This is a genomic window from Arthrobacter sp. DualSoilB13 (genome assembly GCF_055389195.1).
This window is the reverse complement of record NZ_AP035865.1, coordinates 227,111-676,997: the sequence shown is the minus strand read 5'-3', so window position 1 is coordinate 676,997 and position 449,887 is coordinate 227,111. Positions and strand designations below refer to the sequence as shown.

The 449,887-nt window shown below is 62.5% G+C and carries 429 protein-coding genes, 5 tRNA genes, 1 other RNA gene, 2 pseudogenes and 1 riboswitch (2 of these 438 cut by a window edge); of the genes and pseudogenes, 193 read left to right on the top strand and 244 right to left on the bottom strand.

The window, feature by feature from the left end; all coding sequences use genetic code 11:
• Both ACZ5J0_RS03300 and ACZ5J0_RS03295 read right to left on the bottom strand, forming a co-directional pair.
• Positions 1-2,120, bottom strand: partial view of an amylo-alpha-1,6-glucosidase gene (locus tag ACZ5J0_RS03300; protein WP_464094166.1) — the 5' portion only. The gene continues 16 nt to the left of window position 1, outside the view; the window shows 2,120 of its 2,136 coding nt (coding positions 1-2,120); it begins with the start codon at positions 2,118-2,120; its stop codon lies off the left edge, out of view.
• On the bottom strand, positions 2,117-3,238 hold the full coding sequence (locus tag ACZ5J0_RS03295; RefSeq protein WP_464094165.1) for a glycosyltransferase family 4 protein: 1,122 nt from the start codon (positions 3,236-3,238) through the stop codon (positions 2,117-2,119). Before ACZ5J0_RS03295 ends, ACZ5J0_RS03300 begins: the two co-directional genes overlap by 4 nt.
• Before the next feature lie 148 nt (positions 3,239-3,386).
• On the opposite strand from ACZ5J0_RS03295, the gene ACZ5J0_RS03290 reads away from it, so the two are divergent.
• Positions 3,387-4,085 carry a DsbA family oxidoreductase gene (locus ACZ5J0_RS03290; protein WP_464094164.1) on the top strand — a complete coding sequence of 233 codons (699 nt, stop codon included), beginning with the start codon at positions 3,387-3,389 and terminating at the stop codon, positions 4,083-4,085.
• 30 nt (positions 4,086-4,115) lie between these two features.
• Here ACZ5J0_RS03290 and arfA read toward each other — a convergent pair whose 3' ends face one another.
• The 7 genes from arfA to ACZ5J0_RS03255 all read right to left on the bottom strand — a co-directional run bounded on the left by arfA (position 4,116) and on the right by ACZ5J0_RS03255 (position 12,208).
• Positions 4,116-5,654, bottom strand: coding sequence for an arabinosylfuranosidase ArfA (gene arfA / locus ACZ5J0_RS03285; RefSeq protein ID WP_464094163.1), 1,539 nt, complete (start codon positions 5,652-5,654; stop codon positions 4,116-4,118).
• A 48-nt stretch (positions 5,655-5,702) separates the two neighbouring features.
• A complete protein-coding gene (locus ACZ5J0_RS03280; protein WP_464094162.1) occupies positions 5,703-6,605 on the bottom strand; it encodes a carbohydrate ABC transporter permease in 903 nt (300 codons plus the stop codon).
• Positions 6,606-6,607: 2 nt separating this feature from the next.
• Positions 6,608-7,528, bottom strand: coding sequence for a carbohydrate ABC transporter permease (locus tag ACZ5J0_RS03275; protein ID WP_223941724.1), 921 nt, complete (start codon positions 7,526-7,528; stop codon positions 6,608-6,610).
• Positions 7,529-7,563: 35 nt separating this feature from the next.
• Positions 7,564-8,898 carry an extracellular solute-binding protein gene (locus tag ACZ5J0_RS03270; RefSeq protein WP_464094161.1) on the bottom strand — a complete coding sequence of 445 codons (1,335 nt, stop codon included), beginning with the start codon at positions 8,896-8,898 and terminating at the stop codon, positions 7,564-7,566.
• Positions 8,899-9,138: 240 nt separating this feature from the next.
• Entirely contained in the window at positions 9,139-10,140 is a 1,002-nt protein-coding gene (locus tag ACZ5J0_RS03265; protein WP_166841329.1) for a LacI family DNA-binding transcriptional regulator, read from the bottom strand.
• Between the two features lie 155 nt (positions 10,141-10,295).
• Positions 10,296-11,087, bottom strand: a complete 792-nt coding sequence (locus tag ACZ5J0_RS03260; protein ID WP_250819649.1) for a TIM barrel protein — start codon at positions 11,085-11,087, stop codon at positions 10,296-10,298.
• The gene (locus ACZ5J0_RS03255) at positions 11,084-12,208 is read right to left on the bottom strand and encodes a Gfo/Idh/MocA family oxidoreductase (RefSeq protein WP_464094160.1); all 1,125 of its coding nucleotides are present in this window, start codon (positions 12,206-12,208) and stop codon (positions 11,084-11,086) included. Before ACZ5J0_RS03255 ends, ACZ5J0_RS03260 begins: the two co-directional genes overlap by 4 nt.
• A gap of 107 nt (positions 12,209-12,315) precedes the next feature.
• On the opposite strand from ACZ5J0_RS03255, the gene ACZ5J0_RS03250 reads away from it, so the two are divergent.
• Together ACZ5J0_RS03250 and ACZ5J0_RS03245 are read left to right on the top strand one after the other, a co-directional pair.
• A complete protein-coding gene (locus ACZ5J0_RS03250) occupies positions 12,316-13,314 on the top strand; it encodes a LacI family DNA-binding transcriptional regulator (protein ID WP_464094159.1) in 999 nt (332 codons plus the stop codon).
• Positions 13,315-13,362: 48 nt separating this feature from the next.
• Positions 13,363-14,067: a TetR/AcrR family transcriptional regulator gene (locus ACZ5J0_RS03245; protein ID WP_166841326.1), complete on the top strand. Its 705-nt coding sequence runs from the start codon at positions 13,363-13,365 to the stop codon at positions 14,065-14,067.
• On the opposite strand, the gene ACZ5J0_RS03240 is transcribed toward ACZ5J0_RS03245, so the two are convergent.
• Positions 14,068-14,715, bottom strand: a complete 648-nt coding sequence (locus ACZ5J0_RS03240) for a LytR C-terminal domain-containing protein (protein ID WP_142936742.1) — start codon at positions 14,713-14,715, stop codon at positions 14,068-14,070. It abuts the gene before it with no gap.
• A 22-nt stretch (positions 14,716-14,737) separates the two neighbouring features.
• A complete protein-coding gene (locus tag ACZ5J0_RS03235) occupies positions 14,738-15,037 on the bottom strand; it encodes a type II toxin-antitoxin system VapB family antitoxin (protein WP_024819465.1) in 300 nt (99 codons plus the stop codon).
• A 145-nt stretch (positions 15,038-15,182) separates the two neighbouring features.
• On the opposite strand from ACZ5J0_RS03235, the gene ACZ5J0_RS03230 reads away from it, so the two are divergent.
• The gene (locus ACZ5J0_RS03230; protein ID WP_223941717.1) at positions 15,183-16,103 is read left to right on the top strand and encodes a Cof-type HAD-IIB family hydrolase; all 921 of its coding nucleotides are present in this window, start codon (positions 15,183-15,185) and stop codon (positions 16,101-16,103) included.
• Positions 16,104-16,351: 248 nt separating this feature from the next.
• Entirely contained in the window at positions 16,352-17,767 is a 1,416-nt protein-coding gene (locus ACZ5J0_RS03225; RefSeq protein WP_142937104.1) for a stealth family protein, read from the top strand.
• Here ACZ5J0_RS03225 and ACZ5J0_RS03220 read toward each other — a convergent pair.
• The 4 genes from ACZ5J0_RS03220 to ACZ5J0_RS03205 all read right to left on the bottom strand — a co-directional run bounded on the left by ACZ5J0_RS03220 (position 17,745) and on the right by ACZ5J0_RS03205 (position 21,482).
• A complete protein-coding gene (locus ACZ5J0_RS03220) occupies positions 17,745-18,725 on the bottom strand; it encodes a phosphodiesterase (protein ID WP_166841324.1) in 981 nt (326 codons plus the stop codon). The genes ACZ5J0_RS03225 and ACZ5J0_RS03220 overlap by 23 nt on opposite strands.
• 143 nt (positions 18,726-18,868) lie before the next feature.
• Positions 18,869-19,351 carry a glutathione peroxidase gene (locus ACZ5J0_RS03215; protein ID WP_142936745.1) on the bottom strand — a complete coding sequence of 161 codons (483 nt, stop codon included), beginning with the start codon at positions 19,349-19,351 and terminating at the stop codon, positions 18,869-18,871.
• Between the two features lie 77 nt (positions 19,352-19,428).
• Entirely contained in the window at positions 19,429-20,931 is a 1,503-nt protein-coding gene (locus ACZ5J0_RS03210) for a M23 family metallopeptidase (RefSeq protein WP_464094158.1), read from the bottom strand.
• Positions 20,932-21,086: 155 nt separating this feature from the next.
• Complete coding sequence (locus ACZ5J0_RS03205; RefSeq protein WP_142936747.1) at positions 21,087-21,482, bottom strand: MarR family winged helix-turn-helix transcriptional regulator; 396 nt, start codon at positions 21,480-21,482, stop codon at positions 21,087-21,089.
• A gap of 97 nt (positions 21,483-21,579) precedes the next feature.
• Here ACZ5J0_RS03205 and ACZ5J0_RS03200 point away from each other — a divergent pair, with 97 nt between their 5' ends.
• The 3 genes from ACZ5J0_RS03200 to ACZ5J0_RS03190 are packed head-to-tail and all read left to right on the top strand — an operon-like array spanning position 21,580 to position 23,841.
• Positions 21,580-22,680: an MFS transporter gene (locus ACZ5J0_RS03200; protein WP_464094157.1), complete on the top strand. Its 1,101-nt coding sequence runs from the start codon at positions 21,580-21,582 to the stop codon at positions 22,678-22,680.
• Between the two features lie 17 nt (positions 22,681-22,697).
• Entirely contained in the window at positions 22,698-22,883 is a 186-nt protein-coding gene (locus ACZ5J0_RS03195) for a hypothetical protein (RefSeq protein WP_250819655.1), read from the top strand.
• 34 nt (positions 22,884-22,917) lie between these two features.
• The gene (locus ACZ5J0_RS03190) at positions 22,918-23,841 is read left to right on the top strand and encodes an oxygenase MpaB family protein (protein ID WP_142936748.1); all 924 of its coding nucleotides are present in this window, start codon (positions 22,918-22,920) and stop codon (positions 23,839-23,841) included.
• 69 nt (positions 23,842-23,910) lie between these two features.
• On the opposite strand, the gene ACZ5J0_RS03185 is transcribed toward ACZ5J0_RS03190, so the two are convergent.
• Positions 23,911-27,372, bottom strand: a complete 3,462-nt coding sequence (locus ACZ5J0_RS03185; protein ID WP_464094156.1) for a bifunctional proline dehydrogenase/L-glutamate gamma-semialdehyde dehydrogenase — start codon at positions 27,370-27,372, stop codon at positions 23,911-23,913.
• A gap of 123 nt (positions 27,373-27,495) precedes the next feature.
• Here ACZ5J0_RS03185 and ACZ5J0_RS03180 point away from each other — a divergent pair, with 123 nt between their 5' ends.
• Entirely contained in the window at positions 27,496-28,422 is a 927-nt protein-coding gene (locus tag ACZ5J0_RS03180; RefSeq protein WP_166841318.1) for a LysR family transcriptional regulator, read from the top strand.
• Here the strand turns inward: ACZ5J0_RS03180 and ACZ5J0_RS03175 are convergent.
• Both ACZ5J0_RS03175 and ACZ5J0_RS03170 read right to left on the bottom strand, forming a co-directional pair.
• A complete protein-coding gene (locus ACZ5J0_RS03175; protein ID WP_464094155.1) occupies positions 28,419-29,387 on the bottom strand; it encodes an acyltransferase family protein in 969 nt (322 codons plus the stop codon). The two genes, ACZ5J0_RS03180 and ACZ5J0_RS03175, sit on opposite strands and share 4 nt — an antisense overlap.
• Positions 29,388-29,577: 190 nt before the next feature.
• Positions 29,578-29,662, bottom strand: a tRNA-Ser gene (locus ACZ5J0_RS03170).
• A gap of 304 nt (positions 29,663-29,966) precedes the next feature.
• Between ACZ5J0_RS03170 and ACZ5J0_RS03165 the strand changes: the two genes are divergently transcribed.
• Positions 29,967-30,290, top strand: a complete 324-nt coding sequence (locus tag ACZ5J0_RS03165) for a hypothetical protein (protein WP_464094154.1) — start codon at positions 29,967-29,969, stop codon at positions 30,288-30,290.
• A gap of 6 nt (positions 30,291-30,296) precedes the next feature.
• On the opposite strand, the gene ACZ5J0_RS03160 is transcribed toward ACZ5J0_RS03165, so the two are convergent.
• A complete protein-coding gene (locus ACZ5J0_RS03160; RefSeq protein ID WP_142936753.1) occupies positions 30,297-30,785 on the bottom strand; it encodes a hypothetical protein in 489 nt (162 codons plus the stop codon).
• A gap of 465 nt (positions 30,786-31,250) precedes the next feature.
• Here ACZ5J0_RS03160 and ffs point away from each other — a divergent pair.
• The 4 genes from ffs to ACZ5J0_RS03140 all read left to right on the top strand — a co-directional run bounded on the left by ffs (position 31,251) and on the right by ACZ5J0_RS03140 (position 35,796).
• Positions 31,251-31,347, top strand: an RNA gene (gene ffs, locus ACZ5J0_RS03155) — signal recognition particle sRNA small type.
• Positions 31,348-31,380: 33 nt separating this feature from the next.
• Complete coding sequence (locus ACZ5J0_RS03150; protein ID WP_464094153.1) at positions 31,381-34,539, top strand: DNA polymerase III subunit gamma and tau; 3,159 nt, start codon at positions 31,381-31,383, stop codon at positions 34,537-34,539.
• A gap of 33 nt (positions 34,540-34,572) precedes the next feature.
• Positions 34,573-35,172: a recombination mediator RecR gene (gene recR / locus ACZ5J0_RS03145; protein ID WP_142936756.1), complete on the top strand. Its 600-nt coding sequence runs from the start codon at positions 34,573-34,575 to the stop codon at positions 35,170-35,172.
• Between the two features lie 36 nt (positions 35,173-35,208).
• Complete coding sequence (locus tag ACZ5J0_RS03140; RefSeq protein ID WP_166841313.1) at positions 35,209-35,796, top strand: dihydrofolate reductase family protein; 588 nt, start codon at positions 35,209-35,211, stop codon at positions 35,794-35,796.
• Here the strand turns inward: ACZ5J0_RS03140 and ACZ5J0_RS03135 are convergent.
• Positions 35,793-36,881, bottom strand: coding sequence for a hypothetical protein (locus tag ACZ5J0_RS03135; protein ID WP_464094152.1), 1,089 nt, complete (start codon positions 36,879-36,881; stop codon positions 35,793-35,795). The genes ACZ5J0_RS03140 and ACZ5J0_RS03135 overlap by 4 nt on opposite strands.
• Positions 36,882-36,984: 103 nt before the next feature.
• On the opposite strand from ACZ5J0_RS03135, the gene ACZ5J0_RS03130 reads away from it, so the two are divergent.
• On the top strand, positions 36,985-37,512 hold the full coding sequence (locus tag ACZ5J0_RS03130) for a DUF427 domain-containing protein (RefSeq protein ID WP_187697058.1): 528 nt from the start codon (positions 36,985-36,987) through the stop codon (positions 37,510-37,512).
• 144 nt (positions 37,513-37,656) lie between these two features.
• Positions 37,657-39,003 carry an aspartate kinase gene (locus ACZ5J0_RS03125; RefSeq protein WP_142936760.1) on the top strand — a complete coding sequence of 449 codons (1,347 nt, stop codon included), beginning with the start codon at positions 37,657-37,659 and terminating at the stop codon, positions 39,001-39,003.
• A 72-nt stretch (positions 39,004-39,075) separates the two neighbouring features.
• Here ACZ5J0_RS03125 and ACZ5J0_RS03120 read toward each other — a convergent pair whose 3' ends face one another.
• On the bottom strand, positions 39,076-39,672 hold the full coding sequence (locus ACZ5J0_RS03120; protein WP_142936761.1) for a TetR/AcrR family transcriptional regulator: 597 nt from the start codon (positions 39,670-39,672) through the stop codon (positions 39,076-39,078).
• A gap of 109 nt (positions 39,673-39,781) precedes the next feature.
• Here ACZ5J0_RS03120 and ACZ5J0_RS03115 point away from each other — a divergent pair, with 109 nt between their 5' ends.
• The gene (locus ACZ5J0_RS03115; protein ID WP_464094151.1) at positions 39,782-42,277 is read left to right on the top strand and encodes a beta-glucosidase; all 2,496 of its coding nucleotides are present in this window, start codon (positions 39,782-39,784) and stop codon (positions 42,275-42,277) included.
• Positions 42,278-42,432: 155 nt separating this feature from the next.
• Positions 42,433-42,732, top strand: coding sequence for a DUF4193 domain-containing protein (locus ACZ5J0_RS03110; RefSeq protein WP_142936764.1), 300 nt, complete (start codon positions 42,433-42,435; stop codon positions 42,730-42,732).
• A 123-nt stretch (positions 42,733-42,855) separates the two neighbouring features.
• Here the strand turns inward: ACZ5J0_RS03110 and ACZ5J0_RS03105 are convergent, their stop codons facing one another.
• Together ACZ5J0_RS03105 and ACZ5J0_RS03100 are read right to left on the bottom strand one after the other, a co-directional pair.
• A complete protein-coding gene (locus ACZ5J0_RS03105) occupies positions 42,856-43,086 on the bottom strand; it encodes a hypothetical protein (RefSeq protein ID WP_165450136.1) in 231 nt (76 codons plus the stop codon).
• A 100-nt stretch (positions 43,087-43,186) separates the two neighbouring features.
• The gene (locus ACZ5J0_RS03100) at positions 43,187-43,381 is read right to left on the bottom strand and encodes a hypothetical protein (protein WP_374206957.1); all 195 of its coding nucleotides are present in this window, start codon (positions 43,379-43,381) and stop codon (positions 43,187-43,189) included.
• Between the two features lie 146 nt (positions 43,382-43,527).
• Between ACZ5J0_RS03100 and ACZ5J0_RS03095 the strand changes: the two genes are divergently transcribed.
• From ACZ5J0_RS03095 to ACZ5J0_RS03080, 4 genes are all read left to right on the top strand, one after another.
• Positions 43,528-43,995, top strand: coding sequence for a MarR family winged helix-turn-helix transcriptional regulator (locus ACZ5J0_RS03095; protein WP_166841298.1), 468 nt, complete (start codon positions 43,528-43,530; stop codon positions 43,993-43,995).
• Between the two features lie 111 nt (positions 43,996-44,106).
• Positions 44,107-44,628, top strand: a complete 522-nt coding sequence (locus ACZ5J0_RS03090) for an SSI family serine proteinase inhibitor (protein WP_464094150.1) — start codon at positions 44,107-44,109, stop codon at positions 44,626-44,628.
• Positions 44,615-45,553: a 3-methyladenine DNA glycosylase gene (locus ACZ5J0_RS03085; protein WP_464094149.1), complete on the top strand. Its 939-nt coding sequence runs from the start codon at positions 44,615-44,617 to the stop codon at positions 45,551-45,553. The genes ACZ5J0_RS03090 and ACZ5J0_RS03085 overlap by 14 nt, the downstream gene beginning before the upstream one ends.
• Positions 45,554-45,582: 29 nt before the next feature.
• Complete coding sequence (locus ACZ5J0_RS03080; RefSeq protein WP_464094148.1) at positions 45,583-46,002, top strand: serine protease inhibitor; 420 nt, start codon at positions 45,583-45,585, stop codon at positions 46,000-46,002.
• 6 nt (positions 46,003-46,008) lie between these two features.
• Here ACZ5J0_RS03080 and ACZ5J0_RS03075 read toward each other — a convergent pair whose 3' ends face one another.
• Positions 46,009-47,397 carry an MFS transporter gene (locus ACZ5J0_RS03075; RefSeq protein WP_166841380.1) on the bottom strand — a complete coding sequence of 463 codons (1,389 nt, stop codon included), beginning with the start codon at positions 47,395-47,397 and terminating at the stop codon, positions 46,009-46,011.
• A gap of 341 nt (positions 47,398-47,738) precedes the next feature.
• On the opposite strand from ACZ5J0_RS03075, the gene ACZ5J0_RS03070 reads away from it, so the two are divergent.
• Positions 47,739-48,614, top strand: a complete 876-nt coding sequence (locus ACZ5J0_RS03070) for a helix-turn-helix transcriptional regulator (RefSeq protein WP_464094147.1) — start codon at positions 47,739-47,741, stop codon at positions 48,612-48,614.
• 79 nt (positions 48,615-48,693) lie between these two features.
• Here ACZ5J0_RS03070 and ACZ5J0_RS03065 read toward each other — a convergent pair whose 3' ends face one another.
• The 6 genes from ACZ5J0_RS03065 to ACZ5J0_RS03040 all read right to left on the bottom strand — a co-directional run bounded on the left by ACZ5J0_RS03065 (position 48,694) and on the right by ACZ5J0_RS03040 (position 56,004).
• A complete protein-coding gene (locus ACZ5J0_RS03065; RefSeq protein WP_166841293.1) occupies positions 48,694-49,881 on the bottom strand; it encodes an acyltransferase family protein in 1,188 nt (395 codons plus the stop codon).
• Positions 49,878-51,575: an FAD-binding oxidoreductase gene (locus ACZ5J0_RS03060; RefSeq protein WP_464094146.1), complete on the bottom strand. Its 1,698-nt coding sequence runs from the start codon at positions 51,573-51,575 to the stop codon at positions 49,878-49,880. Before ACZ5J0_RS03060 ends, ACZ5J0_RS03065 begins: the two co-directional genes overlap by 4 nt.
• Complete coding sequence (locus ACZ5J0_RS03055) at positions 51,575-52,846, bottom strand: FG-GAP repeat domain-containing protein (protein WP_166841292.1); 1,272 nt, start codon at positions 52,844-52,846, stop codon at positions 51,575-51,577. Before ACZ5J0_RS03055 ends, ACZ5J0_RS03060 begins: the two co-directional genes overlap by 1 nt.
• Positions 52,843-54,060 (bottom strand): MFS transporter, encoded by a 1,218-nt coding sequence (locus ACZ5J0_RS03050; protein ID WP_166841291.1) that lies wholly within the window; start codon positions 54,058-54,060, stop codon positions 52,843-52,845. The genes ACZ5J0_RS03055 and ACZ5J0_RS03050 overlap by 4 nt, the downstream gene beginning before the upstream one ends.
• Positions 54,061-54,065: 5 nt before the next feature.
• Positions 54,066-55,247 (bottom strand): non-hydrolyzing UDP-N-acetylglucosamine 2-epimerase, encoded by a 1,182-nt coding sequence (wecB, locus tag ACZ5J0_RS03045; RefSeq protein WP_166841290.1) that lies wholly within the window; start codon positions 55,245-55,247, stop codon positions 54,066-54,068.
• Positions 55,248-55,314: 67 nt separating this feature from the next.
• On the bottom strand, positions 55,315-56,004 hold the full coding sequence (locus ACZ5J0_RS03040) for a hypothetical protein (RefSeq protein WP_166841378.1): 690 nt from the start codon (positions 56,002-56,004) through the stop codon (positions 55,315-55,317).
• Positions 56,005-56,206: 202 nt separating this feature from the next.
• On the opposite strand from ACZ5J0_RS03040, the gene ACZ5J0_RS03035 reads away from it, so the two are divergent.
• From ACZ5J0_RS03035 to galU, 5 genes are read left to right on the top strand one after another with little or no spacing between them, the layout of a single operon-like run.
• The gene (locus tag ACZ5J0_RS03035) at positions 56,207-57,067 is read left to right on the top strand and encodes an alpha/beta hydrolase (protein WP_166841289.1); all 861 of its coding nucleotides are present in this window, start codon (positions 56,207-56,209) and stop codon (positions 57,065-57,067) included.
• A 1-nt stretch (position 57,068) separates the two neighbouring features.
• Positions 57,069-57,590: a hypothetical protein gene (locus ACZ5J0_RS03030; RefSeq protein WP_166841288.1), complete on the top strand. Its 522-nt coding sequence runs from the start codon at positions 57,069-57,071 to the stop codon at positions 57,588-57,590.
• Positions 57,587-58,585: an LLM class flavin-dependent oxidoreductase gene (locus ACZ5J0_RS03025; RefSeq protein WP_166841287.1), complete on the top strand. Its 999-nt coding sequence runs from the start codon at positions 57,587-57,589 to the stop codon at positions 58,583-58,585. The genes ACZ5J0_RS03030 and ACZ5J0_RS03025 overlap by 4 nt, the downstream gene beginning before the upstream one ends.
• The gene (locus ACZ5J0_RS03020) at positions 58,557-59,438 is read left to right on the top strand and encodes a hypothetical protein (protein WP_166841286.1); all 882 of its coding nucleotides are present in this window, start codon (positions 58,557-58,559) and stop codon (positions 59,436-59,438) included. The genes ACZ5J0_RS03025 and ACZ5J0_RS03020 overlap by 29 nt, the downstream gene beginning before the upstream one ends.
• On the top strand, positions 59,431-60,375 hold the full coding sequence (gene galU / locus ACZ5J0_RS03015; protein ID WP_166841285.1) for a UTP--glucose-1-phosphate uridylyltransferase GalU: 945 nt from the start codon (positions 59,431-59,433) through the stop codon (positions 60,373-60,375). The genes ACZ5J0_RS03020 and galU overlap by 8 nt, the downstream gene beginning before the upstream one ends.
• Before the next feature lie 64 nt (positions 60,376-60,439).
• On the opposite strand, the gene ACZ5J0_RS03010 is transcribed toward galU, so the two are convergent.
• A complete protein-coding gene (locus tag ACZ5J0_RS03010) occupies positions 60,440-63,616 on the bottom strand; it encodes a S8 family serine peptidase (protein WP_464094145.1) in 3,177 nt (1,058 codons plus the stop codon).
• Between the two features lie 259 nt (positions 63,617-63,875).
• Positions 63,876-66,536: an exo-alpha-sialidase gene (locus tag ACZ5J0_RS03005; RefSeq protein ID WP_464094144.1), complete on the bottom strand. Its 2,661-nt coding sequence runs from the start codon at positions 66,534-66,536 to the stop codon at positions 63,876-63,878.
• 115 nt (positions 66,537-66,651) lie between these two features.
• On the opposite strand from ACZ5J0_RS03005, the gene ACZ5J0_RS03000 reads away from it, so the two are divergent.
• A complete protein-coding gene (locus tag ACZ5J0_RS03000) occupies positions 66,652-67,599 on the top strand; it encodes an NAD(P)-dependent oxidoreductase (protein ID WP_464094143.1) in 948 nt (315 codons plus the stop codon).
• Between the two features lie 145 nt (positions 67,600-67,744).
• The gene (locus ACZ5J0_RS02995) at positions 67,745-68,713 is read left to right on the top strand and encodes a manganese catalase family protein (RefSeq protein ID WP_464097214.1); all 969 of its coding nucleotides are present in this window, start codon (positions 67,745-67,747) and stop codon (positions 68,711-68,713) included.
• A gap of 62 nt (positions 68,714-68,775) precedes the next feature.
• Here ACZ5J0_RS02995 and ACZ5J0_RS02990 read toward each other — a convergent pair whose 3' ends face one another.
• Both ACZ5J0_RS02990 and ACZ5J0_RS02985 read right to left on the bottom strand, forming a co-directional pair.
• On the bottom strand, positions 68,776-69,066 hold the full coding sequence (locus ACZ5J0_RS02990; RefSeq protein ID WP_142936774.1) for a DUF1540 domain-containing protein: 291 nt from the start codon (positions 69,064-69,066) through the stop codon (positions 68,776-68,778).
• Positions 69,067-69,194: 128 nt separating this feature from the next.
• Complete coding sequence (locus tag ACZ5J0_RS02985) at positions 69,195-69,377, bottom strand: hypothetical protein (protein ID WP_142936775.1); 183 nt, start codon at positions 69,375-69,377, stop codon at positions 69,195-69,197.
• A gap of 306 nt (positions 69,378-69,683) precedes the next feature.
• Between ACZ5J0_RS02985 and purS the strand changes: the two genes are divergently transcribed.
• Genes purS through purL form a run of 3 tightly spaced genes read left to right on the top strand, consistent with a single transcriptional unit; the run spans position 69,684 to position 73,013 of the window.
• Positions 69,684-69,935 carry a phosphoribosylformylglycinamidine synthase subunit PurS gene (purS, locus tag ACZ5J0_RS02980; RefSeq protein WP_011773385.1) on the top strand — a complete coding sequence of 84 codons (252 nt, stop codon included), beginning with the start codon at positions 69,684-69,686 and terminating at the stop codon, positions 69,933-69,935.
• Between the two features lies 1 nt (position 69,936).
• On the top strand, positions 69,937-70,707 hold the full coding sequence (purQ, locus tag ACZ5J0_RS02975; protein WP_141283287.1) for a phosphoribosylformylglycinamidine synthase subunit PurQ: 771 nt from the start codon (positions 69,937-69,939) through the stop codon (positions 70,705-70,707).
• Positions 70,704-73,013, top strand: coding sequence for a phosphoribosylformylglycinamidine synthase subunit PurL (gene purL / locus ACZ5J0_RS02970; protein WP_166841281.1), 2,310 nt, complete (start codon positions 70,704-70,706; stop codon positions 73,011-73,013). The genes purQ and purL overlap by 4 nt, the downstream gene beginning before the upstream one ends.
• 67 nt (positions 73,014-73,080) lie before the next feature.
• On the opposite strand, the gene ACZ5J0_RS02965 is transcribed toward purL, so the two are convergent.
• From ACZ5J0_RS02965 to ACZ5J0_RS02955, 3 genes are read right to left on the bottom strand one after another with little or no spacing between them, the layout of a single operon-like run.
• The gene (locus ACZ5J0_RS02965; protein ID WP_464094142.1) at positions 73,081-74,499 is read right to left on the bottom strand and encodes a putative bifunctional diguanylate cyclase/phosphodiesterase; all 1,419 of its coding nucleotides are present in this window, start codon (positions 74,497-74,499) and stop codon (positions 73,081-73,083) included.
• Complete coding sequence (locus ACZ5J0_RS02960) at positions 74,496-74,999, bottom strand: hypothetical protein (protein WP_223941697.1); 504 nt, start codon at positions 74,997-74,999, stop codon at positions 74,496-74,498. Before ACZ5J0_RS02960 ends, ACZ5J0_RS02965 begins: the two co-directional genes overlap by 4 nt.
• Complete coding sequence (locus tag ACZ5J0_RS02955; RefSeq protein WP_464094141.1) at positions 74,996-76,174, bottom strand: GGDEF domain-containing protein; 1,179 nt, start codon at positions 76,172-76,174, stop codon at positions 74,996-74,998. Before ACZ5J0_RS02955 ends, ACZ5J0_RS02960 begins: the two co-directional genes overlap by 4 nt.
• Positions 76,175-76,554: 380 nt before the next feature.
• On the opposite strand from ACZ5J0_RS02955, the gene ACZ5J0_RS02950 reads away from it, so the two are divergent.
• Positions 76,555-76,848, top strand: a complete 294-nt coding sequence (locus ACZ5J0_RS02950; protein WP_142936781.1) for a DUF503 domain-containing protein — start codon at positions 76,555-76,557, stop codon at positions 76,846-76,848.
• A 20-nt stretch (positions 76,849-76,868) separates the two neighbouring features.
• Here the strand turns inward: ACZ5J0_RS02950 and ACZ5J0_RS02945 are convergent, their stop codons facing one another.
• The 6 genes from ACZ5J0_RS02945 to ACZ5J0_RS02920 form a co-directional block, all read right to left on the bottom strand.
• On the bottom strand, positions 76,869-77,189 hold the full coding sequence (locus ACZ5J0_RS02945) for a putative quinol monooxygenase (RefSeq protein WP_250819671.1): 321 nt from the start codon (positions 77,187-77,189) through the stop codon (positions 76,869-76,871).
• Positions 77,190-77,307: 118 nt separating this feature from the next.
• A complete protein-coding gene (locus tag ACZ5J0_RS02940; protein ID WP_142936790.1) occupies positions 77,308-78,201 on the bottom strand; it encodes a carbohydrate ABC transporter permease in 894 nt (297 codons plus the stop codon).
• Positions 78,201-79,217, bottom strand: a complete 1,017-nt coding sequence (locus ACZ5J0_RS02935; RefSeq protein ID WP_166841276.1) for a carbohydrate ABC transporter permease — start codon at positions 79,215-79,217, stop codon at positions 78,201-78,203. The genes ACZ5J0_RS02940 and ACZ5J0_RS02935 overlap by 1 nt, the downstream gene beginning before the upstream one ends.
• Before the next feature lie 5 nt (positions 79,218-79,222).
• Entirely contained in the window at positions 79,223-80,632 is a 1,410-nt protein-coding gene (gene ngcE, locus ACZ5J0_RS02930) for an N-acetylglucosamine/diacetylchitobiose ABC transporter substrate-binding protein (protein ID WP_166841275.1), read from the bottom strand.
• Between the two features lie 419 nt (positions 80,633-81,051).
• Positions 81,052-81,462 carry an MmcQ/YjbR family DNA-binding protein gene (locus ACZ5J0_RS02925; protein ID WP_142936793.1) on the bottom strand — a complete coding sequence of 137 codons (411 nt, stop codon included), beginning with the start codon at positions 81,460-81,462 and terminating at the stop codon, positions 81,052-81,054.
• A 56-nt stretch (positions 81,463-81,518) separates the two neighbouring features.
• On the bottom strand, positions 81,519-82,091 hold the full coding sequence (locus ACZ5J0_RS02920) for a polysaccharide deacetylase family protein (RefSeq protein WP_250819673.1): 573 nt from the start codon (positions 82,089-82,091) through the stop codon (positions 81,519-81,521).
• A gap of 43 nt (positions 82,092-82,134) precedes the next feature.
• On the opposite strand from ACZ5J0_RS02920, the gene ACZ5J0_RS02915 reads away from it, so the two are divergent.
• The gene (locus ACZ5J0_RS02915; protein WP_250819674.1) at positions 82,135-82,395 is read left to right on the top strand and encodes a hypothetical protein; all 261 of its coding nucleotides are present in this window, start codon (positions 82,135-82,137) and stop codon (positions 82,393-82,395) included.
• A 75-nt stretch (positions 82,396-82,470) separates the two neighbouring features.
• Here the strand turns inward: ACZ5J0_RS02915 and ACZ5J0_RS02910 are convergent, their stop codons facing one another.
• The 7 genes from ACZ5J0_RS02910 to ACZ5J0_RS02880 form a co-directional block, all read right to left on the bottom strand.
• The gene (locus ACZ5J0_RS02910) at positions 82,471-82,896 is read right to left on the bottom strand and encodes a CoA-binding protein (RefSeq protein ID WP_142936795.1); all 426 of its coding nucleotides are present in this window, start codon (positions 82,894-82,896) and stop codon (positions 82,471-82,473) included.
• A 9-nt stretch (positions 82,897-82,905) separates the two neighbouring features.
• Complete coding sequence (locus ACZ5J0_RS02905; RefSeq protein WP_464094140.1) at positions 82,906-83,751, bottom strand: hypothetical protein; 846 nt, start codon at positions 83,749-83,751, stop codon at positions 82,906-82,908.
• Positions 83,748-84,302 carry a sigma-70 family RNA polymerase sigma factor gene (locus ACZ5J0_RS02900; RefSeq protein WP_166841376.1) on the bottom strand — a complete coding sequence of 185 codons (555 nt, stop codon included), beginning with the start codon at positions 84,300-84,302 and terminating at the stop codon, positions 83,748-83,750. The genes ACZ5J0_RS02905 and ACZ5J0_RS02900 overlap by 4 nt, the downstream gene beginning before the upstream one ends.
• A gap of 367 nt (positions 84,303-84,669) precedes the next feature.
• Positions 84,670-86,094: an HNH endonuclease gene (locus tag ACZ5J0_RS02895; protein ID WP_464094139.1), complete on the bottom strand. Its 1,425-nt coding sequence runs from the start codon at positions 86,092-86,094 to the stop codon at positions 84,670-84,672.
• Positions 86,095-86,182: 88 nt separating this feature from the next.
• On the bottom strand, positions 86,183-87,439 hold the full coding sequence (locus tag ACZ5J0_RS02890) for an alpha-L-fucosidase (protein WP_464094138.1): 1,257 nt from the start codon (positions 87,437-87,439) through the stop codon (positions 86,183-86,185).
• Entirely contained in the window at positions 87,436-88,050 is a 615-nt protein-coding gene (locus ACZ5J0_RS02885; protein WP_464094137.1) for a TetR/AcrR family transcriptional regulator, read from the bottom strand. Before ACZ5J0_RS02885 ends, ACZ5J0_RS02890 begins: the two co-directional genes overlap by 4 nt.
• Positions 88,047-89,129, bottom strand: coding sequence for a saccharopine dehydrogenase NADP-binding domain-containing protein (locus tag ACZ5J0_RS02880; RefSeq protein ID WP_464094136.1), 1,083 nt, complete (start codon positions 89,127-89,129; stop codon positions 88,047-88,049). Before ACZ5J0_RS02880 ends, ACZ5J0_RS02885 begins: the two co-directional genes overlap by 4 nt.
• Positions 89,130-89,578: 449 nt before the next feature.
• On the opposite strand from ACZ5J0_RS02880, the gene ACZ5J0_RS02875 reads away from it, so the two are divergent.
• Complete coding sequence (locus ACZ5J0_RS02875; protein ID WP_464094135.1) at positions 89,579-90,715, top strand: AI-2E family transporter; 1,137 nt, start codon at positions 89,579-89,581, stop codon at positions 90,713-90,715.
• A gap of 9 nt (positions 90,716-90,724) precedes the next feature.
• Here ACZ5J0_RS02875 and ACZ5J0_RS02870 read toward each other — a convergent pair.
• Positions 90,725-91,083, bottom strand: a pseudogene (locus ACZ5J0_RS02870) (hypothetical protein).
• 256 nt (positions 91,084-91,339) lie between these two features.
• Here ACZ5J0_RS02870 and ACZ5J0_RS02865 point away from each other — a divergent pair.
• Positions 91,340-91,948 carry a TasA family protein gene (locus tag ACZ5J0_RS02865; protein ID WP_142936802.1) on the top strand — a complete coding sequence of 203 codons (609 nt, stop codon included), beginning with the start codon at positions 91,340-91,342 and terminating at the stop codon, positions 91,946-91,948.
• 112 nt (positions 91,949-92,060) lie between these two features.
• Positions 92,061-92,495 carry a SipW-dependent-type signal peptide-containing protein gene (locus ACZ5J0_RS02860; RefSeq protein ID WP_464094134.1) on the top strand — a complete coding sequence of 145 codons (435 nt, stop codon included), beginning with the start codon at positions 92,061-92,063 and terminating at the stop codon, positions 92,493-92,495.
• 79 nt (positions 92,496-92,574) lie between these two features.
• Here ACZ5J0_RS02860 and ACZ5J0_RS02855 read toward each other — a convergent pair whose 3' ends face one another.
• From ACZ5J0_RS02855 to ACZ5J0_RS02835, 5 genes are read right to left on the bottom strand one after another with little or no spacing between them, the layout of a single operon-like run.
• Complete coding sequence (locus tag ACZ5J0_RS02855; protein ID WP_142936804.1) at positions 92,575-93,687, bottom strand: NAD(P)/FAD-dependent oxidoreductase; 1,113 nt, start codon at positions 93,685-93,687, stop codon at positions 92,575-92,577.
• A 59-nt stretch (positions 93,688-93,746) separates the two neighbouring features.
• Positions 93,747-94,805: a Gfo/Idh/MocA family protein gene (locus tag ACZ5J0_RS02850; RefSeq protein ID WP_464094133.1), complete on the bottom strand. Its 1,059-nt coding sequence runs from the start codon at positions 94,803-94,805 to the stop codon at positions 93,747-93,749.
• Positions 94,805-95,605, bottom strand: coding sequence for an amino acid ABC transporter ATP-binding protein (locus ACZ5J0_RS02845; protein ID WP_142936806.1), 801 nt, complete (start codon positions 95,603-95,605; stop codon positions 94,805-94,807). Before ACZ5J0_RS02845 ends, ACZ5J0_RS02850 begins: the two co-directional genes overlap by 1 nt.
• Positions 95,602-96,390: an amino acid ABC transporter permease gene (locus ACZ5J0_RS02840; protein ID WP_011773348.1), complete on the bottom strand. Its 789-nt coding sequence runs from the start codon at positions 96,388-96,390 to the stop codon at positions 95,602-95,604. The genes ACZ5J0_RS02845 and ACZ5J0_RS02840 overlap by 4 nt, the downstream gene beginning before the upstream one ends.
• A 45-nt stretch (positions 96,391-96,435) precedes the next feature.
• Positions 96,436-97,302, bottom strand: a complete 867-nt coding sequence (locus ACZ5J0_RS02835; RefSeq protein WP_142936807.1) for an ABC transporter substrate-binding protein — start codon at positions 97,300-97,302, stop codon at positions 96,436-96,438.
• Positions 97,303-97,482: 180 nt separating this feature from the next.
• Here ACZ5J0_RS02835 and ACZ5J0_RS02830 point away from each other — a divergent pair, with 180 nt between their 5' ends.
• The gene (locus tag ACZ5J0_RS02830) at positions 97,483-98,577 is read left to right on the top strand and encodes a LacI family DNA-binding transcriptional regulator (protein ID WP_142936808.1); all 1,095 of its coding nucleotides are present in this window, start codon (positions 97,483-97,485) and stop codon (positions 98,575-98,577) included.
• An 87-nt stretch (positions 98,578-98,664) separates the two neighbouring features.
• On the opposite strand, the gene ACZ5J0_RS02825 is transcribed toward ACZ5J0_RS02830, so the two are convergent.
• The 3 genes from ACZ5J0_RS02825 to ACZ5J0_RS02815 form a co-directional block, all read right to left on the bottom strand.
• Entirely contained in the window at positions 98,665-99,807 is a 1,143-nt protein-coding gene (locus tag ACZ5J0_RS02825; protein WP_142936809.1) for an App1 family protein, read from the bottom strand.
• 81 nt (positions 99,808-99,888) lie between these two features.
• Positions 99,889-101,190 (bottom strand): cation:proton antiporter, encoded by a 1,302-nt coding sequence (locus ACZ5J0_RS02820; protein WP_464094132.1) that lies wholly within the window; start codon positions 101,188-101,190, stop codon positions 99,889-99,891.
• Between the two features lie 44 nt (positions 101,191-101,234).
• Positions 101,235-101,798 carry a TetR/AcrR family transcriptional regulator gene (locus ACZ5J0_RS02815; RefSeq protein ID WP_142936811.1) on the bottom strand — a complete coding sequence of 188 codons (564 nt, stop codon included), beginning with the start codon at positions 101,796-101,798 and terminating at the stop codon, positions 101,235-101,237.
• A gap of 95 nt (positions 101,799-101,893) precedes the next feature.
• On the opposite strand from ACZ5J0_RS02815, the gene ACZ5J0_RS02810 reads away from it, so the two are divergent.
• Both ACZ5J0_RS02810 and ACZ5J0_RS02805 read left to right on the top strand, forming a co-directional pair.
• Entirely contained in the window at positions 101,894-102,727 is an 834-nt protein-coding gene (locus ACZ5J0_RS02810; protein ID WP_166841260.1) for an alpha/beta fold hydrolase, read from the top strand.
• A 212-nt stretch (positions 102,728-102,939) separates the two neighbouring features.
• Positions 102,940-103,926, top strand: coding sequence for a malate dehydrogenase (locus tag ACZ5J0_RS02805; protein WP_223941684.1), 987 nt, complete (start codon positions 102,940-102,942; stop codon positions 103,924-103,926).
• A gap of 6 nt (positions 103,927-103,932) precedes the next feature.
• On the opposite strand, the gene ACZ5J0_RS02800 is transcribed toward ACZ5J0_RS02805, so the two are convergent.
• Positions 103,933-104,874 carry a LysR family transcriptional regulator gene (locus tag ACZ5J0_RS02800; RefSeq protein WP_223941683.1) on the bottom strand — a complete coding sequence of 314 codons (942 nt, stop codon included), beginning with the start codon at positions 104,872-104,874 and terminating at the stop codon, positions 103,933-103,935.
• A 71-nt stretch (positions 104,875-104,945) separates the two neighbouring features.
• Between ACZ5J0_RS02800 and ACZ5J0_RS02795 the strand changes: the two genes are divergently transcribed.
• Positions 104,946-106,694 carry an L-aspartate oxidase gene (locus tag ACZ5J0_RS02795; protein WP_464094131.1) on the top strand — a complete coding sequence of 583 codons (1,749 nt, stop codon included), beginning with the start codon at positions 104,946-104,948 and terminating at the stop codon, positions 106,692-106,694.
• Between the two features lie 26 nt (positions 106,695-106,720).
• On the opposite strand, the gene ACZ5J0_RS02790 is transcribed toward ACZ5J0_RS02795, so the two are convergent.
• The 7 genes from ACZ5J0_RS02790 to ACZ5J0_RS02760 all read right to left on the bottom strand — a co-directional run bounded on the left by ACZ5J0_RS02790 (position 106,721) and on the right by ACZ5J0_RS02760 (position 114,066).
• Positions 106,721-107,641, bottom strand: a complete 921-nt coding sequence (locus ACZ5J0_RS02790) for an NADP-dependent oxidoreductase (protein ID WP_464094130.1) — start codon at positions 107,639-107,641, stop codon at positions 106,721-106,723.
• 9 nt (positions 107,642-107,650) lie between these two features.
• Positions 107,651-107,884 carry a DUF6480 family protein gene (locus tag ACZ5J0_RS02785; protein WP_142936817.1) on the bottom strand — a complete coding sequence of 78 codons (234 nt, stop codon included), beginning with the start codon at positions 107,882-107,884 and terminating at the stop codon, positions 107,651-107,653.
• 62 nt (positions 107,885-107,946) lie between these two features.
• Positions 107,947-108,825 (bottom strand): SMP-30/gluconolactonase/LRE family protein, encoded by an 879-nt coding sequence (locus tag ACZ5J0_RS02780; RefSeq protein WP_223941680.1) that lies wholly within the window; start codon positions 108,823-108,825, stop codon positions 107,947-107,949.
• A 10-nt stretch (positions 108,826-108,835) separates the two neighbouring features.
• Positions 108,836-110,293, bottom strand: a complete 1,458-nt coding sequence (locus ACZ5J0_RS02775) for an MFS transporter (protein WP_464094129.1) — start codon at positions 110,291-110,293, stop codon at positions 108,836-108,838.
• A 107-nt stretch (positions 110,294-110,400) separates the two neighbouring features.
• Entirely contained in the window at positions 110,401-112,623 is a 2,223-nt protein-coding gene (locus ACZ5J0_RS02770; RefSeq protein ID WP_464094128.1) for a glycoside hydrolase family 3 N-terminal domain-containing protein, read from the bottom strand.
• A 5-nt stretch (positions 112,624-112,628) separates the two neighbouring features.
• On the bottom strand, positions 112,629-113,006 hold the full coding sequence (locus ACZ5J0_RS02765) for a C-glycoside deglycosidase beta subunit domain-containing protein (protein ID WP_223941677.1): 378 nt from the start codon (positions 113,004-113,006) through the stop codon (positions 112,629-112,631).
• 4 nt (positions 113,007-113,010) lie between these two features.
• Positions 113,011-114,066, bottom strand: coding sequence for a TIM barrel protein (locus tag ACZ5J0_RS02760; protein WP_464094127.1), 1,056 nt, complete (start codon positions 114,064-114,066; stop codon positions 113,011-113,013).
• 292 nt (positions 114,067-114,358) lie between these two features.
• Here ACZ5J0_RS02760 and ACZ5J0_RS02755 point away from each other — a divergent pair, with 292 nt between their 5' ends.
• Positions 114,359-115,873 (top strand): GMC oxidoreductase, encoded by a 1,515-nt coding sequence (locus tag ACZ5J0_RS02755; protein WP_464094126.1) that lies wholly within the window; start codon positions 114,359-114,361, stop codon positions 115,871-115,873.
• A 94-nt stretch (positions 115,874-115,967) separates the two neighbouring features.
• Here ACZ5J0_RS02755 and ACZ5J0_RS02750 read toward each other — a convergent pair whose 3' ends face one another.
• From ACZ5J0_RS02750 to ACZ5J0_RS02735, 4 genes are read right to left on the bottom strand one after another with little or no spacing between them, the layout of a single operon-like run.
• On the bottom strand, positions 115,968-117,503 hold the full coding sequence (locus ACZ5J0_RS02750) for a family 43 glycosylhydrolase (RefSeq protein ID WP_464094125.1): 1,536 nt from the start codon (positions 117,501-117,503) through the stop codon (positions 115,968-115,970).
• Positions 117,500-118,336 carry a carbohydrate ABC transporter permease gene (locus ACZ5J0_RS02745; RefSeq protein WP_223941673.1) on the bottom strand — a complete coding sequence of 279 codons (837 nt, stop codon included), beginning with the start codon at positions 118,334-118,336 and terminating at the stop codon, positions 117,500-117,502. Before ACZ5J0_RS02745 ends, ACZ5J0_RS02750 begins: the two co-directional genes overlap by 4 nt.
• A 6-nt stretch (positions 118,337-118,342) precedes the next feature.
• Positions 118,343-119,302 carry a carbohydrate ABC transporter permease gene (locus ACZ5J0_RS02740; RefSeq protein WP_464094124.1) on the bottom strand — a complete coding sequence of 320 codons (960 nt, stop codon included), beginning with the start codon at positions 119,300-119,302 and terminating at the stop codon, positions 118,343-118,345.
• A gap of 35 nt (positions 119,303-119,337) precedes the next feature.
• The gene (locus ACZ5J0_RS02735) at positions 119,338-120,660 is read right to left on the bottom strand and encodes an ABC transporter substrate-binding protein (protein WP_464097213.1); all 1,323 of its coding nucleotides are present in this window, start codon (positions 120,658-120,660) and stop codon (positions 119,338-119,340) included.
• 267 nt (positions 120,661-120,927) lie between these two features.
• Between ACZ5J0_RS02735 and ACZ5J0_RS02730 the strand changes: the two genes are divergently transcribed.
• Entirely contained in the window at positions 120,928-124,227 is a 3,300-nt protein-coding gene (locus ACZ5J0_RS02730; RefSeq protein ID WP_464094123.1) for a glycosyl hydrolase, read from the top strand.
• Positions 124,228-124,290: 63 nt separating this feature from the next.
• On the opposite strand, the gene ACZ5J0_RS02725 is transcribed toward ACZ5J0_RS02730, so the two are convergent.
• Positions 124,291-125,859, bottom strand: a complete 1,569-nt coding sequence (locus tag ACZ5J0_RS02725) for an MFS transporter (RefSeq protein WP_464094122.1) — start codon at positions 125,857-125,859, stop codon at positions 124,291-124,293.
• Between the two features lie 253 nt (positions 125,860-126,112).
• Here ACZ5J0_RS02725 and ACZ5J0_RS02720 point away from each other — a divergent pair, with 253 nt between their 5' ends.
• The 6 genes from ACZ5J0_RS02720 to ACZ5J0_RS02695 all read left to right on the top strand — a co-directional run bounded on the left by ACZ5J0_RS02720 (position 126,113) and on the right by ACZ5J0_RS02695 (position 133,077).
• A complete protein-coding gene (locus ACZ5J0_RS02720) occupies positions 126,113-127,327 on the top strand; it encodes a flavin reductase (RefSeq protein WP_464094121.1) in 1,215 nt (404 codons plus the stop codon).
• Positions 127,328-127,406: 79 nt separating this feature from the next.
• A complete protein-coding gene (locus ACZ5J0_RS02715; protein WP_464094120.1) occupies positions 127,407-128,408 on the top strand; it encodes a LysR family transcriptional regulator in 1,002 nt (333 codons plus the stop codon).
• A gap of 26 nt (positions 128,409-128,434) precedes the next feature.
• Positions 128,435-129,571 carry an LLM class flavin-dependent oxidoreductase gene (locus ACZ5J0_RS02710; protein ID WP_223941666.1) on the top strand — a complete coding sequence of 379 codons (1,137 nt, stop codon included), beginning with the start codon at positions 128,435-128,437 and terminating at the stop codon, positions 129,569-129,571.
• Positions 129,568-132,021 (top strand): beta-glucosidase, encoded by a 2,454-nt coding sequence (locus ACZ5J0_RS02705; protein WP_464094119.1) that lies wholly within the window; start codon positions 129,568-129,570, stop codon positions 132,019-132,021. Before ACZ5J0_RS02710 ends, ACZ5J0_RS02705 begins: the two co-directional genes overlap by 4 nt.
• Complete coding sequence (locus tag ACZ5J0_RS02700) at positions 132,018-132,674, top strand: TetR/AcrR family transcriptional regulator (protein WP_464094118.1); 657 nt, start codon at positions 132,018-132,020, stop codon at positions 132,672-132,674. Before ACZ5J0_RS02705 ends, ACZ5J0_RS02700 begins: the two co-directional genes overlap by 4 nt.
• 100 nt (positions 132,675-132,774) lie before the next feature.
• Positions 132,775-133,077, top strand: coding sequence for a hypothetical protein (locus ACZ5J0_RS02695; protein WP_223941663.1), 303 nt, complete (start codon positions 132,775-132,777; stop codon positions 133,075-133,077).
• An 83-nt stretch (positions 133,078-133,160) separates the two neighbouring features.
• On the opposite strand, the gene ACZ5J0_RS02690 is transcribed toward ACZ5J0_RS02695, so the two are convergent.
• Both ACZ5J0_RS02690 and ACZ5J0_RS02685 read right to left on the bottom strand, forming a co-directional pair.
• Entirely contained in the window at positions 133,161-134,450 is a 1,290-nt protein-coding gene (locus tag ACZ5J0_RS02690) for an adenylosuccinate synthase (RefSeq protein WP_142936819.1), read from the bottom strand.
• A gap of 204 nt (positions 134,451-134,654) precedes the next feature.
• Complete coding sequence (locus tag ACZ5J0_RS02685) at positions 134,655-134,843, bottom strand: hypothetical protein (protein ID WP_238703263.1); 189 nt, start codon at positions 134,841-134,843, stop codon at positions 134,655-134,657.
• A gap of 289 nt (positions 134,844-135,132) precedes the next feature.
• On the opposite strand from ACZ5J0_RS02685, the gene ACZ5J0_RS02680 reads away from it, so the two are divergent.
• The gene (locus ACZ5J0_RS02680; protein WP_464094117.1) at positions 135,133-135,765 is read left to right on the top strand and encodes a uracil-DNA glycosylase; all 633 of its coding nucleotides are present in this window, start codon (positions 135,133-135,135) and stop codon (positions 135,763-135,765) included.
• A 73-nt stretch (positions 135,766-135,838) separates the two neighbouring features.
• Here ACZ5J0_RS02680 and ACZ5J0_RS02675 read toward each other — a convergent pair whose 3' ends face one another.
• Together ACZ5J0_RS02675 and fbaA are read right to left on the bottom strand one after the other, a co-directional pair.
• Complete coding sequence (locus ACZ5J0_RS02675; RefSeq protein WP_142936821.1) at positions 135,839-136,261, bottom strand: DUF3151 domain-containing protein; 423 nt, start codon at positions 136,259-136,261, stop codon at positions 135,839-135,841.
• Positions 136,261-137,280: a class II fructose-bisphosphate aldolase gene (gene fbaA, locus ACZ5J0_RS02670; protein ID WP_142936822.1), complete on the bottom strand. Its 1,020-nt coding sequence runs from the start codon at positions 137,278-137,280 to the stop codon at positions 136,261-136,263. The genes ACZ5J0_RS02675 and fbaA overlap by 1 nt, the downstream gene beginning before the upstream one ends.
• 188 nt (positions 137,281-137,468) lie before the next feature.
• Between fbaA and ACZ5J0_RS02665 the strand changes: the two genes are divergently transcribed.
• Entirely contained in the window at positions 137,469-138,599 is a 1,131-nt protein-coding gene (locus ACZ5J0_RS02665; RefSeq protein ID WP_166841252.1) for a hypothetical protein, read from the top strand.
• A gap of 35 nt (positions 138,600-138,634) precedes the next feature.
• Here ACZ5J0_RS02665 and ACZ5J0_RS02660 read toward each other — a convergent pair whose 3' ends face one another.
• Together ACZ5J0_RS02660 and ACZ5J0_RS02655 are read right to left on the bottom strand one after the other, a co-directional pair.
• A complete protein-coding gene (locus ACZ5J0_RS02660) occupies positions 138,635-139,306 on the bottom strand; it encodes a TrmH family RNA methyltransferase (protein WP_142937107.1) in 672 nt (223 codons plus the stop codon).
• Between the two features lie 83 nt (positions 139,307-139,389).
• Positions 139,390-140,685: a hypothetical protein gene (locus ACZ5J0_RS02655; RefSeq protein WP_166841251.1), complete on the bottom strand. Its 1,296-nt coding sequence runs from the start codon at positions 140,683-140,685 to the stop codon at positions 139,390-139,392.
• 260 nt (positions 140,686-140,945) lie between these two features.
• Between ACZ5J0_RS02655 and ACZ5J0_RS02650 the strand changes: the two genes are divergently transcribed.
• Genes ACZ5J0_RS02650 through ACZ5J0_RS02635 form a run of 4 tightly spaced genes read left to right on the top strand, consistent with a single transcriptional unit; the run spans position 140,946 to position 144,469 of the window.
• Positions 140,946-141,767: an HAD-IIA family hydrolase gene (locus ACZ5J0_RS02650; RefSeq protein ID WP_035761154.1), complete on the top strand. Its 822-nt coding sequence runs from the start codon at positions 140,946-140,948 to the stop codon at positions 141,765-141,767.
• Positions 141,768-141,779: 12 nt separating this feature from the next.
• Positions 141,780-142,487: a tyrosine-protein phosphatase gene (locus ACZ5J0_RS02645; protein ID WP_166841250.1), complete on the top strand. Its 708-nt coding sequence runs from the start codon at positions 141,780-141,782 to the stop codon at positions 142,485-142,487.
• Positions 142,488-142,498: 11 nt separating this feature from the next.
• On the top strand, positions 142,499-143,737 hold the full coding sequence (locus ACZ5J0_RS02640) for a sensor histidine kinase (RefSeq protein WP_166841249.1): 1,239 nt from the start codon (positions 142,499-142,501) through the stop codon (positions 143,735-143,737).
• A 48-nt stretch (positions 143,738-143,785) separates the two neighbouring features.
• Positions 143,786-144,469, top strand: coding sequence for a response regulator (locus tag ACZ5J0_RS02635; RefSeq protein WP_166841248.1), 684 nt, complete (start codon positions 143,786-143,788; stop codon positions 144,467-144,469).
• 13 nt (positions 144,470-144,482) lie between these two features.
• Here the strand turns inward: ACZ5J0_RS02635 and ACZ5J0_RS02630 are convergent, their stop codons facing one another.
• The 30 genes from ACZ5J0_RS02630 to ACZ5J0_RS02485 all read right to left on the bottom strand — a co-directional run bounded on the left by ACZ5J0_RS02630 (position 144,483) and on the right by ACZ5J0_RS02485 (position 179,007).
• A complete protein-coding gene (locus ACZ5J0_RS02630; RefSeq protein ID WP_166841247.1) occupies positions 144,483-145,400 on the bottom strand; it encodes a hypothetical protein in 918 nt (305 codons plus the stop codon).
• Positions 145,397-146,650: a M16 family metallopeptidase gene (locus ACZ5J0_RS02625; RefSeq protein ID WP_464094116.1), complete on the bottom strand. Its 1,254-nt coding sequence runs from the start codon at positions 146,648-146,650 to the stop codon at positions 145,397-145,399. Before ACZ5J0_RS02625 ends, ACZ5J0_RS02630 begins: the two co-directional genes overlap by 4 nt.
• The gene (locus tag ACZ5J0_RS02620) at positions 146,647-147,525 is read right to left on the bottom strand and encodes a phosphotransferase family protein (RefSeq protein ID WP_464094115.1); all 879 of its coding nucleotides are present in this window, start codon (positions 147,523-147,525) and stop codon (positions 146,647-146,649) included. The genes ACZ5J0_RS02625 and ACZ5J0_RS02620 overlap by 4 nt, the downstream gene beginning before the upstream one ends.
• Entirely contained in the window at positions 147,522-148,160 is a 639-nt protein-coding gene (locus ACZ5J0_RS02615) for a flavoprotein (RefSeq protein ID WP_223941658.1), read from the bottom strand. The genes ACZ5J0_RS02620 and ACZ5J0_RS02615 overlap by 4 nt, the downstream gene beginning before the upstream one ends.
• A gap of 109 nt (positions 148,161-148,269) precedes the next feature.
• Complete coding sequence (locus ACZ5J0_RS02610; protein WP_165450137.1) at positions 148,270-148,443, bottom strand: hypothetical protein; 174 nt, start codon at positions 148,441-148,443, stop codon at positions 148,270-148,272.
• Between the two features lie 92 nt (positions 148,444-148,535).
• On the bottom strand, positions 148,536-148,709 hold the full coding sequence (locus ACZ5J0_RS02605; RefSeq protein ID WP_165450138.1) for a hypothetical protein: 174 nt from the start codon (positions 148,707-148,709) through the stop codon (positions 148,536-148,538).
• Between the two features lie 112 nt (positions 148,710-148,821).
• Positions 148,822-149,823, bottom strand: coding sequence for a T3SS effector HopA1 family protein (locus ACZ5J0_RS02600; RefSeq protein ID WP_464094114.1), 1,002 nt, complete (start codon positions 149,821-149,823; stop codon positions 148,822-148,824).
• Entirely contained in the window at positions 149,820-150,929 is a 1,110-nt protein-coding gene (gene lxmK / locus ACZ5J0_RS02595; protein WP_464094113.1) for a class V lanthionine synthetase subunit LxmK, read from the bottom strand. The genes ACZ5J0_RS02600 and lxmK overlap by 4 nt, the downstream gene beginning before the upstream one ends.
• Positions 150,930-151,116: 187 nt before the next feature.
• On the bottom strand, positions 151,117-152,031 hold the full coding sequence (locus ACZ5J0_RS02590; RefSeq protein WP_223941655.1) for an ABC transporter permease: 915 nt from the start codon (positions 152,029-152,031) through the stop codon (positions 151,117-151,119).
• The gene (locus ACZ5J0_RS02585) at positions 152,028-153,002 is read right to left on the bottom strand and encodes an ABC transporter ATP-binding protein (protein ID WP_464094112.1); all 975 of its coding nucleotides are present in this window, start codon (positions 153,000-153,002) and stop codon (positions 152,028-152,030) included. The genes ACZ5J0_RS02590 and ACZ5J0_RS02585 overlap by 4 nt, the downstream gene beginning before the upstream one ends.
• 109 nt (positions 153,003-153,111) lie before the next feature.
• A complete protein-coding gene (locus ACZ5J0_RS02580; protein ID WP_464094111.1) occupies positions 153,112-154,236 on the bottom strand; it encodes a thioesterase domain-containing protein in 1,125 nt (374 codons plus the stop codon).
• A gap of 15 nt (positions 154,237-154,251) precedes the next feature.
• A complete protein-coding gene (pyrE, locus tag ACZ5J0_RS02575; protein ID WP_159735654.1) occupies positions 154,252-154,824 on the bottom strand; it encodes an orotate phosphoribosyltransferase in 573 nt (190 codons plus the stop codon).
• A 5-nt stretch (positions 154,825-154,829) separates the two neighbouring features.
• Positions 154,830-155,813 carry a LacI family DNA-binding transcriptional regulator gene (locus ACZ5J0_RS02570; protein ID WP_464094687.1) on the bottom strand — a complete coding sequence of 328 codons (984 nt, stop codon included), beginning with the start codon at positions 155,811-155,813 and terminating at the stop codon, positions 154,830-154,832.
• A 39-nt stretch (positions 155,814-155,852) separates the two neighbouring features.
• Positions 155,853-157,136 (bottom strand): multiple monosaccharide ABC transporter permease, encoded by a 1,284-nt coding sequence (gene mmsB / locus ACZ5J0_RS02565; RefSeq protein ID WP_464094110.1) that lies wholly within the window; start codon positions 157,134-157,136, stop codon positions 155,853-155,855.
• Positions 157,137-157,141: 5 nt separating this feature from the next.
• Positions 157,142-158,671 (bottom strand): multiple monosaccharide ABC transporter ATP-binding protein, encoded by a 1,530-nt coding sequence (gene mmsA, locus ACZ5J0_RS02560; protein ID WP_142936839.1) that lies wholly within the window; start codon positions 158,669-158,671, stop codon positions 157,142-157,144.
• Positions 158,672-158,800: 129 nt separating this feature from the next.
• A complete protein-coding gene (gene chvE, locus ACZ5J0_RS02555) occupies positions 158,801-159,925 on the bottom strand; it encodes a multiple monosaccharide ABC transporter substrate-binding protein (RefSeq protein ID WP_347877617.1) in 1,125 nt (374 codons plus the stop codon).
• A gap of 313 nt (positions 159,926-160,238) precedes the next feature.
• On the bottom strand, positions 160,239-162,494 hold the full coding sequence (locus ACZ5J0_RS02550; RefSeq protein WP_464094109.1) for a gluconokinase, GntK/IdnK-type: 2,256 nt from the start codon (positions 162,492-162,494) through the stop codon (positions 160,239-160,241).
• 7 nt (positions 162,495-162,501) lie between these two features.
• Positions 162,502-163,731 carry a D-mannonate dehydratase ManD gene (gene manD, locus ACZ5J0_RS02545; protein WP_142936842.1) on the bottom strand — a complete coding sequence of 410 codons (1,230 nt, stop codon included), beginning with the start codon at positions 163,729-163,731 and terminating at the stop codon, positions 162,502-162,504.
• Between the two features lie 78 nt (positions 163,732-163,809).
• Complete coding sequence (uidB, locus tag ACZ5J0_RS02540; RefSeq protein WP_464094108.1) at positions 163,810-165,168, bottom strand: glucuronide transporter; 1,359 nt, start codon at positions 165,166-165,168, stop codon at positions 163,810-163,812.
• A 363-nt stretch (positions 165,169-165,531) separates the two neighbouring features.
• On the bottom strand, positions 165,532-166,920 hold the full coding sequence (locus ACZ5J0_RS02535) for a mannitol dehydrogenase family protein (protein WP_464094107.1): 1,389 nt from the start codon (positions 166,918-166,920) through the stop codon (positions 165,532-165,534).
• Entirely contained in the window at positions 166,917-168,323 is a 1,407-nt protein-coding gene (gene uxaC / locus ACZ5J0_RS02530; protein ID WP_166841234.1) for a glucuronate isomerase, read from the bottom strand. The genes ACZ5J0_RS02535 and uxaC overlap by 4 nt, the downstream gene beginning before the upstream one ends.
• A gap of 92 nt (positions 168,324-168,415) precedes the next feature.
• Positions 168,416-169,462: a LacI family DNA-binding transcriptional regulator gene (locus ACZ5J0_RS02525; protein ID WP_464094106.1), complete on the bottom strand. Its 1,047-nt coding sequence runs from the start codon at positions 169,460-169,462 to the stop codon at positions 168,416-168,418.
• Positions 169,463-169,540: 78 nt separating this feature from the next.
• Positions 169,541-170,707, bottom strand: coding sequence for a Gfo/Idh/MocA family protein (locus tag ACZ5J0_RS02520; RefSeq protein ID WP_166841232.1), 1,167 nt, complete (start codon positions 170,705-170,707; stop codon positions 169,541-169,543).
• Between the two features lie 42 nt (positions 170,708-170,749).
• Positions 170,750-171,586, bottom strand: a complete 837-nt coding sequence (locus ACZ5J0_RS02515) for a sugar phosphate isomerase/epimerase family protein (protein WP_166841373.1) — start codon at positions 171,584-171,586, stop codon at positions 170,750-170,752.
• 86 nt (positions 171,587-171,672) lie between these two features.
• A complete protein-coding gene (locus tag ACZ5J0_RS02510) occupies positions 171,673-172,560 on the bottom strand; it encodes an ATP-binding cassette domain-containing protein (RefSeq protein WP_166841231.1) in 888 nt (295 codons plus the stop codon).
• Complete coding sequence (locus ACZ5J0_RS02505) at positions 172,557-174,455, bottom strand: dipeptide/oligopeptide/nickel ABC transporter permease/ATP-binding protein (RefSeq protein WP_166841230.1); 1,899 nt, start codon at positions 174,453-174,455, stop codon at positions 172,557-172,559. The genes ACZ5J0_RS02510 and ACZ5J0_RS02505 overlap by 4 nt, the downstream gene beginning before the upstream one ends.
• Positions 174,452-175,393: an ABC transporter permease gene (locus ACZ5J0_RS02500; protein ID WP_166841229.1), complete on the bottom strand. Its 942-nt coding sequence runs from the start codon at positions 175,391-175,393 to the stop codon at positions 174,452-174,454. Before ACZ5J0_RS02500 ends, ACZ5J0_RS02505 begins: the two co-directional genes overlap by 4 nt.
• A gap of 6 nt (positions 175,394-175,399) precedes the next feature.
• Positions 175,400-176,938 (bottom strand): ABC transporter substrate-binding protein, encoded by a 1,539-nt coding sequence (locus tag ACZ5J0_RS02495; RefSeq protein ID WP_223941643.1) that lies wholly within the window; start codon positions 176,936-176,938, stop codon positions 175,400-175,402.
• A gap of 167 nt (positions 176,939-177,105) precedes the next feature.
• Complete coding sequence (locus tag ACZ5J0_RS02490; protein ID WP_464094104.1) at positions 177,106-178,113, bottom strand: Gfo/Idh/MocA family protein; 1,008 nt, start codon at positions 178,111-178,113, stop codon at positions 177,106-177,108.
• Between the two features lie 48 nt (positions 178,114-178,161).
• Positions 178,162-179,007, bottom strand: a complete 846-nt coding sequence (locus tag ACZ5J0_RS02485; protein WP_166841226.1) for a TIM barrel protein — start codon at positions 179,005-179,007, stop codon at positions 178,162-178,164.
• A 226-nt stretch (positions 179,008-179,233) separates the two neighbouring features.
• Here ACZ5J0_RS02485 and ACZ5J0_RS02480 point away from each other — a divergent pair, with 226 nt between their 5' ends.
• From ACZ5J0_RS02480 to ACZ5J0_RS02415, 14 genes are all read left to right on the top strand, one after another.
• Positions 179,234-180,253 carry a LacI family DNA-binding transcriptional regulator gene (locus ACZ5J0_RS02480; RefSeq protein ID WP_464094103.1) on the top strand — a complete coding sequence of 340 codons (1,020 nt, stop codon included), beginning with the start codon at positions 179,234-179,236 and terminating at the stop codon, positions 180,251-180,253.
• Positions 180,254-180,321: 68 nt separating this feature from the next.
• Entirely contained in the window at positions 180,322-181,143 is an 822-nt protein-coding gene (gene nadE / locus ACZ5J0_RS02475; protein ID WP_166841224.1) for an ammonia-dependent NAD(+) synthetase, read from the top strand.
• A gap of 221 nt (positions 181,144-181,364) precedes the next feature.
• Complete coding sequence (locus ACZ5J0_RS02470) at positions 181,365-182,003, top strand: PadR family transcriptional regulator (RefSeq protein WP_223941641.1); 639 nt, start codon at positions 181,365-181,367, stop codon at positions 182,001-182,003.
• A gap of 77 nt (positions 182,004-182,080) precedes the next feature.
• Positions 182,081-182,839, top strand: a complete 759-nt coding sequence (locus ACZ5J0_RS02465; RefSeq protein ID WP_464094102.1) for a MerR family transcriptional regulator — start codon at positions 182,081-182,083, stop codon at positions 182,837-182,839.
• 234 nt (positions 182,840-183,073) lie between these two features.
• The gene (locus ACZ5J0_RS02460) at positions 183,074-183,211 is read left to right on the top strand and encodes a hypothetical protein (RefSeq protein ID WP_160147613.1); all 138 of its coding nucleotides are present in this window, start codon (positions 183,074-183,076) and stop codon (positions 183,209-183,211) included.
• 49 nt (positions 183,212-183,260) lie between these two features.
• Positions 183,261-184,232: a ThiF family adenylyltransferase gene (locus ACZ5J0_RS02455; RefSeq protein WP_142936854.1), complete on the top strand. Its 972-nt coding sequence runs from the start codon at positions 183,261-183,263 to the stop codon at positions 184,230-184,232.
• The gene (locus tag ACZ5J0_RS02450; protein WP_464094101.1) at positions 184,222-185,331 is read left to right on the top strand and encodes a hypothetical protein; all 1,110 of its coding nucleotides are present in this window, start codon (positions 184,222-184,224) and stop codon (positions 185,329-185,331) included. Before ACZ5J0_RS02455 ends, ACZ5J0_RS02450 begins: the two co-directional genes overlap by 11 nt.
• 56 nt (positions 185,332-185,387) lie before the next feature.
• A complete protein-coding gene (locus ACZ5J0_RS02445; RefSeq protein ID WP_166841219.1) occupies positions 185,388-186,452 on the top strand; it encodes a SagB/ThcOx family dehydrogenase in 1,065 nt (354 codons plus the stop codon).
• Positions 186,449-187,702: a hypothetical protein gene (locus ACZ5J0_RS02440; protein ID WP_464094100.1), complete on the top strand. Its 1,254-nt coding sequence runs from the start codon at positions 186,449-186,451 to the stop codon at positions 187,700-187,702. Before ACZ5J0_RS02445 ends, ACZ5J0_RS02440 begins: the two co-directional genes overlap by 4 nt.
• A 4-nt stretch (positions 187,703-187,706) precedes the next feature.
• The gene (locus ACZ5J0_RS02435) at positions 187,707-189,062 is read left to right on the top strand and encodes an MFS transporter (RefSeq protein ID WP_464094099.1); all 1,356 of its coding nucleotides are present in this window, start codon (positions 187,707-187,709) and stop codon (positions 189,060-189,062) included.
• Between the two features lie 145 nt (positions 189,063-189,207).
• Positions 189,208-189,795 carry a TetR/AcrR family transcriptional regulator gene (locus ACZ5J0_RS02430; RefSeq protein ID WP_166841216.1) on the top strand — a complete coding sequence of 196 codons (588 nt, stop codon included), beginning with the start codon at positions 189,208-189,210 and terminating at the stop codon, positions 189,793-189,795.
• Between the two features lie 88 nt (positions 189,796-189,883).
• Positions 189,884-190,219, top strand: a complete 336-nt coding sequence (locus ACZ5J0_RS02425; protein ID WP_166841215.1) for a hypothetical protein — start codon at positions 189,884-189,886, stop codon at positions 190,217-190,219.
• 11 nt (positions 190,220-190,230) lie between these two features.
• A complete protein-coding gene (locus tag ACZ5J0_RS02420; protein ID WP_464094762.1) occupies positions 190,231-191,151 on the top strand; it encodes a hypothetical protein in 921 nt (306 codons plus the stop codon).
• Between the two features lie 358 nt (positions 191,152-191,509).
• Positions 191,510-192,382 (top strand): VanW family protein, encoded by an 873-nt coding sequence (locus tag ACZ5J0_RS02415; RefSeq protein ID WP_464094098.1) that lies wholly within the window; start codon positions 191,510-191,512, stop codon positions 192,380-192,382.
• A gap of 77 nt (positions 192,383-192,459) precedes the next feature.
• On the opposite strand, the gene ACZ5J0_RS02410 is transcribed toward ACZ5J0_RS02415, so the two are convergent.
• Positions 192,460-194,046, bottom strand: a complete 1,587-nt coding sequence (locus tag ACZ5J0_RS02410) for a molybdopterin-dependent oxidoreductase (protein WP_464094097.1) — start codon at positions 194,044-194,046, stop codon at positions 192,460-192,462.
• Between the two features lie 126 nt (positions 194,047-194,172).
• Here ACZ5J0_RS02410 and ACZ5J0_RS02405 point away from each other — a divergent pair, with 126 nt between their 5' ends.
• The 3 genes from ACZ5J0_RS02405 (at position 194,173) to ACZ5J0_RS02395 (ending at position 199,044) form a co-directional block, all read left to right on the top strand.
• Positions 194,173-195,684: an aldehyde dehydrogenase family protein gene (locus ACZ5J0_RS02405; RefSeq protein ID WP_464094096.1), complete on the top strand. Its 1,512-nt coding sequence runs from the start codon at positions 194,173-194,175 to the stop codon at positions 195,682-195,684.
• Positions 195,685-197,337: a GMC family oxidoreductase gene (locus tag ACZ5J0_RS02400; RefSeq protein WP_464094095.1), complete on the top strand. Its 1,653-nt coding sequence runs from the start codon at positions 195,685-195,687 to the stop codon at positions 197,335-197,337.
• 144 nt (positions 197,338-197,481) lie between these two features.
• A complete protein-coding gene (locus ACZ5J0_RS02395; RefSeq protein WP_142936875.1) occupies positions 197,482-199,044 on the top strand; it encodes an APC family permease in 1,563 nt (520 codons plus the stop codon).
• 36 nt (positions 199,045-199,080) lie between these two features.
• Here the strand turns inward: ACZ5J0_RS02395 and ACZ5J0_RS02390 are convergent, their stop codons facing one another.
• The 3 genes from ACZ5J0_RS02390 to ACZ5J0_RS02380 all read right to left on the bottom strand — a co-directional run bounded on the left by ACZ5J0_RS02390 (position 199,081) and on the right by ACZ5J0_RS02380 (position 202,281).
• Entirely contained in the window at positions 199,081-200,367 is a 1,287-nt protein-coding gene (locus ACZ5J0_RS02390; RefSeq protein WP_464094094.1) for a glycosyltransferase, read from the bottom strand.
• Positions 200,368-200,371: 4 nt separating this feature from the next.
• Positions 200,372-201,001, bottom strand: coding sequence for a TetR/AcrR family transcriptional regulator (locus tag ACZ5J0_RS02385; RefSeq protein WP_464094093.1), 630 nt, complete (start codon positions 200,999-201,001; stop codon positions 200,372-200,374).
• Positions 201,002-201,063: 62 nt separating this feature from the next.
• On the bottom strand, positions 201,064-202,281 hold the full coding sequence (locus tag ACZ5J0_RS02380; protein WP_464094092.1) for an acyl-CoA dehydrogenase family protein: 1,218 nt from the start codon (positions 202,279-202,281) through the stop codon (positions 201,064-201,066).
• Between the two features lie 133 nt (positions 202,282-202,414).
• Between ACZ5J0_RS02380 and ACZ5J0_RS02375 the strand changes: the two genes are divergently transcribed.
• Together ACZ5J0_RS02375 and ACZ5J0_RS02370 are read left to right on the top strand one after the other, a co-directional pair.
• A complete protein-coding gene (locus ACZ5J0_RS02375) occupies positions 202,415-204,133 on the top strand; it encodes an AMP-binding protein (protein WP_166841203.1) in 1,719 nt (572 codons plus the stop codon).
• 42 nt (positions 204,134-204,175) lie between these two features.
• Positions 204,176-204,685: a MarR family winged helix-turn-helix transcriptional regulator gene (locus tag ACZ5J0_RS02370; RefSeq protein ID WP_024819327.1), complete on the top strand. Its 510-nt coding sequence runs from the start codon at positions 204,176-204,178 to the stop codon at positions 204,683-204,685.
• 23 nt (positions 204,686-204,708) lie between these two features.
• Here the strand turns inward: ACZ5J0_RS02370 and ACZ5J0_RS02365 are convergent, their stop codons facing one another.
• Positions 204,709-206,112 (bottom strand): HNH endonuclease, encoded by a 1,404-nt coding sequence (locus ACZ5J0_RS02365; protein ID WP_464094091.1) that lies wholly within the window; start codon positions 206,110-206,112, stop codon positions 204,709-204,711.
• Positions 206,113-206,258: 146 nt separating this feature from the next.
• Between ACZ5J0_RS02365 and ACZ5J0_RS02360 the strand changes: the two genes are divergently transcribed.
• Positions 206,259-207,455, top strand: coding sequence for an MFS transporter (locus tag ACZ5J0_RS02360; RefSeq protein WP_464094090.1), 1,197 nt, complete (start codon positions 206,259-206,261; stop codon positions 207,453-207,455).
• The gene (locus ACZ5J0_RS02355) at positions 207,452-207,961 is read left to right on the top strand and encodes a cyclophilin-like fold protein (RefSeq protein ID WP_464094089.1); all 510 of its coding nucleotides are present in this window, start codon (positions 207,452-207,454) and stop codon (positions 207,959-207,961) included. The genes ACZ5J0_RS02360 and ACZ5J0_RS02355 overlap by 4 nt, the downstream gene beginning before the upstream one ends.
• A gap of 42 nt (positions 207,962-208,003) precedes the next feature.
• On the opposite strand, the gene ACZ5J0_RS02350 is transcribed toward ACZ5J0_RS02355, so the two are convergent.
• Complete coding sequence (locus tag ACZ5J0_RS02350; RefSeq protein ID WP_464094088.1) at positions 208,004-208,900, bottom strand: helix-turn-helix transcriptional regulator; 897 nt, start codon at positions 208,898-208,900, stop codon at positions 208,004-208,006.
• Between the two features lie 96 nt (positions 208,901-208,996).
• Positions 208,997-209,872, bottom strand: coding sequence for a universal stress protein (locus ACZ5J0_RS02345; protein ID WP_464094087.1), 876 nt, complete (start codon positions 209,870-209,872; stop codon positions 208,997-208,999).
• A gap of 106 nt (positions 209,873-209,978) precedes the next feature.
• Here ACZ5J0_RS02345 and ACZ5J0_RS02340 point away from each other — a divergent pair, with 106 nt between their 5' ends.
• Entirely contained in the window at positions 209,979-210,644 is a 666-nt protein-coding gene (locus ACZ5J0_RS02340; RefSeq protein ID WP_464094086.1) for a TenA family protein, read from the top strand.
• Here ACZ5J0_RS02340 and ACZ5J0_RS02335 read toward each other — a convergent pair.
• On the bottom strand, positions 210,641-210,997 hold the full coding sequence (locus ACZ5J0_RS02335; protein WP_464094085.1) for a hypothetical protein: 357 nt from the start codon (positions 210,995-210,997) through the stop codon (positions 210,641-210,643). The genes ACZ5J0_RS02340 and ACZ5J0_RS02335 overlap by 4 nt on opposite strands.
• A 62-nt stretch (positions 210,998-211,059) precedes the next feature.
• On the opposite strand from ACZ5J0_RS02335, the gene ACZ5J0_RS02330 reads away from it, so the two are divergent.
• Positions 211,060-213,687, top strand: coding sequence for a GH32 C-terminal domain-containing protein (locus tag ACZ5J0_RS02330; protein WP_464094084.1), 2,628 nt, complete (start codon positions 211,060-211,062; stop codon positions 213,685-213,687).
• Between the two features lie 69 nt (positions 213,688-213,756).
• On the opposite strand, the gene ACZ5J0_RS02325 is transcribed toward ACZ5J0_RS02330, so the two are convergent.
• Positions 213,757-214,050 carry a putative quinol monooxygenase gene (locus ACZ5J0_RS02325; protein WP_223941621.1) on the bottom strand — a complete coding sequence of 98 codons (294 nt, stop codon included), beginning with the start codon at positions 214,048-214,050 and terminating at the stop codon, positions 213,757-213,759.
• A gap of 50 nt (positions 214,051-214,100) precedes the next feature.
• The gene (locus ACZ5J0_RS02320) at positions 214,101-215,099 is read right to left on the bottom strand and encodes a LacI family DNA-binding transcriptional regulator (protein ID WP_464094083.1); all 999 of its coding nucleotides are present in this window, start codon (positions 215,097-215,099) and stop codon (positions 214,101-214,103) included.
• Between the two features lie 172 nt (positions 215,100-215,271).
• Between ACZ5J0_RS02320 and ACZ5J0_RS02315 the strand changes: the two genes are divergently transcribed.
• The 4 genes from ACZ5J0_RS02315 (at position 215,272) to ACZ5J0_RS02300 (ending at position 219,401) form a co-directional block, all read left to right on the top strand.
• Positions 215,272-216,381 carry a substrate-binding domain-containing protein gene (locus ACZ5J0_RS02315; protein WP_223941619.1) on the top strand — a complete coding sequence of 370 codons (1,110 nt, stop codon included), beginning with the start codon at positions 215,272-215,274 and terminating at the stop codon, positions 216,379-216,381.
• Between the two features lie 86 nt (positions 216,382-216,467).
• Positions 216,468-217,514, top strand: coding sequence for an ABC transporter permease (locus tag ACZ5J0_RS02310; protein ID WP_223941618.1), 1,047 nt, complete (start codon positions 216,468-216,470; stop codon positions 217,512-217,514).
• The gene (locus ACZ5J0_RS02305; protein WP_464094082.1) at positions 217,511-218,305 is read left to right on the top strand and encodes an ATP-binding cassette domain-containing protein; all 795 of its coding nucleotides are present in this window, start codon (positions 217,511-217,513) and stop codon (positions 218,303-218,305) included. Before ACZ5J0_RS02310 ends, ACZ5J0_RS02305 begins: the two co-directional genes overlap by 4 nt.
• A 139-nt stretch (positions 218,306-218,444) precedes the next feature.
• The gene (locus tag ACZ5J0_RS02300) at positions 218,445-219,401 is read left to right on the top strand and encodes a carbohydrate kinase family protein (RefSeq protein ID WP_464094081.1); all 957 of its coding nucleotides are present in this window, start codon (positions 218,445-218,447) and stop codon (positions 219,399-219,401) included.
• A 56-nt stretch (positions 219,402-219,457) separates the two neighbouring features.
• On the opposite strand, the gene ACZ5J0_RS02295 is transcribed toward ACZ5J0_RS02300, so the two are convergent.
• From ACZ5J0_RS02295 to ACZ5J0_RS02260, 8 genes are all read right to left on the bottom strand, one after another.
• Positions 219,458-220,237, bottom strand: coding sequence for an enoyl-CoA hydratase (locus ACZ5J0_RS02295; protein ID WP_464094080.1), 780 nt, complete (start codon positions 220,235-220,237; stop codon positions 219,458-219,460).
• A gap of 42 nt (positions 220,238-220,279) precedes the next feature.
• Positions 220,280-221,200 (bottom strand): 3-hydroxyisobutyrate dehydrogenase, encoded by a 921-nt coding sequence (gene mmsB, locus ACZ5J0_RS02290; RefSeq protein WP_464094079.1) that lies wholly within the window; start codon positions 221,198-221,200, stop codon positions 220,280-220,282.
• Positions 221,201-221,211: 11 nt separating this feature from the next.
• Complete coding sequence (locus tag ACZ5J0_RS02285; RefSeq protein ID WP_464094078.1) at positions 221,212-222,276, bottom strand: enoyl-CoA hydratase/isomerase family protein; 1,065 nt, start codon at positions 222,274-222,276, stop codon at positions 221,212-221,214.
• Positions 222,276-223,775 (bottom strand): CoA-acylating methylmalonate-semialdehyde dehydrogenase, encoded by a 1,500-nt coding sequence (locus ACZ5J0_RS02280; protein WP_464094077.1) that lies wholly within the window; start codon positions 223,773-223,775, stop codon positions 222,276-222,278. Before ACZ5J0_RS02280 ends, ACZ5J0_RS02285 begins: the two co-directional genes overlap by 1 nt.
• A gap of 140 nt (positions 223,776-223,915) precedes the next feature.
• A complete protein-coding gene (locus ACZ5J0_RS02275; protein ID WP_464094076.1) occupies positions 223,916-225,310 on the bottom strand; it encodes a cryptochrome/photolyase family protein in 1,395 nt (464 codons plus the stop codon).
• A gap of 93 nt (positions 225,311-225,403) precedes the next feature.
• A complete protein-coding gene (locus ACZ5J0_RS02270; protein ID WP_142936891.1) occupies positions 225,404-225,742 on the bottom strand; it encodes a hypothetical protein in 339 nt (112 codons plus the stop codon).
• A 172-nt stretch (positions 225,743-225,914) separates the two neighbouring features.
• Positions 225,915-227,324: a ferredoxin reductase gene (locus ACZ5J0_RS02265; RefSeq protein WP_166841192.1), complete on the bottom strand. Its 1,410-nt coding sequence runs from the start codon at positions 227,322-227,324 to the stop codon at positions 225,915-225,917.
• Entirely contained in the window at positions 227,321-228,622 is a 1,302-nt protein-coding gene (locus tag ACZ5J0_RS02260) for an aromatic ring-hydroxylating oxygenase subunit alpha (protein WP_250821100.1), read from the bottom strand. The genes ACZ5J0_RS02265 and ACZ5J0_RS02260 overlap by 4 nt, the downstream gene beginning before the upstream one ends.
• 161 nt (positions 228,623-228,783) lie before the next feature.
• Between ACZ5J0_RS02260 and ACZ5J0_RS02255 the strand changes: the two genes are divergently transcribed.
• On the top strand, positions 228,784-229,716 hold the full coding sequence (locus tag ACZ5J0_RS02255) for a LysR family transcriptional regulator (protein ID WP_464094075.1): 933 nt from the start codon (positions 228,784-228,786) through the stop codon (positions 229,714-229,716).
• Positions 229,717-229,752: 36 nt separating this feature from the next.
• On the opposite strand, the gene ACZ5J0_RS02250 is transcribed toward ACZ5J0_RS02255, so the two are convergent.
• Positions 229,753-230,433, bottom strand: coding sequence for a GntR family transcriptional regulator (locus tag ACZ5J0_RS02250; RefSeq protein ID WP_142936895.1), 681 nt, complete (start codon positions 230,431-230,433; stop codon positions 229,753-229,755).
• A gap of 117 nt (positions 230,434-230,550) precedes the next feature.
• Between ACZ5J0_RS02250 and purU the strand changes: the two genes are divergently transcribed.
• The 9 genes from purU to ACZ5J0_RS02205 all read left to right on the top strand — a co-directional run bounded on the left by purU (position 230,551) and on the right by ACZ5J0_RS02205 (position 243,805).
• Positions 230,551-231,465, top strand: a complete 915-nt coding sequence (gene purU / locus ACZ5J0_RS02245) for a formyltetrahydrofolate deformylase (protein ID WP_142936896.1) — start codon at positions 230,551-230,553, stop codon at positions 231,463-231,465.
• Between the two features lie 57 nt (positions 231,466-231,522).
• Positions 231,523-234,015 carry a GcvT family protein gene (locus ACZ5J0_RS02240; protein ID WP_142936897.1) on the top strand — a complete coding sequence of 831 codons (2,493 nt, stop codon included), beginning with the start codon at positions 231,523-231,525 and terminating at the stop codon, positions 234,013-234,015.
• A 3-nt stretch (positions 234,016-234,018) separates the two neighbouring features.
• Entirely contained in the window at positions 234,019-234,645 is a 627-nt protein-coding gene (locus tag ACZ5J0_RS02235; RefSeq protein WP_464094074.1) for a cyclodeaminase/cyclohydrolase family protein, read from the top strand.
• Positions 234,642-235,541 (top strand): bifunctional 5,10-methylenetetrahydrofolate dehydrogenase/5,10-methenyltetrahydrofolate cyclohydrolase, encoded by a 900-nt coding sequence (locus ACZ5J0_RS02230; protein WP_464094073.1) that lies wholly within the window; start codon positions 234,642-234,644, stop codon positions 235,539-235,541. The genes ACZ5J0_RS02235 and ACZ5J0_RS02230 overlap by 4 nt, the downstream gene beginning before the upstream one ends.
• A gap of 10 nt (positions 235,542-235,551) precedes the next feature.
• Positions 235,552-237,870: an FdhF/YdeP family oxidoreductase gene (locus tag ACZ5J0_RS02225; RefSeq protein ID WP_464094072.1), complete on the top strand. Its 2,319-nt coding sequence runs from the start codon at positions 235,552-235,554 to the stop codon at positions 237,868-237,870.
• 159 nt (positions 237,871-238,029) lie between these two features.
• Positions 238,030-239,247, top strand: a complete 1,218-nt coding sequence (gene fdhA / locus ACZ5J0_RS02220; protein ID WP_464094071.1) for a formaldehyde dehydrogenase, glutathione-independent — start codon at positions 238,030-238,032, stop codon at positions 239,245-239,247.
• A gap of 112 nt (positions 239,248-239,359) precedes the next feature.
• Entirely contained in the window at positions 239,360-240,589 is a 1,230-nt protein-coding gene (locus ACZ5J0_RS02215) for a molybdopterin molybdotransferase MoeA (protein ID WP_464094070.1), read from the top strand.
• A gap of 164 nt (positions 240,590-240,753) precedes the next feature.
• Positions 240,754-241,560 (top strand): IclR family transcriptional regulator, encoded by an 807-nt coding sequence (locus ACZ5J0_RS02210; protein ID WP_464094069.1) that lies wholly within the window; start codon positions 240,754-240,756, stop codon positions 241,558-241,560.
• A 304-nt stretch (positions 241,561-241,864) separates the two neighbouring features.
• On the top strand, positions 241,865-243,805 hold the full coding sequence (locus ACZ5J0_RS02205) for a BCCT family transporter (RefSeq protein ID WP_238703271.1): 1,941 nt from the start codon (positions 241,865-241,867) through the stop codon (positions 243,803-243,805).
• 88 nt (positions 243,806-243,893) lie between these two features.
• Here ACZ5J0_RS02205 and ACZ5J0_RS02200 read toward each other — a convergent pair whose 3' ends face one another.
• Positions 243,894-244,574, bottom strand: a complete 681-nt coding sequence (locus ACZ5J0_RS02200) for a fasciclin domain-containing protein (RefSeq protein ID WP_142936905.1) — start codon at positions 244,572-244,574, stop codon at positions 243,894-243,896.
• Between the two features lie 208 nt (positions 244,575-244,782).
• On the opposite strand from ACZ5J0_RS02200, the gene ACZ5J0_RS02195 reads away from it, so the two are divergent.
• On the top strand, positions 244,783-245,355 hold the full coding sequence (locus ACZ5J0_RS02195) for an N-acetyltransferase family protein (RefSeq protein ID WP_464094068.1): 573 nt from the start codon (positions 244,783-244,785) through the stop codon (positions 245,353-245,355).
• 62 nt (positions 245,356-245,417) lie between these two features.
• Here ACZ5J0_RS02195 and ACZ5J0_RS02190 read toward each other — a convergent pair whose 3' ends face one another.
• Positions 245,418-246,191, bottom strand: coding sequence for an IclR family transcriptional regulator (locus tag ACZ5J0_RS02190; RefSeq protein WP_223941602.1), 774 nt, complete (start codon positions 246,189-246,191; stop codon positions 245,418-245,420).
• A 179-nt stretch (positions 246,192-246,370) separates the two neighbouring features.
• Between ACZ5J0_RS02190 and ACZ5J0_RS02185 the strand changes: the two genes are divergently transcribed.
• Genes ACZ5J0_RS02185 through ACZ5J0_RS02175 form a run of 3 tightly spaced genes read left to right on the top strand, consistent with a single transcriptional unit; the run spans position 246,371 to position 249,028 of the window.
• Positions 246,371-247,102, top strand: coding sequence for a CoA transferase subunit A (locus ACZ5J0_RS02185; RefSeq protein ID WP_464094067.1), 732 nt, complete (start codon positions 246,371-246,373; stop codon positions 247,100-247,102).
• A 19-nt stretch (positions 247,103-247,121) separates the two neighbouring features.
• Complete coding sequence (locus tag ACZ5J0_RS02180; RefSeq protein WP_464094066.1) at positions 247,122-247,817, top strand: CoA transferase subunit B; 696 nt, start codon at positions 247,122-247,124, stop codon at positions 247,815-247,817.
• Entirely contained in the window at positions 247,814-249,028 is a 1,215-nt protein-coding gene (locus ACZ5J0_RS02175; RefSeq protein WP_464094065.1) for an acetyl-CoA acetyltransferase, read from the top strand. Before ACZ5J0_RS02180 ends, ACZ5J0_RS02175 begins: the two co-directional genes overlap by 4 nt.
• On the opposite strand, the gene ACZ5J0_RS02170 is transcribed toward ACZ5J0_RS02175, so the two are convergent.
• Both ACZ5J0_RS02170 and ACZ5J0_RS02165 read right to left on the bottom strand, forming a co-directional pair.
• Positions 249,029-249,790, bottom strand: a complete 762-nt coding sequence (locus ACZ5J0_RS02170) for an ankyrin repeat domain-containing protein (RefSeq protein ID WP_464094686.1) — start codon at positions 249,788-249,790, stop codon at positions 249,029-249,031.
• A gap of 32 nt (positions 249,791-249,822) precedes the next feature.
• Positions 249,823-250,395, bottom strand: coding sequence for a GlcG/HbpS family heme-binding protein (locus ACZ5J0_RS02165; RefSeq protein WP_464094064.1), 573 nt, complete (start codon positions 250,393-250,395; stop codon positions 249,823-249,825).
• A 195-nt stretch (positions 250,396-250,590) separates the two neighbouring features.
• Between ACZ5J0_RS02165 and ACZ5J0_RS02160 the strand changes: the two genes are divergently transcribed.
• From ACZ5J0_RS02160 to ACZ5J0_RS02140, 5 genes are all read left to right on the top strand, one after another.
• Entirely contained in the window at positions 250,591-251,841 is a 1,251-nt protein-coding gene (locus ACZ5J0_RS02160; protein ID WP_464094063.1) for a sensor histidine kinase, read from the top strand.
• On the top strand, positions 251,838-252,464 hold the full coding sequence (locus ACZ5J0_RS02155) for a response regulator (RefSeq protein WP_142936911.1): 627 nt from the start codon (positions 251,838-251,840) through the stop codon (positions 252,462-252,464). The genes ACZ5J0_RS02160 and ACZ5J0_RS02155 overlap by 4 nt, the downstream gene beginning before the upstream one ends.
• A 28-nt stretch (positions 252,465-252,492) precedes the next feature.
• Positions 252,493-253,059, top strand: a complete 567-nt coding sequence (locus ACZ5J0_RS02150; protein WP_464094062.1) for an HdeD family acid-resistance protein — start codon at positions 252,493-252,495, stop codon at positions 253,057-253,059.
• A 62-nt stretch (positions 253,060-253,121) separates the two neighbouring features.
• Entirely contained in the window at positions 253,122-253,928 is an 807-nt protein-coding gene (locus ACZ5J0_RS02145; protein ID WP_464094061.1) for an exodeoxyribonuclease III, read from the top strand.
• 33 nt (positions 253,929-253,961) lie between these two features.
• Complete coding sequence (locus ACZ5J0_RS02140; RefSeq protein WP_464094060.1) at positions 253,962-254,849, top strand: DUF8083 family protein; 888 nt, start codon at positions 253,962-253,964, stop codon at positions 254,847-254,849.
• Between the two features lie 33 nt (positions 254,850-254,882).
• Here ACZ5J0_RS02140 and ACZ5J0_RS02135 read toward each other — a convergent pair whose 3' ends face one another.
• The 4 genes from ACZ5J0_RS02135 to ACZ5J0_RS02120 all read right to left on the bottom strand — a co-directional run bounded on the left by ACZ5J0_RS02135 (position 254,883) and on the right by ACZ5J0_RS02120 (position 259,413).
• Positions 254,883-255,932 (bottom strand): LacI family DNA-binding transcriptional regulator, encoded by a 1,050-nt coding sequence (locus ACZ5J0_RS02135; protein ID WP_142936915.1) that lies wholly within the window; start codon positions 255,930-255,932, stop codon positions 254,883-254,885.
• Positions 255,933-256,045: 113 nt separating this feature from the next.
• Positions 256,046-257,008: a carbohydrate ABC transporter permease gene (locus tag ACZ5J0_RS02130; RefSeq protein ID WP_142936916.1), complete on the bottom strand. Its 963-nt coding sequence runs from the start codon at positions 257,006-257,008 to the stop codon at positions 256,046-256,048.
• On the bottom strand, positions 257,005-257,970 hold the full coding sequence (locus ACZ5J0_RS02125; RefSeq protein WP_142936917.1) for a carbohydrate ABC transporter permease: 966 nt from the start codon (positions 257,968-257,970) through the stop codon (positions 257,005-257,007). The genes ACZ5J0_RS02130 and ACZ5J0_RS02125 overlap by 4 nt, the downstream gene beginning before the upstream one ends.
• Positions 257,971-258,066: 96 nt before the next feature.
• Positions 258,067-259,413: an ABC transporter substrate-binding protein gene (locus tag ACZ5J0_RS02120; RefSeq protein ID WP_142936918.1), complete on the bottom strand. Its 1,347-nt coding sequence runs from the start codon at positions 259,411-259,413 to the stop codon at positions 258,067-258,069.
• Positions 259,414-259,673: 260 nt separating this feature from the next.
• Here ACZ5J0_RS02120 and ACZ5J0_RS02115 point away from each other — a divergent pair, with 260 nt between their 5' ends.
• Positions 259,674-260,075 carry a helix-turn-helix domain-containing protein gene (locus ACZ5J0_RS02115; RefSeq protein WP_024819271.1) on the top strand — a complete coding sequence of 134 codons (402 nt, stop codon included), beginning with the start codon at positions 259,674-259,676 and terminating at the stop codon, positions 260,073-260,075.
• 9 nt (positions 260,076-260,084) lie between these two features.
• Here the strand turns inward: ACZ5J0_RS02115 and ACZ5J0_RS02110 are convergent, their stop codons facing one another.
• The 11 genes from ACZ5J0_RS02110 to ACZ5J0_RS02060 all read right to left on the bottom strand — a co-directional run bounded on the left by ACZ5J0_RS02110 (position 260,085) and on the right by ACZ5J0_RS02060 (position 266,614).
• Positions 260,085-260,726, bottom strand: a complete 642-nt coding sequence (locus ACZ5J0_RS02110; RefSeq protein ID WP_464094685.1) for a DNA alkylation repair protein — start codon at positions 260,724-260,726, stop codon at positions 260,085-260,087.
• A 148-nt stretch (positions 260,727-260,874) separates the two neighbouring features.
• Positions 260,875-261,690 carry an anti-sigma factor domain-containing protein gene (locus ACZ5J0_RS02105; RefSeq protein ID WP_464094059.1) on the bottom strand — a complete coding sequence of 272 codons (816 nt, stop codon included), beginning with the start codon at positions 261,688-261,690 and terminating at the stop codon, positions 260,875-260,877.
• The gene (locus tag ACZ5J0_RS02100; protein ID WP_464094684.1) at positions 261,677-262,291 is read right to left on the bottom strand and encodes an RNA polymerase sigma factor; all 615 of its coding nucleotides are present in this window, start codon (positions 262,289-262,291) and stop codon (positions 261,677-261,679) included. Before ACZ5J0_RS02100 ends, ACZ5J0_RS02105 begins: the two co-directional genes overlap by 14 nt.
• 16 nt (positions 262,292-262,307) lie before the next feature.
• On the bottom strand, positions 262,308-263,003 hold the full coding sequence (locus ACZ5J0_RS02095; protein ID WP_464094058.1) for a class F sortase: 696 nt from the start codon (positions 263,001-263,003) through the stop codon (positions 262,308-262,310).
• A gap of 135 nt (positions 263,004-263,138) precedes the next feature.
• The gene (locus tag ACZ5J0_RS02090; RefSeq protein ID WP_142936921.1) at positions 263,139-264,005 is read right to left on the bottom strand and encodes a DUF4397 domain-containing protein; all 867 of its coding nucleotides are present in this window, start codon (positions 264,003-264,005) and stop codon (positions 263,139-263,141) included.
• 109 nt (positions 264,006-264,114) lie between these two features.
• Positions 264,115-264,726 (bottom strand): hypothetical protein, encoded by a 612-nt coding sequence (locus ACZ5J0_RS02085; protein ID WP_142936922.1) that lies wholly within the window; start codon positions 264,724-264,726, stop codon positions 264,115-264,117.
• Complete coding sequence (locus ACZ5J0_RS02080) at positions 264,723-265,370, bottom strand: DUF6286 domain-containing protein (protein ID WP_142936923.1); 648 nt, start codon at positions 265,368-265,370, stop codon at positions 264,723-264,725. Before ACZ5J0_RS02080 ends, ACZ5J0_RS02085 begins: the two co-directional genes overlap by 4 nt.
• Positions 265,367-265,747: a hypothetical protein gene (locus ACZ5J0_RS02075; RefSeq protein WP_142936924.1), complete on the bottom strand. Its 381-nt coding sequence runs from the start codon at positions 265,745-265,747 to the stop codon at positions 265,367-265,369. The genes ACZ5J0_RS02080 and ACZ5J0_RS02075 overlap by 4 nt, the downstream gene beginning before the upstream one ends.
• The gene (locus tag ACZ5J0_RS02070) at positions 265,744-265,935 is read right to left on the bottom strand and encodes a hypothetical protein (protein ID WP_142936925.1); all 192 of its coding nucleotides are present in this window, start codon (positions 265,933-265,935) and stop codon (positions 265,744-265,746) included. The genes ACZ5J0_RS02075 and ACZ5J0_RS02070 overlap by 4 nt, the downstream gene beginning before the upstream one ends.
• A complete protein-coding gene (locus ACZ5J0_RS02065; protein ID WP_142936926.1) occupies positions 265,932-266,378 on the bottom strand; it encodes an Asp23/Gls24 family envelope stress response protein in 447 nt (148 codons plus the stop codon). Before ACZ5J0_RS02065 ends, ACZ5J0_RS02070 begins: the two co-directional genes overlap by 4 nt.
• Positions 266,379-266,470: 92 nt before the next feature.
• A complete protein-coding gene (locus ACZ5J0_RS02060; protein WP_464094057.1) occupies positions 266,471-266,614 on the bottom strand; it encodes a hypothetical protein in 144 nt (47 codons plus the stop codon).
• A 466-nt stretch (positions 266,615-267,080) separates the two neighbouring features.
• On the opposite strand from ACZ5J0_RS02060, the gene ACZ5J0_RS02055 reads away from it, so the two are divergent.
• Together ACZ5J0_RS02055 and ACZ5J0_RS02050 are read left to right on the top strand one after the other, a co-directional pair.
• Positions 267,081-267,545 carry a DUF6318 family protein gene (locus ACZ5J0_RS02055; protein ID WP_238703273.1) on the top strand — a complete coding sequence of 155 codons (465 nt, stop codon included), beginning with the start codon at positions 267,081-267,083 and terminating at the stop codon, positions 267,543-267,545.
• Between the two features lie 232 nt (positions 267,546-267,777).
• The gene (locus ACZ5J0_RS02050) at positions 267,778-268,503 is read left to right on the top strand and encodes a hypothetical protein (protein WP_464094056.1); all 726 of its coding nucleotides are present in this window, start codon (positions 267,778-267,780) and stop codon (positions 268,501-268,503) included.
• 17 nt (positions 268,504-268,520) lie between these two features.
• On the opposite strand, the gene ACZ5J0_RS02045 is transcribed toward ACZ5J0_RS02050, so the two are convergent.
• From ACZ5J0_RS02045 to ACZ5J0_RS02000, 10 genes are all read right to left on the bottom strand, one after another.
• Positions 268,521-269,357: a carbohydrate ABC transporter permease gene (locus ACZ5J0_RS02045; RefSeq protein ID WP_142936929.1), complete on the bottom strand. Its 837-nt coding sequence runs from the start codon at positions 269,355-269,357 to the stop codon at positions 268,521-268,523.
• Positions 269,351-270,322, bottom strand: coding sequence for a carbohydrate ABC transporter permease (locus ACZ5J0_RS02040; protein ID WP_464094055.1), 972 nt, complete (start codon positions 270,320-270,322; stop codon positions 269,351-269,353). Before ACZ5J0_RS02040 ends, ACZ5J0_RS02045 begins: the two co-directional genes overlap by 7 nt.
• Before the next feature lie 11 nt (positions 270,323-270,333).
• Positions 270,334-271,656, bottom strand: a complete 1,323-nt coding sequence (locus tag ACZ5J0_RS02035) for an ABC transporter substrate-binding protein (RefSeq protein WP_142937116.1) — start codon at positions 271,654-271,656, stop codon at positions 270,334-270,336.
• A gap of 213 nt (positions 271,657-271,869) precedes the next feature.
• Positions 271,870-272,979 carry a LacI family DNA-binding transcriptional regulator gene (locus tag ACZ5J0_RS02030; protein WP_142936931.1) on the bottom strand — a complete coding sequence of 370 codons (1,110 nt, stop codon included), beginning with the start codon at positions 272,977-272,979 and terminating at the stop codon, positions 271,870-271,872.
• A gap of 67 nt (positions 272,980-273,046) precedes the next feature.
• Complete coding sequence (locus ACZ5J0_RS02025; protein ID WP_464094054.1) at positions 273,047-273,937, bottom strand: PfkB family carbohydrate kinase; 891 nt, start codon at positions 273,935-273,937, stop codon at positions 273,047-273,049.
• 84 nt (positions 273,938-274,021) lie between these two features.
• Complete coding sequence (locus ACZ5J0_RS02020) at positions 274,022-275,023, bottom strand: SIS domain-containing protein (RefSeq protein ID WP_464094053.1); 1,002 nt, start codon at positions 275,021-275,023, stop codon at positions 274,022-274,024.
• 240 nt (positions 275,024-275,263) lie between these two features.
• Positions 275,264-276,052 (bottom strand): hypothetical protein, encoded by a 789-nt coding sequence (locus tag ACZ5J0_RS02015; protein WP_464094052.1) that lies wholly within the window; start codon positions 276,050-276,052, stop codon positions 275,264-275,266.
• A 279-nt stretch (positions 276,053-276,331) separates the two neighbouring features.
• Positions 276,332-276,407: transfer RNA gene (locus tag ACZ5J0_RS02010), tRNA-Phe, on the bottom strand.
• 46 nt (positions 276,408-276,453) lie between these two features.
• Positions 276,454-276,527, bottom strand: a tRNA-Asp gene (locus tag ACZ5J0_RS02005).
• Between the two features lie 84 nt (positions 276,528-276,611).
• Positions 276,612-276,684: transfer RNA gene (locus ACZ5J0_RS02000), tRNA-Glu, on the bottom strand.
• Between the two features lie 316 nt (positions 276,685-277,000).
• Between ACZ5J0_RS02000 and ACZ5J0_RS01995 the strand changes: the two genes are divergently transcribed.
• Positions 277,001-277,963: a DMT family transporter gene (locus ACZ5J0_RS01995; RefSeq protein WP_464094051.1), complete on the top strand. Its 963-nt coding sequence runs from the start codon at positions 277,001-277,003 to the stop codon at positions 277,961-277,963.
• Here ACZ5J0_RS01995 and ACZ5J0_RS01990 read toward each other — a convergent pair.
• Positions 277,960-278,883 (bottom strand): carbohydrate kinase family protein, encoded by a 924-nt coding sequence (locus ACZ5J0_RS01990; protein WP_464094050.1) that lies wholly within the window; start codon positions 278,881-278,883, stop codon positions 277,960-277,962. The two genes, ACZ5J0_RS01995 and ACZ5J0_RS01990, sit on opposite strands and share 4 nt — an antisense overlap.
• 91 nt (positions 278,884-278,974) lie before the next feature.
• Between ACZ5J0_RS01990 and ACZ5J0_RS01985 the strand changes: the two genes are divergently transcribed.
• Positions 278,975-279,469, top strand: coding sequence for a metallopeptidase family protein (locus ACZ5J0_RS01985; protein ID WP_464094049.1), 495 nt, complete (start codon positions 278,975-278,977; stop codon positions 279,467-279,469).
• 10 nt (positions 279,470-279,479) lie between these two features.
• A complete protein-coding gene (locus ACZ5J0_RS01980) occupies positions 279,480-280,400 on the top strand; it encodes a cation diffusion facilitator family transporter (RefSeq protein WP_142936938.1) in 921 nt (306 codons plus the stop codon).
• 12 nt (positions 280,401-280,412) lie between these two features.
• Here ACZ5J0_RS01980 and ACZ5J0_RS01975 read toward each other — a convergent pair whose 3' ends face one another.
• Together ACZ5J0_RS01975 and ACZ5J0_RS01970 are read right to left on the bottom strand one after the other, a co-directional pair.
• Positions 280,413-283,175: a PEP/pyruvate-binding domain-containing protein gene (locus tag ACZ5J0_RS01975; RefSeq protein ID WP_464094048.1), complete on the bottom strand. Its 2,763-nt coding sequence runs from the start codon at positions 283,173-283,175 to the stop codon at positions 280,413-280,415.
• A gap of 19 nt (positions 283,176-283,194) precedes the next feature.
• Positions 283,195-284,232, bottom strand: a complete 1,038-nt coding sequence (locus ACZ5J0_RS01970; protein ID WP_166841161.1) for a universal stress protein — start codon at positions 284,230-284,232, stop codon at positions 283,195-283,197.
• A 417-nt stretch (positions 284,233-284,649) separates the two neighbouring features.
• Between ACZ5J0_RS01970 and ACZ5J0_RS01965 the strand changes: the two genes are divergently transcribed.
• Complete coding sequence (locus tag ACZ5J0_RS01965; RefSeq protein ID WP_464094047.1) at positions 284,650-285,342, top strand: Rossmann-fold NAD(P)-binding domain-containing protein; 693 nt, start codon at positions 284,650-284,652, stop codon at positions 285,340-285,342.
• Between the two features lie 162 nt (positions 285,343-285,504).
• On the opposite strand, the gene ACZ5J0_RS01960 is transcribed toward ACZ5J0_RS01965, so the two are convergent.
• Positions 285,505-286,302, bottom strand: coding sequence for an NlpC/P60 family protein (locus ACZ5J0_RS01960; protein WP_142936948.1), 798 nt, complete (start codon positions 286,300-286,302; stop codon positions 285,505-285,507).
• A 3-nt stretch (positions 286,303-286,305) separates the two neighbouring features.
• Positions 286,306-286,473, bottom strand: a riboswitch (cyclic di-AMP (ydaO/yuaA leader).
• A gap of 174 nt (positions 286,474-286,647) precedes the next feature.
• Complete coding sequence (locus ACZ5J0_RS01955; RefSeq protein ID WP_142936949.1) at positions 286,648-287,283, bottom strand: copper resistance CopC family protein; 636 nt, start codon at positions 287,281-287,283, stop codon at positions 286,648-286,650.
• Positions 287,284-287,398: 115 nt separating this feature from the next.
• On the opposite strand from ACZ5J0_RS01955, the gene ACZ5J0_RS01950 reads away from it, so the two are divergent.
• The 5 genes from ACZ5J0_RS01950 to ACZ5J0_RS01930 all read left to right on the top strand — a co-directional run bounded on the left by ACZ5J0_RS01950 (position 287,399) and on the right by ACZ5J0_RS01930 (position 291,062).
• Positions 287,399-288,841 carry an NCS2 family permease gene (locus ACZ5J0_RS01950; protein ID WP_142936950.1) on the top strand — a complete coding sequence of 481 codons (1,443 nt, stop codon included), beginning with the start codon at positions 287,399-287,401 and terminating at the stop codon, positions 288,839-288,841.
• A 74-nt stretch (positions 288,842-288,915) separates the two neighbouring features.
• Entirely contained in the window at positions 288,916-289,863 is a 948-nt protein-coding gene (gene hutG / locus ACZ5J0_RS01945) for a formimidoylglutamase (protein ID WP_464094046.1), read from the top strand.
• A 63-nt stretch (positions 289,864-289,926) separates the two neighbouring features.
• Positions 289,927-290,391, top strand: coding sequence for a hypothetical protein (locus ACZ5J0_RS01940; RefSeq protein ID WP_142936952.1), 465 nt, complete (start codon positions 289,927-289,929; stop codon positions 290,389-290,391).
• A gap of 217 nt (positions 290,392-290,608) precedes the next feature.
• A tRNA-Cys gene (locus tag ACZ5J0_RS01935) sits at positions 290,609-290,682 on the top strand.
• A gap of 158 nt (positions 290,683-290,840) precedes the next feature.
• Entirely contained in the window at positions 290,841-291,062 is a 222-nt protein-coding gene (locus tag ACZ5J0_RS01930) for a hypothetical protein (RefSeq protein ID WP_464094045.1), read from the top strand.
• 126 nt (positions 291,063-291,188) lie between these two features.
• Here ACZ5J0_RS01930 and ACZ5J0_RS01925 read toward each other — a convergent pair whose 3' ends face one another.
• The 3 genes from ACZ5J0_RS01925 to ACZ5J0_RS01915 all read right to left on the bottom strand — a co-directional run bounded on the left by ACZ5J0_RS01925 (position 291,189) and on the right by ACZ5J0_RS01915 (position 294,959).
• Entirely contained in the window at positions 291,189-291,437 is a 249-nt protein-coding gene (locus ACZ5J0_RS01925; protein WP_142936953.1) for a hypothetical protein, read from the bottom strand.
• Between the two features lie 198 nt (positions 291,438-291,635).
• A complete protein-coding gene (hutH, locus tag ACZ5J0_RS01920) occupies positions 291,636-293,228 on the bottom strand; it encodes a histidine ammonia-lyase (protein WP_464094044.1) in 1,593 nt (530 codons plus the stop codon).
• A complete protein-coding gene (locus ACZ5J0_RS01915; protein ID WP_464094043.1) occupies positions 293,229-294,959 on the bottom strand; it encodes a urocanate hydratase in 1,731 nt (576 codons plus the stop codon).
• A gap of 162 nt (positions 294,960-295,121) precedes the next feature.
• Here ACZ5J0_RS01915 and ACZ5J0_RS01910 point away from each other — a divergent pair, with 162 nt between their 5' ends.
• A complete protein-coding gene (locus ACZ5J0_RS01910; RefSeq protein WP_464094042.1) occupies positions 295,122-295,559 on the top strand; it encodes an SRPBCC family protein in 438 nt (145 codons plus the stop codon).
• Between the two features lie 7 nt (positions 295,560-295,566).
• Here the strand turns inward: ACZ5J0_RS01910 and ACZ5J0_RS01905 are convergent, their stop codons facing one another.
• Positions 295,567-296,373 (bottom strand): IclR family transcriptional regulator, encoded by an 807-nt coding sequence (locus tag ACZ5J0_RS01905; protein WP_142936957.1) that lies wholly within the window; start codon positions 296,371-296,373, stop codon positions 295,567-295,569.
• 183 nt (positions 296,374-296,556) lie between these two features.
• Positions 296,557-298,614 carry an ALF repeat-containing protein gene (locus ACZ5J0_RS01900; RefSeq protein ID WP_464094041.1) on the bottom strand — a complete coding sequence of 686 codons (2,058 nt, stop codon included), beginning with the start codon at positions 298,612-298,614 and terminating at the stop codon, positions 296,557-296,559.
• A gap of 268 nt (positions 298,615-298,882) precedes the next feature.
• Between ACZ5J0_RS01900 and ACZ5J0_RS01895 the strand changes: the two genes are divergently transcribed.
• Positions 298,883-300,343, top strand: a complete 1,461-nt coding sequence (locus ACZ5J0_RS01895) for an amino acid permease (protein WP_464094040.1) — start codon at positions 298,883-298,885, stop codon at positions 300,341-300,343.
• 71 nt (positions 300,344-300,414) lie between these two features.
• Here the strand turns inward: ACZ5J0_RS01895 and ACZ5J0_RS01890 are convergent, their stop codons facing one another.
• Together ACZ5J0_RS01890 and ACZ5J0_RS01885 are read right to left on the bottom strand one after the other, a co-directional pair.
• Positions 300,415-301,827, bottom strand: coding sequence for an HNH endonuclease (locus tag ACZ5J0_RS01890; RefSeq protein WP_464094039.1), 1,413 nt, complete (start codon positions 301,825-301,827; stop codon positions 300,415-300,417).
• Positions 301,828-301,954: 127 nt separating this feature from the next.
• The gene (locus ACZ5J0_RS01885; protein ID WP_142936961.1) at positions 301,955-302,818 is read right to left on the bottom strand and encodes an SDR family oxidoreductase; all 864 of its coding nucleotides are present in this window, start codon (positions 302,816-302,818) and stop codon (positions 301,955-301,957) included.
• Positions 302,819-302,923: 105 nt separating this feature from the next.
• On the opposite strand from ACZ5J0_RS01885, the gene ACZ5J0_RS01880 reads away from it, so the two are divergent.
• Positions 302,924-303,301 (top strand): winged helix-turn-helix transcriptional regulator, encoded by a 378-nt coding sequence (locus ACZ5J0_RS01880; protein WP_142936962.1) that lies wholly within the window; start codon positions 302,924-302,926, stop codon positions 303,299-303,301.
• A 13-nt stretch (positions 303,302-303,314) separates the two neighbouring features.
• Here ACZ5J0_RS01880 and ACZ5J0_RS01875 read toward each other — a convergent pair whose 3' ends face one another.
• The gene (locus tag ACZ5J0_RS01875; protein ID WP_464094038.1) at positions 303,315-304,064 is read right to left on the bottom strand and encodes a 3-hydroxybutyrate dehydrogenase; all 750 of its coding nucleotides are present in this window, start codon (positions 304,062-304,064) and stop codon (positions 303,315-303,317) included.
• A 4-nt stretch (positions 304,065-304,068) separates the two neighbouring features.
• Positions 304,069-305,460, bottom strand: a complete 1,392-nt coding sequence (locus ACZ5J0_RS01870) for an MFS transporter (protein WP_166841149.1) — start codon at positions 305,458-305,460, stop codon at positions 304,069-304,071.
• 137 nt (positions 305,461-305,597) lie between these two features.
• Here ACZ5J0_RS01870 and ACZ5J0_RS01865 point away from each other — a divergent pair, with 137 nt between their 5' ends.
• From ACZ5J0_RS01865 to ACZ5J0_RS01855, 3 genes are all read left to right on the top strand, one after another.
• Entirely contained in the window at positions 305,598-306,494 is an 897-nt protein-coding gene (locus tag ACZ5J0_RS01865) for a LysR family transcriptional regulator (RefSeq protein ID WP_250821064.1), read from the top strand.
• A gap of 71 nt (positions 306,495-306,565) precedes the next feature.
• A complete protein-coding gene (locus ACZ5J0_RS01860; RefSeq protein ID WP_464094037.1) occupies positions 306,566-308,353 on the top strand; it encodes an ABC transporter ATP-binding protein in 1,788 nt (595 codons plus the stop codon).
• Positions 308,350-310,104 carry an ABC transporter ATP-binding protein gene (locus ACZ5J0_RS01855; protein ID WP_464094036.1) on the top strand — a complete coding sequence of 585 codons (1,755 nt, stop codon included), beginning with the start codon at positions 308,350-308,352 and terminating at the stop codon, positions 310,102-310,104. The genes ACZ5J0_RS01860 and ACZ5J0_RS01855 overlap by 4 nt, the downstream gene beginning before the upstream one ends.
• On the opposite strand, the gene ACZ5J0_RS01850 is transcribed toward ACZ5J0_RS01855, so the two are convergent.
• Positions 310,087-311,013, bottom strand: a complete 927-nt coding sequence (locus tag ACZ5J0_RS01850) for a spermidine synthase (RefSeq protein WP_464094035.1) — start codon at positions 311,011-311,013, stop codon at positions 310,087-310,089. The two genes, ACZ5J0_RS01855 and ACZ5J0_RS01850, sit on opposite strands and share 18 nt — an antisense overlap.
• Before the next feature lie 117 nt (positions 311,014-311,130).
• Between ACZ5J0_RS01850 and ACZ5J0_RS01845 the strand changes: the two genes are divergently transcribed.
• Positions 311,131-311,316, top strand: coding sequence for a hypothetical protein (locus ACZ5J0_RS01845; protein WP_142936968.1), 186 nt, complete (start codon positions 311,131-311,133; stop codon positions 311,314-311,316).
• A gap of 68 nt (positions 311,317-311,384) precedes the next feature.
• Here the strand turns inward: ACZ5J0_RS01845 and ACZ5J0_RS01840 are convergent, their stop codons facing one another.
• Positions 311,385-312,290, bottom strand: coding sequence for a sucrase ferredoxin (locus ACZ5J0_RS01840; RefSeq protein WP_243753177.1), 906 nt, complete (start codon positions 312,288-312,290; stop codon positions 311,385-311,387).
• 44 nt (positions 312,291-312,334) lie between these two features.
• Positions 312,335-313,540 (bottom strand): cupin domain-containing protein, encoded by a 1,206-nt coding sequence (locus ACZ5J0_RS01835; protein WP_464094034.1) that lies wholly within the window; start codon positions 313,538-313,540, stop codon positions 312,335-312,337.
• Between the two features lie 14 nt (positions 313,541-313,554).
• On the opposite strand from ACZ5J0_RS01835, the gene ACZ5J0_RS01830 reads away from it, so the two are divergent.
• Complete coding sequence (locus ACZ5J0_RS01830; RefSeq protein ID WP_464094033.1) at positions 313,555-313,905, top strand: hypothetical protein; 351 nt, start codon at positions 313,555-313,557, stop codon at positions 313,903-313,905.
• Positions 313,906-313,911: 6 nt separating this feature from the next.
• Here the strand turns inward: ACZ5J0_RS01830 and ACZ5J0_RS01825 are convergent, their stop codons facing one another.
• Genes ACZ5J0_RS01825 through ACZ5J0_RS01815 form a run of 3 tightly spaced genes read right to left on the bottom strand, consistent with a single transcriptional unit; the run spans position 313,912 to position 315,463 of the window.
• Positions 313,912-314,415, bottom strand: a complete 504-nt coding sequence (locus ACZ5J0_RS01825) for an N-acetyltransferase family protein (protein ID WP_464094032.1) — start codon at positions 314,413-314,415, stop codon at positions 313,912-313,914.
• A gap of 3 nt (positions 314,416-314,418) precedes the next feature.
• Positions 314,419-315,090 carry an O-methyltransferase gene (locus ACZ5J0_RS01820; RefSeq protein ID WP_464094031.1) on the bottom strand — a complete coding sequence of 224 codons (672 nt, stop codon included), beginning with the start codon at positions 315,088-315,090 and terminating at the stop codon, positions 314,419-314,421.
• 40 nt (positions 315,091-315,130) lie between these two features.
• Positions 315,131-315,463 carry a thiamine-binding protein gene (locus ACZ5J0_RS01815; protein WP_142936972.1) on the bottom strand — a complete coding sequence of 111 codons (333 nt, stop codon included), beginning with the start codon at positions 315,461-315,463 and terminating at the stop codon, positions 315,131-315,133.
• Positions 315,464-315,555: 92 nt separating this feature from the next.
• Here ACZ5J0_RS01815 and ACZ5J0_RS01810 point away from each other — a divergent pair, with 92 nt between their 5' ends.
• Positions 315,556-316,185, top strand: coding sequence for a TetR/AcrR family transcriptional regulator (locus ACZ5J0_RS01810; RefSeq protein WP_142936973.1), 630 nt, complete (start codon positions 315,556-315,558; stop codon positions 316,183-316,185).
• A gap of 7 nt (positions 316,186-316,192) precedes the next feature.
• Here the strand turns inward: ACZ5J0_RS01810 and ACZ5J0_RS01805 are convergent, their stop codons facing one another.
• The 4 genes from ACZ5J0_RS01805 to ACZ5J0_RS01790 form a co-directional block, all read right to left on the bottom strand.
• The gene (locus tag ACZ5J0_RS01805; RefSeq protein WP_142936974.1) at positions 316,193-316,504 is read right to left on the bottom strand and encodes an AzlD domain-containing protein; all 312 of its coding nucleotides are present in this window, start codon (positions 316,502-316,504) and stop codon (positions 316,193-316,195) included.
• A complete protein-coding gene (locus ACZ5J0_RS01800; RefSeq protein ID WP_446698036.1) occupies positions 316,501-317,232 on the bottom strand; it encodes an AzlC family ABC transporter permease in 732 nt (243 codons plus the stop codon). Before ACZ5J0_RS01800 ends, ACZ5J0_RS01805 begins: the two co-directional genes overlap by 4 nt.
• Before the next feature lie 17 nt (positions 317,233-317,249).
• Positions 317,250-317,684, bottom strand: a complete 435-nt coding sequence (locus ACZ5J0_RS01795) for a DoxX family protein (protein ID WP_142936976.1) — start codon at positions 317,682-317,684, stop codon at positions 317,250-317,252.
• Between the two features lie 98 nt (positions 317,685-317,782).
• Positions 317,783-318,670: a glycerophosphodiester phosphodiesterase family protein gene (locus ACZ5J0_RS01790; protein ID WP_464094030.1), complete on the bottom strand. Its 888-nt coding sequence runs from the start codon at positions 318,668-318,670 to the stop codon at positions 317,783-317,785.
• A gap of 50 nt (positions 318,671-318,720) precedes the next feature.
• Here ACZ5J0_RS01790 and ACZ5J0_RS01785 point away from each other — a divergent pair, with 50 nt between their 5' ends.
• Both ACZ5J0_RS01785 and ACZ5J0_RS01780 read left to right on the top strand, forming a co-directional pair.
• Positions 318,721-320,067: a DUF445 domain-containing protein gene (locus ACZ5J0_RS01785; protein ID WP_166841138.1), complete on the top strand. Its 1,347-nt coding sequence runs from the start codon at positions 318,721-318,723 to the stop codon at positions 320,065-320,067.
• A 40-nt stretch (positions 320,068-320,107) separates the two neighbouring features.
• Positions 320,108-320,536, top strand: a complete 429-nt coding sequence (locus ACZ5J0_RS01780; RefSeq protein WP_142936979.1) for a VOC family protein — start codon at positions 320,108-320,110, stop codon at positions 320,534-320,536.
• A gap of 90 nt (positions 320,537-320,626) precedes the next feature.
• Here ACZ5J0_RS01780 and ACZ5J0_RS01775 read toward each other — a convergent pair whose 3' ends face one another.
• Genes ACZ5J0_RS01775 through ACZ5J0_RS01765 form a run of 3 tightly spaced genes read right to left on the bottom strand, consistent with a single transcriptional unit; the run spans position 320,627 to position 323,023 of the window.
• Positions 320,627-321,436 (bottom strand): biotin-dependent carboxyltransferase family protein, encoded by an 810-nt coding sequence (locus ACZ5J0_RS01775; protein WP_223941551.1) that lies wholly within the window; start codon positions 321,434-321,436, stop codon positions 320,627-320,629.
• 35 nt (positions 321,437-321,471) lie between these two features.
• Positions 321,472-322,221 carry a LamB/YcsF family protein gene (locus tag ACZ5J0_RS01770; protein ID WP_223941550.1) on the bottom strand — a complete coding sequence of 250 codons (750 nt, stop codon included), beginning with the start codon at positions 322,219-322,221 and terminating at the stop codon, positions 321,472-321,474.
• Entirely contained in the window at positions 322,205-323,023 is an 819-nt protein-coding gene (locus tag ACZ5J0_RS01765) for a hypothetical protein (RefSeq protein ID WP_464094029.1), read from the bottom strand. Before ACZ5J0_RS01765 ends, ACZ5J0_RS01770 begins: the two co-directional genes overlap by 17 nt.
• 199 nt (positions 323,024-323,222) lie before the next feature.
• Between ACZ5J0_RS01765 and ACZ5J0_RS01760 the strand changes: the two genes are divergently transcribed.
• Positions 323,223-323,390 carry a hypothetical protein gene (locus ACZ5J0_RS01760; RefSeq protein ID WP_165450140.1) on the top strand — a complete coding sequence of 56 codons (168 nt, stop codon included), beginning with the start codon at positions 323,223-323,225 and terminating at the stop codon, positions 323,388-323,390.
• A 78-nt stretch (positions 323,391-323,468) separates the two neighbouring features.
• Positions 323,469-324,791, top strand: coding sequence for an MFS transporter (locus ACZ5J0_RS01755; RefSeq protein WP_464094028.1), 1,323 nt, complete (start codon positions 323,469-323,471; stop codon positions 324,789-324,791).
• Between the two features lie 31 nt (positions 324,792-324,822).
• Here ACZ5J0_RS01755 and ACZ5J0_RS01750 read toward each other — a convergent pair whose 3' ends face one another.
• Complete coding sequence (locus ACZ5J0_RS01750) at positions 324,823-325,203, bottom strand: META domain-containing protein (RefSeq protein WP_223941548.1); 381 nt, start codon at positions 325,201-325,203, stop codon at positions 324,823-324,825.
• Between the two features lie 368 nt (positions 325,204-325,571).
• Here ACZ5J0_RS01750 and ACZ5J0_RS01745 point away from each other — a divergent pair, with 368 nt between their 5' ends.
• A complete protein-coding gene (locus ACZ5J0_RS01745; RefSeq protein ID WP_142936985.1) occupies positions 325,572-325,865 on the top strand; it encodes a hypothetical protein in 294 nt (97 codons plus the stop codon).
• A 14-nt stretch (positions 325,866-325,879) separates the two neighbouring features.
• Here the strand turns inward: ACZ5J0_RS01745 and ACZ5J0_RS01740 are convergent, their stop codons facing one another.
• Positions 325,880-326,617, bottom strand: a complete 738-nt coding sequence (locus ACZ5J0_RS01740) for a GAF and ANTAR domain-containing protein (RefSeq protein WP_142936986.1) — start codon at positions 326,615-326,617, stop codon at positions 325,880-325,882.
• A 135-nt stretch (positions 326,618-326,752) separates the two neighbouring features.
• Between ACZ5J0_RS01740 and ACZ5J0_RS01735 the strand changes: the two genes are divergently transcribed.
• Complete coding sequence (locus ACZ5J0_RS01735) at positions 326,753-326,962, top strand: hypothetical protein (RefSeq protein ID WP_142936987.1); 210 nt, start codon at positions 326,753-326,755, stop codon at positions 326,960-326,962.
• 70 nt (positions 326,963-327,032) lie between these two features.
• On the opposite strand, the gene ACZ5J0_RS01730 is transcribed toward ACZ5J0_RS01735, so the two are convergent.
• Positions 327,033-327,254, bottom strand: a complete 222-nt coding sequence (locus tag ACZ5J0_RS01730) for a hypothetical protein (RefSeq protein WP_142936988.1) — start codon at positions 327,252-327,254, stop codon at positions 327,033-327,035.
• Positions 327,255-327,502: 248 nt separating this feature from the next.
• Positions 327,503-328,765, bottom strand: coding sequence for a helix-turn-helix transcriptional regulator (locus tag ACZ5J0_RS01725; protein ID WP_142936989.1), 1,263 nt, complete (start codon positions 328,763-328,765; stop codon positions 327,503-327,505).
• Positions 328,766-328,903: 138 nt separating this feature from the next.
• Here ACZ5J0_RS01725 and hxlB point away from each other — a divergent pair, with 138 nt between their 5' ends.
• Both hxlB and hxlA read left to right on the top strand, forming a co-directional pair.
• Positions 328,904-329,500: a 6-phospho-3-hexuloisomerase gene (gene hxlB / locus ACZ5J0_RS01720; RefSeq protein ID WP_223941546.1), complete on the top strand. Its 597-nt coding sequence runs from the start codon at positions 328,904-328,906 to the stop codon at positions 329,498-329,500.
• 75 nt (positions 329,501-329,575) lie between these two features.
• Positions 329,576-330,199 (top strand): 3-hexulose-6-phosphate synthase, encoded by a 624-nt coding sequence (gene hxlA, locus ACZ5J0_RS01715; RefSeq protein ID WP_464094027.1) that lies wholly within the window; start codon positions 329,576-329,578, stop codon positions 330,197-330,199.
• A 128-nt stretch (positions 330,200-330,327) separates the two neighbouring features.
• Here hxlA and ilvD read toward each other — a convergent pair whose 3' ends face one another.
• Complete coding sequence (gene ilvD / locus ACZ5J0_RS01710; RefSeq protein WP_223941545.1) at positions 330,328-332,190, bottom strand: dihydroxy-acid dehydratase; 1,863 nt, start codon at positions 332,188-332,190, stop codon at positions 330,328-330,330.
• Positions 332,191-332,276: 86 nt separating this feature from the next.
• Between ilvD and ACZ5J0_RS01705 the strand changes: the two genes are divergently transcribed.
• From ACZ5J0_RS01705 to mptB, 3 genes are all read left to right on the top strand, one after another.
• Entirely contained in the window at positions 332,277-333,137 is an 861-nt protein-coding gene (locus ACZ5J0_RS01705; RefSeq protein ID WP_250821676.1) for a helix-turn-helix transcriptional regulator, read from the top strand.
• 47 nt (positions 333,138-333,184) lie between these two features.
• Entirely contained in the window at positions 333,185-334,072 is an 888-nt protein-coding gene (locus ACZ5J0_RS01700) for an SGNH/GDSL hydrolase family protein (protein WP_464094026.1), read from the top strand.
• Between the two features lie 186 nt (positions 334,073-334,258).
• Complete coding sequence (gene mptB / locus ACZ5J0_RS01695; RefSeq protein ID WP_464094025.1) at positions 334,259-335,866, top strand: polyprenol phosphomannose-dependent alpha 1,6 mannosyltransferase MptB; 1,608 nt, start codon at positions 334,259-334,261, stop codon at positions 335,864-335,866.
• Here the strand turns inward: mptB and ACZ5J0_RS01690 are convergent.
• The 3 genes from ACZ5J0_RS01690 to ACZ5J0_RS01680 form a co-directional block, all read right to left on the bottom strand.
• The gene (locus ACZ5J0_RS01690; protein ID WP_187697066.1) at positions 335,863-337,095 is read right to left on the bottom strand and encodes a glycosyltransferase 87 family protein; all 1,233 of its coding nucleotides are present in this window, start codon (positions 337,093-337,095) and stop codon (positions 335,863-335,865) included. The two genes, mptB and ACZ5J0_RS01690, sit on opposite strands and share 4 nt — an antisense overlap.
• 64 nt (positions 337,096-337,159) lie before the next feature.
• The gene (locus ACZ5J0_RS01685; RefSeq protein WP_464094024.1) at positions 337,160-338,464 is read right to left on the bottom strand and encodes a glycosyltransferase 87 family protein; all 1,305 of its coding nucleotides are present in this window, start codon (positions 338,462-338,464) and stop codon (positions 337,160-337,162) included.
• 114 nt (positions 338,465-338,578) lie between these two features.
• Positions 338,579-339,679: an EAL domain-containing protein gene (locus ACZ5J0_RS01680; protein ID WP_166841128.1), complete on the bottom strand. Its 1,101-nt coding sequence runs from the start codon at positions 339,677-339,679 to the stop codon at positions 338,579-338,581.
• Positions 339,680-339,867: 188 nt separating this feature from the next.
• On the opposite strand from ACZ5J0_RS01680, the gene ACZ5J0_RS01675 reads away from it, so the two are divergent.
• Complete coding sequence (locus ACZ5J0_RS01675; protein ID WP_166841362.1) at positions 339,868-340,671, top strand: CPBP family glutamic-type intramembrane protease; 804 nt, start codon at positions 339,868-339,870, stop codon at positions 340,669-340,671.
• Positions 340,672-340,713: 42 nt separating this feature from the next.
• On the opposite strand, the gene ACZ5J0_RS01670 is transcribed toward ACZ5J0_RS01675, so the two are convergent.
• The gene (locus ACZ5J0_RS01670) at positions 340,714-341,313 is read right to left on the bottom strand and encodes a MarR family winged helix-turn-helix transcriptional regulator (RefSeq protein ID WP_166841127.1); all 600 of its coding nucleotides are present in this window, start codon (positions 341,311-341,313) and stop codon (positions 340,714-340,716) included.
• Between the two features lie 103 nt (positions 341,314-341,416).
• On the opposite strand from ACZ5J0_RS01670, the gene idi reads away from it, so the two are divergent.
• From idi to ACZ5J0_RS01640, 6 genes are read left to right on the top strand one after another with little or no spacing between them, the layout of a single operon-like run.
• Positions 341,417-341,971: an isopentenyl-diphosphate Delta-isomerase gene (idi, locus tag ACZ5J0_RS01665; RefSeq protein WP_166841126.1), complete on the top strand. Its 555-nt coding sequence runs from the start codon at positions 341,417-341,419 to the stop codon at positions 341,969-341,971.
• The gene (locus ACZ5J0_RS01660) at positions 341,968-343,104 is read left to right on the top strand and encodes a polyprenyl synthetase family protein (RefSeq protein WP_142937002.1); all 1,137 of its coding nucleotides are present in this window, start codon (positions 341,968-341,970) and stop codon (positions 343,102-343,104) included. Before idi ends, ACZ5J0_RS01660 begins: the two co-directional genes overlap by 4 nt.
• Positions 343,101-344,024: a phytoene/squalene synthase family protein gene (locus tag ACZ5J0_RS01655; protein ID WP_250821681.1), complete on the top strand. Its 924-nt coding sequence runs from the start codon at positions 343,101-343,103 to the stop codon at positions 344,022-344,024. The genes ACZ5J0_RS01660 and ACZ5J0_RS01655 overlap by 4 nt, the downstream gene beginning before the upstream one ends.
• The gene (gene crtI, locus ACZ5J0_RS01650; RefSeq protein ID WP_464094023.1) at positions 344,021-345,673 is read left to right on the top strand and encodes a phytoene desaturase family protein; all 1,653 of its coding nucleotides are present in this window, start codon (positions 344,021-344,023) and stop codon (positions 345,671-345,673) included. The genes ACZ5J0_RS01655 and crtI overlap by 4 nt, the downstream gene beginning before the upstream one ends.
• Positions 345,673-346,029, top strand: a complete 357-nt coding sequence (locus tag ACZ5J0_RS01645) for a lycopene cyclase domain-containing protein (protein ID WP_223941525.1) — start codon at positions 345,673-345,675, stop codon at positions 346,027-346,029. Before crtI ends, ACZ5J0_RS01645 begins: the two co-directional genes overlap by 1 nt.
• On the top strand, positions 346,026-347,231 hold the full coding sequence (locus ACZ5J0_RS01640) for a prenyltransferase (protein ID WP_464094022.1): 1,206 nt from the start codon (positions 346,026-346,028) through the stop codon (positions 347,229-347,231). Before ACZ5J0_RS01645 ends, ACZ5J0_RS01640 begins: the two co-directional genes overlap by 4 nt.
• On the opposite strand, the gene ACZ5J0_RS01635 is transcribed toward ACZ5J0_RS01640, so the two are convergent.
• Positions 347,226-347,765 (bottom strand): MarR family winged helix-turn-helix transcriptional regulator, encoded by a 540-nt coding sequence (locus ACZ5J0_RS01635; protein WP_208096357.1) that lies wholly within the window; start codon positions 347,763-347,765, stop codon positions 347,226-347,228. The two genes, ACZ5J0_RS01640 and ACZ5J0_RS01635, sit on opposite strands and share 6 nt — an antisense overlap.
• A gap of 124 nt (positions 347,766-347,889) precedes the next feature.
• Between ACZ5J0_RS01635 and ACZ5J0_RS01630 the strand changes: the two genes are divergently transcribed.
• Together ACZ5J0_RS01630 and ACZ5J0_RS01625 are read left to right on the top strand one after the other, a co-directional pair.
• Positions 347,890-348,693 carry a tryptophan-rich sensory protein gene (locus ACZ5J0_RS01630; protein ID WP_464094020.1) on the top strand — a complete coding sequence of 268 codons (804 nt, stop codon included), beginning with the start codon at positions 347,890-347,892 and terminating at the stop codon, positions 348,691-348,693.
• Between the two features lie 133 nt (positions 348,694-348,826).
• Complete coding sequence (locus tag ACZ5J0_RS01625) at positions 348,827-350,365, top strand: HNH endonuclease (protein ID WP_464094019.1); 1,539 nt, start codon at positions 348,827-348,829, stop codon at positions 350,363-350,365.
• A 41-nt stretch (positions 350,366-350,406) separates the two neighbouring features.
• Here ACZ5J0_RS01625 and ACZ5J0_RS01620 read toward each other — a convergent pair whose 3' ends face one another.
• Entirely contained in the window at positions 350,407-350,742 is a 336-nt protein-coding gene (locus tag ACZ5J0_RS01620) for a hypothetical protein (RefSeq protein ID WP_166841119.1), read from the bottom strand.
• 75 nt (positions 350,743-350,817) lie between these two features.
• Between ACZ5J0_RS01620 and ACZ5J0_RS01615 the strand changes: the two genes are divergently transcribed.
• The 5 genes from ACZ5J0_RS01615 to ACZ5J0_RS01595 all read left to right on the top strand — a co-directional run bounded on the left by ACZ5J0_RS01615 (position 350,818) and on the right by ACZ5J0_RS01595 (position 354,276).
• On the top strand, positions 350,818-351,213 hold the full coding sequence (locus tag ACZ5J0_RS01615) for a hypothetical protein (RefSeq protein WP_166841118.1): 396 nt from the start codon (positions 350,818-350,820) through the stop codon (positions 351,211-351,213).
• A 63-nt stretch (positions 351,214-351,276) separates the two neighbouring features.
• Positions 351,277-351,765: a MarR family winged helix-turn-helix transcriptional regulator gene (locus ACZ5J0_RS01610; protein ID WP_464094018.1), complete on the top strand. Its 489-nt coding sequence runs from the start codon at positions 351,277-351,279 to the stop codon at positions 351,763-351,765.
• Between the two features lie 85 nt (positions 351,766-351,850).
• Positions 351,851-353,317 (top strand): MFS transporter, encoded by a 1,467-nt coding sequence (locus ACZ5J0_RS01605; protein ID WP_464094017.1) that lies wholly within the window; start codon positions 351,851-351,853, stop codon positions 353,315-353,317.
• Positions 353,318-353,382: 65 nt separating this feature from the next.
• Positions 353,383-353,703 carry a hypothetical protein gene (locus ACZ5J0_RS01600; RefSeq protein ID WP_464094016.1) on the top strand — a complete coding sequence of 107 codons (321 nt, stop codon included), beginning with the start codon at positions 353,383-353,385 and terminating at the stop codon, positions 353,701-353,703.
• Positions 353,704-353,868: 165 nt separating this feature from the next.
• Positions 353,869-354,276 (top strand): hypothetical protein, encoded by a 408-nt coding sequence (locus ACZ5J0_RS01595; RefSeq protein ID WP_223941521.1) that lies wholly within the window; start codon positions 353,869-353,871, stop codon positions 354,274-354,276.
• Between the two features lie 44 nt (positions 354,277-354,320).
• On the opposite strand, the gene ACZ5J0_RS01590 is transcribed toward ACZ5J0_RS01595, so the two are convergent.
• Genes ACZ5J0_RS01590 through ACZ5J0_RS01570 form a run of 5 tightly spaced genes read right to left on the bottom strand, consistent with a single transcriptional unit; the run spans position 354,321 to position 358,683 of the window.
• Complete coding sequence (locus tag ACZ5J0_RS01590; protein ID WP_142937015.1) at positions 354,321-354,701, bottom strand: RidA family protein; 381 nt, start codon at positions 354,699-354,701, stop codon at positions 354,321-354,323.
• Between the two features lie 47 nt (positions 354,702-354,748).
• Positions 354,749-355,513, bottom strand: coding sequence for an amino acid ABC transporter ATP-binding protein (locus tag ACZ5J0_RS01585; RefSeq protein WP_284705371.1), 765 nt, complete (start codon positions 355,511-355,513; stop codon positions 354,749-354,751).
• Entirely contained in the window at positions 355,513-356,436 is a 924-nt protein-coding gene (locus ACZ5J0_RS01580; RefSeq protein WP_464094015.1) for an amino acid ABC transporter permease, read from the bottom strand. The genes ACZ5J0_RS01585 and ACZ5J0_RS01580 overlap by 1 nt, the downstream gene beginning before the upstream one ends.
• A 17-nt stretch (positions 356,437-356,453) precedes the next feature.
• Positions 356,454-357,395, bottom strand: coding sequence for an ABC transporter substrate-binding protein (locus ACZ5J0_RS01575; RefSeq protein WP_464094014.1), 942 nt, complete (start codon positions 357,393-357,395; stop codon positions 356,454-356,456).
• Between the two features lie 10 nt (positions 357,396-357,405).
• A complete protein-coding gene (locus ACZ5J0_RS01570) occupies positions 357,406-358,683 on the bottom strand; it encodes an alpha-hydroxy acid oxidase (RefSeq protein WP_464094013.1) in 1,278 nt (425 codons plus the stop codon).
• A 127-nt stretch (positions 358,684-358,810) separates the two neighbouring features.
• On the opposite strand from ACZ5J0_RS01570, the gene ACZ5J0_RS01565 reads away from it, so the two are divergent.
• Positions 358,811-360,505, top strand: coding sequence for a PucR family transcriptional regulator (locus ACZ5J0_RS01565; protein WP_250820645.1), 1,695 nt, complete (start codon positions 358,811-358,813; stop codon positions 360,503-360,505).
• 17 nt (positions 360,506-360,522) lie between these two features.
• Here ACZ5J0_RS01565 and ACZ5J0_RS01560 read toward each other — a convergent pair whose 3' ends face one another.
• The 4 genes and pseudogenes from ACZ5J0_RS01560 to ACZ5J0_RS01545 form a co-directional block, all read right to left on the bottom strand.
• Positions 360,523-362,877 (bottom strand): glycoside hydrolase family 65 protein, encoded by a 2,355-nt coding sequence (locus ACZ5J0_RS01560; protein ID WP_250820646.1) that lies wholly within the window; start codon positions 362,875-362,877, stop codon positions 360,523-360,525.
• Positions 362,878-362,908: 31 nt separating this feature from the next.
• Complete coding sequence (locus ACZ5J0_RS01555; protein ID WP_142937018.1) at positions 362,909-363,640, bottom strand: HAD family hydrolase; 732 nt, start codon at positions 363,638-363,640, stop codon at positions 362,909-362,911.
• Between the two features lie 8 nt (positions 363,641-363,648).
• A pseudogene (locus ACZ5J0_RS01550) lies at positions 363,649-364,667 on the bottom strand (LacI family DNA-binding transcriptional regulator).
• A 214-nt stretch (positions 364,668-364,881) separates the two neighbouring features.
• Positions 364,882-365,508, bottom strand: coding sequence for an alpha/beta hydrolase (locus ACZ5J0_RS01545; protein WP_464094012.1), 627 nt, complete (start codon positions 365,506-365,508; stop codon positions 364,882-364,884).
• Between the two features lie 47 nt (positions 365,509-365,555).
• Here ACZ5J0_RS01545 and ACZ5J0_RS01540 point away from each other — a divergent pair, with 47 nt between their 5' ends.
• Positions 365,556-365,996 carry a helix-turn-helix transcriptional regulator gene (locus ACZ5J0_RS01540; RefSeq protein ID WP_223941512.1) on the top strand — a complete coding sequence of 147 codons (441 nt, stop codon included), beginning with the start codon at positions 365,556-365,558 and terminating at the stop codon, positions 365,994-365,996.
• Positions 365,997-366,015: 19 nt separating this feature from the next.
• Positions 366,016-366,417: a VOC family protein gene (locus ACZ5J0_RS01535; RefSeq protein WP_464094011.1), complete on the top strand. Its 402-nt coding sequence runs from the start codon at positions 366,016-366,018 to the stop codon at positions 366,415-366,417.
• Positions 366,418-366,496: 79 nt separating this feature from the next.
• Here the strand turns inward: ACZ5J0_RS01535 and ACZ5J0_RS01530 are convergent, their stop codons facing one another.
• The 3 genes from ACZ5J0_RS01530 to ACZ5J0_RS01520 all read right to left on the bottom strand — a co-directional run bounded on the left by ACZ5J0_RS01530 (position 366,497) and on the right by ACZ5J0_RS01520 (position 369,124).
• Positions 366,497-367,636, bottom strand: a complete 1,140-nt coding sequence (locus tag ACZ5J0_RS01530) for a glutamate--cysteine ligase 2 (RefSeq protein ID WP_464094010.1) — start codon at positions 367,634-367,636, stop codon at positions 366,497-366,499.
• 38 nt (positions 367,637-367,674) lie between these two features.
• A complete protein-coding gene (locus ACZ5J0_RS01525; protein WP_223941510.1) occupies positions 367,675-368,133 on the bottom strand; it encodes a hypothetical protein in 459 nt (152 codons plus the stop codon).
• 217 nt (positions 368,134-368,350) lie between these two features.
• Positions 368,351-369,124, bottom strand: coding sequence for a GAF and ANTAR domain-containing protein (locus ACZ5J0_RS01520; protein WP_166841111.1), 774 nt, complete (start codon positions 369,122-369,124; stop codon positions 368,351-368,353).
• Positions 369,125-369,812: 688 nt separating this feature from the next.
• Between ACZ5J0_RS01520 and ACZ5J0_RS01515 the strand changes: the two genes are divergently transcribed.
• A complete protein-coding gene (locus ACZ5J0_RS01515; protein ID WP_464094009.1) occupies positions 369,813-370,040 on the top strand; it encodes a hypothetical protein in 228 nt (75 codons plus the stop codon).
• Between the two features lie 215 nt (positions 370,041-370,255).
• Here ACZ5J0_RS01515 and ACZ5J0_RS01510 read toward each other — a convergent pair whose 3' ends face one another.
• Positions 370,256-370,396 carry a hypothetical protein gene (locus tag ACZ5J0_RS01510; protein WP_223941508.1) on the bottom strand — a complete coding sequence of 47 codons (141 nt, stop codon included), beginning with the start codon at positions 370,394-370,396 and terminating at the stop codon, positions 370,256-370,258.
• A 69-nt stretch (positions 370,397-370,465) separates the two neighbouring features.
• On the opposite strand from ACZ5J0_RS01510, the gene ACZ5J0_RS01505 reads away from it, so the two are divergent.
• From ACZ5J0_RS01505 to ACZ5J0_RS01490, 4 genes are all read left to right on the top strand, one after another.
• Positions 370,466-371,257, top strand: a complete 792-nt coding sequence (locus ACZ5J0_RS01505) for a DeoR/GlpR family DNA-binding transcription regulator (protein ID WP_464094008.1) — start codon at positions 370,466-370,468, stop codon at positions 371,255-371,257.
• Positions 371,254-372,246 (top strand): 1-phosphofructokinase family hexose kinase, encoded by a 993-nt coding sequence (locus tag ACZ5J0_RS01500; RefSeq protein ID WP_464094007.1) that lies wholly within the window; start codon positions 371,254-371,256, stop codon positions 372,244-372,246. Before ACZ5J0_RS01505 ends, ACZ5J0_RS01500 begins: the two co-directional genes overlap by 4 nt.
• Positions 372,243-374,291 (top strand): PTS fructose transporter subunit IIABC, encoded by a 2,049-nt coding sequence (locus ACZ5J0_RS01495; protein WP_464094006.1) that lies wholly within the window; start codon positions 372,243-372,245, stop codon positions 374,289-374,291. The genes ACZ5J0_RS01500 and ACZ5J0_RS01495 overlap by 4 nt, the downstream gene beginning before the upstream one ends.
• 84 nt (positions 374,292-374,375) lie before the next feature.
• Positions 374,376-374,651, top strand: coding sequence for an HPr family phosphocarrier protein (locus ACZ5J0_RS01490; RefSeq protein ID WP_014920471.1), 276 nt, complete (start codon positions 374,376-374,378; stop codon positions 374,649-374,651).
• A gap of 82 nt (positions 374,652-374,733) precedes the next feature.
• On the opposite strand, the gene ACZ5J0_RS01485 is transcribed toward ACZ5J0_RS01490, so the two are convergent.
• The 4 genes from ACZ5J0_RS01485 to ACZ5J0_RS01470 all read right to left on the bottom strand — a co-directional run bounded on the left by ACZ5J0_RS01485 (position 374,734) and on the right by ACZ5J0_RS01470 (position 377,467).
• A complete protein-coding gene (locus tag ACZ5J0_RS01485) occupies positions 374,734-375,321 on the bottom strand; it encodes a TetR/AcrR family transcriptional regulator (protein ID WP_464094005.1) in 588 nt (195 codons plus the stop codon).
• 33 nt (positions 375,322-375,354) lie between these two features.
• On the bottom strand, positions 375,355-375,906 hold the full coding sequence (locus tag ACZ5J0_RS01480) for a hypothetical protein (protein ID WP_166841107.1): 552 nt from the start codon (positions 375,904-375,906) through the stop codon (positions 375,355-375,357).
• Positions 375,907-375,985: 79 nt separating this feature from the next.
• Positions 375,986-376,945, bottom strand: coding sequence for a DNA topoisomerase IB (locus ACZ5J0_RS01475; RefSeq protein ID WP_464097212.1), 960 nt, complete (start codon positions 376,943-376,945; stop codon positions 375,986-375,988).
• 42 nt (positions 376,946-376,987) lie between these two features.
• The gene (locus tag ACZ5J0_RS01470) at positions 376,988-377,467 is read right to left on the bottom strand and encodes a Dps family protein (RefSeq protein WP_024819119.1); all 480 of its coding nucleotides are present in this window, start codon (positions 377,465-377,467) and stop codon (positions 376,988-376,990) included.
• A gap of 308 nt (positions 377,468-377,775) precedes the next feature.
• Here ACZ5J0_RS01470 and ACZ5J0_RS01465 point away from each other — a divergent pair, with 308 nt between their 5' ends.
• Positions 377,776-377,946: a hypothetical protein gene (locus ACZ5J0_RS01465; RefSeq protein WP_018778938.1), complete on the top strand. Its 171-nt coding sequence runs from the start codon at positions 377,776-377,778 to the stop codon at positions 377,944-377,946.
• A 62-nt stretch (positions 377,947-378,008) separates the two neighbouring features.
• On the opposite strand, the gene ACZ5J0_RS01460 is transcribed toward ACZ5J0_RS01465, so the two are convergent.
• Positions 378,009-378,230, bottom strand: a complete 222-nt coding sequence (locus ACZ5J0_RS01460; RefSeq protein ID WP_166841104.1) for a hypothetical protein — start codon at positions 378,228-378,230, stop codon at positions 378,009-378,011.
• Between the two features lie 116 nt (positions 378,231-378,346).
• On the opposite strand from ACZ5J0_RS01460, the gene ACZ5J0_RS01455 reads away from it, so the two are divergent.
• On the top strand, positions 378,347-378,868 hold the full coding sequence (locus tag ACZ5J0_RS01455) for a DUF6328 family protein (protein WP_142937035.1): 522 nt from the start codon (positions 378,347-378,349) through the stop codon (positions 378,866-378,868).
• A gap of 17 nt (positions 378,869-378,885) precedes the next feature.
• Positions 378,886-379,587 (top strand): DUF6766 family protein, encoded by a 702-nt coding sequence (locus ACZ5J0_RS01450; RefSeq protein ID WP_243753152.1) that lies wholly within the window; start codon positions 378,886-378,888, stop codon positions 379,585-379,587.
• A gap of 23 nt (positions 379,588-379,610) precedes the next feature.
• Here the strand turns inward: ACZ5J0_RS01450 and ku are convergent, their stop codons facing one another.
• A complete protein-coding gene (ku, locus tag ACZ5J0_RS01445; RefSeq protein ID WP_166841101.1) occupies positions 379,611-380,477 on the bottom strand; it encodes a non-homologous end joining protein Ku in 867 nt (288 codons plus the stop codon).
• A gap of 38 nt (positions 380,478-380,515) precedes the next feature.
• On the opposite strand from ku, the gene ACZ5J0_RS01440 reads away from it, so the two are divergent.
• Positions 380,516-383,062 (top strand): ATP-dependent DNA ligase, encoded by a 2,547-nt coding sequence (locus tag ACZ5J0_RS01440; RefSeq protein WP_166841100.1) that lies wholly within the window; start codon positions 380,516-380,518, stop codon positions 383,060-383,062.
• Between the two features lie 110 nt (positions 383,063-383,172).
• On the opposite strand, the gene ACZ5J0_RS01435 is transcribed toward ACZ5J0_RS01440, so the two are convergent.
• Together ACZ5J0_RS01435 and ACZ5J0_RS01430 are read right to left on the bottom strand one after the other, a co-directional pair.
• Positions 383,173-383,421, bottom strand: coding sequence for a hypothetical protein (locus ACZ5J0_RS01435; RefSeq protein WP_142937039.1), 249 nt, complete (start codon positions 383,419-383,421; stop codon positions 383,173-383,175).
• 49 nt (positions 383,422-383,470) lie between these two features.
• Entirely contained in the window at positions 383,471-383,671 is a 201-nt protein-coding gene (locus tag ACZ5J0_RS01430) for a hypothetical protein (protein ID WP_142937040.1), read from the bottom strand.
• 288 nt (positions 383,672-383,959) lie between these two features.
• Between ACZ5J0_RS01430 and ACZ5J0_RS01425 the strand changes: the two genes are divergently transcribed.
• Positions 383,960-384,793 (top strand): putative protein N(5)-glutamine methyltransferase, encoded by an 834-nt coding sequence (locus tag ACZ5J0_RS01425; protein WP_464094004.1) that lies wholly within the window; start codon positions 383,960-383,962, stop codon positions 384,791-384,793.
• A gap of 229 nt (positions 384,794-385,022) precedes the next feature.
• On the top strand, positions 385,023-386,651 hold the full coding sequence (locus ACZ5J0_RS01420) for an MFS transporter (protein ID WP_142937042.1): 1,629 nt from the start codon (positions 385,023-385,025) through the stop codon (positions 386,649-386,651).
• Between the two features lie 112 nt (positions 386,652-386,763).
• Here the strand turns inward: ACZ5J0_RS01420 and ACZ5J0_RS01415 are convergent, their stop codons facing one another.
• On the bottom strand, positions 386,764-387,477 hold the full coding sequence (locus tag ACZ5J0_RS01415) for a TetR/AcrR family transcriptional regulator (protein ID WP_464094003.1): 714 nt from the start codon (positions 387,475-387,477) through the stop codon (positions 386,764-386,766).
• Between the two features lie 55 nt (positions 387,478-387,532).
• Between ACZ5J0_RS01415 and ACZ5J0_RS01410 the strand changes: the two genes are divergently transcribed.
• Positions 387,533-387,991 (top strand): VOC family protein, encoded by a 459-nt coding sequence (locus ACZ5J0_RS01410; RefSeq protein ID WP_464094002.1) that lies wholly within the window; start codon positions 387,533-387,535, stop codon positions 387,989-387,991.
• Positions 387,992-388,067: 76 nt separating this feature from the next.
• Here ACZ5J0_RS01410 and ACZ5J0_RS01405 read toward each other — a convergent pair whose 3' ends face one another.
• Positions 388,068-389,483 (bottom strand): aminotransferase-like domain-containing protein, encoded by a 1,416-nt coding sequence (locus tag ACZ5J0_RS01405; protein WP_464094001.1) that lies wholly within the window; start codon positions 389,481-389,483, stop codon positions 388,068-388,070.
• Between ACZ5J0_RS01405 and ACZ5J0_RS01400 the strand changes: the two genes are divergently transcribed.
• From ACZ5J0_RS01400 to ACZ5J0_RS01390, 3 genes are read left to right on the top strand one after another with little or no spacing between them, the layout of a single operon-like run.
• Positions 389,482-390,414: a DMT family transporter gene (locus ACZ5J0_RS01400; protein WP_464094000.1), complete on the top strand. Its 933-nt coding sequence runs from the start codon at positions 389,482-389,484 to the stop codon at positions 390,412-390,414. The genes ACZ5J0_RS01405 and ACZ5J0_RS01400 overlap by 2 nt on opposite strands.
• A gap of 26 nt (positions 390,415-390,440) precedes the next feature.
• The gene (locus ACZ5J0_RS01395) at positions 390,441-391,064 is read left to right on the top strand and encodes an FMN-binding negative transcriptional regulator (protein ID WP_250820661.1); all 624 of its coding nucleotides are present in this window, start codon (positions 390,441-390,443) and stop codon (positions 391,062-391,064) included.
• 18 nt (positions 391,065-391,082) lie between these two features.
• The gene (locus ACZ5J0_RS01390) at positions 391,083-391,484 is read left to right on the top strand and encodes a VOC family protein (protein WP_142937125.1); all 402 of its coding nucleotides are present in this window, start codon (positions 391,083-391,085) and stop codon (positions 391,482-391,484) included.
• Here ACZ5J0_RS01390 and ACZ5J0_RS01385 read toward each other — a convergent pair.
• Both ACZ5J0_RS01385 and ACZ5J0_RS01380 read right to left on the bottom strand, forming a co-directional pair.
• Entirely contained in the window at positions 391,481-391,999 is a 519-nt protein-coding gene (locus ACZ5J0_RS01385; protein WP_464093999.1) for a GNAT family N-acetyltransferase, read from the bottom strand. The genes ACZ5J0_RS01390 and ACZ5J0_RS01385 overlap by 4 nt on opposite strands.
• Positions 391,996-392,496: an SRPBCC family protein gene (locus tag ACZ5J0_RS01380; protein WP_464093998.1), complete on the bottom strand. Its 501-nt coding sequence runs from the start codon at positions 392,494-392,496 to the stop codon at positions 391,996-391,998. Before ACZ5J0_RS01380 ends, ACZ5J0_RS01385 begins: the two co-directional genes overlap by 4 nt.
• Positions 392,497-392,570: 74 nt before the next feature.
• Between ACZ5J0_RS01380 and ACZ5J0_RS01375 the strand changes: the two genes are divergently transcribed.
• Positions 392,571-393,698 (top strand): FUSC family protein, encoded by a 1,128-nt coding sequence (locus tag ACZ5J0_RS01375; protein ID WP_464094683.1) that lies wholly within the window; start codon positions 392,571-392,573, stop codon positions 393,696-393,698.
• Here the strand turns inward: ACZ5J0_RS01375 and ACZ5J0_RS01370 are convergent.
• From ACZ5J0_RS01370 to ACZ5J0_RS01360, 3 genes are all read right to left on the bottom strand, one after another.
• Positions 393,695-394,126, bottom strand: coding sequence for a hypothetical protein (locus tag ACZ5J0_RS01370; protein WP_464093997.1), 432 nt, complete (start codon positions 394,124-394,126; stop codon positions 393,695-393,697). The two genes, ACZ5J0_RS01375 and ACZ5J0_RS01370, sit on opposite strands and share 4 nt — an antisense overlap.
• Before the next feature lie 68 nt (positions 394,127-394,194).
• Positions 394,195-395,943 carry a sigma-70 family RNA polymerase sigma factor gene (locus ACZ5J0_RS01365; RefSeq protein WP_464093996.1) on the bottom strand — a complete coding sequence of 583 codons (1,749 nt, stop codon included), beginning with the start codon at positions 395,941-395,943 and terminating at the stop codon, positions 394,195-394,197.
• A 201-nt stretch (positions 395,944-396,144) separates the two neighbouring features.
• A complete protein-coding gene (locus tag ACZ5J0_RS01360) occupies positions 396,145-396,924 on the bottom strand; it encodes an SDR family NAD(P)-dependent oxidoreductase (RefSeq protein ID WP_464093995.1) in 780 nt (259 codons plus the stop codon).
• A 58-nt stretch (positions 396,925-396,982) separates the two neighbouring features.
• Between ACZ5J0_RS01360 and ACZ5J0_RS01355 the strand changes: the two genes are divergently transcribed.
• Positions 396,983-398,287: a BNR-4 repeat-containing protein gene (locus ACZ5J0_RS01355; protein ID WP_464093994.1), complete on the top strand. Its 1,305-nt coding sequence runs from the start codon at positions 396,983-396,985 to the stop codon at positions 398,285-398,287.
• Positions 398,288-398,313: 26 nt separating this feature from the next.
• Here ACZ5J0_RS01355 and ACZ5J0_RS01350 read toward each other — a convergent pair whose 3' ends face one another.
• The 7 genes from ACZ5J0_RS01350 to ACZ5J0_RS01320 form a co-directional block, all read right to left on the bottom strand.
• The gene (locus ACZ5J0_RS01350) at positions 398,314-399,060 is read right to left on the bottom strand and encodes an NUDIX hydrolase (protein ID WP_142937054.1); all 747 of its coding nucleotides are present in this window, start codon (positions 399,058-399,060) and stop codon (positions 398,314-398,316) included.
• Positions 399,057-400,181: an AAA family ATPase gene (locus ACZ5J0_RS01345; RefSeq protein WP_464093993.1), complete on the bottom strand. Its 1,125-nt coding sequence runs from the start codon at positions 400,179-400,181 to the stop codon at positions 399,057-399,059. Before ACZ5J0_RS01345 ends, ACZ5J0_RS01350 begins: the two co-directional genes overlap by 4 nt.
• A gap of 1 nt (position 400,182) precedes the next feature.
• Positions 400,183-400,848 (bottom strand): nicotinamide riboside transporter PnuC, encoded by a 666-nt coding sequence (gene pnuC, locus ACZ5J0_RS01340; protein WP_142937056.1) that lies wholly within the window; start codon positions 400,846-400,848, stop codon positions 400,183-400,185.
• Positions 400,849-401,010: 162 nt separating this feature from the next.
• Positions 401,011-402,855: an IucA/IucC family protein gene (locus ACZ5J0_RS01335; RefSeq protein ID WP_464093992.1), complete on the bottom strand. Its 1,845-nt coding sequence runs from the start codon at positions 402,853-402,855 to the stop codon at positions 401,011-401,013.
• Positions 402,852-403,442, bottom strand: coding sequence for a GNAT family N-acetyltransferase (locus ACZ5J0_RS01330; RefSeq protein WP_464093991.1), 591 nt, complete (start codon positions 403,440-403,442; stop codon positions 402,852-402,854). Before ACZ5J0_RS01330 ends, ACZ5J0_RS01335 begins: the two co-directional genes overlap by 4 nt.
• On the bottom strand, positions 403,439-404,782 hold the full coding sequence (locus ACZ5J0_RS01325; RefSeq protein ID WP_464093990.1) for a lysine N(6)-hydroxylase/L-ornithine N(5)-oxygenase family protein: 1,344 nt from the start codon (positions 404,780-404,782) through the stop codon (positions 403,439-403,441). The genes ACZ5J0_RS01330 and ACZ5J0_RS01325 overlap by 4 nt, the downstream gene beginning before the upstream one ends.
• On the bottom strand, positions 404,779-406,341 hold the full coding sequence (locus ACZ5J0_RS01320) for a pyridoxal phosphate-dependent decarboxylase family protein (RefSeq protein ID WP_464093989.1): 1,563 nt from the start codon (positions 406,339-406,341) through the stop codon (positions 404,779-404,781). The genes ACZ5J0_RS01325 and ACZ5J0_RS01320 overlap by 4 nt, the downstream gene beginning before the upstream one ends.
• 288 nt (positions 406,342-406,629) lie before the next feature.
• Here ACZ5J0_RS01320 and ACZ5J0_RS01315 point away from each other — a divergent pair, with 288 nt between their 5' ends.
• The gene (locus ACZ5J0_RS01315) at positions 406,630-407,001 is read left to right on the top strand and encodes a hypothetical protein (protein ID WP_464093988.1); all 372 of its coding nucleotides are present in this window, start codon (positions 406,630-406,632) and stop codon (positions 406,999-407,001) included.
• Between the two features lie 93 nt (positions 407,002-407,094).
• Here the strand turns inward: ACZ5J0_RS01315 and ACZ5J0_RS01310 are convergent, their stop codons facing one another.
• Complete coding sequence (locus ACZ5J0_RS01310) at positions 407,095-410,034, bottom strand: DUF7507 domain-containing protein (protein ID WP_464093987.1); 2,940 nt, start codon at positions 410,032-410,034, stop codon at positions 407,095-407,097.
• 205 nt (positions 410,035-410,239) lie between these two features.
• Entirely contained in the window at positions 410,240-411,859 is a 1,620-nt protein-coding gene (locus ACZ5J0_RS01305; protein ID WP_464093986.1) for a sigma-70 family RNA polymerase sigma factor, read from the bottom strand.
• Positions 411,860-411,977: 118 nt separating this feature from the next.
• On the opposite strand from ACZ5J0_RS01305, the gene ACZ5J0_RS01300 reads away from it, so the two are divergent.
• The gene (locus ACZ5J0_RS01300) at positions 411,978-412,556 is read left to right on the top strand and encodes a hypothetical protein (protein WP_464093985.1); all 579 of its coding nucleotides are present in this window, start codon (positions 411,978-411,980) and stop codon (positions 412,554-412,556) included.
• Between the two features lie 4 nt (positions 412,557-412,560).
• On the opposite strand, the gene ACZ5J0_RS01295 is transcribed toward ACZ5J0_RS01300, so the two are convergent.
• Together ACZ5J0_RS01295 and ACZ5J0_RS01290 are read right to left on the bottom strand one after the other, a co-directional pair.
• Entirely contained in the window at positions 412,561-412,917 is a 357-nt protein-coding gene (locus tag ACZ5J0_RS01295; protein ID WP_142937065.1) for a GNAT family N-acetyltransferase, read from the bottom strand.
• Entirely contained in the window at positions 412,914-414,269 is a 1,356-nt protein-coding gene (locus ACZ5J0_RS01290) for an acyltransferase family protein (RefSeq protein WP_464093984.1), read from the bottom strand. Before ACZ5J0_RS01290 ends, ACZ5J0_RS01295 begins: the two co-directional genes overlap by 4 nt.
• 155 nt (positions 414,270-414,424) lie before the next feature.
• On the opposite strand from ACZ5J0_RS01290, the gene ACZ5J0_RS01285 reads away from it, so the two are divergent.
• Positions 414,425-414,844 carry a VOC family protein gene (locus tag ACZ5J0_RS01285; protein WP_166841061.1) on the top strand — a complete coding sequence of 140 codons (420 nt, stop codon included), beginning with the start codon at positions 414,425-414,427 and terminating at the stop codon, positions 414,842-414,844.
• A 67-nt stretch (positions 414,845-414,911) separates the two neighbouring features.
• On the opposite strand, the gene ACZ5J0_RS01280 is transcribed toward ACZ5J0_RS01285, so the two are convergent.
• The 5 genes from ACZ5J0_RS01280 to ACZ5J0_RS01260 all read right to left on the bottom strand — a co-directional run bounded on the left by ACZ5J0_RS01280 (position 414,912) and on the right by ACZ5J0_RS01260 (position 420,287).
• A complete protein-coding gene (locus tag ACZ5J0_RS01280) occupies positions 414,912-415,304 on the bottom strand; it encodes a DUF1304 domain-containing protein (protein WP_142937068.1) in 393 nt (130 codons plus the stop codon).
• A 38-nt stretch (positions 415,305-415,342) separates the two neighbouring features.
• On the bottom strand, positions 415,343-416,218 hold the full coding sequence (locus tag ACZ5J0_RS01275; protein ID WP_464093983.1) for a class II fructose-bisphosphate aldolase: 876 nt from the start codon (positions 416,216-416,218) through the stop codon (positions 415,343-415,345).
• On the bottom strand, positions 416,218-417,684 hold the full coding sequence (locus ACZ5J0_RS01270; RefSeq protein ID WP_464093982.1) for a GntP family transporter: 1,467 nt from the start codon (positions 417,682-417,684) through the stop codon (positions 416,218-416,220). Before ACZ5J0_RS01270 ends, ACZ5J0_RS01275 begins: the two co-directional genes overlap by 1 nt.
• A 172-nt stretch (positions 417,685-417,856) precedes the next feature.
• Positions 417,857-418,759 carry an NAD(P)-dependent oxidoreductase gene (locus ACZ5J0_RS01265; RefSeq protein WP_166841055.1) on the bottom strand — a complete coding sequence of 301 codons (903 nt, stop codon included), beginning with the start codon at positions 418,757-418,759 and terminating at the stop codon, positions 417,857-417,859.
• A 25-nt stretch (positions 418,760-418,784) separates the two neighbouring features.
• A complete protein-coding gene (locus ACZ5J0_RS01260; RefSeq protein ID WP_464093981.1) occupies positions 418,785-420,287 on the bottom strand; it encodes a four-carbon acid sugar kinase family protein in 1,503 nt (500 codons plus the stop codon).
• Between the two features lie 129 nt (positions 420,288-420,416).
• Between ACZ5J0_RS01260 and ACZ5J0_RS01255 the strand changes: the two genes are divergently transcribed.
• The 4 genes from ACZ5J0_RS01255 (at position 420,417) to ACZ5J0_RS01240 (ending at position 423,019) form a co-directional block, all read left to right on the top strand.
• Positions 420,417-421,220: an alpha/beta fold hydrolase gene (locus tag ACZ5J0_RS01255; protein ID WP_464093980.1), complete on the top strand. Its 804-nt coding sequence runs from the start codon at positions 420,417-420,419 to the stop codon at positions 421,218-421,220.
• Between the two features lie 75 nt (positions 421,221-421,295).
• Positions 421,296-421,997, top strand: coding sequence for a FadR/GntR family transcriptional regulator (locus ACZ5J0_RS01250; protein ID WP_142937074.1), 702 nt, complete (start codon positions 421,296-421,298; stop codon positions 421,995-421,997).
• Between the two features lie 71 nt (positions 421,998-422,068).
• Positions 422,069-422,686: a nucleotidyltransferase domain-containing protein gene (locus ACZ5J0_RS01245; protein ID WP_250820678.1), complete on the top strand. Its 618-nt coding sequence runs from the start codon at positions 422,069-422,071 to the stop codon at positions 422,684-422,686.
• The gene (locus ACZ5J0_RS01240; protein ID WP_166841050.1) at positions 422,687-423,019 is read left to right on the top strand and encodes a hypothetical protein; all 333 of its coding nucleotides are present in this window, start codon (positions 422,687-422,689) and stop codon (positions 423,017-423,019) included. It begins immediately after the preceding gene.
• Here ACZ5J0_RS01240 and ACZ5J0_RS01235 read toward each other — a convergent pair.
• A complete protein-coding gene (locus ACZ5J0_RS01235; protein WP_223941470.1) occupies positions 422,971-423,894 on the bottom strand; it encodes an AraC family transcriptional regulator in 924 nt (307 codons plus the stop codon). The two genes, ACZ5J0_RS01240 and ACZ5J0_RS01235, sit on opposite strands and share 49 nt — an antisense overlap.
• Before the next feature lie 480 nt (positions 423,895-424,374).
• Between ACZ5J0_RS01235 and ACZ5J0_RS01230 the strand changes: the two genes are divergently transcribed.
• Genes ACZ5J0_RS01230 through ACZ5J0_RS01205 form a run of 6 tightly spaced genes read left to right on the top strand, consistent with a single transcriptional unit; the run spans position 424,375 to position 432,375 of the window.
• Positions 424,375-425,163, top strand: a complete 789-nt coding sequence (locus ACZ5J0_RS01230) for an SDR family oxidoreductase (protein WP_166841045.1) — start codon at positions 424,375-424,377, stop codon at positions 425,161-425,163.
• Between the two features lie 44 nt (positions 425,164-425,207).
• Positions 425,208-426,449, top strand: coding sequence for a styrene monooxygenase/indole monooxygenase family protein (locus ACZ5J0_RS01225; RefSeq protein WP_464093979.1), 1,242 nt, complete (start codon positions 425,208-425,210; stop codon positions 426,447-426,449).
• Between the two features lie 27 nt (positions 426,450-426,476).
• Entirely contained in the window at positions 426,477-428,231 is a 1,755-nt protein-coding gene (locus ACZ5J0_RS01220; protein WP_166841041.1) for a flavin reductase, read from the top strand.
• Between the two features lie 25 nt (positions 428,232-428,256).
• Positions 428,257-429,903 carry a phytoene desaturase family protein gene (locus ACZ5J0_RS01215; protein WP_166841039.1) on the top strand — a complete coding sequence of 549 codons (1,647 nt, stop codon included), beginning with the start codon at positions 428,257-428,259 and terminating at the stop codon, positions 429,901-429,903.
• Between the two features lie 7 nt (positions 429,904-429,910).
• Complete coding sequence (locus ACZ5J0_RS01210) at positions 429,911-430,702, top strand: cyclase family protein (RefSeq protein ID WP_166841037.1); 792 nt, start codon at positions 429,911-429,913, stop codon at positions 430,700-430,702.
• Positions 430,699-432,375, top strand: coding sequence for a thiamine pyrophosphate-binding protein (locus ACZ5J0_RS01205; protein WP_166841035.1), 1,677 nt, complete (start codon positions 430,699-430,701; stop codon positions 432,373-432,375). Before ACZ5J0_RS01210 ends, ACZ5J0_RS01205 begins: the two co-directional genes overlap by 4 nt.
• 68 nt (positions 432,376-432,443) lie before the next feature.
• On the opposite strand, the gene ACZ5J0_RS01200 is transcribed toward ACZ5J0_RS01205, so the two are convergent.
• The 3 genes from ACZ5J0_RS01200 to ACZ5J0_RS01190 are packed head-to-tail and all read right to left on the bottom strand — an operon-like array spanning position 432,444 to position 435,906.
• Positions 432,444-433,451, bottom strand: coding sequence for a LacI family DNA-binding transcriptional regulator (locus ACZ5J0_RS01200; RefSeq protein ID WP_223941464.1), 1,008 nt, complete (start codon positions 433,449-433,451; stop codon positions 432,444-432,446).
• Positions 433,452-433,468: 17 nt separating this feature from the next.
• Positions 433,469-435,049 (bottom strand): glycoside hydrolase family 43 protein, encoded by a 1,581-nt coding sequence (locus tag ACZ5J0_RS01195; protein ID WP_142937084.1) that lies wholly within the window; start codon positions 435,047-435,049, stop codon positions 433,469-433,471.
• The gene (locus tag ACZ5J0_RS01190; RefSeq protein ID WP_142937085.1) at positions 435,046-435,906 is read right to left on the bottom strand and encodes a DUF6807 domain-containing protein; all 861 of its coding nucleotides are present in this window, start codon (positions 435,904-435,906) and stop codon (positions 435,046-435,048) included. Before ACZ5J0_RS01190 ends, ACZ5J0_RS01195 begins: the two co-directional genes overlap by 4 nt.
• 298 nt (positions 435,907-436,204) lie before the next feature.
• Between ACZ5J0_RS01190 and ACZ5J0_RS01185 the strand changes: the two genes are divergently transcribed.
• Genes ACZ5J0_RS01185 through ACZ5J0_RS01165 form a run of 5 tightly spaced genes read left to right on the top strand, consistent with a single transcriptional unit; the run spans position 436,205 to position 442,898 of the window.
• Positions 436,205-437,515, top strand: coding sequence for an ABC transporter substrate-binding protein (locus ACZ5J0_RS01185; protein WP_464093978.1), 1,311 nt, complete (start codon positions 436,205-436,207; stop codon positions 437,513-437,515).
• 33 nt (positions 437,516-437,548) lie between these two features.
• Positions 437,549-438,496, top strand: coding sequence for a carbohydrate ABC transporter permease (locus ACZ5J0_RS01180; RefSeq protein ID WP_464093977.1), 948 nt, complete (start codon positions 437,549-437,551; stop codon positions 438,494-438,496).
• A gap of 9 nt (positions 438,497-438,505) precedes the next feature.
• A complete protein-coding gene (locus ACZ5J0_RS01175; RefSeq protein ID WP_062070981.1) occupies positions 438,506-439,402 on the top strand; it encodes a carbohydrate ABC transporter permease in 897 nt (298 codons plus the stop codon).
• A 48-nt stretch (positions 439,403-439,450) separates the two neighbouring features.
• Complete coding sequence (locus ACZ5J0_RS01170; RefSeq protein WP_142937088.1) at positions 439,451-441,433, top strand: pectinesterase family protein; 1,983 nt, start codon at positions 439,451-439,453, stop codon at positions 441,431-441,433.
• Between the two features lies 1 nt (position 441,434).
• Positions 441,435-442,898, top strand: a complete 1,464-nt coding sequence (locus ACZ5J0_RS01165; RefSeq protein ID WP_464093976.1) for a pectate lyase family protein — start codon at positions 441,435-441,437, stop codon at positions 442,896-442,898.
• 60 nt (positions 442,899-442,958) lie between these two features.
• On the opposite strand, the gene ACZ5J0_RS01160 is transcribed toward ACZ5J0_RS01165, so the two are convergent.
• A complete protein-coding gene (locus ACZ5J0_RS01160; RefSeq protein WP_017197055.1) occupies positions 442,959-443,390 on the bottom strand; it encodes a universal stress protein in 432 nt (143 codons plus the stop codon).
• Between the two features lie 160 nt (positions 443,391-443,550).
• Between ACZ5J0_RS01160 and ACZ5J0_RS01155 the strand changes: the two genes are divergently transcribed.
• Positions 443,551-444,357, top strand: a complete 807-nt coding sequence (locus ACZ5J0_RS01155; protein WP_464093975.1) for an SDR family oxidoreductase — start codon at positions 443,551-443,553, stop codon at positions 444,355-444,357.
• 109 nt (positions 444,358-444,466) lie between these two features.
• On the top strand, positions 444,467-444,676 hold the full coding sequence (locus tag ACZ5J0_RS01150; protein WP_011773002.1) for a dodecin: 210 nt from the start codon (positions 444,467-444,469) through the stop codon (positions 444,674-444,676).
• A gap of 64 nt (positions 444,677-444,740) precedes the next feature.
• Here ACZ5J0_RS01150 and ACZ5J0_RS01145 read toward each other — a convergent pair whose 3' ends face one another.
• Positions 444,741-445,622, bottom strand: a complete 882-nt coding sequence (locus tag ACZ5J0_RS01145) for a helix-turn-helix transcriptional regulator (protein ID WP_250820688.1) — start codon at positions 445,620-445,622, stop codon at positions 444,741-444,743.
• Between the two features lie 186 nt (positions 445,623-445,808).
• Here ACZ5J0_RS01145 and ACZ5J0_RS01140 point away from each other — a divergent pair, with 186 nt between their 5' ends.
• The 5 genes in view from ACZ5J0_RS01140 to ACZ5J0_RS01120 are tightly spaced (at most 32 nt apart) and all read left to right on the top strand, a layout consistent with a single transcriptional unit that may run on beyond the window.
• Entirely contained in the window at positions 445,809-446,630 is an 822-nt protein-coding gene (locus ACZ5J0_RS01140; protein ID WP_250820689.1) for an aldo/keto reductase, read from the top strand.
• 32 nt (positions 446,631-446,662) lie between these two features.
• On the top strand, positions 446,663-447,634 hold the full coding sequence (locus ACZ5J0_RS01135) for an aldo/keto reductase (RefSeq protein ID WP_464093974.1): 972 nt from the start codon (positions 446,663-446,665) through the stop codon (positions 447,632-447,634).
• Positions 447,631-448,668, top strand: coding sequence for an NAD-dependent epimerase/dehydratase family protein (locus ACZ5J0_RS01130; protein ID WP_464093973.1), 1,038 nt, complete (start codon positions 447,631-447,633; stop codon positions 448,666-448,668). Before ACZ5J0_RS01135 ends, ACZ5J0_RS01130 begins: the two co-directional genes overlap by 4 nt.
• A complete protein-coding gene (locus ACZ5J0_RS01125) occupies positions 448,665-449,495 on the top strand; it encodes an aldo/keto reductase (protein WP_142937094.1) in 831 nt (276 codons plus the stop codon). Before ACZ5J0_RS01130 ends, ACZ5J0_RS01125 begins: the two co-directional genes overlap by 4 nt.
• A gap of 2 nt (positions 449,496-449,497) precedes the next feature.
• Positions 449,498-449,887, top strand: the 5' portion of a protein-coding gene (locus tag ACZ5J0_RS01120; RefSeq protein ID WP_464093972.1) for a lactonase family protein. 654 nt of this gene lie beyond the right edge of the window; only the first 390 of its 1,044 coding nucleotides appear in the window; its start codon is at positions 449,498-449,500; its stop codon lies beyond the right edge, outside the window.

Here is a 449,887-nt window from a genome sequence, read left to right as displayed (position 1 = left end):
CCCGTCAGCGGCGGCCGAGGGTCTGAGCGCAGTTCGAGCCCTGCCGGAAGCCCGCTTACGGTACCGGACGAACCGGAGGCTTGCACGGTGATCCGCGAGCGCCCCAGCAGCACGTTGTCCGCGCGGAACGACCCATAAGCGTCCGGCAGGATCGGCGCCAGGTGCAGCACGTTCCGGGTGAAGTCGGGGTCGAACCGCAGCAGGATCCGGGCGAGTTGGACCGGCGCCGCAGCCGCCCACGCTTGCGGGGAACACGCCGTCGGATACGGAACCGGCTCCGAAAAGTCGCCACGGTCAAAGCCGCAGAAAAGCTCCGGAAGTTGCCCGCCAAAGTACTCGGCGGCGTCGAACAGTCCGCTCGCAACCCGGCTGGCTTCCTTCACGAAGCCGTACCGCATCAGTCCTGTGGCGACGAGCGCGGTGTCGTGGGGCCACACGGAGCCGTTGTGGTAGCTGACTGGGTTGTACGCGCCCATGTCGGAGCCCAGAGTCCGGATGCCCCAGCCCGTGAACATCTCAGGGGACATCAGCCGCTCCGCCACCAACGGGGCCTTGTCCTCATCCACGATGCCCACCCAGAGGCAGTGCCCCATGTTGGAGGTGCAGGAATCCACGGGCTTCTTGTCCTTGTCCAGCGCCAAGGCAAAATAGCCCCGCTCCGGGAGCCAGAAGGCTTCGTTGAAGGCGGCTTTCAGCGCTTCGGCGCGGTCCGCGCATCGGCGTTCGACGGCGGTGTCCCCCGCTGCCCGCGCCAGCAGCGACCGTCCCACGTAGGCCGCGTAGGCGTAGGCCTGAACTTCGCAGAGGGCTATGGGCGTCTCTGCCATGCGGCCGTCTGCGAAGTTGATGCCGTCCCAGGAGTCCTTCCAGCCCTGGTTCACCAAGCCGTGCTGGTTGGGCCGTTGGTACTCGATGAAGCCGTCGCCGTCGCGGTCCCCGTACTGCTCCATCCATTCGATGGCGCGGTCAGCGTGCGGGAGGAGGGATTCGATGATGTCCGTGCCGAGGCCCCACCGGCTGAGCTCACCGAGCGTTGAGACGAACAGGGGCGTCGCGTCCGCGGTTCCGTAGTAGGCGGTCCCTCCCAGGGCGAGCCCTGCTGTGACCCCGAGTCGCACCTCGTGGGGCATGCGTCCCGGCTCTTCCTCGGAGTCGATATCAACCTTGGTCCCTTGGAGCGTGGCCAGGGTCTGCAGGGTTCCGGCCGCCAGGTTGGGATCCACCATGAGCGACATATAGGAGGCAAGGAGCGAGTCACGCCCAAACAGCGCCATGAACCACGGCGCACCCGCGGCTACGGCGGCGCGGCCTGGGTGTGCGGGGTCGAAGATCCGCAACGAGCCCAAATCACGCTGGCTCCTTTCCAGGACTTCCTCTACGTTGGCGTCCGTCACGGCAATCCGGGGAACATGCTCTTCCCATGCGACGTGGCGGCGAACGCCCGGCGTGTGGTGCAGCGGCGTGGTTTCGGTAAAGGGGTCGCTAGGTCCTTTTCCGTTGACCAGGGGAAGGGCGATGATGCTGGTGGACCACTGGCTGCGGGCAGGAATGGTGACGTGGAACCGTAGCCCATCATCGGAAACCTTGGCGCCTGAGGCCCGGAACGACACACCCCTGCGTTGGCCGCTGGAGTGGAGGGAATCGATGTGCAGTTCTTTCCTGTGGGCCTTCTTCACAGGGTTGCCGGCTTTGTTGGTACGGCCGCCCTTGACGTCGAAGAGATCAGCGAGGTCGGCGTCGATCAGCAGTTCAATCTCGCACGGCGCGTCCTGGCTCGAATAGTTCCTGATGGTGATGTCGTCCCGCAGGCCGGCCCCCACGTGCCTTTGGTGCTGGACCACCAGCGGGCTGTCGAACCTGCCGTCTGCCGAGCAGGCCCTGCCAAGGTACTCAGCTTGGAAGGCGGTGGGGTTCCGGGCCACCAGCGGCTCCCGGAGCGCCCCGTTGACCCGGAGGATCCAACGCGACACGATCCTCGTGTCCTGATAGTAGGCACCTTGGGAACCGCCTCCGTGAATGTCACCGGAATGCGAGGAAATACAGAACGATGAACCTTCGACGACCGTAACGGCGCCCAGCTCGGACGCCCCGGCTTCAGTCTCTTCGTTCCAGGCAGTCATGGCCGGCGGGCCTCCTCCGGAGTTTTCCTTGAGGGTGGGTAGCCTTGGAGGGCTTGCCTCCGATTCTCTTGCAATACGTCCCCGCCGGGAAGAGGTCCGGCGCGGAATTGCTCAATGACCTTCGCGTAAAAGTCAACGTGGTCCGCTGCCATGCGTTGCGCGCTGAAGGATTCTTCCACGGAGCGTCTGCAAGCCTCACGGTCCAGGTCCGGGATGCGGCCAACACACTCCACCAATTTTCCCGTGGACGCCACAAAACCGGTGACACCATTCCTGACGATTTCCGGAGCTGCCCCGATGGGTGTGGCCAGGACGGGGGTTCCCGTGGCCAGGGCTTCGATCATGACCAGCCCAAAGGGTTCGTGCCACTGGATGGGGTTGAGCAGGGCCATCGCGTCGCCCATCAACTCGTATTTCTCCGGATCCGGGAGCTCGCCCAAGAACTCCTCGTTGTAAGCCAAGGAAGGCTGCACCACGTCATGGAAGTAGGCAAGTTCATCCGGTGCGTGCATCTTGGCTGCGATCCGCAGGGGGACATCCGCTGCCCGGGCAATACGCACCGCCTCCATGAGTCCTTTATCCGGGCACATCCGTCCCACGAAACACAGGTATCCCCCGGCGCCGCGGCCGGGGCTCACCGCGGAAAGGTCGATCCCGTGATGGATGACCGCCGAGATTTCCAGATCCTGGACCCGGCTGCACTGATCGTGGGAGATGGCGATGATGCCGGTGTCTTGTGCCATGTCCCGGTACAGGGTTGCCGCCCGTGGTGAGAGCTGCCCGTGGATGGTGGTCACAACGGGCACATCCTGCGGCCGGTGGGAGTAGAGGGGGCCGGCCAGGGTGTGATCGTGGATGATGTCCACATCGCCCATGTCCCGGTAGGCCCTGATCACATGGCCCAGCTCGCTCAGTGTGAGGCCGACTTCTTCCGGCTCGCTGGGCCCAAAGCCCGGAAGCTGGGGCACCGGGCACGTGCTGTCCGCTGCCGTCGCAAGCAGGACCTCGTGTCCCGCATCCACCAACGCCCGTGCCAAGGCATCCACTACACGCTCAGTTCCGCCGTACTTTTCGGGCGGCACGGTAAACCAAGGGCCAACAATGAGTCCGATGCGCATGCTGGTGCCTCCGCGCAAAACCCCCATTCCAAGGGCTGGCTACATAACCCTTTACACAGACTATTTGCCTCGGCCTGCAACAACAACGGGTGAGGAAAATAACAGCCGGGTATGGAATGCGCGGGCGGCGCTCAGGGTTGCAGAGAGCATGAAGATTGAGATCTGGTCAGACGTCGCTTGCCCGTGGTGCTACATCGGCAAACGCCGTTTCGAGACCGCCTTGGCACAGTTCCCGCACCGCGATTCCGTGGACATTGAGTGGAAGAGCTACCAGCTGGACCCCTCAATCCCGGAGCATTACGACGGCACGGAGCTTGATTACCTGAGCAAGCGCAAAGGCATGGCTCCCGAGCAGGTCAAGCAAATGTTCGCCCACGTCACGGAGACCGCCAAGGGCGAGGGCCTGGACTACCGCTTTGATCAGGTGGTGGTGGCCAACAGCTTCACCGCCCACCGCCTCATCCACCTTGCCGCTGCCCACGGACGCCAGGATGCCGCCAAGGAACAGCTCCTCAGCGATCACTTTGAGCACGGCAAGGACATCGGCAGCAAGGAGTACCTCACGGAACTCGGTGCCGCGCTGGACCTCCCGGAAGATGAAGTGGCTGAGCTCTTCACCTCGGACAAGTACGCGGATGAGGTCAATCAGAACATCAACGAGGCCCGCGCTATTGGCGTCACCGGCGTCCCGTTCTTCGTGATCGATCGCAAGTACGGCATCTCCGGCGCCCAGCCTGCCGATCTTTTCAGCCAGGCCCTGAACCAGGCGTGGCAGGAAGCCAATCCGCTCATCCCGGTAGGCGCTTCCGACGCCGAGGCCTGCGGCCCTGACGGCTGCGCAATCTAGCCAGCCACCCGCCGTCGTGCGTTAACCCGGCTAGCCTTTCACCACATCAAGCTCGACGACGGCCCAGGACAATGCGGGCAGCGTCAGGCGCAGCTCCGAACCGGTCGCCTTCACACCTTCCAGAGCAGTCAGGCCAACGCGGCCCGGCTGATCCTGGGTGTTGATGGTCAACCGGTCCCCACCCTCCGGGATCTCCAAGACCTCTGCGCGGAGCACCTGCCGGGCGTCGAAACCGCGCAAGGCAACCTCCACGTCCGCAGCTTCTTCCAGCCCGCGGTTGGCGAAGAACAGTGCCACCCGGCCCGTTTCCTCATTCCACGTGGCGCTGACGTCCACCAGGTCGGTATCGCCAAAGCGCGCATTCGAGTACTTGTCCGAGTCCACTGAGAGCCGCAGGATCTGGCCCTTGGCGAGTTCGGCCATGCGCGCGAACGGGTGGAAAATGGTCTGCTTCCACGCCGGGCCGTTCTCCTCGGACAAGATGGGCGCAATGACGTTGACCAGCTGCGCCTGGTTGGCGATCTTCACGCGGTCACCGTGGCGGAGCAGCGAATTGAGCAGCGTCCCCACCACCACGGCATCGGTGACGTTGTATTTGTCCTCGATCACGCGGGGGTGCTCACGCCAGCCGGCCTTGATCACGTTGTGCGGCTGGTCTTCCGTGTCCAGGCCTCGCTGGTACCAAACATTCCACTCGTCGAAGGACAGGTTGATGTGCTTCTTGTGCTTGCCCTTCGCGCGCACGGCATCCGCGGTGGCGATCACTGACTCGATGAAGTAATCGGTGTCGACGGCGGAGGCCAGGAAGCTGCCCACGTCACCGTCGTGCTCCTGGTAGTAGGCGTGGAGGGACACGTAGTCCACTTCGTCGTAGGTGTGCGTGAGGACGGTCTGTTCCCAGGCACCGAACGTCGGCATCGAAGAGCTGGAGCTTCCGCAGGCCACCAGTTCAAGGGAAGGATCCACAAACCTCATGGCCTTGGCGGCTTCCTGTGCCAGGCGTCCGTACTCGTCGGCGGTTTTGTGGCCGATCTGCCATGGCCCGTCCAACTCGTTGCCCAGGCACCAAAGCTTGATGTTGAACGGGTCCTTGTGGCCGTTCTTGGCACGGAGGTCTGAAAGGTAGGTTCCGCCGGGGTGGTTGGCGTACTCCACGATCTCGCGGGCAGCGTCCACTCCCCTGGTGCCCAGGTTGATGGCTTCCATGATTTCCGTGCCGGCCTGCTTGGACCAGTCCACAAACTCGTGCAGGCCAAAGGCGTTGGTCTCCACGGTGTGCCAGGCTCCGTCCAGCCTGCGGGGCCGGTTTTCACGCGGGCCCACCCCGTCTTCCCAGTTGTAGCCCGAGACGAAGTTGCCGCCGGGGTACCGGATGACGGTGGCCCCAAGTTCCTTCACGAGCTTCATGACGTCCTGGCGGAAACCGTTCTCGTCGGCCTCCGGGTGGCCGGGCTCGTAGATTCCGGTGTAAACACAGCGGCCCATGTGCTCCACGAAGGAGCCGAAAAGCCGGCGGGGTACCTCGCCAATGGTGAAGTCGCGGTCGAGGGTGATGCGTGCGCGGGACATGGATCTCCTTGGTTGTGTATCGAAACTGTTGTTGAAAATTGGTAACGGTCAGGTTCCGGCGAGTCCCGTCGTCGCGACGCCTTTGATGATTTGGCGCTGAAAGAACAGGAAGACGACAATCAGCGGCAGTGCCGCGAGCAGGGCGGACGCCATATTCTGCGCGTATTGGATGCCGTAGGCGCTCTTGATGGTCTGCAATCCGACCGGGAGTGTCAGGAGGTTGCCGTCGTTGGTGGCGATGAACGGCCACAGGAAGTTGTTCCACGCGCCGATGAACACGAAGATCGCGACGGCGGCCAGGATGGGCCGGGACAACGGCAGGATGATCTGGGTGAAGATCCGCAAGCGGCTGGCACCGTCCATGACGGCCGCTTCTTCGAGTTCGCGCGGGATCTGGTCGAAGAATTTCTTGAGCACGAACACCATGGCGGGGTGGATGACCTGCGGCAGGATAATGGCCCACGAGGTATCGATCAGGTTCAGCGCCAGCATTTGGTAGAACAGCGGAATGATCAACACGGGCGGCGGGATGATGATGGACGCGATGATCACGGTCATCAGCACCTTCTTGCCCCTGAAGTCGATCCTGGAAAGCGCGTAGGCCACCAGTGCCGAGATCACCAGTGTGATGGCCGTAATGGCCGCGGACGTGTAGAGCGAGTTCCAGGTCCACAGCGGGATGTTGCCGTCCTGGAACACCTTCACGAACGCTTCGGGTGTAAATCCCGACGGCGGCAGCCAGGTCACGTCCGGAGCTGCGGCGTCCGTTTCGGTTTTGAAAGCGGTGGCCGTGGCCCATGCGAAGGGAATCAGCCACAGCACTGCGATGAAGGCAGCAACGACGATGGCCGCGATCCTACCCACCGTCAGCTTCTTGCGCGGTTGGCGGATTGTGAGGCTATCTGCGGTTGTGGCATGTGGCGCGGGACGGGTCAGGGTAGGGATTGCCATGGTTATGCACTCCTGCGGCGGGTGATGACGAACTGCATGACCGAGATGACCACGATCAGTCCGAAGAAGATGTAGGAGATGGCTGCCGAGTAACCCAGCCGGTAACCGGTGAACCCGGTTTCAAAGATGTACTGGACCACTGGCCGGGTGGATCCACCGGGGCCACCCGCGGTCATCTGGTACACCTGATCGAAAATCTTCAGTGACGCCAGGATCTGCAACAGCACAATCATCACCGTGGTGGGAGTGAGCTGCGGCAGGGTGATGGAGAAGAATTGACGCCACGCGCCCGCACCGTCCAGCGATGCTGCCTCATAGTGTTGGGCCGGAATATTCTGCATCGCGGCCAGGTACAGCAGGAAGTTGAAGCCCACGGTCCACCAGAGAGTGGCGATGACGATCGCCCACATAGCTACGTTGGGATCATTGAGCCAAGCAACCCTGGGGAGGCCGATGCCCGTGAGGAACTCGTTGATCAGGCCTAGTTGAGGGTTGTACATCCAGGTGAAGAACAGGCTCACCACGGTTGATGCCAAAAGATAGGGCGCAAAGTAGGACAGGCGCCACAGCCACTGCGCGGGTAGCCCGATATTGAGCAACGCGGCCATGACCAGCGCGACGAGGACCAATGGGACGGTGCTGATCACCGTGAAGTAGAGGGTGTTGCCCAAGGAACGCCACATATCGGCGTCGGCCAGGGCTTCGGCGTAGTTCGCGAAGCCGATGAGGCTGTCGTTCGCTCCAGTGAGGGACTTGCCCGTGAGGCTCATGTAGAAGCCGTAGAGAATGGGCCAGACCAGGAAAGCAAGGAAGAAAACAAGGAACGGCGCGGCGAATCCCCAGCCGCTCAGGTTGCTTCGGGTGCGGCTGCCGGGTTTGCGTAGATTCTGCGGCCTGGGCCGGGACAGCGTAGAGGTACTCATTCAAGAACTCCTTTGGTCGCTCGGTACGGGGCCGGTTAAACCGGGTTGGGGCGGGAGAGGAGGGTGTTGGTGCGTTGTTCGAAGGCATCCCATCCTGCAGCTGCCTTGTCCCTTCCCAGAAGGACGTTCTGGACGTTCTCCGCGAAGTAGGTTTGCCAGTCCGAGCCCGAACCGCTGAACCAGGATTCGGGATCGTAGGCGATGATCTCCGCCGCGTTGGCGTAGTGAATCTGGGGCGTGAGCTCGCGGTAGGCCTGTGACTGGACCACGGGCTGATAGCCGGGGATGTGTCCGGCTTCAGCCCAGGACAGCGATCCTTTGAGGACATCGGTGACGAATTTGTAGACGTCCCTGCGCTTGTCCTCGTTGAGCTTCAGTTGGCGCGGGAGGACAAAGGAGTGTGAGTCCGCGTAGGACGCGGGTGTTCCGTAGAGGGTGGGTATGGTGGCCGCATCGACGGGGATGCCGGCTTTTTTCATGGTGGGCAGCTCCCACACACCGCTGAACAGCATGCCCGATCCTCCGCGGGCAAACTCCGCGATGCCCGTGCTGATATCCCCGGCTTGGGCTGCGATGGTGTCGTCAAAGAGGGACGCCATGAATTCCAGCGACTCAATAGCCGCTTCCCGGTCCACCTTCATGGGCTGACCCGGTGTCAGTTCCATGTCAACGCCGTGCTGCTTGTAGAGGGTGTAGAACAGTCGCCACATCTGCGAACCACTGCCAAGGTAGCCGAAGGACAGGCCGTGGGCCTTGGTAACCTTCTGCATTTCCAAGGCCATGGCTTTGAACTCGTCCGGCGAGCTGACCTCCTGAAGCTGACCGTTGGCAGCCAGTACGCCCGCTTTTCCTGCTATATCCGTGTTGTAGAACATCACGAACGGGTGGGAGTCCAGTGCGATGGAGAAGACCTTGCCGTTGTGCTGGCTCTTTTCCCAGATCCTGGGGGCAAAGTCCGCAGCGGTGACTCCGTTTTCCGCCAGCAAGTCAAGGTCCCACGGCTCAATGAGTCCACCTGGCGCATACCCGGGAACCCGGCTGGCGTGCATGATGGCCACCTCCGGTGGGCGACCTCCCGCCGATGCCATGGCCAGTTTGGTGTAGTACGGCGGACCCCAGGCAAGCACGGTGGGGTGCACCTTGAATCCTGGATTGGCCTGGTTGGCGGCGTTGATCATGGCCTGCATCTTGATGCCGTCACCGCCGGAAAGGAGGTGCCAAAACCCGATGTCCTGAACCGCCGCGGCCTGTGCTGCACCTCCGCAGCCCGTGAGGCCTGCCGCCAGGAGGCCGCCGCCAAGGAGGGCTGACCCTGTCATTAATTGTCTCCGGGACAACTGTTTCCCGGTCAAAGATTCAAACTGCTTCACCCGTCACTCCTTTGGATGGGTCCGCTGAAAGGTCACTGCTGTGGTGCGTTTACTGGAGTGCGTTGCTGCACTGCTACTGCATGGAATTCCGGCTCCGGCGCGTCCCCGCCCTGGAGTTAAGGTTGGCCCCAGGGTGACGCAGGTCTCACATTACATCGATGTAATAGGCAGGGCAAGAGAAAATTGTTAGCGCGCACAATTTGATGGATGACTCTCGACTCATCCTTGCGGAGCGTCCCCCTAGGAGCGGGTGCTGTCCCGTTCGACGATGGTGTATTCAACGCTGACCACGCGCTGCGCGGAGCCCCTGTCCGCCATGCGCTCTGTCAGCAGACGTAGTGCCTCGCTGGCGATGGTGCGCTTGTCGAAAGAGACCGTGGTCAGCGAAGGAACGGCGTAGCGGCCATCGGCTATGTCATCAAAGCCCGCTACCGCAATGTCCTCCGGAACCCGCAAGCCCCGCTTCCAGAGCACGTTCAGCGCACCAATTGCCATGGAATCCGTGAAGCAGAACAATGCTTCGGGAACGGGATTCGCTTCCAGATAAGCACCCAGGGCTTTCGCGGCGGTTTCCGGCGTCCACTTTTCGCACGGGATCATCAGCGATTCATCGCGCGGAATCCCGAGGCTGTCCAGAGCCGCTTCATACCCCTGGGTACGCTGAAGGGCCGCCGCGGATCCGCGCCCCTGGGTGGTGCCCAGCACGGCGATACGCCGCCGTCCGGAGCTGGCGAGCGCCAGGGTCATGTCCCGCGCGGCTGCGAAGCTGTCCACAAACACCCGGTCAGCCAACTGCTGGGACACCTCACCGAGCAGGACTACAGGAGGCAGTGCAATGCCAACTTTCACGGCACTCTCATCCAGGACCACGGGATTGAGGATCAGGCCGTCGATGAGGTTGGCCCGCGCACGTGTCATCAACTCCTGCTCACGCTGTGGATCCGAGCCCGTTTCCTCGATCTGCACGCTAAAGCCTTGCTCGTGGGCAATCTCCACAATGCTTTGGGCAATCTCTGCGGAAAACGGAGTGGCCAGGTCCGGCAACGCCAGCCCAATGACCCCTGAGCGCCCGTTCCGCAGTCCGCGTGCCGAAAGGTTGGGGACGTAATCCAGCTCAGCCATGGCCTGCTCAACCCTGAGCCGTGTGGGGCCGCTGACAGGCACGATCCCATTCATCACATTCGAAACCGTTTTGGGCGAGACCCCCGCACGGCGCGCTACGTCCTTGACCGTTGCGCGCAAGACGCCCCCTAGCTGCTGTTGGCCGGCGCTGCTGTTGACCGGTTTTCCTTGATGCTACGCGAGTTTTGGCCCGCGGACGCAGAGGACTGGCGCCCGCGGGCGTCAACGCAAAAGCTCACGCCGTCATCTCGGACGGATGCGTCGGCCGCACCCAGCTAGCTATCAAAGGCCGCACGGAAGGCCGCCAGCGCGGTGTCCCCTGCTTCCAGGCCGGATCCTCCCGCGGCATTCGCCTCCAAACCCACCACGCCCTCGTATCCGGCCTTCTTCAGGGCTGATGCCACACCGGTGTAGTTGATTTCCCCGGTGCCGGGTTCACAGCGGCCGGGGACGTCGGCTACCTGTATTTCTCCTACCCAAGGCAATGCGGCCCGGACGAGTTCAATGAGGTTCCCCTCACCAATTTGGGCGTGATAGAGATCCAGCATCATCCTGACGTTGGGGTGGTTCACCGCCGCCACCAGCGCCAAGGTGTCTTTGGCGCGTGCCAAAGGGATTCCGGGGTGGTCCAGGACGGTGTTCAGGTTTTCCAAGGCGAAGACCACACCGTGCTTCTCGCCCAAGGCCGCCAGACGTTCGAGCGTGCTCCGGCCCGTCAGCCACATCTCGCCGGTAGACCGGTGAACGGGGCGGACAGCCCTGCCGCCTTCTCCGAGTTCTGCAGGGTGGACCACCATGCGCTCGATACCAAGTTCAAGCGCGACAGGAATCAGCTTCTCCGCCGATGCCAGCACTTCATCTGCGCTACCGGGGTCAGTGAGGCTACCGCCAAAGTAACCGCTCATCGAAGAGAACCGGGCGCCCGTTGCTGCCAGGGCCGGGATGTCCCCTCCCCGGGTGTCCCACAACTCCACCTCGAAGCCTTGCTCATGAATTCTCTTCACACGCTCTATCAACGGCAGTTCGCCGTAGAGCATCTCAGCGCAGGCAGCCAGGCGGAAGCTCATGCTTTATCCCCCACCCTTTGCAGCGCGGGTTCCGCTGGGCTAAGGACGGCAATATCTGCCACATCAACCGGCAACCCGGTTTGGGCTGAACGGGTGGCGGCAAGGGCCACGGCAAGGGCGTTCCGCGCATCGATTCCACCGGGAGCTTTGGGAGCAGCGGAGGCCTGAATGCCGTCGCGGTCAGCCTTCACCGACTCCACAAAGTGGGCGAGTTCGACTGTGTACGCATCATGGAAGAGGTCAACATTCAGGCGGACGGTGTCCGCATTGATACCGGCGGCGGTGTAGCTTGTGGCCGTGGTGGCCTGGGGGCCTCCCGCCGTCACCATTCCGGCAGAGCCAAAAACTTCTCCCCGCACGTCATAGCCGTAAAGCGCGTTGAAGTTGGCCTCGGCCACGGCAATGGCCCCGTTGCTGTAGGTCACAGTGACCACGGCAGTATCCAACAGGCCACCCTCCTTTGCTTCAGGAGCCACCAGCGCGTCAGCCACAGCATGAACGCGAACAGGGACAGCGCCCGGGTTCAGCCAGTTCAGGGTGTCGAAGTCGTGGATGAGTGTTTCAAGGAAGATGGTGCCCGGCGGAATCCGCTCCGGGTTGGCGATCCCGTCCGGGCTGCCTGGATCGCGGGTCAAGGACCGAAGCAGTTGCGGGGTCCCTACGGCGCCGGCATCGATGAGTCGCCGGGCGGCAGCGAAGTCATTCGCGTAGCGGCGGTTGAAACCGAACTGGACAACCACGCCTGCGGCGTGTGCTGCTTCCAGGGCCGCATCAAGCTCTTCCACCGTTCGGCCTCCCGGCTTTTCACAGAAGGCATGCTTACCTGCCCGCGCTGCTGCCGCGATCAGCCCGGAATGAAACCGCGCCGGAGCGGAGATGAGGACAGCATCCACGTCCGGATCGTTCAGTACATCCTCGGCGTCGGTGCTGATCTTGCCCACACCCAGGCGGCCCGCCAATGCCTCGACGGCGGGAAGAGCGGGGTCGGCGATTGCTTCAAGCCGGGCAGAGGGGATGCGTTGCGCCACGGATTCAGCGTGGAAAGTCCCAATCCACCCCGCTCCAATCAGACCAATACGAACCGGCCGGTCTTCTCTGGCCGGATGCTGAAGGTAACCCATGCTTGCTCCTAAAAAATTCTTCTAGATCGTTCTAGTCGATCCATAGTGGCATGCGATTCGCACTGCGTCTAGATCGTTCTATACACTGAACGCACTTGGAGGAAAATATGTCCGAACTGCAGCGCCGCCCCACCCTGATGGACGTAGCCGAGGCCGCCGGTGTCTCACGCGCACTTGTTTCCATCGTGATGCGGGGTGCACCCGGCGCGGCGGAATCAACGCGGCAAAAAGTCTTGGAGGCGGCCCGCCAACTCGGATATCGCGCGGACTCCCGGGCCAGGCTGCTGCGAAGCAGCCGAACCAAACTCCTGGGCCTCATCTTTTCCAGTTCACAGCCTTTTCATGCCGAAATCGTGGATGCCGCCTATGCCGAGGCCTCGGCCAGAGGCTATGAAATAGCACTGAGCGCAGTGGCCAACGGCAGGCCTGAGGCCCGCGCCATCGAGACTTTGCTGGATGTAGGTGCGGAGGCGCTGATCATCATCGCTCCCACCCTCAGCGCGGAAGACCTGGCACTGCACGCCCGCCAAGTGCCGGTTGTGAGCTTGCTACGCGACGACGTAGGCGATTCTGTGGACTCGGTCAGCAGTGATGATTACGCCGGCATCTCGATAGCCGTGGACCACCTGGTGAGCCTTGGCCATCGACGGATCGTTCATGTGGACGGTGGCTCTGCCGTCTCGTCGGACAAACGTCGGGAGACGTACTGTACCGAAATGATCCGGCACGGCCTGCAACCTGTGATTATTCCAGGCGGCCCCGGCGAGGAGGACGGCATGGGTGCGGGGCAGATCCTTCAGACGGATCTGCCCACGGCTGTCATCGCCTTCAATGACAGGCAGGCGCTGGGAGTAATGGAATGCTTCAAGGCCGCGGGGATCAGCATTCCCGCGGATGTCTCCATACTCGGTTACGACGACAGTCACTTCGCCAGGCTAAGTTACGTGCAATTGTCCTCTGTCAGCCAGGACGCTCCGCTCCTTGCTGCCGCCGCCGTTGGCCGGGCGGTAGACCGAATCGAGGGGACACAGTCACCGGGCAGCGTGGTCCGGACACCGCATCTGGTCCTCCGCCGCACCACGGCACAGGCTTCTGCACACAGTTGATGTCAACGCTTCACCGCTCTTAGTGACAGATCGCGGTAAAGTGTCTGTATGCCAAGGATCACGGCCGCCACGAATGCTGCCCAACGCGCCGCGACCCAACGTCGGATTCTCACCGCCTTTGGAGAGCTCCTCTTCACCCATGGACTCCCCGGCCTCACCATGACCGACGTTGCGCGCCACGCCGGCGTGGGACGCACGGCTGTCTACAACTACTACGCGGACATGGAGCAACTGCTCATCGCGTATGCCTTGGACGAGACCGAGCGCTTCATTGTGGACCTCCGCGATTCACTGGCCGCGCTGGAAAACCCGGTTGACCGCCTTGCCCTTTACGTCCGCGCCCAGGTGGAGGATCTCAGCCGACGCCATCTGCCCCCTGGCCCGGCCATGGCTGCAGTCCTCTCCCCCGGGTCCTTCGCCAAGCTGGCCGACCACGTGGGAGATCTCAACGTACTGTTGCAGGACATCCTCCAGGACGGAGTACGGCAGGGCTATCTGCCGGACGTCGACGTCGAGCAGTTGGCGCGGCTCATTCTCGGAACGCTCTCAGCCAGCGCCGCACGCCGCAACCGAACGCCCGACGGCGAGACTCCCGCGCCGTCGCCGGCCTCCGACGTCGAGCCTCACTCAGCTGTTGAACTTCATACGGCACAGACGGTGCGTTTCATTCAGTTGGGCGCTGGTGCCCGGTTCGACGACGCCGGCAGGCCCGTCAGGCTCGAAGCGCCAGCCCACGACGCCCTGGCTGGCTAACTACTGCCCTGCAGGAAGCGTCGGAATAATGGGCCATTTGGAGTTGTCAGCGATCCGCAGGTCCTCCCGCGGGCACTCCAGCGTGCCCGGTGTCTGGTCCACCAACTGTGGCTCCACCAAACCTTCGAAGCCTGGCGTGAGGATCACGTCCACGGACTCGTCCTCACGGTTGTCCTCGAAGTAATCCGTTCCTGCAAGGTTCCGCTGGATATTGAACGCCGCGGCCTGGCCTTTGACGCCCGAGACCACCACGCCAATGCCCGAATAGGCGGTATCGCTGTTGTCCACCGAGGCCACCTTGTAGCCCCGGGCCGTGAACTGTTCTGCCACTGTGCCGGCCAGCCCTCCGCGTGAGGTGGCATTGAAGACGTTGAGCGTCACGGTCTCGTTCGGGACGTAGTCGAACGTGGTGGTGGGACACAGGCTAATGGGAGCTTTGCTGGCGATGGCGCTGGGAACCTTGACCACACCGTTCATGATCGCCCACGCACCCACCGCGCCGGCAGCTATGACACCCACCAACAGGACAAGGACAATTCCATGGAACAGCCTCCGCCGGAAGCGGCCTTTGTGCGCCAGCTCGTCCTCGGCAAAGGTCGCCCGAAGTTCGGGCCCTGTGACTACCCGGTGTCCATGGAGTTGCGTCACATCTTTGGGACGCCTGCCCTTGCTAGCCATCGATTACCAATACACGTGCGTGAATGGCTGTCCTTTGGTGGAGCGCGGTTCGGACCGCCCTGTGAAGTCCGTCTTCGAGGTACATGACCCCTTGATACTGGACCACGTGCGGGAACAAATCACCGAAGAACGTTGAGTCCTCAGCCAACAGCGCCTCCAGGTCCAAGGTCCGTTTGGTGGTCACCAATTCATCGAGGCGGATGGGCCGCGGGGGCAGGGCAGCCCAGTCCCGCGGCGCAGAGAATCCATGGTCAGGGTACGGGCGTCCCTCGCCCACAGCTTTGAAGATCACCCTGCAAGCCTATGGAAGATGCCGCGCTAACGGAACTTGTGACCCGCAGCACAGGCAGGTTGTGGCCAAAAGGTGACTAACCTTCGCATGGCGTCACAGAAGTCATAGCTGTGATGGGAACCTCCGGGACTGACAGAATGGGGGCATGACTCAACCGCTCCAAGGTACTCACCGGACCGCTGCCCGTGCGACGCCCGCGCTGGCGCTGCTGCTGGACGTCGATGGTCCCATCGCCAGCCCTGTGACGCGCGACGTCAAGCCGGACATCATTGCGGACATGGTGGCCCTGGCTGCCGCGGGCATACCGGTCATCTTCAACACGGGGCGCTCGGATGCGTTTATCAGCGAGCAGGTCATGGAGCCCATGATTGCGGCGGGCATGCCGGCTGACACTGTCATTCACGCAATCTGCGAGAAGGGCGCCGTCTGGTTCAGCTACACCGCAGAAGGGCCCGGTCCCATCCATGTGGACCACCAGCTCGCCGTGCCCGCAGCGTACGGGGACGATATCCGCAGGCTTGTTGCCGAGGACTACTCGGCGCACATGTTCTTCGATGAGACCAAGCGCGCCATGGTTTCGGTGGAGCAGCACGTGGACGTGGCCAGCAAGGACTACCTGGCCGAGCAGAAGCTTTTCGACGCCGATGCACTGGAGATCATGGGACGCCACGGCCTCAACGCCGCCATCCTGGACCACCACGCACCGGAGTCCGATGACACTGCGGACTACCGCCTGGACCCCACCATCATCTCCACGGACATCGAATCCGTCCGCCTGGGCAAGGACCTCGGGGCCAGCCGGGCCGTTGAACTCCTGGCGGCCCAGGGCATCACCCCGCTCTCCTGGAGGACTGTGGGTGATTCCCGTACGGACTACGCCATGGCAGACTGGCTTCACCACAACGATCACGATGTGAAGCACGTGGACGTCCGGCCGGCAGATGGCATACCCGTCAAGCCCTACACCATCCTGACGGCGGCCGACCTTGATCTGGCCGACGACGTCATCCACGACGACGCCGGCGGCGCATTCCTCCGCAGCTGGCGCGAGGCCCTTTCGATCTAAGTTCCAGCGCAACAGAGTTTAGAGTTTTAGAGTTTCAGAGCAACCCGCACCGCAAAGATCCCGGAGATACAGCCATCACACAAGCACAGGTCGATCCGATTTACCACGGCAGCCCGTCCATCGAAGAGGACACGATTGCTGAGGCAATCTCGCCTGCCGTCGTCGCGCATCTTAAGCACAGGTCCGACGTCGTTCGTCACCGCGGGCGGTACGCCCTGGTCAACGACGACCTGACCCCGCAACAGGCCATGGTGTCCGATCTCCTGGCTGTCCGGGCCGCTTTGGACGCTGCCGGTATCGACTTCATCCTGGTGCGCGGAAATGATGAGCGGCCCGTCATTGCCGTGGACTGGGAGTCCCGCAAGGACGTCCGGGAGGCGCTGGTCTCGGCTTTCCGCAATGAGCCGTTCTACTCCATGACCGTGGATGCCAAAAAGAAGACCTCGGTGCTGGTTGCAGATGGCGAGCTGTCCGCAAACCGGAAAGCCCGGATCTTCCGCCTGTACCGGCCGCGCGTCGAGATCGGCGGCGGTCTCTGGTACGGCCCCGCCCTGGGCGTACAGCTTGAGCTGTGGAGGTTCGAGGGCGACCACCTGGAACTCCCTGTGGAGAACTCCCTGACCCGCCGCACCATGTTGCGTCAGGACGCGGTGCGAGGCACGGTTCAGAGGCATGGCCTGTCCTGGCCCACTATCGAAAACATGTTCGCGGACCACGCCAGCGACATCGATTTCGACATCGACATCGTTTTCTCGTGGGTGGACGGCAGCGACCCCGAGTACATCGCCAGGAGGCGCGCACAGCAAGCCGACGCCGTCCTCGGCGAGGGCGATGACCACGAAGCCCGTTTCCGGCAAATCAACGAGCTGAAGTACGCGCTGCGCTCAGTGCATATGTTCGCTCCGTGGATCCGGCGGATCTTCATCGCAACGGACTCCCCCGCACCGGAATGGCTGGCCGACCACCCTTCGGTGACCATCGTCCGGAGCGAGGAATTCTTTGCCGACCCCTCAGTTCTGCCTACCCACAATTCCCAAGCCGTGGAATGCCAGCTGCACCACATCAAGGACCTCTCGGAGCACTTCCTGTACTCCAACGACGACATGTTCTTTGGCCGTCCCGTGGGTCCTGACATGTTCTTCACGCCCGGCGGCATCACCAAGTTCATCGAGGCCGACACCCGGATCGGCCTGGGCGAGAACGACGCCGAACGCAGCGGTTTTGAGAACGCGGCCCGTGTGAACCGCAAGTTGCTGTGGGAGCGCTTTGGCCGCATCACCACCCGGCACCTTGAGCACACGGCCGCGCCGCTGCGTAGGAGTGTGGTGGCACAAATGGAGAAGGAATTCCCGGCCGAGTTCGCGAAGACCGCAGGTAGCCGGTTCCGGGCCGCGGACAACATTTCCGTGACCAACTCGTTCTATCACTACTACGCCCTGCTCACGGGCCGCGCCGTCACGCAGACCAGCGCAAAGGTCAGATATGTGGACTCCACCATGTGGGCCGGGCTGCACTATCTGCCCAAGCTCCTGGCAAAGCGCCACATGGACTTCTTCTGCCTCAACGACGGCAGCTTCCCCGAGGTTGAAGCAAACGAGCGCGCAGACCTGGTGACCGACTTCCTGGAGAAGTACTTCCCGGTTAAGGCGCCTTGGGAGAAGTAGGGCCGGAGGAAACCATCGGAAGCGAAGAGGTGTGCGTGCCCGGCGATGTGTGAGCCCCTACCCGGGACTCGTGCGGAATGCGGATACCGGCTTCGGCCAAGCGCCGCTGAACCTCGTCGGCATCCACTGGCTCACCTACAGTGACTCCTCCGGACATCGGGACCACTGAATGCACGATCGTGTGCTCGTAAACATGGATCATGTTGTACGACTGCGCTCCGTCGCGCCCGCGCTGTCCGCCGGCGCGCACCGCCAGGTCCTGGGTGTAGCACGTAGCTGAGGCGACCGATACCGGGATGCCGGCGAAGCTCGCCGTCGTCGAGTAATGCAGGTGACCGCCAAGGATGGCGCGGACGTCAGTATTACGCACGACGGCGGCCAGTGCGGCTTGGCCACGCAGCTCCACCAGGACGGCGAGGTCCTGCACGCATGGGACGGGCGGGTGGTGGAGGGCCAGGATGGTGCCGTCCGGGGCCGGCGTTGCCAATTCAGCTTCCAACCACTCCAGCTGCGATTCCGACAGTTCGCCGTAGTGGTGGCCGGGGACCGTGGTGTCCAGGGTGATGATGCGGAGCCCGTTGACGAAGTAGCTGCGGTCCACGGGGTCTTGGGGCTTGCTGGCTGCAGAGGCGTCGGCGAACGCTGAACGGAAGTTTGCCCGGTTGTCATGGTTGCCCATGGCCCAAATAGCTTTGGCTCCAAGTGACGCACACAGGGGTTCAATCATTTCGCGGAGGTGCTCGTAAGCTTCCAACTCGCCTTTGTCGGCAAGGTCTCCGGTGAAAATGATGGCCTCGGGTCGGATCCTTGAGGCGATGATTTGCTCACAGATCTCCCGGAGCCTGGCCGAGCTGTCCACCGAGCCGTGGAGCGTGCCCGGACCACCCACCAGGTGAAGATCGCTCAGGTGCAAAAGCACATGACCTGGTTTGGGGTATTCGGCCTCGATGAGCTCCATAGCTTCGCCTTAGCGTTTGGTGGGAGACGGCTTCTCCCGTATCAATCCAGTAGTCCCAATCCAACCAGACAACAAGCCAACAACTGGGTAACATCCGGCGGAATGTTGGAAAATTACTTTTCTCCCTTCTGGATCAGCGGCGTCTATGCCAGCGCCTCTTCCACTGCTTTCATGAGGTATTCGGAGTCGGGCTCCACTGCGGATGGGAACCTTGCTACAAGTTCTCCCTTGCGGTTTATGACGAACTTCTCGAAGTTCCACTTGACCTTGGCCGACTGCCCATCCTCGTCCCGGGTCAGCTCCGCGAACAAGGGATGTTGCTGCTTTCCCAGGACGTTGGCTTTGCTGGTCAACGGGAAGGACACACCGAAGTTCCGTTCGCAGAATTCAGCGATCTCCTGGTCCGCGCCGGGCTCCTGCCCGCCAAACTGGTTGCAAGGCACCCCCAGGATCTCCAAGCCCCGGCCGCGGTACTTGCCGTACAACTCCTCGAGGCCTGCGTACTGGCGCGTGAAGCCACACTCTGAAGCGACGTTTACCACCAGGACCGCCTGGCCTTCGAAGCGGCCGAAGTCTGCTTCGGTGCCATCGTTGAAGGTGAGGGGAATGCTGTACAGGCTGGTCATGGGATTCGCTTCCTGACGACGTCGTCTGGCGGTATTGCCGCCATCGAGCTTACGGGAGCCGGCTTGGGTGGCGAAACCTAGGGCGTGGGAAGGATGAGCGAGGACAACGGCACCAGCACACCGTCCGGCCGCTGGACCAGGTCCGGGGCGATCAGAATGTATCCGGGCGGCAGGACTACTGCCGGCAGCGACGTCGGGAGGACTGCAACAGGCGAGGGTGCAGGAGCCACCGGAGGGGCAGGAGCCACTGGAGCAACGGCCTGGGTAACTACCGGCGCGGGTGCAACAGGTACTGGCGCCACAACCACCGGCGCAGGTTCCACCACAACAGGCGCTACGGGGGCCGGTGCAGCCGGAGCGGGTGCTACCAGAGCCGGCGGGACTGTGTTGGTTTCCGGCGCGCTGGTTGACGGCGATGGTGTTGTGGAGGCAGTCGGCGTCGGTGTCGCAGTGGTGGTCGGCGTCGGTGTCACTGTAGCCGTAGGGGTCGGCGTGGGGGTGGCGGTCGGCGTCGGAGTAGCCGTCACGGAAGGTGAGGGCGTCGGCGTCGTGGTTTGAACCGGCGTCGTGGTGGCAGGCGGGGTGGTCTGGGTAACGCCAGGGCTGCTGGGTGGGTTGGTGGCAGGCGGGGTGGTGCCCGAGGGAGCTGAGGGTGGAACCGGAAGGGGTTCGTCGTTTTCGTGCTCTCCACCGATGACGGCCCGGGTGGTGCCATCCGACACCGGAACGGCCCACTGCGGTGTTGCCGAGGTGCCGGTGCCAACACCGGGCTGGTAGTTCACCATGGCGATGGTTTGCAGCGCATCAACCTGCCGGATGGGCAACAGCGTCCAGTTGGCGGGATCAGTATGAAGGCCGTTGACGATCGTCTCAAAGTGAAGATGGCAGCCGGTGGACCATCCGGTGGTCCCAACCTCTGCAATGACCTCGCCCACCCGCACCGATTGGCCTTGAGTGACGCCGATCGCCTGGAGGTGGTTGTAGGTGGTGACCAGGCCGTTGCCGTGCTCGATTTCAACCCGGTTCCCACCGCCCCATACGTGCCATCCGACAGCCCGCACCACGCCGGCGTCGGCAGCGTACACACGCGTACCGCAGGCGGCTGCGTAATCCTGGCCCCAGTGGAATTCTCCGGCCAGGCCCGTCAAGGGGCTATAGCGGTAGCCGTAGGACGAACTTTTGTTGAGGACCTCAAGCGGCGAATAGAGGCTCCCTGCAGGGGGTCGTGACAGCCCTGCGGAGGCAACGGTCAGACCTGTGGAGCCGTCTTTGCTGACTGTGCGGATCATGGCGCGGTCGAAGTAGACCATGGGCGTACCGGCAACCTGCTGGGGTGGTTCCATGGTGGGGTCGATGACCAGGGTTTCGGCTTCCGGCGGCACCAGGGTGCCCAGGGCTGTCGGTTCCACCACCCCCTGCGCCAGTGCTCCGCCCACGGAACTGCTGGAGACAGCGTTCAAGGGTTGGAAGCCAAACGCGAAGAAGGCGAGGACCGCGAGGCTCCCTGCGATCAGAACGCGGTGGAAACCTACGGTGCGGATCAGTTCTACTGCCCGGTCTGATTCATGATGCTTGCCCACAAAACACTCCCCAAAGCCAGCGGCACCAAACCCCAGCCTGGCGTGCAAGCACCATTGTTGCGGGTATCAGGGGAGAAATAAAGGCTTCCCGGGTCCCTTCTACCGAAAGGTTGCCTCAGTTTTGGCTCAAGAATCTTGAGCTTGGACTTCTGCGGCTAGGAGCCCAGGTTTTCCTTGAGCAGGGCGCGGTGTTCGACGGCGGCAGTGGCGTGAAGTGCGCGGCCCGCCTCGGTCAATTCCAGGAAGAGGGACCGGCGATCGTCGGCGCAGGTTTCGCGGGACACCAGGCCCGCTTTTTCCAGGCGATCCACCACCTTTGACACAGCACTCTGGGTCATGGGGGTGCGCTCCCCCAAGGCCTTCATGCGGCACGCGGACTCTTCGCTCTCGGCCACCAGGTCCAGGATTTCGAACTCGTTGAGGCCAATGTCGAACTTGGCTTCGAGCGCGCGGTCGATCGCTCCGGCGGTGCGGAAGTAGGAGTTCTGGATGCTGCGCCACTGCTCCACCAATTGGCGGTCCTGCAGTTGACGGTCACGCGTCGTTGCCATGGTCCGATTCTAGTTCATTACGACGTTAGAATCCACGTCATAAGATGACACATCATATTCCTTGTCATTGAATGACGCGTCATGTACATTCAAATCCATGACGCGACCCACCACCCTCAAGACCTCAACCGAGCCGCCTTTGGTTTCAGCCGTTCACTGGACGCGAGCCCAGTGGCTGCTGCTCATGGTTGTGTGCACCGTCCTGGCTTTGGACGGGCTGGACGTCTCCATGGTCGGCGTTGCTTTGCCGTCCATCGGGCAGGAACTCAACCTCGGAACCGACTCCCTGCAGTGGATCGTCTCCGCCTACGTCCTTGGTTACGGGAGCCTCCTGCTCCTGGGCGGCCGACTCGCGGACCTGTTGGGCCGCCGTCGAATCTTCCTTATCGCTTTGACCGTCTTCGCCGCGGCGTCCTTGCTGGGCGGGCTGGTTGACGACCCCGCCATCCTGATCGCTACCCGGTTCATCAAGGGACTGGCCGCCGCGTTCACTGCACCCACCGGGTTCTCCATCATCACCACCAACTTCGCCGAAGGCCGCGAGCGCAACAAAGCGCTGTCCATCTTCACCACGTTCGGCGCCAGCGGTTTCTCACTGGGCCTGGTGGTGGGCGGCCTCATGACCAGCCTGAGCTGGCGTTGGACGTTCCTGGTCTCGGTTCCCATCGCGGTGGTGGTTGTCCTCCTGGGCATGAAATTCATCCCCAAGGACAAGCCCTCAGCGGAGAACAGCGGGCACGATATCTGGGGTGCCGTTACCCTCGCACTGGGCATGCTTGGCCTGGTCTACACCTTGGTTTCAGCACCGGAGCAGGGCTGGGGATCTGTGGCAACAATCGCCGGATTCGCAGTGTCCATCGCCGTGCTGGCAGCCTTCGCGGTGATCGAAAACAAGGTCAAGCATCCGCTGATCCGCTTCAGCATCCTCAAGGAAGGCTGGGTGGCCAGGGCAAACCTCAGCGCCGTGGGGCTGTTCGGCTCCTACCTCAGCTTCCAGTTCATCGTCACCATGTACCTGCAGTCGGTGCTGGGCTGGACACCGCTGGGAATGGCGCTTGCCCTGCTGCCGGCAGGTTTGCTGGTCATGGGCAGCGCGCCGTTCGCGGACCGCCTCATTGAAAAGTTCGGTGCCACACAACTGATTCTCAGGCGACTGCCGGCATTCGCGATTCCGAGCAGGGGCTGGCTGCCGGGCTGATACAAACGAGCACCCAAGTGGGCGCCGCACCGGTTTTGGCAGTCACCACAGCCCTCGTCAGCGGACACGGTCAGGCCGCCGGAACCGTCAGCGCCCAAGCCATGCTGGAACAGTACCGTCCGGGCCTGATCCTGAGTGCCGCCGTCGCCATCGCCGCGCTCTTGGTGGCGGCAGCACCGAAACGGCGACGCGTGCGCAGCTGATCTCCCCTGTACAGGCGAGCCAAAGCGAGGTCTCATGGGATCTATGAGGAATTACCTCACGGAGTATAGGCATGAGCTGCAGCGCACGTTCACAGGGACGTCGGGCACGCCTCCGGAGTGGGTACCGCGCCTTGCTGAAGGGAACGACGCCGGCTATCACCTTCCGGGGTCAGCGGTATGGGCGGTGCATGGTCATGTGGCTACCATTGTGGCCGGGATCAGGGTCCTGCTGATGCAGGCCCTGCATCCCGGCGCTCTGGCAGGGGTTTATGAGCACTCGGGATTTCAGAAGGACCCTCTTGGCCGGTTGGCAAACACTGTCCGCTGGATTTTCACGGTGACGTACGGTTCCACGGAGGCCGCCGAGGCAGCCACCGCCCGTGTGCGGAAGATCCATGAGCGCGTCCGGGGGACGTACGTGGACGGCAACGGGGTCACGCGCGGGTATGCCGCCAACGATCCCGAGCTTCTCCGCTGGGTTCACGTCACCTACGCGGATTCCTTCATCACCGCCAACCGCATCTGGGGAAGGCCCATCCCGGGCGGTCCTGATGCCTACGTTCGTGAATGGGCGGCCGCGGGGAGGCTCATGGGAGTTGTAGACCCGCCGCTCACTGAGGCTCAGGTCCGTGACGAACTCGAACAGTGGTACGCCTCCGGGATACTCAGGGCCGACGAGCGGCTCGCCCAGACGGTGTCCTTTATCCGCTATCCGCCCCTAAGCCCACTCCTCAAGCCCGGCTACACCATCCTGTTCGCGGCCGCCGTCGCAAGCCTTGAACCCAAGTATCGCGAAATGCTGGGTATTCGCCGTGCCGGTTTGGGTCCGGTTCCTTTGCCCGTCATCACCGCTGCCCGGGCCGTGCTGGGCATGGTTCGCTTTGCCTTGGGCTCCCACGGACCCAGTGAGCTGGCCGCCCGGCGAAGGTTGCAGAGGCTGGGATACGCGGAGGCTTAAAGCCGAAAGCCAACCCCTCCGCGCAAGTGAGTATCGCAGAGGGGTTGGCTTTCAACCTGTTCTCGCGTGCTAGATCAGGTGGTCCGAGAGGTGGTTCGGGGTGCCGAAACGGTGCGCGGTGATGGAAACGGCCTGCTCGCGGAGGAACGGCAGCATCTCGATCCGGCCGGCCTGGGTCACAGCGCCGTGGTAGACCGCCACGTCCAGACGACCACCCATGGCTGCGCTCAGCGCGGCGAAGTCGCCACCGATCAGGCGGATCCGGCCGGCGTCGAACCGTGCCGCCCGGGCCAGCCAGGCGGCGTCGTCCTCGATCCGGACGCTGACGCCCAGGTTCGCGAACACGCTCACCACAGCGTCGGGAAGTACGACGGCGGAGCTCACCGTCAGCTTCGAGCCAGCCACTGCACCGGCTGCTACGACGCGGAGCAAGTCAGCGAGCCGCTCGCCTTCGGAGAGGCGGACCGTGACGGGGAGGGAACGGTAGCGGAAGACGTTGCGCTCAGCCGACAGGGCGGAAACATCCTTCGCGGTGCCGAACTCGGATTCCCACGCTGCTGCGTCGCTGAAGAGTGACTGCTGCAGCATCTGAAGCTCCTGAGCCGTCACGTCAGCGGACTTGGCAGCCGCGAGAAGCTGCGCAGCCGCACCCTGAAGCATGGTGCCCCGCTTGGCCTTGGCCTCGGCGGGAAGCCAGCTGCCCAGGCCCACCAGGTAGTTCGGTCCACCGGCCTTGGTTCCGGCGCCAACGGCCGACTTCTTCCATCCACCGAACGGCTGGCGCTGAACGATCGCACCGGTGATGCCGCGGTTGACGTAAAGGTTTCCGGCCTGGATGCTGTCCAGCCAGACGCCCATTTCCGCGGAGTCCAGGGAGTGCAGGCCGGCGGTGAGGCCGTACTCGATCTCGTTCTGGATGGCGATGGCTTCTTCAAGGGTCTCAGCGGTCATGACACCCAGGACCGGGCCGAAGAACTCAGTCAGGTGGAAGTAGGAGCCACGCTTGACGCCCGAGCGGATGCCCGGGGACCACAAGCGGCCGGTCTCGTCGAGACGCTCGGGCTTGACGGCCCAGGTTTCGCCATCGCCCAGGGTGGTGAGGGCGTTGAGGAGCTTGCCGTTGGCCGCTTCGATGATCGGCCCCATCTGGGTGGTTGCATTCTCCGGGTAACCGACGGTCAGTGAGCGGGCCGCGTCGATCAACTGGTTGTGGAAGCGTGCGCTCTTGGCCACTGAGCCCACCAGGATCACCAGCGAGGCAGCCGAGCACTTCTGGCCTGCGTGGCCGAAGGCCGAGTACACGACGTCCTTGGCGGCAAGGTCCAGGTCGGCACTCGGGGTGACGATGATGGCGTTCTTGCCGGAGGTCTCCGCGAGCAGCGGCAGGTCCTGACGGAAGGAACGGAACAGCTCAGCCGTTTCGTAGCCACCAGTGAGGATGACCCTGTCAACGCTGGGGTGCGAGACCAACTGGGTGCCGAGCTCGCGCTCTTCAAGCTGAACGAGTGCCAGCACTTCGCGCGGCACACCAGCCTCCCACAGGGCATCCACCATGACCGAGCCGGAGCGGCGGGCCTGCTTTGCAGGTTTGATCACGACGGCGGAGCCCGAGGCGAGCGCTGCGAGCGTCGAACCTGCGGGGATCGCCACCGGGAAGTTCCACGGAGGGGTCACCACGGTGAGGTTGGCTGGGACGAACCTGGCGCCGTCCACCGTTTCCAGGTCTTTGGCGCGCTCGGCGTAGTAGTGAGCGAAGTCGATTGCTTCGCTGACCTCGGGGTCGCCTTGATCGATGGTCTTGCCGGTCTCGGACGCCATGACCTCCAGGAGTTCAGCGCGGCGGGCCTCGAGGACCTCGCCGGCGCGGTGCAGGATGGCTGCGCGCTCGGCGGCGGGGCGGGCGCCCCAGGCCTTGCCGTGGTCAACGGCGGTGGCGATGATCCGATCCAGCTGGGCAGCGTCGGAGACCTTGGTGGACTCCACGATCTTGTTGCCGGCGGTGGAACCGGGGATGCGCTTGAGGATGTCGCGGCCCCATGCACGGTTGGCCGGGAGCGCCGGGTCCGTGTCCGGGGTGTTGATGAAGCCCTCCAGCGGCGCGGGCTCGGCGGGGAGACGGCGGTCCTGCTTGCGGTTGGGGCCCGGAACCTCGTCCGTCATTCCGGCCAGGGAGTCCAGGAAGCGCTGCTGCTCGCGCTTGAACAGCGCTTCATTTTCGCTGAGTTCAAAGACTGCGGACATGAAGTTTTCCTGGCTGGCGCCCTCTTCGAGGCGGCGGATCAGGTAAGCGATGGCGACGTCGAACTCACCCGGGTGGACCACGGGTGTGTAGAGCAGGAGGCTGCCAACGTCCTTGCGGACCGCGGTGGCCTGGCCCGTTGCCATGCCCAGGAGCATTTCGAATTCAATGCCCTTCGTTACGCCTCGTTCCTTGGCGAGTAGCCAGGCGAAGGCTACGTCGAACAGGTTGTGGCCGGCGACGCCGATGCGAACAGCATCGATGTGCTCGGGGGTGAGGGCGTAGTTGATGACGTTCTTGTAGCTGGTGTCCGAGTCCTGCTTGGTGCCCCAGGTAGCCAACGGCCAATCGTGCAGGGATGCTTCAACCTGCTCCATGGGAAGGTTGGCACCCTTGACCACGCGGACCTTGATGGGAGCGCCACCCTGGGCACGTCGGGCAGACGCCCACTCCTGCAGTTCCTGCATGGCACCGAGAGCATCAGGCAGGTAGGCCTGCAGGACGATGCCGGCCTCGAGGTTCTTGAATTCGGGCATGTCAAGGATTCGCTTGAACACCGCGATGGTCATGCTGAGGTCCTTGTATTCCTCCATGTCCAGGTTGATGAACTTGGGCTTGGGGAAGGAGGCAGCGAGGCGGTAGAGCGGGGTGAGCTTCTCCACGACGTGATCCACGGCTTCGTCGAAAGCCCACGGGGAGTGCGGTGCCACGGTGGAGGATTCCTTGATGGAAACGTAGTCCACATCTTCACGAGCAAGGAGCTTCAACGTGCCATCCAGGCGGCGCTGGGCTTCGTGCTCGCCCAAAACTGCTTCGCCCAGGAGGTTCACGTTGAGGTGAACACCGTCCTGGCGGATCTTGGCGATGGCCGGGCCAAGCTTGGCGTCGGTGGCGTCAACGATCAGGTGGCCTACCATTTCGCGGAGCACGCGGCGGGCGATCGGGATGACAAGCTGCGGGACGATCGGAGCCATGACGCCACCCACGCGGACAGCGCTGCGCATGTACCAGGGGAGGAACTTCGGCACCTTCGGAGCCAGCTCGGCCAGCTTCCGGCCGGCGACGGACAGGTCCTCGGGGCGGATGACGCCGTCGACGAATCCGACAGTGAAGTCAAGGCCGTGCGGGTCCTTCAAGACGCCGGCGAGGCGCTGCGCGGACACGTCCACGGGGATCTTGCTGGCTTCGGTAAGCCAGTGGCGGACCAAGGCAATGGCTTCCTGAGCCAAAGCATCGAACTGCCCGGAATCCTGGGTGCGCGGGGCGGTGGCATCCGGGAGGGTGCTGGTCATGGGGGCTCCTTCTGGGGCGGAGAAGTTTGTTTGTTTCCATCAGTATGGATCTACAATCACGTTAGGAAAAGCGATCTTTTCTGACGAATATTCATTACTCATCCCGAATCTTTGGAGGCTGCCGTGCTGGACGTCCGCAGGCTGCGTTTGCTGCACGAATTGAAGATCCGCGGAACCCTCGCCGAGGTAGCCGATGCGATGCAGTACAGCCCCTCTTCGGTGTCGCAGCAGCTGACGCTATTGGAGAAGGAAGCGGGGGTGGAACTGCTGCGAAAAGCGGGGCGTCGGGTGCAGTTGACTCCGCAGGCGGAGATCCTGGTGGCCCACACCGCTGCGCTGCTGGAAACCTTGGAGCGAGCCGAAACTGAGCTCGCGGCATCGCTGTCCACGGTGACCGGGACCGTGCGCCTGGCGGTGTTCCAGTCCGCGGCACTGGCGTTGCTGCCTGAGTTCCTCACCATCATGCGCCAGGAGTATCCCGAGGTACGCGTGGAGATGACACAGCGCGAACCGGAGACCGCACTCTACGAAACGTGGGCGCGGGACTTCGACCTTGTGGTGGCCGAGCAATACCCGGGCCACGCGGCCCCGCACCATAGCGGCCTGGACCGGGTTACCCTTACCAGCGACGCCATCCGGCTGGCCACTCCCCCCGTAGGACTTGGCGGCGAAACCGTAGCCACCCTCGCTGACACGGCGTCCATGCCGTGGGTCATGGAACCCCGCGGCGCAGCATCCCGGCATTGGGCAGAGCAGGCCTGCCGGTCCGCGGGATTCGAGCCGGACGTGCGCTACGAAACAGCCGACCTCCAAGCCCAAATCCGGCTCATCGAATCCGGGAACGCCGTGGCACTCATGCCGGACCTCGTGTGGACCGGCCGCAGCCGCACAGTCCAACTCCTGGACCTTCCTGGCCTGCCGGAGCGAACCGTGTTCACCTCCACCAGGACGGCCGGCCGGATCCACCCGGCAATTCTGGCCTGCCGGGAAGTGCTGGAACGGGTGGCCGCCGCTCAGCAGAAAGATACCGAGCAGCAGGCTGACGGCTAACCCACAAGCCAGCGGCGGAGCGGCGACCGGAGCACCAGTAAGGCGAGAGCAAAGGGCAACGCCAAAGCTACAACTGCGTCAAAGATCGCTCCCGACGCAGGCGTGTTGAGCAGGTAGAGGAAAAATGCGTGGCTGAGAACCACCACCAGCCCGGCGGAGGCCAGCCGGATCGTCAGGCGATTCACTGCCGGGCCAACCCCGCGGTAAAGCGCTGCGAAGACAAGAATGAGCCCCAGGCTCATTGCTGATGCGTTGACCACGCTCAACGCGACCGTGCCGAAGTCGCCGTCTTTCATGTTCAGCGGCCGCACCACACCGCCCACCGTCAGGGCAACGCCGGCAAGTACCAGACTCACGCCCACGGCGGTTCTATAGCAGACGCGTTGGACCATGGCAGGCAAAGCGCGACCGACGAGGACGAACACCAGGCACGGCACTGCCAAAGCTATTCCCAGCGGCGTCCTTGCCATCACCTCCCCCGCAATAACGCTTGCTGCCAGCCCCAGTCCAGCGATGATCCACGCAACCCACGCCGGAAAGCGTTCCAGCCAGCGGCACAGCACAGCCGTGAAAAAGAGGACCGGTACAAACCAGAATGCGGAGTATGGTCGCACCGCGAAAGCTCCGCCGTAGACTGCATTTCGGAGTGCTTCGACGGGTAGGGATCCGCCGCGCAGGTACTCCACGGAAGCGAACGCGACACTGATGACGGCCAGCCAAGCAACGTACGGGACCAGGAGCGTCTTGGAGCGGCGGGTGATCTCATCGCGCACCGTCCGGCCCGGTTTCCATAGATAGCCCGTCAGGATGAAAAATACGGGGACATGCCACGCGAACAGGGCGTCAGTGAACGGCCCGGACGTCCAGACATGCCCAACCACTACGGCAGCGATTCCGATAAGCCTGATGGCGTCCAGGTCCGCCGCCCGAGCCCGACTCGGCAGGGCCGCACTAAGGTCCGACACCGGATCCCCTCTGGTTGCGAACAAGTCCACGCAATCCTAGGAGGGCATAGAGGTCCGGCAAAGCGCGTCATAGGACAAATGGCGTGCTCGGAATGTGCGGACCTCATGCCGGAAAACCATCATGGCGGGAGCCGAATTTTGGGCAAAGAGAAAGGCTCCGGGATCACGTGGATCCCGGAGCCTTTTTCGGCGGAGAATGGGGGATTTGAACCCCCGAGGGCGTTAACCCAACACGCGTTCCAGGCGTGCGCCATAGGCCGCTAGGCGAATTCTCCTTGCTTCCGATTCGAAAGCAGATACTACTGTACCTGAGAATTTCGGCATCGTGTAATCGGGCTGATTTGCCACGTCCAAGCACCCTCGAAGGAGGGCTCGTTAACGGAAAAATGGACGCCCCCAACGCGCCCATTCTTGCGGTACAACGTTGAGCTGCCGGGTCCGGCCCCTCGCTCCCAGGCCCCGCAGCTCACAATCTTGAGATTGCCCCAATCGGTGTACATACCCATGGTCCGCTGAGGCCGGGTGATTTGCAATGGTTGAGACCTGTTTGTAGCCGAAGTTTGTTGACAGGATGTCCCCATGACGCAGCTCCACGCCTTGGTGATTTACGTACCAGAGACCCACATTGAAGAGGTCCTCCTGGCCATCGGCGACGCCGGCGGGGGCCGAATAGGGAACTACTCGCACTGCACCTTCACCGCACCGGGCACTGGGCGCTTCACGCCTCTGCCGGGAGCACGGCCCGCTATCGGCGAGGTTGGGATTGAGGAGCAGGTGCCCGAAATCCGTGTTGAGTGCGTGGTCGAGGAGGACAGGCTCGACGGCGTGGTGCTGGCTCTGCGGGCGGCGCACCCTTACGAGGAGCCGGCTTTCATGACGTGGCCGGTGAATGGGTGGCGGTGATCCGGATCAGGCGAAGATGGGCATTCGCCCCGCTGCCAATTCTCCGTTGATCATTGCGATCTCATCGGCGGACATCAGTCTTACATCCGCGCTAAAAGCTCGGTTCGAGGCGCGCGCCCAGTTGACGACGTCCGACCAGCACCAAAGTGAGACCCCCGCCTGGATGGCCGGAAGGGGGAATGGAAAAGCCGCTTGCCGCTCGCCGGCAACCCAGTGGGCCACAGCCTGTCGTGTCGTTTCCAGCCGCTCCGCTATCTCACCCCGGGTGACATAGTCGAAATCAATTGCTAGAACGTCTCCACCCAGATGACGAACCTGGTCAACCACCCGGTGGGCGGCCAGTGTGCCGCTCTCGGCGTCCTGCAGCACGGTCACATATGGCACTTCCGCAAAGCGGGACACGATCGCGTCAAGTTGTTCCACAAGCAGGTCTTCAACCGGCTCGGGAAGTTCCCGCAAACGGAGACGCACTTCGAATGGGTGCTCGGTAGTCATAGTTTTAGAATATTCCAATGTGTTGACAAGTGACAACAGCTACCGCCGCCCTCTGAGTAGTTCATGCTGGCCCGGACACCGACGTGCGTCGCGAAGGAGGATCTTGGCTCGCTGGGACGAATTCCCAGGAGTGCCGTCAACCCTCAACTGCGCACCGCCAGATCCGCAGGGGCAGTACATGTAGAACTTGTGCCCTTGGCGCCTCAGCCTCCATCCGGAGACGACGAGGACACGAACCACAGCGAGCACGTCTTTGTGAATCTCGCCGGTTACGTCCTTTGGGTCAACCCAATCCCCACTACTCATCCCGCCCCACTGCCCCAACCTTTCCAACGAACCCCTCATGCAGTCCGAGGTTTACCACCCAGCCCCGACAAAGTGAGAAGGTTAACCACCCGCCGTCGAGCCTTATCCACAGCCCGTCGAGCCGATTCGAACCCCAACCCAAGTTCGGGTAAGCTTGTCGACGGCCCCTCATGTGGCGTCATCCTGTTGAACTCCCCCAGGACCGGAAGGTAGCAAGGGTAGATGGGCTCTGGCGGGTGCATGAGGGGTCACTTATTTAAATGTCAGTCTCTATAGGTAGGTTTCACTTGTGACTGTTACAACTGCCCTGTATCGAAGGTATCGCCCGGACTCTTTCGCGGACGTTATCGGGCAGGAACACGTCACGGAGCCGCTGATGACGGCGCTCCGCAAGAACCGTGTGAACCACGCCTACCTCTTCTCCGGCCCCCGCGGCTGCGGCAAGACCACGTCCGCACGCATCCTGGCCCGCTGCCTTAACTGCGCCGAGGGACCCACTGACACCCCCTGCGGCCAGTGCCCCAGTTGCATCGAACTCGCACGCGGAGGCTCCGGCTCGCTGGATGTCATCGAGATCGATGCCGCCAGCCACGGTGGCGTTGACGACGCCCGCGATCTCCGCGAACGCGCAACGTTCGCCCCCGTCCGTGACCGCTACAAGATCTTCATCATTGACGAGGCCCACATGGTCACGTCGGCCGGCTTCAACGCACTGCTCAAGATCGTCGAAGAGCCGCCGGAACACATCAAGTTCATCTTCGCCACCACGGAGCCGGACAAGGTCATCGGGACCATTCGCTCCCGCACGCACCACTACCCCTTCCGGCTGGTGCCACCCGAGCCGCTCATGCAGTACCTCGAACTCCTTTGCCAGCAGGAGAATGTTCCTGTCGCTCCCGGCGTTCTTTCGCTGGTCATCCGCGCAGGTGGCGGTTCCGTTCGCGACACCTTGTCCGTCCTGGACCAGCTCATGGCCGGCGCCGGACCAAACGGCCTGGATTACGAGCTCGCTGTTGCCCTGCTCGGCTACACGCACGCTTCCTTGCTGGATGACATCGTGGACGCCGTCGCAGCGTCCGACGCCGCAGTGGTCTTCAAAGCCGTGGACCGCGTCATCCAAACCGGCCACGATCCCCGGCGCTTCGTTGAAGACCTTCTGGAGCGTTTCCGCGACCTCATCATTGTCCAAGCGATGCCCGAGAGCGCGCAGGCCATCCTCCGCGGTATGCCGGCGGACCAGATCGCCCGGATGCGCAACCAGGCAACCAACCTTGGGGCAGCCGAGCTGTCCCGGGCTGCAGACGTCACCAATACCGCGCTCACGGAAATGACCGGGGCCACATCGCCGCGCCTCCACCTTGAGCTGTTGTGTGCCCGCATCCTCCTGCCCAGTTCCGAGCAGACGGAGCGGGGTATCGCGGCCCGCATCGACCGCGTGGAACGGCGCCTGAATTACGCGGGCGACGCCGGCGCACCGGCTGTCGCTGCCGGCCCACCCGCAGCTGCGGCTACCTCGCAGGCAGCTGCGCCGCTCGCCCCGGCAACTCCGGCGCCAGCGGAAGCCCCTGCCGCCGCGGCCCCCGCCGCTCCCGAGCCGTCAACCAGTAGTGGATCACGCGACGCCATTACAGCACCGCGAGTATCCACCAGCGATTGGCCCATCGAAGATCGTCCGGCTGCTGAACGATCTTCCCGGGCTGCTGCACCGGAAGCTGCTGCGGCCCAAGCCGCTCCTGTCCCGGCACCAGCACAGCAAACCCCACCTGTTCAAGCTTCCACCACTCCCCCGTCGCAGGCAGCTCCGCAGGTTCAGCGGGCAGCCCCGGCGCAGGCAACGGTGACGCACCAGGCAGCGCCGCAGCCTGCCGTTGAGGCTCCAGCTCCGGTTCCAGCTCCGGCGCAGGCTCCAGCTCCGGCGCAGGCCCAGGCTCCGACCCCAGCTGGCAGCGGCGACGTGGAGGCTCTGCGCCGTGCATGGCCGGACGTTCTTCAGACGCTGACCAAGATCAAGCGCAGTACCTGGGCTCTCGTGGAACCGAATGCCCAAGTGGCCCAATTCGACGGCCAGGTGCTGACGTTGGCATTCACCACGGGCGGTCTTGCTGGTGCGTTCGGGCGTGCGGATCACTCCGAGAACCTTCGGCAGGCGATTCATAAGACCATCGGCATCGACTGCCAGATCGTCGCGGTCGCTGGCGGCAACAGCTCAGCGAGCTCTGAGCCAAACCCAAAAGCACCTACTAGCCGGGACATTCCGGCTGCTGCGGCACCAGCAAGCGCCCGGGCGTCGGCTGGTGCCGGGTCCCCTGTGGAAACAGCAGCAGCTGTTACGTCAGCCACCGCGGACGCAGCCTCGACGCCGGCGCCGGTATCAGCTGTCGACTCCGCCTGGGGTCTCGCACCCGCTTCGGCGACGGCGGCATCCGCACCGGCAGCCACGCCAGTAGCTCCCCCGCGGGCCGCCACGCCAGTAGCTCCCCCGCAGGCTGCTGCACCGGCAACTGCAGTGGCACCGGAAGCCGTCTCGGCCCCGGCTCCCGAGCCCTCCGGCGATTACTCGTACCCTGACGACGATTGGGGTCCGCCGCTGGACGAAGACGCGCCGCCTCTGGATGAAGAGCCTCCTGCGGATTGGGAGCCGCCTTCGGGCTACGGCCGTACCAGCACGCAAACGGCTGCCCCCGCAGCGGCCAGCCCGTCCCCGTCGGCATCGGCATCGCCTTCCACACCCCAATCACCGTCGTCACCCCGGGCGTCGGCAACACCGTCCCAGGCCACCACAACCACAGCGTCCCAGGCAGCACGTGGCAACGCGTCCGAGGATCCGTGGTCCCGTGCAGTCGAGCAAGCGCCTGGGACGTGGGTTGTGGGCACCGAGTCCAATGTGGGCAGGAAACCCGCCGAAGCGGCCCAAGATGTCGCCCCGGCAACGGACGCCCCTGACTACGAACCCGCCGCAGCGCAGGTGCCGGAAGCAGCCACCGCTGCCTACGGCCATCCCACCAACGCGGAGCAGAACCCGAGCTCCAGCTGGGACGTCGCACCGGCGTCGAGCTGGCCCGCGACCCAATCGATGCCCGCCCCGGCAAGTAGCGCCGCCCCGTCTGCCAGCAACGCACCGGCAACCTGGCCATCCTTGGCGACGCAACCCGAGGAAGCGCACGGTTCGGTAGCCACACTGGAGGAGGCCGCGCCGTCGGGAAGTCCGAATGGCCGCCAGAGCCTGTACCAGCGGTTGACCAACAGCCCCGAAGCCCAAGCGGGCCGTGTTCAGGCACCCGCACGGACCCAGGCAGCCCCCGCCACCGTGACGGAGGACATTCCCAGTCCGGAAGACGAAACCATCGAAGAATCCCGTGTCTTTGGGCGGGCTGCCGTGGAGCGTATTCTGGGCGGGAAGCTGATTGAAGAGCGCGCCTTGGACGGTTCTCCCCTGCAGCCCCGCTGACTCCAGCATTGATTTCAACCTAACGAGGACATTGTGTACGAAGGTGCAGTTCAAGAGCTGATTGATGAGCTCGGCCGGCTTCCCGGTGTGGGCCCCAAATCAGCGCAGCGCCTGGCGTTCCACATTCTTGAGGCCGATCCTGAGGATATGAAGCGCCTGGTCACGGCCATCACCACGGTCAAGGAACGGGTGAAGTTCTGCACCGTGTGCTTTAACGTGACCGAGCAGGAAACGTGCAATATCTGCCGCGACCAGCGTCGTGATCCGTCGGTCATCTGCGTCGTGGAAGAGTCCAAGGACGTCCTGGCCGTTGAGCGCACGCGGTCCTTCCGCGGCCGTTATCACGTGCTGGGCGGGGCAATTAATCCCATCGCAGGCGTCGGTCCGGAGCAGTTGCGCATTCGTGAACTCCTCACGCGCCTCAACGACGGCGCCATCCAGGAAATCATCATCGCCACGGACCCCAACCTTGAGGGCGAAGCTACAGCCACTTACCTTGCCCGCATGCTCAAGTCGATAGGCATCACCGTGACTCGGCTGGCCTCCGGCCTTCCCGTAGGCGGGGACCTGGAGTACGCGGACGAAGTCACGCTCGGCAGGGCGTTCGAGGGCAGGCGCAACGCGCTGTTGTAGTCTCGCAGTCACAACATCAACCGTGATTGGGGTCCCGTGCGAGAACTTGTGTACTACGTTGCTGTGAGCCTGGACGGCTATATTGCCGGCCCTGGAGGCGAGTTTGACGCGTTTCCGGTGGAGGGCGACCACATGGCCGCCTTGAATGCGCGGTTCTCAGATGCCATTCCCACTGCGATTGCCGACGCCTTTGGCATCGAACGCACCGGGACCATGTTCGACACCGTGGTGATGGGCTGGAATACCTACGCGGTGGGCCTGCCGGTGGGCATGACAAGCCCGTATCAGCATCTGCAGCAGGTGGTTTTCTCGCGGACCCGGACTGGGGCGGACATTCCTGGCGAGCACCCGAACCTGACGTTGACGTCCGAGGACCCGGTGGAAGTGGTGCGCCGGTTGAAATCCGAGCCGGGGAACTCCATCTGGCTGTGCGGCGGTGGCACGTTGGCCACCCGGCTTTCCGGGGAGATCGACAGGCTGGTGCTCAAACGCAACCCGCTCCTCTTTGGCGACGGCATCCCGCTGTTTGCGCCCGGCGCCTATCAGCCCAGCGCCTTCGATGAGGTTTCGACGACGGCGTTCGGCTCGGGCGTGGTGGTTTCCGAGTACGTGCGACGGGGCTAGCCGGAACGCGGACTAGTTCGCAGCCTCCTCGCAGCCAGCCAGCGTCCCGGAACCAGCACCAGCGCGGCCGTGAGTGCCTGCAGCACCAAGCCTGTCAGCGCCACTGGCATGGACGGCGCACGGTTGGTGCTTGATTCTCCGCGGAGGCACGGCACTTCACGGGATGGCCCGTCGGAAGCCCACTGCAGTCCGGACATCACCCAGCCCAGCGCGTTATCCGGGGGCACCATGTCGGCGCCGATGCTCCCCAGAAGGAGGGCCGGGTTGGCTGTGGCAAGCCACACGACCCGGTCGGTGTGGGCAACCTCAACCGGTTGAAGCTCGCCCACACATTCGTAGGCAATGACCCGCCCCGCACCGTCCCGCTCCACATTCACCGGTACTGACGCCTGGTCCATTCCGGTGGTGCCAGGAAGCAGCAGGGCCGTGACAACAACGTTGCCTAAGCAGAGGAATGCCACCACTACGGCGGCCAACGCCGCACCCGGCGCCGCCGTGGCAAAGCACGTCCGGGCACCTGCACCGATCAGCCCGAACAGGGCTACTTCGAGGACAATCACCACGACGGCGGCACCGGTCAGCGCGGTCGGCCCACCAACACTGCTGCCCACCGCGAGCAAGACGCCACCGGCCAGCGCAGCCAACGCCATCCCTCGCATGGCCCCTGACAGCAGAAGAACGGGTACGCGCCCATGGGAATGACGGAAGCCCCACATCGCGCCCAACACGGCGGCGGCAAGTGCCAGGAACACCGCCGTGATCAGGTAGATGGCGCCTGGAACCCTGACGTCGAACCACCCATTGGCTTCCCCTACCGCAATCACAGCGGCAGCTGATCCCCAAGCGGCCGCAATCCCCAAGGCGCAGGCCACCCAGAACCTCCACGAGGTAAAAGATGTCCGGGCGCTGTGCCATGCAACGGCCAAGTCTGTCCCGAACTGCGGGGCGGGTCTGCCCGGAGACCCAGTCCTTGGACTGGTGCGATCAAAGCCGGAGGGCTGATCGTCGATCACGCCGCCGATCACTTCGTATTCGGGTTCATGGGTTGGACCCGGACCGCGTGGGCGGTCAGGAACGCCGGCCATTGCCTCTCGCACTCCTCATGAATGGATGGTACGCCGGGCACGCTGCCACGGATACGCCCAAAACTTCACGGGGAGATCCCAGCCAAGCGTGCCACTATGGGACATGGTCTCCAGTCGCAGTGTTTCCGGCGTCTTCCGGCGCCCCCGTCCCATCAAGCCGGCCCCCGGTCAGGAATCGGTGTGGGACTATCCGCGCCCGCCCCGGGTTGAGCCGCGTGCCGAGCGGGTTGTGGTGCGGCTGGGAGGTCAGGTGATCGTAGACACCACCGATGCTGTGAGGGTGTTGGAAACCAGCCATCCTCCTGTCTATTACGTGCCGTTGGATGCCTTCCCGGAAGGTGTTCTTATTCCTGTTGGGGGCACCACATTCTGCGAATTCAAGGGGCAGGCGAGCTATTTCACTATCGCTGCCGGCGGGACGGTTGTTGAGCGCGGCGGTTGGACGTACCCACACCCGACCCGGGGCTTCGAGGCCCTGAGCACACGGGTGGCCCTGTATCCGGAAAACATGGAAGCCTGCACGGTGGACGGTGAGCAGGTGACGTTCCAGGAAGGCGGCTTTTATGGCGGCTGGATCACCCGGCAGATTGTGGGCCCGTTCAAGGGCGGTCCGGGCACGGCCGGATGGTAGAGGGATGGGGTGGCCGCTATGTGGTCACAATTCCTACCAGCCCTGCACACGGCGATAAACTGGGCAAATAAGCTACGCAGGCGTGCTCAAATTTGGATTTGGCAGGCCGCGTTCGAACCCTATTGATGCAGTGAGGGTGCGCGCATGACTATGCCCACTACCGAAGTGAAGATCGACGAGCTCTCCAACGAGGCTGCCATTACCAAGCAGCTGATCGTTCAAAAGTTCGGCGGTTCCTCGGTTGCCGATGCTGATGGCATCAAGCGGGTCGCTCAGCGCGTCGTGGACGCGCAGAAGGCCGGCAACGAGGTTGTGGTTGTTGTTTCCGCAATGGGCGACACCACTGATGAACTCCTGGACCTTGCAAGCCAGGTCACCGACTCGGCTCCAGCCCGTGAAATGGACATGCTGTTGTCCGCCGGTGAACGAATTTCCATGGCCTTGCTCGCCATGGCCATCAACAAGTTCGGTGCCTCCGCGCAGTCCTTCACGGGCTCCCAGGCCGGCATGATTACCGACGGCATCCACGGCAAGGCGCGAATTATCGACGTCGATCCTCACCGCATCCGCACCGCCCTGGACAAGGGTCACATTGCCATCGTGGCAGGTTTCCAGGGCATGAGCCGCATCACCAACGAGATCACCACCTTGGGCCGCGGTGGCTCGGACACCACCGCTGTTGCCTTGGCTGCGGCTCTCGAAGCTGACGTCTGCGAAATATACACGGATGTGGACGGCATTTACACCGCCGACCCCCGCGTCGTCAGCAGCGCCCAGAAGATCGAACGTATCTCCAGCGAGGAAATGCTGGAGTTGGCCGCTTCCGGTGCCAAGATCCTGCACCTGCGTTGCGTGGAGTACGCCCGCCGTTTCGGTGTGCCGCTGCACGTCCGCTCGTCATTCAGCCAGAACGAAGGCACCTGGGTCATCCCCGGCGCCGACGAAAAGTTCACTATTCAAGAGGGAGTTGCCTTGGAGCAGCCAATCATCTCCGGCGTTGCACACGACCGGTCCGAAGCCAAGGTCACTGTGGTGGGCGTACCGGACATCCCCGGCAAGGCAGCTGCAATCTTCCAGGTGATCGCAGATGCGCACTCGAACATCGACATGATCGTCCAGAACGTCTCCACCCACGGCACCGGCCGCACGGACATCTCGTTCACCCTTCCCATTGTTGAAGGTGCGGACGCCCTGGCCGCCCTGCGCGCCGCCGAGGGCCAGATCGGCTTCGAGAGCATCGAATACAACGAGCACGTTGGCAAGCTCTCCCTCATTGGTGCAGGCATGCGCTCACACCCCGGCGTTTCGGCCACGTTCTTCAAGGCCCTCTCTGACGCCGGCATCAACATTGACATGATCTCCACCTCGGAAATCCGTATCTCCGTGGTTACCAGCGCTGACGCCTTGGATGATGCCGTGCGCGCCATCCACAATGCGTTCGAGCTCGACGGCGACGCTGAGGCTACCGTCTACGGCGGCACCGGCCGCTAGCATCACCACGGGCATCGCCCCCAAGTAAGTAGCAGATAAGGCCGTTCTGAGCTCTCAGAACGGCCTTATCTGCTACCCAGTTGGGTGCGACGGGGCCAGCAACACGTCGGTGAGCTGCCGCAGTCCTTCGGCCATGTCCACTGATTTGTCGTAAAGCCACTGCAACTGCAGGCCGTCGAAGGCAGCCACCACCAGCCGCGCAAGAGCTTCAGCGCCGACGTCGGTGCGTACCTCGCCGGACGACTGGCGCCGTTCGATGTCGGCAGCAATGCCCCGAATCACGGTCTCGTAGCGGTCCTTGAAGTACGCGTGGGAGTCGTGCCCTGGGTCATTGGCAGTTGCCGAGGCAACCGCGTAGAGGGTAGTCAGCCCCGGCTCCCGCTCGTTCCGCTCGGCGATGCCCGGCATAAGGGCCAGCCCCACCTCGGATTCGCCGCCAAGGGCCAGGGAGCGACGATCCCGTTCTGCCAGGACGGCCGTGAGGAGCTCCTGCTTGCCTTTGAAGTAGTGGAATAAGGTGGCTTCCTTGACACCCACCAACTCGGCAACGCGCTTGAGCGCTGTTCCCTCAAATCCTTCGGTTGCGAAGACGTCGGTGGCGGTCTGGATGATCTGTTCGCGGCGTTCCGCTCCCTTGGCGTATTGGCCGCGGGCCCTCGAAGTTGGCATTGGCTCAGTCTATTTCAGGGGCACTTGAGCTAAAAACCTAGTCACACTAGATTTTAGCGGTTAGAGTTCTAGGTAGACCCAACGACGGGCATAGAAGGAGCAGCCACCCATGAATCCCACACTCGCAGCTGCCGTCACGGCACCGCAGGCCGGATCCCCGGACGCCGAAGCGAAGATCCGTGAACTCGCCACGAGTCTGTCCCTTGAGCAGCAGGTCCAATTGCTGACCGGAGCGGACGTCTGGTCCACCCACGCCATCCCGGAGATCGGCCTGTCCCGCATTGTGATGTCCGACGGCCCGGCAGGCGTCCGCGGCGAAGACTTCGATGAGCGCCACGACTCAGTCTCCTTGCCGTCGTCGTCCGCCTTGTCCGCCACCTGGAGCGTGGAAACCGCCCACCGCTACGGCCAGATGCTGGGCCAGGAGGCCCGCCGCAAAGGCGTCCACGCCGTCCTGGGCCCCACCATCAACCTGCACCGCTCGCCGCTGGGCGGCCGCCATTTCGAATGCATGAGCGAGGACCCCCGGCTCACCGCCACCATGGCTGCCGGCTACGTTGCCGGCGTCCAGTCCATGGGTGTGGGCGCCACCCCCAAGCACTACCTCGCCAACGAGGCTGAGACCGAGCGCTTCACCGCAGACTCCATAGTGGACGAGCGCCCGCTCCGCGAGCTGTACCTAGCCGCCTTCGAGGACGCGATCACCGAGGCCCGCGCCTGGTTGGTGATGAGTTCGTACAACTCCATCAACGGCACCACCGCCAGCGAGAACAAGCTGCTGGAAACGCCACTGTCCACCGAATGGGACTTCGACGGCGTGGTGGTGTCCGACTGGACCGGCGTCCGCTCGATCGACGCAGCCAACGCCCACCAGGACCTGGAAATGCCGGGACCGGTAGGCCACTGGGGACCCAAGCTGCTGGCCGCCGTCAATGATGGCCGCGTGAGCCGTTACGCCATCCTGGAGAAGGTCACCCGCATCCTGCGCCTGGCGGCCCGTGTCGGTTCACTCGAGGGATTCGCGCCCGCAGTCACCCAGCTCCCCACACAACTTGACGGTGCCGCCGTCGCGCGTGAAGTAGCCGTCCGCGGCGCCGTGCTGGTCCGCAATAAGGGGCTCCTGCCTCTGGATGCCAAAATGCTAAGCAGCGTGGCCGTGATCGGCCACAACGCTGACGAAGCCCGCACCCAGGGCGGCGGCAGCGCCACGGTGATGCCCAAGTACACCGTCTCGCCGTTGGAGGGGCTGCGGAAGGCACTGCCCGACGACGTCACGGTCGCCTACGCGCGCGGCGCCAAGGTTGCCGAGGGCATCCAGGCGTTCCCCCGCGCCTCCCTGCACAATCCGGTCTCCGACGTCCCCGGAATCCGCGTGACCTTCCTGGCGGAAGACGGCTCGGAGATTTCCGGCGAAGACCGTTTGGCTTCGCACTTGATCTGGTTCGGCATCGGAATTCCCGACGGCGCGGCCTCCATCCGCATGGAAGCGGACTGGACAGCAGAAACAGCAGGTGTCCACCACCTTGGCGTCGGCACAGTGGGCCAGATCCGCTTTGTCCTGGACGGCACGGAAGTCTTCAACAGCGAGCTTGAGGACGATACCGAAGTCCTGGGTGCGGCGCTGTTCGATCCGCCCAAAACCGTTCACGCGATCGAAACCACGGCGGGCCAGACGGTCCGCATCGAAGCCGAGTACCAACTGCCAGCCGAACAGATCATCCCGTTCACTGCCATCCTGCTGGGCGAGGAAACCATCGTCACGGACCCGCAGGCGGAAATCGACGCCGCCGCTGAAGCGGCCCGCACGTCCGACGTCGCCGTGGTGGTGGTGGGCACCAACGCCGCCATCGAATCCGAAGGCTTCGACCGCAAAGACCTGAACCTTCCGGGTTACCAAAACCAATTGGTCGACGCCGTTGCCGCAGCCAACCCGCGCACTGTTGTGGTGGTCAACTCGGGCTCCCCGGTACTGATGCCCTGGCTGGACAAGGTGGACGCGGTCCTGCTGGGCTGGTTTGGAGGGCAGGAATTCGGCAACGCAATCGCGGACATCCTCCTGGGTGCCCAAGGGCCGGGTGGACGCCTGCCCACCACCTGGCCTGCCGCATTGGAAGATGTCCCTGTCCTGAACACCACGCCAGTTGCGGGAAAGGTGGTCTATTCCGAGGGCATCCACATCGGTTACCGGGCATGGTTGAAGCAGGAAGCCGAAGGCGGGGCCGCTCCGGCACTCCCGTTCGGTTATGGCCTTGGCTACACGACGTTCGAGCTCGGCAAAGCCCACGCACCCCAGGCGGTGGCCGCCGGTAAGGACGTCGTAGTGCACGTCCCCGTCAAGAACACCGGCACCCGCACCGGGCGGGAAGTAGTCCAGGTTTACCTGGAACGCCCCGAATCCGGCGTGGAGAGGCCTGTGCGCTGGCTTGCCGGTTACGCCGGAACCCACCTGGCAGCTAACGGAACCGAGAGTGTGGAAATAAGCATCCCGGCCAAGGCGTTTGCACATTACGACGCCGGCTGGCAGTTTGAGCGGGGTACGTTCCGGTTGTTGGTCGGTCGCCACGCGGCGGACCAATTCCAATCATTGGACATCGAACTCCGGTAACAGATGGGCGAAATCACGCTTGGTGGCGGGTTTTTCTGCCCGTCACCCACGTGGTTTTCGCCACAAGCCGCATAACTGGGGTATGGTATGGAATTTTCGTGGCATGCTGTACGTTGCATACCCGGTAACCCCCTAACACGAAGAGGCATTAAAAAGTGGCAGCCGATTACGACGAACTCCGTACCGATGTAAAAGAGAACCAGGAGCAGTCCCTCCAGGCTCTCCAGTCCGCCAGCGCTCCCACGGCCAAGAGTGTCGTGCTTGAACTGGACGAAACCGATGGCCTCGACGCCAGCGGCCCCGGCGGCGAAATCGTCGCCGAAGAACTGGTCATCCAGGTCATCCCGCAGGCAAATGACGAGTTCACTTGTCACTCCTGCTTCCTGGTCCGCCACCGTTCGCAGATTGCCCGCGAAAAAGATGGCGTCGCCTACTGCACTGACTGCGAAGGCTAAGACGACCCACCACCCCGGCGGACCTAGAACGTCAGGGAGTGCCGCCGTCGGGATTAAATTGCGGAAGGACCGGAGCAAGCGCTCCGGTCCTTCCGCAGTTCGTGGGGTGCTTCCACTGTCCCCCTACAGGCTGTAGTCAGTGGTGGTTGGACCGGGATCATTGTTCCGGACTGCGTAGTGATGGCCCTCAGAGTCGGTCTCGATGTCGAAGTTCTTCAGATCCGCCTCGGAAGCGGTCTCGAAATCATCATGCTTGTGCAGCACAGGACTGTCCGTATCACCGTGGGTTGCCGGTCCAAAAACGGACTGCAGCCGCTCGGTCACGTGGACGAAGCCTTCCATTCTGCGTCCCATGTTTTCCACCTCCCTTCTTACCGGAGAGCGAAAAAGCGGCAGGGCTGGTGCGTGCCGTTCAGTGAGGCAATTTTACGCCCAAAATCCCCGTCGCGGGGGGTTACCGCAGGGACTTGTCTTCCGGATTGCGGGGTACCACGTAGGTGCTGCCATCGGGACGGCGGAGGGTTTCCCACTGCTGTGTCTCGGCTTGGCGCTGGGCGAGCAACTTCCGGTTGTCCTCGGTCATCTCGTGGTCGAGGGAGCTGCTGTGCGCGGGGCCGAAAATTACCCGGAACTTCCCTGTCGCGCGCATGAATTTCCGTGTAAAGGATTCCTGGGCCACGCGGATCGACTCCTCTTTTAGGCGGTTCAATAAGTACATAGTACGCTAATCATTAGTGCACTAACTAATTGGTGAGTGTGCGCTAATAGATCTGGCAGCGAGCACAGGAGGCAGCCATGACAACCACAAAAGAGCCCACTCAGGAGACCGACGACCTCCTCCTCGAACGCCAGCTGTGTTTTGCCCTGACCGTGGCCTCGCGAAGTGTTGTGGGCGTGTACAAGCCTGTGCTGGAACGGCTCGGGCTCACCCATCCCCAGTACTTGGTAATGCTTGCCCTCTGGGAGCGGAGCCCCCGAACGCTGAAGGACATCAGCGACAGCCTCCTCCACGACCCCGCCACCCTCTCCCCGTTGCTTCGCCGCCTGGAGGAAGCCGAACTCATTACCCGCGAGCGCGTTCCGGGCAACGAGCGGGCATTGGCCGTCAAGCTGACAGATAAAGGCGCTGCACTCCGCGATCAGGCCACAGCAGTTCCGGGCGAGATCCGTGAGCGCCTGCAACTCAGCCGCGAAGAAGTAGCTGAACTCCACCAGGCCATGACGGGGTTGATCGCCGCCACCCAACGGCATAACTCGCTTTAACAAACCCGCGCGGCCACTAGCCAAGCACGCTCCCCCGGTGGTCTTCTTGAAGCGAACACGGAAACAGGCACCACTAGTGCCACGTAAAATGGACGCAACCTAGGAGATTCCATGCGCATGCGATTTGTTCGGCCCCTGTTGGCAGTACTGGCCATCGCCGGCCTCGCCGCATGCTCAGGCACCCCGACACCAGGTTCCACAGGCAGCGCAAGCCAGGCACCGTCGTCGTCGGCCCCCTCCGGCAGCAGTCCCGGCAAGACCGCAACTCCCAGTGCGTCAGCAGCCGCCGGCGCGGGCAACGCCGAGCTGTCCATCACGCTCGTCGAAACCCCGGAGTCCGCTCCGCAAACATTTACGCTCGTATGTAAGGATGGCGCACCGGCGGCCGAAAGCAGCCACCCATCAGGAGCCGAGGCCTGCAGCACCCTCAAGAGCGGCCCCTCCATCCTGAGCCCGGCCCCCACCCGGACGGACCAAGCCTGCACCATGCAGTACGGCGGCCCGGCAACAGCCAAGGTGACCGGCTCAGTGGACGGCAAGGAAGTCAACGCGTCCTTCAAACGCTCGGACGGTTGCCAGATCGCCCTCTGGGACGCCGCGAAGAGCGTCCTGGGATCAGATGGCGGCCTCTAGGCTGCGGCACCTCCCCCAAGAGCAATGGCTCGGGCTGGAGGCAGCCCACCATGCTCGCGTCGCGCAGTACGCCGATCCGTATCTGGACAGGCGTTCGGCCGGCAAGAAGCACCCCGTGGAGGATTTCCTCTTCACTTACTACACGCAGAAGCCGGGGCAGTTGCAGCGCTGGCACCCCGGGCACGGCGTGGTCCTTAGCGGCGAACGCGCCCTTGACCGTGTGGCCTGGAAGTTCTACCGAACGCTCGACGACGGCGAACTCGCCTCAGCGGGGTTAACTCCAGGCACGCCGGCGGTCACCTTTGACCGCGGCGGCTTCCTGGCCGACCGCGCCGAAGCTGTCCGCTTCGCGGGAATCATCCTCTCGGGAACGGCCAAGCGACCGGCACAATTCGGGTGCTTTGGGCTGCATGAGTGGGCCATGGTGTACCGGCAGGAGAAGTTCGAGCTACGGCACGAATACCTGAAGCTGAGGCTCGGCGGCGAGGGCACTGACTCCGTTGTTGAAGAGAACCGCATCCGTTGCTCGCACTTTGACGCTTTCCGCTTCTACACACCGGACGCCACCGCGTTGAATGAGCTCACGCCCACCCGGGAGAACCAGCGCACCATGGAACAGCCAGGTTGCCTGCACGCCAACATGGACCTCTATAAATGGGCGTACAAGTTGACGCCTGCCCTGCCCAGCGAGCTGGTGATGGACGCTTTCGAGTTGTCGTGGCGGATCCGGGCGATGGATATGCAGGCCTCACCCTACGATCTTGAAGAATGGGGCTACCCACCCATCAGGATTGAGACACCGCAGGGCAAGTCCGAGTACGTTGAATACCAGCGGGCTTTCGCGGCCGAATCCCAGGAGCTGCGGGCCCGTGTGCTCCAGGCAGTAGGGCCGCTCTTGGACGAGCTGAGCGGCTTGGCTGCCTGAGCACCCGCCGCCACCAGCGAAAGGTAACCATGGTTTCCGCTAAAGAGAACGACTCCGCCACCAGCGACCCAAACGACAAAGAACACGACGTCGACCTGACAGTCACGCTGACAGAGGCACCTGATGCTGAGCCGCGGGAGTTCCGCCTGCGTTCCATGAACGGTGTGCTGTCCGCGAACGCCGATTCCGTTGATTCAAATCTGCCCGACGCCACGGCGGCGCTGGCCGCCGTGGAGCAGTTCGGCGAGGAAATCTTCTTTCCCGAACCCAAACCGGACCGAATCTGCACCCAGCAGTACGGTGGGCCGCAGGTAGCGGTTGTGACGGGCTGGTTCCGTGGCCGGAGGGTCCACAGCCAGTTCAGCAGGACCGATGGCTGCGAGATCGCACGTTGGAAAACTCTGGCATCGCTGTTGGGGAACACCGGGGGCTCCACGGGCGCCGTGTAAGTATTCCTAGCCGAGCGCCGGGGTGGGCCTCCGGAGGAACAATCCCACCACCAGCGCCGTGAGCAGGCACAGACCCGCATTCACCCAGATGGCTGTGGTGACACCGCTGAGCACAGCCGGGGCATCATTGTTTCCGATGGCAAGAATCTGTGCGGTGAAGATGGCGCTCATGATCGGAATACCCATGGTGATGCCCACCTGCTGACTCATGGTTGCCAATCCGGTAGCAAGGCCTTGCTCCTCATCAGGCAGGCCGGAGGTTGCAGTGACCATGAATCCGACGATGACGACGAGGTTGGCCACGCCCCCTACGAACGTTGCCGCCAGCAGCAAGGCGATGGAGGCGGGGTCGGCACTGAGCAAGACCAGGGAACCGGTGGCGATTGCCTGGACAATGAATCCATAGACAATGGCTTTCTTGTTGCCGATCTTTCCGATGACCTTGGGGCCTAGGACGCCACCCAGTACGGTTCCAAGACCCAGGACCGCAAAGGCCAGACCGGCACCGAGCGGGGTGTAGCCGAGGACCTGCTGCAGGTACAGCGTCAACAGGAACACCAAGGACGTTTCGGTGACAAAGGCAAGGATGCCCGCGATGTTTCCCCAGGCGACCGTGGAGCGCTTCAGGATCTCCAGCGGCACCAGGGGTGAGGCGGCTTTGCGTTCGACCGCCACGAAAGCCACGAACAACACCACAGCTGCTGCGAGGGAACCCAGCGTCAGCGGATCAGTCCACGAGTGTTCAGCGGCGTTCGTCAAACCAAATACCAGGGCCAGAAGGCCGAGGGTCACCGTGATGGCGCCCGGAACATCCAGCTTCACCTTGCTGGCCGGCTTGCTCTCGGCCAGGACGATGGGGGCAATGATCAGCACTGCGATGGCCACTGGAACATTGATGAAGAAGGCCCAGCGCCAGCTGAGCAGGTCCGTCAACAATCCGCCGAGGATTGCCCCGGTGGTGAACCCGGCAGCCATCAGGGACCCGTTGAGGCCCAGGGCTTTCTCGCGCAGCGGACCTTCCGGGAACGACGCCAGCAGCAGGGACAACGCAGCCGGAACGACGATCGCCGTCGCAACGCCTTGGCCCACGCGGGCGATGAGCAACAAAGCAGGATCGGCCGCGAGGCCACCGGCGAGAGATGCTGCACCCAGCAAAGCCATACCGATGATGAACATCCGGCGGCGGCCGGCGATGTCCGCGACACGCCCGAACAACAGTGTCAGCCCGGCGGCGCAGAGCGCGAACGCCGTCGCGATCCACTGGAGGCTCTCCAGGCTGAATCCGACGTCGGCGCCGATGGCCGGGAGGGCGACGTTCAGAATCGAGAAATCAACGGCGAGGGTGAAACTCGCCGCGAGCAGGACAATGAGTGCCAGCTTTTGGCGACCGGTCATCCGCTGCGACGGTTCGTCCCGTGGCGAATATTCAGTGGGCCGCCCGGCTTCGGTCAACGGTGGAACGCCGGGTCCGGTGGTGACATCCGGTTGCGTGGTCATGGGAGTGTTCCTTTTCTGGAGGGGTAGCCGTCCGCGGACGGCATCTTCACATCTCCACATTCACTGACTGGCCAGGGATCAACCACACCCCCTTCTGCCTACCCCTGGCAGTGACAGGCGGGACAATGCCATACCCGCCGTTGCCGCCTTTGTCTTGTCACAAGAAGTTGCGCGACGCCGGATCAGAGTGTCACTGGCAGGGACAGGACAGACCCGCGCAAGAGAGGCAGAATGGGCACATGAGTAATCCGAGTGAACTTGGGGAGTTCCTTCGCGTTCGAAGGGCTGCCTTACAGCCAGAGGACGTTGGCCTTCTGAATTACGGCATCCGCCGCGTACCCGGCCTCCGGAGGGAGGAACTGGCAATGTTGGCCGGCGTCAGCAATACGTACTACACCCGCTTGGAGCAGGGCCTCAGTAACAACGCGTCCGAAGCGGTCATCGATGCAATAGCCCGGGCACTTAACCTGAACACGGACGAACGCGCCCATCTTTTCAATCTTGCCCGGCCCGGAACCACCAAAAGGCGAACGCTAACCAAGCCGGATAAGGTAAGGCCCGGTACGCTGCGCCTTATCCAGTCAATGTCCAACACACCCGCGGTCGTCCTGGGACGCCGCAGCGAAGTGCTGGCGTGGAACCGGATTGGTCATAGGCTAGTGGCCGGTCACCTGGATTTCGCTGCGCCCGAGACGCCATCGACGAGGCCCAACATGACGCGGCTGTTGTTTCTGGACCGCCACACCCGTGAGTTGTACACGCGATGGCTCGAAGAAGCCACCCGGGCCGTGTCATCGTTACGACTGGTCGCGGGCCGCGCCACCGATGACCCGGAGCTGGCGTCATTGGTTGGCGAGTTAACGATGAACAGTGAAGAGTTCGCCAATTTGTGGGCACGGCACCCTGTTGAGAACTGCATGTCCGGGCTGAAATACATGCACCACCCCGAGGTGGGCGATATTGAGCTCAACTTCGAAGTCCTCACCCCGCCTGACGAATCGGGTCACCGGATCCTCATGTACACCGCTGATCCAGGCACGCCCGCGGCCGAGGCCTTGCAATTGCTGACGTCCAGCGACGCCAGCGTGGTGGCTCAACGCATCGCAGCCAGGTAGTCCTTCTGTCACGACAGGAAAGCCAAGAAGGCCCGATCCATCAGGATCGGGCCTTCTTGTTCTCCTTCTTCTTCCGCGTCTACACCACGGTTGCTGTGGCCCGATCAGGCTCAGGCTGTACCTGATTGTGTCGCGGCCGTGCCCATCGGTCCATCACGGGCTTCTCCACGAGGGCGTACAGGGCCCATCCGCCCAACAGCGTAGCCACGAAGAACCCGGCCACCACCAACAAGGCGACGGGCGTTGGGTATACATCGTCACCTAGGAGGATGCGGCCGTAGAAAATCACCACTCCCTGGCACAGGTAGAAGCCAAAGGAGATGTTCCCCAGCCAAACCATTGGTTTGGAGCCGAGGAAGCCGGTACGGCCTGCGATGTCCCGGGTGGCGACGGTGCAGATGATTGCAGCGACCGGAATGATGGTTGCCACATTGAAGGAGTACACAAACGGGACCACCATCGCAGCGACATAACCGACGACGCACAGAAGAAGACTGTGCCACATCTTCAAGGGAACCCAACGCCCGGACAGGACGATCCGGGCCAGGATGGAGCCCAGAATGAATTCGAACAGGCGTGCCGGCGGGAAGATGTACCCGAACCAGAACTGGGCCTCGGAGATCGGTGTCAGAGCCGAGACGGGGGTAGCGGGGATCAGGTAGGTGGTGACCAGCTGAACTGCGATCATCGCAGCGACCATGATCCATGCCCAAGCCCAGAGGCGGTTGCCTGGGATCTTCCGGAGAGGGACCATCAGCAAGGGGAACAGCATATAGAACAGCAGTTCGCTGTTCAGCGTCCATGAGGGCGGGTTCACCGCGACGTAGACGGAGGCGTCAGGGATGAATGAATTCACCAGGAAGAAGTTGCTGATCCATCCCAGAGGAGGGTTGATGGCGGCTGCGAACAGGATCATCGACAGCACCCACATCACCAAGTGGTTGGGGAAGATCTTGAGCAGTCGGCGGCGCCAAAACTGCCGTTTTGGCTCCCCCGGTTTCGACGCCCACGCCAGCAGGAATCCGCTGAGGACAAAGAAGAACGACACACCGACATATCCTGCTTTGCTGACCAGCCATTCAAGCGTGGATCCGAGCTCGGCGTCCGCGAACGGATTGATCGGGTCATTTGGCGGTATGGGTGAGTTGGACAGGGTGATGTGGAAGAAGAACACCAACAGCGCGGCGAAGAATCGCAATCCTGTCAGGGACGGCAGCTTGCTGAGCCGGGGCCGTGCGGCGGATGCTTCCGGGACTGGGGCGGTCATGAGTCACTTCCCGTCGGGAGTTCGATGCCGAGGCTGTGAGTGAAGTAGTTGGTTGGGTCCCAGCTGGCCTTGGCACGTTGGAGCCGCGGATAGTTGTCCTTGAAGTACAGGGTTTGCCAACCCACCCCGGAGCTGTTGTGGTCCGTGGTGGCAACATCGACGTCTGGATAGTTGATGTAGCAGCCATCGAGTTGGTCTCCGGGCACGGGCACCCCACCGGTGCTCTTGAACATGCCCTCGTAGGTTTCCCGCTCCCAGCCAAGGTAGAAGTCATCATCGGCGGCATCCGGCCAAAAAGTTTGGAGGCAGAACTTGAACGCGGATTGGCGCTGGGCGTTTGCTGTGGCGTCAGGGGCTACGGCGTTGACCTGCCCGCCGAAGGAGAAGAGAACCAGCATCGTGTTGGGATTGGTGAAGTCCGGTCGGCTCATCTGCCCGTAGAGCACCGCAATCTGGTCATCGGTGAACTTCCGGTTCAGATAGGCCGATTTGTGGGCGCCGCGACTGGTGGGGTTGGTGATGACGGGATTATCGGTCCCCACCAAGCGGGTTGCTTGCAGCCACGGGATTTCCCGGGTCTTGAAAAACTCCGGCATAGCCGGAATTTCCCCGTTGGGCTTTTCCACGGGTTCGGCGGTGATGGCAACCCCGTCGAGGATTGCCGCCACATAGCGTTCCATCACGCCCTTGGCGTCCGGGGCTGCCGCGTCGATCTGGGTGAACATCCCCAGGCTTCCGTGGGCCTTGGAGCTGACGTTGAAGAGGCTGCTCAGATGCGATTCCGGGGTGCCCGGTTGGCGGTATTTCTCGTGCCATGTTCCGAAGTTGGTGATGAGGCGCCGGAATCTAGTTTCATCCAGCTGGTCCCATGGAAGAGAGATGGCGCTGACCAAAACGGTGGAGGGTGCCTTGACCAGCTGGTCTGAGGGCTTCTTGTCCTGTGTTCCCGGTGATCGGAACCAGTACTTGGTGACGATGCCCCAGTTGCCGCCGCCCCCGCCGGTGTGCGCCCACCACAAGTCACCGAGCTCACCTTTGTCGTCGCGGGTGGCGGTCACGGTGCGGACTTTACGACGATCGTCCACCGTCACCACTTCAACGGCGTAGAGATGGTCCACCACCAAGCCGTGCGAGCGTGAGAGAAGGCCGTAGCCGCCACCCGCAATGTGCCCTCCCGCACCCACGCTGTAGCAGATGCCTCCGGGAACGGTGACGCCCCAGTTCTTGTACAGCGTTTCGTAGACGTTCATGAGGCGGGCGCCGGGTTCCACCGCAAAGGCGCCCATCTTCTTGTCGTAGTACACCGCGTTCATCGGGGACACATCGAGGATGACCTGGACGGAGGGGTTGCAGACAAAATCGGCGAAGCAGTGGCCGCCGCTTCGGACCGAGACCTTCTTCCCGGTGCGGACTGCTTCGCGGACAGCATCCTCTGCGTCCTTGGTGCTGGTGATGAGCCGGACGTAGTCGGGATGGGAGACGAAACGCTGGTTGTTGCCTGTCATGAGGTCCGCATAGCGGGTGTCCCCGGAGTTGATCACCGAGCCGTCAGGCACCGTTGCGGAGCCGGTAGCGGCCTGGGCTTTAGGGACATTGGCGGTTCCGAGTGCGGCCAAGGAGGCTGCTGCAATGGTGCCGGCGGAACCGGCCATGAAGAAGCGTCTGCCAACGCCGGTCTTTTCTGTGGTTGTCATCAGTTCGATCCTCCGCGCTGGACGGTGTTGTTCGGGTGCAGGGTGATTTCGGCTTTGGGGGCAACGAAGTAGTGCTGGACCGAGTAGGAGATGGTGGCGAAATCCTCCGCGCCGTTGCCGGTAAAGTCACCGGCAACGATCCGGGCGATGGACTCGCCGGAGACTTTCCATTTCAGGAACAGGCCCTTGGCCAGATCTACGGCTTTGTAGTAGTACGCGCCCTGCCAGGGTTCGGGACCGCGCAGGCCGATCAGGAATTCATCGTCTCCGTCCCCATCGAAATCGCGGCACATGACGGTGTGTCCGGGGCCTTCACCGTTCTGGTTCGGGTCCCCGTAAATATCCAGCAGGTGACGGGTCCACCCCGCGGCCTCAGCGTCTCCCCCACTGCGCACGTACACGGCAACGGTGTTGCCGTGGAAAGGTTCGATGGCTGCGACGAAGGCAAGTGGGTCATCGCCGATGCGTCCGCCGTCGACGTCGCCGCTGCCTTTGAAGGTGGTCTTCTCGAATTGGCTTTCTTCACCGTCTCCGATGTGCTGCCACGCCCAGCTGCGGTTGTCCTGGTCGTAGTAGAGCCAGGTGACGCCTTCATCGGAGGCCATGAGGATCGAGTCCAGCGGTGAGCCGGGAATCAGTCCACCCTTCTTGGCGACGCCATGGATCATTCGGAAGTCCGAGTCGCTGATGATCTCCTTGTCCCATTCGGCGCGAGGGTCATCCGTGGGGGTGAAAAGCACCACGGGAAGGACTGCGTGCACGTCTTCGACGGCAACGATCGGGAACCCGATGATCTGGATTTTGTCTGTGCGCGTGAAGTGACCCACGCGCAGGCGGTGCATGCCGATGGCGCGCCCGACGTAATGACGTTTCCAGTTGTCGGTAGCTTCTGACGGGTTGCCGGGGTTTTCCAGCCAGTCGATCTTGCCGCCCTCGGGGTCGGCGTGGTGGATGGTTCCGCCAGGACCGTAAAGCTGGTAGCAAACCACCAGGTCCGTGGTGCCGTCACCGGTGATGTCACCGAAGTCCATGCCGACGGGTTCCTTAATCTTGTCGAGCACCAACTTCTTTTCCCAGGTGGGGTTCTTGTACCAGTAGATTTCACCGACTTTCAGGCCGTAGCCGACGAGGTCGGGCTTGCCGTCGCCGTCGATGTCTGCCGCCTCCAGCCAATAGCCATCGCGCAGGAAGTCCGTGACTGTCTCGGTTCCGAACTCCGGTTCGGTGACGTCCAAGGTGGGTGTGGTCTTGGGGAGCGCCGTTGAGGTCATGAGAGTACCTTTCGTGTGAGTGCAGGTGATGGTGCTGTTTCCGGCGTGCCGGCGGGTGGGGTGTTCGTGCGTTGCAGCGCCAACGACGCTGACGCTATGAGAGCTACAGCGATGATGGCCAGGCCTGCACCTACCCAGATGGGCGAGGCCAGGCCAAACCCAGCCGCGATGGTTGTCCCGCCGAGGTGGGCTCCGATCGCATTGCCGAGGTTGAATGCGGAGATGTTGACACCGGAGGCCAGTGTTGGCGCCCGGTGAGCGAAGGACAGGACACGGGTCTGCATGCCGGGCACTGCCGCGAATCCGACAGCGCCGAGGAGGAACAGCGTCACCGCTGCACCCCACGGATTGTGGACGGTCACGGTGAACACCAGCAGAACAAAGGTCAGTGCCGACAGGAGGATCAGCAGGGATTTGTCCAGGTTTCCGTCTGCAGCCTTGCCACCGAGGATGTTCCCGGTGAACAGCCCGGCACCGAAGATGACCAGCATCCACGGCACGGCCCAAGCCGGCATCCCGGCCAGTGAGATGAGCATCGGCGCTATGTAGGTGAAGGCACCGAACATGGCCCCGAACCCGAAGACGGTGACCAGAATGGACAGCCATACCTGGCCGGATGTGAAGGCCCCGAGCTCACGACGAAGCTGTCCAGGTCCGCGTTCGACCGCGTCCTGCGCAGGGACGTAGGCGATCAGCCCGGTCAGGGCAATGACCCCCACGATGGTGATTGCCCAGAAGGTGGACCGCCAGCCGAGCTGTTGGCCCAGGAACGTGCCCATCGGAACGCCGAGGACGTTCGCGATGGTCAGCCCGGCGAACATGATGGAGATGGCCCTGGCTTTGCGATCGGGCGTGACCAGGTTCGAAGCCAACACGGCACCAATCCCAAAGAACGCCCCGTGGCACAGTGCGGCCACAATTCGGCCGGCAAACATAGTGGTGTAATCCCCTGCCACTGCCGACAGAAGGTTCCCCAGAATGAAGAGCACCATCAAGGCGCAGAGGACCGTCTTGGGGCGAAGGGCCGCCGTCGCGGCAGTCACCAACACCCCTCCAACGGCCACGCTGAGTGCGTAGCCGGAAACCAGGTGCCCTGCGACCGGGATGCTGACGGAGAAATCCGCGGCAACCTCCGGCAACAGGCCCAGGATGACGAACTCGGTGAGGCCGATGCCGAAACCTCCCACCGCGAGGGCCAGCAGGCCCAACGGCATCCTCGTCATGCTGCGGTTCGCGTCTGTGCCGGCACGAAATCTGCACCGGGCACGAACGGCATGGCAGCCGGGCCCAACTTGAAGTAGTGGGCCACCGCAGCAATGGTTCGTTCGGTGGCTTTGCCATCTCCGTAGGGGTTAATGGCTGTCGCCATCTCCATGTAGGCATTCGCATCATCGAGCAGGCGTTCCACCTCGTGAACGATCTGGCCACGGTTTCGGCTGACCAGGCGCGAACTTCCCGTCAGGATCGATTCGCTGCGTTCGGTGATTTCACGCAACACCAGCGTCGGCTTACCCAGCGCAGGGCCTTCTTCTTCTGCCCCCGAGCTGTCCGAGAGGATCAGATCGCTGCGCTGCAAGAGCCTGCAGAAGCTCAGGTAGGGAAGCGGGTCCACCATGTCCACGTTGGGGATACCACTCAGGATCGGAACCATGACCTCGCGTACCTTGGGGTTCAGGTGAAGTGGAACAACGATGCGGACATCTTCCCGGCGCCGGGCGATGTCAGCCAGTGCCGCGGCAATCTCCCGCATCGGACGGCCATGGCTTTCGCGTCTGTGGGTGGTGGACAGAATCACCTTGCGGGGATCGCTGTCGAGATCCGTCAACGCCGGTTCCCCGTAGCCGCGAAGGTTGTTCATTCCCCATTGAAGGGCATCGACTATGGTGTTCCCGGTGATCACGATGGAGTGTTCCCGGACGCCTTCACGGATCAGGTTGGCGCTGTTTCCCGGAGTGGGGGCCAGATGCAGTGCGGCGATCTGCGCCACCAGCTTCCGGTTCACTTCCTCCGGGAACGGCGAGTAATTGTTCCCGCTTCGCAGGCCGGCCTCGACGTGGATGATGGGCACGGAGCGGTGCAGTGCGGCCAGGGCGCCGGCAAGGGTGGTGGCGGTGTCCCCGTGGACCATGACGGCGTCGAGGCCTTCCATGTGGTCTCCGGAGCAGAGTCCCTCCAGTATCCGGTGGGTCACCTGGGAGAGGGTCTGCTGTTCTTTCATGATGCGCAGTTCAACATCAGGGGTGATGCCGAATTCCTCCAAGGTGCTGTCAAGCATTTCACGGTGCTGGCCCGTGGAAATCAGCACCGGGCGGAAACGGGGATCCTGGATCAGAGCGTGGATGATGGGGGCGAATTTCACAGCTTCGGGTCGTGTACCGAAGACAATTCCAATGTTTTTCATTGCTTCTTTCCTGAAAATGGGCGTGAAGGACCTGCCGGTTGTCGCCGGCGGATATGAGACGGAGTGATTAGCTGAGGTGGTATTCCAGCGCGAGCCAGATACAGTCTGTGTCGGCCCGGTACTGGTGCCACGGGTAGGTGAAGGTACCCTCCCGTTCCAGACAGAACGGCACAGGGTTGGTATTGCCAGGGCTCAATAGCTGGTCCTCGTAAATGGACCTGTGTTCCTGCGAGGTGAACTTCTGCATGCGTCCAAGCCCGGAAATCTGGGTGTGAACCTCGATGAAATCATGCCGGTTGTGTATTCCGCAGTCGGTTCCTGCGGGGCTGAACCACAGATTGGCCTTCACAGTGAAAGCCTTCTCCCCCGGCGCCAGGCCGGGCTGGCGAAGAACCAAGGCGGGGTCCAGCAGGACCGTCCCCAGCGTGTCCTGCGTGGAGCGCAGCAGGACCGGCTGTCCAGCCTCGGCACCATAGAAGTCGGCCCATCCGAGATCCCTTGCGCGCTGTTCCCCGTTCTGGACCGTCTCCACGGACAGCACAGCGAGCAGGGCCCCTGTGATGGAACCGCCGTGGAGAATCGTTGAGCTAAAGGCCGGCAATGCCGCCGACTGTCCGTGACCGACGGAGGCGTCGCTACCAGCCAGATTCACCACGACGACGGGCCCTGTCACCTCGTACTGCTGGACATCCCGCAGCACGACGGCATGAGTCAACTCGCTGCTAAAGGACAGTTCTTCCAATAGGACAGTTCCCACAATTACCCCCAAGGTCATCATTCAATCTCTGCGCACCTACGGATCGGCACAAAGAAGTGGAACGGTGCGAAACCTTCGCCAGGCCACAACACTGTCCCACTGGAGCAAGTATTGGCAGTGCCAGGCAAAGTTATCCACCCCCTGTCAGTGATAGGCAGAGCAGGGACAGGCGCGGATCCTCCATGGCGTGAAGGATGAAAGCATGACTTCAGATACTTCTGCGCTGCCAGGGACCCCGCGCCTCCGCGAAAAACGGCCCCCTGCGCCGCGGCCGGACATCAATGTGCCGTGGTCGGACCTCTTTGTGCAGGGGGCGGACGATGCCGATATCCGGTTGCGCATATATGAAGCCGCAGCCCGCCCGTCCGTAACACTGGTGTGGGCCCATGGCGGCAGCTGGACCCGTGGATCGATTGAGGGCTGGCATGAAGCGTGCGCCGCTCTGGCCTCTCTGGGCACTGCAAGGATCATCAGCGTGGGCTACCGGCTTGCTCCCCGGTGGCTCCACCCCACCGCCGTGATGGACATCGCCGCAGCCACTCTCTGGGCACAGCAAACGTACAACCACCCGGTCCTAGTGGGCGGTGACAGCGCAGGTGGCACCCTGGCTGCGGGAGTCGCACTCTGGTTCCGGGACAATGGACTGCCGCTTCACGGACAAGTCCTGGCCTACCCTCCCCTGGATCCCGAGTGCAGCGCCGCCTCCTACCGGCACAGCAGGTCCTTCCCACCCCGATCATTGTTACTGGATGCGTGGGGCGAGTACGCCGGCTCCGGGACTGACCTCCGGGAACGGCTGTACCTTTCGCCGCTGCACGCCACTAAACTCACTGGGCTCTGTCCTGTCTCACTGATCGTCGGCGCGGCCGACCCGGTGCGTGACGACGTCGAGCAGTTCGCCCAACGGTTGGCAGCATCATCTGTCCCTGTGGATCTGGAAGTAAGCCCGGCCGTCGCCCACGGACACTTCCTGGACAGCTCGCGGGCGAACCCGGTCCATCGGTGGATCCAAACCCGCCTGAGCCTCAAAAACAACCAACCAACTACAACTGAAGGAGCATGAGATGAGCACCACCACCAGCCCGGACGCCGCCTACACCAAAGCGCTGCTGCGGCACTTCGCTGACCTCCGCGATGGAACCCACGGAGAGGCCGTCAGCCGGCAAGACAAGGAAGCTCTCTTCCGATCCGCCGTTGATCTGCTGGAACCCTACGCACGCCAGGCCCTCGATGAGGTCAACCAGGTCCTCATGCTGGGGCAGGGCACCGTGGAATCCTCCGGGATCGGCCGGTCACCGGACACCGGCCTGATCTGCTCCTGGACGCTCCGATGGGCAGAACAACGCGCTGCGGGCATCCCTCCAATCACTATTCACGCCTACTACGGACGGGGTTTCCATCACCCCCACCTGCGGGGCGGGACGGTCAAGGAATGGCCGCTGAACGTGTTTACCCCCGAACAAGCCGCACAGGAACTGCCGATCCTGCGCGCTATTGCTTCGGCCGAGATCCACAACCTCGTTTTCCTGGCCGACTACACGATCGTTCCCTCTTCCAAGCCCGGCACCACCACCTCGACGCGATGAAGCTCTCAGTCCTCGATCAGTCCCCCATCGCCGCGGGCCACAGCAAGGCCGGTGCCTTGGGTGAAACCATTGCGTTGGCCCGCGCTGCCGAGGAAGCCGGCTACCACCGCTTCTGGCTCGCCGAACACCACGACTCCCCGGGCTTCGCCGGCACCACGCCCTCGCTGATGGCGATGGCCGTCCTTGATGCCACCACGCGGATCACCGTCGGTTCCGGCGGGGTCCTGTTGGGCCTGCACGAGCCGTGGCAGGTCGCGGAGTCCTTCGACATCCTTGCCGCCTTCCATCCGGGCCGCGTGAACCTCGGCGTCGGCCGGGCCGGCAGCGGCGGTACGGGTTCCTTCAACGAGAAGATCATTGAACTGCATGCACGGCTTGGCCTGATGCCCGGAACGGAGGGGCGGGATGATCTGGACATCTGGCTGCTGGGCGCCGGCACCGGCTCGGCGCCCCTGGCCGCCGCCACCGGGGCAGGCTACGCCCACGCCCATTTCCTCAACACCGGAAGCAGCAGGACAGCGCTCGCGCACTACCGGGAGAACTTTCATCCCGGTCCGGCGCGGAGGGAACCGGAGGCACTGCTTGCGGTGCGGGCCATCGCAGCCGACTCCGACGCCAAGGCACAGGAAATCGCCAACCCGGTGAGGCTCTGGAGGGCACGGAAAGACCTCGGCCTGGACGAACCTTTCCCCATCAGCACCCGTCCTTCAGGCTGGTCCGCAGAGGAGCTTCGCCGGGCTGAAAATAACGAAAGCCGGCTGATCGTCGGCGCCGCCGAAGATGTCGCCCACCAGCTCGCCACCCTGGCGGAAGACCTGGGCGTCGATGAACTGATGATTAGCAGTCCTGTTCCCCGGTTGGAGGACCGCATCAACTCCAACTCGCTCATAGCCCGGGCCTTTGCCCACCTGTCCCCCGGAGACAACCTGTCCCCCGAAGACAATGGCGCCCAGGAAGGGGCAAGGAGTGCATCCCCTCGTTTCAGCCATTCATGACACTGCCAGGCACCACCCTGGCAGTGTGGCGCTTCGGTGGAATTGCCATGACTTCCCCTACGCTGCCGTGCACAGAGATATCAACACCCGTGCACTGGCCATGCAGCTCAAAGGCGTGCGGGCAGGTGAGCTGGTGGCTTTTGGCGCAGTCCCGGGCCCGGAAACCATCGTGGAATCCGCGGCGCTCTGGGCACTCGGAGCTGCAGGATTTCCGCTCCCGTCAAGCGCCGAAGGACAGCTTCCGGCTCACGCGATCCTTGAGCAGGCCACCGGCTTCATGCACCCTGACGGGGACTACCTCAAAGCCGCCGCCGTATCCGAGCCGACCTCATCCTTTTCATCCGCCGTATGGCTTCACGAGGGGTCCGATGCCGGGACAACCGCGGTGAATCTCCAGCAGTTCGTCGATGTTCTCCAAGGCGCTGAAAAAAGGTTCAGCCTCTCGATGCGCACCGTGCTCGGACTCACCAGCGTGGTGCACCCAGGGTCCATGATCGACGTGTGGGCGGTTCTGGCCGCCGGTGGAACAGTCGATCTGGTCAACCACCACGAATCACTGACCGGAGACTGCTTGAAGCAGCACCTCAGCGAGACCGAAGCGGACCTGCTGGTGGTGCCATCGGCGCTTCCCCAGCGGCTCAACGACTTCCCGGGGTCCGTATTCGCTCAGTTCCGGGACGTCATCACCCTCGAACCCTTCGACAGCAATTCCCGTACCACTTTGGCGGACGCGTTCCCGTGCGCCATTTTTCACTACTGGGACCCCGCAACACCTGTTGATGAGATGTCCGACTACTGCCCGGCGGACTTCGTCGCCGGTAACAACCACAAACCAAAGGATTCCCATGCGTAAAGCAGTCATTCCCGCGGCAGGGCTCGGAACAAGGTTCCTGCCGGCTACTAAAGCGATGCCGAAAGAAATGCTTCCCGTCGTCGACAAGCCTGCCATCCAGTATGTCGTGGAAGAAGCCGTCCGGGCAGGTATCACCGACGTCGTCATGATCACCGGGCGAAACAAGCGGGCCTTGGAAGATCACTTCGACCGCGAGCCCTTCCTCGAGCAAACCCTCATAGCCAAGGGAGATCACGCAAAGCTGGCAGCCGTCCAGGAGTCCTCGTCGTTGGCGGATCTGCACTACCTGCGCCAGGGCGACCCGAAAGGGCTGGGCCATGCCGTCCTTCGGGCGCGCGCGCACGTCGGCAATGAACCATTCGCGGTGTTGCTCGGTGATGACCTGATCGACGAACAGGACAGCATTCTGGACGAAATGGCCCAGGTCCAGGAACGCACCGGGGGCTCAGTCGTGGCCTTGATGGAGGTGGACCCCGAACAGATCAGTTCCTACGGTTGTGCCGACGTTGCCTCCAGCGAAGTGGACGGGGCTTTCAGGATCCGCGGCCTCGTCGAAAAACCTGAACCTGACCACGCGCCGTCGAACCTTGCCATCATCGGCCGCTATGTCCTGCACCCGCGGGTTTTTGAGGTCCTTGAGGAGACGCTTCCAGGCCGTGGAGGGGAAATTCAGCTGACGGATGCCCTGCAAACCCTGGCGGTTTCCGAAGGCCCGGGTTCCGGCGTGTACGGTGTGGTCTTCCGCGGCCGGCGCTTCGACACAGGCGACAAACTGAGCTATCTCAAGGCCGTGATGACTGTCGCTTTGGAACGCGGGGACACAGGTCCCGGGATGCGCGAATGGCTCCGGGAGAATGCTTGCCTCAGCGCCACAGACCAGCCGGAAAATCTCCTCGCCGGAGAGCTGCCATTCATACGCGAGCCAGCAGGTGCTTGAGGATTAAGCACAGTGGCCGGTGGGAAACCCCACCGGCCACTGCCGTTATTGGATCAAGCGGAAACTAGCCGGCGTTGTTGCTCTGCGTCGGCTCGTCAGCGCGGATCTTGCCGCGGGGCTTCTTGTCTTTCTTGTCCTTCTTGGGATCTTCCTCGTCCGGGACCACAACGGCTCCGCCCGGGTTAACCAGGACGGTGACGAAGCTTGGCTCGCTGGTCCCTGCGAAGGTCAGGCGGCCAATGTAGGAGCCGGGCTCCAGGTTCTTCCAGTTCAGCGAGATCTGACCGGTCTTGCCGTTGGCGAGGCGGATCGGATTCGGCGTCACGGTGGCGTTGCCCTGGTTTGCGCCCAGGACTGCAGCGTCAACAGTGGCCTTGGTGGGCTGGTTGTTGGGGCTCGCGTACAGGTTGGCGTAGACGTAGTAGTCGCCAGCTGCCGGGTTGGGTACGGACAGGGTTTCGCTGGCAGAGGCCGTGGCGGCAGGCAGTTGCTGACCGGAAGGCGTCACCACCAGCATGTCGAAGTCCGCGGCCTCGTTGGAGGAGATAACCGAGAACTTGGCCAGCGCGCTGTTGGCGCCAACGGTTACCTTCTTCACGTAGTTGGACGCGTTGGTTTCGCCGGCAAACGGACCAGGAACCAGCTCGACTGCCGAGGAATCCGCCTTGGACAGGCCATCAATGGTCACACCCACCGGCAGGTTGGTGCCGGAGGTGATGTTGATGGTTGCCGAGCCGTTGGGGCCCGTTCCGGTGAAGGCGAGCGCCTTGTCCGCAATGACGGATTGCGGCCGGACGGCGATCGGCGAGGTGACGGTCTTGTTGGCACCCTGCCAGTTCAGCGAACCCATGGCGAACTTGCCCAGCTCGGCGTTCTTGTTTTCGAACTGAACCTTGAACGTCTTCTTCTCACCGGGAGCACCGAACGTCAGTACGGACGGTGTGACCTTGACGTTGACACCCGGGACGTTGGCTGTTGCCCGGTAGGTTCCCGCCGTCAGCGCCGTGAGGGTACGCGTGACTTCGATCTTCCCGGCCAGGTTGCCCAGGGCGAAGGAAGGTACGTTCATGTCGCGGGCAGCTGTGGTGCCGAGCCCCTCCATGCCCAGGTCCATGCCCGTGCCTTGGATGAACTTGAGATAGTCCTCGGTGGTGGCGTCGTACACGAGGCCCGGTGAAAGGACCTTGGCCGGATCAACCTGACCCGCGCCGGTGGCGAAGACGTCCTTGTTGACGGCACCGTTGGCCAGCTTGACCGGACCTGCGGTGGTCATCATGGCGGACTTCACCGTGGCCGGGGACCACTGCGGGTTCTTACCCAGAATCAGTGCGCCGAAACCGGCTACGTGGGGTGAAGCCATGGACGTTCCGGACAGGAAGCCGAAGTTGTCTCCACCGGTTCCGATCGGCGAGACGCCCGCGAGGATAGCGACGCCGGGAGCGGACACGTCAGGCTTCAACAGGTCAGAATCCGTAGCGAGCAGCGGTCCGCGGGAGGAGAATCCGGCGATCTGCGGCTGCGCTTCAGCAGGCAGTCCCGTGGTGTCGCGGTTCAGCAGGGACACGGTGACGCCCGGGTTGGCCGTGACCTTGTCCTTGATGGTCTGCGTTGCAGGCGGGTTCACATGGACGGTGGGGATGACGTGCTTGTCAGTGTCCAGCGAGGATTCCGTGAGGTTCACCAGGATCATGCCCACGCCACCGCCGCGCAGGACCTCGGCGCTCTTGGCCGTTCGGTCAACAACACCACGGTCGCAGACAACAACCTTGCCGGCTACCTTGGCCGGGTCCAGTGAGCCCGGAGCACACAGGGCCGCATTTCCTTGGCCGCTTGCAGCGCTGGTGGACAGCACGACGCCGGCCCCGGTCACCTCGCGGTTCATGATGGACGCTCCGCGGAACTTGCTGCCATCGGAGAACTCAACAGTGCCCTGGAGCTCCTGCGAGAAGGAGGTGGCGGCTACCGTGGTCAACCACGGCGCTCCGTGGTTCACGGTGCTGGCAGTCGGACCGGAGTTACCGGCCGAGGTGGCCACGAAGATCCCTGCGGAAGCTGCTGAGAGGAACGCCAAGGAAACCGGATCCGTGGTGGTGGTGGTTGAACCCGAAATGGAGTAGTTCAGCACGTCCACGCCGTCCAGGATGGCCTGCTCGATCGCGTCAACTGAAGCGGAGCCGTAGCAACCACCGGTGGCGGGATCGGTGTCTTCCCAGCAGACCTTGTAGACGGCGAGTTTGGCGGCGGGTGCGATCCCGCTGGTGGTTCCGAAGCTGCGGCCATCCACTACGGCGTCAACGTTGGCGTTGCCCGCTGCCGTGCTTGCCGTGTGGGTGCCGTGGCTGTCCACGTCCACAGGAGAGATGACTTCCTCGGAAGCGCGGTTTTCCGGTGGGACTGTTTCCAGGAAGGCGTCCGCGAAGTAGTGGGTGCTGAGGACCTTGGAGTTGCAGGCGCTGCCATCGTAATCCGCGCCGGTATCGGTACCGGGCTGGCATTCGCCCACGAAAGTATCGCCGTCGGCCTTAAGCATGGCGATCTTGCCGTCAGCGGTGCGGTACGGAACCCCTACCTGGGGGTTCCCCACCAGCGGACCAACGGGCTCCCCGGCGAAGAACGGGTTGGAGGGGGTGTACCCGGTATCGATCACGCCAACCACGGTGCCCTTGCCGGCGTTGTCCTGGCCGCCGTATTGGGTAGCCCAGGTCCCGTTGGGGCCGCTGAGCTTGAGGAAGTCGGTGGTGGAGTAGTCCGGAGCGTACTGCGTGTCCGGTGCAACCATGAGGACCTTGGGGTCCTTGGCAAGGTTGATGGCCTGGTCCGCCGTGAGGTTGGCACTGAAGCCGTTGACGGCGGTAGTGAAGTCACGCTTGATGGTGACGTTTTCCTGCTGGGCGACTTCCTGCTGCTTTTGCTGGAGGTGCTGCTGGTATTCCTTCACCTCGGCGCTGTCTGCGTCGAGCTTCTTGCCTTCCTCCGGCTTGGTGGGCGCGAGGCCTGCCGTGCCGCCGTCGTAAGTCGCTGCAGGTTTCTCGGCCAGGACCACCATGTAGCGGCCGTCCTTGTAGGCGCTGGGGTCAAGGTTCTTCTTGGCCACGCCTGCACCATTCCCGGGCGCCTCCGGCGCGGGAGCGGCCTGGGCGGGCATCGCCATGGACGAGAGCAGCAACGGCAGGCCGACGGCGAGCGCCGCAGCCTTCCGGAGTCCCCCGCTTCTGACGAAGCTCTTTCCTTGTGATTTCACGAGTGGTTGCACCTTTCACTGAGGGAGGACCGGGCTCCATCGCCCAGGCCTGTCAACTTTAAGTTGGTTGAACCTTTGACAGTTCTTGTCAAAGCAGCGCAACCAGCCGAGTCACAGAGTACCTAGTGAGAGCCGAATATGACATACAGCACATTTCAAGATTTTTGTCTTGTCACAGCGAGGGTGATTCGTCAGGGAATGACAAACGGCGGACCGCTGCAGAGTACTGCGGTCCGCCGCTTACTTCCGAGCCAATGAGCTAGCCCTTCGGTGTCACCTGCATCCGGTCAAAGGAGACCTGGACGCCGTTCTGATCCAGGACCACCACGTCATCCCGGCCGTTCTTCACGTCGGCGGGAAGCGTGAACTTCACCGTGTTATCCGCCCCCGGAAAGTTCCAGCCAAGGCGGTAGCCCGTTTTGTTCAGGTACAGGTAGTACCACTGACCATGGTCAAGGCCGTTCAAGACCACTTCCTGGCCCGTCCGGTATTTCTCTGCCGTACCCAGGTCGAACGCCGGCGTGCCGAGTTCCTGGCGCGCGATGGCCGGTTCCGTGTCCGGCTTGGTCCTCAGCTCTACCGGGTCACCATTCACGGTGATGATCGTGGTGGTCTGCCCCGCCGAGCTGACTTCCCAGGTGGTCTTTGGAATGAAGAACCCCTGCTCAGCTTCTTCGGCAGTGACGGTGTGGCGCGGGGTGGCGCACTGGTAGCTCTGGCCGGCCGGCAGCACGCTGTAGCGGCAGTTGCCCGGCCCTTCCGGCAGGAACGGGCTGAAGTTGCCGGCGGTGGGGACCACCTTCTCCACCAGCGGGCTCGTGTTCTTCACAGTGAAGGTGTACGGGACCTGGTCACCGGCTGCGTATGGCTGGGTTGCAAGGTCACGTCCGACGTCGGCACGCGCCCCGCTGATATCGGCCGTCAGCAGTCCGTCGCGCAAGGCGACCGCAGCGCCGGTAAACGGCACCGTTTTGGTGAGCGACGGCGTCGTGCTGGCTGTGATGCTGAAGCTCGCCTCCGGCACAAAGTAACCGCGCTCAATGTCGGCCGCGGTGATCACGTGCTTGGCGGTGGTGCAGTTGTAGCTGGCACCTGCGGCCAGGTTGTTGTACCGGCAGTTAGGGGCCGACGGCGGCAGGAACCCGAAGTCAAAGCTCCCGGAAACCGGCACCGCGTTTGCCGTGACGTTGGCAGTGCTCTTGACGTTGAGCGAGTAATTGAGAACATCGCCCACTTGGTACGGGTTGGCGACCATATCCCGGGCAGGTGCAGTTCCCGTGATGCTCAGGCCCACCTGCGGGGCAACCGGCACGGTGGCGGTGAAGGTGAACTGCGAAACCCTGCCATTCGCGGTGGTGAATGCTGCATTGAGGTTCTGCGGACCGCTGGCGTTGGCCGGTGCCGTCAGGGCAACGTTGACGGTCACCGAGGCACCGGGGGCGATGTCGGGAACCGGCACCGTGGTGGCCGACCAGCCGCCGGGTGTGTAGACGGTGGCCGTTGCGCCGGACAGGGTGCTGGCTTCCTGGTTGGTGACGGTGACGGGCACCTGCTGCGTAGCACCGGGCGCAGTGGTGACAGCCGGGACAGACAGAGGGGCGCAGACGTAGTTCAGCCAAGCATCGTCGAACTTGGCGAAGGGCATGTTGTCCGTGTAGTTGCCTTCGTAGAGGACCCCAAACTTGCCTTCTTCCAAGCGGGTCACCGTGGAGTACGCGGAGAAGCCGGAACGGATGGTGCGGACGCCGGGCCAGGTGGCGCCGTCGTCGCAGGAGACGCGGGCCGAGACGTTTTCGCGGCCGGTTTTGGAGTTGGCGTTGGTAAAGATGAGCTTCTTTGCATCAGCTGAGCCCTGCGCCGCGTTGGGGAACATACGTGCGATGGCACCGTTGTTGGCGGGATCCGGGAGCTCGGTGTCCTGGGTGACCGGACCGTACGTAGCGCCGCCGTCCGTGGAGATGGCCACTTTGCGGTAGCCCTGGTTGGCGTTGTCCCGGGAGTTCAGGAGAACGCGGCCGTCGGAGAGTTCCACGGTCTTGTTCTCGTCCATGCGGTCCCCGACGTTGGCGCCCTTGTGCCAGGTGGCGCCGTGGTCATCGGAGTAGACGGAGTAGGCCTGGATCTTGTTGGTGCCATCTGCTTGGCGGACATCGCCGGCGTATTGCTGAATCAGGCGCCCTTTGTACTGGCCATATTTGAGTTGGATACCTTCCCCGGAGGAGGCGAAGTTGGACCTGATGTCGCCGGCGACAGGGTTCGTCTTGCTGGTGCCCGGCTTGGTGACGTTGGTGATAAGCCGTGGCTGGCTCCATGTGACGCCGGCGTCCGAGGACTCGATGACGGCGGAGGAGATCACGGTCCTATCGGCGTCATTGTTGCCGAATTGGCTGCCGCCGAAGCCTTGGTCTTTGGAGTAGACAAAGAAGGCGAATACCTTGCCCGCTTCAGCGTCATAGATATAGGACGGATCACTGTAACCATATTTCGGCCCGCTGGCATCGCCAACGTGTCCGGCGGCAATGGCGGTCACGGGCCCCCACGTCCGGCCGCCATCGGTGCTGCGCCGCTGCACGATCGAGTTGGGGTTGGGAGCGTCCGCCGCTGAACCCGGACGTCCGTCCCAAGCAGCAAGGACCACGTTGTTGCCCAGGTAGGTCAGGGCGGGAATCCGGTAGAAGAAGTTGGCTGCGGTACGATCCGCGCCGATGTTGGCCTCGGTGAACGTGCCCGGGGCTGCTGCGGGGTTGTTGGGCGGAATCGGGGCGGCTGTGGCCGGAAGAGCGAGCCCGGCCAGGAGGGCAGCGCTGAGGGCGCCGGCGGCTGCTGTTCGCGCAAAGGATGAAGATCTCAAATCGAGGGGTCCTTTCGAGTGGGTGCTACGTGCTACGTCGAACGTCCTACAACCTCTGGACGTCCTCATACCCTAAGGTGTTCGCCGTCACATTGCCAGAGATGAAGCGCAGAAGGCTTCGTTTGGCGGCGAAGCGGTAGCCTCGAAAGCGAAACCGAACATCGCTTGAGCCACTGGAGTTGCCGTGAAAATCCTCGTCCCGGACACCATCAAACTGGACCTCCCCCACCTTGCTGCGGCGGGCGATGAGATGGTGACCTACGCGGTGGAGGAGCCTATCCCCGCTGACCACCGGGATGCCGAGGTCCTGGTGGTCTGGCGGAACACCTCGGAGAACCTGGCCGACGCAGCCCGCTCGATGCCCAACCTCAGGCTCGTCCAGACGCTCGCTGCCGGCCCGGACTCGGTGCTCGCCGCCGGCTTTGCGGAGGGCGTTGCGGTGACGTCCGGCCGATCCCTCCACGACGGCCCCGTGGCCGAACATGCGCTGGCATTGATCCTGTCCGCCGTCCGCCGCTTGGACGTGCTGCTCGATTCCCAGAAGTCAGCCACCTGGAACGCTCCCTACAACGCGGAGCAGTCCAACCCGGCAACGGAACAGCTCTACACGCTCGACGGCGCCAAGGTCACCATCTGGGGCTTCGGCTCCATCGCAGGGCGGCTCGCTCCCCTGCTGGCCGCACTGGGCGCGACGGTCATCGGCGTCGCCAACTCCGCGGGCGAACGCTATGGCTTCCCCGTGGTGTCCACGGACGAGCTGCCCGAGATCCTGGGCACCACGGATGTCCTGATTTCCATCCTGCCGGCTACGCCGGAAACCACTGACGCCCTGAATGAGGACATCCTCCGCAGCCTTCCGGCAACCGCCGTGTTTGTGAACGTGGGCCGCGGCGCAACGGTCGACGAAGACGCACTTCTGACCGCCCTTACCGAGGGCCGCCTGCGCGCCGCGGCCTTGGACGTGACCAAGGTTGAACCCCTGCCGGCAGACTCGAAGCTATGGGCCGCCCCCAACCTGATCATCACCCCGCACGTCGCAGGAAACCGACCCAAAGGCTCGGCTCGCCTGGTCACAGAGAACGTCACCGCACTAAAGGAAGGCAAGCCGCTCACCAACCAAGTGGCCGGCTAGATCCCACCCCTTTTCCTCACGGGATCCAATTCCTCACAGGATTTCGTTGCCTCCGAATAGTAAGCATGCTTATGGTATGTGAGTCCGGGGTGGCCAGCAGAGGGTTTCCATCCCACACGGAGCATGAGACAACGTGAGGAAACGTATGTACCTGCACACCCAGCTTCTCATCAATGAAATCGCCGCCGACGAGCCGGATCCTGCAGCCGCCAATGCCCTCCAGGAAGGCCTGGGCGGCCAGTTCGGCGAAATGCGCACCATGATGCAATACCTGTTCCAGAGCATGAATTTCCGGGGTGACGCGGCGTCGAAGCCGTACAAGGATCTACTGCAGGGCATCGGCACTGAAGAGATCAGCCACGTGGAGCTCATCGGAACCACCATTTCCCAGCTCCTTGACGGCTCACCCCGCTATCAGGGCAAGAAGTCCGATCCCGTGGACCAGCCGGGCGCAGGGGGATCTACTCCCTTGAAGATCGCACTGGACACCAGCAACATCCACCACTACTTGGTGGGCGCTCAAGGTGCCCTGCCTGTGGATGCCGCCGGTAACCCGTGGAGCGGCTCGTACGTCTACAACAGCGGCAACCTGGTGCTGGACCTGCTCTACAACCTGATGTTGGAGTCAACGGGCAGGCTGCAAAAGTGCCGCATCTACGAAATGACGGACAACAAGACCGCGCGTTCCACCATCGCGTACCTGATTGTCCGGGACCAGGCGCACGAGAATGCGTATGCCAAGGCATTGGAGAGTCTGGGTGTGAACTGGGGCAAGCTGCTGCCCATACCCAAGACCAACGCCGAGCAGTTCCCGGAGGTGAAGAAGCTCCTGGACAAGGGACTGCAGAGCATCCAGTACACCTTCAGCGCTGACAATCTCAGCGAAGCAGGCAAACTCTACCGGGGAGCTTCTCCGTCAAACGACGGAACCGAGTTGAGCACCGACGTCATGCCCGACGGGTTCCCCATGTCGGTCTCACCGGAACGCAAGGAAGAATTTGCGCCCGGCCTTGATCCGGAATTGATGGCCCTGATCCAAGCCACGGCAGAACAGGAAATGAAGGACGCGGACAGCCCCAAGGAAGCCAAGTCCACGTCGGCCAAGAAGAAATAACGAACCACAAAAAGGGTCCCCGCCTTAACCGAGGCGGGGACCCTTTTGGTAGGTGGTAGAGATCAGGAGTGCTCGTACGTCAGGCAGTCTGCAGCTTCGCGGCCGGGACCCACCTTGACGTCATGTGCCTCGCACATGAGGTTGTTGTTGTGGACGCACTCGGAGCGCTGGCAGGCACCAACGTGGGCGAGGACCTTGGGAAGGCCGCCCATGGCATTGGTGTCAATGAACGTTGCGCAGGAAGCGTGATCCTGGCTGCCACCAATGGTGATGCCAAAGGCTGTGCAGCCGTCATGGTTGAATCCGCAGCTGCCAACGCTACAGGCGGATACTTCGGCAATGTGTTCGGTCATTGTTCCTCCTGGTTGGATCCTGAATAATACTGAGGCTAAACCCCGCGTGTATTACCCAAGCTACGCCCGAATCACGCCCTTTAACCTCTTCGAATAGCGCATTTGTATGTGCGCTAATGCCCGGAGGATTATCGGGGAGTTCGCAGGGCATCACTGATTTTGGCACGTGTTTCGGCGTCCAGAGGCGCCGTCACGCGATTGTCTCTCGCCACCCGATCCGCCCTGATCTTCTGAATGACCATCCGGCCCAAACCAGCAAAAACGGCTGCGGCCACAACGCCCAGCACCATCGATTTCGGTTTCTCAGCCATGCCGCAATCCTAGTGACGCGAACCACCCGGCGAAAGTGCCGCCGTCGGGCCCTCATCTGGTCCAATTTCCTCCGCCGCGGCGGGGTGTCCTCGCGCAATCCGGCTGAATAGGGTATGTGCGCCGCTCCCGGTAGAATAGGTGTGCAAGCTCGCGGAGCGCCCCCCATGCCGTTCAAACATTGCAGTTCACCACCGTGTTTAACCCTGTGTTCAAGACGCTGTTTGAATGCGGCTGAACGGCGTGAGACGGCACCTCCGCGGCAGCCTTATTTAAGGTTCACCCAACTCACGCACAGGAGTTACCGGATGCCCCGGATCGTCGTTGACGTCATGCCCAAGCCCGAGATTCTGGACCCCCAGGGGAAAGCCATCGTGGGTGCACTGCCCCGCCTCGGCTTCAACAGCTTCAGCGCAGTCCGCCAGGGCAAGCGTTTCGAACTGACCGTCGACGGCGAGGTGACCGACGCTATCCTGGCCCAGGCCCGCGAAGCTGCCGAGACCCTCCTGTCCAACCCGGTGATCGAGGATGTTGTCAACGTCGAGGTCGTCGAGGCCTGATATGACGTCGATCCCCCTGATTGGCGAGGCTGTCGCCGTCGCCGCAGAGCCCCGCTTGGCCGGCGCCAAAATCGGCGTCGTCACCTTCCCCGGCACCCTTGACGACCGCGACGCCGCCCGTGCAGTGCGTCTTGCAGGCGGCACCGCCGTTTCGCTCTGGCATGCAGACACCGAACTGGGCGATGTTGACGCTGTCATCATCCCCGGCGGTTTCTCCTACGGCGACTACCTCCGCGCCGGTGCCATCTCGCGCTTCGCTCCGTTGATGTCCAAGATCATCGATGCCGCGAACTCGGACGCAAAGCTCCCGGTTTTGGGTATTTGCAATGGTTTCCAGATCCTGACCGAGTCGCACCTGCTGCCCGGCTCCATGATCAAGAACGACCACCTGAAGTTCATTTGCCGCGACCAGACGTTGCGCGTGGAAAACGCCAACACTGCGTGGACCGTGGACTACACCGACGGCCAGGAAATCATTGTGCCGTTGAAGAACCAGGACGGCCAGTACATCGCCGACGAAAAGACCCTGGATGCCCTCGAGGCTGAGGGCCGCGTGGTGTTCCGCTACGTGGGCTTCAACCCGAACGGCTCCCGCCGCGACATCGCGGGCATCTCCAACGCCGCGGGCAACGTGGTGGGCCTCATGCCGCACCCCGAGCACGCAGTAGAGACAGGCTTCGGCCCGGAGTCCCTTGATGGGGCTCCCCGCGACACCGACGGCCTGGGCTTCTTCACCTCCGTACTGACCAAGATTGTGGGAGGCGACAAGTGACCACGGAAACCACCAAGAAGTTCAACATCGACACCGTTGAGCACGCTGCCAAGACCCCGGACACGGAACTCCCGTGGGCCGAGTTGGGCTTGAAGCAGAACGAATTCGACGAGATCGTCAAGGTTCTCGGCCGCCGCCCCACCGGTGCCGAGCTGGCCATGTACTCCGTCATGTGGAGCGAGCACTGCTCCTACAAGTCCTCCAAGAACCACCTCCGCCAGTTCGGCGAGAAGGTCACCGAGGAAATGAAGAAGGACATGCTGGTTGGCATCGGCGAGAACGCCGGCGTCACCAACTTGGGCGACGGCTGGGCCGTGACGTTCAAGATCGAGTCCCACAACTCGCCGTCGTTCGTTGAGCCGTACCAGGGTGCCGCTACCGGCATCGGCGGCATTGTTCGCGACATCATCTCCATGGGTGCCCGCCCGGTAGCCGTGATGGACCCGTTGCGCTTCGGTGCGATCGATCACCCGGACACCGCCCGCGTCATGCACGGTGCAGTTGCCGGCATCGGTGGCTACGGAAACTGCCTCGGCTTGCCGAACATCGGCGGCGAAATGGTGTTCGACTCCGTATACCAGGGCAACCCGCTGGTGAACGCACTGGCCGTGGGCGTCATGCGCCACGAGGACATCCGCCTGGCCAACGCATCCGGCAAGGGCAACAAGGTTGTCCTGTTCGGCGCGCGCACCGGCGGCGACGGAATCGGCGGCGCTTCGGTGCTGGCCTCGGAGTCCTTCGATGACACCAAGCCCTCCAAGCGTCCGGCCGTCCAGGTGGGCGACCCCTTCGCTGAGAAGGTCCTCATTGAGTGCTGCCTGGAGCTCTTCAAGGGCTCGCTGGTTGAAGGCATCCAGGACCTCGGCGCTGCAGGAATTTCCTGCGCCACGTCCGAGCTCGCGTCCAACGGCGACGGCGGTATGGAGGTGGAGCTAACCTCGGTCCTGCTCCGCGACCCCACGCTGACCCCTGGCGAGATCCTCATGTCCGAGTCGCAGGAACGCATGATGGCCGTGGTCACCCCGGAGAACATCGCAGCGTTCGAAGCCGTGATGGACAAGTGGGCCGTGGAGTACTCCTGGTTGGGTGAGGTCACCGATACCGGCCGCCTCATCATCACCTGGGAAGGCGAAGTAATCGTCGACGTCGACCCCCGCACCGTTGCGCACGACGGCCCGGTCTACGACCGTCCGTTCGCCCGCCCGGAGTGGCAGGACTCTGTGCAGGCCAACGCCTTCACCGGTTCCGTGGAGGACGCAGGCCGTCCGTCGGCTCCCACCGAGCTGGCTGCAGCCGTCACCGAACTCGTTGCGTCACCGAACATGTGCAGCAAGGCCTGGATCACCAAGCAGTATGACCGCTACGTTGGCGGCAACACTGCCATGGCGTTCCCGGATGATGCCGGCGTGGTCCGCGTTGACGAGGAAACCGGCCTGGGCGTTGCCTTGGCCACCGACGCCAACGGCCGCTACACCTACCTCGAGCCCTACCAGGGTGCACAGCTCGCACTGGCTGAGGCCTACCGCAACGTGGCCACCTCCGGCGCCGTTCCGATGGCCGTCAGCGACTGCCTGAACTTCGGTTCCCCCGAGGATCCGGATGTCATGTGGCAGCTGGCCGAAGCCATCCGTGGCCTCTCCGACGCCTGCATGGAACTCGGCATCCCCGTGACCGGCGGCAACGTCTCGCTCTACAACCAGACCGGCACCACGCCCATCCACCCCTCCCCTGTGGTGGCAGTCCTGGGCAAGCTGGACGACGTCGCCCGCCGCACGCCGTCGGGCTGGCGCGAGGACGGCCAGGCCATCTACCTGCTGGGCACCACCGCAGCAGAGCTGGATGGTTCCGAGTGGTCCAACCTCCGCGGACACCTTGGTGGCCTGCCGCCGAAGGTTGACCTCGCAGCCGAGCGTGCATTGGGCGAAATCCTGATCAACGCTTCCCGTGACGGCATGGTTGACGCAGCACACGACCTCTCCGAAGGTGGCCTCGCGGCTGCCTTGGTGGAGTCCTCGCTGCGCTACGGCGTCGGCGCACGCATCGCCCTTGAAGAGCTCATGGAGCGCGACGGAGTGGACCTGTTCACAGCACTCTTCTCCGAAACGCAGGCCCGGGCCATCGTGTCCGTACCGCGCTCCGAGGAAGTCCGCTTCAAGGACATGTGCACGGCCCGTGGCTTCGCCCACCTCCGGATCGGCGTTGTTGACGCTGCCGGTGGGAAGCTGGAGATCAACGGCGTGGACGAGCTCTCCTTGGACGCCCTCCGCGAAGCACACGAAGGCACCCTGCCGAAGTACTTCGGCTAAGGACAGCAAACGTCGCAAGGCCCCGTCGCTCGGAGAGTGCCGGGGCCTTGCGCGTTTCCGAGGGGGTTTACGCCGGCCAAGTGCGCAGCAGCATCAGCTGTTCGGTGAACTCGGCCTCCGGCAACGGCCTGCCAAAGTAGTAGCCCTGCCCGCTCGCGCAGCCTATGCTCCGGAGCGCTTCTGCTTGTTCGGAGGTCTCAATCCCCTCCCACACACCCTCCAAACCGCAGGAGCGGATGACCTGCTGGATCGCGGCCAGGAAGTCCAGCTGTGAAGGATCTTTGCCCAGGTCCTTCACAAACTGTCGGTCCACCTTCACCCGGTCTACGGGCAGTTTCCTCAGGTATCCCATGGACGAGTAGCCGGCGCCGAAGTCGTCGATCTCAAGCCCCACACCGAGCCTGTGCAGGCTCGCCAGGGTGTAACGGTCAAGCTCGTTGTTGTGGATGATGGCACTCTCGGTGAGCTCCAGCACCAGTGATTCCGGGGCCACGCCTTGCCCCGCCAATGCCTCACTGACGTCGTCCACGAATTCCAGGCTTTGGAGATCGGCAGCAGAGACATTGATCCTCATGGAGAAGTCCTGGTGTGCGGTGGCCGGGGCATCCCGCCACCGCCGCAACTGGCCCACGGCCGTACGCAGGACCCATCTGCCCAACTCCGCGATCAGCCCGGTGGCCTCGGCAACGGGGATGAACTGGTCCGGCATGATCAGGCCATGGACGGGGTGTTTCCACCGGACCAAAGCCTCGCAGCCCTCGATCCTGCCGGTGGCGAGCTCCACGATCGGCTGGTAGTAAAGGACCAGCTGGTCCGAACGGATGGCTTCGCGGAGTTCTCCCACGATCTGCCGCTGCAGCAGCCGTGCATGCAGGGTTGCGGGATCGAACACTTTGAGTTTGTTCCGGCCCTCATTCTTGGACTCTTCCATGGCCAGATCGGCCTCTTGGAGAAGGTCCTCCATGCTGTGATGCGGCTCCGCGGTGCGCAGGCCGACGCTGGCGCCGCAGCGGATGCTGTTGTTCCCGAGGTCTATGTTCGGTTCCAGCGCGGCCAGGATGCGGTTCCCGACGGCGGTGGCCCGGCTGTGCGCGGTGGCAGGCAACAGCACAGCGAATTCGTCCCCACCCAGGCGGGTGACGACGTCGTCCTCCCGCACGGCTGACCGGATGCGCATGGCGACGGTGATCAGAATCTGGTCCGCCGCGGCATGGCCTGCGGAGTTCTTCAGTGCCCTGAAACCGTCAAGATTCATGAGGAGCAGGGCAGGGGGTACGGCACCCTTGGCAGCAGCTGCCTGGGCTTCGGAGAAAGCATTCTCCAAGGCCTGGCGGTTGCCGAGCCCGGTGAGTGGATCGGTAAGAGCGTCCCGGCGCTGTTCATACCGGGCGAGGTGGAGTTCCGTCATCAGGGCCTGGACGTGTAACTCCAGTTTCTGGATCCGCGAATCGACGGAGAGAAGCTTGTGGGGCTTCGTGGCACTCACGACTCTTCCAGGCGTCGCAACGTTGAGTCGGCAACAGCCTGAGGCTTGGTGACGGGGTTGCGGCGTTCGTCCAGGAAGAGCCGGTAAGAGGCAACATCCAACCTTCCATCCGGCTCAACTTTGTTGCCGGCACGGTAGACGTGGGGGATCCAGGCCCCTCCGACGATGGCCTCGATCCAGGCATCGCATTCGGCGAGCGGGAGGTGCACCCGGGTGCCGGTGTTCCTGCGGTGGCCCGCAATCGAGACTGTGATGCAGCTGCCCAGGAGTCCTTTGTCCGCGGTGAACCAGGCCAGGCCTTCGACGTCGGCCACTATGGTGAGGTTCGCGTTGCTGTCCTCCACCGACTGCACGGGGCCCATCCTGACGGAGCGGCGGTCAGCGTTCAGCGTGGTGGCTGTCCCGGCTTTATAGGGGGCACTGGTGATGCTCTGGCGGAAGACGGACAGCTCCTGGGTGTGCTGAATCTGAATCCGGGTGGTGAGTTCGTTTAGGGTCATGATCGTGCCTCATCCGCTATAGTGGCCGCCTCCGGGCGGTCGGCTCCTACAATCCTGTTTCTCCCTTGCGCCTTTGCGCTGTAAAGGGCTGCGTCAGCTACCTCGATCATGAAACTGAGGTCAGCGGACGCGGGAATGCTTGACGTCACTCCGTAGCTGATGGTGGGAAACACCACGCCGCCAGGGGCTGGAAATTCTGCCATTCGGCGGCTGATTTCGGTTGCGATGTTCTCTGCTCGGTCCTGTGTTGCCCCCGGCAGGAAGAGAACGAATTCTTCCCCGCCATAGCGTCCGATGAGGTCCGTGGACCGCACCGAGGCTGAGCATGCTTCGGCGAAGGCGCGCAAGGCCACATCCCCGGCTCCATGGCCGTGTTCATCGTTAACGGCCTTGAAGTGATCCAGATCGGCCAGGATAACAGCTGCCCCGGAACCCGTTGAATGCAAGCGGTCAAGTTCAGTGGTGGCAAGGTCAAGGAAGGCTCCGCGGTTGAGGAGCCCTGTCAGGTGGTCGCGGGTAGCACGTTCGCGAAGGCCTTTGATGAGTTGGTCGCTGGTCAGGGCCGTCATGCTGAAGGAAACGGTGACCAGGAGGACCATGGAGATGAGGGCTGAAGGTCCAGGCCCAAAGTACGTGCGGAACGTGTAACTGGCCGGTCCTTCCAACGCATAAACCACCCAGCGTCCCAGGTAATAGCCGGCCAGCAGGCCTGCGGCTATGGAGAGGGCTCTGTGGACTTGGGAGTGGGAAGACTTGATGAACCACAGGTCATAGGCGGCCAAGGCTATGCCCACGGTCATCATGGCCAGATAGACAAAACCACCGGACCAGACGTTGTTCCCGGGGCTTTCCAGAAAGGATGCGATAGCGGTGACGGCAGGACCAACAGCCAGCTGCCACAGCTTGGCCTTCCGGTCCCGGAGGGTCTTCGCCCCGGCCCACACGCTGAAGGCGCCTGCCACCACGAGGACGTTGCCCACGGGGTTTGCCCACACCTGATGGGAGGTTCCATTGAGGAGGAAGGCGGCGTTGCCCGCCATGAACTCGAGCAAGGCCAGGCTCCACCAGCCAGCGTACGGCGAGCGGGTTCGGTGAAAGGAAGTACAGAACAGCATCAGGAGCGTCACGGTGACCACGCCCAGAGCTACTCTTACCGAGAATGCATCGAGCTCCATGCCAACCCCCTCAGCTGGTCATCCTGTGCCTTTGAGTTTCAGTGTCGCCGGGCTTCCTCAACCTCCATGCTGTGTTTGCTCAAGATTTGCTCAAGATACGGTGTGGTCCCTCACCCAACCCAGTGACCGTCGTCGTGATATGCCGAGCAACGCGAAGATCGCAATCCGCCATCCGTGGCGACGCAAGGTAGCCAGGCCGGAGACGATGATCATCATGGCGTTACCGAACAGCAGGGACACCGCCCCACCCACCACCAGCGGATAGGCCAGGACGACGATTGGAGGGCTGCTCCTTCAGTGGGCGCCGCGGCCTGAGTTGGCTCAAGATTCCATCAACTCCACAGTGGTCCACCGCCCTGACCTGCGGCGATAATGAATTCATGTGGATCGGTTGGATTGAGTTCGACGTCCTTTTGGGCGATGTCCATAGCCTCAAGGAGAAGCGCTCGCTGCTGCGGCCCCTGGTAGCCGAGCTAAAGCGGCGCTTCGAGGTCTCTGCTGCCGAAACCGGGCTTCAGGACCAGCATCGTCGGGCGCTGGTTGGAGCCGCTGTGGTGGCCCCGGATCACGCGCATCTCCAACAAGTGCTCGACGCCGTTGAACGGTTCGTGGCCGCCCGGCCTGAGTTCGAGCTGCTCAGCGCACGGCAGCGGGAGCTGCACAGCGAGGATTAGCGGGCCCAGCGGCCCAGCCCCTACGCGATGGTGAGCTCACCCATGCGGTCCCAGCCGCTGCCGTCGAACTGGCGGCTGATAATGTGCGGGGTCTCCACGAGAGCCTGCGGCATGTCCGCCATGGCTTTCTTGAAGTGATCGCTGTTGACGTGCGCCTCGGCAGCGTCGTCCTGGAAGGCTTCCACCAGGACAAACTCGTTGGGGTTATCCACACTGCGGGACCAGTCGAACCACAGGTTGCCCGGCTCTTCGCGGGTCGCCTTGGTGAAGTCGGCCACCAAATCCAGCCACCGTTCGGACCACTCGGGCTTGACGTTGAACTTGACCACAATAAAGATCACGGGCTGCTGCCTTTCGTTGCACTACAGATCCGTTCCATCCTTTCAGATTTAACGCCCGACGGCGGCCCGCACCTTGAGGTGAGGACCGCCGTCGAACGCTGTCTGCTGCGTGGAGCTACTACTTTGAGGTGCCCTGTGACACGGAGCCCTGCAGCTGGCGCTGGAAGATCACATAGACAATAAGCACCGGAATGACCGTGACACTGACGGCTGCGAACAGCGCGCCGTAGTCCACCGCATAGCCCATCTGGCCGGCGAAGGCCGCGAGTTCCTGCGACAAAACGCGCGGACCGGCGGCGTTGATGGATACCGGAATCAGGAACTGGTTCCACAGGCCCAGGAAGTTGAAGATGGCAACCGAGGCGAGGCCCGGCTTGGCCATCGGCAACATGACCTGGAAGAACGTCCGCCACTCCCCTGCGCCGTCCAGGGCCGCTGCTTCAGTGATTTCGTGAGGCAGTGACTTGAAGAAGGAGAAGAGGAAGAACACCGTGAACGGAAGCGCGAAGCCCACGTACACCAGGATGAGTCCCGGCAAAGTGTTCAGGAGCCCCATGTTCTTCAGGACGAAGAACAACGGAACCATGGCAAGGAAGATCGGGAACGTCAGGCCGGCGAGCATCAGGTAGTAGATGGCCCTGCTGCCCGGGAAGGTGTAGCGGGCCAGCACATAGGCACACATCGCACCGAGGACCATCACGATCACCAGGGCTGCGGCCACAACGATGATGGAGTTCAGGAAGGCGCTGCCGATCCCGGCATCGCTCCAAGCCTTGACGTAGTTGTCCAGTTTCCATTCACCCGGCAAGGCGAACGGCGAAGCAAAGATCTCGCTGGAGGTCTTGAAGGAGGACATGAACGTCCACAGGAGTGGAAGGATGACGATCAGTGTCCAAATGGTCAGCGCGGTGTGCGACACCGCTCCCACCACTTTGTCACCCGGCGTGGTTCCCGGAGTCCGCGGTTGGAAGTGCAACGACTTCATTTCCGGAGATGAGACTTTGGTTGTCATTACTGGCTCACATCCTTATCGCCGCCGGTGAGCCGGTTAACCATGAACACCAAGCCGGAGAAGATCAGCGTGGCAATGGCCAGCACAACGCCCATGGCACTGGCGAGGCCGAACTGCCCCTTGCTGAATGCGGTGAAGAACAATTGTTGCGCCATGACCAGCGTGGAGTTGTCGGGACCACCGCCGGAGTTGAGGGCAGCCATGTAGACGAAAGCATCCAACGCCAGAATGCCCATGTAGATGTAGGCGGTCTGGATGTTGTCGCGGATCAAGGGGATGGTGATGGATACGGCGGTCCGGAAACGTCCGGCGCCATCAATCCTGGCAGCCTCGAAAAGCTCGGCAGGAATGCCCTTGATGCCAGCTACAAACAGGACCATGTAGAAGCCAACGAAGCCCCACACAATGACGAACATGGTGGCGATCATGGCCGTGTTCTTATCACCCAGCCAAGCGAAGTCCTTGAACTGGTCCAGGCCGAGGCCCGTCAGGATGCCGTTGAGCAGACCGCCCGAAGGATCGTAGATCTGCCCCCACATGATGCCGATTGCTACAGCGGGAATGGTGTAGGGGAAGAACGACACTACGCGGTAGAAGCTGGAATTGCGCAAACCCTTGATCTGGCCTTTACTGCTTCCGCCTACAGTCACCAGCGAGGCAAGCACCAGGCTCAAGATGATGGTGATGATGGGAAGGAAGATGACCAGGACGATGTTGTTGGACATCGCCTTCATGAAGATGTCGTCAGTAAAGATCTTCACGTAGTTTTCGAGGCCGATGAAGTTCTGGTTGGGCGAGAAACCGGACCAGTCCGTCAGCGAATACCCGAATGCCTGAATAAACGGCCAAATCACGAACAACAGGTAGATCGCCAACGGCAGTCCGAGGAACACCGCAAAGAAACTGACCTTGTCCCACGTCAATGGCTTACGCCGTCGCCTCACCACTTGCAGTGGGGCCTTCGCCGGAACGACGGCGGCCAGGCCGTCGTCGTTCCGGCTCTGCTGAGTTTTCACTGAAGTCACTTCACTTCGATCTTCTTGACCGAGCTGTCGTTACGAACCTTATCGGTGATGTTCTGCAGTGCGGAGGTGAGGGTTGCAACGTCCGACTTACCGTCCAGGAAGGTGTTCCAGACAACCAGTTGGTCCTTGTTGGTGCCGTACAGGTCAATGAAGTTCCAGGAGTAGACGTTGTCGCCGGCATCGCTGAGCATCTTGGTCTGCGAAACCAGAGCCGTGGAACCGAAACCATCGGCCGGGACGGTGTCCTTGACGATGGTCGGCGCCAGTTTGGTCTTGGCGAAGTTGGTGGCAGCTTCCTTGGAGAGCATGATCCGGAGCAGTTCCTTGCCACCGGCAGCGTTCTTGCCCTGCGACGGGACAATGAACGGCTCACCTGCAGCACTGTGAAGTGCCGTCTGGGGCATCTTGGGGCTGGCGGTGACAGACGGGGCCGGGGTACCCATCATGTTGAAGCCGGCCTTGGTCTGGTCCTTCATTTCGTTTTCGATCCAGGAGCCCGAGGGGTAGAACACGGCTTCCTGGGCGTTGCTCCACTGTGCCTGTGCTGCCGTGAACTGGGTGCCTGAGCCGCCCGGCTTGAAGAAGCCGGCCTTGACGATCTTGTCCATGGCCGCGAAGACGGACTGGATGGCCGGGTGCGACCAGCAATCGGCTTTGAGGTTTTCAAGGCCGAGGCGGACGTCGTCGCCACCTTCCTTGATGGCAGATGCAATGGCCAGTTCCTGGTAGTACGTGGCCGCTTCCTTGCCCCAGACGAAGAGGTACTTGCCCTTGGCTTTGGCTTGCTCGCCCAGGGCGTACATTTCATCCCAGGTCTTGGGAACAGTCCAGCCGTTTTCCTTGAGCAGGGAGTCGGAGTACCACACAGCGAAGACGGTCAACACGTAGTTCAAGGCGGCAAGCTTGCCGTCGAAAGTACCTGGAGCCAGTACGCCGGTGTACAGGGTGTCCTTGATGACCTTGCCTTCAAGGTTCTTGGCCTCCACGACGCTGGTGAGGTCTTCAAGCTGGGCAAGGATGGTGCTGAAGCCGATGGCCTTCGCGCCGGAGTTATCGATCAGGTCCGGCGGGTTGCCACCGACGAAGCGCGGCTGAAGTTCCTGCGCAATGTCCGTGGACGGTGAGATCTTTGCAGTGGAGCCCTCGTGTGTCTTCTCGAAGATCTTTCCGGCGAACTCGACGTAGTCGATGCCGTAGCCACCCTTGAAGATCACGGCGTCCAGGGCGGCCTTGTCAGCCATGCCGAACGGGTTGGTGTCGGAAACGGTGCCCGTGGGACCGGTTGTGGTGGTGCCGCCGCCTGCGGCACAGGAAGCGATGGTTCCCCCCATGGGCACGAGCACGGCTGCTGCGAGTGCTCCGCGCAGGAATCCACGGCGACCGACGGACTGGTGCTGAACGTTCATTTCTAAACCCTCCAGTGACTCGTAGTGTCCGGACTGTTGCGGCGGGAAAGCCGTTCAGCCAGACAGTCTGGGCTGGCGCTCTGGCAGCACCAACCTTCTGTGACATAATTCACCAGGAATGATCGAAAATCAATCTTTCTTGGTACTTTCGATCAACATTTGTCAAAGCGTGATCTTTCTACGGGCCACCGGCGAGGGCCTTTCCGCACTCGGCGATCGCCTGGCGGGCCGTCACCCTTTGCCTCCCAGTTCCCAGTGGTACCGGGCATTGTTGGGCAAAACGGGACTCCGCCAGGCCTGGGGTGAGCACCTCTTTACCAGGCGGAAACGAGCCAAAGCTTGCGCGCAAAGCAATCATCCAGCTATGCACTATCAATCTAGTCCCATGTCAGTGCCGTGGGGAGGGGTTTGCGGGCGTGTCAGGTGCCCTGCGGTTTTGCGAGCCTGGCCCAGCCGAGCTGTTCCTGTTGTTTGCGGCTCAGCGTGGCCACCACGAGGTCGTAGGAGTCCTCCACCATGTCCCGGATCACCTCATCAGAAAGGTTCCCGTCCAGTCGGACCCCGTTCCAATGGGTCTTGTTCATGTGCCATGCGCCGGTGATTTCGGGGTTTGCTGCCCGGAGCTGTTCAGCCAGGGCGGGCTCGCATTTGAGGCTCACGGACCAGTTGTCCGGATCCATGGATGACAACGCGAACATCTTAGCTTGGTGCCTGGCCCCTCCAGTGACGGCTGCACGCACCTTGAACACTGAGGTTTCGGGGCCGAATGGGAAGTCTTCGAACGCGCCGGGGAAGCTGAGGCAAATTTCGCGGAGGGCGGGAACATCCATGGAGAGAGCCTACTGGCGGTCCGGGCCGGCGACCACGCCCCTCACCGGGCAGCGCCTTACGCCACGCCCAGGAAGTCCTCCAGCAGCACCACTTCCAGCCCTGCTGCCAACTGGGCGGCGCGGAATGCGGCGAGGTCGGCGGCAAACTCCGCCCGGAAGTGCATGAGCACAATATCGCCGGGACGAAGCGAGTTGCCCACCTGGTAGTCCATCTTCCCGGCGTTTGCCTTGGCCTCCCACGTAACAATCGCCTTCATCCCTGCATCGGCAACGGCTTGGCGCATCACGTTGGAGTATGCGCCTCCCGGGGGTCGGAAAAGCGTGGGACGTCGTCCGTAGTGCTGAAATGCGTACTCCTGCATTCCCACCATGTCATTGAACTGCTGCTGATAGCCCCACTGCCGCACCATGTTGATGTTGTGGGTGACCGTGTGGTTCTCCATCAGGCTGCCCTGGGCTTTGAACGCGTTGAAGAACGCCGGGTTGTCCGCCACGGTGTCCTTGGTGAGGAAGAGCGAGGCAGGATAGTCGTACTCTGTCATGAGCCTGATCGACTCCGGCGTTTTGATGTTGCCGTCATCGATGGTCAGGAATACCACCGGGTGCTTGGTGTCGATCTTGGTAATCACGGGCGCAAGGCCGCCGACAATCGGCGGGAGTTGATAGTCCGGGATGAACGTCCGCCGGATGCGCTTGGTGGGGGTCGCCGTCGGTGAGGGCGTCGGAGAAGCGGACGACGTCGGAACCTCGCCTGCAACGGCCATCGCGCCGTTCGGTCCCGGCACCTCGGGCGAGGCGGCAGCGCCACTGGGCGTCTGCACCGGCGTCGAACTCTCAGCGGCATTGCAGGCCGTCAGGCCGGCCACCATGGAAGCGCCCAAAACACTGAAGACGGCCCGCCTGCTGGGAGTGGAAAAAGGCACCGCAGAATGACTGCCGAACATGGTTGTCCCCCAAAGACTCAAAAAGTGATTCAGCTGCAATCTAGCAGAGGAATCGGCACGGTTATCACAGGCCGTAATGCCAGCCTTCACGTGCCGGGCAGGAGTTAACCACTACGTCCAGTCCCGCATCATGTGCCCGCTGTACGGCGTCGTCGTCAAAGACTCCCAGCTGAAGCCAAACGGCCTTGGCACCAATAGCTATCGCCTGATCAATGACCGCCCCAACACGTTGGGAGTTGACGAAGCAATCAACAACATCAATGGGGTACCTGGCCTCGGGGATCTCCGCCAGGGATTTGTACCCTTTTTCTCCGTGCACTTCCTCGCCTTTGAGGTTGACGGGGATGATCTCCATGCCCATCTTGTCCCGCACGTACAGCGAGACGTCATAGGCGGAGCGCCATTCATTGGTGCTCAAGCCAACAATTGCCCAGGTGCCCTTTGTTCGCATCAACCGCTCGACGACGGCGGGATCGTTGACATGCATCATGACCCAAGCTTACTTAGGCCACTGCTTCCAGGTGTCCACGGACGCCGGTAATTGCTCGTCATTGCGCTCGTCGCTGAGCGCGGTGTGCCGATATCCGGGTTTGGTTCGTTCCGCAGACTTAGCGGCTTGCTGCTTGTCCTCCTTGTCTGACTTGTCCTCCTTGTCTGACTTGTCCTCCTTGCCTGAGTCCGGCTTGGGCTGCGGGCTCAGGGGTAGATTCGGCGCAGTCTTCGTTTGCGGAGGTCCAACCGGTACGGCACTGCCCGGGACAGCACCGCTTGGAGGGGTGCTGTTGTGGGCGGGCGCTTCAACCACGCCAGGGGCCGGCGGCTGCGCGGGTATTTGCGCCTGCGCCTGCGTCTGTGCAGGAATTTCGGCAGGCGCACCGCTACCGGGCACCGGCACGGATTCGGCAGCTGGGGTGGTCGGAAGCGCAGCTGGATCCACCGCCGGAGCGGGTTCGGTCATAACGCGCGGGGCGTCGGGACTGGGCAGCGCGGGGGCTGCGACTGCCGGCTGCGGCCGGACGTTTCCCAGAAGCTCATCCATGAACGACGGGTTCCGGGTAAACCCGGAACTTGCGGCTGCAACGCCACTGACGCCCAGACCCATCGCTGCTACCACGGCGACGCCGACCACGGCGGTGCGGTGCTTGCGCCTCCAGCGGCGGTTGCTGACTTCATCGTGAGGGCCGGACAGCATGGCGGAAAGCTCGGCACCCGGAGTTGGGGCCGCAAGATTGGCGAAGGACCCCAAGGAGAGGAGCGCACGCCGGACGTCAGCTGAGTCGGCCGCATCGGCGTCGAGCAACAGCTCTTCCGCGATCACTTCACGTTCACTATCTCTGTATGTCATGGCGACACGTATTCCTTTACTGCCGAATGCTCACGGAGCGTTATTAGTGCCCGCCGCTGCAGCTGTTTCACTGCCCCGGCGGATTTCCCCATGATGTCGGCAACCTGCTCCACGGTCAGGCCCGCCACGATGCGAAGGGTCAAGACCTCCCGCTGCTCGTCGCCGAGGTAGTCCAGGAGCTTCATGACCTCCTTGGGCGCCAAAAGTCCCAAAGCTTCCGCCTCTGCGGAACTCACTTCCCGGGTGTCCCGGTCCGGCTCGAACTCGTGCTGTTCCGGCGACCTGCTTTGCTTCCGATGCTCATCCACCATGCGGGCATGAGCCACCGAGAAAATGAAGGTTCGGAGGCCATGAGCCCCACCGCTGATGTCATCCAGCCTGGGCAGGATGGCCAGGAACACGTCCTGCGTAACTGCCTCCGGATCCGATACACCTTTGGCCGTCAGATAACCGAGGACCTGGCCGGCGTACGCCTGGTAGACGGCGCCGAACAATTCCGCGTTATTGCCCTTGAGTGCAAGTAGCGCTTCATCGGTCAATGCGTCGGTCACAGGATTGAGGCTTTCGATCGGCGGCAGGTCCGTTGCTTGGGCCTGGACGTCCGCCATGTCACCAACGGACGACCCCACCAAGGGTAACCGCTCCACCTGGCCTTCCATGGAATGACCCGCTGCCTTATCAGGCAGGCTCTCGACCGAACTCCGCAGAGAGCGACTCCCTTGAGAGCAAACCGCCGCAGACAAGGAACCGCCGGAGACAAGGAAGAGCCGAGCTGGAACATGATGGGGGACAAATTCCAGCTCGGCCCTTTCAAAGACGTAATCGTCAGGGCACGCCAAAGGGTTACGCGCGGGTAGAAACTTTTTTGAAATTCTTTTGGAAGGCGCGTTTGAGACCGCCAGCGTCCCTGGACAGTGTCTAGATTCTGGCGGGGTGGTGCCCGGGTAGGGGTGGAGCCTTTGATTGGTAGGTGTGCCCGGTGGGGGTGCGGATTTCCAGGGTGTGCACGCTGTAGTTTTCGCCGGGCAGGGATGTAGTGGTCCAACCGGGGTGTTCCTTGGTGTGATTGCACGCCTCGCACAACCCCGCGGCGTTGCTGAGGTTCGTTTTCCCTCCTGAACGCCACGAAACCACATGGTCGATATGCCGGATGGGCGCATCACAATACGGCGTCCGGCAGGTATCGTCGCGAGTCTCAACGAACCGCCGTAACCTGCCGGTGAAGAGCCGGGCCTTGGAATCCGTGGCCAGGAGCTCTCCCGTAGCAGGGGCTGTGTAAAGCCGGCGGAGCCACACAGCGAACTCTGTGTCCGGCGGTGCCTGTGCTGCCTGTCCTGCCCGTGCCTGTGGTTCGGCCACTGCCCGCCCGGAACCGGGCCGCCGACTTGGGCTTCCGGCCGGTCCCAACCCCAGCAGTTCCCTCCCCCACTCTGCCGGGACGATTCCGTAACCCTTGAGCCGGACCGGTTCACTGTCCCCTTGAAAGAGCGTCCGGTCGGTCATGACAAGATCCAGATTGATCCCAGAAAACCCACCCGGCGTGCCGGTAACCCGTTCAACCAAGGTGTCCGCCATGACCTGGCCACGGGTCGGGGCTACTCCACCAGACCCGCCACCAGTGGAACGGGCAGTATCAGCAGCCCGGGACAACGCAGCATAAACCGCCACCCCCTGAGCCACCGGCAACAGCGCCGTCAGGTACGTCATGGTGTCCGGCGCCGGACGCAAACTCACCGTCCGCTCAGCAGCGGCACGACTGGCACGACCCACCACCGACCGCGGATCACGACGATACGCAGCAGCCTTCACCGCCGCAATGATCGCTTTGTCGCCCTTGCCCTCAAAAGTCCCGGTATCGGCGGCGAGTTCCTCATCCACCGCACACCGATCCTCAACAGACAAACACGCCGTTTCCCTCACCAGCAGCGTGGCGCGCCATTCATTCAACTGCCCCGACCGCAGAGCCGCCAACGTCCGCGGCATCTCCACCACCAGCGCCTTCGCAAAACCCAGCAAACGTGACCCACGGTTCGGGGACTCCCGCCGGGCCAACGCCACCTGCGCCCCCACCCCCTGACCACGCTCGGACGCAGGAACACCAGCCTCGGCCTGCTCGGCGCGCTGAGCTAGATCAAACGCCACCACAACCCGCGCCTGCAACGCAGTGATAGCCGACTTCATCTCCTCCAACACCCGCAACTGCTCAATCAGATCCCCACTGACCGAGCCCCCAGGAACAGCGCCGGGCTGAGCAGAAACCCGCGGCGACAGGCCACCAGACGAGGCACGAACAAGCGCGTTCGAGGTCACCGCACCTGCTCGACTTTCCCGAATCCGCTCCATGTCATAACTCTGTCAGCAGGCACCGACATTTTAAGCTTGGGCCACATGGTGACGGTGGCGGACAGGCCGGACAGTGCACGGGGAAGAACTACTCGGGCGCCACCGTGGGGGCTTCATACCCTTCGGGGATTGCTGGAACATCAGCATCCAAAGCGCCGGTGAAAACCCGCGCCGAGAGCAGGCGGGCGCCCTCGCCTGACAACTTCACGTGCAGCTCTGATGCGGTGACAACCGGCAATTGGTGGATTCGGCGGCTACCCACGGTCATCCCGTCAATAAGGTTCGCGCCTTCGGAGGACACCACGTGACGGGTGATCCGCTGCCCCGCGTTCAAGTCCTCAACCAATTCCAGGTGGTTGAACGTAACCGCAGCGGGGAAACCCAGCGTCACTCCGCCGTCGTGATGTTCCAGCGTCGCCTCAACCACGCCGGAGAGGCGACGATCCAATTCCGCCTTCCACTCCTTCAGAACCAGAATGTCGCGGTCAGGAATGAGACCACGGGTATCGGGTGGCACATTCAGCAAGAGGTTGGCACCCATTCCCACCGATTGGTAATAGATGGCGAGCAGGTGCTCAACGGATTTCGGTTGGTCATCCGGATGCCAGAACCAGCCGCGGCGGATGGAGACATCGCATTCGGGCGGCAGGTAGTGTTCGGCGAGCAGCCCCGAGCTGGTCTCTGTGTACTGGGTATCGGACGTGCGGTCCACAACATAGGTGACGGGGTCCGATGCCAGTCCATTCTCGTTACCCACCCAGCGAATGGTGGGCTGGCCCATGTTGAAGATCATGGCATCGGGCTGGTGTTCCTTAACGACGGCGATGATCCTGTCCCAGTCGTATTTTCTACCCACCGAACCCGCGCCATCGAACCACAATTCCATGAGCGGACCGTAGCCTGTGCAGAGCTCGGTGAGTTGACGGACGTAGAAATCGTCATATGCGGCGGGGTTGTTGTAGCAGTCAGCGTTGCGGTCCCACGGCGACAAGTAGAGCCCCAGGCCGATCCCCTGTTCCTTGCAGGCTTCGGCGGCTTCCCTGACAACATCACCTGTGCCGCCCCGCCACGGCGATGACGCTACGGAGTAATCGGTGGTGGCCGTCGGCCACAGGCAGAATCCGTCGTGGTGCTTTGCTGTGAGGATGAGGTACCGGGCACCTGCCGTTTTTGCCGCGCGGACCCAACTGCCGGCGTCGAGTTCGGTCGGGTTGAAACTTGACGCCGGGACGGTGCCGTCACTCCACTCCTTGCCGGCGAAAGTGTTGATGCCAAAGTGGATGAAGACACCGAGCTCGAGCTCCTGCCAACGGAGTTGGGCCGGAGTGGGCACTAGCTGAGTCACCGGGCGGGCTCCTGTCCGTGGATCAACGACTGCGCCGCGCTGATAATGGATCCGTCTCCGTACTCTGTCCGGAGGCCGGCAATATCCGAGCGTGTGACGGCCGCCCCCTCGAAGAGGCTCACGATCGCGGCAGCAACGCCGGCGAGTTCCGGCTCCGACAACTCTGGCCTACCGCGCCGCACCATGCTGCTGACGTGCGCTGCATACTGCCCATAGAAGCTCCTCAGCGCAGCCGCCGCTTGCTGGTCTGCTGAGGCCAGGGCCCAGATCTCCAGGTGCATCTTCACGTCTTCAAGCGCTGAGTGTTCGTGCAGCAGCGCCGTCAGGAGTCGATGGGAATCCTCCCGGGTCAGGCCTCCGGACGCACCGGCACCAAGGTCCAGCCCGGCCTCTTCCGAAAGCCTCTGCAGTGAGCGTTCAAGGCTTCGCTCAAGGACAGCGCGGATCAGGTCCGCCCGCGTAGGAAAGTAGTGCTGCAGGTGTCCGATGCGCACCCCGGCCGCGGCGGCGAAGTCCCGCATGGCAGCATTGGCGTTGCCCTTGGTGACCAGAACTTGTTGAGCAGCGTCAAGGAGCGCCGCCTTCCGCAGGGCGCCCTTGCTTTCGGTCATGACCTCAATATTGTCACACCGTGTGATTCAAGTTCCGCCAGCCGGGACGCTGGATCCGGTGTGGATTCGGGGAAGGTAACACCGGGCCCGGTGCCCGCCGCGAGAACACTGCGCAGCCCCAGCAAACCGCCCAAAGCGGTGAGGTGTGCCTGCCCTTGCGGATCGGATATGACGGCAGTTCGCGTTCCGGCCGGACCTTTCACATCGATGCGGATATGTGCCGTGCCACCTGAGCCGGGCGAGTAGAGGAAGGACCTTCGCAGCGGCGCCCACCGTGCCCCGCTACCCCAGCGGAAGAGTCCCACCGCACGTGCGGCGAGCAACGCCGTCGTGGACGCGTTGGAACTGAAGCCGATCCGGGAGGACACCGATCCGGCACCAAGGGTGAGCGGCATCGTGAACTGTTCAGGTGTGTCGAGTCGCGCCACTTTGGTGCGATGCCCGGCAATGTCCACCCAGCGCGTGTCAGTCAGGGGGCGTACGACGGCGGCCTGACCGCCTTTGCGTACTTCGAAGTCCAGTCCCAGCCGATCCATGAAGTCCACTGAATCGGCTCCGGCTTGGTCATTGATGTCGTATCGGATGGCGACGTCGATCTTGTCACTGCCGCCCACATCCTGGGCCAAAGCTGCTGCCACGATATTGGTGACCCCTCCCATCCAGCCTGAGCTCAGTGAGACAGGAGCCGTTGGCCGCAGAAGGGTAGCCAGAGTGAGTGCCCTGGTGACGCGGCTGGTCCAACGGGTGACATCGACGTACGGAATTCCGGCGGCGACGGCTGCGCGAAGCACCCTGTCATGGGGATCGTTGACGGTACTGATGACCGCCCTGACCTTGGCGGCGAATGGCTCCGCTTGGTTGAGGTCCCATTTCTGTACTGACACTTTCTGTACTGTCACTTTTCGTTGCTCACCGGGAACGCTGCTGCTAGTCAAATGGCTGCCGCGCTCCGGGTTCCGGCCCGTGATGAGCAAGGGCCATTCGGCTGCGGCGAGCCGGGTCAACGCTGTGCCGACGGTGCCGTACCCGCCGACGATCAGCACGGGACCTGCGGTATCAAGTTCAAGGAAATCGGTCATGAGTTTAATTCTAGGTCATGTGACCTAAAAATGTTTTACCGCGGTAATCAGCATTGCGGTCCGCTTCTGTCCGCTAGCTGTGAAGGACACCCTGTGGCCGAGTGGAAACCGGGAGTAGGCTGCAGTTATCTGCCGGAGCAATACCCTTCAGTGCGCAAAGGAGAGATCGTGACATTGCCTCCACACCACGAGCCCGAGCCATTTCCTCCAGATCCCGGACCCGTACCACCACCCCCGGATCCCACCACGCCGTTTCCGCCGAGCCCCATTCCTGACCCGAATCCAACCCCCGGCCCGCCTCCGGCTCCCGATCCCGGCCCGGTACCTCCACACCCTGATCCGACGCACTAGCAGGGCGATGCCAGCAGGTACGCCACCACATCGGGGAATAATCAGTAGGCTTATGTCTGATCTCATCGGCTGACCGATGCGAACGAACAGGAGCCACCATGACGGAACCCCAGGAAACCGCCCACTTTTCCGTCCGCAAGCCATCCAAGCCGGATCTCTGGAAGGACTCACTTGGCCGGACGGCTGTCCGGGCAAGCCAGATACTGCTCATCCTGACCCTGACAGTGGTGGCGATCTTCGGACTCCTGCAGATCCGTCTGCTGGTCATTCCGGTGCTCATCGCGCTCATTCTGGCCGCAGCCATTGGCCCCTTCGTGAATATGCTGCGGCGTCGGGGATGGCGCGCGGGCCTGGCAACGGGTGTCGCGTTCCTGGGCTTATTGATAGTGCTCGGCGGAGTCATCACTGTCATCGTGTTTTCTGTCCGCAGCCAGTGGGACGAATTGATCAGTCAGGCGGCACGTGGGCTGGACGAACTTGAGAACTTCCTGCTGACAGGACCGCTCCCCCTTGAACGGGAGCAACTGAACCAAGCGCGCGAAGCCGTAGTGGAGTTCGCACAGAGCAGCCAGGTACGCTCCGGAGCAGTGACCGGATTGTCAGTGGTCACGGAGTTCCTGGCAGGCGCCAGCCTGGTGGTCATCATCCTTTTCTTCTTCCTCAAGGACGGCGCCAAAATATGGGACTTCTTCCTGCGCCCCTTCAAAGGCGTGCGGGAAGCCAAGCTTCGCCGTGTTGGCAAGCGGACCATGGAGGTCCTTGGCGGCTACGTCCGGGGAACAGCGATCGTTGCCTTGGTGGACACGGTGGCCATCGGCGCGGCGCTACTCATCATGCAGGTTCCACTCGCCATTCCTTTGGCGATCATCGTTTTCATCGGCGCGTTCATCCCCTTGGTGGGTGCCACCGTTGCCGGCATCCTGGCCGCTTTGGTGGCACTGGTTGCCAACGGCCCCATCGTGGCGTTGATCGTGGTGATCGTTGTGATCGCCGTCAATCAGCTCGAAGGTGATCTCCTCCAGCCGATCGTCATGGGCAAGTCCCTGAAGCTCCACGCGCTGGTTATCCTCATGGCTTTGACGGCCGGCACCATCCTGGCCGGAATCATCGGCGCAGTCCTGGCCGTACCCATCGCGGCCGTAACATGGGCCATCATCCAGGTGTGGACGGCAGAAGACCCAAACCTGGAAGACATGAACCCGGACTTGCCGCCCGCCAACAGTCAGCCGACGTAGTAGATCCCCCTACCCCAGAGCCCTCTTAATGAGTTCGACGATCCGCGCTTCAACCTCGGGGGTGATTTCCGTGACGGCGAAGGACGTGGGCCACATGGCTCCATCATCCAGCTTCGCGTTCTCCTCAAAGCCGAGTGTGGCATACCGCGCCTTGAACTTGTGGAAGCTCTGGAAGAAAACAATGTTCTTCCCGTCCCTGGCATCTCAGCGATCTTGGCCATGACATCAGCCTCGCTGTCCGCTTTGGATGCCTTCTTGCGCGGCGCCTTCTTGAGTTCTTGCGCGCGCTCTTTCATGGCGGCGCGCTCCTCTTCCGTGAAGCCGTCGTAGGACTTTTCCTTAGTTGCCGTCTTGTCCGTATCCGTCATGGTGTTCGCTCCCCTTGGTCTTATGAACTGATACCCCTAACGCTAAGTTGCCCGCGGATCCGCGGCTTCTTCGAAACTGCTCGATTCTGCTGCGGAGTGTGTTGCGGGAGTCTTGAGGTTTTCCTGAGGAAGTGTTGCGGGTATGCAGGATTTGTTCTTGATCCGGGCCCGGCACAGTAGTTCTTGTCAGCCACACAGGCTGGAAACGAACGGCCGGCCGGTCTCACGGTGGCCTCCCGAAAGGAAACTGATTCCCATGGCCATCAGCCTCAAGACCACCTCCGGCAAGATCCTCGCTTCCGTCGCACTGGTCGGCACCGCAGCCGCCGTCGCCGGCATGGGCACCTACGGCGCGTTCACCTCTTCGACCTCCGCCTCCCAAGCCGTCACCGCAGGAACGGTCACCATCGCCCTGGGCGCACCCGGCCCCGCGAACACCCTCAACGTCCCGGTCGCTGGACTGCTGCCCGGCGACAAGGTCGAAAAACTCGTCACCCTGGCCAACACCGGCAACTCGGACCTGAACAACGTCACCCTCACCACCAACGCCGGCACCACCGCATCCCTGCTCACCACGGACGTGACCAACGGCCTGCAGCTGACCATCGAAAACTGCTCCGTGGCCTGGACCGGCGCCGCAGCCCCCTACAACTGCACCGGGACCAAGACCACCGTCCTGGCCTCCGGACCGGTCATCGCAGCGAACAAAGTCCTGAACAACCTCACCTCGCTGACCTCGGCCAAGACCGACAACCTCAAAGTCACCACCGCGTTCCCCACCACCGCGAACAACGACTTCCAAGGCGCCACCTCCACCATCGCCTTCGCCTTCACCGGCACCCAACGCACCGAAACCACCAAGTAAACAACACCACCGGCCCCGCCGGGTCTGATCGGTTCCTTCCCCCCCAGCCCGATCAGGCCCGGCGAGTATCCCGTCAAGCACAGCCACTTCACCAGAACGGAGAACCATCACCATGACACCGCGGAACAGTTTCCTCCGTGCCTTGGTGATCGTCGCCGTCGTCGTTCTTGGCCTGATAGCCGGGCCTACGGCCGCTTTTGCTGCCTTCACCGACAGTGAGCGCGCTACCCCACAGTTCTCAGCCGCGATCATTCCCGCTCCGGCCACCGCCAACGTCACCATGCGATGCACCTTCGGCCTGCAAACCGTAGTTACCGTGAATTCTTACGGAGCGGTGGCCAATGCCAATCACTACGAGGTGAAGGTCTATGACCGCTCCGGCAACCTCGAGTTCACGGGAGACCTCAGCCAGGCCTCTGGAAGGACGTACAGTTCGGGCATCGAGATCATCGGCACCTGGAGCTACGAAGTCCGCGGGTTCTACAAGGTTCCCGGCTCCAACAATTTCTGGACGGGCAAGCCCTTCAAGGGCACCATGACCTGCTGATCAGGTCACCTTAAACTCCAATGGCCCCGACACGTTAAGCAGATGGCGTATCGGGGCCATTGGCCTGTTTAAGTGGGCTCTAGGAGAAACGGCCCGGGCGGAACGTGGACAGCATGGGGTGCTTCTGGCCGCTCAGGATCTCACCGGACAAAAGCTCACCGGCGATGAGGCCGAGCGTGGCACCTGAATGCGTGAAGGCCACGAAGCAGCCCGGCACTTGGCCGAGTTCACCGAAGACTGGTTCGCCGTCGCCGGGGATGGGCTTGTAGCCGATCTTCCACGAGGCAGGCTTGAGCTCGGGATTGCCCGCAATGAGCTTGGAGGACTCGTCCGCCAGCTCCTGGACAACGTCATCCGGGATGCTGAAAGTACCGTCGGAGTGCTCCGTAATCTGGTGCTCGTACCAGTCGTGATCCAAGGCAAATGTGTTGCCGGGATTCGGCCGAACAGCTGCCCGCGGTGTATTCATCACTGCCGTGACGCCGTGTTCCACCGGTTTGGTGACCACCAGCATGGAAACCGGTGAACCGTTGGGAATCTCCACGCCCAGCGGCTTGACGACGGCGGGTGTTGCGGCACCGCAGGCAACCAGCACGGCATCAGCGGTGTACGTTTCACCGCCGACAGTTTCGACGCCGGTGGCCCGTCCGTCGTGCACCGTCACTGAGGCCTTGCCGGCGTTGAGGACCAACTGTCCGCCCAACGCATGGAATTCCTCCATCAGGAAGTTCACCAGATCCGGGAGACTGACCCATCCTTCGCCGGGGTTGAAAATGGCGTTTTCGGGGACCGCACTGGCATCGATACCGGGCGTCACTGAGGCAATCTCTTCAGGGGCCAACAGCTTGGAGTCATAGCCAATGGACTTCTCGTACGCGTGACGGGCTTCTGTAACCTCACTCTGCCCGGCGGCGTTCCACATGAGTCCACCCCCGAACTGCAGCCATTCACGGCTGGGGTCCGCGGCGAAGAGCGTGCGGTACCGGTCAACGCCTGCCACCCGCAGCTGGTGATACGGCGTGGAGCGTTCGCCCGCCGAGTTGAGCCAGGACAGCGAGCGGCCGGTGGCTTCGCTGGCCAGTCCTTGCTCGGTCAGCAGGGTTACCGAGGCGCCTTGACGGAGAAGGTGTACGGCGGTGGAAACGCCCAGGATGCCGCCTCCAATGACGGCAACGTGCTTGGTGGAGGACATGCGTGATCTCTCTTTCGGGTTCTGAATTCTGAAACGCGCCTGGCTTAGCGACGTGCTGCCTACGCGAACGCGTGGATGTTTTCGATGATCTTGAGGGTTTCCAGCGCCTCGGCCGCTTGCACGGGAAGCGGTCCGTGCCCGCGGAGCGAGGAGGCCAGTTCCCGGTAGAACTGCGGGTAGTCGCCCTTCTCCGCCGGTACAGGCGTGGCTGATCCGGCTACTCCCAGAAGCCCCCAAGACTCCTGGGGTTCGGTGCCGTAAGCAGCGTCCGACGGCGTGATGCCGGCTGCGAGCGCTGGTTCCTGGCTGTCGAGTCCCCACTTGGTGTAGCCGGCATTTGAGCCGAGTACGTGGAAGCGCGGGCCCACTTGGGCGGCCATTCCGTTCATCCACAGCCGTGTCCGGACCCCGGATTCATGACGCAGCGACACGAAAGCTTCGGTATCTGCAGCATCTGTGCGCGGGCCGTGGTTGGCGGTCTCGCCGTAGCTGTCCTCCACAGGGCCGAACAGTTGGATCGCTTGGTCTATCAGATGGGCGCCGAGATCGTGGAGGATGCCGCCACCTTCGGCCAACGTGGCCGAGTCGCGCCAATTCCCGAAGCCTTCAGGACGCCACCATTCAAAACGCGACTCGAAGGTCCGCACCTCGCCCAAGGCGCCGTCCCGCAGCAGCCTTCGCAGCGTCAGGAAGTCGGCATCCCACCGGCGGTTCTGGAAGACCGTGAGCTGCACACCGGCGTCGGACGCTCGCTCGGCAAGCTCCTCACCGTGGGCGACGGTAGTGACGAATGGCTTGTCCACCACAACGTTGAGCCCGTGGGCGATGGCCGTGGAACCGAGCTCAAGGTGCGTGAGCGGCGGTGTTCCCAGGACAACGAGGTCCAGCTTCCCGGCAAGGGTGAACATATCCTCCGGCGTCGGCACGATTGTTGCCTGCGGATAGAGCCGCCGGGCTTCGGCCTGTCGTTGCGGGTCGGCCGTCACGATGACGTCCAGGGAATAGTCCGGGTCCGCGTGGATCAGCGGCGCATGGAACACCTTGCCCGAGACGCCAAACCCGACGACGGCGGTCCGGATGGGTGCCGCTGTTGCCTTGCCCAGTGGTGGCCCGCCCATCACAGCACTTCCGAAAGAAAGCGCTGCAGGCGTTCGCTGCGTGGGTTGTCAAAGAGCTGGGTGGGCGTTCCGATTTCAACTACTTCGCCTTCGTCCATGAAGACCACCTGGTCCGCCACTTTTCGGGCAAAGCCCATTTCGTGGGTGACCACCAGCATGGTCATCCCGCGGCTGCCAAGGCCGGCCATGAGATTGAGGACGCCTTTGACGAGTTCGGGGTCCAGTGCGCTGGTGGCTTCATCGAAGAGCATGACCTCGGGCTCCATGGCCAGCGCGCGGGCAATGGCGACGCGTTGCTGCTGCCCGCCGGAGAGGTCCCGGGGCCGGTGATCGGCGCGTTCGGCGAGTCCTACTTCGGCGAGGCGGCGCCGGGCGCGTTCCCGGGCCTCGGACTTGGACATTCCTTTGACGCTCCACAGGGCCAGCGCCACGTTTTCCAAGGCGGTGTGGTCCGGGAAGAGGTTGAAGTGCTGGAACACCATACCGATCCGTGCACGGAGAATGTCCGGCTTGACCTTGAGGGCACTTTCACCGGCCAGCAGTACATCGCCGCTCTTGGGTTCATGCAGGCGGTTGACTCCGCGCAGGAGCGTGGATTTGCCTGAGCCGGATGGGCCGATGATGCAGGTGGTGGTTCCCGGAGCCACGTTGAGGCTGACGTTGCGGAGCACATCGACGTCCCCGTAAGCCATGGTCAGGTTCTGAAGTTCCAAGCTGGAGCCGTGGAACTTTTCGATGTCCTGGGTCTTGCTGGTGCTGGTGGCACTGTTGCTTGGTGCGCTGCTGCTTGTGAGGTTCACGTGTTGCTCCCGGTGATGAGCGGCGAGGCCGCATCGAGTTCCTTGACTTCCTTCAGCCCACTGGTGGGTGCCGTGGGACGACGGCGGCCGGTGCGGAACTTGTTGTCGAAGTAGTTGACCAGATGGGTCAGCGGCACTGTGATGATCAGGTAGAAGATGCCTGCCATGACCAGCGGTGAGAGGTTGCCGGACAATACTGCTGCGTCCTGGCCCACCCGGAACAGTTCACGCTCGCTGACCAGGAGTCCAAGGAAGTAGACCAAGGAAGAGTCCTTGACGATGGCAATGAACTGGTTCACCAGGGCCGGCAGGACCCTGCGGATCCCTTGCGGCACCACCACCAGGGCCATGGATTTGGAATAGCTCATGCCCAAAGCGCGGCAAGCCTCCCCTTGGCCCTTGTCCACGCTCTGGATGCCGGCCCGGAAGATCTCTCCGATGTAAGCGCTGGCGATGAGGCTTAGCGCGATGATTCCCAGCGGGTACGGTGATGGCCCGAAGACAGACTGGCTCAACCGTGCAAAACCCTGGCCGATCAGCAGGATGGTGAGGATGGCGGGCAGGCCACGGAAGAGATCCGTGTAGATCCGTGCCGGGATGCGCAGCCACTTGGACCGCGAGATTCCCATGACCGCCACCACCATGCCCATCACTACGCCGAGGATGGTTGCTGCGATGGAGATGATCAGGGTGTTGAGGAGGCCAACTCCGAGGAGCTGGGGCAGTACTTCGACCATGGCGTCAAAGTCGAAGAACGTGCGGCTGATGGTATTGAGCCAATCCATTGAAATGCTCTCAGACGTTAGGTGTTGGGTGGCTTACTTACTGGCTTACTTACTTGCCGTCGGGGAAGGGCTGGAGGTCCGCTCGGCCTTCGGGAGGTACTGTTCCGGCATCGGCGAACCCGGGAACCACTTTTCGTAGAGCTTCTTCCACGTGCCGTCCTCCATTGCTTCGGCCAGGCCCTTGTTCAGGGCTTCCTTGAAGGCGGGCTTGTCCTTGGCTATTGCGAAACCTGCCGGAGCATCGAAGGACGGAATGTCCGCGGCGCTGACCAGTCCAAACTGCGCCTGGTATTCCTTGGCGGCCTCGTAGTCCAGGAAGTGGGCGTCCACGGAACCGCTGTTGACTGCTGAAATGGCGGTGTTGTTGTCCGGGAAGCGGACCAACTGCGCCGAGGTGAAGTTCTTCACGGCGTAGGCTTCCTGCAGGGTGCCTTGGACAACGCCCAGGCGCTTGCCGTTCAGGCCGTCGGCGTCGTTGATGCCGGAGTTCTTGGTGGTGATGACTGTCAGGTATCCGGCGAGGTAGCCGTCTGAGAAGTCCACAGTTTCCTTGCGCTTGTCCGTGATGCCGATGGCCGCCACGCCCACGTCGAACTGGCCGTTGGCTACCGCTGCCAGAAGTCCGGAGAAGTCCTGTCCGGTGAAGACGACTTTGTCTACGCCGGCCCGTTGGGCCACGTCCTTGAAGAGTTCCACGTCAAAGCCAGTGAAGTTACCCGAGGCGTCGGTGAAGGTGTAGGGCTTGGAATCGCCGAGGCTGGCGACGCGGATGGTGCCGGGCTCGATCAGGCCGTAGGGGTTATCGGCTGAGGGCGAGGAGCTGGCGGAGGATCCGCCGCATCCCGAGAGGGCGAGGATGGCCGCCAGAGCCGCTGCTGCGAGGGCTGCCGGGCGGAAGTTCAGTTTGAACACAGCGTTGTCCAATCGTGGGAGGGAGAGCGGTGCTGTCAGGAGCCGCAAAGTGTTATTGCTCGATGCGGGGTCTTGTTGAGTCCGGTCTCAGACTCTAGGATTGAGACCGGACTCACATCGATTGATTAGAATGTAGCGGAAGTCACAAAGCCGCGTCAACACCCCACGTGAAAGGTGAACATGAGCACTGAAGGATCCCGACGGCGGGACGTAACGGTTGCCGACGTCGCCAAGGCCGCGCAAGTGTCCAAGGCCCAAGCAGCCCGCGCACTGGGCAACTACGGGGCGGTCAGCGACGACGTCCGCGAGCGCGTCCTGGCCGCGGCCGAAAAGCTCGAGTACCGGCCCAACGAGCTGGCGCGCAGCATGAACACGGGCAAATCGAACACCATTGGCGTTGTGGTGGGCGATATCGAAAACCCGCATTTCGGGCTCGCCACCAGGGGCATCACGGACACCGCCAAGAAGAGCGGCTTCAACGTCATCCTCATTAACACTGACGAGGAACAAACCGCCGAGGTGGACGCCGTCCGCGTGCTGTTGGACAAGCGGGTTGATGGGCTCATTGTGGCGCCAGCCTCGTCCGTGGAGACCTCGCATTTACGGCAGGTCCGCGATTCCGGTCGTCCACTTGTTTTGTTGGACCGTGGAGCCGAAGGTCTGGACGTTGAGACCTTCGCCGTGGACATGGGCGGCATCTCCTATGAATCCACCAAGTACTTGATCGAGGCCGGACACCGGCGCATCGCTTTCGTTTCCACCCTCAAGGCAGACCGACCCTACCAGGACGGGATGGCTTTGGACTCCTCGCAGATCTCGGACCGTCTTGACGGGATCCGCCGAGCCTTCGACGACCAGGGTCTCAGCTTCCCGGCAGACCTGGTTCGGCTCAACGCCGGAGACGCCGAATCCACCAAGGAGATCACCCGCCAGCTTCTTAGTGGGCCGGACGCAGCCACAGCGATCATCGCCTCGGACGGCCTGATCGCCCTGAGCGTGGTGGAAGCTATCCAGGAATCCGGGCTTGCCATCCCGGACGACGTCTCATTCCTCATGTACGACGATTTCGCGTGGACGCGCCTCACCACTCCCCCGCTCACCGTGATCGCACAGCCCGTCTACGACATGGGAATTGCAGCCGCTTCGGCATTGATCCGGCAAATTGAGGGCAGGAGATCGTCAGCGCCTGCTCGCGAGTTGGTGGCCACCTTGATCCACCGGGGATCCGTCGGAGCACCCAGAGAGGCGGACGTACTCAGCCAGGCCGGCGGCTAAGAGGGTAACGGCGCCGAGATCGCTGGAATCCTGCCGGATCGCCGGTAGTTTGGGCCCGCTTCGACGTTTGTCGACGTCGCGTAGTGACTACTCCGAGGCTGCTTGAACGTCGCCTTCCTCTGGATCGTCGGCGGAGCGGACCTCGTTCCGGATGACGCCCAGCTCTTCGAGCCTGGCAGACATTCCCGCCCCATCCGGCGCGTAGATCCAAGGAACCCCGGGGGTTGGTTGGCCGCCTGACTTGGAGCGACCTCCCGCCAGCACCGCTTCACCGGCCGAGAGTTGGCGGATGGCGATGGCCCTGACATTGGCGGGATGACGGTGGGCGAACTCGGAGTAAATCGCTTCGTCGTGCTGGCCGTCGTCGCCCACCAACAGCCACTTGATGTTGGGGAATTCCTCCGCGAGGCGTTCCAACGAGGTCCGTTTGTGCTCTTGCCCGCTGCGGAACCAACGGTCAGGAGTGGGACCCCAGTCGGTCAAAAGCTTGGGCCCGGCGGGGTACAGATTGCGGGACAGGAATCTGGACAGCGTCGGTGCTACGTTCCAGGCCCCGGTGGACAGATACAGCACTGGAGCCGAAGGCGCCGTCCGGGCAATCCGTTCGTACAACACCGCCATGCCCGGCGTGGGGGTTCTGGCGTGCTCGTTGAGGACAAAAGTGTTCCACGCTGCCAGGAAAGGACGCGGCAGTGCCGTGACCATCACGGTGTCGTCGATGTCAGATACCACGCCGAACTCTGCATCATCCGCGACGATCTCCACAGGAGCCTCTACGGTTTCGGATTCCCCCGACTGAAGGGTGATGGTGTGCCACCCGGCGTCCAGGGCTACTGGAATACGCGCATCCACCACTCCGCCGCGGTCAGCCTTCACATCGAAAACCGTGCCGGCAATGGTCACGTTCACACGAGCATTCGCCACGGGCGCACTGGTGAAGTTGCGCCACCCGCGCATGCTTTCCTGCAATGGACGGGCGTGACCCGCGGCGTCCCGGGGGTCACTGCGGACAACCCGCGCAAGGACCCGCACCCAGGAGGTGCTCCCGTACCCGGTGTAAGGGATGACGGTTTCCACCCGGCCACGCCGGATGGCGAGGCGCGTCTGAAAACCAAGCCACGCGTCGTCGAGCCTCATAGCGAGGTGACGGCGCCCTTTACTCAGCGGCCTGGGGCCATCATTGTCAACGGCGTCGGACTGGGGGCGCGGTTTCATGGGACGGGGAGACATGCCACCAGTCTTCCATGGCCCGGTCTCCTTCCGCAGTGAGCCCGTCCACTGTGAAGTGGGCGCCGGTCACACGCTCGCACGCTAAACAGCGGTTGTCGGCGCCCGGCCTTCGTCGCCATGCTGCTCGCGAGCCGCGGCCAGCCGCAGCCGATCCAGCCGGTTCATCAGCGGTGCAGTGGTGGCCCCGTGCACCACGATGGACAGCGCCACCACCAGCGCAATAAAGGCCCAAAGCTTCTCCGACTCGGCGTCGAAGTTCCCATGGGTCAGCGCGTATCCCACGTAATAGAGTGAGCCGATCCCGCGGATGCCGAAGTAGGAGATGGCCAGGCGTTCCCGTGGACCGGTCTTGCCACCCATCAACCCGAGCCATCCTGCCAACGGACGGACCAACAAAAGGAACACCAAAGCTACCAACACCTCCGTCCACCCGATCCCGCCCAAGAGACCGCGGGCAATGGCGCCTCCAAGGAGCACCAGGATCACCACAGTCATGAGGCGCTCGAGCTGCTCAACATAACCGTGCAGCACCTGGTGGTACGAGTGGTGGCGTTCAGCAGAACGGATAGTCACGGCGCAGATGAAGACGGCGACGAACCCGTAGCCTTCCACCAATTCGGCCACGCCGTAAGCCAGGAAGGTGGCCGCGAGCGCCACGAAACCTTCAGAGTGATCCGATAACCGGAAGCTCTTTCCTTTGGCGGCAAAGAAAATCAGGCTCAGGAGTTTGCCGGTACCGAAACCGAGCAGCACGCCAACAGCTATTCGCCACAGAACATCCAGGCCAACCCACTCCCCCAACCATGCGCTGGGAGATGCCCCCACCAAGCTGATGAGGATGGCCAGATAAACAAATGGGAAGGCCAGGCCATCATTCAAACCGGCCTCTGAGGTCAAGGCGAAGCGAACCTCATCCTCATCCGGGTCCTCTTCCGTGTCTGCGGGTTTTCCTACTTGGACCTCGGAGGCCAACACCGGGTCAGTGGGTGCAATCGCGGCCCCAACGAGGATGGCGGCGGCCAGACCCAGCCCCAACACCCACAAGCCCATCAGCGTCATCGCAAGTATGCACAACGGCATGACGATCCCCAGCAAACGCCAGGTAGTGGACCAACCCCGCCAATGGAAGGGCCTGTCCAGGGCCAGTCCCGCACCCATGAGGGAAATGATGACGCACACTTCCGTCAAATGCATCGCGAAGTCCGCATGGAGAATGGGGTCCGGGTCCGGCAAATCAGGAAGCAAGGTGAATGCCAGAATGCCGCTACCCAGGAAGACCATGGGCATTGAGAGAGGCATGTGGCGCAACAATTTTGGCAGGACAGCGGCGGCCAACACCGCAAAGCCTGCCGAGAGGAACAAGATGCTGGGGACTTCAAACACGAATGGTCTACTTCCTGACGAGCCGTTCGACTCGTCTCAGAAGCCTAGTTGGAAGTCAGCGCTGCGTCGATCAGAACTTCGGCCGCTTGACGCGCCTGCCCCGCGGCATCGGATGTCCCCGCGATGGCCGCCGTGGTCTGGGCGCCCTCGGCGAGAATGGCGAGCTGGGGCGCCAAATACGGTGGGGCGCCGGCTTCTACCGCCAGGCGTGCAACATACTCCTGGAATGATTCCTTGTGTTTCCGTGCATATTCGGCCACCTCGGGGCTGATGGCACCGAGTTCAGCAAAGCTGTTGATGAAGCCGCACCCCCGGAACGAGTCCTGGCAGAACCATCCCGCAAGGTAGTCAAAAATGGCGAGGAGCCGCGTTTTGGGCGTCCCGGCTTGTTGCACTGTGGCGTCCAGCCCTTCGGTCCAGGACTGATGCCGATACTCCAGCACGGCCATGACGATGCTGCTCTTTGAGGGAAATTCCCCGTAGAGCTTCTTCAAAGACACTCCTGCCGCCGAGCGGAGTTCGTCCATCCCGACGGCCTGGATTCCCTTGGAGTTGTAGAGCCCGTCGGCGGTGGCAACGATGCGTTCTCGAACCTCGGAAGAATTCATGTACCCATTCTACTTGCATTGAGAACGAACGTTCTCTACTATGGAAAACACCAAGGGAGAACGATCGTTCTCCGCTTCGAGAAAAGGGACAAATCATGGGCTTCATCAAGGTTGGCACCGAGAACACCACGGACATTGAGCTCTACTACGAAGACCACGGAACAGGTCAGCCCGTAGTCCTCATCCACGGCTACCCCTTGGACGGCGGCTCCTGGGAGAAGCAGACCGCAGCCCTCCTCAACGCCGGATACCGTGTGATCACCTACGACCGCCGCGGCTTCGGCAAATCCAGCAAGCCGACCACCGGCTACGACTACGACACGTTCGCAGCAGATCTGAACACCGTGCTTGAAACCTTGGACCTTCAGGACGCCGTGCTGGTAGGTTTCTCGATGGGCACCGGCGAAGTGGGACGCTACCTCGGCACCTACGGTGAAGCCCGCATCGCCAAGGCCGCATTCCTGGCCTCCCTCGAACCCTTCCTCCTCCAGACTGACGACAACCCCACCGGCGTTCCGTCATCAGTCTTCGACGGCATCCGTAACGCCGCCATCGAGGACCGCTACGCCTGGTTCACCAACTTCTACAACGACTTCTTCAACACCGATAACTTCCTGGGCAACCGCCTCAGCGAAGAAGCCCTGAAGAATTCCTGGAATGTGGCCGCAGGCTCGTCCTGGTACGCGTCCTTCGCAGTGGTGGATTCCTGGCTCACCGACTTCCGCTCCGACATTGAGAAGGTCACCGTCCCTTCACTGATCGTCCACGGCACCGACGACCGCATCCTGCCAATCGATGCAACGGGACGCGAATTCACCAAGCGCCTCCCTTCGGCCGAGTACGTGGAAATCGAAGACGCACCGCACGGCATGCTCTGGACGCATGGCGCCGAAATCAACGAGGTCCTGCTCCGCTTCCTGGCGAAGTAAAGAACTCACGACGGCGGCAACTCGCCGCCCGTTCCACCTGAATCGCCGGATGGGCTCCAGTTCGCTGGGCCCGTCCGGCGATTTCGCGTTGTTCCAGCGGTTTCGTGTTTGTTCCGGCGATGTCGCAATGAGTCGTTGGCCGGCTCTGTGGCACGATGACTTACAGCTTGCAAAGTCCATCGGATACGTCAGAACAGCAAGGAGAACCACACGTGAGAACGCCCATCAAGATCGCTGTGACCGGCGCAGCTGGCCAGATCGGCTACAGCCTCCTCTTCCGGATCGCCAGTGGTGCCTTGTTCGGTCCCGATACTCAGGTGCAACTCAGGCTCCTGGAGATCACCCCCGCGTTAAAGGCACTTGAGGGTGTTGTGATGGAGCTGGACGATTGCGCTTTTCCCACCCTGGACTCGGTGGAGATCGGCGACGACGCCGACCATATTTTCGACGCCGTGAATCTGGCCCTCCTCGTTGGCGCACGGCCGCGGACCAAAGGCATGGAACGCGGCGAGCTACTCAGTGCCAATGGTGCGATCTTCACCGCGCAAGGCCAGGCCCTCAACAGGGTCGCGGCCGACGACGTTCGGATCGGCGTAACGGGAAATCCGGCCAACACCAACGCTTTGATTGCCATGACCAACGCCCCGGACATCCCCGCAGAACGGTTCAGCGCGCTGACCCGGTTGGATCACAACCGCGCCCTTGGACAGCTCGCCAGGAAGACCGGTGTCCGGGTTGGGGACATCCGCAGGATGACCGTGTGGGGCAATCACTCCGCAACACAGTATCCGGACATCTTCCATGCCGAAGTCGCTGGCCGGAACGCGGCCGAGGTGGTGAACGATCAGGACTGGATTGAGAACCACTTCATCCCCACGGTTGCCCAGCGAGGAGCAGCGATCATCGACGCCCGGGGCGCCTCTTCTGCGGCATCGGCAGCTTCAGCCACCGTGGACGCAGCCCGCGATTGGCTCCTTGGCACACCCGAGGACGATTGGGTATCGATGGCCGTAGCCTCCGACGGTTCATACGGGGTGCCCGAGGGACTTATTTACTCATACCCGGTGACTACTTCGGACGGAAACTGGGAAATTGTTCAAGGACTGGAAGTGAACGACTTTAGCCGCGGGAAGATGGATGCTACAGCCAGTGAGCTTTTGGACGAGCGGGCTGCCGTGGCTGAACTCGGCTTGATCTGACATACGTCAGCGGCGCTGAGTTGGCGTGACCAGGCGTGCAAGCTCAGTGCCTGGCGCGGCAAGCCGGTCCACCGTGGTGAAGATAAAGTCCTGCATTGCTGCCGTGGCTGCCGAAGGAGCGATGTCGTTGCGTCGGGCCAGGTTGACGGTCCGTGTCAGCGACGGGTTGACCAAACGGGCACTACGCAGCCCAGGCCGGCCGATGACAACCATTGCCGGCACCACCGCCACGCCCAGTCCCCGTTCCACGAACCGCAGCACGGCGTCCATCTCTGCGCCTTCGACGGCGATCAGCGGTTCCAATCCTCTGGCGGAAAAGGCCGCCTCGGTGGCCACCCTCAGGTCATAACTTCTGTTGAAGGCCACCTGCGGAATGTTCGCCAGTTCTTCCAGGGTGAGCTCTTCGCGCTGCGCAGATCCAGCGGCCGACACAACCACCAGCTCCTCGGTCAGCAGCGGAATCAATTCCGTGCCGTGCACGGCGGGATCCGATCCACGGGTTACCACCAAGGCCAGGTCCAGCGCGCTTTCGTTCAGGGCATCAACCAGGAATCGCGAACCGCCTTCGGTGATGTGCAGTTCGACTCCGGGGTGCGCACTTCGGAAGGCGGCCAGCACATCGGCCACCAGTGAGACGCACAGGGTAGGTGGGGCGCCCAGGCGAATGCGGCCCCGCCGCAATCCCGCTAGCTCGTTCATCTGCTCCCGCGCAGTCTCTGCGTCTCCAAGCATGCGCCGGGCTATGGGCAGGAGGAGCTCTCCCGCAGTCGTCAGAGTTGCTCCCGAGGGTCCGCGATGGAACAGGGCCATTCCAAGATCGGCCTCAAGTGCTGCGATCTGCCGGCTAAGAGAAGGTTGCGCAAGATACAACTGCTCCGCCGCGCGTGTGAAGTGCCCCACTCGGGCGATGGCCTCGAAGGAGCGTAACTGCTCTAGCTTCATTCTCATAGCATAAATGCATCGTGGTGACTCAAATAATTCATTGGATACATGATGTAAAGCCATTTAGCGTGATAGTCATGAACCTCAACACCACTCCAGAACGACTTTTGTCCACTTCGGTGCTCGTTATCGGCACCGGAGGCGCCGGTCTGCGCGCTTCCATTGAACTCGCCCAGCGCGGGGTCCAGGTGTTGGCGGTGGGTAAGCGTCGCAAACACGACGCCCACACGAGCCTGGCCGCCGGGGGCATCAACGCCGCGCTGGGCACCATGGACCCTGAGGACAGCTGGCAGCAGCACGCCGCTGATACCTTGCGGGAGTCCTACTTCCTAGCCGATCCCGCAATCGTGGAGACCGTAGCCCGCAACGCGGCACGAGGTATCGAGGACCTTGAACGGTGGGGTATGCCGTTCGCCCGGGAGGCGGATGGACGAATTTCCCAGCGATTCTTTGGCGCCCACAAGTATCGGCGTACCGCCTACGCCGGGGACTACACCGGGTTGGAAATCCAGCGCACCCTGATGCGCCGGGCGGCAGAGTTGAACGTCCCCATCATCGACACCGTCTACATCACGAGGTTGCTTGTTGCCGACGGCACCGTCTTTGGAGCCTACGGATTCGACGTCGTAGACGGTACCCCCGTGCAGATCCACGCTGATGCGGTCATCCTGGCCGCGGGCGGGCACACACGCATCTGGCGTCACACCTCTTCCCGACGCGATGAGAACACCGGGGATTCCTTCCGCCTGGCCGCGCTGGCCGGAGCCAGGATCCGCGACGCCGAGCTGGTCCAGTTCCACCCTTCCGGCCTCTTGGAGCCAGACGACGCCGCCGGCACCCTGGTCTCCGAGGCGGCGCGCGGAGAGGGAGGCATCCTCACCAACGCTCTGGGTGAGCGCTTTATGGAACGCTACGATCCCGAGCGCATGGAACTGTCCACCCGTGACCGGGTTGCGCTGGCCGCATTCACGGAGGTCGCCGAAGGTCGCGGGACCGAGAAGGGCGGCGTCTACCTGGACGTCTCCCACCTGCCTCGGGAAACCATCATGGAAAAGCTGCCCCGGGTCTACCGCACCATGATCGACCTGCAGATGCTGGACATCACCACCACCAAAATCGAAATTGCGCCCACCGCTCATTACTCAATGGGCGGGGTGTGGGTTGCACCGGAGGACCACGGAACGGGAGTGAACGGCCTTTATGCAATCGGTGAGGCATCCTCCGGGCTTCACGGCGCCAACCGTCTCGGCGGGAATTCATTGATTGAGTTGCTCGTCTACGGTCGTATCACCGGCGAACACGTGGCCCACTACGTTCATTCACGCACCCACATTGTCCGGGATCCCGGGGCGATCGGAATAGCCCGCGGGGAAATGCAGACACTGCTCGGCGAACGTGGAACAGAGTCCGCCCGCAGGCTGCAGCGTGAACTACGAAACCTCATGACCGAACACGCCGGAGTTGTGCGGACGGAACAAGGACTGGAACGAGGACTGGAGAAATTGACCGCCTTGGAGGAACGTGCCCAACTGGTCACAGCCCACCCGGACATCGCAGGCTTCGATGATCTGGCCCACGCCTATGACCTCCTCGGCTCCCTGCTGGCAGCACGAGCCACCCTCGAGTGCGCGCTCGAACGCCGCGAAACCCGCGGAGCCCACAACCGGGCTGACTACCCAACGGCAGATCCCGCGCTGCAAGGGAACTTTGTCTGGTCCACAGATGAGGGCGTCAGTTTCGAAAGCCTGCCTCCGGCTCCGGATTCCTTCCGGGCGCTCGCCGAGGCCAACGCGGACGATTCGGTCGCCGGTAAGCTCGTGGAGTAAGGAGCCTGTTTGGGCGGAGCCTGGGGTTAGGGAACTGTGACCACTATCTTCCCGCGCGTATGCCCTTCCATGTTGAGCCGGAAAGCATCAACTGCCTTAGCCAATGGAAGGGCTTGCGCCACCTCCACCCGCATCTTGTGCTCGTCCACCAAGTCAGCGAGCTGCTGCAGCTCAGCTCCCACGGGATTGACCCACATCCAGGTACCGCCGTGGGCTTCCACCTCGCTGTCGGCGATGGAGGCGTGCCGGCCGTTCCCGGCCAGGACCTCCAAGGTTGTGTCAAGATTGCCACCCACGAAGTCGGCCACCACCTCCACGCCTTCGGGACGCAACGCCTTCACCTTTTCGGCGAGTCCGTCACCGTAGGCAACGGCCTCGGCGCCCAGGGACCGCAGGAAGTCATGGTTCCTTTCCGACGCCGTGGCGATCACCTTGGCGCCGCGCGCGACGGCGATCTGAATACCCAGGGAGCCCACTCCGCCGGAGCCGCCGTGGATCAGCACAGTCTCTCCCGACGTCAGACCCAATCGGTTAAGGACCTGAAGGGCTGTAAGTCCGGCCAAGGGGAGCCCGGCAGACTCGTTCCATTCCAAGGATTGTGGCTTTCGGGCGAGCAGCCGCTCGGGGAGGGCAATATACTCTGCAAAGCTTCCCCCGTGGACGTAGTCCTTACGGCCGTAGGAAATCACTTCGTCACCAGGTTTGAAGTGCGGAGCATCAATTCCGACAGCTTCGACAACGCCGGCTACGTCCCAGCCGGGGATCGCCGGGAATTGAAGGTCCATGAACGAGTCCAAGTACCCGGCCATGATCTTCCAGTCCACGGGATTGACCGAGGTGGCCTTCACTTTAACCAGGACCACGCCCGGCCCAACCTTGGGCATGGGCTGGTCCGTTAGTTCAAGGACTTCCGGGCTTCCATATCGCTGGTAAGTGATCGCCTTCATGCCCGCCTCCTAGTCGAAGAAACCCACGATGTAGCCGATGAAGAACAGGAGAGTGAGCAGCACACCGGCACCGATGGCTCCCAGCCACAGGACCTGCGTACCTTTCCTGGGGCCGCCTTCGTCGTGGCCTTGGGGGCCGGCTGTTGAAGATTCGCCGGGAGGTGTTTCGCCAGGGGGCACTCCCCCGCCAGGCTCCAAGCCGGTGATCTTGTCCTCATACGGGTCGGGGTTGCTTCCGGACACATTCACTCCCTCGATCGCAGTGCTGGTGCTGTGTTCAGGGTATCGGGCGGAGCCGGGCAAGCCTAGCGGTCAGTGTGTAGGTGTGCGTCCCTCGTGGAAGTACGCAGCCGGTACAGGGCCGTGGTGGCCGTGATGTAGAGATCTGCACCGTCGGCCCCTCCAAAGCAGAGATTGGAAACCGTTTCAGGAACCTCGACGGCGGCCAGCAGCGCACCGTTGGGGGCGTAGACACGAACTGACGAGCCCGCTGACGTCCATACCCGCCCCTCGACGTCTACGCGGAATCCGTCCGAGGCCGCGTCGTCTTCGAGCTCAACGAACGTGCTGCCCGTCCCGCACGAGCCACCCACCACCGGGTAGACGGCAATGCGGAACGGTACTCCGTGGCCAGGGCCCGCCGTGTCCGCAACGTAGAGAAGCGATTCATCCGGGGAGAACGCGAGGCCGTTGGGATGCACCAAATCAGTGACCACAGGAGTCAGTTCGTCCCTGGCGGGGTCGAAGCGGAACACGTAGCAACCGCCGTATTCCTGCTCGCCCTCATGTCCTTCCACCGTCCCGGGCAGGATTCCGTAAGGAGGATCGGTAAACCAGACCGTCCCATCCCCTGCCACCACAACATCGTTGGGCGAGTTGAGCCGATACTCACCGAACGCATCAACGATCGGCGTCACCACGCCGTCGTGGTCCTTCTCGACGCGCCTGCGGCCGTGGCTGCACTGCACCACGCTGCCGTCGTGGTGGAGCGTTCGCCCGTTGGTGTACTCCACGCCGGTGGCGTATTCGCGCGTCGCGCCGGTGCCGGGAGAGAATTCGAGAATCCTGTTGTTGGGGATATCGCTCCAGCGAAGGGTCTGCGACGTCGGAATCCATAGTGGGCCCTCAGCCCAGACGGTTCCTTCAAACAACTTTTCCAGGGTTCCGGTGATCAGTTCATCCATAGGTTCGAGACTAATCGTTAGCAGGTTCCGAGCTGGGCTTGCGTGTCCGTTCCCTGGCGCTGAGCTTTCCGTCGGCGGGCATCACCAGAACCGCCACTACAGTGAGGGCGGCACTGACGAGTACCGCCAGGAAAACGGCTGATGAGGCTTGCACGGTGGTTTGCGGATCCGGGCCACCATGGGGACCGTTGGCATAGATGGCGTTGGCAATGGCACCGAAAACGGCCACACCAATGGAGCTGCCAATTGAACGTGCAAAGAGGTTGGTGCCGGTGACTACGCCGCGTTCATTCCATTCAACACTGGTTTGCGCGGCAATAAGGCTCGGCGTTGCCACCAGCCCAAGCCCGAGCCCGACGATGAAGCAAGCCGCCGCCACGAGCAGGATATTGGGGGTGGGGGCCGTGAGGGCTAGGACGGCAGCTCCGATCACTGTGATCGCTATGCCGATGAGGGCCGTGTTCCGAAAGCCGATGCGGAGGTAGAACCTGCCGGCTTGGGACGCGCTGATGGGCCAGCCAATGGTCAAGGCCGCCAAGGCGAGCCCGGCCAGCAGGGGTGAGGTCTTCAGTGACCCTTCCAGGAACGTTGGGACGTAGCTGGTAAGCCCGAGCATGACTGCACCAACGCCGAAAGAGATCATGGCCGTGGTCGCCAGCAGCCTGCGGGAGACAACCCACGGTGGGAGGACAGGTTCAGCGGCCCTCCTTTCCACCAGGAGAAACACAAGGAACAACACCGCTCCGCCGGCAAAAACCGAGATGCTGATCGCGGAGTCCCAAGGCCACGCTTGACCACCCTGAAGGGCTCCGAGGATGAGCAGGCTCAACGAAATCGTCAGCAGTCCGGCACCCAGGTAGTCAATGCGGTGCTTGGTCCGCTCCACGTTCTCGTGGAAAGTACGCAGGAGCATCCAACCAGCCAGCAGGCACAGCGGAATGTTGATCAGGAAGATCCAGCGCCAGATTCCCAGCGACGCGAAGATACCTCCAAGAGTGGGTCCCACAACAGAAGAGACCGCCCACACGCTAGCCAAATACCCCTGGACCTTGGCCCGTTCCGCCAAGGTATAGATATCGCCCGCAATGGTGATAGCAACGGGCTGGACCGCGCCGGCCCCAAGCCCCTGGAGCACACGGAACGCAATGAGCGCCGGCATGCTCCAGGCCAGCCCGCAGAGAATCGAGCCAAGCAGGAACAGGCCAATCCCGCCCAAAATCATTGGCTTTCGGCCTACGACGTCCGAGAGTTTGGCGTACACGGGCACGGACACTGCCTGCGCCAACAGATACGCGGAAAACAGCCAAGGAAACGAGGAAAAACCGCCGATGTCCGCCACGATTGACGGCACCGCCGTGGCAACGATGGTGGCATCGATCGCTACCAGGCCCGTGGCCAACATCAGCGCAATCAGGATGGGTCCCCGTTGGGAGCGGAATCCGACGCCGTCACTTGCCGTTGTTGTCATGTGGTCTCGTTTCGTCCGCATCGCCAGGAAGGCGCTCACCGTATCCAGTCCCATGGCGTAACCGCCACCGCGGCGGATTTAGTCCCGCGAGCCAACACCGATCCTCCTCAGGACACGCGGAGCTCCACAAGCTGGGTGTGGTCCAGGCCTCCGCCCACATGGACTTCAAAGGACCCGGCCTCTACTGCGTAGTGATCCTGGTTGTCCCAGAAACCGAGGTCCTTCCAGCCCAGCTCGAAAGTCAGTGTTGCGGACTGGCCCGGCCCCAGCGTTGACCTGGTGAAGGAGCGCAGCCGGCGGACAGGCTGGGACAGCGACGCCACCAGGTCCCGGATGAACACCATGGTGACCTCGTCCCCTGCCACGGCCCCGGTGTTCGTGACAGAGACCGACACCTGGACTGATCCGCCTGCCCGGAGGTCCTCCACGGAGATACTGGCCGGTGTCACACTGGGTGCGCCGTACTGGAAGGTGGTGTAACTGAGTCCGTGCCCAAAGGGGAACTGCGGTCCAAGTTCAAGGTCCCTGTACTTGGACGTGTAATGGTCATCCGTGTTCCCTGGACCCATCAACCCAACGTCGTGGGCGCCGCCGTCGATCGTTCCGGAAACTGTGGCCGGACGCCCCGTGTTTTCGTGGTCGTAGTAGATGGGTACCTGGCTGGAAGACCGTGGGAACGTCATAGGCAACCGCCCGCCCGGGTTCACGGCGCCGCTCAGGGCACGGGCCACGGCACGCGGACCCTCCAGCCCCGAGTGCCACGCCTCCAGAAACGCCGGCACGGCATCAATCCACGCAGCGGTCACCAAGGGCCGCCCGTTGAACATGACAACGGCCGACGGCGTACCGGTGGCAGCCACAGCAAGAATCAACTCTTCCTGGGCGCCGGGAAGCCGGAGGTCGCTGCGGGAGTTTGCCTCACCTGACAACGCCGAGGGTTCTCCGACGGCAACCACGATCGCGTCGAAGTCAGCGGCATCAGCCACGGTCTGGACTATCGATCCGGGGTCGCCGCCAAAAAAGCCCGTGGCGTCTCGCACTGTCAGTTGCCATTCCGGGCACTCTTGCCGGATTGCCTCGGCCAGGGAACCGGCTGGTTCGGCAAAGGACTGGACCCACGCACCGAGGTGGTCGGTGCTGTTGGCATACGGCCCCACAAGGAGTACCCGCTGGCGAGACGGGCCGAGCGGCAGGACGGACTGGTTCTTGAGCAGAACCAGCCCTTTCTCCGCAGTAGCCAGGGCAGCAATCCGGCTCTCGGGAGACGGTGCCGTCACCTCTTGTTCAGGGGCCTTGAAGGGATCGCTAAACAATCCCAACGCAAGTTTCAGGCGCAGAACCCGCCGGACGGCGTCGTCCACACGGGCCAACGGCACGTCATCCGGCCCAAGGCGGGCGCCGCCGTCGGCCGTTGTCACGTTGCCGCCCATTTCAACGTCCAGGCCAGCAGCAAACGACTGCCCCAGCGCGTCATCAAGGTCATCGGCAATGCCGTGGTCCAGCAGATTGACCACGCCGTCGGCGTCACCCACCACCACACCCTGGAATCCGAACTCCTCTTTCAAAATGGAGGTCAGCAGGTGGTGGTTGGCGTGCGCGGGCCGCCCGGAAACCGTGTTGAATGCCGCCATGACCGTGGCCACGCCGGCGTCGACAGCAGTCCTGAACGGTTCCAGATAGACGTTGCGAAGCCGCTGGCCGGAAACATCAACGGTGTTGTAGTCCCGTCCACCCTCCGCCTGCCCGTAGGCCACGAAGTGTTTGGCACACGCCAGCAAGGAGCCGGGATCACCCAACGATTCCCCTTGGTAGCCGCGCACCTTGGCCGCGCCGAACACGCTGTTGACGTAGGTGTCTTCTCCAAAGCCCTCAACCACCCGGCCCCAGCGAGGGTCCCGGGAAACATCGATCATGGGCGAGAACGTCCAGTTGACTCCCCCGGAAGCCGCCTCCTGCGCCGTGATGCGGGCATCCAGCTCTGCGGTGGCCGGGTCAAAGCTGGCCGCCTGGGCGAGGGGTACCGGAAAAGTGGTCCGTTGTCCGTGGATCACATCCAACCCCACCAGCAGTGGGATGCCGTGGGGAGTTTCCTCGCGGGCAATTCTCTGCAGCTCATTGGTGGCAGCGGCACTGCGGGGCCAAAAGATGGCACCGATTCCGCCGCGAACCAGCTCCGCAGCATCCTCCAGCCGCGGACGGAATGCTATTTGAAGTTGGGCAAGCTTCTGTTCCCACGTCATGGATTCCATGAGGCTTTCCACAAGCTCGTGCTGTGCCGGCGCCAATGTCACCGTGATCCTTTCGTTGGTGGTGGACATTGCGCCGGCCACGGCGGTCAGTCCTGGAGTGTTAGTACCTTTTGATCGGCGCCGCCGCCCGGAACGGGCATATAGGAGATCCTCAACCGCTCACGGACTGCCACGGAGTGCTCGCCCAAGCCCAGTCCGCCGGGCTTGTCCACAGCCACTGTTGCGATCTCGCCCATTTCCCAGCGGTCATCAAAGACCCCTGGAAGGTCTGTCAGTTTGTACGTGTTTCCGTGGACGGTCAGGGACACCGCAGAGGCAGGAGCTGTCTCGCCGTCGACCGTGACCTGTACGTCCTCCACCATGGAAAGCCCCAAGCCGCGGTAGTACGGAAGCCGAACGCCAAGCTGGAAGCCGGTGACGTCGTCGCCCTTCACCACGTTGCGGAGCGTGTCTTCAACGATCATGTACTTATCGAACACTGTGACCTCCCTGGGTTGAGGCGCCCGCGGCGACCCCCGCATTTTCAGTGGGCGAGCCTTCGCCGAGCAGGCGCTCAAACATCCGGTGCTGCCGGCGGACCTGCTCCACGCTGTCCACCTCAAAAATGTCCTGGATGTGTCTGTTGCCCTCGTACTCGCTGGAGAGGTAACCCTGGTAGCCACCCTCAATCAGCACCGGAATGATCTTTTCGTAAGGAATGCTGTACTCCACACCTTCATCGGTCATCTCGTAAAACTTGGCCTGGATGTGGTGGATCAGCGGCATGTGCTCCAACATCCCGCGCGGATCGTTCCAGGTAAGGAACGTGGAGAGACGGGCAATGCCCTGCTCCACCGGGTTGGCGCCCATGTAGTTGAACGTGTCCATCAGTCCGTGGACATCCCCACGGCTGTTGTACGTTTCCACCGCTAGATCCACAAAGTGGGGACGGGCCCCATCACGCAACGCCCGGTCCGACATGACCCGGGGGAAACGTTCAACGAACGTACCCATGTCCGGCATGAACCCCAACGCCGGAGACTGCAACCGGTGCATGACTTCCAAGTGCCGGATCACCCAGGGGTGCTCGTAGTGGAAGGGCGCGTGTACTTCCAAAAGCAACTTCAGGCCCAGCTTCTCAGCGTAGGAAGCGCAGGCCTCCATGACTTCCGGTGGCGTGTTGATGATGGCGCGGACATTCCGGGCGCCCATCCTCTTGGCGATGTCCAAGTCCTTGCGGACAGACGCCGTCATCTCATCCAGGGTCATGGCCCGGCCGGGGTACCGCTTGGTGTCCAGGAAAAGATCCGTGGCCACCGTGGTGGTGCCGTACTGCTGCATCCAGCCATCCCACGTGCGGTAGAAGGCTTCGCCGGGATCCGGATATCCAGTGATGGACTGCTCCGGGATAACCTCGAGTCCTAAAGCGCCTATGGAGGCGGCCTCGCTGACACAGTCCTCCAGGGACATCTTCTTCAGGAAGCATTCTTCCTGGTAGCTGTAGAAACTGACTCCACGCTTGATCTGATGGGCGATATTCAACACCCAGCTCCTCGTGTTTGGCGCGCACTGGTCGCGACATTTCGCACCGACCTACGACGGGCGTAGTCCAACGCTACTGTCGGCTTGCGGCAAATGGCAGTGGAGGCCGGATCAGGAACGCCAATGCCGCTTATCCACAGATCGAATGCCCCACAGGATGTTCCCGGGCACCTGCACCAGCTAGCGTTTCCACCAGGTGCCTGCATCGCCCACCGCGCGCACTGTGCGCTGATGCTCCCGGGCACCGTGCTGCAGGTTCACACGCCGGGCACTGAGTGATCCGCAAAGGATTCCCGTGAAAACCCCACCCATTGAATACGACGTCGTCATTGTTGGCAGCGGCCCCACCGGCTCCGCGTATGCCCGCATCCTCCACGAGGAGGCTCCGCGGCTGCGGGTCCTCATGGTCGAAGCCGGCCCGTCGCTGTCCGAACAACCGGGCCTGCACGTCAAAAACGTGCAGGATCCGCAGGAAAGGGCAGCCGCGCAACTGGCATCGCAAGGACCGGTCACCTCCCTCAGCCCGGAGTCCCCCGTCCCCGGACCGGGACGGCCAGGAACGTTCCTGTTGCGCCCGGACGAATTCGCTCCCTTAGCGGGAATGCCGGCCGCTGCGATGTCCAGCAACGTTGGTGGCATGGGTGCCCACTGGACCTGCGCTTGCCCCCGACCCGGCGCATCCGAGCGCATCTCTTTCCTGGATGACGGCACGCTGGACGCAGCACTTACCGAGGCCGAACGGCTCCTGTCCGTCACCGCCGGGGCATTCATTGACGCCCCCTTCTCCGCCGAAGTGCGGCGCCTGCTGGAGCATGCTTTTGACCGCACGGGTGCGGCCGCCATCCAGCCCATGCCGCTTGCCGTGCAAAAGCATCCGGATGGCACCATCACGTGGTCCGGGACCGACGTCGTTCTTGGCCCGCTGGCTGAACCCGCCACCCGCGGCGACTCGTTTGAGCTCCTTGACCAGACACTGTGCCAACGCGTAACGCTCGACGCCGGACGCGTCACCGGAGTGGAACTGAAGGACCTCACCACCGGGGCAGTCACCAAGGTCCGCGCGCCCGCAGTGGTGGTAGCCGCCGATGCCCTCCGCACACCGCAGCTCCTGTTCGCTTCGGGTGTGCGGCCGCGGGCACTGGGCCGGTACTTGAATGACCAGCCGCAGGTTATCAGCGCTGTCCGTTTGCCGGCCGATGTTGTGGCCGAAGGGGCCCACGCTGCCGGCACCGGGGCTGCCCTGCACAGTGGCGTGTCCTGGGTTCCCTACACGGACGATGAGCCTTTCCACGGCCAGGTGATGCAGCTTGATGCCTCGCCCGTACCACTGGCTGACGACGATCCGGTAGTGCCCGGATCCGTCGTAGGCCTGGGCTGGTTCTGCGCCACGGAAACCGTGGAAGAGAACAGGGTGGAATTCGATGACACCAGCCTGGACCACTACGGAATGCCGCGCATGAGCATCAACTACAACCTCACCTGGAACGACCTGCGGGTCATTGATGAGGCCAAGGACGCCGTGACCCGCGCGGGTAAAGCCCTGGGAACCTTCCTGGACGACAGGCCGCCGTTCCTCCTCCCCGCCGGTTCCTCGCTGCACTACCAGGGCTCGGTGCGGATGGGACAGCACGACGACGGCCGGTCCGTGTGCGGTCCGGACAGCCAGGTCTGGGGTACTGAGGGGCTGTACGTAGCCGGCAATGGCGTGATCCCGACGTCCACCGCCTGCAATCCAACCCTGACGTCCGTGGCGCTCGCAGTCCTGGGAGCACGGTCGCTGGCCCGGTCGCTGGCACGGAGCAGTCAATAGCCGTCCAAACCGCACGGCACGTCGTAAGCCGGACCTGGAAAGGCGGGTCCACCATGATTGGTGGGCCCGCCTTTTGTAACTTTGTGGTGGAACGTCAGTCTTCAAGCGCCCGGTAGTGGAAGTTCCTGAACCGCACGTGGCCGGAGCCCGTGGCAAACAGGGCAGGCCGCAGGCTCAGAAGCTCGCCGGCGGTATTGGTGTTGTAGCCGGACATCTCGTACCGCAGCCCGTGGCGGGTCCAGTTGACCCCATCGGTGCTGTAATACTGCGTGACGATGTGTGAATCGTTGACAATGCGGAAGTGGATGGTTGACGACGCCGGAGCCGGTTCCCGCCAATAGGGAATGTTCTTTCCGGCGCGGTAGCTCCGGAGCCGTTCCCCATCATGGCCCATCCCGCAGAACAGCCGGTCACTGTAATAGAGCAGCAGTCCACCTTCGGCGCCACCGGAAAACTCCGCTTCAACGGTGACCTCGTAGCGCCTGTCCCCCACAATGCAGGTCAGCGGAGAACTGTTGGATGGGTCGCTGCCGCTGGCGGCGAGAACCAGGCCGTCGTCCAATGAAACCCGCGAATACTCGTTCTTGCCAGGGGCATGGAACGACCATTGGATACCGAACCGGTCCTCTGCGAAATCGTCCGAAAGCTGAATCCCATGGCTGGTACCGCCTGCGGATGACGTGCTTGGAACAGGTGCCTGCAACGGCCGGGACAGATCCCCGCCCGCCGCCCGGGGCCACCCTTCGCTGTCCCATTCGATGGGCTCCACCAGAGTCTGGCGCCCCAAGGTGCTGAAGCCGTTTTCATAGGCATGGTAAATACTCCACCATTGACCGCGCGGGCCCTCGAAAATCGTGGCGTGCCCTTTGCTCCACCACGGTTCAGAGGCATCCCAGGTACGGATGATGGGGTTGGCAGGGCAGTCTTCCCACGGTCCGTGAATCGAACGGGAGCGGGCCACGGTGACCATGTGCCCTGTGGGCGGACCGGAGGTGCCGCCCACCGCCGTCGTCAGGTAAAACCATTCGCCGCGTCTGGTGAGTTTGGGTCCTTCCAGTGCGTAAGCCTCAGTCACCCAATCATCCGGGTAACGCCAGCCATCGTAGACATGCTCTAGGGGGCCGTCCGTGGACAAGCCGTCCGCACTCAGGCGCACGCGGCTCACGCCACTCAGGAACAGATAGCGGTGGCCGTCCTCCCCCACCACGTGCCCTGGGTCGATGTGTCCGTTGATCCCCAGGTTGACGGGTTCGCTCCACGGGCCGGCCATGGACTCAGCGTGGATGACGTAGATCTGGGCTGGAGCGGCCGGATCCGGCGACACGGACGTGGAAATGACGGGAACGTAAATGAAGTACCGGCCATCAACCTTGCACATGTCAGCTGCAAAGACGTTGCCAATGGGGGTGGGCAACGCGGGGCCCAGGGGCCGCCAGTTGAGGAGATCCGTGGAGTGCCAGATGATCAACCCCGGCGTGGACTCAAACGAGGAGAAAGTGAGGTAGTAGTCATCACCGTCCCGAAGGAGGGTGGGATCCGGGTGGTCACCGGCGAACACCGGGTTGATGTAGGTCCCGTCTCCCAAATCAGCGCGGCGTTGACCTTCTGTGACAACTTCGAGCGGGCTCAAGATTTAACCCCTCCAGTAAAGCCTTGGATGAATTTCTTCTGGGCCACCAGGAAGAACGCCAGAATGGGGATCATGGAGATGATGATCGCTGCGAAGATCACGTTCCACTGGGAGACGCTCTCGCCGACGAAGTTGTAGATCACCACCGGCAGCGTGACGGCATCTGAACCGTTAAGGAAGATCAGGCCCGTGAAAAAGTCGTTCCACACGATGAGTCCTGTGAAGATCGCCACCGTACCTGTGGCTGGCGACAGCAGGGGAAAGATGATCTTCCGGAAAACCGTGAAGCGGGAGGCGCCATCGATCTGGGCAGCTTCCTCATAATCCCTGGCGATGCCGTTGGTGAATCCCATGTACAAAAAGATGGAGATGGGCAGCAGGGCACCGGCGTACATGATGATGGTCCCTGCGTGGGTGCCCACCAGGCCAACGTTCCGCATGCCCACGTAGATGGGGATGATGGCAGCTTGGGCCGGCAAAACCATGGTGACCAGGATCAGTCCCATGGCAGCTTTGCTCAGCTTGCCCGTCCTGCGGCTCAACGTGTAAGCCGAGATTGATCCCACGGCCACCAGCACCAGAACGCTGCCGGCGGTGATGATGATGCTGTTGAGCATTCCATCCATCAACGTTGCCTGGCGACCGCCACGAATGGCTTGTCCAAACGCGTCAAGGGTGGGGTTGGTGACCAGCTGCATGGCCGACGTCGTCAGGGCGTCGTTGCCGTTTTTCAATGCCAGATTGATGAGGAAATAGAACGGCAGCAGGAAGATCAGGGCAACCAGGATCAGCAGTGCCTCGCGGAGCAAGGTCTTCTTCGTATAACGGAACATGATCGGTCAGCCTTTGGAACTCGTACGGAGGAGGAGGCGCTGGGCCACCGTGAGGATGATAATGATCACGGACATGACCAATGCGAGTGCGGCACCGAAGCCGAACCGGCCCATCACGAACGTCTCTTTATAGATGGTGACGGCGAGGGTTTCCGAGGCACCGTAAGGCCCGCCACCGGTGAGGGCCTGGATCTGGTCAAAGACACGCAGTCCATTGATCAGCATGAGAGTCATGGCAATCACCACGGACGGCATGATGGCCGGCAGGACCACGTAGTTGAACCTCTGCCACAGGCTGGCTCCATCAAGGGAGGCTGCCTCTTCGAGTTCAGGGGAAACCGTTGCCAGGCCGGCCAGGTACATGACCATGACCAGACCAACGTTCTGCCACACCATGACGATGATGATCGCCGGCAGCACCGTGGTCGGGTCACCCAGCCATGTCCGTTGCAGGGACTCCAATCCGACCGAACGGAGGACTTCGTTCATGGGGCCGTCTTGTTCAAAGATGAACTTCCAAATATAGGAAGTTGCCAGTGAACTGAGCACCACTGGGGCGAAAATCAACGTGCGGATGACATTGCGCGACTTCACCGTCCGGTTAAGGCCCAGTGCAAGCAGCAAGCCCAGGACATTTGTGAGAACCACAAACGAGATACCGATGATGAAAGTGTTGATCAACGCCGCAGTGGTGGGTCCTCCATCGGCTATTGCCGCGAAGTTCTCCCAGCCCACAAACTTCCACTTTCCCAAGCCTTTCCAGTTGGTGAAGGCAAAGAAGCCTCCAATGGCGCTGGGGGCGTAGTGGATGAGCACCAGTGCCAGGAGTGCGGGGGTGAACCACCACCACGTTGCGAAGCGACGCTCGGTGTTGCGGTCACCTTTGCGGCTGTTCTGTTTGCTGGGGCGGGGCTGGCGCCCGGTGACCCGGGCGCCCTCCGCTTTCTGCTCAAGTTGTGCGGTCATGGGAGGTTCTTCCAATCAGGGTTCGACGCCGTGGGCTAGGCGCCGCGGTCGTACTGCTCGTCCATGGTCTTCAGAACCTGGTCAGGGGTTGCCTGCCCGGTCAAGAGTCCCTGGATACCGGTACCGAGCGAGTCGTAAACGCCGCTGTTGGGCCAGAGGTAGTTGGGCTGGGAGACGATCTTCTTCTCCGGCTCCGAGAAGTACGGTTCCAACGTTGGGAACTGTTCAGGTACCGTACTGGAAATCGCCGAGGTAACGGAAACGTTTCCGTTGGCCTTGGCCAATGCGTCCTGGTTGGCAGGCTGGGCCAGGAATTCAAGGAATTTGAGGGTGGAACCCTTGTGCTTGCCGGCGGCATTGACGGCCAGGGCGTTGCCAGGGCTTGCGATCAACCGGCTGTCCTCGGCCTTCTCACCCGGAAGAACGGCTACATCGAAAGAACCGTCCTTGACCTGGGCCCGGAGTGCAGCAACAGCACCTGCCGGAGCGAATGCTGCGGCTACCTTGCCCTGTGCTACCGACGGGAAGAGCTGGTCAAAGCCAGCACCCGCTGCGCCGTCCTGGTAGCAACCGGCGTCCTTGAACTTCACAATCTGCTCCAGCACCTTCTTCCAATCGGAGTCGGCGAAGGTGGTTTCCTTCTTGGCGCGCTTGGCGTCCCACTGCGGATCCTTGGCGTAAACAAGTGAGGCAGCAAGCTGCATCGCCTGCAGGCCAGTATTGGCTCCCGAAGTTCCTGCTACTGCAAAGTACGACTTGCCGGCTGCCCGTACGGTTTTGCACTGGGTGACCAGCTCATCCAGGGTGGTGGGTTCCTGGAGGCCGAGCTGCTTCAAAACGCCCGTGTTCTGCAGCATGGTGATAGGTGCGAGGTCGGCCGGAATGGCGAAGACCTTGTCGTCGTCGTAGTACAGGTTCTTGGCCGAAGCGGGAATCGCATCCGCGGCCCACTTCTGGTCCGTCAGGTCCTGCAGGTAGCCGGCCTCGGCCAGCGACGCGAACGACTGGTTGTTGCCACGTCCTGCCGTGACGTAGAAGATGTCAGGAGCATTGCCTGCCTGGAGTTGGGTCCGCATGGTCTGCCCATGCTGGTCGTTGGGCGACTCAACCAGTTTGACCGTGATGTTCGGGTTCTTCGCTTTGAAGGCGTCAATCAATGTCAGGTAAGGATTTCCTGCGCCGCCACCGGTGAAGGCGGGGGTCGCGAGGGTGATCTCAACCGGGCCGGTCTCTTCTGCGATGGGTGCGTTGCTGTTCGCATCGCCCCCACCGCAGGCGCTCAGCGCCAATGCGGTGACGGATGCCAGCGCTGCAACGGAGAGGAACCTCCGGCCAGCGGGACTTGGTGTTTTCTTCACGATGGGGCCTTTCATGACGTCGTTGTCCTGACCATCAAAAATGATCAGTGGATTCGAGCCTTGCGTCAGTTTGTGTTTCCTGGATCACAAGCTGGCTCCTGTCATTCAAGGTAGGTCAGGTCAGAGCGGCCATGGAAATAGTTATCGTCTATGCTCACCATCTTCTCTCTGCATGCCTGTTTCCTCCCACAGGTAATCAGCCGCCTCTAGGCTGAAACAGCACGCTCCGGCCCAAGCCGGCTCCTCAACCCACCTAAGGATGTTTCCGTGAGCGACGACGCCACGCCCGCCCAACCTGCCACCGATTCCCTCTTTGCCGGATTTGTTGATCCGCCCCGATCCGCACGCGCCAGGGTGTGGTGGCATTGGATGGACGGGAACATCGACCCGGCGGGGATCGTCAAGGACCTGGAGTGGCTTGCAGCATCCGGCGCCGGCGGGGTCCAGGCCTTCACAGGTTCCATGGGGATCCCCCAGTACACCCGGGAGCGCGTGACTTTCCGTTCCCCGGAATGGCAGGCAGCCATCTCCTGCGCGGCTTCCACTTCCACCAGTCTGGGGCTGGAGTTGGCGGTGGCTACCTCCGCGGGTTGGAGTGCCACGGGTGGGCCTTGGGTGGCTCCGCACGCCGGCATGAAAAAGCTCGTCTGGAGCACCACCGGGGTGACCGCCGGTCAGCCGGACCTCCCAAGGTTGGCTGAACCGCCGTCGACGTCCGGCCCCTTCCAGGACGTGCCTTTCGGAGCCATCCGCAATGATCCCGTGGGCGTTCCGGACTTCTACGACGACGTCGCGGTGCTGGCTTTTCCACGCAGGGACGGCCACTTCCCACTGAAGCCCACGCGCGTCCGCGCCAGTGGTAGCGCCGCCGGTGGCCGGACTCCGGATTCACTGGCCGACGGAAGATTCTGGCCAACTGCGACCATTGACGCCAGCTCGGGCGCCGCCTGGGTGATGGCTGAATTCGAGCAGCCAACGCCCGTTTCCTCCGTCCGGGTGGGCTTGCCGGCCTCGCGGGGTTTCGCTGCTGCTCCGGCACCAAAGGCTTACCTGGAAGCTAGCCCTGACGGCATCACGTTCAGCAAGGTGTCCGATCTTCCAGCCTCCGGGTCGCCTGTCCGGTCCGCGAGTTTCCCCACCATCACGACACGCTTCTTCCGGCTGGTTCTGGGGACCGGGAAAGGCCGCGAATTCCCTCTGACGTCAGGAATCAGGCCGCTGCCGTTCGCCCTTCCCGGAGACACTGAGACATTCAGGATCTCGGCATTCCAGCTGTTTGCCGGAGCGCGCGTGGCCAGGTCGGAGGAAAAGGCCGGTTACGCTCCGGTACCGGACTTTTACGCGCTCGACGGCGGCATTTGCGAGAGGTCCGACGCCGTCCAGCCGCAGGACATCATTGATGTCTCCGAGTTCCTTGGGCCCGACGGCGTTCTGGACTGGCGGCCGGACAGCGGGGAATGGACCCTTCTGCGATTCGGTTATTCGCTGACCGGCCACCTCAACGCCCCCGCACCCGTTGACGCCACCGGTTTGGAAGTGGACAAGCTGGACGCGGATCTGGTGGCCGGCTATTTCAGCGATTACCTGGGCTTCTTCGAAGAAGCCCTGGGCAGCAACTTGGCAGGGGTCTCGGCGCTGCTCAGTGACAGCATCGAATCAGGCCCACAGAACTGGACGCGGGCCATGCGGGCCGAGTTCATGAAGCACCGCGGCTACGATCTGCTCCCGTGGCTTCCTGCCGTGAGCGGCATCATTGTGGGCAGCCCGGAACAAAGCGACGCTTTCCTGTGGGACCTCCGGAAGACCATTTCCGATCTCCTAGCGGACAACCACTACGGAACCATCGCCGGAATTGCCCGCGAGCGCGGCCTGAAATACTACGCCGAAGCCTTGGAGGACCACCGTCCGCAGCTTGGCGACGACGTCGAAATGCGTTCCCATGCCGATGTCCCCATGGGTGCCATGTGGTGCTACGAGCCGGACGACGGGCCGCAGGCCACCTACGTTGCCGATCTCCGGGGCGCCGCGTCCGTTTCCCACGTGTATGGAAAGGCTGCCACGGGGGCTGAGTCCATGAGCGCGTTCGGCAAGCCCTTCAGGTTCACGCCGCGAACTCTCAAGCCCATTGTGGACATGGAGTTTGCGTTGGGGGTCAACCTCCTGAACATCCATACCTCACCCCATCAGCCCGAAGCCGTGCCCAAGCCCGGAATCACGTTGTCCCCATATCTGGGGCAGTCCTTCACGCGGAACGAAACCTGGGCGCACGCGGCGAAGCCCTGGCTCGATTACCTTGGCCGGTGCAGCTACCTGTTGCAGCAGGGTACCTACGCGGCGGACATCGCCTATCTCTACGGTGAGGAAGCACCCGTCACCGGCGTCTTTGGCGATGCCGCCCCGGAAGTCCCGGACGGGTACGGCTTCGATTTCATCAATCTGGACGGGTTGCTGAACCACCTCACAGTGAACCCCGACGGCGGCCTGCTCACCACGGGCGGCACCACCTACCGCCTGCTGTATCTCGGAGGGTCCAGCCACCGGATGACACTTCGGGCTGTTCGGCGACTTACAGAACTGCTCGACGACGGAGCCCTCGTGGCCGGATGGCGTCCCGAACGCTCTCCCAGTCAAAGCGACGATCCCGCCGAGTGGAGTGCCGCCGTCGAGCGTCTTTGGGGTGGGCATCCTGGATTGATTGACCTCGCTGGGGTCGCTGCAGTGGATGGTGTGTCCACTGCCTTGGCCCGGGCAGGGGTGGAGCCCGACTGGGTTCTGGTGGCCGCGGCTTCGGCGAACCTGCCCGTCATCCACCGGCAGTTGCCGGATGCAGAACTGTATTTCATCAGCAACCAGCGCGAGCAGCCCGAACACGTCAGCGCTTCCTTCAGGGATGGGGCAACTGCAGCGGAATGGTGGGACCCTGTGAGTGCCTCCCGAACGCCCCTCGTTTTGAGGTCGGAGGCCGGAAGGAGCGCGGTGGACCTTCACTTGGAAGCGTTCGGCTCGGCGTTCATTCTGCTGCACAGGACCGGCGGCGGTTCGGAAGGCACCCCTGCACGGCGCAGTGACATTGCCGCTGCCCATGCGCTGGAGGGCCCTTGGGAACTGACCTTCGACAGCGATGGCCAGGCTCCGGCTGCCCTTGTATTGCCGGGCGTGGCTCCCTGGGCCGGACCCGAGGCCGACGCCCATGGAGCCGACGTGACCGGTTTCTCCGGGACAGGAACGTACCGCCACGAGTTTTCAGCGGACGGGTTAGGGCGCTCCCCGGACACTCGCCTGGTCCTGGACTTGGGCGGGGTGAGTGAACTGGCTGAGGTCAGGGTCAACGGCAGTGCCGTGGGCACCCTGTGGACCTATCCGTTCCGCCTTGACGTGACGGACGCGATCCGGGCCGGCCGCAATGTGGTTGAAATAGCAGTGACCAACACGTGGTGGAACAGGCTGGCCGGCGACGCCGCCGAAGGGGCTTACACCCGCCCTGCGGCATCCATTTTCGAGCCGGATGCACCCACCATGCCTGCTGGCCTTCACGGGCCGGTGCGATTGCTGGTCTTGGACGACTGACCCGGCAAGGCCAAAGGAACGCCCGTTACCCCGCCGCTCAAAGTGGCGGAGTAACGGGCGCTGCTATTTCGGGTCCTTATGATCTGCCAAACGTTGCTCCGGCATGAAGACGGACAGCAACACACCGACGGCGAAGATACAGGCCAGCAATCCGAAAATCGGCAGGAACGCATCGGTGTAGATGACCGCCACCCCGGACTGCAGCGCAGCCGGCAACTGCTGGACGGACTGTGGATCAGTGACGGTGGACGGCGGTAAGCCCAGCGTGTTCTCTGCCGCGCCCCGCGCCAGCATGGTTGCGAAGAGACCGCCGAACACCGCCGTGCCCACGGTGACGCCGAGTTCACGAAGGTAGCCGAGTGAGGCGGTGACGCTGCCCACCACGGAGTGCGGCATGGCATTTTGTGCCGCCACAACGGTGATCTGCATGAAGCTGCCCACGGCCAATCCCAACAGTGCCAACAGGAGCCCCACCACCGGCAGCGGGGTGCCGGGCTGCAGGAGCCTGAGGCCAATGGCAGCTGCAACGGCCAGTGCCGAACCGGCCAGCGGAAAGATCTTGTACCTCCCTGTGCGGCTGACAAGCCATCCGGTGAGATTGGTTGACACCATCATTCCCAGGACCATGGGCAGGAGAATCATTCCGGCCACGGAAGCCGAGGTGGAGTACACCATCTGCACGTAGCTGGGGAGGTAGGCCACCACGCTGAACAAGCCGGCCCCAATAACCAGGCCCAGGCCTGCCGCGTTGACGACGGGCCAGCTCTTGAACATTTTCATAGGGATCAGCGGGTGCTTGGATCTGATCTCCACCACCACAAAGAGCACACCGGAAACGGCCGCCACGGCACCGATCGCCCAGAGAATCCCCGCAGCGATATCCGGCTCCGTACCCAGTGAAATCACCGCTACCAATGAACAGGTGAAGACCACCATCAGGAGGGTGCCGGGCCAATCCACACCGCCCGAGCCCCGGACGGTCTTCAGGCGCCGAAGCGAGAACGCCATGGCCAGGGCCAACAAGCCTACGGGGAGGTTGATCCAGAACACCCAGCGCCACCCAACAGTGTCAGTAATGGCGCCGCCAACCAAAGGGCTGATCACTGTGGCAATACCAAAAACCGAGCCCAGGGGGCCGAGGAATTTGGCTCTCTGCCGTGGCGGGACAAGGTCGGCGATGATGGCCGGCGGAAGCACTCCGAGCCCGGCTCCCCCCAAACCCTGGATGCCGCGGAACAGGGAGAGCTGGACCATGTCCTGCGCGAAACCGCACAGGACGGAAGCCCCCAGGAAAATGGTGAGGGCCACCATCAGGAGCATCGGCCGGCCGTACCTGTCCCCCAAGCGGCCGTAGACGGGCATGCCAACGGTCATGGCCAGGGTGTAGGCAGTGATGATCCACGCCATGTGGCGCGCTCCGTCCAACTCGCCCACCACGGTGGGCAGGGCCGTGGCCACTATGGTGTGGTCCAGGGCTCCCAGCAACACGATGATCAGCAATGCGGCGTAGAGCGGTCCGATCCGGACCTTGGATGGCTCCGGGGCTGCGGCATCAGGGGCAACTGCATCAGGGGCAGGAGAAACCCCCACATCCTCCGGGCTGATGGGTGGGGACAAGTGTGAACGGCGCACCGCAACCTCGTTCTGGGAGAGCCAGCAAAGGTGGCTCGATACCGGCCAAATGCGCGCCCGGGAGAACGTTGACCCCCAACCGACGGGCCCAAAGGGCCCCGGTACCGCAACGAATCTATCACCGCCGCTGACCGCAATGCCTGGGCCTGCAGCATTGGAATTCGCGATACTCCGCATACCCCGGAACTATTTCCGCACCCGCCCGTCCCCCGCGTTTACTGGAGGAAATCTCAACGAAGAGGAGAGCAAAGAGATGGCACAGAGCATCCGCGCTTCCACCGCAGAAAACCAGGACACCAGCCCCGAAAACGCGGCGTGGTTCCGCTACGTCCTGGGCCAGTATCCCACCGGCGTCACCTTGATCACCGCCGCACCCGAGGACGAGCAGCCAGCGGGAATGGTGGTGGGCACGTTCAGCTCCGTCTCTCTGGATCCCCCGTTGGTGGCGTTCATGCCTGACGTCCGTTCCACGAGTTGGCCCAAGATCCGCGAGACGGGCTCTTTCTGCGCCAACGTCCTGACCGCCGGACAGCAGGACGTTTGCCGTGCGTTCTCCCGCAAAGCGGAGGATCGTTTCACGGCCAACCAGTGGGGCGATACTCCTTCCGGCAGCCCACGGCTTGAAGGAGCGGCGGCTTGGATCGATTGCGACATTGAGGACGTCATCCGTTCCGGAGACCACGACATCGTGATCGGCCGCGTCAAGGCATTGGGGGTTGGATCTTCCAAAGAACTGCCCCTCCTTTTCCTCCGGGGTGGGTACGGCTCGTTCACCATCCCCTCCATCGTTTCTCCGGCCACTGCGCTGACCCGGCACGTCAAGGCCGCGGATGCTGCGCGTCCGGTCATCGAAGCCTTGGCGGATGCTTTGAAGCTTGATGTCCTGGTGAGCGGAGTTGTTGACGATTCCGTCGTTGTCCTGACGGCCGCCGGGGTTGACAGCTCACCCGGTGGTTCACCTTCACGGGTGGGAGTCTCCTTTGGCCTGGCCGCTCCGCTGGCTCCGCTGCATGTGGCCTGGGCGGGGGACGCTGCGGAAAAGCGTTGGATCGACAACGCCCGTGACGTGGTGGGTGAGGTTGATGCCACCCTTGCGCATGCCGAGCTGGAGCAAGTCCGTTCCCTGGGCTATGCCGTCTCCGTGGATGTAGGCGCCGCAGCTGAGTTTGAACGAATTGTCCACGTGCCCAGCGACACCGCGGCACCCGATCTCAGCGGCGTGCTTCCCCTTCTGATCGAAAGGGCAGCATCTTCCGGGCCTGCTGCTTTGGATGATCCTGCGGGGGTCACGTCCCTGCACGCCCCCGTCTTCGATACGGATGGGCAAGTGGCAGTGACGCTTACTGTCAACGGATTCACGGGCAGTGAACCACTATCACGCCTGGAAGAATGCCGCGATCACTTGATCACGGCGGCACAGTCGATCACCGATGCGATCGGAGGTGTTCACCCGGCCCAGGTTTCCTAGACCGGAGGCAGCTATTGACCTTGGATGTGACGCGCCTCATAATTAGTATCAGTATTCTAATTCGGATTAGGAGAATCCTATGGTCAACCTACTGACTGCCGATCTCAACCTTTTGGTTGCCCTCGACGCTTTGCTGATGGAGCGAAACGTCACCCGGGCGGGGGCCAGGATCGGCATCAGCCAACCGGCCATGAGCTCGTCCCTGCAGAGGCTGCGCCGGCAATTTGATGATCAGCTGCTAACGCGGATCGGCTCGGCATATGAGCTCACTCCCCTGGCACAGGTCCTCAAGGAGGACGTTTCGCAGATCCTCCGGATGGTTGAACGCACCTTTGATGCGCAGGCCGTCTTTGACCCGGCACTCTCAACCCGCAGCTTCCGGATCGTGACGTCCGACTATTGCCTGACGGCTTTGTCCGGGACGTTGATGAACATGCTCCAAAAGGAGGCGCCGGGGGTGCAAGTGCATTTCGATGCCGTCACACCCCAAGCCGTGGAACGCATCAAGGAGACCCTTCAGACGGCGGATCTCATGCTCATACCCAAAGGGCACTTTTCCGGTTTCCCGCACACGGAGTTGTTCATGGACAACTGGGTGTGCGTCACGGGAGACACCTCGGCGGAAGAGACTCTGACGGTTGAAGAAATGCGTGACGCACGCTGGGCCAGGTTATTCGGCACCGAAGTTGACTCAACGCTGGCTGATCGCCGGGTCTATGACCTTCAGCTGGGGGAAAAGACGGACATCATTGTTGACAGCTTCCTCATGCTGCCTTTTGCAGTAGCAGGGACGTCACGGCTTGCCTTGGTTCAGGAACGGCTCGCCCGGATGCTCGCTTCGGTGGCCGGCGTCAAGATCATGCAGCTTCCCATCAGCCTCCCCACTTTGGTGGAGTGCGCCTGGTGGCATCCCTCCAAGTCCCCGGACCCGGGGCACCAGTGGTTCCGCCGGCTTGTTGCCCGGGCGGCCGCAGAGCTGGACGGCCCTATGGAGCCGGCCGCCCCAGGGCCCATTCATATCTCAGAACCATCCGAGGCAGAACGCACTGGGCCGCTGACGGCCCAACGTGTTTCCGCCTGACACACTCAAACACTTCAGGAGTTCCCATGCATTTCTCCCTGTTCCTCACCTCCCGTTCCCGCGGTCCGGAAGAAGACCGTGCCGTGATGCAGGCAATGGTGGAGCACGCCACCGATGCCGAGCAGAAGGGCTTTGATGCCGTCTTCCTTCCCGACCACCACTTCACCGGTTACGCTCCCCCCGCAAGCGATCCCTTCGTTTTCGCCGCGTACCTGGCAGGCAAACTCGAACGCATGCACTTCGGCTTTTCCGTCCAGACCCTGGCCTTGCACCACCCGGTCCGTTTCGCCGAGCGGCTCGCTTTGCTGGACCAACTGACGGACGGCAAGCTCCTGGTGGGCGTTGGCAGCGGAACCACGCCTGAGGAAATGATCGGTTTTGGTGTGAACTACCAGGACAGCTCACGGTTGGCCAATGAGAACCTGGAGATCGCTGAACGCCTCTGGGCCAAGCAGCCCGGCGACGAGCCCGTAACGTTCGACAACGGCCATTACCGCGGCGCAGTGGTGTCCCGGATCGTGCCTTCGCCTTACACCAAGCCGGAACCCCGCGTCATGTCCGTGGCAGCGAGGCCTTCCAGCGTTGAGCGCGCAGCCAAAAAGGCCCAGCCTGCCTTCATCCTTGCCTTCACCCCGCCCATCATCGACAGCGGAAATGCGTATGAAGAAGTGAAGAAGAACTTCGGCATATACCGCAGCGCCCTCGAAGCCGCGGGCCATTCGGAAGAGGCCGTCCGTGCCGCCCTGGAATGGACCACGCACTCCTACCAGCACGTGCACATCGCCGAAACCGATGAGCAGGCCGCAGCCGAGATGGACATCATCCTCGAGCAGTACCAAGAGACTGTTGAGCGCGAATATGCTGCCAACAAAGCAGCGGAAACCATCAGCGGCGTTGACTTGCGCCCCACACCCGATGCCCGGACCGAAGGCTACAAGGGAACCTGGTGCCTTTACGGCAGCCCGGAAACCGTGGCCGCCGAACTTCAGAAATACGCAGACCTGGGTATCGGAAACGTTCTCATGGCTGCAATGGGTGGCCCCCTGACGGAAGAACGCCGCCGCTTCACGGCCCAGACCATGCGACTCTTCGCAGAGCGCGTTCAGCCCCTGCTGCGTTCCAACGAAGCTGCCGTGGAGGCAGACAAGGTTGCAGCCCTGTGACAACTACCAGCGAACACACTGACGCCGTTCCCCACGGGACGGAGATCGTTGGAGCAGAGCTCACCGGCGGCCTGAACGGCTGGAGCACTACAGCAAGCGCGGCCGCCGGGGTTGAAGAAATGGTCCTGCTGGACGGTCCCTTGGGAATCGTCAGCAAGGCCATGGATGAGCGCGACACCTCCCTGATCATGCCTTCAGGAACGGCCCTGGGTGCCACGTGGAATCCGGAACTCGTCCGCGAAATAGGCCAGGTGATTGGTCAGCAAGGCGTTGAACGTGGCGTCTCCGCCATTCTTGGCCCCAACCTGAACATGCCCCGTTCACCCCTCACGGGCCGGGGTTTCGAGATGTTCTCGGAAGACCCCTACCTGACCGGCACGTTGGGCGCAGCATGGGTGGAAGGACTCCAATCACAAGGCGTTGGTTCCTGCACCAAGCACGTGGTGGCTAACGACACGGAAACAGAACGACGCCGGATGAACTCCAGCGTGGAACAGTCCACCTTGCGGGAGACATACCTGTTGCCGTTTGAGCTAACGGTGCGCGCTGCCAACCCGTGGATGTTGATGATGGCCTACAACCGGGTCAACGGCACCCATTGCTCCCAGAACGCGGACCTCATCAGCGTCCTGAAGGACGAATGGCAGTACGACGGCGTAGTGGTGTCCGACTGGTACGGCGTGGATGACACCGTGGCGGCCGCCAATGCAGGCCTGGATCTGGAGATGCCCGGGCCAGCTAACTACCTTGGCGCCCGTTTCGCCGAGGCCGTGGCTTCCGGCGCGGTGGCACCGGAGCGTTTGGGCGACGCCGTGGAACGGGTCATAAGGCTCGCTGACCGGACCGGCCGCCGCACCGGCGCTGCACTGCCGGCACCATCCCGCCTGCGCAGCCGGGATGAGCAGCTGAAGGTACTCCGCGAGGCCGCAGCCCAGTCTTTCGTGCTGCTCGAAAACAAGGACGCTGTCCTGCCCCTGGACATGTCCAAGGTGAAAACGTTGGCAGTGGTGGGACACAATGCTGCCAAACCCTGTTTCCAAGGCGGAACCTTCGCCACCGTCCGTCCCGAAGGCCGGGTAGCCACACCCCTGGACGCCATCCGTGAGGCAGCAGGTCCCGGCGTCGAGGTTCTTTACCAGCCCGGCGCCGCGCCGGAGTCGGCGTTGTCCCTGACGGAACTCGGCAGTACGGCACCGGACGGAACGCCTGGCGTTCTTTTGGAAGTCCTGCCGGCCGGTGACTCCGGGGACGTCCTGTACAGCGAGGTCCGTAAATCCTCCGCGTTCGTATGGTTCGGACCTGTACCGGGCCTGGGCGCGGGCGTTCCCGGCCGTGCACGCATCACGGCTCATGTGCACCTGGCCGATCCCGCACGATGGATGGTGGGTGCCGGCGGAACCGGAGTCAGTTCACTCCGCATTGATGGCCAGGAGGTGCTGGTGGTTCCTCCGCCCGCGCCGGATGACGTCATGGGCGTGGTGGCCCGCGCAGACACGCAGGAGATTCCCGTGGACCTGCCGGCAGGGACGGTGGAACTGGTGATCGACATGGCGTTCCAGCCGGGACGCGTGCAAGCGATCACCGCGGTTGCCACACCTGAACAAGTGACCGATCCGCTGTCCGCCGCGGTTGAGCTCGCGGCGCAAGCTGACGCGGTGGTGGTGGTCATCGGTGACCAGCAAGGGTCATCCCGTGAAAGTGCGGACCGCACGACGGCGGCACTTGACCCGGCGAGCGACCGGCTGGTTGAGGCTGTTGCCGGGGTGGCGGCCAACACCATTGTGGTGGTCAATGCTTCCCGCGCAGTGCTCCTGCCGTGGGCGGATAAGGTCAAAGCTGTGCTGATGGCATGGTTCCCCGGGCAGGAGTTCGGTCCGGCACTGGCTGGAGTCCTCACCGGCAGTACCGCCCCCGCCGGCCGGCTGCCGGTGTCCTTCCCCCGCCGTGATGAAGATACCCCTGGCTGGGGAACAGGGTTGGATGCTGATCTCACGCTGAACTACTCAGCCAGCGAACCCATGGGATACCGGCACTTCCACAGCACGGGACTACAACCGCGGTACCCCTTCGGATACGGCCTGGGGTACACCTCCTTTGAGCTGGTTGACGCCGTAGCTTCGGCAGGCTCTTCAGTTTCGGCTGGATCCCGGGATGGTGTCCAGGGTGTCTCGGTGAGGGCAACGGTCACCAATACTGGTGCCTCCGAAGGCCGCGACGTGGTGCAGGCGTACCTCCGGGCACCGCATGAGACGGACTTCCGGATGGCCGGTTTTGCGGGCGTTGACCTTGACGCCGGCGAAGGCCGCGAGGTGGAGATCCCGCTGGAGCCGCTGGGCTTCCGGCGGTGGGATACCGCCTCTGCAGATTGGGTTGTCCCGTCCGGGGAATGGGAAATCCGGGTATCCCAGAACGCTTCGGCTGACGGAATCCTCTGTAGGATCACAGTGTGACTCTTCCGGAGACCAAGTCCCGCGAACCAAAGCAGGCCAGGAGCCGCCAGTCGTTTGAAAAGACGATCGAGGCGGCCCTGGCCCTGCTGGAAGAGCGCGGGAACGACGAATTCACCTTGGCCGATGTCAGTGCCCGTTCAGGCGTATCCATCGGTTCCATCTACGCGCGGTTTGAAGGCAAAGATGACCTGGTCAGCGTGGCGCACGGCCGCAAGATGGATGACATCGACGCCGTGTCCAACTACCTGTTTGAATCGCTGCCAACCCGGCCTGAGGACGGCCTCCAGTCGATAGCCCGTGAGGCCATGGACAAGACCATCGAGGTCTTGCGGCAATACGCCGATATCCTCCGGCCCTTCATGCTCAGGGCCACCAACGATGAAACTATTTCCCAACGGGGCGCCGCCTCCCACGCCGTCCTTGCAAGCAATTTCGCGAAAGTCCTGCGCTCCTGGCCGGACGGCTACCTGGGCCAGGACGAAATCGATTGGTGTTTCAACGTCTCCTACAGCGTGATCGCCCGAAGGCTCGGCCTGGGCAGCACCATGGAAGGCAGCGGTAAGTTCGAGTGGCCCGAGATTTCGGAGAAGCTCGCGGGCATGGTGGCTTCATACCTGATGGACACCACACGGGACCCATCGGACGCGGCATAACTGCCAGCGATACCGGCTATCCAAAAGCTCGTCTTCCTGACGCTTCCTGCGCCTCGGCATAGTGGAACCAGCCACATACTGTCGAACGAAAGGAACTGCCGTGCACGTTCGCGTCAGCCCCGGATCCGTAGCTCTGGACGAACCTGATGACTGCACCAGCTTCAAGGTCCTGCTCTCCGAGGAAGCCAGGGAGAACCTGCCCGGATTGCTCAAAACCACCGCCGCTGGACGGATGGACAAGGAAGACGTCCTGGTATCAGTGGACTGGATACGCGGCGAATGCGCCGGACGGATCGGCATGGGCTGGAACTACCGCTTCGCCAACATGCTGGTGTACGCCGCCGGCAAAGGCTGGCTGAGCGATGACGGAAGCCTGGTCCGCGCCCACATCGAGGCGTACTGAAACAGCCACGGCGGGTGCACTCCGGCGTTGCGACCGCCCCCGGCAGATAAGCCGGGGGCGGTCCGCCGACGTCGAGCGCTAAGTCAGTCGTTGATCAGGTCGTGGACAACGATCGTCTGGTCGCGGTCCGGACCGACGCCGATGGCCGAGAAGCGCGTACCGGACAGCTTCTCCAGTGCCAGCACGTAGTTGCGGGCGTTCTCCGGGAGATCCTCCAGGGTGCGGGCCGTGGTGATGTCCTCGGTCCAGCCGTCGAAGTACTCGAAGATGGGGACTGCGTGGTGGAACTCGGTCTGCGTCATGGGCATCTCGTCGTGACGCACGCCGTCAACCTCGTAGGCAACACAGACCGGGATCTGCTCGATGCCCGTGAGGACGTCCAGCTTGGTGACGAAGTAGTCCGTGAAACCGTTGACGCGGGAAGCGTGGCGGGCCAGGACGGCGTCGTACCAACCGCAGCGGCGGGGACGGCCGGTGTTCACGCCGAACTCGCCGCCGGTCTTCTGCAGGTAAACACCCATGTCGTCGAACAGTTCCGTGGGGAACGGGCCGGCGCCAACACGGGTGGTGTAGGCCTTGATGATGCCGATGGACCGCGAGATGCGGGTGGGACCAATGCCCGAGCCTACGGACGCGCCGCCGGCGGTGGGGTTGGATGAGGTGACGAACGGGTAGGTGCCGTGGTCAACGTCCAGGAACGTTGCCTGGCCGCCTTCCATGAGCACAACCTTGCCCTCATCCAGGGCGTTGTTGAGGACCAGTGTGCTGTCGATGACCAACGGGCGCAGGCGCTCAGCGAAGGACAGGAAGTACTCCACGATCTCGTCCACCACGATGTCGCGGCGGTTGTACACCTTGACCAGGAGCTCGTTCTTCTGGCGCAGCGAGCCTTCCACCTTCTGGCGGAGGATGGATTCGTCAAAGACGTCTTGGACGCGGATGCCGAGGCGGGCCACCTTGTCCATGTACGCCGGACCGATGCCGCGCCCGGTGGTACCGATTGCCCGGCTGCCAAGGAAGCGCTCAGTGACCTTGTCCAGCACCTGGTGGTACGGCGCAACAAGGTGGGCGTTGGCCGAAACACGGAGGCGGGACGTATCCGCACCGCGGGCTTCAAGGCCGTCGATTTCCTGGAAGAGGGCCTCCAGGTTCACCACACAGCCATTGCCGATAATAGGGACTGCGTTGGGGCTCAGGATGCCCGCGGGAAGGAGCTTCAGCTCATACTTCTCACCGCCAACAACCACGGTGTGCCCGGCGTTGTTACCGCCGTTGGGCTTGACCACATAGTCAACACGGCCACCGAGCAGATCGGTTGCTTTGCCTTTACCTTCGTCGCCCCACTGGGCTCCGACGATCACGATAGCGGGCATGGGATCCTCCCCCATTCTTTCGGGCTTGCTCCGGTTGGATCACCAGAGTCAGGCGCCGTACATGAGAATGCCCCGACGTAGCTGGTGCAGCCGGACCAAAGGCACGGCATGCGCAAGAGTTTCGGGGCTCTTACCAGCCAAGTTTAGCCGATGACAACAGTTTCTCTGGTGTTTGGCCGGCGTTGGGGTGCCGTTGTGGATAAGTCAAGGAACGGCGAGCGCCACAGGACCAGCCGAGGAACTGCCCAGTTGCAGGCTCAGCAAGCCGGCACTGTCCACCAGCCCCACTCTGATGGCCGAGACCTTGTACTCCCCCGCCGCTGCCGTAACATCCGCCGGTTTGGTCCCGGGCCAGTTCTTGTCCGGTTGAACGTTGACGTTGATGGCCACCAAGGTCCGGACTGCCGTCAGGACTGGCCCGACGGTAGTTTCACAGTCATTATCTGCGTGAGAAAAGCCTCCTCGGGCTGGACTGCACTTTAGGGTTAATAGTGATGACGCCGCACACACTTCCAGGCAACACGCCGCGCCGCATTCAGAGGGCGCGCCGAAGCGGGCCCCGTTCACGCCCATAGTCCGGTAAGGTTAGTTAGCCCCCAACAGCACCCTTTGAGGTTCGGCTGCGGCATGCCCGCGGCACCTTGGAACGGTGCGCTGTGACACCTAGGAGACCTAACCCCTGATGCAAGAACTGGCGACTGAATCACCCGAAGAAATCCTCTGGAACCGCCGCTACGAACCGCACATCGCCGAGGTCAACGAGCTGTGCGACTCCATCAAGGTCCAGAAGCCGGGCAGTGAGGTCCTTTACATCGACCCCGCCCACAGCATGGATGATTGCCGCATCGTCAGCCTTTTCTCCAATCAGCGCACCAACACTGGCGAAGGGTTCATCAACCCGGGTGACGAGGAAGCCACCACCCGCATGCTCGGCATGCAGTGGCAGCTGGGCCTCCGTCCCGAGCTCATGATGCCCTGGAACGCCTACCCGTGGATTGAACCCAACGAGGAACCGGGAAAGCTCACGCCGGCCAACATCACCGAGGGCCTCAAGCCGCTCCTGCGCCTTCTGCAGCTCCTTCCGCGCACGTCCGCGTTGGTGGCGCACGGCAACGAGGCACACCGCCTTGCCGATCAGCTCATGAAGACTGCCCCGGCCAGCATCGCCCGCCGCGGCTTCAAGACCTTCAAGGTCCGCTCGCTCGGTGGCCGCTCCTTCGCCGGCACCCCGGCCCGCCAGCAGGAATACCTGGATGCCATCCACGGCGCCTACGCCGAGGCCATGGCACGCACGGGAATTCCCCGCAAGGCGTAGCAGCCTCACAACGCATTTACGACGGCGACCCCCACCTTTCGGTGAGGGTCGCCGTTGTTATGTGCTTGAATCCCTAGCGGGCTTCGAGCGCCGCCTTGGCCTTCGGGTCCGAGTCGTTCAGGAACTTCTCGATCCGCTCCGGCTCCTCAGCTTCGCCAATTGCCGACGCTGCCCGGCCCAACGCGTACAGAGCACGCAGGAAGCCCTGGTTGGGCTCGTGCTCCCACGGGATGGGTCCGACGCCGCGCCAGCCGTTGCGGCGCAGGGAATCCAGGCCGCGGTGGTAGCCAACGCGGGCGTAGGCATAGGACTCGATGGTCCGGCCTTCGGCCCAGGCTTCCTCCGCAAGGATGGCCCACAGAAGAGACGACGTGGGGTTCTTCGCCACCAGGTCCAGTGCTTCGTGGCCGAGTGCCAGATGCTGGTAGATCTCGGATTCGGCGGGCAGGAGCGTGGGCTCCGGCCCCATCAGGTTCTTCCGGAATTCGTCGGACATTAGAAGGTCTTGCCAACCGATCCGAGCTGCTGGGCGGCTTCGACGATGCGCGCGGCCATGCCGGCCTCGGCGGAAGCGCCCCAGACACGGGGGTCATAGGTCTTCTTGTTGCCCATTTCGCCGTCGATCTTCAGCACGCCGTCGTAGTTGGAGAACATGTGGCCGGCAACCGGGCGGGTGAACGCGTACTGGGTGTCGGTGTCGATGTTCATCTTGATCACGCCGTAGGAAACGGCGTCAGCGATTTCCTGCTCGGTGGAACCGGAGCCACCGTGGAACACGAGGTCGAACGGGTTTTCCTTGCCGATCTTGGCGCCAACCTCGGACTGGATCTGCTTGAGCAGTTCAGGACGGAGCTTGACGTTGCCCGGCTTGTACACGCCGTGGACGTTGCCGAAAGTCAGGGCTGTGAGGTAACGGCCGTTTTCGCCGGCTCCGAGGGCCTCAATCGTGGCGAGGGCGTCTTCGGTGGTGGTGTAGAGCTTCTCGTTGATTTCGTTCTCAACGCCGTCTTCCTCGCCACCAACAGTGCCGATTTCAACTTCGAGGATGATCTTCGCGGCCGCAGCGCGTTCAAGCAGTTCGCGGCCGATGCGAAGGTTCTCGGAGAGCGTCTCGTGCGAGCCGTCCCACATGTGCGAGTTGAAGATCGGGTCCTTGCCGGCCTTGACTGCTTCCTCCGAAGCGGAAAGCAGCGGGAGGACGAAGTCTGCCAACTTGTCCTGCGGGCAGTGGTCCGTGTGCAAGGCGATGTTGACGTTGTAGTTCTTGGCAACTTCGCGGGCAAACGCGGCGAAACCGAGGGAACCGGCAACCATGTCCTTGACCGAGGCGCCGGACCAGTAGGCTGCGCCACCGGTGGAAACCTGGATGATGCCGTCGGATTCTGCCTCGGCGAAACCGCGTATCGCAGCGTTCAGAGTCTGCGACGACGTGACGTTGACTGCGGGGAAAGCGAATCCGCCAGCCTTTGCGCGGTCGATCATCTCGGAGTAAATCTCTGGGGTTGCAATGGGCATGGTGACTCCTATGCTGAATTCGTCTGTGGGTTGGTAACCCTGGAGTAGACCGCTTACGGCTAGCACCCATCCTAGCGATATCCGCCGGGACGCCGTGTTTCGGGTCACTGGGGGCTCTTAACACTTCCGCCGAGTCGGCGTTCAGCACGGCAACCCCGATTCATCCACACGATGGATATACTTCTCGGATGGAGAACCCCTCGAACGCCAACAACGAACCGCGCCCCATGTCGGCCCCATCCGGCCCGCCTCCTCCCCCGGCCTACGGCGCCTACCAGCATCCAAACGGCCCTTACCAGCAGCCGGGCACCTTCCCACCTCAGCCGAAACGCACACTGAGCCGTACGGTGATCATTGCCATCGCAGCCGGAGCAGCGGTAGTCCTGGCGGCCGCCACAGTCGGGCTGGTCTTCCTGTTTACGCCGGCTAAAGACGGTGGCACGGCTGCTACTACGTACTTCCAGGCCCTTGTAGACGGGGATGCCAAGAAGGCGTTGAGCGTATCGGATCCGGGTGTCCCGGAGAATGAGGCGGTTCTCCTGCAGGACAACGTCTACAAGGAAGCGGGCCAGCACATTGACGGCTTCCGGATCCTTGAGTCAAAGGGCGAGTACGTCAGGGCCGAGGTAACCCAGAACGGCCGAAAGCAGGAGAACATCCTGATGATGACCAAGTCACCTGACGGCGAATGGAAGGTAGGGGCCAAGAACTTCCAGAAAATCCGGCTCAGTTCCAACCGCCCAGTGAAGACGTTCACCGTTAACGGCGTAGACGTAGCGGCCCCTGAGTCAGGAAGCTCATTGACGGGTTCCCAGCTGCTCCTGCCGGCTTTTCCCGGTGAGTACAAACTCGGTATATCCGGGGACAAATACACAACAGTTGAAGAGAAGAAAGCCTTGGTCAGCATCGACCGGAGGATTTCCGACACTTCCGAAACCCTGAAGGTACTGCCCAGCCAGCTCCTCCTGGACGAGACAAAGGCCCTTCTCCAAAAGAAGCGGGATGCATGCATCGCGTCAGCTCCGGCTACTACCACACAGTCGTTCAGCAGCGGTTGTTCCGGATTCAATCTGTACCAGTCCCGCCCCACCCGCAATGTTAAGTGGACCATCGACCAAGAGCCCACCTTCACGCTCTCCCTGTCCAAGGACGTTTGGTACATCCAGTCAGAGGATAAGGGCAAAGCTACGGTTAGCTACGAAGTAAACCGCGGCAACGAGGCCACCCCCAAATGGGAGCCCCATGTTGAGGTGAGGGAAGCCCGCGTCTCAGGTGAGATCCAGATCGTCGACGGAAAAGCGACTCTCAAAGACAATTAGGACCGCAGCTGCCCGGGGCGATACTGACAGCTCGGCTAGCTGACGGGCTGCTGGAACACGTGCCGGCGGACCCACGCGTGCATGGCAATGGCCGCGGCGGAAGCCGCATTCATGGAGCGGGTAGAGCCGAACTGCTCGATGGACAGCGTGGCGACGGCGGCATCGTGCACCTCGGGCGTCAGCCCCGGGCCTTCCTGTCCGAACACCAGCACACAGTTCCTGGGAAGGTCGTAGGTTTCCAGCGGCACCGAATCCGGGAAGATGTCGATGCCGATGACCGCCAGGCCCTCCGCCTCAGCCCACTGGACAAAGTCCTCAACAGTGGGGTGATGGCGGACGTGCTGGTAGCGGTCGGTGACCATGGCGCCGCGACGATTCCACCGGCGTCGACCAATAATGTGTACTTCTTTGGCGAGGAAGGCGTTAGCGGTTCGCACCACTGTGCCGATGTTGAGGTCGTGCTGCCAGTTCTCGATCGCAATGTGGAAATCGTGACGCTTGGAATCCAAATCCGCCACGATCGCCTCGTGCTTCCAGTAGCGATACTGGTCCACCACGTTGCGGCGGTCACCATCCCTCAACAGGTCCGGATCCCAGTGCTCGCCTTCCGGCCAGGCACCCTCCCAAGGCCCGACGCCGACCTCGGCTTTCGGTTCTGCCTCACCTTCCGGTGCGATCTCCAGAGGAGACACGGCAGGCGTGGGCAGGGCTGAGTTGGGGGGAAGGTCAGTCACCCCTCAACTTTAGCCCTGCCCGGTTGCCTGCCTGAGCGCGCGGAGTTGGGCGGCCCTTAGACCATCTTCCACTTATTGATGCGGTAGGAGTTGCCCAACTGCTCAAAGAGTCCGGGGTGGGCGTCCCAGTATTCCTTGTGCCCGCTGACGCCGAGCATCTGCGGGGTTCCCCACGGTGTCACGGAGAACAGGTTCACGGCCTGAATCGCTTCGCCGCGGGCATTGGTGCAGGTGAAGCCAATTACTACGGCTGCACCGCGCCGGAACTCCCGGATTTCCGGCATGCTGGTCTTGAAGTCGGCCGTGCACTTATGGCCCACCAGGTTCTGGGGCAGCTCGCTTGCGGTCATCCCCTTGAAGCGGGCTTCGATGTCCTGGATGGCCTTCTTGACCTCTGCGGGATCCTTGCCGTACTTGCCTTCTTCTGACTCAGCGAAGAACGCGTAGGCGAGCGCAATCCCGTCCCCGTCAGCTTCCACGGTCCCTTGTGCTTTCTTCTGGATCTCCTCACCGGTAGTGGGGTCCTTGGTGATGCCGAACGACTCGTCGTGGGTCCACTCGGCCAAGTACTGGAAGGACGATTCGCCTGTGACCCACTTGCTGAACAGCGGATCACCGTCTGCCGGAACGTTGCTGGGTCCGGCAAGTTCGTTCCAAACTTCAGGCAGGGGGATGGCGTCAGCGGGGATTTCAGAGGAAGCGGAGGCTTCGCCGGAAGGTTCGGCAGAAGGCTCCGCTGCCGCCTCGGACGCCTCGTCGGAGGAAGTCACCGACGGCACCGGACTATCCACCGCCGTGGGCTTGGTCATGGACGGAACCAGCCACGTGAACGTCACCACCAGGGCAATGATCACGACGACGGCCACACCACCCAGGATGAGGAACAACGACTTCCTGTTGTGGTCGCCCGGGTTCTGGCCGGGTCCGCCGGATCCACCAGGTCCGCCGGGTCCGCCAGGTCCGCCGGATCCACCAGGTCCACCGGATCCACCAGGTCCACCCGGGTATCCCGGCTGGCCCGGGTAGCCGCCGCCCGGCGGCGGGAAGCCCGGCTGACCTGGATAACCTGGCTGCCCCTGCTGCCCCTGCTGCCCTTGCGGATAGCGGTGCACGGTTTCGGCGTACTCGCCGTCGGGGTGTTGCCCGGGCTGGTTCTGTGGCTGCTGCGCCGGGAATGCCTGTGTGGCGGCAGGTTGCGTCGGGAACGCCTCAGTCTGGGCTTCCGGTTGGTACATGGGCTGCGTCTGGCCCGGCTGGTACTGGCTGTACTGATCCTTGCCGGTCTCGTAGCGCGGCTGCGGCACACCGTCCGGGTTATAGGGAGGCTGCGGTGCTCCGTTGTTGTTGCTCATGACAGGCCCTTTCACATGCGGTAAGTGGGGACCTGCGGGAGCGCGGCGACATGCTAATCCACCATGTCGATCCCCCGACCCAAGGTGGTGGCACACCAGCGCCGCAACCAGCGTAGACCAGCCCAACGCGCACGACACAAGTCAAAAGAGTTATCCACATGGGCAGAACTTCCCACATAAGGGGGCTTTCAGGATGGTGGGGCAGCAGATTGATGGAAGACTGGGTGGCAGTGCATGAACAATCCCAGCCGGAGGCAAATATGGCAGAAGAAACCACGTCCACATCGGTGTACCGGAATGGCCACGAAATCGAATGCTGGCTCACGGACATGGACGGCGTCCTGGTTCACGAAAACCAGGCGATTCCCGGTGCCGCTGAGCTCATCCAGCGCTGGGTGGACACGTCCAAGCGCTTCCTGGTTCTGACCAACAACTCCATCTTCACGCCTCGCGACCTCGCAGCCCGCCTTCGCGCGTCCGGCCTGGAAGTCCCTGAGGAAAACATCTGGACCTCTGCGCTGGCCACCGCACAGTTCCTGAAGGACCAGGTCCAGTCCTCGGACTCGGGCAACCGCGCCTACACCATCGGCGAAGCCGGTCTTACAACTGCCCTTCACGAGGCCGGGTTCATCCTCACTGACACCGATCCCGATTTCGTGGTGCTCGGCGAGACCCGCACCTACTCGTTCGAAGCAATCACCATGGCCGTCCGCCATATCTTGGCCGGCGCCCGTTTCATCGCCACCAACCCGGACGCCACCGGCCCCTCCAAGGACGGCCCCATGCCGGCCACCGGTGCCATAGCGGCCATGATCACCAAGGCCACGGGCCGCGAGCCCTACATTGTGGGCAAGCCGAACCCCATGATGTTCCGCTCCGCCATGAACCAGATCGACGCCCATTCCGAGACCACGGCCATGATCGGCGACCGCATGGACACGGACATCGTGGCAGGCATGGAAGCGGGCCTGCACACGGTTTTGGTGCTCAGCGGCATCACGCAGCGCGAAGAAATCGTGTCCTTCCCGTTCCGGCCCAACCAGATCCTGAACTCTGTGGCCGACCTGAAGAGCCAAATCTAAGAGGACAGAACCATGGCTGTACTCAATCTGCGTCCCATAGCCGGTGGCCGGATGCTCAGGGGTAGCCAGCCTTTCGGCTTGGATGCCGCTGCAACGTCGGGCTTCCTGACGGAGCACGGCATCCAGGCAATCGTGGACCTGCGGAGTGAGCTTGAGCGATCGTTGGTTCCATGGCTGGTTCAGGACGACGACGGAGGCGCGGGTGCCGCCGCGGCCCCGCCCGCCGTCGAGCTCATCCATAACCCGCTGGACCCGAACGCCATTGCCGGGTCGCTCCAATCCGTGGAAACAGCGGAGGACCTCGGCGACTTGTATTTGGGCTGGGTCCGGCTGCGGCCCGAATGGGTGGGCGATGCACTGCGACCCGTCGCACGTGGCAAGCGCACGCTGGTTCACTGTTCGTTGGGAAAGGACAGGACCGGCGTGGTGTCAGCGATAGCTCTTCTGGCATCCGGTGGAACCGAGGACCAGGTAGTGGCGGATTATGCCGCCACCACAGCCAACTTGCCGGACGTCCTGGAAGTTATGGCAGAAACGTGGCGGCTCAGCGTTCCCGCAACACCGGCAGAGTACTTCAGCCCCGAGCTGATGATCCTGCAGAGCCCGGAAGCTGCCATGCAGCACTTCCTGGCCGGCTTTGCGCAGGAGTTCGGCGACGCGCGGAGCTTCCTGCGTGAGGCGGGACTTACCGCCGTCGAGGTTGAATCGCTGGCTCTGTAATACTTGGGTGGATGAGTAGGACGAACTGGCTCGCTGACGTCAAACCCCTGCCCGGAGGGTGGGTTCTTCGCTCGGCTATCGTCCTGGCAACCATACTTTTCCTGGTGTTGGGGATCCGCTGGCAACAGCACGATCTTTCGTCGTTCCAGGGCTGGTTGGAGCTGGTAGTCCCGTACCTGCCGCTCCTGGCGCTCCTCCTTGGCGCCGTGCAATCCGCTGTTGCCTGGTGTCTGGCTCTGGCCGTCATCACGGTGCTGGGCGGGGACGCGTCCCTTGTGGTGGCCATGATCTTCCCCACCATGGTGGTGGTGGCCTTCTGTTCCTTCCTTCTTCCGTGGAAGCTTGCCATCAATTTCTCGCTGTTCGTGCCCAGTGTCTTGCTGGGTTTGTACATATCAACTCCGGAGATGGCTGACCAACCGGCGGTTCTGCTGGCGCTGGTGGTCTTCCTTGCGGCCGCGGCATGGCGCAGCGTCAACGTCTACCGGCACCGCTATGAGCAAAGCACACACCATATCCGTGATTTGCAGGAGCAACAGGCGCTAGTCCGGAGTGAGGAACGGACCCGCCTCGCCCACGAGCTTCATGACATCGTGGCCCACGACGTGACCATCATCGCCATGCAGGCGCGGCGCGCCGAGTTCGTGAACGACCCAGCCAAGACATCCCAAATCCTGGAAGGCATAGGGACTGCAGCGCAGCAGACCCTTCAGGATCTGCGTAGCCTGGTGACCCTCCTCAAGGACGAAGAAAGGGACGAGCCGGGAGGCCTCCCACAGATACCGGGCAGTGAAGGACAAACCGCTGGGTTTCTGGACGCTCCTGCCATGTCCGGTGAAACCACTACTGCGGTTGGCTTGGTTCACGATCTGGACGGAGTTGTGGAAGCACTGGACCGTGCGGGCTTCCAGGTTAGTTTGGTGGTCGAAGGTGAAGTAGCCCGCATCCCGGCCAGCCTGCGCCAGGCGCTTCGCCGGACGGTACGGGAAATGGGGACCAACGTGCTTAAACACGCGGACCCGTCCGGGGTGGTGGACCTGCGGTTGGCCGTAGGGGCTGATCGTGTGCAGCTCACATCGGAGAATACAGTTTCCAAAGCCGAGCCGATCATGTCTTCCCGGACTGGGCTTGAGGCGATGAGTGCCCGCTGCGAAGTGTTTGGCGGGTTCATGGACGTGGGCCTTAGCGAGGAGCGCTGGACCACCGCGGTGTCCATCCCGTTGGAAGGATTAGCCTCTTCGAATGCATGATCACATCTGTGGGAAGATGGGCTCCGTGACTGACATTGGGGGATCAGTATGACGCGGGTTTTGTTGGTGGATGATGAGCTGTTGGCCCGGGAGATCCTGCGGGACTATCTCTCGTCCGACCCGTCCATCGAGGTTGTCGGCGAGGCATCTGATGGGCGCGTGGCCGTGGTCCAGGCAGCTGCGCTTCGTCCGGACGTGATTCTGATGGATATGCAGATGCCGGTCATGGATGGCGTGGCTGCAACAGCGCAAATTCATGCAGAATTCCCGGAAATTGCCATCCTGGGGTTGAGCACCTTCTCCACCGATCGCTACGTGGTGGATTTACTGCGTGCCGGAGCGTCGGGTTACCTCGTCAAGGACACGCTGCCCAAAGAAATTACCGCCGCCATCCATAATGTGATGGCAGGTGAGTCCGTATTGTCCTCCAAAGTGACACGGCATGTGGTGACAGGGCTGGCGGAGTCCGTCCCTGCCGAAGTTGTTCCGGACCCCAAGCTCGTGGACGCGCTGACCAAGAAGGAGTTGGAGGTAATCCAGCTGCTTGGACGGGGAATGAGTAACCGCGAGATGGCTGCGGAGCTCTTCGTGACCGAATCCACCATCAAAGCACGGTTCGTGAACGTCATGGAGAAGCTCGGCGTGCGGGACCGGGTACAGATTCTTGTTGCGGCCGTTGAGGGCGGGCTGGTGGACCTTAGCCCCGGTTCGCGGTCAAGGCTGGATTCCTGAGGATCACCACGCACTAGCTGCGTCCAAGGACCTCCTTAATGGGCCGAACCAAGCCCTCGACTGCCTTTTCGATGGCAGCGGAACGCACCCCATCGAGGGACGTATCCGGGTTGCGGATAAGCTCGCCACCCCACCCCATCACCTCGTAGTGGGCGAGGGACCGTGCCAGTTCAAGCGGGGACTGCCACGCCCGGTTCAGATTTGTCCGCGCAAACTCCCTTGCCTGCTCCACTGCTTCCCAGTGGTCCGCAATCCTGTAGTCCGCCACTGCGGAAAGCGCTGTGTCCAGAATGGCCGTACTGTTGGGCCGGGACGTGATGACCTGCCACATCACTGTCGGTGTGGAGGCCTGCAGCCCCCGGCTGGCTTGGAGTACAGCCTGGTGCCCGGACTGTTGAATCGCGTTTGGCAGCAAGGTTCCCGGTCCTCCGGCCACCAGGCAGATGGCAAGAAAAGTAGCAGCGAACCCAACGTCGCCTGCGGGATCCTGCCCAATGACAAAGGTCTGCTCGAATCCCTGGGCCGTTGTCTGCCTCATGGTGCTCCGGAAGGCAGGCTGCGGGATTGGAGGCCCTTCTCCCTCCCGCTCCAACACGCTGTCCTCAAGCTCTTCCAGAACGCCGGAAGAACCCACCACAGCAAGCACGGGATCACCCACTTCCCCTCTTCCCGGGGGTTCGGTATTGATGACATGGTCAATCCAGCTCCCTACCGCAGCCTCCGGCAGGGTGGCAGTCATGACCACGGCCCCATCGCCGGGCGTCCACGTCAAGGCAACCGGCTGCTGGGCCGGCCCGCAGCGTTCACCTGCCGTGGAAACGGCGCTACGCAGGTGCGGGACGCCGTCGGAAGCGGTTCGCCAGCCCATCGACACCGTGGTGAAGCGGGAACGCCGGTCAACCTGGGCCAGATAGCGGCGAGTGATGATCATCGGAGAACCTCCTCGGAAGGCTGGACGATGACTGACACGGACTCCTGCTCGGCGAGACGCCATGCCGCGGCGGTGACCAACGGCCTGAGCCGCGTGGCGTCGTCGGATATGTTGGCGAGTGTATCCGCCAGCTCAACGGCGAACGTCGGCGTCCCCCTCAGAAGCACGTCGCGGGTGACGGTCCGGGCGAGCCGTTGGTCATCGTGCGTGAACCTTTCCATCCGGAGAACGGCGCGACGGGCCGCAAGGATCATCACCGCATCATCGGCGATCGCGAGCGCCCGGAATCTCTCGGAAGGGTCTATGGCCTGTCCGGTGTCGTCCACCAGGACGAATAGATCATCCCGGGTCAGGTCCCCCGGGCCAAACAAGCCGGCGCTGGCGTCCAGGCCATCCTGCTGGGACAGCAGCTCAGCTGCCACAAGGTCACCGAGGAGATCCGGGCCTGCGGAGTGACCCAACGCTGCAGCCGTGGCGGAAAGTAAACGAGTGGAGGTGGCTCCGCCGGAACAGATCCTGGACGCCGAACCACCCCTGCGCACGGACTCCTGCACCACAGGGACGACGGGCGCTTGGTCTGAAATTCCAGAGAACGGTGCCGCCAGAAACCGGAGCGTCTTCAGAGGGTCTTCAGATGTCACGGCCGTCAAAACCGCCCCCGAGGGACGATAAAGACGGCGATGAAGTGCGTGTAGCTTTTCACTGGTGACCCGGGATGCCAGATCACGATCTCCGGTGCCGTCATGACCGTTGGCGTGGTCCGCCCAATATTGCGCCGTCAGGTGCGGCCAGGGCAGGATGCCCCCGGGTGCCGGAGCCAAACGCTGCGCCCGTTCTGTGGCCACGGCGTCTATCTGCTCCGCAATCTGCTCCTGGGTCAGTGCGGGCTGGAAGACTTGCTCAACCAAGCGACGTGAGATCTGTTCGAGGTGTCCCGTGGGACCGGACTCGTAAAATTCGGAGTAGTCCATGTGGGTGTTCCCGCCCAGGATTCCGCCGGCTTTCTGAACCGAAGCCTGCCGTTCGGACGCCGTGGTGTTCTCACTGTCTTGGTAGACCATGTGTTCGAGGAGGTGCAGCATGCCTTCCTCCCCCGGCCTTTCATGGCGCATTCCCGCTGGCACGCCCAGACTGACGGAGAGGATGCGCGCGGAGGGATCGTGAACCGCGATCAGCTGTGTTCCCCTGTCCAGCTGCATGCCGTGCACGGCCCGGCCGTCCAATGTGCCAAGAATCGTAGGGGTAGTCATCGCATCTCCGGGGTGGTGTCCGCAGCCGGGCTGGCCAGGTACCAGCCAGCCAAGTGAAGCAGTGCCTTCGCCTGAGCCTCTCCTGCGCCGGCATAGTGGTGCCAGTCGTAGGCATGCTGGGCGATCCTGAAGGCCAATGCCGGGCCGATCTCGGACGGTCCGGGAGCTTTCCCGCAGGTCTCAAGGAACCCTGCGCGCAGTTCTTCAAGGGCTGGACGCAGCACAGGGTGGAATGCATGCAGCTCCGCCATCTCCCCCAACACCCAAGCAATGTCATATTCCGGGTGGGCAAGCCCCACGTCCTCGCCGGTGAGGAGCGACCCCGTTGCACCATCAGGGGTCACCACCCAATGGGCCATCCCCGGGTATCCGTGAGCTATAACTTGGCGGGGGCCGGAAAGTACGCGTTTGATCCATCGACGGATCTCTTGCAGGCCGGGGTCGCCCAAAACTTCGCGGGCCGGCTCCCATGCACCTCCCAGCCAGGCCTCCGCCCGCTGGACGGTTCGTGGAGTACTTCCCGGAAAGTCGATGAGGGAAGCATTTTCATGGAGAACGCTCAGGGCAGTGCCCCATGCCCGCCCTGCCGCCCGGAGGTTTGCGGGCACCCCCGCCGTTATGAGGTCGAAGACCGTTGACCCTGCCGGCGTCGAGTATGAACGGTGGCGATCACCCCCGATGCCTACCACCAAGAGGTCAGCGCCGGGCGCGGGATCGATGCTGATGGGCAGGGACGAGAAAGGGATGGGCGCTCCGACGCCCAGGCTGTGGACCCATTCATAAGCCCCGCCTACCTCGTATACACCGGTGGACAGCAACTCGGTCCGGGTGGAGCGGATGACTGATTTCTGCCGGGAATCCATCGCGGCGCTCATACAGTAGCCGCCTCTTTGGTCATCCCCGCACGGAGGAGCCGTTCCTCTTCCAGCCGGCGCAGCACGGATGGGAACGACGGCGGCACCCAAGCCAGGGCGACGTCGCTGGACTCGCTGGGGCCAGGGACGGGGTCAATGACCAGGAAGTTTTCCGGCATGCGCAGTTTCCCGAGGGTCTCGGCGACGATAGGGCTCGCCAAGGCACGGGGCGGCAAGGCCGGAGCGATGCAGACCTGGGCTTCCGTTGTCATTGCTGCCAGCAAGGACGGCGAATCGGCTATGCCGTGAGCCAGGCGCGATGAGTAGTCAAGGGTTGCCGGGTAGACCAGGATCAGGTCCGCCCACTCTGCCAAATCGATGTGTGCAGCAATGAGCTCTTCCCCCCAGATATCGGCCTGTACACGGGATTTCAAGCGGGACTCAATGCTGTGACGGGTGATGAAACGCTGTGCGGAATCCCGCATGACCACCTTGAATTCCGTTTCCGGCGCCGCTGAAACCGCCCACTCAATCCAGAACGGCATAACCTGGGTGACTGCCGAGCCTGTGAGAATCAGGGCAACCTTGGAGTATCCGAAGGCTTCGAGGGTGAGGTCCGCCCATATTGGACGAGGACTGCTGTCAGTGGTTGTCATGGCAGGTCTCAGCATTCACGAGGGGTGGGTGGGTCAGTTATGGGTCAGGAGGCGCCGGCGTGATGATGTTTCCACCACCTCGCCGGCGCCTTCCCCGTGTTTGAGTTGCCTAGCAGCCCATGGTCAGGGTTGCGCCGATGATCACCCCAGCACAGAACGGCGTGGTGGCCGGCGCGTCGGTGGCAGCGTCGCCGCCGAGCTCGTCAGCAGCCGTGAAGGTGCTGTGCGCACGGGCCAGGTCCGTGAGGTCGGCCTGCGGGATGTTGGTGATGGCGTGAGTCATGCTGGTGTCTCCTTTTGATGGCACCACGTGGTTGGGTGCGTCCGGGGTTGCTACTGGGTGAAAGCTTTTGTTGCGGTGGTGCCAGGGGTGACTTAGCAGCCGGCACCGAGGGTGGCGCCAACAATGATGCCGATGCACAGCGGTGAGGTTGCCGGAGCTTCGGTGGCAGCGTCGCCGCCGAGCTCGTCGGCAGCCGCGAAGGTGCTGTGGGCGCGTGCCAGATCGGTCAGGTTGGCCTGGTGGAAGTTAACAACTGCGTTGGACATGGTGTCTCCTGTTTTCTTTGCTTCCCACTCAGTGGGAATGGGTTTTTTCTTTTTGGGTTCCTCATGGGAGGTTTTTGGGTGCCGGGCAGCGGCGGGCCGCTGCCCGGTTTCATCACTGGCTGGCGTTGTATCCGGGCTGGTGAGGGTTGATGCAGGCCGCCTGGGCTTCCAGAACCCAGGCGGCTTGGAGGTCGGTCTTTTCCACAGACGCACGGAGTAGCGCGTCCGTCAGTACCCGCGAGCGGTGTTGTCCGAAGCTGAGCCCCCGGTACCCCGGCCGCGGATCGTTTGGTTCCATGGCAAGTGCCAGGCGGTCGTGGACGCTATGGGTGAAAACCGAGGCAGGGGCGTCCCGCCCGGTGAAGAACCTCAGGGCAGGACGAACAAGGGAAGCCACGGCGTCCGCATGTTTGGCTGACATGTAAATGACCATCGCGTCACTGCGGGGGAAAGCAAGGGATGAGGAGAGGGTCTTGACCTGGTGGCCTAGCCCGCTGGCGGCAAGGGCTCCAAGAATCTTCGGCCACATTTCAAGAGCTTCTGCTGCCGTGGAACAGGACAAATAGAGCCTTGAAGCGGCCGCAGGGTTCACGGATCCGTGGGCACCGAGCGCAAGGAGGAATCCGGGGGTGGTGCGGCTTCGCCAACTGGGAACACGCACCCCCACGATCTCATCCAGGGGGTTGCGTATCAGGGCCTCCTCGGGAAAGAGGACCTTCACTCCGGATAGCTCCACCACCTGATGCGGAATGCCTTGGACCGAAGTCCCCAACTTCGTCCTCTTCGACGCTGCCTGAACGGATGCCTGTCCTGTCGCTGCCTGAACAACCGTGCGGTGCTGGATGCCTGCAATCAGCGCCGCGGCCAGGTCCTGGTGGCCTGTACCCGGCACGGTCTCGATCCCTGGGTGCCCGATGTGCAGATGGGTGTAGATCGCTCCGGCTAGTTGCGAGCGCAGCTCGGTGTGGCTGGTGGCTCTGAGTCTGGTGGCGTCTATGGTGGCGGTGAGCTCGCGAACATCGATGGAAATCCGGTGTTTCAGGACCTGCAGTACCTGTTCGAATGAGACCTGCTCGAATGTAGTCTGTGTGGGAGCGTTGAGCATGACCGTCATCGAGGTGTCCTTTCGAAACCGAGGGCTTTGACATAGTGGCCAGGTGTTAGCAGTGCCTCGCGCCCAACACCCGCAGCAGCCCGTTCGATGCCAGGGAGCCGTGAGACCATCGGGGCCCGGGTGATGGTTCGGTCCACCAGATGCCATCCCAGGTGGGCGGTAGCCCGAACCGGCAGGTCCGGGTCGTCATAGTTGGCATGATCGACATACGAGGTCCACATCCGTCGGATTGACGGAACAATGGCTGCCATCCGCTCGGCGATGCGTGCCGAGGCGCTCTCGTCGTCGAACCTGGCAGGGGGTGCGGAGGCTCCTCCGCGGGTGGTGACCGTGTCCAGGACCGCCCGGTAGATCCATTCGCCTGCCAGCATTCCCAGGTCCCGGGCGGGATCGCCGAGTCCGAATTCTTCCCAGTCGAGGACGCATAGCTCCCCGTTGTGGAAGTGGAACTGGTCAAGTCGCAGGTCGCCATGGATGGGACGTTCCTCGTGTTTCCGTTCCGTGGCCCTTAGCAGCCCCGCAGCGGAGATTAGTTCCCGATCGTTCTGCAGTTCAGCCCAGAGGGCCATCTCCGCCATGGTGAAGTCGAGGTAGCGAGCGTGCGGAACGCCAACTGCGAGCATTTCCACCGGCGGGCTGGGAGGTGCGGAGCGTTCCAATCCGACTGCGGGCCCGGAGTGGAGCCGGGCGAGCAACGCGCCGGCTTCCTCCGGGAAGCTGTCCGGCATGGTCTCCTCCACCAGCAGCTGCGCCAGGCTGGTTCCTGGGCAGTGCTCAAAAACCAGGAGGCCGTTCCCGGTGTCGCTACCAATGAGCTGTGGCGTTGCCGGCGCGAAGTGGGGGGACTGCTCTGCGAAGGCGGCGAAGGCTACCGAGCGGTCAAAGGCCGCCGGGCCGGAGGCTTGCGCGGAGATCTGCTTGACGAAGACCTTTTCCCCACTCCGCAGCTTCATGTTCCAGGTGCCGTTGCGGCCTGCAAAGGCGGCCGGGGTAATCTCTTCCACTGCCTCCCTGCCGTGGCGTGCAAGGACGGTGGTGGCCACATCGGCCGCGCGGAGGGCGGCCGGCGTGATGGACCGCGGGTGCGGGGCCGTGTCAATCATCATGAGGGTCTCCTTCAGAGCAGCAGGGCGGTTACCGCGTACGCGGCCAGGACACCGATCAACAGAAGGGCCACGTTGCGGAGAAGCTTTTTGGTGGCCAGTGACTGGTTGCGCTTGTTGTCAGACATGGTTTTTCCTATCTGGAGAGACCCGATGATTCGGGCTTGTGGACTAAGTGACGGGGTGGGGGTTAGGCCATCTCGTCGGAGGTCAGGGATTGCTGGAGCGAGACACGGGAGCCGGTGCGCAGGGCGTTGTTCCGGTAAATCACGGTTGCCAACCAGAACAGGGCAGGTATCGCTGCCACCGATACGCCGGCGGCAAGCACCATCTCCCAGGTGGACACGTCTTCCAGTGCGAAGCGCATCGGCATGAGGTAGGAGGAGAACAGCGGCACGAAGGACAGTCCTTCCAGCCACGGGTTCCCCATGTTCATGGGCAGGACGTAAAGGGAGACCACCAAGAGCACCATCTGCAGGACGGACAGCGGCATGACCGCCGTGCCCAGGTCTTCTTGTCGGGACACAGTAGAAGCCAGCGTGGTGTTCAAAGCTGCGAATATCACGTAGCCCAGGAGGAACCAGAGGAGGAACCACAGCAGGCTCGGTCCTACGGCGACGTTGATCAGGGACCAGCCCCCCACCACGCTGAACCCCACCACGGCGGTTCCGCCGATCGCCAGCAGCTGGACAAGGGTGACCAGCCCTATGCCGATCATCTTTCCGGCCAGCAACGGGACAATGCCGATCTTGGTGAGGAGGATCTCCACGATCCTGGATGATTTCTCCTCTACCACCCCGGAGGTCAGGCTCGATGCCGAGTAGACCAGGGAGGCCAGCAATGCGCTGATCATGGCGGTGGCGAAGATGGCCCGAGGATCAAAGTCCATTGCTCCAGCCCCGCCCAGCGAATCCACCAGGAACCATCCGCCGATCCCGGCAGCCGCGCCGGCGAAAAGTGCCAGTAGTCCTGTCGCCGTGAGAATGGTCCGGTTCCCCAGCCTGGTGAGGACCTCGCGCCGTATGATCAGGCGCGTCTCGCGTAGCCCACTGCCGGACGAGGGAGCGGCGCTGCGGGTGGTGCGATCAAATGTTGTTGTGCTCATTGCGATACTCCAACTTTGTCGAGGGAGCGCTCCGCCCCCGGGGTGGTACCTGGATGGGACAGCATGAATTCGCCGGCAAGCAGGTCCGCCAAGGACCTCTGTGCGGACACGATGCTCTTCAGCCCGCCGTGCCGTTGCGCTGCTGCGAGGATTTCGCCGGGCACGTCCCGCCCTGAGCCGTCCACGGAGACGAGCACGGTGGTACGGTCAGCCGCGGAGATCTCCACGTTGACGCCGCGGGCCATGGACACTTCGGCGGCGAATGAATCTGCCGCCCGGGAGAAACCGAGTTTCCAGCGGCTCTTTCCGTCATCCTGCAGCTCTACGACGCTGCCGCTTGCCGTCACTCGACCGCGGTCCAGAATGCATACTTTGTCGCACAGGCGCTCTACGAGCTCCAGTTGGTGCGAGGAGAACAGAACTCCGACGCCCCGGTCTGCTTGCTCCCGGATGAGGCGGGACATCGTTTCGACGGCGAGGGGATCCAGTCCCGAGAATGGCTCGTCAAGCACCAGCAGGGCCGGGTTACCAACCAGGGCGACCGCCAGCTGGACGCGCTGCTGATTTCCCAAGGAGAGGTCCTGAACCAGTGCCTGCTCACGGCCTTGGAGGCCAAGGGAGGCTATGAGTTCGTCTGCAACCCCACGCGCGGCTTCGGGTTGGTGCCCTTCCAGCAAGGCGAAGTGAATGATCTGATCCCTCACCGGCATCTGGGGGTAGAGGCCGCGTTCCTCGGGCATGTACCCGATGCGCCTCCGGTCCCTGGCCGTGATGGGCAAGCCCTCCCAGGTGACTTCGCCATGGTCCGGGGTCAGCAGACCAAGGATCACGCGCATGGTGGTGGTCTTACCTGCACCGTTGCCGCCGATGAATCCCACGATCTCCCCGCGATGGACCGTGAGGTCCACATCGTGGAGGACCCTGCGGTCACCGAAGCTGCGGCTGATGCCCGTGAGCTGTAGACCGTTCATACTTCGCTCCTCGAAATTCGTTCTTATTTCCTGTCAAGAACGACGCTACGGAGGATCGGGTATATCCACCCTGTACTCGAGTACAGAGCTCACTTGTACAAAAGTTCACCTAGGCCGGGCGGATGACCTTGCCATTCGGTTCTTGGTATGACGGTTCCCGGGGCTCAGGCGGGAGCGGCTGGAGCTCATCCTGGACGCGTTCCAGCAGTGGCCGGTAGATGCCCCCGTTCCACTGCGGGCTGGCGTGGGCGGGCCGGGCGCCTTCCGTACTGAGCGTGGGCATCACCATGTTTGGCCCGAAGACCTTGGTCCACCCCGCACGCGCCGACTCATAATCCACGGTGGCGTCCTTGGCATTGCCAATGAAGGCCATCTTGGCGCCACCGATTTTTCCTGCCAGCCGGAGGCCGTCAAAGTGGTAGATGTACGCCGATTCCGTCTGTATCAGCACGCTGGAGGGGGCGATCGGCGAGAGCTGCTCCAAGGATTGATCGAGGATTTGCCGCCACGTCCGCTCATCCTTATGCGCCACGCGCTCCCCCAGTTCATAGCCGCCGCGCAGGACCGACGGGATGCGGAAGCCATTCTCGTAAAGAAACACCACGCCGTCGAACCAGCTCTGGTCCAGGACGTCGGCGCGGCTGAAGGGACTCGAATCCAGGACGATCAATTGCGTCTCGACGCCGTGCAGCTCCAGCAGGCGGGCGGCTACCTGGGTGGCGAGCATGCCGCCGAAACTGTGGCCGTAAAAGTACAGCTTCTCCAGTTTCAGCTCACGGACGTGCAGGATGATTTCGCGGACAATTTCGTCCACGTCCAGTCCCAGGTTGGAATATCCGACGGCGGCAAGGCGGCCCCGCTGATGCAGGGCGGGGCGCAGCGAGTTGAGGATCCATTGAGCCTCTTCCCAGCTGGTTTTGTAACCAGGGAAGAGGATCCAGCTGGCTTTGGGAAAGTAAACGTCCGAGTACGGATCCGGCACACGGAGGATCTTGGTGGCTCGCCGCTCGGCCTGCACACGACGGGTGAAAAGCATGTCCGCTGCGAGCGCCCCCGAAGCCCCGGCGGTGATGAGGAAGTTACGGCGGGACGTTTTCTTCAACCGGGCAGCGTAGGGAAGGATCCGGGCCCATGAGCCCGGATCCGCTGCCTTCTCCGGTTCCTCGCTCACCGGTGCGGGGAGGTTTTCAGTCACCTCCGGCGGCGCCGGGAGCTTCCCTACCTGAACGTCCACGCAGCAAGCATAGGCTTAGTCGAGGCCCAGTTCATCCTTGCCGAAGGCGAAGAGGTACGGCACTCCGGTTTCGGCTTCAATCTTCTCTTTGGCGCCGGTGTTGCGGTCAACGATTACCGCTACGGCTACTACGTTGCCGCCCGCCTTGCGGACACCTTCGACGGCGGTCAGTGCGGACCCGCCGGTGGTGGATGTGTCCTCGAGGACCACCACGTTGCGGCCTTCAACCGAGGGACCTTCCACTTGGCGGCCCATGCCGTAGGACTTCTGGGCCTTGCGGACAACGAAGGCGTCCACGGCACGGCCGGCGTCGGCAGCAGCGTGCATCACGGCGGTACCCACGGGGTCGGCACCCATGGTGAGCCCGCCGGCGCACTCAACTGAAACGCCGGCGTCGTCGATCATTGCCAACATGACCTGACCCACCAGCTTGGAGGCCTCGTGGTGCAGGGTGATGCGGCGGAGGTCGATGTAGTAGTCCGCTTCCTTGCCGCTGGAGAGGATCACCTTGCCGCGGACCACCGCCAGTTCTTTGATGAGTTCAAGAAGGCGGGCGCGGGCTGCAGCAGTATCAGGCGTGGAAGTCATGGCTCCTAGTTTAGTGGGGCCGCCGTAGTTGCGCGGATCACTAAGCGGGGGTTGACGATCTGGTCGCCCGCTCCCCCGTCCCCGTCCAGTTGCTGCAGCACCGCTTCCATGCATCGGCGGCCGAGTTCCTCGAAGTCCTGTTTGATGGTGGTGAGCGGCGGCATGAAGAACTCAGCCTCGGGTTGGTCGTCGTAGCCCACCACGCTGAGGTGTCCCGGGATATGAAGGCCGGCTTCCTGGACGGCGCGGAGTACACCCACTGCCATCTGGTCGTTGGCGACGAACACGGCAGTGACGGTGTGCTGCTGTATGAGCTCAAGGCCGGCGCGGTAGCCGGAGGCCGCATCCCAGCCACCCCGCAGCAGGACGTCGGCGTGCAAACCGGCATTTTCCAGCGACTCCTGCCATCCCGTGATGCGCTCGGCGGCGTCGATCCAGTGGGGCGGGCCGGAAATGTGCGCAATACGGCGGTGGCCCAGGCCGATCAGGTGATCAACCGCGAGGCGGGCTCCCAGCCGCTGGTTCAGGGATGCCCCCGTCAACTGGTTTCCTGCACCGGCCCCGACAGCAACGATGGGCACGGGAAAAGAAACATCGCGCAAGGCGGCCAGGACATCCGGATGCGGGACCAGGATGACAATCCCGTCAACGGACTGGTTCCGGAAATGCGCCATGGCATCGTTGACGCTGTGGTCGGTCACTTCGCGGAGGTTCGCAATGCTGACGAAGTACCCTGCTTCCCGGCCAGCTTGTTCTACCCCCAGGAGCGTGTTCGCGGGCCCAAACTGGCCTGTCTCACAGGCAAGCACTCCGATGGTCCGGGACCGGCGTGTGACCAGGCTGCGGGCTGCGGTGTTGCGGCGGTAGCCCAATTGGGAGATGGCCGATTCCACGCGTTGCTTGGTCTGGTGACTGACGTTCGGGTGGTTGTTCAGGACGCGGGAAACGGTTTGATGTGAAACTCCCGCCATCCTGGCAACGTCCCCCATGACGGGAGCTCGCGCCGCTCCCCCTGTGGACATGTGCGGCTACTTCGCGTCGACCGCGACGGGTTCAGCCTTTGCCGGCGTGGAGGTCTCGGTTGCCGGCGGGGTGGTCTTCCATTTGAACCGGCGGCCCATGGTGGAGCCTCCACCGGAACCGGTGCGGTTCTTGTTGAAGATGTCGAAGCCGACGGCGAGCAGCAGCACCAGGCCCTTGATGAGCTGCTGGTAGTCGGTGCCCAGGCCAAGGATGGACATGCCGTTGTTGAGGACGCCCATGATCAGGCCGCCAATCATGGCTCCGGCTACTGTTCCGATGCCACCCTGCACTGCGGCGCCACCAATGAAGGCCGCAGCGATGGAGTCGAGTTCGAACCCGGTACCACCTGCGGGCTGCGCCGAGTTCAGGCGGGCCGTGAAGACCAGCCCGGCCAAGGCCGCGAGGACACCCATGTTGACGAAGAGGCGGAAGGTGACCTTCTTGGTCTTGATGCCCGAGAGCTCGGCTGCGTGGAGGTTGCCGCCGATCGCGTAAGTGTGGCGGCCAAAGATGCTGTTGTTCATCAGTGCCGAGTACACGATCACCAGGACAGCAAGGACGATCAGGACGATCGGGGTGCCACGGTAGCTGGCCAGGAGGAAGGTGATGATGAGCATCAGGATTGCGATGAACCCGTTCTTGACGGCAAACCAAGCCATCGGTTCATTTTCAAGGTTGAACTTGCGGCGAACCCGGCGTTCCTTGAGGGCCTGGAAAAGAATGGCTGCCGTACCGCCGACGCCCAGGATCACTGTCAGCCATTCCAGGACGGACGTGCCGCCGGAGATGTCAGGCAGGAAGCCGCCGCCCAGGGCACGCAACTCGTTCGGGAACGGGGTGATCTGCTGGTTTTTGAGGGTAATGAGGGTCAGGCCGCGGAAGATCAGCATGCCTGCAAGGGTGACGATGAAGGCCGGGATACCTACATAGGCAATCCAGTAGCCTTGCCACGCACCCACCAACGCACCCACCAGGAGGCAGGCCGGGATGGCGAGCCACCACGCCCAGCCCCAATGGACGATCATCACGCCAGCAACAGCGCCGATGAAGCCTGCGATGGAACCGACAGAGAGGTCGATGTGCCCGGCGATAATGACCATCACCATGCCGATGGCCAGAATCAGGATGTAACTGTTCTGCACCACCAGGTTGGTGACGTTCTGCGGCTGGAGCAGGATGCCGTCCGTAAGCACCTGGAAGAGGATGACGATCAGGATCAGGGCGACGAAGATGCCAACCTGGCGGAGGCGGCTTGTGAGGAAGCCAAGGGATTCTCGTAGGGCGGACATGTTCGCTATTCCTTCTCTTGGGTCATGAAGTGCATGAGGGTTTCCTGGGTGGCTTCAGCGATGGGGACTTCGCCGGTGATGTGGCCGGCGGACAGGGTGTAGATCCTGTCGCAAATGCCCAGGAGCTCCGGAAGCTCCGAGGAGATCACTATGACGGCTTTTCCTGCCGCTGCAAGCTCCGCGATGATGGTGTAAATCTCAAATTTGGCGCCGACGTCGATTCCACGGGTTGGCTCGTCGAGGATGAGGACGTCGGGGTCTGAGAACATCCATTTGCTCAGCACCACCTTTTGCTGGTTTCCGCCTGAGAGCTTGCCGGTGATGGCAGCAACGGAAGGAGCCTTGATGTTCATGCTCTTCCGGTAATGGTTGGCGACGGTGGTCTCTTTGTTGCCGTCCACCCAACCTCGTTTGGCCAGCTTGTTCAGTGCAGCCATGGAGATATTCCGTTTGATGTCTTCGATCAGGTTCAGGCCGTAGTGCTTCCGGTCCTCGGTGGCATAGGCGATCCCGTGGTCGATTGCGTCGGAGACAGTGGAGGTGTCGATTTCCTGGCCGTACTTGTAGACCTTGCCCGATACTGCCCGCCCGTAAGTCCGGCCGAAGACGCTCATGGCCAGCTCGGTCCGGCCGGCACCCATGAGGCCGGCCAGGCCTACCACTTCACCCTTGCGGACGTTGAGGCTGGCGTTGTTCACCACCATGCGGGAATGGTCCTGGGGGTGCTGGACGGTCCAGTCTTCGATGCGGAGGACTTCCTCGCCGATGTTGGGGTTCCGGTCCGGGTACAGGCTCTCCAGGTCGCGTCCCACCATGCCCCGGATAATGCGTTCCTGGGTGATCTGGCCTTGGTCCAGGCGCAGTGTCTCAATGGATTTGCCATCGCGGATAATGGTGACGGCGTCAGCCACCTTGCGGATCTCATTAAGCTTGTGGCTGATGATAATGCTGGTGACGCCCTGGCCCTTGAGGTGCAGGATGAGGTCCAGCAAGTGGTCCGAGTCTTCGTCGTTCAACGCAGCGGTGGGCTCGTCCAGGATGAGGAGCTTCACCTCTTTGGACAGCGCCTTGGCGATTTCCACCAGTTGCTGCTTGCCCACGCTGATGTGCTGGATGGGGGTGACCGGGTTTTCACTGAGGCCAACACGTGCCAGCAGTTTGGCGGCTTCAAGGTTGGTCTTCCGCCAGTCCACCCAGCCGTTCCTGGCAAGCTCATTCCCGAGGTAGATGTTCTCGGCAATCGACAGGTACGGGCTCAGGGCCAGTTCCTGATGGATGATCACGATGCCGCGCTTCTCGCTATCGGTGATGCTCGAAAATTCGCAGGGTTCGTTCTCGAAGAGGATGTCGCCGTCGAAGGTGTTGTGGGCGTAGACCCCGGACAACACTTTCATGAGGGTGGACTTCCCTGCTCCGTTCTCGCCGCAAATGGCATGAACCTCACCACGGTTGACGTCCAGGGTGACGTCCTGAAGGGCTTTTACCCCGGGGAAGGTCTTGGTGATTCCTCGCATTTGAAGAATGGGTACGTTCATCGTCAATTCCCGCTGACTGGTTGGAACTTGGCCCGGGCCGAGGACTCGGGCAGGCTCTATGGGAGGCTGTGGCCCCGCCGCACTGCGTACAGCAACACAGAGGTTTGGGGCCACAGACCGGGGACGTGATTACTTGACGTCGGCTTCCTTGTAGTAGCCCGAGTCGATCAGTTCCTTTTGGAAGTTGTCCTTGGTGATGATGACGGACTTCAGGAGGAAGGCCGGGACAACCTTGACCTTGTTGTTGTAGGTCTTGGTGTCGTTGGTCTCCGGTTCGGTGCCCTTGAGGACGGCGTCAACCATCTTCACGGCCTGTGCGCCGAGCTGGCGGGTGTCCTTGAAGATGGTGGAGTACTGCTCGCCGGCGATGATGGACTTCACGGAGCCCTTCTCCGCATCCTGGCCGGTGACTACCGGCAGGTTGCCGGTGGAGTAGCCGCCGGTGCTGGTCAGCGCGGAAATGATGCCGATGGACAGGCCGTCATACGGGGAAAGCACACCGTCCAGCTTGGTTCCGGAGCTGTAAGCGGAGGTGAGGATATCTTCCATGCGCTTCTGGGCAACAGGTGCCTGCCAGCGCAGGATGGCTGCCTGCTCGAACTTGGTCTGGCCGCTGGGAACCTTCAAGGTGCCTGCATCCATGTAGGGCTTCAGGGTGTCCATGGCGCCGGTCCAGAAGAAGTTGGCGTTGTTGTCATCCGGGCTGCCCGCAAAGAGTTCAACGTTGAACGGGCCCTTGCCTTCAACTTTGTTGCCGCTGGCGTCAACCAGGCCCAGGCCGGTCAGCAAGGAAGTGGCCTGCTGAACACCCACGGTGTAGTTGTCGAAGGTGGTGTAGTAGTCAACGTTCGGCGTTCCGTTGATGAGGCGATCGTACGCGATCACCTTGACGTTCTGCTCTTTGGCCTTGGCCAGGACGTCTGTCAGGGTGGTGCCGTCGATCGCTGCGATGATGAGCGCTTTGGCGCCCTTCGTCAGCATGTTCTCGATCTGCGAAACCTGTGTGGGAATGTCATCGTTGGCGAACTGGAGGTCCGTCTTGTAGCCAAGGTCCTTCAGGGACTTCTCAACGTTGGCGCCATCGGCGATCCAACGCTCGGACGTCTGGGTGGGCATCGAAATGCCAACCAGCGAATCGCTGGGATTTGCACTACTGGTGGACTCGGCCGAGCCCCCGCGACTACCGCAGCCAGTGGCTCCAACAGTCAAGGTAAGGACAACCGCTACGGCGCCCAGGAGTTTCTTCAATCTCACGATGCTCTCCTTCCGCGGCAGCATTGCCGCGAACTCTGATGCAGCCGGAGCATCTGCGCGTCCGGCACGGTGAAGCGATATATGGTCTGCGGCCAGTTGAATGCCGCATGCCACGAATATGTAATGCGAATGCCATTGTGAACGCTAACAATACCGCTGGTCAAGTGCCGTGGATCACGAAATGATTGCAGACTAGAACCGCTCCCAAGACTCTTGACATGAAACGTTGTTAGCGTTCACAATTGGCGGTTTCACCGAGTAACGCAAAAAGCCCGGCACCGCCTTGTGGGCAGTACCGGGCTAACGCCTGCTGTCAGAGGCAGGTATCGAACGAATCGCAGAACACGTTCTGATTGAACGTCCCCTGGAATCCGGACTCACCCTGGATCTTTTGGATCGTTGCGCGAATGGCCTCGCGTGTTGCTGCGTGGGCGTGAATGGCGGTCTTGACCATAGGCACATCGATCAAGTGGTTCGGCTGGTTCAGTGAGACAAACACCGTGGGAACCTCCGTGGCGTACCAAGGGATCTCGGCGGCCATGGGCGAGGACCACTTGATCCGGATGGAGGCCTCCTGCGCGAAGCCCTTCACATTGGCAAAGACGAAGGCGGCGTCGTATCGCTCCGCATAGTCGCCGGTGGCTTCCTCGGACAGGACCCGCATGAAGTTCATGCCGGCCTCTCCCGCGGCCTCACGCTGCTCAGCGGTCTGGAAGACGCTGACCTCAAAACCTGCGGCTTCCAGTTCTTCCCGGACGGTATCCAGGTAAGCCAGAGGATCTGCGCGGGTGAAGTCGGCGCCCCCGGAGATGCCGTAGAGACGGATTCGCGGATGGGTCCGAGGCGTGATCGGCAGGTTGCGGGCAGTGTCCTTCACCAGCGTGACGGTCTTGTCAGCGATGTCAGCAGCTATGGCCCGGTGGGCCTCGCTGCCGATAACAGCCAAGGCTTCGGCCGCCGGAACCAACCGTTCCCGCGAAGCGAGATGCAAGCCCAGGCTCGCCTTCAGGCCAAGGATCCGCCGCAGGGCATCCTGCAAACGTCCCTCGCTGATGACCCCGGACTTGTAGCCATCCAGCATGTACCCGAAGTCCTCCTCGGGGTTCCGGAAGAACAGGAACATGTCGCAGCCCGCTGCGATGGTGGCAGGAACCAGGTCCTTGCGCTTCATGGTCTGAGTCAGGCCCACCATCAGGGACGCATCCGTCAGGACCAGCCCGTTGAACCCGAGTTCCCCACGCAAGAGGTCCTGCAACAACTCCGGCGCCAGCGTGGCAGGCAAGATTTCAGCGTCCGACAAGTCTGGCCGGAAATGCCGGGACACCTCGGGAGCACCAATATGGCCCACCATGATGGACTGCACGCCATGCCCGATCATTTCGCGGTACACGTGCCCGTAGCTGGCGTTCCACTCGTCGTAGCCCAGGGTGTTGTAGGACGTGACCACGTGCTGGTCCCGCTCATCAATGCCATCCCCGGGGAAGTGCTTCATGGCGCAGACGGTGGGTGATTCGCTGATGCCGTCGAAGTACTCTTTTGCCCGTTCCACCACTATGTCCGGGGTGTTTCCGAAGGCCCGCGTGGAGATGACCGTGTTCCGCCAGTTGTAGTGGATGTCCACAATCGGCGCGAAGGCCCAGTTGCAGCCCAGCGCAGCAGTTTCGACGCCAGCCACCTGGCCCATCTGACGTGCAATGGTCTTGTCCGGGTGTGAGCCTGCCTGCAGGTGCGTGGAAACGAACGTGCCGTCGTCGCAACTGCCGGAGCCCCCCATTTCCGGATTGGAGGCGATCAGCAGCGGAATGCGGGTTTTGGACTGGGCGTAGCGGATGTGTTCCTGCACGGCTGCAGAGGGCCCCGGCCGATACCGCATGCCGCCTACGTGGAAGTTCTCCAGCACGCCGTCGAGGTACTCCGGGGAGTAATCGTTGTTGTGGTTGATGAAGAGCTGGCCGATTTTCTCTTCCAGCGTCATGGAACCGATGGTCGCCTCCACCCACTCCACCGCGGCGTCGTCGAGGTTGAACGGGGCCGCTTTGAGGTCCACAAGGAACGGACCCTTGCCGCTCAGGGCCGAGGTCACGTCATTCACGATGTCCTCCACAGGCAGTGCGATGTCCACAACGATCCCGGCTTCGTCGTCCTCGAGCGGTTCCAGCGTAGCCAGCTGTGAGTCCAGCAGCGAGGCCGGCATGAAGTGCCCGGGACGGGCAGTCATGCGGGCATTTAGCAACTCCCGGGTGCCGTGCAGGTGCACGAACACCACGGATGGATCGGCGCTGCGGATGATGTCCCGGTAGGAGCGCTTGAGCGCGCTGCACGCGATGACAAGAGCAGAGTTCGACGCCGGGAATCGCCTGCCGATTTCGGCCAGCCACGGTGCGCGGTCGTCGTCGTTCAGCGGAATACCCGAGGCCATCTTGCTGATGTTCGCCTGGGGGTGCAGCGAATCGCCGTCGAGGAATCCAGCACCAAGCCGCTCGGCCAAGGCGGCACCTATCGTGCTTTTGCCGCAGCCTGCAACACCCATCACCACAATGTGGTGGCGGGGTTGCGCTATATCAGTCATGACCTCTCTACCAGTCATGAACCGTGCCATCCACGAGGCGGTTGTACGGCAGGTAGGCCTGCTGGTACGGGAACGCGGCGGCGGCTTCTTCGTTGAATTCGACGCCGATGCCGGGTTCGTCGCCGGGGTGCAGGTAGCCGTCCTTGAAGGTCATGGACTGCTGGAAGACCTCGTTGGTCTTGTCCGAGTGCTGCATGTATTCCTGGATGCCGTAGTTATGGATGGCCAGGCCCACGTGGAGCTGGGCGGCGAAACCTACGGGCGAAATATCGGTGGGGCCGTGGAAGCCTGACTTGATCTGGTACTGGGCCGCGAAGTCCATGACCTTTTTCAGCGGTGAAATGCCGCCGAAGTGGGTGGATGCAGCACGAACGTAGTCGATCAGCTGTTCTTTGATGAGGGTTTGGAAGTCGAACACGGTGTTGAAGATTTCACCGATGGCCAGCGGCGTGGTGGTGTGCTGGCGGACCAGGCGCAAGCCTTCCTGGTTCTCGGCCGGGGTGCAGTCCTCCAGCCAGAAGAGGTCGTAAGGCTCCAGGGCTTTGCCGAGCTTGGCGGCTTGGATGGGCGTCATACGGTGGTGGCCATCGTGAAGCAGCGGGATTTCCGGGCCGAACTCGTTCCGGACGGCTTCAAACACGGTGGGCAGGTGGCGCAGGTAGGCGCGGGTGTCCCAGTCCTCTTCCTGCGGGAACGCGCCACGGCCGGCGGGCTCGTAGTCATAGCGTTCGCCCGAGGCCTGCGCCTGTGCGGCCACACCGTATACGGCTTTGATGCCGGGGATGGCGGTCTGGATGCGGATGGACTTGTAGCCCAGTTCCAGGTGCTCACGAACGGAGTCGAACAGCGAGGGAATGTCAGCGCCGGACGCGTGGCCGTAGGCCCGCAAACCGTTGCGGGAAGCGCCACCCAGCAGCTGGTACACCGGCATCCCGGCGATCTTGCCCTTGATGTCCCACAGCGCCATGTCGACGGCGGCAATCGCCGCCATGGTCACGGGGCCCCGGCGCCAGTATGAGCTGCGGTAGAGGAACTGCCAGGTGTCCTCGATCCGGTGCGGATCCTTGCCGATGAGCAGCTGCGCCACGTGTTCCTTGAGGTACGCTGCTACGGCCAGTTCACGGCCGTTGAGCGTGGCGTCACCGATGCCGGTGACACCGTCCTCCGTGGTGATGCGCAAAGTAACAAAATTACGGGACGGGCTGGTCACAAAGACTTCAGCGGCAATGATTTTCACAGCTTTTCCTTTCGGGATGTGGCTGGTTGAGATTAAGTACGATTTTAGGTTGGATTGCATCCAGTGGCAACCGGTTGCCTAGCTTTTTTGGCTGAGCTGCAAGGCCTCCGCAGAACGGCGCGCACGGATCTCCCCCACAATCTGCGCATGCACTGCGTCCGTGAGCTTGTATTTGGCCATCACCGCTATCGCCAGGATGGTCATGATGGCCGGCAGCGCTCCGGCGGCGAATTGGATTCCCTGCATGGCTTCCGCACTCTGAGCCGCCCCCGACTTGTACCCGCCCACGGCGAGGCAATAGGCGGCCAGGGCGCCGCCCACGGCTTGGCCGGTCTTACGGGTGAAGGAAAACAGCGCGTAGGTGATTCCCTCGGTGCGGACGCCGGTTTTCCATTCGCCATACTCAACGGTGTCGGCCTCCAGGGCCCACACCACGATGTTCACCGCCATGACGCCCATCAGGCTGACCACCAACCCGGAGAATCCAACCCAAACCATGGAAGGTGGGGCGAGGAAGACAACAATTCCGCCCACCATGGACAGCGTTCCGGCAGCGATATAGACGTTCTTTTTGCCGATCCTGCGGACCATTCGCGGCATCAAAGGTGCCAGGGCCAGGGTCATGGCCAGTTGGACGATGGCAAGCACCGGAAAGAGATCCAAGCGGCCCAGGACATCGCGGAGGTAGTAGAGCTGAACTGAGGACAACGCCATGTAGCCGGTGAGGAAAAGGAAGGAGCTCAGGCACAGCATCAGCAGCGGACGATTGGTCTTCAACGTGTCCATACTCTGTTTGAAGGAAACATTGGGGACCGTGCGGTGAACGCGCTCCTTGGCGGTGAGAACCGTGAAGAAGTAGAGCGCCGCGCCGATCACCACAAAAGCCAGTGTGATGGTGGTGAACGTAGTCTGGAGGTCAGCGCCGGGCTTGATCAGTGGCGCAACGAAGATGCCCAGAGCGGAACCCACCAACAGTGCACCCACCGTGCGGGCGGAGCCCAGCTTGGCGCGGTCCCCCGGGTCCTGCGTCATGGCCCCGGCCAGCGAGCCATACGGGATGTTGACCAGGGAGTACGCCAACCCCAGGGCCGCGTAGCTCACATAGGCGTAGAGCAAGGTGCCCGCCTCACCCCACTGCGGCACGGAGAACGTGGCCACGCTGAGGAGCAGGAGCGGAATGGAGCCGAACATAATGAACGGCCGGAATTTCCCAAAGCGTTTGCTGTAGGAGCGGTCAACCATACGTCCGGCGAAGACGTCGGCGAACGCGTCAAAGATCCTCACCACCAGGAGCAGTGTGCCGGCTGCGGCCGCCGAAATTCCTGCGACGTCCGTGTAGTACACCAGCAGGAACATCGTGGCGGTGGTGAAGGCAAGATTGTTGGCGGCATCGCCGGCACCATAGCCGGCGATGCTGAGTTTGCTGAGCTTTTTCAATGCGGGCTCCTTTACCCTTCGCGTCATTGCGGTCCGAGCCGACTCGACAGTGGACTTCGCACGGGGATTGGATCCCCGAGGGCGATCACTGGAAGGGGACCGGCTTGTGCAGCTGATGTAACTCTAGTCACCTTGGCAAGCGTTTGGCAATCGGTTGCCGCCATATTTCATTGAAAGTTACACCAAATCTCTTCCCTTGTGAGGCCCGCTCTGCGCCCCAAGATCGCGTCGAGGCACGCAGAGTGGGCCCCACAACGCATGGGTTTGCGGTGTTGGACGCTAAGGGTGCCAGTCGACCACGTTAAACGACCGTGGCCCGGGCACCTGAAACCTCAGGGCCCGGACCACCTCGCATATAGATTCCTACGCCGCAGTACCAGCGTTAGCTGAAACTTCGGGCGCAAAGCTACTGCTGAGCTTATGCGCAAAGCTACTGCTGAGCTTATGAACGAGCTCCACCACCGCGGAATCCCGGGCGAGCTCAGCATCCAGCAACGCTACGAGGGCAGCGATGCGGTCAAGACCGGAAAGCTGGTTAGCCTCGGCCACCGCTCCGGACTGGGGGTCCTGTAACCCGGGGTTCGACTCCACGTAGGCGGCCCACACGGCGATCATCCTTGCCGCAGCCTCGCCGGTTCGCCCTGCTGCGCGTTCGGCGCGGAGCACAGGGACGGCCCTCATGCGCAGCTTGGTGCTGGCATCCATGGCGATCTGGGCCAAGTGGTGCGCAATCCGGGAGTTGCCAAAGCGATCCAGCAATGCCGCCCGGTACTCGGGAATGCCTAGATCATCACCGGATAGGTGCCTCGACGCCTCTTCCCAGAAATCTTCAACAGCTTGCAAGCACAACGGATCGGCCAGAGCTTCGGCCACCGTGGAGTGTCCACGCAGTTGCCCGGCGTACGCCAGGATCGAGTGAGCACCATTAAGAAGCCAGAGCTTGCGGTTTTCGTAGGGCTCAATGTCGTCCACGAAAACCGCGCCGGCGTCCTCCCACCGCGGGCGGCCGGCGGGGAAGTCTCCGCTGAGGACCCAGTTGCGGAAAGGTTCGGTGACCACCGGAGCATCGTCCTGGTAGCCGCACTTTTCACGCACCAAGGCAACGTCATCCGCGGTGGTACGCGGAGTAATCCGGTCAACGGACGTGCTCACAAAGCTCACGTTCGCCTCAATCCAGGCGGCCAGGCCGCCGTCGAACTCTCTGGCAATACCCAGCACGCCATCTCGTGCGACGTTTCCGTTGTCCGAGAGGTTGTCACAGGAAACGACGGCCAGAGGGCCGGCGTCGGCGTCCCTGCGCGCGGCGAGTCCCAAAACCAAGCGGCCCAACGGCGTCGTGGGCTTTGCCCCGGAAACCAGCAGCGGGGCGTCGTCGGTGCCAAGGCCGTACGCCGCTTCCGTGATGGTGAGGGTGACCACAGCGGTCTGGGGCGCGGCGAGCAGTTCAACCAGCCGGCCCACGTTGGCGCCATCTACGGCTTCGACGATGCTGCCCACTACCTCGAAGGAATCGCCCGCGTCGGATCGCTCCACCACTGTGAACAGCCCATCCTGTGCAGCGAGGACTTCCGCGGCGTCAGGACGGCGGCCGGTGAACGAAGCGATGCCCCACTCCCCCGCGTCGCCGGCATGCTGCGTGTACCAGGCTTGGTGGGAGCGGTGAAACGCCCCGAGGCCCAGATGCACAATCCTGATCGGTGCCTGGCCGGCAGGCGAAACAGCGCGGCTAAGGCGCGGCAGTTCGGCGGTCATAGCTTGAACACCCTGCGTGGCGAGGAATCGACGACGTCGAGGATCAACTCGTGCGCGCGGTCTTCAGTAACGCGGTGCTCGGCCACAAGGCGCGCGAGGAAGGAGGCTTCGATCCTGCGGGAGGCGTCATGGCGTGCGGGGATGGAGCAGAAGGCGCGGGTGTCATCGATGAAGCCCGAGGACCGCGAGAAACCGGCGGTCTCCGTAACTGCTGAGCGGAAGCGCAACATGGCATCCGGCGCATCGAGGAACCACCACGGTGCGCCGATGTACACGGACGGGTAGAAGCCGGCCAATGGAGCGAGTTCACGCGAGAAGACAGTCTCGTCGAGGGTGAAGAGCACCAGGTGGAAGTCCTTGGCCGTGCCGAAGTCCTGCAGCAACGGACGGATGGCCTCGGTGTAGTTCACGGCGAACGGAATGTCGTGGCCGGTGTCTGCCCCGAAGGACTTGAAGGTGGGCTCGTGGTGGTTCCGGTAGGAGCCCGGGTGGATGGTCATGACCAAACCGTCGGCCACTGACATGCGCGCCATCTGGTACATCATGTGGGCCTCGAACGCGTCGCGGTCCTGGGCAGTTGCCTTTCCGGCCCGCGCCTTCTCGAAGAGGGCTTCCGCTTCCGCGGCATCCAGTTTGAGGGTGGCCGGCGTGCGGACGCCATGGTCCGCCGATACCGCGCCATGCTCTACAAAATACCGACGGCGGTTCTCAAGCGCCGCAATATAGCCCGCGTAGCCTGTGGCACCGTCGCCTGCAGTTTCGATCAAACGGTCAACATTCGCGCTCCACTGCGGATGCGCCACGTTCAGGTAGGCATCCGGACGGAATGTGGGGAGCACGCGGCCGTTGAAGCTGGGATCCTCGGTGAGGGCCTTGTGGCTGGCAAGGTTGTCCAAGGGATCGTCCGTGGTGGCCAGGACCTCAATGTTGAAGTCCTTGAAAAGCTGTCTGGGACGGAAGTCCGGCTCCACCAACTTCGCGGCAATCGCGTCATAGCTGGCGTCTGCCGGCATCTCGCTGAGGTCTGCGCCGAGTTTGAAAACGTCGTTGAACTGGGTGCGCAGCCAGTACCCGGAGGCCGTGCCCTCGAACAGCGGCCATGACTGGACAAACTGCCTCCAGATCTCCCGGGACTCCGGCGCAGAGGCCGTCCCGGCCAGCAACTGATCCATCGGAACACCGTTGGCGTGGATCAGGCGGGTGACGTAGTGGTCCGGGCTAACCAGAAGTGCTGCGGGGTCGGGAAACGGCGTGTTCTGCTCGATGACAGCAGCGTCAACGTGGCCGTGCGGGGAAATGATGGGCAGGTCCTGGACGCGCTCCAACAAAGAGCGCGCGATGCTGCGCGTCCCGGGATCTGCGGGCAGGAGCCTGTCAGGGTGTGCGGCGATGGACTGTGACATAGGTCAATCTTGCGTTCCGGTTCGGCACTTTGTCAACCGGTTGCCAAAAATTGCCACCCTGTTGCATCCCGCTGCGCAGCGGCTCACTGAGCCTAGGCGAGGAGCCGTCCGCTGGACCCTCGCACCACGAGTTCCGTCTCCACCCGGACCGCTTCGTCCGGGGCCTCCTGGCCCTGCAGCATATCCAGCAGGATGGTGACGGCGCGGGTGCCGCACTCCCCCAAGGGTGAGCGCACGGTGGTCAACGCGGGGGTGGTGAAATCGGCTCCAAAAATGTCGTCAAAGCCAACAATGCTGATCTGGTCCGGGACACTCATCCCACCAGCCTGCAGCTCCTGCATCAAGCCAATGGCGAGGAGGTCGTTGTAGGTGATCACCGCCGTCGCCCCGCTTTCCAGGACGTCGCGCGCTACTTGCCTGCCGCCGTCGACGGTTGGTTTGGAGGACTCCAGGCGGACCGCGCTGAGCTTGGACCACTCCGCAGCGGCTTTGACGCCATCCCAACGCCGGCCCGTCATCCATGACTGCTTGGGGCCGGCGACGTAGGCGAGCTTCTCATGGCCGTTGGCGGCCAGGCTGCGCACGGCCTCGCTGATGCCCTTGTTGACGTCCGGCACCACGCACGGAACCCCGGTGATCTCACGGTTAATAACGGCCACCGGCTTGTCCGCAGCCAAAGCCCGGATCTGGTCATCGTCCATGCGGGGACTGGCCAGGATGAGACCGTCCACGGTGCTCAACAGACGCCGGGCCGCTGTTACTTCGGTTTCCGGTGACTCAGCGGACTCGGCTAGAACCAGCGTGTAATCGCGGGCCGATCCCGTGGTTTCCGCGCCGCGGATGATGTCAAAGAACGTGGGGTTGGTGATGTCCGCCACGATCAACCCGATGGTCTGGGTACGGCCGGTGGGGAGGGCGCGAGCGAAGGGATTCACATGATAGTTCAGCTCCGCCGCCGCGTCCTCAATGATCTTCTGCGTCTTGGCACTCACGCGGCCCGGTTTACTCAGGGCGCGGGACACTGTAGAGGGATTCACGCCCGCGAGCTTTGCGATGTCGTAAATCGTGGCAGAGGACTTCTCACCCCGGCCTCGTTTGGTGGGGGTGGTTGCTGCTCCAGTGCTCGTCAGGTCAGTCACCGCTCCATCGTAGACCGCATGGCAACAAAACAAGCCGGTTGCCAAAAGAATGTTGACAACCGGCCCGCTTCGAAGGGGCTAGGAACGCTCGGGGAACTTGCCCTCTTCAGCGATGCGCTTGTTCAGCTCCTGCAGGAATTCATCCTCATCAAAGTCCAAAGACACTTCCTTGCCGGTCCAGCTGGAAAGGTGGATGGCGTTTGCCAAGCGAACACCGTTGATACCGTCCGAACCCGGAGCCAGTAGAGGAGTTCCGTCCAAAATGTTGGCCGCAAAGTTCTCCAGGACGCCGGCATGCTGGCCACCCCACGCAGACTCGAACTCGATGACCTCGCTGCTGTACAGCTCTTCGCGGTTCAGCTGGCCCATGAAGAGCTTGCGGACGCCATCCATATCCATGGAATCACTGATTTCCCGCTCAGGTTTGACCAGCCGGGTAACCGTGGCCACCTTGCTGTCTTCCACCACGATCTTGCCTTGGTCGCCCAGGATCTCGAACCTGTCGGTTCCCACGATGTCGTGGGTGGCCGTCACAAAAACGCCGGTGGCGCCGTCGCCATAATCCACTACTGCCGTGACTTCATCCTCGACGGCGATGTCGCGGCGGAAGCCGTACGCCACCTTGGAGTACACGGACTGCGGGACGCCACAGATCCACTGCCACAGGTCCAGCTGGTGCGGTGCCTGGTTGACCAGGACGCCACCGCCCTCGCCGCCCCAGGTAGCACGCCACTCGCTGGAGTTGTAGTACCCCTGCGGGCGCCACCAGTTGGTGATGATCCAGTTGGAGCGGCGGATCTTGCCGATCTCGCCGTTATCGACGATTTCCTTCAGCTTCTTGTACAGCGGGTTGTTGCGCTGATTGAACATGATGCCGAAGGAAAGCTCCGGCTTGGAGGCGGCGAACTCGTTCAGTTCCTTGACCTGCTTGGTGTAGACGCCGGCGGGCTTCTCCACGAGCGCGTGGATGTTGCGCTTGAGTGTTTCGATGCCCATCTCCGGGTGCAGGAAGTGCGGCACGCAGGTGACAATCGCGTCTACGGATCCGCTCTCAAGCAGGGTGATGTAGTCGTCGTAGAACGGGACATCCGGATACTGCGAGGCTGCGAGTTCCTTCTTGGCGGGATCAACATCGCAGATTGCGCCGATCTCCATATTGGGCACCAGGCCGTCCGTGATGAACTTGGCGTAGGCGCCGCCTTGCTGGCCCAGGCCGATGATGCCGAGGCGTACTTTCTTGCTCATGAATGCAATCTCCTGTGTTGAAAACCGGGAAGTGGCTGAAATCTAGAAAAGGTCGGCGTGGCCCATGGCCACCAAGTTGTCGTACGAGGTCTGGAGCGCATCCCACACGGTCCGCCCATAGAGTTCGTCCTGCTCCACCAAGAGGTACTTGGCTCCTGCGGCGACGGCGGCCGGAATGATGGAGGGGAAGTCCAGGTTGCCCTCGCCCACTTCGGCGAACTGCACCACATTGCGGAACTCGGCCATGAACCCGGGGAAGTCGCCCTTCTCCAGGAGCCCGAAGGACGATTCCGGCATCTGGCCGATCCTGTAATCCTTCAGGTGCACCATGGCGGTATTACCGGCGTACTTTTCCAGGGTCCGCACGGGATCGAGGCCGCCACGCTGCACCCAGTGGACGTCAATTTCCATGCCCATGGCCGGGGAGTTTTCGGCGATGATGTCTAGCATGTACTTGCCGTCAAACTTTGCGAACTCGATGTGGTGATTGTGGTAGTACAAGCTGATGCCGTGTTCCTGGAGCCGTTCGGCGTAACCGTTGGCTTGCTTGGCGAATTCAACCACCGAGTCCAGTGACTGCATGGCCCCGAACGGAAGCATCCCGATGCGCAGCAGCGAGCTGTCCAGCCGCTTGGCGTCGTCCACGATCTTGTCGAAATTGTCCGCCAGTGATTCCACGGGCATGCCTTTGCGGCCTTCAATGTTGACCGAAAGCGCGGCGATGTCCATGCCCAGCTCCGTACGGGAGCGGTCCAGCTCGCCCACATTCTCCGGGGTCATGGGGATCTGGGAAATCTCGACGGCGTTATAGCCGATCGCGCTGACCTTACGGAGCGTTTCGAATGCTCCAACGTCAGCAAAACTGTCCTTCAACATCATGGCTTGGACGCCTATTGTGGCCACTTTTTCCTCCGGGGTTTCCGGGCCCTTCCGGACCCTGGATGTGTGATGGGATGCCGGGCCGTTCAGGCCACGGCACCTTGCTGTTCGATTTGGCTGTGCTGGTTTGCGAGTAGGCGGTGGCGGTCTGCCCGGCGTTGTTCCTGCCGGTCAGGGTCGGGCACCGGCGAGGCAAGCAGCAGCCGCTGGGTGTAGGGGTGTTCGGGATCGCGGGTGACAACTTCGGCTGGGCCTTGCTCCACGATTTCACCGTGATACATGACGGCCACACGGTGGCTGATGTGCCGCACGACGTCGAGGTCGTGTGAGACGAACAAGTACGAAACGCCGGTGTCCTTCTGGATCTGCAGGAACAGGTCCAGCACGCGGGCCTGGGTGGAGAGGTCCAGTGCACTGACGGGTTCGTCGCAGACAATCAGCTTCGGGGACAGGGCAAGTGCCCGCGCGATCGCAACGCGTTGGCGCTGCCCGCCGCTGAACTCGCGCGGCAACCGGTGGATCGCGTCCGTCGGCAAGCCCACCTGGTCCAGCAGTTCCTTGACTCTTTTCTTGGCCGCAGCAGGCTCCATCCCCTGCACGCCGAGGGGCTCGGCAAGGATGTCACCAATCTCCAGCGCAGGGTTCAACGAGGTGTAGGGGTCCTGGAAGACCACCTGCAGGTCCCGGCTCAGGGTACGGCGTTCCTTCCGCGAAGCGTTACTGATGTCGTTGCCTTCAAAGATCACCTTTCCTGCGGTGACCGGGGCAAGGCCCAGGACGGCGCGGCCAAGAGTGGTCTTGCCGGAACCGGACTCCCCCACCAGGCCCAAGGTCTCGCCTTGGCCGATGGTGATGTTGATGTCCGTCAGCGCCCGGAAGGGCTTCGCCCGGAACCGCTTGCTGGGGTATTCCACCACCAGGTTCTCCACTGAAAGGAGCGGAGACTTCTGCGATGAATCAAGAGAGGTGCTCATGCCACCGGCTCCTTCTGTGCTGCTGATCCGGACTGTGCTGCCGATCCAGGCTTGGATACAAGCATGGTCATGGGCGTCTTTCCTTCGAGCATGGACCCCAGCAGGGTCTGTGTGTAAGGCTCTTTCGGGTTCCGGAGGATGTCCCGGACGGTCCCTTCTTCCACGAGCCGGCCGTTCTGCATCACGGCCACGCGGTCGCAAAGGTCGGCCACGACACCGAAGTTGTGGGTCACCAGGATGACCCCGATGTTGAGGCGCTGCTGCAGTTCACGCAGCAGGTCCAGCACATCGGCCTGCACGGTGACGTCCAGGGCGGTGGTGGGTTCGTCCGCGATCACCAGGTCCGGTTCGCAGCTGATGGCACCGGCGATCAGCACGCGTTGGGCCATTCCGCCGGAGACCTCATGCGGGTAAGCATTGAAGGTGAGTTCCGGGTTGGCAATTCCGACGTCGGTAAGCAGCTTGAGGGCGCGTGTGCGGGCTTCAGCCTTGGAGATTCCAAGGACTCGAACCATGGGTGTGACCAGCTGGTAGCCGATGGTAAACGCCGGGTCCAGGTTGCTCATGGGCTCCTGGGGGATGTAGGAAATCCGTTTGCCGCGTAGTTTGGACAACCTCTCCTGGCTGACGCGGTCTTCACCGGGGGCCACCGTGTAGTTGCCATCAAACTGGATGGAACCACCCACAATGCGTGCGTTGTCCGGCAGCAGGCCCAGGATGGAGAACGCGGTCTGGGACTTGCCCGATCCCGATTCGCCCACGATGCCCAGGATCTCGCCGCGGTCCACGTGGAAGGAGACGTCGTCCACCACCTTTTTGATGGACCCGTCAGCCTGCGGATATCCGACGCCGAGGTTGGTCACCTTGACCAAGTGGTGCTCGGTTCCGGCGTCGACGGCGGCCACAAACTTCCGTGACTGGCGCGCCTTGGCGGGGTCCGGCGTCGTGCTGCCAGCAGAAGCAACCGACCGCTTTTTGCGATGTTTGATCTTTTCGCCGTCTTCCAAGGCGTCGCGGATGGCGTTGCCCAGCAGGACGAGTCCGCCGATGGTGAGCGCCATGGCCAGTGCCGGCCAGAGCAGCAGAATCGGGGTCAGGTAGACGTTCTTGAAGCCTTCGGAGAGCATGACGCCCCAAGTGGCCTTGGTGGGATCGCCCAGGCCAAGGAACTCAAGCCCGGACTGAATGGCGATGGCAACACCGGCGATTGCGGCGGTTTGGATGATGATGGGTGCGCGGACCACGGAGAAAATGTGGCGGGCAATAATGCTTAGATCGGACAGGCCCGAAACCCGGGCAGCGTCCACGTAGAGCTCGTTCCGGACCGACTGCACCGCGGTGCGGGTGAGCCGGAAGTAGGAAGGACTGATCAGCACACCGAAAGCGATCATGGAGATCCATACGGACGGGCCGAACGCTGCACGGATGGTGAGCAGGACGATCAGGCCGGGCAGGCTCATGAGGATGCTGACCACCCAGTTGGAGACTGCTTCGAATTTACCTCCGTAGTAGCCGGCAATCAGGCCTGCCGGAAGTCCGATGGCAATCGCAACGCCTGCGCACAGCAGCGCGGACAAGAGGGTGAGCTGCGCACCAAAGAGCAGGCGGCTCCAGGTATCGCGCCCTGCGCTGTCCGTGCCCATGATGTTGACTGAATCCGGAGCGGCCAGGGTCTTGGAAATGTTGGCGAAGTTCTCTTCGAAAGGGGCGATCACCGGCGCCAGGATGGCCAGCACAGCGATCGTCAGGAGGATCACCAGCGAGGCGATGCCCATGGGGTTCTTCAGGAGGCGGCGCATCACGGTGGACCGGACCACCGTGCCGCTCTGGCCTGTTTTTGCCGCGACGCCCATGGAGTCTGCGGATACTGCTGCTGAATCTACGGAGTCGCTCATGAGACACGTACTTTCGGGTTGAGCCAACCATTGAGGATGTCCACCAGGAGGTTCACGACGATGACCACCACCACGGTGTACATCACCACTCCCATGACCACGGGAAGATCGGTTTGGGTGGTTGCTGCCACAGCCAGCGGACCCATTCCAGGAAGGGCGAAGATCTGCTCGATGATCACCACGCCGCCCAGCATGCCGATCAGTTGCAGGCTCAAGACGGTCAAGCCTGCAGGTGCGGCGCTGCGGAGAACATGCTTGAAGAGGATTTCGCGTTCTCCGATGCCACGGCTGCGCAGCGTCCGGACGTAGTCCCGTTCAAGCTGCTTGATGACGGCGGAACGGATCTGCTGCGCACCGCCGGTCACACCGTTGATCAGCAACGCGATCACCGGAAGGGTCATGGAGTAGACCCAGGCCTCCGGGCCCACCTCCGGGGAGATGGTGCTGGTGGCGGGGAAGAAACCCAGCTGGATGGCCAGGATGGTTACCAGGAACACGCCGATCACATACCCGGGGATGGAGTCCCCCACGATCGCGCCGATCTGAACCACCCTGTCCACCCAGCCGCGCTTCACGGCTGCGGCAACACCGATCAGTGCTGCGCAGATGGCGATCAGGATCATTGCGGTGAAGACCATGGTCATGGTGACCGGGATGCGGGTGGCCAGGGAGCTGGCTACCGGCTCCGAGGTGAACCAGGAGGCACCGAGGTTACCTGTGAGGGCATCGCCCAACCACGCGAAGTAGCGGACGAAGAGTGGCTGGTCGAGTCCCAGTTCCTGTTCCTTCAGAGCAACCTGTTCAGGTGTTGCCTGATCCCCCAAAATGTTCTGGGCGATACTTCCGCTGGAGGTGTACAGCAGGGTGAAGGTGAGGACCGAGACGACGAACAACACCACCAGACCACTGCCCAGTCTTTTCGCAATGAACTTGATCATGGGTTCCTACTTGGCGGGCGAGTAGTTGTAGATGGACGGAACGGCCTGCTGGACCTGCGGGGTGACGTTCACTTTGTCGTTGTGGTAGTACATCTGGTTCACGCGGAACAGCGGGGCGAACCAGGCTTGCTCCACCACGTATTTGTTGACTTCCTGGGCCAGCTTGCCGGCGTCGGCACCACCGGTGCGCACGGCCGCGATCTTGGCTTCAAGCTCAGGGGTGGTGGTCTTGAACGGGTTGTACAGGGCCTTGGTGGAAACGATCTGGTCGATTGCCACGGTGGGCTGGCCTTGGAAGAGGTTGAAGAACAGGGCCGGGTACTTCTGCGCGGCAACGTCCGCGGTGAAGGTGTTGGTGATGGCCGCACCCGGGTTCAGCGTGATTCCCACGTCTGCGAGCTGCTGCTTCATGACCGAGATGAGGGTTTCAGCACCGGGAAGTGTGGGAACGTCAATGCTGACTTTGCCTTCAAAGCCGGAATCCTTCAGGAGCTGCTTGGCTTTCTCGGGATCGTAGCTGTAGTAGTTCTCCAGTTCCTCGCTCCAAGCGCCGCTGTCCTTGCCGAAGGGCTGCGTGGTGGGAGTGCCCTGGCCCAGCATGACCTGGTCCAGGATGGTCTTGCGGTCAAAGGCATGGTTGATGGCCTGGCGGACCTTGACGTTTGCCAGGGCCGGGTTCTTGGTGCCGTCACGGTCCAGCAGGAGCAGTCCGGACCAGTCAACCTGGTTGGTTTCGAGCTTCATCTTGGCGCCCTCGGCCTGCTTGCCGTTCTTGGGATCCAGCAGGGTTGCGTCAATCTGGCCGGAGACCAGTGCGTTGGTGCGGGCGGTGGGGTCCAGGAGGACCTTGAGGGTGAGCTTCTTGTACTTCTGGAGGTCCTTGTTCCAGTAACCCTCGCGAGCGTTGAAGACCGTCTGGGAGTCCTTGACGGAGGCGGCTTTGTCCATCACATAAGGACCGGAACCTACGGGCACGGTCTTGATGGCGTCCGTGCCCAGTGCTGCGGGGCTTCCCATCAGGCCTGCGGCCTGGCTGAGGAAGTATTCGAGGGCCGGTTCCGGTGCGCTGAGGTTGATGTCGATCGTGTCGGCATCCACTACTGCGACGTCGGAAACTGACCCCAGCTGGGCCATTTGCGGGCCGTTGGCCTTCTTGAAGTGGTCCATGTTCGCCTTGGCGGCAGCGGCGTCGAACTTGGCTCCGTCGCTGAAGGTGACATCCGTGCGGAGGTCCACGGTGAGCTTGGTGTTGGTGTCGTTGTACTTCCACGCGGTTGCCAGCATGGGGCTGAGCTTGCCGTCCGGTTCGCGGAGGATCAGGGAGTCGTAGGCTGCCTGATACGGCTGGAGCGCGTGGCCTACGTGAGCCTGTGCCGGGTCCCATGAGGTGAGGTCCCGGAGGGTGCCCAGCGTCAGTGCGGTGACTGTCTTAGCTCCTGAAGTGGAACCCGCTCCGGCGCCGGCATTCCCGCCGCCACATGCGGTGAGCGCCAGGGAGGCGCTAAGTACGATGGCGGCTGCTGCCGCCTTGGGACCTAACTTCATTGTTGGCTCCTACTGAGTCATAGCCTGATGCGAGTCAGAGCTTGAGTGTGTGGCCTGCGCCACACTTTTCTTGGGTGTGAGATTTACAGTACGGAATTTGCGTGATCTTGGCAACCGATTGTCAAAAGTTTCTTAGATTGTTGCCAAGATGGCATAACAGGCGCCGATCAACCCACCCGGTCAGCCATCTCCGGGTAGCTTTGCGCGTAGATATCCTTGATGATCCTCAAGGATTTTCCGGCCTCGGCAGGGTTGATCCAGAAAGGCCCGGCATCCTGCAGCTTGTTGTAGAAATCCGCGATTAGAAGCTCATGGGACACACCCCAGTAGGACCTGCCACCACTTTCAGCCACCCTCTCCGGGATGACGTCCACCGTGCCGTCGGCGTAGCTCACCGTGAGATCGCCACGCAGGCTGAGCGTCGCGTTCTCCGTGACAATATCCAGGGTGACGGGCGCATTCACCGCGTTGGCCAGCGTTGCGTAGAAGACGCTGCGCGCGCCGTTGACGTGCTCGGCAACGAACTCTGCGGTGTCCTCCACCTCAATCACGCCGCCCAGGGAACGGGTGGACGCATGGCCCTCCACCTTGGCAACATCGCCCACCAACCACTGCAGAAGGTCCACTGTATGGATGGCCTGGTTCATCATCAGCCCACCCCCGCCTTCCGCCCAGGTCCCCCGCCATGGGCGGTTGCGGTAGTAGCTGGCGTCCCGGTGCCACATGACAGTTGCCGAGGCGCCGATCACCTGACCCAGCGTGCCGCCGTCGAGCAGTTTATGCATGGCTTGCGAGGTCGCGTTGTACCGGTTCTGGAAGCAGACAGCGATCTTCGCTTCGCTCCGCTCCGCCACCTCAATCAACCGCTGCCCCTCGGCCAGGGTGTGGGCCAGCGGCTTCTCCACGATGACGTTCACGCCGCGCTCCAAGCAGTCAGCGGCAACGGAGGCGTGGAGGTGGTGCGGCGTACAAACATGCACGACGTCGGGACGCACCTTCTGGAGCATGTCCAGGTAGTCCGCGTAGCCAGGGACGCCGTGGGCGGCTTCCGCCGCTTGCAACCTGTCCGGATCGGTATCGCAAACCGCCACCAATTCGGCATTGTCCATGGTGGCCAAGGCCGCGAAGTGGATGGTCGAGATGTCGCCGCAACCAATAACTGCTGCTGTAGGCATACCTGCTCCTTCGAAGGTTAATGCTGGGGTTGTCTTGGTGCCGCGCTTTTAGACCAGGTCCACGCCATTCTTGGCGGCAAGGCCCGCAAAGGCCCGGGCCGCGATTCCGAAAGCAACCGGGCCGGAGTAACCGCCGAGCTCGTGGGCACTGGCCAGGTGCGGCTCAAGTGAGGCGAAGCCGGTGTAGCCATCGGCAGCGAGGGCGCTGATGGTGGCATCCAGTTCACCGTCTCCTTCACCGGCGGGAACTACTTCACCGGTTGTGGCGATGGCATCTTTAACCTGAAGGTATTCGAGGTATGGACGCAGGATGGCATATCCCTCGGTGTAGGGCTTGACGCCTACCTGGACGAAGTTGGCGTTGTCCCATGCCACCCGGAGCGCCGGCGAGTTGACTGTCTCCATAATGTCCAGGACGCGATCCGGAGTATCACCGTAGATGCCCTTCTCGTTTTCATGCAGCAGGACAATGCCATGAGCTGCGGCTTCCGCAGCAAGGGCGGACATGCGCTCCATGACTGCCTCCCGGATCTCCTCCTGCTCCTGGCCTTCGCCGCGGTAGAAGGAGAAGATACGGACGTACTTTGTGTCCAAGGCCTTCGCCACAGAGATGATCTGGCGAAGCCGGGTTACCTCATGCTCCACGGGGAGGCTGACGTCCACCTTGCCAATAGGACTGGCAACAGCTGAAACCTTGAGGCCTTTCTCGTCCAGGATGGCTTTGAGCCTCACCACAGCGTCGCGCTCTAGTTCTGAAACGTTGGTCCCCCACGCGCTGCGGACTTCGATGTGGCTCGCACCAAGGGCCAGCAGCACGGCGGCCTGGACGGCGGGATCGGGGTCTACTTCGTCGCCGAAACCGGACAGGCTCCACACGGCACTGGGTTGAGTCACGAAATCTCCTAGGTAGTCCTGTTGCGGCACCCGAGGGTCGCGGTGACGCACTTCACAGGCGAGTCTTGTCCCTTGAGTTTAGCCAGCTTGGCACGCAGTTGACAACCGATTGCCATTCCCTGCCATCCTGTGTCATCCTTATTTAACGGTGTGGCAGTAGTCACAGCCGGATGATCTTGTCGTTCCGGGAGGAACGCCCATGTTTGCTGTTCAGAGAGGAACGCCCATGGCGACGCAACCCATGGCAACAGGCCGGCCTGCCACCATCCATGACATCGCTGCGCACTGCGGCGTCGCAGCGTCCACCGTTTCGAGGGCCCTCGCCAATCCGGAGCGCGTCAATATCCGCACCCGCGAGCGGATCCAGGCCGCCGCCGTCGAGCTTAATTACACGCCCAACTCCCAGGCGAAAGCATTGAGCTCCGGCCGGACAGGTGCCGTGGGCGTCCTGGTTCCGGACATTACCAACCCCTTCTATTTCGACCTCATCCGGGGGACACAGCTTCAACTGAAGGCGGCCGGCTACACGCAGCTGCTGGTTGATACGGAGGAATCGGACGAGGTTGAGGCCAGCACGCTGGAGCAGCTGCGCAAAAGTGCCGACGGCGTCATTGTGGCGGCGTCCCGCCTCAACGACGAAGCACTTGCCGCTGCCGCGGCCAGGATGCCCATGGTCACCGTTAACCGCGACGTCGACGGCGTTCCTGCGGTTCTCATCGACACCCCCTCAGCCATGCCGCAGGCTTTGGACCACCTGATTTCCTTGGGCCACAGGTCAGTTGCGTACGTCTCAGGTCCCGCCGTTTCGCAGTCCAGTGCCCGGCGGTGGACTGCCTTGTCCGAAGCCGCCGAGGAACGCGGAGTCGATGTCCGCAGAATCGGACCCTTCGCACCCAAAACCCAATCCGGCGCAGCCGCAGCAGACGCAGCCGTGCACAGCGGGGTCACTGCGTGCATCGTCTTCAACGACCTCATTGCAATCGGCATGCTGCAACGGCTCCGTGAACGCGGCCTGAGGGTGCCGGAGGACATGAGCATCGTGGGCTGTGACGATATCTTTGGCGCGGACTTCTGCAACCCACCCCTGACCACCATGAGCTCGCCCATTGAACAGGCCGGACGCGTGGCCGTGTCCATGTTGCTGGCCCAGCTGAATCCCCTCGCCGGCGGCGGAAACCGCAGCCGCTCAGTCATGCCCACCCACCTCACCGTCCGCGGCTCCACAGGTCCGGTGCCCTCTAAATAACTGACACGTGGGCTGGAAGTCCGCAATATGGTTGAGCGTCCGCAGCCGGGCTGACTAGTGTGGAATACATGCGCGAACTCCAGGCCAAGATCATTGAAGAAATGGGCGTCCAGCCCCGGATCAACCCCGCAGAGGAGGTCCGCAAGCGCGTCGCTTTCCTGAAGGACTACCTGAAGGCGACCAACACCAAAGGATTCGTTCTTGGCATCTCCGGAGGCATCGATTCCTCCCTTGCCGGCCGCCTCGCCCAGTTGGCCGTTGAGGAACTGGAAGCCGAGGGCGTGGACGCAAACTTTGTAGCCGTCCGCCTCCCCTACGGCATCCAGCACGATGAAGACGACGCTCAGGCAGCCCTCGACTTCATCAAGGCCAAGACCGAGTGGACCTACAACATTTCCCAGGCTGTGGACGGCTTCGAGGACGAGTTCGAGAAGACCACCGGCGCTCCCATCTCCGATTTCCACAAGGGCAATACCAAAGCACGCGCGCGCATGATCGCCCAGTACGCCCTGGCCGGTGAACACAACTACCTGGTGATCGGCACGGACCACGGCGCCGAGTCCGTGACGGGCTTCTTCACGAAATTCGGCGACGGCGGCGCGGACATCCTGCCGCTGTTCGGCCTGAACAAACGCCAGAACCGCGCACTCTTGGCAGAGCTTGGCGCACCATCAAGGGTTTGGGAGAAGGTTCCCACCGCCGACCTCCTGGACAACAAGCCCGGCCGTACCGACGAGGACGAGCTCGGTATCACCTACGACACCATCGACGACTACCTCGAAGGCCGCGACGTTCCCGAGGACGCGGCAGAGCTGCTGGAGCAGAAGTACCTGCGCACGCGTCACAAGCGCACCGTTCCGGTCACCATCTTCGATACCTGGTGGAAATAGCTACGTCGCTTTAACCATTCACGACGGCGGGTGCCGGCTTCCCTACGGAAGCTGCCACCCGCCGTCGTGCTTTAACAACGCTCTCTCACATCCCCCGGGCTTTTCGGCGTCGCTCTCTCACATCCCGATTTCAGGTCTTGACGTCTCGATAGTTACCGATATATCGTTAACTATCGCCGATACTTCTTCGGCGTAACAACAACCGAAAGGACGATGCTGTTATGAAAGGCATCAACGAAAACAACAACTCATTCCCCGAGCACGATCACGGACATCCCGAACACGGACAGGGCCGAGGCCGTTTCAACCGAGGCAAGGGCCGGCGCGGGCCGGGCGGACACGGCGGCGGCGGATTTGGTCCCGGTGGCTTCGGCCCAGGCTTCGGACCCGGATTTGGGCCTCGGGGCTTCGGTCCCGGTGGAACACGCAGGGCCAACCGCGGCGACGTCCGCGCAGCGATTCTCTCGCTCTTGGCTGAAGCGCCGTCCAACGGCTACGGCCTGATCAAGACGATCGCAGAGAAGACGTCCGGCGCCTGGCGTCCCAGCCCCGGCTCGGTCTACCCCACCCTGCAGCAGCTGGTGGACGAAGAACTGATCGTCGCCGTCGGCGAGGGTCGCCGCACCGAGTTCACCCTTACGGATGACGGCAAGGCATATGTGGCCGAACACGAGGAAGAACTCGCCAACGCCTGGAACACCGAGGCTGATGGCACCGGCGCAGCTTTCCACCAAAGCGTGGGGAAGCTCATGGGGGTCATTCACCAGTTCCGTGCAGCCGCTACCGACGAACAGCGTCAAGCTGCCATCGAAAAGCTGGACGAAACCCGCCGGGCGCTCTACCTGATTCTGGCCGACTAAGTGCTGGTCACCATCTCCTTGACCTTGACGTAACGTCAACCCTTACTGTCGAAGAACAAGCACAGGACGGAGGACGTATGGACTGGTCAATTCAGGAAATCGCCAAGATTGCGGGGACTACCAGTCGCACGTTGCGTCACTACGACGACATCGGGCTGCTGAAACCAAGCCGGACCGGCCATAACGGCTACCGCTACTACGACGGTCCGGCATTGGTTCAGCTCCAACGCATCCTCCTGCTCCGGGAGCTAGGGCTGGGCCTTCCGGCCATCGCCGAAGTTCTTGACCGCGAGACCGATACCGTCAAAGCGCTGAGCAGCCATTTGGAATGGCTCGCCCAGGAGCAGGAAAGGTTGACCCGGCAGATCGCCTCCGTTCGGCAGACCATAGACACAATGAAAGGGGATGGAAAGTACATGGCACAGAACATGTTTGACGGCTTCGACCACACTCAGTACAAGGACGAGGTGGAGGAGCGCTGGGGCAAGGATGCCTACGCCGCCGGTGATTCGTGGTGGCGCGGGATGAGCGCCGACGAAAAGCAGCAGTGGAAGGACCGCGTCCGGAAACTGGGCACGGATTGGATCGCCGCCTCAGAATCCGGGGTTTCACCTGACAGTGCTGAAGCGCAGGACCTCGCGCAGCGCCACGTCGAGTGGCTGCGCGGCGTCCCGGGAACCCCGACGGCGGTACCCGGCGGAGACGTGAAAGGTTACGTCACAGGACTCGGCGAAATGTACGTTGCAGACCCGCGGTTCGCAGCCAATTACGGCGGCGAATCAGGGGCGACGTTTGTCAGGGATGCCCTGCGGATCTACGCAGAGAAGAACCTCTAACTGCCCAAACCAGCTGCACGGCTTGACTTTTATTTCGCAAACTCATGTGCAAGAATACGCGACCATTTGTTCATAATGGCCGCATTCTGAATGAATGATGATTTTATTGACACAGGATTCAAATAAATTGATAAATTCTGTCATTTTGCTCTAGCCTCACCAGCGGAGTTGCCCTAGGCTCATGCTCGGGGATGCAGAAAGCATTTTCCGTCCGATAACGAACGGGAGCATATTATGCAGAATCTTGAAGTGGCAACTGAAGCCGGAGCGCTCGAAGCGCTCGAGAATGGTTTGAAGGGCATCGAGTTTGACGAGTTCTTCGAGACAACCACAAGCTTTGATCCCAGCGAATTCGTGATGCGCCGCTGCTGATCGAAGAAGACAGGGAGCGGCGGGTGCCTTCGGGCGCCCGCCGCATCTTATGTTCCACTACGAATTTCACCCCGCAAAAGCCGTCGCATTCGACGAGGAAACCCTGACCATCGAGGACGAGTACAGCCGCCGGACAGTGGCTCTACTTCAACACGACGCCACTGCGAGTCTGCTCCATGCAGCAATGGCGGATCCGTCCACAGCGAACGCCGCAATGCGCAAACTGCTCAACGCGCTCGTGGAGCGCCACGTCATCATTGAACGCCATCCTCACGTTGAAGTGGATGAGCGTCAGAGTCGATCCCTCGGATATCTGGCCACGCGTTCAAAGGCTCCACAGCTTGCGCAGCAGCAGATCGGTGATCAGCGCGTCCTGGTACTCGGCGTCGGCGGAACAGGAACGGTCCTGATCCAACACTTGGTCGCAGCAGGCGTACGCCGCTTCGTCCTGGTCGATCACGACGCCGTAGAGCTCTCCAACTTCAACCGTCAATTCCTTTGGCGGACATCCGACGTTGGTGCCGCCAAACTGGACACGACGAAGGCTTGGATCTCGGAGCGAGTGGAGGACGCTGACATCCAAACCGTCGATCGCCGGATTTCCAGTGAGAGCGACGTGGCACTATTACTCGGCGAATATCCGTCAGTCACCGTCGTGGCGTCGTGCATCGACTCACCGGCCGGGATTGAACAGCAAGTGGTTACTGCGTGCCTGTCCGCTGGCTTACCAGTGATGACCGGCGCCGTGGGCGTCGACCTTGGCCATGTGGGCCCCTTCTTCAGTCCCCGCCAAACAGTATGTTTGGCGTGCTGGTACGGGTCCCGGGCTGCGAAGCAAGCCGTGACCCCGTGGTCCCATGGAGTCACCAATACTTTGGTGGGTGCCCTCATGGCACAACGTGTCCTTGACTGGGCCGTGGCCCCGGACACCGATAGCGAGCCGACCCGAATGACTCTTGAGTTCGATTCGTTGACAATTCACCGCTCACTCGCCCGGGACTGTGCGCACCATGATGCTTAGTGCCGAAGCTGAACTTCCGCTGCGGCGGGTGACCTTCCCCCCACACCTTGACCATGCCTGGGCCTTCACCACATCAGCTGTCCACGCCCGCCCTTTTCTCCTCCGCCCCAACGGATCGATCGTTCCCCAAGCAGCCTGTCTTGAACAGGTCGAAGAGAACGTGACCGCACTGTTTCCCGCCGAAGACACGACGTGGACGGATTCCCACAGAGTAACCGTCGCGGAACTCGAGCGCTGCGTCGCACGCGGCCTCGCAGTAACGGCAAGTCAGCGCTCAGGGAATGTCGAGCGCCAAACGGACAGGCTGCTGGTAAACAGTCCCCTTCCGGTTGAACGCCTACAGACACTCCTCGCCACCGCAGCATTTTCACTGACTCCCTGTATCCGGGACAGCGCGACGCGGCACACGAGCGGACCCTATGTCATCGATGACATCGGCGCTGGCGGCAGGACAGTCAACCTGCGGCGTCGCCGAGGTTCGAAAAGTCAGGGAGTGGACAGCATCAGCATCATTTCCACTGAATCCGTTGACGAGGGAGAGGCGATGTTTAGGCGAGGTGAACTGGACCTGACCAGAGTGTTGGGCGGCCGCCCGTTCCGTAGGGACAAAGACCTAAACCGCAGCGTTGATCTGGTGATGGGGCTGAGGTTTGCGCGGGGGTCAACGGTTTCCCAAGGGTTCGCGGCGAGCCTCGATCCCTTGGAACTGGCCGCCGTGACTGGGGGGACGTACACGGAACTGCCCGCTGCTCACACAACAATGACTGGCAATGGCGGATTCGGGACGATAACCATCCAATACACCGATTTCCATCCGAACAAAACAGTCGCCACGAATATCAAGCAGCAGCTATCCCGGCAGAGTATTTCCTGCCATCTGCATTCAGTGGACTACAACGAATACTTGCGGGGAGATGCTCCCTTACATGGTGCACAACTGGAGATTATTGACACGGCATTCGGAGTCGGACATGGATTTGTGCCACTCTTACGGGCAGTTTCGACTCTCAGCAGCAGTGGCCGCATTAGAGTGGACCGGCCCGTTGTGAACGCCAGGGCTGAAGTTGATTGGGAACAAATTCAATGGGGAGAAGAATGAACGCCAGGGTCCGTACTGCCCACCGGTTGACCTTTCGGTTTCGTGATGGGAGTGTGGTGGGCGCCAACCCATCGAACGGCGCCGTCCGCCGAATTCCGCAGCCGATCTGGAACATCCTGCGGCAGAGCACCGAATGGACGGAGTCGGACCGGATCCGCAGGCAGCTTGATGACGGCGTGGGCGACAACCAACGGGCAGATGAAATCCTGAACGCGCTGGTGTCGGATGGATTCCTCCTGGAAGAAGGCTCCGAGGCAGAACAGGCAGAAGCCACTTTCAGCAGCAACTGGCCCTTTGGCGAAACCACGGCAGACCACCACCTGGTCACTCGAAGCCTCCGATTCAGCGATGATCGAACCGAAGCGATGGACTTCGGCCGGGCTCTCCGCGATCATGCCGGAGACGACCTCGCCCCCGGGGTGCCGGAGGGTGCAACGGCCGTGGGTCTGCCTACCGGTTCCCTGGGTTCTGGACTCACGTCATCACTTGAACGACGTCGGAGCCGGCGCGATTTCATCCAAGAAGCAGTGAGCCTCCAGGACCTCAGCAGTGTGCTCTGGGCAACTGCTGGAATCCAAAGCTACCGGAAAGCCCCCATGCGTCCGCCCCTGCCACTTTCATTTGCACCCAGCGCCGGTGGTCTTAACGGCGCCGATTGCTATGTCATCGTCCAGAATGTCGAAGGAATATCGCAGGGCGTCTACCGCTACCGGCCAACATCCAATGCCCTTGAAGTGGTGTCCGTTGATATCCGCACCAATGCGATGCGACTGCTCGGGAACCAACGGTGGGCGGACACCGCGGCCGCGATCATCGTCATAGTTGGGGCGGTGTCTCGTACCGCGTGGAAGTACAACGCCGCGTCCGGCTTCAACGCTCTGTTGCTTCAGGCCGGGCACATGTCCCAGAACGCCTTGCTCGCTGCTGCGGACAAGGGACTGGGAGCCGTGCCGTCAAATGCCATCCATGCCGCAGAGATGGAGGCGGCACTTAACCTGTCACCCGGTGAACAGATTGTCCTGACCAGCGTCAGCATCGGGCATATCAATGGTGCCACTTCGAGTTATCAAGAGTACGGTGACCAGCATCTGGACCTCCTGCAGAAAGCGGCCTCGAAGTGACCGCCTGGGAGGCCCCACCGGTCACTGGCGGGTCCTTGGTGCCAGCGGTCATAGACGCCTTCTTCGAGGACGCCCACTACGTCTGGAGTGCCATACCCCCGCTGAACATTCAGATCGGGGCCGGCATCACTTTCATCACCGGCCCCAGTGGCTGCGGTAAGTCTGCGATTCTGCGGCAGGTCCAATCTGTTGACCCCTCGTGGAGCCTTCTCCCTGACCTCGCACCGGATGTGCCGCTGATCGATCAGTTCACAGGAAGCCTTGGCACCCGCATTGCGCTCCTTGCGGGGTTTGGTCTTGGTGATGCCCAGGTTGTCATCAGACCGGCATCGTGGCTCTCGGATGGGCAGCATTTCCGTGCCCGTCTCGCCGCGGCGATTGCTGGCGGCTCCCGCAGGATACTGGTGGACGAGTTCCTGTCCACCGTGGACCGGGCGGCGGCATCAGTCGTCGCTTTCAACCTGCAGCGGACCTGCCGAAAGCGCAACATCGATCTCCTGGTTGCTACTGCCCACGACGATATTGAAACCGCGTTGGCACCGGACCGCACTATCCGCGTCCGTGCCAACGACTCTCCGAGGGTTCTAGAGCATAGTGGCGACCGGTCATGGCCGCTTGGCGAGAAGATCGACGTCGGGCATGGCACCTTTCCCGACTACGCCGCCCTGCAGCGCTTTCACTATTATCCCAAGCTCGATTTCGATCCGGGGCAGCGTGAAGTCAGCATCGTGGCGGCGAAGCTAGACGATGAGCCGGTTGCCGCGCGTCTCTACTGCGCCCCTTACCCAACAGCGTGGGCGGATGCGATGGAGGAGTTCGCAGAGGTTAACAGCTCCCTCACCCTGGGCCAACGCCTGGTGGTGCATCCTGTCTATCGAGGGATCGGACTGGCCCGGAAAGTGACCGCGCCTCAGTGGGCGCCCCGCGACCTCGTTTACACCAGATCGGTCATGAGCCGGTATACCGACATGCACGCCTCGCTCGGCTATCAGCGCCATGACCCCCTGACAAACAAGCTCCCCCAGCAACGAACAGGTACCCTTCGCGAGGACGCCCTCCGGACCCTCGTGACGGAATACGCGGACTATAAGTTGGTCATAGGCTCCCCCGCCAGTGAGCAACAAATTGCTGCTGTGGCTTCCTGGTTCGCCCGGACGCTGGGCCGGCTCCCCGAAGATCAGCTTGCGGCCAGCACCACCACTACGCTCATGGGCGGCTACGTCCTCAGGAAACACAGCACACAGGAGTGACCTCTTGGTCGAAACAACATCAACAGACGCCACCGACGAACAACAGGCGCAGCAGAACCACAGTCTTGCCCGCACCGGCTTCTACCGGCTGTGGGTAGGCGACTTCGTGTCGAATGCCGGATCAGCCATGATGGCCTTCGCCGTGCCGGTGATCGGCGTTACTGTCCTTGGGCTGGACGCCACCCAGGTCAGCTGGGTGGTGGCTGCCGGACTGTCGGCTCCGCTGTTCATTTCGCTGTCTGCAGGTGTCATAGCGGACCGCTCCCGGCGCCACGTCCTGCTGCATGTTTGCAACAGTGGCAGGTTCATTGTGTTCGCCGTGGTTCTTGCCCTGATGCTGGCGGGTTCCCTGAATTGGCAGATTCTTGCCATTGCACTCTTTTCGGTAGGCGTCCTGACTTTGCTGTACGAGAGCGCCATGGCTGCAGCGATCCCTTCGGTGGTTCCGCGAAAGCTCCTTATCCGCGCAAATTCGTGGATCGAAGGGGGGATGTCTGTCACTGAGTCAGGCGGCGCAGCTGTTGCTGGAATCATCATCAGCACCCTCGGGGCGCCCTTTATTGTTGCCATCAATGCCGTCACTTATGTCTTCAGCTCGTTGATGCTCATCAAGCTTCCGCTCGACCGCTCATCAAGGGAAGCGGAGGATCATGACGTCGCGAAACAAAACGCTGTTCGCGGGCATCTTCGCGAAATCCGGTTGGGCTTCAGCCTGTTATGGAAGCAGACGCCGCAAAGGGTGGTGTTACTCGCTGCCACGGCGTACAACTTTTTCGACTCGTGGATTCTGGCGGTGTTCTCCGTCTACGCGCTCACAGTGCTTGGCATGAATCCGGCACTCCTGGGGCTGGTGTTCGTTATACCTGCCGTCGTTGGAATCATCGGATCGGCCTTGACGGACCGAATCACGCAGCGGGCACGTCTGGGACAGGTTCTCACTGTCTCCTTCAGCATTATTGCCCTTGCCGGGCTCTGCCTTCCCTTGACTGCGGCTACACACGGGGTAAGCGCCGCCGTGATTACGTCGATTGTTTTCGCCGTTTTTGAATTGTGCATCGTCGTCAACATGATCATTGGGCGCTCGATGCGACAAGCGCTCTTTCCAGAACGCCACCTGTCCAAGGTTGCCGGAACGGCACGCTTCGTCTCTTGGGGCGTTGATCCCATCGGCGCCCTCATGGGTGGTGCAGTTGCTGCCATCGCAGGGGTTCAAGCATCGGTAGTAGTGGGTAGCTGCGGGTTCGTGGTCGGCGCGCTGATCTGCCTCTGCAGCCGTCAGCTGCGCAGCTTTACCAGATTGCCCGTACATGACGGCCTGGACGAACCGCCGTCAGGGCCCGTTCAGCCAGCGAAGGCCTGACAAACGCAGAATAGCCCGTCGCTGCACCGGCGAATCAGGGGCGACGTCGGGCGACGTCGGTCAGGGATGCCCTTCGGATCTACGCAGAAAAGAACCTGTAGACGGTCAGGATGCGTTGATCAGGCTGAGGCAATAGTCTGGCCGGATGGGTACAAGCACCGTAAAGTCCGGCGAACAGGTCGATAGGCAGAAACGCATTCTCGACGCGGCCTTGGAACTGCTCTCCCGCCACGGCATTTCAGGCATTAACATGCGGGCTGTGGCGCGTGAAGCCGGCGTCGCGCTGGGGCTTGTGAACTACTACTACGAAGACAAATCGAGCCTGATCCGCGCGGTGCTCCACCAGATCGAAGAGCACGACCTCCTGCTGGTGGAGCCGCTAGCTTCATCAACACCGGACGAGCAACTCCGGGAGTCACTGCGACGTGTTGCAGATCCTGGTCTTCTAACCACACCATACCTATCCCTCCGACTTCATTTGTGGGCCCTCGCCCAGGCGGATGAGGACTTTGCACGCATCAATGCCGCAGCCTTTGACAGGTACCTCCAAGGGCTCGCGGCCTTGATCGGCAACGCCGTTCCCGGGCTGTCACCTGAAGAATGCCGGGACCGCGCGGCCGACGTCGTTGTGGTGCAGAACGGCATGTGGCTCACCACGCTGCTGGGGATCGACAAAGCGGCCATCCAGCGCGGTATAGCCCGCACGGAAGAGATCGCTCTCGCCCCTCGCTGAGCACACCACGTGGGTAGTTCGCCCCATAGCGCGAGGACCGGTTGTGCCCGAGTATCAAGGGAATACCTAACCGACCCGGGGGAACACCATGAAGATTGCTAAAAAAATTCTTGCTGCCAGCGCTGCCCTTGCCTTCATGGGAGGGGCATTGCTCACGGCTCAACCTGCGTTGGCTAACGATGGCTATGCCAACTGCAACGTCTGGATCCACTACGAATACAGTGTGGGAGGCAGTTGCAATTCCGATGCGCCGGGCACTGAGTATCAGGTTGCGGGCAAGTGCCGTCATGTCCCCACCGGTCAGGAGGCTATCGTGACCGGGCCCTGGAGGTGGCAGATGCCTGCCTCGCAAGGATTCAACACCTCCTACGCCAACTGCCCGGCAGGCACCAGGGCCGTTCAGGTTTGGCGCAACGTCCGATGAGCAGTCCGCATATGAAACTCACCACTAAGCTGTTCGGGTGCCTCGCCGCCTGCGCACTGGCACTCTCCGGCGCCGCTCCCGCCAGCGCTGCCACGGCTTACCCCACTCCCACCCCGACGCCCGCCGACTGCTTTGGCGGCCTGCTGAGCGTCGAACCGAACGGGAATCTCGGTGCCATCTTCCTTAGCGGCGGCAAGCTCCGCTGGGAGAACAAGAGCTGGTCCTCGCCTGTACCGTTCGATGCGACTTACCTGACGCAAACCGGCGGGATGGGTGACGAGACCTTTGGCAAGTTCTCCTACTTCGGCACCTCCTCAGACGGCAAAGCGAAGTTCTATAACCAGCGGCAGGACCTCCAGGCGGACGGCACCTGGAAGCACTCCATCGACGGACCGATCACCACTATTGGTAACGGGTGGTTCCAGAAGTCCATCACCACCGCCTACAGCGGCACAGCGGACGTCCGGGGCCAGCAGTTCATTTTCCGGCTCACCAGCGGCGGCGAACTTTACCGCTACACCTTGGACACCAGCGCCCGGACCATCACCGGGACGGTCAAGGTGTTCGGCGGTGGCGCCTCCATTACAGCCATCGGCTCGGCGCCTTCAATCGCCATCAACGGCAAGCCGGCTGCCGTGCTGATGGCTACCCTCACCACCGGCGAACTGCGCCAGTACATCATCCCGGACGCCACACCCACCCAGTGGAGCTCCAAAACCATCCGCCCGGCCGCGGGGAATGGTTGGCAGAACTTCACGGCCATCACCGCCAGGAACTGCGATAGCAAAGGGCAGATAGTGCTCGGCTACATCAAGCAGCGCTTGGTCGCCGCCTACTACGACCCCACCGGCCTAACCGCCAACGACAAGGACCTGGGCGGCGGAGCCTCCTCCATGCCCGCGATGCCCGAAGGTACCCGGGTGTTCGGCTAACGCTCACTCACTCACTGGAAAAGGAAGCCGACGACGGCGGCAGCGCCCGCCGTCGTCGGCATTCCGCCGTGTCGCGATTGTCAGCATCCCTGGCGAGAGTGACTCCCCTAGAGGGACATTGGTTTTTGGCGAGCAGCTTTTCGATGCTTCGGAGCTGTCCGTAAGGGGATCCCTTACCGGGCGGCTGGAGATGTGCGCCGACTGCCAAGTCCTCCTTGGCTGGAGGAGTACGGCCTTGGGGCCTGACATCCAGGAACTCATGATTTCGGATTTTCTCCAACATCTGTAAAGATATGTCCCGACACCGATCCTTCCGGGCGTCAGGCTGCCCCTTGGTGGGCTCGTTATTGGGGAAACAATGCCACGAAAACTGTTCTGCGAAATCTCGCCGTTGACCTACCGTCTGTCGGTTCAGCGAATGATCGTCACCCGCAGAGTCCGCGACTTCGTCTCGCCTACTGCATTCGCCAAACGACAACCTCATGAGGTCCTGCCCGAGGTGGTCTACCGCCACAATTCGCTCATCAGACGGAAACTCGGCAACGTCGATCTGCACCTGCAGGAAAATAAGGCCGTCAGCCTGGGAATCGCCGCACCCTTGGTCAACTCGGTGATGATTCGTCCCGGGGAGACGTTCTCTTTCTGGAAGCTGGTGGGCAGCTGCACGGAGGCCAAGGGCTATCGCGATGGCTTGGTCATCAACCACGGACGGCCCGACTCAGGAATCGGCGGAGGCCTATGCCAGTTCACCAACCTGCTGCATTGGATGGTCCTGCACAGTGAACTTACGGTGGTGGAACACCATCACCACGGAGACCTAGATCTGTTCCCGGACTTCAACCGCCAGATCCCCTTCGGCTCAGGTACATCGATCATCTACAACTACCTGGACTACAGGGTCCGCAACGACACCAACCAGGCATATCAGTTCCTTGTCAGCACCACCGAGGAACACTTGCGCGGTGAACTCCGCGCAGAAAGAGTCCCCGACAAGAAGTTCCACATCCGCGAGGAAGACGCCTACTTCCACGAAGCGGACGGCAAAATCTATCGCCACAACAAAGTGGTTCGCCTGACCCGCGACATGCGGACGGGACTCGTGACATCCAAGGAACAGATCATCGAGAACAACGCCCTGGTGGTCTACGACCGCTCGCTGATCAACGCACCCATCCTCTCAGAGCGTCCGCTTCAGGGAACCGACGATCGCCTCGCGGGAGCAACCGCCTAGAGACAATCATCGACGCCTCCGAGGTGAACGTGAGCATCCGCCCGGAAGCCGGTCCCAGAACGAGCCAGGCCGGTCAGTTACTCCACCGTCACTGCCACCGACTGCCAGCCTGAGGCCCCGTCAGGTACGGGGTCGGCGCGCTTGTCCGTCTGGACTTCCCCGGTGCTGTCGGTGGCGCGGGCCTTGACGTAGTGCATGCCGGGTGTGGCATCCCATTCGTAGGACCACTGGCGCCATGTGATGGTGGATGCTTCGGTGGAAAGCGTTGCTTCCACCCAGTCGCCGTCGTCGATCTGTACTTCCACCTTGGTGATTCCGCGGGTCTGCGCCCATGCGGTGCCACCCACGGCCACTTTTCCTGCCTTCAATTTCGCGAAGGACCCGGGCACGTCTACACGTGCCATGGTCTTGATGGGGCCGCGCTCTGACCAGCCGCGTTCCGTCCAGTAGGCCTTGCTGTCCGCGAAGCGGGTGACTTCCAAGTCCACTACCCATTTGGTGGCGGAGACGAATCCGTAGAGTCCCGGAACCACCATCCGTACGGGGTATCCGTGCTCGATGGGAAGGGGCTCCCCATTCATGCCGATGGCCAGCATGGCATCGCGGTCATCCTGCAGCACCTCCAGTGGTGTGGAGGCACTGAACCCGTCGATGGATGTTGAGAGCACCATGTCCGCGCCATCTTTTGGTTTGGCCATGGCCAGGACTTCGCGGATGGGCATTCCCAGCCATTTGGCGTTTCCGGCAAGCTTTCCGCCCACGGGGTTGGACACGCAGGTGAGGGTGACGTGCGATTCGATCAGGTCGGCGTCGAGCAGGTCCTGGAAGGTGAGGGTTATTTCCTTCTCAACCATTCCGTGCACCCGCAGTACCCAGTCTTCGACGTTGATTTCCGGGACGCTCAGGGCGGTATCAATGCGGTAGAAATCGTTGTTCGGTGTCAGCCATGAGGAGACTCCTGCCACCGGGGATTGGACGCCGGCTGGAACAGGGGGCGCTGCCTTCAAAGGCGACGGCAGCGTGAGAGCATCACGGGCCTGAGCTATGTTGTTGCGCGCGGCTCCGAGCAGCCGCCCACCGGTCGCCGCGATTCCGGCAGCTACCGCGGTGATACCGGCAGCAGCGAAGAAACGACGGCGACTGGTGCCGGCGCCTCCAACCTGGCTGTCGGCGTCGGCTGCTACGTCGGCGGGGGCTTCCGGCCACGCTTTCAACCCCCACAACGGTTTGATGAGGAGGCGCAGGACGATGAGGCCGGCGATGGTGCCCACGATTGAGGGGATGGCGTCGGCGGGTCTTACACCGGCCCGGGTCAGGACGCTGGCCACTATTACGGCACCCATGAACAGCACACCCAGGACGCCAAGTGCCCACTTCTTGTAGGCCACAACGCCCAGAACGCAGGCCAGTACGGCGATAGTGACGCCCATACCTACGAACAGCGCGGCTTTGTCGTTCGTGCCGAACGTGGCGATCGCAAAGTCCTTCATCCATGACGGCGTGAAGTCGATGAAGGTGGATCCCAGCGCGAACACCGGGGTTGCCCTGGCGGTGAAGAACGCGCCGATCAGCTCGGCTACGGCCAACACGACGGCGGCAGACACCACGCCTGCCAGCGCTGCCATGGTTTCGGGGCCTTTGGTCCGGAGTCCGAGCTTTTTCATGTGAGGAGTTCGTAGCGGGCGGGACCGGGGATGGGTGAGAGTATCCGGCCGACACACAAGCCCACTTTGAACATTTGTTCACATTTTTCCTTGAACAGATGTTCAAAGTGCACTAGCCTGCCTCGTATGACCCAAGCCACATTTTCCGATTCCGCCTCCACACTTTTCATCAACGGCGTGTGGGAACCGGCCTCTTCCGGCGCGGTGCGCGAGATCCGCAACCCGGCCGACCGCGAACTGGTCGCCACCGTCTCCGAAGCCGGCCGCGAGGATGCCGAGCGAGCCATTTCCGCCGCCCGCGCAGCCTTCGATTCCGGCGTGTGGGCAAACGTCCCCGCTCCCGAGCGCGGCGCTTTCCTGCTCAAGGTCGCCGCGGAACTGCGCGAGCGCCGGGAAAAGTTCGCCCGCGCCGAATCCCTGGACACCGGCAAGCGAATCATGGAAAGCCGCATCGACATGGATGACATCGCCGCCTGCTTCGAATACTTCGGAAGGCTCGCCGGGCAGTCGGCGGGCCGCGTAGTGGACGCCGGGGACCCCGCCGTCGTGAGCAAAATCGTGTACGAGCCCGTGGGCGTCTGCGGCTTGATCACGCCGTGGAACTACCCGCTGCTGCAGGCAGCCTGGAAGATCGCGCCGGCACTCGCGGCTGGTTGCACGTTCGTCCTGAAGCCTGCCGAGCTGACCCCGTCCACCGCGATCCTGACCATGCAGTTGCTGCAGGACCTGGGTCTCCCGGACGGTGTCGCAAACCTGGTGACCGGCGCCGGCCCGCAGGCAGGCGCACCACTTTCTGAGCACCCGGACATTGACTTGGTTTCCTTCACCGGTGGCCTGGAAACCGGCAAGCGCATCGCCGCGGCCGCAGCCGGCACGGTGAAAAAGGTGGCATTGGAACTCGGCGGCAAGAACCCCAACGTCGTGTTCGCTGACGCTGACTTTGATGCCGCCGTCGACAACGCATTAAATGGCGCTTTTGTGCACTCAGGCCAGGTCTGCTCCGCCGGTGCGCGGCTGGTGGTGGAGGAATCCATCGCGGAGCGCTTCGTGGACGAGCTGGTCCGCAAGGCTCAGGGCATCCGCATCGGAGGCCCGTTCGATGAGTCCGCCGAAACCGGGCCGCTGATTTCCGCTGCCCACCGGGAGAAAGTGGACGCTTACGTTCAGCGTGGCGTGGCTGAGGGCGCGCGGCTGCGGTGCGGCGGCGCCGCCCCTGAGGGCGAAAAGTTCGACGCCGGGTTCTACTACCAGCCCACCGTTCTGGACCGCGTGACCCGGGGAATGTCGGTAGTGGTCGACGAAGCCTTTGGCCCGGTAGTAACAGTGGAAACGTTCCGCACGGAAGACGAAGCCGTAGCCACCGCCAATGACACCATCTACGGACTGGCGGGCGCGGTCTGGACCCAGGATGCCGGAAAGGCCCAGCGGGTTGCGGGCCGTTTGCGCCACGGCACGGTGTGGATCAACGACTACCACCCCTACCTTCCGCAGGCCGAGTGGGGCGGTTTCGGCCAGTCCGGCGTAGGCCGCGAACTCGGCCCCACGGGACTGGGCGAATACCAGGAAGCCAAGCACATCTACCAGAACACCAGCCCGCAGGTCACCGGCTGGTTCGCAGACCACGGCAAGGAGAAATAGATGCACGTTGACAACATCCAGAACCTCAGCGAGCGCGGGTTCGATTACGTCGTCATCGGTGGAGGATCTGCCGGAGCTGCCGTCGCTGCACGGCTCAGCGAGGACCCTGCCGTCACCGTTGCCCTGGTGGAGGCGGGTCCGGACGACCGCAACCTGCCCGAGATCTTGCAGCTGGACCGCTGGATGGAGTTGCTGGAATCGGGGTACGACTGGGACTACCCGGTTGAACCGCAGGAAAACGGCAATTCCTTCATGCGCCATGCCCGCGCCAAGGTGATGGGTGGCTGCTCCAGCCACAACTCCTGCATCGCTTTCTGGGCTCCCCGCGAAGACTTGGACGAGTGGGAGTCAAAGTACGGTGCCACCGGCTGGAATGCTGCTGCCGCCTGGCCTTTGTACCAGCGCCTGGAAAGCAACGAGGACGCGGGTCCGGACGCTCCCCACCACGGCCACGACGGCCCAGTGCACTTGATGAACGTGCCCCCGGCAGATCCAGCGGGCATCGCGCTCCTGGATGCTTGCGAACAGACCGGTATCCCCCGGGCGAAGTTCAATGACGGCACCACTGTGGTCAACGGCGCCAATTTCTTCCAGATCAATCGCCGCTCGGACGGGACACGATCTTCGAGTTCCGTCTCCTACATCCACCCCATCATCGATCGCGAAAACTTCACGCTGCTGACCGGCTTGCGGGCCCGGCAACTGGTGTTCGACGCGGACAAGCGCTGCACCGGCGTCGATGTTGTGGACTCGGCCTTCGGCCGGACGCACAGGCTGAACGCGCATCGCGAAGTCATTCTGTCCACCGGCGCCATTGATTCCCCCAAGCTCCTTATGCTCTCCGGCATCGGTCCGGCCGCGCACCTCAAGCAGCATGGCATCGAGGTTCTGGTGGATTCCCCCGGTGTGGGCGAGCACCTGCAGGACCACCCGGAAGGCGTGGTGCAGTTCGAGGCCAGACAGCCCATGGTGCAGACGTCCACCCAGTGGTGGGAAATCGGCATCTTCACCCCCACTGAAGAGGGCCTGGACCGGCCGGACCTCATGATGCATTACGGCTCCGTGCCCTTCGACATGAACACCCTGCGCTACGGCTACCCCACCACGGAGAACGGCTTCAGCCTGACTCCGAACGTCACCCACGCCCGTTCCCGCGGGACGGTTCGCCTGCGCAGCCGGGACTTCCGCGACAAACCCATGGTGGACCCCCGCTACTTCACCGATCCCGAGGGGCACGACATGCGCGTCATGGTGGCAGGCATCCGCAAGGCCCGGGAAATCGCGGCTCAACCAGCCATGGCCGAGTGGACCGGGCGGGAACTCTCCCCCGGCATCGAGGCCCAGAGCGACGAGGAGCTGCAGGACTACATCCGCAAAACACACAACACCGTCTACCACCCCGTTGGCACCGTCCGCATGGGGCCTGCGGACGACGAGATGTCGCCCCTTGATCCTGAACTGCGCGTCAAGGGCGTCACCGGCCTGCGCGTGGCAGACGCCTCCGTCATGCCGGAACACGTCACCGTAAACCCCAACATCACCGTGATGATGATCGGCGAGCGCTGCGCCGATCTCATCAAGGCCCGCCTCAGTGCCCACCGGACGGAGGAAACCACGACGGCGGAAGCCGGCTTTAGCTTGTCCCACGCCTAAGAAGGCGCCTGCTTTTAGACCAACGCAACAAAAAATGGGGGAAACGGCCGTACGCACACCGTGGTGCCCGGCTTTTGATATCCACTGCGTCCAATGGCGGCCGCGGGCTATCACCATTCATGCATGTCTGAATTAGGAGTTCGAATGTTAGAACCCAGCAAAATAGGACCCTGCAAGAGCGATGCAAGCGGTATGGACGAGTTTGGCTACGCCCAAACCCTTGACCGCAGCATCGGAAAGTTTGCCAGCTTCGCCGCCGGCGTCAGTTACATCTCCATCCTCACCGGCGTTTTCCAACTGTTTTACTTCGGATTTTCGACGGCGGGACCCGCCTACGCGTGGTCGTGGCCCATTGTTTTCGTAGGCCAGCTCATGGTAGCCCTGTGTTTTGCGGAACTGGCCGGACGATACCCTGTGGCCGGATCGGTTTATAACTGGGCCAAAAGGCTTTCCACGGGAACGTGGGCCTGGTTGGCGGGCTGGTTACTACTGCTCTCCTCCATCATGGCGTTGGGATCTGTTGCCTTGGCCCTCCAAATCACGTTGCCGCAGATTTGGAGTGGCTTCCAGCTGGTGGGCGATGGCACCGGCCCCTACGACTTTGCGGTCAACGGAGTCATCCTGGCTAGCATCATGATCGGCATTTCCACGCTCATCAATGCCTTCGGCGTAAAGCTCATGACCATGATCAATAGTGTGGGCGTTTTTGTGGAACTGGTTGCCGCTGTTCTGCTCATTGCGGCGCTCATGTGGCACTCGGTGCGGGGACCTGAAGTCCTCCTCGATACCGCTGGATTCGGCCAAGAACATCCGATGGGCTTCTTCGGAGTATTCCTCATCGCCGCCATGGCTTCCGGTTATGTCATGTACGGATTCGACACCGCCAGTTCCTTGGGTGAAGAAACCAAGGACCCCAAGAAAACCGCACCCCGCGCCATTCTCCGCGCTGTCACGGCATCCTTCCTCCTGGGAGGTTTGCTCCTGCTGGGCGGAATCCTGGCGGCCCCCGATCTTTCCGATCCCAAGCTTGGAGCGGCCGATGGCGGGCTGCAGTACATTGTGCTGTCAGTGCTGGGTGGCCCCTTCGGCAAGGCGTTCCTGGCGTGCATCGTGGTAGCTGTTGTGGTCTGCACGCTGGCCGTGCACGCGGCAGCTATCCGGATGATGTTTGCCATGGCCAGGGACAACAACCTTCCCTTCAGCCGTCAGCTCAGCAAGGTGCATCCCACCCGCAAAACCCCCACGGTGGCTGCAATCGTCATCGGTGTAGTGGCAGTGATTCCCCTGATCGTCAACATCTCCCAGCCAGCCATCTTCACCATTCTGTCCAGCATTAGCATCGTCCTGATCTATCTGTCCTACCTCCTGGTGACCGTGCCCATGCTGCGGCAAAGGTTCCTGAAAAAGTGGCCCCTGAAGGACGACGAGACAGAACCGGGATTCAGCCTCGGCAAATGGGGTCTCCCCGTCAACATCCTGGCCGTGCTGTGGGGTGGCGCCATGACGCTGAACCTGGTCTGGCCTCGACCGGAGATCTACAACTCAGTGCCGCCGTTTGAGTGGTATCTGCAATGGGGCGGCGTCATGTTCGTTGCCGCGGTGATCATCGGCGGAACCCTGCTCTACCGTCTCCGCATCAGGCACCACACCGGAGTTCTGGCCGAGCATGCGGCGGCTGGACCACGCATCTTGACTCGCGTGCAATGAGGAGGCCGGCGTTGGCTCCTGCGCTTGGTGAAACTCCTAGGAGCGCTGGCGTGGCTGGTTCGGCTTGCTTGCCAGGGACCCAAGTTCTTCCACCAGCCGGCTGGACGCAAGCTCGGCAGTAATGGACGAGGAAAGTTGGGCAGCCGCGAGCCGGTAGCTGTCCCGTTCCAGCACTTCCGCCACTGCACGCCGGATTTTCTCCGCCGACGCGTTGGGAGCCAGCCGTACGCCGGCACCGTGGTGGACGATCCTGGCTGCTGTGTCGTCTTGGTCCCTTCCCATGGGCAGGCAGACCATGGGCACGCCAGCGGCAAGGGCTTTCAGGGCAGTGCCATGCCCGCAGTGCGTCACCACCAAGGCAGCTTTTTCCATGATGGGTCCGTGGGGCGCCGCACGCACCACGCTCACGTTGCTGTTTGCTGTCAGCGCATCCGGGTCGATCATCGGTCCGGTGGTCACCACCGCCCGTACAGGCATGGTGGAGAGGGCATCGACAATGCGTTGCAGCAAGTCTCCCTGGTTCTGGAACGTCGAACTGAGGCCCACAAGAATCAGGGGCCGAGCGTCATCCTCTGACCAGGGCGGGACCCATGGCACTGTCCACTGAGGTTCGTCGAGCACCGGCCCGGCGTAGCTCACATTCGCCGGCACAAACGGCGATGCGTAATCAAAGATGGAACTGGAGAGCACAAAAATACGGTCGACACCCAAAACCTGATCATAAAAGGACCGCAGGGGCCGCAGCCCGTGGCGGTCGCGCACCTGGTTGAGGGCCGGCAATCCCTTGGCGAAAACCCGGTTTACGAGGGCGATGAGCATGGCGTCGCGGACACGTCCGGGAACGCCCTGTGCCAAGGGGAAACCGGCGGCGATCGGCGGAACGCCGCGCACGGGGAGCGCCCAGATATTGGGCATCACAGCGGCTACTGGCAGCCCGGCTCCTTGCGCCGCGATCATAGCGCCAAACATGAAGTAGTCCGCCATGAGCGCGTCTGGTGAATAGTCGCCAATCTGCTCGGCCGTCTCGCTCGCCACAAGCTCCGCGGGTCCGCCAATGAGCCTGTCACGCATTCTTCGCAGGCCTTCGAAGGGCGTCCGCACCTCCCAATCCTTCACCACGTCCCCGGACGGATCGTTTGAAGTGCGATGGGGAGCCCGAACCCATGGACTGAACGTGGCACCCACCGCGGCCACCTGGGCGCGCAGGGTTGGGTCGGCCAGAACCCTTACCTGATGGCCATTCTCAATGAGTCGCCTGGCAACTCCGAGCTCCGGCGCCACGGCTCCTCCCCCGTCCCAGATAGCGAACAGGTAGCGGCTCATGTTCCTAATCCTTTCCGGCTGAACTTTCGGATGAACGTTTCTCCGGACTCCCACCCAACACTCCGTGGACCAGCCGGAGGATCGTTGCTTCAGTCTCTGCCCGGGACTGCCCGAGGTCGCGGCGCAGAAGCTTCCAGAGGGTGACATCGGTGGCAGCATAGAGCGCCAAGACCAGCCTTTCATCGCCGGTCACGCCGGCGATCAGCGTGCGTTCGATCCACTCACGGTGACCTGCCCGGGAAATGGTGAGCAAGTGGTCGATCGCAGGCACTCGACCTTCGAGTTCAAGCATGCGAATGTTGGCGTTGCCCATGGTCTCGTAGCGGTCCAGAAGCTTGGCGATTGCTCCGTCAGCATCTCCGGGCGTAGCCTCGCGGAGTGCGTCCTCACCGGGTTTCTGCCAGTCGGCTACGGCGACCGCGAGTTCGTCCTTGGTTCCGAAGTGGCGGATGACAGTCTGCCTGGACACTCCCGCGATTTTGGAGACGGCATCAATGGAAACCTGGTCGTAAGGACTCTCCAGCCACAGCTCGTAGGCGGCGGACAGTATCCGCTCACGGGTTGCGGCAACGGCTTCCTGCCTTGCGTTCATCCGATAAGCACGCGGCCCCGACTCCCGATCAGGCGCTTTCATGTTACATATTGTAACACCAATAGGATCTGCCCAGTGGGTGAGAAAGCACCGCCGGCGGATCCCTAAACGAACGCCGACTTCCCCGTCACCGCGCGGGCCACGATCATGGAGTTGATCTCGTAGCTGCCCTCGTAGGTGTAGAGGATTTCGGCGTCGCCAAAGAGCTTGCCCATCTCGTAGTCCGTGGTGATTCCGTTCCCGCCCAGCAAGGAACGGCCCATCGCCACGGACGAGCGGGCCAGCCGGGTAGTGGTGGCCTTGCACATGGCGGCCTGCACCATTTCGAGTTTCCCGGCCTGCTGGATCCGGGCTAGCTCCACCATCATGGACAGCGAAGCGTTGGCATTGCCCAGAATGTCGGCAAGCTGCTGCTGGACAAGCTGGAAGCGTGCCAGTTCCTTGCCGAATTGTTTGCGCTGCAACGCGTAGGAACGGGCTATGTCAAAGGCTGCCAATTGGATCCCCGCGGCCTGCCATCCCACCCAGGCACGGGAATCGCGCAATAGATCATTGGCGCGGGAGAACTCAGTGGCGCCGGGCAGGAGGTTCTCCGAAGGAATGCGGACCTCGTCCAATACGATGTCCGCATTCTGCATGATGCGCAGGCCGATCTTGTTCGAAATCTTGGTGGCCGCATACCCGGGGCGGTCGGTCTCCACGATGAAACCCTTGATGTGCCCGTCGGATTCATCACGAGCCCAAACCAAGGCGAAGTCGGCAATCGTCCCTGCCCCTATCCAGCGCTTGGCACCGCTGATGACCCATTCGCCGCCGTCGCGCCGCGCCGTCGTCGAGAGCCCTCCGGCGATGTCCGAACCGTGGTCCGGTTCGGTGAGTGCGAAGGCGCCCAGCTGGGTGAAAGCCTCAAGCCCGGGCAACCACTTGCGCTTCTGCTCGGGGGAACCTAGCTCATCAATCATGCCGACAATGAGCTCGTTGTGGATCCCCACCAGCGCTGAAAGAGACACGTCCGCGCGGGCCACCTCGGTGTACATGAGGCCCTTGAAGAGCTTTGAGGAACCGTCGGTTTGAAGCCCGCCCAGCCCGAACTTAGCCATGTCCGCCAGCAGCCCGAACGGAAATTCCTCCCGGTTCCAGTAGTCGATGCTCGCAGCCCGGATCCGCGCCTGCAGGAACTCCCTGACCTCCAGGTACCGGGCACGCTCCTCCGGGGGGAGCAGGTCAATAACATGCATCAAGTCCGCCTCCGGGTAAGGAGGCAGGATGCGTTCTGATGCCGCACCGTTGGTAACGGTGCCGGCAGCTTTTTCGTCGAGCATTAGACCCCTTCGTCATGTCCCGCATAGGCTCTTCCAAACCCTTGGATGTCCTAGTATATTGCAAGGTGATGTGGATCACTAGGCGGGATGCTTCGGCGAAGGTGCCAGGGAACCCGAAAGCGAAAGGTGGACTATGACAGTCACAGACGACTTCCGTGCGGCCCGGGACAGGCTGCTGGAACTGCGCGAAGACTACAAACTGGCTCACGCCGAGTTCCAGTGGCCACGCTTTGAGGAATTTAACTTCGCCCTCGACTGGTTCGACCAGATCGCGGCAGACGAGACCAGAGGCAACAAGCCCGCGCTGGTGATCGTGGAACAGGACGGCAGCTCCACGCGCCGCACGTTCAAGGACCTCTCGCAGCGCTCCTCCCAACTCGCCAGCTGGCTGCGCGACCAAGGCGTCAAACGCGGCGACCACATGATCATCATGCTCGGCAACCAGGTTGAGCTGTGGGAACTCATGCTGGCAGGCATCAAGCTGGGCATTGTCATGATCCCCACCACCACCCTCATGGGCGCCCGCGATCTTCAGGACCGGGTAGAGCGCGGCGGTGCCACCTGGGTGGCGGTCGGGAGCGCAAACATCGGCAAGTTCGCCGACGTCGAGGGCGGCTACACGCTGATCGAGGTCGGATCCGAGAGAACCACCGCCGAGGCAAGACAGTACGCAGACTCATACGACGCCGGCACGGAATTTACGCCCGACGCCCCCACCCTCGCTGATGACACATTACTCCTCTACTTCACCTCCGGAACCACCTCGCGCGCCAAGCTGGTGGAACACACGCACACGTCCTACCCGGTGGGTCACCTGTCCACCATGTACTGGATTGGGCTGGAGCCTGGCGACGTCCACCTGAACGTCGCCTCTCCCGGCTGGGCGAAGCACGCTTGGTCCAACGTCTTCACACCGTGGATCGCCGAGGCCACCGTCTTCATCTACAACTACCAGCGCTTCGACGCCGCCGCCCTCATGAACCAAATGGGCAAAGAAGGCGTCACAAGCTTCTGTGCCCCGCCCACCGTCTGGCGCATGCTCATCCAAGCCGACCTCACCCAGCTCACTCACCCTCCGCTTAAGGTGGTCTCTGCCGGTGAGCCCCTCAACGCGGAAGTGATCGGCCAGGTGGAAAAGGCCTGGGGCGTCACCATCCGCGACGGATTCGGTCAGACCGAGTCAACGGTCCAGATCGCCAACACGCCTACGCAGCCGGTCAAAATCGGTTCCATGGGACGGCCGCTCCCCGGATACGACGTCGTCCTGGTGGACCCGGTCACCGGGGAGGAAGCCGACGACGGCGAACTCTGCTTGCGCTTGGACCCCCGGCCCGTGGGGCTCATGAAGAGCTATTTCGGGGACGAAGCCAAGACGGCCGAAGCATTCCGGGATGGTTACTATCACACGGGCGATATGGCCAGCCGGGACGCCGACGGCGTCATCACCTATGTGGGGCGGGATGACGACGTTTTCAAGTCCTCCGACTACCGTTTGTCGCCCTTCGAACTCGAAAGCGTCCTGATCGAACACCCCGCAGTGGCCGAAGCCGCCGTCGTGCCCTCACCTGATGCCGTGAAGCTGTCTGTGCCCAAGGCGTTCGTCGTGTTGGCCGCGGGCTATGAACCCGGGCCCAAGGTTGCGGAGGACATTCTGAAGTATTGCCGTGAGCATTTAGCACCGTTCAAGCGCATCAGGCGGCTGGAATTCGGCGAACTGCCCAAAACGATTTCCGGCAAAATCAGGCGCGTGGAACTGCGCGGAACCGAGGTCGCCCGGCACGGCGACGGCCCGCTGCCCTCCGGATTGGGCGTGGAATACACGGAGGAAGAGTTTCCGAACCTGAGAGACTAGCCACCCGGGACACTAGGCCGATCATGTAACCGAAGGAGGCCCATGGGCACCCCTCTCCCCCGCGACCCCATCGCCGACGCCCAGCGCAACTGGGAACGGCATGGCTGGGGCGATGTCGCCGCGCCCATGGCCGCCATCACTGCGATCATGCGCACGCAACAGATTCTGCTCGCGCGCATCGAAACAGTTCTGAAACCGTTCGGGCTGACGTTCGCGCGCTACGAACTGCTGGCGCTGCTGAGTTTCGCCCGCAGCGGCGCACTTCCCATGAACAAGGCCAGCGCGCTGCTGCAGGTCCATCCCACGTCGGTAACCAACGCCGTGGACCGCTTGGAAAAAGCCGCCTTGGTGGCTCGTTCCCCGCACCCAACAGACGGCCGCACCACCCTGATCGAGCTCACCGCAGAGGGCCGCACCTTGGCGAAGAAAGCGACGGCGGCGCTTAACGCCGAGGTTTTCGGCAAGTCCGGCTTTGGGCCCGACGACGTCGATCACCTTATCCGCGTCCTGGGCACCTTCCGCAGGGATGCCGGGGATTTCACGGAGGAATAGAGGGTTCACACCCTCGAAGCGTTTTACGTCCTGGAGGGCTGATGCCCTGGAAGGGGTGGGGCTTTGGATTGATAGGTGTGACCGGTGGGGGTGCGGATTTCTAGGGTGTGCACGCTGTAGTTTTCGCCGGGCAGGGATGTAGTGCTCCAACCGGGGTGTTCCTTGGTGTGATTGCACGCCTCGCACAACCCCGCGGCGTTGCTAAGGTTCGTTTTCCCTCCTGAACGCCACGGAACCACATGGTCGATATGCCGGATGGGCGCATCACAATACGGCGTCCGGCAGGTATCGTCGCGAGTCTCAACGAACCGCCGTAACCTGCCGGTGAAGAGCCGGGCCTTGGAATCCGTGGCAAGGAGCTCTCCCGTGGACGGCGCGGTGTAAAGCCGGCGAAGCCACACATCAAACTCTGTGTCCGGCGGTGCCTGTGCTGCCTGTCCTGCCCGTGCCTGTGGTTCGGCCACTGCCCGCCCGGAACCGGGCCGCCGACTTGGGCTTCCACCCGGCCCCAACCCCAGCAGTTCCCTCCCCCACTCTGCCGGGACGATTCCGTACCCCTTGAGCCGGGCCGGTTCACTGTCCCCTTGAAAGAGCGTCCGGTCGGTCATGACCAGATCCAGATTGATCCCCGAAAACCCACCCGGAGTGCCGGTAACCCGTTCAACCAATGTGTCCGCCATGACCTGGCCACGGGTCGGGGCTACTCCACCAGACCCGACACCAGTGGAACGGGCAGTATCAGCAGCCCGGGACAACGCAGCATAAACCGCCACCCCCTGAGCCACCGGCAACAGCGCCGTCAGGTACGTCATGGTGTCCGGCGCCGGACGCAAACTCACCATCCGCTCAGCAGCGGCACGACTGGCACGACCCACCACCGACCGCGGATCACGCCGATACGCAGCAGCCTTCACCGCCGCAATGATCGCGTTATCGCCCTTCCCCTCAAAAGTCCCGGTATCGGCGGCGAGTTCCTCATCCACCGCACACCGATCCTCAACAGACAAACACGCCGTTTCCCTCACCAGCAACGTGGCCCGCCACTCATTCAACTGCCCCGACCGCAGAGCCGCCAACGTCCGCGGCATCTCCACCACCAACGCCTTCGCAAAACCCAACAACCTCGACCCACGATTCGGGGACTCCCGCCTCGCCAACGCCACCTGAGCCCCCACCCCCTGACCACGCTCGGACGCAGGAACACCAGCCTCGGCCTGCTCAGCACGCTGAGCCAGATCAAAAGCCACCGCAACCCTCGCCTGCAAAGCCGTAATAGCCGACTTCATCTCCTCCAACACCCGCAACTGCTCGATCAGATCACTGCTGACGGTGCTGGACGGAGCCGCGAGCTGAACGTTCGCAGGGGAGGCAGGAACAAGGGCATCGGATACCGCCGTACCCACTCGACTCTCCTGAACCTGTTCCATGAACCAACCATGTCAGGAGGCACCGACAATATAACGTCGTTGATCGCCCGGGCGCCCCAGTTGGGGCAGCTCACCGAGGGAGTCCCTCAGAGGACCTCCCTTAAGCGGGACTCCCTAACACCCCGTAGACCTGATGTTCTGAAGTCATGACCACCACCATTTCCACCGTCAAGACCCGGCGTCTGCCACTGGTAACGTACGTTCTGGCTGCGGGTGTGTTCCTGATGGGAACCACCGAGTTCATTGTGGCGGGGATCCTGCCTGAGATTGCGGGCGACCTTGGGGTGTCCGTAGCCAACGCCGGCCTCATGATCACGGTCTTCGCCGTAGGCATGATCGTTGGAACGCCCACCATGTCAATCCTCACGCTTAAGCTGCCACGACGCCTGACGCTAAGCCTTGCACTGCTGGTCTTTGCGGCTGGCCACGTCGTGGTGGCGCTCACGTCTGACTTCACACTCATTCTTGGCGCACGTTTCCTCACGGCTTTGGCGACGGGCGCTTTCTGGGCGGTAGCCGCCGTCGTAGGTGCAAAAGCCGCAGGTGCGGCGTCGGCATCCCGGGCGTTGGGCGTGGTGTTGGGCGGTGGGATGCTGGCAAATGTTGTTGGCGTACCGCTGGGCGCTTTCGCAGGTCAGGTGATTGGCTGGCGAGGCCCTTTCTGGGGTCTGGCACTTCTTGCGCTGGCGGGGGCTGTTGTGGTGTACCGGCTAGTCCCGGTGGGGCCGGAATCCGGGCCCATACCGTCCGTTCGCGCTGAGCTCGCCAGCATGCGCGATGTGAGGGTTTGGCTTGTCCTGGCCGGCTGCGCGATCGTTTGCGGCTCGTCCCTGGCTGCCTACAGCTTCATTTCGCCACTGCTTACTGAGAACACCGGAATGGCCGCCTCGGTGGTGCCGCTGGTTCTGGTGGCGTACGGTGTGGGAGCCTTCATTGGCTCCAATCTGGGAGGTCATTTCGGCTCTCACCGCCCCTATCCGGCGCTGTTCGTCGCGGCAGGTATGACCTTCCTGGTGTTGGGTGCCCTTTCCTTCCTCTCCCATAACGCCGTGGTGACAGTGGTCCTGATCTTCCTGCTGGGGCTCTTCGGCATGGCCACCAATCCGATTCTGATCGTCAAAGCCGTAGGTTACGCGGGGCACGCACCCACGCTGGCTTCAGCTCTCAGCACCTCAGCGTTCAACCTCGGCACAGCCGTGGGATCGTGGATGGCCGGTTACGCCTTGGAATCCGCACTTGGTGCCACAGGCCCCGTGCTGGTGGGAACAGGAATCGCCGCGCTCTACTTCGTCCCACTTACGCTATTGATGCTCAAGGACCGGAAGGAAGGTTCCCAGTCATGAAGCACCCCACCGCCGGAATACTGCTGCTGGTGGCGTTGGCACTAGTCAGCTGCAGCCCATCCCCCGCCGTGGAGACGACACCGGGTTCGGCCAGAGGGACCTCAAAACCCAGTGAGGCAACCACCTCCGCCGCCCACAACGTAGTAGGTACCGTGGTGCACTTCAGCGCCGGTTCGGCGTCACTGGACGTCACCATTGGGGAGGATAATCCCGCCACCCGGGACTTCCTGAGCATGCTGCCGCTCACCCTCAGCATGAAAGAGTTCGCCGGCCGGGAGAAGATCGCGGACCTGCCCAGGCCCCTCCACTATGAAGGGTCACCTGGGTCCGACCCCGAGGACGGTGACCTGATCTACTACGTCCCCTGGGGAAACCTCGGTTTTTACTACAACGCGTCAGGCATCGAATACTCAGACCAAACCATTCATTTGGGACGATCCAAAGCCACCCGGGAAGAGCTTGCGCGCTTCGAAGGCCAGGAAGTCCGCGTAGAAGTCAATCGCTGACCGTCTGCCATCGGCGGTAGCGCGCGGCAGCACCGCCGGCGGTCAGCTGTCCGTTCGGGTCTTCTCCGACGCCGGGCGAACGCCTTGGGCGTATTCGCTCGCCGCCCAGGAGGCCAACAGTTGGAGGCGCTCGGCCGACGGCGACCCGGGTTCAGCTGCGTAAATGGTCAGGGTCAATCCTGGTTCTGCGGCCATTTCCAAGCCCTCGAAGGCGAGCGTCATTTCGCCCACCACCGGGTGATTGAACGTCTTGAAACCCGTGCCGTGGTGCCGGACGTTATGTGCGCCCCAGCGAGTGCGGAATTCCTCGCTGCGGGTGCTGAGCTCACCAATGAGATCGTGCAATTCCTTGTTGTGCGGGTCCCGTCCGGCCTCCGTGCGGAGAATGGAAACCGTTATTTCCGCAAAAGCGTCCCAGTCCGGGTAGAACTCGTGGGCGCGCTGGTCCAGGAACGTGAACCTGGCGATGTTGGGCGTCTGGCCCGGCATGTCGTAACAGTCCTTGTAAAACGCCCGGGCCAAGGGGTTCACGGCCAAGAGGTCCATCCGGCCATTCCGGACAAACGCGGGTCCGGCCGTGACAGCATCCAGCGCCCACTGCAGGCTCTGGTGGGGCACATAGGATTTCGAGTTCCGGCGCCGTGGCGGCCGGGCAACTGGACTGGCGGCGTGCGCAAGGTCGAACAGGTGTGCGCGTTCAGCGTCGTCCAAGTTCAGCGCGCGGGCGATGCTCTCAAGAACCTGCGGGGAGGCGCCGCTAATGGCGCCGCGTTCCAAGCGGGTGTAGTACTCAACGCTTAAGCCGGCAAGGGTGGCTACTTCGCTGCGGCGCAGACCCTTGACCCGCCGGTTGGATCCCGTGGGCAGCCCCACCTGCTCAGGTGCCACGTGGGCACGCCGGGAGATCAAAAATTCGCGAACTTCCGCCCGATTATCCATGCCCTCCACCATAAATGCGGGTCCGGCACCGGAGGGAGTCCCTGTGAGGGCCTCCGACGACCAACCAGCTCTGCGGTCTCCAGGGAAGACTGAGCCCTAAGAAGCTTCGGAGCCTGCCTTGTGCCGGGAGACCAACACGGGACTATGGGCGTGGTGGAGTACTGCGTGTGCCGTTGAACCTATGGTGCCCTTGATCAGTCCATGTCCTTTGGTCCCCACCACTGTGATGCGTGCCGCTTGTGAGGCCTTGACCACGGCACGGGAGAATGAAGCATCCACCAGCAGCTCTCCGCTCACCGTCCTCCCGGGAGCTTTGTGGCGGGCCCGGCTCAGCACGGCATCGAGCATCGCTTCTGCCTCGGGATAGGCTTCCACCGGCTCTCGCAACCGCCGGTATCCTTCGGGTTCGTGCAGGACGTGAATGATCCTGAGCTCGGCACCCGTTGCGGCCGCGAAAAGGCAGGCGTCGTCCAGGGCTGCCGGTGATCCCGAGTCATCAACAGCCAGCAGCACTGGACCCTCAGGGTGGTCATCGGCACGAATCACTGCGACGGGGCACTCTGCGGTTGCCGCCATCTCCAAACTCACGGACCCCACCAGCAAGCCCATGAACCCACCAAGGCCGCGGCTTCCAAGGACCAACATCTCCGCGCCGGCCGAAACGTGCGCAAGATGATCGCGCGGCATTCCGTGAAGCAAAGTGGCGTGGACCTCCAGATCGGGGACGGCCTCCTTTGCGAGCGCCGTCCCTTCTTCAAGGACTTTCTGGGCGGCCCGCTCCAAACCACTATCGGCGATGCCAGGAACGGGGCCCCTGTTTTGGGATAGCAAGACCCACAGGGAACAGTGCACAACGTGCAGTGAGCAGTTCCGCAGGATGGCGTGATGTGCGGCCCATTGGACGGCCCGGTGTGATTCTTCGGATCCGTCATAGCCAACCACGATCGTCTTCGAAGCGTGCTCGTTCGTCATGGCCAGAGCCTACGCTGGCGCCGGGACCGGCACCAGAGCGTAACCCCCGCCGGTAGGGCGCAATACGCTGCTAGGCTCCGATGCTGACACCTCAGGAGGAAACACCGTGGGCTTTGCCGAAGAACTCAAGAACCAGTGCGCCGAGGATTGGGACGCCGCCGTCAACCATCCTTTTGTGGACCAGCTGCTGGACGGGTCCCTTTCCGATGACCACCTGCGCCGCTACCTTGTTCAGGATTACCAGTTCTGCGATGCCTTCACAGCACTCCTCGGGCAAGCCGTCGCATCGGCGCCTTCGCTGCCTTCGCGTCTTGTGTTTGCCGCGGTTCTTGGGGCTTTCGCTTCGGACGAGAATACGTACTTCCAGGATTGCTTCAACGATCTCGATGTTCCGGAGGTGGACCGAACCGCGCCTGCGCTGGGACCAGCGACCAGCAACTTCGACCATCTGATGCGGAGCGCCCTCGCTACCCGTTCCTACCCGAAAGTCCTGGCAGTGCTGCTGGTTGCCGAGTGGCTTTACGGAGACTGGGCTGCCCGCGCTGGCGAACCCGCCAGCTGGCCGGCGCACGCTAAGCATGCCGAGTGGGTCCGCCTCCACAACAACCCCGAGTACAACGCGTGGGTGACGTGGCTACGCGACGAGTTTGACGCCGTCGAGCCTGTTGACGCGGCGGAACGACAGGGTGTTGCCGCGACCTTCGCGGAGGCCGTGCGGCTGGAGCGGGCTTTCTTTGACGCTGCGTTGGTGCCCGCGGGCGCTTCGGTTTAGGGGCGTTTCCGGACTGTGTAGCTCAGCTCCACCAAGCCTTGGTCGTAGCTGTTCACTTCCTGCAGTTTCAGCAGTGCGGGGTTGTGTCCTGCCGGGAACACGCCCCTGCCTGAGCCTTGGTCTCCGAGCGTCACTACCAGCCGGACGGCGTCCTTCGCGGACTGCCGCTTGATGCGACGGATCGCCTCTAGCGCGTCGCCGGATTCAAGGTTCGACGGCGGGAAGTCACCCCAGGGGGCTGCCTTCAGGCGGTGCGAAGACAACGATGTCCATTCAGCCGAGCTCGCGGAATTGAGTTCAAGGGCGTCGCTAAAACCGTTGACTTGTCCACTGGACTTATCGTAGCTTTTCAACCACTGACAACGTTGTCTAAATGGGGATGGGCACGCGCAATGAAGTGCGAACGAGGAGAACAATGACGAAATCCACTATGAACAGGATGCGGGCGGCGACGTCTGCGTTGACGCTGGCTGGCCTGACACTTTCGGGAATCATGGCCGGCATTGCGCCGGCCTCTGCTGCGCCGGAGGTAGGAAGCGAGGACTTTCGACCTGCCTACCATTACACGCCAGCAAAGAATTGGATGAACGATCCCAACGGGATGGTTTTCCATAAGGGCGTCTACCACCTGTTCTACCAGCACAATCCCTCCGGCAACACGTGGGGAAACATGTCCTGGGGTCATGCAACGTCCAAGGACTTGGTCCATTGGCAAGAGCAGCCGTTGGCCCTGTCCACCGATGCGCAGGAAGATGTGTTCTCCGGCAGCATTGTGGTTGATAAGGACAACACCACGGGCTTCGGAACCAAGGAAAATCCGCCGCTGGTGGCCATCTACACCAGCGCCTACAAGGAACCATCCCCGTACCGGGGCCTGCAGGCGCAGTCCTTGGCATACAGCTTGGACGACGGAAAGACCTGGACCAAATACTCAGGAAACCCTGTGCTGAACCGCAATTCAGCCAACTTCCGGGACCCAAAGGTCTTCTGGTATGACAACCCGGCGGGCGGTGGTTACTGGGTCATGACCGCAGTGGAGTCCCAGGATCACAAGGTTCTCCTGTACAAGTCCAGCAACCTTAAGGATTGGACTGCACTCAGCGAATTCGGACCCGCCAACGCGACCGGCGGCCAGTGGGAATGTCCTGACTTGTTTCCCCTCGCAGTGGATGGGGACAAGAACAACGTCAAGTGGGTCATGGTAGTCAATATCAACCCCGGCGGCGTCGCGGGGGGCTCGGCCGGACAGTACTTCGTGGGTGACTTCGACGGCACCACTTTCACCTCGGAAACCACCGAACCAGCAGCCCAAGCGCCGGCCGGCACTGTCCTGGCAGGCTTCAACGACGGCAGCTATAACGGCTGGGCCGTGAACAACGAACCAGGAAACTGGAAAAATGGTCCGTTCGGCGACACCCCGGCCGCCGGCTCCCTGCCCGGTCAGAGTCCCGTCGCCGGATTCGGCGGACCAGGACTGATCAATTCATTCAACGACGGCGACTGGCCGCTGGGTTCCATGCAGTCGCCAACCTTTACTGTGACTGACGACTACCTGAATTTCCTCGTCGGCGGCGGCAAGCACCCCCGCGTCTCTGACAAGCTGGACAACACCCCGCCTCCGGGCGAGCTGAAGTTTGACGGCTTCGAAGTTCCGGAAGGCACATCATTGGCCAATGCAGGCTGGACAGGGACAGGAGACCTGACCCCCAATTACCAGCCGGCTACCAGCGGTGGGGACTTCTACATTGGTGCCAAACGCATCAACACCTTTGAAACCGGCACCGTGCCCGGCGATGACCGCCAGGGCACCCTGACTTCCCCGGGGTTCCCGATCACAAAGAACTTCATGTCCATGCTGGTGGGCGGCGGCAACCGCGCAGCGGACTCCGGCCAGACCTTGGCCGTCCAGTTGCTTGTCAACGGCAACGTGGTCCGCTCGCTGGCCGGTGACAACGCCGGCTTGTTGAACTGGAAGGGCTGGGATGTCTCGGAGTTCGCGGGACAGAACGCACAGTTGCGGATCGTTGACGAAGCCACGGGCGGGTGGGGCCACCTCACGCTCGATCACGTCATGCTCACTGATACAGCCGCCGTCCCCAGGTCCGATGAAGAAACGGTGAACTTGGTGGTCAACGGGAAAGTGGTCCGCACAGCCACCGGCAACGACAGTGAGACTCTGGATTGGACCTCCTGGGATGTCAAGGAATTCGTTGGCCAGCAGGCACACATCAAGGTTGTCGATAACAACAGATTCGGCTGGGGACACATCCTCGCAGATGAGTTCACGGCGAGCTCCACGGCAGCACAGTCCCGGCTGGAGGCCTATGACTGGCTGGACTATGGACGCGATTACTACGCGGCCGTTTCGTTTGCGAACATGCCCGATAACAAGCGGGTCATGCTGGGTTGGATGAACAACTGGGACTACGCCAACAACATCCCCACCAGCCCTTGGCGCAGCGCCATGTCCCTGCCCCGCGAGGTGAAGCTGACGCAGACTCCGGACGGACCTCGCCTTGCCCAAAGCGTGGTCAAGCAAGTGGACAAGCTCGCGAAGAAGCCCAGCTACACGGACAAGAAGGGCGGCATTATCAAGGCTGGAACAACACCGCTGCCCGCGGCTGCTTCAGGGCAGGTCCAGCGAGTGGATATCACCTTCGCACCCGGCACGGCGACAAAATCAGGCATCACCGTACTGGGCGACGGCAACTCTTCCACCGTCATTGGCTATGACTCCACCACCGGCAAGGTCTTCGTTGACCGCACAAACTCCGGTAACACCACGTTCCACCCGGCATTCGCCTCCGTTGAGGACGCCCCGGTTACACTGGACAAGAAGGGCAATGTGACCTTGCAGGTGTATGTGGACCGCTCATCAGTGGAAGTATTCACCGCCGACGGTCTCCGGACTATCACGGATCAGGTATTCCCCAATGCCGGCGCTGACAAGATCGCCCTCTTCGCGGAGGGTGGAACCGCACAACTGAAGTCCCTCACAGTAACCCCCATGGAAGGATCGATGTTCCTTCCCGGGAAGAAGTAGGCAACCATTGACTAACAGGGACGGCGGCCGGCTTTCGCCGGCCGCCGTCCCTGGGGTTTTAGTGCGTGGTTACATCAATGGTTTCAGCCAGGTCAGGACTGAACCATCGCCTTCAATGTGATCGGCAAGTTCGGCGTTGAACTCCCGGCCGTAGTCTGCGCCGATGTGATCCTGAAAAGCCTGCTCGTCCCGGTATACCTCGAAGACGAAGTACTCACGGGGGTTACTTTCCCGCGTATAGGGCAGGAACATTACGTTCCCCGGTTCGTTACGGACGTGCTCGGTAAGGGTTGCCATCATTTCCGCGACGCGGGTTTCGCTGCCTTCTTTGACGGTGAACTCTGCATACAGTGTTTTGCTCAAGGCCAGTCCTTTGCTCAGTTGGTTTCGGGTTGCACTGCTGTTTGTACGGATTAGCTGGAGGGCCGGATTTCGCCGGAACCCCGCTGGATAAGTTCGGTTGGGATGACATAGGTTCGGGCGGGGTTATCGTCGCCGTCGATCCTTGCAAGGATCCGCTCAGCCGCCAGCTTGCCGATGCGTTCAGGGTGCTGGGCGATCACCGTGATCCCGGGGTCCATCATGTCCGCCAGAGTGAAATCATCGAACCCAATGAGGGCGATCTTTTGATGGAGGCCGAGGGCTTTCAGGGCACGCATGGCGCCAAACGTCACGAGGTTTTGACTGGAAAAGATTGCCGTTGGCGGGTTCTCTGAGGTAAGCAGTTCGTGAGCTGCCCGAGCTGCGGTTTCCTCATCGTGCAGGTTCTCACGGATGGCGACATCAGAGGTGGAAATGCCTGCCCGCCCAATGCCGTCCAGGAACCCTGCCCGGCGTCTTGCGGCAGTCTGGATATCAGTGCGGTCACCAAGGTAAGCCAGGCGGGCGTGTCCATGCTCAATGAGGTGGGCCGCTGCCCGTGCCGCGCCAACTTCGTTGTCAGTGACCACCGCGTCAGCCTCAATACCCGCAGGCTCACGGTCAATGAACACCAGCGGTAGATCGCGGGAGTGCTCCGGAATCATGTAAGCCTGGCTCTTGGCGATGGTCGTCAGCACAAGGCCGTCCACGCGGCGCCCAAGGAAAGCTGAAATGAGCTTCCGCTCCCTGTCGGGATCGTCATCCAGGCTTGCCGCGAAGACCGCAATTCCACGAACGGCCAAGGCATCTTCCATGGCTCTGTGGATCTCCCCGCTGAACGGGTTGGATACGCTCGGGAGCAGCAAGCCGATGGACTGGGTTTTGCGTCCGGAACGCTTCAGGCTGCCCGCTGTGATGTCCAGTTGGTACTGCAGTTGTTCCGTAGCCCGCATTACCCGTTGCCGGGTGGCCTCGGAAACCCCCGGCTCGTCGTTTACCACTCGAGAGACTGTTTTAATCCCAACCCCTGCAAGATCAGCCACGTTTTTCATTGTCGGGCGCTTACGGGGCTCGGACTGGTAACGATTAGACATCGTTGTCAACTTGCTGCTCCTCAACTCGAATTAGTACTTGACTCTATCGTGTGAGCTTGCTTACATGTTACCTGACAACGTTGTCAGTCGCAGAAATGCACCGCCAACAGCCACAAAAACAGGAGTTTCAATGTTGAGTTCCAAAGTCACGCGGTCCACCCGGACCCGCATTCTTGCCGCCGGTGCAGTCCTCACCCTCGGCGCACTTAGCCTGACAGCCTGCGGAGGCAGCTCCTCCCCTTCATCCAGCGGTGCTGAAGAGAAGATCGGTGTCTCGCTGATCGTCAAGACCACCTCCAACCCGTTCTTCGTCTCAATGCAGGATGGCGCGAAGAAGGCCGCCGAAGCGGACGGCGTCGATCTGAAGCTTGCGGCCGGCAAGGCCGACGGCGACGAGGACACCCAGATCCAGGCCATTGAAAACGCAATCTCCAAGGGCGACAAAGGCATTCTGATCACCCCCAACGGTCCCTCAGTGGTGGACGCCCTGAAGAAGGCCAAGGATGCCGGGTTGTTTGTCATTGCCCTGGACACACCGCCGGACCCGGCTGATGCAGCTGACATCACGTTCGCTACCGACAACTTCAATGCCGGCGAACTGATCGGCAAGTGGACAGCCCAGCAACTGGCGGGCAAGAAGGCCGTCATCGCCCTCATCGACCTCTTTGACGACAAGGTTGTCTCGGTGGACTACAACCGCGACCAAGGCTTCCTGACCGGCCTCGGCATCGATACCGCGGACAAGAAGAAGAACGGCGACGAGGCCAAGTCGGGAACCTACACCGGCGGCAAGGGCGGCGACTACGAAATTGTCGGCAGCCAGGCTTCCCAGGGCGCTGAAGACGGTGGACGAACCGCTATGGAGACACTTCTGGCCAAGAACCCTAATGTCAACGTTGTCTACACCATCAACGAGCCCGCAGCCGCAGGTGCCTTCGAAGCTCTGAAGTCCGCAGGCAAGGAAAAGGACGTCCTGATCGTCTCCGTCGACGGCGGTTGCACAGGCGTGAACAACGTCAAGTCCGGTGTCATCGGCGCAACGGCACAGCAGTACCCGGTCAAAATGGCTGAGATGGGCGTAAAGGCCATTGTTGACCTGGCAAAGACCGGCAAAAAGCCCGCCAACTCCGAGGGCCTGGACTTCTTCAACACCGGCGTGGAGCTCGTCACTGACAAGCCCGCTGACGGCGTAAAGAGCATCACCACCACCGAAGCATCCCAGGTCTGCTGGGGCAAATAGGACCTCACCGAACGCGGGGAGACGAGCCAAGCAGCGTCTCCCCGCGCCCAGCAGTTACAGAACATGGAAGTTCAGGAGCAATCTAAGTGACCCAGCAACAGACCGCCGGCCCCCCGAGCGCCGCGCATGCTGACCTGGCCGAGGAATTCCTCGACCGCCAGACTCCCCTCAGCAGAATCCGCAATATTCTCCACCGATACCCAGCCCTCAGCCCGGCCATCGTCCTGCTGATCGCAGTGGTGGTCTTCGGACTCCTCAACGATCGGTTTCTGCGCGTTGAGAATCTGTCTCTGATTACCCAGCAGGTGGCCGTGGTGGGCACCCTGGCAATCGCCCAGACCCTGATCATCCTGACCGCCGGAATTGACCTGTCCGTCGGTGCAGTGATGATCCTGTCCTCAATGGTGATCGCGCAGCTCGCGGTCAGCAACGGAATTCCAGGGCCGATCGCGCTGATTGCCGGTCTCGCTGTCGGATTGGGATCCGGTGCTCTGAACGGCTTCCTCGTCACAAGATTCCGGCTCCCACCGTTCATCGTCACACTGGGAACCCTGAACATTTTCATCGCCCTGACGCTCTTGTACTCCGGTGGAAGCACCGTGCGTGGCTCCGCTATGCCGGACATGCTCACTTGGCTTGGCAGCACCTTCCCGATCGGACCTGTCCGGATCTCCACCGGCGTGGTCATGATGCTCCTCCTCTACGTTGCCATGGCCTACATTCTGGGCAAGACCGCTTGGGGACGGCACGTCTACGCTGTGGGAGATGACAAGGAAGCTGCCAGACTTGCCGGTATTCCCGTCAACCGTGTCCTGATGAGCGTCTATCTTGCCGCAGGTGCCGTCCTCGCCATCGGTGCGTGGATCCAGATCGGCCGCACCAACGCCGCCAGCCCCAACGCCGGTGTCGATTTGAACCTGGACTCCATCACCGCCGTCGTGATTGGCGGCACCAGCCTCTTCGGCGGCCGTGGCTCGATCTGGGGTTCGCTGCTCGGAGCACTGATTGTTGGTGTCTTCCGCAACGGTCTCTCGCTCGCCGGCTTGGACGTGCTCTATCAGACCCTCGCCGTAGGCATCCTGATCATCATTGCCGTGTCCGTCGATCAATGGATCCGAAAGGTCAAGTCATGACCACTACACAATTTGAAGCCCCCGGAACCGAAACCCGTGAGCCCATCCTTAAAGCCAGGAACCTCGTAAAGACCTTTGGCCGCGTTGTTGGTCTGGACGGCGTCAGCCTGGACCTCTACCCCGGCGAGGTTCTGGCTGTCATCGGCGACAACGGCGCCGGTAAGTCCACGCTTATCAAATGCCTCACCGGTGCTGAAATTCCCGACACCGGCGAACTCTTCGTCTCCGGACAGCAGGTGCACTTCAAACGGCCGCAGGACGCCCGCGTCCACGGCATAGAAACCGTCTACCAGAACCTTGCCGTTTCGCCGGCCCTGGATGTTGCCTCCAACCTGTTCCTCGGCCGCGAAGAGCGTCTCCCCGGACCTTTGGGAAGCCTTTTCAGAATGCTCGACACCAAAGGCATGCGCAGGAAAGCCAAGGAAGAGCTGAGCAGGCTGGGCATCTCCACGCTCCAGGACGTCACCGTGCCGGTGGAGAATCTCTCCGGCGGCCAGCGCCAAGCCGTCGCGGTGGCCCGTGCAGCGGCTTTCGGTTCCAAGGTGGTGGTTCTCGACGAACCAACAGCCGCTTTGGGAGTACGCGAGTCCAACCAAGTACTTCAGCTGGTCCGGGACCTCCGCGACCGAGGCCTGCCGGTGATCCTGATCAGCCACAACATGCCGCACGTATTTGACGTCGCAGACCGCATCCACATCCAGCGCTTGGGCAAATGCGCGGCGACTATCACCCCGCAATCGCACACCATGACCGATGCTGTCGCCATCATGACAGGTGCGGCCAAAGCCTAACGGCCGCGCCGGATCTACCGTTCCATTCGGACCCCACGAACCCCGTCCGCGGACCTGCCCACAGGTCCGCGGACGGACCCATACCTCTGCCGCCGCACAAAGCCACACAAATAGGCGGCAACCTGACGAAAGTACCAAGATGCACAACCTTCACCCGGGCAGCTCCGCCCACGACCAACTCGACGTTCTTGTGATCGGCGAAGCCTTGGTGGACATTGTGAACACCCGGGAAGGAAGCATCAGCTACCCCGGCGGTTCCCCTGCGAACGTGGCTTACGGCTTGGGCCGTCTGGGAGTACCCACCGGGCTGCTCACGGCAATCGGCGACGACGAACACGGCACCTCCATCGCCGCTCACCTTCACAGCGCAGGCGTCCGGCTGCTTCCAGGATCAAAGTCCCTCGAGCGCACCGCCACCGCCACCGCCACACTCGCCACGGACGGTTCGGCCAGCTACGAGTTCGACATCCGCTGGGACCTCGCACCCGTAGCACCGGCCTTGATCCCGAAAGTCCTCCACACCGGATCCATCGCCACGTTCCTGGCACCGGGAGCTGCCACCGTGCGTAGCCTCCTCGAACAAGGCCACAACTCCTGCCTGGTTACCTACGACCCCAACATTCGCCCGGCCCTGCTTGGCAGCCACGCCGAAGCATTGCAGATCTTCGAAGATCTGATTCCCCTCACTGACGTCATCAAGCTCAGTGACGAAGACGCTCATTGGCTTTATCCCACGTTGTCGCCGGACGACGTCGCATTCAGGCTCCTCAAACAGGGAGCACGGCTGGCAGTTATCACCCGGGGCGGCGAAGGCGCGCTCCTTGCAATCCCCGGTACACGCCTTAGCGTCCCCTCAGCGAAGACCAACGTTGCAGACACCATCGGTGCCGGCGACTCATACATGGCCGCCCTCATCTTCGAGCTACTGGCCAGAGGTGAGAACGCATTTGCGGCATCGGCCCTTGAGATGATTGGACAGACCGCAGCCCTTGCTGCCGCAATCACCGTCAGTCGGCCCGGTGCCAACCCTCCCACCTCGGCAGAGCTTCAAACGCGGCTGGACGAACACCAACAGGCGCCTCTCGCCGCTGTGTAGTTCGGCCGGCAAAGGGAACGAACAGCACGACGGAGGCCTGTTTTTCGCGAAACCAGTTACCTGTGCTTGAACTCCGGCTGGCGCTTCTCGCTGAACGCTGCCATTCCTTCCTTCTGGTCATCCGTGGCGAAGAGCGAGTGGAACACCCTGCGTTCAAAGACCACGCCCTGCGCAAGGCCCATCTCGAAGGCTGCGTTCACGGCTTCCTTGGCTACCATCGCGGCGGGCTTGGACTTGGAGGCGATGACTTCCGCGGCCTTGATGGCCTCATCAACCACCTCAGCGGCAGGAACCACACGGGACACCAGGCCGGAGCGTTCGGCTTCTTCTGCGTCCATGAACCGGCCGGTCAGGATCATGTCCATTGCCTTGGCTTTGCCCACGGCGCGGGTGAGCCGTTGCGAACCGCCCATTCCGGGAATCACTCCGAGGTTGATCTCGGGCTGGCCGAACTTTGCGTTGTCGCCGGCAATGATGATGTCGGCCATCATGGCCAGTTCGCAGCCGCCGCCCAATGCAAAACCGGACACTGCCGCGATTACGGGTATGCGCAGCCGGGTGAGGTCCTCCCAGTGCCGGAACCAGTCCGCTGCGTACATGTCCATGTAGGTGTTGGAGGACATTTCCTTGATGTCGGCGCCGGCAGCAAATGCTTTGGCCGATCCCGTGATCACCACAGCCCCAACATCCGGATCAGTGTCCATCAAAGAAACAGCGTCCACGAGTTCGTTCATGAGTGCAGTATTGAGCGCGTTCAGCGCCTCAGGCCGGTTCAACGTCACCAAGCCCACGCGTCCCCGACGTTCCACCACAATGTTCTGGTACTGCTCCGTCATGCTTTCCCTCTCGTAAAAACGCTCAAGTACACGGACAATCTCTCACACCGACTTATCGCGGATCTCCGTGATGATCCCGGAGAAGTCCCGCCCGGCCCCGTCCCCGGCGGCAAAGGCGTCGTAGATGCGCGAAGCCAGGGGACCCATTTCCGCAGCAACTCCTGTGCTTTCCAGCGCGTTCAGGGCCAGACGCAGGTCCTTGGCCATCAACGCACCGGCAAAGCCCGGCTGATAGTCGCGGTTAGCGGGGCTGGTTGGAACCGGACCCGGAACTGGGCAGTTGGTGGTCAGCGCCCAGCATTGGCCGGACGCGTTGGATGCGACGTCGAACAATGCCTGGTGCGTGAGCCCCAGCTTCTCACCTAGAACAAACGCTTCGGCAACGGCGATCATGGACACACCCAGGATCATGTTGTTGCAAACCTTCGCGGCCTGACCGGCCCCATGATCACCGCAGTGAACGATCCTCTTGCCCATGAGCTCCAGAACGGGCCTCACGGTCTCGAAATCCTGCGGCAAGGCACCCACCATGAAGGTCAAGGTTCCGGCCTCAGCCCCCACAACACCACCGGACACGGGAGCGTCCACAGATCGGTGACCGGCATCCACAGCAAGAGCGGCCGCCTCGCGGGCTTCATCCACGTTGATGGTGGAACAGTCCAGGAACAGCGTGTTCGGTTTGGCGATAGACAGCAGCCCCGGCCCGTCCACGCCGCGGTAAGCGTCCAGCACGTGCTTGCCGCTGGGCAGCATGGTCAACACCACTGCGGCCTCCGCCGCAGCCTCATGCGCCGTGGAAGCCATGGGAATTCCGTGGGCCAAAGCAGCCTCTACGGCCGCTGGAACGGGGTCGTAGCCAATCACATCGTGCCCGGCCTTGATCAGGTTAGCCGCCATGGGGCCACCCATATGCCCCAGCCCAAGGAAGGCGATGAGTCCCGTTGCCGCTGCGTTTTCTGTCATGATCGTCTCCTTCAATTCGCTTGGACTGGACTGGCTGAAAGCCCCAGCTCCCGTTCGCCGAGCGGCGCAAAGTAGCCCTCGACGTCGGACTCCCGGACTTCGGCCAGGGTGGCCGGCTTCCATTGCGGGTTGCGGTCCTTGTCCACCACTTGCGCGCGGATGCCCTCCCTGAAATCCGGCCCGGCCAGGCATCGCAAGCCCACGCGGTATTCCTGGTCCAGGGCTTCCTCCAGAGAGAGCCCGCGGACGCGTCTCAGGGATTCCAGGGTGACTTTGACCGATGTGGGCGACTTCGCCTCGATGGTCTCGGCTGCCTCAACGGCTTCACCCGGGCCGGTGCGCAGGCTTCGGACGATCTCCTCGGCATCGTCATGCGCATAGGCTGCGTCAATCCAGTCCCGCTGTGCCGCAAGTGCCGAGTCCGGCGCCGCTTGGGCAAAGTGCTCGACGGCGGCCTCCGCCGTCGAGCTTTCCAGCGCTTCCGCCAACGCGGGGAGGCTTTCGGACGGGACGAAGTGGTCCGCGAGCCCCAGGAACAGGGCGTCCGCGCCAGACAGGTGCGCCCCGGTGAGGGCTGCGTGCGTGCCCGCCTCCCCCGGTGAGCGTGAGAGAAGAAGGGTGCCGCCGACGTCGGGAACGAAGCCGATGGTGGTTTCCGGCATGCCGGTCCGCGTCCTTTCGGTAACCACGCGAACGGAGCCGTGCGCCGAAACGCCCACCCCGCCGCCCAGCACCAGTCCGTCCATGAACGCGACGTAAGGCTTGGGGTAATGCGAGATCAGTGCGTTCAGCCGGTATTCGTCAGCCCAGAACTCGGCTGTCTCCGTGCCACCGTGCAACATGTCCTTGTAAATCGCCACGATGTCGCCACCGGCGCACAGCCCACGGTCGCCCGCACCACGCACCAATACGGTGGCAACGGCGTCGTCGTCAGCCCAAACGGTCAACTGACGGAGCATGGCTTTGACCATTCCCACGTTCAACGCATTGACTGCCTTGGGGCGGTTGAGGGTCACGATGCCGAGGTGGCCGCGACGCTCAAACAGGACTTCTTCCTCTACCTCTTCAGACCCCATCAGCTGCCAGCCGGCATCACGAAGCTTGCACCTTGGCGAATGCCGGAGGGCCACCGCGACGTCACGGTTTTGGTCTTGGTGTAGAAGCGGAAAGCGTCGGCGCCGTGCTGGTTGAGGTCGCCGAAACCGGACGCCTTCCAGCCGCCGAACGTGTAGTAAGCGATGGGCACGGGGATGGGGACGTTGATGCCCACCATGCCTACCTCCACGCGGCTGGCAAAGTCCCGGGCGGAGTCGCCGTCGCGGGTGAAAATTGCGACGCCGTTGCCGAACTCGTGCTCGCTGCAGAGCCTGAGCGCTTCGTCATAGTCAGCCGCACGCAGAACGCTGAGGACGGGACCGAAGATCTCTTCCTTGTAGATCTTCATGTCCTTGGTGACGTTGTCGAAGAGGGTGGGGCCCACCCAGAAGCCGCCGTCGTATCCATCCACGGAGAGGCCACGACCATCAGTGACCAGCGTTGCGCCCTCGTCCACGCCGGACTGGATGTAACCCTCGATCCTCTCCTTGGCAGAAGCAGCCACCACGGGGCCGAAGTCCGAATCCTTGTCCAGGCTGTGGCCCACCTTGAGGTCCTTGACGCGTTCGGTCAGCTTGGCCACCAGCGCGTCAGCGGTTTCCTGCCCCACCGGCACGGCAACGGAGATCGCCATGCAGCGTTCGCCGGCGGAACCGTACCCGGCACCAATCAGGGCGTCGGCTGCCATGTCCAGATCGGCGTCGGGCATGATCACCATGTGGTTCTTCGCGCCACCGAAGCACTGCGCGCGTTTGCCGTGCGCCGCGGCCGTTGCGTAGATGTACTGGGCGATGGGCGTGGAGCCCACAAAGCCGATGGCCTTCACCCGCGGATCTTCGAGCAGCGCATCCACGGCTTCCTTGTCGCCGTTGATCACGTTGAAGACGCCGTTGGGCACGCCGGCCTCGCTGTACAGTTCCGCAAGGCGCAGGGGAACGGAAGGATCCCGTTCGGAGGGCTTGAGGATGAAGGCGTTGCCGGCTGCGAGCGCCGGACCGGACTTCCACAGCGGAATCATGGCCGGGAAGTTGAAGGGAGTGATGCCTGCGACCACGCCCAACGGCTGGCGGAGCGAATGGACATCGATCCCCTGCCCGGCGTTGTCCGAGAATTCGCCCTTGAGCAGGTGCGGCGCCCCGGCCGAGAACTCCACTACCTCGATGCCGCGCTGGATATCGCCCTTGGCGTCCGCGAAGGTCTTGCCGTGCTCGGAGGACAAGAGCCTGGCAAGTTCGTCCATGTTCTGGTTGACCAGGTCCACGAACTTCAGGAGGATGCGTCCCCGGCGTTGCGGGTTCATGGCCGCCCATTCGAGCTGGCCCTTTTCTGCATTTGCGACGGCGTTGCGAACCTCGTCCGCGCTGGCCAGCGGAAGCCGTGCCTGAACTTCGCCCGTGCAGGGATCGTAGACATCACTGAACCGGCCGGACGTGCCGTCGATCCTCTGGCCGTCTACGTAGTGGGAAAGCTCGCGCACCATGGTGAAATGCTCCTTTGCATCGGTGAATGACTGCCGTGCCGCCGGGTGCTGTGACCGTTGCCGAACACGTGACCAACTGTGATCCAGGTCATCTCTGAATCCGAATATACTCGGACTTCCTACTAATTTCCAGAGGGGTACTAGTGGACCTCCCTCATCTCCTTGTACGCCTCCAGCGCTTCGGCCCGCGTGGTTTTGAGGTCCACGATTTCCTCTGCGTACTCCGGTGTCCCGAACTCCGGAATCCAGCGGGCGATGTACTTCCCTTGGGGATCGAATTTGACGCGCTGAGCCTCCGGATTGAAGATCCTGAAGAACGGTGAAGCATCCGCGCCGGAGCCGGCTACCCACTGCCAGTTGGCGGGATTCGATGCAGGATCCGCATCCACCAGGGTGTCCCAGAACCACTGCTCCCCCAGCTGCCAATGGATGCCGAGGTTCTTCACCAGGAAGCTGGCGGCAACCATGCGGACGCGGTTGTGCATCCAGCCCGTATGCCACAGCTGCCGCTGCCCCGCGTCCACCATGGGGAAACCGGTGCGACCCTGCTGCCAGGCCCGGAACTCCTCGGGTGCCGACTCGTGGCCGGGATGCTTGTTACTGCCATTTTTGGCGCTACCCGGCCACGCCCACGGGAAGCGATCAAACTCAGTGCGAAGGTTGGCCGTTGCCAACTCCGGGTTGTGGAAGTACTGGTGCCAGCAGAACTCACGCCAGCCCAACTCGGAAGCATAAATAGAGGCGCTTTCGGAGCGTTTGGACCCCAGGGCATGCCACACCTCGAACGGGCTGAGCTCACCCCAGCGAAGGTAGGGCGAGAGGCAACTGCTGCCATCGGTGTCGGGGCGGTTGCGGCCCTCGCTGTAGTTGGACAGGCCGTCATCCACGAACTTGGCGAGCCGCTTGTGCCCGGCAGCAGCTCCCGGCGTCCACATCTCGGCCAGCCCACCTGACCAGTCCGGTGTTGTGGGCAGCAGATGCCACGAATCCAACTGTTCGTAGACGGGCAGCTTTCCGGTGAATCCGTGGCCGGCTTCCGGTACGGCCAGCGGCTCGCGGAAGTCCTGCGCAGAAACTGTCCGCCAAAAAGGGGTAAAGACCTTGTATTGGCCGCCCGTTTTGGTGGTGACTTCCCACGGCTCATGGAGAAGGGAAGCCTGAAAACTCGAGACATGAAGTCCGGCCTCGCCCGCCCAAGCCTTGATGCCGGCGTCCACCGTCCGCTCAGCGGAACCGTACCGCCGGTTCCAGTACAGCCCTCCGGCGCCAATCGCCGTCGTGGTCTTCTGGACGATGTCCGCCGCCGGGCCGCGGCGGAGGAGTAATGGAACACCGAGCTTGTCCAGCTCCTCACGGAGGCTGGTCAGCGAGTGGTGGAGCCACCACCGCGAGGCCCCGCCGTGAGGGCGGATGCCCGGCGATTCTTCGTCAAGGACGTAGAGGGCAACGGCCGCACCGTCGTCGACGGCGGCACGCAAGGCCGGGTTGTCGGCGACCCGCAGATCGTCGCGAAACCAAACAATGGACGGCTTCATGAGTACCTTTCAGCGAAAACCCTGGGAAACAGGAACAGCCCATGCCCCCTAAGAAATCCTAGGGGCATGGGCTGAGAGCTCGCTGGTATGAAATCAGGCGATGGATGCCAAGGCTTGCTGGCGGATCTCGGAAACCGGGATGTCGGTGGCAGTTTCGGTCCACATCGGGACACTATTTACCACGTAGTCCCTGGCGGCCGGCCCAACCATGGTCATGCCCGGGTAAATCCGCCGGCCATTTTCCTTGACGGGCTTGTGGCCCTCGAGTTCCAGAGCGGTCTTGAAGGCGGAGTCGGGAATGGGGATTTTGCGTCCGAGGACGCACCAGCTGATGTACAAGCCATAGAACGTGTCAAAGTCCAAGCCGTTGTCAGTGTCGTCCTCAAACACCACACAGTCGCGAATAAAGCTACCAATTTGGGTGTCGGTCATTACGGGGCCTCCGGCGTCGGAAGAAATAACGGGCCGCCGGTCTGCATCAGCGAATGTCCTGTTCCCTCACTATAGACCCGTTCCGGGGGTCTGAACGAGGAAATGAGATTAACTCTGGGTTGCGCACGGCCAAATGCCCGTGCTAATGCGCGAAAACAGGGGGTGATCAGGATTAAGCGTCAATCACCATATCGGTCCGCGCGGTGGAGCAGCAGGGCAGGAACTTGCCTGCGTCAATCTCTCGTGCCCGGATTCCGCCTTGGTGGTTCATCTCCACTTCACCTGAAAGTTTCACCACCTTGCAGGAGCCACACATGCCCTCTTTGCAGTTGGCACCGATCCTGACGCCGGCACGCTGGGCAGGGCCCAGGATGTGCTCAGTGGGATCCACCCGAACGTTAATCCCCGTGCGCATGAAGGACAAGGTAAGGCTTCCCGTTCCTACTGTCTCAAAACTCGAAGCATCGGGAGTTGAAACCTCCGCCCCCGCATCCGAACCGTCGTCAGAAGCTTCAGGTGCATCCGGGTCAACCGTTTCCAGCGGCATCCCCGTGGCCTGCAGGGTCCCCTCGGCGTCGTAGCCGGGCTCGTAGAGCCCGAACGCTGCGGGCTGGCCCTCATAGTAGTCCTCCGCGGAATCCGCGATTTCCTCTGCAATCTCCTCAGCAATGTCCACCGCAAGGGCCAGCTCTGCCTGATACTCAAGGATGGTCTGGCGGTCCCCGGTGAAGAACTCCATATGGATGGAGGTGTCATCCACTCCCACGTTCCCCAACAGTTCGGTGGCCGTGTTCAGGTAGCCCTCGGGGCCACATGCGTAGACCTGCCGCCCGTTGGCGTCCGGCGCAACCTCGTTCAGCATGGCCGCCGTCAGCCGTCCGCTCAGCCCTTCCCAGTCCGCGGGTTTGGCGCGGTCGCCCAAGGAGTAGAAGACCTTAATGCGCGAGTCCACCGAGGCGATGTAGGCGAGCTCCTTATTAAAGGCAAAACCCTCGTCCGCCGCCCCGTGGTACAGCACAACCACATCGGCCTGTCCGGGCAGAGAGTGGATGGTCCGCACCATGGACATGATCGGCGTGATGCCGGCGCCGGCGGCCAGCAGGAGGTAGCGTGCCCGCCGGTCAGCGTCGGGCAGGTGGAAGGCACCCACGGGTCCCAACATCTCAAGGACAGTGCCGGGCTTGATGTTCTGGTGCACCCACGGCGAAACCAGTCCTGTGGGATCGCGTTTGACCGTGATGTCGAAAGTCCACGGCTTGGTGGGGGCGCTGGACAACGAGTAGCTTCGGTCCGCCGGATCCTGGTCCTCGCCGTTCACGGGGAAGGCAACGTTCACGTACTGGCCGGCCCGGAACGCCAGGGGCGCACCGTCGCAGCGGCGGAACACGAAAGTCATCATTCCGCCCACTTCGGGAACGATCTCCACGCATTCGGCCATGAACTCCTGCGGATGCCAGGGACCCAGGGCGCGGGCTGCGCTGGCGGGTCCCTCGGTGCTGCCCATCACCCTGTTCCACGGCATTTCAAGACCGCGAATGCGATGTGGCTCCTGGACGATGGTCTCAGTGAGGAGTTCGGTCATGCCAGGTGCTCCTGGACACGCTGCACGTACCAGTTGATGAATGCCTCCACCTGGTATTCGCTCTTCATGTACGGGCCGGGCTCGTAGGCAGGGCTGCCGGCTCCGGTCTGGCACAGTTCCACGAACGCCTTGTCCTGCAGGTTGGTCTGTTTCCAGGTGTAGGTGAGTTTCTCCAGGTCGTAGTCCACGCCTTCCACTGCGTCGTCAGCTACCAGCCAGGTGGTGCGAACCAAGGACTGGTGTTCGTTGATGGGGAAGACACCGAACGTGATGACGTGATCGCTCTGGAAGTGGAACCAGCTGTTGGGCTGCAGGTGCATCGAGCAGCGGCCAAGGCGGAAGTCCGGCAGGTCACCAAGCAGTTTCTTGGAAAGCCTGCGCCCGTCGGCCGAGAACGATTCGCCCTCACCGTCGAGGGATTCGCGGGAAATACGGATTCCTGCAATGCGGGTGTCCAGCTCCTCCACCACCTCGTAGGGAAGGCCATAGCGGCGGCAACGCTCCTCAAGCGAGGATTGTGCTTCCTTGTTGCGGTCCCACACTTCCTCAAGGTGGGCCGGGATCAGGCCCTCCGTCAGTCCCCACGTGGGAAACAGCGAACAGGCGAGCTCCGGGTGGCCGTCGCAGTGGTAGCACTCACGGTTGTTCTCCATGACGAGCTTCCAGTTGCCCTCCTCGATGATGTTCTGCTGGTAGGCAATCTTCGTCTTGGACAGATCGTGGGGCGCAAGGTACGGCTCAAAGATCTTTGAGGTTTCGTCAAAATCGGTGGGCGGCTCATCGGCAATGCAGACGAAGATGAGCCCGGCAACCTCGCGGCCGTGTGCCCGCTTCAGGGCGAAGCAATTCTTGTCGAACTTGGCCTCGCCGGGAGCGGAGGCATGGATCAGGTTGCCCTCGGGGGAATAGGTCCAGGAGTGGTAGCCGCACACCAGGTTTCCAGTGGCCCCTGCAGCCTCGGTGAGGACCCGTGCGCCGCGGTGGCGGCAGACGTTGTGCAGGACGTTCACGCCGCCGTCGTCATTGCGCAGAACGATCAGGGAGTAAGGACCGTAGTCAACCGTGATGTAGTCGCCCGGCTCCGGTAGCTCGGCGACGCTGCCGGCAAAGATCCAGTGCTGGCCAAAAATGGCTTCCATGTCCATCTTGAAGATCGTGGCATCGGTGTAGAAGGGCGCGTCGAGGGAATATCCCTTGCGCCGGAACTCGAATAACGCGCTGATCTCTGCCAGCTGCTCTGCAGGCAAAGATGAGGCGAGTTTTCCGCGTGAGTTGAGGGGCAAGACTGGAGCAGACATATGTTTTCCTCCCGGGAGGCGTGGGTCAGAGTGTGTTTCGTGGGGAGCACTGCTGCTTGGGGGCGAGCGGCGATGTCGAAAACCTTGTAATCATGAGATTAGGGATCATTGAACCACAACAAAAGCGCAAGATTCAGAAGATAACCGTGCACAATAGGTGCATGATCGATGCGAGGCTCATCACACTCCGGGTGTTTGCCCGCTGCGGCACCATTGGCGCCACCGCGGAGCTCACCGGATACTCTCCCTCCGCCGTCTCCGCTCAGCTGCGGGAGCTCCAGCGCATGCTGGGAATGCAGCTACTGACCAAGGACGGCCGGGGCGTGCGGCTGACCGCCACGGGCCGCTTTCTGGTGGCCGGTTCGGACACCCTCATTGCCGAATGGGAGAGCCTGCGCGCAGCGGCGATGGAGGCCGGCGATCAGGTGCAGTCACGTTTTGGGCTCGGCGGCTTCTCGACGGCGGCCGCCCAGTTGCTGGCGCCGCTGGCCGCCACCCTTCGCTCCACGCGTCCCCTGCTGGAGGTGCAGGTGCTGGAAGCAAATCCGGCCCGCTGCTTCGATTTGCTGGTGGCCGAGCGAATAGACCTTGCAGTGATTGTTGCCATGCAGTCAGACACCTACGTGGAGGACGATCCCCGGTTCGAACAGACCGTCTTGCTGGACGATCCCCTGGACGTCATCATTCCCGGTACCCACCGGCTGGCATCACGGGAAACTGTGACCCTTGAAGAACTGGCTGCAGAACCATGGATCACAGAAGCCGCCGGATCCACGTACCACGCCCTCTTTACAGCGGCCTTTACGGCTGTTGGTGTAACACCGCGAGTAGCTCATGAGGCCGTTGAATGGGAAACCCAAATCGCCTTCGTGGGCGCAGGGCTGGGCGTTGGCCTGCTGCCGCGACTCGCACCCCTGCATAATGCAGAGAACGTGGTCCGGCTACGCATTACCGGTAAAGGCAAGCCCGCACGCCGAATTGTGGCAGCGGTGCGCAGGGGCAGCATCGCGTCGCCTTTGATCCAGGAATCGCTGGGCATCCTGCAGGAGAGCGCACAAAGGATCCTCACGGCCCGGCCGGATGACGACCGCTGACCGCGGACAACCCCGGCTCCGTGCTACAGGCGGTAACTACGCCGCGAAAAGGGCCTGACGTACAGCATGCTCAAAGCCACTGACGTGCACGCGGGCCAGCTCTGCAGCCTTGTCCTCTTCACCGTCAAGGACAGCCTTCAGCAGATCCAGGTGCTCACGCACGTGGTGCTCAAGATCCGGCAAACGATCCAGGACCATGCACCAGATCCGGGTTGCCAGATTGTCGTAGCGAATCAGGATGTCTTCGAGGTGCGGGTTCGCGGCCGCCGCGTAGATTCCCCGGTGAACGCTGGCGTCGAGCCGCAAAGTTTCGACCACCGACGCAGCATCGACGTCAAAGTCCTCCACTGCGCGCATCACTTCACGAAGATGTTCTTTGGTGGCAGCGGATGCAACGCGAGCCGCCCTCGCAGCAGCGAGGGGTTCCAATTGTGCCCGGATCTCGGAAATAAAGGCCAGGTCAGTCACATCCACGCGCGTGGCAAACGTCCCCCGCCTTGGATAGGTAATCACCAGCCGGTCCAGCTCCAGGCGTTTCAATGCTTCCCGCACCGGAGTCCGACCTACCTCCAGGTCTTTGGCCAGCTGATCGTCGTTGAGGAGCTCGCCGGGCTTGATGTCCAACATCAGGAGCCGGTCCCGGAGGCGTTCATAGGCGATGTCGGCCAGGGATTTCTTCGTGTCGTCACCGGCGATTGCCAGAGTTCCAAAAGTCACGGCGCCTTCTCCTTCCAACCAAAAGAAATCTATTGACCTGCCTGAATGACCAGTATACGCTGAATCCAATCCTAATATATCAGTTCGGGACTCAGGAATATATCTAAAGGAGGCGACATGACCCTCATGGCGACAGACTCACCCGTAAGCACACTGCCCAAGCCGGAAGCGCTCAAAGACGAGCAGGCACAGAAGTTCGTACTCACACTGTCGTGCGTCGAACGGGCCGGGATCGTTCAGGCAGTCACCACCTTCCTGTTCGAGCGCGGTTTCAACATTGAAGAACACCAGCAGTTCGACGACGGCCTCCGCCAGACGCTGCACCTGCGGACCGCTTTCTCCGGACCACTGTCCTACTCGCCGGAGCGGCTCGAAGAAGAATTTAGCGCAATTGCCGACCGCTTCGAGATGAAGTTCAGCTTCCACGACCAAACCAAGAAGCGGGTCCTGGTGATGGTGTCCAAGTTCGGGCACTGCCTGAACGATCTCATCTTCCGTTGGCGGGGCGGCAGCCTCGGCGGTGACCTGGTGGTGGTTGCCTCAAACCATGAGACCCACCGCGCCATGGCAGAAGCCGCCGGCCTGCCCTTCGTCTACATTCCCGTCACGCCTGACACCAAGGCTGAAGCCGAGCAGCAGCTCCTGGACCTGGTGGAGGAGTACAACGTGGACCTCGTAGTACTGGCTCGCTACATGCAGGTGCTTTCGGACGACTTGTGCCGCGCCCTCGAGGGACGCGCCATCAACATCCACCACTCCTTCCTGCCGGGATTCAAGGGCGCCCGCCCCTACCACCAGGCCTACGACCGTGGCGTGAAGCTGGTGGGTGCAACCGCCCACTACGTCACCGCGGACCTGGACGAGGGACCCATCATCGAGCAGGAAGTCATCCGCGTCGATCACAGCTACGGTCCCACCACCCTCTCCACCGTGGGCCAGGACGCCGAAGCCCTGGCGTTGTCCCGCGCCGTGAAGTGGCATTGCGAACACCGCGTGCTGCTGGACCAGACCAGCACAGTGGTTTTCCGCTAAACCACGCCCCAGAACACCAGCAGACTCACCCCTTTTTAACTTCAGCAGGAGAACCCCATGGCATCCACGCCTCGCATTGTCATCATTGGAGCTGGGATTGTTGGCACCAACCTCGCCGACGAACTGGTCACCCGCGGTTGGAACAACATCACTGTCCTGGACCAAGGACCCCTGAACATGCCCGGTGGCTCCACGTCCCACGCACCGGGCCTGGTTTTCCAGACCAACCCGTCCAAGTCCATGGCACTGTTCGCCAAGTACACGGTGGAAAAGCTCCTGTCCCTCACGGAGGATGGCCAGAGCTGCTTCAACCAGGTGGGTGGACTGGAAGTAGCCACCACGGAGACCCGCCTGGCTGACCTGAAGCGCAAGCTCGGCTACGCACAGTCATGGGGCATCGACGGCAAGATCCTCTCCCGCGAGGAGTGCAAGGCGCTCTACCCGCTGATCAATGAGGAAGACATCCTCGGTGGCCTGCACGTCCCCACCGATGGCCTGGCGCTTGCAGCCCGTGCCGTGCAGCTGCTGATCAAGCGCACCGAAGCTGCCGGGGTGAAGTACATCGGCAACACCGAGGTCACCGGAATTGAGCAGACCAACCGCCGCGTGACCGGCGTCGAAACCGCCGACGGCGTGATCCCCGCGGACATCGTGGTTTCCTGCGCCGGCTTCTGGGGCGCCAAGGTGGGCGAGCTGATCGGAATGTCCGTTCCGCTCCTCCCGCTGGCTCACCAGTATGTAAAAACGACGCCGGTTCCCGCCCAGAAGGGCAAGAACGAACTGCCCAACGGCGCCCAGCTGCCCATCCTGCGTCACCAGGACCAGGACCTTTACTACCGCGAGCACGGCGAGCGCTACGGCATTGGCTCTTACGCTCACCGCCCCATGCCCGTGGACCTTGACGAGCTGGGTAGCTACGAGCCCAGCAGCATCAGCGAACACAATATGCCCTCCCGCCTGGACTTCACGCTGGAGGACTTCCTTCCTGCGTGGGAGGCCACCAAGCAGATCCTGCCGGCACTGCGCGAAAGTGAAATCGAGGATGGTTTCAACGGCATCTTCTCCTTCACCCCGGACGGTGGCTCACTGGTGGGCGAGTCCAAGGAAGTGGACGGGTTCTTCGTTGCAGAGGCCGTGTGGGTGACCCACTCCGCCGGCATTGCCCGCGCTGTGGCCGAACTGCTGGTGGACGGAAAGTCTCAGATTGATCTGGGAGACTGCGACATCCACCGTTTCGAAGAGGTTCAGCTGACCCCCGAATATGTCAGCGAAACGTCCCAGCAGAACTTCGTGGAAATCTACGATGTGATGCATCCGCTCCAGCCCAAGCTCTCCCCCCGCAATCTTCGCGTCAGCCCCTTCCACGCCCGCCACAAGCAGCTGGGCGGCTACTTCCTGGAAGGCGCCGGCTGGGAACGTCCGTACTGGTTCGAAGCCAACGCTGAACTCCTCAAGGAAATGCCGGACGATTGGCAGCCCCCGGCCCGTGACGCCTGGTCCGGAATGTTCAGCTCGCCCATTGCCGCAGCTGAAGCCTGGAAAACCCGCACAGCCGTTGCCATGTATGACATGACGCCACTGAAGCGCCTCGAGATCTCCGGCCCGGGAGCCGTGAAGTTGCTACAGGAACTGACCACCGGTGACATGTCCAAGAAGCCCGGCGCGGTCACGTACACGCTCCTTCTGGACGAGGCCGGCGGCATTCGAAGTGACATCACGGTGGCCCGCCTCAGCGAAGACACCTTCCAGCTGGGCGCCAACGGCAACATGGACACCGCCTACTTCGAGCGGGCAGCACGGCACCAAACGGAGAACGGCGACGCCGGCGACTGGGTCCAGGTGCGTGACACCACTGGCGGCACCTGCTGCATCGGCCTGTGGGGTCCGTTGGCCCGCGACCTCATCAGCACCGTCAGCAGCGACGACTTCAGCAACGACGGCCTGAAGTACTTCCGTTCCAAGAAGGTCACCATCGGAGGGGTCACTGTCACTGCGATGCGCCTTTCCTACGTGGGCGAACTCGGCTGGGAGCTCTACACCAGCGCAGACAACGGGCAGCGCCTCTGGGACGCCCTGTGGAAGGCCGGCCAGCCGTTCGGCGTCATTGCCGCAGGCCGTGCCGCGTTCAGCTCGCTGCGACTGGAAAAGGGCTACCGTTCCTGGGGCTCGGACATGACCACCGAGCACGATCCTTACGAAGCGGGCCTCGGGTTTGCCGTAAAAATGACCAAGGAAAACTTCGTCGGTAAGGCCGCTTTGGAAGGCCGCACCGAGGAAGGCTCAGCCCGCCGCTTGCGCTGCTTGACCGTCGACGACGGCAGGAGCCTGGTGCTGGGCAAGGAACCGGTGTTCTACAAGGACCAGGCCGTGGGTTATGTGACCAGCGCCGCCTACGGCTACTCGGTCCGCAAGCCGATCGCCTACGCCTACCTGCCCTCTGCAGTGTCCTTGGGGGACTCCGTGGAAATCGAATACTTCGGCCGCCGCATCCAGGCAACCGTCACCGAAGATCCGCTGTACGACCCCACCATGAGCCGGCTCCGGGGCTAATCCATGATCAGTTCAGAAGCCATCAACGATTACCTCTCCAGGCTTGCCTCACGCCAGCCCACCCCCGGTGGGGGCGCGGCCGCAGCCCTGCATGCCGCCCAAGGTGCCGCTTTGGTAGCCATGGTGGCCAGATACACCACCGGCGCAAAGTATGAGGAACACGCCGCTCTGGTCAACCGGATCACCAGCGCCGCCGACCACCTGATGGTGGAGTCCTTGCGCCTGGCGGACGCCGATGAGCACGCTTTCCAGTCCGTCATCGACTCCTACAAGCTCGCGTCAGACAGCGATGAACTTAAGGCAATAAAGTCTGCTGCCATCCAGGAAGCGCTGGTCCAGGCGGCCCACACTCCCGCGCAGTTGATCAACGTTGCCGGTGAAGTGGTGGACCTTGCCACCGAACTCTTTGATGTGGCCAACCCCAACGTCATCAGCGACGTCGCGGCTGCCGCGGACGCAGCACGCGCAGCTGCAACCACGGCCCGGGTCAACATCGACATCAACGTCGTGGCCATTAAGCACGGCGAAGCCCGCTCCCGCCTGGCAGAACAGACGGACGGGATTGAGGAAAAGGTGGTCCTGGCGGCAGATGCCTTGGTGAAGCGCGTCCGCGAAAGGATCCTCTCATGACTGCAGTGCAGGGGAACACCGAAGTACTTTCCGGCAAGCCGCTCGCTGCCCTCATCCAGCAGCGGGCCCAGCAGGAGTCAACCCTCCTGGACGATGAGGGCCTCCACCCGGTGCTGGCTGTTGTTGTGGCAACGGACGATGAGTCCACACACTGGTACGTTCGGTCCATTGAACGTGCAGCCGGGAGGGCAGGCATCGGCTGCAGGATAGTCGATCTTGGCCACGACGCCACCGAGCAGGTCCTGGCCAATGTCCTTACGGACCTCAGCGCCGAACCCACCGTTCACGGCATCATCCTGCAGACTCCCCTGCCCGCTGCCGTGCGACCTGACCGGCTGGTGGGGCTCATCGCCCCGGATAAAGATATCGACGGCGCCAATCCCCTCAGTCTCGGTCGCTTGGCTGTGGGACAGCTCGCCTTCGCCCCCGCTACCGCCCGGGCAGTGGTGGAACTGCTGGACCACTTCCAGATCCCGGTAGCGGGACGGAACGTGGCCGTCGTCGGGCGTTCCGCCGTGGTGGGCAAGCCGCTGTCTTTGCTGCTCCTCGCGAAAGACGCGACCGTCACCGTCTGCCATTCCAAATCCGGGGTGCTGGAACACTACACCCGGCCTGCCGACGTCGTGGTTGTTGCTGCTGGGCGGACCGGGCTCTTGACCGGGAATCACGTCTCGGAGAAGACTGTGGTGATCGACGTCGGCACGAACGTCCTGGCCGACGGTTCCCTGGTGGGAGACGTTGACGAGGCCAGTGTCACCGGCGTGGCGGCCGGGCTGAGTCCGGTCCCGGGCGGGGTGGGAGCAGTGACCACCGCGCTCCTGCTCCTGCACACTGTGGAAGCCGCCCGGCAGCAGTCCCACAGCGGGTTGCTGGCCGCTTCCACTTCCCGGATCTGAAGGGGTTCCCATGCATTCCAAAGCTCCACGCGAGAACATTGACGAGTCAAAGCTGACCGTCACCAAACCCAAGACCAAGGCCGTAGGCATCCCCGCTGTTGCCAACGCCCTGAAAATTTCGCTGGAACAGATGGGACCGCTGCGAAGCGTTCAGACCCTTCTAGCTGTGAATCAGCTGGACGGGTTCGACTGCATGGGATGCGCCTGGCCCGAGCATGAAAAGCGTAATGCGGCAGAGTTCTGCGAGAACGGCGCCAAGGCAGTGGCTGAGGAAGGCACCCGCCGCCGCGTCACGCCGGAGTTCTTTGCCCACCATTCCGTTGCTGAGCTCAAAACCCGCGATGACTTCTGGCTGGGCCAGCAAGGCCGGATCACCCACCCGATGTTCCTCGATGAAGGCGCTACTCACTACAGGACCATTGACTGGGAAGATGCCTATGACCTCATGGCCGAAGAGTTGCGGGCCATGGAACACCCGGACGAAGCGGTTTTCTACACCTCCGGCCGGACCTCCAATGAAGCCGCGTTCGTGTACCAGCTCTTGGTTCGCGGCCTGGGCACCAACAATCTCCCGGACTGCTCCAACATGTGCCACGAATCCTCCGGCTCCGCACTGGTGGAAACCATTGGCATCGGCAAGGGTTCCGTCAGCCTGACGGACCTGGAGACGGCGTCACTGATCTTCGTCGCTGGACAGAACCCCGGCACCAACCACCCGCGCATGCTCAGCGCCTTGGAAAAAGCGAAGAAGAACGGCGCGATCATCGTGTCCGTCAACCCGCTTCCCGAGGCCGGGCTCCTGCACTTTGAAAACCCCCAGCACCTGGCCGGCATGATTCAAGGGACCCAGCTGACGGACGACTTCCTGCAGATCCGGGCCGGTGGAGACCAAGCCCTGTTCCAAGGCCTCGGCAAATACCTTCTGGAGGCCGAAGCTGCGGGACGGAACACTCCGGGCCTGAACACCGTGCTGGATCACCATTTCATCAACAACCACACCGTGGGTCTTGATGACTACCTGCGCTACCTGGAGAAGGTGGAGTGGGATGACATTGTGGAGGCAACCGGCCTGACCCTGGAGCAGATCCATGCGACGGGTGAGCGCTTGCTCGCCTCCAGCGCCACCATCGTGTGCTGGGCCATGGGACTGACCCAGCACAAGCATTCCGTCCCCACCCTCCGCGATGTGGTCAACGTTCTCCTGCTCCAAGGCAATATCGGCAAGCCCGGCGCCGGCGTGTGCCCCGTGCGCGGGCACTCGAACGTTCAGGGCGACCGCACCATGGGCATCTTCGAAAAGATGCCTCCGACGTTCCATGACCGGCTGGACCAGGAATTCGGGTTCCGCTCCCCCCGGGAGCATGGCTATGACACCGTGGCAGCCATCCGCGCCATGCGCGACGGGAAGGTCCGTTTCTTCATGGGGATGGGCGGCAACTTCGTGCGGGCCGCCCCCGATTCAGAGGTTACCGAGCAGGCCCTGGCCAACACTGGCCTGAGCGTGCAGATCTCCACCAAGCTGAATCACTCACACCTGTCCACGGGTCGGCGGGCTTTGATCCTGCCCACCCTCGGCCGCACCGAGAAGGACACGCAACGCACGGGCGACCAGCGGGTCACCGTGGAGGACTCCATGAGCGCCGTCCACGCCTCACGGGGACGCCTCAAACCTGCAAGCGACCACCTCCACTCGGAAGTGGCAATCGTCTGCAATCTCGCGGACAGGTTGTTTACGGACGGTCACGGGCGCCTGCCCAACACACCCCAGGCCGCGTGGCTCTCCCTCAGGGATGACTACTCGCTGATCCGGAAGCACATTGAGGCCGTCTTCGATGGTTTTGAGGACTTTGAAGCACGCATCCAGCACCCCGGCGGCTTCGTGCTGCCACACCCACCGCGCGACGCCAGGAAGTTCCACACCGCATCCGGGAAAGCACACTTCACGGGCAACGAGCTGGAGTTCATCAAGATCCCGCCCGGCCGGCTGGTCCTGCAGACCCTGCGCTCACATGACCAGTACAACACCACCATCTACGGCAAGGACGACCGCTACCGCGGAATCCACGGTGGCCGTCGCGTGGTGCTCATCAACGCCGACGACATCACCGAGCTGGGATTCTCCGACGGCGACATGGTCCACCTGATTTCCGAGTTCCAAGGGACGGACCGGCGGGCCGAGAACTTCCGCATCGTGTCCTATTCGACGCCGAAAGGGTGCGCCGCCGCCTACTACCCGGAAACAAACGTCCTGGTGCCCTTGGATTCCGTGGCCGATACCAGTGGAACACCCACCTCGAAGTCGGTGATCATCCGGCTGGAGAAAGCGTAGATCCAGAGCAGATTTTCCACTTGTCAGTTTTTTACCCGTCCGGTGGGCCGTAATTGGTGCTTCGGTGCCTGAAACCTGGGGAGGTATTTCCTCATCGAAGCACCGTTTTCGGTCCATTGGGCAGCAATGTCAGTAACAGCCAAAGAATAGGGAGTGACCATGTCAGGAAACAGAGCAGTCGCCTACAAGGAACCCGGTGTCGTTGAGATCATCGACACTGACTACCCAACGTTTGAGCTCAAAGACGGACCAGGCGTCAACCCTGCCAACGTCGGAAGGAAAGTACCGCACGGCGCGATCCTCCGGACGGTGACCACCAACATCTGCGGTTCGGACCAGCACATGGTCCGCGGCCGCACCACGGCTCCGAAGGACCTGGTCCTCGGCCACGAAATCACCGGCGAGGTGGTGGAGGTGGGACCCGACGTCGAGTTCATCAAGGTAGGCGACATCGTCTCCGTGCCGTTCAACATCTCCTGTGGCCGCTGCCGGAACTGTAAGGAACAGAAGACCGGCATTTGCCTCAACGTCAACCCCGACCGCCCCGGCAGCGCCTACGGCTACGTTGACATGGGCGGATGGGTAGGCGGACAAGCAGAGTTCGTGCTGGTTCCCTACGCTGACTGGAACCTGCTGCGCTTCCCGGACCGCGATCAGGCCCTGGAAAAGATCATGGACTTGACCATGCTCTCGGACATTTTCCCCACCGGCTTCCACGGCGCGGTTACTGCCGGCGTGGGCGTAGGATCCACGGTTTACATCGCTGGTGCCGGGCCTGTGGGCCTTGCCGCCGCCGTCGGCGCCCAGTTGCTTGGCGCCGCCGTCGTGATTGTGGGCGACATGAACGAGGACCGGCTGGCGCAGGCGCGATCCTTCGGCTGCGAAACCGTCAACGTCTCCAACGGCGATCCCAAGGAGCAGATCGCACAGATCCTTGGAGTTCCGGAAGTGGATTGCGGCGTGGACGCTGTTGGCTTCGAAGCCCGCGGCCACGGCAAGGATGCCTCCCATGAAGCCCCGGCGACCGTGCTGAACTCCCTCATGGGCATCACCGCCGCCGGCGGCTCCCTGGGCATCCCGGGCCTCTACGTCACTGGCGATCCGGGTGGAATCGACGAGGCAGCCAAGCACGGCTCCCTCTCACTGTCCCTCGGTACCGGCTGGGCAAAGTCCCTGTCCTTCACCACCGGCCAGTGCCCCGTCATGAAGTACAACCGCCAGCTGATGATGGCCATCCTCCATGACAAGGTCCAGATCGCCAAGGCCGTCAACGCCAAGGCCATCCCGCTCGAGGACGCTCCGCGCGGCTACGCCGAGTTCGACGCCGGATCGGCAACAAAGTTCGTGCTGAACCCCAACGGCTACGTGAAGGGTTAATACAGTACGCATCAACTGATACCGGGGACTGCGCGGCACGCATTACGGGAAGGCCGTGCAGTCCCCGGTATCTGCGTTGGAACAGCAGCACTACCCCAGGAAGCGAAGAACCATGCTCACCCAAGAAAGAGCCGCCCCCGGCACCACCCATGTCCGGCGGCATGCGCCTACCTGGGCCGAAGCGCGGCAGCTGTCCTACACATGCGCCACGCCGCTACCCTCCGTGGCAGTTACCCTCCGCGAAGCAATCGGCGGCACGCTCACCAGCCCCGTCACCGCGCCACGAAATCTCCCGCACTATGCCTCATCTGCCATGGACGGTTGGGCAATTAACGGCGACGGCCCCTGGGAGTTAACCACGCCGGGTGGGCCGCTCTCCGCAGGTCAAGCCAGCGCTATCGCCACCGGAGGGCTCGTCCCTGCAGGTGCCACGTCCATTCTGCGCAAGGAGAGCGGCTGCGTCTCCGACGCCGGGCACCTCACCCTCAAACCCAATTCAACGCCCGACGAAACACTCCCCGGCCGTCACATTCGTCCGGCCGGAGAAGAAGCCACCACCGGCGACGTCCTCATACCCGCCGGCACCCTCCTCAACCCGGCACACATAGCCCTGGCCGCTGTAGCAGGCCACGATCACGTCCGGATACAACGCAAGCCGAGGGTCGCCGTCGTGCTTACCGGCTCCGAAGTAGTCACCTCAGGTGAGCCTGCACCGGGACAGGTCCGCGACGCCTTCGGTCCCCAATTGGATACTGTCATTTCGCAACTGGGCGGGGAGCCTCGCGGACAGCAAAGAATCGGCGACTCGTATCACGAGTGGATGGCGGCACTGAGTGGCGCTCCTGAAGGCTCACTTCCCGACGCCGAACGGCCGGACGTCACCATCACCACCGGCGGAACAGGGAAATCAGGCACGGACCATTTCCGCGACGCCGTTGCGGCGCTGGGCGGCAGGCTCTTACTGGACGGGATAGCCATGCGCCCGGGACATCCGGCAGTGCTGGCGGAATTTCCTGATGGTCGGTTCATCATGGGGCTTCCGGGGAACCCGCTGGCGGCCATGATGGCGCTGATGACCCTTGGCGAACCCCTGCTGGCTGCGCTGGGAAACAGGCCCCTCACTGAAGCCAGCCCCATGACGTCCGGGGCTGACATTGAACCGGACCCACGGCGAACACGGCTAATTCCTTGCACCGTAGTTCATGACCTGGTGTTCCCGGCCTCTCACACGGGTCCGGGAATGATGCGTGGGCTTGCCTGGGCACATGGATACATGGCAGTGCCTCCTGAAGGCGTGGCAGCCGGAGCGCCCGTGCCGGTGCTGCCGCTGCCCTGGACTTAGCCGGTCGCTGCCCATGGTGTGAGTCGAGGCCCGTGGTGTGAATGGGTCCGTGGTCCGAGTCGAGGCCCGTGGAAAACTCCGTCTAGGATGAGGAAAGACGAGGGTGCAGGCCGAACATGGCTACCGGCTTACGGCGGCCTGCTTGGACAATGACACGAGGCACCATGGCCGCAAACAACAACCCGGACCCTGACAAGGACGTGGACGCCCCAGGTGGCGGCGTGCAATCGGTGGACCGTGCGCTCCAGATCCTGGAAATCCTGGCCCGCGAAGGCGATGCCGGAGTGAGTGAAATCGCCGAGGAAATGGGCATCCACAAATCCACGGTGTCCCGGTTGGTGGGGTCCTTGGTCAGCCGTGAGATCGTCCGGCAGAACAGTGAACGCGGCAAGTATCAGTTGGGTTTCGGAATCCTCCGCCTCGCATCGTCCATTCCTGGCAGGCTCAGCGTGGTGCACGAGGCACGCCAGGTTTTGGAGTCGCTGGCCGCCGAATACAAGGAGACGGTCAACCTCGCCGTCCTGCGGTCAAACTACGCCGTCAACGTGGATCAGGCCATGGGGCCCTCAACGCTGGCCTCGTACGACTGGGTGGGAAGCCTGACGCCGCTGCACGCCACCTCCAGCGGCAAAGTCCTTCTTGCGGCGTTGACCGCCGATGAACGAGCCCAGGTTTTCAAGGCAGTGGGCCTGCCCGCACGGACGCCTCGAACTGTCACGAACCGCGGCGATCTGGAGAAGCAGCTGCTGGACGTGGCCCGGAACGGGTACGCCACAGTCCACGAAGAGTTTGAAATCGGCCTTACTGCCATTGCCGTGCCGATCTTCAACCACGCCGGCAGCGTCATAGCCGCCGTCAGCATTTCCGGGCCGTCGTTCCGCTTTTCTCCGGAGGAACAGCCCGGACTCATTGAGGGCCTTCGGGAGGCCGGCCTGACCATCAGCGCCCGCATGGGCTACAGGCACCGCTAGCCCTTCGGCCATAACCTCACAACCGTCCGGGGTGACTGCTACCGCGGCGCCATTCACGATGCGCAATTCGCAACGGAGCCCATGATACGCAACTCAGCTACTTCCAGCCAATTGATATATCAATCTGCTGTCAAAGAGCCAAAATCCCTTGACTTTGCATGTGACGGAGCGCACTCTGTTGCATAGCGCGGATGTTGTTGATTCCTGCGGAACACTCCGCGAAGCACCCCACCTCCCCACCAATCCATTAACCAAGGCCCGTAAGAAACGCAGCCTCATGACACGCCGAGCAAAGGACCCGCTCATGGCTATAAACAGTGACACAAAACCGCTGACACCCGAGGAATTACCTATCGACCCCGACACCACCTTGGCCGCGCTCAACGCTGAGGACGGAGGCGCAGAGGCACTTCCTGATTCCGCAGAACACGAACAGATCATGGAAGAGCTGCGCCACGCCAAGACCGAGCAGGCTGTTTCAGCCCGCCGGAACCGCAAACTTACCCTGGACAAAGTCACCTTCGGGATCACGGGCGCCATCGCCGTCGCCTTCGTGATCTGGGGCTTTGTGGGACGCGACAGCCTCTCCGATACCTCCAAAGGTGCCCTGAACTGGGTCATGGAGTACACAGGCTGGCTCTTCATGGTCCTCGCCTCCTTGTTCGTCGTCTTCGTCCTGTGGCTCGCCCTGGGCAAGTTCGGCAACATCCCACTGGGCAAGGATGGTGAGAAGCCCGAGTTCCGAACCGTCTCCTGGGTGGCCATGATGTTCGCCGCCGGCATGGGAATCGGACTCATGTTCTATGGTGTGGCCGAGCCGCTCTACCACTACATTTCGCCACCGCCGGGAACAGTGGACGGCCGCACACCGGCCGCAATCCAGACTGCGATGGCCACATCCATCTTCCACTGGACCCTGCACCCCTGGGCCATGTACGCAGTAGTTGGCATCGCCATGGCTTACGGCACCTACCGGCTGGGACGCAAGCAACTGGTCTCCGCAGCCTTCACCTCACTCTTTGGCATTCGCATGGTGGAGGGCCCCCTGGGCAAGTTCATCAACATCCTGGCCATCTTCGCCACGCTCTTCGGTACCGCAGCCTCACTGGGCCTCGGTGCCCTGCAGATCGGCAGCGGCATGACCTCCAACGGCTGGCTGGGTGAAATCGGCACTCCCGTGCTGGTGGTCATCGTTGCCATCCTGACGTTCTGCTTTGTGGCATCAGCAGTATCCGGCATCAGCCGCGGCATCCAATGGCTGTCCAACATCAACATGGTGCTGGCGGTAGTCCTGGCCCTCATTGTGTTTGTTGCAGGCCCCACCCTGTTTATCCTCAACCTGATTCCCTCGGCCGTTGGTGACTATGCCCGCGATCTGGCTGAAATGTCCTCACGCACCGAAGCCGTGGGAGACGACTCCCTGCGCAGCTGGATGACCAGCTGGACCATCTTCTACTGGGCATGGTGGATCTCCTGGACGCCCTTCGTAGGAATGTTCATCGCCCGCATCAGCCGTGGACGCACCATCCGCCAGTTCGTCACCGGCGTGCTGCTGGTGCCCAGCGTAGTTAGCGTGATCTGGTTCGGTATCTTCGGCGGCGCTGCCTTCCACGTTCAGCAGGAAGCGGACAAGGCCGGCACTCCCGGGCTGGTGACCATGGTGGACGGCGCTCCCTCCATCAACTTCGACGGCGCTCTCTTCGACCTCGTGAAGAACCTGGGGATGCCTGGCTGGCTGACCGCAGCCGTGATCGTCCTGGCCATGGTCCTGGTGGCGATCTTCTTCGTCACCGGCGCAGACGCTGCCTCCATTGTGATGGGATCCCTTAGCTCCAACGGTGCTGAGCACCCGCGGCGCGGAGTGGTGATCTTCTGGGGAAGCCTCACCGGCGCCGTGGCAGCAGTCATGCTGCTTGCCGGCGGCGACAAACCCTCGGAAGCATTGTCAGGCCTTCAACGAGTGACCATTGTGGCTGCCCTGCCATTCATCATCGTCATGCTGCTGCTCTGTTTCGCGCTGGTCAAGGACCTTCGGCGCGACCCCCTGCAGTTGCACAAGCGCTTGGCCACCTCGGTGGTGGAACGGGCCATCCGGACAGGCGTCGAGCAGCACGGCGGCGTTCAGTTCGACCTCGTCACCAGGCACGAGTGCGCTGAAAAGTGCACTGAGACCGAATGCGTCGGAGGAACAGGCACAGGCACCATCCCCTTGGTTGGCAAACCCGAGCAAGACACCAACAGATAGTCCCCAACACAACAAAGCAGGCGCCGGATTCCGGCGCCTGCTTTGTTGTTGGTATTGCTTTGTTGCTTGTGTTGCTAAGCCCTATGGCTTATTTGGGCATCAGCACCGAGTCGATCAGGTAAACCGTGGCGTTGGCGGTCTTTACGCCACCGCAGATCACGTTGGAAGCTCCGTCAACCGTGAGGGCATCCTTGGTGCCGGCAACCGTCACTTCGCCACCCTGAACAGTCTTGTGGGTGCCGACGATCTGGTCCGGGCTCAGCTGACCGGGGACTACGTGGTAGGTGAGAATCTTGCTCAGCAGGGCATCGTCCGTCTTGAGCGTCTCGATTGTTGCGGGGTCGATCTTCGCGAAAGCATCGTCAACGGGTGCGAAGACCGTGAATTCGCTGCCATTCAGGGTGGAAACAAGATCAACCTTGGGGTTGAGCTTGCCGGAAACAGCGGAGGTCAGTGTCTTGAGGAGCGGGTTGTTCGACGCTGCCACGGCTACCGGATCCAAGGCCATGCCGGCTACCGAACCGGCACCGTCCGGAACCTGTGCGGCGTAGCCGGCGCAGCCGGGGCCCACCAGGTTAGCGGCCGGATCCATGGCTGCGCTGCTCATGGGGGAGGAGGACGGCGACGGTGCCGCCATGGAGGTTTCCGGAGCAGCAGAGGAAGCTGCCGGGGTGCTGGTGGTGCTTGAACCACCACAGGCAGTAAGTCCGAGAAGGGCGGCTGCAGTGAGGCCAACGAAGGCGAGGGCGGGGCGCTTTGTGGACAACATGTCATTCTCCTTGTTTTTGGAACCAGGGCGTTGGATCCATTGGTTGGTGGGACGCGGGTTGCAGGTGCTGCTTTTGCTTCACTTGCGGTTTGTGTCTCACCAGCTATTCGGAGGGTGGGACGGGGTGGATGGGTCCGGATTGAAAAAGTTTTGAAATTTGTTCGGATAGGCAGAACGCAGGCCCACCGCGGGTGACAGGATGGTCCGCATGGCTATCGAGGTTCGCCCCGCAACGGTGTTCGATGACGTGAAGACGATGGTGGGGCCCAAGAGCCCCGATTCCAACGTGTGCTGGTGCCTGAGCTACAGGATCCCGTCGAAACTGAACCAGGAGCTCCAGAAACAGGAGCGCGGGAAGTTCGTGAAGAAGCTGGTGGCCGAGGATCCTCCTCCCGGCGTTTTGGCGTACGACGGCGACCAAGTAGTGGGGTGGGCAGCGGTCCACCCTCGCGCGGACACCACTTTCGCGAAGAACCGAAAGATCCCCCACGTGGACGAAACCAACGTGTGGTCCGTGTGGTGCATTCGGGTGCGCCCCGGACATCGGGGCAAGGGGATCTCCCACGAGCTGCTTCGCGGGGCAATCGACTTCGCCAAGAGCCACGGCGCGCCCGCCATTGAGGGTTATCCCGTGGATAACAAGGGCTCCAAAGTGGACCTGACCATGGCCTACGTGGGCACCCGCAGATTATTCGAGAAGGCTGGCTTCAAGAAGGTGACCGAGACGACGTCGGTCCTTAATGGCTTCCCACGAGTCCTGATGCGCCTGGACCTCACCTAACCCACCCCAACTAGGTAGCAGCACAGCGCGTTTTGAGCGCTCAAAACGCGCACAAATGCGACTCAGTTGGGTCCGGTGGCCTGCAACCGCGCGCTCATTCGGTGTGCTTCCTCGAGCAGAAGCTTGCCAAGGAAATCCTGGCGGTCCGGGCGGAACCTGGGTTCGATTCCCGTCAAGGACAGAGCCCACGCCGGCCGTCCCTGCTGGTCGAATACGGCAGCACCCATGCCCCAGCTACCTTCAAGGATTAGCCCGGGATTGACGGAGTAACCGGTCAGCCGGGTCTGTTCCAGGTTTCGCCGCACCACCTCTGCAGGATGTCCCACGGCGAACTCCCCGGCATGCGCTGGCCACTCCCCCAATAGGAGTTCCTGCTCATCGGGAGGCAGGAAAGCCATGATCGCCGTCCCCGCTGATGCCACTCCCAACGGAAAGCGCACGCCTTCGTGCAGCACGAAGGACCGTACCGGGAAAGAACCTTCCTCGCGCAGCACGCACACTGTTTCGTTTCCACGTCGGATGGAAAAGAAGGCGCTCTCCCCTGTCTCGGCAGCCAACCGGCGCAGCGACGGCCGAGCAATGTCCTCCATGGGGAAACGCGCAGCAGCCACCGAACCCAGCAGAAAGATCTCCGGCCCCAGAACCCACTTTCCAGAGCCCGAGTCGTGTTCCAGCAATCCCTCAGCAGCCAGCGACGTCAGCAGCCGGTGCACTGTTGGCCGGGTCAACCCGGACTCACGTACCAAGCCAGCCAATGACGTGCCTTCGGGCTTCCGTCCCACCAGCCGCAGCAGCAGGGCTACCCGGCCCACCACTTGCGCTCCCTGAACCACCATGAGACCCCCTCAAGAAGAAATCATCCACAATATGGACAGCTTTCAGTGTACCGTCCACACCCTGAGTCTCCTCCCACAGTGACGATTGACCGTCCCGCCCAGCAAAACTAGGCTCCTTCTCGAGAGACAGCACAGTCCACAAAGTGGATCACTGAAACGAACTCAAAGAGGAGCCCAGCATGGCCAAGATCCAATCAAGCGCAGCCCAAGCGCTCCATGACCTGATGGCAGACGGCCTGACCATCGCCGTCGGAGGTTTTGGCTTGAGCGGCATCCCCGCCGACCTGATCGACGCCGTCCGCGAGTCGGGCGCCAAGGACCTCACCATCGTCTCGAACAACATGGGTGTGGATGGCAAGGGCCTGGGCGTGCTGATCGAGGCTGGCCAGGTCCGCAAAGTCATTGCTTCCTACGTGGGCGAGAACAAGCTCTTCGCTGAGCAATACCTGGCTGGCCAACTCGAAGTCGAGTTCACGCCGCAGGGCACACTGGCTGAACGTCTCCGCGCAGGCGGTGCCGGCATTCCCGCTTTCTACACGCGCACCGGCGTGGGCACCTTGGTTGCCGAAGGCAAGCCGCTGGAAGAGTTCGACGGCGTAACTTACGTCCGCGAGCGCGCCATCACCGCCGACGTCGCGCTGGTTCATGCGCACACCGCGGACACGGACGGGAACCTGATCTACCGCTACACGGCGCGGAACTTCAACCCTGTGGTGGCCACGGCAGGCACAGTGACCATCGCCGAGGCGGAGATCATTGTGCAGCCGGGCGAGCTGGACCCCAACCACATCGTCACCCCGGGCGTCTACGTCCAGCGGCTTGTCCAGGCAACCAACCGGGTCAAGGACATCGAGCAGCGAACAGTCCGCCAACGCCCGGAAGCACAGCGCGCTGAAGCACTGACGGTCTAAAGCAAAGGAGCACATCACCATGGCATGGACACGTGACCAGATGGCCGCCATCGCGGCCGAAGAATTGAACGACGGCGACTACGTCAACCTCGGCATCGGCATCCCCACGCTGGTGGCCAACAACCTGCCCCACGGCGTGCGGGTGGTCCTCCAGAGCGAGAACGGCCTGCTTGGAATGGGCCCCTTCCCCTATGAGGGCGAAGAAGACGCGGACCTCATCAACGCCGGCAAGCAGACCGTCACCATTACCCCCGGTGGCAGCATTTTCGACTCCGCTACCTCGTTCGGCATGATCCGCGGCGGGCACGTGAAGGTGGCCATCCTGGGCGCCATGCAGGTGTCCGGCAGCGGCGACCTTGCCAACTGGACCATCCCCGGCAAGATGGTCAAGGGTATGGGCGGCGCCATGGATTTGGTGGCCGGGACACCGCGGGTGGTGGTCCTCACCGAGCACAATGCCAAGGACGGTTCGGCCAAGATCGTCACCGAATGCACACTCCCCCTGACGGGACTCAAGTGCGTGGACAGGATCATCACGGACCTGGCCGTTTTCGACATCGTGCCTGACGCTGAAACGCACGACGGCGGCACGCGCCTGCTGCTGACACGTCTCGCCCCGGGCGTCACCGTGGAAGAGCTCCGCGAAAAGACCGAGGCCGGGTTCGCGGTAGCGCTCGAGTCTGAGGAACACACGCTTGAAGGAGCCAACGCATGAGCCTGAAAGACCAGTTCGGCAAAGACATCCTGCTCACCGGTTGGGGGCACAGCAAGTTCGGGAAACTGAGCGATGAGACATTGGAGTCGCTGATCGTCCAGGTTGCCGGCGAAGCCATCAGCAACTCCGGCCTGGACCCCAAGGACATCGACGAGATCTACCTTGGACAGTTCAACTCGGGCATGCAGCCTCTGGGATTCACGTCGTCGCTGGCACTCCAGTTGTCTGCGGACCTGGCCAACGTCCCCGCAACGCGCACTGAGAATGCTTGCGCCTCCGGATCGGCCGCGTTCCAGCAGGGCGTCAAGGCCGTCCTCGCCGGAACTGCCCGGAACGTCCTGGTGATCGGGGCCGAGAAAATGACCGACGCTGGCGCGGACGTCGTGGGAGCAGCCCTCCTCGGTGCTTCGTACGAGATGGCCGGCAAAGCGTCCTCCACCGGGTTCACGGGCCTGTTCGCGGAGGTGGCCAAGCACTACGGCAAGCGTTACGGCGCTGGAATCAGCGGCCCGGGTTTTGAGAACGGCCTCAGCGATGTCCTTGGCTCCATCGCCGCCAAGAACCACCACAACGGCATGGACAACCCGTACGCCCAGATGCACCGGGACTTCGGCGTGGAGTTCTGCCGCACCGTCTCTGAGAAGAATCCCATGGTGGCCGAGCCTCTGCGTCGCACTGACTGTTCGCCGGTCTCGGACGGCGCTGCCGCCGTCGTGCTTTCTACGTCGGTTACCGGCGGCGCAACTGCACCTGTGCGTCTTGCTGGTTTCGGTCATGCCAACGACTTTTTCCCGGCGGAGAAGCGCGACCCCACCGAGTTCGCCGCCACCCGAGCCTCGTGGGAGCGCGCCTTCACCATGGCGGGCGTGGGCATTGAGGATCTGGACTTCGCCGAGGTGCACGACTGCTTCACCATCGCCGAGCTCATTATGTACGAGGCCATGGGTCTCACTCCGCGAGGCGAGGGCGCGCGTGCCATCCAGGAAGGCTGGGTTTATAAGGACGGCAAGCTGCCCGTCAACGTCTCCGGCGGACTCAAGGCGAAGGGCCACCCGGTGGGTGCCACTGGCGTGTCGCAGCACGTTATTGCCGCGATGCAGCTCAGCGGGACCGCGGGCGACATGCAACTAGCGAACGCCCGCCGCGGAGCTGTGCAGAACATGGGCGGCGTGGGCATCGCCAACTACGTGAGCGTGCTGGAAGCGCTGTAGCTAGCGCGCCCGGATCAGCGCCGCGATCTCCGTGAATCCGAGCCGCTCTGCGTTCTGCAGGGCGGTTCGGCCTTGGGGGTCGCGGATGTCCGGGTTGGCTCCGGCTGCCAGGAGTTGCCGGACCACGTCCTGCTGATTCGGACCGCCATTGTTGAGCAGGATGGCTTCCTGCATGGCGGTCCAGCCCAGGTTGTTGACGTGGTCCACGGGCACACCCGCCGCGATCAGGATCCGCACGGTGTCCGTGTGCCCATGCTCGCTCGCCGGGATCAGGGCCGTGCCGCCGTACCTGTTGATGCTGCGAACGTCCGCTCCCGCAGCCAGCGTCAGTTGCAGGACCTCGTTGAAGCCCTCAGCACCGGCATAGAGGAACGCGGAGTCCTGGATGTCGTCCTTGGCGTTGACGTTGCCGCCAGCCGCGATCAGTTCGCGCACCCTCGCAGCGTCGTTGGCTTTCGCGGCAAGGATCAGGAGTCGGTCAGTTTCCAGTTGGGCCTCCGGTGACAGTTCCGTTGATTGTTGAGCCGGTACAGCAGCCGACGACGACGGGACGGGACTTACGCTCGACGGCGCGGCTTGAGTGGGGGCTGATTGAGTCGGCGCCGGGCTGGAAGGCGCGGCCGGGCTGGAAGGCGCGGCCGGGCTGGAAGGCGGGGACGCCGCCGTCGTACATCCGGACAGCAGCCCGAGCACCAGCACGCCCGCCCCCACCACCCGCGTTTTTGTACAGATAACGCCCCTAAAACGCTCCCATAAGGGCATCATCTGTACAAAAACTCCAAGGGGGTTCATGGCTACTTCGCTGCCACGGCCAAGGCATCAGCGCCGGCGGTTGCGCAGGCTTCGTCGAGGGCGCCGTCGGGTGCACCGCCCACACCGATCCCGGCAACGGAAACACCGTTGACCTTCAACGGAACGCCGCCGGCCAGGAACAGTGTGCCTGGGAGGTCGGCGATGGACGGGCCGTTACCGTTGATGCGCTTTGCGAGTTCGCTGGTGGGAGCACCGAAAGCTGCGGCCGTGTAGGCCTTCTGCTTGGCGGCCTCGATGGTGTGCTCGGCGGCGTTGTCCCCGCGGAGGAGTGCCTGGACGGTACCGAAGCGGTCAACCAGGGCAACAGTCACGAACGGCAGCTTGTCCGCCTGGCACCTGGCAAGCGCAGCGTTGACGGCAGCGCTTGAGGCGCCCACGGAGATGCGGTTCTGGGCTACAACGTTCTCCGGTGCCGGTTGAACTTCTGCGGCAACTTTCACGGGCGCGGCGGGTGCGGCGGCTGGTGACACGGCGTTGGCCACAGCAGTGACACCGCCGGTGAGCAGCAATGCTCCGGCAGCGGCGGCGGCAATCATCTTGTTGGACTTCTTCACAAGGTTCTCCTGGTAGTTGGCATCGGGTACATCTCCATGCTTCCGCGAGCGCCCCCACGCCGCATCGGCCGGGCGCCGCTCCCGGTCTCAGCCTTTCCGCCACCTGTATCAGCCAAAAGGTGGAGAGACCAATGACTGCGTGGGATCTAGCATGGAAAGAACGCCTTCCACCCAAACCCGGAACGGGAACCACCCATGCCAACTGCTCATCCAAGGCTCGAACCTGGCAACCAGCTCAGCAGCCGGATTGATGGCCGCATTGATGCTGTGGTGCACTTGGGCTTCGCCGTCCTGATGGTGGCCTCCGCGGTCCGGTACGTTATGCGTCACTCCCCCGCGGACAACCTGTGGACCGTTGCTTTGGCCGTGGCCGTGTGCGCGCTGTATGCGGTGACCGCGGTGCTGGCTCACCGCCAACCACTGGCTCACCGGCAGCCGCCGGGTCAACGCACTCACCGGTTGTGGATCCCGTGGATGGTGGCGTTAGTGACAGCGTGGGCCGCGTTGGTGGTGGTCGCTCCGAGCTTCGCATGGTGTTCCTTCGCCATTTTCTTCCTCACGCGCACGGCCTTCCGCGGTTGGGCCGGCTACGTGGCGGGAGGCGCGACGGCGGCCGCTACCGCCGTCGGGCTCTTCCGCATGAGCGGCTGGACGGACATCGCCATGCTGCTGGGGCCTCTCGCGGCGGGCGCCCTGCTCACGCTAATCTACGACAAGATTGAGCGCGATACGGCACTGCAACGCAGGCTCTTCAACGACGTCACCCGAGCCCAGGAGCAACTCGCCGCCAAGCAACGCGAAGCCGGAATCGCCACCGAGCGCGAGCGGGTTTCCCGTGAAATCCACGACACCGTCACCCAAGGCCTGGCCAGCAGCCTGCTCCTCCTCGAGGCCGCCCAACGCTCCTGGCCAGCCGAATCCGCCCACCATGACGTCCGCAAAGCAACAGATTTGCTCAGGCGCAACCTCGCAGACACCCGCAGCCTGGTGCACGAGCTCTCCGCTCCCGGCCTTGAGACCGGGCCGCTCCCGGAAGCCCTGGAACATGCGGCACGGCAATACTTTGAGACCGTCAGCATCCACGTCACCGGTGAGCCGCGGCCCCTTCCATCCGAGGTGCGTCATGCCCTGCTCCGCGTCACCCAAAGCGCCGTGGCCAACATCAAACTCCATGCCCGCGCGGACCATGCCAGCGTGACGCTCGGTTACCTTCCGGACGCGGTCACCTTGGACGTGTTCGACGACGGCCGCGGCTTCGATCCCGCAGCGGTACCTCCGGCGTCGGCACACGGAGGATACGGCCTCCGCGCAATGCGGCAGCGTGTTGAGCAGTTGGGCGGAGAATTGTCCGTGGAAAGCTCGCCCGGCGAAGGCACCATCATCGCGGCGCAGTTCCCACTGACCCAGCCAGCTGATCCGGCCCATGCTTTGAAGGAGGCCCTGTGAACACTATCTCGGTGCTCCTCGTGGACGACCATACGGTAGTTCGGAGCGGACTCAAGGCGCTGCTGGGCACCCAAGGTGACATCGCCGTCGTCGCGGAGGCGTCCTCCGGCGAGGAAGCCCTGAAAGCCACCCAAGAGCATTCACCCGCAGTAATCCTCATGGACCTGGCAATGGGCGCTGGAATGGACGGCATTGAAGCCACCAAACAGCTGCGACAGCGGAACCCGAAGCAAGCCATCATCGTGTTCACCACCTACGATTCGGACGCTGACATTGTGCGGGCCGTGGACGCCGGTGCCATGGGCTATTTACTCAAGGATGCTGCGCCGGAAGAAATTTTCGCAGCCGTTCGTGGCGCGGTGCAGGGGAAAAGCGTGATGAGTGCGCCGGTAGCTTCCCGCCTGTTCCAACAATTACGGAATCCGGACGAAATTCTCACGCCCCGCGAAGCCGAACTGCTCAGCCTCCTAACCCAGGGCCTCAGCAACCGTGATCTCGGGAAAAGACTGTTCATTTCCGAAGCGACAGTCAAAACCCACCTCGCTCATATCTACGCCAAACTCGGCGTCGAAACCCGTGCCGCAGCAATTGCCACAGCTATCCGGCGTGAGGGGATGCGGTAAAGGCACGCGGTTGGTTACGCTGAGCCGTATGGACGATCCAGCGGATCGCAAAATGTTCAAAAACCCGGGAACTGCTTTGCTGGTCCGGGGAGCCCTTTCCATAGTTTTTGGCCTCTTGATCTTTGTTGTGCCCAGTGCCACCGCTTTGGTGGTGGTTGTCATGTTCGGTGTTTTTGCGATCATTGACGGCATTACCAGCGTGGCCCATTATTTCTACGACCCCGCTGGCCGTTCGCGCTGGACCATCGTGGGTGGGCTCATCTCCATAGCAGCCGGCATTGTGGCCATTGCGTTGCCGGGAATTACCGCGGCAGCAATCGGTGTGCTGATCGGATTGTGGGCCCTTGTTCTTGGCCTTTCCCAAATTATCCTTTCGCTGGCCGCGAGGACCTTCATCCGAAGCTGGGGTGTTTGGTTCCTGACCGGCCTGATCACCACGGTGTTCGGGATTGTGGTGCTGGTGAATCCGGGTCTGGGCCTCTTGGGCCTGGTGTGGATGTTGGCCGGATTCGCGATCGTTACCGGGTTGCTCCTGATCGCATCGGGCATCGGGCTCCGCAAACTCACATCCTCCTCCGCACTTTACGTCCGCTAGTTCGTCAAGGTAAAAACCCGTCAGGTGATGCGCTCAGCCCCAAGTTCGGTAAGTTAGTGGCTGTGAAGATAGCTTCCTGGAATGTGAACTCCCTCCGCGCCCGTGCCGACCGCGTTGAGGCCTGGCTTGAGCGCAGCGACTGCGATGTCCTGGCCATCCAGGAGACCAAGTGCAAGGACGAGAACTTCCCGTGGGAGCTCTTTGAGCGCATGGGTTACGAGGTTGCGCACTTCGGCGTGAACCAGTGGAACGGTGTAGCCATCGCTTCGCGCGTGGGCTTGGAGGATGTGCAGCGCACCTTCCTGGACCAGCCCGCGTTCGGTAAGGCAGGCAAGGATCCTGCCCAGGAAGCCCGGGCCATCGCTGCTACCTGTGGCGGCGTCCGCATCTGGAGCCTGTACGTTCCCAACGGCCGCTCGCTGGACGACGAACACATGCCGTACAAGATCAAGTGGCTGGACGTCCTGCAGGGCCATGCGGCTGAATGGCTCAAGTCCGAGCCCACCGCCCAGATCGCCCTCATGGGTGACTGGAACATCGCCCCGTTCGATGAGGACGTTTGGGACATCGAGCTGTTCCGCAACAACAACTACACCCACGTCAGCGAACCCGAGCGCGCCGCCTTCCACGCCTTCGAAACCGCCGGGTTCACCGACGTCGTCCGTCCCTACACCCCGGGCCCCGGCGTCTACACCTACTGGGACTACACACAACTGCGCTTCCCCAAGAAGGAAGGCATGCGCATCGACTTCTGCCTCGCCTCCCCGGCCCTGGCATCACGGGTCACAGGCGCCTCCATCGACCGCGAGGAACGCAAGGGCAAAGGCGCTTCGGACCACGCTCCGGTCATTGTGGAGCTGGCGGACTAAGTACAGGCTCACTGACGAAAAGGGGCGGTTGATATGACTGGAAACCTGTATCGGGGCCAGGCGGGTCTGCCGTTCTCTTCGTCACTGCGCATTTTCGAGCCCATCGAGGCGTTCCCGCCCGAACAGCAACGCCAGCTTGTGGCGGAAGGCACCAAGAACGGTTCCCGGGCCGCCGTCGAAAATGCGGAGCTCCAAGCCTCCCTGGGACGCATCACGCGTTCCGGCGGCGACCCTTTCCCCACCGGCCGAACGGACTTGGTACGCATGACGCGCGTGCCCACAGGACGGCACGCTGCGGCCCAGGATACGGAAGATTACGACGCCGGTCGGCTGCTTTTCTGCCCCAGCCAACTGGTGATTCGGGCTGGCTTGGCGGCCAACGCGCTCATGGATGGCGTGCACAGTCCGCTGGCCGATCTCCTTATCCCGGTCTCGCAGCGTGACAAGCACCAGGCCAGGATCGATCGCATCAACGCCGGGGAGGCCGCAAAACGGGTGCACACCCGGGCTTCAACGTGGGGCATTCCGTTCAGCTGGTTCTCGCTTTTCAGTGAGTCGGACCGCAAGGACGTGGTGGAGTCCGAGGGGCGCATCCTCACCGTCCGGGTATGGACACCCATTACTGAAGCCTTGGATAGGGCCCGCTTCGCCGTGGCCCATTTGGCCTTGGCCGCACCTGATTTGGACATGCTGGATGACCTGACACAGCTCACGGAGTGGCTGGAACTATTCCACGTCCAGTCCATGGTGGAGCTGGATTATGGTGCCGTGGCTGACAAGGTGTATCCGGACGAGTCCCCCATGGATGTCCGGCTCGGCATCGAGTGCCTGGCTGAAGGGGACATGACCGGAGCGGCCGCCGCCTACCGCAGGCTCGCCTCGCGGTGGATTCCCATCCGGCAACTGGCGCGGGCCTCCTAGCTGGGCTCGTGCTTTTTAGCTGGGCTCGTGCCTTTAGCTGGGCGGGGCCGTTGTCTCGCGGACAATCAGCTTGTGGGGGGCCACCTCTGAATGAACCGCTCCCGGGTTGCCGTCCAATTCGTCCAGCAGCATCTTGGTAGCCAGCTCTGCCTGGTTGTCGGGCCGCTGGCCCACGGTGGTCAGGCCAATGGATGACGAGAAGTCGTGGTCGTCAATCCCGATGACGGAAAGGTCTTCCGGCACCCTGACGCCATGACGGCCCGCCTCAAAAATGACGCCCATAGCCATCTCGTCCGAGGAGCAGAAGATGGCTGTTGGTTTGCGGCCGGGTTGGCTCCAGAGCCGGTTAAACGCCTGCTGTCCGCTGGCGACAGTGAAGTCACCCCACTGGTCCCACTCGGGGCGGACTTCCAGGCCGGCGTCGGTCATGACTTCCTGGAAGGCGCGGATACGCACGCGGGGAACGTCGAAGTTCAGGTCCGTTTCGTCGTCGCCATGGAGCAATGCGATGTCCTTGTGGCCCAGGTCCAGCAGATGCCGCACGGCGGTGGACGCGGCGTCGTAATCGTTGATGCCGATGTACGCGCAGTCCTCAACGTGGCCACCCACCACAACCAGCGGGATGTCGATTTTGTGGAGGTGTTCCAGCTCTTCCTCTGTCAGGGACATACAGAGCACCAACAGTGCGTCAATTTGTTTGTAGACCATGGTGGAGCTGAAGAGCCGCTCACGGTTGCTGCCGTGGCCGCCCAAGTTGAAGAGGGAGAGGTTGTACTTGCGTGAATGGAGTTCCCGGTCCGCGCCCTCTATGGCTTTGGAGAAGAACCACCGGCTCACAAAAGGTGCCAGGACTCCGATGGTGCGGGTGCGGCCCGTCGCCAAGCCTGATGCCGATGACGACGCAACATATCCCAGTGAACTGGCAACTTCGAGGATTTTCTCGCGGGTGGCGGGAGACACCCGCGGTAGTCCCCGCACGGCGCGTGAAACGGTGGCCGTGGAAACTCCGGCGGCTGCAGCTACGTCCTCAATACTGACGCCGGTATGGCCGCCGCGTTGGGATCTACCCGTTGTTTTTGACACAGGCTCCCCTCTCCGGCCGCCGTTGCTCCGCCTTCAAACCCTAAATGTGTATTTGTAGATTGCCGCCTCGGTTACGCAGGCGCGTAATGCGCTGCGTAACCGAGGCCGCAGTCCTAACCCTTGAGGCCGCCGGACAGCAGGCCGCGCACAAAGTAGCGCTGCAATCCGAAGAACACCAGGAGCGGGACGATGATGGAGACAAACGCTGCTGCCGGGTTCAGGTAGTCCCTTGCACCGCGGGTACCGGAGATCTCAGCCAGACGCTGCGTAATGGGCGCAACGTCTGCCGTTCCACCGGAGAACACCAACGCCACCAGCAGGTCATTCCAAACCCACAGGAACTGGAAGATCGCCAGCGAGGCGAGTGCCGGTACCGACAGCGGCAGAATGATCCGCCAGAAGATGGTGCTGTGTCCGGCGCCATCCACCCTTGCCGCCTCAATGACTTCACCGGGAATTTCGGAGATGAAGTTATGCAGCAGGAAGATGCCCAGCGGAAGGCCGAACATGGTGTGGGCAATCCACAGCTGGGCGTACGAACCCGCAGGGAGCTGCAGGGTCTGCGTAAAGAACTGCAGCAGCGGAATCAGGGCCATCTGGAGAGGGATGATCTGCAGGGCAAAGACGAAGATGAAGAGAGCGTCACGGCCCTTGAACTTGCCCCACGCGAAAACGTACGCAGCCATGGACGCCAGGACCAGCACGAAGATGGTGACCGGGATGACGATCGCGATGGAGTTGACGAAGTATTGCGAGAGGTTGGCGGATTGCGACCCCGCCGGGGTGAGGACATCCGCGTAGTTCTTGAACGTGAACTGCCAGTCGACGAACGCATTCCACCAGCCGTCGGACCGGGGACCTACCTGCTTGGCGGCAGGACGGAACGAGGTAACAAAGAGCCCGAACGTCGGCACGGACCATACGACGGCGATGATGATCGCTGCCGCTGTTGCCCACTTGGAAGTGAGCTTGGTCTTGACGCGGCGCATGATGGGCTGGGCGTCCTCCGTGGGGTCGGATCCAGGACGCTGCCGGGTGGCCTTCGAGGCCTCTTTCGGGGCTGGCGTGGCTGTCAATGGATCTCCCTTTGCTTGCGAAGGACTCGAGCGTTGTACACGACGATCGGCAGCACCATGAGGAACAGGATCAGGGCCAACGCGGCACCCCGTCCGGGCTCACCGGCGCGGAAAGCCTGCGTGTACATTTCGTTGGCGACTACGGAAGTGTCGTAGTTGCCGGCGGTCATGGTTCTCACGATGTCGAAGACCTTCAGCGTTGCGATGGTAATGGTGGTCAGGACCACCACCAGGGCTCCACGGATGCCGGGGACTGTGACGTTGCGGAACTGCTGCCAAGCGTTGGCACCGTCCAGGCGGGCCGCCTCGATGAGTTCCACAGGGACACCCTTGATGGCCGCAGACAGGATCACCATGGCGAAGCCGGTCTGGATCCAAACCATCACGATGATGAGGAAGATGGTGTTTTCCGGGGCATCCAGCAGGAACTGCTTGGGATCCATCCCCAGGGCGACCCTGAAGAAGTTGATGACACCGGTCTGCTCGATGTTGGGGCCACGGTAGTCGTAGACGAGCTTCCAAATGATGCCGGCGCCCACAAAGGAGATGGCCATCGGCATGAAGACCAGCGATTTGAGAACCCGCTCGCCGCGGGCCTTATCAATGAAGACTGCGTAGGCGAGGCCGAAGCTCGTCGACAGCAGTGGAACCAGGACGGTCCAAATGACGGTGTTCCGCAGCGTGGTCAATGCCTCAGGCTGCGTGAACATCCACACGAAGTTATCAAAGCCGTTGCCATTGCCGCTGGCATCCGTGAAGGCCAGCATTGACGTGCGGATGGCCGGATAAACCAGACCCACCAGCATCAGGATTGCCGCAGGAGCAAGGAATCCTGCCACCGTGACTTTGTCTTTGACTGACTTAGGCGCCCTGTCCACCAGCAACATGATGAGGCCGATGACCGCTGCGAATATCGCAAGGGCTATCACTACTTGTAGGAGTTTTTCTCCAATAAATTCCATACCCAACCTCCGGGGCGTGAGTGAATCACTAAGTTCCGGGAAAAGCACTGCCTCCCCGGCTGGGTCAACCAGTCAGGGGAGGCAGCACTCTGGGAGTTAGCTCTTAGGCCAGCTGGATTCGATGCTGTTGGCAACATCCTGGGAGGACGTGCCGTTGATCCACTGCACGATGCCCTTCCAGAAGGAGTTGGAACCAACTGCGCTCGGCATGAGGTCCGAACCGTCAAAGCGGAACACGGTTTCCTTGTCCTGGAGGATCTGGACGGTCAGCTTGTCCAGGTCAGACTGTGCGTTGTTGGGGTCCAAGCCCTTGTTGGCACTGACCACGCCGCCAAGCTTCACGCGGTTGTTGGCGAAGTCGGCGCTGGCCAGGTATGCCAGGAACGACTGAACTTCAGCGGTGTCCTTGTAAGCACCAACCATCTCGCCACCACCGGTGACTGCCTTGCCCTTGCTTTCGTCAATCGGCGGGGTGATGAAGGCCCAGACGTCGCCGTCTTCAGCCACGTTGGTTCCTGCAGGCCAGTTGGCGGCCTGGAAGTTGGCCTGGTGGTGCATGGCGCAGGTGCCGTCGAGGACCGGCTGGCCGGCCTGGGCGAACCCGGTGCTGAGGATGGAGCGAACGTCACCGAAGCCGCCGTTCACCATGTCCGGGTTGAGCAGGATGTCGCCGGCCTTGTCGAAGGAATCAACAATCTTGGGGTCATTGAACGGAATCTGGTGAGCCACCCACTGGTCGTAGACCTCGGGGCCGTGGGCACGCAGGACAACGTCTTCGATCCAGTCCGTGCCGGGCCAGCCCGTTGCTTCTCCGGACTCGAATCCGGCACACCACGGCTTCATGTTCTTGTCATCCGCGGCGATCTTCTTGGACAGCTCGATCATTTCGTCCCACGTCTTGGGGACTTCCCAGCCCTTGTCCTTGAAGGTCTTGGGCGCGTACCAAACAAAGCCCTTGACGTTCGCGAGCATCGGAGCGGCGTAGAACTTACCGTCCACCGTGCCGTACTTCTTCCAGTCCGGGGACCAGTTCTTGTCCACAAGGTCGGACACGGTCTGCGGTGCGGGCTTCAGGTAACCGGCCCGTGCCTGGGTGGCCAGAAGGCCGGGCTGCGGGAAGATCGCAACGTCCGGGGCGGTGCCGGACTGGGCACGCACGCCGATCTGCGTTTCGAATTCCTTGCTGCCCTCGTACTTAATGGTGATGCCGGTGCAGGATTCGAACTGCTTCCAGGATTCCTCGAGGTTGGTAGCCTCGACGTCGACGATGGTGGAGTAGACGGAGACGGTCTTCCCGTCATGCTTGCCATAGCTTTCGTAGGCGGAGCAATCATCCGAGCCGGCGGTGGATCCCCCACCGCCACCATCTCCGCTACAGGCGGAAAGGGTAAGTGCCAGAACACCGGCGGCTGCGACCGGTAGCAGGTACTTGGTTTTCTTCATGCTAAAGACTCCTCGCTGAGTACAAAGATTCGGCGGCGCAATTGATGTGGTGACGCTCACACTAGCCATGATTCGCCAGTCAATGCAAGCGCTTACACATAACGTGATCGCATTGATACCAAGCAGCCTGCGCTTCTCCGCGGGCGGCGGTCCTCGAGCGCTCGGTGAGCTGGTTGACGGCCTGCTCCGCGTTACTCCGCGCGGCCTGACGAGCCTCGCTGATTTGATTGCCTACTATTGCCTATGGAAAAGTAGGAATCGTGGATGAACTTGAAGCACTGCAAACCATAGGCCGCCTGATCAAAGAAGAACGCTTGGCACAAGGGCTGAGCCAGGTTCAGCTGGCCAAGCAGGCAGGTACTGCCATCAAGACGGTCCGCACACTGGAATCCGGGACCCGGCGAACGCAGGAGATCAACCAACGCAAGCTTGAGCACGCCTTGGGCTGGAGGGCAGGTTCGGTGTCCGAAGTCCTCAAAGGTAAATCGAACTTCGCTCCGGAAATGATCACCCCCGACGACATGCGCTCAGGCGACGAATCACGGCAGGGACCTCCCCGGGTTACCGTTCCCAGCGCTCCCATTGCCCGGGCCTCGCACCTCTCCGATGAAGAGCTGCTCGCCGAGCTCACCTACCGGATGATGCACCGCAACCGAGGCTGATCGGCCACACTACAGTGCCTGGCGACGCACCATCTCATTGATCCAGGCCGGCGCGAACGGCGACGTGCAATTGGGCGGTGTGGGATAGTCCTTCAGCACTTCCAACCGCTCTCCGATGTCCAAGGCCCTGGTCCTTTGCTCCGGGAATTCAATCCCGATTTGCGCCAGGCAGTGGTTCATGGCCCACTGAAGGCGGTCCGGGGCTTCCTTCATGTGGCTATCAATAACGTCCAGCAGTTGCACAAGATCCAGGCCTTCGGGCTTCTTGACGACACGCTCGGAGGTCAGCGCCCAGCCAGCGCTTGCCACCACGGGATCGGAGTCAGCGAACCAGGTAACCCGCAATTCTTCGGAATGCGGGCTTTTCTTGACGACGTAGTTGACAAGCCAGTCCTGGACTTTGGGGGTCCGTGCTTCCCGCAACATGCTGTCCAGTTCGTCCCGGTCAAAGGCCTTGGGCCGGCATATCAGGAGCGCCAGCAATCTGGCTGCGGTGTCACCGGTGTTCCACAGCTCGCGGGAGAGCTCCTGCTGGGTCTTCAACCTCTTCGCGATGGCACGCAGCTTGCTGAGGTTTACCCCGTGGTCATCGCCGTGTTTCTCGTTCACTTCGCGGGCCCGGGGCTCTTCCAATGCCGCAAGTTCCGCCATGAGACCGGACACCGTCGCTTCGAGCGTCAACTCTTGGGCCGCCGTCGTTTGAGCCACCGTGGCCTCCTTTCCTTCGGGTGTGGGATTCAGGCTACCCGTTGCTGAATGCGAGGGCAGCGCACGGCTGCGCATCAACCGCTTGGACGGCTCAGGAACTTAGCGAACCCCTCACGATGCTCACACTGGAGTGGCCGGGATTTCCATCCAGCGGTTCATCAGAGACGTCGACGATAGGAAAATCGTCCAAATTCAGATCTGACGGAAGCGGGAAGGTCCCTGAATCCGAGCTCATGATTCCCAGACTGATCAGCCGTTTAAGGTCCGTGCCGATGAGCCAGACCTCCTGGTAGCCCTGTGCTTCATCTTTGCTCAGCTTCACTTCCAGGTTTCGTGATCCGTCCGCGGACTCAAGGACTGTCGCTGATCCTGTGGCAGTGTGCTGTGCGAGTGGGGACAACTCTGCCCGCGCCAATGGCGTTGCCGCTTGATTGAGGTTCCACAGCGTTCCACCCGCGATGACCAAGGCCCCCGCCGCAGCAACTGCCAACCAGGTCCCACGGCGTTGCCACCCCGAGGGACGCTTCTTGACGGAACGTATGTCTGTGGGTGGCGCCGGGGGGTGCCCTGGTTCGGGCGGATCGGTGTGGCCGGCTTTGCTGGTTTCAGTCCCAGTTGCAGAGCCAGCTGCAGATCCCGTTGCGGAGCCCGTAGCTGGGCCCAGGGGGTCCGCCCGGGTTGCATCGGACAGACCCAGTTCCCGGTGAATCCCGCTCCACACGTTGGGGCCGGGCACCTCAAAGCTTGTGCTGTCCGGTGTGGTTTTCATGGCGTCCACGGCGCGGCGCAATGCGGCGTACTCCGCCGAGCAGGCATCGCAGCTATTGAGATGCCGTTGGCCCTCCTCATCGAGCCAAGCACCGTACAGCGCCAGGAGGCTCAACTCTTCCGGATCAATGTGCGGCACGGTCAACCTCCAGTCTGCTTCTTAGGTGGATCAAGCTGCGTCGAATGTGGCTCTTGACGGTACCAAGGGGTAGTTCAAGCCTGCGGGAAATCTGCTCATGCGTCAGGTCCTCGTAGAACGCTAATTTCATGATGGCGCCCTGCGGTTCACCAAGCCGGTCCAGTTCTCCGTCCAGAAGCAGCCTGTCGGCCACTACCTCAACCGCTTCCCCTGTTGGAGATGCCCCGCCAGTGTCCTGGACCTGGGCGACGGCAAGGATTCTGCGAACTTCCCGGTTAGAGGCAGAATGGGCGTCCGCAATGGCGTGGCGTGCAATGCCCACTATCCAGGCCGGCAGTCGCGAGACCTCCGGGTGGAAGGTGTCGCGGTGTCGCCAGACCCTAATGAAGACCTCTTGCGTGACGTCGTCGGCTGCCGAACGGTCTCTCAAAGACCTCAAGGCGAGCGTGTGCACCAGCGGGGCGAACTCCCTGTAAGCGGCCACAAGTGCGGCCTCATCCCCCGCCATAAATGAAGTGGTCAAAGCATCGTCCCACGCGGATGAAACCTCGTTTGGGGATACCAAAGGAGACTCCTTCCCGGCGTCAGCGACGAGGACCACGGCCGGGTTGGGGTACTTATTCAAGGACCGCGGTGACAATGACATTGTCGCTGTAGTCCATTCGTTCGTCCAGCCACCTGCCCCCGCACGTGACAACCTTGAGTTCGTGCGGACCCGTGCGACGGAACAAAGATTCGCCGTCGAAGGCGTCCTTGGCCATCAACGTGACGGAAACAACCCGATAGTTGAGTGCGGGAGCACCCTCCCGTCCTACGGTGATCAAGGTTCCGGCCGGTAAGGATTTCAACTGGGAGAACGGTGCTTGGTCGGAGGTGGTGTCGATGTGTCCGGCAAGCACAGCCGAGCCTTCCGCGGCTCCGGGCGCTGGCCCGAACCGATACCAGCCTGCCTCATAGAAGGTTTCCGGTATCTCCATAGCACCACCGGGCGCGACCCCCACGGGTACTACGCCCATATCAATGGACGTACCAGCCACTTGGAGTGACACAGGAGGGGGAGTCGCCGCGGGCTGCGTTGGAGTTGTGCCCCGCAGCTTGACTTCGACAGGTGGCGCAGAAGGCTCGGCGGGAGGCATCGACGGTTGAGTCTGCTGCACGCTGGGGATCGAGTCGCTTGTCTCGCTAGAGGCACTCGGTGCCGTGGACGGCGTCGGGGTCCCGCAGGCCGTCAGAAAGAGCACAGCCACGGCGGCCAGCGCTCCCATCCATTGGTGCGCACTGCGACGGCGGCCTGTACCGCTTTGGAGGCGCATAGGGCGACTTTGGTGTCGCTCACTTGATGTCATCACGCGTTTTCCTGGGGGTCTCCGGCTAGATGCTACGGCTGCCATGGTTTAGGCGGAATGCCCTGGCCATCGCTGCGGACGGCCAGGACGTGTTCCAAGGACTTAGGACTTGATCCCGGAGGTGACAGCACGAGCCCTACGAATCCCCAGAGCGATCAGCAGCAGCGTTGCCGCAGCGAGGCCACCGCCCAGCATCAGCTGTTCTGTGGAGACATCACCTGCCGAGGCGCCTGGAGACAAAGCGCCCGATGAGCCGTCCAGTGCGCCGGGTACCGATCCTGGTGCCGAATGCAGTCCGTCAATGGTCTGCACCGCCAATTGCAGATTCTTGTCGGTGAGGCTTCCCCACGCGTAGACGATGGTGTGCGTTCCTTCGGTCACTGTCACATCCGCAGGGCCAATGACAGGTGCCGTGGTGCCCGCTGCAGCCACTGCGGCTGAGACCGTACCGGGGTCCAGTGTGAGTGTTTGCTCGTTAGGGTTGGCCAGATTGCTCACAACGGCCGTGCCGCCGGCCAGCACATCCACAGCCGGTGCCGCAGCAGTGTGTCGGACGGTCAACTTGCCTTTGCCTGCATCGATGCGCGAGACGTCGTTCGTGAAGAAGTTCGCTGTTGGCTTTCCTGCCGCATCGAGGTTGGCGACGGCGGTGTAGTTGCCGTTTGCAGCCAAAGTCACCGTCACGGGCCCAATAACAGGGGCAGAGGCATCGGCGGCGTCCGAGGCAGTAATTGCGAGATCGTACGCTCCCGGCGGAAGTGCCAACGGGCCGGCCAGTGTGCCTGGAGTGAAGTCGTCCAAGGTTCGTGCTCCGTTGACCCAAACGTCAACGGTCAACCCAGGCACACCGTGAAGTACAGACAAATGTGCGTCGCCCTCCGCCGCTTGCGCGGGGACAGCCAAAACGATTGCTGCTGCCAATGCCGCGGCACTGGCTCCTGCTCCTGCCGTAAGTATTCTGCTGCGCATGTCCTTCTCCTCGATCGGCCCGACGTGCGGGGTTTTTGCTGATACCCCTACTACCGACATGAGGATGGTTATGGATGCGGATGCACTCGATTTTTTGAGGGTGTGTTTCTCAGCGGACCCTCTCGGCCTTGGTAAACCTTGCCCGGGCACCGGAAACCATGTGCACCAGGACGGGGGTCTTCTGGCCGATGACCAGGTCCAACGCTTCAACCAGCTGAGACACTTCCGCAGCCAGGATATGGGGCGCCACACCCTGCCGTGGTTGGATGCGGATGCGCAGTCCGGGCTGGCCCTTCACTTCGAGGGTGGCAACGGAGGCGCCGGCGAGGTCCGTCCTTTCAGCCAGGGCGGACCTGAGCGCCTGCTCGGCCACGCCACCACCGATCCGGACTTCGCCGTCAACCGCGCTGTCATCGTCGCTCGCCACCAGAAGGTTGGCACGGCCTTTTCCTTGCTGGGACACCCAGGCGATCATCCCAATGATGATGGCCACCAGGACGACGCCGGCCACAATCCACAGCCAGCTCTCTTCACGCCCGGGGAGGTGAGTCTGCCTGAAGGCATTCTCAGCACCCGCCCACACGGAAGCAGACCAACCGTGCCACCATGTGGCCACCGCAGGCACGGTGGCCAACAGCACGAGAAGCAGCCCGATGGCCAGCAGCTTCACACCAATGATGAAAAGAAGTATGCGGTTAAGGGTCCGCGGTGTTCCGTTCACGCTCCGATCACCCCCGAGGACGCCAGATTTACCCTGACAGCTGGCATAGGCACCGGCGACATTTCCTCAAGTTCGGCCTGGACGGCAGTTAATACTGCTTCTTCGCTGACACGGCTGCCGGACGTTGGCCGCACGTTCACCACCACCAGTTGCCGTGAGACCACCACCATGACCTGTTCCTGGGTGACGTTCGCGGCAGTTCGTGCCCGACGTGCCAGTGCCGAGGCCAGGACCTCGTCATCAACCACGACGGCGGTGCGCGGGTCCCTGAGCAAGTGGCGGGCGCGCCTGCCCGGCAGGACGGCGTGCAGCAGGAAGAACAGCCCCACCATGGCGATTACCGCACCACTGGCCCCAAGCAGCAGCGGTGAGATGCCTTCCGGGAGGGCGATAATGCGCTCCGCGGCCGTGGTGGGATCGATAAGCCATGGCGGCTGCCCTATGGCGCGGACTCCTGCTTCGAGCAAAGCGTAACCGCAGAGCACGATCACCAGAACGGCCGCGATCACGGACGCTCCCGCGCGGGACGAATGCGTCTCACGGCGCAGGATACGGCTCATGCTCGGGTCTTCCCCGGCCACCGGGCTTGCTCCCCTGTTCGGATCCGCTGCGTTCACTCGCTGTGTTTCCTGATCCTGGGTCACTGGACGCGGCCTCCCTCAGTGACATGTGCTCCGCTGATTCTGATATCCACCCTGCTCAGTTGGGATCCGCTGAGCTGGGTCACGGTTTCAAGAACGAACGCCTTGGCTGCCACAGCGCGGTCCCAGATGGAGCCTCCAAAGCCTTGGACCCGCTGCGGATCACGCAACACCTCTGTCAAAGCCGGGACGCTGATAGGTGCCACGATGGACAAAGCCAACAGGCCGTCGTCGTCCGCCCAATCAGCGCGGATGTGGCTGGCGTCAACGCCGAGCGCCTGCGCCGCGGCGGCCCGAGCCAACGATGTCAATGCCTGGGTACTGATCCGGTTATGGCCGGCCAGGCTGGTGGTGTTCTCCACAGCCTCAGCCACGCTCATGACGAAGAGCGCCGGCCCGTAATGGCATCCAGCACACTGCGAAGATCCAGTTTGCCCTCAGCCGCGCGGCCGAGCAGGGCGCCTATGCCCATGAAAAGCAGGGAGATCAGGAAACCCCATAGCCCGAACGAGAAGGACATGAAAGCCACGAAAGCGCCGATACCAATTCCCACCACGGTCATGCTCATTGGAGTGCCTCCCTTTCCACTACCACTGCCTTGCTTCCGGCGGGTTTCGCCGGCGGTGCAATGAAAACATCAGTGATTTCGATATTGACCTCAATCACTTGAAGACCAACCAATTCCTCCACGGCGCGGTATACAGCGGCGCGGACCTGGTTAGCGACGCCGTGCAGGGGATGACCGTAGAGCGCAACCAAGGTGATGTCCACCGCCACTTGGGTTTCCCCCACCTCGGCGCGAACCCCTGCTGCGTGGTCCGAGCTGCCGACGGCGTCGCGAATAGCGCCCAGCGCTCGGGACGGAGCGGAGCCCAAGGAGTAGACGCCAGGCACTGTGCGGGCAGCGATACCCGCAACTTTGGCGACGGCGGCCTCGGAGATGATGGTGCGTCCGGTGCCAGGGATTTCGCCCCCGGGCACGGGATCAAGCTGCACATTCTGGTCTTCCATGGAGCACTCCCCTTCTCTTGATTACCACCCTAGCGTCTAGCTCCGACGCTTTGGGAGAAGCGTCGGAGGGAAGGGAACGCGCCCGGCTCCCGCTACGTGCAGTTCTTATCGGTCCAGTCCTGGACGGGCTTCATAAGTTCCTCAAACTGCCCGTCCCCGTATTTGCTGAAGTCCGAGCCGGCGGACTCCCTGAAAGCACGAAGTTCCTCGGAGGCTGGCTTCAGTTCTCCGGGCATTTTGCCCTCCATTTGCGACAATTCCTGCTCCCGTGGATGCGCTTGGGTTCACGCTGGGATTCACGCCTAAGTCTGCATTCGAGGACACTTCCGCTGCGGGCGCCTGCCATGCCAGCGAGGCAAGTGCGCCGGTGACCTGTGCGGAGACCACAGGAAAGTTATCCACAAGCGAGAATTTCCGGCTGGGTTGCCAATGTTTGACCCACCTAGACTGACGCACAGATCACCGAAACAGCTGCTGGGGAGCCGCACCATGCCACGCCAAACGTTTATGTCCTTTCCTTCTGTTCGCGCCCGGCAGGCAGCTGCGGCTCTCGCCTTCGCAGTGCTTCTATGCGGTTGCCAAGGCAGTATCACGCCCGGCAGCCCAGCCTCCCCAACAGGCACGACGACGGCGACACCCACCTCGAGCGCTTCGTCACCGATTGCTCTGCCAGGGAGCGCGACCCCACAGACGGCGCCTGCCGTGTACAAACCCGCCGATGCCAAGGGGAAAGCACAGAACGTGCCCGTTCCCGTCATGCCCGACCTGGCGAAGGAGAACTCGAAGGCCGGACTGGAGGCGTTCATTGGGTACTGGTACGCGCAACTGAGTTATGTCGGAGAAACAGGCGACATGTCGGCCTGGCTGCCCCTCATCTCCCAAGAGTGCCGGCTCTGTCTTCGGCTCCAGGAGTCCGGCGAGGACGGATATGTGAATGGGCGGTGGCTAGCTGGCGGGAAGATTACGGTACCCGCCATCGAACTTCAGTGGACTGCCGATGCCCTAAAGTCGGCCAAAGTGCAGGTAATACAAGAACAGATCGACTACTACAACGCGGACGGAAGCATCGGACGAACAAGATCGGAAGCATCAAATGACGCCTTCGCCCTCTTCGCCAGGTTTGCGGACGGAGCTTGGACGGTGGTGGACCTTGGCGTCATCGAGTAGGCCTTTCAGCGCTTGGGTCCGCTCGGCCCTAGGGATCGCGTTTGGGCTATTGGTGTGCTGCATTCTGGCACCGCCGTCCGCGTCGGCGGATGACATATGGGCTGCAAACAACGCAGGCGATCAAGGAGTCGATATTGGTGCCAGGTTCACAATCGACCCTGCAAGCGGGCAGCTAGAACCTCGTCTCGGCGGAACTTCAACCTCGCCCGCAGCCGACGACCCCAATCAGTACATGGCCGATACCCATTGCCGGGCCGACGGTCCCGATACGAAGGACCCTGGCTGCGATGCCCTCGAATGCCCGGCCACCGCGCCCGGAGGCGAGGAGGGCACACCGGTCATCTGGAAGGAGGCCCCCAAAGCAATCACCAATCCGGGCTGGACGGACTGGATCCCGGTCAGCGGCCCGACGTGCCTCTATGACCCCGAACCCGAAAACGTCCTGCCCAAAATCGCCGCGCGGATCCTCACCGACTTCCGCCAACTACCCGTCAACCCCGGAAACCTCCAAGCCCAACCCTTCCCCCACACCCTCAAAGGCGGCCCCACCAACTTCTACACCACCACCAACGACCAAACCTTCGACCTCACCATCCTCGGCCAAACAGTCCACCTCACCGCCACACCCACCAACTACACCTACACCTTCGGCGACAGCACCACCCTCGGCCCCACACCAGCCGCCGGCTACTCCATCCCCGAAGCCGAATGGCTCAACAACCAGACCCGCACCAGCCACATCTACGCAGAAACCGGCAACTACCAAGCAGCAGTCACCACCAGCTTCACCGGAACCTACTCCGTCAACAACGGCCCACCACTACCCATCAACGGCACCCTGGACATCACCACACCCACCAAAACCATCCACGTCTGGAAAACAGAAAGAGCACTCGTCGCCGACACCTGCCAGGAAAACCCCAACTCCTGGGGCTGCCCCGGCACGGAATCTCGCTAAGCCCAGTACGCACACGTCTACTTGCCCACTCCATCCGCGAGACCACGGATGAAATACCTCTGCCCCGCGAAGAACAGCACGATCACCGGAATTGCCGCAATGGCCATACCTGCGAAAACCACGGGGTAGTCCGTGCCGTGCTTGGACATCAGATTGGTGAGCCCCACGGGAAGGGTTTGTAGCGCTCCCCCGCTGGTGAACACCATGGCGAATAGGTATTCGTTCCAGGTAAACAGGATGTTCAGGAGAACCGTCGAAACCAAGATCGGCTTGCACATGGGCAAGATGACTTGCCAAAACGCGCGTGCCTTTGAGGCCCCATCCACTGAGGCGGCTTCATCCACCTCTGCGGGCAGATCCATCATGTAGGCCCGGATGAGGAACGTCGTGAAGGGAACACGGAAGGCTGTGTACAGAATCAGAAGCGCCCAGAGATTGTTGTACAGTCCCAAGCTCTGGAACATCTTGACCAGCGGGATCAGTGCCACTGTGGGAGCGAGCATCAGGCCGCCAAGGATGAGAATCAGCACCACCCTGTTGAACGGGATATTTACCCGGGTCAGTCCATAGGCAGCCCAAGCGCTGATAAATACCGTGGCAATGGTGGAAGCAACAGTGACCAAGACGCTTGTAGTGAGATAGTCGCCCACCCCTCGGTTCCATGCGGTGACGTAGTTGTCCCATTTCCACGCGACCGGCAGGGCGAAGGGATTGGAGAACAGTTCGGAGTTGGACTTCACGCCGTTGAGCAGCATCCAGACCAACGGATAAACAACCACGACGGCGAGTGCAATGAGGAACGCTTTGACGAGGACCCTACCGAGCACCAGCAGCACAGCTGAGCGCGTCACCATTGGACCCTCCTTTTCTTGGAGATACGAAGCTGTATGACGGCCAGGACCAACGTGATGATGAAGACAGCAGTGGCGACGGCGGCCGCGTAGCCAAAGTCATTGCGGACGAATCCGCTTCTGTAGAGCCACGTGCCAAGGACCTGGCTTGAATTGTTGGGGCCTCCACTGGTCATCACCATGACTTCGTTGAACACTTGAAAGGCCCCGGATACGGTGACGATCATCATCAGCCCGGTCATTTCCCTGACGAGTGGCAGGGAAATTGAGAAGAACCGCTGGAGGGGACCGACGCCGTCGATGGACGCTGCTTCATACAGTTCGGAAGGGATCCGCTGCAGTGCCACGGAGAACAGAAGCGTGCAATACCCGAAGCCTTGCCATTGGCTCATGGCGATGATGGCAAAGATGGCCGTGTTCTCCTGTCCCAGCCATGCCTGAGTGAAGTTCCCCAGGCCAAGGACATCCAGCGCCGCGTTAAGGATGCCCATCTCTGGTTCGTAGATGAAGTAGAACAAGAGGCCTGCCACCGTCAGTGAGATAGCAGAGGGTACGAAATAGACGGCTCGAAGGATTCCCCGCCACCGCTGGCTTCGTAGTCCCTCGATCATCGCTGCAAGGATGATCGCCCCGAACACTTGGAAAGCAATGGAGATGATGGCGTAAAGGGTGTTGTTAAGGAGTGACTTCCAGAAGATGGGGTCGTTGAGCATGCGGACGTAGTTGTCAGCGCCAACAAAGGTCTGGCGGCCACTGTAGATATCCCACTTGAGGAAACTGAAGCCTAGGTTCTGCACCAGTGGCAGGTAAGCAAAGACGCCTAGAAGCAGGACCGCTGGCAACACCCAAACGAAGTTGCGCCAGCGACGCGACCGGGCTGGCTTGTTGGTGCGGTTTCGAGGCGACTTAGCGGAAACGGGCGCCGGCGGCGAAGCCGCGGGCTTCCAGGCAGTATCGGAAACAGTCATGACGTTGCCGGCTACTTTGCTGCACTGGAAGCAGCCCGAACAGAGGCAAGAACCTGATCCGGGGTTTGCGTTCCAGCCACCAAGGCCTCCCCACCAGCCAACCAGGCGTCAGCAACAGCAGGAACAGTAACCGAGTCCAGCCATGTGATGGCTGCGGAAGCTTCGTTCACCTGCTTGATACCCTCGATGACGGGTCCGGAAGAGTTCTCCGTGGAAACCGCGCCTTTGACCGCACTGGGCTGGCCGTACGGCGGGGCAGAGAGCTTGGCAGCGTTCTGGCTATTGGTAACGAACTTCATGAAATCAGCTGCAAGTGCGGCGTTCTTGGAACGGGCATTGATGATGTAGCCCTCAGGGGAACCTTCGATCGCTTGTGTATCGCCCTTGGCATCCGCTGCGGCGGGGAGCTTGAAGATGCCCAACCCGTCCTGCTTGAGTTTCGAGTCGGCAGAAGCAGTGGAGTCGAATTCAAGGATCTCCTGGTAATACATACCTGATTTACCCTCAGCCAAGGCCTGCTGCGCCGTGGTGTAAAGGACTCCGTTGGAGTCCTTGCCGCTGCCGGTGCACTCGTTGACCAAACGGGTGAACTGGTCCATTGCCTTGAGGTAGCCCCGGTCCTCCAGCTTGGCCGTTGCCGGACTGAAGTCGGCTTGCAGCGTATCGGCCGGCACTTCGTAAGCGAACAGTTGCTGCAGGTAGTGGAGCCCCGGCCAACCGTCCTTGTTCCCGAACGAGATCGGCTCGTAGCCTGCTCCCTTCAGCACTGAGCAGGAAGAGATCAGTTCATCGAATGTGGACGGCGGTGTCAGGCCCAGCTCTTTGAAGATGCGCTGGTTGTAACCCATGAACTTGCCGTTGTTGTAGAGCGGAACTGCGAAGTACTTGCCGTCCTTGGCGAACGCCTTGAGCGCGGACTCGCCAAAGTCATTGCCCCACTCCGTCCCCGGGGCAATGATAGGGGTCAGATCTGCTGCGAGTCCCCCATCAATGAAGTTGTTGGCCCAACTGCCAGCCCATGTGAAATAGATGTCGGGCATGGCCTGGGAGGCAGTCAACGTCTTGGTCTTGTCCTTGATGCTCTGGTCCGTCTCCTGGATGAGCTCAAAGGACACTTCCGGGTGTAGCTTCTTGTACTCCGCAGCTAAATCCTCAAAGTACGGCTCAAGCGGGTCACCGCCGAACTTTGTGAGAATGCTGAGCGTTCCCGTGTACTGAGGTTCAGCGTTTGGGTCCAGGGCAGCGGCCGGCTGGCTTCCGCCGTCGGAACAACCAGTAAGCGCCAAAGCGGCGGCGGCCAGCAATGCCATCAGTGATTGGGTGCTTTTACGCATCATTTCTTCTTTCGGTAGAAGGGCCGATTCAGCCGTGTCCCCTACGGGAGTGGGAAGTCACGCCCGCCGTTGGGGGTGCACTTCACCGCTGACGGGCTGAAGGGGTAAGTCCTGAGTTGGAACAGGGAGGTTGGAACTTGTGATACCGGTACCACAGTGAATCATGATTTGGCTCAGCGTGGAAGAGACCTAACGGAAATTAAGGGAGCGAATTTACGAGTCGCCGCGAGCAGCGCGCACAGGGCCGTCTGATGAACGGGCCACGAGCTGCGAGGGCAGAACGTGCTTCTTCGGTTCAGAAGTGTCGCCGTCGATCCTTGCGATGAGCTGCTGGGAGGCGACAATGCCCATCTGGCGCATGGGCTGCTGGATCATAGTCAACGGAGGGTCCATGACGGCCGCCCAAGGGCTGTCATCAAAGCCGATGAGGGAGACATCCTTCAGTACACGCAGGTTTTTGGCACGCAAAGAATGAAGAGCCCCCACCGTCGCTTCGGTTTCGGTAGTGAAAATGGCAGTGGGCGGATCCGCGAGGGCCAACATTCCGCTAACAGCCCGCGTCGCCTGGCCCTCATTCTTGAGAACGTGGGTGATGAGCGCGGTGTCGAAAGGAATTCCTGCCTCTTCCAAGGCATCGAGATAACCCCTCAGCCGCTCACCATCACTCCACAGCGCTTCATCCAGGATGCTATGCATCTGCTTCAGGTCCGTCGCCGGACTGAGGGTGACGGGCCCCCATGCGAACGCTATCCGCCGGTGACCATTCTGTATAAGCGATGCAACGGCAGACCGTGCAGCCTCCCGGTTGTCGATTACCACCGAATCCGTCTCCAGCTTGTCCACCAAACGGTCTATGAGGACTACAGGAGTCCCGCGATCGATGGCATTGGATAGATGTGAAACGTCATCGCTTCGACCTGCAGCAGACGCCACCACCAGGCCGTCCACTTGCTTTGCCAGCAGGACTGCGATGGCGTCGCGCTCCAGCTCAAGCTTCTCGTCAGTGCTCAGGATGATGGCGTCGTAGCCAGCCATTTTGGCTGTTTCCGAGATGCCCTTGAGCACGCCTGAGAAGAACGGGTTGGCCACATCCGCCAGCACAATCCCAAGGGTTTTGGTGACTCCCGTGGTCATGCTGCGCGCCAGAGTGTTCGGCTGATAACCCAGCTTTTCGGCCGCCCGCATCACCTTGGCGCGGGTGGCTTCACTGACCGATCCATAGTTTCCGAGGGTTCGAGCCACCGTTGCCCGTCCCACTCCAGCAGCTGCTGCTACTTCGGTAATGGTGGGGGCAGCCGGGTGGTTCTGATGATCCGTCGCCATCCGGCCCCCTTCAGTTGTGGAATCCGCGCCCGCAGTTCCGTCCGTTGATTTGTCCCTGCATCAGATCCTAGTTGCTCCCTCTACGACTAGTTGCTACCTTGACGGCCCGGCCGTAACCGAACGCGCCCTCCACATAACACTGCGCCGCGGCATGCTCAGCTCCTCGGGCCAACGCTCTCTGTAAAGCGTCGGCCGGCGGCCGATACGTTCGACTCCAACCGGAGCCAAGCAAATTGACCACGAGTCCGGCCAGAAAAGCATCACCGCAACCCATCGTGTCCGCAAACCGACGTGGATCAGTAGGTGCCGCTGCCTGCGTGAGGAAGCGTTCGCCGTCGTACATCATTGCCCCTGACTGCCCGCGCGTCCCCACCGCGAGCGGAACGCCCGCTGCATGTACTCGCCTGAGGTCATGCTCGACGGCGGCAACAGTCATGTTTCCGCACGACAAAAGGGCCAGGTCCACGTAGGGCGCCGTTAGTTCCAGATAGGAGTCTGATCGACGTTCCGGCTCCGACGAGTAGTCGAAACTGACTAAGGCACCAGTGCTGCGGACCGCCGGTAACTGGGTCTCCGACGCGGAATAGACGCTCGAATGCACCAGATCGGCGGAGGCCAAGTACCTGAGGTGTTCAACGTCAAGCATGAAGGGATCACTTGTGGTGACGCCCCCTTCATTCCATCCCAGGAAGATACGGTCGCCGTCCACTACCTTGATTTCAGTGACGCCATTGAGGCCGTCACGGATGATGCACTTGCTGGTATCAACACCCTCCGAATCGATGGCGTTCCGGACAAAAGCACCCAAGGGATCGGAGCCGAAAACGCCCAGATAGGCGGACTCGATGCCCAACCGATGGGCAAATACCGCGACGTTAACGCAGTTTCCCCCGGGGTACATCACTTTGCGGTCGAGAAAACGGTCCACAATGTTGTCCCCGAATCCGATTACTTTCATGCTCTTCCTGTCTCGAATCTGCGGGCCCGGACAGAGCCGGGCCCGCAGCGTGGCGATCCTACCCTTTCGGGGTGCGGCGAACGGTCAGTACTCCACCACTCGGTAGTAGCGGCGCAGATCCAAGGAGTGGTTTCGGACGCGTTCGAGGTGCTTGCTGAACCTGTCCAGGACGGTATCCAGAACCAACGGGGACAGGAGCGCACGGAAACGGGGGCTGACGCCCGGCAGATCGTAGTCCTTGCTGTCCAGCAAGGTGGTGTTCTTGTTGTAGTTTTCGGCGAATTTGGCAACGCGGTCCATCAGTGGACGCGTCTCGTCCTCACCCACCAGCAGCATGAGGCTGGTGTCTTCTTCGATGAGTTCCAAGGAGCCGTGGAAGAACTCAGCACCGTGCACGCGGGTGGTCCGGAGCCACTGCATTTCTTCCAGGATGCACATGGAGTAGAGGTAGGTGAGGCCCCACAGGTTTCCGGTGCCCACCAGGAAGTGATAGTCAGCGTCTTTGTTATTCTCCGCAAAGGCTTCTGCCACTGATTCTGCTTGCCGGGCGACGCCCACCAGGCTCTCGGGGACGGTTTGCAGCTCGGCCGCCAGTTCTTCGTACCCCTCAAATTCGCCGCGAGCAGCAAGGAGGCGGGTGCTCAAGAGAATCATGGGGATATCAAAGGGCCAGGTTTTAGGTTCGGTAACCAAGGCAACGTCGAGGGCTTTAGCAAACGGGCTATCCGCGAATCCGGTGAAGCCTATGGTGTAGGCGCCCTTGGCCTTGGCAAACTCGATGGCCTCGATAACGTCTTCGGTGGTGCCGGAGACGGAAGCGAAGACAGCTACGGAGCCGGGGCCGAACGTGGGATCCTCGGCCAACATCAGCTCTTTGCCGATGGATGCACGGACAGGCAACGTGGACCGGGATCGGATGAAGTGCTCGTACGGCAGCATCGCGGCGTAGGTTCCGCCGGCACCAATGAGGAACATGTTGGTCAGCTGCCGTTCCTGGATGGAGTCGACTACCGATTCGATCTGCCCCTGCAGCGCCAGAGCACTACGGGTCTGCGTGAGGAATTCCTCTTCTTTGAAGCCAAGCACGGATGGTCCTTTCGAACGACAACTTTTGGAGTGTTGGAACACTTTGATACCGGTATCAACATGTGGTCATCATGCTGTCATGGGAATTCTGAAGCGTCAATAGCTTCTTGGGAAAGGGTTCCGAGGCGAAAGGACATGGCCGGGGCTCTGGAAGGTGAGGGCCTACTCGATACCCTCCAGGATGTTGCGTTCAGGGAAGGAGCCGGAGCCCGGAGCGGGATCGCTTATCGGATCAGCAGGTCACTTGTACGACCCGAACACAATCGAGTCGAAGACGGCGCGCGCCTCTCTTATCAGCTCCGGATTGATCGATTCGTCGACATAGCCCACAGCGACGACAGCCCGCTTGCCGTTCAGGTCGACTACCCGGTAGGTTTCGTGGTCATTCTGAGTCGAGTACCAGTGTGTGCAGTGGTACATCATTTCTGAGTGGATGCAGAACTTGCCGCTGTCGCAGGCCGGGATGTCCACGTCGCCCTCGACGGAGTGGTCGAACTCGAAGCCGGGGTAATCGCCCACCATGATCTTGACAGGAGGAGTGCTTGCCGTTGACGATTGCGCCGCCATAGCCCTAGTGAAGGCCCAGTCCGCAGGACCGACATCGGCAAGGGCACCCCTCCAGTTGCATGCGTCCATCGACACATAGAACGCGGACCCAAGGGTCAGGTGGACGGCCCATGCAGCCGGGTGATCCGGGTCATCCTTGCCCAGGCTGTTACCGTCGAGAGCAGACCAGCCGCCTGGAACGGTGATCTCGAAAGGCTCCGTGTAGCCGTCGACGGGGACCAGATATGTGCCGGCGTCGATATCGCCCCTCTCCGGCAGCGATGAGACCGTGCGAGGGTCGCGACTCTCCGGCAGCGGTGAGACCGTGCGAGCCTCCGTCATCGGAGAACTGGCAGACGGCAGGGATGCGTCGTCGGACTCATATTCGCACCCGCCGAGACATCCAATCAGTGCGATAGTCAGCAAGGGCAAGAGATGGCGAGAACGCTGAGCGGCCTTTTCGATGGGTGTCATGGAACTCATTGATCCACCAGGCCGCTACAAGGCGCTGTGAGGCCCCGCAGCCGGGTGGCCTCGCAGGCGGTCCGAGATGGGATGCCGTCGCCTCAGTCTCCTCCGGTAGAGAACCCGTGACAATGAAGAAAACGACGGAGGTCAGGTTCGACTCATGAAATCCCCGAACGACAGGAGCACCCTGCAGAAGCGGCGAGAAAACGCCACATTGGGTCTTCGTCCGCGCCGGCAAGGTCATCGCATGTTAAAGAAGAAAAGCACCAGTTCCGAAGAACTGATGCTTCCCAGTGGTGGCTCCGACCGGCGTCGATCCGGTGACCTTTCGATTTTCAGTCGAACGCTCTACCAACTGAGCTACAGAGCCTAGGTGACATGTCACCTTGAGAACCGAATTTCTTCGGCGCTCAGAGCGACCCTGACGGGACTTGAACCCGCGACCTCCGCCGTGACAGGGCGGCGCGCTAACCAACTGCGCTACAGGGCCTTGCGTTTGCAGTATCTCTACCGCGTTTTTTTCAAGGCTTCTAGCTTACCAGACTTTTTTCATCCGGTTTACCACTTCCTTGCGTACCCCCAACGGGATTCGAACCCGTGCCGCCGCCGTGAAAGGGCGGTGTCCTAGGCCGCTAGACGATGGGGGCCTGAACTCAATTCGGATTTCGCAAAGAAAAGGGACGCTTTACGCGTTCTTTCCGTGTCTCGCTCGTCCGAACTGGACTCTAAAACTTTAGAGCATAGATGGCGATATTCCCAAATCGAGGTCTGCGCAGTGTTCCGGGCCACAAACTGAAGGCTCACCGAGGGGCGACGTCTCACCTCAACCAAGCACCCAAAGAGTCGAGAGCTCACCCCTCGCCAGTACGGCAAGGTCGCGGGCTGGCGACATTGGCAGGATCTTGCCCTGACGTGTCTGAAAACCGCCAGCCACCTCCGCCGCGTGCCGGATAGATTTGCCCTATGACAACCACCACCCCGGCCGAACCCGGCCAGCCTTCCCCGGGCCTGCCCCAGCGCACCACCCCCGCGCCGGGAGCACCCATCAGCAAACTCGGCATCGCGGCCGTCATCATTACGGTGGTCCTGTGGGCTTCGGCCTTTGTGGGCATCCGCGCAGTGGGCCCAAGCTTCTCCCCCGGTTCCTTAACGCTCGGACGCTTGGCGGTTGCCGCCGTCGTGCTTGGAATCGTGGTGCTGCCCACGCTGAAGGTCTGGCCGAGCGGCCGCGAGTGGTTGCCGATCGTGGCGTACGGGGTGATGTGGTTCGGCGGCTACAACGTGGCACTGAACGCCGCAGAGCACATGCTGGACGCCGGCACCAGCGCCATGCTGATTAACGTCTCCCCCATCCTCATCGCGATTCTTGCCGGCATCTTCCTCAAGGAAGGCTTCCCGCGGTGGTTGCTGATCGGCAGCGGCGTGGCCTTCTGCGGCGTCGCCATGATTGCCTTGGGTTCCGGACAGCGTTCGACGGCGGACGTGGCCGGTGTGCTTTTGTGCTTGCTTGCCGCTGTGCTCGCCTCGGTGAGCGCGATCCTGCAGAAACCCGTTCTGCGGAAGTTCACCGCAGGGCAAGCGACGTGGTTCGGCATCATGGTAGGTGCCATCTGCTGCCTTCCATGGACGGGTCAGCTGATCGCAGAAGTCCAGGTAGCGCCGCTTCCCGCCACCCTGGGGCTGGTGTATTTGGGTATCTTCCCCACAGCCATCGCCTTCACCACGTGGGCTTATGCGCTTTCCCTGATCTCGGCTGGAAAGCTGGCCGCCACCACCTACCTTGTCCCGGGCACCACCATCCTGATTTCGTGGGCGGTACTCCAGGAAGTCCCCACCATTTGGGGATTGATCGGCGGCGTCATCTGCCTGATCGGCGTCGGGTTGACGCGACACCAGACCCGCCAGCCCCGCCAGCCCCGCAGTTAGCGGGCCATGCCCATCAGTAGTTCGCGGTGCGTGGGCGGGTTTGCACCCGGCCGGCCCACAGCAATGGAAGCAGCCATGGAGGCGATGGTGCCGATCCGTTCCAGCACCGTGGGCGCCAGGCCGTCGCTGCCCCGCAGCAGCAGCCCCATGATGAGCGCTGCCGTATAGGAGTCTCCGGCGCCGATGGTGTCCGCCACGGTAGCCGGAACGGCCGGAACGTTGAGTTGAATGTGTTTGGTGGCCATGAGCGAGCCCTTGACTCCTTGGGTCACCACAGCAAGCCCTGTGCCAAGGGCCAGCAGGTGGCTCGCGGTGTCCTCGAGCACTTTGCCAGGGTAGAGCCACCGGGCGTCGGAGCCGCTGAGTTTAACTACGTCCGTCAGGGGCACTATTTCCTCGAACAGTGAGAGTGCCTCGTGGTGGCTTCCCAGAAGGTCGGGACGGATATTGGGGTCGTACGTGACCATGCACCCGCCCTGGGCCTGTTCCAACAGGCTCCGGACAACGCTTGCACCGGGCTCCAGGAACGTGGCGATGGAACCGGTATGCAGGATTCTTGGCGCATAGGGCAAAGCGAGTGGAGCCAGCGCCCAGTCGATGTCGAAGGTGTAATCTGCTGAACCATCGGCGGTTATCCTGGCTGTCGCCGTCGCTGTCTTGCCCGCGGACATGGAACCGGGCAACAACACAACACCCGCTTTTTGCAGGTGCGCAGCGATGGCGTCACCCCGCTCGTCACGACCGATCGCTGTGAGCAGGCCCGTTTTCACGTCCAACAAGCCAAGGCCATAGGAGACATTCGCCGGCGATCCGCCGGGGTACTCCTTCTGCCCGTTCGTCGACTGGACGATGTCGATCAGGGCCTCACCCACTACGACGACGTCGAGGGGCTCAGGTGCAAGGGAAGCGGTGCCGGTCATGCGGTTCCTGTGTCTGTCGAAAAGAGGATTGAGTTCAGTATCTCCCATCACACACGGAGCCATTGCTGCGTTCGCGGACTAAAGTCGAATCATGCCCGCGAATCTTCCTCCCGGCCTGCCCATCATTCCCGACGGCGAGCGCCCCTCCTCACCGCTCCGGGAACGGAACGCAGTGCACAGTCCTGTCGAAAACAGGCGTGTTGATGATGTTCCAGGGCCTTACGAAATGTCGGCCGAAGATTTTGAAGAAGCCGTCAGTGACGCCCTGCAGCTGATCCCGCCCAAAGCGGCCAGCGCCATGGACAATGTGGCCATCTTCATCGAGGACGACTACAAACCACAGCCCGGAGAAGATCCTGGCACCGTGTTGCTGGGGCTCTACGAGGGCGTTCCGTTGACCGAACGGGATTCCTGGTGGGAAGCAGGCTCCCTCCCTGACCGGATCACGATCTTCCGCCAACCCATCCTGAACATTTGCAGCACCCGCGAAGAAGTTATTGATGAGGTGGCCATCACCGTGGTGCATGAGATAGCTCACCATTTTGGGATAGACGACGACCGCTTGCATGAACTCGGCTGGGGCTAGCCTTGTAGGCATGGGGCACGACCACAACCACTCCCACGGAGTCACAGCAACCGGCAAGCACCGGAAGCGGCTTATCGCCGTCCTGGCCATCACCTTAGGGGTGGTGGGCATCCAGGTGGTTGGCGCCGTCGTGTCCGGATCCTTGGCGCTGCTGGCTGATGCGGGACACATGCTTTCTGACGCCGCTGGAGTGTTCATTGCCCTGATGGCGGCGTGGATTGCTACCCGCCCAGCGAGCGACCAGCGAACATACGGCTACCAAAGGGCTGAGGTTCTGGCCGCGCTGGCCAATGCCCTGATCCTGATTGTGATTGCTGTGGTGATCATGATCGAGGCCATCCGCCGCTTCGGCGAACCCACGGAAATCCAAACGGACGTCATGCTGTGGGCTGCCATTTTGGGTGCTGTGGCCAACCTCGTTTCCTTGCTGATCCTCCAAGGGGCGCAGAAGGAAAGCCTCAATGTCCGCGGCGCCTACCTTGAAGTCCTGGGTGACCTTCTTGGCTCCATCGCGGTCATCGTGGCGGCCGTGGTGATCATGACCACGGGATTCAGTGCTGCTGATCCGTTGGCATCGGTACTGATTGCCCTGATGATCATTCCGCGTGCCTGGCATCTGCTCCGTGACGTGGTGGATGTGCTTTTGGAAGCCACTCCCAAGGGCGTTGATGTAAACATGATCAGGGAACACATAGTTGCCGTGGACGGTGTGGTTGATGCCCATGACATCCACATCTGGACCATCACATCCGGCGTTCCCGTATTCTCAGCCCACGTGGTGGTGGAGGATGCGGTCCTGAACGCGACGGGGGCGGACAACATCCTGGACCAGCTGGGCTCGTGCCTTGGCCGGCACTTCGACACCGAGCACTGCACTTTCCAGTTGGAGCCAGTGAGCCACTCCGAACACGAATCGCACCAGCACGCCTGAGTCTCCTCAGCGCTACGGGGTTTCCGTACTAACGGTCCCCGCGGCTCCGTCCACGGTGATGTGCTGTCCCGTGCTGACGCGCGAGGTTGCATCGGGGACGCCCACCACCGCAGGTATGCCGTACTCGCGGGCCACCACCGCTCCGTGGGAATTGGGTCCGCCCATCTCCATCACCAGCCCTCCTGCGGTGAGGAACAGGGGCGTCCAGCCAGGGTCCGTTGACGGTGCCACCAGAATTTCCCCGGGTTCCAGGTGCGCACCCACCGGGTCCATGATGACCCGCGCAGGTGCAGACACCAGACCTGCCGACGCCGGACTGCCGGACAGGGTTCCTGGCTGCACGGTGCCCCGGCGCTGCTTGCCACCGCTCCCGACTGCCGTAGCCTCGGGTTCGGTCCCATCAGACAACAGCACTCTGGGAATGTGCCTGCGGCGGAGTTCCTGCTGGTAAGCCGCACGGCGTTCGGCAACCACGTCGCGGCGGTCATCCCCTGCCAGGGCGGCCTCGACGTCGTCGAGGTCCAAGAAGAAGACATCCTCGGCTCTGTCAATCCGTTGTGCTGCCGCAAGCTCGTTCCCGATCAGAAGCAGCTGCTCCCTCGCCGCCCCCAACCCCAGGACGAGGTTGTACTTGGGTAACTCCCGCAACCCGGCGAAGCGCCGGGTTCGGTCCAAAGCAATCTTGACTACCGCTTTGTGCAGCGGACTCTTCGCCCTGGCGCGGGCCACGAAGCGGGCCACTTGCTCATCGGCGTCACGGGCTGCCCGGCTGAACTGTTGATCCGGGGCCTCCGCACCCTCCGCGAGCCTCAGATAGTTGGCCACCACGCCCAGGATGTGGGTCGGGTCATCGGACCAGCGGGGCATCCCGAGGTCGATCTCGGCAACGGCTCTGTGCCCGTACATGCCCAGGAACTTTGCCACACCGGATTGTGCAATCGGGGGAAGCTTGGCCGCCCGGTACTGTTCCACCAGCTCTGCTGCCGTTGGGCCAACCATGGAGGCAACGGCGTCGGGATCCTCCCGGATCTCCGAGGCGAGCTGCCATAACGCCAGGTCCATTTCCGTGGTGACGTTGTTGGGTAGGCCGCGGAGCACTGTTTGCAGCTCGCTGTAGGGGGCCTGCTCGCCAAGAAGGCGCCGCACCAGCGCCAGCATCGCGAAGCCGAGCGCAGGAAGGGGCAGCACCTGCGGCACTGTTGCGAAGACTTCCTCTCCCAGGATTCTCTGCACGTGGGCAAGCCGCTGATGGGACGTTGCTTTCCCCGGCACAACCAACGTCTTATGCAGTTCCGCGGTGAGTTCCTCCACCCTCTCCATCGCCGCAGCCGGCCGGAACAGTCCCCGGATCACTGACTCGGGAACGCGGTATTTGGCCGCAACCGGCCCCACATGGCGAATCAGCTTCAGGGGTGTCTTGATGGTCACCGTGAAGCGTGGATCCTCGAAGAGACCCCGCATGAGTGCGGCAGAGCGGGCCTCCATGACATCGAAGACCCGCGGAACGATGACCCTCCCGACCCGGCTCCGCAGCACCGGCGTGAGGTCGAAGAAGATGCGCTGACCGGCCTCATAATACTGAGGAGGGCCGGACCTGGGATCAGGTACATCGAAGGCAGCAGTCCTGGCTACACATGAGGCGATGAGGCGGATACCGGCCAACCCCATGGGCGTCATTGGCCTGGTGAGGCCTTGTGCCAGGCTGAAGTTCAGGAACGCGTGCTCGCCCGGCGCAGGAGGCTTTCGCGTAGTTTGCGGGTACAGGGTGGTGATGGGCCTGGCCTGGGTGAGCCACATCTTTCCCGCGGGATCGATGGCCCACTCGGTATCCTGCGGGGCGCGATAGTGCTCCTGAACCTCACGGCCCAGCTCGACAAGGGCAAGCACCTGACGATCACTCAGGCAAGGCTCCACGTCTGAATCGGCAGAACGGCGCCGCTCGAGTCGCTCCGTACCGCCGCCTGGAACGGCGCGGATCTCCAGCTGTCTGTCCCCCAAGGTCCTGCTTACAATGCCGCCCTGCAGGGTGTCCACCACATAGTGATCCGGGTTGACGGCACCGGAGACTACCGATTCCCCCAAGCCGGGGCTGGCATCAATGACGGTTTCATTGCGATTCCCCGTCACGGGGTTGGCGGTAAACATGACGCCAGCCGTAGTGGAATCCACCATCTCCTGCACCACCACGGCCAAGGCCACCGTGGCGTGGTCAATCCCGTTGGTGGTCCGGTAGGCCACGGCACGATCTGTCCAGAGCGAGGCCCAGCAGCGGCTTACGGCGTCCAGGACCGCGTTCACGCCGACTACGTTCAGGAAAGTGTCCTGTTGTCCGGCGAAGCTCGCGAACGGCAGGTCCTCGGCGGTGGCCGAAGACCTGACAGCCACTGCGACGTTATCGCCCAATTCCCCGTACGCCAATCTCACCGATTCGGCGATCCCGGCCGGCACCCCGGAGTCGAGAACCAAAGACCGGGCACGGGTGGCGATCTCACTCAGCCGGTCCAACCCCGCCGCATCAGCCTCCGACAAAGCCGCAAGGACAGGCTCCAGAGCAGCTCCCGAGAGCGCCCGCTGGTACGCAGCAGTTGTGAGGCAAAAACCGGGTGGCACGGGCAGCCCTGCATTAGCTAACTCGCCAAGATTGGCTGCCTTGCCACCGACCTCCGGAACCATGTCTCCACGGATTTTTGAGATGTTCCGGACGAACACCGAACCCGAGGCGCCGAGGCTGGCGCCGCGATCCTGATCCGGATCTTCGGGCTCCATACTGTCCATGGATGTGCCAGGCGCCGACTCAGGCAGCGCCGAGCATGGGTCCAAACTTGTGACGGTCCGCCAGCCGGGGATCTTCCCTGTCCGGAACAACCAGCACTGGCCCTTTGGCGTGGTGCAGGACTCCGTCTGATGTTGACCCCAGCAGCATTCCCGCGAATCCGCCTCGGCCACGGGTTCCCAAAACAACCAGCTCGACGCTGCGGCTGGTTTCCACAAGAACATCAACGGGCGAGCCATCCCGGAGGTCCGTCTCAATAGCCAACGAAGGGAAGTGGCTTCTGAGCCAGGCAACACCGGCGTCAAGCTGGACCCTGATATCGGCGAATAGGGCATCGCGGTCCAACGGAGCCGGAACCCACGCCAGGGAACCGCTGTACTGCGGAACAGCGCAGATGACGCGCAGTGTGGCTCCCATACGCTGCGCTTGCTCGGCAGCCTCGAGCACAGCAACGCGTGCTTGTTCGGAGCCGTCAACGCCTACTGCAACCACGTTTTCCACAGTGCGCGGGCCCGTTTTGGCGTGCTCGGCCTTGATGTGTTTGTCCTCGGTGTTCTCACCGAGGCGGTCAGCGCAATAGAGCGGGACCGTCACCGTGGGGCATTTGGCGTGCGCGGGCAGGGCACTACTCACCGAACCCAGGAGGCGCCCGACGAACCCACCGCGACCCCTGCTGCCGAACACCAGCAGCGCGGCCTCCTCGGAAAGGTCCAACAAGACACCAGCGGCATCACCGTTTTCCACGGAAGCATCGACGTCAATGGCATATCCGGAGACTTTGTCCAAGGCTTGACGAACGATCGCATCAGCGCCTTCGCGGATGACGGAATCGTCAACTGTTGCGTAGCCACCGTCCAAGCCGGAGGCCGCGAAAATTGGCACGGAGTATGCCGTGACAATATGCAGCGGAAGCTGGCGGCGCTCCGCCTCCCGTGCGGCCCAAACCAAGGCGCACTGACCGTGCTCTGAACCATCCACCCCGACGACGATGCCACCAGGTTCCACAACCTGGTCCTGGCCGTCCGGTGACTCTTCACTGTGTCTTCCGTGCTGGTCCATGGGGGCCTGCCTCTCCACCTACTGCTTGATGTTCCGGCTATTCTGCCAGAGGATCCCGGCCTAGAACTTCCAGACTGTTTTATTGCCAACGGCCGGGGCAGGAGAAACCCGGAAATTCCTCCTCCCAATGCTCACTATTCTCGGTCAGCAGTGGCGAATCAAGACGACATTTGGCTATGTGCATAACGGTCAGGGCTCGGTTCCCGGCGGCCCCTGGGGTGCTCGCGGCGAAGAGACAAAACGCGCAGGCGGAGAGGCTATCCATGGCCGAAAAAGTTCGGTAGTGTTCGAGTCACCGAATGGCCGGAAAACGTGTCTCACACCACACGCCCCGGTCATTTACTTGCGGCCGCTTGGGGAACTCGGACGCGATCCCACGCGATGCCGAAGGCACACACGTCAAGGAGGAACCAAGCAGTGTCACTCACGCCTGATTCCGGCACGGAACGCACCACCACCGTGATCATCGGAGCCGGCCTGTCCGGCTTGGCAGTTGCCAGCGAACTCAGCCGCTACGGCGTGGGTTCGATCGTGGTAGACGGGTTCGGCGCGTTATCCACTACTGGACCGTCCGTCCATACAGGCATGCTCCAACGCACCGACGCCGCAGATCCGACAGCAATGCAGGAACGCAACGAAATCCTTCGCCACCTGAGGAACTACGCTGCCAGTCATCACCTGGACGTTCGTAACACCACTCGCGCTGTCCGCTTGGATTTCCTGGGCTCAGATCCCTCACGGCATATCGGATACGGTGTGGCCGCCAGCATGACAACCACAGGCCTGAGGACCGGGCTCCACGCATCCGGCCCCCACGAATCCCATCCTCGCCAGTGGGCAATCCACACAGCCCAAGGCGTTCTTCTGGCAGACCACGTAGTAGTGACACGCTGCGCCCAAAGCCAGCTACGGCGCATGCTGGCCGAACTTGGCATTGCAGTCGGACAGAATCTTGCCGCGGCCATGCGGGCCGTGGGAATGCACCTGGTGGGCGTCGGAGACCTCATCACTCCGTCCCCCAAGGAAGTGCTGCGGCAAGCCAAAGCAGTGGGTCAGGCCATCTCCTCCAAGGTTGCCCTGCCGGAGGGTCCCGGCGTCGCCATCGCCTAGGAAGTCCCGCAAGCAAACGCGCTACCACCCCCGCAAGCCAGCCAAGTCCGCCGTCGTACGTCCCGCACTGAACTTTTACGAACAGAACTTAACGCCAAAGGCCGGTGCCTCCGGAGACATAAGTCTTCGAAGGCACCGGCCTTTGAACTGAAGCGTGAGGCTTTATGCGCCAGCGCGTACGTAGGTCAGGGGACCCGTTGCGGTCAACCAGCTGATCGGGTGGATGCCCGTCTGGTTGCCGTTGATGCCACCGCTGATGGCCTGGCCGTTGCCGATGTAGATAGCAACGTGGCCGGACTGGACGATCATGTCACCGGGCTGGGGATCGCTGACGACCTTGCCGTAGTTCATGAACTGCATGGGACCGAGGTCGCCTACCGGGATGCCTGCGGAGCCAAGGGCCTTTTCGACCATGGCGGTGCAGTCCTGGAAGATACCGATCTGTGCGTAAGCCGAAGCAACCATGGCTGCGTTGACGCCGCCGGCGGCGGGGGCAGCTGCAGGAGCAGCGGCAACCGGTGCGGGTGCGGCAGCAACAGGAGCAGCAACCGCGGCCTGAGCGGCAACGGGAGCTGCAGCAGCAGCCGTGGTGACAGCTGCCTTCTTGGCTACAGGGGCCTCAACAACGGGGGCCGGCTTTTCGATGACCGGAGCTGCTACGGAAGCAACTGCGGGACGCTCGAAATTGACGGTAGCCGTCGACAGGGCGGTAACAACCTTGGTGGGTGCCTCGGAAACGGTCTCGGCAACCGTTGCGGGGCTGGAATCGCGCTGAACCGGGGTCTCAGCTGCGTGAGCAGCAATGGAACCGGTCAAAACGAGGCCCGAGGCTGCTGCGATAACAGCTGCCTGACGACCAGCGCCTGAAGCGTTGCTGGCAACTGCCTTCGAGATGGAGATGAACGGATTAGGACGTACGCTGTCCGCCTTACGACGGCCGCGAAGAATGCGTGAAGACATGAAAGAGCCTCTCCCGATGCCTGCGAGGTTAGCTGTCGGATTCGGATGGGAGTCACCCGGCCACTATCTCCCGCTGTTCAGCGAAAGCATCGTGACTTCACCCCAAGGCACGCTCGAAAGCGACCTAAATTGGGTTCCCCGTCTCTGCCGTAGGTTTGTCTGCGAACGGATTCCGGACTGCGGCAGAGCTAGGCAATCAGGCCGGAAGTGCCCGCTACGTGGAACAGGCACAGGAACTACGGTACGCGATGATTCCCCCGAAGTCACATTTAAGTAACGGGAAGTGGGCTTCTGGCGTGTCGCGGTAACCGATTCGAGATATTCGCAGCTACGTAGAAAACCGCGCTATTCCGCGGGAGTATCGCCCTCTGAGTCGTTGGACGCCGCCAATTTCTTCCGTGCGGTAACGGCGAGATAAATAACGAGACCCACCGCCACAACAGCCAGCCCCACAATGCTCCAAGGGAAAGGTTGGGAGGCGTCGGCGGCTGGCTCATTGTTACCGGCAGTCCCTGGTGCGGCGGTGCCCACTGTTGGTACCGCAGCTGAGGAAGCCGAAGCCGCTGGTGAGGCACCCGCCGTACCACTCGCCGACGTCGAGCCTCCTGCGGCGGCTGTGAACGTGAAGGTGCCCTCAATCGGGTGCGAGTCGGAGCTGACCACGCGCCACACCACTGTGAACTCGCCGGCAGGGGCGCCCTCGCGGAGCTTCTGAACGGCCTGGTTGTCGATGATTTCGACCGGACCGTCCGCCCAGTTCTCGCCGCCAGCCGTCACCGTTACGCCCGATCCGATCGCGAGCGGGCGGTTGTTGAACGTAATGGAGACCGACGCCGGGACTTCCGCAACGCGGGCACCGTTGGCTGGCGCTGTGGACTCGGCGACGTCGTGCGCGGACGCCGGTGCCGCTGCAAACAGCAGGGCGGAAGCAAAAGCAAGAGCAGCGACGACGGCGGCCAGAAGCGGGCGGATGGTACGCATGGGGCGGTTTCTCCTAGTGTTGGCTTCCTTACAGACTAGGCGAATCGTTGGGAGGGCCCGCACCGGACAACATAGGATTTGAGAGCAAACTCCCCCTCGATCCCCGGAGACCTTCATGCTTAAACAAGGTTCTGCAGTCGACCGCTACTTCAAGATCTCCGAACGTGGATCCACATATTCGCGGGAAATCCGTGGCGGCTTCGCGACCTTCTTCGCCATGAGCTACATCGTGGTGCTCAATCCACTGATCCTCTCCGGACCCGATTCGAGTGGCGCGTCGCTGGGTTTCACCGCCGTGGCAGCCACCACGGCGTTCGTTGCCGGCATCCTGACCATCCTCATGGGAGCCTGGGCCAAGCACCCGTTCGCCGTGGCCACAGGCTTGGGCGTCAACGCGTTCGTCGCAGTCACGGTGGCATCGCACCCCGGGCTGACATGGCCGGACATGATGGGACTCGTGGTACTTTCGGGCATCACCATGCTCATCCTGGTGCTGACCGGATTCCGGACTGCCGTGTTCAAGGCGGTGCCTGAAGCCCTCAAGACGGCAATCGTTGTGGGCATTGGCCTCTTCATCGCCCTCATCGGCCTGGTTAACGCCGGTTTCGTCCGGCGCATCCCCGACGCCGCCGGAACCACCGTTCCACTCGGTCTGGGCGTGGACGGCAAGCTCCTTGGCTGGCCCACCCTGGTATTCGCAGTGGGCCTGATCCTCACCATCGCGCTGGTGGTCCGGAAGGTCCGCGGAGCCATCCTGATCGGCATCGTGGTTTCCACCGCGCTGGCTGCCATCCTCGAGTTCACTCTCCACATTGGCCCAAGCTTTGACGGCACCAACGTCAACCCCCGCGGCTGGTCCCTGGTGGCCCCCAAGCTCAGTGAATGGGGCGCACCGGACCTGTCCCTGATCGGCAAGGCCAACCCGTTCGGCGCCTTTGAGCACCTCGGTTTCATCGGTGCAGCTTTGCTGGCATTCGTGATCCTCCTCAGCATCTTCTTCGACGCCATGGGCACCATGGTTGGCCTGGCCAACGAGGCCGGGACAGTGGATAAGGACGGGAACATCCCCAACGTGGACCGGGTCCTCCAAGTGGACGCGCTCGGAGCGATCGTGGGCGGTGGGGCCTCTGTTTCGTCCAACCAGATCTTTGTGGAGTCCGGTGCCGGGATCGGCGAAGGTGCACGAACCGGGCTCGCCTCGATCGTCACCGGCGCACTCTTCCTGGTTGCCATGTTCTTCACTCCCCTGATCAACCTGGTGCCGTTCGAGGCCGTGGCCCCCGCCCTGGTAGTGGTGGGCTTCATGATGGTCTCCCAGGTGGGCAAGATCGACTGGCAGGACTGGGGCGTCGGAATTCCCGCGTTCCTGACCATCGCGCTCATGCCGTTCACCTACTCGATTGCCAACGGCCTCGGCGCGGGCTTCATCTCCTACGTCCTGATCCGCACCTTCCAGGGCCGCGCCCGCGAAGTCCACCCGCTGATGTGGGCTGTGGCTGCTGCCTTCCTGCTGTTCTTCGGCATCGGAACCGTGGAAGAGCTGCTGGGCGTAAAGTAGCCCAGTCCGGGATTTCAGACACTCCCGGCGCTGGGCCACTGGTTTTTGGGCCCCGCGTCGGGTGTGCTGGAAGCATGGAAACAAGCGCCCCCACCGTCGACGTCAATCCCACACCGTGGACCGGCCGCTTTGATGGGGACGGCGCCGAGCACCGCCGCTGGTGGCAAGCTGTAGCACCCCACACCGTGTCCGGCACCGCAGCAGCCTCGCGCCCCGCCGTCGTGCTTGGTTTCTGCAGCGACGCCGGCGTCCTCCGCAACAAGGGCCGTGTGGGCGCCGCCGCCGCACCAGCCGCCATCCGTGCGGCTCTGGGTCCGCTGGCTTTCCACCTTGACCGCGACGTGTTCGACGCCGGTGACGTGGTGGTGGAGGACGACTCACTTGAGGCTGGCCAAGAGCGCGCCGGGCGCGCCATTTCGGGACTGCTCGACGCCGGTAACCTCACCGTGGTGCTGGGCGGCGGCCACGAGACTGCCTTCGCCAGCTACCTTGGTGTAGCCGGCTCCGAAGCGGTACGCGGCAAACGGCTGGGTGTACTGAACCTGGACGCCCATTTTGACCTGCGCGACGAGCCGACGCCGAGCTCGGGAACGCCGTTCCTGCAGATGGCCAACGCGGAAGCTGCCGCTGGGCGCGAACTGCAGTACGCCGTCGTCGGAATTTCAGAGCCGAACAACACACGAACGCTCTTCGACACCGCCAACCGGCTGGGCGTGAAGTACCTCCTTGATGAGCTCTGCACGCCGGAAGCCGTGGAAGTGTTCGTTGCTGATTTCCTGGCCGGCGTGGATGTGCTGTACCTGACCATCGATTTGGACGTAATGCCGGCGTCGGTGGCGCCCGGAGTGAGTGCGCCCGCTGCTTATGGCGTGCCGCTGCCGGTGATCGGCGCCATCTGCCGGCAGGTTGCTGCGAGCGGAAAGCTGCTCCACGTGGACGTCGCAGAGTTGAATCCGGAGTTCGACATTGACTCCAGGACCGCGAAGGTTGCGGCCCGCTTGGTCAACACCTTGCTTGCCTAGATTTTCCCCGCCCCTTTTCCAGCCTTCCTCTTCCACTTAGCCTGTGGGGAGGGAAGGACGGCAATGAGCGCAACTCCTGTGCAGGACAAGTGGGCTTGGGTAGCCGGGCCGGTGGCTGTGGCCCTGGGACTTGCAGCGCACATGGTGGCTGGCGGCAGCGCTCCGGCCATCCCCGTCCTCGTGGCCTTCGCCGCCATCGGTGCTTTGGCTGCCCAGGTTATTGCCCGTTGGATCCACGGGCCTCTGCTGTTGCTGCTGGCGTCCGGGGTGGCGCAGCAACTCCTTCATTTCGGCTTTGCAGCGTTCGGTGGCTACTTCCCCGGCAACGGCTTACTGGATCACCTGCACGGCGGCCAGGACCTGGCGGACGTGCCCGCCGGGGCAGCCGCCAGCGGGGGCAACGTTCATCTCCTTCTCTACACGCACATGGCTGCTGCCATCCTGACGCTGCTCCTTGCTGCGGGAGTTTCGAAGCTGGCGGCACCGAAACGTGATAGGCCGCTCGGGCGGGCAACCCAAAGCCTTTAAACAACCATCGGGAGGGTGGACCAGGCGGACGCGCCGATCTCGGTTTTCCACTTACCCGGGGAGACTCCCAACGAGCATGCGATTTTGCTTCGTAATGAGCCTTTTACGATGCTTACGGCTTCACGGGCAGCAACCTTTAGCAACGGTTCGTAGCCCTGCGAAAGGCGGGGACACCAACTTTGCCCGGCCCGCGTTCAGGCACCTAGTGTCGTTTGCACGTGGTGTACCCAAGAGGCCAGGGAGCTGCCTGCAAAGCAGCGTACGCGGGTTCGAATCCCGCCACCACGTCCATGGGTTCAAGAGGGCGCCCCCCTTCGCGAGACGTCACCAAGGCGGGCTCCAGGCGGAGACCCACGTCACTCGCCTGCCGGTCATCTTACAAATTTTCAGGTCCGGCAACTATGATTGACGGGTCGCCCTCGCATGCGGCACGTAATAGGAGGCCCCCAATGACCCCTGCAATGACTGCAGAACGCGAAATTCGCCTGTCCTTTTCGAAGGCAGACGAGATCCGCGACGGACTCGACCGCGCCGTGGATGCCCTGATCGAAAGCGCAGCAGCGGATGCTAACTGTGGAATTCTGGTGACCCGGCACGAGCCCGGCACCTACACCGTGGCTCTGGACGAATCCGTTCCCTTCGGTCAGACCCGCGAAGTCCTCGCTGCCTGATACCCCCAACGTATTTCCGGGGCAGCGACGCCAAAAACCGGGGCCCGTTCCTTTCCGCTTCTACTACCCGCGGAAGGGAACGAGCCCCGGTTTCTGTTAAACAAGTACCTCGGGCGGAACTGCCGCCTACGCCCGGCGGAGAGTGACGCCGTCGGACTTCATGAACAGTTCCTTGCCCTCTTCGGTAACGCCCGGCCCGGAGTGCTCGAGCCACACCACGTTGCCGCTGCTGGATACTTCCTCGATCAGACCGGCGGCAATCACGTGGGCGTATTTGACCACTTCCACCCGCTCGCCAACTTTCAGCGTCTTCCAGTCGGTAACCGTAGCCGTGTGAGCGCTTCGCCTGGACAGGACTGCTCCGCGTGCCTTCATTGAACTTCTACCCCTTTGTGGATGTTCTCTGTTGTGTATTGAGTTATTGAACAGTTGACCGTCAAGCCCACGACATCGTTGGCGTGGACGTGACGTACACCATAAGTTCTACTACATTTGCCACGCCCCGGTGATTGCGTTGCGAACAAAGACCGGGACGTGACAAATATGCCCATCAAATGAGCGTTTTATTCGACGTCAGGCCAAAATCCCGACGGCGGATTCGGCGGCCGCACGGACCGCACCGGAGCCAACCAAACGGTCAGCCGCTTCCAGTTCCGGCGACAGGAACCTGTCCGTTCCCGGGCCCTGAACCACTTCGCGAAGCACCTCAAGCACGGCCGTGCCGGCGGGACCCGGGGTGAGCTCGCCGTCGGACATTTGCGTGCGCATGTCAATGGCGCGGGCGCTGGTGACAAGCTCGACGGCGAGCACCCGGCGGAGGTTCTCCACGGCCTTGCGCAGCTTCCGGGCAGCGTGCCAGCCCATGGATACGTGGTCTTCCTGCATGGCGGAGCTCGGGATGGAGTCCACGGATGCCGGAACGGCCAGCCGCTTGTTGTCCGAGACGAGGCCGGCCTGCGTGTACTGGGCAATCATCAGTCCGGAATCTACGCCGGGATCCGCGGCGAGGAACGCCGGGAGACCGTGTGAGCGGGCCGGGTCCAGCATGCGGTCCGTGCGGCGCTCGGCGATGGAGCTGAGATCCGCGACGGCGATGGCCAGGAAGTCCAGGACGTAGGCCACGGGGGCGCCGTGGAAGTTGCCGTTGGAGGTGACGCGGCCGTCCGGGAGGACCACAGGGTTGTCGATCGCTGCGGCGAGTTCGCGGGAAGCCACCAGCGCTGCATGGTCCACGGTGTCGCGGACAGCACCAGCAACCTGCGGTGCGCAACGCAGTGAGTAGGCGTCCTGCACCTTGGTGTCGTTGATCCGGTGGGATGCGACGATGGGCGAGTTGGACAGCACGCGGAGCATGTTATCGGCGCTGGCTGCCTGGCCCGGGTGCGGCCGCAGTGCTGCGTGAAGCTCCGGCAGGAACACCTGGTCTGTACCCAACAGGGCCTCGACGCTGAGCGCGGCGGTGACGTCCGCCGTCGCCAGTAACATGCGGATGTCGGCAATGGCCATCAGCAACATGCCGAGCATGCCTTCAGTGCCGTTGACGAGGGCCAGGCCCTCCTTCTCGGCGAGGGTGACCGGCTCGATGCCGTGCTGGGCGAGCAGCTCAGCAACCGGAGGCTTGCCAGCGGTTCCGTACAGTTCGCCGTCGGGTCCTGTTGCTTCGCCTTCACCCATGAGGACCAAGGCGCAGTGTGACAGCGGCGCAAGATCGCCGGAGCAGCCCAGCGAACCGAACTCGCGGACCAGCGGGGTGATGCCGGCGTTGAGCACGTCCACCATGGTCTGCAAGACCACCGGACGAACACCCGTGCGGCCCGATGCCAGGGTCTTGGCGCGGAGGAACATGATGCCGCGGACCACTTCGCGTTCAACAGCCGGGCCCATGCCAGCAGCGTGGCTGCGGATCAGCGACTTCTGCAGCTGGGTGCGGAGATCGTTGGGAATGTGGCGGTTTGCCAGGGCGCCAAAGCCTGTGGAGATGCCGTAGGCGGGGACATCGCTGGTGGCCAGGTCATCAATGTGGGCACGGACCTTGGCCACGGTGTCCAGGGCATCCTGGGAGATGGTCACCTTGGCGTCGTGGCGGGCGACGGCGACGACGTCTTCCGGGGTTACGCCGCTGGAGCCGAGGGTGACGGTGAGGGGTTCATGGGTAGTGATAGTCACTTACTTGCCTTCGTTCATAGGAATACGGACGCCGCGTTCGTTGGCGACCTCGACGGCGCGGTCGTAACCGGCGTCGACGTGGCGGATGACGCCCATGCCGGGGTCGTTGGTCAGGAGCCGTTCGAGCTTCTCCGCGGCCAGGTCCGTGCCGTCAGCGACGGAGACCTGTCCGGCGTGCAGGGACCGGCCGATGCCGACACCGCCGCCGTGGTGGATCGATACCCAGGTGGCACCGGAGGAGGTGTTGATCAGGGCGTTGAGCAGCGGCCAGTCAGCAATCGCATCCGAGCCGTCAGCCATGGATTCGGTTTCCCGGTACGGGGAGGCCACGGAACCGGAGTCCAGGTGGTCGCGGCCGATTACGATGGGAGCCTTGACCTTGCCCTCTTTCACCAACTGGTTGAACAACAACCCGGCCTTGGCCCGTTCGCCGTATCCGAGCCAGCAAATACGTGCCGGCAGGCCTTCGAACTCCACCCGGTCCGCAGCGGCGTCGAGCCACTTGTGCAGGTGCTTGTTCTCCGGGAACAGTTCCTTGATGGCCTTGTCAGTCACTGCAATGTCCTCCGGATCACCGGACAGGGCAACCCAGCGGAACGGGCCGAGGCCCTCGCAGAACAGCGGACGGATGTAGGCCGGAACGAAGCCGGGGAACTCGAACGCGCGCTCGTAACCGCCCTTGCGGGCCTCGTCACGGATGGAGTTGCCGTAGTCGAAGACCTCAGCGCCGGCGTCCTGGAACTCCACCATGGCCTGTACGTGGCGGGCCATGGACGCCTGGGCCTTCTTGGTGAACCCTTCCGGGTCAGCTTCGGCTTCGGTGTGCCACTCGGCTACCGTGATGCCTTCGGGCAGGTAGGAAAGGGGGTCATGCGCGGAGGTCTGGTCGGTGACCACATCAAAAGTGATCTCCCCGGCCTTGTGACGGCGGAGCAGCTCCGGGAACACCTCTGCAGCGTTACCGACGTAGCCAACAGACCAGCCCCGGCGCTCGTCCTTCGCGGCCTGGACCTTCGCGATCGCGGTATCCAGGTCCGTTTCGACCTCGTCCAGGTAGCGCTTGCCGGCGCGGCGACGCAGGCGGGTTTCGTCGACGTCGACAATCAGGCAGGCGCCATCGTTCAGCGTGACGGCCAGCGGCTGCGCGCCGCCCATGCCACCGCAACCACCGGTCAGGGTCAGCGTCCCCGCCAACGGACCTTCGTTTGAGTCTTCAGCGGCAGGTGCCGGGTGGCGCCCTTCCGCAGCGAGCTTATTTCCGACGGCGGCAAACGTTTCGTACGTGCCCTGCAGGATGCCCTGGGTCCCGATGTAGATCCACGACCCGGCGGTCATCTGGCCGTACATCATGAGGCCCTCGGCTTCGAGGCGGCGGAACTCGGGCCACGTTGCCCAATCCCCCACCAGGTTGGAGTTGGCCAGCAGCACACGGGGAGCCCATTCGTGGGTGCGGAACACACCCACCGGCTTGCCCGACTGCACCAGGAGGGTCTCGTCCTTCTCCATGGTTTCCAGGGTCCGGGTGATCGCATCAAACGCGGCCCAGGACCGGACTGCACGGCCGGTTCCGCCATAGACCACAAGATCGTCCGGACGCTCAGCGACCTCAGGATCAAGGTTGTTCATCAGCATCCGCAACGGCGCTTCGGTCTGCCACGACTTGGCAGTGAGTTCAGTACCCCGGGCGGCCTTGACCGGACGGGCACCAGTGGTGAAATCGGCGGGTGCCATGGTGACTCCTTCGTCTGTGGGAAGTAGGTGGTGGAAAGATCTTCTGCTTCTACTAAAGCCCCTTTATCACACGGCCGGAACGGCTTTTGGAGTGGCACCGTCCGGGATTACAGACATCTCCAACCTCTCGCATTTACGCCACAATGAGCGCATGCTGGACCCATGGGAACCTACCGAGTAACAACGCTCGTCGCGGCACCGCCTGAGCGGGTTTTCGCAATGTGGACAGACCCGGACCGGTTTAAGGAGTGGATCGGTGGGGTCACCCGGGTGACTGACCGCGTCGGTTCAATGGATGAGGCAGGCAGCCGCTACACGGTGTGGTTCGGCAGGATGAAAAGCCCCACCGAAATCCTCGCAGTGGAACGGCCTTGGCACATCCGCACGCGGTTCGGCAATGCGATCCTCAAGGGCGAGTCTGATGTGCGGTTTGCGGCCGAGGGCGACGGCACCCGTATCCGGCAGGAGTTCGTGACCCGCGGATTCGTCGCGGCCATTTTCGGGCGGCTTTTCGCCATGGGCTCCTACAAGGGCAGCTTCAAAGGCGAACTGGAGACCTTCCGCAAACTCGTGGAGAAGGAAGCCACGGGGCGAAGCTAGCGCCAGGTTAGGCTCCAGGCCGCCCGTGGATCCGCACCGATAGTTCGTCCGCCGCTTTCCGAATGCGCGCGGCAAGGACCGGCCATTGCTCAGCAGGCACTTTGTCCTCAAGGAACGTGACGGCGACTGCCGCCGTCGGCCATCCAACATGGTCCGTTACTGCGGCGGCGATGGAGCAGAATCCCGGCGTGATTTCGCCGTTTTCCGTGGCGTAGCCGCGCTGCCGGACCTGGTCCAAGTGCGACGACAACGCCGAATACTTCATGATGGGGAACTCCACCTCATGTCGCGAAGTGAAGGCGGCGGCATTCGGATACAGCGCACGAACCTGCGACTTTGGCAGGGCGGCAAGGATCGCGCGGCCCGACGCCGTGAGGTGGCTGGGCAGGCGGACCCCGACGTCGGTCACCAGGCTGGGGCGGTTCTTGGCGCGTTCCTCCACAATGTAGAGCACGTCACGGCCGTGAAGCACCGCCAAGTGCGCGCTCTCGCCGATCACGTCCACCAGGGCGGCGAGCATCGGCCGGCCCAGCCGGGACAAGGGTTCCTGGCGCGAATACGCCGAGCTGAGTTCGAAGGCGCTGATGCCTAGCCCGTAGCGCTGCTCTTCATGCAGGTGAAGGACGAACCCGTTCGCCTCCATGACGCCGAGCAAGTGGTACACGCTGGATCGCGGCAGGCCGAGCGCGGTGGCAATGTTCGACGCCGCCATGGGACCGCGGCGCGAAGCCAACAGTTTCAAAATCCTCAGCGTATTTTCGGCCGCCGGGACTTTGGACGTGGCTTTGCCTGGTGCGGTTGGCGTGGTTGTCATGGTTCCTCGCTGCTCGGGCTGCTTGCGGGATTAGTCCGGTGTATACAGGTACCGCTGTCCGGTATCCCGTACTCAAGCGTGCACCCTCGGAGAGTCAATCACCAGCGCGAATGCATTGATCGGTGTCTGGGATGCCGGACTCCCTTAGCGAGCCCGAACCTCTACCCCTAGGCAACGCGGCCCTTACGCGGAAGCGGCACCCTTACGCCGAAGCAGGAACGTGATGGCTCCGGCCGCAGCCAAGACCAGCGCCACGATGAGGCCAATGGTCCAGCCGCTCATTCCGGCAGACGAAGCGGCCAACGGGGTGGCTGCCTCCTGCGATTGCGAATCAACCGAGGCGGCATCATTGTCAGCCGACGCGGCCGGCGGCACTGAAATGCTGGGCATGGCCGACGGAGTTGCCGCAGGTGTTGCCGCCGCTTCGGCTGGCGTACCGGTTTCGGCGAGCCCGACGGCGGGAGCATAGTCGCGCGGCCAAGGAACGACGATCGGGGCTACTCCGGTTCCGGAGTGTTGCGAAACGTCGACCTGGCCGGCTGCAGCCTGCCCGGCCTGTCCACCAGCAGCGGCCGCGGCAGCTTCCGCCTGACGGGCAGCTTCAGCTTGACGAGCCGCTTCCGCTTCCGCGGCTTTGGCAGCGTCAGCCGCCTTACCGGCGTCGACGGTTGCAGTGTCTGCCAAACCGGCAAGCTCGGCGATCATGGCGTCGATGGAGGCAACGTGGGCAGTGGTTGCCGCGTCTCGATTCGCAGCCGCGGCCTGGCCTGTGGTCATGAAGGCCTCGAGATCTGCGCGGCTGCCGTCAAGAGCAACGCTCGCTGCCGCACGAACCTCCGGCGTCGAATCCAACGCATAACTGGTCTGGATGCGATTATCCAGATTCCGGGCTTGAACAAAACCGTATTCCAGGAAGTAGCGGACGTCTGCGTGACTGACTGATTCGAGCGCTTTCTTGGCGGCCTTCTCCACAAATTCGCCTCCGACTGCCAGAAGCTGGAAAGAGCGTTGTCGATCCGCGGTGAATGCCGACGGCTTAATGGCGTCCAGCTCTATAGCTGCTGCGTGGCCTTCAATGATGAAAGCTTTTACGGAAGTATCTCCACCCGACAGCGCCGTTTCCGCGGCTTCCCGAACTTTGGGTGTCCCCACCAAGGCAAGATCCAAGGTGGCCTGACGGGCTTCGCTGATCAGCGCGTCAAGGTCGGTTCCGGGGGCATCCAGCTTGGTAAGGAGCTCCGGAATTTCACGGGCCGCCTTTGCAAAGGCGGCCTTCGCCGGCTCCTGCGATGCCATTTGAGTTTCGTCCGCGATCCGTCTCGGTGTGGCCTGCGATGAGAGGAGGTCCCTGTCTGTCGCGAGCCGCGATGAGTCTGCCGCCCTTGCCGCAGAGGCGGTGCTCCGGGCTTGTTCGACAGCGGTCTTCGCACGGTCCGCGACCGCAGCGGTGCCGTTGGGGTTCGAAGCAATGTCTGATCTGACCTTTTGAAGGAGCGCGGCAACAGCCGTCGACTCAGCGTCCCGGTCGGCTGCAACGAGCTGCCCGTAGCGAAGGAAATCAGCAACGATTTCCCTGTCGTCCGTCATGACCGCTGCCTTGGCCGCAGCGCGGACACCCACAAAAGGAGAATCAAAGAGTTGGAACGCAGCCTGGCGGTCGTCTATCTCTGCGGCTTCCAGCCAGCCCCCGAGAACGAACTCCTCAATTGCTTGGTCGCCTTTGTCCAAACTGTCGGAGGCCTGCGTTCGGATTGCGCCGTTCAGAGTTAGAAACCTGTAGGCAGTGATATCAAGGTCAAGCTGCCACGCTCCGGCCCAACCTGTCGAGAGAAAAGCATCGATGGCCGCCGGGTCGCTTAATGCCAGGATCTTTTGCGCAGATGAGCGAACATGCGCACTCCCCCGCGTCGTCAGCTCGGCGACCAACTGCTTGCGGTCCGCGGCGAGAGTGACGTCCTGTCCGGCGTCGAGGAATGCTTGAAGCGCATCTGCGCCACCCACCAGCGCGGTCGCAGCAGCGGCACGGGTTGCGGGGCCACCTGTCTTCCACAGCTCAACAACGCCGGCAGTATCAGTAGCCCGCTCCACGAACGGAACGGGGGCCTGCGCGGCGTGGGGCACCTCGAATTCGGGAATGTCATAGGCCTGGGCTGGCGCAGCGAAGAGCAGAGAAGCCCCAGCTACAACGGCTATCAGGGCAGCAGAAACACGGCGCCGGGTAGCGCGGAATGAAGAAAACAAGGGTCCCCCAAGTAACGGATGCGGCGGCAGCACGGAGTTCAATGGGGGCGACGCGGATGCGAGGGATGCCTGACCGGTGACGAGCTGTCCGCGGTCATCATATCCGACTGGGAACTATGACTTTTACCACTGTGAATGTCGACGCCGAAAGTCGACACCACTGACTGTCTGCGATCAAAGACACCAAAGGCCCGTGAGTCCCATCACAAGTCGTCCAAAAGTGATCTGCTGGATAGCGATCCCCTCCCAAAGACGAGAAGGTTTTACTATGCAACAAACCAAGCTGGCTGTGGAGAGCTCTGTCCTCCACGCCGCGGGTACGGCGCTCAGCCGAGGCCTCAACGTCCGTCACATTCGCTTCATGGCGCTCGGATCCGCGATCGGCACCGGCCTTTTCTACGGTTCCGCCTCCGCCATCCAAAAAGCCGGGCCGGCCGTCCTGCTGGCCTACATCATCGGCGGCGCGGCCGTGTTCATGGTGATGCGAGCACTGGGCGAGATGGCCGTCCGACACCCGGTGTCCGGGTCCTTCGGCCAATACGCGTCCAAGTACCTGGGACCGTTCGCAGGTTTTGTGACCGGGTGGACTTACGTGTTCGAGATGGCCATTGTGGCCATCGCCGACGTCACGGCCTTCAGTATCTATATGGGTTTCTGGTTCCCACAGGTGGACAGATGGATTTGGGTACTCGCAATCATCCTGTTCCTGGGCGCCATGAACCTGCTCAGCGTGAAGGTGTTTGGCGAGCTCGAGTTCTGGTTCTCGCTGATCAAGGTGGTGGCGATTATCGCCATGATCGTCGGCGGTGCAGCGATCGTCGTGTTCGGCTTCCAAACGGGCGACGGCGGCGGCGTGGCACCGGGACTCGGGAACCTCGTGAATCACGGCGGGTTGTTCCCGAACGGTTTTGAAGGGCTCCTGGCCGCATTCGCCGTAGTGATGTTTGCCTTTGGCGGGATCGAGACGATCGGTATCACGGCTGGCGAGGCCACGAACCCCAAGAAGGTCATCCCGCAAGCAGTTAATACAGTGCCCGTCCGCGTTTTGTTGTTCTACGTACTGACGTTGGGCGTGCTGATGAGCATCTTCCCGTGGAACGAAATCGGCAGCAGCGGTAGTCCATTCGTGCAGATCTTTGATGGCTTGGGGATCCCGGCCGCACCGCATATCCTCAACGGCGTGGTCATTACCGCAGCGCTCTCGGCGATCAACAGCGACATCTTCGGTGCCGGACGTATCCTCTTCGGACTTGCCCAGCAGGGTCACGCACCCAAGAGTTTCAGCAAGATTTCCCGGCATGGTGTCCCCTGGATGACCGTGTTGATGATGGGCGGCATCCTGCTGGTGGGCGTCGTGTTGAACGCCGTGATTCCGGAGGACGTGTTCGTGCTCATTGCCTCGATCGCTACCTTTGCCACCGTGTGGGTTTGGGTGATGATCCTGGCTTCGCACGTTGCCATGAAACGGGAGATCAAGCGCAAGGGCTTGCCGGCGTCGGAATTCGGTTCGCCTCTGTGGCCTGTCGCTTCCATTCTCACCATGGCGTTCATGGCCATGGTGATCGTGATCCTGGGCGTCTTCGAGGACACGCGTGTTGCTTTGTACGTTGGTGGCACCTGGCTGGTGTTGCTGTTCGTGGCCTACAAGATGTGGGTCCGCGGTGGCGGGCTCCGCCGGGCCGAGCTGGTGGACGAGACGGCGCAAATGCCAATGGTGAAGGCAACCTAGTTTGCTGGCTGCGCAGAAGTTTGCTGGCTGCGCAGAAGTTTGCTGGCTGCGCAGTAGTTTGCCGGCTTCGTCTAGTTTCTCAGGCGTGTGGACTTGCTTCCCGGCAGCGGTGGCGCTTTGGATTTGTAGCTGTGCCCGGTGGGAGTGCTGACGCGGATCGTGTGCACATCACTGGGCATGCTCTTTGCGGTCCAGCCCGGAGTCTCCTTGGTGTGGTTGCAGGCTTCGCAAAGCCCGGCCCCGTTGTTGAGGTGGGTGCTGCCTGCAGAATGCCAGGGAATGATGTGGTCGATGTGCCGGATAGGCGCATCGCAGTACGGAGTACGGCATGTATTGTCCCGAATGTGGATGAAGCGTCTCAATTTTTGGGGGAAGAACCGTGCTTTTGAGTCCATCGTCAGGAGCTCGCCGCTGCGGGGAGCTGTGTAGAGGCGGCGGAGCAGCACTCTAAATTCGCTGCGGTCCGTGGGCTCCAGGTTCCCATGAAGCTGATCCTCATACCCTGATTGTTCATCAACCAGAAGTGCCCTTGCCCATTCAGCGGGTACGATTCCGTAGCCTTCGAGCCGAGCAGGCTCGGGGTCCCCTTGAAAGAGTGTGCGATCGGTCATGACGAGGTTGAGGTTGATGCCCGCAATGCCACCCGACGTGCCCGTTACGCGTTCAGTCAGGGTGTCAGCCATGACTTGGCCACGGGTCCGCGCGTCCCCGCTGGAACGGACGGAATCAGCTGTCCGAGTCAGCGCTGCATAGACGGCCACGCCTTGGGCGACCGGGAGTAGTGCGGTGAGGTACGTCATGGTGTCCGGCGCAGGACGGAGGCTGACCGTACGTTCCGCAGCCGCACGGCTGGCTCGCTGCGACACAGACCGCGGGTCACGACGATATGCGGCGGCTTTTGCAGCGGCGATGATGGCTTTGTCGCCCGTGCCGTCGAAGGTCCCGGCGTCCGGGGCGAGTTCCTCATCCACCGATGCCCGGTCCTCAACGGACAGGCAAGCTGTTTCCTTCACGAGCAGCGTGGCCCGCCACTCGTTCAACTGACCCGACTCCAGTGCTGCCATGGTTCGCGGCATTTCCGTAACTAGCGCTTTGGCGAAGCCAAAGAGCCTGGATCCCTTATTGGGTGATTCCCGCCGCGCCAACGCCACTTGCGCAGCAACGCCCATGCCACGCTCTGCCGCAGGAACCCCGGCCTGGGCCTGCTCGGCCCGCTGCGCCAGATCAAACGCCACTGCAATCCGGGCTTGCCGGGCTGAAATGGCAGACTTCAGGTCTTCAAGATCGCGTAACTCATCGATCAGCGCCGAGCTATCGGCGGTGATCGGAAGTGACCCCAGCTCAAAGACGAGCTCCCGGATGCTCCCTCCGCTGACTGCCACTCCGGACGCAACCGCCACGGAAGGTGCAGGAGCCACGACACCGGCAGAAACTAACGGGGGCGAAGCCACTGTTGCCCGCTGCGATCGCCGAATTCCGTCCATGAAGCCACTCTTCCAGCCACCTTCGCCGGACATCAGACCCAAAGTTGCCTATGTGGAAAACCCAAGAGACAGTTGGTTCCAATGTTCTCGCCGAACATTGGAACCAACCACCAATCGGCGGGTTGTTCTAGAGGGAGGCAGCGGCGGAACGTACGGCCTCGGACAGCGGAGTCGAGGGGCGGCCGATCAGCTTCTGGAGATCACCGCTGGTGACCAGAAGATCGCCACGGGCAATTCCCAGATCAGAGTCGGCAAGGATTTCGGCGAAGGCGTCCGGCACGCCTACGCCCACCAGGATCTGCTGGTATTCGTGGGCAGGAAGATCGTTGTAGGTCACCTCTCGCCCGGCAGCGGAGGAAATTTCAGAGGCCAACTGGTCCATGGTGAACGCGTGGTCCCCACCGAGTTCGTAGACCTTCCCGGCCTGGTCATCCGCCACCAGGACCGCCGCCGCGGCGTGCGCGTAATCTGCACGCGCGGCTGCGCTGACCTTGCCCTCGCCGGCACTTCCTGCAATGGCACCCTGGGCCAGGGTTCCCGGGAGCTGCTCGGTGTAGTTCTCCAAGTACCAGCCGTTGCGCAGCAGGACGAACGGGATGCCGGAGTCCTTGAGAAGCTCCTCCGTTGCCTGGTGCTCGGCGGCCAGCTTCATGCCCGTGGTGTCCGCATTGGCAATGCTGGTGTAGGCCAGCAGTTCCACGCCCTCCGCCTTGGCAGCCTCAATAACCGTGCGGTGCTGCGCCACGCGCTGGCCCACTGCACTGCTGGAGATCAGCAGCACCTTGGTGGCGCCCTTCAGTGCCGCGGCGACTGATGCCGGGTTTTCGTAATCCATCTCCTGGACTGTGACGCCACGTTCGGCGAAGTCAGCCAGCTTCTCCACCGAACGCCCGGTGGCCACAATGTCCCCCGCCGGAACGTTGCGCTCCAGGAGCGCCTCTACAACGTGGCGGCCAAGCTGTCCGGTTGCTCCAGTGATAACGATGCTCATGGGTGGTTCCTTTCAACGGAAGTCTTGCTCTGTCATGGTGGACAACGAGCCCTACATCCAGAAACTTCCCAAAAGTTAGTACGCACTTTAAGGTAAGGTACTGACATGAAAGTAAGTGACCTTCCAGCGCGGTTGCCGGCAACCATCGCCGACGGCGTTTTCCCGGCAGGCTGCCCCAGCCGGACAGTCCTGGATCACATCACCAGCAAATGGGGTGTGCTGATCCTGCTTTCCTTATCCGAAGGCGATCAACGCTGGAGCGAACTGCGGCGCCGGGCTGAGGGCATCAGCGAGAAAATGCTCGCCCAAACCCTGAAGACACTGGAGCGGGACGGGCTGGTCCGCCGTGACGCGCAACCAGTCATCCCGCCCCGCGTGGATTACAGCCTCACCGAACGCGGCCGAGAGCTCAGCACGCTCCTCATTCCTCTGGTGACGTGGGCCTTCGACAACGCCGACGCCATCATCGGCGGCCAGAACTAACCCGGCGGCGCCTTTACCGCGCCGACCACCCGCCGTCCATGGTGTAGCTCGCGCCGGTGACCATCCCGGCGTCGTCGGAGGCCATCCAGGCGGCCAACGACGCCACTTCCTCCACCTCCACAAGCCGTTTCACGGCGGACTCAGTCAGCATCACTTTGGCCAGGACCTCGGCCCCGGGGATGCCGTGAAGACGGGCTTGGTCGGCGATCTGCTTCTCCACCAACGGCGTGCGGACGTAGCCGGGGTTGATGCAGTTGGACGTGACCCCGCGTTCGCCCCCCTCCAGGGCAGTAACCTTGCTGAGGCCCTCGAGCCCATGCTTGGCCGAGACATACGCACTCTTGTAGGCCGAGGCCCGCAACCCGTGGACCGACGAAATGTTGATGATCCGGCCAAACCCGTTGGCGTACATGTGCGGGAGCGCGGCCCTGATGAGGAGGAACGGGGCCTCCAGCATCAGGGCCAGAATCCGCCGGAACTCCGCGGGTTCGAACTCCTCGATCGGTGCAACTTTCTGGATGCCGGCGTTGTTGACCAGGATGTCGCAGTCGAGGCTCAGCGCGGCCAGTGTGTCCACATCCAACAGATCCACCGTCCAGGCAGTGCCGCCCAGCTCGTCGGCGAGGGCCGCAGCTCCGGAGGCATCGACGTCGGCCACTACTACTTTCGCCCCGCGGGCGGCGAGCGCACGGGCGCAGGCGGCCCCGATCCCGCTGGCACCGCCGGTCACCAGTGCTTTGCGTCCGTTCAAGGAGTTGTCCATGGAACTAGCCTTTCGAGGTTGCGGAGGCCGGTGTCAGACCGTGCCGGATGGCGTCGGCTTCGTCCACCTCTTGCAGCGCGATGCCCTTGGTTTCCTTGAGCGAAACGACTGCGACGACGGTAATAGCGCAGGCGACCACCAGGTAGATCGCTGTGGGAACCCAGGATCCGGTGTCCTTGAGCCACTGGGTTGCCAGCAGCGGGGCGAGTGAGCCGGCGAAGATCGAGGTAACCTGCGAGCCGAGCGAAACACCGGAGTAGCGCATGCGGGTGGGGAAGAGCTCGGACATGATGGCCGGCTGCCCTGCGTACATGAAGGCGTGCAGGCACAGGCCGATAGTCACGGCGAGCACGATCACCACGGCGTTCTTGGTATCGAACATGGGGAAGGCGAAGAACGGCCAGGTTGCGCCGGTGATGGCACCCACCAGATATACGGGCTTGCGTCCCCACGAGTCCACAAGGCGTCCCACCTGCGGGATGACCAGGAAGTGGATGACGTGGGCGATCAGGAGTGCCAGCAGGAGCGAGGACGTGTCGTACTTGTGCACGCTCTTGAGGTAGACGATCGCGAAGCTCACCACCAGGTAGTACATGATGTTCTCCGCGAAGCGCAGACCCATGGCCTGAAGGATGCCCTTGGGGTACTTGCGGATGACCTCGCCAACTCCGTAGCTGATGGCCTTGGACTCCTCCACCTGTGCCTTGGCTTCGAGGAAGATGGGAGCTTCAGTGACGTGGGTGCGGATGTAGTAGCCCACAAAGACGATCACTGCGGAGAGCCAGAACGCGACGCGCCAGCCCCAGCCGAGGAACGCTTCGCTGCTCAGCGTGGAGGACATGACGAAGAGGACCAGCGTGGCCAGAAGGTTGCCCACCGGTACTGCAGCCTGCGGCCACGACGACCAGAAGCCGCGGGACTTGTTGGGGCTATGCTCAGCCACCAGCAGCACAGCGCCGCCCCATTCGCCGCCGAGGGCAAAGCCCTGGATGAAGCGGAGAGCCACCAGCATGGCCGGCGCCCAGTAGCCGATGTCCATGAAGCCGGGGAGGCAGCCCATCAGGAAGGTGGAAACACCCACGATCACGATGGTCAGCTGCAGGGTGGGTTTGCGGCCCAGCTTGTCGCCGATCTGGCCGAAGACGATTCCGCCGAGCGGACGGGCCACGAAGCCGACCGCGTAGGTGATGAAGGCCTGAATGATGCCGTCCAACTCATTGCCGGTGCTCGGGAAGAAGTACTTGCCGAAAACCAGCGTGGCGGCGGTGGCGTACAGGAAGAACTCGTACCACTCCACCACGGTGCCCACCATTGACGCCGCGACGATCTTCTTAAGTCCGGAACCCTCGCCGGCGCCTTTCCCTGCCCTTGATGCGGAGCGCTGCTCTACGCTCATATCCATCTCCTCAGTGTCCTCTTTGACCCTTGTGAACGTGATGTGATCCACAACACGACATGCTCCACTGAGTATTGCTGCAGATTCTTCCGCACTCAATGACCAAAGTGGCACTGAGTATGTGCAAAATTGCAGATATGAATCCAAACCCCGACGACCTTCTCATCCTCCTGGCCGTCTCACGCTCCGGGAAATTTACGACGGCGGCACAAGCCTTGGGACTGAACCACACCACCGTTTCGCGCCGGATAGCGGCGCTGGAAAAGGCTCTGGGCGGCAGGGTCCTCGCGCGTGCGGCCGGTGGTTGGGAGGTGACGGAGCTGGGAGCCGAAGCTGTGTTGGTCGCGGAACGGATCGAAGCTGCGGTGGGCGCGCTGGGCCCCAGCCACCGGGCACCCGACCCCATTACCGGCGTCGTACGCATGACCGCGACTGATGGCTTCAGCGCGTATATCGCGGCTCCGGCCGTGGCGCGCTTGAGAAGCCAGCACCCCGGCCTCAGCGTTGAGATCGTCACAGTAACGCGCAGGGCGTTGCAACAACGCTCGGGGCTGGACATCGAAGTAGTGGTGGGGACGCCGCAAGTGCACCGGGCTGAGGCCATCAGACTCGGCGAATACCGGCTGGGGATGTATGCCTCACGCGCTTACCTGGCAGACAACGGGACACCCTCAAGCATTGAGGAGCTCACTCAGCACCAACTGGTCTATTTTGTTGATTCGATGCTGCAAGTGGACGATCTGGATGCGCCCCGCCGGCTGGTCCCCACCATGCGCGACGGCCTGAGTTCAACCAATGTGTTCGTCCATGTTGAGGCAACCCGCGCCGGGGCCGGCGTCGGGTTTCTGCCGTGCTTCATGGCTGACCGGCACGCTGATTTGGTGCGGCTCCTGCCCTCGGATTTCGCCGAGCTCCTCCCCTACTGGATGGTCCTCCGCCCGGACTCCATGCGCCGCCCCGCAGTTGCCGCCGTCGTGCAGGCCTTGCGGGAGGAGACGGAGAGCCGGCGGGAGGAGTTGCTGGGTGCTAAATAGCGTGCCCGGGGTGGCGGGCTTGGTGGGCCATCCGACGTTCTCGATGTTAGGCAAGCCTTACTATGTTAAGCATGCCCTCCGGTTCCGCCACTACGTCCTGCCCGCCCGGGCTCAAACAGCGAGCACCTTGGACTGTTTCCCGTCTCTTCACCCTCACCTTGTTCGCCAATCGCCGCTGGAGGCTGTTGCTTGTGGGCTGCGCCGGACTTGCCTTGCATCAGATCAGCGAGGCTTTGGTGCCGGCAACTATCGGCGCCGCGGTGGACAACGCCATTGAACCGAACGACGTCGGCGCCCTCCTGAGATGGTTGGGCGCCCTGGCTGTGGTGTTCGTTGTGCTTGCTTTGTCGTGGCGCCTGGGCACGCTGGCCACTGAGCGATCCTTCAATTACGGCTCCCATGACCTCCGGCAACTGGTGGTGGAACGGACACTTCACCACCGCGGCACGGCCGCGCGGCGGGCACCCGGCGAAATTGTGGCCATTGCTTCTTCCGACGCCGACAGGGTGGCCGGGCTGTCCTGGCTGATCAGCGGTGGTCTGGCTGCCGTGGCCGGGGTGATCACCTCGGCCGTTACCCTCCTGTTAATCTCGGTACCCCTGGGCCTTGCCGTTCTCCTGGCAACCCCGGTCATGCTGCTGGTGATGAACCGGCTCACTAAACCGCTCGAAAACCGCAGCGACATGGAGCAGTCCACGGCTGCTCAGGCCGGCGCCCTTGCCACCGATTTCATCACCGGATCGCGACCCCTCAAGGGCCTTGGTGCCGAGGATGCGGCCATCGCGCGCTACCGTGCCGCGAGCCGGGAGTCCCTCACTTCCGCCCTGAAAGCCATTCGCGCCAAGTCCGCTTACACAGGAGCCAGCACAGCCCTGTCCGCAGCTTTCCTGGCCGGTATCGCCTTCTTCGCAGCCTGGTTCGCCGTCCAAGGAACCATCACAGTAGGGCAACTGGTGGCCGTTGTTGGCGTGGCCCAGTTCGTTCAGGGACCCATGGCGTCACTGGGTTTCCTCAGCGTGGAACTGGCACGCAAACGCGCCTCGGCCGCACGCATCGCAGTCCTGCTTGAGGAACCAAACGCTGTTCCCGCCCGGAACGCGGAAGAACGTACGACGGCGGCAGTTGGCTCAGCGGCAACACTCACCTCGCCGACGGAACCAGCGCCGTACGGGGAACCAGCGCCGCTGCTCGAACTCAGCGGCAAGGCAGATAACAGCGTGTTCCCGCCCTTTACTGCGTCAATCGGCGAAATCGTGGGCGTCGTTCTTCCGGACGGTGACCAAGCGCGGAAACTCGTTGACACTCTCGGCTTCCGCACACCGGCTCCCCCGGGTCTGATATCCATCGATGGCCGCGATGCCGCCCATCTTGACCCCCAACACGTTCGTTCACGGGTCTTTGCCGACCGCCACGATGGCGTCCTGTTCCGCGGCAGTGTCCGCGAAAACGTGGCGGTGGCCAGCACGGAACTTGAGGAACGCGCCCTGGTGGCTGCCGCCGTCGAGGACTTCGTCTCGCAACTACCGGAAGGCACGGAAACTGTTCTCACCGGGCACGGCCAGAGTCTCTCCGGAGGCCAGCGGCAGCGACTGGTGCTCGGCCGCTCGCTGCACCAGAAGCAAGCGGTGATTGTCCTGCACGACCCCACTACCGCCGTCGATACCGCTACCGAAGCCGTCATTGCCGATGGCTTGCGCAACTTCCCGGACAAGGCCCTGGTGCTGGTGACCACGAGCCCCACGCTGCTGGGCATTTGCCATCGGGTGGTGGTGGGCGGAGCCGATGGGCCACCGGAAACCGGAACGCACCGGGAGCTTCTTGCCACGTCCGCCGGCTACCGTGCAGTGGTGGGCTCATGAGCGCGGAAATCCTGCCCATTGCCACGCCACGTGAGACCCGGAGGGCCATGTGGCGCCTGTTGGCGCAACGCCCGGCCAGGCTCACGCTGACCATTGTGGTGTTGCTGGCGGCGTCCTGTTGCGGATTGGCGGCCCCGGCAATTTTGGGTGTGATGGTCAACATCGCGGCCTCTGGCGGGGACGTCATGCCCCTGCTCTGGCTGGCAATCGGGCTGCTGGTTGCTGGTGGACTCGGCGCCCTGCTGGGCATTCTGGGCCAGAACCTGCTGGCGCGGATCTGCGAGGAAGCCCTCGCCGGACTGCGTGAGGAAGTGTTCTCCGCCGCCGTCCGGAAGCCGCTCGCCCAGCTGGAAAAGGCGGGCATCGGCGACGTCGTGGCCCGCGTGTCCGGCGACGTTGAAGCCGTCAGCGAGGCCATCTCTGGCGTGCTGCCAGCGTTCACCAGCGCTGCCTTCACCATCGCCGTGACGCTGCTGGGCCTGGGCGTGATCGACTGGCGCTTCGCAGTGGCCGTGCTCGTGGCGGCGCCCCTGCAGGTCTTCACCCTGCGGTGGTTCCTCAAGCGAACCGCGCCCATCTACAGGACCGTTCGGATCACTGAGGCCAGCCGGACCGAGCAGATCATTGAGACCGTGCACGGTTCGCCGTCTGTTGTGGCGCTGGGCCTTGGCTCTCGCCACGCTGATCTGGTGGCAGCCGCGTCCCGGGAGAACATCGGCCATTCGCTGCGCGGGGTGGGTTACCTGACCCGCTTCTACAACCGCCTCAACTTGGCCGAACTCATCGGCTTGTCCGCGGTCCTGGTGGTGGGGTTCTGGCTTCACGCCGAGGGCGCCGTCACCATTGGTGCGGCGACGGCAGCAGCACTGTACTTCTACCGGCTGTTCGATCCGATCGGGCTGGTCCTGGGCCAGTTCGATGAGCTTCAGAAAGCCGCGGCCGGATTAGGCAGGATGTTCGGGCTCACCATGGCTGCAGGGCCATCCACTGCCCGGCCCTCGTCACTGCCCACTGATGCCGGCATCGTCCTGGACAACGTCACCTTCGCCTACCCCGGCCAGCGGCCCGCTCTCCACGGAGTCTCCCTCACGGTGCAACCCGGGGAGCGAGTGGCCATTGTGGGCACCTCAGGCGCGGGGAAGACCACCCTCGCCAAAGTCATCATGGGCTTGGAACACCCTTACAACGGGACAGCATGGGTGGGTGGGCTGGACTCCGCCGCTGCTGCCCCGTCAGAGCTCCACGAGCGCATCGCCATGGTCAGCCAGGAGGTGCACGTCTTCTCGGGCACACTCGCCCAGGACCTCAGGCTCGCCAAACCGGACGCGTCCGCCGATGAACTTACGCAGGTGCTGGAGGCAGTTGGGGCTACTTGGGTTGAAACGCTCGACGACGGACTGGAGACTGCCGTGGGCGCGGGGGGCCACCAGCTCACTCCCGAGCAGGCGCAGCAGTTGGCCCTTGCACGTTTGATGCTCAAAGACCCACCCTTGGCAGTCCTGGATGAAGCTACAGCTGAGGCCGGAACGGGATCGGCGCACATGTTGGATCAGGCTGCCGAAGCAGCCTTGGCCGGAAGGACCTCAGTGGTGATCGCGCACCGGTTGTCCCAAGCAGCCTCGGCTGACACCGTGGTGGTCATGGAGCAGGGGCGGATGGTCGAGTCGGGTTCCCATCAGGATCTGCTGGCAGCCGAGGGCCGCTACGCCCACTTGTGGGAAGCCTGGAACAGCTCACTCAGCCGAAGCTGAAGGGCCCTCCCCCAGCGTCTCCACGGTAACGGGATCGTGCCGCACCGGGATTCCCTGGGCAAAAGCACGGACTTTGGCGTCGTCCCAGATGTGTGCCGGGACCCCGCCACCCAGGAGCCTCCGGGCCAACGTGGGGTCGTCGCCGAACGGCGCGTGGCTGCCGGCCATGATCATGTTGCCGTAGCGTCGCCCCTTGAGCATGGCGGGATCGGCAATGATCATGGTGTGCTCGAACGTGTCCGCGATGGTGGCGGCGTCGGCCCGGGCGTTCTTGAGGTCAGGGGCGTCGCCGGAATTGACCACATACAGTCCATCGGGGGCCAGGACTGAGTTCGCATGAGCAGTGAACTCCCTGGTGGTCAGGGCGCGGGGCGTGAAGGCTCCGGCGAAAACATCCCGGATGATGAGGTCCCGGCTGTCCGGGGTAAGGGACTCTGTGACCTGCCGTGCTTCACCCACGCGGATCCGCAGCATAGGTGCTTTGGGGAGGTCGAACCAGCCACGCACATATTCGGCCAGCTTCCCATCGAGCTCAACAACCACCTGACGCGCTTCCGGATAGGCGGCATGGAAATACCGCGCCATGGAGCAAGCTCCCCCGCCCAGGTGCAGGGCACGCAATTTGGGTTTCTGCTCCCGGGGCCACCGGGATTCCACCAGCGCCGCAATCCAGCGCATGTACTCAAAATCGAGGTACAGCGGATCCGAGAGGTCAATGTGCGAGCTCATGACGCCGTTGATCTTGAGCAGCCAGCCATTGGAGTTGTCCTGGTCCTGAAGCAACTCGCAATCGCCGGTATCGATGTAGTAGACCCCCGCCACCGGACCGTCAGGCCGGGTGCCTGTGGGCACCTCGACGACTCTCGCCGTCGACCTTTGCGACTTACTGATCCTCCCGCGTTTCGCCACTACTTTCGTCCTGCCTGAGTCATACTCCAAGCCTAGTGGAGCACTGCATGACCTCTACCCGTCACAACAAAGTAAGGCTACTTACAGTTTTGCCTCTAAGAGCCATATGATCTCTACATGGAACTAGGAGCATCGGTATGGGCGGAGGTGTTGACCGTGGCGGTCGCTTGGCTGACGGTGGTCTGCCTCCTCCTGGCACGCGTGCCCAAACCACCCAGCCTGCTCGACACGTCACTGGACGGCTCGCCCCTGGACGGCTCGCCCCTGGACATGGATCGACCCGAGGAAACGAAACCGCGCTGAGGCTCCGGGGAGAAGTGAGGCCCCCAGGAGAGGTGAGGCCCCCCAGGGAGAGGCTGACGGCCGTTTCGTCAGGCAGACCGGACTGACGTCGGCTCGTAAACCACAACAGAACCCGTCGACGGCGCCAAGCACGTGAGCTGGCTCGGCACGGAGCGGCGGGCCAGCAGGTCCACCGTGATATTCGCCGGGCGGGGCGGCCTGCCGGTGATCTGAACACGCCACAGTTCGCCGTCGCGCACAGTTTCCGTGACCACATAGTGGTGCCGGCCGGCAGGACCGAAACGGGCCAGCACGGCCACAATGGCCGCTTGTTGCACCGGGGAAAGGTCCGTGTACCCGCGCAAATACTCTGCGTGGATGCGATCGGAGAAATGACTCTCAATCGTGGCTACGGACGACTCGGCGTCCAGACCTCCGTAATACACACCGTCCGGAGCCAGCACGGCGTTCGCAGCGAACCTGTCACCGCCAACATGGGAGCACTCCCACACCAGGTCCGGCCAACGCTCGCCCAGCGCACGCCCCACCGGCCGGCCACGCACTGCGCAACAGGGATCATGCCGGCCATGCGCGCAGATCAGGATGACCGGCGGGAGTCCAGGGTCTCCGGGGGATGCCAATGCAGGAACGATCCCCGCGAGGTCCGCATCCTGCTCCCACGATCCCCAGAGCTGCCGATGGGCGCCGGAGCTCTCATAACGCAATACTGCCCAACGTTTTGGACCGTGCCGCGGGCGGGGGCCTGGACGTCGCACTAAGAGGACCCTTGCACCAGCCGTCCGGGCTGCCGTGGAAACGAGGGCTTTGGTTCCGGCCTCAAGATCAAGGCCTTCGTAACCACTGGGCGGCCATCCGGCCCGATGCTCTATGAGGACCCAGACCGTGCCCGGTGACGCCGTGCCTGCCATCGAGTCGCCGCGCACGCGGGCGCTGTTGGCACAGAAGAAACCTGGAGTTGCAGCCACCGGGGACATCACGGCTCACCGTCCCTGTTCATCAATATCAATGTTCATCAATATCAATGCTCAGCGGGGACGAGGACTCCTGCGCGCAACAGCCTTTCCACGAGTTCAACCCCTAGATCCTCTGCCAGGTGCTCTCCTCCGTCCAGCAGGCGTTTCACGGACGGCAAATCGGCCTCGGGGAAGTCGAGCCACCCCACGCGGGTATTCAGCCGCGAGCCCTCGAGCCGGGCTTCCAGCGCGTCCCGGAGTCGAATCAGCGACCCTGGCCCGAGGCGCTGAACAGCTGCGAGCTGGGCCACCGGACCAAGCGGGGCCGGACGCCCCTGCCCCCTCCGTGCGCGCTGGAACTGGGAGCTGGTATCAGCCTCAAGCACGGCGGCGGCAAGGCGTTCACGGATAGCAGCGAGTTCCCCCTCGGGTCCATCCACGCCCAGGGGCAAAGATCCGCGCATCTCCGGGTCATCGCACAGCGCAGCAAGCGCGGCCTGCGCGAGCTGTTCGGCCAGCGCATGGCGAGTCCACGTGTGGACTCCCAACGTGAGGTGAATCGAAACTTCGCCCTGTGCCTGAGCCGCATGCAACCAACCACGCGGGAGATAAAGGACATCGCCGGGCTCGAGGACCGTGTCAATGTAAGCGGGGCCTTGAGCAGCCTCGACGACGTCCGAGCGGCGATCGGTCCACGGCTGGCTACGCAACGGGTCCACGTGGACAGGCTCGTGGATAATCCAGCGCTTGGTTCCTTCGATCTGCAGGACGAAAACGTCGTGAACATCGTAGTGGTCGTCGAAACCGCGGTTCTGAGGCGGCGTGATGTAAGCGTTGGCCTGCACAGGATGCCCCAACTCGGTGCTCAACTGAGCGCTGAAGCGTGAAACTGGATCCCACGTTCGATGCAACGCCTGCAGAACAAGGGTGGCTCCGTCAGAAAATTTGCGCCACAGGGCGGTGTCATCAAGCTGGTCCGAGATGGTGGCCCCAACGCCCGCCGGAGACGTGAAAGAGGATTCGGGAAGCGTGGAGCCGCCCTTGGCTACCCGAAGAAAAGGGGTGCGCAGACCGCGACGCGAAATCAGTTCGTCAACGGCGCCGGCAGAAAACACGTCGGAGAAGTCGCTGACGCCACGGCTAAGCAGCGCGGTGCGCCCCCAGACGTTGCCGGCAAACTTTTCAAGGCCGACGTCGATCAGTCGTGTTTCCAGAACCCCGGCGCCCTTCACGGCGCCGGGCTCCTGGAAATCAGTGCTGGTAGAGCTCAAATTCAGCTGCCCTGTTGTTCGGCACCGCCGTCGGCACCGCCATCGGCACCACCATCGGCACCGCCGTCGTGAGTGCCGGGGACGCCAGCCGCACCACCGTCCGCGGGGCCTTCAGCACCACCATCGGCACCACCATCAGCACCGCCGTCGTGAGTGCCGGGGACGCCAGCCGCGCCACCATCCGCGGGGCCTTCCTGCTGGTTTGGATCCTGCTCTGGATCAGTCATGCTTCCTCCCGAGAATCGAATGGCGTACTCAGGCTCCGATTTCGGCGCCCGCTTTCAACCCGGGCGATCTTCAGCCGCACCGCCCGTGATCACCATATCCATATGGGTCAGCTGTGGGAACAGCTTGGGCGGATGTGATTCCCGCTAAGACACGACGCCGGGACGCACCATCCGATGTTCCGGCAGGGAGCACCAGGACGGGTCGCAGAGTTGGCGCTTTCCGTCCGGCACAAAACCGTTGCGCCGATAAAAAGCCTGGGCGCGAGGGTTGTCATCCAACACCCACAGGTAAGCAGGTCCGTCGCCGATCAAGGCCTTCACCAACGCCTGCCCCACACCCCGTCCATGAACGCTTTCCAAGGTGTAAAGCATGAACAGCTCCCGTTCGCATGGTCCGTCCTCGTCTTGTCCGGGACCTGCGGCGCCAAGGCCCACCAAGTGGCCGTCGGGGTCATGGGCCAACATCCGGGTGTGGCCCGCAGCGATGAACGCCCGGTACCGTTCGATGCGGTCCGGCAGTGCCGCTTCCTGCTTCTCGAAGAACTCCGGAGGCAGCAAGTGCCCGTAACTCTCCTTCCACGACTGGACGTGCATGTGGGCCATGGCCTCGGCATCGTCAACCCTTGCCGGGCGAATCGTGAAATCCATCGGCTACCGCACCCTGGCTATCGCGAAGCCGTCCCAGCCCTTGCTGCCGACCGTCTGGATGGCCGTGGCATCGAGGCGCGGATCCTGGCCCATCTTTTCCAGCATCGCCACGATGCCCGGCGCGTTATCGGGGTCCCGTGCAGTCTCCAGGATGGCCCCGTCCCAGATGACGTTGTCCACCACAATCACCGTGCCTGAGCGCCCCAAGCGGATAGCCCAGTCGAGGTAGTTGGAGTCGTTCTCTTTGTCGGCGTCAATGAAAACGAAGTCGAACGCTTCCTGCCCCGCCAAGGTGGGAAGGGTGTCCAGGGCAGCGCCCACCCGGATATCCACCTTGTGGCCCACACCGGCGGCATCAAGGTTGGCGCGTGCGACGTCCGCGTGCTTTTGGAGGAATTCGCACGTCACTATCCTGCCCTCGTCGGGCAGCCCCTGTGCCATCCACATACTGCTGAACCCTGCCAGGGTCCCGATCTCCAGCACCCGCCTTGCACCGGACATCTGCACGAGCATCCGGAGGAGCTTTCCCGCGTTGGGGGCGACTTCGATTGCCGGCATGCCAGCCTCCACGGCGGATGTCACGGCGCGCTGATGCGCAGGATCAGGACGAACGACGACGTCAGTGAGGTAACGCTCGACGTCAACCCAGCCTGGCTCGGTTACGTGTTCAATCATGGCCCCCAGTCTGGCACTCACCGCACCTTGGGGGAAGGATCTACTCCGTGGCGGAAATAGCCTCTTCGAGCCGTTCAACCTTGCCGGTCAGCTCACCGCTGTAGCCGGGCCGGATGTCTGCCTTGATGACCAGGGAGACGCGGCTGCCGTAGCGGCCAACCGCCTCGGTGGCGCGCTTGACGACGTCGAAAACCTCGTCCCATTCGCCTTCGATGGTGGTGAACATGGAGTCCGTGTGGTTGGGCAAACCTGACTCGCGGACAATCCTGACCGCGGCAGCGACGGCGTCGTGCACGGAAGCGTCAGGGGTTGGTCCCCCGTTGGCGGCGGAAGCGGGCTGGCCCGAAGGGGCGACTGAAAATGCAAGCAACATGAAATCCAGTGTTTCATGTACCGGTTTGTCATATAAGAACGTACTCCGGCGTAACAACGGACCCGAGGCGCTCCATTGCTACCCTGACAATCATGGAACAGCCCTCTGAACGCAAGCCCCTCAGGGCCGACGCCGCACGAAACGTGGACAAAATCATCACCGCCGCCCGGCAGTGCTTCCGGGAACACGGCCCGGAAGTACCGCTTCAGACCATTGCCGCCACCGCTGGAGTTGGCCCCGCAACGCTGTTCCGCAACTTCTCGGACAAAGAGCAACTGGTGCTCGCAGCACTCTCACGTCAATTGCGGCTGCACGTAGACCCGGTAGCCGCTGAAGCAGCGCAAGGTATGGACGCTGCCGAAGGACTCATCAAAGTCATCGACGCCGTGATGCAGGTAGCGAGCGAGGACGCGAACCTTCTTGGCGCCGTTGCCGGCAGACGCGGGCTCCTGATTGGAATCACCCGGGGCATCATCGGTTCCATGGAATTCCTCCTCAAGCGCGGTCAGGACCAAGGCTCCCTGCGGCGCGATATCACCATTGAGGACATGGTCCGGCTCGTCGCCATGCTGATCGGCGCCGTGGACACCATGGAACCTGGATCAGCGGCGTGGAAGCGTCCCGTGGCATTGATTGAAGACGCTATCCGGACCGAGCGGCCGTCCCGGCCCCTTCCGGAACAGTCCGCCATACCAGGCGTGACGCTGACCGAAGTTCACTAACCGCGTTCTACCCCCAGCCCAGCAGCCGCAGCAATGCTGCGGCTGCTGCACCTGAAATCACGACGACGAGGAACGGCGCGCGCAGCCACAGCGCGACGGCGGCAGCAACCAAGGCGCCCATGCGGGCATCGAGGACCAGGCCTTGTCCCGACGCCACGGCGTTCACCACGGTCAGGGATGCCAGCAAGCCAATGGTCATGGTGCCGGCGACGTGCATGATCCGCGGGCTCTCCAGTAACTTGGCCGGCACGAAGTAGCCCACCAGCTTGGTCAGATACGCCAGCGCACAGGCAATGAGGATCCACAGCCAGAGGTTCATTTTCCGCCCCCGCGCTGGTGCTTCTCCGCATACGGATCCACGTCCGGTTCCAGACCTTCATCCAAACGTGCGTGGCTGAACCAGCCGATCACTCCGGCCACAACTGCGGCCACCAGAATGGGAACACCTGAAGGAACAAACGGCACGGCCAGGATGGTCGCAAGCGCACAGGCAGCGGCGATCGCCCAGGGTTCGCGTCCCTTCAAGCGTGGCCACAACAGAGCCAGGAACGCCGCAACGGCAGCCCCATCCAAGCCCCACTGTTTGGGATCACCCATGGCGTCACCAGCCAACGCACCAATGGCCGTAAAAATATTCCACAAGATGAATATTCCGATTCCGGCTGTCCAGAACCCGCGTCGTTGCTCGTCGGGATCCGACTGACCGGACGCCGTCGCCGTCGATTCATCTATGGTGATGTGCGCGGAAACGTAACGTTTCCACCCGCTGGGGCGGAGCATGGCGTTGATCTGCATTCCGTAAATGCCGTTGCGAAGACCCAGCAACGCGCTGGCTGTCATGGCCGCAACTCCGGAGCCGCCGCCGGCAACCACGCCAATGAAGGCGAACTGCGAACCGCCGCTGAATAGCAGGAGGCTCAGCACCATCGTCTGCCAGAAATCAAACCCCGACGCCACCGACAGGGCACCGAAAGACACCCCGTAGAGGCCGGTCGCAATGCTCAGGGACAGCGCCACCTTGAAGGCCGGGGAGTCCTTGAGCCTCATAGGAGGAGCACTGCTGCTCATTTCCGCAGGCTCCAGGACCACAGGATGAGCGGAATCTGCAGAGGCAAGCGGAGTGTGTGGATACGCCGTTCGGCGGCCGTGCCCTTCGGACCGTAGGCGCGTCGCAGAGCATCTATATGCCCCGCAAGGAATGCAGTGAACATCGCTGTAGTGGCATCCGCGGCTACCTTACGGGTGCCGGGGATCAGGAGGCCGACGCCGGCAGTCACCTCAAGCAGGCCCGACGTCGCGATCCATTCCTCGCGTGACATTACTGCCAGCGGGCCATTCGGACGACTGCCGGGCTCATCCTTGCGGCACAGGTAATCCGGAACCACCGGGTAATAGAACCTGGGCGTGCGGAAGTGCTTCGCGGCGCTGGCCAGAAGCAATGCGCTCAGAGCGACTGCGGAGGTGGTTCGGGTTGCTTGGGCTGACCAGCGAAAAGACATGAGACCACTCAATCACAGGCAGGGTGGCACCCAAAGCCGGACCCAACTGAGTCGCAGCAGAGCGCGTTTTGACCGCTCAAAACGCGCTCTGCTGCGATCTACTTGGACACCATCAACTGTGCGAGCACCTGGGCCGGCTTGTTGGTGGTGATCTCGTGGATGCCGAGTCCCTGACACAGGGCCACGTCATTCTCCGAGTCAACGGTCCACACCCGGAAGATGCGGCCCGCCTCTAACCAGCGCTGAACGTTGCGCGCGTGCTCACGTACGTAGTCGATGCCAGGACCCGCAATACCTACCAAGCCCTCATCCAGGACACGCTCCGCATCCTCTTGTGTTGCCCTCATGACGTTGGCAACAGCCCCGCCGGTAAAGAATCCCAGACCAAACTCCTCACGAATTTCCTTCGCCGAAAAATTGTCCACCAACTGGCAGACGTGCTTCCCGGGAACGGTCTCCAGCAGGCGCCCCACCGAGTCCGAGTCGAAGCTCATGAAGGAGATGTGGATGTTTTCCAGCCGTGACTCCTCCGGCGTCCAGCCCTCCTCTTCCAACAGGGCAAGAACACGATCTTCAAGTTTCAGTCCGTAGGGACTCGGGTGTTTGAGTTCAATGGCCAGGCCAATTTCGCGTCCAGCCTCACACAAAATGTCCAGCAGGTCCGGCAACGTGAGGAACTGATCCGACACACCCCCATAAGCCTCAGGGATCCGCGCACCCTTCCATGAGGAGAAGTCCAAGGCGCGGAGCTCCTCAAGAGTGCGCTCCGCAACCGGACCTGTCCCGGTGGACGTGCGGTCCAGGTCTGCGTCGTGGAGCAAGACGAGATGCTGGTCCCGGGTGAGGTGGATGTCGCACTCCACGCCGTCAGCGCCATCGGCAATGGCCTTCAGATAGGCGGCCCGGGTGTGCTCGGCAAACGCAGCACTGGCGCCGCGATGTGCATAGACCTTGGGCCGGCTTGGGGCGAAGTCGTCGCTAGTCATGCAGACACGTTAGCCCACACCGCTGCATGCTCGGGGGCTACGCTGGGCTAATGCAGGTGAACTCTGAACGAATCCCAACCGAAGACCTCACCAACCCCAATTCCACCACTGGCGCCGTGCCCCCACGCAGGGCTTCCGGCGTCGTCGCTCCCCCCACAGGAGACATGGAAAAAGCGGCAGCATTGCTCCGCATGAAACGGTTGGCCCTGGCACTACTGATCGCCATGGCGGTGATCTTCACGGTGGCGTTCGCGTTCCAGAAGCAGTACCCGTGGCTGGAATACGTCCGGGCGGCGGCCGAAGGCGGCATGGTGGGCGCCTTGGCCGACTGGTTCGCCGTCACCGCCCTGTTCAAGTACCCCATGGGCCTAAAGATTCCGCACACTGCCATCATTCCCCGCCGAAAGGATCAGATCGGCGAATCCCTCAGCGACTTCGTCGAAAGCAATTTCCTGTCCCAGGAGGTTGTGCAGGATAAGTTGGCGAGCATCGACATCGCACGCAAAGCCGGCACCTGGTTGTCAGCGCCCGGCGGTGCAGAGCGCGTAGCCAAGGAAGGCGGCGCGGTGATCCGTGGCGCCTTCACCGTACTGAATGACGACGATGTACAGGCGGTCATCGAGGGCATGGTCCGCAAGCACCTGCTCACCCCGCCATGGGGACCACCCGTGGGCCGCATGGCCGAACGGATCTTCGCTGACGGCCACCACCACACTTTGGTTGACCTCCTGGTAGACCGTGCGGCCGACTGGGTGGACGCCAACCATGCAACGGTGAACCGGCTCGTCTCGGATCGCTCACCCCTGTGGGTGCCGACGTTCGTGGACGGCCTGGTTGGTGACCGGGTTTACGTGGAACTATCCAAATTTGTTCGCGCTGTGCAGGCGGACCAAAACCACCAAGTACGGCAATCGATCGACGCCTACCTTGCAGACCTGGCCCAGGACCTGCAGCATGATCCCGCCATGATCGAGCGTGCCGAGTCCATCAAGGCACAGATCCTTGGCGACCCCGAGGTCCGCGAACTGGCGTCCCGCACGTGGGGAACGGTAAAGACTGCGCTGCTCAACGCCGTCGACGATCCCCACAGCGAACTGAGCCAGCGCTTCAAGAGTGCCGTCCGCGACTTTGGCACGCGCCTGGTCAACGATGACGAACTGGCCGGCAAGGTGAACACCTGGATTGGCGATGCTGCCGGGTACCTGGTGAATACGTATCGCTCGGACATCGCTGGCGTCATCTCCGATACCGTAGCCCGCTGGGACGCCGAGGAAACATCGCAAAAGATCGAGCTTCAGGTGGGTAAGGACCTCCAGTACATCCGCATCAACGGAACCGTGGTGGGCGCCCTGGCCGGCTTGGCGATCTTCACTGTGGCGCATCTGCTCTTTGGCTAAGGCGCTGGAGCTATGAAGTCTGCCTTGGTAGCTTCAACGCATGCCTATCAAACTTGAAAACGTCGGTATTGCGGTTCGGGATCTCGAAGAAACCATCGCCTTCTTCACGGATCTGGGGCTCACAGTCTTGGGCCGGGATACGGTCAGCGGTCAGTGGGCCGACACCGCCGTGGGGTTGGACGGCAACCACGCAAAAATCGCGGTGCTCCAAACCCCGGACGGCACGGGCCAACTTGAGCTCTTCGAATACCTGCACCCTGACGCGATAGAGACAGATCCCACCCTTCCCAACGAGATCGGCATGCATCGCGTGGCTTTCTCGGTTGACGACATCGACCACGCCCTTGAGATAGCCGCCAAGCACGGATGCCACCCGCTGCGCGGTGTGGCGAACTACCAGGACGTCTACAAGCTCACGTATCTTCGCGGCCCCAGCGGGATTCTGGTCATGCTGGCGCAGAAACTCTAAAGGGAGACACGTCCATGCCACGCACCCTGATTGGGAACATGTGCTGTGGCACCCGGACGCGGTTCTGTGGGCGGAGCTGAGCTTTCCCCCTCAGCCCAAAAGATGCACCATTTGTCCAGGCCTGGCTTGGCCGATCAGGTCCAGGTCCTCGTCCCGGACCACTGCGATGACCGGGGACTCGGCAGTACCCGGGTGGCCGGCCAGGGCAACAACAGGAAGGCCCGACGGCGGCAGCAGGACAGAGCCCGATATTCGCGGTTGGGGTTGGCCTGATTCCGTAGCGGCATCCAAAGAAGCGGCAGCACCGTCAAGTGGTCGGCCAGCGAGCCGCGCACCCACCCGATCCGATTTCGGCGAGAGAATCCAGGGTTCACTGGTCAATCGAAGCCACGTACCGGCGTCGAAGTTCGTTGCCTGCGGCCCGCGCGAAATCCTGACCACCACCGGGCGTTCCGGATCCAAAGCACGCCGGGCAGGGTGGTTCACGTCGGGGAAACCATAACCATGCGGGCGTCCGAACTTTAAAGCCGCACCAGCGCGCAGCGCCTTTCCTTGTGGGGCCTCTCCTTGCGCCGACAGTCCGCCCTGGACCGCCAGGTAGTAGCGAATACCAAACAGGGCAGGGCCGAACTCAAGTACTGCTCCGGGCGGGACCCTAACGGCTTTGTTCAGCGGAAGTTCGTTGCCGTTGAGGGTTACCAGGCCCTCGGCACCGGTGACCGCCACAGCCGAGCCCGTCACGAACCTCAGCTTCAGCCCGCCCAGCAGCACCTCAAGTCCAGTGGCGGAGTCCGGGTTGCCCAAGAGGGCATTGGCCAAGCGCATGGACGCGCGGTCCAGTACGTGTTCAGGACCGAGAACCAGCGTGCTCGATCCCGGCTCCACCACCACCGCACCCATCGGACCTCCCCAGTCACACGTTTACGGACACGGATTTATGCGAACGCTTCAATCTCAACGCCGGCCTTCTCCAAGCCCTCCCGAACCGCAGCAGCCATGTTCACCGCGCCGGGCGTATCGCCGTGGATGCACAGCGAATCGGCCTGCACTGGCACCACTGTTCCGTCGATGGCCAGCACTTCCTTGCGTGTTGCCAGCCGCACGGCCTGGGCCACCACGGCTGCGGGGTCTTGCAGCACGGCGCCTTCCTGCGTACGCGGTACCAGGGTCCCGTCCGGCAGGTAAGCCCGGTCCACGAATGCTTCGCGGAACACCGGGTGCCCGGCTTCTTCGGCGAGCGTCAGCCACGCTGACCCTGGCAATCCGAGAACCGGCAGACCGGGATCGTAAGCATGGACGGCCGCCACCACGGCTTCTGCCTGCTCAGCGTCGCGGACAATCCTGTTGTAAAGCGCGCCGTGGGGCTTGACGTAGTCCACCGATGCTCCCACCGCGTGGGCCATGCCGTCGAGGGCACCAAGTTGGTAGAGAACGTCTCCGAACAACTCGTCAAAAGTCATGTCCATGGAACGCCGCCCGAAGCCGGCCAGGTCCCTGTACCCCACATGGGCGCCGACGCGGACATCCAGTTCGAACGCCGCACGGCAGCTGTCCAGCATGGTGAGGGGATCCCCGGCGTGAAATCCGCAGGCCACGTTGGCGCTGCTCACGATGCGGAACATCGAGGCGTCGTCCCCCATGGTCCAGGAGCCGAAGGACTCCCCGAGGTCAGCGTTCAGATCCACTGCTACCGCCTTCCAAAGTCGGGTTGTTCACGGTGTTCCTGGGAGCGTTTGGGAGCAGCTCGCCAGGGACGGTGTCCGGTAACGGGCCGAACGCTTCCTTGGCGGTGGACACCACAGCACGGCCCATCATCAGGTTGCCGCCGCCACCCACTACGGCGCCTATGCCGAACGGCAGGGCGCGTCCGAGGAACGCGGTTCCTTGCCGCTTCAGGAGGTTCTTCAGGAACGCACGCTGGATGGAGTCCCGGATGACTCCGAAGCCGCTTCCTGGAATCTTCTTGGTCAGCGTCCGGCCCCAGGCATTGGTCACGCCTTTGCCGCGCCCCAGCGATTGACCGCTCAGGGCACCCAGCATGGACGTGCCTTCTTCTCCCAGCATGATGGCCATGACCATGGTTTGCGCGCGCACAGGATCCGTCAGCCGAATGCCGTGCAGCTCCGCAAGCGACGACGCGTAGAGCGCTGTGGTCTCCAGGAAGCCCACGGTTGCGAGCGCGGATAGTCCCAGCGACGCCGCGGTTCCAATACCAGGCACGACGGCGGTAGCACCCACCGCCGCGCCCCCGCCGGAGATGGCCAGCAGGTAGTGGCGCTCCAGCTTGGCGGCCAGCTGCGCCGGTGAATCATTGGGGTGCCTCCGTTGGAGCCGGCGGAGGTTGGCCAGGACCAGGGGTTGCTGGACTTCCACAGCCTTCAGCAGCATATTGTGCACTCCGGGCTTGGTGTTGCCTTCAGCGTCAAAGACTGCGTTGTGGGCTGTTTCCTGGGCGATCTTCACCGCCGGGTTGGGGCGCTTGGGCATCTTCACCTCTCCTTGGCAGTTAGTCGTTTCACGGGGAACTGCTTGCTTCAGCCTATGCCACGCCCTCGCTTTGCGAGACACGGTAAAGGCCGTATGTGGACAGTATTCCGCGGAGAGCGGACCCCCATCGACCATCCTCCGGGCGTAAACTGGGATGCACTCACGGAAGCAGTCCAATCAAGGACAGGGAGTATCCGTTATGAACGCCTCGGACAGGAACGAACATGCCGTCCGGCACCACGCCGACACACCGGCGGAGGGTGAAACTGAAGGCTGGGTTCCGCACGATACCGGTTTGCACAGCCAGGACCCCGCAGAAGGTGCGGACATCGACGACGACGACGCGCCGCCGTCGGGCGCTTCCTAACTGGAGTTTCCTCCCGGACCCGGGTTCGGTAACCGGGGTGCCAGGCACGCCACCAACACACAGGTTTAGGCTAGTGAAATGGCCTCGCTGAGAGCGTTGCGTCCCTTTGCACACCGGGAATTCCGGGTGTTGATTTCCGCGCTGTCCATTTCCATCTTCGGCTCCGGTATGTGGGCGGTGGCGATGGTTTATGAGGTGATACACCTTGGCGGCGGCCCGCTTGAACTGTCCTTGGTGGCCACCGCAGCCAGCATCGGGTTGGTGGGCTTCGTCCTGGCCGGTGGCATCGCGGCGGACCGGTTCCCGCAGCGGCTCCTGATCATCGCGGTGGAGGGCGCCAATCTGGCTGTCATTGCCACCATCACAGCGCTTGCCATGTTCAATGTCATTGAACTGTGGCATCTGGCCGTGGGTGCTTTCGTCATAGGTGTGGGCCAGGCATTCTTCTTCCCCGCGTATTCGGCCATGCTCCCGCGGATCCTGCCCGCCGACGATCTCCTGGCGGCAAATGGCCTGGAAGGAACAGTTCGGCCGGTTTTGCAGCAGGCGGCCGGTCCGGCCATCGCGGGAATCCTGGTGGCAGTGCTGTCCCCGGCCCATGCAGTGGCCGGGGTGGCCGTTTGCCACCTGCTGGCGTTTGGGATGGTGAACCTCCTGAGCCGTCAAGCGCCACTCGCTCCAGGCCGGGGTGACGCTGGACCGGACGCTGCAGCCCCCGTCACCGGCAAATCCTCGCTGATCAAGGACCTCCGGGAAGGATTCAGCTACACCATCCGCACGCCGTGGCTTCTGTGGACCCTTATCTGGGCGTGTTTGTCCGTGCTTTTCCTGATCGGTCCCATCGAGGTCCTGCTTCCGTTCGTGGTCCGCGATCAATTGGGCGGCGACTCGAGGACGTTCGGCTTCCTGCTGGCAGTTATGGGAGTAGGCAGCGCCGCGGCCGCGCTGGCCACGGCAACGTTCCGCCTTCCCCGACGCTATCTGACCGTGATGGTGGTGACGTGGGGGTTGGGAAGCCTGCCGGTTGCCGCGATCGGATTCATGGACAATTTCTGGGTGCTCGGCGCCGCGATGCTCGTCTTCGGTGCCACCGAGGGAGTTGGCATGGTCATCTGGGGGACCCTGCTGCAACGGCGAGTGCCACGGCATTTACTGGGCCGGATTTCGAGCCTGGACTTCTTCGTTTCGCTGGCCTTGATGCCGGTGTCCATGGCGCTGGCCGGGCCCATGGCCGAGGTAATTCCTATCTGGCTCATCTTCTTCGTTGCCGGTTTGGTGTGCCCCATCATGGCCTTCGTGGCGCTCTTCGCAGCACGCATGATGACCGACGAGATTGAGAACCCCTTGTCCTCCAGCACCGCGGATCCGGAATCTGCAGACACCCAGCCGGACTCCGTATAGTTCGCTGCCTCGGGCTCCAATCGGGTTTCGGTTACTTGCCGGGAGCGAGCGTCCCGATCACATCCCCGCCCTGGCCGAACACAGCCAACTTTCCGTCTTCCTGGATCTTGGCCGTCGCGGCCTGCGAAAGCCAGGTATCGACGCCCTCGCAGGCCATGCGGGTGGACGCGAAACCTCCGAACGAGATGGTCTTGCCGTCCTCTTTCCACGTTCCCATGAGCCTGTTGCAGCCATCTGTTCCGGTGGCACTGCCATCTGAGGTGAGGTCCAGGGAGGGTTGCTTGGAATCGCTGGTGTCACCCCAGACACCGACGAAAGGACTGGTGCCGCTTCCGGCGCAGCCTGCCATCACGATGGCTGCAATGAATGCCAGGGAAACAGCGCGGAGGATGCGGGGCTGGGTGTGCGCCATGCGGTCAGTCTAGGTTTGCGCAATCCGGCCGTCTACCGGATCGTGCGGTCGGCCGCGACTCAGACGACCGACCGCACTAGCCCGGTTTACGCAGTGATGGCGCCCCGGGCGGGCCCCAGAACCCGCCACACCCACCACTGCTAACTCCGTCGGTGAACCGCAACGCGGCCGAAAAGGGCAACGGCGCAGAGCGCGATTCAACGACATGGGCACTGGATATGTGCTCTGACCTGCGGAAACGTGATGCAGAATTCGGATTAAAGTTTCAGCTCCAAAGAAACACGCCAAAATTGCCGACACTTTCCGGCTTTTCACAACACTCATCAGCAGTAGGAAAAGTGAGTAAATGACGCCCCGCAGGAGCAAATATGAAACTATCTCAAAGTCCGGCCTTCGTAACCACCCTGTCATTGACGGAACAGTCGGACATCCACCTTCTGTTCATGGCCGGTTTGGTCTTCGTTGCAGGCCTCGCCGGGTTGGGCACTGTTAGCCTGCTCCTGCTGCTTGCACCTTTTGCCACGCTCTTTCTGGGGCGCACCAGGCCCCGCAGGCTTGCCACAGTTTCCACCGCCCCTGCCCGCAAGCCCGACGGCGGTGCGCCGCGACCGCCGTCGTCACTTGGCGGCGGCAAGCAAGGGGCCGCTTGCACTGACCACTAGTCGTCAGAGCGCAACTAGTCGTCAAAGCGCAACTGATTGTCAGTACTGCCACTGAGGTTGGCGATGATTTCCGAGGCAACGGCGTGCAGTTTTTGGTTTCGGTGGCTTGACGCCTTGGTCAGCACGCTGAAGGCTTCGTCCTGGTTGCAACGGTTCTGGGCCATGATGACACCACATGCGAGGTCAATGACTGTTCTGGAGGACATCGCCGTCTTGAGGTCGGCGTTGAGCTGCTCCACCGCTTCGATCCTGATGGCCAGACGCAACGTGCTGCCCACTACATCGGCGAAGGCGGTAGCTTCAGCAATCACAGCATCCGTAAAGATGCCCGCTGTGGGTGCAAAGAAGTTGATGACCGCTTGAGATGTCTCGCCCAAGTCCATGGGAACGCCCAACGCACTGCGGACGCCCTCAGCTGCGAGCGCTCTGCTGTAAAGCGGCCATTTTGTGTCTGTGGCGACGTCAGCCAGAAGCACAGGATGCCCGGCGTCGAGGGCTTCCAAACAGGGTCCCTGCTGAAGTTCCTGTTCGATTTTGTCCAGCTGCACGGCCCTCTCGCTGCTGCCGGCAACTGTGGCGGTGCGTTTGCGCCGGCGCAGCGTCAAAGCGCAGTCGATGTTTTCGCCTGCTACCTTGCTCATCGCATCGCGGGCAAAGCCGGTCACCGCGTTCAAAATCCCGTGGATGTCGGAACTACCGACCACCAGCTCGTGCAGGCTTCTGATGTGTTCAGCATTTGCAGTGGGTTCCATGAGCCTAATCGTAGGAACACTTCGGCTTCCCGTCACCCATTGCCCGGGAATCCGAGCAGAAGGTATGGTTCATAAGTAAGGAACCTGATTAATCCACTCCGAGAGCGACCCGCCGCTTGCAACGGGACACCTGCCATGGAAGATCCACGCAAAACAGCGAGAGAGCTCATACGAAACCGGACCATAGATCTCGAAGACCTATGGATCAGGTACTGGGCCGAGGGAGGGAATGCTCCCGTCCTCGAGCTTGACGCCTACGTCTTTGAGATTCAGGAACGGCACCCCTTCGAGCTGCGGATATTGTCCTGGGCACTCGAAGACCTCGGCATCGACGCGCCACTCTGACCGGAAGCACCGTAACAGTCAGCGGACGACGGCGGGGACCTCCCGCCGTCGTCCGCTGATGCGGTGCGAGTTAGCCGGCTTTACCAGCCAGCGCGACCAGCACGCCGGCGGTGGCGAAATACTTATTGCTCCCGAGGTCCCTGACGGTCTTGATACCCAGTTCAGCGAGAAGTTCGCTGTGCTTGTCGGTAAGTCCGGCGAGCGCCGACGGCGGGGCCGCCAGGATTTCGTCAAGGGTGGAGTTCTCGTAGGCTTTATCGAGTGCTTTGCCCAATTCAACAGAAACAGCCAAGGCATTTCCTTTCATCGATACGGAACAATTGCAAACGTGCTGTAGAACATTAGCCCCTTTAGCTAAGCAACCTGCCAATTGAGGCAATGCGCCAATTGACGATCCGGGGCCGCATAACGATCAAGATAGCCCACAATGAGGCGCATTTGACCCCCGCGCCCCAAGGGAAATAAATATTCTCTGCCATCACCAGTCGGCGAATCGCTCAGCGTGTCCGCAGATGCGCCGACGCAAGGAAGTAAGTACAGCTAGCGAAGTCCGGCCGAGTGCGCCAAGGCAATCGCCTCTGCCCTGGAACGCACGTCGAGTTTTCGGAAGAGGTTACGGATGTGAAACTTCACCGTGTTTTCGCTGATATGAAGAGCGCCCGCGATGCTCCGGTTCCGCTGCCCAGCGGTGAGCAACTGCAGAACTTCCAGCTCCCTCGGCGCCAGATCCCAGACGGCAACGTCACCAATGGGCGCTGCCGGCGGGTCCAGCGGCAAGACCACGGAGATATCCGCACCCCACCCCTGCATCACGTCAAGGGACATCCGCCCATCAACGGCCTGCACCCGCTGCTGCAACCGGGTGATGCTGGGCGAGTCCGGAGTGAGGGCTCCAAGGCCGTCGTCGCGCACGTTGATCAGCAGGTTCTCACCGTCGCAGTCCCACTGCGCACGGACGCGCCGGACATCCGGCTGCTCCGCGATGGCCAACACAAGGCCGCGAACAACGGCGCGGGCAGCATGGGCTACTTCGCCAGGCAGAGCACGCCCGTTGGCGGGCGGCTCGATGAACTGAATGTCGATATTGCTGAAGTGCATCAAGGGCCGAAGATCCTCGCGAAGCCGCTCGAACGCAGTCACCACCGGCTCTTCCACAAGATCGCTGGTCCGGTCGCTAACCGTCCGCAGGTCCACCAAGGCCTTGACCGCGAGGTCCGTCACTGAGGTTCGGGCCGCGGCGTCGTCCATGGAGGTCGACCGCAGGGCCGCCAGCAGGGTTTCCAGAGTGGTGGAGTGCTGGTCGATCAGCTCGGCCGTCACACGGATCCGCTCAGCGGATGCCGCCCGCGATTCCAAAAGGTACGACGGCGGCGCGTCGGTTACTTTTTCCTGGATGCGTCGGGCGGTGAGTCGCCAAAGATAGCTGAGCAGACGAAGTGCCTCCTCTTCCTTTTGCGGTCCTTCAACCGGCGAAGGGTCGGTCAGGACCAGGAGCGCCTGACTGGGCCCATAGCCCAAGGCGAGAATTTCCCGTTCCTCACCGGCGATGAGCGCGGAAGTGCGCCATGGGACCTCGCCGGGCATCGCCGACCTCAGCCGGTCCAGTTCGGCGATGGATACGCGGCTGACCACGCCTTCATCACCCGCCTTCTTCTGGGGCCGCCCAGTGCAGTCCTCGGTAAAGATCACCAGGGCACTGCTGGCGAGGAACGGGAGTGTGGCGGTGCGGAGGGCTTCGGCGATGCGGTTCAGCGGCGCGGCTGCCAGATCGCTAATGGAGTGGAGGAGTGCCCAGTTCTGCATCCGGCCAGCATACGTGCCCAGCCCCGGCAGAAACTACCCAAAGGGGTGGGAAGAGCCATCCCAAATCAGAGTTACGCCCACCCGGTTACTGCACCAAGCTGGAAGGGAAGCAGAACCACGGCAAGTAAAGGAGAGAGTGTGGACGCCGTAGTAGACAAGCCCTCCCTGAGCGCTACACCAGCCCAGGCCGCCCTCAACCTGTCCCTGATCCAGGACGAAATAGTGAGCACCACCAATGCAATCGACGCCCACCAGCTGGCAGCCCTGGCAGGCAGGATCCGCAGGGCGGAGCGGATCTTCCTTGCCGGCGCCGGCCGCAGCGGGTTGGTTCTCCGCATGGCGGCCATGCGCCTCATGCACCTGGGCTTGACGGTCCATGTTGCCGGGGACACCACCACACCTGCCATCACCTCCGGCGACCTCCTTGTGGTGGCCTCCGGCTCAGGGACCACCTCAGGCGTGGTCAAGGCAGCCGAAACAGCCATCGCCGCCGGCGCGGACGTGGCTGCTCTGACCACCAACCCGGGATCACCTTTGGCCGGCATGGCCGATGCATTGGTGATCATTCCCGCAGTGCAAAAGACCGATCACGGCTCCGGCCTTTCCCGCCAATACTCCGGCAGCCTGTTTGAGCAATCCCTCTTCCTGGCAACCGAAGCAGTGTTCCAAACCCTGTGGGAGAACACCGAAGAGCCCGCCGAGCAACTCTGGCTGCGCCACGCCAACCTCGAATAGCTCGCGCCAAAACCCGCTTCGCCCCAACACTCACCATCCGTTCCAAACGAAACCCTCCGAAAGAAAGAAGAACCCATGAAACTGCAGGTAGCACTGGACCTCCTTACCGTCGAGGACGCCCTTGACCTGGCCGGCAAGGTGGCCGAGCACGTGGACATCATCGAGCTCGGGACGCCGCTCATCAAGGCTGCCGGTTTGACCGCCGTCACCGCCATCAAGGATACCCACCCCACCAAGATCGTCTTCGCCGACATGAAGACCATGGACGCCGGCGAGCTCGAAGCGGATATAGCGTTCAAGGCTGGAGCGGACCTCGTTTCGGTCCTGGGCACCGCTGACGACTCCACCATTGCCGGCGCGGTGAAGGCCGCCAAGGCGCACAACAAGGGCATCGTGGTAGACCTGATCGGCGTGGCGGACAAGGTGTCCCGGGCCAAGGAAGTTCGCGCGCTGGGGGCCAAGTTCGTCGAGTTCCATGCAGGCCTGGATGAGCAGGCGCAGCCCGGTTACAACCTGCGCACCCTGCTCAACGCGGGCGAGGAAGCACGCGTCCCGTTCTCCGTGGCCGGCGGGGTGAATGCTGGGACCATCGCAGCAGTGCAACTGGCGGGCGCCGACGTCGCCGTCGCCGGCAGTGCCATCTACAGTGCCGCAGATCCCGAGCTGGCCGCGAAGGAACTGAAGGCAGCCATCAACTGATCCAGCCCTCAACTAAAACCGTCGACCTGCCCATCCGGGCAGGTCGACGGTTCTGTTGGCGCCGCACCGGCGTCGTACGTTGGTGAAGTACGACGACGGCAGGCGGCTTTCTGTTGAAAACGAAACCCTTAGAGGTTTTCCACCAGGGAGACGTCGCGGACTGCGCCCTTGTCTGCGGACAGCGCCATGGCGGCGTAGGCGCGCAGTGCGGGAGACACGTGGCGTTCGCGGTCCTTGGGCTTGTAGCCGCCGTTGACCAGGAGCTTTTCGCGGCGTTCGGCGAGGATCTCGTCGGAGACCTGCAACTGGAGGGAGCGCTGGGTGATGTCGATGCTGATGATGTCGCCGTTCTCCACCAGGGCGATGGTGCCGCCGGAGGCAGCTTCCGGGGAGATGTGCCCGATCGACAGGCCGGAGGTGCCGCCGGAGAAGCGGCCGTCCGTGATGAGGGCGCACTTCTTGCCCAGGCCGCGGCCCTTGAGGAACGAGGTTGGGTAGAGCATTTCCTGCATGCCGGGTCCACCTCGAGGTCCTTCGTAGCGGATCACCACCACATCGCCTTCCTTGATGGTCTTGTTCAGGATCTTCTCCACGGCTTCGTCCTGTGACTCGCACACCACTGCGGGGCCTTCGAAGATCCAGATGGACTCGTCCACACCGGCAGTCTTCACCACGGCGCCGTCCGCTGCGACGTTGCCGCGCAACACAGCCAAACCACCGTCCTTGGAGAACGCGTGCTCCACCGACCGGATGCAGCCATCTTCAGCGTCCGTGTCCAGGGAGGTCCATACGTTTGACTGCGAGAAAGCTGTGGAGGACCGGACACCACCGGGAGCGGCGTGCCACAGCGCTTTGGCTTCTTCCGTTGCCTTGCCGCCGCGGACATCCCAATCATCCAGCCAGCCGTCAAGGTCGTTGGAGTGCACCGAGTGGACGTTCTTGTGCAGGAGGCCACCACGATTCAGCTCACCCAGCAGCGCCGGGATGCCGCCGGCACGGTGCACATCTTCCATGTAATAGGTCTTGTTGCCGGCAACGTTCGGAGCCACCTTGGCCAGGCAGGGAACCTGACGGGACTTGGCGTCCATTTCGGCCAGGCCGTAGTCAACGCCTGCTTCTTGGGCCGCAGCCAGCAAGTGCAGGATGGTGTTGGTGGAGCCGCCCATGGAGATGTCCAGGGCCATGGCGTTGTCGAAAGCCTCGGCAGTGGCGATGGAGCGCGGCAATACGGACTCGTCGTCGCCGTCGTAATAGCGCTTCACCAGCTCAACAATTGTTGAACCGGCTTTCTCGTACAGCGCTTTGCGGGCGGTGTGGGTGGCCAGCACGGAACCGTTGCCCGGCAGGGCCAGCCCGATCGCTTCGGCCAGGCAGTTCATGGAGTTGGCGGTGAACATGCCTGAGCAGGAGCCACAGGTGGGGCAGGCGTTCTCTTCGATCAGGTTGATGTCTTCATCTGAGATGGATTCGTCCACGGCGTCGGCAATCGCGTTCACCAGGTCAAGGGAGCGCACGGATCCGTCTGTCAGGGTCACGCGGCCGGCCTCCATGGGACCGCCGGAAACGAACACCACGGGGATGTTCAGGCGTAGGGCGGCCATGAGCATGCCCGGGGTGATCTTGTCGCAGTTGGAGATGCAGACCAGGGCATCAGCGCAGTGCGCGTTGACCATGTACTCAACGGAGTCGGCAATCAGGTCACGGGACGGCAGCGAGTAGAGCATGCCGGAGTGGCCCATGGCGATGCCGTCGTCCACGGCGATCGTGTTGAACTCGCGCGGCACGGCGCCTGCGGCGAGGATCGCGTCGGAGACGATCCGGCCCACGGGCGCCAGGTGGGTGTGGCCGGGGACAAACTCGGTGAAGGAGTTGGCGACGGCGATGATCGGCTTGCCGATGTCCGTGTTGGCAACGCCGGAGGCACGCAACAGCGCGCGGGCTCCGGCCATGTTGCGGCCGTGGGTGACAGTTCTTGAGCGTAGTGCAGGCATGAATACCATCCTGCTGTCGTTCGTCACAGGGCGGAAGACGGTGCTGCTACTAGTACTGGTAGTACCAGAGTAATAGTGTTGAGCCCGTGAAAGATGAGAGACGCAAAGAACTGGGACTGTTCCTCAGGACGCGCCGGACCCAGGCCCTGCGTTCCGATTACGGGTTGCCCCCGGTGGGCAGGTCCCGGGAACGCGGTCTCCGACGGGAAGAGATCGCCTTCCTCTCCGGGGTCAGCGTCACGTGGTACACCTGGCTGGAGCAGGGCCGGGACATCAGCCCGTCGCGGCAGGTCCTGGAATCCATAGCCCGCGCACTGCACCTCTCGGACACCGGCCTAAGCTACGTGCTGTCCCTGGGTGGCTACTCCTCTGCCCTGCCCAAAGGGCCCGTGGCGGCCGATGCCCCCGCCCATGTGCAACGGCTTCTGGACGCGCTGGACCCCAACCCGTCCTATGCGTTGTCCCCGGACTGGGGCGTGGCCGGGTGGAACCGCGCCTATGAGGCGCTGTACCCGAATATAGGAACGTTCGACGCCGCGGACAGGAACCTGTTGTGGTTGGTGTTCACTGACCCCTATGTCCGGGACCTGCTCCCGGACTGGGACGTCACCAGCAAAAGGTTCCTTGCGGAGTTCCGGGCAGAAACCGGGCAGCGGCTGGGAGACCCGGACGTGGCCTACCAAGTGGAGCGGCTCAAGGAAGCCAGCCCGGAGTTCCAGGAAAGTTGGGACCGCTACGACATCCTGGGCTTTGAGTCCCGCGAACGGCAGTTTCACCATCCCGCCGTCGGAGTGCTGCAGATGGAGCACCACCAGGTCTCGCCTTCGGACAGGCCGGACCTGCACATAGTGGTCTACACCCCGGCGCCGGGGAGCGACGCCGGGGAACAGATGCAGCGGTTGATGGGGGTTTTCGATACAGATATCGCCCGGAAGACGCGCTCTTAGGGGCATTAACTGTACTAAAACCCGATGATTCGGCGCACTATGGGGAGATGAACGCCCAATATACGGATGGCTCGGGGCAGGCCGGTTCCGGAAGTTTCCGGACCGGCCAGCACCCGTGGAGCCGTTATGTGGCTTTGGGCGATTCGTTCACGGAAGGTTTGGGGGATCCCGAACCGCGGAGCCCCGGCGGCCTCCGAGGCTGGGCGGACCGGGTTGCCGAGGAATTGAGCACTGGTCATGAGGATTTCGCCTACGCCAACCTGGCCATCAGCGGAAAGCTGCTCCACCAAATACTCGACGAGCAGGTGGGCCCGGCAATCGAGCTGCGCCCTGATCTGATCACCCTCAACGCCGGCGGAAACGACATCCTCTTCCACAGGAGCGATCCGGACAAGCTCGCCCTCGAGCTGGACGCGGGTGTTGAGCGGCTGGCAGCTACCGGCGCAACCATCCTGCTCTTTGCCGGGCCGGACTTTGGCGCTACCCCTGTGCTGGGGCTCGCCCGCGGCAAAGTGGCCATTTTCAACGAGAACATCAGGGTCATTGCGGCACGGCATGATGCCCTGATCGCCGACCTCTGGGCATTGCGCCAACTCACGGACCCCCGCATGTGGAATGCGGACCGGCTACATTTTTCCCCGCTGGGTCAACACACCATTGCCATCATGGTGCTCGATGCACTCAACGTCCCGCATTCCCTGGAACCGCTGACGCCCAAGGCCCTGCCCGAGCGGAACTGGCGTGAGGCGCGCGCGGGCGACATGATCTGGGCGCGGGAGCACCTGTTTCCGTGGGTGGTGCGCCGCTTGACGCAGCGAAAGGCCGACGACGGGCGGCACGCAAAGCGGCCGGAGCCAGGCCCCGTATTCGGAGCAAGCATGCCTCCAGGAGCATATATAGGCCGGGACCCGGGGACCACTCCTCAGCAGTCATGACATCAGGGGAATATTCCGCGGTATAACGGTGCACGGCTATGGAGTCCGTCACCCTTTGCCGCGCCTGTGGTGGTGTTGGCTGGATCGACGCTAAAATTTCACTTGCCGCAAGTACAAGCTCTTCGGCTTCAATCCGCGTTTCATTTCTTGGAAGCGCCATACCGTGAGTGGGGGAACCGACCAGTCATGACGGCAGGCAGTACCCCCAGTCCACATCCAGAGACCTCAGCAGCAGCAAGCCCGTCTACCTCCACTGCTACCAAGTCCCCGAAACCAACAACACCAGCAACAAAGCCCGTTGCGTATCCCGCTATTTTGCAGGGGTTCCTTGGCTCCTTGTTCATGTTTGCCGGTTCTATTGGCATCGGCTGGATCGCCAATGGCTCCCCCATGATCCGCCATCCCATAGTCATTGCCCTGCGCACTGAGGGCTGGGGCGTCACGGTCTCCGCTGTCCTCTTGACCGTGGGTGCCATGTTGCTGGTGCGTTCCTGGCTGCGTTTGGGCCAACGGATGGGCAGCTGGGAGGGGAACTCCCTCAAACCGATTGTCGCTGCGATCGGAGCCTGGTCTCTTCCCCTGCTGTTCGCTGTGCCCGTCTATTCGCGTGACGTTTACGCGTACATAGGCCAAGGCCGGCTGATGATGGAGGGCCAGGACCCTTACGACGTCGGCATCTCGGCTTTGAACAACTGGTTCGCCTTGGGCGCGGACCCGGCGTGGGCGGAAGCCCGTACTCCGTACGGCCCCTACTTCTTGTGGATGGCCCACGCCGTGGTTGCCATCACGGGCGCCCAGCCGGACGTATCAGTCCTGCTGTTCCGGCTACTTGCCGCAGGCGGGGTGCTGTTGTGCGTCATTTATGTGCCCAAGCTCGCGGAGCTCCATGGGATCAACGGTGCACGTGCGCTGTGGATCGCGGTGGCCAACCCGTTGTTCCTCATCAGTTTCGTGGCCAGTGCCCATAACGACGCCATCATGGTGGGCTTCGCTGTAGCGGGGACTTACTTCGCGGCAACCAAGCGGCCACTCCTGGGCATCCTGCTGGTGACACTTTCCGTCGGAATCAAACCCGCCACCGTCTTGTTGCTCCCCTTTATCGGGCTCATGTGGGCAGGTGCCGGTGCGTCCTGGCCGCGCAAGTTTGGAATCTGGGCAGCAACGGCCAGCATTAGCTTCGCCATCCTGGTGATCAGCGGCATCCCATACGGCCTTGGCCTGGGCTGGGCGTGGGCCATCACGGACCCCACCCCCGGCTTTACGGGCTACTCGCCGTCCGGCTTCATAGGCCAGCAGATCGAGTTCCTCGGCAATGCCCTGGGGCTTCCCGGCAATGCCATGGCGGACATTCTGCGAGCCGCCATGAAGTGGGGCGCTGTGGCCTTGGTGCTGGTGCTGATGTTCCGCGGGGACCATTCCAGGGTGGTTCGGAGAATGGCGCTTGCCTTCGCGGCGATCGTGCTGCTCTCCCCCATCATCCAGCCGTGGTACATCCTGTGGTTCGTCCCGTTCCTGGCTGTGACGGGGATCAGGGATGACTGGCAGATGCGGTGCCTCTACGTGGGGGTGACGTTCTTTGTGGTGTTCGGAGCGCAGGATCAGTTGTCGGTATGGTCCTTTGTGGAGGTCTCCGTGGACCTGTCCTCGCTGGCATTCGCCATTGCGCTGCTATTCGCGTTCTACCTGGTGTTCCTGGACATCCATACCCGCAGGCTGCTGGTTCAAGGCAAGTTATCGCGCTGGGTGGGGCAGACTGACCGTCGCCTGCTCCACCGCCCTCCGACTATCCGCTAGAGCGCTTTCGGGACCACCGGGGCGTCGTCGTGCTTTACTCGCCGCCCGAGTTCCACTGTCCGCTGCACCGACCACCACAGCAGTACCACCAGCAGGACGTTCCGGGTGGTCAGCACCGCAGCCATGACCGGGTGGGCGTGAATGAGCGGGGTGTAGAACAGCGGATAAATCACGAACGTGGTCATGGCAATGGCCATCAGCAAGGCTGCCGGCACCTTCCAACGGTTCCAGTCGTGCGTCAGCCCGGCAATGATCACAGGGGCCAGCCAGATAATGAACTGCGGCGAGCCCACCTTGTTGAACACGATGAACGCGGTAGTCATCATCAAGGCGCCCTCGAGGAACAGTTCCTCGCGCTCCGCTCCCCGCCTCAAGGCACGGATGAGAAGGATGGCGGCCGCGATAGCGGCAACTATCAGCAATGGCTGCATCAGGAACGCAGCAACCTCGGCACCGGGCCCGTAAACCTCCGTGGAGTTGATGGCCGTATTGTCCGCCATTTTGGATCCGGCAATGTTGAAGACACTGAGCCACACCCAGGGCGTGGAGAAAGTAGCTTCCAGTTGCATGCCGCGCTCACCCTGGTTGATCAAGAAGTCCAGGATGTGGCTGAAGCCACCGGCGAGGTACGTTCCAAGGCCTACGACGACGGTGACGCCCACCCCGGCAGCGACCATCTGCAGCCGGTTCTTCGAAGCAATGATCATGGGTGCCAGCACTGCTGCCGGCCACACTTTGATCCACGTCGCGATGCTCAGCAGAACTGAGGCAACAACGGGCCTTTGGGCTGCGCAGATCAACGCGATCAGCACGATGGGGGCTGTGATGCCCTCAACCCGGGCAAAGCTGAGATACCCCATGAACACGGTGAAGAACAGCCACCACCATGCGGGCGCGATCCCGGTAACACGCCGTGGGCCGCGCGTCAGGTACCAGAGGCCCAGGGCGTTGAGGGCAGTGATCCCCAGGGTCCACATCAACAAGTAGAGATCCGGACCGGCAATGCCTGCCAAGAAGATGGGAATCTGGGCAAGTACGGGGTAGACCCACGGACTGATTTTCCCGCTGAGGTTCTCCGGGTTGTAACCATCCATCGCCCACTGACGGTACTGCTCAGTGTCGCTGAAGGTGTTGCCGTTGAGGAAGAAGGACGCCATCCAGCACAGGAAGTAAAAGTGGACCACGGCGAATCCCCACCACACGCTGGAGGGGCGGGCGAACCACGCCACAACGGCAGGGGGCAGGACCCGGCTGCGGATTTGGACCAGCCGGTCGAAGAACGTCGCTGAAATCTTAGTGCTCCTTGCCTGCAGGTGCCGTGACCACGGATGGCTTACGGCCCAGGGAATACAAGCGACGCGCTGACCAGAAGAAGAGGACCACCAGCAGGACGTTACGGATAGTAAGGACCAGTGCCATCCAAGGATTGTTGTGGCTCAACGCATCATAGAAGAGCGGGTAAATGAAGTAGGTGGCGACGGCGATCACTATGAGCATGGTGGCCGGCACGCGCCACTCTTTCAAGTTGTGCGCAAGTCCCACAGCCACGGCCGGAGCGAGCCACACCATGAACTGTGGTGAACCCACCTTGTTGAAAACGATGAAGGCGGTCACCAGGGTGAGGGCTCCTGAAAGGAGGAGTTCCGTGCGGTCCACGCCTCCGCTGAGCTTTCCCTTGTGCAATGCCCAGAAGGTCAAACCGGCGACGGCGGCCGCGGCCAACAGCAGCAGCGGCTGCATCAGCACAGACATGAACGCTGTACCGGGTCCGTCAACCTGCATGGAGTTGATGTCGGTGTTCATGTACATGCGCGAATCCCCGACGCCGAGGACCGACAACCACAACCATGGAGTGGTGAAGGTCGCTTCGAGCTGCATGCCACGGTCTCCCTGTTGTGTCAGGAAGTTCAGCAATTTGGGCACGGCGCCAACTGCCGCGGCCAGCCCAACCACCACCGCCGTCGTCGCAATTCCTGCCGCCACAACGTGCAGGCGTTTCTTGACCACTGCAAAGAGGGCCAACATGACGGCCGCGGGCCAGACCTTGACCCAGGTGGCGACGCTCAGGAGGATCGACGCGACGAAGGGCCGCGTGGCGCCGTAGACCAGTGCCACCAGCACTATGGGGGCAGTCAGCCCGTCAACACGGGCGAAGCCCAGCCAGCCCATGAGGAAGACGAAGACCAGCCACCACCAGGCAGCGGGGATTGCTTCCTGCCGACGGCCGCGGTCAGTGAGCTTGAGGACCGCCCAACCGTTCAACAGCGTGGTGAGCAGGACCCACAAAAAGAAGAAAGGGCCGGGGCCGGCAACTGCTGCCAGGCCCATGGGAATCAGCGCCAGGATGGGGTACACCCAGGGGCTGGGACCACCGCTCAGGTTGGCATCGTTGAATCCTGCGAGCGCCCAGTCACGGTAGATAAAGGTGTCGCTGAAGGCCTCCCCGCGCAACGACAGCACGGCGGCGAAGACCAGAAACACCAGGTGAATCACCACGAAGCCCCACAGAAGGCCCCGCGGGGAGTTCATGCGTGCCGCCAACCTCGCTGGGATTGTTTTATCGCGAAGATCCGCGAGCATACTGAAAAAACTGTCCATCAACGAAGAACTTCCTGGCTAGGTGGGTCCCTGCCTTAGCAGTCCCCGATTTTTTGGGACCGAAAAACCCCCGCATGCTACTTTACGCGAGTCACCCAAATGCCGGGCAGTTGGCTAGCCTGCGGGCTGTGCTTCGGTCTGCGCACGGATGCTCCACGCGGACCAGTCCAAGGGGTGAACGGAGGGGCGGCCCAAGAGGTACCCCTGCGCTGCCGTCACCTTCAACGCAGTGACTTCATCAAGTTCGGCGGCCGTTTCGATGCCTTCCGCGATGATGTCCGCACCGATCTCCCGCGCGAGCTCCACGATGGCCCTGGCCCGTGTCTTTTGGCCGTCGTTGCTTTCAATACCTTCAATCAAGTGGCGATCCAGCTTGATGATGTCCGGGCGCAGCTGTTCAATCCGTTCCATGGAAACCAGAGCGGCTCCGGACGCGCTGATGGCCAGGCGCAAACCCAAGGCGCGCAGAGGGCCCAGGCCGTCGGCGCCGGTTTGCCCTCCCACCACGTCCAAACTGCCCGTCAGTTCAATAATGATCCTGTCCGGGGCGAGCGTCGCCGCGGCCAGCAGGTTCCGCACACGGGGGTCGCTGGACGTTGCGGGAGTGAGGTTCAGCGCAACGGACATGTTTTCGGGGACATCGTGTGCGGCCGTCAGGGCGCAATGCAGTGCCGCAATTTCGAGTTCTGTGCCCAAGCCGGCTGCCGCTGCCTCGTTGAACCACACATCTGCACCGGCGCCATCTTCACCGACGAACCTGGTGAGCGCCTCCACACCCACCACTTCGCCGCCGGGCAGCGCGTGAACAGGCTGGAAGGCTGTCAACAGGAGCTTGTCCGCGAGGATGGATTGGATACCTTCGCGGACTTCATGACTGACGGGGACCGATACGGTCCGGGCTATGTCCGAGGACTCCAAGTGCAGGCTGGCTGCTTCACGCTGGACCGGTACCTTGGCCGTTGAGCCCTGCGTCTTGCGGGTCCCCAGCAAGTGCTCCAGCAGAACGCGCTCCGGGTCTTCGGGGCGTGCATCAAGCAGCGCGCGAAGATTGTTCCTGACGCCTTCGCTCCGCGCATCGCTGTCGGCAAGGATGGATTCGATGATGTCCAGCACTTGTTCGCGCATGGTCATGTCTTCTCCGGCCGGTGATGCCTCAGCGTCACCCTTTGTGGAGTCGCCGCTTTCCGGTCGTGAAGAGCCCGCGTCTTGAGCCATAAATTATTCCTTTGTGTGTCCCCCACTGGGCAAAGCCAGCCATGACCGGCCCCACGAAAACATGTGGGCCCTGTCACGAATCTTACAGACGAATCGCTGCACCTGAGACACCGGGATGACTCCTGACGAGGGAAAACATGTTGCCGGACACGAACCCCTGACATGCTGGAGGGGTGACAACCATGTCCATGGAATTGCCCCGGACCGCCCTGACCTGGAAGCTGCTGCCAGCGGCGCTGCTTTCCTTGTCCGGCGTGCCGCTCTTTGCCTTGGGTAACGGGCTGCTCGGTTACGGCTTGCTGGTGGCCAGCGTACTGACTGCGGCGTTCATCGACCACCGGCTGATGCGGCACCTCGCCTTGATCGCGGCCGGCATGACCATCTTCAGCCTGGTGCCCCTCAACGCTGACCTCAGCACAGAGCACATGGCACTCATGGGTGGCGCCCTGGCGTTGGCTGTGCTGCTGCCGTGGCTCGTGTCGCGGTTCCTCTACCGGGAAGACATCATCAGATTCCCGGTGAACACGGGCCGCAAGTGGCCGCTGGCCGCGAAGCTGTACCTCATAGGCGTGGTTGCACTCGGGTACTTCATCCTGCCGGTGTACCTGATCAGGACGGGCGTCTACCAAAACTGGCCGGATGCTTCCGATCCGGAGATCTTCTGGAGGCTCTTCCTTGGCGTTAACGCCGTGGGAATCTGGGACGAACTGTTCTTCATCTGCACCACGTTCACCCTGCTGCGCCAACATTTTCCGGACTGGCTGGCCAACCTCCTGCAAGCAGCGGTGTTCTCGTCATTCCTGTGGGAGATCGGCTACCAGTCGTGGGGTCCGCTGTTGACGTTTCCCTTCGCCCTGCTCCAGGGCTACACGTTCAAGCTCACCAAATCCTTCACCTACGTGGTGTCCGTGCACTTGCTCTTCGACTTGGTGCTGTTCCTCGCGCTGGTTCATGCGCACAACAGGGACTGGCTGCCGATCTTCCTGTACTGAGATTCCTGAACTGAGCGTCCAGCACTGGTGCCGGGTTCCGTCCTAAACCCCGGGCTGCGCCCCAGAACCAGCCCACGCTTCACCGGAAACCTCGATCTCTTGCGCCATGTCATCCAAGAAGCGCGCAACCGTCTTCCGTTCGGAGGGGGTGAGGCGTGCTGCGGCCAGGAACCGCTTGGCTTGCTGCCGGCCGACGGTCTTCATGGCGGCCGCGTGCGTTTCGGGAGTAATGGCGATGGCGAGCGCGCGGCGGTCGGAGGGGTGGGCGTGTCGTGTGACGTGCCCGGCGCGTTCCAGCCGGTCGAGCAGCTTGGTGGTTGACGCCGTCGAGATGTGCAATCTGGACGCGATGGCGCCGGGTGTGGCAATAACACCGTGATTGGCGCAGACAATCAGATAGTGCAGTGCGCGCATGTCCGATTGGTTGAGTTTCATGTATCTGAGCGAGGCGTCGGAGAGGCGTTCTTCGGCCTCGCGCAGCCGTCCCAGCGCTGCCATGAGCTCGCTGATCTGCTCAACGTCCTCGCCGGAAAGGCCGGAGCGATCCACCAGTTCCTTATGTGGGTCATTGGCGTCCAGATGATAAATGCCGGCAGATACCGGGGTCCCGGCTTCTTCGGGTATATCTTCAGATCTGGACATGTTTGGTATGTTACACCTAACTTCCTACATGGTAGCCTTTCTTCTAGCTTGTCTAGCAATATTCAGGTTTAGGCAGAAACGAAGGTGTGGAGGAAGGCGCAACATGAACGCGACAGAGATGGTAGTCCTCCTTGACGACGAAGGAACGCCCATTGGGCAGGCTCCCAAAGCAGGAGTCCACACACTCAACACCCCCCTCCACCTGGCATTCTCCTGCTACCTGCTCAACGAGGTCGGGGAAGTTCTCCTCACCCGCCGTTCACCCGAGAAAAAGACGTGGCCCGGGGTGTGGACCAACAGCTTCTGCGGCCACCCCGGCCCCGGCGAGGAATTCGAGGACGCCATCCTCAGGCGGGCACAGTTCGAACTCGGAGTAGACGTCACCAGGATTGACCTGGTCCTCCCGCACTTCCGTTACAGGGCCGTAGACCCCCTGGGGATCGTCGAGAATGAAGTTTGCCCCGTATACACAGCCCGCATCGCCGGGGTGTTGAAGCCAAATCCCGCCGAAGTTGCGGACTGGGCCTGGATCTCGCCTGCGCTGCTCGCCGACGCGCTTGAACACACGCCGGCCGCGTTCAGCCCCTGGCTTGGACTTCAATTCCCTCAGCTCCTCGAGGCCGACGCCTTGCCACTCCAAGCTGGAGCCCAAGCATGACCGTCACCTCAAACACCGTCCGTGGCCGGACCGATCTCTGCACCGCGATCGAGAACGAGCTCAGCGGGCTGATCGGCAAGAGGGCCAGCGCAGCAACAGCCTACGGACCGGACTTCGCCAGACTCTGGGCGCTCGCCGGCCAGAACGTCCTCGGCGGCAAGTTCGTTCGGCCGCTCCTGCTCATGGAGACCTACGACGCCCTACAGCAGGAACACCGCCGTTCCGCACAACCACGCCACCGCGAAACCGCCATCAGCATCGCCGCCGCCATCGAACTCCTGCACTACGCCTTCCTCCTGCATGATGACGTGATCGACGGCGACCTCGTCCGCCGCGGACACCCCAACCTGATCGGATCCCTCCTCGCCGAAGCCGGCGAAACCGCCCGCGCCCAAACCGCCGGCGCCCAAACCACCGGCGAAGATAGCGCCCGATCCGGCAACGGCCTTCATTGGGCCCAGACCGGCGGCATCCTGATGGGCGACATGCTCCTTGCCGCCACACACCAGTCCTTTGCCCGCGCAGACCTCCCCCACGAGCTCCGCCTGCGGCTGCTGGACCTCCTGGAACACACCATCAACGAGACCGTAGCGGGCGAACAATTGGACGTGGGCCTGGGCGACGGCATTATTGCCCCGGACCTCCAGACCATCCTGGTGATGTGCGGCTACAAGACAGCGACCTACACGTTCGAACTTCCGCTACGAGCCGCCGCTACGCTGGCCGGCGCCGACTTCGGGATCGAAAATGCGCTGGCAACAGCCGGCAGGCATCTTGGCCTCGCCTTCCAACTCCAGGACGACCTCCTGTCCACTTTCGGGGATCCTCGCCGGCACGGTAAGGATCCCTTTTCGGACCTCCGCGAAGGCAAGGAGACGGCCATCATCGCCCACGCACGGACCACCATCGCGTGGACGGATATCCAACCCTTCTTCGGCAGGCCCGAACTCAGCGTCGGAGACGGCGAGCATGTCCGCCGGCATCTCACCGACTGCGGGGCCGAGGCATTTGTCCAAAGCCTCATCGAGGAACAAATGCAAGCTTTCAACCATCAACTGACCAGCACCATCCCGGAAAGTGTCCGCAACGTGATGCTCGATCTCGCGGGACAGCTGGAGGGACGGCAATCATGAGCGTCGCGACGGATACCTCATTCACGCATTTCACCCGCACGGCCGAGCGTGCCGCCAACCAGGTCATCTCCGCTTACTCCACCTCGTTTGGCCTGGCGTGCAGGCTCCTGGGTTCCCGGCACCGCCAGCACGTCCGCAACATCTACGCCCTGGTGCGGGTGGCCGACGAACTCGTTGACGGAGTGACGGCCGAAGCCGGCCTGAGCTACCAGGAGCAGTGCGACGCCCTGACCCACTTCATTGACGAGACACACAGGGCCGTCCAGCTCGGCTACAGCAGCGACCTCATCATCCACGCGTTCGCCCAGACAGCCCGCACCGCAAGGATTGATGACTCGCTCATCGATCCGTTCTTTGACTCCATGCGCACGGACCTTGGCGAGCACACTGAAGGCTCGCCCGTTGTAGCCCCACAGCAGGCCCCGCTGCGCTTCGACGCCGACGCCCACGACGGCTACGTTCACGGTTCCGCCGAGGTGGTGGGGCTGATGTGCCTGCGCGTCTTCATGCGGGATGAGAGCATCGACGACGGCGACGCCGCGGCTTTGGAGTACGGCGCCAGCAGGTTGGGTGCTGCCTTCCAGAACATCAACTTCCTGAGGGACCTGGCCGACGACACAACCCGCCTGGGCCGAAGCTACCTTGGCACCTCGGACCACCTTGAGGACCGCGAGCGCATGGAATGGGTCCGCACCATCCGTGCGCAGCTGGCCGATGCCAACGCCGTCATTCCCCTGCTGCCGCGTGACGCCAGGGCCGCCGTCCGGAGCGCCTCAGCACTGTTCCAGGCACTGACGGACAGAATTGAGCAGACCACCGTGGACGAGCTCTACAGATCCCGGGTCCGGGTACCGGACACGGTAAAAGCCGGGCTCGCCGCCCGTGCCGTCGCCTCAACGTGGATGGAGCTCCAGCGATGACCCGGACAGTGGTGATCGGTGGTGGCATCGCTGGGCTTGCCACCGCCGCACTCCTCGCCCACGAAGGACACGAGGTCCAGCTCCTCGAACAACGCCACCAAGTGGGCGGCCGCGCCGGAAGCCTCGAACGCGACGGCTTCCGCTGGGACACCGGCCCCTCCTGGTACTTGATGCCGGGCGTCTTCGATCACTTCTTTGAGCTGCTCGGCACCAGCACCGCCGAACAGCTGGATCTGCGCACGCTCAGTCCCGCGTACCGCATCTTCAGCGAGCCAAACCACGACGGCGTGCGGCCGGACCCGCTGACCATCCCCCTTGGCAGCGACCAGGTTCTGGACACTTTCGAAAGCGTTGAGCCCGGCAGCGCCAAGGAACTCCGTTCCTACCTCGCTTCGGCGCAACACACCACAAAGATGGCTGAACGGTTCTTCCTCTACAACCCGTTCACCAAACTGCAGGCACTGCTTCAACCGGACGTTGTGCGGAGCCTGCCCAAGCTCGCCCAGCTACTGCTGACGCCCTTGGACAAATACGTCTCGCAGCGCTTCCAGCACCCCGTCCTTCGCCAGGTCCTCGGTTACCCGGCGGTCTTCCTGGGCACCAGCCCGTCCGCTGCTCCGGCGATGTACCACCTCATGAGTGCCTTGGACCTGGGCGACGGCGTGCAATACCCAATGGGCGGTTTTTGGGCGCTGGTTGAACGCTTGGAAACCCTGGCCATCGACGCGGGAGTCAGGATCCACACGGGGGCCGAAGCCCTCAAGATCACCACCCGCGAGGCGGCCCACCCCAAGAAGATCGGGCGCTTTGACGGCCTGGAACTTCCTGCGTGGTTTACAGGCAAAGATAGCCGGGAAGTCACCGGCGTCAAATGGCGCGACAGTTCCGGCGCGGAGCACTACAGCGTTGCCGACCAAGTTGTCTCCGGCGCCGACCTCCACCACACCGAGACACAACTACTCGGAGTCCAGGACCGGAGCTACAACAAGAAGTACTGGCAGAGCCGGACCAGTGGGCCCGGCGCAGTCCTGGTGATGTTGGGCGTGAAAGGTTCCCTGCCGGATCTTCCCCACCACTCCCTGTTCTTCACCCGGGATTGGGAGGCCAACTTCGCCTCAATCTTCGGGGACGACCCCAGCATCCCGGATCCCGCCTCCATCTATGTGTGCAAACCCAGCGCCACCGACCCCGGCGTCGCACCCAAGGACCACGAGAATCTTTTTGTTCTGGTTCCCATCCCCGCCGACCCCTCGCTGGGAGCTGGCGGACCCGACGGTGCGGGCGATGAACTCATCGAACGGACCGCCGACGCCGCCATCGACCAGATCGCCCAGTGGGCCAACATTCCGGATCTCCGCGAACGAGTGGTGGTCCGGCACACCATCGGACCGGCCGACTTTGCCCGGGACTACAACTCGTGGCGCGGCGGCATGCTGGGACCGGCACACACCCTGAAGCAAAGCGCCATGTTCCGGGCCCAGAATGCTTCCAAGCGTGTTCGCGGCCTGTACTACGCCGGGGCTACTACCGCTCCTGGCGTGGGCGTGCCCATGTGCCTCATCAGTGCCGAGCTGGTCCTGAAGCGGATCCGCGGCGATCACAGCACCGGCCCTTCCACTGTGAGGCCTGTAGCTAGCAGGATTGGCTGATGGGTTTTCTCTACTTGGCGTCGTTAGTCATGGGCATCACCTGCATGCTTCTGCTCGACCACCGCTTCCGCCTGTTCTTCTGGCGGGACGCAAAAGCGGCGGCGATCGTGACCGCCGTCGGGGTCTTGTTCCTGCTCGGCTGGGACGTGGCCGGCATCGGCCTGGGGATCTTTCTGCGCGGCGAAGGCACTATCGCCACCGGGCTGCTCCTGGCACCGGAACTGCCAATAGAGGAACCCGTATTCCTGCTTTTCCTGGTGCTGTGCACCATGGTTTTGTACACAGGCGCACGGCAGCTTCTTGACCGGACTCCGGCCAAACGCAGTGAAAGAGCACGGGAGCGTGAGAACGTATGACCTACCTGTGGCTCGCGCTCGCTTTCATCGCCGCGGCAGTCGCCGCGGGTGTGATCTTTGCTCGTCAGGGCGCCCGTCCTGGTGAAAGCGGCAAACACTGGAAAGCCGTTGGCCTCGCATTCGCTGCGCTGGCCGTCCTCACGGCGGTGTTCGACTCCGTCATGATCGGCATGGAACTCTTCCACTACGACTCCGCACACATCCTTGGCCTCAAAGTAGGCCTGGCACCCATCGAGGACTTCGCCTACCCCTTGGCCGGCGCCGTGGCATTGCCTGGTCTGTGGATGTGGCTGACGCGCAAGCGTTCCGGAGAATCCAACCGTGGGGGTAACCTCAAAGGCCTTATCCCACAGGCGTTACTCGCATCACGGCCGGTCAGCTGGATCAACACGGCCTACCCGTTTGCCGCGGCCATGCTCCTCACCACGCGGGAAATCGACTGGGTGTTGATCGTGGGCACCTTCTACTTCCTGATCCCCTACAACCTGGCCATGTACGGGATCAACGACGTCTTCGACTACGAGTCGGACCTCAAAAACCCGCGCAAAGGCGGCATGGAAGGCGCGCTCCTCCAGCCGAGGCTCCATCGCCCCATGCTGTGGCTCGCAGCCATCACCAACGTTCCCTTCCTGCTGGTGTTGGCATTCGCCGGCGGGCCTGCGGCATGGATCAGCCTGGCCGTCAGCGCCTTCGCCGTGGTGGCCTACTCCGTCGCAGGACTCCGCTTCAAGGAACGCCCTGTCTTGGACTCGCTGACGTCCAGTACGCACTTCGTGAGTCCCGCCGTCGTCGGACTGGCCTTGGCGGGGGCGGACGTGACGCCCGGCCTGGTGATCCTTCTGGTGGCGTTCTTCCTGTGGGGCATGGCGGCCCATGCGTTCGGCGCCGTCCAGGACATCGAACCCGACCGTCAGGCCGGGATCGGCTCCATAGCAACAGTCATCGGTGCCCGCCGGACGGTGAGGCTCGCCGTCGTGCTCTGGCTGGTTGCCGGACTGGCCATGCTGGCCACTCCGTGGCCCGGACCGCTCGCGGCGATCATCGCCGTCCCCTACATCATCAATTGCGCACGCTATTGGAACGTCACGGACACGACGGCGGCACGCACCAATGTGGCATGGCGGCGGTTCATCTGGCTCAACTACGGTTCAGGATTCCTGGTGACGCTCATTTTCATCCTGCAGTGGAGCCTCACGTCATGACTGGGCGGGCCCCTCAGGATGCGCACCGTCTTCAGTCTCGTCATCGATCGTGTCGAGTGCTTCGCGCATGTGCTGCAGGAAGCCCACCACCACCCGGGAATCTTCGGGGGTCAAAGCGCAGGCCGCATCCAGCATCCTCCGATGCATGCCGCCCAAGGTATGCCGTACTTCCTGGTCCGAGCCAGGCGTTGCCTTCAGGATCAGTGCACGGCGATCGGTGGGGTGGGGTTCCCGCCGAATATGGCCGGACTCCACCAAACGGTCGATCAGGGTTGTCATGGACGCCGACGTTATGCCGAGCTTGTCGCCCAGATCCTTCGGCTTCATCACCTTGCCGTCGGCCTCGGCTTCGAACAGATAGCGCAGCGCCAGGAGGTCCTTTTCGCCCATGCCCATGGACGAACGCGTCCTGCGCCGCATCGCTTGCTCGGAAGCACGGTAATCCCGCAGGGCGTTCAGCACGTCGATGGCTATGGCCTTTTGACCAGGGTCCTTGCCGTACCAATAGCCCTTTGCGTGACTTTGAGCGTCCATCCCGTGTTCCTTCGATAAGCGTAAAGCTCGTTTCACTAGCAATTTGATAGTAAGTCACGTACCCCCTGAATGCATGACCCCGCACATCCCACCCCCGTACAGCACCAGGAAAGAGGCACTGCACATGGCAACCCAAAGCCCGGATCTTCGGCGGCAGATCGCAGTCACTGTGAGCTTGGTGATCTGCATTGTTGGTTCCATGATCGGCGTCGGAGTCTTTGGCGGGACCCCGATCGCGCAGGCCGCCGGCGGCGCCCTAGCCGCCGACTCAACCCTGCTGGCGCCAGCCACGCCTGCCTTCTCCATATGGTCCGTGGTGTACACCGGGCTTGTTGCTTACACGGTGTGGCAGTGGTTGCCCTCGCAGCGGTCCTCGGAACGGCAGCGCTCCCTTGGCTGGATGGTTGCGGCGTCCATGATTCTCAATGCGGCGTGGATCCTGTCCGTGCAGGCGGGTCTTCTTTTGGTCAGTGTTGTGGTGATCCTGGCCCTGCTGGCGACGCTCGTGGTGGCATTCCTCCGCTACAGCCAGAGCCGCGCTGGCTCCTGGGTTGAAGCTGTGGTGGTGGACGGGACCCTGGGCCTCTATCTGGGCTGGGTCAGTGTGGCCACATGCGCCAACATCGCGGCGGCTCTGAAGGCATCTGGTTTTCAGGGCTTTGGGTTGCGTCCCGAAATCTGGTCCGTGGCTGTGCTGGTGGTGGTAGCCGTGGTTGGAATCGCTTTGGCAATCAAGGGTCACGGCCGGCTCGCGTTGGCGGCTGCAATCGCGTGGGGCCTCTTGTGGATCACCGTGGGCCGCAGCGCCGACGCACCCGAGTCATTCCCGACGGCGGTGGCCGCGGCTGTTGCTGCTGCTCTAGTTCTCGGGGCAGCCGTCACGGTGCGGGCCAGGAGCGTGATGGCTGGAGTTGAGCACCATCGCTGAGGGGTGACATCTCAACTCATTGCGACGGCCCAGCGGGCTCAGGAGATAGACTCTCTGGCCTTGTGCGGGCTGGTTTTCCACATATGAATGTTGGGGCCTGATGGTGCTGGCTGTGGGCTGCAAGAGTTGAGGCATGCAGCCGATTCGAGCCACTCAGACGCCGTCAGGCGTAGCGCTGGATCGCGTCTCGGGGCCTCTGTCCGACGACTCCACACCTCCTGCCTCTGGGTCTCTGCCCGATTGCTCGGCGCCCCGGGTGTCTGACCTCATTGCGCTCCTTGGCTCTGTTCCGCTTGCCGGCTCCAGTGGAGAGCTGATTGATCAGCTCCGGGGGTTGGAGGAGCTGAAGTCGGCCATTACGGGCCTGCAGGCGCGGGCTGCTGTGGCCTTTGATCTTGCGCAGCGGGCCGAGCAGGCCGCTGCTGGTGTTCCTGCGTCCGAGCAGGGTCAGGGTGTCGGGGCCCAGGTGGCGTTGGCTCGGAGGGAGTCTCCCAATAAGGGTTCCCGGTTGTTGGGCTTGGCGAGGGCGTTGGTGACGGAGATGCCCCGCACACTGGCTGCCCTGGAATCCGGCCAGCTCAATGAATGGCGGGCCATGCAGCTGGTGAAGGAAACAGCGTGCCTGTCCGTGGAGGACCGGTGCGCGGTGGATGAGGAACTCGCCCCCGATTGGGGGACGTTCGAAGGCAAGGGCGACCGGGCCATCATCGCCGCGGTCAAGGCTGCCGCGTATCGTCGTGATCCCCGTTCGGTGGCCCAACGCGCCAGTCACGCAGCCACTGAACGGACCGTGAGCCTGCGACCCGCCCCGGACACCATGACTTACCTGACCGCCCTCCTGCCAGTGGCCCAAGGCGTCGCGGCGTATGCGGCGCTGACCCGTGAGGCTGATACTGCCCGGGCCGGCGGTGACTGCCGATCCCGCGGTCAGGTCATGGCTGACACCCTGGTCGAACGCGTTACCGGAACCCCGGGCGGGGTCGCGGGCATCAACCTCGATCTCGTGATGACGGACCGGGCCCTGTTTCAGGCAGACAGCGAACCGGCCCGGCTCAAAGGCTATGGAATCGTCCCGGCCCAGTGGGCCAGGAAACTACTTCGTGAACCTCAAGCAGACGAAGCAAGTGGTTTGGCGACCGGCCAGGCAGGCTCACCAGTTCCGGACCGCGACTTCACCGTGTGGCTGCGGCGGCTCTACACCGCACCCGGAACGGGCGAACTCCTGAACATGGACTCCAAAGCCCGACTCTTCCCACCCCGGCTCCGACGATTCATCGAGGCCCGGGACGACACCTGCCGCACCCCCTACTGTGACGCGCCCATCCGGCACATCGACCATGTGGTCCCCTGGCGCTCCGGCGGAACCACCACACCTAACAACGGCGCAGGACTCTGCGAAGCCTGCAACCACACCAAAGAAAACCCCGGATGGAACAGCAAACCGCTCTCAGGAGAGGTCCACACCATGGAGCTCAGCACACCAACCGGGCACACGTACCAATCCACTGCGCCACCATTGCCGGGCTATGAGCGTGCCTCAGGAGGCGAAAGCGACCCCAATTCATCGGGTGACGCGTCATCATCGGATGGCGAACCATCAGGTACCGAGAGGCCCCCGCCTTCAAGACAGGAACCGCCTCATCGTGCCCGCCGACAACTCGTCCGCACCTAGATGCGAATCATTGGGATGCCGGGCGCTTCGGGCACCAGTTACTACGGTGCGCAGGCATCCTTCAATGCCTGGACTGACTCAGCCGGCACTTCGTCTCCTGCTTCCGCGATCTGGTTCAACGGCGTCGTAATCTCTGCGGGGACACCGGCAGCTTCGGCGGCCGAGACCAAGCCGACTAGGAGTTGCTTGTCCTGAACGCTGACCAGGCCGTCCTGAACTACAGCACAGACCTGCTTGGTCACTTCATCGGCGGCGGCCGTGGCCACCTTCGAGGCGGCGTCGCTGGCAGCGTTTGTGGCAGCTTCCTCCACGGCTCCACACCCGACGAGCAGCAACAACAACGGGGCGGCGGACAGGGCGGCTAGGCGACGGGTCATGAGTCCAGCCTAGCAATCGGAACGTGCTGGCAGATATCCCTATGCCATCATCTCCATGGTTGGTACGCTCACCGAATGCGGATCCGCCCGATCGATCTTGTGGATGTCCTGGTCTATCTGGTGGTGTTGGGCGTTTTTATCCAATTACTCCCGGCTGTTATTTCCGAGTCGTTCCTACTGGCCCTGCTGACGGCAATCCTGCTCAAGATCGTGCTTGAGATTGTGCTGCTCGCCAAGAAAAAGATCGTGGGGCGAATTCGGGGCGGGAAGACCGTCGTTGTCCGGGTCATTAGCATCGTGGCGCTGCTCCTTATTCTGCCAGGGAGCAAGTTCCTGGTTCTCGAGCTGGTGGCGTTCGCCTTTGGTGACGCCGTTCAGCTCGGCGGATTCTTCGCAGTTACTGCACTCATCATCGTCCTGATGCTGGCGCGCGGAGGCATGCGGCGCCTGTTCGGGCAAAAGGATGAATGACTAGGGCGGGCTACCTACCGCGAGCAAGACGGGCCGGCGATGCGCCCCACCTATGCTTGACGAATGGGAGAAAAGCCAGTGGACTTTGCGGCGTTGGCCGTCTGCATGATTGACATTTCGTCAGATATCCGGCGCAAGTCACTCAATGAGACCGGCCTGCCACCCATCTCAAACGGCGTCCTGGAAATTCTTCGCGTGGTGGAAGGCCACCCGGGCGTCACGGTGGCGGAAGTCGCTGCACGCCTGGGACGCCAACTCAGCAATGTCAGTGTCCAGCTCCGTGAGTTGGTTGCTGCCGGGCTGGTCACGCGCGTAAAAGACGCATCGGACAAGCGCTACGTTTCCCTACACCCCACGCCCGAATCCAAGAGGATCAAGGCCCTCTTGGACGGGGTGTGGGCCAGCGTTCTGGACAGTGCCAGCGAGCGACTCACCCCCGAGGAACGGGCACTCATCCAAGCCAGCCTTCCGGCGTTGCAGAAGCTGGCGGGAATACTATCCGAGCCTGAGCGCCACGTGAACGGCCCCGCCACCAAGTCCACCCGGGCGTAAGCGACGTCACGTCACCTACGCTTACCGTCATCTCCAAAAGTACTTATACTTTTGTAAGTATTACTACTTCGATGATTGGTGCCCCGTGACCTCACAACTGCTCGATAAGACCACTCCCTCGGGGGGACCGGACGGGAAGAAAGCGATGGGTTGGCGGGCCCTGCCGTTCCTCGCGCTTGCCCAGTTCATGGTGGTCCTGGATGGAACCATCGTGAACCTGGCACTCCCCCGGCTTCAAATGGAAATGGGCATCAGCGACTCCACCCGAGCATGGGTGGTCACGGCCTACGCACTGGTTTTCGGCGCGTTTCTGCTCCTAGGTGGCAGGATCGCTGATTTTTGGGGCAGGAAGCGGACCTTCATCACCGCCTCCGCGGGCTTCGCGATCGCCTCACTCATCGGTGGCCTGGCCCAGCAGCCCTGGGAACTGATCGGGGCCCGTGCCCTGCAGGGTATCTTTGCTGCACTCCTGGCACCCGCAGCCTTGGCCCTGCTGACGGTCGCTTTCCCGGGAGGCAAGGATCGCGGCACCGCATTCGCCATCTTCGGTTCCATCAGCGGGGTGGGCGCGGCCGCAGGCGTCTTGCTTGGCGGCTTCCTCACCGAGTTCGTTTCGTGGCGCTGGTGCTTCTTCGTCAACGTCCCCATCGCCATCATCGCCCTCGTTGGCGTCTGGACCCTGGTGAGCGAAAGCAAAGCGGGCGGCTCCACCAAATACGACTGGCCCGGCGTCGTTCTTGCCGCGTCCGGCCTGGGCGCCCTCGTCTACGGTTTCGCGAATGCCGAACACGGCTGGGCGGCTATCGAGTCATGGGGCTTCATCGCCGCAGGCGTGGCCCTGCTGGTCCTGTTCGTCGCCGTCGAGCGAAAGGTCAAGAATCCACTGCTGCCGTTGCACGTCGCTACAGAACGCAACCGGGCGGCTGCCTTCCTGGCCTCATTCTTGGCCGGAGCGGTGCTGATTGGCGGCATCCTGTTCATCAATTTCTATCTGCAGATCGTACTGGCCTTCGCGCCCTTCGCAGCCGGAATCGCTTCGCTACCCATGACCGTGGTCCTGATCGTCACTGCTGGCCTTATTGCGAAGAACCTCCCCAAGCTGGGGGCAAGGATCCCCAGCTTGGGGCCTATCTTCATGGCTGCAGCCATGCTGTGGCTTACCCAAGTCACTCCCGGGGGAACATACGCCGTCAACATGCTGCCGGCCCTCATCCTCATGGGCGTAGGCCTCGGAATGGTCTTTGTCCCCATGCAAAACCTGGCCCTGTTCGGAGTGAGCAAGGACGATGCCGGCGTCGCGAGCGCGCTGGTCAACGCATCACAGCAGATAGGCGGCTCGCTGGGCATTGCGCTTTTCAGCACCATCGCGGCGGCGGCCACAGCAGCGCTCGGCGGCGGGACGCTGGCTGCGCTGACCTCGGGCTACTCGCTGGTGTTCCTGTGGGCCGCCGGAGTGGCGCTGCTGATCGTCCCCGTCGCACTGCTCCTGATCAGGATCGACCGTAGGACCTTCAGCGGAACAAGCGATACCCCGCACGTTCACCTGGGTTGAGCCTCAGGGCCATCATCGTGTCGATGCTTTGTGGCAAAATACCTCTTCCGAAGGAGAATGGGACCATGCACAATCGAGAGCTGCCCGGCCTGGACGAGTTGCTGGCGGACGGCGAACTCCTGACCGTGGCGAAGGTAGCGGAATACCTCGCCGCGCATCGCATGGCGACCGCGAACTGGTTCGGTCCGACCGGCCGTTCACAAAACTCCACCTGGATCGACCGCGACGGCACGGGCTGGCGGGTGTGGGAAACCGACGAACGAGCCGGGATCATGGACTTCACCATCCTTCGCACCCAGTCGGAAACAGAGGCGCTGCGCAGCTTTCTCCGCCGGGCGCGGCATCACCGCGACCTGGACAGCACGGCGGTCCGGCGCAACTATTGATGCGGTGCCGCACACAGGACACGGGGGGCCGCCGCGGCGGAACGGTTCTGCAATGACGACGGCGGATATCTCCCGTTAATATTGACATGACATAAGTCACATTCTGTAAGCTAATTCCACAGTCAGGCATCCGGCTTCCTTCGCCCTACCCGGGGAGGTCCTCACATGGCCCCGAATTCACTTAAGGCCGAGAATCTCATGGCCCATGGCGTCGCGCTGTCGGCGGCCACGATCGCCAGGCGACGGGCCGCCGCTCAGCACGGCAATCATGTAGTGGCAAACAAGCCCGATGCCCTCCTCGGAGCAATAGCCGTCCGGCAACTGTTCCACCGCTGGCCCTTGGTGCCCTCCCGCGAACTGGAACGCATCCGACACGTGCTGATCCACTGCGACCAACTTGGATCACCGGACACTCATCACTTATCCGAACCGGCGCAGGCGCTGCTGGATTTGATCAACTGCGAGTTGGAGCGTCGGCGCCTGGCAGGTAGCCAGGCGTCCGGAACGGCGCCGGTCGGTGACGCAGTGGTGGAAGGACAGCCGCCATCCGCCCCGGACAAGGATGCCGCCTGAGGCAGGCAGGCACCCTGGCCCCGACATTCCTGAGGGTGCGGTTGCTACGGGACGGCCGCTACGACGTCGATCTCCACCAAGAAGTCGCCCAGGAACGAACCCACGGTGGTGCGCGCCGGGTATGGGGCAACAACGTACTTTTCGTAGATGGCGTTGAACCCGTCAAAGTCGCGCCCCGGGTGGTGCAGGTGCACGGTCGCCTTGACTACGTGGGAGAAGTCCAGGCCGTGGGCACCCAGGACTTCGCCCACGTTCTTCATGGCCTGAATGGTTTGTTCCTCGATGGTGATCCCAACCCGCTCGCCCGTGATGGGGTGGTGGGGTGTTTGTCCCGCCGTGAACAGGAATCCGTTGGCCACGATGGCCTGGGAATAGGGGCCGGCCGGGCTTGGTGCGAGGTCCGTAGTGACTTGGAGTCGGGTCATGATGGTGATGCCTTTCGTGGTGCTTGGAGTTCTTACAAAACCGATGCTTACAAAACCTTGGAGAGGAACGCCTTGGTGCGTTCGTGCTGCGGATTGCCCAGCACTTGCTCGGGCGGGCCGCTTTCGACCACCACGCCACCGTCCATGAACACCACCTGATCGGCCACCTGCCGGGCGAATCCAAGCTCGTGGGTCACCACCACCATGGTCATTCCTGCTTCAGCCAGGGACTTCATGACGTCCAGGACCTCGCCCACCAGTTCGGGATCCAGCGCGGACGTGGGTTCATCAAAGAGCATCAGTTTGGGCTTCATGGCCAGCGCCCTGGCGATCGCGATGCGTTGCTGCTGTCCACCGGAGAGCTCCTGTGGGTAGGAGTGTCCGCGGTTGCCCAGGCCTACCCGGTCCAGAAGTGCCTGCGCTTCCACCACAACCTCGCGCCGGGGCCGGCCAAGCACATGCACGGGGGCCTCGATGATGTTCTCCAGCACCGTCATGTGGGGGAAGAGGTTGAAACGTTGGAACACCATGCCCGCGTTGAGCCGCGAACGGGCCGTTTGGCGTTCCTTCATTTCGTAGAGCTTGCCGTTGCGTTCGGCGTAGCCCACCAGGTGCTCGTCAACATATAGGCGGCCGGCGTCAACCTTTTCAAGGTGGTTGATGCAGCGCAGGAAGGTGGTTTTGCCGGAACCGGACGGGCCGATCAAACAGGTCACCGATCCCTTTTCAACCCTAAGGTCAATGCCTTTCAGGATTTCAATAACGCCGAAGTTCTTCCGGACTCCCCGGGCTTCCACCATGGCGGTAGTCATCATGCTGTCCTTGTCTTAGGCTTGCGGATCCGTCGCGGCGCTGAGTCGAAACCCCGCCCGTATATGCGTTCAAGTTTGTTTTGGAAGAAGCTCAGGACGGTGGTCATGAGCAGGTACCAGAGGCTCGCAACGATCAGCAGCGGAATGGTTTGGTAGTTGTTCGCATAAATGATCTGGGCGGAGTAGAGCAGGTCCGAGATCGCCAGGACGCTCACCAAGGACGTGCCCTTCAGCATCGAAATGACCTGGTTGCCGGTGGGGGGAAGGACCACGCGCATGGCTTGCGGCAGAATCACCCGGCCCATCAGCTTGCCACCGCTCATGCCCAGGGCCCGGGCGGCGTCGTACTGGCCTTTGTCCACCGAGCCGATGCCGCCACGGATGATCTCGGCCATGTACGCAGCCTCGTTAAGGGACAACCCCAGCAGTGCCGCACCCAGCGGGGAGATCAGCACATTTGCCGATCCCAACACCACGGATGGTCCACCGAAGGGAAGCCCGAAAGCGATCACCGGATACAGCGCCGCAATGTTGTACCAAAAGATCAGCTGAACCAAGAGGGGTGTTCCGCGGAAGAACCAGATATACCCGCGGCTGATGGTGCTCAGGATCGGATTATCGGAGAGCCGCATGATCGCCAGCAGCGTTCCCAGCGCGATGCCCACGGTCATGGAAACTACGGTCAGCAGAAGCGTCAGCCCTGCACCGGCGAGGATCTGTGGGGCGAACAGGTAGGACACCACAACGTCCCAGCGGTAGCGTTCGTTCACTGCGACATCCCAGGCAGCACCCAGCGCCACCAGAATGAGGACGATCGCCAAGGCCAAACGGACCGGGTGCTTCAGGGGCACCACCGGGATGGAGTCACCGGCCGCTGATGTGGCCGGCTCCTTGGTATCGGGGGCTGAGGGTTGCGTATTCATAGCAGTCACCTCTTTCACTACTGGGCGAAGTTGACGCGGGCGTCGGTGATGGCACTGGATTCAAGGCCGTACTTCCCGAGGACCTTGACGTAGGACTCGCTCTTGATCACGGCATCCAGTGCCGCGGATACGGACTTCACCAGGCCGGATTCCTTCGGCACGCCCACCCCGACGGGAGCGAACTCGTATGTCCGGGCAACCTCGATCTGCGGGTTCTGGGTGGCGGCGTAATTCAAAATGGGCGAGTCAGCCAGCACCGTGTCCAGGCGTCCGCTGGTCAGTGCGGAGATGGCCTGCCGGGTGTCCTGGAATTCGCTCTTTTGAATGGCGTCTTTGCCGGCGGCTGTGCAGGCTTGGTCATAGGTAGGGACATTCACGGTCAGCTGGTAGGAGCCCGTGAGGAGTCCTACTTTCTTGCCGCAAAGCGCGTTCTCGTCCTTGACTCCACCAGGGTTGCCTTTGGGCACTGCAATCGCATTGCCTATCTGCATGTAGTCAACAAAGTCCAGGACTTCCATCCGCTTCTCCGTGGGCGTCATGGAGGAAACAGTCATGTCGTAACGGTCAGCTGCAAGGCCCGGAATGATGGAATCGAAGTTGGCCACCTGGATGTCCACTTTGACACCCAATGCCTCGCCGATGAGACGCGCCACGTCCGGGTTGGTTCCGGTCATTTCCTGCGTGCCTTCGCGGTAGAACTGCGTCGGCGGCTCGTTGGTGGGGATGGCAACGCGCAGCACCTTGGAAGCCTTGATGGACTCCGGAAGAAGGTCGACGGCGGCCTGGTTGACTTCCAGCGCAGGGACACCGGTACCCGCTGCGGCAGCGCCGCCGGACGGGTTCGACGCCGATGCGTTGCCGGCGGGGCTGCACGCCGTCACTGACAGCATCAGCGCTGCAGTGACAACGGCGACCGGAAGGCCGAGCTTGGTTCGTTGTAGCGTTGGGGGATTTTTCATGTCAGGGTGCTCATTTCTGCAAAGCCCAGGTGGGCTCCGTGGGTTGGGTGCGGGTGAACGCTTCATTGCGGTGCCGGATCAAATCCCGGCCTTCAGTGCGCAGTTCTTCGATGGTGGACACTCCCAGGAGCATCATGGTGCGGGTCATTTCTGCCCGGAACAGGGTCAGGACGTGGGCCACCCCCGCCTCGCTGGCGGCGGCCAGCCCGTACAAGTAGGGGCGCCCGATGGAGCAGGCATCCGCGCCGAGAGCCAGCGCCTTGACGACGTCGGAACCCCTGCGGATGCCGCCGTCGACGATGATTTCCATCCGGCCGGCAGTCCTCTCAACAATGTCGGCAAGGACATCCAGCGGGGCCGCCATATGGTCCAATTGCCGTCCGCCGTGGTTGCTGACCTGGATGGCGTCGATTCCCATGGAAGCCGCCAACGCGGCGTCGTTCGGGTTGACTACTCCCTTGAGGACGATCGGCCCGTTCCAGCGTTCCCGCAGGTCCCGGATGTCGTCCCAGTCTGTGGGCTCATACGAACCGGCAAGAAGCGTGCGCCACATGTCCGGCGAGCTAGCCAAGGGACCGGCCGGAACCTCAGCGTCCAGGTTGGGGAAGGCAATTGCGTCATTGGCCAGGAACCCCAGCGCCCACGCAGGGTGCAACATTCCCTCCACAACCGTCTTCGGCTTGATGGACGGCGGGGCGGTAAAGCCGTTGCGGTAATCGCGCTCGCGGTGTCCGATGGCCCGGCAGTCCACATTGACCAGCAAGGCTTCGTAGCCGGAATTGGACACCCGATCCAGGACGGCCTGCAGGAGGCCCTTGTCCGAGGTTGGTTCCAGGTTGAACCACCGGCGAAGTCCCGGCGCCGCGGCACTGACGTCTTCCATGGTGGTGGTGCTCAGGTGCGCCAAGCCATACGGGATGCCGGCGGCGAGCGCTGCGCGGGCGACGGCGGACTCACCCTGGGGGTGGAACAGCCGGGTACCGCCTGTGGGCGAAAGGGTCACCGGCATGGAAACCGGTCCGCCGAGGAGGGTTGAGCTGAGGTCCAAGTTGTCCACCGAACCCCATTTTGGGAGGAAGGACCAATCGTCGAATGACGAGCGATTGCGGCGCAGCGACACCTCATCTTCGCCGCCGCCTTCGATGTATTCGAAGATGCTCTTGGGCAGGCGCTTGGCTGCCAGCTTCCGCATGTCCTCCACGCTGTAGCACTTACGTGACAGGCGCTCCGAGACGGTTCGGGCCGGTCCCTGCACCGAGGCGAGCGCCTTGATGTCCTTGAGTTTCATGGTGTGTCCTTTGAGTTCCTGCTGGGTTACCCGTCCAGCTTCTTTCCCAATAGTGACGCAGATCTCCTCCACTCAATATGTGAATTCCTCCATAAGATAAGAAATAGGCTTGTGATAACGTCCAGCTATGGATCCAGCAGAGACGCTTCCAGAGCCCCGAACCACCGAGCGCTCCCAGTCCGGGACGCAGCAGTCCGGCATGCAGCAAACCACTGTCCGGTTGTCCGATTGCATCCAGCTCATGCAGGCCGATCTGGTGCACGCCAACCCCACGCCTGAGAACCTGGGGCATCCAGTGTCAGACGTACTGATGTACGACCCCTTGGACAACTGGTCCAGCGTGGACGACCGCATCATCCTGGCCGTGGGGTGCACGTACGGATCCCCTGATTTTGACCAACTCCTCCACAGGGCAGCGAACAGCAGCGCAGCGGCGGTGATCGTCAAAGCGCACGGGGCCCGGATGGAGGAGTTGCGTGCAGCGGCAGTCCGGCACAGCCTGTCACTGCTCGTGGCGCCGGATCATGCCGACTGGACCCGATTGGTGGCGCTAGCGCGGGCCTCGGTGATGGGCGCTGCCGCAGACTCGGTGTCCGGGGTCCGGTTAGGTGACCTCTACGCTTTCGCCAATGCCGCGGCTTCCATGACCAACGGCGCGGCAAGCATTGTGGATCCGCTGGGACGCATCCTGGGCTATTCCACACTGCCCGGGCAGCCAATCGATGAACTCCGGCGCATCACCACGCTGACCCTGCAGGAAACCATCCAGCCAGCTTTCGACCAGGATTTCAAGATGGTCTACGACGCCCCGGGAGCGGTGATGGTACCGGCGCTCGACGACGGTATGGCGCGACTTGCGCTGGCCGTCCGGGCAGGCGGAGAGCTGCTGGGTTCCATCTGGATCATCGACCCCGGCGAGGAGAAACGCGTCACGGCTTTGAATGCTTTGGACCGGATGGCGCCCTTGGCCGGGTTGCACATGCTCCACGCCCGCTCGGCCTCCGACTTTGGGGAACGACGCAACGCCGACCTCATCCGGACGCTCATGGACGACACCCCGCACGCATCGTTCGCGGCCGCGCAGTTGGGATTGGATACCGTAAATGGCCTGGCCGTGGCAGCATTTTCAATTGTCCGTCCGGAGACCGGCAGCCTGGAATCCGTGCGCGACATCCACCGGCTGCTGCACTTGGTAACAACGGTATGCAACGTGCAGTTCGGCACCAGCCACAGTGCCCTGATCGGGTCGGTGGTTTATGCACTGCTGCCCTGTAACGGGGCTGAGCCGCGAGCTGCGCACGGGCGGATCATCCAGGAAATCGAAGCATATTCGCACACCATCAGCTCGTTCCCCGTTATCGCCACAGTGGGTGGCATCGCCCACGACATCGAGCACCTGCCCCGGTCCAGGTCCGAGGCAATCCAAACCCTGCACTACCTGCTGAAGCTTAAGTCGAGTCAGGGGAAGTCGCGGCAGGGGAAGTCGCCTGGCGTGGCGCTCCATGAGGACTTCCAGATCCCCCTGAACCTGTTGAAAATCGGGGAGTTTATTGAAGACAACGGGCTGGGCGGCGCGGACCAGATCGCCAGGATTCAAGCCCGCGATGCCGAGCAGCAGACGGACTACCTGGACACCCTCCGCGCCTACCTTGCCACCAACGGGAACATTTCCGCCATGGCCGCTGAACTCCATGTACACAACAACACCGTCCGTTACCGCGTGGCCCGCCTGGCCGGGGATTTCAACCTGGACCTGGCGGACCCGCAGAAACGCCTGTGGTTGTGGCTGCGCCTGACCACCATGGACCTCGCCGCAAAGTAGTCCCGGGAAAGCCTGAACTATCGGATGATCGGAAGGCCCGCCGTCGGGAAGACGCTGGGGAAGATCGACGGCGGCGGGACGGGTACGGTGTCCAGCGGCACCGTGACGGTGTCCGCACCAACGGTGACGTTGTCCCCCCGCACGTCAATGCGCAGTGGCTCCTGGCTGTAGTCCTCCCCGGATACAAGTGTCAGGGCGATGGAACCCTGTGCGAGATCCACGGCCAACAAACGTCCCTGCACCTTAAGCCGGAAGGACAGGCCTTCCCACTCCACAGGCAGGCGGGGATCGAAGCGCAAAACTTCGCCCTGGTCCCGCATACCAGCGAAGCCGCATACCAAGGAGCTCCAAATACCGCCCGTGGAGGCGATGTGGACGCCGTCGATGGTATTGCCGTGCGAGTTGTCCAGATCAATGAACAGTGCCTCGGTGAAGTGCTGCAACGCGACGTCACCGTAGCCCACCTCGGCCGCCATGATGCCCTGCACACAAGCGGACAGGGTGGAGTCGCCGGTTGTGATGGGATCGTAGAAGTCGAAGGCGCGTTGCTTCTCCTCAGCCGTGAAGTCCTGCCACTGCAGGAACATCGCCAGCACCGTATCGGCCTGCTTGAGGACCTGGTGCCGGTAGATCACCAACGGGTGGAAATTCAGCAGCAGCGGGTACTTGGACTTGGGCGTGTTCCAGTCCCACGGCTCCAGGGTCATGAAGTCGTTGTCCTGGCTGTGCAACTGCAGGTGCGGATCGTAGGGCAGCGACATCCGCTCGGCCGCCTGCCGCCACACCAGACGCTCGGTATCGCTGACGCCTTCGTCTTCCAGCGCAGCTGCAGCCCGAAGGTTAAAGCGCGCCATGACGTTGGTGTACAGGTTGTCATTGACCACAGCCGTGTACTCATCCGGACCCGTAACGCCATGGATATGGAACAGTCCGTCCTTGCCGAAGAAACCCAGCGAAGCCCACATGCGGGCCGTCTCGATCAGCAGGTCAGCGCCCAGTTCCCCACGGAAGGTGGCATCGCCGCTGGCCCACTCGTAACGGTTGGCTGCAAAGGCGATGGCAGCAGCAATGTGGAACTGGGCCGTTCCGGCTGCGTAGTAGGCACTGGCTTCCAGGCCATTGATGGTACGCCACGGGAACAGCGCACCGTCCACACTGAGCTCCTTGGCCCGCACCCGGGCGTCGGGCAGCATGGCGTGACGTGATTCCAGGACCTTCCTGGCACCACAAGGGTTGGTGTAGGTCAGATACGGCAGGAGGTAGATTTCCTGGTCCCAGAAATAGTGGCCCTCGTATCCGGAACCGCTCACTCCCTTGGCAGGAATGCCCGCCACACCGGCACGCGCAGTGGCCTGTGCCAGCTGGAACAAGCCCCAGCGCACGGCCTGTTGCATCTCCGGCTGTCCCCCAATGTAGACGTCGGCCGTGGTCCAGTACTCGGCGTAGTGGGCCTTGCTCTGGGCCAGGATGTCGGCGAAAGGCACGAGGTTTGCTTCGGCTTCCGTCGCGAGGCTTTCGCCGCGGTCCTCGGCGTCCGAGGACCCGGCCACCACATAGCTGACCGACTTCTCCAAACGGAACGTGTCGCCGTCGTGGATGGCCAAAACGTAGCGGACAGAAGAGTCATCCTCAGCCACCAAGGTCTCAAAAGGCTGGCCTTCAGCGGAAATCCAGTGATCCACGGCCATGGCCACACGCTGGCGGGACTCGGAGGTCTCCCAGGCGAGGCGAAGTGAGCCGTCGGCACCCTGGAGGTGCAGCGGCAGCAGGACCCGGCCCGCGTGCCGGCCGGAGCGGCGCGGGTCATGGACCGAGTGGTCCTCCACAGGCTGGTCCTGGCGGTTCACGACGCCGGAGGTGATGTCCGCGGACACGTCCCGGTCCGCTGTCAGCGACAGCTCCAGGCCAAGACATCCGCGGGAATCGAAGCCCACAGCGCGGCGCTCTACCGTGGTGACGGTGGCGCCGGAACGGCAGGCCCAGGTGATGCTTTCCTCGTAGACGCCTGTGGAAAAGTCCACACTACGGTGGTAGTCCAACACCATGGATTCGGCCAGGCTCAAGGCCTCGCCATCAATGGATACGGTGAAATTGTTGGCGTCCGGCACATAGACGATCCTCTGGCCTGTCCGGGCAAAACCGTAGGCGTTCTCGGCGTGCTTGATGTCCCAGATCTCATGGAAACCGTTAATGAACGTTCCGGGAAGCTCGCCGTCGCCCGCTGTTGAATGTGAGCCACGGATGCCAAGGTGGCCGTTGCCAAGCGCAAACAGCGTTTCCAGCGTTCCCTCGTCACCGGGGACGTGGATGTTTTCCACGAGCTTCCAGGGCTCGCAGGGGAAGCGAAGCCGGTCGGAGCTGATGAGTGCCATGGGCAGTTGTTGTCCTTCGTAGAAAGTAGGGTCAGAGAAGATCGTTGAGGTCGTCGACCACCAGCGTGGCGCCCGCGTCCAGCAGGGTCTGGCGGCCGGCTCCGCGGTCCACGCCGATCACGGCATAAAAATTGGCACCTGCGCCAGCCTGAACGCCGGATACTGCATCCTCCACCACGATGCATTCCTCCACAGGCACGCCCAGCAGACCCGCCCCATAGACGTAGGTGGCCGGGTCCGGCTTACCGGGCAGTCCGACGCCGGCGGCAACCATACCGTCCACCACCACCTCAAAGTGGTGGTCAAGCCCGGCGGCCTTCAGAACCGCAGGCGCGTTCCGGGAGGAAGAGACGACCGCGACCTTCAGCCCCAGCTCCACCGCAGCATTGATGAACTTGACCGAACCCTCGTACGGCTCAACACCGCGGGAATCCACGATCTCGTTGAAGATGGCATTCTTCCGGTTGCCCAAACCCTGCACGGTTTCGTTGTCCGGGTGGTCATTCACCGGACCTTCAGGGAGGGCGATCCCGCGGGACGTCAGGAAATCACGGACACCATCGAAGCGGGGCTTGCCATCGATGTGATCGAAGTAGTCGCTCTCCTGGTAACCCTGCGGGTGGCCCGTACTGGCCAGATAGCCATCGAAAAGTTCCTGCCAGGCCTGTTCGTGCACCACGGCCGTGGGCGTCAGCACGCCGTCGAGGTCGAACAACAGCGCCGAGGCGCCGGTCCAGGCATTACGAAGATCAGTCATGTGCATTGTTCCGTTCAGCGCTTGTGGCGCGTGGTTTTGCGTTCGATGAGCTTGGTATCGAGCAGGTGGTTGGAGGGTTGATGGGGGGATTCAGTATTTAGCAGGCGTTCGCACAGCAGGTTTGCTGCGAAGGCGCCTTGGTCGGCAACGGGTTGCGCCACAGTGCTCAGGCCAAGGAACCAACTCATGGGGTGATCGTCTATGCCGATCACGGACACGTTCTTGGGCGCGGAAAGGCCGTGTTCCCGCAGCGCCATCAGCGCACCGAACGCGGCCTCGTCACAGTGAGCGAACACTGCAGTGGGCCTCCCGCCACGGGTCATGAGTTCAGTCATGGCCCGTCTGCCGTCGTCGATGCTTGGCCCGGTTCCCACCACAAGGTCCGGGTGGACGGTGAGGTGGTGTTCATCCAGCGACGCCTGAAGCCGCGGAACCGTGGCGTCTCAGTTACAACGGGGTGTTCATTGCTCGAAAGAACGGCCAAGTCCCAATGGCCCAGCCCCAGCAGGTGTTGGGTAGCCTGCCAGGCTGCGTGCTCGTCATCGATACCTACATTGTCCCACGGAACATTTCGCATGCCCACGCTGGCAACTGCGAGCCCGGAGGCCTCCAACGCTTCCAGTTCATGGGGCGCGAGGTCAACGTTGAGCAGGAGCAGTCCGTCCACTCTTTGCGCGAGGTTTCCAAGATCCGCAAAGAACTGCGTCCGCACGCTGGCTTTGTTGCGCAGGCTGATCAGGACGGTGTCGTACCCGCTGTCTCCGAAGACTTCCTCGGCGGCTTCCACAGCCTGGGCGAAAAACCAGGCCGTGGCTGTCGGGGCGACGATTGCCACCGATCCCGTGCTTCCACCGGCGAGCCTGGACGCTGCGGCTGAGGCTTTGTAGCCAAGTTTGCTGGCGGCTTCCGCCACGTGTCGTTGTGCTTTTTCAGAAACATTGGGGAGATTCCTGAGAGCCCGCGACACCGTGCAAATGGACAATCCGGACAAGACGGCAACGTCCTGGATTGTCACCCTGTGAGTCCTAACCATGCAACACGGCCTCAACCCTTTCCATCCTCGCCTGACGTCTTGGCGTATGCCCCGAGCCGGGTCACCAGCCAAAAGTGTAAGCGCTTACAATTTTGTCATTCAATAGAGTGCGCTCGAATACGAAATTGTGACGCGAATCTCACCGGAAGCTTGATTCCGGAGGCTGCATGCCTTCTAATCCGGTGTCCCGGCCCTCATGCGGGGCTCGCGCCCGTTACTTGTCGCCGTCCAGAACGTAGTACTTCAGGAACGCGCTCACATCCACCAGTTCCGGCGGTTCGATCCTGTGCCCCATCCCAGGGTAGGTGCGGGCCGTCAGGGCTACATTGGCGTTCAGCCACTCCTCGGTGTGGGCTATGGCATCCTCATTGATCACGGGATCGGCCGTGTCCCGCCCCCAGAAGAACGGAGGCGGAACATCGAAGGACTCACTCAAGGCCAGGAGATCGTTGTCCAGCACGAACCCGGACAGGCCGACGGTGGCCTTAAAAGCGCTGGGCCGCAGGCGGAGGAGGGTGCTGGCCATGGCCATGCCCTGCGAATAGCCCAGCAGGCTGACGCTGCTGTGATTGTCCTTGACCGAATTGATCCAGTTGAACACCGCATTGGTGGACGCCATAACATCCGCGAAGTCGTTGGTGAGGAAATAGTCAAGCAGGAACCAGCCATAATCGTCGCCGATGACCTTGGGACCTCGCAGCGCTGCGCAGGTGAACTCGCCGGGGAGGTTCGGAAAGAGGTTTACCATCCGCTGCTCGCTGGTCCCATAACCGTGCATCATCACCAGCAAAGGCGTGCCCTTGCGCTGGTTCCCGGGCTTTGACCACACCACTGATTCCATGGGCACGAGCCTAGTGGACCGTGCCCATGACTCCGTAGACTGTGCCCATGACTCCGCAGGAACTGGCCAACCTGGCCCATCTGCGGCGCGCCCGCGACTTCATTGACCGCGAATACGCGCGTCCCCTGGACGTGCCCACCATGGCCGCCGGCGCCCTGATGTCCCCCGCGCATTTCTCACGCCAGTTCAAGGCCGCCTACGGAGAATCGCCGTACAACTACCTCATGACCAGACGGATCGAACGGGCTATGGCCCTGCTCCGGGCGGGAACTTCGGTCACCGACGCCTGCATGGAAGTCGGTTGTACATCGCTGGGCTCCTTCAGCACGCGCTTCACGGAGATCGTCGGCATGAACCCCAGTGAATACCGTGCCCGTGAGCACCATGCCGTCAAGGCCATGCCCAGCTGTATTGCCAAGCAGCACACGCGTCCTGAAAGAAGCGGCAGCAAGAACATGAGCAGGATTGAAGAAGCGCCCGCATCGTAGCTGCCATAGCGTGTGATTCATGAACATTTCATTGAAATACGCACACGTCACTGTCAACGATGTTGACGAGTCCCTCGCCTTCTACCGGGATGCACTCGGTTTCGAGGTCCGGAACGACGTCGGCTCGGACGGTCAGCGCTGGGTCACCCTCGGCAGCGACGCCCACCCTGATCTTGAACTGGTCCTTTCCCCGCCGCACGCCGGCCGGTCACAGGCGGACGGCGACGCCATCCAGGAGCTGCTTACTAAGGGCGTCATGCCCATGCTGGTTTTCACCACCGATGATCTTGACGCCACCTTCGAAAAGCTTCGTGCATCCGGCGCCGAAGTACTCCAGGAACCGATCGACCAGCCATGGGGTCCCCGCGACTGCGCTTTCCGTGACCCTTCCGGCAACATGATCCGCATCAACCAGGGCTGATTATCAGGCGCGACGGCGGGAGGTCACCCCGGTGGGGCGTCTCCAGCGCTCGAGGTGACCTCCGCCGTCGTCGTACTTCTTAGCGACTCAAGAGGCCGGCGTCGGATCGCTCATCGTAATTGTGGGTAGAGGCAATGGCGGCGGAGACGACGTCGGACAGTCGCCGCCGCTGGCCATAGGCCTGTCGCTGCAGCCGTTCGCCGGTCCCGCGCCGGAGGATGTTCGCCACCCCCGTCCGCGCGAGGGCCAGGTCCCCGGTTGCCGTCAGGGCGCCACGGATGTGCCGGAGCAGGGCACCCGCCACGTCCGCGGCAGCATAAGGGGCCTGCTCCAGCGGATGCAGCAGTTGGTTGTTGACGCCAAAACGGCTGGCTTTCCAGTTGGCCATGCGGATCACCGGAGTCAAAGTGCCCGACGGCGGTCCGCCCTTCCGCCATTCGCCCGCCGACGTTTCCACCAAGGCACGGGCGAGGAGCGCGATAGTGAGCGCATCCTCGGCGTAGAGGCAGACATCGGCGATCCGGAGTTCCACGGTGGGGTGCCCTCTGGACAGGCGCGCGTCGAAATAGATCATTCCCTCGTCCAGCGGAACTCCTGTGCCCAGCAGTTCCGCAAGTACCGCCCGGTATCCGGCAGCCGAGCCGAAAACATCCATGGGACCTGCGGTGGGCCACCTGTTCCAGATCTGCGTGCGGTAACTGGCGAACCCCGTGTCAGCACCCATCCAGTAGGGTGAGTTCGCGCTGAGGGCCAGGAGGACCGGCAGCCAGTGCCGCATCCGGTCCAGCACGGCTACGCCCTCGTCCGGCGACTCGATGGACACGTGGATGTGGAAGCCGCAGGTGAGTTGCTCGCGGGAAATCAGGCCGAATTCCTTGCCCATGGTGGCGTAGCGCTGGTTTCCGGTGGTGGGGGTCGCGTGAAACACCGGAGGCGTGGCCAGCGCAGCAACGCGTGCTCCCACCGCCCGGGCTGCAGAGTCGGCCAACGCCCGCCCTGAACGGATTTGAGCCCGCAACTCCTGGGCGGTCCGGCACGGGAGCGAGTTAACCTCAATCTGTTCCTGCTTGAACTCGGACTTCAGCGACGGCCCACCGCCGGCATCCCATTCCGCGTGGGAGGGGGCGGCCACATCCAGGAGTCCGGAGGCCAGAGCCAAGGGCAACCCGTCCTCAGGATCTGCGATCAGCAATTCTTCTTCGACGCCAAAGGTACGCATAACCCCCCTCCCAACCGTTAGTTTTTTAGAGACGGCGGTTAGCCAACGTGGCGCGGAACCTCCATTTGAAAACCGCAACGGCAATGGAGCACCTGCGTTTGCAGGTACACCTCAAGCAGGCTGGGGCTCTCCGGATCGTCAGTGGTCCGGGGCGCCTCGATGACGCGCTCCGTGGGGCGCCCCAGGGTCATGGGATCGCCGCAGTGGGTGCAGCTGAACCAGAGCCCGGCTGCTGAAGTGGAAAGAAATTCACTTTGGATGGCGGGAACCAGCGCGTCCAGGCGGACTGCGTGGGCGTAGAACGTATCGCATTCGCTACAGGTGTAGCTGACTTCGACGATCTCCGACTGATTCGGTGTTGCTTCCACAACCGTCTCTACGAAAACGTAGGAATCAGTATTGCAAACGGTGCACCACGGGCGTGCTCCGGTATCAACTGTTGCAGGTGCCCGTCGGCTTGCAGGCTGCGGGGCGGGAATCGGGGATCCAAGCGTCATTGCCATTCTCCTTATGCTCCTTCAAGGAGCCTGCATGGAGGCACGCTGTGAGCCGGCCGAAAGGGGCCACGGCTAAAAAGGTGCAGTTTTTGGACCATCCTGGATGGTTCCTCATGAGGCTCCAAGGGCTATCTGCTTAACCCATGTATGAATGTAGTTCACCAGTGGCAGCCGTCACAAGAGATGAGACTGCTGCCAATCCGCTAGCGGGAGCGCCCTAGGCCTCGAAATGGGCCACGGGAGCTTCCCTGGCCACACTCTTGACGAGGGATTCCGCGACGTCCCGCAGCTTCTGGTTGCGGGTGCTGGACGCTTTCTTCAGGATCTGGAACGCTTCCTCCTGCGTGCAGCGGTTTTGGCCCATGATGATTCCACTTGCCAAGTCGATCACCGTTCGCGTCCGCATGGCATCCTGGAGGTCCTCAGCGTGCTGCTGCTTGACGCCAATCCGGACGGCCAGTCTCAGCGATCGCTCGGCCTGGCTTGCATAGAGTTCGCAATTCCGGATGGTTGCTTCATCGAAGGCGTTGGCCTGCGGCGCGAAGAAGTTAAGCGCCGCCGTTGCACCCTCATCCAGTTCCAAGGGAACGCAGAGAGCGGACAGATGTCCCCGCTCGGCAATGACTGAGCAGTACTCGGACCACCTCTGTTCCGTGGAGGTGTCAGCAACATGCTGCGTTACGCGGCTGCGCATGGCCTCCAAGCACGGACCATCACCGTACGCCTGCTGAACCTCATCGATCAGCCTGGCCTCGTGGTTGCTTCCCGCCACTGTGGCGGTGCGATGGCGACGGCTGAGGGTGATGCCGCAGAGCACGTCCAAGCCCACGGCCTGTGACACCGCGGATGCCGAAAAGACCGCGAGCTCATGCAGGAACCCGCCCACATCTTCGCTGTCTATCACCAGATCCTGCAGCTGCTCAGGCACCGAAGTATCGTCGGGCGCAGAGACAGCATCAGGCACCGCAAAATCCACGCTCATTTCGTCCATGCCTTATTTTACGTTCGCCTCACACCAACTCGTCACCCTTTGGACAACGGAAAACAGAATCCTTGCATCTGCGGTGCACCTATGTGCACAATCGACACATGGTCCGGATCACGGGCCCAGGCTATTGAGCTCATGCAGACGGGCGTCCCTCACTTTTTGATGCAGAGGTACAAACCCATGCCGGCTCAGCCAGCGTCCAGAGTCCCGGACGAAGCACATCCGCCACCCGATGAACCCCTCTGGTGCTCGCGCTGCAATACAGATCAGCATCTTCTGGTGAACTCCATCCAGTCCCACTATCCGCCGGCACCCAACATGGTGGACGTTGCGTATGAGTGCCATGTTTGTAGGTACTCGTATGAGCACGTTGCTTCCGTTCGGCGCGTTGCAGCAGTCCTGAACCGTCCGGGTGCCCCTCAAGGCGTCCTGCAGTTCGGCGGTCAATACCTGCACTGCGGGGAACCGATGAAGACAAAGAGTTGCGAGCTGCGAAGGATCCAATCGCCCTTGGTCCTGTCGCCGGGCGCGCAGCAACGGATGTATGAGGTACTCATCAACACGCGCATTCTCGGGTGTCATTGCGGCTTCCGCATGGAGATGCCTGACTGAGGCCGGGTGGCCATGAGGAGCTACACCAAAATTTCCGGAGCTACCGAGAGGGACAGCATGCACGCAGAATCACAACGAAATGAGCCTCAAACCACGGGCAGCAAGCCCGGCCAGGCCGGTAAGCGCAGCCTCCCTGATCCGCCGGATCCGGACAATCTTCCCATCGACTATCCGGGCTCTGGGTGGAACTCGAGCAGGTACCCCTCCGGCGACCCCGGACGACTCCGGCCGCAGCACGCTACTCACCGGCGGAGCGCCTGATCATGAGCGGTTCGCCACCGAATCCCTCGTACCCCTCGCACCCTGACCCCACCCGCGAAACGGGTCCCATGCCCGAGCCGGTTCCATTGCCGGAGCCGGGACCACCACCCGTAGCAGAGCCCACGCCAGGACGCCCAACGCCGGGTGAACCAGGGCGTTTGCCGTAGGCCTGCCCACCAGCACATCAGGCACCGCCTGTTTACTCCCATGAACAGGGTCCCGCTACTCCCCCAGTCGGGATCCGAATGAGGGCATGCCGCGCTACAGGGAGCGCGGCATGCCTTTTTCGTGCCCTGGACCGCCGCGCTCCTCCGGATCTTCGCCCAGATCTTCCCTGCCTAAATCTTTGTTTATGTTGATTTCTATTGACTTACCAACATAAACAAAGATAGAGTCAAGCAATTCCACATCGTTGTGACAGCAGTCACTGATGTGGCTGCACTGCTAAGCAGCTTGACCAATGGAGGGTAAGTGTTCGCCGAAGAGCGCCAGCATCTGATCTCCGCACTCGTCGCAGAGCGCGGACGGGTGAGTGTCACAGACCTCGCCGACCGTTTCAGCATTACCACTGAGACAATCCGCCGCGACCTCGCGGCCCTGGAGGTCGCCGGCAATCTCAGGCGCGTTCACGGCGGCGCCGTCCCTTCGGACCGCCTCAGCACCCGCGAAGAGAGCATCCTCGAGCGTGCCGTACAACGTCCGGAGGAAAAGCTCCGCATCGCCAGCGCAGCACTCGCCCTGATCCCCCAGCTCACCACGGGAAGCATTCTCCTGGATGCGGGCTCCACCACTGAAACCCTCGCAGACCTACTGGCCCAGCAAACGCCATCGGCCAACGGAAACGATGAACTCGTGGTCATCACCCACGCCATCCCCATCGCCGGCAAGCTCTCCTCCACCCAAGGCATAGCACTCCAGATCCTTGGCGGCCGTGTCCGCGGACTGACGCAGGCCGCCGTCGGGCAGTCCACTGTGGAAGCTGCTTACAAACTTCGCCCGGACATCGCATTCGTCGGAGCCAACGGTATCCACGCAACGTTCGGACTCAGCACCCCCGATCCCGAGGAGGCCGCGGTCAAAGCCGCATTCGTCACCTCAGCCCGGCGCGTGGTTGCCCTGGCCGACTCTTCCAAGCTGGATGCCGAAACCCTGGTCCAGTTCGCCACCCTGAAGGATGTTGACACCTTGATTACTGACCAGCAGCCCTCGGCTGAACTAGCTGCGGCTTTGGCCGACGCCGGCGTTGACGTGGTGGTCGCATGATCGTCACTTTGACCGCCAACCCCAGCCTGGACCGCACGGTGGAACTGCCGGGAGCCTTGGCCCGCGGCGAAGTGCAGCGCGCCGTCGCTGTCCACCAGGAATCCGGCGGGAAGGGCGTCAATGTTTCCCGGGCGCTCGTGGCCTCCGGCCTGGACACTCTGGCCGTTCTGCCGGGCGCCGACTCGGACCCGGTACTTTCCGGACTGCACGACGGCGGTGTACCGTTCGCGGCGCTGCCCATCGGTCAGGCGCTGCGCAGCAATGTCACGCTCACCGAACCGGATGGCGTCACCACCAAGATCAACGAACCCGGCCCGGAACTGAGCGGTGAACAGCAGGAGGCCCTGATCGGGCTGCTGCTGGAACGCTCGCGTGGCGCCAGCTGGGTGGTTCTTGCGGGATCACTCCCACCAGGAGTGCCCGCGGATTTCTACGCCACCATCGCTCGTCGGCTCCGGTCGAAGTCGGACGGCACGGCCACCCCAAGCATCGCCATCGACTCCTCCGGGGCGCCGCTCGCGGCCGCTGTGGTGGGCGATGCCGCAGGGAAGCCGGACCTCCTCAAGCCGAACGCGGAAGAGCTCGCCGAGCTCGCCGCCGCTACCGGCTTCACCAACGTCTCCACAGCTGACGAACTGGAAGCGGATCCGGCCAAAGCCGCCCAAGCCGCTGCCGCCGTCGTCGCCAGCGGTGTGGGCGCCGTTCTCGCAACACTCGGGTCCAAGGGCGCAGTCCTGGTGACCGCAGACGGGGCGTGGTTCGCCACGCATCCGCCCATCAAAGCCGTCAGCACGGTGGGTGCCGGGGACTCTTCACTGGCCGGCTACTTGTTGGCTGCAACCCAAGGCGGCTCCGCGCAGGACTGCCTTCGTCAAGCCGTGGCACATGGTGCCGCTGCTGCTTCGCTGCCAGGCTCCACTGTCCCGGCAGTCCACCAGACAACCCCCAATGCCGTAACCATCACGGCCCTCCAGAAGGACTCACAGTGACCCAGCTGATCACAACCCAATTGGTCACCCTCGACCAAAACCTGGGCGACTCCCCTGCCGACGTCATCCGCGTCCTGGCCGGCAAAGTTGCCGCAACCGGCCGCGCCTCCGAGGTTGAAGGGCTCTTTACCGACGCCTTCGCCCGCGAGCAGAAGACCGCAACCGGCGTCCCCGGCGGCATCGCGATCCCGCACTGCCGCTCAGCCGCCGTCCAGGAGCCTGCCTTGGCCATGGCCCGGCTGTCCCACAAGGTGGACTTCGGAGCCAAGGATGGTCCCGCTGACCTCATCTTCTTCATCGCAGCCCCGGACGGAGCGGACCAGGAACACCTGAAGCTCCTCTCCAAGCTGGCACGCTCGCTGATCAAAAAGGACTTCACGGCAGCGCTGCGTGCGGCTGCCACTGAGCAGGACATTGTTGACCTCGTGGACGGCGCGCTGGCCGATAAGCCGGCTGCTGCTCCCGCTTCTGCCGCAGCACCCGCAGAGTCCGCACCCGCCGCCGCCGGCACGACGACGACTGCCGCACCCAAGCGCATCGTGGCCGTCACCGCGTGCCCAACGGGCATTGCGCACACCTACATGGCTGCAGATTCGCTGGTTGCCGCGGCCAAGGAAATGGGTGTTGACCTCCAGGTAGAGACGCAGGGTTCCTCCGGCGCCAAACCGCTGGATCCGGCAGTCATCGCAGCGGCCGACGCCGTAATCTTCGCCGTGGACGTTGACGTACGCGGCAAGGAACGCTTCGCCGGGAAGCCGGTCATCAACGCACCGGTCAAGCGTGGCATCGACGAACCCACCAAGATGGTGGAGGAAGCCCTGGCAGCCGCCACGGACCCACACGCCCGCCGCGTTCCGCACTTTGGTGCCGAAGAGCAGGCTGAGCGCGCCCAGGAGGAAAAGGGTGAGCACATTGGCCAAAAGCTGAAGCGCGCACTCCTCACGGGCGTCAGCTACATGATTCCGTTCGTGGCCGGTGGCGGGCTCCTGATGGCTCTGGGCTTCCTGATGGGTGGTTACCTCATTACGGACTTCGCTGACAAGATTGTCCTTGAGAACAGCATCTTCAACCTTCCAACCGCATTCCCGGACAACGCTTGGGGCCCCTTGGGTGCTTATTTGGGCGCCGTGCTGTTCAAGATCGGTAACCTGTCCATTCAGTTCCTGGTGCCCGCGTTGGCCGGCTACATCGCCTACGCCATCGCAGACCGGCCAGGTATTGCGCCGGGCTTCGTAGCCGGTGCCGTGGCCGGATTCATGGGGGCAGGCTTCCTGGGCGGCATCGTTGGCGGCCTGCTGGCCGGGTACGTCGCTTACCAGGTCGGCAAGCTGGATGTGCCACGCTGGCTCAGGGGCCTGATGCCCGTGGTCATTATCCCGCTTGTCGCTTCCATCGTGGCGTCGGGACTCATGTTCATTATCCTCGGGCGTCCCATCGTGGACCTGACCAACGCCCTCAATTCCGGGCTCTCGAGCCTGACCGGTGCTGGCGCTATCCTTCTGGGTATCATCCTGGGCCTCATGATGTGCTTCGACTTGGGCGGCCCCGTCAACAAGGTTGCCTACTCCTTCGCCGTCGCCGGACTGGGAGCTGCTTCCGTAGCCAATCAGGCACCATGGCAGATCATGGCGGCCGTCATGGCGGCAGGCATGGTTCCTCCCCTCGCGATGGCACTGGCCACCGTCCTGAACAAGAAGCTGTTCTCCCTGGCGGAGCGCGAAAACGGCAAGGCTGCTTGGCTCCTCGGAGCGTCCTTCATCTCCGAAGGTGCGATTCCCTTCGCTGCGGCTGATCCGTTGCGCGTCATCCCTGCCAGCATGGTGGGTGGTGCAGTAACGGGTGCACTGTCAATGGCTTTCGCCGTGACATCCAAGGCTCCCCACGGTGGCCTGTTCGTGTTTTTCGCAATCGATAACTTCCAGCTGTTCTTCCTGTCAGTCATCGTCGGCGTGGTAATCACCGCTCTGTTGGTCATCGCCCTCAAGCGCTTTGCAGTCAAGAAGCCGGTGGAAGCGGAAGCCGCCCCGGCCACCGTCAGCGTCTAGGCTCTCCACCGTCCAGGCCCCACGGTCTAGACTTCCCACAAAGCCATCTCCCCTAACCGCCACCCTTCATAAAAAGGAGCACCAATGCCAGAACGTACAGCCACCATCGCAAGCCGCGTGGGCCTCCACGCCCGCCCTGCAGCCATCTTCGCCGAGGCAGCCGGTGACCTGGACATCGACGTCACCATCGCACGTCAGGGCGAGCCCGCCGATGACGCCATGGACGCCGCCAGCATCCTGTCCCTCATGAGCCTGGGCGCTTCCCACGGCGATGTTGTGGTGCTGCGCGCCGAAGGTGAAGGCGCGGATGCAGCCCTGGACAGCCTGGTGAAGATCCTCGAAACGGACCACGACGCCTAATAGGGACACCCAAACCCCTCAGCACCACGCAAAGAGCCTGGTGCCACCCGGATACCGGTGGCACCGGGCTCTTTGCGTCTCTCTAAGGGTTTGCGAGTTCGTCGAGATGACGTGCGAGCACCAGGAGCATGGGACCCGATTCCAAGAGGTCCCCGCTCCACAGCCCGTGCATCGCGATCCCATCCAAGAGCGCACGCAACCGCTGAGCTTCATATTCGGGGTCCCGCTCCTGATGGAACTGACCCCCTTCCGCCAGGATCTGCACGGCTGCGCGGCATACGCGTTCCACTCCGTCGCTGAGCCTGATCGCTGCGGGACGAAGCGCAGCGTCATTCAGTGAAAGGACGCCGAGCTGGACCTGTGCAACCAATTCCAGACGCCGTTCCCTGTCCAGAGGCAGCAATTGCAGGAGCAATTCATCAACCAGTTCCCTGCCCGAGCGCTCAAGTGCAGCCATTCGCGCTGTGACCCGGTCTTCAATGAGTTGCAGGCAGAACTCACGCAGAGCGTGTTGCGTAGCAAAGGCGCGTCGTAGTGAAGCGGCGGCTATACCCGCTTCTGCCGCCACCCCGCGCACCGAAAGGCCCGACAACCCATCCCGTTCAAGGACACGCAAGGAAGCTTCCGCAATTGCTGCGCTACGCGCCTCTGCATCGATTCTCCGGGGCATGGTTCAGCTCTTTCTCCGGGGCATGGTTCAGCTCTACAGAGCGGTAGGTGACAGGGCGCGGGCGGGCTTCTTAGGCCAGATGGTATAGCTCACGGCCCACAGGAAGTCGATGGCGAAGATGATGCCCAGGATACGGAAGAAGTCCCAGAGGGCTGCGGTTCTTTGGGCGTCGTTGACGAGGAGAATGATCGCCCCCAGTGTCGCCGCTGCGATGACTACTGCCAACGCCGTGAGCAGCACATCCCGCCAGCATTTGATGGTGTAAGGCTTTCCCGTGAGCCGTTCCGGCGCCGGTCCGCCGGCAAACCGGTGCTGGAAGTGGGCATCCGCCCACGCCACCATGCGCTTGCCGTAAGCGACGGAGATCCCAATGTAGATTGCAGCCAGTCCGTGGTGCCACGAGGCCGTGCCCCCGCCGAGCAGATCCACCGCCACAAGGCACAGCAGGATGGCATCGATCACCGGGGCAAGGATCAGCAAGACCCCGCCAAGGCGTGGGCGACGCAGCAGATACCGCGCTGCGAGCCCTCCGAGAATCGCCACCCAGAAAGCAACTTCACACACCACGATTGCCAACAAAATCATTTACGCCCCCAGACGCCATGAACCCGCAAAAACTTTATTAGTACGAGTGTACTCATAAAATTCTCTGGTGCGGTCTGGTCTACTTTGGCGCCTCTTCGTTCAAGTAGGCAGCAATGGACGCTTCCGTTGGCTTGACGTCCTTGAGCTCCTCGGACAGGTATCCCTCGATAATTCTTGGATCAACATAGGACGAGCGCGCCACCGAAGGCGTATTGCCCAAGACGTCCGATGCCTCTTTGATGGCCCGCACAATGGCCTGCCTGGGAGTTCCCTTATGGCCCGACTTGATGAGGCACATGGCAGCAGCCGCCGTCCCCTTCCATGTCCGGAAATCCTTGGAGGTGTAAGCCTCTCCGGCGACTCCGCGCAGGTATTCGTTGATCATGGACGCGTCCACCGATACCCAGGAGCCGTTGGCTTGGTAGGCCAGCAGGCGCTCTTTGCCCGGCCGCCCTGCCAGCGGTTCCAGGAACGCGGCAAGGGCGGGATCGTGAATGGAGGTGTCCCACAACTGACCGCTCTTGCCGGGGAACTTGAGGAAAACGTCCGGCCCTTCCACGCGGGCGTGCCGGCATCGAAGCGTCGTGAGCCCATACGAGCCGTTTTGCTTCATGTAGACCTCGGAACCAACGCGGAGCGCACCGAGGTCCATGAACCGCACGGCGGCAGCAAGGGTCTGTTGTCGGGGGTCGTCGGAATCCCGGAGATGCACGGTCACGTTGCGGCGTACCGCAGGCAGGACCAAGCCCAGCTTTGCGGCCCTGATGAACTTTTCGGTGTCCTTCCGCTCCCGCCACCCCGGATGGTAGATATATTGGCTTCGCCCGGCAGCGTCCACACCGGTAGCCAGAATGTGCCCATGCTCGAACGGGCTGATCCAAACATCGGTCCACGCGGGCGGGATCGCCAGCGCATTGATGCGCTGGCGATCCTCCTTGCTGACCAAGCTCCCGTCAGGGTGGCGGTAGCTGAACCCCTTGCCTACCCTGCGGCGAACTATGCCGGGCTTGGAAAGGTCACTTCGCTTAAGCCTGGGCACGGCCTGCCTGCCTAGGTCGCGACAGCCGGAGCCGGGTTCCCGCTACGCCTCGTCCGGATCCGTCACGGCGGCGCCGGCATTCATGATTTCGGCGTTGATCATCCATACCAGCTGCTCAAGGCGGGAAATGAAAGCGTGCAGAAGGTCCGCCGTTGTGGGGTCTTCCTCGTCCACTTCGTCATGGACATCGCGCATGGTCTGGACTGCGCGCTCAACGCGGTCGGTGACCAGCTTGACGGCGTTCTTGGTGTTGACCAGTCCTGCCGGGAATTCCTCCAGGCGCGTGCCCTTGGCGATGGTGGCACTGCGGCCATCCGGGAGTGCGTGGAGGGCTCGCATACGCTCGGCGGTGTCGTCAGCGAACTCGCGTGTAGCCACTACCAGCTCGTCCAACTGGAGGTGAAGATCGCGGAAGTTCGGCCCCACGATGTTCCAGTGCGCCTGCTTTCCTTGAAGCTGTAGCTCAATAAGGTCCGTCAAGACGATCTGAAGGTTGTCTGCAAGCTGCTGTGACGCTTTCATGTGTTCCTCTCATAGACGTTCATGTGAGCCAAAAACGTGCCGCACAGTTTCTGCAGCACTGCCCAATCATCAAGTGACGACTGCAATAACCCTTTCATAAGGAAGCTTAGTAGTACAATGAGGAGTGTTACTGTTCACGACTGGCGAACTTCCCCTTCGGGCGAAGATCCCCTGAGTGGTACACGAAAAGGCACTTGGATCCGTAGAACGCAACCAAGTACCGGCATAACTAAATCGAAGTAACTCGGAATGCATACTCGGGAATCGGCGGTTCATCAAAGATTCCCGCGGAAAGGAATGTGCTGACCATGAATACGCTTCTGATCATTGCTGGTGTAGTAGCAATTGTTCTCCTTCTTGTAGGTGGCTTCTCGCAAGCCCTTAACTGGCTGCTGTGGGTAGGCGTCGTCCTCCTCGTTATCGCAGCCATCGGCTGGCTGCTGAGCTTCATGTCGGGTCGCAGGGGACACACGGTATAGGAGACCGAACGAGGATCGAACGCCGGGGGCAACGCCCCCGGCGTCCCTACACCCCGGTGTAGTTAGGCCTCTTCCCCACGGCTCCCGGTTGCCGAGGGCGGTGGGGCCGCATCCGGATCCAAAGGTGTGGGGAACTCGTCACCCGGAGCCTCGGGAACTCCTTGGGCCGGCCGTTCCGGCGTCTCGCGCTCACCGCCCTGACCGGGCATTTCCTGCTCAGGCGTGGGTGTGCCGTAGCCGCCGGGCTCGCTTTCCGGGTCCACGCGGTGTTCGTCCTGACTCATAGCTTCCTCCTTGGATTTCCGATGAGGCCCCGTTCAAAAAGATCGAGGAATGCTGACAGTTCGACCGTAGTCCCGCGCAGGGTCGTCGTCCACCAAAACCACACGGAGGTGCACAGATGGTAGAACCGGAGCAGGCCCCCAGGATCGGCAGGAACGAGTCCACCGAGGAACGAATGGACCGGAACTGGATGGAACTGATCCAGGAGTTACGGGTTCTCCAAACAGGGGTGCAGATCCTTGGCGGTTTCCTGCTCACGCTGCCCTTCCAAGAACGCTTCGAACTCCTGGACGACTGGCAACGGAGCCTCTACCTCTTCAACGTGATGGTGGCAGCAGTGACCACCGTGCTGATAGTGCTCCCCGTCAGCGTGCATCGCCGCTTGTTCCGCAGGGGGCTCAAGGCCACCCTGGTTTCAAGTGCCGATGTGGTCACCAAGTGGGCGCTGGCTGGTGTGGCTTTGTTGATCGTTGGCTCTGCCACCCTTGTTTTCGACTTCACCGCCGGCCGGACGGCCGGACTTGTAGCTGCAGGATTCATCATCCTGGTGCTGCTGCTCCTGGTGGTGGGAACACCCCTATGGCTGCACCGTCGAGCAGTCCGAAACAGCGACGACAACGGAACTCCCAGGGAAGAGTGAGCCCGATGCTCAGACCCATGAAGCACCCCGGAACATCCAGCAAGGACAAAGATCCCGCGCGCCATTGGGTCAAGGACCACGGCTTGCTGCTGGTCAACGCAGGCCTGTTCGTCGTCTTCCTCGGGGGAATGATCATCTCGGGAGCGGCAACTTACAGCGAGGAACAACAGGCTCACGGCCAGCCAGCCACCGGTATCACGGATTTCCTGACATCAGGCAGCTTCTGGGAAGCCGTCTTTGAAAACTGGGAATCGGAGTTTCTTCAAATGGCCATGTACGTGGTCCTTACCGTCTTTCTGTTCCAGAGGGGTTCCTCGGAGTCAAAACCCGTGGACAAGGAAGCACCCCAGGATGAAGATCCCCGCGATGCCAGGAAGTCACCCAAGACCCCGTGGCCGGTAAGGCGCGGCGGCTGGGTGCTGAAGGTCTACGAGCACTCACTCTCCGGCCTGCTGGGCCTCCTGTTTCTGACCTCCTTCACATTGCACGCGGTAGGTGGCGCAGCCGCCTACAACGAGGAACAGCACAGCCATGGCCTGCCCGAGGTCTCCACCTGGGAATACATGGCTTCCAGCCAGTTCTGGTTTGAGTCCTTCCAGAACTGGCAAAGTGAGTTCCTCGCTGTCGCCGTCCTGGTAGGAGCCTCCGTGTACCTCCGTGAACGTGGTTCACCCGAGTCCAAACCGGTGGCGGAACCGCACTACGAAACCGGCGCCTAACCCCTAGGCGAAGGCAACACGACCTAAGCCTTCTTCTTGGCCCGCGCCTTTGGTTTGCTGGCAGTTTTGCTGGCGGCAGCAGCGTCGTCGTCCGCTTTTTCCTTGCCGCGCTTCTTGTCCAGGCTGCGCTTGAGGGCTTCCATGAGGTCGATGACGTCGCCGCCCTCGCCCTCACCTTCCACCACGCCAAAGGTTGCCTCGGTGTCCAGGGCCTCGCCCTTCTCCAACTTGGCCTCGATCAATGTTCGGAGCTGCGCTTGGTAGTCATCGGTGTATTCGTCGGGGTCAAAGTCGTGCGCCATGGATTCCACCAAGGCGGAGGACATCTCCAGTTCCTTGTCCGAGATCTTGATGTCCGTCTCCAGTGACGGGAACTTGGCCTCGCGGACCTCATCGCCCCACAGGAGAGCCTGGAGCAACAGCACGTCCCCACGCACCCGCAGTGCCCCCAGACGGGTCTTCTGCCTCAGGGCGTACTGGACAATTGCGATTCTGTCAGTGTCCTCCAACGTCTGCCTGAGCAGCATGTACGCTTTGGGCGATTTGGAGTCCGGCTCCAGGAAATAGCTGCGCTCATACATGATGGGGTCCAGCTGCTCGGCGGGGATAAATTCCACCACCTCAATTTCGCGGCTGTTCTCCTCCGGCAACGACTTCAATTCCGCAGACGTAAGGACCACGGTGCGGCCTTCTTCTTCGTAAGCCTTATCAATGTCCTCGTACGCAACAACATCGCCGCAAATTTCGCATTTCCGTTGGTACCGAATACGCCCGCCGTCCTTATTGTGGACTTGGTGCAGGCCAATATCGTGATCCTCCGTGGCACTGTAGAGCTTCACTGGTACGTTGACCAGACCGAACGCGATAGATCCCTTCCATATGGCCCTCATGCACCCAGTCAACAGCACAACACAGCGGAGGAGAAGAGGTGGCAGGCAAGCAACAGGAGCGGGTGAACGTGGAAGGCCACGAGCTCACTCTCACTAATCTGGGCAAAATCATCTACCCGGAAACCGGCACCACCAAGGCCGAAGTGCTGGAATACTACGCCGCAGTGGCACCTTTCCTGATCCCCGCTGCTGCCAACCGGCCCGTCACCCGCAAGCGCTGGGTTAACGGAGTGGGTACCGCCGAAAACCCCGGGCAAGTCTTCTTCCAGAAAAACCTGGAGGACTCCGCGCCAAAGTGGATTCCCCGCGCCACAATTCAGCATTCGGACCACACCAACGTCTATCCCCTGGTCAACAACCTTGCGACGCTCACGTGGATGGCCCAGATCGCCTCCTTGGAAATTCACGTTCCTCAGTGGCAAGTGGACCCTTCCGGGAAGCCGCTCCGCCCCGACCGTTTCGTCCTGGACCTCGACCCCGGGCCCGGGGCAGGTCTGCCCGAATGCGTTGAAGTGGCCAAGCTGGCCCGTTCCATCCTGCAGGACATGGGAATGTACCCGGTCCCTGTTACCAGCGGCAGCAAAGGCATCCACCTCTACACGGGCCTGGACGGGACGCTGAAGTCCGAGCAAGTGTCCGCCTTCGCCAAAGAGCTGGCCCGGGCGTTGGAATCGGACCACCCCGATCTGGTGGTCAGCGACATGAAGAAGTCCCTCCGCCACGGCAAAGTGCTGGTGGACTGGAGCCAGAACAGCGGAAACAAGACCACAATCGTCCCCTACTCCCTCCGCGGACGCGCCATCCCCACCGTGGCGGCGCCGCGCACGTGGCGGGAGCTCTCCTCCGCCTCGTTGGAGCACTTGGACTACCGGGCCGTGATGAAGCGCGTGAAGACCGGCAAAGACCACTTCGCACCGATCTCCGAACGGCACCTGCCGCCTCATGGGGAGGATGAGAAGGACGACGGCGGTGCTCCCGGAAGCGGTTCAGGCACCGGCCGTTCCCGCGAGCGGGTGGTGACAGCCGAGAACCGTCTCGCGAAATACGTCGGGATGCGCGATCCGGACAAAACCCCGGAGCCGTTCCCGTCGTCGTCGGGCGCTTCTGCCTCACCGCAATCCGCGGGTTCCTCCTCCGCCCAGCCGAAGCCCGGCGACCCTCCGCCGCCCGGCGGCATATTCGTCATCCAGGAGCACCACGCCCGCCGCTACCACTTGGACCTGCGCCTGGAGCACAACGGAGTCCTGGCCTCGTGGGCGTTGCCGCGGGGCATCCCGGAAACCTCCGACCGAAACAACCTAGCCGTACATACCGAGGACCACCCCATGGAATACGCGAACTTCGCGGGCGTCATTCCCAAGGGCGAGTACGGGGCCGGGACCATGACCATCTGGGACCGCGGCGAGTACACCTGCGAGAAGTGGCGCGACGGCAAGGAAGTGATCGCCACCCTTACAGGCGAGCCGGGTGGTGGCCTTGGCGGCACCAAACGCTTTGCGCTGATCAATACGGGTCAGAACTGGCTGATCCATCTTATGAAGGAACAGCCGGGTGGGCGTCGGGGCAGCCCGGCTGCGGCCAAAACCGCGGCGCCCAAGTCCGATCCACCTCAGCCGCAGCCCATGCCGAACTACACCCCCATGCTGGCCACCGCCGGAACCGCCGCTGATCTCCGCGGCGACGATTGGCTCTTTGAACTGAAGTGGGACGGAATCCGGGCGATCATCACCGGTACGGAGGGCAAGATCCGGCTCATGAGCCGCAACGGAAACGATCTTACGGCCGCCTATCCCGAACTGACGGACCGCACATGCTGGCCCGACGGAGACTTCGTTGCGGACGGCGAAATCGTGGCGCTCGGCAAAGGGTCCAGGCCTGACTTCGGACGGCTGCAGCTAAGGATGAATTTGGTCAAAGGTGCGGACATCGAGCGCGCCCGGGCTACGGTTCCGGTGCAGCTCATGCTGTTCGATCTTCTGTACGACGACGGTAGGGACCTGAGCGGGCTGCCGTTCCGCGAGCGCCGCGAGAGGCTTTCCGGGTTTTCGGAGCGTCTTCGTAAAGGTTGCCCCCTTCACCTTTCCGCCGTGCTGGACCACGACGTGGAAGACCTCATGACCAGCGCCGCCGAGCTTGGCTTGGAGGGTGTCATGGCCAAGAAAGCCGACAGCAGATATGTGATCGGACGTCGCAGCAGGTCGTGGATCAAGCTCAAGCTGGAGCAAAGCCAGGAAGTAGTGGTGGGAGGTTGGCGGCCCGGCGCGGGGGCCCGAAGCGGGACTTTCGGCGCGTTGCTGCTGGGCATCCCCGACGGCCACAAGCTGCACTACGTGGGCCGGGTGGGCACCGGATTCAAGGACTGGCAGCTCCGGGATGTCATGGAGCATCTTGAACCCCGGGTGGTAAGCGAATGCCCTTTCACAGACATACCCCGCGAAGATGCAGCGGGTGCCACGTGGGTGAGCCCTGAGCTGGTGGCCGAGGTATCCTTCGGCGAATGGACGGGGCCCGGCCGGCTCCGTCATCCGGTGTGGCGGGGCTGGCGTCCGGATAAGTCTCCTAACGACGTGAGCCAGCCCAACTGAGTCGCATTTGTGCGCGTTTTGAGGGCTCAAAACGCGCTGTGCTGCTCCTCAGTTGGGCTGGCTACGCAGGTGGTGCGGGTTCGTTCGGGTTTGTTTGGGTGGCCGGGTTATTAGGAGGAGTGCGGCATCTGCGGGCGGCTGGTCCGGTGGACCGCCGTCACAGCTGCTCCCTGGCCCATGCGGCCGTGGGCTTGTCCCCGTTCCTTCGGGTGGCGTCGTTTACCGTTACCGTCCGGCCACTGCCTGCTTTGGTCGGCGCCCAACGCGACCGCGATGGTGGTCGGTTCGGGCATGGGCGCCATGTCCATGGACTCCACCAAATGGCTTGCAACCTCAGGATTGATGCGTTCAGCAGTCATGGTTCTTCCTTTCCAGTGTGCCTATTTTTCAGTGTGCCTGCCCGCAGGTTTACCAGCGGACCTTCTTCTCGGTCTTAGCCTGCTTGCCGCTGGCGGCGGTGGGCTTGTGCCCCTTGCCAGTGCTTTGCCAGCCCGCTGGAGCACCGCCCCCGGACTTGCTTGCCAGCATGGCCTTCTGCGCGTCGGTCAGCTTGGACTTGATACCGCCGGCGGCCGGGGTCTTTTTGTTTTCGGAAGGGTTGGCAGTCATATGTGGACTCCTAAAAGTGTGAGTCCTGAAGAGACACGAATCCTATGTCGTTGCGGTTCGGGAAGAAGACGTCGAGAACGGGAACGGCATGGAGGCAGGGCCTCAACAGGCGTGGATTTTTGTCAGGTGAAACTCGGCTGTGCCGCGAGGGGCAGAGGCCGGTCTACTCAAAAATCAGTGTTCCCATGCCTCATACCCTAACTAAGTCCCGGCAGATTTGTGAACCCCTCACCTGCAGCAACTTTGAATTCCGGCGCCCAACCCCTTCGGGATTCGTCCTCGGCTAGCATGGCAAACGTGACCCGGAGAGCATCCATCGCCGCCGCATTGCGTGCCGCCGGCTGCGTTTTCGCGGAGGACGAAGCCCGACTCCTCATCGACGCCGCCCGCCATCCGGACGAGCTCCACCGTATGGTGGACCAGCGGCTCAGCGGATTGCCTCTGGAACACATTGTGGGCTGGGCGGATTTCTGCGGAAAGCGCATGGCTGTCAGCCCGGGGGTGTTCGTGCCCAGGCGTCGCACGGAGTTCATGGTCCGGAAGGCCGCGATGATCGCCAAGCCCGGAGCCGTCGTCGTGGACCTTTGTTGCGGTTCCGGGGCTATAGGAGCGGCGCTCCACGATCTTTTGGGGAGCTGTGAGCTGCATGCCGCGGACATCGACGCCGCTGCGGTCCGTTGTGCGCGATACAACGTCGAGCCCCGTGGCGGACGCGTCCACCACGGGGATCTGTTTGAAGCCCTCCCTAAGACGTTGCGCGGGAAGGTGGACGTGCTGCTCGCCAACGCGCCGTATGTGCCCACGGAGTTAATAGGGATGATGCCGCCGGAGGCGCGACTCCACGAGCCAAGAGCAGCGCTCGACGGCGGCGCTGACGGTCTGGCGGTACAGCGTCGGGTAGCGCTGGGCGCGGCTCAGTGGCTGGCGCCGGGTGGGTTCCTGGTGATGGAAACCTCGGGGCAGCAGGCGCTGGCGACGGCCGGGATTCTCGGCGAGGCGGGGTTCATCGCGGAGGTGGCCTGTGACGAAAGGGCAGACGCAACCGTGGTGATGGGTACCCGCGGGCCTACCGATTCATCAGCTTCCGTAACCCAAATTGCCCCGTTAACTGGGCTCAGCTAAACAATTTGGTAACAACGTGCTCTGGAGGGCAAAAACGGAGGCGGATCCGCTTGATAGCGGGGCAAGAGCGGGTAATGAGATGCAACACAGCTAGGCAATTTGCACCCAAAAACAGCCCAAAAATCGGATCTCAACTCGGGTTTTCGGCCTAAAACCCGTAAAATTGAAACCCTGCCCAGAGCGGGGCAGCAGAAGTCGCAAGCAAATGACCTCCCTAGGAGAAGCCCAAATGCCCACAGACCAAAGCAACACCGTCTCTCCGGATGGCGCAAGGAACGCCACCGGGAACCAGGTATTGGCAGGCCCCACCCCGGCCGCCACAAACGCAGCAAACGCAGTAAAGAACGCAACGAAGAAGCTTCGCCCGAAGCGCCGGCTCAAAGAGTCCGACGTCAACGTGGTGAATAAGCCGATGCTGCGCAAAGCACTCGGCGGCACCATCGTCGGCAACACCATGGAATGGTACGACGTCGGTGTTTTCGGCTACCTCATCACCACCATGGGTCCTGTCTTCCTCCCGGAGGCAGACCCCTCGGTCCAGACACTCTTCCTGCTGGGAACCTTCGCCGCAACCTTCATCGCCCGCCCCCTCGGTGGAATCGTGTTCGGCTGGCTCGGCGACAAGGTGGGCCGCCAGAAGGTGCTCGCCGCAACACTGATGCTGATGGCGGCAAGTACGTTCGCCGTCGGCCTCCTTCCCGGCTATGCGCAGATCGGCATCTGGGCCGCCGCGTTGCTGGTGATCCTGAAGCTCATCCAGGGCTTCTCCACCGGTGGCGAATACGCCGGTGCCACCACGTTCGTGAGTGAGTACGCTCCAGATAAGCGCCGCGGATTCTTCGCCAGCTTCCTGGACATGGGCAGCTACATCGGCTTCGCCTTGGGCGCCGCCCTGGTTTCGGTCCTGCAACTCACGCTGGGACAGGCCGCCATGGAGGAGTGGGGCTGGAGGATTCCGTTCCTGATCGCTGGTCCGCTGGGCCTCATCGCGGTGTACTTCCGTAGCAAGATCGAGGAATCCCCTCAGTTCCAGGCCACCCTTGATGCCCAGGAGGCATCGGCCAAGGACGCAACAGCGCAGGATGCCGCTGCTGCCAAGGGACCTGTGGGCATCATCAAGGCCTACTGGCGCCAGATCCTCCTGGCCATGATCCTGGCTGCTGCAGCAAACATTGTTGGCTACGCACTGACGTCCTACATGCCCACGTACCTCACGGACTCCAAGGGCTACGATCCCGTCCACGGCACCCTGCTGACCATCCCGGTCTTGGTGATCATGGCCATCTGCATTCCCCTTACCGGCCGCCTCTCGGACCGCATCGGCCGCCGACCAGTCCTGTGGGTAGGCGCGGGCAGCACAGTGGTCTTCTCCATTCCCGCCTTTATGCTCATTGGCATCGGCGAGATCTGGTCCACGCTTGCAGGCCTGGCACTGATCGCCTTCCCGGTGACGTTCTACGTGGCAAACCTGGCCTCGGCACTGCCCGCCCTGTTCCCCACGTCCAGCCGCTACGGCGGAATGGGCATTGCCTACAACTTCTCCGTGGCGATCTTCGGTGGCACCACCCCGTTCATCGTTCAGGGACTCATTGAAGGCACGGGCAACGACATGATGCCCGCCTACTACCTGATGGGTACCTCGATCATCGGCGCCATTGCCATCTTCTTCCTGCCGGAATCGGCCCGCCGCCCGCTGCCGGGCTCCATGCCCAGCGTGGACACCCAGGCAGAAGCACGTGAACTGGTGGAAACGCAGGACACCAACCCGTTGATCAACCTGGATCAGATGCCGTTCGACGGCCGGCCCATCGATGATTCATCGCTCGGCAAAGGCAACAAGGACCTGACTCCGGCTTAGGAACTCACTGCCTGCAACTTCTGCATAGCGATTCAGTTAGTTCGCGGCAGCTTGCCGCCCACCGTAGCCACCAGCCCCAAGGCGCTCTCCTTGGCGTTGGTGGCTGCGGCGTTTAAGGGAGCACGACGGCGGCCGGTTCAGGGTTCGTGGCAAAGTAGAGCCAGGTGCGGGATAGCCAGGCTGCAAGTTGCTGTTGGTCCCATCCCATGGCCGTCCGGATCAGGAGATACGTGTCCGCTGCGCCAAGAAGCGCGGTGGTATCGGCCACCCAGTCCACGTCGATCCCACTGCTGATCAGGCCGTCCCGCTCCAATCCGCGCCACATGCGTCGGGATGCGGCGATGGTGTCCCTGCGCGCGGCGTCGAAGGCTTCCCGGATCAGGGGTTCGCTGGCTTCGGCCTCGCGGGCAACGGCAAACAGCGGTCCGGTCCGGATCATGGTTGCAGCTATATTGCTGGCCAGTGCCTGCAACCGGGCTTCCAAGGTATCCGGCGTCGCATTCGCTGAGCCCGGCGTCGTTGGTCCCGGCTTGTCTGTGCCGGGCTCGTCTGTGCCGGGCTCGTCTGTGCCGGGCTCGTCCGGGACCGGCTCTTCGGACCCCATTCCCGCGAAGGTCTGGTCAACCACGCGCTTCAGGAGCTCGGCCTTGCTGGTGAACCGGAGGAACAATGTGCGTTCAGCGCAGTCTGCTGCACTGGCGATTTGGCTCATGGTGGTTGCCGTGTACCCCTGACGCACAAAGAGTTCACCCGCAGCAGCCATGACCGCACGTTCGGTGCGCCTGATCCGCGGATCCACGGTTTGCCCCTTGTCCTTCACCATCATGAAGTGCAGTATAGGCGTACTAATTCAGTGACGGTGCATTAGGAGGCGTGTTGTTATGGAAGAATCCATCCCACCGCTGAACGGCCTGCTGGGAACCAAGCTGCCGGTCAGGGACCTTGCGGGGACGTGCAGTTGGTACTCCCGCGTGTTCGGCTGGGAGGCGGTCATGGAGTTCCCCGGTCCGGACGGAACAATCGCCGGTGCCGCCGGCCGCTTGCCCGGCGCCAACCCCACCGGCCTTTCCTTCCGGGCCAATCCCGCGGCCCAATCCCAGGAGGGCCTGGAACTCGCTATCGATATTTCGCACCGGGAAGACCTGGAGGCCTGGCTGGAGCACTTGGACAGGGAAGGTGTTCCGCACTCCCCCGTCATTGATGCTTCGGTGGCCTGGCTTGTGGTCCTTAAGGATCTGGAAGGCCACGAGATCCATCTCATGACCCGCGAACGGCATGGGTTCGATCAGACCGGTCGCGCAGGCTACGGCCGTACGGTGGCCGAAACACCTGCAGGCTGACCGGCGCAACCCCGTCGCTCCCCCGCGCCTGCGTCGCTGCCCCGCGACGGAATAGCGGGCCGGCAACGGGAAAGCGTCAGGATCCCAGCAACCCCCGCACCGCCTCGCCCATGATCCGCATACCTTCAGGAAACGCTCCCGGGTTGGGACCGGCATAGTTGAGCCTGATGTACGGCCCCTCGGGTTCCGCGGGAAACCACTCCGTTCCTGCGGCAATGAGCACCCCGGCCGCTTCGCAATCCTTGGTGAGCCGTTCGACGTCGAACCCGTCCGGCATCCGCAACCACAGATTCAAGCCGCCCTTGGGCAGATGGCTGAGATGGGCTTGCGGCACATGCTCCCGCAGGCTGGTCACCAGGAGGTCGCGGCGGGACTGGAGCTGGTGCTTGAGGCCGCGCAAGTGCGTCTGCCAGCCCGGCTGCGTGACCACGTCCAGGGCAGCGGCCTGGAGCAGGCCGCTGACGTACATGGACTCGGCCGCCTGCGCGCCCATGATCCGTTCACGTGCCGGGCCGCGCGCGATCACCGCAGCGATCCGGATGGACGGTGACACGCTCTTGGTCAGCGAGCGGATGTACACCACGTGCCCGGAGTCGTCCTTGGCCGCGATCGGGACAGAGGGTGCCGTGATGCCGAAGTCGTGGGCCCAGTCGTCCTCCACCAGGAAGGCTCCATGCCTGCGAACAATCTTCAGCACTTCCTCGCCACGACGCGCCGCCCACTGGGCACCCGTGGGATTGGCGAAATTGGGCTGTGCATAGAACAGCCTGGCGCCGGACTCCTCGAAGGCCCTGTCCAGCTCTTCGGGATCCGGCCCCTCCGGGCCGCTGGGAACAGGGATCACCTTCACGCCCGCCTGGCCGGCAGCCAGCAGCGCACCCCAATAGCTGGGCGATTCCACTAGCAGTGGCTGTCCGTGGCCCACCAGCCCGCGGAAAATCGAGCTGAGGCCGCTTTGGCTGCCGGGAAGAACCACGACGTCGCTGGGCTGGGGTGGCGTGACGCCCACCGGCGTTGAGGTACTGAGTTCCTGCGCGAACCAGGTCTGCAGTTCGGGGATACCCTGCGCCGGCGGCCGGGACAGGGCTGCCTCGCCGCGGGCTGCGCGGGTCAGTGCTGCACGGACCAGACGTTCCGGAAGCAGTTCGCGGTCCGGATACCCCGAGTGGAACGCGATGACGTTGTTGGAAGCACTCCGCATGGCGGCTGAGTTCAGCGGACGCGCGGTCTGGGCTGATCGCAGGGCAGCCGTCTGCCAGCCGTAGTCCGACGGCCTCGCTGTCCGGAATGCGCGGACGAATGTTCCAACGCCGGGGCGGCTTTCGATCAGGCCTTGCGCCGTGAGGGTCCGCAGGGCTTTTTGGACAGTCACCGGGCTCGCTTGGTACTCGGCCACCAGGTGCCGGGTTGATGGCAGCTTTGCTCCGGGCGCCGCATCAGCGATCCACTCCTTCAATCGCAGGGCGATCCGGGAACTGCTATCGTTGTTCATGAGTCACAACAGTAGCGCTACTATGCATTCGCGGGCAGTGATATCCGCCCGCACGTCCACCGGAATCTGGTGGGGCCTGCTGGGCGTCCTGGCCTTTTCCTTCACAGTTCCCTTCACCCGCGTGGCTGTTGAAGGCATGTCTCCCCTGTTCATTGGAGCCGGCCGGGCCGTGGTCGCCGCACTGCTGGCGGCATTGGCCCTGGGCATCACCAGGCAGCGGTTGCCTGGCGCTTCCCAATGGTTGCGTTTGGCTGTGGTGGCCGGAGGTGTGGTTGCCGGCTTCCCGCTGCTGACAACTTTTGCCCTCACCAGCACCTCAGCCAGCCATGGAGCGGTGGTGATCGCCCTGCTCCCGGCTGCCACGGCCACAGCGGCCGTGATTCGCGGACGGGAACGCCCGCGTCCCTTGTTCTGGGTCCTGACGCTCACCGGAGTGGTGGCGGCCTTGGTCTTTGCGCTGGTCCAGTCCGGAGGGTTCGGCTCGCTCCACTGGGCGGACTTGCTCCTGCTGGCTGCCGTGCTTGCCGCTGCTGTTGGCTACGCAGAAGGTGGCATGCTGGCCCGCGAACTCGGATCGTGGCAGACCATCTCCTGGGCGCTGGTGGTCGCCTCGCCAGTGATGATCATCCTGACTGCGGTTTCGCTCAGCTCCGGACTGCCCTCCGCATCCGGCGCCCAGTGGCTCTCCTTTGCCTATTTGGGGGTGGTGAGCATGTTCCTGGGCTTCTTTGCCTGGTACCGGGGCCTCGCAATCGGCCCCATGGCCCAAGTCAGCCAAATCCAGCTGGTCCAACCCGTGATGACCATTGCGTGGGCCGGGATGCTGCTGGGCGAGTCCATCACCTGGACCACCGTGGTGGGTGGCCTGGCGGTGATCATCTGCGCAGGTGCCGCTGTCCGCGTGCGCCTCAGCCCGCCGTCGAACTCCTGACCATTCCGGTTCTGAAAGGAACAACCATGTACACCCCAGCGCACTTTGCCGCATCCCCGGAGGCTGTTGACTCGCTCCTGTCCGGAGCCAGCGCAGCCAATCTGGTCACCATGTCAGAGGATGGGCTGCTGGCCACGCTCTTGCCGTTTGTTTACGAGCCCACGGTGGGTGAGCACGGTGCCTTGCACGCACATATCGCCCGCAATAACACGCAGTGGTCATCACCAGCGATCGGCGAGTCACTGATGATCGTCCAAGGTGCCGACGCCTACATTTCGCCGTCCTGGTACGCCTCCAAAGCGGAGCACGGCCGGGTGGTGCCCACGTGGAATTACTCCACGGCCCACGTTTACGGTCAGCTTGTTATCCACGACGATGCCGAGTGGCTGGGCAGGCACGTCCGCCGGCTCTCCAATCACCACGAGGCCGGGATGCGGGACCCGTGGAGCGTGGAGGACGCGCCCCAGCGGTTCATCGCCGGCCAACTGAGGGCGATTGTCGGCGTCGAACTCTTGATTTCCCGGGTGGAGGCCAAGGCCAAGCTGAGCCAGAACCGTCCTGCCGCGGACATCGACGGTGTGATTGCCGGGCTCCGTGAACGTGGTGACGCTGCGAGCGCCGCCGATGTGGAACGGGCCCGGACCTCGTAGACTCGGCGCATGCCTGAGATCGCCGCCGCCCCTGTTGGTTCCATCCACCACCTGGAAATCTGGGTGCCCATCCTGGAGCGGGCCAGGGAAGAGTGGGGTTGGCTGCTGGGCGAGCTCGGCTATGAGCCCTTCCAGGAGTGGCCCACCGGGTGCAGTTGGAAGCTCGACGGCATGTACGTGGTGGTGGAGCAGACCGATGCCATTACCGGTACAACCCACCGCCGCACTGATCCCGGGGTGAACCACGTGGCCTTCCATGCAGGCACCCGGGAGAACGTGGACAGGATCCGGACGCTCGGCGCGGACGCAGGCTGGTACGAGATGTTCGAGTCCAAGTATCCGCACGCCGGCGGCCCGGACCATTACGCCGCGTACCTGCTCAACACGGACAGCTACGAGGTGGAGCTGGTGGCGGGCTAACTACCTGGCGGGACCGCGGCACGCCACATGGCAACGCGCGGCCAACGGGTCAGGCCCAACTCAACCTCGTGCTCCATCAGGTGGGCCAGCTGCGGACCCCAGCTGCCGGCGTCGAGCACTTCAAAACCAAGGCGGCGATAATACGGGGCGTTCCATGGCACATCCCGGAACGTGCTGAGGGTTTGCCTGTGCATTCCGTGGCCCCGCGTCCACACGCGCGCGGCATGCAGCAGTTCCCGGCCAACGCCCTGGTGCGCATGATCCGGATGAACACTGACTTGCTCCACGTGGCCCTCGCCGTCCACGATGTCCGCCAACAAATACGCCACCGGGTAGTCGAGCCCGTCCACAGAAACCCATGCGCGCCCGGCTGTGGCATAACTGTTCAGCTCATGGATGGATAGGGGTTCGTCATCCGCGATGGAGTCCATTCCCAAAGCCCGGAAAGCCTGGCCCGCGGCACGCTCGATCTCCTGCAGAATCAGCAGGTCGTCCGCATGCGCGAGCCTGATCATTGCCGCGGGTCCTGGGCTTTAGGGGTTTGGGCTGTAGGGGTTTGGGCTGGCTGATACTGGGCAATAAGGAACTCGTTGCGCTTCTCAATCAGGTTCTGCAGGTAGCGGGCCAGGATCAGTTTCTCCACCAGCCTGCCCAGCGGGCCGAACGGCGCCGCGAATTCCACCGTATCCACCATGAGGGTGCCGCGGCCTTCGGGCCGGAACTCGTGGGTGTGGCGGAGGTACTTGAATGGGCCCTTCACCTGCTCATCAGAGAACGACGACGGCGCCTCCATCCGCGTGATGCGGCTGGTCATGCGGAACCGGACTCCCAAGTGCCACGCCTGCCAGGTGACAGTCTCACCTTCGGAGATCAGCCCGGTGGTGACGCCGCCGATTGCTTTCTCGCGGCTCTGCGTCATGGACCCCACGTGGGCATCGATGTTGCGGGAAAGATCGAACAGCTCCTGCGGTGACATGGTGGAGCGGGTACGGCAGACGAAAGCGACGGGCATACCTCGATCTTCCCAGACCTTTCCCCGTACGCGCGCCCACGCCCACTACGGGTTGTGACCGGGCTTATGGCGGCCTGGGCGGCGACACTGCTAATTTGCAAAGACAAGCCCTAGCCGATTGGTGGTGTTCCTCTGTGACCGGATTGATGGTCCACGCCCGCGAACTCCACCGGTTGGGCCCTGCCAACAACGATCGCCTCTCGGCTGTGCGGGTGGCCCTGAGTGTGGCAGTACCCGGGCTGTTCCTCATTCTCATAGGCCGCCCGGATCTCATGATGTACGCCGTTTTCGGTGCGCTGACCGGAATGTACGGGCGCAACGAAACACATCAGCTGCGGCTCAAGCACCAAGCCCAGGCGGCCCTGTTCCTGGTGGGCGGGCTGGCCATCGGTGTGTTCCTTTCCGTCAACCACATCCACTCCTGGTGGTTGGTGCTGGTGGCCACCCTGTTCGCCGGTGTCGGGTCGCTCTACGCCGACGCCGTGCGCCTCAAACCGATCGGCCCGTTCTTCGGCATCCTCGCACTGGGCGCCTGCGCATCCGTGCCCACCAATGTTCCGTTCACGACGGCGGTACTCATCGCGGCAGCGTCCGCCGCCTTTTCCATGGTGGTCGGTTTTACCGGCTGGTTCCGGCGACGCACGTGGGACTCCGGCGCTGCCCGCGACATCCCCGTCCTCCGCGGCCCGCTGCGTCAAGCCGCTCTGGTCCATGCCGCCCGCTATTCCCTGGCGGTAAGTGCCGCGGGCGCCATCGGCGTCCTCAGCGGAAGCGGCCACCCGCACTGGGCCATGGCCGCCGCGGCCGTGCCCCTCGCCGGTGCCGACCTCCCAAGCCGCGTCCACCGAGGTATCCACCGCATCGTGGGGACGTTCCTCGGGTTGGCGGTTGTCGCCGTCGTACTTTTTCCCAGTCCGCTATCGCCGCTTCAGTACTTCCCCGGTCAAACCGCAGTGGTACAGGCTGTGCTGGTGGTGCTGTGCCAATTCCCCACGGAGTTGTTCATGGCACGGCATTACGGGTGGGCCATGGTGTTCTTTACCCCGGTGATCCTGCTGATCGCCCAGCTGGCCTCCCCCATGGATCCGGGCGTGCTGGTGATGGAGCGTGCCATCGAAACGTTCGTGGGAGCCGTGGTTGGCATCGCGGTTGCTGTGCTGGTGCGGGCACCGCGGGGCCGGGTTCCTGAGAAAACGGGCTAGTTCGTTACTACCAGGATGTTCGGGTGGATTTTCGTCAGGCCGCTCGATTCCAACTGCTTGGTGTCGTAGCCATCGGACACCAGAACGGCGGATTTCTGGTCGGGGCCACTGATTCTCAGCATCTCGCCTTGGATGGAGTCGGTGCAGCCGCTATGCGAGAAATACGCGTCGGCGGATCCTACGATCAGGCACGTCGGCCGGTGTTGCTTGCCTTCCCCCAAGTAGTACTTTTTTCCGTTAGCCTCCGCCACCAGAAGGATCTTTTCCGGCTCAACTTCGCCCATGGTCAGCCCTTCCGGGGCCGTGTCTGCCTCCGTCGCCTCCCGCTGCAACGCCTCCAAACCGGAGTAGCTGGTACCTGAGCAGCCGCTCAACAGCAGTCCCCCTGAAACCATTGCCACCGCGAATGTCAAGGATCCGTTCTTCATAGCACTGCCCCCTCAGGCTCGAATGAAGTGTCATAGTAACCCGATGGGCGCTAAGGGCCCTGGTCACGTCAGAAGGTGTTGGAAAAGGTCACCGTCCCTATGCCTGTGCCGCTGAATGAGTAGTCGAGCGTAGCCACCTCCGCCTCGTCCTGCTTGGACACTCCGAGCAGGAACGTCAGGTCATCCGGGTCCACGGCGGTGCTGGTGCAACGGAATTGCGTTGTGGCAGCAGCCTCCTTTAAACAGGTCCAGCCCGCCGGTTCAACGAGCTTGCCCGGGATCATGTCCGTGCCGGCGGAAATCGTAAAGACCACCTCGGCGGACGCGGGCACCGCCGTTTGGTCCTTGAGGCGGAAAGTGACAGTGACGTTGGTGTCCGACGCCGTTGTGCCCGGCTCAGCGGTGAACGTGGCCGTCACTGCAGGCAATGGAGCCGGCGTTTCGCTGGGGCCGGGGCTCGGCGTGGGGATGGGCGTTGGGCTTGTTGTCGGGTTCGGCGAAGGACTTACGGAAGGTGCCGGCGTGGGCTGCAGCGGCGGCAAGGTGGCAGGGTCCGAAGGTGCAATGGTAGGCAATGGCTGAAGCGCTGGCGGCAGAGTTTCACCCGGCGATGGCCACGGACTGGGTAAGGGGCCGGGGTCTGGTGTGGTGCTGGGCGGGAAGGGGTAGAAGGCCGGCTTCTCGGGGCTGCCTTGGGACGGATCGCTGAAGTCCGGAAATAGCGGATACTCCTCCGAAATGTCCTCAGCAACCGGTGGGATCAGCGGATTCGTGGGCTCACCCGGGGATGGCGATGCACCCGCAATCGGCGGCTCGGAGGTGGTGGCGCCCGCAACTCCCAGCGCCATGGCGGCACTCGCTGCCACTGCTGCCACCGCCAAGACGCCAGCGCCCACTTTCCAGGGCAGGGAAATTCCCCGGGGTTCCACCCCACGGATGACGGTGCCGCCTGGTGCCGCCCCAGTGCCACCGGCTCCCCCGCCTCCGCCTGCGAGCGCAGGGAACGCCGAGCTGAAGGCGACCCCTGCTACCAGCGGGAAGATCCATGCGCGCATGGCGGACTGAACGTCATTGAGGTCAAGGAGCAGTGCGGTGCATTTGGGGCAGTCTTCCAGATGTTCCTGCACCCGGGCTTGCTTGCGCCTGCTCAGTCCTTCGCGCGAGTACGCACCCAATTGCGTTGAGTATTCCTCGCAATCTTCCCCTGCCGATGTACTGATGTGGTTTTGGAGGTACGCCTGGCGCAGGCCCTCCCGCGCCCGGAGTGCGAGTGCGGACACTCCATTGGGCGTCAGGCCCAGGAGCGGCGAAGCGGCTGCAGGCTTCAACCCTTCAATGTCCACGTACCAAAGGACTTCCTGCCAGCGTTCCGGTAGGGACCGGAACGCCTGAGCCACCGCCGCCGATTCGAACGTCGCTACGGCGGGATCATCATGGGCATCCACGGTGTCCAAAATGTACGATTCGGATGTCGGGCTGGTACGGGTCGCGTCCCGGTTGACGCGGTGGGCCACACGCCGAACCGCGGTCAGCAGATAGGCGCGGAAAAAGGAATCGGGCCCCTTCCCGGCAGCCAGGGACTGATAGACCGAGGCAAACGCGTCCGCCACAACATCGTCAACATCAGCAAAATTGTCCAGCTGGGCGGCTGCCACGGTTCGAGCCATGGACTGATGCCGCGCATAGAGCGTCTCGAACGCGGCCGTGGTTCCTGCTCGGACAAGCAGCACCAGGTGTGCGTCGCTGTCCTCGACGGCGACCGTTCCGCCGTCGTGTCCTCCCTGCCTGGAGCCGTCCGTGGGAGCTGCCTCGTCCATGCGTTACCTGCTTCGGACACGGCATGGTTCGCGGGAAAGCGGGACGACTCGCGGGCCCCGTTTGCGGGACCACGCTGCTGTAGCCCCAGCGCAGCAGCCGCGCCCGGTGCCGCACTCCAGCATCAGCCTAAAGCCAGCCACCCCGTCAGGAAAGCAGCGGCAGGACAATTTTTGGGGCTTATGGTTCCAACGGCCGGCGAGCTAGGGTTCCAACGGCCGGCGAGGCGGGCCGGACGTGAGCTTCGCCGGGAGGACACGGGCGAAGAAGCTGACCACCTTGTACCGACGCGTCGGAATGGAGACTGCCTTGCCTTTGGCGTTGTCCTCCAGCCCTTCGCGCACTACGCGATCGGCTGTCAGCCATAGGAATCGGGGTGCAACGGATTTGTCCATGCCCATGCGATCGTGGAATTCGGTGTGGGTGAAACCGGGGCAAACGGCCGTGACCTGCACGCCGGATTTCGCGTAGGCGATGTTGGCCCACCGGCTGAAGGTCACTTGCCAGGCTTTGGCCGCCGAGTAGGTGCCCCTATTGGCGAACGCTGCCACACTGGCGACGTTAATGATCCGTCCCTTCCCCCGGGCCAGCATGACTTCCAATGCCGCGTGGCTCAGCTCCATGGGTGTCTGGACGTGGAGCCGCAGGTGCCGGCGTTCCTCGTCCAGCTCATTCCGTTCGAACGACTTCAACAGCCCGATTCCGGCATTGTTAACAAGGACATCCACAGGCCGTGAAGCGTCCCGCAAACGGTCTGCGACGGCTGAGACGCCGACGTCGGTGGTCAAGTCCGCGGAAAGGACCTCCGCCGAGATACTGAAGTCGCGTTCAAGTTCCTCGGCTGTTTCTTTGAGGCGCTGTTCATCCCGGGCGACCAGGATCAGGTGGTGTCCGGCTTCGGCAAGTTGGCGGGCGAATTCTGCACCGAGACCGGCGGTGGCCCCGGTTACCAAGGCTGTAAGTTCGTTGGCTCGAGTGGTCATGCGCCTAGACTAGTACCCACACCGGAATTGAAACGATGCAAAGCGGCAAAGGATTCCCATGGTCAACTCTTTCCCCCAAGAGCCACTTGTCCTCAACAACAACGGGGCGTGGTGTTGGTTCCAGGACGAGCGCGCACTGATCGACCCCGCAAACAACACCTTGCTGGTGGGCTCGGTCGCTGCACCTGAAGGACAGGGTGGTGCGGAACGTGGCGGCAACATTGAAGTTGCGGAGGTGAACCTTGCTACCGGTCAGAGCCGCGTCCACGTACTCCATGAAAGGTTGGAGTCCGATGACCACAACGCTCCCGCCCTCCTCATCCGGCCCGACGGCCACTATGTGGCGATGTATGCCAAGCACAAAACGGACAACTACTCCCGCTGGCGCGTCTCCACCAAGCCGCACGACGCTTCCCAGTGGGAACCGGAGCAGCAGTTCGATTGGACGGAACTCGCCGACGGTCGCGGCGCCACCTACTCCAACCTGCACGCTCTAAGCACCGAAGGCCGGGTCTACAATTTTGTCCGCGCCATCAACGACGACCCCACGCTGATGATTTCCGAGGACCACGGCAGCACCTGGAGCTACGGCGGCAAGCTCTTCACCCGCCCCAAAATCGGCTACGTCAACGGCTACACCCGCTATGCCGGCAACGGCACGGACCGGATCGACCTCATCACCACGGACCACCACCCACGCGACTACAACAACAGCATTTACCACGGCTACATCCAGGGCGATGCGCTCCACGACGCCGAGGGCAAGGTGGTCAGCAAGCCCGTGATCGGCTCAGCCGGGATCAACCAGACGGCCCTCACCACCGTTTTCGAAGCCGGGTTAACGCTCGACGGCGATGTCCTCACCCATGGCTGGACTACTGACCTTCGCCGGCAAGGCAAGGAACTCGCGGCGATCCTCACGTGCCGGGCCAACGACGTGAACGGTCCGCTGCAGCGGGAGCAAATGCTCGACGTCGACGATCACCGCCTGCTGTACGCCCGCTTTGATGGGTTGCGCTGGAAGCTGCATCCCCTCGCCGTCGCCGGTCCCGGCTTGCTACCGCACGAGCAGGACTACACCGGGCTGGGTGCTGTGGACCCGAACAACCTGGATCGCGTCTACATCTCCGCACCCGTGGACCCGCGAACCGGTGCAACCACTGCGCACTACGAGATCTACCGGGGCCGGACTTCCGATTCCGGCGCCAGCTGGACATGGGAAGCCATTACCGAGGGATCGGATGTGGACAACCTCCGGCCCATGGTCATTCCCGGCGATCCCTCGGTCCACGCAGTGTGCTGGTTCCGGGGATCAATGAGCTCGTCGCAGAGCTACTCCACGGAGGTATTGCTGCTTCTCTAACGCGCTACATGGGTTGTTGGGTTGGCCTAGTTCGTTGGGTTCGCCATGGGCGGATGGATGTGCCGGTCAGTGGCGGTGAACAGCGCTGCCGGGGCACCACCGGTAGCCGCCCTCGCCTTCCGGCCTGTGGCAGTCAAGTGGGGCATCATCTTTCGGGTGAAGTTTCCCGCCGGAAGGGTGGTGTCCCACACTGCGTCGTAGACGGTGCGAAGCTGCGTCAAGGTGAACTCATGCGGCAGCAGGCGGGCTGCGACCGTGGTGTATTCCATCTTGCCGGCCAGCCGCCGCAGACCGTCCTGCAGAATTTCGAGGTGATCGAAGGCCAGATCGTTGCTGCGCAGGACGTCGTGGACAGGGTGCCACGCAGCAGCTGCGGCGTCGGACCCTGCGGCAATCCCCGGCAGGACACTCCCGTCCGTCGCGAGCAGGGCCAGGTGGGCAACGGAAACAACTCGCATCCGCGGGTCCCTATCCGGGCTGGTGTACGTGGCCAACTGCTCGATGTGTACCGGCAACTTCCCAAGGTCCAGCCCCGTCTCTTCTACGAGCTCCCGTTGTGCCGCTTGTTCGGCAGACTCCTTAGGTCCGACGAAACCACCGGGCAGCGCCAGCGCATCCTTAAACGGATGCCCGCCCCTGCGAACCAGCGCCACGTTCAAAGCGCCCGCGGACACCGCGAAGACCACCAGATCTGCGGTGAGGGCCACGGAAGGGTAATCCCCGGGGTTATAGCTTTGGAGGAATTCCTTCGCGGACTGTGAATTCGCCGTCATGCCGATGCCCTTTCCAGAACGGATGGGGCCACAACGGTTCGGCTTGCCCACGGCGGTGAAGTGAATCCGCTCCGTTGCGCAAGGATGAGGTCAATCGTCTCGACGGCAGTCTTCACACGCCGATCATGGTCACCTGTGACCAGAATCCAGGAATGCCCCTCGTCGGTCAGGGTTTCCTTGAACCACTCGGTCATTTCTGCCCGCCGGTGCTCGCCTTCACGCCACCCGTCGTCTTCAAAGTCCACGCCCTCGTGATCGGTGATCAAGTACAGATCCCTGCGGGGCAGAACATCTGCCGCGTGGAAGGAGCCAAAGCTTCCTTCGCCGAGGTAGTACCGCTCCCACAGCGTGGTGGCCAGGGCATCGGTGTCTGCTATCACCAAGGGGCAGGCATCCGCTGCCGCGTTTTCCATCGCGTTCTGCCGTGCGCCAATCAAACTGAAGTCCTCGGCGGTCCACACCATGTCCTCTATACCGACGTCGGGCGTCTCCGAGCGGAGGCGGTGGAACTTCTCGTAGGTGAACTGACGGCCATACTCGGGGACGTCGGCAATCCGGGGGAATCTCGGCCGGTAATGTTCGGTCAGCGCGTTGGCCAAAGTGGTGGTGCCAGTGGACTCGGCGCCCACCACGATGATCCGCGTTGCCAGTTCCTGGCGGGCGGGAGCGATGATGTACGGCCATGAGGTGCCGAGGTCCTCCCTGCACATGGTGCCGCTGATCGGATAGGCCCGCCGGGACGGGTCCACCGGCACGTGCTCTGCTCCGAAAGCCGCAGCAAGGCGTGAACCGTATTCTTCGGAGCTGAAGACCGCGTCGATTGTTGTCACACCATGGCTCTTCAAGGCCAGCCGCATCAGCTCGTTCTGGGCAGTCCAAATTTCGTCCGAGTGGTAGTCCTCGGGGCAGTCATTGCGCATTCCGAAGATTTCCACTCCGTGGACGTCATCGAATTCAGCGGCCAGCCACCTGACCCGTTCATCAATAGTGATGGACTCAAAACGGCTGCCAAGTACCAGGACGGCAACCTTCCGGGACTGGGCCGCGGCGGTGGCTATCAAATGTGCGTGGCCCGCGTGCGGCGGGTAGAACTTGCCGATGACCAATGCTTGCTTGTACATCTCAGGCTCCTGCCTTGATGGCTTCGGGGGTGGCCGGCGTTGCAGCGCTTCGGGTGCGCTTCCAGTCGATGAGTCCATAAACGCAGAGAGCGAGAAACCCGAGGTAGAGGATGGCGGTCAACGTCAGGCCGCGGCTGAAGTAGAGCGGGATGGAGACCACATCGATGAAGATCCACACGTACCAGTGCTGGAAGATCTTTTTGGCCTGCCCGTAGGTGGCCACCAGGGATGCGGTCAGCACGAAAGCGTCCGGCCAGGGAACCTGGGAATCGGTTCCGTGGGTGAGGACCATCGCCACGGCTGCAGTGCCGGCTGCCGTGGCCCCGAGGCCGAGGAACAACTCATTGCGGCTCGCATCGCGGATGGGGAGGTCGTTCCGGCTCCCGGTGCCAGCCGTGCCGCGGATCCAGTTGTACCAACCGTAGACAGCGACGGCGGCGAAAATGACCTGCAGGACGGTTTCACCGTAAAGACCGGCTCCCAGGAACAGGATAATGAACGCGATGTTGTTCAGGATTCCGATGGGCCAGTTCCACAGCTTCTGCTTCGCGACTCCGTAGACGCAGGCGGCGCCGGTGACGAAACCAATAATCTCGATCCAGCTCACCGGAGTGCCGAAGAGGTTGGGGATTGCCGCGGAGTTCATCCAGTCGAGCAGCGCCATCATCGTCATCCTTCAGTTCGTTATTATCATTCTGACAATAATGACTGTAGCAGGGTTATCGTCACTTTGACAATAACCCCGTGGAGGGCGATGACGGCAGGGACCGCAGGAAGTGCCACAGCCCTGCGGTCCCCAAGCTTCCCCTAGGGCTTCCCCAGGGTCTGCCTAAGCAAACTTGGCCAGGGGGTTGGCCAGGCGACCGGCCATCTGGAGACCGCCGGAGGGATCGGAGATGTCCAGCATCTGCTGGTTGTTCCTCAATTGCAGGCGATTGAGGCAGGACAACTCAAAGTCCGGCGCAAAGAGATCGTGCATAGCGAACTGGTCAGCAAGCTCCGGGTGGCGCTGCTGGTACTCCCGCAGTACGGAGGCAGCGGTCCCCCAGAACTCGTCCTCCCGCAGCGTCCCGTCCTCCACAAGGATGGCTCCGAGGAAGCGGAAAATGCAGTCGAACACGTCCGTGAAGATGGCCAGGACCATTTCCTCGGCAGGGATCTCAGCCTTGACACGGGAGACCTCCTCCGGAAGCTCCAGCCTGTCCCCCATGACCACAATTTCCTCGGCGATGTCCTTCATGATCGCGCGCACAGGCACGCCGTTTTCTAGGATCAGGATGACGTTCTCACCGTGCGGCATGAAAGCGAGCTCGTACTCATAGAGGCAGTGGACCAGCGGCACGAGGTAGGCCTCGAAGTAGCGGCGAAGCCACTCGGTGGGCGCCAGGCCGGACCGGGAAATCAGTGCGGAAACCACGGAGTTTCCGGACGAATCCACGTGCAGCAGCGATGCCATGGTGGCCAACTGCTGGCCGTCCTCCAGCAGCGGCAGCGGACTTTCCCTCCACAGGGCAGAGAGCATCTTGCGGTAGGGCGAACCCTTGGCCGAAGCAGCCTCGTAGTAGCGGTTGTGATAGCCGATGGCCGCGGTTTCACGGATCATGGCCAAGCCCCGGTTCTGGAGCTCCTGGTCATTACCGATCAGTTCCTGCAACCAATCGTTGATGGCAGGCGTGGCCTTCATGTACTGCGGAGACAGGCCACGCATGAAGCCCATGTTCAGCACGGACATGGCCGTTTTGACGTACGCCTTCTCCGGGTGGTCGGTGTTGAAGAACGTGCGGATGGACTGCTGCGCCTGGTACGAATCTTCGCCGGTGCCCAGGTTCACGATGTGGCGCTGGGCGATTTCTGCCGCGAACGTCACTGTGAGCTTGTTGTCCCACTGCCACGGGTGGACCGGCATCAGCAGGTATTCCTCAGGATCAAGTCCGGACGCTGACAATTCCGCCTGGAACCACGCAAGGGTGGCGGGCCCAAGTTCAGCCTCGAAGTGGGTCCTGTAATCCAGCCCGGCGCTGGACGTGAAAACGGCCTTGCTGCGGTGGACAGCGATCCACTGCAGCTTCACGGTGGCACCGGTCTCCGGCGCGAACGCGTGGTAATCGGCAATCCCGAACCCCAGCCGGCCGTTGTTGGCCACGAAACAGGGGTGCCCCTCGGTCATGCTGTGCTCAATGGCTTGGAAGTCAGCGGCCCGGTCAGCCCCGCCGGTGATGCCCGCTGCCAACTCAGCTGAGCTGTACGGCTTGCCCTGCTTGTACGCGTGGCTTGCCAGCGTGCTGCTGATCTCCTCGAGGTATACCGGCAGCATCTCCATCCGGATAGCCAGTCCCTGATGGAACTCGGCGATGAAGTCCAAGGCATCCACAGGGAGCTCTTTGCCGTCCCGCAACCGAACGATGGATTCGGCGGTGACGGACCAGTGCTCCAATTGCAGCAGCTTGGCGCGGAAACGGTACTCAGTAGCGTCGTCATCGCTCACCACCTTGTAAAGCCCCACGCCGGCGCCCTCCTGGCGGATCAGCTCCGGGGCCAGGATGCGCTCGTGCGAGAACTCGGCGATCGCCTTTCGGACCAGGTGCCGGTTGGCGGCTGCCCAGCGTCCCGGGGTCAGGTGGGACACGGAATCAACAGCCGCAGTGGTGGTGGCGTTGTCGGCAGTGGTGGTCACAGGAATTCTCCTCTGGTCGCCGCGGCAGGCGCGGCCAAAATCGGGGTCAGGGTAGCGAGAAAATCCTCGCGGGTGCAGAAGCTCAGCAGCCCTTGCTTATGGTCTTCGGCGGGGTCGACGGCGGGAAGGGTCACCACGCCGTGCGGCCGGAAACCGACCTTCCCGTTCAGGACATGGATCTTGTGGTTGCGGGCGTCAGGCTCGACGACGACCCGCCGGGTCACCGGGTCGGCGAACAGTTCCGCCATCACGGACTGCATGACGCCGGTGGTAAAACCAGGCTGGGGATCGCCTGCGGGCGGTGACACCAGAAGGTGCATGCCAACATCACCGGGTTGGACCTCGTAGACGTCTGCCAGCGGCGAGGACTCCGGCCGGTACCGCTCCATGAGGAAGGCGGGGACGCCGTCGTCGAGCCCCAAAAAGGCTTGGTGATGGCCCGATTCGGCAATCTTGGAGTACTCCTCCACAACATCCTGCTCGGTGGCCGAAACCATGCCCCAGAATCGCGCGTATGCCTGACTCACCCAGCTGTGGAGGACAGGTGCGTCCGCTACGGGATCGACGGGCCGGAAGGTGAAGCTCATACTGTTGCCCCCGCTGCCTCAGCGACGTTGGCAGGCACGGCAGCAGGCGCGCCGAACTGCTGGAACGCGATGCTGCGCTCGATCGGGTAGACCTCACGGCCGGTGATCTCGCGCAGGATGCAGGAGTTCCGGTACGCAGCCATGCCGAGGTCCGGGGTGACGAAGCCGTGGGTGTGCAGCTCGGCGTTCTGGACGAAGATTTCGCCAGCCTCCACACCGGTGCCGTAGTTCCGATCGACGTCGAAACGGCCCTTGGAGTCGCGGCGGATCCGGTCCTGGATACCGGCCAGGAAGGCGGGCTCCTTGTAGCTGTACCCGGTGGCGAGGACCACGGCTTCGGACTCCAGGCTGTAGCTCTTCCCGTGCTCCTCGTGGTGCAGCTGGAGCGTGTGGGTGCCCGTGGCAGCGTCCCACTCCGCGGCGGTGAGCGACGAGTGCGTGTGCAGCTGCGTGTCCACCATTCCGGAGAGGCTCTTGGTGTACAGGAGATCGTAGATGTCGTCGATCAGGTCCGAGTTGATGCCCTTGTAGAGGTTCTTCTGGCTCTTGATCAGGGAATCGCGCTGCTCCCCCGGGAGCGAGTGGAAGTAGTCAACGTACTCCGGCGAGGTCATCTCCAGGGTGAGCTTGGTGTACTCCAGCGGGAAGAAACGGCCCGAGCGCGTGACCCAGTTGAGCTGGTAGCCATACACATCGATTTCCTGAAGCAACTCGTAGTACAGCTCCGCGGCGCTCTGTCCACTTCCCACGATGGTGATGCTGCGCTTGGACTGCAGCTCACTCTTCCTCGACAGGTAATCGGCGTTGTGGAGGACAAGTCCTCCGGCGTCCACAATTCCTGCACAAGAATCCGGAACATACGGCGAGGTGCCGGTGCCCAGGACCAGCTTGCGGGCGCGAAGCACCTCATCCCCCTCCGGACCCTGCACCGAGAGCCGGTACACGCCGTCGTCGTACGTCACATCAAGCACATCCGTGCTAAAACGAACCGACTCAAGCTGGCCAGCCACCCACTGACAGTACTGGTTGTACTCGGCGCGCAACGGGTAGAAGTTCTCGCGGATATAGAAACGGTAGAGGCGGCCTGTCTGCTTCAGGAAGTTCAAGAAGGAGAACGGCGACGTCGGATCGGCGAGCGTCACGAGGTCCGCCATGAACGGAACCTGCAGGTGCGCCGGCTCCAGCATCATGCCGGGGTGCCAGTCGAAGGACTCACGGCGGTCCAGGAACACGCAGTCGAGGTTCTCCACAGGCTCGCTCAGTGCGGCCAGGCCCAGGTTGAAAGGCCCGACGCCGATCCCTGCGACGTCGTAGATCTTGCCGTTGTCTTGGGTGCTCACGCTGCAGCCTCCGTGGTGTTCGCCAGCAGCTCGCTGCCCGTCCGGCGGATAAGTTCGATGATTTCCTGGATGTCCCTCAGGCTCGCCTCGGCGTTGAGGAGGGTGAACTTGAGGTAGTGGCGGCCAGCCACCTTGGTGCCGGCAACTACGGCCTCCCCGGAGGCGAAGATCGCGGCGCGAATGGCGGGGTTGAGGACGTCCGCGGCGTCGTCGTCGAGGGCTGCACCGTCCACCATCGGGCGGTAGCGGAATACCAAAGTGCTCAACTGCGGTGCGGCGGCGAGCTCAAACTCGGCGTCCTCAGCCAGCAAGGTCCCTACCCGGGCGGCGAGGTCGATCGCTTCGTCGAAGAGTGCACCGATTGCATCGGCCCCCATGATCCGCAAGGTCAACCACAGCTTAAGGGCATCGAAGCGGCGGGTGGTCTGAATGCTCTTGTCCACCTGGTTGGGGATTTCGGCCTTCGCCGCGCTCTCTGGGTTCAGGTAGTCCGCATAGTAGGTGACATGGCCCATCATGGAGCCGTTGCGGACCAGGACTGCGCTGGAGCTGACCGGCTGGAAGAAAGTCTTGTGGAAGTCCACGGTGACAGAATCCGCCAGGTGAATCCCCTTCAGGAGGTGCCGGTGACGGCCGGACACGATGAGGCCGCCACCATATGCGCCGTCAACGTGGAGCCAGGAATCGTAGGCACGGACCAGTGCCGCCAGCTCGGAGAGCGGGTCAACCGAACCGAAGTCCGTGGTCCCGGCAGTGGCCACAACCGCCATCGGCACCAGACCGGCGTCGTGCGCTTCTGCCAAAGCAGCCGCGAGTGCAGCGGGGTCCATGCGGTGGTCTTCGGTGGTGGGCACGGCAATCACGGCGTCGAAGCCGAGGCCCAACATGGACGCGGACTTCTGGATGCTGAAGTGGCTGTCCGCGGACGTGAAAATCCGGAGCCGGTCCAGCAGGTGCGGCAGGCGGGCGTCCCCATTCGTCGCCCGCAGCTTGGCGACCGCGTGGTTGCGGGCAATCAGCAGCGCCTGGAAGTTGGACTGGCTGCCGCCGGAGGTGAACACGCCATCAGCGTCGGCATCGAAACCAATGCGCTCCGCGGTCCAATCGATGAGGCGGCGCTCGATCATGGTTGCACCCGCGCTCTGATCCCAGGTGTCCATGGACGAGTTCACGGCCGAGAGCACGGCTTCACCTACCAGCGCGGGGATGACCACCGGGCAGTTCAGGTGTGCGGCGTAGCGGGAATCGTGGAAGTAGATGGCGTCCTTGAGGTAGAGATCGTCCAGCTCTTCCAGGGCAGCGGCCGTGTCCGGCAGCGGTCGCTCCAGGTCCACGGCACCAACTTTGGCTTTCAGTTCTGCATGCCCGACGCCGGTAAACGGCTGGGAGGTCCGCTGGACCTTGGTGGAGACCGCATTGACCCCTTGGAGGACCTGAGCGACGTAACTGGGTGAATTTCGTGCGTTGAACAGCTGGTTTGTGGCAGCGAGGGCCAGTTCCACTTTGGAGCCAAAATCCTGCTCCTGAGCGATCCGCTCTTCGACACTAGGTGACGTCACGTCAGCTTCCTTCCATTGCGTTGGGGCGCTTGTTAGCAAGGTAAGCCTTACTTAGGTAAGCCTTTCCGTCAAACTTTTGTGACCTATTTCGCCTAGAAGGCGGTTTCTCGCGTTTTTCCCGCCCGGGACCGCGTCATTGACTTTCCATCCAGCGACATTGGGTGCAAAATGTGGCTCGCTTTTCGGCCACCCGAAACGTCCACAGCCACCAGCAGCTGCCACCTGCGGCTCGCATCGGGCAGGGAGTAGAGTGCAAGGACTATCGGCAACAAGCGGTTGGGGGACCTCATGCAAGACCACGTTCACGAACGCATCGGTTTCCGCGAAATCGACGAGCACGGCAACGCCATGCCCGCCGTCAGCCCTGACGCGCCTGACCCCGCAGACCCCGCGCAGAAACGCGCTTCGCCCAACCCCTTCATCATTGCGCTGTGGGTGCTGGATGCAGGGCTGTTGGGCTTCGGGTTCTGGGCCTTGACCGAAGCAGCGGCAGCGATGGCAGGACCAACACAGTTCAACACATCGGCGCAGCTCAGCTTCATGCTGATGTCCTACACCCCGTACGTACTCCTGGGCGGCCTGCTGCTGGCCGCCGCCCTGCTCTTCTGGCACGCAGTGCAGTGGCAACGTAAGAGACCCTCACCAACAAACTCCGTATAACCGACACAGCACGCAGCTACCGGGGATTGGTCCCGGCCGCCGCGCACTTCATGCACTGCGCCCTGTGCCCTATGCCTATGCCTATGCCTATGCCTATGCCTTGGAACGCTTGCGGCGTCCACCCAGGAACATGAAAAGCCCCAACCCGGTAACCAGCAGGCTGATGGGTAGCACCGTGAGGACAGCCCCCGTGCTGGCCAGGAATCCCTCAGGCTGGCCAGGGACATCCGAAGTCCCGGGGGCATTGGCGGCTCCCGCAGGAGTGGTTGCCGGTTCCGGGTCATCCCCGGCCCCGAACGTACCCGATGGAGGATGCTTACCCGATCCCGGATTGGTACCCGCCGCAGGAGACGTACCCTCCGGGGGCGCCGCCCCATCCGGGGAGACCGGAGGAAAAGTCACAGTAACCCGCGCTGGTGGAGTGATCACCGGGAGTTCCCGCGGAGGCGTACCAGTTGCCGTGGCCGAATAGGTGACGTTTCCGGAGTTGGTATCGGCCTGGGTGACCGCATAACGTGCCGTAGCGGTGACAGTTTCACCGGGTAACAGGGTTCCTGCGGCACCGGGCCAGGCGTAGTCCAGATCCGTGAGACCCTGCATCTGATGGGCCACTGCCACAGCCGTCAGTGGCGCACTCCCGGCGTTGTGCAGCGTGAACCTGTACACGATCATCTCGCCCACCCGCGTCGGGTCTCCCAGCGCGGAAGCGTCCCCGGTTATCCCGAACTCCAACGTCGAGATGGTGTTCAGCGTAGTGCCTGTTTCACTCTGCGGCGGCGTGACGGAAGGGCCCACGGGAGGAGTACCCGTGGCGGACGCGCTGCTGACCACGCGGCCGGCGTCGATATCCGCCTGAGTGAGCGTATACGTTGCCGCGGCCGTCACGGATTGGCCGGGGAGAATCACGCCCGGAGTACCCGGCCAGTTGTAGTCCAAGGAGGAAAGGCCAACCAGCGGAGCATCGATCTCCACGTCCTTGAGCGTGACGTTGCCGCTATTGGTCGAGGTGAAGGTGTAGGCGATGACATCGCCCACTTTCGACACCTCAGCATCGGGTTTCCTTGAAGACCCGGTGAACTGCATGGCCGGCGCCATCACCAAGGGAGTGTCTGCAACGCCGGTATGTGGAGTGACAGGCGGACCCGCGGGAGGGTTCCCGGTAGCCCAAGCACTGTTGGCGACGTGGCCGGCGTCGATGTCGGCTTGGGTAATGGCATACGATGCGGTCGCTACCAGCAGCTGGCCGGGAAGAAGCTCCCCCGGAATGCCTGGCCAGTTGTAGGCCATGGCAGAAAGGACAGGCTTCGAATCGTTGATCACTACGTCGGTCAGTGTGACGTTTCCCGTATTCCTTACCGTCAACGAGTACCCGATCCGGTCCCCCACCACTGCAGGAGACCGGACGGCGGAAGCGTCGGCCAGGACAGTGACCTCCATGTCCGGCGCCGAGTCGGCCGTGGTGGTCACCACACAGCTGATGTCGGCACCGGCGACGGGAACGATGGCAAGCCAACCGGGGAAGGCCGCGCCGTTGGGTAGGTCCGGCTGCAGTCCGTGGGCGTCGGCACAAGTGATGTTCTTGTCATAGCCGGACAGGTTTGTGCCCGATTGAGTGAGGTAATACGTGGCGCCCGCTGCGGCAACGTACTGGCCAGTGGTGCCGGAACCCGCAGTGACCGTGGCACCGGACCCCGTGGTGGTGGAGTTCACGCTACTGCCCACCACCGGCCCATCGGCCGAGCCTGCCCGGATTTCAGTGGTGAACTGGTCCGAATTCTGCAGGCGTGTCGCATTCAGAGCCGTGCTCATTTCCAGGCGCGGGGCGCGCACGGTCAGGGCAGCGTTCGCTGGCGGGACCAGGTTGGTGGCCATAGAGGCAGGACCGTCAGCGTACGTTCCCTCTACAGCAGCGGTGACGTCCACCGTGATGGTGCACGACGACATGCCCGGCGCCATATCACCGCCGGTCACGGAAATCGAGGGACTTCCGGCCGCCGCAGTCCTCAGCATCGGGCTGGTCCCTGGCGACTGTTCACACGTCCCGCCGAGGTTGGGGGTAGCGGCCACCACAACTCCGGCGGGGAGGGTGTCCGTGAAGAACCAGTCATTCTTCGCTGCCAGTTCATCGGTGTTGGTGACCGTCAGGGTCATTCGGGACGTACCGCCAGGACCCACCAGGGAAGGATTGAAGGCTTTGTCCAGCTGCGGTGTGACGTCCACAATCTGCGGGAGGTCGAACGCCACATCATTGCCGGCTCCGGTAGTGGTCTCATTCCGGAGTTCCAGACCAAGGGTGGGGTTGATGGTGCCAGCCGGGATTCGGTAGGGAACGGATTGCAGTTTGGTGACGTGAACGCTGGCCTGGGTGCTGCTGCCACACGGATCAAGCCCGGCGCTGAGGACTTGCCGCGTCCCATTGACGAGGAGGCTGAAGGTCTGGCTGGCGTGTGCTGCATGGCAGTTCACGTGGGCGAAGTATGCGGACACAGCGTAGTAGTGGCCCGCTATTGCCGGGACAGCGTTCCCCTCTGTACGGAACTGCACACCGGCCGCGATGCTTCCGGCGGCACTGTTGGTGTACTCGGACAACACCTGATTTCCGGCAGCTTGCTCCGCGCTCTGCCCCTGTGCCAAGCCGAGCTCTACGGCCATCTGCTGGACCTGCGCCCAACCGGCCGGCTGGTTCCTGAGGCAACCGGAGTCAGCCGTGGGCAACGGAGTAAAGGAGTTCAGAATCCAGCCGTCGCATTCGCCGCCCGCCGGCGTGTAAGGCGTGTCAGCTACATAGCTTTCATGGGCTGCTGCTGGACCGCCCTGATAGTCCAGGATGCCGATGGCCCCGGCCGTGGCGTCCTGGTTGGAGAAGTCCTCAACGTAGACAGTAGTGCCTGCCTGGGCCACGCCAGGTGTTCCAGGTGCCGTGGCCCAGGCAGCCTGCACTAAGGCTCCGCCCAACCCTAGCGACATCACTGCCGTCATCAAAGCCGAAGCGATCATGCCCGCAAGAAGCTTGCGTGGACGTACGTCCTTCATGGGTTTTCCTCAGTGCGCTCAACCAGATGTTCTTGTCGTTGAAAAATCAATGCATCCAACGGGGGCACCGAAAACACAGGAGACCCGAACTTAAGGTGAGGGCAGCGGCCGAATCATGACGCGGAAATCCGAAAAACTTTTTGGGAATCCATCATTTGCCGCGCCAAGGACGATCCGTCAAGCACAAGCAGTGGGCACAAGTTGCCTAGTGGTAGGCGTTGGCGAAGGACTTGTTGGCAATGCCTCGGCCGCCAAACTGGTAATTGAGCATCCCTCCGCGGGCAGCATCCGGCAGGGCGACGCCAAGCCGGAACGCAAGATCGTGAGCGGCCATTGAGGTCGTGACGCAACGGACTTGACGGGGTTGGGAAGCCGTTCCGGCGCACGTCCACCCAGTGGGAGCAGCAGTCCTGTCCGCCACGAAAGTCGCCTGGTCCGGGAGGGTAAAGACCACTTCTCCCGTTGTGGGCGACCCCTCGCCGTCCACCGCGAACTCCACACGGAGCTCCCGTTCCCCGGAACCGGAGCCGGCAGCTGAGGCGAACGTCGCATCGACCGTTTGCGTTTCAGGTGCCGTAGGGCTGGAAGCCGCGGGCGCCGCCGTCGACGACACCGTCCCGGAGTCCACCACCACGGCACTGCGCTTCCCCTCCGCTGGCTGAGTCTCGACGGCGGTGGGTTGCGGCTCGGCGGTCACGGGCGTCTCTGCCGCGGGAACCTGGGCAAGACCCGGTGGCGCCCCGGTAGCCTCGACACCCGGCGTTGGGGGTGGCGAAGGCGTTGTAGTTGGCGAGGGTGTTGCTGCTGGAGCTGACGTAGCGTGGACCGGAGGGACTTTCGCACCACCGTCCCCAGCAGCATCGGACTCGGTGGCGGCAGTGGGTTGAAGCAACCATCCGAGGACTCCCACCAGCGCCAGTACTCCCACCACGATCGCCGCCGCTATCTTCCACACGTGGCTGACGCTGCGCGCCGCGATGGTCCCTGGGGTTATGGCTGCTGATCCAAGCGACGCATACGCGGCCGGACTGAAGGCGATGCCCGTCACCAAGGGGAACAGGATGGCCCTCATGCCGCCTTGGACGTCGTTAAGTTCCATCAGCAGGGCAGTGCACTTGGCACAGCCGTCCAGGTGAATCCTGACTCTCTCCGCAGAGGTGCGTCTCAGGGCGTTGCGGGCGTACTTTCCCAATTGGCTGGCGTACTCCTCGCAGCCGTCATCCATCGTCTGGCTGATGTGCTGCTGGAGGTAGGCCTGACGCAGTCCTTCCCTCGCCCGGAGGGCCAACGACGAGACGCCATTGGGAGTGAGCCCCACCAGCGGAGCCGCCGCGGCCGGCTTCAGGCCTTCAATGTCCAGGTGCCAGAGTACGGCCTGCCAGCGTTCGGGCAAGGACTTGAACGCCCTGGCCATGATGCTGGACTCGAGGTCGTTGAGGACGGGGTCGCTGTCCAATACAGCGGAATCCAGGACGGCGTCGTCGGCAGCAGTCGGCATTCGTCGGGCCTTGCGGTTCCGGTCGTGAGCCGTGCGGCGCACCACGGTCAAAAGGTAGGAACGGAAGAACTCCTTGGGCCCCTTGCCTTCGGTCAGCAACTGGAAGACTGTGGCAAATGACTCAGCAACAACATCGTCGGCGTCACTGGGATTGTCGGTCTGGGCACGAGCCACATATTGGGCAATCTTCAGGTGCCGCTCATAGAGGACGTCGAAGGCATTCGTAACCCCCTGACGCACCATGGAAATGATGTGGGGATCGCTTTCAGCGGCCATTGCGAGGGCTGAGGAGTCCCCGCCGCCCTTTACCGAAGTTACATGATCCATAAGCAGTAGTGTGACATCAGATTCCGCGTGACTTGAATCGCGCTCGTCATACCTGTAGAGAACTCATGTTTTTGCATTTTTCGCGTCACGATTCCGTACTTGGCAGCACTAGTGAGTCATGACCTTCCCAACCGCCGCACTGAGCCGAGGAAAAACCGGCGTCCGGCGCCCCCTCCTGAAGTTGACGCGCGCACTCCACCAAAAGGCCCACCGGCGTCAGGGGGCCGTGGTTCGGGGATTGCCGCACTGCCGCTCCGGACTGCTTGCCCGCAAGAAGAACGCGGGACATGTCGCCTTGGTCTACGGCGCGGACAGGACTTGGGCCATTCCGGGCGATACTGTCATTTTCACGGCATGGATCACCAACGACTCGGGCAGTTACCTGCGGGACATCGCCTTGATACCGCGTTCCTTCACCAACGAGGGCATGGAGGTACTCCACTACACCACTGAACCTGTCCAGCGGGATCTTGAAATCAGCCGCCTGGCCCCTGGCCAATCAGTGATGCGGAGCTTCTCCTACCTGGTCACGGACTCCGATCACCTGCACGGCGGAAGCCTGGTCAGTGCAATGCAGGTCCGGGCCACGTGTCGGGGACAGCTCATCGCCGATGAGCATGACGCCTTGGTCTCCCTCAGCGGAACACCACCGATCTGGCCGTTCCAGACCACCACGGTCCAACGCAAAAAGAGCTGAACGTCTACTCGTTGTTCGGTTGGCCCACAGGCTTCTCAGCAGGCCAATCAACGTCCTGTTCGTAGCCCTCGTGCTTCTTCAAGTACGCGGCAATGTAAGGGCAATGCGGGATGATCCGCTTTCCGGACGCCACCACATCATCCAACGCAAAGTGCGCCAGTACTTTCGCCAGGCCCTGGCCGTTGAACCCCGGCTTCGTCTCAGTGTGAATGAAATCAATATGACCGGGCTTGTCCATGAACTGGGAAATCACGGCCAACTCTCCGTCCACATGTAGCTCATAGCGGTGAAATTTGTCGTTGCGCACTGTGGTGACGCCAGGGCGGAACGACTCTGCCAGTGAATCCGTGTACTCGGTCATGTTTCGAGATTGGCACGTAAATCCGGCTCTGGCAACGTCCGCAACCGCTCCACGGATACTTCCGCGTCCTCCCGCAGCGGCGGTTGCACCACCGGCGTCGGAACCCTTCCGAGAAGAAGGACGGCAAGGGCGAAGCAGGCCGCTCCCCCGCCCAACAGTGCCAGCGTCAAACCGTTCAAGGCGGCATCAGCCACCGGGACTAAAACCACGACGCCGGCCGTCACCACAGCGGAACGCAACGGACCGCGAGCGTGGCTGGCCGCCGTCGGACGGTTCTCCAAGCGACCAAGAAGCCACACCACGGGAACCAACAGGGCTACTACCGCGAAAAAGACGGGTATTCGCGCCCACCACCACTCTGCGGTCCCGGCCGACGGCTTGGGAACATCCGTGAGCAGCAGCAACCCGGACATGCCCACCAGGAGCGGAAGATGCCACAGATAGATGGTCATGGAGTGCCGTCCTGCAACGGCTATGACTGCCTGGATCCAATGGAAGCCGGCGATCGCCCGAAGACCGTGGTGCAGCAACTGGAGTATTGCGGCTTGGGAAATGCCCAAGAGGAGCAGGCAGAAATTGGGCGGGTTCAGGTTAACCACCATGTTCCCCGGGTACACGGCCACACCGGTCACCACGCCGAGCAAGAGGTTGCTGGAGACGATGGCCCCAACCAGCCAGGTGCGGCTCCTGTGCTCGAAGAAGCCGTCAGCCATCAGAAAGCCCAGGTGTTGGACGGCGCACCAGAGGAAGATCATGTTCGCGAACGCCAGGACGGGAATGGCGCCGCGAAGGGAATCGACTGTAATGATCAGGGCCACCAGGGCGGCGAATGTCAGAAGTGGCGCGCGTTCGTGAAATCGGGCCATCAGGGGAATGCTGAGTTGCGCTGTGAGGTAGGCCGCCAGGAACCAGAGCGGCATGGCGGCGCCGGCGGTCATTAACTGGATGACCTGCGGGTGGACACCCAGCAGCAGCGCGATCCACAGCCCTCCCCACATGATCGCCAGCAAAGCCATGGCCGGACGCACCAAGCGCAGGAGCCGCACCTGGGCGAAGTCGAATCCAGTCCCGCCAAGCGCCTTCAGCCGACGCCATGATTGCAGACCTGTCACACCGCCCAGGACGAAGAACAACGGCACGATCATGAGGCCCCAAGCCACAGGGGTGAACCAACCCTGCTCCATCAGCACGTTAACGGTAGTGACCGTCCCGTCCTTGTGCAGGACCGGGCTGACCATCATGCAGTGCGCGGCCACCACCAGGAGCAGGCAGGTGAACCGGACAAGGTCGATCACCGGGTCCCGTTGCACAGCCGTCGCCTTGCCGGCGGTAGGATTCGCATCCATCTCCATGGCTCCCCTGCAGTGGCACGCATTTGCGTGCTGACTTCATTGTCCGCCCGGCTGAGGTACGGGACCAGCAGGCGGGGCGCCTGTCCCTTCCGGAATATCAGCTACCGCAGAATTGCCTCTGGACGGCTCATGGAAACACCGGCAGGATCAGAGGCATGACTACGTCGATTTTCGTCAACCTGCCCGTCAGCGACCTTGAAGCATCCAAGGCCTTCTACACGGCCCTTGGCTACACCATCAACCCTAATTTCACCGATGACACTGCAGCCTGCGTGGTCTTCAGCGACACCATTTATGCCATGCTCCTGACCCATGCCAAGTTCAGCGAATTCACCAAGCAGCCCATCGCGGACACGCACAACACGACGGCGGCCATTGTCGCCATTTCTGCCGATAGCCGTGAAGACGTGGATGCCTTGGCCGCCAAGGCGCTCGAAGCCGGCGGGTCCGAAACCTACGACGCCCAGGACCTTGGTTTCATGTACAGCCGCGCATTCCGTGACCTGGATGGCCACCACTGGGAAGTCCTGTGGATGGACGACGCAGCGGCACAATCCGGCCCCCCGGAATCCTAAGCCCGCGAGTTTTTGTACAGCAGATGCCCTTCAGAAGGCGTTTTCAGGGCACCTGCTGTACAAAAACTCAGGAGGTTGTAACGGCGATGATTCCAAGCACGACGGCGAGCAACGGCGTTGTGCCTTGGAGCGTTGCTGCGCGGAGGTACTTTTTTCCACTGGCGGCGAGGACGAGTGCCGCGAGGAGCATGGAACCACAGCTGCTGAAGACGAGGGTCCAGCCGACCTGGGTTGCACCCATGGCTACTGCGACGATGCCGATCAACGCGCCAATGGCAAGGAACAGATTGTAGAAGCCTTGGTTGTAGGCGAGCGGCTTGGTCGTTTCCGCGTCGGCCTGAGAGGTGATGCTGAACGTTTTCCAGGTCTTGGGCTTGGTCCAGGTAATGGACTCCATGGTGAAGATGTAGACGTGGAGCAGGGCGGCTATCGTCGCAAAAATCAGGGAGGCCAGGATCATGGTTTGATCCTAGCCTCCCTGTGTTCTTGAACTTGGCCCTACGCGCTGAGCAACTCCAGCGTGGCGCCGGCGAACGTGGCAGCCGAGCCGTTCCAGCGGGCCAGCAAACCCTGCAGATTCTCACCGTCGGCCCGGTGTGCAGCGGTTTCAGCTTCGAGAGTGGACAGGATTCCCGTGCGCAGCTCCGTGTTGAAGTTCACCTTGCCCACCTGCAGAGAAGGGGCCTTCGCGAGCTCATCCGCTGGAATGCCCGACGCACCATGGAGTACCAGCGGCACCTCGGTGTTATCAGCAACTTCCTGCAGCACGTCCCAACGGATGTTCGGCTCGCCCTTGTACTTTCCGTGCACGTTGCCCACCGCGACGGCGAGCAGCTGCGCACCCGTTCGCGCCACGAAGTCAGCCACCTGCGTGGGGTTGGTGAGCCCCGCAACTGAAGTGCCGGCGTCGTGCGCTGAATCTTCGGCACCAAACGCCTTGTCCTCGTCACCCGCAAGGCCGCCGAGTTCAGCCTCGATGACGACGTCGGAGGCACCTTGGGCGTCCAGCGCGGCACGGACTTCGCGGACCAAGGCGATGTTGTCCTCGTAGGGCAAGGACGAACCGTCGGCCAGAACGGCGTCTGCACCGGCGGCCACCGAGTCGAGGATGACCTTGAGATCCGAGGCGTGGTCCAGTTGAACCGAAACCGGGACGCTGGCGTCGTCGGCGAGGCCGCGCAGGGCTGCAATGAGGCGCAGGCCGTTGGGTGTGGACGCAGTTTTCGGAGCGACGAGCAGGATCACGCCGAGCCGGGCTTCCTCCGCCGCCGACACTACAGCCAAGGCGGTGGTGAAGTCGTAGCAAGTGAAGGCGGGAACGGCCGAGCCGGAGGCCAGGGCGGAGTTGACCAAGTGGTCGAGTGTGGTGCGCATTAGTGGCCCAGGCCCCCCACCAGGATCCAGGCGACATACGTCAGCGCAAAGCCGGCCAAGCCCAGGATGGTGGTGAGAACGGTCCAGGTCCTGAGGCCGTCGGAAACCGTGAGGCCGTAATAGCGGATCACGGTCCAGAAGCCCGCGTCCGTGACGTGGGACAAACCGAGCGAACCGAAACCAATGGCGATGACGATCACGGCGATCTGGGCCGGTGAGTAGCCGCCTTCCATCACAGCGGAGGTGAGCAGGCCGGTGGTGGTCACGATCGCGACCGTTGCCGAACCCTGCGCGGCGCGGAGTGCCAGGGAGATGACGAAGCCGAGCACAATCACCGGAAGGCCCAGGCTGTCCAGCGTGTGCGACAGTGCGGCGCCGATGCCTGATGTGCGGAGAACTTCACCGAAGACTCCTCCTGCAGCAACCACCATGAGGATGGACGCGATGGGAGGCAGTGCGCCTTCGAAGATTTCGCCGGTTTCCTTGAGCGACCAGTGACGGCGAACGGCCAGCAGGAAGAAGGACAGCGCCACGGCCACCAGGAGCGCGAAGAACGGGTTGCCAATGAACGCAGCCACGCCGTACCAGTAGTTGTCCTTGGGGATAGTCAGTGTGCCGACGGTGCCGAGGAGAATCTGGGCGATGGGTGCGGCGATCAAGAACATGATCAGGCCGGGACGAGGAGGTGCGATCGCGCGGGCGCCGGGACCGTCGTGGCCCACGTGGACCAGGGATTCGGAGCCGAACTCTTCCACCTGCTGCTTCACACCGGGGAGGAGCTCGTACTCCTTGCGGTTCATGATGCTGGCAACCCAGTAGGACAGGAAGCCCAGGGGGATGCAGATGATGAGCGAGATCATGGTGATGAGCCCGATGTCCGCGCCGAAGACGCCGGCACCGGCCACGATGCCCGGGTGCGGCGGGACTGCGACGTGGATGGACAGCATAATGCCGGCCATGGGCAGGCCGAACTTGATGGGGTGAACGTTGGCGATCTTGGCGAAGGCGTAGACGATGGGGACCAGAACGATCACGCCAACCTCGAAGAACACAGGGATGGCCACCAGGAAGCCCACGGCCGTCAAAGCGACAGCAACGCGCTTGGCACCGAGCTTCTCCGTGAAGTGCGTGGCCAGTGACTGCACGCCACCGGACACCTCGATCATGCGGCCAAGAATGGCACCGAGGGCGATCAGCAACGCAACCTTGCCCATGGTGCTGCCAACGCCGGTGGTCACCACGGTGAAGATGTCCTTGAGCGGGATCTGGGCTGCGACGCCCACCAGGATGCTGACCGCCAGCAGGGCAACAAAGGCCTGGATCTTGAAGCGGATGATCAGCACCAGCAACAGGGCGATCCCGGCCGCAGCGATGGTCAGCAGAAGCGGTGTTCCCAGCTCCACTGCGGGCTTGATGGCGGGGGCGTCAGCCGCCCGAACCATCAGCGAGTTGACGAGGGGGTTCATTGGGGGGTGTCTCCTTTGACATACCAGTCTAGAGAAGACCGGCGGAGGTAGCGACGACGGCGAAGGGGGGACCGCCGTCGTCGCGGGTTCTTGTTGGGGGTGTGGAGTTTTTGTACAGCTAATGCCCTTCTGGGCTGCTCATGAGGGCGTTAGCTGTACAAAAACTCCGGGGTTAGGCAGTGCGCTTGGAGGGCGCAACAACCTTGATGACGGCGGAGTCGTCGGCAGCGGCGAGGCCCTGGGCCTGGCCGAGAAGGTAAAGCTGTTCAGCGGCGGCGGCAACGGGTGCGGCAAGGCCGGCGGCCCGGGTTGCCTTGCCCACGATGCCCATGTCCTTGACGAAGATGTCCAGGCGGCTGAGGACCTCGGCGCCGTCTTCGGTGTAGGCCTCAAGGATGCGCGGCCCGCGGTTGGAGAGCATGAAGGAACCGGCAGCGCCGGCTTCGAGGGCGGCGAGGGTCTTGGCCTGGTCCAGTCCGAGGGCATCGGCGAGGGCCATGGCTTCTGCGGCGGCGGCAATGTGGACACCGCACAGGAGCTGGTTGACGGTCTTCAGTGCCTGGCCGTCGCCGGGCTTGTCGCCCACGATGCTCAGGGTGGACGCCAGCAGTTCAAGTGCGGGGCGCGCCTTTTCGAGTGCCTCGGGCTCGGCGCCAACAACGATCAGCAGGTCACCTTCGCCGGCACGCTTGGGTCCACCGGACAGCGGGGCATCAACCAGCGCGACGCCATACTCGGCCAGCTTGGCTACCGTTGCGGGAATGGCTTCGGTGCCAACGGTGCTGCCCAGGATCACCACGGCGCCCGGCTTGAGGACAGGGGCCACGCCGTTTTCGCCGAAGAGGACATCGTTGAGCTGCTCACCGTTGCGGACGGCCAACAGCAGCGCATCGGCGCCCTGGGAAGCTTCGCGGGCGGAGTCGAAGGTCTTGATGCCGGCCGCTGCTGCGAGCTCCAGGCGCGGCTCTGCGATGTCGAAGCCGTGAACGGTCAGCTCGGAGGCAAGGCGGGTGGCCATGGGCAGGCCCATGGCGCCGAGGCCCAGGACGGTGATGGTGTAGTTGCTGCTGGTCATGGTGTTCTCCATTGAATGTGTGCGTTTAGAAAGTTGCGCTGAGCTTGCGGGTAACCTGGGTCAGGGACTGGTCGTCACCCACGTTGCCGGCGAAGACGATGTAAGGGATGCCCTTGGCGGGACCGTCCACCGGCTCCCACAGCGAGACGATGCCCGGCAGCATGGGTCCGCGGACAATCGCGTGGCGGATTTCCAGGCCGTGCGCCGCCACGTCCGAGGACGTGATGCCGCCCTTGGCGATGACGAACCGCGGCGGGAAGGTCTTGAGTGTCCGGTTCACCACGGCCACGACGGCGGCCGAAACCGTGCGGGCGATCTTCAGGCTCGCTGCGGCGTCGTCGGTTTTGATGAGCAGGCGGCTGGTGTGGACGATCACGTCGCCCTTGTGAAGGGCGTCGACGACGTCGGACACAACGGTTTCGATGTAGGCGTCGGCTTCTGCTTCGCCCGAGGTTTTGGTTCCGGCAATGAGCTTCTCGACGTCGATCTCGATGATCCGGGCCGAGCTGTGCTGCGCAGTGAGGTCATTGAGTTGCCGGGTGGTGACGCCAACGTGGGAGCCCACCACAATCAATCCACCGGTTGAGGAGGGAGTGTTGCCTGCGAAGGCTTCTTCCGAGGTCAGCGCAGTGCGAATTTCCTGGCCAATGCGGCCCCTGACAAAGGGCGGGCCCACGCGGTAGAGGAGTTTCTTGCCGCGGCGTTCTGCTTCCTCCAAGCCCAGGGCGAGGGCACGGAAGTCGTTCTCGGTGACGATGTCAGCCACGATCGGCGTGGAGTTGGTGGCGGATTCCAGGGCGTCGGCGATCGCTTTGGCGGAGATGGTGGGATCTTGCGCTGACGCTCCGGCGCGGATGATGTTCAGGTCCAGGACAATCACGTCGCTCGCGGGGAACCGGCCCTGCGACTTCTCCTCCACATACTTGGCCATCTCGGAGTTGGCGAAACCGAAGCTCGCGTCCTTGGCGAATTCCGTCTCAGCCACGGGAGTCAGTGCGCCGGCGTCGGCGCGCATGTAGTGCACACCGCCGATGGTGATGCGGCCGGCGTCGGGGAATGCCGGAACGATCACCACGCCGTCGGTGGGTTCGCCGGTTTCTGCAGCGACGGTGGCGGCGATGACGTCCGGCTCCAGCGGGTAGTGGCCACGGAGGGTGGAGTCGCTGCGGCTCACGAAGCCCAGCTTCACGTCGCCGGCGGCTGCGGCAGCCAGAGCGTTGCGGACGATTTCCTCGTTGCGCGCTGCGGCTTCGGCCGGGTCAAGGCTGCGGGTGTTGGTGAGGACGTAGACCGCGGGCTTGGTCTGGTTCGCACGGATGTGGGTGAAAGCCCAGGTGAAGTCCTCCACGTCCCAGCGGGTGAGCACAGCGAGATCCGCAACTGACTGCGTTCCCGTGGGGTCGTCGTCGAGGACCACCAGGATCTTTGGTGCGTCCGCGGCAGACGCCGTCACGGCGTCGGCAACCAACTGAGCAGGAATCTGGACTTCCGCCGGGAAAGCGGCCAGAACGTCGGCTTCAAGGGTCACTATGCACTCCATCGTGGGAAATCTCTGTTGCGGTTTAGTGAATGTAAGATGTCAGACATCTAACATTTGAATTAGTGTGACACACGGCTCCTCACCGCGCAAGGTGCTGCGCATCACTAGGCTGGGAGGATGGCTGACAGCGCTGTTCCGCTCCCCTTCGTGAACGTCCTCACCCCTGCCGTTCCCGCAGGTCAGCCCATTCCGGCAGTCCTGATCCATGGCTGGGCGTCCGGTTCCGTGTATTGGGAACCCCTCGCGAATAAGTTGCTCGACGCCGGCAGGGAAGTCTGGATTCTGGACCTCCCCGGCTACCACCCGGGCGAGTCCCTCCCGCCGGATTTCGACTGGACCTTGGACTCGGCAGCGGCTTCCGTGGCCGCGGCCCTTGATGACCGGGCCAGCGGTGCGGTGCATATGGTGGGACATTCGATGGGTGGCAGTGTTTCGTTGATGCTTGCGGCAGCCCGCCCCGGCTTGGTGGCTTCATTGACCCTTGTGGGCATGGCGCCGGTGCCGCAGAATCAGGGGTTCAAGGAGGTGCTCAGGACCCAGCTGGATCAGGGGTTCTTCGACGCCGGGACCGTAGTGAAGCTCATGAACGCCTGGTATGGAGAGCTGGCCGCAGCAGACATGGCGCGGCTCAGCACAGGGTTCGACACTCCGTTTCCGATTCTGTCCGCCAGCGCGGTGGCGGCCATGACCGGAGTCGAACCTTCAGTGCCTGGGCGCGTCCGCGCGCCACTACTGGTGATCGCCGGCACTGGAGATCGGGTGCGTCCTATCGAGCAAATGCGCGCGTTCGTGGCCGCCAGCCCGGGTCGCCGGTTGGCGGCCATTCGCGGCGCCGGCCACAACGTCCACTGGGAACAGCCCGAACACTGCGCAGAGGCGCTCCTTGAATTTTGGGAAACAAGCTGGCCACCGCCAGCGTAAGATGTCTGACATCCGCCCGTCCCGAGGGTAATCCACGGGGACCCGGGCGGTCTGAAGGACAGGAAATGGGGACACATGGCACGCAAGTCATTGGTGGGCGTCGTGGCCGATGAGCTGCTGGACAGGATCATCGCGGGCGAATTTCCGCCCGGAACAGTGGTACCGGGCGAGCTGGAGCTCAGCGCCAAACACGAAGTAAGCCGCATGACAGTGCGCGAGGCCATGAAAACCCTTGAGGCCCAGAGAATCCTCAGCGTTGAACGCGGCCGCGGAACGTTTGTTAACCCCCTCAACCAGTGGGCCTCCTTGGAAGCCGTGTTGCGTGCGGCGTCTGAAGGAACCAAGGACGCGGCGGCTGCGATCCATTTGATTGAACTCCGCCGCATGCTCGAAACCGGCGCCTGCGAACTCGCCGCCGAGCGCATCTCCGATGATGAGCTCGCCGCACTCAGGGACCACGTGGAAAAGATGCAGGCCTCCCACGAAGTCAACGATCTCGCCGGGTTTGTCGAAGCCGACCTCGCCTTTCACGACGTGATCCTGCACGCTTCAGGCAACGTGTTTGTGGCAGTGCTTTTCGAACCCCTGCACAGGGTCCTGGAAGCCCGGCGCGCCGAGACTTCAGCCTTCCCGGAGATCCAGGAACACGCGATCGGGCACCACCGGAAGATCGCCGCGGCTTTGGAATCGCGCAATCCCAACGAGGCCCGTCTCGCGATGGACGCGCACATGCAGCAGACGCTGGACGATCTGAAGACGTACGTTCTGGAGGCGTAGCTGGCACCGGCACTCGCCGCGAGGTCTACTATTGTGTCTATAAGTGCACAATAGTAGACATAGGAGGAATCTTGCGCCTGCAGAACCCCTTGACTGCCATCAGCCCGTCGCTGGATATGGGTGCGCTGTACGTCCTTGCGCGGGCTGATGCCGACTTCACCGCCCCCGGCATCTGCAGCCTCCTTCCCGAGCCCAGCTCACTCGCCGGAGTCCGCAAGGCACTCGCCCGCTTGGTCGATCAAGGCATTGTCGTAGAGAAAGTTGCCGGAAGAACTCACATTTTCCGCCTCAATCGTCATCACCTCTTGGCCAAAGCAGTCGAGGAGATGGCCAGCGCAAAAGACCATCTCATCGAGCGCATTCGGACCGAGATCGAGTTGTGGGAATTCGCGCCGATTGTCGTCACGATTTATGGCTCGGCCGCACGTAATGACATGCGAAACGATAGCGACATAGACCTGTTCATCGCCCTTCCGAACGACGTCAACGAGTTGCAGGCCGAAACCAGAATAGCCACTCTGGCCGGCGAAATCAGCGCCTGGACGGGCAACGACACGCGGCCTTTTGTCTTCCTGGAGTCGGAAGTAGCGCCTTCGTCGATTTTCGAGTCCATCATCGATGAGGGCGACACACTTTTCGGCGATGGAACGTGGTTGCGCCGCGTTCTCCGCGCTGGCAGTGGCGCTTAGATGAGGACCACACCGGGAAGCGAAAGTATCCGCCGAGGTCGCTTGAGCAAGGCCGCGCAGTTCCAGCGGGTGGCCATGGATGCCCTCGAACTTGCTGAAGATCACTACGAAGTTGCCGACGCCGTGGCAACCCTCTGCATCCACGCAGGAATCGCCGCCTCTGACGCCATCTGCATTGCTCGGCTCGGTCACTTCGCGCAGGGCCAGGACCACAATGACGCGGTAGCTCTGCTCAAGTCAGTGGATGGGGGCGCTGTTGGATTATGCTCGCCGATAGCTTTCCGTCATCGGCGCAGGCTCTCGCTGGGTAGCTCTCCGAAGGCCTTTACGTAGAGCGCAGAGAAGCGCCCTTGGTGCGTGAAGCCGCAGAGTTCCGCGATGGCCGTGACACTCTGCTCGCGGGGGCTCGCCTCCAGGAGCATCTCCCGGGCACGGTCCAGCCGGATACTGCGCAGCAACTCCGACGGCGTCGCTCCAGTTTCCGCCCGAAGGGCCGTTTGCAGCGTTCGAACCGAGACACCCAAGCATTCGGCGATGTCCGGCACGGTGAGTTCTTCGAAAGCATGCCGGTCCAACAGCTCGCGGAACTCCCGGACCAGGCGGCTTTCAGATTCCGCGTCCCGGGTCTCATCACCGGGCAACTCCATGGCCATCAGCAGGCGTGACACCATGCTGTCCGCCAGCAGCCCCTGCACAAACGCGGGAGCAGTGGTACGTGGCTGGCTGATCATGTCGTCATGAAGCTCGACGACGGACCTCAAGAACGCGCGGCCGGCGGCACCTGAAAGGTCCATGCCATAGCCCAGATCAACGGTGTCATGGCCATAAAGCTGACCCGCCACCCGCTCAACCGCTGAACGACGCACGTAGACAATGAGGTGCGGACTTCCGCCGTCCCAGCTCATGGAGAAGGGCCGGTGGAGCGGAGGAACAGTGGCCATCCGGGGACCCGACTCCACCGTGCTGGCACCCACCTTCATGGATGCGTGCCCTGCCAACGGGATCTGCACCAGGTGGAAATCCTGCAGGCCCTCGGGCTCAATCCGGACGTCGGCTCCGTAGTCCAGGAACTCGATCCCCACGTCACCCCGGTGCAGGGAGCGCAACTTCATGTCCACCGAGGACTGGTGCGTCAGTGGTGCAAGCTCGTGGCTGCAGAACAGTTCGGCGATCCTGGCGTGTGCCTCGTCCACGTCAGTGGTGGCCATGGTTGGGCGGCCCCGGAGCACATCACGGGGAAGAATCCTCACCATCCGCCACCTACTTCACAGGGTCTTGTGCAGCTTTTCGCTTATCGGACGATCCTCGCGCCAACTGGATATTCCGGAGTCCAACAGCTGTCTAGAGTCGCTTTTAAGACAAGTATGACGCAGCTCACAGCACCATAACAGCGGCGGAAGCGGGGTGAGGACCAGTGAAGAACATCAAGGTGGTACATGACCGCAGAGACGAATGGGACAGGAGCCACTTCGAACTCTGGGCGGCGGAGCTTCGGGCCAGGGAAACCCACCTCACTTCCGCGGCATGGGTTGGTTGGCACGAGGAAGAGGAAGAACCTGCGTAATTCGGATGATCACTGCGCCAAGTGGATATTCCGCCGGAGAAGGGCAACCTAGAGTCACTTCAAGAGTGAATATGACGCACGTCATATTTACGTAACACAGAACGCGAGAGAAAGGGTTCGGCAGATGTCAGCACTCGAAGGCAGGACGGCAATCGTCACCGGTGGGGCCACCAAGGTGGGGCAAGGCGTGGTGACCTCATTGCGCGACGCCGGAGCCACGGTGGTGGTTGCGGATATAGCTCCCGACGGCGACACCCTCACCAAAGCTCTCGGGGAAGGGATTCACTATTCCCACACGGACATCACCGACGATGCCGCAGTCAGCGAACTGGTGGAGGAAACCGTGGCCCTCTACGGCGGGCTCGGCGTCCTGGTAAACCTCGCCTGTACCTACAAGGACGACGGCGCAGCCTCCGGGCGAGCCGACTGGCTCGAAGCCCTCAACGTCAATCTGGTCAGCGCCGTGGTGGCGAGCAATGCGGCCCGACCCTACCTCAAGGCGTCCGGCCACGGTGCCATCATCAACTTCACCTCCATTTCCAGCTCGGTGGCCCAGACCGGCCGATGGCTCTATCCGGCCAGCAAAGCAGCCCTGGTTCAGGTGACCCGCAGCATGGCCGTGGACTTCGCAGAAGACGGCATCCGCGTGAACTCCGTCAGCCCCGGCTGGGTCTGGAGCAACATCATGGACTCCCTCAGCAACGGGAACCTCCAAAAGACAGACTCGGTTGCGGCCCCCTTCCACGCCCTCAAGCGGGTCGGCCGCCCGCACGAGGTGGGTGACGTGGTCGCTTTCCTCGCCAGTGACCAAGCAAGTTTCGTCACCGGTGCCGATTGGGCCGTTGACGGCGGCTATTCCGCCTTGGGACCGGAACGCGCCGAAGAGGCTATTCCCCTGCTCGCAGCAAACTAACGCCAAGCTTCACAACAACCTCCACCAGAGAGAAAGGCAACGCCATGACGCAACGCCACATCACCATCGTCGGGGCCGGCCAGTCCGGGCTTCAGCTGGGCATCGGACTCCTGGACGCCGGCTACCAGGTGACCACCATCTCCAACCGCACGTCCGAGGAAATTGCTGGCGGCAAAGTAGCCTCCAGCCAATGCATCTTCCACAACGCACTTGAGAACGAGCGGGCCCTCGGCCTGGACTTCTGGCCCGATGCTCCCACCGTGGACGGCATCTCCTTCACCATCCCCCACCCCGAGCTGCCGGGTGAGAAGGCGATCAGCTGGGCCTCACGACTGGACAACCACGCCAAGTCCATCGATCAGCGGGTGAAGTTCCCCAAGTTCATGGAAGAGTTCACAGCCCGCGGCGGCGAGCTGGTCTTCGAAGATGCCGGTTTGGCTGAGCTGGAAAAGTACACGCAGACCTCGGACCTGGTGATCGTGGCGGCCGGCAAGGGTGAGATCGCCCAACTGTTCACCCGCGACGCCGAACGCAGCACCTACGATGCCCCGCAGCGCGCCCTGGCCTTGACCTATGTGACGGGCCTGAAACCCCGCGAAGAGTACTCGGCGGTCTCGTTCAACCTCATTCCGGGCATAGGTGAGTACTTCGTGTTCCCCGCGCTGACCACCACCGGTCCTTGCGAAATCATGGTCTTCGAAGGCGTGCCCGGCGGCCCGATGGACACATGGAAGGGGCTCAGCCCGGAGGAACACCTGGAGAACTCCAAGAACATCCTCTCGAAGTTCCTGCCGTGGGAAGCCGAGCGTGCCACGAATGTGGAACTGACCGATCCCAACGGCGTCCTTCAAGGCCGGTTTGCCCCCACCGTCCGCCACCCGATTGCCACACTGCCTAGCGGCAGGCAGGTACTGGGCCTGGCCGACGTCGTGGTGTTGAACGATCCCATCACCGGGCAGGGCTCCAACAACGCGAGCAAGTGCGCGGCGTCGTATCTGGACAGCATCACCCGGCACGGCAATGGCGCCTACGATGCGAGCTTCATGCAGGCAACCTTCGAGCGCTATTGGGATTACGCGCAGCACGTTGCACACTGGACAAATGCCCTCCTGGCCCCGCCTCCGCCGCATGTCCTGGAGCTGCTGGGTGCTGCGAACAGCGAACCGGACATCGCGCACCGCTTCGCCAACGGCTTCAACCATCCGCCGGAATTCCAGGATTGGTTCATGTACCCGGACAAAGCCGCGAGCTACCTCGCAGACCTTTCCGCCGCCAAAGTTTCGTAGCACAACCCTGCTAATAAGGACTCAACCATGCGAAAAATAGCAATCGTAGGGGCCGGCGAATCCGGCGCCCAGCTGGCATTGGGCCTGCAACGGGACGGCTACGCGGTAACGCTCCTGTCCGACCGGTCCGCAGCCCAGATCCGCACCGGCAAGGTCATGTCCAGCCAGTGCATGTTCTCAACCGCCCTCGACGCCGAAGCCCACATGGGAACGGCGCTCACCGAATTCTACGAATCCGGATCCGTCCCTGGCATCACCTCCATCCGGCTACGCGTGGATGCTGATGAACCCATCGAGTGGGAAGCACCCCTGGACGGTCCCGCCCGGTCCATTGACCAGCGCATCAAGAGTGCCCTCTGGATCGAGACGTTCGTTGCAGCCGGTGGCGACTTCCGCATTGAGAAGGTCACCCCGAGGATGCTCGAAGAACTCGCCCATGACTACGAACTGGTCATTGTCAGCACCGGCAAGGGCGAAATCGGCCAGATCTTCCCGCGGGACAAGGCAAAATCGCCCTTCGACCGGCCGCAAAGGGTTCTGGCGCTGAACTACGTCACGTCCGACGGCGGTGCTTCCGCCGGCTCGTCCGCCACAGGTACCGACGGCGGGGGCGACGCCATCCGCATGTCCATGGCACCCGGCGTCGGCGAATTCTTTACCTTCCCCGGCCTGACCGTCTCCGGCCCGTGCCGCATGATGGTGTTCGAGGGCGTGGTGGGCGGCCCCATGGACCGCTGGACCGACGTCGGGACCCCCGAAGAGCAGCTCGAGCGTTCGCTGGAAATCCTGCGCGAGCATTTCCCGCACGAGGCCGAAAACTTCGCCACGGCAGAACTGACTGACGACGGCGCCACACTCCTGGGACGCATCACGCCCACGGTGAGGTCCGCCGTCGGGGAGCTCGGCAACGGCACGTTGGTGTTCGGGCTGGGCGACGCCGTGGTCCTCAATGATCCCCTCACCGGGCAGGGCTCCAACAACGCGACCCTGGCTGCCAAGTACTACCTTGACGCGATTGTTCGCCGCGGCCAGCAACCTTTTGACCGCCCATGGATGGAGCGGACGTTCGACGAATTCTGGCGCGGCTGGGGGCAATGGGCCGTGGAATGGACCAACGATCTCCTGAAGCCGCGGCGTGATCACCAGAAGACGCTCCTCCGTGAAGCCGCTGACCATCCGGCACTGGCAGCAAGCATCGTGAGCGGTTTTGATGACCCCCGGACGTCGTATCCCTGGTGGTTCGACTCCGCAGCTGCCGCGGACTTCATGCAGGCCAGGAAAGAAGAGGACACGTCGGTGTTCGATGTCCGTGATTTCCGCAGCGCCCTAGGTCAGTACGCCACGGGCGTCACCGTGGTGACCACTGTGGCGGCGGACGGCCGAAAAGTAGGCATGACCGCCAATTCCTTCACCTCAGTGTCAATGGAGCCGCCGCTGGTGCTCTGGTGCCCCAGCAAACGGGCGCCCAGCCTGGGTGATTTCGAGGACGCAACGCACTTTGCCATCAACATCCTGGCTAGTGACCAGCACGTCCTGTCCCGGCAGTTCGCAACACCTGCCACGGACAAGTTCGTGGGCGCGGAAACCACCGAAGGAATCGCTGGGGTTCCGCTGCTGAACGGCGCTGTGGCAACCTTCCAGTGCCGCACCGTTTCGCGACATGACGCCGGTGACCACGTCATCTACGTGGGTGAAGTGGAAAGCTACAAGCACGACGGCGGTGCTCCCCTGGTGTTCCACGGCGGCAAGTATCACGCCACGGCCAGCCATCCGGATTTCTAGGCACACCCTTATGAAAGGTGCGGTTATGGACGATTCAGTTGACGTAGCGATCATCGGTTCAGGCATCAACTCCTTGGTGGCGGCGGCAGAATTGGCCTTGGCCGGGAAGCGCGTGTGCATCATCGAGCGCTCTGACCGTCTTGGTGGCTTCATCCATTCCGCCGAGCGGACCCTTCCGGGCTTCATCCACGACTCCTTCTCCTCCTGGCACCCGTTGTTCGTGTCCGGCGGTGCCTACGGGGCGCTGGGCAAGGAGCTGCACGCCAGGGGCCTGGAGTATTCCAACACCTCCGGCCCGGTGACAGCGAGCGTTGCCGCGGACCCGGCCACCGGAGCCCACCGCGTGGTCATCGCGGAGCGGGACCCGGCCACCACAGCTGCTGCGTTCAAGGAACCCGGCGACCAAGCTGCGTATCTGGCAATGTTTGATGATCTGGGCCGCAACGCAGGAACGGTGTTCGGGGCTTTCGGAGCAGAGCTTCGGTCTTTTGGGGAAGTGGCAAAGATTGCTTTGGGGGCCTTACGACGCGGGCGCTTCCAAGGGACGGAAGCCTTCGTCCGCGATTCCGTGATGAGCGGACGAAACTATGTCCGCAGCCGTTTTGATGGCTGGGAAGCGGACCAGCTGTGGTCACCCTGGCTTCTGCACGCAGGGCTCGGCCCGGACCAAGCCACAGGCGGCGTCATGCTGCCAGTAATGGCCATGAGCATGCACAGCTTTGGGCTCCCCGTGGTTACGGGCGGTGCTTCGCGGTTTGTGGGTGCGTTCGAGTCGTTGCTGCGCGACAACGGGGTGAGGATCATGCTGGGCGCGGAGGCCGAGGAAATCCTGGTGGGCTCCGAGGTTTCCGGCAAAGATGCCGTCACCGGCGTCCGCACATCCCAAGGCGTGGTTTCAGCCGGCACGGTGCTCGCGAACGTTTCGCCCCAGGCCCTCTACACCCGGCTCCTCCGGCAACCACCCGCTGGTACGGCCCAGGCCGCCGAACGCTACCAGAACGGCCGCGGTGCCATGCAGATCCACCTTGCTGTGGACAAGCCTGTGGAATGGCTCGATCCCAGGCTCAACACCGTCCCTCTGGTTCATATCAGCAATGGCTCTGACAGCACCGGAATCGCCTGTGCCCAGGCTGAAGCGGGTCTGCTGCCCAACGAACCTACCGTGGTGGTGGGCCAACAGTGCGTCCTCGATCCGTCGCGGGCTCCGGAGGGCAAAGCCACGTTGTGGTTGCAGCTCCAGGAAGTCCCGTTCACGCCCGTAGGTGACGCGGCCGGCCAACTGGACGTTGCGGGCGGCTGGACTGACGAGCTGAAGCACGGCTATCTGGAACGGGTCCTGGCCCGGTTGGAGCACTTCGCCCCGGGAACCAGGGCAACCGTCCTGGCCTCGGAGGTTTTGGCACCGACGGATCTGGCCGCAGCCAATCCCAATGCCGTCAACGGCGACCCCTACGGCGGCTCCGCGGAACTCTTCCAAAACCTGCTCTGGCGGCCCTTCCCCGCAGCGGCAGGACACCAAACCGCCGTCGAAGGTCTCTGGCACATCGGCGCGTCGACCCATCCCGGCCCCGGACTTTCCGGCGGTTCCGGACACTTGGTAGCCCAAAAGCTGACCGCACTACCCTCACCACTTTCCCGCCTTCAAGCAGCACTTAAACCAAGCAAGCGATAGGAGAACAATGTCTGTTCTGGCCGGGCTCACTGCAGCCCTCTCGAGTGGTTCCGTGGAAATCATCGATCTCACCACGCCGCTCAGTTCCGAGACCCCCATCCTGAACCTGCCGCAGCCGTTCGCGAACACCGTGGGCTTGTCGGTTTCACCGGTGAGTAATTTCGACGACGCCGGCCCGGCTTGGGCGTGGAACGACGTCACAGTGGGCGAACACGCGGGCACGCACCTGGATGCACCGGTCCACTGGATCACGGGCAAGGACGGCAAATCCGTGGACCAGATTGAACCACACCGCTTGGTGGGGCCGCTGGTGGTGATCGACAAGACCGCTGAAGCTGCCGCGGATCCGGACTTCCTTCTGGAACCGGAGCACTTTGAACAGTGGCAGCAAGAGCACGGCGCGTTCCCGGAGAACTGTTGGGTCATCTTCCGGACGGGCTGGGCGGCTCGAGGCGCTGACGCTGCGGCTTTCGTCAACGCGGACGACGCCGGACCCCACACTCCCGGAGTCTCCGCCGCGGGTGCCAAGTGGCTTGCCGGTAACGCCTCGATCAGTGGTTTTGGCGTGGAAACCGTGGGCATCGACGCCGGCCAGGCAGGTGGCCTGGATCCGATGTTCCCGGTTCATTCGTTCCTGCTCGGCGCTGACAAGTATGGCGTCACCTCGCTGCGGAATGTGGATCGACTTCCTGTCACCGGTGCCACGTTGGTGGTTGCTCCGTTGCCGATCGTGGGCGGCACGGGTAGCCCCAGCCGTGTGTACGCACTGGTGGAAAAGGGCACGGTGGAGCGAGCATGAGCGCGGAAGTAAGGGTCTCCACCCTGGTGGGCAGGACGCTGGCGAAGCTCGGCGTCGGACATGTTTTCGGCGTGGTGGGCTCCGGTAACTTCGATGTCACCGGCACGCTCATGGCGGAAGGCATTCCGTTCACGGCGGCCCGCCACGAGGGCGGTGCCGCCACCATGGCCGACGCCTATTCCCGGATGTCCGGCAAGGTGGGTGTGGTCACTACCCATCAGGGCTGCGGACTGAGCAACGCCATCACCGGGATCGGGGAGGCAGCCAAGAGTCGGACGCCGATGATCGTGCTGACCGCCGACACCCAGGCCGCTGCCATCCGCTCCAACTTCAAGATCGACCAGGACGCCCTGGCCCGCAGCGTAGGAGCCGTGGCCGAGCGCATCCACTCCCCCGCCACAGCTGTCGCAGACACCATGCGGGCTTTTCGGACGGCAGTGAATGAACGCCGCACCGTGGTCCTCAGTCTGCCGTTGGACGTGCAAAATGCCAGCGCCGCGGACGAGGTGAGTGCCGTCGTCGCGCCTGAACCCTTGAAGGTGCGCCCGGACGCTGCCGCCGTTGAGCAGTTGGTGGCCCTGATCGCCGCAGCGGAACGCCCGGTGTTCGTTGCCGGGCGGGGCGGGCGCGGTGCCAGGGACCAGATCCTGGAGCTGGCGCGCCATGCCGGAGCGCTGGTGGCGACCTCGGCCGTGGCGAGCGGACTGTTCAACGGCGATCCCCACAACCTGGGCATTTCCGGCGGGTTTTCCTCGCCTGCCACGGCGGAGTTCATCAGCGGCGCGGACCTGATCGTGGGGTGGGGCTGTGCGCTGAACATGTGGACCATGCGGCACGGACGGCTGATTTCCGCTGGCACCAAAGTAGTGCAGATCGACGTCGAAGATGCCGCGCTCGGCGCCAACCGGCCCATCTCGCTGGGCGTCTTGGGCGATTCGGCGCTGACGGCTGGGGATGCGTTGGTGGCATTGCGCTCGGTTCAGCCCGAACCTGCGGAAAAGTACCGCACCGAGGCTAACGCACTGGCCATCAAGCAGGGCTCGCGGTGGCGGGACGTTTCCACTGCGGATGTTTCCACTGCGACGTCCATCGATCCCCGCGTCCTCACCCGCGAACTCGACACCCTGCTCCCTGCCGAGAGGATCGTGGCAGTGGATTCGGGCAACTTCATGGGCTACCCCAGCCAATACCTTGCCGTGCCGGACGAGTTCGGATTCTGCTTCACCCAAGCATTCCAGGCAATCGGGCTGGGCCTGTATTCGGCGATCGGCGCTGCCCTCGCCCAACCGCACCGCCTGCCCGTTCTCGGCGCGGGTGATGGCGGATTCCTCATGGGAATCAGCGAGCTGGAGACCGCCACGCGACTGAAGCTGCCGCTGGTGTGCATCGTCTACAACGACGCCGCCTATGGAGCCGAGGTCCACCACTTCGCTTCGGGGCACACAGAGGCCGAGCTCGCCAGCGTGGTGTTCCCGGATACGGACATCGCCTCGATTGCCCGTGGATTCGGGGCGGAAGGCGTGACGGTGCGGACCGTGGCGGATCTGGAAGCGATTCGCCCGTGGATTGCCGTCTACGAAGCCGGGACCCAGGACCGGCCCCTGGTGATCGACGCAAAGATAGCATCCGACGGCGGATCGTGGTGGCTGGCCGAGGCCTTCCAGGGCCACTAAGCCCCGCCTCATCCAACTGAGAAGCAGCAGTGCGCGTTTTGAGGGCTCAAAACGCGCTCCGCTGCTACCTACATGGGTGGGGCGGTGCTTCCCCGCACCACCAGCTCCGTGGCGACTTCCAAGGCAGCCGAGGAACTACTTCCCTGTTCGATCTGCTCCGTGAGCATGCCCACGGCCATCGACGCGAGCTGGGCGAGGGGTTGCCTGACAGTAGTGAGGGGCGGTGACGTGAGTGCTGACTGGGCGATGTCGTCAAAGCCCACAACGCTGAGGTCGCCAGGGATTTTCAGCGATCGCTGGGCCGCCGCGTTCATGACGCCCAAGGCCTGCAGGTCGCTTCCCGTGAAAATTGCCGTGGGTCGCTCCGGCAGGTCCAGAAGTTCTCCGCCAAGCCGAAGCCCGGACTCGATACTGAAATCGCCGTCGCGCACGAACTCGGGAAGTACCGGCAGCCCGGCTTCATGAAGGGCGGCCGCGTAGGCTGCGTAGCGGGCACGCCCATGACCCGGGCTGTGGACGCGGCCGGTAATGATGCCGATGCGCTCATGCCCAAGTTCCAGAAGATGGGACACCGCCCGCAGCGCTCCGGAGAACGAGGCCGGGCTGACGCTGGGAATCTGCAGGCCTTGGGAACCTTCAGGGTCTATGGCAACAGCGGGGATGTTCAGCGTACGCGCCAGCTCTACCAGTGGTGATCCCTGCCGTGGAGCCAACAGCATCACGCCGTCGAGCCGGTTGCCGGAGGGCTCACGCAATTTCTGCCAGTTCCCGGCAGTAGCATTTACGGCCCGCGTGTAGGCCACGGTGTAGCCGAGCCGCGCAGCAGCAGCTTCCACTCCCTCCATGGTTTCCAGGACCCATGGAGAATCAAAGTTGTTCACCACCAATTGCAGCAATCCGGGTTCGGTGGGCGACTGCCGCTTGGTGTAATCAAGGTCCTCCAAGGCCTGCTGAACACGGGCGCGCGTTGCCTCGGAGACGTGGGAGCGGCCGTTCAACACCTTGGAAACAGTGGGGACGGAGACGCCGGCGGCGGCAGCCACGTCTGCGATCTTGGGGCGCGGAGTGGCGGTCAATGGGGCGGTCCTTGAACTCATGGGGATACGGGGGCGGCAACGCGCTGGGCGGCCGCCCGGCGGACCGGCGCAGTGTCCACCCGCACGGGACCAACGATAACACTCCCGCGTTGACGCGAGCCCAAGGGCGACGCCGCGAAAATCCCCAGCTCAGCGCCGATCCAGCGGCCCTCAACAACATCGAAATCCCAGATGGGAATCTGCCACGGATCCGTGGGACCCACCCGCCAGGCAAACGTGGCCTGCGGAGTTTCATCTATGCGGATCTGCAGCTCAATACGCGGCCCCGGAAGGGCCACGGCGCGCCCTATCGGCTGCTCGTGCGGACCTTCGCTGCCGGTTCCGCTACCCAGGACGTAGCCGTCCGGGGTGCGTACGATCCCCAGCCAGGCGTACCGCTGACCCAGAACCACGACGCCGGCCCGGGTACCTGGAGCCACATCGTCCAGTTCCAGGGTGGTGGTGAATGTGGACGGTTCGCCGGGGAGGATCTGGCCCAAGACGTTAGGGAGCTCGCGGAGATTGATGGGATCGTTGGCTTGCGGACGGAGTACCAGATGTCCTCCTCCACAGGTGGACAGCCATTCGTCCCGGGGGTTGGCCTGCCAGTGCCACTGCGGGCCCAGGCCGGGGGACGTGAAGTTGTCACCGGCGGGTGGTGCACAGTTTTCGGGCGAAGTACCGCGCGGGTAGGGGTGGCTCGAAACCGGGGTTCCCGGTCCGCCGTCGTCCGCTGTTTTGCCCATCCACGGCCAGCCGTCTTCACCCCAGCCCATGGGCTGGAGGTGAACCACGCGTCCGTACGGCCCCCGGTCCTGGAAGTGCAGGAACCAGTCTTCGCCCTCAGGAGTAGTGACCCAGGCGCCTTGATGCGGGCCATTCACGGGCGAATCGCCCTGCTCCAGGACGCGCCGTTCCTCGTAAGGTCCGAACGGCGACCGCGAGCGGAAAACCGACTGCCATCCTGTAGCAACGCCTCCCGCCGGCGCGAAAATCCAGTACCAGCCGTCGCGCTGATAGAACTTGGGCCCCTCCAGGGTTGAGAAGCCCGGCAGGTCTTCGCCGTTGATGACGTGGGTTCCATGGTCCAGGAGCCGGGAGGCGTCCGGGCTCATCCGGTGCACAGTGAGCCGGTTCTTGACTCCGATCCGGCTCTTGGCCCAGCCGTGGACCAGGTACGCCGTGCCGTCTTCGTCCCACAGCGGGCAGGGGTCAATGAGGCCGCGACCGGCGTAGAGAAGGTGAGGTGCACTCCACGGACCTTCCGCCTTCTCCGCGCTGAGTACAAAGATGCCGTGGTCCGGGTCCGGGTAGAAGATCCAGAATTTGCCGTCGTGGTAACGCAGCGCCGGAGCCCACACGCCGCTTCCGTGCCGCACCAGCGAATAGTGGCTGGATTGTGGCAGCTCCCGGAGCGCATGCCCGGCGTGCTCCCAGTCCACCAGGTTCCGCGACCGCAATACCGGCAGGCCGGGAACCCTGTTGAAGCTGGAGGCGACGAGGTAATAGGTGCCGTCAACCTGTACCGCGTCAGGATCCGGCCAGTCACCGTTGAGGATGGGGTTGTTGTAGACGGGGGTGCGGTGTCGGGTTGTCATGGTGTCCTGTCGGGTGAGCTGCTGAAGTGGTGGAGAAGGAGTTCCTCGACATGCTGGGGGCTGGTTAGGGAGCCGTCGTGGACCACTGCGTGGAGACTGAGCTTGAGCGGATTGCCCCGGTCCACTGTTGCCGGGTGGTCCCACGCGACGGCCGGACCCGCGCCTACATAGCCGTCAGTGCGCACAAACCAAGGGCGCAACGCGGAGGTGTCTTGAGCGAGGATGACACTGACGTTTTTGCCCTCATGCCGGGTTTCCATCGCGAGCCAAGGGGAAAGTGATCCATGGGCTATGCCCGTCCCTGTTCCTCCTGAACACAGCACTTTGGCCGGGACATCACCCGACGGGAAGCGCCAGAATATGCCGCCGTAGCCAGCGCCGCTACGCCCTTTAACGGCAGACGACGACACGGACAACTGCTCCACGTCACCGGCAGGCTGAAGCAGGGATTCGAACGCAAGGCTCCACGTGTTTGCGGCAGGGTGCTCTTGGTATCGGTAGCTCCGCCCCTCCACAGCCAACGGGTCTCCGCTCTTGTCCAGCCACACCACCGTCCCCTTCCCCAGCCCCTCCAGGGACAGCCATTCCGCGAGCACTTGACGTCCGTGGTTGGGAAGGATTGCCGGGCCATTTTCGGTGAATGTGGATCCACCCCAGAAGTTGGTTCCGTTCAGGTCCGAGAAAGAGAGCGACAGACCGAGGTGGTGCGGGTGATCAACTGGACCAGCTTCCGTCACCGCCACTCCGGCCAGAGTCCGTACAGGGTGGAGGTACGGCCTGGGAGACAGCACGGTTGCCAGATCGCCGCCGGTGTTCATCTCCAGCACGGTTGCGCCGTTGAGTTGGAAGCTTCCCATTCGACCTCCTTGTGATGGGTTCCGCTGCGTGGGAATCAGCATAAACAGACCAGAAAGAGTTCGGCAACTACTTATGAAAGTTTCTTTGAACTATTTTCCGGTTTTGAGTTGTGATGTGTTGACAGTCGCAGCCATTCGTTGCTAGAAATCGTTTACTCAGTAATTTTCACCTCACTCTTGGGTCGCTGTGATGGTCTAAGCAATGCTGCCCACGCCCGTACACCGGAAAGTTTCCGTCCAAATATTCAGCGAGTTTGTATCCACGCCCGAAGATCGGGCACCAGAAAGGCGTCATTCAATGAAGAAGACAGCAATCACTCCTATCCCGCGCAGGCTGGTCCTGGGCGCCGCGGTGGTCGCGGCCGGGTTGGCCCTGAGCGCCTGCGGAGGAGGTGGCGCAACCTCCTCCGGAAGCGGCGGCAACGTGGAACTGAACTTCGTCTTCTGGGGCGATGCCAACCGGGCCAAGATGACGGAAGCTGCACTGCGGATCTTCGAAAAGAAGAACCCGGGAATCACCGTTAAAACCGAATACCAGGACAGTGCCCCTTACGCAGACAAACTGGCCACCCGATTCGCAGGCGGCAACCCGCCTGACGTCCTGGCGATGGCCAACCGCAGCCTCTTGGAGTACGCCCAGCGCGGCACCCTCGCCGACCTCAAGTCCTTCCCCGAGCTGAACCTGGACAAGGTTCCGGAAACCACGCTGAGTCGCGGCGAGGTTGACGGCAAGCTCTACGGTCTCGCCACCGGAGTAACCACCATCGGCATGGTGGTCAACAAGACCATCACGGACCAGGCCGGCGTCACCATCCCGGACGACAAAACCTGGAGCTGGGAGGATTACGCCAAGTTCGCCACCGAAGTCACCCAGAAAACCGGAGGCAAGGTCTACGGCGCCGGTTACGACGTCGCCACGGAAACCGGGCCCATCATTCTGGCTCGCCAACGAGGCGAAGATTTCTATACGAAAGACAACAAGCTCGGCGTCAGCGAAAAGACCATAGAGGACTGGTTCCAGTACAGCGTGGACCTCCGGAAGTCAGGCGGATACCCACCAGCTGGCTTCTTCGAGCAAATCGGGGGATCCCCCGCGCAGTCCTATCTGGCAAAGGGCACAGTCGCCTCCCAGATCATCCCCATCAACAACTTCCGCGGTTACAACGAGGCCGTTGAGGGTGAAGTTGTCCTGCTGCGCATTCCGGGAGAAACCAGCGGCGAGCGCCGTGGCTACTCCGCCGACCCCACCATGCTGTGGTCAATCGCGGCCAAGTCCAAGCACCCCAAGGAAGCAGCCAAACTGGTGGACTTCCTGACGAACGACGCTGAAGGTGCCGCCGAGGTCCTCACCCAGCGCGGTGTCCCCATCAACCCGGAGGTGGCCGATTCCATCGCCCCCAAGCTGAGCGCGGATGACAAGACGTTCGTAGACCTGATGGCCGCCATCCAGGAAGAAGACTTGCCGCCCGCCTACGTCTATCCGAAAGGGGCCAGTGTTGTAGCCGATACCCTCAAGCAGCTCACCACTGAAGTGGAGTTCGGCCGGATCAGCCCCGCGGATGCGGCCAAGACCTTCATGGAGAAAAGCAATGCAGCAATCAACAAGTAAGCCTGCAGCTACTTCCAAGGGGGTCTTGGCGCAATGACAGTTTTGACCAAGCAGCCGCCCGGAGCTCCGGCATCAGCCGCGGCAGGCGGCACACCGCGCATCCGCCCGTCCCGGCGCAGGAAGCAGCGCTCCGGATATCTTTTCCTTCTCCCGTGGTTCCTGGGGATGTTGTTCACCGTCATTCCGTTCTTTGCCTCGCTGTACCTGGCCTTTACGGACTACAACCTCTTCACTGAGCCCAACTTTGTGGGGCTGGCCAACTTCCAGGCCATGTTCGAGGATCCACGGCTCATTCAGTCGCTGAAGGTCACCTTCATTTACACCTTCGTATCGGTGCCTGTCTCCCTGGCTGTTGCCCTGCTGGTTGCACTGGTGCTGAACCGGGGACTTCAGGGCCTGTCGATCTACCGCTCTGTTTACTACCTGCCCTCCCTGCTGGGTGGCAGCGTGGCAATCGTGATGCTGTGGCGTTACATCTTCGGCAACGACGGAATCGTCAACGGGTTCCTGGGCATCCTCGGAATCCAGGGCCCTGCATGGGTCACTGACCCCCAGTTCTCCCTCAGCACCCTGATTGTGCTGAACGTCTGGACGTTCGGCTCCCCCATGGTGATCTTCCTTGCGGGCCTGCGGCAAGTCCCCGGGATGTACTACGAAGCTGCATCGATTGACGGGGCGTCCAAGTGGCGGCAGTTCCGCAGCATAACGCTGCCCCTCATCAGCCCCATTATTTTCTTCAACCTCATCATGCAGCTCATCGGCTCGTTTCAGACGTTCACCCAGGGCTATGTGATGAGCGGGGGTACCGGAGGCCCAGCGGATTCCACGCTGTTTTACAACCTTTACCTGTACCAGAAGGGCTTCACCGAGTTCGAGATGGGGTATGCCTCGGCCATGGCCTGGCTGCTGTTGATGATCATCGCGATTTTCACGGCCATCAATTTCATCGCATCCAAGTTCTGGGTCTTCTACGACAATTAAGGCAACCCCATGGCACTCCTTGATTTACCTCTCAAGCGCAAGCTGGCCAAGCAGGATCAACCCGAAGACGCCCTGACGGGAACCCCGGTTTCCCGCTTCTCACGGCATTTGATTCTCTGCCTGGTGGGGCTGGTGATGCTCTATCCGTTGATGTGGCTGATCTCCAGCTCGATGAAGCCCAGCAACGATATTTTTAGGCAGCTGGGTCTCTGGCCCGAAAACTGGGACTTCTCCAACTACGCCCAGGGCTGGACCGCGCTGGACCAGCCGTTCCATGTTTACCTGATCAACTCCATGATCGTGGTGATTTTCTCCATCGTCGGCAACATCTTCTCCTGCGCACTGGCCGCTTACGCCTTCGCGCGGATGGAGTTCACCGGGCGGAAGCTGTTCTTCGCCCTCATGCTGGGAACACTCATGCTGCCAGGCCACGTTCTTCTGGTTCCGCAGTACATCATCTTCTCCCAGCTCGGCTGGCTGGACACCTACCTGCCGCTGATCGTCCCCAACTTCATGGCCACCAATGCCTTCTTTATCTTCCTCATGGTGCAGTTCATGAAGTCTCTTCCCAAGGAATTGGACGATGCCGCCCAGATTGACGGCTGCGGCCCGTTCCGAACTTTCATCCGCGTCATTCTGCCCCTCTGCGTGCCGGCGATGGCCACCACGGCTATTTTCACGTTCATCTCCACATGGAACGAGTTCTTTGGTCCGCTGCTCTACATCCAGAACCAGGACCTCTACACCGTTCCCTTGGCCCTTCGCGCCTTCATGGACTCGGAAGGACAAAGCATGTGGGGCCCCATGTTCGCCATGTCAGTGGTGTCCATCGCCCCCATCATCGGTTTCTTCATTGCAGGGCAGAAATACCTCATCAACGGAATTGCCACCACCGGCCTTAAGTAGGCCCCTCCCCCAGAGCAACACCAACAAGACAAGACAAAGGAGTTTTGCATGCGCCTGCGACGCCTGCTCGGCGCGGCCACCGCCGTCGTCATTCTTGGAAGCTTTACCGCTGTGCCTGCCAGGGCGGAGCCCATCCACAGCGGCACAGAATCACCGGCGGCACCGGCGGCCCTGTGGAAGCAACGTCCGGACGGTTTCGCGTCCCTTCCCGGCAACGGCCTGGACGGCACCACCGGAGGCCAGGCGGGGAGGCACGTGAGCGTGTCCTCGCTGGAGGAACTCACAGCCTATGCCGCTGCCGAGGAGCCGCTGGTGATCTTCCTCAAGGGCAGCATCATGGCCCAGGATTACGTCAAGATTCCGGTCGCATCGAACAAGAGCTTCATCGGTACGGGCGCGGGCGTGGAGCTGGTCAATGCCGGCTTCAAGCTCATCAACGTGTCCAACGTGATCTTCAGGAACTTCACAGTGCGCGATTCCTACATTCCCGGCGACTGGGACGGCAAACGCCCGGACAACGATCGTGACGGGATCCAACTCGACACCTCACACCATGTCTGGGTGGACCACATGAAGTTCGAGCGCATGGGCGACGGCATGATCGATACCCGCAAAGACTCGGACTACCTGACCTACTCGTGGAACGTGTTCGCGGACAACAACAAGGCCCTGGGCGTTGGCTGGACCAGCAACGCGGTCACCAAAATGACCATCCATCACAACTGGATCCGCAACACTGTCCAGCGGAACTTCAGCCTGGACAATACAGCGGCTGCGCACGTTTACAACAACTACCTGCAGGACATTGGCCAGTACGGAATGATGGGCCGCAACGCCGCCAAGGTGGTCCTGGAGGGCAACTACTTCACCTCGGTTGCCGATCCCGTGGTGGCCAAGGACCCTGCCACGGAAATCGTCAACCGTGACAACGTTTTTGATTCCACCCGCGGCCGCAAGGATAACGTGGGCATCGCGTTCGACCCCACGCAGTTCTATTCATACGCCAAGGACGACTCCTCCAGGGTTCCCGAACTGGTCACCGGCAGTGCCGGACCCCGCGAAAATAAAGCACCCAGCACGACGACGGAGGTCACGGTCGCGCTGGACGGCACCGGCGATTTCGGCAGCGTACAGGCGGCCATCGGTTCGATTCCTGTGGGCAACACACAACCCCGGACCATCACCATCGAGCCCGGCTTCTACCGGGAAGCGGTGAATGTCTGGGCCGACCGGCCCAACGTGACGCTGCAAGGAGCAACAGCCAACCCGGCCGACGTCGTCATTTCCTACGACACCCCTGCAAACGGAGCAAAGTTCTTCGGCGGAACCTGGGGTGCGGCCGGAAGTGCCACCCTCAACGTCCTGGCCGAACACACCACGGTCCGGAACCTCACAGTGGAAAACGCTTATGACGAGGCCGTTCACGGCGGTAGCCAGGCCCTCGCGGTGCGGACGGTGGCAGACAAGGTCACCTTCGACAACACCAGGTTCCTCGGCAACCAGGATACCTACCTCGCTGACACCACCGGCCGTGACGCCACTGCCCGCACCTACCTGAAAAACTGCTACATAGAAGGTGACGTGGACTTCCTTTACGGCCGGGGCACCGCAGTGTTTGAAGGCTGCACCATCCATTCGCTGGACCGCGGCAGCGACACGAACAACGGTTACATCGTGGCACCCAGCACCAAGGACTCCAACCCTTACGGCTTCCTGATCGTGGACAGCACCCTCACTTCGGACGCCGCACCCGGGACCGTCAGCTTGGGACGCCCTTGGTTTGCCAGCAGCGACCCCAACGCGCACCCCATGGCCGTCATCCGGGACTCGAACCTGGGCAGTCACATCGCTAAGCAGGGCTGGTCAGACATGAGTGGGCATGCTTGGACCGAGGGGCGCTTTGCTGAGTTCAACAACACCGGGCCGGGTGCATACATCAACGAGTTCCACCCCCAACTCACTCCGGAAGAGGCCCTGAAATTCACGAAGGACAGGTTCCTCGGTGACTGGACCCCGGCGGCAGGCGCTTGAGATGGCGGACGCACAGAAACCGAACATTCGACGCCGGACCCTCCTAACCGCTGGACTCGCAGCTGGCACTCTGGCCTCCACCGGCCTCTTCAGCCCAGCAGTGGCGGCGCCGGCCACTGATGGTGCCCCATCCGGCGTCGATCCCCACGGTTGGGGCGAAGCCAGGTTGCCGGTGAACCGCGGGAGCGGAGGTTCCTGGACGTCGGCACCCGAGGGTTTCGCCGGCGCCGCAACCCACGGCCGCGACGGCACTACTGGTGGTGCGGGCGGCACGCTGGTCCACGCCAGAACCTCGGAACAACTCCGGGCTTTCGCGAAAAGTGCCGAGCCGCTGGTGGTGATCCTGCACGGCGAACTGGTGTTCGCGGAGTACGAGAAACTGACAGTGACTTCCAACAAGTCCTTCCTCGGCGCAGGCGCAGGGGCCGCAGTAGTCAATGCGGGTTTCAAACTGGTCAATGTCGCCAACGTCGTGTTCAGAAACTTTACGGTCCGGGACTCCTACATCCCCGGGGACTTTGTGGGGAAACGGCCTGACAATGACAGGGACGGGATCCAGGTGGACACCAGCACACACGTCTGGGTGGACCATATGCATTTCACCCGGCTGGGCGACGGCCTGGTGGATATCCGCAAGGACTGCGACAACGTCACGCTGTCCTGGAACGTCTTTTCAGACCACAACAAGGCACTCGGAGAGGGCTGGACGCAGAACGTGGTCACCCGGGTGACGCTGCATCACAACTGGATCCGGAACACGCACCAGCGCAACGCCAGCCTGGACAATACGGCAGCCGCGCATGTCTACAACAACTATCTGGAGAACATCTCCAGCTACGGCATGCTCGGGCGGAACGCTGCCTTGCTGCTGGTGGAAGGAAACTACTTCCGGGATGTCCGGGACCCGCTTCACCACCAGGGGCCAGGCGGTGCGCTGGTGGCCCGTCATAACGTATTCGAGGAGTGCACCGGGAACACCGGCCAGGAACGGGGCATGGCGTTCGACGTCCCCTACTCCTATGACCTGACGCCCACCAAGGCCGTTCCGGCGCGGGTACGTGCCTTCGGAGGACCGTTGGGCGGGACCGAGCCGGCGCTTCGGGACGTCATCACCGTGGCGTTGGACGGAACGGGCGATTTTGCCAGCATCCGGGCGGCCGTTGGCGCAATCCCTGCGAATAACCCTCGAGCTGTCACGGTGCTCCTGCAACCGGGAATTTACCACGAGCCCTCGGTTATCTGGGGTGACCGCCGGAACATCACCCTGGCCGGGGCAACGGGAAATGCGGAGGATGTGGTCCTGAGCAACAGCGAAGGCGTTACCTTGCTGGTGGCTGCGGACGGTTCCACCCTGCGGGACCTCACCGTCACGTCCGACACCCCTCAGCCCGGGCATGTCCTGCTGGTCAGGGGCAGCGGAGTGAGCCGTTCCAACGTGGTGGTGCTGAACGGCACGTCCAACTGAGTAGCAGCAGTGCGCGTTTTGAGCTCTGAAAACGCGCACTGCTGCTTCCTACATGGGTGGCTACGCCTCGACGTCGGTGTTCACGATGTACACGTCGCAGGGAGCGCCGTGCGCCACGCTGTTGGCGATGCTGCCCAGGACGCGGCCGAGGCCCTTCATGCGCTTGTTGCCCACCACGATCAGCGAGGCGTTGTTGGTCTCGGCGTAGTTGATCAGGGCGTTGGCCGGAGTGCCGCGGGCTGCGAAGTACTTGATGTTGCCGGCAGGGACGTCCAGCTCTTCGGAGACCTTGCGGGCAACGTATTCCGCGGAGTCGGCCGAGGAAACGGTGATGCGGTCGCTGCCGCTGCCGAATTCTTCGATGCGGTCATCGGAGAAGCCGCTGATCACATGCAGCTCGGCGCCGAGTGCCGTGGCGAGCTTCGCTGCTGCCACTGCTGCGCGCTTGGCCGTCTCGCTGCTGTCAACGCCGACCACAATAACTTCTGACATGAGTACTCCTGGTTGTGGGGATTTGCTGGGTGCTGCTGCAAGAAATCTACACTCGATCACCCTGCACCGGGATGACCCTTTTGCGCCGGGAGTGTTTACGGCTGGAATCACGGGGTAGGGATAAATCATCGGAACGACTACCCGACCGAAAGGCAACGCCATGAGCGACGAACCATTTTCCCCGCAGACCGCAATCGTCACAGGATCGGATTCCGGCATAGGAAAGGCCACCGCGGTGGCGTTGGCCAAGGCGGGCATGGATGTGGGGATCACTTGGCACTCGGACCAACAGGGCGCTGAGGAAACTGCGGAGGAGGTCCGCGGTCTGGGCCAGAAAGCAGTGGTGCACCAACTGGACACCAGGGATGCCCGTGGAACGGCCGCAGCAATTGACAATCTGGCTGAGGAACTTGGCGGCGTGGACGTCTTCGTCAACAACTCCGGAACCGGCGATGGCACCAAGTTCCTTGAGCTGGACTACGACACGTGGATGTCCACGTTGGATACCAACCTCAACGGCGCTTTCGTGGCGATGCAGACAGCGGCCAAGCGCATGGTGAAAGCCGGCCGCGGTGGGCGCATCATCGCCGTCACCAGCGTTCACGAGTTCCAGCCGCGCGTTGGAGCGTCGGCATACGACGCTTCCAAGCATGGCTTGGGCGGCCTCATCAAGACCATGGCCCTGGAACTCGCTGAGCACGGCATCACGGCCAACAACGTGGCGCCGGGTGAAATTGCGACCCCCATGACGGGCCAGGAAGACGAGGACCCCAAGCAGAAGGAACGGCCCGGAGTGCCGCTGGGACGCCCCGGAGATGCCCGGGAAATCGCCGCCGTCATCGCCTTCCTGGCATCCCCGGATTCCAGCTACGTCAACGGCGCATCATGGCCGGTGGACGGCGGAATGCTGCAGATGGGACCGCAGGCAGGCTCGCACATCACCAGCAACGACTGGCGCGAAAGCTAAGCCTGCACCACCTCTGGCCGCACGGTGATCCGTGGGCTAGTCTGCATGAACGGCCTGCCTGGCGGGCCTGAAATTTCCAAAGATTCGTATGACGTTGATGAGGAGCACCATGGCTGGCCACACCTATAGCGTTTCCGAAATTGTAGGAACTTCCACCGAAGGCGTTGACGACGCGATCAAGAATGGCATCGCAACAGCCTCCCAGACCCTGCGGAACCTGGACTGGTTTGAGGTCAAGGAAATCCGCGGCCACCTTGAGGACGGCGCGGTGGCCGACTGGCAGGTCACCATCAAGCTCGGTTTCCGCCTGGAGCGCTGAACAGCCTAGGCGCTGATCACCTTCTCCACGAGAGACGGCAGTTAATGACAGTCCCGGATTGTCATTAACTGCCGTCTCGGCGTGCGGGCTCGGGTGCGTTGACGGGCTCGGTGCCTACGTCACCCAAGCTGAGCAGCGTTAAAGCGTCCGACGACGGCGAGCCGGCCTTCGCGGAATAGATCCTCAGCATCTGGTCGGGGTCGTCCGGGAGACTCAGCGTCTCAAAGTTCAGTTCGAGGTCGCCGACGATCGGGTGGTGCAACCGCACAGTGCCTGCGGATCTGGAGGCCACCCTGTGCCCGGCCCACCATTGCCGGAAATGCTCGCTGTGCACGGCGAGCTCTCCCACCAGTTGATTGGTTTGGGGATCGTTGGGGTGCCGGCCCACATCCATGCGCAGGGCACCCACAGCTTCAGCGGCCACGGTTTTCCAGTCCCTGAACAGCTGCCCCGCCTGGGGATCCAGGATGATCCAGCGCGTCAGGTTGCGCTCCGGGGCGGGAAGCGATGCGAAATCGGTGAAGAGCAGGTGGGCCATCCGGTTTCCGGCCAGCACATCCGCGCGCCGCCCCAACACCATGGCCGGAACATCACCCACGGCGTCCAGCAACTGCCGGAGTGCTGGCCTCACCTTTTGAACCGGGCCTGGGCTGCCTGCGGAACTTGCGCAGTGCTCCAGCAGGTCCATCATGTGTGCCTGTTCCCCCGCGTCCAGGCGTAGTGCGCGGGCCACAGAGTCGAGGACGGCCTTGGACGGGTGGATGTTGCGGCCCTGCTCCAGACGTGTGTAGTAGTCGGTGCTCACTCCGGAAAGCCGGGCAACCTCTTCGCGGCGGAGTCCGGGTACCCTGCGGGCACCACTGTTCTCCTGCGCTCCGGCGTCCTCGGGCGAGAGGCGGGCACGCATGATTTTGAGGAATTTACCGAACTCGGCGCTTTGACCCATCTGCCCATTCTGCCGTTCGAGGCGTGTGAAAGGCCACCGTTGTGGGTAGGACTACCAGACCTAGGAAAAACAGGATCATGCTGGGTTGCTGACTCTGACCCCAAAAGTGAATAGGCTCGGTACAGAGCCTCCGAAAACGCTTTCTGGAGTGTCACCACCGTAATCGTTCCGTCGAAGGAGACCGTCATGCCAGAGCTGACATTGAACAACGGCGTCACCATTCCCCAGCTTGGATTCGGCGTCTTCCAAGTACCTGCAGGAGAAACGCAGAAGGTAGTGGAAGACGCCCTGGAAGCCGGCTACCGCCACATCGACACCGCAGCCGCGTACCGCAACGAGGCCGGAGTAGGTGCTGCTGTTGCCGCCTCCGGCATTCGCCGGGAGGAACTTTTCATCACCACCAAGCTCCGCAACGGCGAGCAGGGCGAGGCCTATGACGCCTTCCAACGCAGCCGCGACGCCTTGGGCCTTGAGGTTATTGACCTGTACCTGATCCACTGGCCTGTCCCTTCGCAGGGCCTCTACACGCAGGCGTGGAAGGAGATGGAGAAGCTGCATCAGGACAAGCAGATCCGGGCCATCGGCATTTCCAACTTCCTTCCCGACCACGTGGACGCACTGCTCAAGGAGGCAGAGGTGGTCCCGGCCGTCAACCAGATCGAAGTCCACCCAACGTTCCAGCAGGCCGAACTCGCCACCAAGTGCCGCGACCTGGGCATCGCCGTGGAGGCATACAGCCCGTTGGGCCAAGGCAAGGACCTGAACGCCGAGCAAGTGGCGCTGGTAGCCGCCGCCCACGGCACTACTCCTGCACAGGTGATCCTGGCCTGGCACCTCGCCCAGGGGACCATCGTGATTCCCAAGTCCGCGGACTCCAAGCGGATGCGTGAGAACTTCGGCGCAGCCGATCTCACTCTCACCGAATCGGAGCTGGCAGCTATTACGGCACTGGAGGCGGGCGCGCGCATCGGCTCCGATCCCGCCGTCGCAGCTTTCACCCAGCTCTAAAGCCCCACGAACAAAGCAAAGGACTCAACCACATGCAGTACACCCACCTGGGCCGTTCCGGCCTGAAAGTTTCCCGTCTTTGCCTGGGCACCATGAACTTCGGTCCGCAGACGGACGAGGCAACGGCACACGCCATCATGGATTCCGCACTGGAATCCGGCATCAATTTCTTTGACACCGCCAACGTGTACGGCGGCACCGAGCACCGCGGCTGGACAGAGGAAATCATCGGCCGCTGGTTCGCCAAGGGCGGCGAGCGCCGCGAGCGTACGGTCCTAGCCACCAAGTTGTACGGCACCATGACGGACCGGCCCAACGAGTCCAAGTTGTCGGCACTCAATATCCGCCGGGCACTGGATGCGAGCCTTAAGCGGCTGCAGACGGACTACATCGACATCTACCAGTTCCACCACATTGATCGCGATACTCCGTGGGACGAGATTTGGCAGGCAATCGAGGTGGGCGTCCAGCAGGGCAAGATCCTCTACTCTGGCAGCAGCAACTTTGCCGGCTGGCACATCGCCCAGGCGCAGGAAGCGGCGCGCAGGCGGAACTACACAGGGCTGGTCAGTGAGCAGTCCATTTACAACCTGTTCCGGCGTGAAGTTGAGCTCGAGGTCATTCCGGCTGCGCAGAACTATGGCCTGGGCCTGATTCCCTGGTCTCCGCTTCAGGGCGGGCTGTTGGGTGGCGTGCTGAAAAAGGAAGAGCAGGGTGTTCGCCGCGCTGAGGGCCGGGCATTGGAGACCCTCAAGAAGCACGAGGAGCAAATCCGCCAGTACGAGGATTTCGCGGACGAACTGGGCCACAAGCCCGGCGACGTGGCGCTTGCCTGGTTGCTCCACCAGCCTGCAGTGACTGCTCCGATCGTTGGGCCGCGTACCCAGGAGCAGCTGGATGCGGCCATCCGCGCCTTGGACGTGACCTTGAACGAGGATGCCCTCAAGCGGCTGGATGACATCTTCCCGGGCCACCGCCCCGCCCCCGAAGATTACGCCTGGTGAGCGATCCCGCAAGCAGCCTGCAGCCTGCGGCAGACACCGTCTCACCACGGAACATCCTGTTCATCGGCGGCACGGGAGTCATCAGTGCGGCGGCGGCTGAACGCGCCGTCGCACTGGGCCACCGGCTGACCATCCTCACCAGGGGACGGTCAGCCGGGCGGCCTGTCCCGGATGGCACCGAGGTCCTCCATGCGGACATCCGCGACGCCGCAGCCGTGCGGGAGGTACTTCAAGGAAGAGAGTTCGACGCCGTTGCGGACTTTATCTCCTACACCCCGGACCAGGCGCGGGCCGGCGTGGAAATGTTCCGCGGACGGACAGGTCAGTACGTCTTCATCAGTTCAGCTTCGGCGTACCAGAAGCCGCCCACAACACTGCCGATCCGGGAATCGACCCCGTTGAAGAACCCGTTCTGGCAGTACTCGCGGGACAAAATCGCCTGCGAGGAGCTTTTGTTCGAGGCTTACCGTGAACTGGACTTCCCGGTGACCGTGGTCCGGCCTTCCCACACCTATGATCGGACCAAGATTGCGATGGTGGGCGGGTGGACGGACATCCACCGGATGCGTGCCGGGATGCCGATCATGGTGCACGGTGACGGTACGTCGTTGTGGACGCTGACTCACAGCCGGGACTTTGCCAAAGCCTTTGTTGCTCTGCTGGGCAGGCCGCAGGCTGTGGGTGAGAGCTACACCATTACCTCGGACGAGTTCCTGCCGTGGAACCAGATTTACCGCCTGTTTGCTCGGGCAGCCGGGGTGGACGAACCGGAGCTGTTCCACGTTTCTTCGGACACGATTGCAGCCCACAGTCCCGAGCTCGGCCCCAACCTGTTGGGTGACCGCTCGCACTCCGTGGTGTTCGACAACTCCAAAATCAAAGCCCTTGTCCCTGATTACCGGGCCACGATTCCGTTCGCGGACGGTGCGCGAGAGATCGTGTCATGGCATGATCAGCATCCTGAGCTGCAGGTGGTTCACGAGGACTATATGGAGCTATGCGATCGGCTTTACGAAAGGAATGTGCGCGCATGACATCTGCCCCGCTCATTGAACTCAACGACGGCCACAAGATCCCCCAACTGGGCCTTGGCACGTGGCCGTTGAATGATGCCCAGGTTGCCGATGCCGTGGTGGAGGCGGTGTCGCACGGCTACCGGCACGTGGACACTGCAAAGAAGTACGGCAATGAGAAGGGCGTGGGCAACGGCATCCGCGCCTGTGGGGTGAGTCGCGAAGAACTCTTCATCACCACAAAATTAGATGGTGAATTCCAGGGTTCCGGAAAGGCCATTGCCGGGCTGGACGGCTGCTTGGAACGCTTGGGCCTGGAGTATGTAGACCTCCTTTTGATCCACTGGCCGCTCCCCCGCCGCGGTGAGTTCGTGTCCACCTGGAAGACCTTTGAGGAGCTGCAGAGCTCGGGCAAAGTGAGATCAATCGGTGTCTCCAACTTCAAGCCGGCCCACCTGGATCAGCTGTTGCGCGAAACGGATGTGGTGCCCGCGGTCAATCAGATCCAGGTCAGCCCCTCCATTCCCCGTACGGCTGCACGGGCTTTCAACCAGTCACATGGCATCATCACCGAGTCCTACAGCCCGCTGGGTGCCAGCAGCGATCTTCTGAATGCTCCCGTGCTGGCCGGCATCGGCGAAAAGTACGGTAAAACACCCGGCCAGGTGGTGCTGCGCTGGCATGTCCAGCAGGGCTTGGTGGCCATCCCCAAGACCTCCAATCCGCAGCGCATGAGGGAGAACCTGGACATCTTCGACTTCGAACTGGACCCCGATGACCTCACCAGGCTTCAAACCCTCGACGCCGGTCCGGACGCCGGCGTGGACTCCGACGTTCAGGGCCACTGACCATGGTTAGCCAGGAAACACTGATCTGGGTTGGTTCGTACACTGCCGACAGGAATGGCAAGGGCGAGGGCATCGCCGCACTTTCGGCTGATGACAATGGCCAGCTGACGTCCCTTGGCCTGGCGGTCCCCGCCAACTCACCATCATTCCTCGCACTGCATCCGGCGCTCCCGGTGGTCTACGCCGTCGCCGAGGAAGGTAAGACCGTGCGGGCGTATCGCCGGACCGGCGACGCTGAGTTGGAGGCCTTCGGCGATCCTTGGCCCGCCGGTGAAGCAACGTGCCACGTGGCGGCTGATCCACAGGGACGTTTCATTGTGGCAACGTGCTGGGGCGACGGTCAGGTCATCCTTTACGAACTGGACGACGACGGCGCCATCACCTCGCGCACC

Excerpts from the sequence above, each read along its gene's own strand:
- ACZ5J0_RS03295 (WP_464094165.1), bottom strand. The coding sequence starts at position 3,238 with ATGCGCATCGGACTCATTGTTGGCCCTTGGTTTACCGTGCCGCCCGAA.
- ACZ5J0_RS03290 (WP_464094164.1), top strand. The coding sequence starts at position 3,387 with ATGAAGATTGAGATCTGGTCAGACGTCGCTTGCCCGTGGTGCTACATC.
- arfA (WP_464094163.1), bottom strand. The coding sequence starts at position 5,654 with ATGTCCCGCGCACGCATCACCCTCGACCGCGACTTCACCATTGGCGAG.
- ACZ5J0_RS03280 (WP_464094162.1), bottom strand. The coding sequence starts at position 6,605 with ATGGCAATCCCTACCCTGACCCGTCCCGCGCCACATGCCACAACCGCA.
- ACZ5J0_RS03275 (WP_223941724.1), bottom strand. The coding sequence starts at position 7,528 with ATGAGTACCTCTACGCTGTCCCGGCCCAGGCCGCAGAATCTACGCAAA.
- ACZ5J0_RS03260 (WP_250819649.1), bottom strand. The coding sequence starts at position 11,087 with ATGAGCTTCCGCCTGGCTGCCTGCGCTGAGATGCTCTACGGCGAACTG.
- ACZ5J0_RS03255 (WP_464094160.1), bottom strand. The coding sequence starts at position 12,208 with ATGGGTTACCTTCAGCATCCGGCCAGAGAAGACCGGCCGGTTCGTATT.
- ACZ5J0_RS03250 (WP_464094159.1), top strand. The coding sequence starts at position 12,316 with ATGTCCGAACTGCAGCGCCGCCCCACCCTGATGGACGTAGCCGAGGCC.
- ACZ5J0_RS03245 (WP_166841326.1), top strand. The coding sequence starts at position 13,363 with ATGCCAAGGATCACGGCCGCCACGAATGCTGCCCAACGCGCCGCGACC.
- ACZ5J0_RS03230 (WP_223941717.1), top strand. The coding sequence starts at position 15,183 with ATGACTCAACCGCTCCAAGGTACTCACCGGACCGCTGCCCGTGCGACG.
- ACZ5J0_RS03225 (WP_142937104.1), top strand. The coding sequence starts at position 16,352 with ATGGTGTCCGATCTCCTGGCTGTCCGGGCCGCTTTGGACGCTGCCGGT.
- ACZ5J0_RS03220 (WP_166841324.1), bottom strand. The coding sequence starts at position 18,725 with ATGGAGCTCATCGAGGCCGAATACCCCAAACCAGGTCATGTGCTTTTG.
- ACZ5J0_RS03215 (WP_142936745.1), bottom strand. The coding sequence starts at position 19,351 with ATGACCAGCCTGTACAGCATTCCCCTCACCTTCAACGATGGCACCGAA.
- ACZ5J0_RS03205 (WP_142936747.1), bottom strand. The coding sequence starts at position 21,482 with ATGGCAACGACGCGTGACCGTCAACTGCAGGACCGCCAATTGGTGGAG.
- ACZ5J0_RS03200 (WP_464094157.1), top strand. The coding sequence starts at position 21,580 with ATGACGCGACCCACCACCCTCAAGACCTCAACCGAGCCGCCTTTGGTT.
- ACZ5J0_RS03190 (WP_142936748.1), top strand. The coding sequence starts at position 22,918 with ATGGGATCTATGAGGAATTACCTCACGGAGTATAGGCATGAGCTGCAG.
- ACZ5J0_RS03185 (WP_464094156.1), bottom strand. The coding sequence starts at position 27,372 with ATGACCAGCACCCTCCCGGATGCCACCGCCCCGCGCACCCAGGATTCC.
- ACZ5J0_RS03165 (WP_464094154.1), top strand. The coding sequence starts at position 29,967 with ATGACGCAGCTCCACGCCTTGGTGATTTACGTACCAGAGACCCACATT.
- ACZ5J0_RS03160 (WP_142936753.1), bottom strand. The coding sequence starts at position 30,785 with ATGACTACCGAGCACCCATTCGAAGTGCGTCTCCGTTTGCGGGAACTT.
- ACZ5J0_RS03135 (WP_464094152.1), bottom strand. The coding sequence starts at position 36,881 with ATGGCCGGCGTTCCTGACCGCCCACGCGGTCCGGGTCCAACCCATGAA.
- ACZ5J0_RS03130 (WP_187697058.1), top strand. The coding sequence starts at position 36,985 with ATGGTCTCCAGTCGCAGTGTTTCCGGCGTCTTCCGGCGCCCCCGTCCC.
- ACZ5J0_RS03125 (WP_142936760.1), top strand. The coding sequence starts at position 37,657 with ATGACTATGCCCACTACCGAAGTGAAGATCGACGAGCTCTCCAACGAG.
- ACZ5J0_RS03120 (WP_142936761.1), bottom strand. The coding sequence starts at position 39,672 with ATGCCAACTTCGAGGGCCCGCGGCCAATACGCCAAGGGAGCGGAACGC.
- ACZ5J0_RS03115 (WP_464094151.1), top strand. The coding sequence starts at position 39,782 with ATGAATCCCACACTCGCAGCTGCCGTCACGGCACCGCAGGCCGGATCC.
- ACZ5J0_RS03105 (WP_165450136.1), bottom strand. The coding sequence starts at position 43,086 with ATGGGACGCAGAATGGAAGGCTTCGTCCACGTGACCGAGCGGCTGCAG.
- ACZ5J0_RS03100 (WP_374206957.1), bottom strand. The coding sequence starts at position 43,381 with ATGCGCGCGACAGGGAAGTTCCGGGTAATTTTCGGCCCCGCGCACAGC.
- ACZ5J0_RS03095 (WP_166841298.1), top strand. The coding sequence starts at position 43,528 with ATGACAACCACAAAAGAGCCCACTCAGGAGACCGACGACCTCCTCCTC.
- ACZ5J0_RS03090 (WP_464094150.1), top strand. The coding sequence starts at position 44,107 with ATGCGCATGCGATTTGTTCGGCCCCTGTTGGCAGTACTGGCCATCGCC.
- ACZ5J0_RS03085 (WP_464094149.1), top strand. The coding sequence starts at position 44,615 with ATGGCGGCCTCTAGGCTGCGGCACCTCCCCCAAGAGCAATGGCTCGGG.
- ACZ5J0_RS03080 (WP_464094148.1), top strand. The coding sequence starts at position 45,583 with ATGGTTTCCGCTAAAGAGAACGACTCCGCCACCAGCGACCCAAACGAC.
- ACZ5J0_RS03075 (WP_166841380.1), bottom strand. The coding sequence starts at position 47,397 with ATGACCGGTCGCCAAAAGCTGGCACTCATTGTCCTGCTCGCGGCGAGT.
- ACZ5J0_RS03070 (WP_464094147.1), top strand. The coding sequence starts at position 47,739 with ATGAGTAATCCGAGTGAACTTGGGGAGTTCCTTCGCGTTCGAAGGGCT.
- ACZ5J0_RS03065 (WP_166841293.1), bottom strand. The coding sequence starts at position 49,881 with ATGACCGCCCCAGTCCCGGAAGCATCCGCCGCACGGCCCCGGCTCAGC.
- ACZ5J0_RS03060 (WP_464094146.1), bottom strand. The coding sequence starts at position 51,575 with ATGACAACCACAGAAAAGACCGGCGTTGGCAGACGCTTCTTCATGGCC.
- ACZ5J0_RS03055 (WP_166841292.1), bottom strand. The coding sequence starts at position 52,846 with ATGACCTCAACGGCGCTCCCCAAGACCACACCCACCTTGGACGTCACC.
- ACZ5J0_RS03050 (WP_166841291.1), bottom strand. The coding sequence starts at position 54,060 with ATGCCGTTGGGCCTGCTGGCCCTCGCGGTGGGAGGTTTCGGCATCGGC.
- wecB (WP_166841290.1), bottom strand. The coding sequence starts at position 55,247 with ATGAAAAACATTGGAATTGTCTTCGGTACACGACCCGAAGCTGTGAAA.
- ACZ5J0_RS03035 (WP_166841289.1), top strand. The coding sequence starts at position 56,207 with ATGACTTCAGATACTTCTGCGCTGCCAGGGACCCCGCGCCTCCGCGAA.
- ACZ5J0_RS03030 (WP_166841288.1), top strand. The coding sequence starts at position 57,069 with ATGAGCACCACCACCAGCCCGGACGCCGCCTACACCAAAGCGCTGCTG.
- ACZ5J0_RS03025 (WP_166841287.1), top strand. The coding sequence starts at position 57,587 with ATGAAGCTCTCAGTCCTCGATCAGTCCCCCATCGCCGCGGGCCACAGC.
- galU (WP_166841285.1), top strand. The coding sequence starts at position 59,431 with ATGCGTAAAGCAGTCATTCCCGCGGCAGGGCTCGGAACAAGGTTCCTG.
- ACZ5J0_RS03005 (WP_464094144.1), bottom strand. The coding sequence starts at position 66,536 with ATGAGGACGTCCAGAGGTTGTAGGACGTTCGACGTAGCACGTAGCACC.
- ACZ5J0_RS02995 (WP_464097214.1), top strand. The coding sequence starts at position 67,745 with ATGTACCTGCACACCCAGCTTCTCATCAATGAAATCGCCGCCGACGAG.
- ACZ5J0_RS02990 (WP_142936774.1), bottom strand. The coding sequence starts at position 69,066 with ATGACCGAACACATTGCCGAAGTATCCGCCTGTAGCGTTGGCAGCTGC.
- ACZ5J0_RS02985 (WP_142936775.1), bottom strand. The coding sequence starts at position 69,377 with ATGGCTGAGAAACCGAAATCGATGGTGCTGGGCGTTGTGGCCGCAGCC.
- purS (WP_011773385.1), top strand. The coding sequence starts at position 69,684 with ATGCCCCGGATCGTCGTTGACGTCATGCCCAAGCCCGAGATTCTGGAC.
- purQ (WP_141283287.1), top strand. The coding sequence starts at position 69,937 with ATGACGTCGATCCCCCTGATTGGCGAGGCTGTCGCCGTCGCCGCAGAG.
- ACZ5J0_RS02960 (WP_223941697.1), bottom strand. The coding sequence starts at position 74,999 with ATGACCCTAAACGAACTCACCACCCGGATTCAGATTCAGCACACCCAG.
- ACZ5J0_RS02955 (WP_464094141.1), bottom strand. The coding sequence starts at position 76,174 with ATGGAGCTCGATGCATTCTCGGTAAGAGTAGCTCTGGGCGTGGTCACC.
- ACZ5J0_RS02950 (WP_142936781.1), top strand. The coding sequence starts at position 76,555 with ATGTGGATCGGTTGGATTGAGTTCGACGTCCTTTTGGGCGATGTCCAT.
- ACZ5J0_RS02940 (WP_142936790.1), bottom strand. The coding sequence starts at position 78,201 with ATGACAACCAAAGTCTCATCTCCGGAAATGAAGTCGTTGCACTTCCAA.
- ngcE (WP_166841275.1), bottom strand. The coding sequence starts at position 80,632 with ATGAACGTTCAGCACCAGTCCGTCGGTCGCCGTGGATTCCTGCGCGGA.
- ACZ5J0_RS02925 (WP_142936793.1), bottom strand. The coding sequence starts at position 81,462 with ATGGATGTTCCCGCCCTCCGCGAAATTTGCCTCAGCTTCCCCGGCGCG.
- ACZ5J0_RS02915 (WP_250819674.1), top strand. The coding sequence starts at position 82,135 with ATGAACGTCCGCCGGATGCGCTTGGTGGGGGTCGCCGTCGGTGAGGGC.
- ACZ5J0_RS02910 (WP_142936795.1), bottom strand. The coding sequence starts at position 82,896 with ATGATGCATGTCAACGATCCCGCCGTCGTCGAGCGGTTGATGCGAACA.
- ACZ5J0_RS02905 (WP_464094140.1), bottom strand. The coding sequence starts at position 83,751 with ATGACATACAGAGATAGTGAACGTGAAGTGATCGCGGAAGAGCTGTTG.
- ACZ5J0_RS02895 (WP_464094139.1), bottom strand. The coding sequence starts at position 86,094 with ATGGAGCGGATTCGGGAAAGTCGAGCAGGTGCGGTGACCTCGAACGCG.
- ACZ5J0_RS02885 (WP_464094137.1), bottom strand. The coding sequence starts at position 88,050 with ATGACCGAAAGCAAGGGCGCCCTGCGGAAGGCGGCGCTCCTTGACGCT.
- ACZ5J0_RS02880 (WP_464094136.1), bottom strand. The coding sequence starts at position 89,129 with ATGACCGATTTCCTTGAACTTGATACCGCAGGTCCCGTGCTGATCGTC.
- ACZ5J0_RS02875 (WP_464094135.1), top strand. The coding sequence starts at position 89,579 with ATGACGGAACCCCAGGAAACCGCCCACTTTTCCGTCCGCAAGCCATCC.
- ACZ5J0_RS02865 (WP_142936802.1), top strand. The coding sequence starts at position 91,340 with ATGGCCATCAGCCTCAAGACCACCTCCGGCAAGATCCTCGCTTCCGTC.
- ACZ5J0_RS02860 (WP_464094134.1), top strand. The coding sequence starts at position 92,061 with ATGACACCGCGGAACAGTTTCCTCCGTGCCTTGGTGATCGTCGCCGTC.
- ACZ5J0_RS02855 (WP_142936804.1), bottom strand. The coding sequence starts at position 93,687 with ATGTCCTCCACCAAGCACGTTGCCGTCATTGGAGGCGGCATCCTGGGC.
- ACZ5J0_RS02850 (WP_464094133.1), bottom strand. The coding sequence starts at position 94,805 with ATGGGCGGGCCACCACTGGGCAAGGCAACAGCGGCACCCATCCGGACC.
- ACZ5J0_RS02840 (WP_011773348.1), bottom strand. The coding sequence starts at position 96,390 with ATGGATTGGCTCAATACCATCAGCCGCACGTTCTTCGACTTTGACGCC.
- ACZ5J0_RS02830 (WP_142936808.1), top strand. The coding sequence starts at position 97,483 with ATGAGCACTGAAGGATCCCGACGGCGGGACGTAACGGTTGCCGACGTC.
- ACZ5J0_RS02825 (WP_142936809.1), bottom strand. The coding sequence starts at position 99,807 with ATGTCTCCCCGTCCCATGAAACCGCGCCCCCAGTCCGACGCCGTTGAC.
- ACZ5J0_RS02815 (WP_142936811.1), bottom strand. The coding sequence starts at position 101,798 with ATGAATTCTTCCGAGGTTCGAGAACGCATCGTTGCCACCGCCGACGGG.
- ACZ5J0_RS02810 (WP_166841260.1), top strand. The coding sequence starts at position 101,894 with ATGGGCTTCATCAAGGTTGGCACCGAGAACACCACGGACATTGAGCTC.
- ACZ5J0_RS02800 (WP_223941683.1), bottom strand. The coding sequence starts at position 104,874 with ATGAGAATGAAGCTAGAGCAGTTACGCTCCTTCGAGGCCATCGCCCGA.
- ACZ5J0_RS02795 (WP_464094131.1), top strand. The coding sequence starts at position 104,946 with ATGAACCTCAACACCACTCCAGAACGACTTTTGTCCACTTCGGTGCTC.
- ACZ5J0_RS02790 (WP_464094130.1), bottom strand. The coding sequence starts at position 107,641 with ATGAAGGCGATCACTTACCAGCGATATGGAAGCCCGGAAGTCCTTGAA.
- ACZ5J0_RS02780 (WP_223941680.1), bottom strand. The coding sequence starts at position 108,825 with ATGGATGAACTGATCACCGGAACCCTGGAAAAGTTGTTTGAAGGAACC.
- ACZ5J0_RS02775 (WP_464094129.1), bottom strand. The coding sequence starts at position 110,293 with ATGACAACAACGGCAAGTGACGGCGTCGGATTCCGCTCCCAACGGGGA.
- ACZ5J0_RS02765 (WP_223941677.1), bottom strand. The coding sequence starts at position 113,006 with ATGATCGTTGAAGACACGCTCCGCAACGTGGTGAAGGGCGACGACGTC.
- ACZ5J0_RS02745 (WP_223941673.1), bottom strand. The coding sequence starts at position 118,336 with ATGTTCCGTTATACGAAGAAGACCTTGCTCCGCGAGGCACTGCTGATC.
- ACZ5J0_RS02740 (WP_464094124.1), bottom strand. The coding sequence starts at position 119,302 with ATGACCGCACAACTTGAGCAGAAAGCGGAGGGCGCCCGGGTCACCGGG.
- ACZ5J0_RS02720 (WP_464094121.1), top strand. The coding sequence starts at position 126,113 with ATGGCACAGAGCATCCGCGCTTCCACCGCAGAAAACCAGGACACCAGC.
- ACZ5J0_RS02715 (WP_464094120.1), top strand. The coding sequence starts at position 127,407 with ATGGTCAACCTACTGACTGCCGATCTCAACCTTTTGGTTGCCCTCGAC.
- ACZ5J0_RS02710 (WP_223941666.1), top strand. The coding sequence starts at position 128,435 with ATGCATTTCTCCCTGTTCCTCACCTCCCGTTCCCGCGGTCCGGAAGAA.
- ACZ5J0_RS02690 (WP_142936819.1), bottom strand. The coding sequence starts at position 134,450 with ATGCCCGCTATCGTGATCGTCGGAGCCCAGTGGGGCGACGAAGGTAAA.
- ACZ5J0_RS02680 (WP_464094117.1), top strand. The coding sequence starts at position 135,133 with ATGCAAGAACTGGCGACTGAATCACCCGAAGAAATCCTCTGGAACCGC.
- ACZ5J0_RS02675 (WP_142936821.1), bottom strand. The coding sequence starts at position 136,261 with ATGTCCGACGAATTCCGGAAGAACCTGATGGGGCCGGAGCCCACGCTC.
- fbaA (WP_142936822.1), bottom strand. The coding sequence starts at position 137,280 with ATGCCCATTGCAACCCCAGAGATTTACTCCGAGATGATCGACCGCGCA.
- ACZ5J0_RS02665 (WP_166841252.1), top strand. The coding sequence starts at position 137,469 with ATGGAGAACCCCTCGAACGCCAACAACGAACCGCGCCCCATGTCGGCC.
- ACZ5J0_RS02655 (WP_166841251.1), bottom strand. The coding sequence starts at position 140,685 with ATGAGCAACAACAACGGAGCACCGCAGCCTCCCTATAACCCGGACGGT.
- ACZ5J0_RS02650 (WP_035761154.1), top strand. The coding sequence starts at position 140,946 with ATGGCAGAAGAAACCACGTCCACATCGGTGTACCGGAATGGCCACGAA.
- ACZ5J0_RS02645 (WP_166841250.1), top strand. The coding sequence starts at position 141,780 with ATGGCTGTACTCAATCTGCGTCCCATAGCCGGTGGCCGGATGCTCAGG.
- ACZ5J0_RS02640 (WP_166841249.1), top strand. The coding sequence starts at position 142,499 with ATGAGTAGGACGAACTGGCTCGCTGACGTCAAACCCCTGCCCGGAGGG.
- ACZ5J0_RS02635 (WP_166841248.1), top strand. The coding sequence starts at position 143,786 with ATGACGCGGGTTTTGTTGGTGGATGATGAGCTGTTGGCCCGGGAGATC.
- ACZ5J0_RS02630 (WP_166841247.1), bottom strand. The coding sequence starts at position 145,400 with ATGATCATCACTCGCCGCTATCTGGCCCAGGTTGACCGGCGTTCCCGC.
- ACZ5J0_RS02625 (WP_464094116.1), bottom strand. The coding sequence starts at position 146,650 with ATGACTACCCCTACGATTCTTGGCACATTGGACGGCCGGGCCGTGCAC.
- ACZ5J0_RS02620 (WP_464094115.1), bottom strand. The coding sequence starts at position 147,525 with ATGAGCGCCGCGATGGATTCCCGGCAGAAATCAGTCATCCGCTCCACC.
- ACZ5J0_RS02615 (WP_223941658.1), bottom strand. The coding sequence starts at position 148,160 with ATGACAACCACTGACAGCAGTCCTCGTCCAATATGGGCGGACCTCACC.
- ACZ5J0_RS02610 (WP_165450137.1), bottom strand. The coding sequence starts at position 148,443 with ATGACTCACGCCATCACCAACATCCCGCAGGCCGACCTCACGGACCTG.
- ACZ5J0_RS02605 (WP_165450138.1), bottom strand. The coding sequence starts at position 148,709 with ATGTCCAACGCAGTTGTTAACTTCCACCAGGCCAACCTGACCGATCTG.
- ACZ5J0_RS02600 (WP_464094114.1), bottom strand. The coding sequence starts at position 149,823 with ATGACGGTCATGCTCAACGCTCCCACACAGACTACATTCGAGCAGGTC.
- lxmK (WP_464094113.1), bottom strand. The coding sequence starts at position 150,929 with ATGATGATTGACACGGCCCCGCACCCGCGGTCCATCACGCCGGCCGCC.
- ACZ5J0_RS02590 (WP_223941655.1), bottom strand. The coding sequence starts at position 152,031 with ATGAGCACAACAACATTTGATCGCACCACCCGCAGCGCCGCTCCCTCG.
- ACZ5J0_RS02585 (WP_464094112.1), bottom strand. The coding sequence starts at position 153,002 with ATGAACGGTCTACAGCTCACGGGCATCAGCCGCAGCTTCGGTGACCGC.
- pyrE (WP_159735654.1), bottom strand. The coding sequence starts at position 154,824 with ATGACTTCCACGCCTGATACTGCTGCAGCCCGCGCCCGCCTTCTTGAA.
- ACZ5J0_RS02570 (WP_464094687.1), bottom strand. The coding sequence starts at position 155,813 with ATGGGGGACGTTGCCAGGATGGCGGGAGTTTCACATCAAACCGTTTCC.
- mmsB (WP_464094110.1), bottom strand. The coding sequence starts at position 157,136 with ATGTCCGCCCTACGAGAATCCCTTGGCTTCCTCACAAGCCGCCTCCGC.
- mmsA (WP_142936839.1), bottom strand. The coding sequence starts at position 158,671 with ATGAACGTACCCATTCTTCAAATGCGAGGAATCACCAAGACCTTCCCC.
- ACZ5J0_RS02550 (WP_464094109.1), bottom strand. The coding sequence starts at position 162,494 with ATGACTGATATAGCGCAACCCCGCCACCACATTGTGGTGATGGGTGTT.
- ACZ5J0_RS02535 (WP_464094107.1), bottom strand. The coding sequence starts at position 166,920 with ATGACCGCCGAACTGCCGCGCCTTAGCCGCGCTGTTTCGCCTGCCGGC.
- uxaC (WP_166841234.1), bottom strand. The coding sequence starts at position 168,323 with ATGTCACAGTCCATCGCCGCACACCCTGACAGGCTCCTGCCCGCAGAT.
- ACZ5J0_RS02520 (WP_166841232.1), bottom strand. The coding sequence starts at position 170,707 with ATGAGCAAGAAAGTACGCCTCGGCATCATCGGCCTGGGCCAGCAAGGC.
- ACZ5J0_RS02515 (WP_166841373.1), bottom strand. The coding sequence starts at position 171,586 with ATGATGTTGAAGGACAGTTTTGCTGACGTTGGAGCATTCGAAACGCTC.
- ACZ5J0_RS02510 (WP_166841231.1), bottom strand. The coding sequence starts at position 172,560 with ATGAGCACCTCTCTTGATTCATCGCAGAAGTCTCCGCTCCTTTCAGTG.
- ACZ5J0_RS02505 (WP_166841230.1), bottom strand. The coding sequence starts at position 174,455 with ATGAGCGACTCCGTAGATTCAGCAGCAGTATCCGCAGACTCCATGGGC.
- ACZ5J0_RS02500 (WP_166841229.1), bottom strand. The coding sequence starts at position 175,393 with ATGATCAAGTTCATTGCGAAAAGACTGGGCAGTGGTCTGGTGGTGTTG.
- ACZ5J0_RS02495 (WP_223941643.1), bottom strand. The coding sequence starts at position 176,938 with ATGAAGTTAGGTCCCAAGGCGGCAGCAGCCGCCATCGTACTTAGCGCC.
- ACZ5J0_RS02490 (WP_464094104.1), bottom strand. The coding sequence starts at position 178,113 with ATGCCTACAGCAGCAGTTATTGGTTGCGGCGACATCTCGACCATCCAC.
- ACZ5J0_RS02480 (WP_464094103.1), top strand. The coding sequence starts at position 179,234 with ATGGCGACGCAACCCATGGCAACAGGCCGGCCTGCCACCATCCATGAC.
- nadE (WP_166841224.1), top strand. The coding sequence starts at position 180,322 with ATGCGCGAACTCCAGGCCAAGATCATTGAAGAAATGGGCGTCCAGCCC.
- ACZ5J0_RS02470 (WP_223941641.1), top strand. The coding sequence starts at position 181,365 with ATGAAAGGCATCAACGAAAACAACAACTCATTCCCCGAGCACGATCAC.
- ACZ5J0_RS02465 (WP_464094102.1), top strand. The coding sequence starts at position 182,081 with ATGGACTGGTCAATTCAGGAAATCGCCAAGATTGCGGGGACTACCAGT.
- ACZ5J0_RS02460 (WP_160147613.1), top strand. The coding sequence starts at position 183,074 with ATGCAGAATCTTGAAGTGGCAACTGAAGCCGGAGCGCTCGAAGCGCTC.
- ACZ5J0_RS02455 (WP_142936854.1), top strand. The coding sequence starts at position 183,261 with ATGTTCCACTACGAATTTCACCCCGCAAAAGCCGTCGCATTCGACGAG.
- ACZ5J0_RS02450 (WP_464094101.1), top strand. The coding sequence starts at position 184,222 with ATGATGCTTAGTGCCGAAGCTGAACTTCCGCTGCGGCGGGTGACCTTC.
- ACZ5J0_RS02430 (WP_166841216.1), top strand. The coding sequence starts at position 189,208 with ATGGGTACAAGCACCGTAAAGTCCGGCGAACAGGTCGATAGGCAGAAA.
- ACZ5J0_RS02425 (WP_166841215.1), top strand. The coding sequence starts at position 189,884 with ATGAAGATTGCTAAAAAAATTCTTGCTGCCAGCGCTGCCCTTGCCTTC.
- ACZ5J0_RS02420 (WP_464094762.1), top strand. The coding sequence starts at position 190,231 with ATGAAACTCACCACTAAGCTGTTCGGGTGCCTCGCCGCCTGCGCACTG.
- ACZ5J0_RS02415 (WP_464094098.1), top strand. The coding sequence starts at position 191,510 with ATGCCACGAAAACTGTTCTGCGAAATCTCGCCGTTGACCTACCGTCTG.
- ACZ5J0_RS02410 (WP_464094097.1), bottom strand. The coding sequence starts at position 194,046 with ATGAAAAAGCTCGGACTCCGGACCAAAGGCCCCGAAACCATGGCAGCG.
- ACZ5J0_RS02405 (WP_464094096.1), top strand. The coding sequence starts at position 194,173 with ATGACCCAAGCCACATTTTCCGATTCCGCCTCCACACTTTTCATCAAC.
- ACZ5J0_RS02400 (WP_464094095.1), top strand. The coding sequence starts at position 195,685 with ATGCACGTTGACAACATCCAGAACCTCAGCGAGCGCGGGTTCGATTAC.
- ACZ5J0_RS02395 (WP_142936875.1), top strand. The coding sequence starts at position 197,482 with ATGTTAGAACCCAGCAAAATAGGACCCTGCAAGAGCGATGCAAGCGGT.
- ACZ5J0_RS02390 (WP_464094094.1), bottom strand. The coding sequence starts at position 200,367 with ATGAGCCGCTACCTGTTCGCTATCTGGGACGGGGGAGGAGCCGTGGCG.
- ACZ5J0_RS02385 (WP_464094093.1), bottom strand. The coding sequence starts at position 201,001 with ATGAAAGCGCCTGATCGGGAGTCGGGGCCGCGTGCTTATCGGATGAAC.
- ACZ5J0_RS02380 (WP_464094092.1), bottom strand. The coding sequence starts at position 202,281 with ATGCTCGACGAAAAAGCTGCCGGCACCGTTACCAACGGTGCGGCATCA.
- ACZ5J0_RS02375 (WP_166841203.1), top strand. The coding sequence starts at position 202,415 with ATGACAGTCACAGACGACTTCCGTGCGGCCCGGGACAGGCTGCTGGAA.
- ACZ5J0_RS02370 (WP_024819327.1), top strand. The coding sequence starts at position 204,176 with ATGGGCACCCCTCTCCCCCGCGACCCCATCGCCGACGCCCAGCGCAAC.
- ACZ5J0_RS02365 (WP_464094091.1), bottom strand. The coding sequence starts at position 206,112 with ATGGAACAGGTTCAGGAGAGTCGAGTGGGTACGGCGGTATCCGATGCC.
- ACZ5J0_RS02360 (WP_464094090.1), top strand. The coding sequence starts at position 206,259 with ATGACCACCACCATTTCCACCGTCAAGACCCGGCGTCTGCCACTGGTA.
- ACZ5J0_RS02355 (WP_464094089.1), top strand. The coding sequence starts at position 207,452 with ATGAAGCACCCCACCGCCGGAATACTGCTGCTGGTGGCGTTGGCACTA.
- ACZ5J0_RS02350 (WP_464094088.1), bottom strand. The coding sequence starts at position 208,900 with ATGGATAATCGGGCGGAAGTTCGCGAATTTTTGATCTCCCGGCGTGCC.
- ACZ5J0_RS02345 (WP_464094087.1), bottom strand. The coding sequence starts at position 209,872 with ATGACGAACGAGCACGCTTCGAAGACGATCGTGGTTGGCTATGACGGA.
- ACZ5J0_RS02330 (WP_464094084.1), top strand. The coding sequence starts at position 211,060 with ATGACGAAATCCACTATGAACAGGATGCGGGCGGCGACGTCTGCGTTG.
- ACZ5J0_RS02320 (WP_464094083.1), bottom strand. The coding sequence starts at position 215,099 with ATGAAAAACGTGGCTGATCTTGCAGGGGTTGGGATTAAAACAGTCTCT.
- ACZ5J0_RS02315 (WP_223941619.1), top strand. The coding sequence starts at position 215,272 with ATGTTGAGTTCCAAAGTCACGCGGTCCACCCGGACCCGCATTCTTGCC.
- ACZ5J0_RS02305 (WP_464094082.1), top strand. The coding sequence starts at position 217,511 with ATGACCACTACACAATTTGAAGCCCCCGGAACCGAAACCCGTGAGCCC.
- ACZ5J0_RS02300 (WP_464094081.1), top strand. The coding sequence starts at position 218,445 with ATGCACAACCTTCACCCGGGCAGCTCCGCCCACGACCAACTCGACGTT.
- ACZ5J0_RS02295 (WP_464094080.1), bottom strand. The coding sequence starts at position 220,237 with ATGACGGAGCAGTACCAGAACATTGTGGTGGAACGTCGGGGACGCGTG.
- mmsB (WP_464094079.1), bottom strand. The coding sequence starts at position 221,200 with ATGACAGAAAACGCAGCGGCAACGGGACTCATCGCCTTCCTTGGGCTG.
- ACZ5J0_RS02285 (WP_464094078.1), bottom strand. The coding sequence starts at position 222,276 with ATGGGGTCTGAAGAGGTAGAGGAAGAAGTCCTGTTTGAGCGTCGCGGC.
- ACZ5J0_RS02280 (WP_464094077.1), bottom strand. The coding sequence starts at position 223,775 with ATGGTGCGCGAGCTTTCCCACTACGTAGACGGCCAGAGGATCGACGGC.
- ACZ5J0_RS02275 (WP_464094076.1), bottom strand. The coding sequence starts at position 225,310 with ATGAAGCCGTCCATTGTTTGGTTTCGCGACGATCTGCGGGTCGCCGAC.
- ACZ5J0_RS02270 (WP_142936891.1), bottom strand. The coding sequence starts at position 225,742 with ATGACCGACACCCAAATTGGTAGCTTTATTCGCGACTGTGTGGTGTTT.
- ACZ5J0_RS02265 (WP_166841192.1), bottom strand. The coding sequence starts at position 227,324 with ATGACCGAACTCCTCACTGAGACCATCGTCCAGGAGCCACATCGCATT.
- ACZ5J0_RS02260 (WP_250821100.1), bottom strand. The coding sequence starts at position 228,622 with ATGTCTGCTCCAGTCTTGCCCCTCAACTCACGCGGAAAACTCGCCTCA.
- ACZ5J0_RS02255 (WP_464094075.1), top strand. The coding sequence starts at position 228,784 with ATGATCGATGCGAGGCTCATCACACTCCGGGTGTTTGCCCGCTGCGGC.
- purU (WP_142936896.1), top strand. The coding sequence starts at position 230,551 with ATGACCCTCATGGCGACAGACTCACCCGTAAGCACACTGCCCAAGCCG.
- ACZ5J0_RS02240 (WP_142936897.1), top strand. The coding sequence starts at position 231,523 with ATGGCATCCACGCCTCGCATTGTCATCATTGGAGCTGGGATTGTTGGC.
- ACZ5J0_RS02235 (WP_464094074.1), top strand. The coding sequence starts at position 234,019 with ATGATCAGTTCAGAAGCCATCAACGATTACCTCTCCAGGCTTGCCTCA.
- ACZ5J0_RS02230 (WP_464094073.1), top strand. The coding sequence starts at position 234,642 with ATGACTGCAGTGCAGGGGAACACCGAAGTACTTTCCGGCAAGCCGCTC.
- ACZ5J0_RS02225 (WP_464094072.1), top strand. The coding sequence starts at position 235,552 with ATGCATTCCAAAGCTCCACGCGAGAACATTGACGAGTCAAAGCTGACC.
- fdhA (WP_464094071.1), top strand. The coding sequence starts at position 238,030 with ATGTCAGGAAACAGAGCAGTCGCCTACAAGGAACCCGGTGTCGTTGAG.
- ACZ5J0_RS02215 (WP_464094070.1), top strand. The coding sequence starts at position 239,360 with ATGCTCACCCAAGAAAGAGCCGCCCCCGGCACCACCCATGTCCGGCGG.
- ACZ5J0_RS02210 (WP_464094069.1), top strand. The coding sequence starts at position 240,754 with ATGGCCGCAAACAACAACCCGGACCCTGACAAGGACGTGGACGCCCCA.
- ACZ5J0_RS02205 (WP_238703271.1), top strand. The coding sequence starts at position 241,865 with ATGGCTATAAACAGTGACACAAAACCGCTGACACCCGAGGAATTACCT.
- ACZ5J0_RS02200 (WP_142936905.1), bottom strand. The coding sequence starts at position 244,574 with ATGTTGTCCACAAAGCGCCCCGCCCTCGCCTTCGTTGGCCTCACTGCA.
- ACZ5J0_RS02195 (WP_464094068.1), top strand. The coding sequence starts at position 244,783 with ATGGCTATCGAGGTTCGCCCCGCAACGGTGTTCGATGACGTGAAGACG.
- ACZ5J0_RS02190 (WP_223941602.1), bottom strand. The coding sequence starts at position 246,191 with ATGGTGGTTCAGGGAGCGCAAGTGGTGGGCCGGGTAGCCCTGCTGCTG.
- ACZ5J0_RS02185 (WP_464094067.1), top strand. The coding sequence starts at position 246,371 with ATGGCCAAGATCCAATCAAGCGCAGCCCAAGCGCTCCATGACCTGATG.
- ACZ5J0_RS02180 (WP_464094066.1), top strand. The coding sequence starts at position 247,122 with ATGGCATGGACACGTGACCAGATGGCCGCCATCGCGGCCGAAGAATTG.
- ACZ5J0_RS02175 (WP_464094065.1), top strand. The coding sequence starts at position 247,814 with ATGAGCCTGAAAGACCAGTTCGGCAAAGACATCCTGCTCACCGGTTGG.
- ACZ5J0_RS02170 (WP_464094686.1), bottom strand. The coding sequence starts at position 249,790 with ATGCCCTTATGGGAGCGTTTTAGGGGCGTTATCTGTACAAAAACGCGG.
- ACZ5J0_RS02160 (WP_464094063.1), top strand. The coding sequence starts at position 250,591 with ATGCCAACTGCTCATCCAAGGCTCGAACCTGGCAACCAGCTCAGCAGC.
- ACZ5J0_RS02150 (WP_464094062.1), top strand. The coding sequence starts at position 252,493 with ATGGACGATCCAGCGGATCGCAAAATGTTCAAAAACCCGGGAACTGCT.
- ACZ5J0_RS02140 (WP_464094060.1), top strand. The coding sequence starts at position 253,962 with ATGACTGGAAACCTGTATCGGGGCCAGGCGGGTCTGCCGTTCTCTTCG.
- ACZ5J0_RS02125 (WP_142936917.1), bottom strand. The coding sequence starts at position 257,970 with ATGGAATTTATTGGAGAAAAACTCCTACAAGTAGTGATAGCCCTTGCG.
- ACZ5J0_RS02120 (WP_142936918.1), bottom strand. The coding sequence starts at position 259,413 with ATGAAGAAAACCAAGTACCTGCTACCGGTCGCAGCCGCCGGTGTTCTG.
- ACZ5J0_RS02110 (WP_464094685.1), bottom strand. The coding sequence starts at position 260,726 with ATGGCGGAACTTGCGGCATTGGAAGAGCCCCGGGCCCGCGAAGTGAAC.
- ACZ5J0_RS02095 (WP_464094058.1), bottom strand. The coding sequence starts at position 263,003 with ATGCGCCTCCAAAGCGGTACAGGCCGCCGTCGCAGTGCGCACCAATGG.
- ACZ5J0_RS02090 (WP_142936921.1), bottom strand. The coding sequence starts at position 264,005 with ATGCGCAGCAGAATACTTACGGCAGGAGCAGGAGCCAGTGCCGCGGCA.
- ACZ5J0_RS02075 (WP_142936924.1), bottom strand. The coding sequence starts at position 265,747 with ATGAGCGTGGCTGAGGCTGTGGAGAACACCACCAGCCTGGCCGGCCAT.
- ACZ5J0_RS02070 (WP_142936925.1), bottom strand. The coding sequence starts at position 265,935 with ATGAGCATGACCGTGGTGGGAATTGGTATCGGCGCTTTCGTGGCTTTC.
- ACZ5J0_RS02065 (WP_142936926.1), bottom strand. The coding sequence starts at position 266,378 with ATGGAAGACCAGAATGTGCAGCTTGATCCCGTGCCCGGGGGCGAAATC.
- ACZ5J0_RS02060 (WP_464094057.1), bottom strand. The coding sequence starts at position 266,614 with ATGCCCGGAGAACTGAAGCCAGCCTCCGAGGAACTTCGTGCTTTCAGG.
- ACZ5J0_RS02050 (WP_464094056.1), top strand. The coding sequence starts at position 267,778 with ATGGCCGATACCCATTGCCGGGCCGACGGTCCCGATACGAAGGACCCT.
- ACZ5J0_RS02045 (WP_142936929.1), bottom strand. The coding sequence starts at position 269,357 with ATGGTGACGCGCTCAGCTGTGCTGCTGGTGCTCGGTAGGGTCCTCGTC.
- ACZ5J0_RS02040 (WP_464094055.1), bottom strand. The coding sequence starts at position 270,322 with ATGACTGTTTCCGATACTGCCTGGAAGCCCGCGGCTTCGCCGCCGGCG.
- ACZ5J0_RS02035 (WP_142937116.1), bottom strand. The coding sequence starts at position 271,656 with ATGCGTAAAAGCACCCAATCACTGATGGCATTGCTGGCCGCCGCCGCT.
- ACZ5J0_RS02030 (WP_142936931.1), bottom strand. The coding sequence starts at position 272,979 with ATGGCGACGGATCATCAGAACCACCCGGCTGCCCCCACCATTACCGAA.
- ACZ5J0_RS02025 (WP_464094054.1), bottom strand. The coding sequence starts at position 273,937 with ATGAAAGTAATCGGATTCGGGGACAACATTGTGGACCGTTTTCTCGAC.
- ACZ5J0_RS02015 (WP_464094052.1), bottom strand. The coding sequence starts at position 276,052 with ATGAGTTCCATGACACCCATCGAAAAGGCCGCTCAGCGTTCTCGCCAT.
- ACZ5J0_RS01995 (WP_464094051.1), top strand. The coding sequence starts at position 277,001 with ATGACAACCACCACCCCGGCCGAACCCGGCCAGCCTTCCCCGGGCCTG.
- ACZ5J0_RS01990 (WP_464094050.1), bottom strand. The coding sequence starts at position 278,883 with ATGACCGGCACCGCTTCCCTTGCACCTGAGCCCCTCGACGTCGTCGTA.
- ACZ5J0_RS01985 (WP_464094049.1), top strand. The coding sequence starts at position 278,975 with ATGCCCGCGAATCTTCCTCCCGGCCTGCCCATCATTCCCGACGGCGAG.
- ACZ5J0_RS01980 (WP_142936938.1), top strand. The coding sequence starts at position 279,480 with ATGGGGCACGACCACAACCACTCCCACGGAGTCACAGCAACCGGCAAG.
- ACZ5J0_RS01975 (WP_464094048.1), bottom strand. The coding sequence starts at position 283,175 with ATGGACAGTATGGAGCCCGAAGATCCGGATCAGGATCGCGGCGCCAGC.
- ACZ5J0_RS01970 (WP_166841161.1), bottom strand. The coding sequence starts at position 284,232 with ATGGACCAGCACGGAAGACACAGTGAAGAGTCACCGGACGGCCAGGAC.
- ACZ5J0_RS01960 (WP_142936948.1), bottom strand. The coding sequence starts at position 286,302 with ATGTCTTCACGCATTCTTCGCGGCCGTCGTAAGGCGGACAGCGTACGT.
- ACZ5J0_RS01955 (WP_142936949.1), bottom strand. The coding sequence starts at position 287,283 with ATGCGTACCATCCGCCCGCTTCTGGCCGCCGTCGTCGCTGCTCTTGCT.
- ACZ5J0_RS01950 (WP_142936950.1), top strand. The coding sequence starts at position 287,399 with ATGCTTAAACAAGGTTCTGCAGTCGACCGCTACTTCAAGATCTCCGAA.
- hutG (WP_464094046.1), top strand. The coding sequence starts at position 288,916 with ATGGAAACAAGCGCCCCCACCGTCGACGTCAATCCCACACCGTGGACC.
- ACZ5J0_RS01940 (WP_142936952.1), top strand. The coding sequence starts at position 289,927 with ATGAGCGCAACTCCTGTGCAGGACAAGTGGGCTTGGGTAGCCGGGCCG.
- ACZ5J0_RS01930 (WP_464094045.1), top strand. The coding sequence starts at position 290,841 with ATGACCCCTGCAATGACTGCAGAACGCGAAATTCGCCTGTCCTTTTCG.
- ACZ5J0_RS01925 (WP_142936953.1), bottom strand. The coding sequence starts at position 291,437 with ATGAAGGCACGCGGAGCAGTCCTGTCCAGGCGAAGCGCTCACACGGCT.
- ACZ5J0_RS01915 (WP_464094043.1), bottom strand. The coding sequence starts at position 294,959 with ATGGCACCCGCCGATTTCACCACTGGTGCCCGTCCGGTCAAGGCCGCC.
- ACZ5J0_RS01910 (WP_464094042.1), top strand. The coding sequence starts at position 295,122 with ATGGGAACCTACCGAGTAACAACGCTCGTCGCGGCACCGCCTGAGCGG.
- ACZ5J0_RS01905 (WP_142936957.1), bottom strand. The coding sequence starts at position 296,373 with ATGACAACCACGCCAACCGCACCAGGCAAAGCCACGTCCAAAGTCCCG.
- ACZ5J0_RS01895 (WP_464094040.1), top strand. The coding sequence starts at position 298,883 with ATGCAACAAACCAAGCTGGCTGTGGAGAGCTCTGTCCTCCACGCCGCG.
- ACZ5J0_RS01890 (WP_464094039.1), bottom strand. The coding sequence starts at position 301,827 with ATGGACGGAATTCGGCGATCGCAGCGGGCAACAGTGGCTTCGCCCCCG.
- ACZ5J0_RS01885 (WP_142936961.1), bottom strand. The coding sequence starts at position 302,818 with ATGAGCATCGTTATCACTGGAGCAACCGGACAGCTTGGCCGCCACGTT.
- ACZ5J0_RS01880 (WP_142936962.1), top strand. The coding sequence starts at position 302,924 with ATGAAAGTAAGTGACCTTCCAGCGCGGTTGCCGGCAACCATCGCCGAC.
- ACZ5J0_RS01875 (WP_464094038.1), bottom strand. The coding sequence starts at position 304,064 with ATGGACAACTCCTTGAACGGACGCAAAGCACTGGTGACCGGCGGTGCC.
- ACZ5J0_RS01870 (WP_166841149.1), bottom strand. The coding sequence starts at position 305,460 with ATGAGCGTAGAGCAGCGCTCCGCATCAAGGGCAGGGAAAGGCGCCGGC.
- ACZ5J0_RS01865 (WP_250821064.1), top strand. The coding sequence starts at position 305,598 with ATGAATCCAAACCCCGACGACCTTCTCATCCTCCTGGCCGTCTCACGC.
- ACZ5J0_RS01860 (WP_464094037.1), top strand. The coding sequence starts at position 306,566 with ATGCCCTCCGGTTCCGCCACTACGTCCTGCCCGCCCGGGCTCAAACAG.
- ACZ5J0_RS01855 (WP_464094036.1), top strand. The coding sequence starts at position 308,350 with ATGAGCGCGGAAATCCTGCCCATTGCCACGCCACGTGAGACCCGGAGG.
- ACZ5J0_RS01845 (WP_142936968.1), top strand. The coding sequence starts at position 311,131 with ATGGAACTAGGAGCATCGGTATGGGCGGAGGTGTTGACCGTGGCGGTC.
- ACZ5J0_RS01840 (WP_243753177.1), bottom strand. The coding sequence starts at position 312,290 with ATGTCCCCGGTGGCTGCAACTCCAGGTTTCTTCTGTGCCAACAGCGCC.
- ACZ5J0_RS01825 (WP_464094032.1), bottom strand. The coding sequence starts at position 314,415 with ATGGATTTCACGATTCGCCCGGCAAGGGTTGACGATGCCGAGGCCATG.
- ACZ5J0_RS01820 (WP_464094031.1), bottom strand. The coding sequence starts at position 315,090 with ATGATTGAACACGTAACCGAGCCAGGCTGGGTTGACGTCGAGCGTTAC.
- ACZ5J0_RS01815 (WP_142936972.1), bottom strand. The coding sequence starts at position 315,463 with ATGTTGCTTGCATTTTCAGTCGCCCCTTCGGGCCAGCCCGCTTCCGCC.
- ACZ5J0_RS01810 (WP_142936973.1), top strand. The coding sequence starts at position 315,556 with ATGGAACAGCCCTCTGAACGCAAGCCCCTCAGGGCCGACGCCGCACGA.
- ACZ5J0_RS01805 (WP_142936974.1), bottom strand. The coding sequence starts at position 316,504 with ATGAACCTCTGGCTGTGGATCCTCATTGCCTGTGCGCTGGCGTATCTG.
- ACZ5J0_RS01800 (WP_446698036.1), bottom strand. The coding sequence starts at position 317,232 with ATGAGGCTCAAGGACTCCCCGGCCTTCAAGGTGGCGCTGTCCCTGAGC.
- ACZ5J0_RS01795 (WP_142936976.1), bottom strand. The coding sequence starts at position 317,684 with ATGTCTTTTCGCTGGTCAGCCCAAGCAACCCGAACCACCTCCGCAGTC.
- ACZ5J0_RS01790 (WP_464094030.1), bottom strand. The coding sequence starts at position 318,670 with ATGACTAGCGACGACTTCGCCCCAAGCCGGCCCAAGGTCTATGCACAT.
- ACZ5J0_RS01785 (WP_166841138.1), top strand. The coding sequence starts at position 318,721 with ATGCAGGTGAACTCTGAACGAATCCCAACCGAAGACCTCACCAACCCC.
- ACZ5J0_RS01780 (WP_142936979.1), top strand. The coding sequence starts at position 320,108 with ATGCCTATCAAACTTGAAAACGTCGGTATTGCGGTTCGGGATCTCGAA.
- ACZ5J0_RS01775 (WP_223941551.1), bottom strand. The coding sequence starts at position 321,436 with ATGGGTGCGGTGGTGGTGGAGCCGGGATCGAGCACGCTGGTTCTCGGT.
- ACZ5J0_RS01765 (WP_464094029.1), bottom strand. The coding sequence starts at position 323,023 with ATGCCCAAGCGCCCCAACCCGGCGGTGAAGATCGCCCAGGAAACAGCC.
- ACZ5J0_RS01760 (WP_165450140.1), top strand. The coding sequence starts at position 323,223 with ATGAACGCCTCGGACAGGAACGAACATGCCGTCCGGCACCACGCCGAC.
- ACZ5J0_RS01755 (WP_464094028.1), top strand. The coding sequence starts at position 323,469 with ATGGCCTCGCTGAGAGCGTTGCGTCCCTTTGCACACCGGGAATTCCGG.
- ACZ5J0_RS01750 (WP_223941548.1), bottom strand. The coding sequence starts at position 325,203 with ATGGCGCACACCCAGCCCCGCATCCTCCGCGCTGTTTCCCTGGCATTC.
- ACZ5J0_RS01745 (WP_142936985.1), top strand. The coding sequence starts at position 325,572 with ATGAAACTATCTCAAAGTCCGGCCTTCGTAACCACCCTGTCATTGACG.
- ACZ5J0_RS01740 (WP_142936986.1), bottom strand. The coding sequence starts at position 326,617 with ATGGAACCCACTGCAAATGCTGAACACATCAGAAGCCTGCACGAGCTG.
- ACZ5J0_RS01735 (WP_142936987.1), top strand. The coding sequence starts at position 326,753 with ATGGAAGATCCACGCAAAACAGCGAGAGAGCTCATACGAAACCGGACC.
- ACZ5J0_RS01725 (WP_142936989.1), bottom strand. The coding sequence starts at position 328,765 with ATGCAGAACTGGGCACTCCTCCACTCCATTAGCGATCTGGCAGCCGCG.
- hxlA (WP_464094027.1), top strand. The coding sequence starts at position 329,576 with ATGAAACTGCAGGTAGCACTGGACCTCCTTACCGTCGAGGACGCCCTT.
- ilvD (WP_223941545.1), bottom strand. The coding sequence starts at position 332,190 with ATGCCTGCACTACGCTCAAGAACTGTCACCCACGGCCGCAACATGGCC.
- ACZ5J0_RS01700 (WP_464094026.1), top strand. The coding sequence starts at position 333,185 with ATGAACGCCCAATATACGGATGGCTCGGGGCAGGCCGGTTCCGGAAGT.
- mptB (WP_464094025.1), top strand. The coding sequence starts at position 334,259 with ATGACGGCAGGCAGTACCCCCAGTCCACATCCAGAGACCTCAGCAGCA.
- ACZ5J0_RS01685 (WP_464094024.1), bottom strand. The coding sequence starts at position 338,464 with ATGGACAGTTTTTTCAGTATGCTCGCGGATCTTCGCGATAAAACAATC.
- ACZ5J0_RS01680 (WP_166841128.1), bottom strand. The coding sequence starts at position 339,679 with ATGGCTCAAGACGCGGGCTCTTCACGACCGGAAAGCGGCGACTCCACA.
- ACZ5J0_RS01675 (WP_166841362.1), top strand. The coding sequence starts at position 339,868 with ATGGAATTGCCCCGGACCGCCCTGACCTGGAAGCTGCTGCCAGCGGCG.
- ACZ5J0_RS01670 (WP_166841127.1), bottom strand. The coding sequence starts at position 341,313 with ATGTCCAGATCTGAAGATATACCCGAAGAAGCCGGGACCCCGGTATCT.
- idi (WP_166841126.1), top strand. The coding sequence starts at position 341,417 with ATGAACGCGACAGAGATGGTAGTCCTCCTTGACGACGAAGGAACGCCC.
- ACZ5J0_RS01660 (WP_142937002.1), top strand. The coding sequence starts at position 341,968 with ATGACCGTCACCTCAAACACCGTCCGTGGCCGGACCGATCTCTGCACC.
- ACZ5J0_RS01655 (WP_250821681.1), top strand. The coding sequence starts at position 343,101 with ATGAGCGTCGCGACGGATACCTCATTCACGCATTTCACCCGCACGGCC.
- crtI (WP_464094023.1), top strand. The coding sequence starts at position 344,021 with ATGACCCGGACAGTGGTGATCGGTGGTGGCATCGCTGGGCTTGCCACC.
- ACZ5J0_RS01645 (WP_223941525.1), top strand. The coding sequence starts at position 345,673 with ATGGGTTTTCTCTACTTGGCGTCGTTAGTCATGGGCATCACCTGCATG.
- ACZ5J0_RS01640 (WP_464094022.1), top strand. The coding sequence starts at position 346,026 with ATGACCTACCTGTGGCTCGCGCTCGCTTTCATCGCCGCGGCAGTCGCC.
- ACZ5J0_RS01635 (WP_208096357.1), bottom strand. The coding sequence starts at position 347,765 with ATGGACGCTCAAAGTCACGCAAAGGGCTATTGGTACGGCAAGGACCCT.
- ACZ5J0_RS01630 (WP_464094020.1), top strand. The coding sequence starts at position 347,890 with ATGGCAACCCAAAGCCCGGATCTTCGGCGGCAGATCGCAGTCACTGTG.
- ACZ5J0_RS01625 (WP_464094019.1), top strand. The coding sequence starts at position 348,827 with ATGCAGCCGATTCGAGCCACTCAGACGCCGTCAGGCGTAGCGCTGGAT.
- ACZ5J0_RS01620 (WP_166841119.1), bottom strand. The coding sequence starts at position 350,742 with ATGACCCGTCGCCTAGCCGCCCTGTCCGCCGCCCCGTTGTTGTTGCTG.
- ACZ5J0_RS01615 (WP_166841118.1), top strand. The coding sequence starts at position 350,818 with ATGCGGATCCGCCCGATCGATCTTGTGGATGTCCTGGTCTATCTGGTG.
- ACZ5J0_RS01610 (WP_464094018.1), top strand. The coding sequence starts at position 351,277 with ATGGGAGAAAAGCCAGTGGACTTTGCGGCGTTGGCCGTCTGCATGATT.
- ACZ5J0_RS01600 (WP_464094016.1), top strand. The coding sequence starts at position 353,383 with ATGCACAATCGAGAGCTGCCCGGCCTGGACGAGTTGCTGGCGGACGGC.
- ACZ5J0_RS01595 (WP_223941521.1), top strand. The coding sequence starts at position 353,869 with ATGGCCCCGAATTCACTTAAGGCCGAGAATCTCATGGCCCATGGCGTC.
- ACZ5J0_RS01590 (WP_142937015.1), bottom strand. The coding sequence starts at position 354,701 with ATGACCCGACTCCAAGTCACTACGGACCTCGCACCAAGCCCGGCCGGC.
- ACZ5J0_RS01585 (WP_284705371.1), bottom strand. The coding sequence starts at position 355,513 with ATGACTACCGCCATGGTGGAAGCCCGGGGAGTCCGGAAGAACTTCGGC.
- ACZ5J0_RS01580 (WP_464094015.1), bottom strand. The coding sequence starts at position 356,436 with ATGAATACGCAACCCTCAGCCCCCGATACCAAGGAGCCGGCCACATCA.
- ACZ5J0_RS01575 (WP_464094014.1), bottom strand. The coding sequence starts at position 357,395 with ATGAAAAATCCCCCAACGCTACAACGAACCAAGCTCGGCCTTCCGGTC.
- ACZ5J0_RS01570 (WP_464094013.1), bottom strand. The coding sequence starts at position 358,683 with ATGAAACTCAAGGACATCAAGGCGCTCGCCTCGGTGCAGGGACCGGCC.
- ACZ5J0_RS01565 (WP_250820645.1), top strand. The coding sequence starts at position 358,811 with ATGGATCCAGCAGAGACGCTTCCAGAGCCCCGAACCACCGAGCGCTCC.
- ACZ5J0_RS01560 (WP_250820646.1), bottom strand. The coding sequence starts at position 362,877 with ATGGCACTCATCAGCTCCGACCGGCTTCGCTTCCCCTGCGAGCCCTGG.
- ACZ5J0_RS01555 (WP_142937018.1), bottom strand. The coding sequence starts at position 363,640 with ATGCACATGACTGATCTTCGTAATGCCTGGACCGGCGCCTCGGCGCTG.
- ACZ5J0_RS01545 (WP_464094012.1), bottom strand. The coding sequence starts at position 365,508 with ATGGAATCAGTGGTGTGGTCAAAGCCCGGGAACCAGCGCAAGGGCACG.
- ACZ5J0_RS01540 (WP_223941512.1), top strand. The coding sequence starts at position 365,556 with ATGACTCCGCAGGAACTGGCCAACCTGGCCCATCTGCGGCGCGCCCGC.
- ACZ5J0_RS01535 (WP_464094011.1), top strand. The coding sequence starts at position 366,016 with ATGAACATTTCATTGAAATACGCACACGTCACTGTCAACGATGTTGAC.
- ACZ5J0_RS01530 (WP_464094010.1), bottom strand. The coding sequence starts at position 367,636 with ATGCGTACCTTTGGCGTCGAAGAAGAATTGCTGATCGCAGATCCTGAG.
- ACZ5J0_RS01525 (WP_223941510.1), bottom strand. The coding sequence starts at position 368,133 with ATGACGCTTGGATCCCCGATTCCCGCCCCGCAGCCTGCAAGCCGACGG.
- ACZ5J0_RS01520 (WP_166841111.1), bottom strand. The coding sequence starts at position 369,124 with ATGGACGAAATGAGCGTGGATTTTGCGGTGCCTGATGCTGTCTCTGCG.
- ACZ5J0_RS01515 (WP_464094009.1), top strand. The coding sequence starts at position 369,813 with ATGAGCCTCAAACCACGGGCAGCAAGCCCGGCCAGGCCGGTAAGCGCA.
- ACZ5J0_RS01500 (WP_464094007.1), top strand. The coding sequence starts at position 371,254 with ATGATCGTCACTTTGACCGCCAACCCCAGCCTGGACCGCACGGTGGAA.
- ACZ5J0_RS01490 (WP_014920471.1), top strand. The coding sequence starts at position 374,376 with ATGCCAGAACGTACAGCCACCATCGCAAGCCGCGTGGGCCTCCACGCC.
- ACZ5J0_RS01485 (WP_464094005.1), bottom strand. The coding sequence starts at position 375,321 with ATGCCCCGGAGAATCGATGCAGAGGCGCGTAGCGCAGCAATTGCGGAA.
- ACZ5J0_RS01480 (WP_166841107.1), bottom strand. The coding sequence starts at position 375,906 with ATGATTTTGTTGGCAATCGTGGTGTGTGAAGTTGCTTTCTGGGTGGCG.
- ACZ5J0_RS01470 (WP_024819119.1), bottom strand. The coding sequence starts at position 377,467 with ATGAAAGCGTCACAGCAGCTTGCAGACAACCTTCAGATCGTCTTGACG.
- ACZ5J0_RS01465 (WP_018778938.1), top strand. The coding sequence starts at position 377,776 with ATGAATACGCTTCTGATCATTGCTGGTGTAGTAGCAATTGTTCTCCTT.
- ACZ5J0_RS01460 (WP_166841104.1), bottom strand. The coding sequence starts at position 378,230 with ATGAGTCAGGACGAACACCGCGTGGACCCGGAAAGCGAGCCCGGCGGC.
- ACZ5J0_RS01455 (WP_142937035.1), top strand. The coding sequence starts at position 378,347 with ATGGTAGAACCGGAGCAGGCCCCCAGGATCGGCAGGAACGAGTCCACC.
- ACZ5J0_RS01450 (WP_243753152.1), top strand. The coding sequence starts at position 378,886 with ATGAAGCACCCCGGAACATCCAGCAAGGACAAAGATCCCGCGCGCCAT.
- ku (WP_166841101.1), bottom strand. The coding sequence starts at position 380,477 with ATGAGGGCCATATGGAAGGGATCTATCGCGTTCGGTCTGGTCAACGTA.
- ACZ5J0_RS01435 (WP_142937039.1), bottom strand. The coding sequence starts at position 383,421 with ATGACTGCTGAACGCATCAATCCTGAGGTTGCAAGCCATTTGGTGGAG.
- ACZ5J0_RS01430 (WP_142937040.1), bottom strand. The coding sequence starts at position 383,671 with ATGACTGCCAACCCTTCCGAAAACAAAAAGACCCCGGCCGCCGGCGGT.
- ACZ5J0_RS01425 (WP_464094004.1), top strand. The coding sequence starts at position 383,960 with ATGGCAAACGTGACCCGGAGAGCATCCATCGCCGCCGCATTGCGTGCC.
- ACZ5J0_RS01420 (WP_142937042.1), top strand. The coding sequence starts at position 385,023 with ATGCCCACAGACCAAAGCAACACCGTCTCTCCGGATGGCGCAAGGAAC.
- ACZ5J0_RS01415 (WP_464094003.1), bottom strand. The coding sequence starts at position 387,477 with ATGATGGTGAAGGACAAGGGGCAAACCGTGGATCCGCGGATCAGGCGC.
- ACZ5J0_RS01410 (WP_464094002.1), top strand. The coding sequence starts at position 387,533 with ATGGAAGAATCCATCCCACCGCTGAACGGCCTGCTGGGAACCAAGCTG.
- ACZ5J0_RS01400 (WP_464094000.1), top strand. The coding sequence starts at position 389,482 with ATGAGTCACAACAGTAGCGCTACTATGCATTCGCGGGCAGTGATATCC.
- ACZ5J0_RS01405 (WP_464094001.1), bottom strand. The coding sequence starts at position 389,483 with ATGAACAACGATAGCAGTTCCCGGATCGCCCTGCGATTGAAGGAGTGG.
- ACZ5J0_RS01395 (WP_250820661.1), top strand. The coding sequence starts at position 390,441 with ATGTACACCCCAGCGCACTTTGCCGCATCCCCGGAGGCTGTTGACTCG.
- ACZ5J0_RS01385 (WP_464093999.1), bottom strand. The coding sequence starts at position 391,999 with ATGATCAGGCTCGCGCATGCGGACGACCTGCTGATTCTGCAGGAGATC.
- ACZ5J0_RS01380 (WP_464093998.1), bottom strand. The coding sequence starts at position 392,496 with ATGCCCGTCGCTTTCGTCTGCCGTACCCGCTCCACCATGTCACCGCAG.
- ACZ5J0_RS01370 (WP_464093997.1), bottom strand. The coding sequence starts at position 394,126 with ATGAAGAACGGATCCTTGACATTCGCGGTGGCAATGGTTTCAGGGGGA.
- ACZ5J0_RS01365 (WP_464093996.1), bottom strand. The coding sequence starts at position 395,943 with ATGGACGAGGCAGCTCCCACGGACGGCTCCAGGCAGGGAGGACACGAC.
- ACZ5J0_RS01360 (WP_464093995.1), bottom strand. The coding sequence starts at position 396,924 with ATGACCACTCGAGCCAACGAACTTACAGCCTTGGTAACCGGGGCCACC.
- ACZ5J0_RS01355 (WP_464093994.1), top strand. The coding sequence starts at position 396,983 with ATGGTCAACTCTTTCCCCCAAGAGCCACTTGTCCTCAACAACAACGGG.
- ACZ5J0_RS01350 (WP_142937054.1), bottom strand. The coding sequence starts at position 399,060 with ATGACGGCGAATTCACAGTCCGCGAAGGAATTCCTCCAAAGCTATAAC.
- ACZ5J0_RS01345 (WP_464093993.1), bottom strand. The coding sequence starts at position 400,181 with ATGTACAAGCAAGCATTGGTCATCGGCAAGTTCTACCCGCCGCACGCG.
- pnuC (WP_142937056.1), bottom strand. The coding sequence starts at position 400,848 with ATGATGGCGCTGCTCGACTGGATGAACTCCGCGGCAATCCCCAACCTC.
- ACZ5J0_RS01330 (WP_464093991.1), bottom strand. The coding sequence starts at position 403,442 with ATGAGCTTCACCTTCCGGCCCGTCGATCCCGTAGCGGACGCACCTGTC.
- ACZ5J0_RS01315 (WP_464093988.1), top strand. The coding sequence starts at position 406,630 with ATGCAAGACCACGTTCACGAACGCATCGGTTTCCGCGAAATCGACGAG.
- ACZ5J0_RS01310 (WP_464093987.1), bottom strand. The coding sequence starts at position 410,034 with ATGAAGGACGTACGTCCACGCAAGCTTCTTGCGGGCATGATCGCTTCG.
- ACZ5J0_RS01305 (WP_464093986.1), bottom strand. The coding sequence starts at position 411,859 with ATGGATCATGTAACTTCGGTAAAGGGCGGCGGGGACTCCTCAGCCCTC.
- ACZ5J0_RS01300 (WP_464093985.1), top strand. The coding sequence starts at position 411,978 with ATGACCTTCCCAACCGCCGCACTGAGCCGAGGAAAAACCGGCGTCCGG.
- ACZ5J0_RS01295 (WP_142937065.1), bottom strand. The coding sequence starts at position 412,917 with ATGACCGAGTACACGGATTCACTGGCAGAGTCGTTCCGCCCTGGCGTC.
- ACZ5J0_RS01290 (WP_464093984.1), bottom strand. The coding sequence starts at position 414,269 with ATGGAGATGGATGCGAATCCTACCGCCGGCAAGGCGACGGCTGTGCAA.
- ACZ5J0_RS01285 (WP_166841061.1), top strand. The coding sequence starts at position 414,425 with ATGACTACGTCGATTTTCGTCAACCTGCCCGTCAGCGACCTTGAAGCA.
- ACZ5J0_RS01280 (WP_142937068.1), bottom strand. The coding sequence starts at position 415,304 with ATGATCCTGGCCTCCCTGATTTTTGCGACGATAGCCGCCCTGCTCCAC.
- ACZ5J0_RS01275 (WP_464093983.1), bottom strand. The coding sequence starts at position 416,218 with ATGCGCACCACACTCGACCACTTGGTCAACTCCGCCCTGGCCTCCGGC.
- ACZ5J0_RS01270 (WP_464093982.1), bottom strand. The coding sequence starts at position 417,684 with ATGAACCCCCTCGTCAACTCGCTGATGGTTCGGGCGGCTGACGCCCCC.
- ACZ5J0_RS01265 (WP_166841055.1), bottom strand. The coding sequence starts at position 418,759 with ATGACCAGCAGCAACTACACCATCACCGTCCTGGGCCTCGGCGCCATG.
- ACZ5J0_RS01255 (WP_464093980.1), top strand. The coding sequence starts at position 420,417 with ATGGCTGACAGCGCTGTTCCGCTCCCCTTCGTGAACGTCCTCACCCCT.
- ACZ5J0_RS01250 (WP_142937074.1), top strand. The coding sequence starts at position 421,296 with ATGGCACGCAAGTCATTGGTGGGCGTCGTGGCCGATGAGCTGCTGGAC.
- ACZ5J0_RS01240 (WP_166841050.1), top strand. The coding sequence starts at position 422,687 with ATGAGGACCACACCGGGAAGCGAAAGTATCCGCCGAGGTCGCTTGAGC.
- ACZ5J0_RS01235 (WP_223941470.1), bottom strand. The coding sequence starts at position 423,894 with ATGGCCACCACTGACGTGGACGAGGCACACGCCAGGATCGCCGAACTG.
- ACZ5J0_RS01230 (WP_166841045.1), top strand. The coding sequence starts at position 424,375 with ATGTCAGCACTCGAAGGCAGGACGGCAATCGTCACCGGTGGGGCCACC.
- ACZ5J0_RS01225 (WP_464093979.1), top strand. The coding sequence starts at position 425,208 with ATGACGCAACGCCACATCACCATCGTCGGGGCCGGCCAGTCCGGGCTT.
- ACZ5J0_RS01220 (WP_166841041.1), top strand. The coding sequence starts at position 426,477 with ATGCGAAAAATAGCAATCGTAGGGGCCGGCGAATCCGGCGCCCAGCTG.
- ACZ5J0_RS01215 (WP_166841039.1), top strand. The coding sequence starts at position 428,257 with ATGGACGATTCAGTTGACGTAGCGATCATCGGTTCAGGCATCAACTCC.
- ACZ5J0_RS01210 (WP_166841037.1), top strand. The coding sequence starts at position 429,911 with ATGTCTGTTCTGGCCGGGCTCACTGCAGCCCTCTCGAGTGGTTCCGTG.
- ACZ5J0_RS01205 (WP_166841035.1), top strand. The coding sequence starts at position 430,699 with ATGAGCGCGGAAGTAAGGGTCTCCACCCTGGTGGGCAGGACGCTGGCG.
- ACZ5J0_RS01195 (WP_142937084.1), bottom strand. The coding sequence starts at position 435,049 with ATGACAACCCGACACCGCACCCCCGTCTACAACAACCCCATCCTCAAC.
- ACZ5J0_RS01190 (WP_142937085.1), bottom strand. The coding sequence starts at position 435,906 with ATGGGAAGCTTCCAACTCAACGGCGCAACCGTGCTGGAGATGAACACC.
- ACZ5J0_RS01185 (WP_464093978.1), top strand. The coding sequence starts at position 436,205 with ATGAAGAAGACAGCAATCACTCCTATCCCGCGCAGGCTGGTCCTGGGC.
- ACZ5J0_RS01180 (WP_464093977.1), top strand. The coding sequence starts at position 437,549 with ATGACAGTTTTGACCAAGCAGCCGCCCGGAGCTCCGGCATCAGCCGCG.
- ACZ5J0_RS01175 (WP_062070981.1), top strand. The coding sequence starts at position 438,506 with ATGGCACTCCTTGATTTACCTCTCAAGCGCAAGCTGGCCAAGCAGGAT.
- ACZ5J0_RS01170 (WP_142937088.1), top strand. The coding sequence starts at position 439,451 with ATGCGCCTGCGACGCCTGCTCGGCGCGGCCACCGCCGTCGTCATTCTT.
- ACZ5J0_RS01165 (WP_464093976.1), top strand. The coding sequence starts at position 441,435 with ATGGCGGACGCACAGAAACCGAACATTCGACGCCGGACCCTCCTAACC.
- ACZ5J0_RS01160 (WP_017197055.1), bottom strand. The coding sequence starts at position 443,390 with ATGTCAGAAGTTATTGTGGTCGGCGTTGACAGCAGCGAGACGGCCAAG.
- ACZ5J0_RS01155 (WP_464093975.1), top strand. The coding sequence starts at position 443,551 with ATGAGCGACGAACCATTTTCCCCGCAGACCGCAATCGTCACAGGATCG.
- ACZ5J0_RS01150 (WP_011773002.1), top strand. The coding sequence starts at position 444,467 with ATGGCTGGCCACACCTATAGCGTTTCCGAAATTGTAGGAACTTCCACC.
- ACZ5J0_RS01145 (WP_250820688.1), bottom strand. The coding sequence starts at position 445,622 with ATGGGTCAAAGCGCCGAGTTCGGTAAATTCCTCAAAATCATGCGTGCC.
- ACZ5J0_RS01140 (WP_250820689.1), top strand. The coding sequence starts at position 445,809 with ATGCCAGAGCTGACATTGAACAACGGCGTCACCATTCCCCAGCTTGGA.
- ACZ5J0_RS01135 (WP_464093974.1), top strand. The coding sequence starts at position 446,663 with ATGCAGTACACCCACCTGGGCCGTTCCGGCCTGAAAGTTTCCCGTCTT.
- ACZ5J0_RS01125 (WP_142937094.1), top strand. The coding sequence starts at position 448,665 with ATGACATCTGCCCCGCTCATTGAACTCAACGACGGCCACAAGATCCCC.